Annotated in this window: 422 protein-coding genes, 2 tRNA genes, 2 pseudogenes and 2 riboswitches (2 of these 428 cut by a window edge); of the genes and pseudogenes, 183 read left to right on the top strand and 243 right to left on the bottom strand. The window is 71.8% G+C overall.

All coding sequences use genetic code 11. From position 1 onward, the window contains the following. From ACF059_RS01790 to ACF059_RS01800, 3 genes are all read left to right on the top strand, one after another. A protein-coding gene (locus tag ACF059_RS01790; RefSeq protein WP_361938620.1) for a DUF6325 family protein crosses the window boundary here: on the top strand, positions 1–18 show its 3' end. 390 nt of this gene lie to the left of the window's left edge; only the last 18 of its 408 coding nucleotides appear in the window; its start codon lies beyond the left edge, outside the window; the stop codon is at positions 16–18. Beyond that, positions 18–446, top strand: coding sequence for a hypothetical protein (locus tag ACF059_RS01795; protein ID WP_392050074.1), 429 nt, complete (start codon positions 18–20; stop codon positions 444–446). Before ACF059_RS01790 ends, ACF059_RS01795 begins: the two co-directional genes overlap by 1 nt. 106 nt (positions 447–552) lie before the next feature. Then, a complete protein-coding gene (locus tag ACF059_RS01800) occupies positions 553–1743 on the top strand; it encodes an NlpC/P60 family protein (RefSeq protein WP_392050077.1) in 1191 nt (396 codons plus the stop codon). Here the strand turns inward: ACF059_RS01800 and ACF059_RS01805 are convergent. From ACF059_RS01805 to ACF059_RS01825, 5 genes are read right to left on the bottom strand one after another with little or no spacing between them, the layout of a single operon-like run. After that, complete coding sequence (locus ACF059_RS01805) at positions 1665–2954, bottom strand: styrene monooxygenase/indole monooxygenase family protein (RefSeq protein WP_392050080.1); 1290 nt, start codon at positions 2952–2954, stop codon at positions 1665–1667. The genes ACF059_RS01800 and ACF059_RS01805 overlap by 79 nt on opposite strands. 59 nt (positions 2955–3013) lie before the next feature. Further along, a complete protein-coding gene (locus ACF059_RS01810) occupies positions 3014–3646 on the bottom strand; it encodes an ATP/GTP-binding protein (RefSeq protein ID WP_392050083.1) in 633 nt (210 codons plus the stop codon). Further along, positions 3627–4016, bottom strand: coding sequence for a DUF742 domain-containing protein (locus ACF059_RS01815; RefSeq protein ID WP_360888306.1), 390 nt, complete (start codon positions 4014–4016; stop codon positions 3627–3629). The genes ACF059_RS01810 and ACF059_RS01815 overlap by 20 nt, the downstream gene beginning before the upstream one ends. Next, positions 4013–4498 (bottom strand): roadblock/LC7 domain-containing protein, encoded by a 486-nt coding sequence (locus ACF059_RS01820; protein ID WP_366865103.1) that lies wholly within the window; start codon positions 4496–4498, stop codon positions 4013–4015. The genes ACF059_RS01815 and ACF059_RS01820 overlap by 4 nt, the downstream gene beginning before the upstream one ends. Next, on the bottom strand, positions 4495–7368 hold the full coding sequence (locus ACF059_RS01825; protein ID WP_392050086.1) for a nitrate- and nitrite sensing domain-containing protein: 2874 nt from the start codon (positions 7366–7368) through the stop codon (positions 4495–4497). The genes ACF059_RS01820 and ACF059_RS01825 overlap by 4 nt, the downstream gene beginning before the upstream one ends. Positions 7369–7767: 399 nt before the next feature. Between ACF059_RS01825 and ACF059_RS01830 the strand changes: the two genes are divergently transcribed. After that, entirely contained in the window at positions 7768–8541 is a 774-nt protein-coding gene (locus tag ACF059_RS01830; RefSeq protein WP_366865105.1) for a hypothetical protein, read from the top strand. 295 nt (positions 8542–8836) lie between these two features. Here the strand turns inward: ACF059_RS01830 and ACF059_RS01835 are convergent, their stop codons facing one another. Beyond that, a complete protein-coding gene (locus ACF059_RS01835) occupies positions 8837–9277 on the bottom strand; it encodes a MarR family transcriptional regulator (RefSeq protein ID WP_360888293.1) in 441 nt (146 codons plus the stop codon). A 47-nt stretch (positions 9278–9324) separates the two neighbouring features. After that, positions 9325–11721 (bottom strand): endopeptidase La, encoded by a 2397-nt coding sequence (lon, locus tag ACF059_RS01840; protein ID WP_392050089.1) that lies wholly within the window; start codon positions 11719–11721, stop codon positions 9325–9327. A 213-nt stretch (positions 11722–11934) separates the two neighbouring features. Between lon and ACF059_RS01845 the strand changes: the two genes are divergently transcribed. Next, positions 11935–12240 (top strand): hypothetical protein, encoded by a 306-nt coding sequence (locus tag ACF059_RS01845; protein ID WP_392050091.1) that lies wholly within the window; start codon positions 11935–11937, stop codon positions 12238–12240. Between the two features lie 36 nt (positions 12241–12276). On the opposite strand, the gene ACF059_RS01850 is transcribed toward ACF059_RS01845, so the two are convergent. Beyond that, positions 12277–13134, bottom strand: a complete 858-nt coding sequence (locus tag ACF059_RS01850) for a sulfurtransferase (protein WP_392050094.1) — start codon at positions 13132–13134, stop codon at positions 12277–12279. A gap of 472 nt (positions 13135–13606) precedes the next feature. After that, positions 13607–14989 (bottom strand): hypothetical protein, encoded by a 1383-nt coding sequence (locus ACF059_RS01855; protein ID WP_392050097.1) that lies wholly within the window; start codon positions 14987–14989, stop codon positions 13607–13609. Between the two features lie 36 nt (positions 14990–15025). Between ACF059_RS01855 and ACF059_RS01860 the strand changes: the two genes are divergently transcribed. From ACF059_RS01860 to ACF059_RS01885, 6 genes are all read left to right on the top strand, one after another. Continuing rightward, the gene (locus ACF059_RS01860) at positions 15026–15601 is read left to right on the top strand and encodes a hypothetical protein (RefSeq protein WP_392050100.1); all 576 of its coding nucleotides are present in this window, start codon (positions 15026–15028) and stop codon (positions 15599–15601) included. 166 nt (positions 15602–15767) lie between these two features. Then, positions 15768–16508: a response regulator transcription factor gene (locus ACF059_RS01865; RefSeq protein ID WP_366866383.1), complete on the top strand. Its 741-nt coding sequence runs from the start codon at positions 15768–15770 to the stop codon at positions 16506–16508. Continuing rightward, positions 16505–17668: an ATP-binding protein gene (locus ACF059_RS01870; RefSeq protein ID WP_392050103.1), complete on the top strand. Its 1164-nt coding sequence runs from the start codon at positions 16505–16507 to the stop codon at positions 17666–17668. Before ACF059_RS01865 ends, ACF059_RS01870 begins: the two co-directional genes overlap by 4 nt. 259 nt (positions 17669–17927) lie before the next feature. Beyond that, positions 17928–21797 (top strand): multifunctional oxoglutarate decarboxylase/oxoglutarate dehydrogenase thiamine pyrophosphate-binding subunit/dihydrolipoyllysine-residue succinyltransferase subunit, encoded by a 3870-nt coding sequence (locus ACF059_RS01875; protein WP_392050106.1) that lies wholly within the window; start codon positions 17928–17930, stop codon positions 21795–21797. A gap of 144 nt (positions 21798–21941) precedes the next feature. After that, positions 21942–22268 (top strand): divalent-cation tolerance protein CutA, encoded by a 327-nt coding sequence (gene cutA, locus ACF059_RS01880; protein ID WP_392050109.1) that lies wholly within the window; start codon positions 21942–21944, stop codon positions 22266–22268. A gap of 254 nt (positions 22269–22522) precedes the next feature. Continuing rightward, positions 22523–23320, top strand: coding sequence for an alpha/beta fold hydrolase (locus ACF059_RS01885; RefSeq protein ID WP_392050112.1), 798 nt, complete (start codon positions 22523–22525; stop codon positions 23318–23320). A gap of 43 nt (positions 23321–23363) precedes the next feature. On the opposite strand, the gene ACF059_RS01890 is transcribed toward ACF059_RS01885, so the two are convergent. The 6 genes from ACF059_RS01890 to ACF059_RS01915 form a co-directional block, all read right to left on the bottom strand. Continuing rightward, complete coding sequence (locus ACF059_RS01890) at positions 23364–24677, bottom strand: MATE family efflux transporter (RefSeq protein ID WP_392050115.1); 1314 nt, start codon at positions 24675–24677, stop codon at positions 23364–23366. Next, entirely contained in the window at positions 24674–25216 is a 543-nt protein-coding gene (locus tag ACF059_RS01895) for a hypothetical protein (protein WP_392050118.1), read from the bottom strand. Before ACF059_RS01895 ends, ACF059_RS01890 begins: the two co-directional genes overlap by 4 nt. Beyond that, positions 25155–25973, bottom strand: a complete 819-nt coding sequence (locus ACF059_RS01900) for a DUF692 family multinuclear iron-containing protein (RefSeq protein WP_392050122.1) — start codon at positions 25971–25973, stop codon at positions 25155–25157. The genes ACF059_RS01895 and ACF059_RS01900 overlap by 62 nt, the downstream gene beginning before the upstream one ends. After that, a complete protein-coding gene (locus tag ACF059_RS01905) occupies positions 25973–27127 on the bottom strand; it encodes a DUF692 family multinuclear iron-containing protein (RefSeq protein ID WP_392050125.1) in 1155 nt (384 codons plus the stop codon). The genes ACF059_RS01900 and ACF059_RS01905 overlap by 1 nt, the downstream gene beginning before the upstream one ends. A gap of 215 nt (positions 27128–27342) precedes the next feature. After that, the gene (locus tag ACF059_RS01910; protein ID WP_392050128.1) at positions 27343–27546 is read right to left on the bottom strand and encodes a hypothetical protein; all 204 of its coding nucleotides are present in this window, start codon (positions 27544–27546) and stop codon (positions 27343–27345) included. A gap of 164 nt (positions 27547–27710) precedes the next feature. Then, positions 27711–28709 carry a LuxR C-terminal-related transcriptional regulator gene (locus ACF059_RS01915; RefSeq protein WP_366866393.1) on the bottom strand — a complete coding sequence of 333 codons (999 nt, stop codon included), beginning with the start codon at positions 28707–28709 and terminating at the stop codon, positions 27711–27713. A 146-nt stretch (positions 28710–28855) separates the two neighbouring features. On the opposite strand from ACF059_RS01915, the gene ACF059_RS01920 reads away from it, so the two are divergent. Further along, a complete protein-coding gene (locus ACF059_RS01920) occupies positions 28856–29221 on the top strand; it encodes a hypothetical protein (RefSeq protein ID WP_392050131.1) in 366 nt (121 codons plus the stop codon). Positions 29222–29327: 106 nt separating this feature from the next. Further along, complete coding sequence (locus tag ACF059_RS01925) at positions 29328–29534, top strand: hypothetical protein (RefSeq protein WP_392050133.1); 207 nt, start codon at positions 29328–29330, stop codon at positions 29532–29534. Positions 29535–29584: 50 nt separating this feature from the next. Here the strand turns inward: ACF059_RS01925 and fxsT are convergent, their stop codons facing one another. The 7 genes from fxsT to ACF059_RS01960 form a co-directional block, all read right to left on the bottom strand. Then, positions 29585–32617 carry an FxSxx-COOH system tetratricopeptide repeat protein gene (gene fxsT / locus ACF059_RS01930; RefSeq protein WP_392050136.1) on the bottom strand — a complete coding sequence of 1011 codons (3033 nt, stop codon included), beginning with the start codon at positions 32615–32617 and terminating at the stop codon, positions 29585–29587. 81 nt (positions 32618–32698) lie between these two features. Further along, positions 32699–33955 carry an HEXXH motif domain-containing protein gene (locus ACF059_RS01935; protein WP_392050139.1) on the bottom strand — a complete coding sequence of 419 codons (1257 nt, stop codon included), beginning with the start codon at positions 33953–33955 and terminating at the stop codon, positions 32699–32701. Beyond that, complete coding sequence (locus ACF059_RS01940) at positions 33952–35214, bottom strand: FxsB family cyclophane-forming radical SAM/SPASM peptide maturase (RefSeq protein ID WP_392050142.1); 1263 nt, start codon at positions 35212–35214, stop codon at positions 33952–33954. The genes ACF059_RS01935 and ACF059_RS01940 overlap by 4 nt, the downstream gene beginning before the upstream one ends. Before the next feature lie 143 nt (positions 35215–35357). Then, on the bottom strand, positions 35358–35552 hold the full coding sequence (fxsA, locus tag ACF059_RS01945; RefSeq protein ID WP_392050145.1) for an FxSxx-COOH cyclophane-containing RiPP peptide: 195 nt from the start codon (positions 35550–35552) through the stop codon (positions 35358–35360). Positions 35553–35701: 149 nt separating this feature from the next. Beyond that, positions 35702–38977 carry an SAV_2336 N-terminal domain-related protein gene (locus ACF059_RS01950; RefSeq protein WP_392050147.1) on the bottom strand — a complete coding sequence of 1092 codons (3276 nt, stop codon included), beginning with the start codon at positions 38975–38977 and terminating at the stop codon, positions 35702–35704. Positions 38978–38982: 5 nt separating this feature from the next. Then, entirely contained in the window at positions 38983–40017 is a 1035-nt protein-coding gene (locus ACF059_RS01955; RefSeq protein ID WP_392050150.1) for an AAA family ATPase, read from the bottom strand. Positions 40018–40054: 37 nt separating this feature from the next. Further along, complete coding sequence (locus ACF059_RS01960; RefSeq protein WP_392050153.1) at positions 40055–42133, bottom strand: trypsin-like peptidase domain-containing protein; 2079 nt, start codon at positions 42131–42133, stop codon at positions 40055–40057. A 146-nt stretch (positions 42134–42279) separates the two neighbouring features. Here ACF059_RS01960 and ACF059_RS01965 point away from each other — a divergent pair, with 146 nt between their 5' ends. Beyond that, positions 42280–42468 (top strand): DUF6104 family protein, encoded by a 189-nt coding sequence (locus tag ACF059_RS01965; protein WP_030709801.1) that lies wholly within the window; start codon positions 42280–42282, stop codon positions 42466–42468. Between the two features lie 123 nt (positions 42469–42591). On the opposite strand, the gene sodN is transcribed toward ACF059_RS01965, so the two are convergent. Then, positions 42592–42987 (bottom strand): superoxide dismutase, Ni, encoded by a 396-nt coding sequence (gene sodN, locus ACF059_RS01970; RefSeq protein WP_030709803.1) that lies wholly within the window; start codon positions 42985–42987, stop codon positions 42592–42594. Positions 42988–43155: 168 nt separating this feature from the next. Between sodN and sodX the strand changes: the two genes are divergently transcribed. Continuing rightward, positions 43156–43578, top strand: a complete 423-nt coding sequence (sodX, locus tag ACF059_RS01975) for a nickel-type superoxide dismutase maturation protease (RefSeq protein WP_392050156.1) — start codon at positions 43156–43158, stop codon at positions 43576–43578. On the opposite strand, the gene ACF059_RS01980 is transcribed toward sodX, so the two are convergent. Next, positions 43482–44111 carry a CGNR zinc finger domain-containing protein gene (locus ACF059_RS01980; RefSeq protein ID WP_392050158.1) on the bottom strand — a complete coding sequence of 210 codons (630 nt, stop codon included), beginning with the start codon at positions 44109–44111 and terminating at the stop codon, positions 43482–43484. The genes sodX and ACF059_RS01980 overlap by 97 nt on opposite strands. A 79-nt stretch (positions 44112–44190) precedes the next feature. On the opposite strand from ACF059_RS01980, the gene ACF059_RS01985 reads away from it, so the two are divergent. Beyond that, positions 44191–44967 carry a methyltransferase domain-containing protein gene (locus ACF059_RS01985; RefSeq protein ID WP_392050161.1) on the top strand — a complete coding sequence of 259 codons (777 nt, stop codon included), beginning with the start codon at positions 44191–44193 and terminating at the stop codon, positions 44965–44967. 122 nt (positions 44968–45089) lie between these two features. Here ACF059_RS01985 and ACF059_RS01990 read toward each other — a convergent pair whose 3' ends face one another. The 3 genes from ACF059_RS01990 to ACF059_RS02000 are packed head-to-tail and all read right to left on the bottom strand — an operon-like array spanning position 45090 to position 47776. Further along, a complete protein-coding gene (locus ACF059_RS01990) occupies positions 45090–45842 on the bottom strand; it encodes an amino acid ABC transporter ATP-binding protein (RefSeq protein WP_326593562.1) in 753 nt (250 codons plus the stop codon). Between the two features lie 11 nt (positions 45843–45853). Next, the gene (locus ACF059_RS01995; RefSeq protein ID WP_366866408.1) at positions 45854–46801 is read right to left on the bottom strand and encodes an amino acid ABC transporter permease; all 948 of its coding nucleotides are present in this window, start codon (positions 46799–46801) and stop codon (positions 45854–45856) included. Between the two features lie 30 nt (positions 46802–46831). After that, positions 46832–47776, bottom strand: a complete 945-nt coding sequence (locus ACF059_RS02000; RefSeq protein ID WP_392050164.1) for an ABC transporter substrate-binding protein — start codon at positions 47774–47776, stop codon at positions 46832–46834. Between the two features lie 525 nt (positions 47777–48301). On the opposite strand from ACF059_RS02000, the gene ACF059_RS02005 reads away from it, so the two are divergent. Both ACF059_RS02005 and ACF059_RS02010 read left to right on the top strand, forming a co-directional pair. Continuing rightward, positions 48302–49504: an NADP-dependent malic enzyme gene (locus tag ACF059_RS02005; protein ID WP_392050167.1), complete on the top strand. Its 1203-nt coding sequence runs from the start codon at positions 48302–48304 to the stop codon at positions 49502–49504. 182 nt (positions 49505–49686) lie between these two features. After that, positions 49687–50649 carry a zinc-binding dehydrogenase gene (locus ACF059_RS02010; protein WP_366866410.1) on the top strand — a complete coding sequence of 321 codons (963 nt, stop codon included), beginning with the start codon at positions 49687–49689 and terminating at the stop codon, positions 50647–50649. Positions 50650–51077: 428 nt separating this feature from the next. Here the strand turns inward: ACF059_RS02010 and ACF059_RS02015 are convergent, their stop codons facing one another. Together ACF059_RS02015 and ACF059_RS02020 are read right to left on the bottom strand one after the other, a co-directional pair. Next, positions 51078–51965, bottom strand: coding sequence for a helix-turn-helix transcriptional regulator (locus ACF059_RS02015; RefSeq protein ID WP_392050170.1), 888 nt, complete (start codon positions 51963–51965; stop codon positions 51078–51080). 1 nt (position 51966) lies between these two features. Then, the gene (locus ACF059_RS02020; protein WP_392050173.1) at positions 51967–52932 is read right to left on the bottom strand and encodes a DUF4097 domain-containing protein; all 966 of its coding nucleotides are present in this window, start codon (positions 52930–52932) and stop codon (positions 51967–51969) included. 158 nt (positions 52933–53090) lie between these two features. Here ACF059_RS02020 and ACF059_RS02025 point away from each other — a divergent pair, with 158 nt between their 5' ends. Then, positions 53091–53891, top strand: coding sequence for a hypothetical protein (locus ACF059_RS02025; protein ID WP_392052981.1), 801 nt, complete (start codon positions 53091–53093; stop codon positions 53889–53891). Positions 53892–53922: 31 nt separating this feature from the next. Here the strand turns inward: ACF059_RS02025 and ACF059_RS02030 are convergent, their stop codons facing one another. Then, the gene (locus ACF059_RS02030) at positions 53923–54858 is read right to left on the bottom strand and encodes a LysR family transcriptional regulator (RefSeq protein ID WP_392050176.1); all 936 of its coding nucleotides are present in this window, start codon (positions 54856–54858) and stop codon (positions 53923–53925) included. Between the two features lie 211 nt (positions 54859–55069). Here ACF059_RS02030 and snpA point away from each other — a divergent pair, with 211 nt between their 5' ends. Beyond that, the gene (gene snpA / locus ACF059_RS02035; protein ID WP_392050179.1) at positions 55070–55726 is read left to right on the top strand and encodes a snapalysin; all 657 of its coding nucleotides are present in this window, start codon (positions 55070–55072) and stop codon (positions 55724–55726) included. Here the strand turns inward: snpA and ACF059_RS02040 are convergent. From ACF059_RS02040 to ACF059_RS02060, 5 genes are all read right to left on the bottom strand, one after another. Beyond that, positions 55723–55983, bottom strand: coding sequence for a hypothetical protein (locus ACF059_RS02040; protein ID WP_392050182.1), 261 nt, complete (start codon positions 55981–55983; stop codon positions 55723–55725). The two genes, snpA and ACF059_RS02040, sit on opposite strands and share 4 nt — an antisense overlap. Positions 55984–56034: 51 nt before the next feature. Next, the gene (locus tag ACF059_RS02045; protein WP_392050185.1) at positions 56035–56619 is read right to left on the bottom strand and encodes a dihydrofolate reductase family protein; all 585 of its coding nucleotides are present in this window, start codon (positions 56617–56619) and stop codon (positions 56035–56037) included. 57 nt (positions 56620–56676) lie between these two features. Further along, the gene (locus ACF059_RS02050) at positions 56677–57315 is read right to left on the bottom strand and encodes a GNAT family N-acetyltransferase (RefSeq protein WP_392052984.1); all 639 of its coding nucleotides are present in this window, start codon (positions 57313–57315) and stop codon (positions 56677–56679) included. A 125-nt stretch (positions 57316–57440) separates the two neighbouring features. Then, positions 57441–58499, bottom strand: coding sequence for a family 2 encapsulin nanocompartment cargo protein polyprenyl transferase (locus ACF059_RS02055; RefSeq protein ID WP_392052987.1), 1059 nt, complete (start codon positions 58497–58499; stop codon positions 57441–57443). Next, positions 58490–59896, bottom strand: coding sequence for a family 2B encapsulin nanocompartment shell protein (locus ACF059_RS02060; RefSeq protein ID WP_392050188.1), 1407 nt, complete (start codon positions 59894–59896; stop codon positions 58490–58492). Before ACF059_RS02060 ends, ACF059_RS02055 begins: the two co-directional genes overlap by 10 nt. A 236-nt stretch (positions 59897–60132) precedes the next feature. Here ACF059_RS02060 and ACF059_RS02065 point away from each other — a divergent pair. From ACF059_RS02065 to ACF059_RS02080, 4 genes and pseudogenes are all read left to right on the top strand, one after another. Further along, positions 60133–60567, top strand: a pseudogene (locus ACF059_RS02065) (RrF2 family transcriptional regulator); the annotation flags it as partial. Positions 60568–60797: 230 nt separating this feature from the next. After that, complete coding sequence (locus tag ACF059_RS02070) at positions 60798–61967, top strand: globin domain-containing protein (RefSeq protein WP_392050191.1); 1170 nt, start codon at positions 60798–60800, stop codon at positions 61965–61967. A 110-nt stretch (positions 61968–62077) separates the two neighbouring features. Continuing rightward, positions 62078–62668 carry an N-acetylmuramoyl-L-alanine amidase gene (locus tag ACF059_RS02075; protein ID WP_392050194.1) on the top strand — a complete coding sequence of 197 codons (591 nt, stop codon included), beginning with the start codon at positions 62078–62080 and terminating at the stop codon, positions 62666–62668. A gap of 125 nt (positions 62669–62793) precedes the next feature. Continuing rightward, on the top strand, positions 62794–63744 hold the full coding sequence (locus tag ACF059_RS02080; protein WP_392050197.1) for a 1-aminocyclopropane-1-carboxylate deaminase/D-cysteine desulfhydrase: 951 nt from the start codon (positions 62794–62796) through the stop codon (positions 63742–63744). Between the two features lie 13 nt (positions 63745–63757). Here the strand turns inward: ACF059_RS02080 and ACF059_RS02085 are convergent, their stop codons facing one another. Then, positions 63758–65338 (bottom strand): Na+/H+ antiporter, encoded by a 1581-nt coding sequence (locus ACF059_RS02085; protein ID WP_392050201.1) that lies wholly within the window; start codon positions 65336–65338, stop codon positions 63758–63760. A 55-nt stretch (positions 65339–65393) separates the two neighbouring features. Between ACF059_RS02085 and ACF059_RS02090 the strand changes: the two genes are divergently transcribed. The 3 genes from ACF059_RS02090 (at position 65394) to ACF059_RS02100 (ending at position 67294) form a co-directional block, all read left to right on the top strand. After that, the gene (locus ACF059_RS02090) at positions 65394–65654 is read left to right on the top strand and encodes a UBP-type zinc finger domain-containing protein (RefSeq protein WP_366866425.1); all 261 of its coding nucleotides are present in this window, start codon (positions 65394–65396) and stop codon (positions 65652–65654) included. A 213-nt stretch (positions 65655–65867) separates the two neighbouring features. Continuing rightward, complete coding sequence (locus ACF059_RS02095; RefSeq protein WP_360888176.1) at positions 65868–66281, top strand: anti-sigma regulatory factor; 414 nt, start codon at positions 65868–65870, stop codon at positions 66279–66281. Between the two features lie 17 nt (positions 66282–66298). After that, complete coding sequence (locus ACF059_RS02100) at positions 66299–67294, top strand: RNA polymerase sigma factor SigF (RefSeq protein ID WP_360888772.1); 996 nt, start codon at positions 66299–66301, stop codon at positions 67292–67294. 21 nt (positions 67295–67315) lie between these two features. Here ACF059_RS02100 and ACF059_RS02105 read toward each other — a convergent pair whose 3' ends face one another. Beyond that, complete coding sequence (locus ACF059_RS02105; RefSeq protein WP_392050205.1) at positions 67316–67834, bottom strand: hypothetical protein; 519 nt, start codon at positions 67832–67834, stop codon at positions 67316–67318. Positions 67835–67927: 93 nt separating this feature from the next. On the opposite strand from ACF059_RS02105, the gene ACF059_RS02110 reads away from it, so the two are divergent. Next, positions 67928–68893: a diacylglycerol/lipid kinase family protein gene (locus tag ACF059_RS02110; protein ID WP_392050207.1), complete on the top strand. Its 966-nt coding sequence runs from the start codon at positions 67928–67930 to the stop codon at positions 68891–68893. Between the two features lie 318 nt (positions 68894–69211). Continuing rightward, positions 69212–69469, top strand: coding sequence for a WhiB family transcriptional regulator (locus tag ACF059_RS02115; RefSeq protein WP_003953983.1), 258 nt, complete (start codon positions 69212–69214; stop codon positions 69467–69469). A 163-nt stretch (positions 69470–69632) separates the two neighbouring features. Here the strand turns inward: ACF059_RS02115 and ACF059_RS02120 are convergent, their stop codons facing one another. Further along, positions 69633–71102: a sensor histidine kinase gene (locus ACF059_RS02120; RefSeq protein ID WP_392052990.1), complete on the bottom strand. Its 1470-nt coding sequence runs from the start codon at positions 71100–71102 to the stop codon at positions 69633–69635. A gap of 393 nt (positions 71103–71495) precedes the next feature. Further along, positions 71496–72092, bottom strand: a complete 597-nt coding sequence (locus ACF059_RS02125; RefSeq protein ID WP_392050210.1) for a TetR/AcrR family transcriptional regulator — start codon at positions 72090–72092, stop codon at positions 71496–71498. 83 nt (positions 72093–72175) lie between these two features. On the opposite strand from ACF059_RS02125, the gene ACF059_RS02130 reads away from it, so the two are divergent. Continuing rightward, complete coding sequence (locus ACF059_RS02130; protein WP_392050213.1) at positions 72176–72937, top strand: SDR family oxidoreductase; 762 nt, start codon at positions 72176–72178, stop codon at positions 72935–72937. 23 nt (positions 72938–72960) lie between these two features. Here ACF059_RS02130 and ACF059_RS02135 read toward each other — a convergent pair whose 3' ends face one another. Beyond that, a complete protein-coding gene (locus ACF059_RS02135) occupies positions 72961–73821 on the bottom strand; it encodes a leishmanolysin-related zinc metalloendopeptidase (protein ID WP_392050216.1) in 861 nt (286 codons plus the stop codon). 184 nt (positions 73822–74005) lie between these two features. On the opposite strand from ACF059_RS02135, the gene nagB reads away from it, so the two are divergent. After that, positions 74006–74791 carry a glucosamine-6-phosphate deaminase gene (gene nagB / locus ACF059_RS02140; RefSeq protein ID WP_392050219.1) on the top strand — a complete coding sequence of 262 codons (786 nt, stop codon included), beginning with the start codon at positions 74006–74008 and terminating at the stop codon, positions 74789–74791. A 77-nt stretch (positions 74792–74868) separates the two neighbouring features. Here nagB and ACF059_RS02145 read toward each other — a convergent pair whose 3' ends face one another. From ACF059_RS02145 to ACF059_RS02160, 4 genes are all read right to left on the bottom strand, one after another. After that, positions 74869–76368, bottom strand: coding sequence for a glycoside hydrolase family 3 protein (locus tag ACF059_RS02145; protein ID WP_392050222.1), 1500 nt, complete (start codon positions 76366–76368; stop codon positions 74869–74871). A 7-nt stretch (positions 76369–76375) separates the two neighbouring features. After that, positions 76376–77260, bottom strand: a complete 885-nt coding sequence (locus ACF059_RS02150; protein WP_361946707.1) for a carbohydrate ABC transporter permease — start codon at positions 77258–77260, stop codon at positions 76376–76378. Then, positions 77257–78252, bottom strand: coding sequence for a carbohydrate ABC transporter permease (locus ACF059_RS02155; protein ID WP_392050225.1), 996 nt, complete (start codon positions 78250–78252; stop codon positions 77257–77259). Before ACF059_RS02155 ends, ACF059_RS02150 begins: the two co-directional genes overlap by 4 nt. Before the next feature lie 91 nt (positions 78253–78343). Then, positions 78344–79624 carry an extracellular solute-binding protein gene (locus tag ACF059_RS02160; RefSeq protein WP_361946713.1) on the bottom strand — a complete coding sequence of 427 codons (1281 nt, stop codon included), beginning with the start codon at positions 79622–79624 and terminating at the stop codon, positions 78344–78346. 290 nt (positions 79625–79914) lie between these two features. Between ACF059_RS02160 and ACF059_RS02165 the strand changes: the two genes are divergently transcribed. From ACF059_RS02165 to ACF059_RS02185, 5 genes are all read left to right on the top strand, one after another. Beyond that, positions 79915–80679: a GntR family transcriptional regulator gene (locus ACF059_RS02165; RefSeq protein ID WP_361946780.1), complete on the top strand. Its 765-nt coding sequence runs from the start codon at positions 79915–79917 to the stop codon at positions 80677–80679. A 138-nt stretch (positions 80680–80817) separates the two neighbouring features. Beyond that, positions 80818–83037: a carbon starvation CstA family protein gene (locus tag ACF059_RS02170; protein WP_392052993.1), complete on the top strand. Its 2220-nt coding sequence runs from the start codon at positions 80818–80820 to the stop codon at positions 83035–83037. Then, positions 83034–83231: a CstA-like transporter-associated (seleno)protein gene (locus ACF059_RS02175; RefSeq protein WP_392050228.1), complete on the top strand. Its 198-nt coding sequence runs from the start codon at positions 83034–83036 to the stop codon at positions 83229–83231. The genes ACF059_RS02170 and ACF059_RS02175 overlap by 4 nt, the downstream gene beginning before the upstream one ends. A 203-nt stretch (positions 83232–83434) precedes the next feature. Next, a riboswitch (cobalamin riboswitch) is annotated at positions 83435–83567 on the top strand. Positions 83568–83709: 142 nt separating this feature from the next. Continuing rightward, complete coding sequence (locus ACF059_RS02180; protein ID WP_392050230.1) at positions 83710–86097, top strand: ribonucleoside-diphosphate reductase subunit alpha; 2388 nt, start codon at positions 83710–83712, stop codon at positions 86095–86097. Further along, positions 86097–87113, top strand: coding sequence for a ribonucleotide-diphosphate reductase subunit beta (locus ACF059_RS02185; RefSeq protein ID WP_360888139.1), 1017 nt, complete (start codon positions 86097–86099; stop codon positions 87111–87113). The genes ACF059_RS02180 and ACF059_RS02185 overlap by 1 nt, the downstream gene beginning before the upstream one ends. A 94-nt stretch (positions 87114–87207) precedes the next feature. Here ACF059_RS02185 and ACF059_RS02190 read toward each other — a convergent pair whose 3' ends face one another. After that, positions 87208–87426, bottom strand: a complete 219-nt coding sequence (locus ACF059_RS02190) for a hypothetical protein (RefSeq protein WP_392050233.1) — start codon at positions 87424–87426, stop codon at positions 87208–87210. Between the two features lie 81 nt (positions 87427–87507). On the opposite strand from ACF059_RS02190, the gene ACF059_RS02195 reads away from it, so the two are divergent. Beyond that, the gene (locus ACF059_RS02195) at positions 87508–88473 is read left to right on the top strand and encodes a helix-turn-helix domain-containing protein (protein WP_392050236.1); all 966 of its coding nucleotides are present in this window, start codon (positions 87508–87510) and stop codon (positions 88471–88473) included. Positions 88474–88487: 14 nt separating this feature from the next. Here the strand turns inward: ACF059_RS02195 and def are convergent, their stop codons facing one another. The 8 genes from def to ACF059_RS02235 form a co-directional block, all read right to left on the bottom strand. Further along, positions 88488–89132: a peptide deformylase gene (gene def, locus ACF059_RS02200; RefSeq protein WP_360888130.1), complete on the bottom strand. Its 645-nt coding sequence runs from the start codon at positions 89130–89132 to the stop codon at positions 88488–88490. A gap of 83 nt (positions 89133–89215) precedes the next feature. Continuing rightward, complete coding sequence (locus ACF059_RS02205; protein WP_392050239.1) at positions 89216–90217, bottom strand: tetratricopeptide repeat protein; 1002 nt, start codon at positions 90215–90217, stop codon at positions 89216–89218. A 105-nt stretch (positions 90218–90322) separates the two neighbouring features. Next, entirely contained in the window at positions 90323–91576 is a 1254-nt protein-coding gene (locus ACF059_RS02210; protein ID WP_392050242.1) for an HD-GYP domain-containing protein, read from the bottom strand. Next, positions 91573–93036, bottom strand: coding sequence for an HD-GYP domain-containing protein (locus tag ACF059_RS02215; RefSeq protein WP_392050245.1), 1464 nt, complete (start codon positions 93034–93036; stop codon positions 91573–91575). Before ACF059_RS02215 ends, ACF059_RS02210 begins: the two co-directional genes overlap by 4 nt. A gap of 210 nt (positions 93037–93246) precedes the next feature. Next, complete coding sequence (gene rsrA, locus ACF059_RS02220) at positions 93247–93552, bottom strand: mycothiol system anti-sigma-R factor (RefSeq protein WP_392050248.1); 306 nt, start codon at positions 93550–93552, stop codon at positions 93247–93249. Next, a complete protein-coding gene (locus ACF059_RS02225) occupies positions 93549–94193 on the bottom strand; it encodes a sigma-70 family RNA polymerase sigma factor (RefSeq protein ID WP_326593567.1) in 645 nt (214 codons plus the stop codon). The genes rsrA and ACF059_RS02225 overlap by 4 nt, the downstream gene beginning before the upstream one ends. A gap of 282 nt (positions 94194–94475) precedes the next feature. Then, on the bottom strand, positions 94476–95120 hold the full coding sequence (locus ACF059_RS02230) for an alpha/beta family hydrolase (protein WP_392050251.1): 645 nt from the start codon (positions 95118–95120) through the stop codon (positions 94476–94478). Between the two features lie 18 nt (positions 95121–95138). Continuing rightward, entirely contained in the window at positions 95139–95957 is an 819-nt protein-coding gene (locus tag ACF059_RS02235; RefSeq protein ID WP_392050254.1) for an SOS response-associated peptidase, read from the bottom strand. Between the two features lie 53 nt (positions 95958–96010). Between ACF059_RS02235 and ACF059_RS02240 the strand changes: the two genes are divergently transcribed. From ACF059_RS02240 to ACF059_RS02255, 4 genes are all read left to right on the top strand, one after another. Then, positions 96011–96724, top strand: coding sequence for a M50 family metallopeptidase (locus ACF059_RS02240; protein WP_392050257.1), 714 nt, complete (start codon positions 96011–96013; stop codon positions 96722–96724). A 64-nt stretch (positions 96725–96788) separates the two neighbouring features. After that, a complete protein-coding gene (aroA, locus tag ACF059_RS02245; protein WP_392050260.1) occupies positions 96789–98141 on the top strand; it encodes a 3-phosphoshikimate 1-carboxyvinyltransferase in 1353 nt (450 codons plus the stop codon). Between the two features lie 8 nt (positions 98142–98149). Next, the gene (rsgA, locus tag ACF059_RS02250; protein WP_392050263.1) at positions 98150–99160 is read left to right on the top strand and encodes a ribosome small subunit-dependent GTPase A; all 1011 of its coding nucleotides are present in this window, start codon (positions 98150–98152) and stop codon (positions 99158–99160) included. Between the two features lie 122 nt (positions 99161–99282). Continuing rightward, positions 99283–99606: a multidrug efflux SMR transporter gene (locus ACF059_RS02255; RefSeq protein WP_360888101.1), complete on the top strand. Its 324-nt coding sequence runs from the start codon at positions 99283–99285 to the stop codon at positions 99604–99606. Here ACF059_RS02255 and ACF059_RS02260 read toward each other — a convergent pair. After that, a complete protein-coding gene (locus ACF059_RS02260; RefSeq protein WP_392050266.1) occupies positions 99572–100114 on the bottom strand; it encodes a TetR/AcrR family transcriptional regulator in 543 nt (180 codons plus the stop codon). The genes ACF059_RS02255 and ACF059_RS02260 overlap by 35 nt on opposite strands. 125 nt (positions 100115–100239) lie before the next feature. Here ACF059_RS02260 and hisN point away from each other — a divergent pair, with 125 nt between their 5' ends. Beyond that, a complete protein-coding gene (gene hisN / locus ACF059_RS02265) occupies positions 100240–101043 on the top strand; it encodes a histidinol-phosphatase (RefSeq protein WP_392050269.1) in 804 nt (267 codons plus the stop codon). A gap of 248 nt (positions 101044–101291) precedes the next feature. Then, positions 101292–101684, top strand: a complete 393-nt coding sequence (locus ACF059_RS02270; protein WP_392050272.1) for a cyclic nucleotide-binding/CBS domain-containing protein — start codon at positions 101292–101294, stop codon at positions 101682–101684. 89 nt (positions 101685–101773) lie between these two features. Here ACF059_RS02270 and ACF059_RS02275 read toward each other — a convergent pair whose 3' ends face one another. Continuing rightward, positions 101774–103243 carry a catalase gene (locus ACF059_RS02275; protein WP_392050275.1) on the bottom strand — a complete coding sequence of 490 codons (1470 nt, stop codon included), beginning with the start codon at positions 103241–103243 and terminating at the stop codon, positions 101774–101776. Positions 103244–103371: 128 nt separating this feature from the next. Between ACF059_RS02275 and ACF059_RS02280 the strand changes: the two genes are divergently transcribed. Next, positions 103372–103788 (top strand): Fur family transcriptional regulator, encoded by a 417-nt coding sequence (locus ACF059_RS02280; RefSeq protein WP_360888091.1) that lies wholly within the window; start codon positions 103372–103374, stop codon positions 103786–103788. Between the two features lie 156 nt (positions 103789–103944). Here the strand turns inward: ACF059_RS02280 and ACF059_RS02285 are convergent. From ACF059_RS02285 to ACF059_RS02300, 4 genes are all read right to left on the bottom strand, one after another. Further along, positions 103945–104018: transfer RNA gene (locus ACF059_RS02285), tRNA-Met, on the bottom strand. 84 nt (positions 104019–104102) lie between these two features. Continuing rightward, a complete protein-coding gene (locus tag ACF059_RS02290; protein ID WP_392050278.1) occupies positions 104103–105974 on the bottom strand; it encodes a tetratricopeptide repeat protein in 1872 nt (623 codons plus the stop codon). Positions 105975–106167: 193 nt separating this feature from the next. Beyond that, positions 106168–106241: transfer RNA gene (locus ACF059_RS02295), tRNA-Met, on the bottom strand. A 52-nt stretch (positions 106242–106293) separates the two neighbouring features. Beyond that, positions 106294–109170 (bottom strand): UPF0182 family protein, encoded by a 2877-nt coding sequence (locus tag ACF059_RS02300; RefSeq protein WP_392052996.1) that lies wholly within the window; start codon positions 109168–109170, stop codon positions 106294–106296. Positions 109171–109300: 130 nt separating this feature from the next. Between ACF059_RS02300 and ACF059_RS02305 the strand changes: the two genes are divergently transcribed. Beyond that, entirely contained in the window at positions 109301–109870 is a 570-nt protein-coding gene (locus ACF059_RS02305; protein ID WP_360888086.1) for a PPA1309 family protein, read from the top strand. Between the two features lie 49 nt (positions 109871–109919). Here ACF059_RS02305 and ACF059_RS02310 read toward each other — a convergent pair whose 3' ends face one another. The 4 genes from ACF059_RS02310 to ACF059_RS02325 form a co-directional block, all read right to left on the bottom strand. After that, positions 109920–111011: a PDZ domain-containing protein gene (locus ACF059_RS02310; protein ID WP_392050281.1), complete on the bottom strand. Its 1092-nt coding sequence runs from the start codon at positions 111009–111011 to the stop codon at positions 109920–109922. 92 nt (positions 111012–111103) lie between these two features. Continuing rightward, on the bottom strand, positions 111104–111298 hold the full coding sequence (locus ACF059_RS02315; RefSeq protein WP_392050283.1) for a hypothetical protein: 195 nt from the start codon (positions 111296–111298) through the stop codon (positions 111104–111106). Positions 111299–111467: 169 nt separating this feature from the next. Beyond that, entirely contained in the window at positions 111468–111929 is a 462-nt protein-coding gene (locus ACF059_RS02320; RefSeq protein WP_360888078.1) for a molybdenum cofactor biosynthesis protein MoaE, read from the bottom strand. A gap of 163 nt (positions 111930–112092) precedes the next feature. Next, positions 112093–113277 (bottom strand): SDR family oxidoreductase, encoded by a 1185-nt coding sequence (locus tag ACF059_RS02325; RefSeq protein ID WP_392050286.1) that lies wholly within the window; start codon positions 113275–113277, stop codon positions 112093–112095. Positions 113278–113469: 192 nt separating this feature from the next. Between ACF059_RS02325 and ACF059_RS02330 the strand changes: the two genes are divergently transcribed. Both ACF059_RS02330 and ACF059_RS02335 read left to right on the top strand, forming a co-directional pair. Next, on the top strand, positions 113470–114888 hold the full coding sequence (locus ACF059_RS02330) for a zinc-dependent metalloprotease (protein ID WP_392050289.1): 1419 nt from the start codon (positions 113470–113472) through the stop codon (positions 114886–114888). Further along, the gene (locus tag ACF059_RS02335) at positions 114885–115415 is read left to right on the top strand and encodes an NUDIX hydrolase (protein WP_392050292.1); all 531 of its coding nucleotides are present in this window, start codon (positions 114885–114887) and stop codon (positions 115413–115415) included. Before ACF059_RS02330 ends, ACF059_RS02335 begins: the two co-directional genes overlap by 4 nt. A gap of 101 nt (positions 115416–115516) precedes the next feature. Here the strand turns inward: ACF059_RS02335 and ACF059_RS02340 are convergent, their stop codons facing one another. The 4 genes from ACF059_RS02340 to ACF059_RS02355 form a co-directional block, all read right to left on the bottom strand. After that, positions 115517–116272, bottom strand: coding sequence for an AIM24 family protein (locus ACF059_RS02340; protein ID WP_392050295.1), 756 nt, complete (start codon positions 116270–116272; stop codon positions 115517–115519). Between the two features lie 17 nt (positions 116273–116289). Further along, positions 116290–116970 carry an AIM24 family protein gene (locus tag ACF059_RS02345; RefSeq protein WP_360888748.1) on the bottom strand — a complete coding sequence of 227 codons (681 nt, stop codon included), beginning with the start codon at positions 116968–116970 and terminating at the stop codon, positions 116290–116292. Between the two features lie 20 nt (positions 116971–116990). Then, entirely contained in the window at positions 116991–118637 is a 1647-nt protein-coding gene (locus ACF059_RS02350) for a TerD family protein (RefSeq protein WP_392050298.1), read from the bottom strand. Between the two features lie 152 nt (positions 118638–118789). Further along, entirely contained in the window at positions 118790–119329 is a 540-nt protein-coding gene (locus ACF059_RS02355; protein ID WP_360888065.1) for a M48 family metallopeptidase, read from the bottom strand. A 224-nt stretch (positions 119330–119553) separates the two neighbouring features. On the opposite strand from ACF059_RS02355, the gene ACF059_RS02360 reads away from it, so the two are divergent. Together ACF059_RS02360 and ACF059_RS02365 are read left to right on the top strand one after the other, a co-directional pair. After that, positions 119554–120696, top strand: a complete 1143-nt coding sequence (locus tag ACF059_RS02360) for a ThiF family adenylyltransferase (protein ID WP_392050301.1) — start codon at positions 119554–119556, stop codon at positions 120694–120696. Positions 120697–120783: 87 nt separating this feature from the next. After that, positions 120784–122112 (top strand): ABC1 kinase family protein, encoded by a 1329-nt coding sequence (locus ACF059_RS02365; RefSeq protein WP_392050304.1) that lies wholly within the window; start codon positions 120784–120786, stop codon positions 122110–122112. Between the two features lie 12 nt (positions 122113–122124). Here ACF059_RS02365 and ACF059_RS02370 read toward each other — a convergent pair whose 3' ends face one another. The 5 genes from ACF059_RS02370 to ACF059_RS02390 form a co-directional block, all read right to left on the bottom strand. Then, the gene (locus ACF059_RS02370; RefSeq protein ID WP_361949535.1) at positions 122125–122331 is read right to left on the bottom strand and encodes a hypothetical protein; all 207 of its coding nucleotides are present in this window, start codon (positions 122329–122331) and stop codon (positions 122125–122127) included. 101 nt (positions 122332–122432) lie between these two features. Further along, positions 122433–122762, bottom strand: a complete 330-nt coding sequence (locus ACF059_RS02375; protein WP_361949537.1) for a hypothetical protein — start codon at positions 122760–122762, stop codon at positions 122433–122435. Further along, a complete protein-coding gene (locus tag ACF059_RS02380; RefSeq protein WP_392050306.1) occupies positions 122759–123130 on the bottom strand; it encodes a WhiB family transcriptional regulator in 372 nt (123 codons plus the stop codon). The genes ACF059_RS02375 and ACF059_RS02380 overlap by 4 nt, the downstream gene beginning before the upstream one ends. A 194-nt stretch (positions 123131–123324) precedes the next feature. Continuing rightward, on the bottom strand, positions 123325–123651 hold the full coding sequence (locus ACF059_RS02385) for a hypothetical protein (RefSeq protein ID WP_392050309.1): 327 nt from the start codon (positions 123649–123651) through the stop codon (positions 123325–123327). 167 nt (positions 123652–123818) lie between these two features. Further along, complete coding sequence (locus ACF059_RS02390) at positions 123819–126056, bottom strand: ATP-dependent DNA helicase UvrD2 (protein WP_392050311.1); 2238 nt, start codon at positions 126054–126056, stop codon at positions 123819–123821. 111 nt (positions 126057–126167) lie between these two features. On the opposite strand from ACF059_RS02390, the gene ACF059_RS02395 reads away from it, so the two are divergent. Beyond that, positions 126168–126428 (top strand): mycoredoxin, encoded by a 261-nt coding sequence (locus ACF059_RS02395; protein ID WP_360888045.1) that lies wholly within the window; start codon positions 126168–126170, stop codon positions 126426–126428. A 71-nt stretch (positions 126429–126499) separates the two neighbouring features. On the opposite strand, the gene nudC is transcribed toward ACF059_RS02395, so the two are convergent. The 5 genes from nudC to ACF059_RS02420 all read right to left on the bottom strand — a co-directional run bounded on the left by nudC (position 126500) and on the right by ACF059_RS02420 (position 136498). Further along, the gene (gene nudC / locus ACF059_RS02400; protein ID WP_392050313.1) at positions 126500–127441 is read right to left on the bottom strand and encodes an NAD(+) diphosphatase; all 942 of its coding nucleotides are present in this window, start codon (positions 127439–127441) and stop codon (positions 126500–126502) included. Positions 127442–127501: 60 nt separating this feature from the next. Next, positions 127502–128926, bottom strand: a complete 1425-nt coding sequence (locus ACF059_RS02405; RefSeq protein WP_392050315.1) for a dipeptidase — start codon at positions 128924–128926, stop codon at positions 127502–127504. Between the two features lie 10 nt (positions 128927–128936). Then, positions 128937–132551, bottom strand: a complete 3615-nt coding sequence (locus ACF059_RS02410) for a UvrD-helicase domain-containing protein (protein ID WP_392050318.1) — start codon at positions 132549–132551, stop codon at positions 128937–128939. A 44-nt stretch (positions 132552–132595) separates the two neighbouring features. Next, complete coding sequence (locus ACF059_RS02415) at positions 132596–135967, bottom strand: ATP-dependent helicase (protein ID WP_392052999.1); 3372 nt, start codon at positions 135965–135967, stop codon at positions 132596–132598. Positions 135968–136141: 174 nt separating this feature from the next. After that, positions 136142–136498, bottom strand: coding sequence for an MGMT family protein (locus ACF059_RS02420; RefSeq protein ID WP_392050321.1), 357 nt, complete (start codon positions 136496–136498; stop codon positions 136142–136144). A gap of 119 nt (positions 136499–136617) precedes the next feature. On the opposite strand from ACF059_RS02420, the gene ACF059_RS02425 reads away from it, so the two are divergent. Beyond that, a complete protein-coding gene (locus ACF059_RS02425) occupies positions 136618–139428 on the top strand; it encodes a YbhN family protein (RefSeq protein ID WP_392050324.1) in 2811 nt (936 codons plus the stop codon). A gap of 235 nt (positions 139429–139663) precedes the next feature. Beyond that, positions 139664–141211: an alpha/beta hydrolase gene (locus ACF059_RS02430; RefSeq protein ID WP_392050327.1), complete on the top strand. Its 1548-nt coding sequence runs from the start codon at positions 139664–139666 to the stop codon at positions 141209–141211. Between the two features lie 102 nt (positions 141212–141313). Here the strand turns inward: ACF059_RS02430 and moeZ are convergent, their stop codons facing one another. The 7 genes from moeZ to ACF059_RS02465 form a co-directional block, all read right to left on the bottom strand. After that, positions 141314–142492, bottom strand: coding sequence for an adenylyltransferase/sulfurtransferase MoeZ (gene moeZ / locus ACF059_RS02435; RefSeq protein WP_150259112.1), 1179 nt, complete (start codon positions 142490–142492; stop codon positions 141314–141316). 63 nt (positions 142493–142555) lie between these two features. Beyond that, positions 142556–143311 (bottom strand): spherulation-specific family 4 protein, encoded by a 756-nt coding sequence (locus ACF059_RS02440; protein ID WP_392050330.1) that lies wholly within the window; start codon positions 143309–143311, stop codon positions 142556–142558. Then, positions 143299–144306: an NAD-dependent epimerase/dehydratase gene (locus tag ACF059_RS02445; RefSeq protein ID WP_360903722.1), complete on the bottom strand. Its 1008-nt coding sequence runs from the start codon at positions 144304–144306 to the stop codon at positions 143299–143301. The genes ACF059_RS02440 and ACF059_RS02445 overlap by 13 nt, the downstream gene beginning before the upstream one ends. A gap of 113 nt (positions 144307–144419) precedes the next feature. Then, positions 144420–145532, bottom strand: coding sequence for a hypothetical protein (locus ACF059_RS02450; protein ID WP_392050333.1), 1113 nt, complete (start codon positions 145530–145532; stop codon positions 144420–144422). Then, a complete protein-coding gene (locus tag ACF059_RS02455; RefSeq protein ID WP_392050335.1) occupies positions 145529–147145 on the bottom strand; it encodes a DUF3492 domain-containing protein in 1617 nt (538 codons plus the stop codon). Before ACF059_RS02455 ends, ACF059_RS02450 begins: the two co-directional genes overlap by 4 nt. A gap of 204 nt (positions 147146–147349) precedes the next feature. Continuing rightward, on the bottom strand, positions 147350–148645 hold the full coding sequence (locus tag ACF059_RS02460) for a DUF3152 domain-containing protein (RefSeq protein ID WP_392050338.1): 1296 nt from the start codon (positions 148643–148645) through the stop codon (positions 147350–147352). A 5-nt stretch (positions 148646–148650) separates the two neighbouring features. Next, a complete protein-coding gene (locus ACF059_RS02465) occupies positions 148651–149619 on the bottom strand; it encodes an alpha/beta fold hydrolase (protein ID WP_392050341.1) in 969 nt (322 codons plus the stop codon). Positions 149620–149751: 132 nt separating this feature from the next. Between ACF059_RS02465 and ACF059_RS02470 the strand changes: the two genes are divergently transcribed. From ACF059_RS02470 to ACF059_RS02485, 4 genes are all read left to right on the top strand, one after another. Then, on the top strand, positions 149752–149967 hold the full coding sequence (locus ACF059_RS02470; protein WP_392050344.1) for a hypothetical protein: 216 nt from the start codon (positions 149752–149754) through the stop codon (positions 149965–149967). A gap of 213 nt (positions 149968–150180) precedes the next feature. After that, positions 150181–150819, top strand: a complete 639-nt coding sequence (locus tag ACF059_RS02475; RefSeq protein ID WP_392050346.1) for a TetR/AcrR family transcriptional regulator — start codon at positions 150181–150183, stop codon at positions 150817–150819. Positions 150820–150981: 162 nt separating this feature from the next. Further along, on the top strand, positions 150982–151209 hold the full coding sequence (locus ACF059_RS02480; protein WP_366866474.1) for a DUF3107 domain-containing protein: 228 nt from the start codon (positions 150982–150984) through the stop codon (positions 151207–151209). 110 nt (positions 151210–151319) lie between these two features. Further along, positions 151320–151622 carry a hypothetical protein gene (locus tag ACF059_RS02485; RefSeq protein ID WP_360903740.1) on the top strand — a complete coding sequence of 101 codons (303 nt, stop codon included), beginning with the start codon at positions 151320–151322 and terminating at the stop codon, positions 151620–151622. Between the two features lie 85 nt (positions 151623–151707). Here the strand turns inward: ACF059_RS02485 and ACF059_RS02490 are convergent, their stop codons facing one another. Then, positions 151708–152466, bottom strand: coding sequence for a ferritin-like fold-containing protein (locus ACF059_RS02490; RefSeq protein WP_392050349.1), 759 nt, complete (start codon positions 152464–152466; stop codon positions 151708–151710). Between the two features lie 436 nt (positions 152467–152902). On the opposite strand from ACF059_RS02490, the gene ACF059_RS02495 reads away from it, so the two are divergent. From ACF059_RS02495 to ACF059_RS02505, 3 genes are all read left to right on the top strand, one after another. Beyond that, positions 152903–154894, top strand: coding sequence for a DEAD/DEAH box helicase (locus tag ACF059_RS02495; RefSeq protein WP_392050352.1), 1992 nt, complete (start codon positions 152903–152905; stop codon positions 154892–154894). Positions 154895–155006: 112 nt separating this feature from the next. Then, complete coding sequence (locus ACF059_RS02500; RefSeq protein WP_392050356.1) at positions 155007–155861, top strand: alpha/beta fold hydrolase; 855 nt, start codon at positions 155007–155009, stop codon at positions 155859–155861. 98 nt (positions 155862–155959) lie between these two features. After that, complete coding sequence (locus ACF059_RS02505; RefSeq protein WP_099889616.1) at positions 155960–156112, top strand: hypothetical protein; 153 nt, start codon at positions 155960–155962, stop codon at positions 156110–156112. Between the two features lie 93 nt (positions 156113–156205). Here the strand turns inward: ACF059_RS02505 and ACF059_RS02510 are convergent, their stop codons facing one another. The 4 genes from ACF059_RS02510 to ACF059_RS02525 all read right to left on the bottom strand — a co-directional run bounded on the left by ACF059_RS02510 (position 156206) and on the right by ACF059_RS02525 (position 159154). Continuing rightward, positions 156206–156811 (bottom strand): MarC family protein, encoded by a 606-nt coding sequence (locus ACF059_RS02510; protein ID WP_361952426.1) that lies wholly within the window; start codon positions 156809–156811, stop codon positions 156206–156208. A gap of 87 nt (positions 156812–156898) precedes the next feature. Continuing rightward, on the bottom strand, positions 156899–157762 hold the full coding sequence (locus tag ACF059_RS02515; protein WP_392050360.1) for a PHP domain-containing protein: 864 nt from the start codon (positions 157760–157762) through the stop codon (positions 156899–156901). A gap of 78 nt (positions 157763–157840) precedes the next feature. Next, positions 157841–158500, bottom strand: a complete 660-nt coding sequence (locus ACF059_RS02520; RefSeq protein WP_366866478.1) for a DUF6758 family protein — start codon at positions 158498–158500, stop codon at positions 157841–157843. A 69-nt stretch (positions 158501–158569) separates the two neighbouring features. Continuing rightward, entirely contained in the window at positions 158570–159154 is a 585-nt protein-coding gene (locus tag ACF059_RS02525) for a suppressor of fused domain protein (RefSeq protein WP_361952435.1), read from the bottom strand. 377 nt (positions 159155–159531) lie between these two features. Between ACF059_RS02525 and ACF059_RS02530 the strand changes: the two genes are divergently transcribed. Together ACF059_RS02530 and ACF059_RS02535 are read left to right on the top strand one after the other, a co-directional pair. Further along, positions 159532–160647 carry a magnesium and cobalt transport protein CorA gene (locus tag ACF059_RS02530; RefSeq protein ID WP_361952438.1) on the top strand — a complete coding sequence of 372 codons (1116 nt, stop codon included), beginning with the start codon at positions 159532–159534 and terminating at the stop codon, positions 160645–160647. A gap of 31 nt (positions 160648–160678) precedes the next feature. Further along, a complete protein-coding gene (locus tag ACF059_RS02535) occupies positions 160679–161188 on the top strand; it encodes a hypothetical protein (RefSeq protein ID WP_392050363.1) in 510 nt (169 codons plus the stop codon). Positions 161189–161430: 242 nt separating this feature from the next. Here the strand turns inward: ACF059_RS02535 and ACF059_RS02540 are convergent, their stop codons facing one another. Beyond that, a complete protein-coding gene (locus tag ACF059_RS02540) occupies positions 161431–162225 on the bottom strand; it encodes a hypothetical protein (protein ID WP_366866480.1) in 795 nt (264 codons plus the stop codon). A gap of 209 nt (positions 162226–162434) precedes the next feature. On the opposite strand from ACF059_RS02540, the gene ACF059_RS02545 reads away from it, so the two are divergent. The 3 genes from ACF059_RS02545 to ACF059_RS02555 all read left to right on the top strand — a co-directional run bounded on the left by ACF059_RS02545 (position 162435) and on the right by ACF059_RS02555 (position 165594). Further along, positions 162435–163706 carry a magnesium transporter MgtE N-terminal domain-containing protein gene (locus tag ACF059_RS02545; RefSeq protein ID WP_360903480.1) on the top strand — a complete coding sequence of 424 codons (1272 nt, stop codon included), beginning with the start codon at positions 162435–162437 and terminating at the stop codon, positions 163704–163706. A 178-nt stretch (positions 163707–163884) separates the two neighbouring features. After that, entirely contained in the window at positions 163885–164391 is a 507-nt protein-coding gene (locus tag ACF059_RS02550; RefSeq protein WP_360903498.1) for a DUF1003 domain-containing protein, read from the top strand. A 42-nt stretch (positions 164392–164433) separates the two neighbouring features. Beyond that, entirely contained in the window at positions 164434–165594 is a 1161-nt protein-coding gene (locus tag ACF059_RS02555; RefSeq protein ID WP_360903477.1) for an Mrp/NBP35 family ATP-binding protein, read from the top strand. Between the two features lie 94 nt (positions 165595–165688). Here ACF059_RS02555 and ACF059_RS02560 read toward each other — a convergent pair whose 3' ends face one another. The 5 genes from ACF059_RS02560 to sigE all read right to left on the bottom strand — a co-directional run bounded on the left by ACF059_RS02560 (position 165689) and on the right by sigE (position 169994). Beyond that, positions 165689–166414 (bottom strand): hypothetical protein, encoded by a 726-nt coding sequence (locus ACF059_RS02560; protein ID WP_366866481.1) that lies wholly within the window; start codon positions 166412–166414, stop codon positions 165689–165691. A gap of 172 nt (positions 166415–166586) precedes the next feature. Continuing rightward, the gene (locus ACF059_RS02565; protein WP_392050368.1) at positions 166587–167042 is read right to left on the bottom strand and encodes a sec-independent translocase; all 456 of its coding nucleotides are present in this window, start codon (positions 167040–167042) and stop codon (positions 166587–166589) included. Positions 167043–167160: 118 nt separating this feature from the next. Continuing rightward, positions 167161–168465 carry a S1C family serine protease gene (locus ACF059_RS02570; RefSeq protein ID WP_392050371.1) on the bottom strand — a complete coding sequence of 435 codons (1305 nt, stop codon included), beginning with the start codon at positions 168463–168465 and terminating at the stop codon, positions 167161–167163. Positions 168466–168561: 96 nt separating this feature from the next. Then, positions 168562–169218 (bottom strand): zf-HC2 domain-containing protein, encoded by a 657-nt coding sequence (locus ACF059_RS02575; protein ID WP_392050374.1) that lies wholly within the window; start codon positions 169216–169218, stop codon positions 168562–168564. Then, the gene (sigE, locus tag ACF059_RS02580) at positions 169215–169994 is read right to left on the bottom strand and encodes an RNA polymerase sigma factor SigE (protein ID WP_392050377.1); all 780 of its coding nucleotides are present in this window, start codon (positions 169992–169994) and stop codon (positions 169215–169217) included. Before sigE ends, ACF059_RS02575 begins: the two co-directional genes overlap by 4 nt. 178 nt (positions 169995–170172) lie before the next feature. On the opposite strand from sigE, the gene ACF059_RS02585 reads away from it, so the two are divergent. Then, positions 170173–170835 (top strand): class I SAM-dependent methyltransferase, encoded by a 663-nt coding sequence (locus ACF059_RS02585; RefSeq protein ID WP_360903462.1) that lies wholly within the window; start codon positions 170173–170175, stop codon positions 170833–170835. 190 nt (positions 170836–171025) lie between these two features. On the opposite strand, the gene ACF059_RS02590 is transcribed toward ACF059_RS02585, so the two are convergent. Continuing rightward, positions 171026–171193 (bottom strand): DUF3117 domain-containing protein, encoded by a 168-nt coding sequence (locus tag ACF059_RS02590; protein ID WP_003966491.1) that lies wholly within the window; start codon positions 171191–171193, stop codon positions 171026–171028. A 333-nt stretch (positions 171194–171526) separates the two neighbouring features. On the opposite strand from ACF059_RS02590, the gene ACF059_RS02595 reads away from it, so the two are divergent. Next, positions 171527–172330, top strand: coding sequence for an enoyl-CoA hydratase/isomerase family protein (locus tag ACF059_RS02595; RefSeq protein ID WP_392050380.1), 804 nt, complete (start codon positions 171527–171529; stop codon positions 172328–172330). Positions 172331–172358: 28 nt separating this feature from the next. On the opposite strand, the gene ACF059_RS02600 is transcribed toward ACF059_RS02595, so the two are convergent. Further along, positions 172359–172937, bottom strand: coding sequence for a DNA-3-methyladenine glycosylase I (locus ACF059_RS02600; protein ID WP_392050383.1), 579 nt, complete (start codon positions 172935–172937; stop codon positions 172359–172361). Beyond that, a complete protein-coding gene (locus ACF059_RS02605) occupies positions 172934–173296 on the bottom strand; it encodes a DivIVA domain-containing protein (RefSeq protein ID WP_360903453.1) in 363 nt (120 codons plus the stop codon). The genes ACF059_RS02600 and ACF059_RS02605 overlap by 4 nt, the downstream gene beginning before the upstream one ends. Positions 173297–173372: 76 nt before the next feature. On the opposite strand from ACF059_RS02605, the gene folP reads away from it, so the two are divergent. Further along, positions 173373–174233, top strand: coding sequence for a dihydropteroate synthase (folP, locus tag ACF059_RS02610; RefSeq protein ID WP_392050386.1), 861 nt, complete (start codon positions 173373–173375; stop codon positions 174231–174233). Positions 174234–174247: 14 nt separating this feature from the next. Here the strand turns inward: folP and ACF059_RS02615 are convergent, their stop codons facing one another. Together ACF059_RS02615 and dapE are read right to left on the bottom strand one after the other, a co-directional pair. After that, positions 174248–175063 (bottom strand): TIGR00730 family Rossman fold protein, encoded by an 816-nt coding sequence (locus ACF059_RS02615; protein WP_361953182.1) that lies wholly within the window; start codon positions 175061–175063, stop codon positions 174248–174250. 64 nt (positions 175064–175127) lie between these two features. After that, positions 175128–176207 carry a succinyl-diaminopimelate desuccinylase gene (gene dapE / locus ACF059_RS02620; RefSeq protein ID WP_361953185.1) on the bottom strand — a complete coding sequence of 360 codons (1080 nt, stop codon included), beginning with the start codon at positions 176205–176207 and terminating at the stop codon, positions 175128–175130. Between the two features lie 86 nt (positions 176208–176293). On the opposite strand from dapE, the gene ACF059_RS02625 reads away from it, so the two are divergent. Both ACF059_RS02625 and ACF059_RS02630 read left to right on the top strand, forming a co-directional pair. Next, positions 176294–177232: a hypothetical protein gene (locus tag ACF059_RS02625; protein WP_392050389.1), complete on the top strand. Its 939-nt coding sequence runs from the start codon at positions 176294–176296 to the stop codon at positions 177230–177232. A 236-nt stretch (positions 177233–177468) separates the two neighbouring features. Next, positions 177469–177840: an ATP-binding protein gene (locus ACF059_RS02630; protein WP_392050392.1), complete on the top strand. Its 372-nt coding sequence runs from the start codon at positions 177469–177471 to the stop codon at positions 177838–177840. A 76-nt stretch (positions 177841–177916) separates the two neighbouring features. Here ACF059_RS02630 and dapC read toward each other — a convergent pair whose 3' ends face one another. Further along, positions 177917–179014 carry a succinyldiaminopimelate transaminase gene (dapC, locus tag ACF059_RS02635; protein WP_392050395.1) on the bottom strand — a complete coding sequence of 366 codons (1098 nt, stop codon included), beginning with the start codon at positions 179012–179014 and terminating at the stop codon, positions 177917–177919. Between the two features lie 118 nt (positions 179015–179132). Continuing rightward, on the bottom strand, positions 179133–179462 hold the full coding sequence (gene fdxA / locus ACF059_RS02640) for a ferredoxin (protein ID WP_030713714.1): 330 nt from the start codon (positions 179460–179462) through the stop codon (positions 179133–179135). Between the two features lie 117 nt (positions 179463–179579). Here fdxA and ACF059_RS02645 point away from each other — a divergent pair, with 117 nt between their 5' ends. Both ACF059_RS02645 and ACF059_RS02650 read left to right on the top strand, forming a co-directional pair. Then, positions 179580–180566: a GNAT family N-acetyltransferase gene (locus ACF059_RS02645; protein ID WP_392050397.1), complete on the top strand. Its 987-nt coding sequence runs from the start codon at positions 179580–179582 to the stop codon at positions 180564–180566. Then, positions 180563–181354 carry a transglutaminase-like domain-containing protein gene (locus ACF059_RS02650; protein ID WP_392050400.1) on the top strand — a complete coding sequence of 264 codons (792 nt, stop codon included), beginning with the start codon at positions 180563–180565 and terminating at the stop codon, positions 181352–181354. The genes ACF059_RS02645 and ACF059_RS02650 overlap by 4 nt, the downstream gene beginning before the upstream one ends. A gap of 72 nt (positions 181355–181426) precedes the next feature. Here the strand turns inward: ACF059_RS02650 and ACF059_RS02655 are convergent, their stop codons facing one another. The 16 genes from ACF059_RS02655 to ACF059_RS02730 form a co-directional block, all read right to left on the bottom strand. Continuing rightward, positions 181427–183376: a peptidoglycan binding domain-containing protein gene (locus tag ACF059_RS02655; protein ID WP_392050403.1), complete on the bottom strand. Its 1950-nt coding sequence runs from the start codon at positions 183374–183376 to the stop codon at positions 181427–181429. Between the two features lie 357 nt (positions 183377–183733). After that, the gene (locus tag ACF059_RS02660) at positions 183734–184117 is read right to left on the bottom strand and encodes a DUF6113 family protein (RefSeq protein ID WP_392050406.1); all 384 of its coding nucleotides are present in this window, start codon (positions 184115–184117) and stop codon (positions 183734–183736) included. Next, positions 184114–185010: an N-acetyl-1-D-myo-inositol-2-amino-2-deoxy-alpha-D-glucopyranoside deacetylase gene (mshB, locus tag ACF059_RS02665; RefSeq protein WP_392050408.1), complete on the bottom strand. Its 897-nt coding sequence runs from the start codon at positions 185008–185010 to the stop codon at positions 184114–184116. Before mshB ends, ACF059_RS02660 begins: the two co-directional genes overlap by 4 nt. 61 nt (positions 185011–185071) lie before the next feature. Beyond that, positions 185072–185266, bottom strand: a complete 195-nt coding sequence (locus tag ACF059_RS02670; protein WP_360900724.1) for a hypothetical protein — start codon at positions 185264–185266, stop codon at positions 185072–185074. 360 nt (positions 185267–185626) lie between these two features. Then, positions 185627–186679, bottom strand: a complete 1053-nt coding sequence (locus ACF059_RS02675) for an ABC transporter ATP-binding protein (RefSeq protein WP_392050412.1) — start codon at positions 186677–186679, stop codon at positions 185627–185629. Next, a complete protein-coding gene (locus ACF059_RS02680) occupies positions 186672–187646 on the bottom strand; it encodes an ABC transporter ATP-binding protein (RefSeq protein ID WP_392050415.1) in 975 nt (324 codons plus the stop codon). Before ACF059_RS02680 ends, ACF059_RS02675 begins: the two co-directional genes overlap by 8 nt. 12 nt (positions 187647–187658) lie before the next feature. Continuing rightward, complete coding sequence (locus tag ACF059_RS02685) at positions 187659–188690, bottom strand: ABC transporter permease (RefSeq protein WP_392050418.1); 1032 nt, start codon at positions 188688–188690, stop codon at positions 187659–187661. Further along, entirely contained in the window at positions 188683–189606 is a 924-nt protein-coding gene (locus ACF059_RS02690) for an ABC transporter permease (protein WP_392050421.1), read from the bottom strand. The genes ACF059_RS02685 and ACF059_RS02690 overlap by 8 nt, the downstream gene beginning before the upstream one ends. A gap of 30 nt (positions 189607–189636) precedes the next feature. Beyond that, positions 189637–191268: an ABC transporter substrate-binding protein gene (locus ACF059_RS02695; RefSeq protein ID WP_392050424.1), complete on the bottom strand. Its 1632-nt coding sequence runs from the start codon at positions 191266–191268 to the stop codon at positions 189637–189639. A gap of 212 nt (positions 191269–191480) precedes the next feature. After that, positions 191481–192533, bottom strand: a complete 1053-nt coding sequence (locus ACF059_RS02700) for a dipeptide ABC transporter ATP-binding protein (protein WP_366866503.1) — start codon at positions 192531–192533, stop codon at positions 191481–191483. Beyond that, entirely contained in the window at positions 192526–193575 is a 1050-nt protein-coding gene (locus ACF059_RS02705) for an ABC transporter ATP-binding protein (protein WP_366866504.1), read from the bottom strand. The genes ACF059_RS02700 and ACF059_RS02705 overlap by 8 nt, the downstream gene beginning before the upstream one ends. A 51-nt stretch (positions 193576–193626) precedes the next feature. Beyond that, positions 193627–194550, bottom strand: coding sequence for an ABC transporter permease (locus ACF059_RS02710; RefSeq protein ID WP_392050427.1), 924 nt, complete (start codon positions 194548–194550; stop codon positions 193627–193629). 24 nt (positions 194551–194574) lie between these two features. Then, on the bottom strand, positions 194575–195501 hold the full coding sequence (locus ACF059_RS02715; protein ID WP_360900751.1) for an ABC transporter permease: 927 nt from the start codon (positions 195499–195501) through the stop codon (positions 194575–194577). A 197-nt stretch (positions 195502–195698) separates the two neighbouring features. Beyond that, positions 195699–197354, bottom strand: a complete 1656-nt coding sequence (locus ACF059_RS02720) for an ABC transporter substrate-binding protein (RefSeq protein WP_392050429.1) — start codon at positions 197352–197354, stop codon at positions 195699–195701. Between the two features lie 497 nt (positions 197355–197851). Then, positions 197852–199756 (bottom strand): translational GTPase TypA, encoded by a 1905-nt coding sequence (gene typA / locus ACF059_RS02725; RefSeq protein ID WP_366866508.1) that lies wholly within the window; start codon positions 199754–199756, stop codon positions 197852–197854. Between the two features lie 384 nt (positions 199757–200140). Then, complete coding sequence (locus ACF059_RS02730; RefSeq protein ID WP_392050432.1) at positions 200141–202606, bottom strand: ABC transporter substrate-binding protein; 2466 nt, start codon at positions 202604–202606, stop codon at positions 200141–200143. Positions 202607–202953: 347 nt separating this feature from the next. Here ACF059_RS02730 and ACF059_RS02735 point away from each other — a divergent pair, with 347 nt between their 5' ends. From ACF059_RS02735 to ACF059_RS02775, 9 genes are all read left to right on the top strand, one after another. Continuing rightward, positions 202954–203184: a hypothetical protein gene (locus ACF059_RS02735; protein ID WP_366866510.1), complete on the top strand. Its 231-nt coding sequence runs from the start codon at positions 202954–202956 to the stop codon at positions 203182–203184. Between the two features lie 134 nt (positions 203185–203318). After that, entirely contained in the window at positions 203319–204146 is an 828-nt protein-coding gene (locus tag ACF059_RS02740) for a hypothetical protein (RefSeq protein ID WP_361944750.1), read from the top strand. After that, entirely contained in the window at positions 204147–206075 is a 1929-nt protein-coding gene (locus tag ACF059_RS02745) for a fumarate reductase/succinate dehydrogenase flavoprotein subunit (RefSeq protein ID WP_392050437.1), read from the top strand. After that, positions 206072–206848 (top strand): succinate dehydrogenase/fumarate reductase iron-sulfur subunit, encoded by a 777-nt coding sequence (locus ACF059_RS02750; protein ID WP_361944744.1) that lies wholly within the window; start codon positions 206072–206074, stop codon positions 206846–206848. Before ACF059_RS02745 ends, ACF059_RS02750 begins: the two co-directional genes overlap by 4 nt. 163 nt (positions 206849–207011) lie before the next feature. After that, positions 207012–209069: a TPM domain-containing protein gene (locus ACF059_RS02755; RefSeq protein ID WP_392053002.1), complete on the top strand. Its 2058-nt coding sequence runs from the start codon at positions 207012–207014 to the stop codon at positions 209067–209069. A 67-nt stretch (positions 209070–209136) separates the two neighbouring features. Beyond that, positions 209137–209856: a PspA/IM30 family protein gene (locus tag ACF059_RS02760; protein ID WP_392050441.1), complete on the top strand. Its 720-nt coding sequence runs from the start codon at positions 209137–209139 to the stop codon at positions 209854–209856. Positions 209857–210014: 158 nt separating this feature from the next. Next, positions 210015–210467, top strand: a complete 453-nt coding sequence (locus ACF059_RS02765) for a hypothetical protein (protein WP_392050444.1) — start codon at positions 210015–210017, stop codon at positions 210465–210467. 8 nt (positions 210468–210475) lie between these two features. Further along, the gene (locus tag ACF059_RS02770) at positions 210476–212356 is read left to right on the top strand and encodes an alpha/beta hydrolase (RefSeq protein WP_392050447.1); all 1881 of its coding nucleotides are present in this window, start codon (positions 210476–210478) and stop codon (positions 212354–212356) included. A gap of 77 nt (positions 212357–212433) precedes the next feature. Continuing rightward, positions 212434–212898, top strand: coding sequence for a hypothetical protein (locus tag ACF059_RS02775; RefSeq protein ID WP_392050450.1), 465 nt, complete (start codon positions 212434–212436; stop codon positions 212896–212898). 51 nt (positions 212899–212949) lie between these two features. Here the strand turns inward: ACF059_RS02775 and ACF059_RS02780 are convergent, their stop codons facing one another. The 8 genes from ACF059_RS02780 to ACF059_RS02815 form a co-directional block, all read right to left on the bottom strand. Further along, complete coding sequence (locus ACF059_RS02780) at positions 212950–215559, bottom strand: SpoIIE family protein phosphatase (protein ID WP_392053005.1); 2610 nt, start codon at positions 215557–215559, stop codon at positions 212950–212952. A 182-nt stretch (positions 215560–215741) separates the two neighbouring features. Next, positions 215742–216170: an ATP-binding protein gene (locus tag ACF059_RS02785; RefSeq protein WP_392050453.1), complete on the bottom strand. Its 429-nt coding sequence runs from the start codon at positions 216168–216170 to the stop codon at positions 215742–215744. Between the two features lie 140 nt (positions 216171–216310). Then, a complete protein-coding gene (locus ACF059_RS02790; RefSeq protein WP_392050456.1) occupies positions 216311–216757 on the bottom strand; it encodes a (deoxy)nucleoside triphosphate pyrophosphohydrolase in 447 nt (148 codons plus the stop codon). 39 nt (positions 216758–216796) lie between these two features. Further along, complete coding sequence (locus tag ACF059_RS02795; RefSeq protein WP_214943524.1) at positions 216797–216982, bottom strand: SPOR domain-containing protein; 186 nt, start codon at positions 216980–216982, stop codon at positions 216797–216799. 268 nt (positions 216983–217250) lie between these two features. Beyond that, positions 217251–218003, bottom strand: coding sequence for a GntR family transcriptional regulator (locus ACF059_RS02800; RefSeq protein ID WP_361944732.1), 753 nt, complete (start codon positions 218001–218003; stop codon positions 217251–217253). A 177-nt stretch (positions 218004–218180) separates the two neighbouring features. Then, positions 218181–219380 (bottom strand): DUF4190 domain-containing protein, encoded by a 1200-nt coding sequence (locus ACF059_RS02805; protein ID WP_392050459.1) that lies wholly within the window; start codon positions 219378–219380, stop codon positions 218181–218183. A 202-nt stretch (positions 219381–219582) separates the two neighbouring features. After that, on the bottom strand, positions 219583–221154 hold the full coding sequence (locus tag ACF059_RS02810) for a S8 family serine peptidase (protein WP_392050462.1): 1572 nt from the start codon (positions 221152–221154) through the stop codon (positions 219583–219585). A gap of 317 nt (positions 221155–221471) precedes the next feature. Next, on the bottom strand, positions 221472–223043 hold the full coding sequence (locus tag ACF059_RS02815; RefSeq protein ID WP_392050464.1) for a S8 family peptidase: 1572 nt from the start codon (positions 223041–223043) through the stop codon (positions 221472–221474). A 221-nt stretch (positions 223044–223264) separates the two neighbouring features. Here ACF059_RS02815 and ACF059_RS02820 point away from each other — a divergent pair, with 221 nt between their 5' ends. From ACF059_RS02820 to ACF059_RS02830, 3 genes are all read left to right on the top strand, one after another. Next, positions 223265–224377 carry a pyridoxal-phosphate dependent enzyme gene (locus ACF059_RS02820; RefSeq protein ID WP_392050467.1) on the top strand — a complete coding sequence of 371 codons (1113 nt, stop codon included), beginning with the start codon at positions 223265–223267 and terminating at the stop codon, positions 224375–224377. 336 nt (positions 224378–224713) lie between these two features. Then, positions 224714–225535, top strand: coding sequence for an isocitrate lyase/phosphoenolpyruvate mutase family protein (locus tag ACF059_RS02825; protein WP_392050470.1), 822 nt, complete (start codon positions 224714–224716; stop codon positions 225533–225535). A 44-nt stretch (positions 225536–225579) separates the two neighbouring features. After that, positions 225580–226521 (top strand): EamA family transporter, encoded by a 942-nt coding sequence (locus tag ACF059_RS02830; protein WP_392050473.1) that lies wholly within the window; start codon positions 225580–225582, stop codon positions 226519–226521. Positions 226522–226622: 101 nt separating this feature from the next. Here ACF059_RS02830 and ACF059_RS02835 read toward each other — a convergent pair whose 3' ends face one another. The 4 genes from ACF059_RS02835 to ACF059_RS02850 form a co-directional block, all read right to left on the bottom strand. Next, positions 226623–227414, bottom strand: a complete 792-nt coding sequence (locus ACF059_RS02835) for a trypsin-like serine peptidase (protein ID WP_392050476.1) — start codon at positions 227412–227414, stop codon at positions 226623–226625. Beyond that, a complete protein-coding gene (locus ACF059_RS02840; RefSeq protein ID WP_392050479.1) occupies positions 227411–228493 on the bottom strand; it encodes an alpha/beta hydrolase in 1083 nt (360 codons plus the stop codon). The genes ACF059_RS02835 and ACF059_RS02840 overlap by 4 nt, the downstream gene beginning before the upstream one ends. A 333-nt stretch (positions 228494–228826) precedes the next feature. Continuing rightward, entirely contained in the window at positions 228827–229858 is a 1032-nt protein-coding gene (locus ACF059_RS02845; RefSeq protein ID WP_392050481.1) for an alpha/beta hydrolase, read from the bottom strand. A 259-nt stretch (positions 229859–230117) separates the two neighbouring features. Next, positions 230118–230555, bottom strand: coding sequence for a MarR family transcriptional regulator (locus tag ACF059_RS02850; protein WP_366868197.1), 438 nt, complete (start codon positions 230553–230555; stop codon positions 230118–230120). Positions 230556–230637: 82 nt separating this feature from the next. Between ACF059_RS02850 and ACF059_RS02855 the strand changes: the two genes are divergently transcribed. Beyond that, positions 230638–231612 (top strand): SMP-30/gluconolactonase/LRE family protein, encoded by a 975-nt coding sequence (locus tag ACF059_RS02855; RefSeq protein ID WP_392050484.1) that lies wholly within the window; start codon positions 230638–230640, stop codon positions 231610–231612. Positions 231613–231635: 23 nt separating this feature from the next. Here the strand turns inward: ACF059_RS02855 and ACF059_RS02860 are convergent, their stop codons facing one another. The 4 genes from ACF059_RS02860 to ACF059_RS02875 form a co-directional block, all read right to left on the bottom strand. Continuing rightward, positions 231636–232223: a hypothetical protein gene (locus ACF059_RS02860; RefSeq protein ID WP_392050487.1), complete on the bottom strand. Its 588-nt coding sequence runs from the start codon at positions 232221–232223 to the stop codon at positions 231636–231638. Further along, positions 232220–232597 carry a PadR family transcriptional regulator gene (locus ACF059_RS02865; protein ID WP_392050490.1) on the bottom strand — a complete coding sequence of 126 codons (378 nt, stop codon included), beginning with the start codon at positions 232595–232597 and terminating at the stop codon, positions 232220–232222. Before ACF059_RS02865 ends, ACF059_RS02860 begins: the two co-directional genes overlap by 4 nt. Before the next feature lie 59 nt (positions 232598–232656). After that, positions 232657–233253 carry a hypothetical protein gene (locus ACF059_RS02870; protein ID WP_392050493.1) on the bottom strand — a complete coding sequence of 199 codons (597 nt, stop codon included), beginning with the start codon at positions 233251–233253 and terminating at the stop codon, positions 232657–232659. Positions 233254–233341: 88 nt separating this feature from the next. Next, positions 233342–233788: a hypothetical protein gene (locus ACF059_RS02875; RefSeq protein ID WP_392050496.1), complete on the bottom strand. Its 447-nt coding sequence runs from the start codon at positions 233786–233788 to the stop codon at positions 233342–233344. A gap of 108 nt (positions 233789–233896) precedes the next feature. On the opposite strand from ACF059_RS02875, the gene ACF059_RS02880 reads away from it, so the two are divergent. From ACF059_RS02880 to ACF059_RS02905, 6 genes are all read left to right on the top strand, one after another. Then, positions 233897–234478, top strand: a complete 582-nt coding sequence (locus ACF059_RS02880) for a Uma2 family endonuclease (protein WP_392050499.1) — start codon at positions 233897–233899, stop codon at positions 234476–234478. 64 nt (positions 234479–234542) lie between these two features. Next, positions 234543–234812: a type II toxin-antitoxin system Phd/YefM family antitoxin gene (locus ACF059_RS02885; RefSeq protein WP_392050502.1), complete on the top strand. Its 270-nt coding sequence runs from the start codon at positions 234543–234545 to the stop codon at positions 234810–234812. Continuing rightward, positions 234805–235068, top strand: coding sequence for a type II toxin-antitoxin system RelE/ParE family toxin (locus tag ACF059_RS02890; protein ID WP_392050505.1), 264 nt, complete (start codon positions 234805–234807; stop codon positions 235066–235068). Before ACF059_RS02885 ends, ACF059_RS02890 begins: the two co-directional genes overlap by 8 nt. 94 nt (positions 235069–235162) lie before the next feature. Next, positions 235163–235426 carry a CPCC family cysteine-rich protein gene (locus ACF059_RS02895; RefSeq protein WP_392050508.1) on the top strand — a complete coding sequence of 88 codons (264 nt, stop codon included), beginning with the start codon at positions 235163–235165 and terminating at the stop codon, positions 235424–235426. After that, positions 235423–236154: a HEAT repeat domain-containing protein gene (locus ACF059_RS02900; RefSeq protein WP_392050511.1), complete on the top strand. Its 732-nt coding sequence runs from the start codon at positions 235423–235425 to the stop codon at positions 236152–236154. The genes ACF059_RS02895 and ACF059_RS02900 overlap by 4 nt, the downstream gene beginning before the upstream one ends. A gap of 3 nt (positions 236155–236157) precedes the next feature. Beyond that, entirely contained in the window at positions 236158–236412 is a 255-nt protein-coding gene (locus tag ACF059_RS02905) for a DUF6000 family protein (RefSeq protein WP_392050514.1), read from the top strand. Here the strand turns inward: ACF059_RS02905 and ACF059_RS02910 are convergent. The 3 genes from ACF059_RS02910 to ychF all read right to left on the bottom strand — a co-directional run bounded on the left by ACF059_RS02910 (position 236384) and on the right by ychF (position 238193). Further along, on the bottom strand, positions 236384–236638 hold the full coding sequence (locus ACF059_RS02910; protein WP_168530032.1) for a Txe/YoeB family addiction module toxin: 255 nt from the start codon (positions 236636–236638) through the stop codon (positions 236384–236386). The two genes, ACF059_RS02905 and ACF059_RS02910, sit on opposite strands and share 29 nt — an antisense overlap. After that, positions 236635–236916: a type II toxin-antitoxin system Phd/YefM family antitoxin gene (locus ACF059_RS02915; RefSeq protein WP_099889684.1), complete on the bottom strand. Its 282-nt coding sequence runs from the start codon at positions 236914–236916 to the stop codon at positions 236635–236637. The genes ACF059_RS02910 and ACF059_RS02915 overlap by 4 nt, the downstream gene beginning before the upstream one ends. Positions 236917–237104: 188 nt before the next feature. Beyond that, on the bottom strand, positions 237105–238193 hold the full coding sequence (gene ychF, locus ACF059_RS02920; protein ID WP_360898758.1) for a redox-regulated ATPase YchF: 1089 nt from the start codon (positions 238191–238193) through the stop codon (positions 237105–237107). 231 nt (positions 238194–238424) lie between these two features. Between ychF and ACF059_RS02925 the strand changes: the two genes are divergently transcribed. Continuing rightward, complete coding sequence (locus ACF059_RS02925) at positions 238425–238841, top strand: DUF6542 domain-containing protein (protein ID WP_392050519.1); 417 nt, start codon at positions 238425–238427, stop codon at positions 238839–238841. Between the two features lie 10 nt (positions 238842–238851). Here the strand turns inward: ACF059_RS02925 and ppgK are convergent, their stop codons facing one another. Both ppgK and ACF059_RS02935 read right to left on the bottom strand, forming a co-directional pair. Further along, the gene (ppgK, locus tag ACF059_RS02930) at positions 238852–239655 is read right to left on the bottom strand and encodes a polyphosphate--glucose phosphotransferase (protein ID WP_392050522.1); all 804 of its coding nucleotides are present in this window, start codon (positions 239653–239655) and stop codon (positions 238852–238854) included. Between the two features lie 21 nt (positions 239656–239676). Further along, a complete protein-coding gene (locus ACF059_RS02935) occupies positions 239677–240669 on the bottom strand; it encodes a 4-hydroxy-3-methylbut-2-enyl diphosphate reductase (protein ID WP_392050525.1) in 993 nt (330 codons plus the stop codon). Positions 240670–240755: 86 nt separating this feature from the next. On the opposite strand from ACF059_RS02935, the gene ACF059_RS02940 reads away from it, so the two are divergent. The 4 genes from ACF059_RS02940 (at position 240756) to ACF059_RS02955 (ending at position 244543) form a co-directional block, all read left to right on the top strand. Then, a complete protein-coding gene (locus ACF059_RS02940) occupies positions 240756–242135 on the top strand; it encodes an APC family permease (protein ID WP_392050528.1) in 1380 nt (459 codons plus the stop codon). Positions 242136–242249: 114 nt separating this feature from the next. Then, positions 242250–243512 (top strand): exodeoxyribonuclease VII large subunit, encoded by a 1263-nt coding sequence (gene xseA / locus ACF059_RS02945; RefSeq protein WP_392050531.1) that lies wholly within the window; start codon positions 242250–242252, stop codon positions 243510–243512. A gap of 78 nt (positions 243513–243590) precedes the next feature. Then, positions 243591–243848 (top strand): exodeoxyribonuclease VII small subunit, encoded by a 258-nt coding sequence (locus tag ACF059_RS02950; protein WP_392050534.1) that lies wholly within the window; start codon positions 243591–243593, stop codon positions 243846–243848. 104 nt (positions 243849–243952) lie between these two features. After that, positions 243953–244543, top strand: coding sequence for a malonic semialdehyde reductase (locus ACF059_RS02955; RefSeq protein WP_361944662.1), 591 nt, complete (start codon positions 243953–243955; stop codon positions 244541–244543). Between the two features lie 132 nt (positions 244544–244675). On the opposite strand, the gene ACF059_RS02960 is transcribed toward ACF059_RS02955, so the two are convergent. Then, positions 244676–245200 carry a DUF4245 domain-containing protein gene (locus ACF059_RS02960; protein ID WP_361949127.1) on the bottom strand — a complete coding sequence of 175 codons (525 nt, stop codon included), beginning with the start codon at positions 245198–245200 and terminating at the stop codon, positions 244676–244678. Positions 245201–245436: 236 nt separating this feature from the next. Here ACF059_RS02960 and glpX point away from each other — a divergent pair, with 236 nt between their 5' ends. Beyond that, the gene (glpX, locus tag ACF059_RS02965) at positions 245437–246468 is read left to right on the top strand and encodes a class II fructose-bisphosphatase (RefSeq protein ID WP_366868187.1); all 1032 of its coding nucleotides are present in this window, start codon (positions 245437–245439) and stop codon (positions 246466–246468) included. Positions 246469–246622: 154 nt separating this feature from the next. Here the strand turns inward: glpX and ACF059_RS02970 are convergent, their stop codons facing one another. After that, positions 246623–247030 carry a WhiB family transcriptional regulator gene (locus ACF059_RS02970; RefSeq protein ID WP_392050538.1) on the bottom strand — a complete coding sequence of 136 codons (408 nt, stop codon included), beginning with the start codon at positions 247028–247030 and terminating at the stop codon, positions 246623–246625. A 194-nt stretch (positions 247031–247224) separates the two neighbouring features. After that, positions 247225–247893, bottom strand: a complete 669-nt coding sequence (locus tag ACF059_RS02975) for a DUF1707 domain-containing protein (protein WP_392050541.1) — start codon at positions 247891–247893, stop codon at positions 247225–247227. A 171-nt stretch (positions 247894–248064) separates the two neighbouring features. On the opposite strand from ACF059_RS02975, the gene ACF059_RS02980 reads away from it, so the two are divergent. The 3 genes from ACF059_RS02980 (at position 248065) to ACF059_RS02990 (ending at position 251308) form a co-directional block, all read left to right on the top strand. Further along, positions 248065–249732 carry a fumarate hydratase gene (locus tag ACF059_RS02980; RefSeq protein WP_392050544.1) on the top strand — a complete coding sequence of 556 codons (1668 nt, stop codon included), beginning with the start codon at positions 248065–248067 and terminating at the stop codon, positions 249730–249732. A gap of 132 nt (positions 249733–249864) precedes the next feature. Next, complete coding sequence (locus ACF059_RS02985) at positions 249865–250476, top strand: hypothetical protein (RefSeq protein WP_392050547.1); 612 nt, start codon at positions 249865–249867, stop codon at positions 250474–250476. A 202-nt stretch (positions 250477–250678) separates the two neighbouring features. Then, positions 250679–251308 carry a hypothetical protein gene (locus ACF059_RS02990; protein ID WP_392050550.1) on the top strand — a complete coding sequence of 210 codons (630 nt, stop codon included), beginning with the start codon at positions 250679–250681 and terminating at the stop codon, positions 251306–251308. A gap of 3 nt (positions 251309–251311) precedes the next feature. Here the strand turns inward: ACF059_RS02990 and ACF059_RS02995 are convergent, their stop codons facing one another. Further along, positions 251312–251704 carry a hypothetical protein gene (locus ACF059_RS02995; protein ID WP_392050553.1) on the bottom strand — a complete coding sequence of 131 codons (393 nt, stop codon included), beginning with the start codon at positions 251702–251704 and terminating at the stop codon, positions 251312–251314. 100 nt (positions 251705–251804) lie between these two features. On the opposite strand from ACF059_RS02995, the gene ACF059_RS03000 reads away from it, so the two are divergent. Then, positions 251805–252578 carry a glycerophosphodiester phosphodiesterase gene (locus tag ACF059_RS03000; protein ID WP_392050556.1) on the top strand — a complete coding sequence of 258 codons (774 nt, stop codon included), beginning with the start codon at positions 251805–251807 and terminating at the stop codon, positions 252576–252578. 83 nt (positions 252579–252661) lie between these two features. Here ACF059_RS03000 and ACF059_RS03005 read toward each other — a convergent pair whose 3' ends face one another. Next, positions 252662–254233, bottom strand: a complete 1572-nt coding sequence (locus ACF059_RS03005; RefSeq protein ID WP_392050559.1) for a ricin-type beta-trefoil lectin domain protein — start codon at positions 254231–254233, stop codon at positions 252662–252664. A 132-nt stretch (positions 254234–254365) separates the two neighbouring features. Here ACF059_RS03005 and ACF059_RS03010 point away from each other — a divergent pair, with 132 nt between their 5' ends. The 3 genes from ACF059_RS03010 to ACF059_RS03020 all read left to right on the top strand — a co-directional run bounded on the left by ACF059_RS03010 (position 254366) and on the right by ACF059_RS03020 (position 259246). Then, positions 254366–255769, top strand: a complete 1404-nt coding sequence (locus ACF059_RS03010) for a class II fumarate hydratase (RefSeq protein WP_392050562.1) — start codon at positions 254366–254368, stop codon at positions 255767–255769. A gap of 131 nt (positions 255770–255900) precedes the next feature. Continuing rightward, on the top strand, positions 255901–256620 hold the full coding sequence (locus tag ACF059_RS03015; RefSeq protein WP_392050565.1) for a DUF402 domain-containing protein: 720 nt from the start codon (positions 255901–255903) through the stop codon (positions 256618–256620). A 280-nt stretch (positions 256621–256900) separates the two neighbouring features. Beyond that, positions 256901–259246 (top strand): SpoIIE family protein phosphatase, encoded by a 2346-nt coding sequence (locus tag ACF059_RS03020; RefSeq protein ID WP_392050568.1) that lies wholly within the window; start codon positions 256901–256903, stop codon positions 259244–259246. 79 nt (positions 259247–259325) lie between these two features. Here the strand turns inward: ACF059_RS03020 and ACF059_RS03025 are convergent, their stop codons facing one another. Beyond that, a complete protein-coding gene (locus ACF059_RS03025) occupies positions 259326–261593 on the bottom strand; it encodes a transglycosylase domain-containing protein (protein WP_392050571.1) in 2268 nt (755 codons plus the stop codon). Between the two features lie 231 nt (positions 261594–261824). Here ACF059_RS03025 and ACF059_RS03030 point away from each other — a divergent pair, with 231 nt between their 5' ends. The 5 genes from ACF059_RS03030 (at position 261825) to ACF059_RS03050 (ending at position 266610) form a co-directional block, all read left to right on the top strand. Further along, positions 261825–262733, top strand: a complete 909-nt coding sequence (locus ACF059_RS03030; RefSeq protein WP_392050574.1) for an SPFH domain-containing protein — start codon at positions 261825–261827, stop codon at positions 262731–262733. Further along, positions 262730–262963 (top strand): hypothetical protein, encoded by a 234-nt coding sequence (locus ACF059_RS03035; RefSeq protein WP_361949079.1) that lies wholly within the window; start codon positions 262730–262732, stop codon positions 262961–262963. Before ACF059_RS03030 ends, ACF059_RS03035 begins: the two co-directional genes overlap by 4 nt. A gap of 100 nt (positions 262964–263063) precedes the next feature. Then, positions 263064–263588 carry a PadR family transcriptional regulator gene (locus ACF059_RS03040; protein ID WP_360898721.1) on the top strand — a complete coding sequence of 175 codons (525 nt, stop codon included), beginning with the start codon at positions 263064–263066 and terminating at the stop codon, positions 263586–263588. After that, a complete protein-coding gene (locus ACF059_RS03045) occupies positions 263585–264271 on the top strand; it encodes an ABC transporter ATP-binding protein (RefSeq protein WP_361949076.1) in 687 nt (228 codons plus the stop codon). Before ACF059_RS03040 ends, ACF059_RS03045 begins: the two co-directional genes overlap by 4 nt. Beyond that, complete coding sequence (locus ACF059_RS03050; protein WP_392050577.1) at positions 264268–266610, top strand: ABC transporter permease; 2343 nt, start codon at positions 264268–264270, stop codon at positions 266608–266610. The genes ACF059_RS03045 and ACF059_RS03050 overlap by 4 nt, the downstream gene beginning before the upstream one ends. A gap of 44 nt (positions 266611–266654) precedes the next feature. On the opposite strand, the gene ACF059_RS03055 is transcribed toward ACF059_RS03050, so the two are convergent. Beyond that, positions 266655–267602, bottom strand: coding sequence for a hydrogen peroxide-inducible genes activator (locus ACF059_RS03055; RefSeq protein ID WP_360898715.1), 948 nt, complete (start codon positions 267600–267602; stop codon positions 266655–266657). Positions 267603–267737: 135 nt separating this feature from the next. Between ACF059_RS03055 and ACF059_RS03060 the strand changes: the two genes are divergently transcribed. Further along, complete coding sequence (locus tag ACF059_RS03060; RefSeq protein ID WP_366868175.1) at positions 267738–268292, top strand: peroxiredoxin; 555 nt, start codon at positions 267738–267740, stop codon at positions 268290–268292. Between the two features lie 3 nt (positions 268293–268295). Next, positions 268296–268850, top strand: a complete 555-nt coding sequence (locus ACF059_RS03065) for an alkyl hydroperoxide reductase (protein ID WP_392050580.1) — start codon at positions 268296–268298, stop codon at positions 268848–268850. Positions 268851–268921: 71 nt separating this feature from the next. Here ACF059_RS03065 and ACF059_RS03070 read toward each other — a convergent pair whose 3' ends face one another. The 5 genes from ACF059_RS03070 to ACF059_RS03090 form a co-directional block, all read right to left on the bottom strand. Beyond that, complete coding sequence (locus tag ACF059_RS03070; protein WP_392050582.1) at positions 268922–269614, bottom strand: hypothetical protein; 693 nt, start codon at positions 269612–269614, stop codon at positions 268922–268924. Positions 269615–269634: 20 nt separating this feature from the next. Further along, complete coding sequence (locus ACF059_RS03075) at positions 269635–271029, bottom strand: AI-2E family transporter (RefSeq protein WP_392050585.1); 1395 nt, start codon at positions 271027–271029, stop codon at positions 269635–269637. A gap of 117 nt (positions 271030–271146) precedes the next feature. Beyond that, positions 271147–271839, bottom strand: a complete 693-nt coding sequence (locus ACF059_RS03080; RefSeq protein WP_360898705.1) for a transglycosylase SLT domain-containing protein — start codon at positions 271837–271839, stop codon at positions 271147–271149. Positions 271840–272294: 455 nt separating this feature from the next. Continuing rightward, on the bottom strand, positions 272295–273611 hold the full coding sequence (locus ACF059_RS03085) for a PhoH family protein (RefSeq protein ID WP_366868170.1): 1317 nt from the start codon (positions 273609–273611) through the stop codon (positions 272295–272297). Between the two features lie 386 nt (positions 273612–273997). After that, a complete protein-coding gene (locus ACF059_RS03090; protein ID WP_360898798.1) occupies positions 273998–274759 on the bottom strand; it encodes an isoprenyl transferase in 762 nt (253 codons plus the stop codon). A gap of 127 nt (positions 274760–274886) precedes the next feature. Here ACF059_RS03090 and mgrA point away from each other — a divergent pair, with 127 nt between their 5' ends. Next, positions 274887–275924, top strand: coding sequence for an L-glyceraldehyde 3-phosphate reductase (mgrA, locus tag ACF059_RS03095; protein WP_392050591.1), 1038 nt, complete (start codon positions 274887–274889; stop codon positions 275922–275924). 142 nt (positions 275925–276066) lie between these two features. Here mgrA and ACF059_RS03100 read toward each other — a convergent pair whose 3' ends face one another. Further along, entirely contained in the window at positions 276067–276840 is a 774-nt protein-coding gene (locus ACF059_RS03100; RefSeq protein ID WP_392050594.1) for a prepilin peptidase, read from the bottom strand. Between the two features lie 81 nt (positions 276841–276921). Here ACF059_RS03100 and ACF059_RS03105 point away from each other — a divergent pair, with 81 nt between their 5' ends. After that, positions 276922–277278, top strand: coding sequence for a DUF192 domain-containing protein (locus tag ACF059_RS03105; RefSeq protein WP_392050597.1), 357 nt, complete (start codon positions 276922–276924; stop codon positions 277276–277278). Positions 277279–277337: 59 nt separating this feature from the next. Beyond that, positions 277338–277955 (top strand): SMI1/KNR4 family protein, encoded by a 618-nt coding sequence (locus tag ACF059_RS03110; protein WP_360898695.1) that lies wholly within the window; start codon positions 277338–277340, stop codon positions 277953–277955. Here the strand turns inward: ACF059_RS03110 and ACF059_RS03115 are convergent. Further along, a complete protein-coding gene (locus ACF059_RS03115) occupies positions 277952–278656 on the bottom strand; it encodes a DUF4386 domain-containing protein (RefSeq protein ID WP_392050600.1) in 705 nt (234 codons plus the stop codon). The genes ACF059_RS03110 and ACF059_RS03115 overlap by 4 nt on opposite strands. 157 nt (positions 278657–278813) lie before the next feature. Between ACF059_RS03115 and ACF059_RS03120 the strand changes: the two genes are divergently transcribed. Further along, positions 278814–279506: a TetR/AcrR family transcriptional regulator C-terminal domain-containing protein gene (locus ACF059_RS03120; protein ID WP_392050603.1), complete on the top strand. Its 693-nt coding sequence runs from the start codon at positions 278814–278816 to the stop codon at positions 279504–279506. Between the two features lie 281 nt (positions 279507–279787). After that, the gene (locus tag ACF059_RS03125) at positions 279788–281074 is read left to right on the top strand and encodes an extracellular solute-binding protein (RefSeq protein ID WP_392050606.1); all 1287 of its coding nucleotides are present in this window, start codon (positions 279788–279790) and stop codon (positions 281072–281074) included. A gap of 134 nt (positions 281075–281208) precedes the next feature. On the opposite strand, the gene ACF059_RS03130 is transcribed toward ACF059_RS03125, so the two are convergent. Continuing rightward, complete coding sequence (locus ACF059_RS03130) at positions 281209–281835, bottom strand: hypothetical protein (RefSeq protein ID WP_392050609.1); 627 nt, start codon at positions 281833–281835, stop codon at positions 281209–281211. A 185-nt stretch (positions 281836–282020) separates the two neighbouring features. Between ACF059_RS03130 and ACF059_RS03135 the strand changes: the two genes are divergently transcribed. Beyond that, positions 282021–283154 carry a serine hydrolase domain-containing protein gene (locus ACF059_RS03135; protein ID WP_392050612.1) on the top strand — a complete coding sequence of 378 codons (1134 nt, stop codon included), beginning with the start codon at positions 282021–282023 and terminating at the stop codon, positions 283152–283154. Positions 283155–283255: 101 nt separating this feature from the next. Here ACF059_RS03135 and ACF059_RS03140 read toward each other — a convergent pair whose 3' ends face one another. Then, positions 283256–284863 (bottom strand): MDR family MFS transporter, encoded by a 1608-nt coding sequence (locus ACF059_RS03140; RefSeq protein ID WP_392050615.1) that lies wholly within the window; start codon positions 284861–284863, stop codon positions 283256–283258. Positions 284864–285042: 179 nt separating this feature from the next. On the opposite strand from ACF059_RS03140, the gene ACF059_RS03145 reads away from it, so the two are divergent. Next, complete coding sequence (locus tag ACF059_RS03145) at positions 285043–285618, top strand: helix-turn-helix domain-containing protein (protein WP_366868159.1); 576 nt, start codon at positions 285043–285045, stop codon at positions 285616–285618. A gap of 425 nt (positions 285619–286043) precedes the next feature. On the opposite strand, the gene ACF059_RS03150 is transcribed toward ACF059_RS03145, so the two are convergent. Next, a complete protein-coding gene (locus ACF059_RS03150; RefSeq protein ID WP_392050618.1) occupies positions 286044–286463 on the bottom strand; it encodes a nuclear transport factor 2 family protein in 420 nt (139 codons plus the stop codon). 95 nt (positions 286464–286558) lie between these two features. Here ACF059_RS03150 and ACF059_RS03155 point away from each other — a divergent pair, with 95 nt between their 5' ends. Together ACF059_RS03155 and ACF059_RS03160 are read left to right on the top strand one after the other, a co-directional pair. Continuing rightward, positions 286559–287101, top strand: a complete 543-nt coding sequence (locus ACF059_RS03155; protein WP_392050621.1) for a TetR/AcrR family transcriptional regulator — start codon at positions 286559–286561, stop codon at positions 287099–287101. A gap of 108 nt (positions 287102–287209) precedes the next feature. Then, entirely contained in the window at positions 287210–288442 is a 1233-nt protein-coding gene (locus ACF059_RS03160; RefSeq protein ID WP_392050623.1) for a serine hydrolase domain-containing protein, read from the top strand. 6 nt (positions 288443–288448) lie between these two features. Here the strand turns inward: ACF059_RS03160 and ACF059_RS03165 are convergent, their stop codons facing one another. The 13 genes from ACF059_RS03165 to ACF059_RS03225 all read right to left on the bottom strand — a co-directional run bounded on the left by ACF059_RS03165 (position 288449) and on the right by ACF059_RS03225 (position 298265). Next, a complete protein-coding gene (locus tag ACF059_RS03165; protein ID WP_392050626.1) occupies positions 288449–289087 on the bottom strand; it encodes an OmpA family protein in 639 nt (212 codons plus the stop codon). Between the two features lie 4 nt (positions 289088–289091). Beyond that, positions 289092–289676 carry a hypothetical protein gene (locus tag ACF059_RS03170; protein WP_366868153.1) on the bottom strand — a complete coding sequence of 195 codons (585 nt, stop codon included), beginning with the start codon at positions 289674–289676 and terminating at the stop codon, positions 289092–289094. A gap of 31 nt (positions 289677–289707) precedes the next feature. Further along, on the bottom strand, positions 289708–290361 hold the full coding sequence (locus ACF059_RS03175) for a pilus assembly protein TadG-related protein (protein WP_392050629.1): 654 nt from the start codon (positions 290359–290361) through the stop codon (positions 289708–289710). Beyond that, positions 290358–290558, bottom strand: coding sequence for a hypothetical protein (locus tag ACF059_RS03180; protein ID WP_392050632.1), 201 nt, complete (start codon positions 290556–290558; stop codon positions 290358–290360). Before ACF059_RS03180 ends, ACF059_RS03175 begins: the two co-directional genes overlap by 4 nt. Positions 290559–290668: 110 nt before the next feature. Next, the gene (locus ACF059_RS03185) at positions 290669–291355 is read right to left on the bottom strand and encodes a response regulator transcription factor (RefSeq protein WP_366868150.1); all 687 of its coding nucleotides are present in this window, start codon (positions 291353–291355) and stop codon (positions 290669–290671) included. A gap of 3 nt (positions 291356–291358) precedes the next feature. Further along, a complete protein-coding gene (locus ACF059_RS03190; RefSeq protein WP_392050635.1) occupies positions 291359–292252 on the bottom strand; it encodes a DUF5936 domain-containing protein in 894 nt (297 codons plus the stop codon). 16 nt (positions 292253–292268) lie between these two features. Beyond that, a complete protein-coding gene (locus tag ACF059_RS03195; protein ID WP_366868148.1) occupies positions 292269–293207 on the bottom strand; it encodes a type II secretion system F family protein in 939 nt (312 codons plus the stop codon). Beyond that, positions 293204–294562 carry a CpaF family protein gene (locus ACF059_RS03200; protein WP_366868147.1) on the bottom strand — a complete coding sequence of 453 codons (1359 nt, stop codon included), beginning with the start codon at positions 294560–294562 and terminating at the stop codon, positions 293204–293206. The genes ACF059_RS03195 and ACF059_RS03200 overlap by 4 nt, the downstream gene beginning before the upstream one ends. Next, positions 294559–294927, bottom strand: a complete 369-nt coding sequence (locus ACF059_RS03205; protein ID WP_392050637.1) for a TadE/TadG family type IV pilus assembly protein — start codon at positions 294925–294927, stop codon at positions 294559–294561. The genes ACF059_RS03200 and ACF059_RS03205 overlap by 4 nt, the downstream gene beginning before the upstream one ends. A gap of 1 nt (position 294928) precedes the next feature. Then, on the bottom strand, positions 294929–295285 hold the full coding sequence (locus ACF059_RS03210) for a TadE/TadG family type IV pilus assembly protein (RefSeq protein WP_392050639.1): 357 nt from the start codon (positions 295283–295285) through the stop codon (positions 294929–294931). 27 nt (positions 295286–295312) lie between these two features. Further along, the gene (locus ACF059_RS03215) at positions 295313–296587 is read right to left on the bottom strand and encodes a CpaE family protein (protein WP_392050641.1); all 1275 of its coding nucleotides are present in this window, start codon (positions 296585–296587) and stop codon (positions 295313–295315) included. Between the two features lie 7 nt (positions 296588–296594). Continuing rightward, positions 296595–297296 carry a Flp pilus assembly protein CpaB gene (gene cpaB / locus ACF059_RS03220; protein ID WP_392050643.1) on the bottom strand — a complete coding sequence of 234 codons (702 nt, stop codon included), beginning with the start codon at positions 297294–297296 and terminating at the stop codon, positions 296595–296597. A 48-nt stretch (positions 297297–297344) separates the two neighbouring features. Continuing rightward, positions 297345–298265 carry a hypothetical protein gene (locus tag ACF059_RS03225; RefSeq protein ID WP_392050646.1) on the bottom strand — a complete coding sequence of 307 codons (921 nt, stop codon included), beginning with the start codon at positions 298263–298265 and terminating at the stop codon, positions 297345–297347. 316 nt (positions 298266–298581) lie between these two features. On the opposite strand from ACF059_RS03225, the gene ACF059_RS03230 reads away from it, so the two are divergent. After that, positions 298582–300276: a chitinase gene (locus ACF059_RS03230; protein WP_392050648.1), complete on the top strand. Its 1695-nt coding sequence runs from the start codon at positions 298582–298584 to the stop codon at positions 300274–300276. A gap of 130 nt (positions 300277–300406) precedes the next feature. Beyond that, positions 300407–301741, top strand: a complete 1335-nt coding sequence (locus ACF059_RS03235; RefSeq protein ID WP_392050651.1) for a M14 family metallopeptidase — start codon at positions 300407–300409, stop codon at positions 301739–301741. Positions 301742–301805: 64 nt separating this feature from the next. Here the strand turns inward: ACF059_RS03235 and ACF059_RS03240 are convergent, their stop codons facing one another. Both ACF059_RS03240 and ACF059_RS03245 read right to left on the bottom strand, forming a co-directional pair. After that, positions 301806–302252 (bottom strand): RidA family protein, encoded by a 447-nt coding sequence (locus ACF059_RS03240; protein WP_392050654.1) that lies wholly within the window; start codon positions 302250–302252, stop codon positions 301806–301808. Further along, a complete protein-coding gene (locus tag ACF059_RS03245) occupies positions 302249–303001 on the bottom strand; it encodes an IclR family transcriptional regulator (protein ID WP_392050657.1) in 753 nt (250 codons plus the stop codon). The genes ACF059_RS03240 and ACF059_RS03245 overlap by 4 nt, the downstream gene beginning before the upstream one ends. A 171-nt stretch (positions 303002–303172) precedes the next feature. Here ACF059_RS03245 and ACF059_RS03250 point away from each other — a divergent pair, with 171 nt between their 5' ends. The 4 genes from ACF059_RS03250 to ACF059_RS03265 all read left to right on the top strand — a co-directional run bounded on the left by ACF059_RS03250 (position 303173) and on the right by ACF059_RS03265 (position 306909). Further along, the gene (locus ACF059_RS03250; RefSeq protein ID WP_392050660.1) at positions 303173–304453 is read left to right on the top strand and encodes an alanine racemase; all 1281 of its coding nucleotides are present in this window, start codon (positions 303173–303175) and stop codon (positions 304451–304453) included. Positions 304454–304466: 13 nt separating this feature from the next. Next, positions 304467–306128: an amidohydrolase family protein gene (locus ACF059_RS03255; RefSeq protein WP_392050663.1), complete on the top strand. Its 1662-nt coding sequence runs from the start codon at positions 304467–304469 to the stop codon at positions 306126–306128. A gap of 10 nt (positions 306129–306138) precedes the next feature. Next, positions 306139–306324, top strand: coding sequence for a hypothetical protein (locus ACF059_RS03260; RefSeq protein ID WP_360898629.1), 186 nt, complete (start codon positions 306139–306141; stop codon positions 306322–306324). Positions 306325–306462: 138 nt separating this feature from the next. Next, positions 306463–306909 (top strand): nitroreductase/quinone reductase family protein, encoded by a 447-nt coding sequence (locus ACF059_RS03265; protein ID WP_361951168.1) that lies wholly within the window; start codon positions 306463–306465, stop codon positions 306907–306909. 16 nt (positions 306910–306925) lie between these two features. Here the strand turns inward: ACF059_RS03265 and ACF059_RS03270 are convergent, their stop codons facing one another. Continuing rightward, complete coding sequence (locus ACF059_RS03270) at positions 306926–307477, bottom strand: GNAT family N-acetyltransferase (RefSeq protein ID WP_392050666.1); 552 nt, start codon at positions 307475–307477, stop codon at positions 306926–306928. 131 nt (positions 307478–307608) lie between these two features. Here ACF059_RS03270 and ACF059_RS03275 point away from each other — a divergent pair, with 131 nt between their 5' ends. After that, positions 307609–309027, top strand: coding sequence for a hypothetical protein (locus tag ACF059_RS03275; protein ID WP_392050670.1), 1419 nt, complete (start codon positions 307609–307611; stop codon positions 309025–309027). Positions 309028–309058: 31 nt separating this feature from the next. Here ACF059_RS03275 and ACF059_RS03280 read toward each other — a convergent pair whose 3' ends face one another. The 3 genes from ACF059_RS03280 to ACF059_RS03290 all read right to left on the bottom strand — a co-directional run bounded on the left by ACF059_RS03280 (position 309059) and on the right by ACF059_RS03290 (position 310835). Then, entirely contained in the window at positions 309059–309982 is a 924-nt protein-coding gene (locus ACF059_RS03280) for an RNA polymerase sigma-70 factor (protein ID WP_392050674.1), read from the bottom strand. A 36-nt stretch (positions 309983–310018) separates the two neighbouring features. After that, a complete protein-coding gene (locus ACF059_RS03285) occupies positions 310019–310492 on the bottom strand; it encodes a carboxymuconolactone decarboxylase family protein (RefSeq protein WP_361951180.1) in 474 nt (157 codons plus the stop codon). A gap of 109 nt (positions 310493–310601) precedes the next feature. Beyond that, a complete protein-coding gene (locus tag ACF059_RS03290; protein ID WP_392050677.1) occupies positions 310602–310835 on the bottom strand; it encodes a hypothetical protein in 234 nt (77 codons plus the stop codon). Between the two features lie 362 nt (positions 310836–311197). Here ACF059_RS03290 and ACF059_RS03295 point away from each other — a divergent pair, with 362 nt between their 5' ends. From ACF059_RS03295 to ACF059_RS03305, 3 genes are all read left to right on the top strand, one after another. Next, positions 311198–312409, top strand: a complete 1212-nt coding sequence (locus ACF059_RS03295) for a pyridoxal phosphate-dependent aminotransferase (protein WP_360904632.1) — start codon at positions 311198–311200, stop codon at positions 312407–312409. 111 nt (positions 312410–312520) lie between these two features. Further along, positions 312521–312934 carry a hypothetical protein gene (locus ACF059_RS03300; protein WP_392050680.1) on the top strand — a complete coding sequence of 138 codons (414 nt, stop codon included), beginning with the start codon at positions 312521–312523 and terminating at the stop codon, positions 312932–312934. 209 nt (positions 312935–313143) lie between these two features. Beyond that, positions 313144–313785, top strand: coding sequence for an RDD family protein (locus ACF059_RS03305; RefSeq protein ID WP_392050683.1), 642 nt, complete (start codon positions 313144–313146; stop codon positions 313783–313785). Positions 313786–313822: 37 nt separating this feature from the next. Here ACF059_RS03305 and ACF059_RS03310 read toward each other — a convergent pair whose 3' ends face one another. Then, on the bottom strand, positions 313823–314287 hold the full coding sequence (locus ACF059_RS03310) for a hypothetical protein (protein WP_392050686.1): 465 nt from the start codon (positions 314285–314287) through the stop codon (positions 313823–313825). Positions 314288–314593: 306 nt separating this feature from the next. Next, positions 314594–316414: a phosphoenolpyruvate carboxykinase (GTP) gene (locus ACF059_RS03315; RefSeq protein ID WP_361951997.1), complete on the bottom strand. Its 1821-nt coding sequence runs from the start codon at positions 316412–316414 to the stop codon at positions 314594–314596. A gap of 218 nt (positions 316415–316632) precedes the next feature. Here ACF059_RS03315 and ACF059_RS03320 point away from each other — a divergent pair, with 218 nt between their 5' ends. Continuing rightward, positions 316633–317319 (top strand): hemolysin III family protein, encoded by a 687-nt coding sequence (locus tag ACF059_RS03320; RefSeq protein ID WP_392050689.1) that lies wholly within the window; start codon positions 316633–316635, stop codon positions 317317–317319. Positions 317320–317335: 16 nt separating this feature from the next. Here ACF059_RS03320 and ACF059_RS03325 read toward each other — a convergent pair whose 3' ends face one another. The 8 genes from ACF059_RS03325 to ACF059_RS03360 form a co-directional block, all read right to left on the bottom strand. After that, positions 317336–317902, bottom strand: coding sequence for a hypothetical protein (locus ACF059_RS03325; protein ID WP_392050692.1), 567 nt, complete (start codon positions 317900–317902; stop codon positions 317336–317338). Positions 317903–318026: 124 nt separating this feature from the next. Beyond that, complete coding sequence (locus tag ACF059_RS03330) at positions 318027–320474, bottom strand: galactose oxidase-like domain-containing protein (protein WP_392050696.1); 2448 nt, start codon at positions 320472–320474, stop codon at positions 318027–318029. 23 nt (positions 320475–320497) lie between these two features. Next, a complete protein-coding gene (locus ACF059_RS03335; protein WP_392053009.1) occupies positions 320498–321694 on the bottom strand; it encodes a glycosyltransferase in 1197 nt (398 codons plus the stop codon). 39 nt (positions 321695–321733) lie between these two features. Further along, positions 321734–323446, bottom strand: coding sequence for an ArnT family glycosyltransferase (locus ACF059_RS03340; protein ID WP_392050699.1), 1713 nt, complete (start codon positions 323444–323446; stop codon positions 321734–321736). After that, positions 323443–324783 (bottom strand): glycosyltransferase, encoded by a 1341-nt coding sequence (locus tag ACF059_RS03345; RefSeq protein ID WP_392050702.1) that lies wholly within the window; start codon positions 324781–324783, stop codon positions 323443–323445. The genes ACF059_RS03340 and ACF059_RS03345 overlap by 4 nt, the downstream gene beginning before the upstream one ends. Before the next feature lie 253 nt (positions 324784–325036). After that, positions 325037–327154, bottom strand: a complete 2118-nt coding sequence (locus tag ACF059_RS03350; RefSeq protein WP_392050704.1) for a thioredoxin domain-containing protein — start codon at positions 327152–327154, stop codon at positions 325037–325039. A 119-nt stretch (positions 327155–327273) separates the two neighbouring features. Continuing rightward, on the bottom strand, positions 327274–327453 hold the full coding sequence (locus ACF059_RS03355; protein ID WP_392050707.1) for a hypothetical protein: 180 nt from the start codon (positions 327451–327453) through the stop codon (positions 327274–327276). An 83-nt stretch (positions 327454–327536) separates the two neighbouring features. Beyond that, positions 327537–328238 carry a DUF4344 domain-containing metallopeptidase gene (locus ACF059_RS03360; protein WP_392050710.1) on the bottom strand — a complete coding sequence of 234 codons (702 nt, stop codon included), beginning with the start codon at positions 328236–328238 and terminating at the stop codon, positions 327537–327539. 269 nt (positions 328239–328507) lie between these two features. Here ACF059_RS03360 and ACF059_RS03365 point away from each other — a divergent pair, with 269 nt between their 5' ends. Then, a complete protein-coding gene (locus ACF059_RS03365; RefSeq protein ID WP_392050713.1) occupies positions 328508–331810 on the top strand; it encodes a tetratricopeptide repeat protein in 3303 nt (1100 codons plus the stop codon). A 173-nt stretch (positions 331811–331983) separates the two neighbouring features. Here ACF059_RS03365 and ACF059_RS03370 read toward each other — a convergent pair whose 3' ends face one another. Both ACF059_RS03370 and mca read right to left on the bottom strand, forming a co-directional pair. After that, on the bottom strand, positions 331984–332223 hold the full coding sequence (locus ACF059_RS03370; RefSeq protein ID WP_361952042.1) for a hypothetical protein: 240 nt from the start codon (positions 332221–332223) through the stop codon (positions 331984–331986). 2 nt (positions 332224–332225) lie between these two features. Continuing rightward, positions 332226–333107, bottom strand: a complete 882-nt coding sequence (gene mca, locus ACF059_RS03375; RefSeq protein WP_361952045.1) for a mycothiol conjugate amidase Mca — start codon at positions 333105–333107, stop codon at positions 332226–332228. Between the two features lie 107 nt (positions 333108–333214). On the opposite strand from mca, the gene ACF059_RS03380 reads away from it, so the two are divergent. After that, complete coding sequence (locus tag ACF059_RS03380; RefSeq protein ID WP_392050717.1) at positions 333215–333628, top strand: DUF4307 domain-containing protein; 414 nt, start codon at positions 333215–333217, stop codon at positions 333626–333628. Positions 333629–333755: 127 nt separating this feature from the next. Then, positions 333756–334253: a transcription elongation factor GreA gene (gene greA, locus ACF059_RS03385; RefSeq protein WP_392050720.1), complete on the top strand. Its 498-nt coding sequence runs from the start codon at positions 333756–333758 to the stop codon at positions 334251–334253. 118 nt (positions 334254–334371) lie between these two features. On the opposite strand, the gene ACF059_RS03390 is transcribed toward greA, so the two are convergent. The 3 genes from ACF059_RS03390 to ilvA all read right to left on the bottom strand — a co-directional run bounded on the left by ACF059_RS03390 (position 334372) and on the right by ilvA (position 337697). Next, on the bottom strand, positions 334372–335244 hold the full coding sequence (locus ACF059_RS03390) for an ABC transporter permease (RefSeq protein ID WP_366868112.1): 873 nt from the start codon (positions 335242–335244) through the stop codon (positions 334372–334374). Next, on the bottom strand, positions 335241–336269 hold the full coding sequence (locus ACF059_RS03395; protein WP_392050723.1) for an ATP-binding cassette domain-containing protein: 1029 nt from the start codon (positions 336267–336269) through the stop codon (positions 335241–335243). The genes ACF059_RS03390 and ACF059_RS03395 overlap by 4 nt, the downstream gene beginning before the upstream one ends. Positions 336270–336464: 195 nt before the next feature. Then, positions 336465–337697 carry a threonine ammonia-lyase gene (ilvA, locus tag ACF059_RS03400; RefSeq protein ID WP_392050726.1) on the bottom strand — a complete coding sequence of 411 codons (1233 nt, stop codon included), beginning with the start codon at positions 337695–337697 and terminating at the stop codon, positions 336465–336467. A gap of 194 nt (positions 337698–337891) precedes the next feature. On the opposite strand from ilvA, the gene ACF059_RS03405 reads away from it, so the two are divergent. The 3 genes from ACF059_RS03405 to ACF059_RS03415 all read left to right on the top strand — a co-directional run bounded on the left by ACF059_RS03405 (position 337892) and on the right by ACF059_RS03415 (position 339194). After that, on the top strand, positions 337892–338413 hold the full coding sequence (locus ACF059_RS03405; RefSeq protein ID WP_366868109.1) for a MarR family transcriptional regulator: 522 nt from the start codon (positions 337892–337894) through the stop codon (positions 338411–338413). Between the two features lie 80 nt (positions 338414–338493). Then, positions 338494–338943: a sigma factor-like helix-turn-helix DNA-binding protein gene (locus tag ACF059_RS03410; RefSeq protein WP_392050729.1), complete on the top strand. Its 450-nt coding sequence runs from the start codon at positions 338494–338496 to the stop codon at positions 338941–338943. Beyond that, a complete protein-coding gene (locus tag ACF059_RS03415) occupies positions 338940–339194 on the top strand; it encodes a hypothetical protein (RefSeq protein ID WP_360902810.1) in 255 nt (84 codons plus the stop codon). Before ACF059_RS03410 ends, ACF059_RS03415 begins: the two co-directional genes overlap by 4 nt. Before the next feature lie 87 nt (positions 339195–339281). Here the strand turns inward: ACF059_RS03415 and ACF059_RS03420 are convergent, their stop codons facing one another. Next, a complete protein-coding gene (locus ACF059_RS03420; RefSeq protein WP_392050732.1) occupies positions 339282–340439 on the bottom strand; it encodes a cystathionine gamma-synthase in 1158 nt (385 codons plus the stop codon). 75 nt (positions 340440–340514) lie between these two features. Here ACF059_RS03420 and ACF059_RS03425 point away from each other — a divergent pair, with 75 nt between their 5' ends. Continuing rightward, positions 340515–341621, top strand: a complete 1107-nt coding sequence (locus ACF059_RS03425) for a hypothetical protein (RefSeq protein WP_392050735.1) — start codon at positions 340515–340517, stop codon at positions 341619–341621. 103 nt (positions 341622–341724) lie between these two features. Here the strand turns inward: ACF059_RS03425 and ACF059_RS03430 are convergent, their stop codons facing one another. Next, complete coding sequence (locus ACF059_RS03430) at positions 341725–346035, bottom strand: ricin-type beta-trefoil lectin domain protein (protein WP_392050738.1); 4311 nt, start codon at positions 346033–346035, stop codon at positions 341725–341727. Positions 346036–346427: 392 nt separating this feature from the next. On the opposite strand from ACF059_RS03430, the gene ACF059_RS03435 reads away from it, so the two are divergent. Together ACF059_RS03435 and ACF059_RS03440 are read left to right on the top strand one after the other, a co-directional pair. Next, positions 346428–353714: a polymorphic toxin-type HINT domain-containing protein gene (locus ACF059_RS03435; protein WP_392050741.1), complete on the top strand. Its 7287-nt coding sequence runs from the start codon at positions 346428–346430 to the stop codon at positions 353712–353714. Next, positions 353677–354120, top strand: a complete 444-nt coding sequence (locus ACF059_RS03440) for a DUF5959 family protein (RefSeq protein ID WP_392050744.1) — start codon at positions 353677–353679, stop codon at positions 354118–354120. Before ACF059_RS03435 ends, ACF059_RS03440 begins: the two co-directional genes overlap by 38 nt. A 443-nt stretch (positions 354121–354563) precedes the next feature. Here ACF059_RS03440 and ACF059_RS03445 read toward each other — a convergent pair. Then, positions 354564–355235, bottom strand: a pseudogene (locus tag ACF059_RS03445) (tyrosine-type recombinase/integrase); the annotation flags it as partial. Between the two features lie 77 nt (positions 355236–355312). Between ACF059_RS03445 and ACF059_RS03450 the strand changes: the two are divergent. After that, positions 355313–355669 carry a hypothetical protein gene (locus tag ACF059_RS03450; protein WP_392050746.1) on the top strand — a complete coding sequence of 119 codons (357 nt, stop codon included), beginning with the start codon at positions 355313–355315 and terminating at the stop codon, positions 355667–355669. A 243-nt stretch (positions 355670–355912) separates the two neighbouring features. Next, the gene (gene msrA / locus ACF059_RS03455) at positions 355913–356575 is read left to right on the top strand and encodes a peptide-methionine (S)-S-oxide reductase MsrA (RefSeq protein WP_392050749.1); all 663 of its coding nucleotides are present in this window, start codon (positions 355913–355915) and stop codon (positions 356573–356575) included. Between the two features lie 72 nt (positions 356576–356647). On the opposite strand, the gene ACF059_RS03460 is transcribed toward msrA, so the two are convergent. Beyond that, positions 356648–357739 (bottom strand): NAD(P)-dependent alcohol dehydrogenase, encoded by a 1092-nt coding sequence (locus ACF059_RS03460; protein WP_392050752.1) that lies wholly within the window; start codon positions 357737–357739, stop codon positions 356648–356650. 166 nt (positions 357740–357905) lie between these two features. Between ACF059_RS03460 and ACF059_RS03465 the strand changes: the two genes are divergently transcribed. Next, positions 357906–358841: a helix-turn-helix transcriptional regulator gene (locus ACF059_RS03465; protein ID WP_392050755.1), complete on the top strand. Its 936-nt coding sequence runs from the start codon at positions 357906–357908 to the stop codon at positions 358839–358841. Here the strand turns inward: ACF059_RS03465 and ACF059_RS03470 are convergent. From ACF059_RS03470 to ACF059_RS03480, 3 genes are all read right to left on the bottom strand, one after another. Then, positions 358831–359796, bottom strand: a complete 966-nt coding sequence (locus ACF059_RS03470) for a GNAT family N-acetyltransferase (protein ID WP_392050758.1) — start codon at positions 359794–359796, stop codon at positions 358831–358833. The genes ACF059_RS03465 and ACF059_RS03470 overlap by 11 nt on opposite strands. Before the next feature lie 172 nt (positions 359797–359968). After that, positions 359969–361240, bottom strand: a complete 1272-nt coding sequence (locus ACF059_RS03475) for an Ig-like domain-containing protein (RefSeq protein ID WP_366868301.1) — start codon at positions 361238–361240, stop codon at positions 359969–359971. A gap of 132 nt (positions 361241–361372) precedes the next feature. After that, positions 361373–361657: a hypothetical protein gene (locus tag ACF059_RS03480; protein WP_392050762.1), complete on the bottom strand. Its 285-nt coding sequence runs from the start codon at positions 361655–361657 to the stop codon at positions 361373–361375. 164 nt (positions 361658–361821) lie between these two features. Here ACF059_RS03480 and ACF059_RS03485 point away from each other — a divergent pair, with 164 nt between their 5' ends. Continuing rightward, positions 361822–362187 (top strand): hypothetical protein, encoded by a 366-nt coding sequence (locus ACF059_RS03485; RefSeq protein WP_392050764.1) that lies wholly within the window; start codon positions 361822–361824, stop codon positions 362185–362187. 134 nt (positions 362188–362321) lie between these two features. Here ACF059_RS03485 and hutH read toward each other — a convergent pair whose 3' ends face one another. The 5 genes from hutH to ACF059_RS03510 all read right to left on the bottom strand — a co-directional run bounded on the left by hutH (position 362322) and on the right by ACF059_RS03510 (position 368177). Beyond that, entirely contained in the window at positions 362322–363863 is a 1542-nt protein-coding gene (hutH, locus tag ACF059_RS03490) for a histidine ammonia-lyase (RefSeq protein WP_392050767.1), read from the bottom strand. A gap of 119 nt (positions 363864–363982) precedes the next feature. Then, a complete protein-coding gene (locus tag ACF059_RS03495) occupies positions 363983–365098 on the bottom strand; it encodes a GGDEF domain-containing protein (protein ID WP_366868305.1) in 1116 nt (371 codons plus the stop codon). A 99-nt stretch (positions 365099–365197) separates the two neighbouring features. After that, positions 365198–366001 carry an enoyl-CoA hydratase-related protein gene (locus ACF059_RS03500; RefSeq protein ID WP_360902772.1) on the bottom strand — a complete coding sequence of 268 codons (804 nt, stop codon included), beginning with the start codon at positions 365999–366001 and terminating at the stop codon, positions 365198–365200. Positions 366002–366024: 23 nt separating this feature from the next. Next, positions 366025–367182, bottom strand: a complete 1158-nt coding sequence (locus ACF059_RS03505; protein WP_392050770.1) for an adenylate/guanylate cyclase domain-containing protein — start codon at positions 367180–367182, stop codon at positions 366025–366027. Between the two features lie 128 nt (positions 367183–367310). Then, positions 367311–368177 carry a biotin--[acetyl-CoA-carboxylase] ligase gene (locus tag ACF059_RS03510; RefSeq protein WP_392050773.1) on the bottom strand — a complete coding sequence of 289 codons (867 nt, stop codon included), beginning with the start codon at positions 368175–368177 and terminating at the stop codon, positions 367311–367313. A 131-nt stretch (positions 368178–368308) separates the two neighbouring features. Here ACF059_RS03510 and ACF059_RS03515 point away from each other — a divergent pair, with 131 nt between their 5' ends. The 4 genes from ACF059_RS03515 to ACF059_RS03530 all read left to right on the top strand — a co-directional run bounded on the left by ACF059_RS03515 (position 368309) and on the right by ACF059_RS03530 (position 371022). Then, complete coding sequence (locus tag ACF059_RS03515; protein WP_360902766.1) at positions 368309–369895, top strand: acyl-CoA carboxylase subunit beta; 1587 nt, start codon at positions 368309–368311, stop codon at positions 369893–369895. Positions 369896–369916: 21 nt separating this feature from the next. Then, positions 369917–370123, top strand: a complete 207-nt coding sequence (locus ACF059_RS03520; protein WP_360902840.1) for an acyl-CoA carboxylase epsilon subunit — start codon at positions 369917–369919, stop codon at positions 370121–370123. Between the two features lie 88 nt (positions 370124–370211). Further along, positions 370212–370352 (top strand): morphogenic membrane protein MmpB, encoded by a 141-nt coding sequence (mmpB, locus tag ACF059_RS03525; protein WP_361950804.1) that lies wholly within the window; start codon positions 370212–370214, stop codon positions 370350–370352. 61 nt (positions 370353–370413) lie between these two features. Continuing rightward, a complete protein-coding gene (locus ACF059_RS03530) occupies positions 370414–371022 on the top strand; it encodes a nucleoside triphosphate pyrophosphatase (protein WP_366868308.1) in 609 nt (202 codons plus the stop codon). On the opposite strand, the gene ACF059_RS03535 is transcribed toward ACF059_RS03530, so the two are convergent. After that, positions 371003–371455 carry a hypothetical protein gene (locus ACF059_RS03535; RefSeq protein WP_392050776.1) on the bottom strand — a complete coding sequence of 151 codons (453 nt, stop codon included), beginning with the start codon at positions 371453–371455 and terminating at the stop codon, positions 371003–371005. The two genes, ACF059_RS03530 and ACF059_RS03535, sit on opposite strands and share 20 nt — an antisense overlap. 510 nt (positions 371456–371965) lie before the next feature. Between ACF059_RS03535 and ACF059_RS03540 the strand changes: the two genes are divergently transcribed. Continuing rightward, a complete protein-coding gene (locus ACF059_RS03540; protein ID WP_392050779.1) occupies positions 371966–373726 on the top strand; it encodes an acetyl/propionyl/methylcrotonyl-CoA carboxylase subunit alpha in 1761 nt (586 codons plus the stop codon). 91 nt (positions 373727–373817) lie between these two features. Here the strand turns inward: ACF059_RS03540 and ACF059_RS03545 are convergent, their stop codons facing one another. After that, positions 373818–378803 (bottom strand): FG-GAP-like repeat-containing protein, encoded by a 4986-nt coding sequence (locus ACF059_RS03545; protein ID WP_392050782.1) that lies wholly within the window; start codon positions 378801–378803, stop codon positions 373818–373820. Between the two features lie 417 nt (positions 378804–379220). On the opposite strand from ACF059_RS03545, the gene ACF059_RS03550 reads away from it, so the two are divergent. Together ACF059_RS03550 and ACF059_RS03555 are read left to right on the top strand one after the other, a co-directional pair. Then, positions 379221–386429, top strand: coding sequence for an RHS repeat-associated core domain-containing protein (locus ACF059_RS03550; protein ID WP_392050786.1), 7209 nt, complete (start codon positions 379221–379223; stop codon positions 386427–386429). Further along, positions 386408–386821: a hypothetical protein gene (locus tag ACF059_RS03555; RefSeq protein ID WP_392050789.1), complete on the top strand. Its 414-nt coding sequence runs from the start codon at positions 386408–386410 to the stop codon at positions 386819–386821. The genes ACF059_RS03550 and ACF059_RS03555 overlap by 22 nt, the downstream gene beginning before the upstream one ends. A 77-nt stretch (positions 386822–386898) precedes the next feature. Here ACF059_RS03555 and ACF059_RS03560 read toward each other — a convergent pair whose 3' ends face one another. Both ACF059_RS03560 and ACF059_RS03565 read right to left on the bottom strand, forming a co-directional pair. Beyond that, on the bottom strand, positions 386899–387861 hold the full coding sequence (locus ACF059_RS03560) for a DeoR/GlpR family DNA-binding transcription regulator (RefSeq protein WP_392050792.1): 963 nt from the start codon (positions 387859–387861) through the stop codon (positions 386899–386901). Positions 387862–388026: 165 nt separating this feature from the next. After that, entirely contained in the window at positions 388027–389466 is a 1440-nt protein-coding gene (locus ACF059_RS03565; protein WP_360897427.1) for an NAD(P)H-quinone dehydrogenase, read from the bottom strand. Positions 389467–389748: 282 nt separating this feature from the next. Here ACF059_RS03565 and ACF059_RS03570 point away from each other — a divergent pair, with 282 nt between their 5' ends. From ACF059_RS03570 to ACF059_RS03580, 3 genes are all read left to right on the top strand, one after another. Continuing rightward, positions 389749–390186: a gamma-glutamylcyclotransferase gene (locus ACF059_RS03570; protein ID WP_360897425.1), complete on the top strand. Its 438-nt coding sequence runs from the start codon at positions 389749–389751 to the stop codon at positions 390184–390186. Between the two features lie 141 nt (positions 390187–390327). Further along, a complete protein-coding gene (locus ACF059_RS03575) occupies positions 390328–391134 on the top strand; it encodes a purine-nucleoside phosphorylase (RefSeq protein ID WP_360897423.1) in 807 nt (268 codons plus the stop codon). Between the two features lie 35 nt (positions 391135–391169). Beyond that, positions 391170–392816 carry a phospho-sugar mutase gene (locus tag ACF059_RS03580; RefSeq protein WP_392050795.1) on the top strand — a complete coding sequence of 549 codons (1647 nt, stop codon included), beginning with the start codon at positions 391170–391172 and terminating at the stop codon, positions 392814–392816. A 300-nt stretch (positions 392817–393116) separates the two neighbouring features. Here the strand turns inward: ACF059_RS03580 and ACF059_RS03585 are convergent, their stop codons facing one another. The 3 genes from ACF059_RS03585 to afsQ1 are packed head-to-tail and all read right to left on the bottom strand — an operon-like array spanning position 393117 to position 395897. Next, positions 393117–393743 (bottom strand): hypothetical protein, encoded by a 627-nt coding sequence (locus tag ACF059_RS03585; protein ID WP_366868358.1) that lies wholly within the window; start codon positions 393741–393743, stop codon positions 393117–393119. Then, entirely contained in the window at positions 393736–395223 is a 1488-nt protein-coding gene (locus ACF059_RS03590) for a sensor histidine kinase (protein ID WP_392050798.1), read from the bottom strand. Before ACF059_RS03590 ends, ACF059_RS03585 begins: the two co-directional genes overlap by 8 nt. Beyond that, the gene (gene afsQ1 / locus ACF059_RS03595; RefSeq protein WP_063754818.1) at positions 395220–395897 is read right to left on the bottom strand and encodes a two-component system response regulator AfsQ1; all 678 of its coding nucleotides are present in this window, start codon (positions 395895–395897) and stop codon (positions 395220–395222) included. Before afsQ1 ends, ACF059_RS03590 begins: the two co-directional genes overlap by 4 nt. A 189-nt stretch (positions 395898–396086) precedes the next feature. Here afsQ1 and ACF059_RS03600 point away from each other — a divergent pair, with 189 nt between their 5' ends. Continuing rightward, positions 396087–396821: a SigE family RNA polymerase sigma factor gene (locus ACF059_RS03600; protein WP_392050801.1), complete on the top strand. Its 735-nt coding sequence runs from the start codon at positions 396087–396089 to the stop codon at positions 396819–396821. A 142-nt stretch (positions 396822–396963) separates the two neighbouring features. On the opposite strand, the gene ACF059_RS03605 is transcribed toward ACF059_RS03600, so the two are convergent. Next, complete coding sequence (locus ACF059_RS03605) at positions 396964–397671, bottom strand: uridine kinase (protein ID WP_392053014.1); 708 nt, start codon at positions 397669–397671, stop codon at positions 396964–396966. Positions 397672–397725: 54 nt separating this feature from the next. Between ACF059_RS03605 and ACF059_RS03610 the strand changes: the two genes are divergently transcribed. Further along, a complete protein-coding gene (locus tag ACF059_RS03610) occupies positions 397726–398073 on the top strand; it encodes a hypothetical protein (RefSeq protein ID WP_361943505.1) in 348 nt (115 codons plus the stop codon). 87 nt (positions 398074–398160) lie between these two features. Here ACF059_RS03610 and ACF059_RS03615 read toward each other — a convergent pair whose 3' ends face one another. The 3 genes from ACF059_RS03615 to deoC are packed head-to-tail and all read right to left on the bottom strand — an operon-like array spanning position 398161 to position 401491. Further along, entirely contained in the window at positions 398161–399066 is a 906-nt protein-coding gene (locus ACF059_RS03615; protein WP_392050804.1) for an aldehyde dehydrogenase family protein, read from the bottom strand. After that, entirely contained in the window at positions 399066–400523 is a 1458-nt protein-coding gene (locus ACF059_RS03620; RefSeq protein WP_366868320.1) for an aldehyde dehydrogenase family protein, read from the bottom strand. Before ACF059_RS03620 ends, ACF059_RS03615 begins: the two co-directional genes overlap by 1 nt. A 5-nt stretch (positions 400524–400528) precedes the next feature. Continuing rightward, entirely contained in the window at positions 400529–401491 is a 963-nt protein-coding gene (deoC, locus tag ACF059_RS03625; RefSeq protein WP_360897457.1) for a deoxyribose-phosphate aldolase, read from the bottom strand. Positions 401492–401736: 245 nt separating this feature from the next. Here deoC and ACF059_RS03630 point away from each other — a divergent pair, with 245 nt between their 5' ends. The 5 genes from ACF059_RS03630 to ACF059_RS03650 all read left to right on the top strand — a co-directional run bounded on the left by ACF059_RS03630 (position 401737) and on the right by ACF059_RS03650 (position 405066). Further along, the gene (locus ACF059_RS03630; protein ID WP_392050808.1) at positions 401737–402741 is read left to right on the top strand and encodes a hypothetical protein; all 1005 of its coding nucleotides are present in this window, start codon (positions 401737–401739) and stop codon (positions 402739–402741) included. Positions 402742–402836: 95 nt separating this feature from the next. Beyond that, a complete protein-coding gene (locus ACF059_RS03635) occupies positions 402837–403487 on the top strand; it encodes a class F sortase (RefSeq protein ID WP_392050810.1) in 651 nt (216 codons plus the stop codon). A gap of 25 nt (positions 403488–403512) precedes the next feature. Continuing rightward, entirely contained in the window at positions 403513–404139 is a 627-nt protein-coding gene (locus tag ACF059_RS03640) for a PH domain-containing protein (RefSeq protein WP_392050812.1), read from the top strand. 86 nt (positions 404140–404225) lie between these two features. Next, complete coding sequence (locus tag ACF059_RS03645; protein WP_392050815.1) at positions 404226–404804, top strand: VanZ family protein; 579 nt, start codon at positions 404226–404228, stop codon at positions 404802–404804. A 61-nt stretch (positions 404805–404865) separates the two neighbouring features. After that, positions 404866–405066, top strand: coding sequence for a PspC domain-containing protein (locus tag ACF059_RS03650; protein WP_361943487.1), 201 nt, complete (start codon positions 404866–404868; stop codon positions 405064–405066). 28 nt (positions 405067–405094) lie between these two features. Here ACF059_RS03650 and ACF059_RS03655 read toward each other — a convergent pair whose 3' ends face one another. From ACF059_RS03655 to ACF059_RS03665, 3 genes are all read right to left on the bottom strand, one after another. After that, positions 405095–405859 (bottom strand): hypothetical protein, encoded by a 765-nt coding sequence (locus ACF059_RS03655; protein WP_392050818.1) that lies wholly within the window; start codon positions 405857–405859, stop codon positions 405095–405097. Between the two features lie 140 nt (positions 405860–405999). After that, the gene (locus tag ACF059_RS03660; RefSeq protein WP_360897396.1) at positions 406000–406260 is read right to left on the bottom strand and encodes a hypothetical protein; all 261 of its coding nucleotides are present in this window, start codon (positions 406258–406260) and stop codon (positions 406000–406002) included. Between the two features lie 139 nt (positions 406261–406399). Beyond that, entirely contained in the window at positions 406400–407548 is a 1149-nt protein-coding gene (locus ACF059_RS03665) for an adenosine deaminase (protein WP_392050821.1), read from the bottom strand. Between the two features lie 113 nt (positions 407549–407661). Between ACF059_RS03665 and ACF059_RS03670 the strand changes: the two genes are divergently transcribed. From ACF059_RS03670 to ACF059_RS03680, 3 genes are all read left to right on the top strand, one after another. Then, positions 407662–408384 carry an alpha/beta hydrolase gene (locus tag ACF059_RS03670; protein WP_392050824.1) on the top strand — a complete coding sequence of 241 codons (723 nt, stop codon included), beginning with the start codon at positions 407662–407664 and terminating at the stop codon, positions 408382–408384. 67 nt (positions 408385–408451) lie between these two features. Beyond that, a complete protein-coding gene (locus ACF059_RS03675) occupies positions 408452–408820 on the top strand; it encodes a cupin domain-containing protein (protein ID WP_392050827.1) in 369 nt (122 codons plus the stop codon). 278 nt (positions 408821–409098) lie between these two features. Further along, positions 409099–410163, top strand: coding sequence for a LuxR C-terminal-related transcriptional regulator (locus tag ACF059_RS03680; RefSeq protein ID WP_392050830.1), 1065 nt, complete (start codon positions 409099–409101; stop codon positions 410161–410163). Here ACF059_RS03680 and ACF059_RS03685 read toward each other — a convergent pair. Next, on the bottom strand, positions 410160–411086 hold the full coding sequence (locus ACF059_RS03685; protein ID WP_366868362.1) for a LysR family transcriptional regulator: 927 nt from the start codon (positions 411084–411086) through the stop codon (positions 410160–410162). The genes ACF059_RS03680 and ACF059_RS03685 overlap by 4 nt on opposite strands. 98 nt (positions 411087–411184) lie before the next feature. On the opposite strand from ACF059_RS03685, the gene ACF059_RS03690 reads away from it, so the two are divergent. Then, positions 411185–412492: an MFS transporter gene (locus ACF059_RS03690; protein ID WP_392050833.1), complete on the top strand. Its 1308-nt coding sequence runs from the start codon at positions 411185–411187 to the stop codon at positions 412490–412492. Positions 412493–412581: 89 nt separating this feature from the next. After that, positions 412582–413328 (top strand): L,D-transpeptidase family protein, encoded by a 747-nt coding sequence (locus tag ACF059_RS03695; RefSeq protein ID WP_392050836.1) that lies wholly within the window; start codon positions 412582–412584, stop codon positions 413326–413328. A 29-nt stretch (positions 413329–413357) separates the two neighbouring features. Here ACF059_RS03695 and ACF059_RS03700 read toward each other — a convergent pair whose 3' ends face one another. Beyond that, positions 413358–414713: an MFS transporter gene (locus ACF059_RS03700; RefSeq protein WP_392050839.1), complete on the bottom strand. Its 1356-nt coding sequence runs from the start codon at positions 414711–414713 to the stop codon at positions 413358–413360. A gap of 209 nt (positions 414714–414922) precedes the next feature. On the opposite strand from ACF059_RS03700, the gene ACF059_RS03705 reads away from it, so the two are divergent. Continuing rightward, positions 414923–415921 carry a sigma-70 family RNA polymerase sigma factor gene (locus tag ACF059_RS03705; RefSeq protein WP_392050842.1) on the top strand — a complete coding sequence of 333 codons (999 nt, stop codon included), beginning with the start codon at positions 414923–414925 and terminating at the stop codon, positions 415919–415921. Here the strand turns inward: ACF059_RS03705 and ACF059_RS03710 are convergent. The 11 genes from ACF059_RS03710 to ACF059_RS03760 form a co-directional block, all read right to left on the bottom strand. Then, positions 415817–416185, bottom strand: a complete 369-nt coding sequence (locus ACF059_RS03710) for an STAS domain-containing protein (RefSeq protein ID WP_392050844.1) — start codon at positions 416183–416185, stop codon at positions 415817–415819. The two genes, ACF059_RS03705 and ACF059_RS03710, sit on opposite strands and share 105 nt — an antisense overlap. 17 nt (positions 416186–416202) lie before the next feature. Further along, positions 416203–416793: a Uma2 family endonuclease gene (locus tag ACF059_RS03715; RefSeq protein ID WP_392050847.1), complete on the bottom strand. Its 591-nt coding sequence runs from the start codon at positions 416791–416793 to the stop codon at positions 416203–416205. 95 nt (positions 416794–416888) lie between these two features. Then, positions 416889–418166 carry a thymidine phosphorylase gene (locus ACF059_RS03720; RefSeq protein ID WP_360897374.1) on the bottom strand — a complete coding sequence of 426 codons (1278 nt, stop codon included), beginning with the start codon at positions 418164–418166 and terminating at the stop codon, positions 416889–416891. Between the two features lie 86 nt (positions 418167–418252). Beyond that, positions 418253–418651 (bottom strand): cytidine deaminase, encoded by a 399-nt coding sequence (locus ACF059_RS03725; protein WP_360897372.1) that lies wholly within the window; start codon positions 418649–418651, stop codon positions 418253–418255. Further along, positions 418648–419913 (bottom strand): ABC transporter permease, encoded by a 1266-nt coding sequence (locus ACF059_RS03730; protein WP_366868334.1) that lies wholly within the window; start codon positions 419911–419913, stop codon positions 418648–418650. Before ACF059_RS03730 ends, ACF059_RS03725 begins: the two co-directional genes overlap by 4 nt. Then, on the bottom strand, positions 419910–421025 hold the full coding sequence (locus tag ACF059_RS03735) for an ABC transporter permease (protein ID WP_366868335.1): 1116 nt from the start codon (positions 421023–421025) through the stop codon (positions 419910–419912). The genes ACF059_RS03730 and ACF059_RS03735 overlap by 4 nt, the downstream gene beginning before the upstream one ends. Beyond that, entirely contained in the window at positions 421022–422626 is a 1605-nt protein-coding gene (locus ACF059_RS03740) for an ABC transporter ATP-binding protein (RefSeq protein ID WP_392053017.1), read from the bottom strand. The genes ACF059_RS03735 and ACF059_RS03740 overlap by 4 nt, the downstream gene beginning before the upstream one ends. A 217-nt stretch (positions 422627–422843) precedes the next feature. Beyond that, a complete protein-coding gene (locus ACF059_RS03745) occupies positions 422844–423905 on the bottom strand; it encodes a BMP family ABC transporter substrate-binding protein (protein ID WP_366868336.1) in 1062 nt (353 codons plus the stop codon). Positions 423906–424134: 229 nt separating this feature from the next. Next, positions 424135–425379, bottom strand: coding sequence for an amidohydrolase (locus ACF059_RS03750; protein ID WP_392053020.1), 1245 nt, complete (start codon positions 425377–425379; stop codon positions 424135–424137). 212 nt (positions 425380–425591) lie between these two features. Then, positions 425592–426254, bottom strand: a complete 663-nt coding sequence (gene leuE / locus ACF059_RS03755) for a leucine efflux protein LeuE (RefSeq protein ID WP_392050853.1) — start codon at positions 426252–426254, stop codon at positions 425592–425594. Positions 426255–426333: 79 nt separating this feature from the next. Next, positions 426334–427914, bottom strand: coding sequence for a methylmalonyl-CoA mutase (locus ACF059_RS03760; protein ID WP_392050856.1), 1581 nt, complete (start codon positions 427912–427914; stop codon positions 426334–426336). Positions 427915–428093: 179 nt separating this feature from the next. On the opposite strand from ACF059_RS03760, the gene ACF059_RS03765 reads away from it, so the two are divergent. Further along, positions 428094–428963 carry a L,D-transpeptidase family protein gene (locus ACF059_RS03765; RefSeq protein WP_392050859.1) on the top strand — a complete coding sequence of 290 codons (870 nt, stop codon included), beginning with the start codon at positions 428094–428096 and terminating at the stop codon, positions 428961–428963. Between the two features lie 264 nt (positions 428964–429227). Here ACF059_RS03765 and ACF059_RS03770 read toward each other — a convergent pair whose 3' ends face one another. Further along, positions 429228–430274 (bottom strand): hypothetical protein, encoded by a 1047-nt coding sequence (locus ACF059_RS03770; protein ID WP_392050861.1) that lies wholly within the window; start codon positions 430272–430274, stop codon positions 429228–429230. Then, positions 430274–431026, bottom strand: coding sequence for an RNA polymerase sigma factor (locus ACF059_RS03775; protein ID WP_392053023.1), 753 nt, complete (start codon positions 431024–431026; stop codon positions 430274–430276). Before ACF059_RS03775 ends, ACF059_RS03770 begins: the two co-directional genes overlap by 1 nt. A 356-nt stretch (positions 431027–431382) precedes the next feature. On the opposite strand from ACF059_RS03775, the gene ACF059_RS03780 reads away from it, so the two are divergent. The 10 genes from ACF059_RS03780 (at position 431383) to ACF059_RS03825 (ending at position 438894) form a co-directional block, all read left to right on the top strand. Beyond that, positions 431383–431988 (top strand): 2-oxo-4-hydroxy-4-carboxy-5-ureidoimidazoline decarboxylase, encoded by a 606-nt coding sequence (locus tag ACF059_RS03780; RefSeq protein WP_392050864.1) that lies wholly within the window; start codon positions 431383–431385, stop codon positions 431986–431988. Positions 431989–432140: 152 nt separating this feature from the next. Then, entirely contained in the window at positions 432141–432521 is a 381-nt protein-coding gene (gene sdhC / locus ACF059_RS03785; RefSeq protein ID WP_360897357.1) for a succinate dehydrogenase, cytochrome b556 subunit, read from the top strand. Positions 432522–432526: 5 nt separating this feature from the next. Then, positions 432527–433024 (top strand): succinate dehydrogenase hydrophobic membrane anchor subunit, encoded by a 498-nt coding sequence (locus tag ACF059_RS03790; RefSeq protein WP_392050867.1) that lies wholly within the window; start codon positions 432527–432529, stop codon positions 433022–433024. Between the two features lie 24 nt (positions 433025–433048). Then, positions 433049–434803, top strand: a complete 1755-nt coding sequence (gene sdhA, locus ACF059_RS03795; RefSeq protein WP_392050870.1) for a succinate dehydrogenase flavoprotein subunit — start codon at positions 433049–433051, stop codon at positions 434801–434803. After that, a complete protein-coding gene (locus ACF059_RS03800; protein WP_254382515.1) occupies positions 434803–435570 on the top strand; it encodes a succinate dehydrogenase iron-sulfur subunit in 768 nt (255 codons plus the stop codon). The genes sdhA and ACF059_RS03800 overlap by 1 nt, the downstream gene beginning before the upstream one ends. A 256-nt stretch (positions 435571–435826) precedes the next feature. Next, on the top strand, positions 435827–436375 hold the full coding sequence (locus ACF059_RS03805) for a hypothetical protein (RefSeq protein WP_392050873.1): 549 nt from the start codon (positions 435827–435829) through the stop codon (positions 436373–436375). A 48-nt stretch (positions 436376–436423) separates the two neighbouring features. Further along, positions 436424–437182 carry an alpha/beta fold hydrolase gene (locus ACF059_RS03810; RefSeq protein WP_392050876.1) on the top strand — a complete coding sequence of 253 codons (759 nt, stop codon included), beginning with the start codon at positions 436424–436426 and terminating at the stop codon, positions 437180–437182. Positions 437183–437269: 87 nt separating this feature from the next. Then, the gene (locus ACF059_RS03815; RefSeq protein ID WP_360897345.1) at positions 437270–437674 is read left to right on the top strand and encodes a hypothetical protein; all 405 of its coding nucleotides are present in this window, start codon (positions 437270–437272) and stop codon (positions 437672–437674) included. Between the two features lie 3 nt (positions 437675–437677). Continuing rightward, entirely contained in the window at positions 437678–438124 is a 447-nt protein-coding gene (locus ACF059_RS03820) for a thiol-disulfide oxidoreductase DCC family protein (protein WP_392050878.1), read from the top strand. Between the two features lie 11 nt (positions 438125–438135). Then, positions 438136–438894: a TetR/AcrR family transcriptional regulator gene (locus ACF059_RS03825; protein WP_392050881.1), complete on the top strand. Its 759-nt coding sequence runs from the start codon at positions 438136–438138 to the stop codon at positions 438892–438894. 15 nt (positions 438895–438909) lie between these two features. On the opposite strand, the gene ACF059_RS03830 is transcribed toward ACF059_RS03825, so the two are convergent. The 3 genes from ACF059_RS03830 to ACF059_RS03840 form a co-directional block, all read right to left on the bottom strand. Next, a complete protein-coding gene (locus tag ACF059_RS03830; RefSeq protein WP_392050884.1) occupies positions 438910–440466 on the bottom strand; it encodes an ABC transporter substrate-binding protein in 1557 nt (518 codons plus the stop codon). A gap of 122 nt (positions 440467–440588) precedes the next feature. After that, complete coding sequence (locus ACF059_RS03835) at positions 440589–441920, bottom strand: metallophosphoesterase (protein WP_392050887.1); 1332 nt, start codon at positions 441918–441920, stop codon at positions 440589–440591. Next, positions 441917–442195 carry an SCO4848 family membrane protein gene (locus ACF059_RS03840; protein WP_392050890.1) on the bottom strand — a complete coding sequence of 93 codons (279 nt, stop codon included), beginning with the start codon at positions 442193–442195 and terminating at the stop codon, positions 441917–441919. Before ACF059_RS03840 ends, ACF059_RS03835 begins: the two co-directional genes overlap by 4 nt. Between ACF059_RS03840 and ACF059_RS03845 the strand changes: the two genes are divergently transcribed. Further along, complete coding sequence (locus tag ACF059_RS03845; RefSeq protein ID WP_392050893.1) at positions 442134–443561, top strand: D-alanyl-D-alanine carboxypeptidase; 1428 nt, start codon at positions 442134–442136, stop codon at positions 443559–443561. The two genes, ACF059_RS03840 and ACF059_RS03845, sit on opposite strands and share 62 nt — an antisense overlap. Before the next feature lie 67 nt (positions 443562–443628). Here ACF059_RS03845 and ACF059_RS03850 read toward each other — a convergent pair whose 3' ends face one another. From ACF059_RS03850 to glyA, 4 genes are all read right to left on the bottom strand, one after another. Continuing rightward, positions 443629–444573, bottom strand: coding sequence for a YihY/virulence factor BrkB family protein (locus ACF059_RS03850; RefSeq protein WP_392050896.1), 945 nt, complete (start codon positions 444571–444573; stop codon positions 443629–443631). A 178-nt stretch (positions 444574–444751) separates the two neighbouring features. Further along, the gene (locus tag ACF059_RS03855; RefSeq protein WP_392050899.1) at positions 444752–445360 is read right to left on the bottom strand and encodes a 2'-5' RNA ligase family protein; all 609 of its coding nucleotides are present in this window, start codon (positions 445358–445360) and stop codon (positions 444752–444754) included. A 95-nt stretch (positions 445361–445455) separates the two neighbouring features. Then, positions 445456–446469, bottom strand: coding sequence for a tryptophan--tRNA ligase (gene trpS / locus ACF059_RS03860; RefSeq protein ID WP_392050902.1), 1014 nt, complete (start codon positions 446467–446469; stop codon positions 445456–445458). Between the two features lie 93 nt (positions 446470–446562). Further along, entirely contained in the window at positions 446563–447831 is a 1269-nt protein-coding gene (gene glyA, locus ACF059_RS03865; RefSeq protein ID WP_392050904.1) for a serine hydroxymethyltransferase, read from the bottom strand. A gap of 34 nt (positions 447832–447865) precedes the next feature. Further along, positions 447866–447956: riboswitch (ZMP/ZTP riboswitch) on the bottom strand. Between the two features lie 151 nt (positions 447957–448107). Between glyA and rocD the strand changes: the two genes are divergently transcribed. Both rocD and ACF059_RS03875 read left to right on the top strand, forming a co-directional pair. Further along, positions 448108–449313, top strand: a complete 1206-nt coding sequence (gene rocD / locus ACF059_RS03870) for an ornithine--oxo-acid transaminase (protein WP_392050907.1) — start codon at positions 448108–448110, stop codon at positions 449311–449313. A 172-nt stretch (positions 449314–449485) separates the two neighbouring features. Continuing rightward, entirely contained in the window at positions 449486–449884 is a 399-nt protein-coding gene (locus ACF059_RS03875) for a hypothetical protein (RefSeq protein ID WP_392050910.1), read from the top strand. Between the two features lie 12 nt (positions 449885–449896). Here the strand turns inward: ACF059_RS03875 and ACF059_RS03880 are convergent, their stop codons facing one another. Next, positions 449897–451093, bottom strand: a complete 1197-nt coding sequence (locus ACF059_RS03880; protein WP_392050913.1) for a glutathionylspermidine synthase family protein — start codon at positions 451091–451093, stop codon at positions 449897–449899. 6 nt (positions 451094–451099) lie between these two features. Further along, on the bottom strand, positions 451100–451402 hold the full coding sequence (locus ACF059_RS03885; protein WP_361943355.1) for a hypothetical protein: 303 nt from the start codon (positions 451400–451402) through the stop codon (positions 451100–451102). Positions 451403–451513: 111 nt separating this feature from the next. On the opposite strand from ACF059_RS03885, the gene ACF059_RS03890 reads away from it, so the two are divergent. Continuing rightward, positions 451514–452383 carry a hypothetical protein gene (locus ACF059_RS03890; RefSeq protein WP_392053026.1) on the top strand — a complete coding sequence of 290 codons (870 nt, stop codon included), beginning with the start codon at positions 451514–451516 and terminating at the stop codon, positions 452381–452383. A gap of 155 nt (positions 452384–452538) precedes the next feature. Here the strand turns inward: ACF059_RS03890 and ACF059_RS03895 are convergent, their stop codons facing one another. Next, positions 452539–452907 carry a PRC-barrel domain-containing protein gene (locus ACF059_RS03895; RefSeq protein ID WP_366865314.1) on the bottom strand — a complete coding sequence of 123 codons (369 nt, stop codon included), beginning with the start codon at positions 452905–452907 and terminating at the stop codon, positions 452539–452541. Positions 452908–453070: 163 nt separating this feature from the next. Then, positions 453071–453232: a hydrophobic protein gene (locus tag ACF059_RS03900; RefSeq protein ID WP_360899798.1), complete on the bottom strand. Its 162-nt coding sequence runs from the start codon at positions 453230–453232 to the stop codon at positions 453071–453073. 512 nt (positions 453233–453744) lie between these two features. Here ACF059_RS03900 and ACF059_RS03905 point away from each other — a divergent pair. Next, complete coding sequence (locus tag ACF059_RS03905) at positions 453745–454053, top strand: hypothetical protein (RefSeq protein WP_392050917.1); 309 nt, start codon at positions 453745–453747, stop codon at positions 454051–454053. Between the two features lie 147 nt (positions 454054–454200). After that, positions 454201–454545, top strand: coding sequence for a hypothetical protein (locus ACF059_RS03910; protein ID WP_392050920.1), 345 nt, complete (start codon positions 454201–454203; stop codon positions 454543–454545). Positions 454546–454561: 16 nt separating this feature from the next. On the opposite strand, the gene ACF059_RS03915 is transcribed toward ACF059_RS03910, so the two are convergent. After that, positions 454562–454834, bottom strand: partial view of a WhiB family transcriptional regulator gene (locus ACF059_RS03915; RefSeq protein WP_392050922.1) — the 3' portion only. 144 nt of this gene lie beyond the right edge of the window; 273 of the gene's 417 nt are visible here — the last part of the coding sequence; its start codon lies beyond the right edge, outside the window; its stop codon occupies positions 454562–454564.

A 454834-nucleotide genomic window follows, 5' to 3' on the forward strand; every position in this document is an offset into this window, starting at 1 on the left:
CGGACGGGGGTGGCGTGATGTTCATCCGACCGGTGGGCGTGACGGTCCGCTCGGCGGACCGCCCTGCGGGCCGTCCGCTGCTCCAGGGCCTGCTGGCCCGGGCGGCGGGATCCGCGCAGGGAGTGGTGGCGGACCAGCCCCGGCACGGGGTGCGGTGGCGGCCGGCGGAGCGGATCGAGCGGGCCGAACCGAGGCGCGAGCCGGAGCCGGAGTTGGAGCCTGAGCTGGAACCGGAGCCCGAGCCGGACCTGGAGCCCGAGCCGGAGCCCGGGGAATGGTTGGAGGCCGGCTTCTCGGAGTTCCCTCCACCGGGGGAACCGTCAGGCGGACCGGCGCCCCGGACGGGCCTGGCGGCGGAGCTGACCCAACTGGCCGTCCTCGCCCGCGAGGGCCTGCTCACCCCGGAGGAGTTCGCGTCGGCCAAGGCGCGCCTGCTGCGGGATTGAAAGCTGTACCCCCAACCGGGTGGCCGGCGCGCGACCCCTGACCCGCCTGGGCGATTTGTCATATCGCTCGTGGCAGCATCGGGCGTCTCGTCCCGGAGGTGATCGCATGTCACATCGGCCGCTTCGCGCCGCCTGTATCGCCGCAGTGCTCCTCGTCGCCGGGCCGGCTCCGGACGCCGGCGCCGAGCCGGGGCTGCCCGAAACGGAGTCCGTGGGGGTCCTGCTCACCCGTCTGCAGGGGCTCTACCAGAAGGCCGAGGAGGCCACCGAGGCCTACAACGCCACCGAGGAGGCCCTCAAGTCCGGCCAGGTCGAGGAGCGGCAGCGCGCCACCGAGCTCGGTCAGGCCCGTACCGCCCTGGCGTCCGAGAAGGCCCTCGCCGGGCGGCTGGCCCGGGAGCAGTACCAGGCCACGCGAGGCCTGTCCCCCTACGCCCGGATGCTGCTCGCGGGCGACCCCCAGGCCGCCCTGGACCAGCGTCGGCTCGTCGCCCGCGAGGGCGCCCGGCGGGCCGGCGTACTGGACCGGCTCCGGCGCGGCGAGCGGGAGGCCGACGTGCTCGCCGTGCGGGCCCGCAAGGTGCTGGACACCCAGCAGGCCCTGGCCGCCCGGCGCAAGCGTCACCAGGAGGAGGTCTCCGCACAGCTCAAGGAGGTCGAGCGGGTCCTGGCCTCGCTGACCCCGGAGCAGCTGGCGCGGATCGGTGCGAAGGAGGCCGAGGACACGGCCGCGGCGCAGCGCGACCTGGTGGACTCCGGCCGCCTGCCGGCCCGTACCGGGACGCCCACGGCGGCGGGCGGCGCGGCCCTCACGTACGCGGCCGCCCAGATCGGCAAGCCGTACGTGTGGGGCGCCGAGGGGCCAGGGTCCTTCGACTGCTCCGGGCTCACCTCGCAGGCGTGGGCGCACGGGGGGCGGGTCATCCCGCGGACCAGCCAGGAGCAGTGGGCCCGGCTGCCGAAGGTGCCGCTGGACCAGCTGCGGCCCGGGGACCTGGTGGTCTACTTCCCCAAGGCCACCCATGTGGGCCTGTACGTCGGAGACGGCAAGGTGATCCAGGCGCCGCGGCCGGGGGCGAAGGTCAAGCTCTCGCCGATCGCCGCGAATCCGCTGCTCGGGGCCGTGCGGCCGGATCCCGACGGGACCCCGCTGACGGAGTTCACCCTTCCGCCGCTGCCCGCGGACGCCGGGGCGGCGACGGAAGGGGACGACGCCGGTTACTCCGCCGAGGAGGCCCCGGAGGAGGCGGAGTCCTCGGGCGCGGCGCCCGCGGCCGAGGAGACCTCCGCCAGGTAGTCCGCCGCGTCCTCGGGGTCGTAGAAGTACGCGTCGAAGTCGGCCGGGTTGTCGAAGCCGTTGGCGAATCGGTTCGCCACCGGCTGGAGCTGCCCGGCCGCGCCGATCAGGTTCAGGACGTGCTCCGGCGGGACGCCCAGCATCGCGTTCGTCCACTGGGTCACCGGCTTGCCGGTGGTGAACCAGAACTTCTCGAAGGTCGCCTTCATCCACGCCTCGTCGAACGGCTTGTCGCCGTGCATCAGGATCGAGGAGAGGTAGGAGGCCGCGCACTTGGCGGCGGTGTTCGCGCCCTGGCCGGTGACCGGGTCGTTGGACACGACCACGTCCGCGACGCCCAGCACCAGCCCACCGCCCGGCAGGCGGCCGATCGGGTTGCGGACCACCGGCGCGTAACGGCCGGCGAGCGTGCCGCCTGCGTCCGTCAGCTCCACCTTCGTGGCCCGCGCGTACTCCCAGGGCGTGAACTTCTCCATCAGTTCCAGCGTGAGCGCCAGGTGCTCCCCCGGGTCCTTGACGCCGGTGAAGACGTCCAGCGGACCGCCCGGGATGCCCTCCCAGAACAGGATGTCCGCGCGCCCGGAGGTCGTCAGGGTGGGCATGACGAACAGTTCGCCGACACCCGGGACCAGGTTGCAGCGGACGGCCTCCGTCTGCGGGTGTTCGGGGCGCGGCCCGAGCCCGTGCACGTAGGAGACGGCCAGCGCGCGCTGCGGGGCGTCGTAGGGGGAACGCGCCGCGTCCCGCCCGAACATCGAGACCAGCTCGCCCTTGCCGGCGGCGACCAGCACCAGGTCGTACGTACGGGAGAAGAAGTCCAGGTCGGCGACGGAGGCGCCGTGGACGACCAGTTGTCCGCCGCGCTGTACGAAGGTGTCCAGCCAGCCGGCCATCTTCACGCGCTGGTCGACGGACTGCGCGTACCCCTTGAGGTGGCCCAGCCAGTCGATGGCGCGGGAGGAGTCGGGGGCGGCGACGGAGACGCCGAGGCCCTCGATCTTCGGGGCCTGCTGCTCCCAGAAGTTGATCTGGAGGTCGCGCTCGTGCTGGAGCGCCGTGTCGAACATGACCTGCGTGGACATGACCCGCCCGGTGCGGATCTCGTCCGCCGTCCGGTTGGACATGAGGGTGACCTCGTACCCCTTCGACTGGAGTCCGAGGGCGAGCTGGAGACCGGACTGGCCGGCGCCCACGACAAGTATCTTGCGCATCTCTCACGTTCTCTGTTCGGGGGTGCGGGGTGCGGGGGTGCTGCTGCGTTCGGGCTGCTCTACTCGGGGGTGCTGTCCAGGGCGTGGCCCACCAGGGTCAGCAGGGATTCGACCACCGTCCGGCGGCGCCGCGCGTCCATGATCACGACGGGCACCCCGGGGGCGATGGAGAGCGCCTCGCGGACGTCCTCGGGCTCGTAGGACCGCGAGCCCTCGAAGTGGTTGACGGCGACGACGTACGGGAGTCCGCAGCTCTCGAAGTAGTCGAGGGCCGGGAAGCAGTCGCGCAGCCGGCGGGTGTCGGCCAGCACGATGCCGCCGATGGCGCCGCGCACCAGGTCGTCCCACATGAACCAGAACCGCTCCTGGCCCGGCGTCCCGTACACGTAGAGGACGAGATCGTCGTCGAGGGTGACGCGGCCGAAGTCCATGGCGACGGTGGTGGTGCTCTTCTCCGGCGTCGCGGACAGGTCGTCCGTGGGGGCGCTGGCCTGGGTCATCACCGCCTCGGTGCGCAGCGGGGTGATCTCGGAGACGGAGGAGACGAAGGTGGTTTTGCCGACGCCGAAGCCGCCCGCGACCAGCACTTTGACGGCGACGGGGGCGCGGGAGCGGTCGTACTGCCAGGGCTGGACCGGTTCGTCGTCGGCCTCCGGCAGGGGCACCTGGCTGTCAGAGACGGCGAAGACCACTGAGCACCCTTTCCAGCAGCGCGCGTTCGGGACGGCCCGTGCCGTGGCCCGTCCCGTAGACGCGTATCCGTCCCTGGTCCGCGAGGTCGCTGACGAGTACGCGGACCACGCCGAGCGGCAGCTTCAGCAGCGCGGCGATCTCGGCGATCGTGCGCATGCGGCGGCAGACCTCGACGATGGCGGGCATCTCGGGCATGCGGTCGGGCTTCTGGGGCTCCGACGCCTTGGTGTCCAGGGCGGCGACGAAGGTCTCGACCAGCAGGACGTGCGTGAAGCGGGTGCGGCCGCCCGTGAGGGAGTACGGGCGGACGCGGGCGGGGCGGCGGTCGGCTCCGCGTATCGGCAGCCGGTCGGAGGCCGGACTCCTCACGGGGTGTTCTCCATCGACTGGCGCAGCTCGCTGCGGACTTCGGGGGTCAGGACGTGGCCGGCTCGGCCGACGAACAGGGCCATGTGGTAGGCGACGACGCTCATGTCGCAGTCGGGTGTGGCGTGCACTCCCAGCAGCGAGCCGTCGCTGATGGCCATGACGAAGACGGAGCCGTGCTCCATCGCCACCATGGTCTGCTTGACCGAGCCGGTGTCCATCAGGGCGGCGGCGCCGGTGGTGAGGCTGCCGAGGCCCGACACGATGGTGGCGAGGTCGGCGCAGGCCCCGCGCGGGCCCTTGCGCTCGGGCTGTTGCTCGGCCGCGCCGGTGCCCGCCCCGGGGTCCGAGGACAGGAGCAGCAGCCCGTCCGAGGAGACGACGGCGACGGAGTTGACGCCGGGTACCTCCTCGACCAGGTCGGTCAGCAGCCACTGCAGGTTGCGGGCCTGGGTGCTCAGTCCGTACGTACTGGGCGCGGTCATGTGCGTGCCTCCTGTGCGGTGTCCCCCTGGTCGGTCTTGCTGTGGCCCCGGTCCGGGCCCTGCCCCCGCCCCTGGTCCTGGTCCTGGTCCTGGTCCTGGCCCGGCCGCTGGTCCAGCGCCTGGCCCTGGTCCTGCGCGAACTCGGCGGCGACGACGCGGCGCCCGTCCTGGGCCCCCTGGTAGAAGCCGCCGAGGCGGCGGCGCAGCTCGTCGGCGTCCACGCGGTGCGGGGCGGCGGGCGGTGCCGCGTCAGCGGGCGCGCGGACCGCGGTGACGTTGCGGGGGGTCCGCTTCGGCAGGCCCTTGTCGGTGAGGGCCTCCGGGGCGTGCCCGGGCCGGTCCTGCGCCGCGGCCGGTGTTCCGGCCGATGTCGCGGGCTCCGTCTCGGCGGGGTGGCTGCCCTGGCGGGGGAGCCAGTTCCCCTCGGCGGGGGCGTGGCTGTGCGGGTCCGGCTCCGGCGCGCTCTCCCGTACCTGGAAGGCGCCCGCGTCCGCGTCGGGGACGACCCGGGCGAGCATCTCCTCGACGGGGGCGGCGGCCCCTTCCGGCGCCGGGGCCGGCACGGTGAACACCTGGTCGGCGGGCGGCAGGCCCGCGTCAGCGGCCTGCGCGGCGTCAGGCGCGGCCGTGCCGACGGCGTCGTCGGCGGCGTCGTCGGCGGCGGCGTTCGCCGCGGGCTGCGCCGCAGCCGCGTGGTCCGCCTCCGCGGCAGCCGACGCGGCGGGCACCTCGGCCTCGTGCGCGGCGTGGGCGCCGCGGGGGCGCGACGGCAGCGTGTTCTCGTTCGCCTCCGCGATCACGCCCGGCAGGTGCAGCGCGGGCCCGCCCGGGGTGGCCAGGGTGTGGACCGGCGACATCGGCGGGGCGGCGGGCAGCAGGGACGCCGGTACGACGACCACGGCCTCCGTGCCGCCGTGGCGCGGGGCGCGCAGCTCCGCGGTGACCCCGTGCCGGGCCGCGAGGCGGCCGGCCACGTACAGGCCGAGGCCCAGGCCGTGTTCCGACTCGGGCTCCTCGTCGTACGCCTCGGGCGTCGAGAGCCGGGAGTTCAGCGCTTCCAGCCGGTCCTCGGTGACCCCGATGCCCTCGTCCACGACGGAGAGCACGACGTCACCGGAGTCCAGCAGCCGGCCGGAGACCTTGACCTTGACGTCCGGCGGCGAGAACGTCGTCGCGTTCTCCAGCAGCTCGGCCAGCACGTGGGAGATGTCGTCGGCCGCGTGCCCCGCGACGTGGGTGTACGAGGGCAGCGCCGCGAGGTCGACGCGCTCGTAGCGCTCGATCTCGCTGACGGCGGCCCGCATCACGTCGACCAGCGGCACCGGCAGGCCCTGCCCGTGGCCGTGTTCCTGACCGGCCAGGACCAGCAGGTTCTCGTTGTGGCGGCGCATCACCGTCGCCAGGTGGTCCAGCTTGAAGAGGGTCGCGAGCCGGTCCGGGTCCTGTTCCTTGGACTCCAGCTCCTCGATGACCGCGAGCTGGCGCTCCACCAGGCCCAGGGTCCGCAGCGAGAGGGAGACGGAGGTCGTCGACACGATGCGGCGGTGCTCCTCCAGCCCCGTCCGCAGCTTCGTCAGTTCCTCCTCCAGCACGTCCCGGCTGGAGCTCAGCGCCTCGTTGCGGCCGATGATCCGCCGCCGGTCGGCGTCGAGTCCGGCGATCCGGGTGTGCAGGGAGACCGTCTGGTCGCGCACCGCGTTCAGGTGGCGTACGACCTCGGCGAACTCGTCGTTGCGGCCGGTGAAGCGGACCGGTTCCACCGAGCCCTCCGGCGTCGCCAGCCGCTCCGCGCCGCGGCGCAGGACCGACAGCGGCCGCGTCAGCGACCGCGCCACGGCCGTCGAGACGCCGACGGCGACCAGGAACAGCACGCCCAGCAGGGCGACCAGGGTCTCCAGCCGGGTCACGTCGTCGTCGCGCAGGGAGGCGAGCGCGGTGGCCCGCTGGCCCGCGAGGGTGGACTCCACGGACCGCATGCGGTCGATGCGGGCGGTGAGCGCGGCGCCGACGGTGGGCCCGTCGGCCTTGCGGTCGGCGGCCGTCAGGGTGGGCCGGTCGGTGAGCCGCTTGAGGAAGTCGTCGGCCGTCTTGACCTCGGGGCCGGTGACGGTCGCGGCGAGGGTCTGGCGCACGTCGGGCCGCGCGGCCCGCGCGAAGTCGTCCAGGGCGGCCTGCTCCCGTACGCGCGCACGCTGGGCGGCGGCGGTGAGCTCGTCGACCACGGCGGAGTTGGGGAGCTGCTCACCGCGGGGGACGGCCAGCGCGGCGAGCAGCAGTCCACGGGTGGCCGAGGCCTGTTCCACGGCCTGGCCGAGCGGGGCGAGCGGGCGGGTGGTGCTGAGGGCGGCCCCGGCGCGCGGCGGGGTCAGCTCGGCGAGCCGGTCGCCGGGGGCCTGGAGTTCGGCGATGACGCCCGCGTAGGCCTGGTGGGCGGCGAGGGCGCTGCCCTTGCCGTCGACGGCCTCGCTGCGGACGGCCCGGATGCGGGCGATCGCGCGGGCGGTCTCCTCGTCGGCCTCGGCCTGAACCTCGCCGAGCTGCCGGTCGGTTCGGGCGGCGCGCTCCTGGACGGGCCCCTTGGCGGCGCCGGGCCGGCCCTTGGCGGCGTATTCGACGACGGCGTCGCGCTCGTCCCCGAGCAGGTGCGCGAGGGTGAGGGTCTGCCGGGTGCGTTCCGCGAGGGTGACCAGGCGCTGGGAGTCGTTCAGTTCGGTTGATGCGGAGATGACGGCGGGGCTGCCTGCCGCGAGGACGGTGAGGCCGGCGACGGCCACACCTACGACCAGCCTGCGGCGCACGCGGACGCGGCGTCCTGCGGGGGCCGGGCCGTCGGCGGCGGTGCCGTTCTTCCGAGACCGCTTCTTCTGCACCGGTGCTCGCAATCCTGTACGTGTGCTTCTGCTCGTCTACTCGTGTGGCCGAGGTAACGGCCGGTCAACAAGTAAACGCCCCCTGCTCCCTCGTACCGCCTCAGACCTTTGCAGCGTGTTGGGGAGAGAGCCGCACATCGCCCACCCGGCCACTCGAACGAGTGAACATCACGGATGAGTTGGCGACCAACTCGGACACCTCGTCCCAGAGCGCCGTCGGTGGACAGGTGGTTGAAAGATCGATACGGGCTTTGGCAGGATGCCCGCCCACATCCGCGCCGGGGGTGGCGGCGTGGCTGTCCGCCGGCCGGGTGGGGGGCGCTGCGGCCGGATCCGGGTCCTCCCGCTTTGGTACGGACCTGCTCGGGCGTCGCGGGCCCCGGCGGGCAGAATGCCCGTATGCGCATCGACCTCGCCTCGGCCCCCGGCCACCCGGAACGCCCCAATGAGGACTGGCTGTCGGCCGCGATCCCCGCCTCCGGCGGTGGGGTCCTGGTCGCGCTGGACGGGGTCACGCCGCCGGTCGGCGAGGACGGGTGCGTGCACGGAGTGCCGTGGTTCGCGGCCCGGCTCGGGGGTCGATTGACCGAACTGTCCGGATCCCGGCGGGACATGCCGCTGGACCGGATTCTGGCCGAGGCGGTGCGCGCCACGGCCGAGGCCCACCGCGACACCTGTGACCTTTCTCACGTGCGCACACCCCAGGCGACGGTCGTCATGGTCCGCTGGGACGAGGCGTACGTGGAGCACCTGGTGCTGTCGGACTCCGTCCTGCTCCTCCAGGCGCCGGAGGGCGAGGTGACGGCGGTGCTCGACGACCGCCTCGACCGGGTTCCGCGGGAGGTGCTGGGGTCGGTGTCCGCGACGGATGCGCTGCGCAACGCGGAGGGTGGTTTCTTCACGGCGGCCGCGGATCCTGCGGTGGCGGCGCGGGCGGTGACGGGGCGGACTCCGCGTGAGCGGGTGCGGGCGGTGGCGGCGCTGACGGACGGGGCGAGCCGGTGGACGGACACGTTCGGGGAGGGTGACTGGGGGGAGTGCCTGGCGGTGCTGCGGAAGGAGGGGGCGCAGGGGTTGATCGGCCGGGTGCGGACCCTTGAGTCCGATCCGGCGCGGCCGGTGGGACGGTACAAGCGGCATGACGATGCGTCGGCGGTGTATGCGGAGCTGTGAGGGCCGGTCGGGGCCGACGCTTCCGCGGTCGGGCCGGGTCGGGCTGGGTCGGCCGTGGGCTTGGCCGGTGCTTCCGGGCCGGGCTGGGTCGGCGGGGGTGGGGGCTCGGGCGGGCTCGCAGGGGGTGGCGGCGGGGCCGGGCGCGCGCCGGGGTGTCTCCTCGGGCGCCGAACGGTTCGGGGGGTCGGGGGGTACGGCGGTGGTGCGTTCGACGCCCTGCGGGGACACCCCGCCACACACCCGGCCCCGCCGACACGGCCCGGTGGACCGCTCGGCGCACGACCGCTGGGTGGGGTTATTCCTCGCCGGCGTTGAGTTGGTTGAGGAGGCGGGCCAGTTCGGCTACTTCGCCTCGGTCCCAGTCGGCGAGTTTGCGCATGTACTGCTCGCGGCGTGCGCCCCGTACGCGGAGGAAGCGTTCGCGGCCTTCCTCCGTGAGGCCGACCAGGAAGGCGCGGCCGTCGGCGGGGTCCGGCTCGCGGGCCACCAGGCCGAGAACCTCCAGGGCGCGCAGCTGGCGGCTCATGGTGGCCTTGCCCACGCCGAAGTAGGCGGCGAGCTCGGTGGCCCGCTGGCGGCCCGCCGCCTCCAGGCGTACGAGGAGCCCGTAGGCGGCGGGTTCCAGCTCGGGGTGCAGCTCGCGGGCCATCTCGCCGGACGAGGCCCGGGCCCGCCGGAGGAAGACCGACAGCTCCCGCTCCAGGGCAAGGAACTCCTGGTCTTCGCTCCCGTGCACGTACCGCTCCTTCGATGGGTGGGGGGCCAGTATTTCGCAGCGGGTGGCTACGCGGCGACGGTGACCGGCACCTCCGCGCCGGCCAGGGCCAGTTCCAGTACCTGGCGCACGTCCGTCACCGGGTGCACCTCCAGCCCCTCCAGTACCTCCGCCGGGACGTCGTCCAGGTCCGCTTCGTTCCGCTTCGGGATGATCACGGTGGTCAGCCCGGCCCGGTGCGCCGCGAGCAGCTTCTGCTTGACCCCGCCGATCGGCAGGACCCGCCCGGTCAGCGAGACCTCACCGGTCATTGCCACGTCCGTGCGGACCTGGCGCCCGGAGAGCAGCGAGGCGAGCGCGGTCGTCATGGTGATGCCGGCGCTCGGGCCGTCCTTGGGGACCGCGCCCGCCGGGAAGTGGATGTGCACGCCCCGGTCCTTCAGGTCGGCGACGGGGAGTTCCAGTTCCGCGCCGTGCGAGCGCAGGAAGCTCAGCGCGATCTGCGCCGACTCCTTCATGACGTCGCCGAGCTGGCCGGTGAGGGTCAGGCCGGCCGCGCCCGTCTCGGGGTCGGCCAGTGAGGCCTCCACGAAGAGGACGTCGCCGCCCGCGCCGGTCACCGCGAGGCCGGTGGCCACGCCGGGGACGGCGGTGCGCCGCTCCGACGGGTCCTGGGCGGACTCCGGGACGTGGTGGGGCCGCCCGATGAGGCCGCGCAGGTCGTCGGCTCCGATGCTGAAGGGCAGTTCCCGCTCGCCGAGCTCGTGCTGCGCGGCCACCTTGCGCAGCAGGCGCGCGAGGGACCGTTCCAGGGTGCGCACGCCCGCCTCGCGGGTGTACTCCCCGGCCAGCTTGCGCAGGGCGGCCTCCTCCAGGACCACCTCGTCGGAGCCGAGGCCGGCGCGTTCCAGCTGGCGCGGCAGCAGGTGGTCGCGTGCGATGACCACCTTCTCGTCCTCGGTGTAGCCGTCGAGGCGGACGAGCTCCATCCGGTCGGCCAGTGCCTCCGGGATGGCCTCCAGGACGTTGGCCGTGGCCAGGAAGACGACGTCGCTCAGGTCGAGTTCGACCTCCAGGTAGTGGTCGCGGAAGGTGTGGTTCTGCGCGGGGTCCAGGACCTCCAGCAGGGCGGCCGCCGGGTCGCCGCGGAAGTCGGAGCCCACCTTGTCGATCTCGTCGAGGAGGACGACGGGGTTCATCGACCCGGCCTCCTTGATGGCCCGGACGATCCGGCCGGGCAGCGCGCCGACGTAGGTGCGCCGGTGGCCGCGGATCTCGGCCTCGTCGCGTACGCCGCCGAGCGCGACCCGGACGAACTTGCGGCCCATGGCGTGGGCCACGGACTCCCCGAGGGAGGTCTTGCCGACGCCGGGCGGGCCGACGAGTGCGAGGACGGCGCCGCCGCGGCGCCCGCCGATGACGCCGAGGCCGCGCTCGCCGCGCCGCTTGCGGACGGCGAGGTACTCGGTGATGCGGTCCTTCACGTCGCCGAGCCCGGCGTGCTCGGCGTCGAGGATCGCCCTGGCGCCCTGGATGTCGTACTGGTCCTGCGTGCGCTCGTTCCAGGGCAGTTCGAGCACGGTGTCCAGCCAGGTGCGGATCCAGGAGCCCTCCGGGCTCTGGTCACTGGCCCGGTCCAGCTTCTCGACCTCCTTGAGCGCGGCCTCCCGCACCTTCTCGGGGAGGTCGGCGGCCTCGACGCGGGCCCGGTAGTCGTCGGACTCCTCGCCCTCCTTCTCCCCGCCCAGCTCGCGCAGTTCCTTGCGTACGGCTTCCAGCTGGCGGCGGAGCAGGAACTCCCGCTGCTGCTTGTCGACGCCGTCCTGCACGTCCTTGGCGATGGACTCGGCGACGTCCTGCTCGGCGAGGTGCTCGCTGAGCCACTTGACGGCGAGGCGGAGGCGGGCGACCGGGTCGGCCGTCTCCAGCAGCTCGACCTTCTGGGCCACGGTGAGGAACGGCGAGTATCCGGAGTTGTCCGCGAGGGCGGAGACCCCGTCGATCTGCTGGACCCGGTCGACGACCTGCCAGGCGCCGCGCTTCTTGAGCCAGCTGGTGGCGAGCGCCTTGTACTCCTTGACGAGCTCGGCCACCACGCCGGGCAGCGGGTCGGGGACCTGCTCCTCCACGGTCTCGCCCTCGACCCAGAGCGCGGCGCCCGGCCCGGTGGTCCCGGCGCCGATGCGGACCCGCCCGCGGCCGCGGATGAGCGCGCCGGGGTCCCCGTCGGAGAGCCGCCCCACCTGCTCGACCGTCCCGAGCACCCCGGTCCCGGCGTACTTCCCGTCGACGCGCGGCACGAGCAGCACGCGGGGCTTGCCCTGTCCGGCCGCGGCCTGCGCGGCCTCGACGGCCGCGCGCACCTCGGCGTCGGAGAGGTCCAGCGGAACGACCATGCCGGGCAGCACGACCTCGTCGTCGAGTGGCAACACGGGCAGGGTGAGCGGTACGGACGTCGAAGCCATGATCTTCCCTCCGGCAGTGAAGTTGAGCTATGCCGACTCAATGCTCATGCGTCACCCAATGTTCCCCAACGCGCGTTCGCCGGCGGCGAACAGCTGCCTCCGTCGGCACGGATGGGCGACCCGGAGTGCCGGGGTGGGGGTGGCGGCTTAGCGTCGGCGGCGAAGCCCGTGTGCCATCCGCCTACCGCGCCGCAGGCGCTCGAAGGGATCTCCATGGCAGTCGTGATGACCTTTTCCTGGCCCGAAATCACACCGGACGTCTACGACACGGTCCGTGAACGGGTGCGGTGGGAACAGGACGCTCCGGACGGCTGCGTCCTGCACGCCGCGTGGTTCGTCGACGGCGGCCTCAACGTGATGGACATCTGGGAGTCCGAGGAGCACTTCAGCCGGTTCATCGCCGCCCGGGTGGCCCCCGTGCTCAAGGGTGAACTGGGCGTGCAGAGCGATCCCGATCCGAAGTTCTTCCCCTTGCACAGGCGCTTCGTCGCCCCGGGCGTCAGCGGCGGCGGGGCATAAGGGACCTCACGACCGGCCCGACGGCCGGGAGCGCTCTCACCCGGTGGTCACGGGGAGCGCCGACGGCGTGCCCCACTCGCTCCAGGAGCCGTCGTACACCGCCAGGTCGCGGTAGCCGGCGAGGTCGGCGGCGAGGGCGAGCACGCAGGCGGTCACGCCGGACCCGCAGCTGAAGTAGAGCCGCTGCCGCTCTCCGGCCACCGCCTCGACGGCCGCGCGGAGTTCGGCGGCCGGGCGCATCAGGCCGCCGGGCCGCTGGAGCTCGCCGAAGGGGAGGTTGACCGCGCCGGGCATGTGGCCGCCGCGCAGACCGGGGCGGGGTTCGGGGGCGGTGCCGGCGAAGCGTTCGCGGGTGCGGGCGTCGAGGACCGCCGCGTCCGGGTCGGCCAGGGCGTCGGTGACGGCGGCGCTGTCGACCAGCAGCCCGGGGCGGGGCCGGGCGGTGAAGGAGCCGCGCGGGCCCTCGTACGCGGGACCGGTCGCCTCGACGGGCAGCCCGGCGGCGGTCCAGGCGGGCAGCCCGCCGTCGAGGACGGCCGCGCGGTCGAAGCCCATGGCGCGCAGCATCCACCAGGCGCGGGCGCTGGAGTAGACGCCGGCGCCGTCGTAGACGACGACGGTGTCGGAGTCGTCGAGCCCGAGGGCGCGCACCGCCTCGGTGAACGCGGCGGCGCCGGGCATGGTGTGCGGAGCGGGCGCGTCGTGGTCGGACAGGGCGCCGTCGAGGTCGAACGGCCGCGCGCCGGGTATGCGCCGGCCGGCGCCGCGGTGGGCCCCGACGGAGGCGTCGAAGAGCACCAGCCCGGGCGCCCCGAGCCGCGCGGCCAGCCACTCGGCCCCGACGAGCGGTCCGGGCACGGTCAGCGGGGTCGCGGCCTTCTGCGGCATGGTCATTCGGCACCTCCGTGTGAGCGATGTGGACCATGCCATCCTCCGCTGCACTCCACCCCAACCCGCCCCCACCCGCCCGGACTCGGCCTCGCGGCGTGCGAACGGGGCCCGGGGCGAAGCCTGAACGAGGCCCCGGCCGAACCCGGCTGCGGGCCCGGCCCGGGCCACGGGCGGAGCCCAGTACCGGCCGGGCCCGGCTGCGGGCCCATCACGGGACCCTGGCCAGCCCGGGCCACGGGCCCAGCCCGGTTTCGGGCCCGGCCCGGGCTACAGGCAGAGCCCAGGCCGCGGGCGGAGCCCAGTGCCGGCCGGAGCCGGGTGGCCCGGGGGCTTCGCCCCCAGAGCCCGCGGCACGCACGCCGGGCCGGACCGGATCGGGGCCGCGTCGGCCGGCCCGGCCGCAGGGGTCAGCGCGGGCAAAGCCGCAGGCGTCGCCGCAGGCGGGCCGCCACACCCGCACGGCACGCCGCAGGCGCTAGCCGCACGCGCCCCTCGGGGCGTAGACCGCCACGCGGGCGCCGTGGAGCTTGGTGATGGAGCAGAGGTCGAAGCGGGCCGCGAGGGTGTCGCGTTTGACCGCCTCCTGGGGGTACGGGTCCAGGGGCTGTCCGGGCGGGTCCAGCAGGGCGATGACGCGGGGGGCCGTGAGCAGGGCCGCGCGGATGCGGTCCGGGGGGAGTTCGGTGCCCTGGAGGCTGTGCGAAGCCGCCGGGGTGCGGTCCAGGGCCACGTCGCGCAGCGGCTCGTACGCCCCCGGCGAGGACAGCAGCCACTCGCGCCGCCGCGACGGCATGAACACCACCGCGTCCCCCGGCCCGGCCCGTTCCCGCACGGCGGCGGCCACCGCGAGGACGTCGTCCTTGCGGCTCTCGGGCGTACGCAGCCACACCGACCAGAAGCCGAACGGCACCAGCAGGGCCCCGGCCAGCAGCCACGGCCACCACCCGCGGGCCTGCGCCAGCCGGGCCCCGGCCAGCAGGGCGAGCCCGGCCAGCGCGTAGAGCACGTACCGGTCGACGTACCAGGGGTGGACCAGCGAGATCACCATCAGCAGCCCGGGCGGCAGCAGGGCGAGCGGCAGCGCCACCCGTACGAGCTCCCCGCACGCGCCGCGGGCGAGCAGCAGCACGGCCGCCGCGAGCACCGCGTACGCCGCCCAGTCCTGCCCGCTGGGCCGCCCGAGCCAGCCGAGCTGCTGCTCGGCCTGCCGCGCGCTCGCCACGGCCAGCGGCAGCAGCAGCGCCACGACGGCCGCGGCGCTCCACCGCCAGCCGCGCGAGCGCCAGGCGGTGAAACCGTGGGCGAGCAGGGCCAGCACGGCGAACTCGTGCAGCCAGCAGCCGAGCAGCAGGACCACCGCGTACGCCGCCCAGCGCTCGCGCAGCATCAGATACGTCGACCAGACCACCGCGGCGGCGACCAGGGCGTACGAGCGCCCCTCCTGCGCGTACATCTGTACCGGCGGGAGCAGCGCGTACGCCGAGCCGGCGAGCAGCGCCGCCCGCTCCCCCGCGAGCCGGTGGGCGACGGCGGCCACCCCGGCGGCCGCGAGGGCGGTGGCGGCGACGGAGGGCAGTCGCAGGGCCCACAGGCCGCCGTCCCAGGTCTGGAAGACGGCGTGCATGAGCAGGTAGTACAGCCCGTGGACCGCGTCCACCTGGCCCAGCAGCTCCCAGATCCCGCCGAGCGGCCGGTGGGCCACCTGCCAGGTGACGGACTCGTCGCGCCACATGCTGGCGCCCCGCTCCAGACCCCAGAGGCCGAGGACCGCGGCGAGCAGCGGCGGGAGCAGTCGCCAGGGGGCGATCCGGCTGATGTCGGCCTCCGGTAGCTGTCGGAACGGGTGTGCGCACTCCATACTCGGGGTTGGACCCCAGTGCCTGCGGAGGTGGGTGTGCGCGCGTTCCGGTCGGTGGCGGCGGTTCTCCTGCTGCTGCTCGGTGCGCTCCTGGTGGCCGGATGCGGGCCGAGTGGTTCCGGGAGCGGCGACGGCGCGCCCCCGAAGGCAACCCCGCAGGCGCCCTCGCACGCGCCCCCGAACACCTCCACCGCGACGGGTCCGAGCACGGCCCCCGCCCCCGGCGCGAGCCCGTCGGCCGAGCCGCTCCCCGACCCCTCCGCGACCCTGGTCCGCGTCACCCGCAGCGGCGGCTTCGCCGGCCAGACCCACACGCTCGTCGTCAAGGACGACGGCTCGTGGACCCGGCTGGACGCCAAGGCGGGCCCGCAGGGCACCGGAAAGCTGTCCGAGGCGGAGCTGGCGGCCCTGCGCACCGCCCTCCGGGAGGCGGACTTCGCCCGGCTGCCGCGGATCTCGACGGGCGGCCCGAAGATCTACGACGGGTTCTTCTACGCGTTCGCGCACGGCGGCTTCGAGGTGGCGGGTGACGAGGGGTCCCTGCCGCGGACCCTGACGAAGGTACTGGACGCGCTGCCGCCGTTCACGGCGCCTCAGGGCGCCTCCTCCTGACCCCGATGCGGCCTTGATTTAGCCCCGATTCCGCCCGGGACACCCGGTACATCCCCTTCCATTTGCAGAGGTCCCGCACATTTGCCGTGACTCCCACCCCACGTAGCCGCAGGCCGGTGCCTCCTCTACGCTGCACCCCATTCACGCGGGATCTTCAGGGGCGGAAATGGAACAGACGCACACCACTCACAACGGCGCCGCAGCGACACCCGGCGCCCAGCGGCGTGTGCTCGTCGTCGAGGACGACCACACCATCGCCGAGGCCATCGCGGCCCGCCTGCGCGCCGAGGGCTTCCAGGTGCAGACGGCCCCGGACGGCCCGGCCGCCGTGGCCGCGGCCGAGAGCTGGCTGCCCGAGCTGCTGGTCCTGGACGTCATGCTGCCCGGCTTCGACGGGCTGGAGGTCTGCCGCCGGGTCCAGGCGCAGCGGCCGGTCCCTGTGCTGATGCTCACAGCGCGGGACGACGAGACCGACCTGCTGGTCGGTCTCGGGGTCGGCGCGGACGACTACATGACGAAGCCGTTCTCGATGCGCGAGCTCGCCGCGCGGGTCCACGTCCTGCTGAGGCGGGTGGAGCGCGCGACGATCGCGGCGCACGCCCCGCGCGGGGCCACCCTGCGCCTGGGCGACCTGGAGATCGACCACGCGCAGCGCCGGGTCCGGGTGCAGGCCGAGGACGTGCACCTGACGCCGACCGAGTTCGACCTGCTGGTGTGCCTGGCCGGGACCCCCCGGGCGGTGCTCTCGCGGGAGCAGCTGCTGGCCGAGGTGTGGGACTGGGCCGACGCGTCCGGGACCCGTACGGTCGACAGCCACATCAAGGCCCTGCGCCGCAAGATCGGCGCGGAGCGGATCCGTACGGTCCACGGCGTCGGGTACGCCCTGGAGACCCCGGCCCAGGCATGAGCGGCCGGCCGGCGCGGCAGCCGCGGCAGAGGCAGGAGAAGCAACGGCAGCAGCGACAGCAGCGACAGCAGCAGATACAACGGCAGAGGCAGCGGTCCTCCGGGGGCCTGCGGCCCTTCTCGCCCTTCTCGATCAAGACCAAGCTGGGCATCCTCGTGGTGGTCTCGGTCTTCATCACGACGGGCCTGCTGCTGGTGGCCCTGCGCACCGACACCGAGCTGCGCTTCATCACGGTCTTCTCCGTGATCGCCTCGATGCTGATCACCCAGTTCGTGGCGCACAGCCTGACGGCGCCGCTGGACGACATGACGACGGTGGCCCGGGCGATCTCGCACGGTGACTACACCCGGCGGGTCCGGGAGGCGGGGCGCCGCGACGAGCTGGGCGACCTGGCCTCCACCATCAATCTGATGGCGGACGACCTGGAGGCGGTGGACCGCCACCGCAAGGAGCTGGTCGCCAACGTCTCGCACGAGCTGCGCACGCCGATCGCGGCGCTGCGGGCGGTGCTGGAGAACGTGGTGGACGGGGTCTCGGCCGCCGATCCCGAGACCATGCGGACGATGCTGAAGCAGACCGAGCGCCTGGGGCGGCTCGTGGAGACGCTGCTGGACCTGTCCCGCGTCGACAACGGGGTGGTCCCGCTGCGGGCGCGCCGCTTCGAGGTGTGGCCGTACCTCTCGGGCGTGCTGAAGGAGTCGGGACTGGCGGCGGCCGGCCGGCCGGGGCTGCTCTCCGGCTCGGGCGGGCACACCCGCAACGACGTGCACCTGCACCTGGACGTGTTCCCGTCCGAGCTGTGGGCGTACGCGGACGCCGAGCGGCTGCACCAGGTCGTGGCCAACCTGATCGACAACGCGGTCAAGCACAGCCCGCCCCACGGCCGGGTCACGGTCCGCGCCCGGGCCGGCGACGCGCCCGGGAGCCTGGCCCTGGAGGTCGTGGACGAGGGTCCCGGCATCCCCGAGGCGGAGCGTCACCGGGTCTTCGAGCGGTTCAACCGGGGCAGTGCGCGCGGGGGCGACGGCGGCACGGGGCTGGGGCTGGCGATCGCCCGGTGGGCGGTGGAACTGCACGGGGGCCGGATCGCAGTGGCCGAATCGTCACGCGGCTGCCGCATGCTCGTCACGCTTCCGGGCAGCTCGCAGGCGCCGTGTTGACGTAGGGTTCGAGTGGGAAGGACATGATCTCGGCCACACGTACCCGGGGTCCGTCAGGGGTGCGAAGCCAAGGGGGCCGCAACCTCGGTGCCCCCTACCCGAACCACACTTGTTTCCCGCCATTCCAGGTGGTGAAACCCGCCGTTCGATGTGACCTGCATGACGGATGTACCGCCCGGTCTGCATCTCGCGGTCCAGGAGGCGTAGCCTTTATTCCCGCTGTCCATACCTTGTGAAGCGGAAGAGGGCGGTTGCCGCCGTGTCGCCACAGTCCCCCAGTAACCCGAGCACCACGACCGAAGCAGGAGAAGGCGGGAAGAACCCCGCCTCAGGCTTCGGCGCGAATGAGTGGCTCGTCGACGAGATCTATCAGCAGTACCTCCAGGACCCGAACTCGGTCGACCGGGCCTGGTGGGACTTCTTCGCCGACTACAAGCCGGGGGGCGCTGTCGCTCCGGTGACGTCGGACGAGCCCCTGAAGTCCCCGACGACGGATGGCGCCTCCGCACAGGCCGCCACCCCCGTCGCCGCAGCCCCCCGGGCCGCCGACGCCGCCGCCACGGGGGCGGCGCGCGCCGCAGCCCCCTCGCCAGCCGCGCCCACGCCCGTGTCAGCTCCTGCCCCTGCTCCTGCCACCCCCTCTGGTGCCCCTGCTGTGACTGTCACCTCCCAGGCCCCGGCCGCCGCACCGGCCGCGCCCGCCCCCTCCTCCGCAGCCCCCAAGCAGGCCGCGCCCGCCACCGAGGCCCCCACGGGCCCCGAGCTGGTGACGCTCCGCGGCCCGGCTGCCGCCGTCGCCAAGAACATGAACGCCTCCCTGGAGGTGCCGACGGCCACGTCCGTGCGCGCCGTCCCGGTGAAGCTGCTGTTCGACAACCGCATCGTCATCAACAACCACCTCAAGCGCGCCCGGGGCGGGAAGATCTCCTTCACGCACCTCATCGGCTACGCGATGGTGCAGGCGATCAAGGCCATGCCGGCCATGAACTACTCCTTCGCGGAGAAGGACGGCAAGCCGACCCTGGTCAAGCCGGAGCACATCAACTTCGGTCTCGCGATCGACCTGGTGAAGCCCAACGGCGACCGCCAGCTCGTCGTCGCCGGCATCAAGAAGGCCGAGACCCTCAACTTCTTCGAGTTCTGGCAGGCCTACGAGGACATCGTCCGCCGCGCCCGCGTCGGCAAGCTGACGATGGACGACTTCACGGGCGTCACCGTCTCGCTGACCAACCCCGGCGGCCTGGGCACCGTGCACTCCGTGCCCCGTCTGATGCCCGGACAGTCGGTCATCATGGGCGTCGGCTCCATGGACTACCCCGCCGAGTTCCAGGGCACCTCGCAGGACACCCTGAACAAGCTGGGCATCTCCAAGGTCATGACCCTGACCTCGACCTACGACCACCGGGTCATCCAGGGCGCGGCCTCCGGCGAGTTCCTGCGCATCGTCGCGAACCTGCTGCTCGGCGAGAGCGGCTTCTACGACGACGTCTTCGAGGCGCTGCGCATCCCGTACGAGCCGGTGCGCTGGAACCGCGACATCGACGCCTCGCACGACGACGACGTCACGAAGGCCGCCCGCGTCTTCGAGCTGATCCACTCCTACCGGGTCCGCGGCCACGTCATGGCCGACACCGACCCGCTGGAGTACAAGCAGCGCAAGCACCCCGACCTCGACATCACCGAGCACGGCCTCACCCTGTGGGACCTGGAGCGCGAGTTCGCGGTCGGCGGCTTCTCCGGCAAGTCGATGATGAAGCTGCGCGACATCCTCGGCGTGCTGCGCGACTCGTACTGCCGCACCACCGGCGTCGAGTTCATGCACATCCAGGACCCGAAGCAGCGCCGTTGGATCCAGGACCGCATCGAGCGCCCGCACTCCAAGCCGGAGCGCGAGGAGCAGCTGCGCATCCTGCGCCGCCTGAACGCGGCGGAGGCCTTCGAGACCTTCCTGCAGACGAAGTACGTCGGCCAGAAGCGCTTCTCGCTGGAGGGCGGCGAGTCCGTCATCCCGCTGCTCGACGCCGTCATCGACTCGGCCGCCGAGGCCCGCCTCGAAGAGGTCGTCATCGGCATGGCCCACCGCGGCCGCCTGAACGTGCTCGCGAACATCGTCGGCAAGTCGTACGCGCAGATCTTCCGCGAGTTCGAGGGCAACCTCGACCCGAAGTCCATGCACGGCTCCGGCGACGTCAAGTACCACCTGGGCGCCGAGGGCACCTTCACGGGCCTGGACGGCGAGCAGATCAAGGTCTCGCTCGTCGCGAACCCGTCCCACCTGGAGGCCGTGGACCCGGTCCTGGAGGGCGTCGCCCGCGCCAAGCAGGACATCATCAACAAGGGCGGCACGGACTTCACCGTCCTGCCCGTCGCCCTGCACGGCGACGCGGCCTTCGCGGGCCAGGGTGTGGTCGCCGAGACGCTGAACATGTCGCAGCTGCGCGGTTACCGCACCGGCGGCACCGTGCACGTGGTCATCAACAACCAGGTCGGCTTCACCGCCGCCCCGGAGTCCTCGCGTTCCTCGATGTACGCGACCGACGTGGCCCGCATGATCGAGGCGCCGATCTTCCACGTGAACGGCGACGACCCGGAGGCCGTGGTCCGCGTCGCGCGGCTCGCCTTCGAGTTCCGTCAGGCGTTCAACAAGGACGTGGTCATCGACCTCATCTGCTACCGCCGCCGCGGTCACAACGAGTCCGACAACCCGGCCTTCACGCAGCCGCTGATGTACGACCTGATCGACAAGAAGCGCTCGGTGCGCAAGCTGTACACCGAGTCCCTCATCGGTCGCGGCGACATCACGCTGGAAGAGGCCGAGCAGGCCCTCCAGGACTTCCAGGGCCAGCTGGAGAAGGTCTTCGCGGAGGTCCGCGAGGCCTCCACGCAGCCCGCGGCCGGCGCCCCGGTGACGCCCCCGCAGGTCGCGCAGCAGTTCCCGGTCGCCGTGGACACCGCGATCTCGCAGGACGTCGTCAAGCGGATCGCAGAGTCCCAGGTCAACATCCCCGAGGGCGTCACCGTCCACCCGCGTCTGCTGCCGCAGCTGCAGCGCCGCGCGGCGATGATCGATGAGGGCACCATCGACTGGGGCATGGGCGAGACCCTGGCCTTCGGTTCGCTGCTGATGGAGGGCACCCCGGTCCGGCTGTCCGGCCAGGACTCCCGCCGCGGCACCTTCGGCCAGCGCCACGCGGTCCTCATCGACCGGGAGACGGGCGAGGACTACACCCCGCTGCTCTACCTGTCGGACGACCAGGCCCGCTACAACGTCTACGACTCGCTGCTCTCCGAGTACGCGGCCATGGGCTTCGAGTACGGCTACTCGCTGGCCCGTCCGGACGCGCTGGTCCTCTGGGAGGCCCAGTTCGGTGACTTCGTCAACGGCGCGCAGACGGTCGTGGACGAGTTCATCTCCTCGGCGGAGCAGAAGTGGGGCCAGACCAGCGGCGTCACGCTGCTCCTCCCGCACGGCTACGAGGGCCAGGGCCCGGACCACTCGTCCGCCCGCCCGGAGCGCTTCCTCCAGATGTGCGCGCAGGACAACATGACGGTGGCCATGCCCACCCTGCCCTCCAACTACTTCCACCTGCTGCGCTGGCAGGTGCACAACCCGCACCACAAGCCGCTGATCGTCTTCACCCCGAAGTCGATGCTGCGTCTGAAGGCGGCGGCGTCGAAGGCGGAGGAGTTCACCTCGGGCGCGTTCCGTCCGGTCATCGGTGACACCACGGTGGACGCGAACGCGGTCCGCAAGGTCGTCTTCTGCGCGGGCAAGGTCTACTACGACCTGGAGGCCGAGCGGGAGAAGCGCGGCATCACCGACACCGCCATCATCCGCATCGAGCGCCTGTACCCGCTGCCGGGTGCGGAGCTCCAGGCGGAGATCGCCAAGTTCCCGAACGCGGCGAAGTACATCTGGGCGCAGGAGGAGCCGGCGAACCAGGGTGCGTGGCCGTTCATCGCGCTGAACCTGATCGACCACCTCGACCTGGCGGTCGGCGCGGACGTCCCGGCGGGCGAGCGCCTGCGCCGGGTCTCCCGCCCGCACGGCTCGTCGCCGGCGGTGGGCTCGGCCAAGCGTCACCAGGCGGAGCAGCAGCTCCTCATGGCGGAGGTCTTCGAGGCGTAGGGCTTCCAGGCGCAGGGCCATCAGGCGCAGGCACCGCGCCGCCTCAGCACGTGGTGGAAGGCCCGGCTCCCTTTTGGGGGCCGGGCCTTCCGGCTTGGTCCCGGTAGTGTCCGTCGCGGAATCCGACACCGCGGGAGGACCGCCATGGCGACCGGCATCGTGATCGCGCAGACCACCGTCGACGGCGAGCGCCGGGCGGGGGAGCTGGCCCGGGGCGCGGTGGAGGGCCGTCTGGCCGCCTGCGCGCACGTCGACGGGCCCCTCACCGCCGTCTACCGGTGGCAGGGCAGCGTGGAGACGGCCACCGAGTGGCGCGTCTCCTTCAAGACGACCCGGGACCGGCTGCCCGCCCTCGGCGCGTGGATCGAGCGGGAGCACAGCTACGAAGTGCCCGAGTGGATCGTGGTGGCGGTGGAGGGCGGCTCGGACGCCTACCTGGCGTGGGTCGCCGAGGAGAGCTCCCCCGCGTAGCCGGTACGGGGACGCGGCCGCGGCGTCGACCGCTGCTCCTGCCCCGGGGGCGTCGCCGTCGGTGTGCGCGGGAAGGCTCTCGGCATGGCCGACACCCGGTTCCCCGCCCGCCGCCCGTCCGCGCCGGACGCCGCGCACCCTCGCCGCGTCCGGGTGCCGGAGCCACCGGTCGCCCGGGGCACCCGGGGCGCGGTGTGACGGCCTCGGCCGCGCCGCGGTCCTGCACCTTCGTGGGCCACGGTGGGATACCGCTGGTGGCGGACGTGTGGGGCGGGGCGTCGGCTCCCCCGCTCGTCCTGCTGCACGGCGGCGGCCAGACGCGCCACGCCTGGGGCCGCACCGGCCCCCGGCTGGCCGCTCTGGGGTGGCGGGTCGTCGCCCCCGACCTGCGCGGGCACGGAGACAGCGGATGGTCGCCCGACGGTGACTACGGTCTCGGCCTGTTCGCCGAGGACGTCCGCGCGGTCGTCGCGGGCCTCGGCGGCCGGCCGGTGCTCGTCGGCGCCTCGCTCGGAGGTCTGGGTTCGCTGCTGGCCGCCGGGGAGCCACCGGGAGCGCCGATCCGCGCGCTGCTGCTCGTCGACGTCGCCCACCGGCCCGACCCGGGAGGCTTCCGCCGGATCGCGGCGTTCATGCGCGGCCATCCGGACGGCTTCGCCGACCCGGCGGAGGCGGCCGCGGCGGTGTCCGCCCACCTGACCCACCGCCCGCGTCCGTCCGGCTCTGAGGGGATGCGCACCAACTTGCGGCGCCGCGGCGACCGGTGGGTCTGGCACTGGGACCCGCGCATCGTGGACCACTTCGAGAGCCGGGCGGACCCGCCCGGCATGGCGACGCGTCTCCTCGACTCCGCGCGCCGGGCGGACGTACCGGTCCTGCTGGTGCGCGGCGGGAGCAGCGACGTACTGCGGGAGGAGGTCGCCGAGGAGTTCTGCGCCCGGGTGCCCGGGGCGCGGCGCGTCGAGGTGGCCGGAGCGGGGCACATGGTGGTCGGCGATCGCAACGAGCACTTCCTCGACGCGATCACACCGTTCCTGGACGAGGTCGTGTGAGCGGGCGGGGGGAGAGCACGGTGGGGCCGATCGGGGACGACGGTCACTCCCAGGAGCGGCTGACGCGGTGCGGGTCGGCGGTGTGCAGCAGCCAGTAGTTGACCGCGCAGCCCAGTGCGATGCCCGACCAGGCGAGCGCCGCGTTGTCCGTCAGCAGGCCCGCGAGGAAGACCGGCAGGGCGATGGCGAACTCCTGGAGCAGCCGCAGGCGCAGCACCACCCCGAAGCGGTCGGCGGCCTTGTGCCGGCCTTCGGCGGTGGCGGCCAGCAGCCGGAAGGGGAAGGCGGCGGCCTGTCCGGCCATCAGCCAGGTGAACCAGGTCGCGGCCGGGCCGTGCAGGCCGTAGAGCGCGGGCAGCACCGTCCAGGCGGTGATCGTGACGAGGACGCAGACGCCCGCGGACACGCCCAGGATCCATCGGCGCAGGTGCCGCCATTCCCGGGGGGAGGGGGTCGCCCCCTTGCAGACCATGCCGGTCGCGTTGACCAGCGCCGTGATCGGGATGTGCAGCGTCGCCGTGAGCACGGCGCCCGCGGAGAACGCGGCGAGCCGGTCCGCCCAGGAGGCGTGCAGGGTCAGGAGGAGGACCAGCAGCAGCTCGAAGCCGATCACCGAGAGCATGTGGCCCCACTCGGTGAGCATGCTGCGCGCCACCTGACGCAGCCAGCGCGCGCTGTCGCGGATGCGGAGGGGGACGGAGAGGTGGTCGCGCAACAGCCATACGGTGACGGCGCATTCGAGGGCGGCGATGACGGAGGTGGCGGCGTAGGCACCGGCGAAACCCAGTCCGGCTCCGTGGACGAGGAGCAGGTCGAGCGCGGCGTTGGCGACGACGGCGACGGCGTACAGGACGAGGAGGGGGCGGGAGCGCCGGAGCGCGAAGAGCGCCATGGCGCCGACGAACTGCGCGAGGCGGACCGGAGTGGCGATCAGCAGCCACACCAGGGCCGACTGCGTGTGGGCGCGGATGGCCGGTGCGGCGACCAGGGCGTCCACGAGGTACGGCAGCACGGCCAGGCCGAGTGCCGCGATGAGCAGTCCGGCGGCCGTGGCACCGATCAGCCCGCCCTGGACGGCGCGCCGCCGGGCGTGGGCGGATACGGCCCCGGCCACGGACAGCCCGACGACGGGGCCCATGGCCATGGCGGTGATCGCGTCGAGGAGGAGCAGGCGCTGGGGCACCGCCGCGGCGGCCACGGCCTGCTCGCCGAGCGTGCTGATCACCCACAGATCGGTCTGGGCGATGGCCTGGCCCATGACGGACGCCACCACCATGGGGCCCATCAGGGCGAGGACGCGTCGGCCCAGCGAGGGGGTGGCGGCGGTGGTGCGGGTGGCCGTGGTCGCGGCGGTCACAGCGGGCTCCAGGCGAGGGTGGCGAAGTCGCCGGTGCGGGAGAGCGTCCACCGGATGCCCGGTTCCGGCTCCAGGCCCGGCACCGCGGCGAGTTTCACGCGGCCGCGTTCCAGCGGCGACTGCCCCTTCAGCGCGACGACGACGCGGGGGGCGGTGGCGGCGGTGGTGAGGGCCAGGCCCCGTTGCCGGTGCTCGGGGGAGGCGAACCAGCGTGCGGCCGAGGCGGCGAGCAGTTCGATGTGGTCCTGTGGCTGGAGGGCGATGCCTTCGGCGTTCAGGAATGCGAGGAAGTGCAGGTGCATGCGCCAGTCGAGCCGCCTGCCCGCGGCCAGGGCCCATTCCAGGAAGGCCTCGTAGAGGTCGGTGGTGTCCGGCAGGCGTTCGGCCAGCTGCGGGATGCGGTCGAAGAGCTGGTGCCAGCGGATGCGGAGCGATTCCTGGGCGATCAGCCGGTCACGGGAGCCCGGGGTGAGGACGTCACGGGCGGTGGGGCTGATGCAGGCGTTGAGCCGCGACGACTGCGGCGCGCGTGCGGTCAAGGTCCGTTCTCCATTCGTCCAGGTCGTGGTTGGCGTCGCGTTCGACGACGAGCGTGGCGTCCGGTGCGGCGCGGCCGGCGAACAGGGCCACCAGATCGAGGGTGTCGTCGCTGACGGGGGCGTCGTGGCTGTCGACGATGAGGGAGGGGGCCGCCGGGGAGGGGCTGTAGCCGGCCAGGTGGAACCGTCGGCCCACGCCCGGGACCTCGGCCCATGCGGCGGCGGGCTGCCCGGTGTTGAGCTGGGCGACCATGGCGTTGGACACGTCCATGAGGACTTCGCATCCGGTCGCCGCGGTGAGCTCGGCGTAGGCGCGGGCCTGCGGGATGTCGCTCGCGCTCTGCGAGGGGAAGTTCTCCACGGCGAGGACGGTGCCGAGCTGGTCCTGCCAGGCGCGCACGGAGTCGATCACCGGCTGCCAGTCGGTGTAGTCGACCTCCAGGGCGACGGGCAGCGGCTGGCCGTTGTGGGAGAAGTGGGCGATGTGGTCGCTGACGTAGAGCAGGCCGCAGTCCACCTGCCACTGGTTCACCAGGTCCAGGTAGTGGTCGAGGCGTGCCCGGTCCGGGTCCAGGAACCGGGAGAGCATGATGTGGCAGCCGACCGGGAGGTCACCGACCGTGCGGCGGAACTCCTTCGGGTCGAGGTGGGCGAAGCCGTCGATCAGGACCTCGACGAAGTCGACGTGGCCCGAGTCGCGCAGCCGGCACGCCATCTCCAGGGTGTCCGGCGAGGTCACATTGACACCGATCAGCATCAGCGCAGCTTCTCCTTGGCGTAGGCCAGCAGGTCCTGGGGGGCGCTGACCGCCCCGGGGCGTTCGGCCGGGGGGATCTCGTCGAGGTTGAGGACGATGCGCTTGCCGCGGGCGCGGACGTCGTCCACCCACTGGTCGAACAGGTCGACGTACGACAGACCGCGCTGTTCGGATGCCTCGGCGAGGCCCGGGATCCAGCCCTTGCAGAGCTGGCGGAGGTAGGCGCGGCAGTAGGGGACGCCGTAGTCGTGCGGCTGGGCGTCCGCGGCTCCCGCGAGGGCCGCCCGGCGGTGCCGTTCCTGGAACGACGCGGCGCGGGCGAAGTCGGCGTAGTACTGGTCCGCCCGGTCCGTCCAGGTGAGGTCCGCGTGTTCGACGATCACGGTGACGGGCTCGGTTTCGGTGATCAGCCGCTGGCTCACCACGGTGTCCAGCAGCGACCACACCCCTTCGTGGACCGCCTCGGAGTGGCCGTCGTGGAGCGTTCCGTCGCGTCCCGTGCGGACGCCCGACAGGTGCAGCTCGACCACCTGGGACCAGGGGACCGCGCCGAGGAGCACCTCTACGGGGACACCGCAGTTGACGGCGTCGATGTAGAGGTGGGCGAGGTCGACGATGAGGCCGGACCCGGTCTTCTCGCAGATGCGCGTCACCGCCTGCCAGGCGTCCAGGATGCCCCGGGCGGAGGCGGAGTAGCAGTTGGCGTTCTCCACCCAGACGGGCAGGCCCGAGGTCTTGTGGAGGTCGGTGAGGAAGCGGACGGCGCGTTCCTCTTCCTCCTTGGTGCCCGTGAAGTACGAGTGCAGTCCGAAGGAGCCGCCGCCCAGCGCCCGGTCTCCGGTGACGTGCACGCCGATGGAGGTCGGCTTGCTGCGGCGGGTGGCCGACTGGTCCATCACGTAGTCGATGTAGCGGGCCTGTTCGCGCGGGCCCTCGCAGATCGCCGTACGCCCCAGGTGGAGGGAGAATTCCGGGATGTCCGGCACTTCCTCAAGGCTTTCCCATTTCCGCCATTCGTTGAATCCGAACTCCAGGAAGGGGCTTTCGCCGACGAGGGCGAGCCTCCTGTCCGGGTCGGGGTCGAGAAACCCCGGAGTGAACGCCCCACCCACGCGCAGGAAGTCGTCGTGAACCGGCTGAACCGTCGCTTGCATTTCTTTTCCTCTCCCCCCGGATTCCCCGTACGGCGGGGGCGCGCTCCGCATCCGGAGCGCGCCCTCACGATGGCTCAGCCCTTGTTGTAGCTGCCGCAGGTCAGCGCCTCAGCCATGACCTCGATGTCCTGGATGTCGATCATTTCCTTCACCTCCTCGCCGTGATTCGTCGCGTTGGCCGCACACGCACTGGGCAGGGATCACCCTGCGCAGGCTCAGCCCTTGTTGTAGCTGCCGCAGGTCAGCGCCTCGGCCATGACCTCGATGTCCTGGATGTCGATCATTTCTTTCACCTCCTTGCCGGATATGACGTGTGACGGGGCGAAGTTTTCCGAATTCCCTTGCAGGGTTTCCGGCTTCACCGGTCTCGGCCGGTTCTCCCTGCCGATGTCTCTACTGTGCCGGTCCCCGGCGATCACTGGAAGGCCTTTCCGGTGGACGGATTCTGCACTGGCATAACCCGTCCACCTCGACCTGCGACGGGGAAGGGCAAATTGGGCCACTGAACGACGAAAAGCCGCGTCCTGACAGGACGCGGCTTTCGGAGAAGGGGAAGGAGGAGGGGGCGGGGGCGGGGAGGGCCTCAGACGCGGGTGGCGGGGAGCCAGCCGTTCTGGACGGCGTGCGCGCCGGCCTGGAAGCGGCTGCGGGCCTCCAGGGCCTCCATGAGCTCGGCGGCGATGCGGCGGGCGGTGCGCGGGGAGACCCCGAGGCGTTTGGCGATGGCCTCGTCCGTGAGGCCCTGGAGGAGCAGGTGGAGGGACTCCCGGTGCTGACGGGTCAGTCCGTCCATCGTGCGTTCGACGGCGGTGCCCAGCGGGTTGGCACTCTGCCAGACGCTCTCGAACAGGGCGCACAGCGCGGCGATGGTCCCGTCGTAGGTCAGGACGACCGCGCCGGTCTGGGCGTCGTTGGTGTCGAGGGGCAGGACGACCTCGCGGCGGTCCGAGATGATCATCCGCACCGGCAGGGTGGGGGCGGTGCGGACCTGCCCGCCGTGGCGGTGCAGCCAGTCCACGTGGTCCAGGGTGGGCTGGTGGTTGCGGACGCTGTCGAGGTAGACGGTGCGCATGACGACGCCCCGGTCCAGGAGTGCGGCGTTGGGGCCGCGGCTGGCTTCGAGGTCGGCGGCGCTGTGGGCCCCGCCGGGCGCGAACGTCATGATCTCGTGGCGGGTGTTGGCGGCCAGCCGTGCGAGGCGGTCGCGTATCTCCTCCGGCCCTTGCAGGCTCTCGGCGCCGGCGGTGGCGCCCGGCGGACGCATCGCCGAGCATTCGGCGATGAGCTGCGCGGCGGCGGCCCGGGAGGCCTCCACCTTCTGCTGGTGGGCTGCCAGTTCGGCCTGCTGGCGGGCCAGCAGCAGTTCCATGGCGTCTTCGGGATTCAGCGCACGGAACCCGATGCCCTCCCGGGAGGAGGGCTGGACCAGGGCGAGACGACTGAGCCGGTCGAGGCAGGCGCGCAGGTCGCTCTCGGGAAGCGCCAGCCGCTGAGCGAGCGCCGTCACCCCGTCCTTGGGGTGGGCGAGCAGTGCCCGGTAGACGCGTTCGGCCTCGGCGTCGAGCCCGAGCAGTTCCAGCATGGCGATACCCCCGGATATTAGTACACGTGCGCCAGTAGAGAACCATACGAAGGCGCCAAGTACCCCCTGGTCACTTCCTGTTCTGGCATAAACAGTCCCCTGTGCCGGTCTGTACTGCGGGCGCGGGCGCTGCCCAGGATGGCCGTATGTATCTCGTACATGTCCGACTTCGAGCCCCGGACCAGATCTCCCTCCCCCCGGACGCGGCCCAGCTGTTCCTGGGGTGCGCCCGCGACGGGGAGGGCCTGGAACACGTCAGTGCGCACGGCGACGCGGTGGGCGGCCCGGTCGTCGGCTTCTACCTGACCGCGCCCTCGCTCGCCCTCGCGGAGCGGGCAGCGTCGGCCCTGTGCCACCGCACGCTCCTCGCGCACGCCGCGTTCGCCGCGTGGACCGTGGTGTCCTTCGGGGCGGCGCTGGTCCCCCAGCACTGGAACTCCCTCCTGCAGTCCGATGGACGGGATATGCAGATGCAGGATCCGTCCACCAGGAACCTCTTCCACCCGTTCTGACGGCCCAGCAGAGTAGGGGCATCGGCAGGGGGAACCGGCCGGAACCGGGAACCGGGCAGGTGCCCGGAGACTTGACAGAACTGATTGCGCTCCCAGGGGGAACCCGATGTCCACGCTCGCCACTCGCATCGCCAAGACCGCGGCCGCGGCCGTCATCGCCGTAGGCGTCCTGGGCGCGGCGCACGCGTCCACCGGGGAGCCGTCGCAGTCCCCCCACGTCTCGGCCTTCGACTTCGGCTCGGTGACCGTCCCCCTGGACCCGACCCCCCAGGGCGACAAGGAGGACATCACCGACGTCACCTGGGGCCACTGACAGCCGGCTGCGGCTCAAGGCCGCGGCTGGGGCCGCGGCCAAGGCTTCGGCTAGGGCTGCGGCTCGAAGTCCCAGTACGGGCGCGTCTGTTGCTTGGCCGCGATCGTGTGGACGTGTTGCGGGCCCAGGGTGCGGGTCAGGCCCTTGATGCCCGCGTCCTCGTGGGTGGCCGCCTCCGCGTCCTCGCGGACCGCGCGCAGGTCCGCCGCCAGCGCGATCTGCGCGCTCAGGGTCATCGGGTGGTCCGCGCCCAGGACCTGCTCGGCCGTGCGCAGCGTCTCGCGGCTCAGGGACAGTGCGTCCTCCAGCCGTCCGGTGATGTTGCGGTGGCCGGTGGCGTTGAGGGCGCAGCCCAGGGTCCAGGGGTGCCGGTCGCCGAGCGCGCCCCGCATGCCGACCAGTGCCTGCTCCGCCAGGGACAGCGCCTCCGCCCGCTCGCCCTGCGCGCGGAGCACCAGGCCGAGGTTGCCGACCGTGCCGATGCTGTACGGGTGGGCGAGGCCGAGCTGCGACTGGTAGCCGCGGACCACGTCCTCGGAGATCCGGCGGGCCTCGCCGACGTCCCCGTACTCCCGCAGGTACGTCGCGTAGTCGGAGGCGACCATCAGGGTCCACGGGTAGTCGACGCCGAAGACGCGCGTCGCCCGCTCCCACACGGTCCGCAGCCGCAGCCCCGCCCCGGGGATGTCGCCCGAGCGGCGCAGGCACTGCCCGAGGTTGTGCTCGGCCCGCAGGGTCTGGGGGTGACCCAGGCCCAGCACCTGGGTGTTGAGCTTGACGCCCTGCTCCTGGCGGGTCTGGGCCTCGCGGTAGCGGCCCATCAGCCGCAGGCCCATGGCACAGGCGATGCCGGAGGCGAGGGTGGAGATGTGCAGGGACCGCAGGACCCGCTCGCGGCGGCGCAGGGTGTCCAGGTCCAGGTCGTAGGCGTCCTGGTAGCGGCCGAGGAGGCGGTAGGTGGCGGCCAGGTTGTTCTGGGCGTCCAGGGTGGTGGTGTCGTCCTCGCCGAGCAGTTCGCGGTAGGTGGCCAGGCAGTGCTCGAAGATCTCCCGGGCCGGCTCGAACTTGGCGATGCACAGCAGCACTCCGCCGTACGCGCTGGTGGCGCGCAGGCTCTCCAGGTCCCGGTTGCCGCGCTCCTCGGTGAGCCGGTCGGCCACCGTCTTGGTGAGGGTCTCGGCGCGGCGGAACAGTCCGAGGTTGCGCAGGGCGTTTCCGTACTGGTAGCTGAGCTCGCGCACCTTGGGGTGGTCCTCGCCCAGCGCGGCCCGCCAGATCTGGTCGGTCTCCTCGGAGAGCCGCAGGCAGGTGCGGTACTCCCCGGCGAGGATCAGGTAGCGCAGGCAGTGCAGCAGGAAGTTCTGGATGCGCGGGTTGCTGCTGGTGAGCACGCCGGAGGTGTCCAGGTGCGGGACGAGTTCGGCGTACCGGGGCCACAGCCGCGCGTCGGAGGGCCGGCCGGGGTCGGCGGCGGCGAGGACCTGGCGGACGGCCCGGGCCAGCGGTTCGGCTTCCTCCTCGGAGAGGTTCTCGCGGACGATGCCGTGGACCATGCGGTGCAGCTGTACGGTCTCCAGCCCGCCGCCGCCCTCCTCCACGGCCAGGTCCGAGTACTCCAGGCGCACCACGGAGAACTGGACGAGCTTGTTGAGGGCCGCGTTCCACCGGATCTGGTCGTTGATCAGCCCGGCGAGCTCCTCGGGCACGTCCTCGGCGGGGAACTCGCGCAGCAGCCGCAGCGGCACCGGTCCGGGGGCGAAGAAGACGAACAGCCTCAGCAGGGCGAGGGCGTCGGGGAAGTTCTCCCGGACGTTGTTGAGCAGTATCGCCAGCGCGGTGGGGAAGGGCAGCGGGTAGTCGTCGGAGACGGTGACGGCCTCGCGGGAGTCCAGCCGGCGCCGCAGCAGCGCCAGGTAGTCGCCGACCGTCAGCGGGGAGTCGGCCAGCCAGCCGGCGGTCTGGTCGAGGGCCAGGGGGTAGTCCTCCAGGGCCTCGGCGAGCTGGTCGGCCTCGTCGGCCGTCAGGCGGCGGGCCCGGCGGCGGATGAAGGTGACCGACTCGGGGCGGGCGTAGAGCGGCACTTCGACGAGGCTGGTGTGCCGGGCGGCCCACTCGCGGTTGCGGGAGGTGATGATCACGTCGCCGGCGCCGGAGGGCAGCAGGTCGATCAGGTCGTCCGGGTTGTCGCAGCCGTCGAAGACCAGGAGCCAGCGCCCGTACGGGGATCCGCGCCGCAGCGCCTCCTGGACGGCCCGGATCTGCTCGCCGTAACTGCCGGCGCCGCGCGGCAGCCCGAGGGCGGGGGCCAGGTCGGCGAGGCGTTCGCGCAGGGTGGGCCGGTCCTCGGCGGGGACCCACCACACCACGTCGTACTCGGAGGCGAAGCGGTAGGCGTACTCGGTGGCGACCTGGGTCTTGCCCACGCCGGACAGCCCGAGCAGGGTGACGGTGGACGCGCCCGACGGGGCGTCGGTCAGTGCCGCGCGCAGGGTGCCGATGACGTCGTTGCGGCCGGTGAAGCGCGGATTGCGGCGCGGGACCCGCCCCCAGATCTCGGGCGGGTCGTTGGGGAAACGGGGGCCGCGGCGGCCGGTGTCGGCGCCGATGCGGTCGGTGCACAGCTCCAGGCGGCGCAGCACCCGGTACTCGGCCTCGTACGCGTCCACTCCCCACAGGTCCGTCTTCTCCAGCACGGCCACGGCGCTGGGCAGCGGGTCGTCGGTGAGGCTGACGGCGGCGAACCGGTCGGGGTGGCGGTCGGTGACCGTGCGCAGGGCGGTGTTCCACTCCTCGTCGGAGTGGGTGCCGGCGAAGAAGTAGCGCTCGCTGAGCACGAGGAGGACCCGGCTGCCGGAGCGGGCGAGGTCGTCCAGCGCCTGGACGAGGCCGGGGCTGCTCTGCGGGTCCCAGCGCTGGAGGGCGACGCGGTGGCCGTGCTCCTCCAGGCGGTGCGCGATCCACACGGCCCAGGGGCGGTTGAAGCCCGCGAAGCTGATGACGAAGCGCTGGGTCTGGTGCTGGTGCTGGTGCTGGTGCTGCTGTTGGGCCGCCGCGTCGCGGTCCTGTCGACTACCGGTGGTCATGGCGCCGTCTCCCTGGGCTCCGGGCAGTGGACGGGACTGAAAACGTACCGCAGCGGACGGTCCGTCAGCCCTCCGCGCGCTTCAGTCTTCTGTGAACACGGCGAGTTCGGGATGGGCCTCGCACCAGGCCCGCCGGTCCCGCTCGACGCTGCGGCGGGCCGCCGTGTGCTGGTCCCCGGGCGGCGGCAGTTCGTCCATGGCCCGCTCGGCGGCGCTCATGGCCTCGGTGAACTCCCGCCCCGCGTCGGTCAGCCGCTCGTGCGCCCGCAGGACGGGCAGTACGGCCGCCACCTGGGCCCGGATCCGGGCGTGCTGGGCCCAGGCGCCGCGGGCCCCGTACAGGGCGGCGCGCTGCCAGTAACCGGCCAGGGCCAGGTGCGCGTAGGCGCCGTGCAGGAGCCCCTCCAGCGGGCGGGGGTCGCTGCGCCAGGGCGCCCAGTGGCGGGGGGTGCGGTCGGCGGTGTGCAGGGTCAGGACGTCGGCGAGGGCGGACAGCTTGCCGTGCTGGACCTCGTGGACGAGGGTGGCGGCCAGCGCGGGCGGGGCCTGGGCGCGGGCCAGGACGGAGCCGGCGGCCGCGGGCAGGGTGGCGCCGCTGGAGCGGGAGCCGCCTGCCAGCGGGACGACGGAGCGCAGCAGGTGCACGGTCTCCTCCGCGCGGGCGGTGTCGTAGCGCTGGAGCAGGGTGAGCGCGCCGGACCACTGCGTGTCCCACCGCTTGTGCCCCTTGGAGGTGAGGCGGCGGGCCGCGCGGACGGTGGCGGGCTGTGCGGGACCGGGCGCCCGGTACGGGTCGAGGTCGTCCAGGGCCGTCCCGCCCCCCGGCAGGCTGTGCAGGGGCAGGGTGGCGGGGTCCTCGGGGTCCCAGGAGCGCTCGGTGAGGGCGAGCGGGCCGGGACGGGCGGGGCGCAGCAGTCCGAGGGTGGGCAGGACGAGCCGGCCGTGCAGCGGCCGCAGGGTGTGGGTGAAGGCGATCCCGGCGCGCAGGGCCGCGGCGACGGCGAGGACACCGAGGTGGCCGAGGTCGGGCGGGGGCCCGTACGGGGCGTGCAGCCGCCGCAGGGTCTCCTCGGCCCACACCCCGGTGGCCGGGTAGTGCAGTACGTCGCGCACGGCGCCCGGGTCGCGCCGCTCGGCCTCCTCCAGCAGGGCCCAGTGGTCGGCGGTCTCCCCGCGGCGCCCGCCGGGGGCGGCGTCGAGGACCGCGCGCAGCAGGACCAGGCGCCGGGAGCGGCGGACGTCGCGGACCAGGCGGGTGCCCTCCGCGGACGGTTCGGTGGAGGCCAGGGCGCGCAGGGTGCGGGAGGAGACGGTGAAGGCGGCGAGGGCGGCGGTCATGAGGCGGCCCGTCGCGTCGCCCGCCCGGCCGTCGCCGCGGCCAGGGCGGCGGCGACGTGCCGGATCAGGACCTGGAGGTCGGCGCAGTAGACGGACGGCTGCCGGAAGCCCTCCCCGGCGCGGTAGCGGTGCGGGTAGTGCCCGCCTCCGCACACCTCGACCAGCTCGCAGGCGCGGCAGCCCGCGGCGAGGGCGTCGCGCCCGAGCTGGCGGGCGGCGAGCCCGGGGTGGTCGAGCAGCTCGTCGAAGCTGTGGGTGTCCAGGCTCATGCCGGTGGTGGCGGCGCCCTCGTACGCGGATTTCAGTGAATCGGCCTGTTCGATGGAGCCGTCGGTCTCGATCACGGCGGTGGCGGCGGGCTGCAGCCCGAGGGTCTCGGTGGCGGCGGGCAGGCCGAGCAGCAGGGCGATGATCTCCTCGAAGGGTCGGAGCCGGGTGCGCCGCACCCCGTCGTGCCACCAGCGCTCGAAGACGGCGACGAGCCAGTCGGCGTACGGGGTCCGGCCCGGGCGGTGGCCGGGGGGCGGGGCGCTCCAGTGCGCGAGCGGCAGCAGCAGCCCGACGCTGGGCGGGGCGAAGGCCAGCAGGGACTCGTAGGTCTCCACCGGGTCCTGGGCGAGGTCGACGACGCAGAGCACACCGGCGTAGCTCTCCGGATGCCGTGCCAGCAGCCGCAGGCCCCGGACGGCGGCGCCGAAGCCGGGCCGCCCCGCGCGGTCCACGCGCCGGGCGTTGTGCTCCGGCAGCCCTCCGTCGAGGCTGACGCCGACGCGGATCCCGGCTCGGGCGAGGGCGGCGAGGCGGCCCCGGGTGAGCAGGGTGGCGTTGGTCTGCACGGTGGCGGTGACGCGGGTGCGCGGGGCGGCTGCGGCGAGGGCGGCCCGTACGGCGTCGACGGGCCCGGCCAGCGCGGCGGGCGCGGTGAGCAGCGGTTCGCCGCCGTGCAGGACGAGGTCGACGCGGGGCAGGTCGTGGGCGGCGGCGTGTTCGGCGATGCGCCGGGCGGCGCGTGCGGCGATGGCGGGGGTCATGGCGGCCGGCTGGCCGCGCCAGCCCTGGTCGGCCATCTCGTAGACGTAGCAGTAGGTGCAGGCGAGGTTGCAGCGGCTGCGGGTCTTGAGCACGAACTGCCGCAGTGGGTGGGGACGGTGGCCCGCGGTGCGCAGCGCGGGCAGGTCGAGGCGGGTGTAGGGCCAGGGCGCGTGCCGGGCGTGGTGCGCGGTCGCCGCGGCGGAGTCGGTCGTGATCGCTCGGCCCATCGCTGCCCCTCCCTCCCCCGGACTTCGTCGGGGGACCCCCAGCGGACGGTCCATCCCTGCCCCTCGGGCGGTCCGCGCTAACGGCGGAAAGTGGTCAACTCGTTTCTCGTCGGGGCGGATCAGGCATCCCGGCCTCCGTCCGGTCAGACCACGCCGGAGTCGAACGCGTTGAGGATCTCGGCCGGGTGGGTCACCCGCTCGACCATGCCCTCGATCACCTGGGCCAGCACGGGATGGTCGATCCCGCGCAGGGCGGCCAGGTCCAGCCCGGAGAGGTCGGGCAGCCGCCCGGGACACTGCCGGGTTTCGGCCACCGCTTCCTGATGGTTGGTCACCATGTGCCGCTGCTCCCCCTGTCGTGTCGCGGACCGGACGGTCCACTGCCCCTTCCCCTGCGACCGGTCCCCGGAAACGGCGGTTCCGGTCGGGGGCGCCGGTCGCGGCGGCCCTGGCGGCGGCCAGCGCGGCGTGTTCTGCGGCGGTTCGGTCACTGCCCGGCCTCCAGCATCCGCATCCGCACGCGCAGGGCCTCCGAGCGCACCTCGGCGCCCGGCCCGGTCCGCGCCCACAGCTCCAGCGCCGAGCGGTACGCGTCCAGGGCCGCCCGGGGCCGGGCGAGGAGCTCCAGCACCTCGCCGCGCAACTCCTGTACGCGCGCGGCCAGTTGGACGGCCGTGCCGGTGGCCCGGCGCTCCTCGTGGTCGGCCTCCAGCGCGGCCCGCCAGGCCCGCCGGTAGGAGTCCGCCGCCCGGTCGAGGCGGTCCGGCGCGCGGGTGTGGCCGTAGATCTCCTGCTGTACGTCGCCGTGGTCCCGCCAGGCCCGCGCCTGCTCCAGCGGCTCGCGGCTCTGCCGGACGGCCAGCTCCAGCAGGTACTCCGCCTCCCACAGGTCCACCGGGTCGCCCTCGTAGGCGTGCCGCAGCCGCAGCCCGGTGGCCAGTCGCAGCAGCCGGTGGGCCGCATCGGGGTCGGACTGCGGGACCGCCGCCCGGCTGTCGCGCAGTACCCGCACGGCGGCCCCGGTGAACCGCCGCCCGTCGGCGGTGCGGGCCCGCTCCAGGAGCACCTCGCCCCACTCGGGCAGCAGTTCCCCGATGGCCTCCGCGTCCCGGGGGATCAGCCTGCGGGCGCGGCCGTACGCCTCGGCCGCGTCCTCCAGGGCCCCCGGATCGGCGTCCCGCGCGTACCGCTCCCGGTGCACCCGGGCCAGGCACACCAGCGCGGCCACCCGCAGCTCCGGGTCGCCGCCGTCCTCCCGCAGGGCCGCGTGGAGCTGTCCGGCCGCCTCCTCCAGCCGGCCGGGCAGATACCGCAGCGCGCCGGCCAGTTCCACCCGGACCTGGGCGGCCCGCGGGGTGCGCGGGGTGCGCGGCGGGTGGGCCAGGGCCGTCGACAGGCGGGCCGCGGCCTGTTCGGCCAGGGCCGTGCGGCCGGCCGGGTCGGGGGTGAAGGCCAGGAGGGCCAACAGGACCCGCCCCAGGGCCAGGTGCAGCTCGGGGTACGGGGCGGGGGCCGGCCCGGCGTCCACGCCCGGGGCGGGACCGGCGGAGCCGGTGGCAGCGCCGGCGAGGCCGGGGGCCGGGCCCGTCAGGGGTTCGAGCACCGTGCGGGCCTCGCGGAGCGCCCCCGCGTCGCCGCGCAGCTCGCTCAGCCGGATCAGGGTCTCGGCCCGCCGCACCGCGCAGTCCCGCACCAGCCTCGGGTCCGCGGACGCGCCCGCAGCGCCCGCCGCGCCCGCCGCCGCGAACTCCCGGTCCGCGGCGGCCAGCAGCTCCGCGGCCGGCAGCTCCGCGTCCGGCGCGCCCGTCAGCGCCCGCTCGTACAGCACCCGGCCCCGCAGCGCCCGCCCCTCGGCCGTGCGCAGCCCGGTCACCACCCTGTCCGCCTCGGCGAGCACCTCCGGGTCCCGCTGGGCCGCCCACAGCCGCAGCAGCGCCGCGCCCAGCTCGGTCTCCGCCTCCTCGGGCGGATCGCCCGGCCCCAGCGGGGCCGTCACCGCGCGCCGCAGCACCGCCACGGCCTCGTACAGGGCCCGCGCGCCCCCGCCGCCCACCCCGTCGGCGTCGGCCAGGCGGTCCCGGGCCGCGCGCACCGCCGCCGCCCGGGGCGCGGCGGGGGCGGCGGCCGCGGTGGGCGGGCGCGGCTCCGTCCCCTCCTGCGGCATCCCGGGCAGGTAGCGGCGTACGACCTTGGCCGAAACCTGCGCGAAGGCCCGCGGGAGCCGCCCCGCGGGCACGCGCTCGTCGTCCTCGCAGCCCGGGTCGGCCACCATCGGCGGCGCCCCCGTCAGCTGGGTGACCGCGAGCGCGGGGAAGTTGCGTACGCCCCGCCCGAAGTGCGCGAGCACGTACTCCGAGCAGTGCTTGAGCACCAGCGTGGCCTCGTCGCGCCCCAGCGGCCCCAGCAGCACGTCCTGCACCCCGGGCGCGAACTCGTACCAGTGCCCCGGCCCCGGCCCGCTGCGCCGCACGAGCCCGCTGAGCAGCACCTCCGCGAGGTCCGACGGCTCGGAGTCCGGCAGCATCGTGCGCTGCACCAGCCGCATCACGGGCAGGTTCAGCGGCGCCGCCGACAGGTACACCGCCAGTTGTACGGCCCGGGGCGCGGCCGAGGACCGGAACCGCGTCACCAGCTCGCGCGGCGGCCGTACGGTACGCGGCGGCGGCACCGGCGCCGCCGGGTGGTCGGCCAGCACCCGGCCCACCTCGGCCGGGACCGGGCCGGTGCCGAGCCCGGCGACGAGCCGGGCCCAGGCCCCCAGGGCGGTCGCGCTCGGCGGCAGCACCGGGACGCTCAGCCCACCGGTCGGTCGCCCCGGCAGCGGGGCCCGGTCCGAGCGGAATTTCAGCTTCCCTGCCCCGCCCTCGATGCGGGAGAGCGTGCCCCGCTCGGTCGGCAGCCAGCTGCGGCCCCACAGCCGCTGGGGCAGCGGCTGGACCACCACGCACGGAGTGCACTGCGCCCACCGGTACAGCAGCCGCTGGGCCGTGCCCTCGCGCCACAGCGGCCCGGCGCAGTCGGAGACCACCATGGTCAGGGCCCGGCCGGTCGGGTCCCGCAGCTGGTCCCCGGAGCGCAGCCCGGAGCCGGGCGACGGGCCGCGTCCGAGCGCCGCACCGCCGTCCGCGAGCCGGTGCAGGTAGTGGACCTGGACGTCGCGGAAGGCACCCAACCGCTCGCAGACGGAGCGCAGTTCCTCGAACATGTCCTGCCAGACGGCCATCGACGCGGACGCGTCCATCACCAGCCGTACGGTCGCCTCGCGCCGGCTCTCCGGCCGCAGCACGGGGATGACCAGCCCGAGGGCCCGGGCGCTGGCCTCGGCGGTGGCCGCCTCGTCCAGGACCAGCCGGGTGGGCGGGGCGGGCGGGCGGTGGCGCTGGAGGGCGCGCAGGGCGCGCTGGACGGCGAGGATGCGGGGCAGCGCGGCGGCGCCGGGCACCCGTACGGGCACCCCGTACTCCTCGGGCGACTCCTCCGGCGACGCCCCTTCGGTCCCGCCGGCCCGGCGCTGGCCCGGCGCGTAGAGCCTGACCGGATCCTCAGCCTCCGGCTCTTCCCGTACGGGCTCCTCGCGCTCGGTGACCGGATCCCCGGCCTCCTCCTCGGGGCCCGGCGGCGGGCCCGGCACCACCCGCGCCGGGCCCCGGATGTGCCCGGCCAGCCACAGCGCGTCGGCGAGTTCCTCGGCGGACGGGTCGAGCCCGGCCGCGCGCAACAGCGCGGCCAGGTCCCGGATGCCGGACGATCCGGCGCTCGGCACGGACCTCACCTCGGGCGGTCGAGGCGCTGGATGAGCAGGTCGGCGAGGTCCTCCCGGGTCGGCGGGGCGGCGTAGTGCGTCAGGTACACGGCGTTGAGCAGCTGGTCGGCGGCGACCAGTTCGGTCTGGGAGCGGCTGAGGAACTCCCGGATCAGGTCCGACCCGAGCCGGGCGGCCTCCTCGCCGAGGTGGGCCCGGACCAGGGTGGCGAGCCGCTTCTCGCCGGGCTGCCCGAGCCCCAGCTGGATGCAGCGCCGCAGCAGGGCGGCGGGGAAGTCCCGCTCTCCGTTGCTGGTCAGGATGATGAAGGGGAACGCCCGGCAGCGGATCCGGCCGCCCCGCACGGTCACCTTCGTCCCGTCGTCGGTGAGCACCTGGACCTCGGGCTCGGTGTCGGCGACCCGTTCGAGCTCGGGGAGCGCGAACTCCCCCTCCTCCAGCACGTTCAGCAGGTCGTTGGGGAGGTCGATGTCGCTCTTGTCGAGCTCGTCGATGAGGAGGACGCGGGGCCGGGAGGTGGGCAGCAGCGCGGTGCCGAGCGGCCCGAGCCTGATGTACTTCCCGATGCCGGTGCCGGTGCCGCTGCCGGGGGCGGGGCCGGCGCCGTGACCACACCCGCTCGCGGCGATCTGCACGTCCTGGAGCCGGGCGAGGGCGTCGTACCGGTACAGCCCGTCCTGGAGGACGGTGCGCGAGACCACCGGCCAGCGCAGCACCCGTCCCAGTTTCAACTCGTGGGCGACGGCGTGCGCGAGGGTGGACTTCCCGGTGCCGGGAAAGCCCGTGACGAGCAGCGGCCGCCGCAGGTACAGCGCCGCGTTGATGGCCTCAAGCTCCTCCGGCTCGGGCCGGTGCAGCTCGGCCGCCTGCCGGTGCGCCCCCAGCCGCCGGGCCACGTTGCCGTCGGCCACCGCGGCGGGGCCGCCCGCCTCCGCCACGGGCCCGCCGTCGAAGTCCCGCCAGGGCGGCGGGTCGGGCAGGGCGTCGATCCCGTCGTGGGGCTCGCCGACCCCGCGGTAGATGAGCCACTCGTCGTTCATAAGCGCTCCCTTCCTCGCATCCGCCGGCGCGGCGGTGTCACAGGTCGCCTTGCAGCGGCTCGTCGTGGGGCAGCGGCCGCGCCGGGTCCTCCCACACCAGCCCCGCCCCGGCCGCCCAGTACGCGTCGGGGTCCGCCCCGTACGCCCGCCCCCGCAGCTCCTGCAACCGCAGCGGCAGCACCTCGCCCCGCCCGGCCTCGGCCAGTTCCTCCCGCAGCCCGCGGTGGAACGGCGCGCACGAGCCGCCCGCACCCGGCGGGGGCCTGCGGGTCACGGCCACCCCGTACCCGGCGTCCCGTACCGCGTGCAGCGAGCCCAGCGTGGGCTCCTGGTCCGCCGCGCGGCAGTGCACGGGCACGGTGTTGTCCGGCAGGCCCGAGAGCCACTCGGCGGCGGGCGTGCGGGGGCGTCCCCCTATGCAGTCGGCCCGTTCGTCCTGGAGCGGTCCCGCCTGCACCCGGGCCCAGCGGGCGGAGCCCTCGGCGCCCTCACGGTCCGCCGGGTGCTCCCCCGCCCCGGCGCCGTGGCGCAGCAGCACCGGCCGCTGCACCCCGAGCGGTACGCCGCCCGCCACCGTCCACTCGTCCACCGGCAGCCCGAACAGCTCCGGGGACACGGCCACTTCGAGGGGGGCCGCCGCCTCGTGGGTGTCGCACCGCCGAAAGGCCTCGGCGAGCGGGGCGCGCAACGCCTGGGGCAGGCCCGCCAGGGTGGCCCGTACACCCGAGTCCACCGGGGTCACCCGCCCGGGGCGGGCCGGGCCCGCCAGCACCGACACCCGCCAGTCGTAGAGGTCCTCCCAGCCGTGCGCCCACACCTCCAGCAGCGCCGAGGCCCCGGCGGGCAGCCCGCCCGAGCGCGGGGCCGGGCCGTGCGCCGCCCGCCCGGCCGTGGCCCGCCGGCGCCGTTCGCGCTCGGCCAGGCCCCGCTCGTGGCGCTCGCCGAGCTCGCGCCGCAGGGGCCGCCAGAGCCGCTCGGCGGTGGCCCGTACCCATTCCCAGAGCTCCTCGTCCGCGCCGGGCGTCGGCGGCTCGCGGTAGTCGGCCACGCTCACGTCCGTGGCGTACCGGAGCATCGCCGCGGCCTCCGCGGCCCCGCCCGGCGGGTCGTGCAGCAGCCCCAGCCCGTCGCGCCAGCTCAGCGGGGCCGGCGGCTGGGGGTCCGGCTCCTCCCCGCGGGCGGCCTCGACCAGGGCCCGTACCGTCTCGGAGGAACCGGGCGGGGGCAGCTCGGCCAGGAGCCCGCACAGGGTGGTGCGCTCGCCGGGGGTGAGCCGCCCGCGGCCGGCGTACGGGTCACCCTCCTCGGGCGGGAGTTCGCCGTGCACGTCCGTCCACGTACGGCGGTTGTCGAGGTCGCTGAGGTGCTGGTCGTAGTGGTACAGGTCGTGGGCCTGCATGACCCGCCGGTAGAGCCCGGCCTGGCCCCGCGCCGCCATCGGCAGGGTCCTCAGCTGCACGACGGAGACCGCGAGCCCGCCGCCTCCCGCGTGCCGCCGGGCCTTGAGCACGCCGACGACCTCCCCGCGCGCGAGGTCCACCACGGGGCCGCCGGACATGCCGGGGTCGATCTCGTCGTCGTCGCCGAGCCGGATGGCGGCGCCGTTCCCGGCGGTGCCGCGCAACCGGGTGGTGCGGCCGGTGATCTCGGGGATGCCCAGTTCCTCGGTGCAGCCGAAGTAGGCGACCTCGTCGAAGCGGGGCCGGGAGCGGTCGGTCAGCCAGACGCAGGAGTGCGAGACGGGCGCCAGCACCCGTACGAGCGCCAGATCGGGCAGGTCCCACAGGGCTCCCCGCCGGGGCCGGCGTTCCTCCAGCCGCTCGGGCATGACGCACTCCACGCGCCCGGCGACGGTTCCGGTCCGGCGCCCCGAGGAGAAGCTGATGCCGACCTCGCGTCCCGCGATCCGCACGGTGGCCCCACCCCCCTCACCGACGACGTGCGCACACGTCAGGACCCAGCCGGGGGCGATGAAGAAACCGCTCCCCCAGGTGGGTCCGGCTCCAGCGGTTCCATACCCGCCGGGCGGGGCGTGAACGCGTACGGTCGCGGCCAGGACGAGGGGCTCCAGGAGCTCGAAGGCGCGCGCGGAGCCGCTCGTGCGCCCGTCGGTCATCCGCGCCCCCCACTGGTGAGACGTCCAGGCTAGCGCCGGGGGCGCGACGGGCGGGAGGTCTCGTGACGGGACGGATTATCCTGGCGGAAAACACCCGATCGACCGGTCGAAACCGACCGGCGTCACCTCACGGCACGGAGCCCGACTTGTACTTCACCGATCGCGGCATCGAGGAGCTGGAGAAGCGGCGCGGCGAGGAGGAGGTCACCTTCGAGTGGCTCGCCGAGCAGCTGCGCACCTTCGTCGACCTGAACCCGGACTTCGAGGTCCCGGTGGAACGCCTGGCCACCTGGCTGGCCCGCCTGGACGACGAGGACGACGACGCGGACGAGTGACCGCCCCGGCTCCTGCGAAGTGTGCGAACGAGAACGAGAACGGCCCGGCCGCCACGAAGGCGGTCGGGCCGTTCTCATGTGCGCTCGGTCCGGCAGCGCGGGAGGATCCTTCGGGCGCCCGGATCAGGCGGCCTTGGTCTCCCAGAAGATGCGGTCGATCTCGGCGATGAGCTCAAGAGCCTTGGCGCCGGTCGCCGGGTCGTTGGACGCCTTGGCGGCCGAGAGGGCCTTCAGGGTGTCGTTGACCAGGGTGTGCAGCTGCGGGTACTTCTCGAAGTGCGGCGGCTTGAAGTAGTCGCTCCAGAGCACCGAGACGTGGTGCTTGGCGAGCTCGGCGCGCTGCTCCTTGATGGTGATGGCGCGCGCGCGGAAGTCGGCGTCGTCGTTGGCCTGGTACTTCTCCTGCACGGCCTTGACGGACTCGGCCTCGATGCGGGCCTGGGCAGGGTCGTACACGCCGCACGGAAGATCGCAGTGGGCGGAGACCTTCGCCTTGGGGGCGAAGAGGCGGGAAAGCATGGAGTGTCCTCCTCGTGATCGTCTTCTCAAGGGGGAGATTACTCGCTGGGGAAGCGGATTTCGCGGGCGCCCCCGGGGGCTTAGGACAAAAGTCCAGGGTCTCGGCCGGACCGGTGAGCGAATGTACGGGACCGTGCGGCAGCATGCGGGGTGACGAGGAGGACACGCATGGTGGAGTACGGACGCCCGCGCAGGCGGTTCGAGGTGGTGGAGGTGGAGGGGGCGTCGATGGTGCCCACCCTGCTCAGCGGCGACCGGCTGCTGGTCCGCTACGGGGCCGCCGTGCGGCCCGGACACGTGGTGGTGCTGCGCCACCCCTTCCAGCAGGACCTGCTGGTGGTCAAGCGGGCGGTGGAGCGCCGGCCCGGCGGCTCCTGGTGGGTGCTCGGCGACAACCCCTACAACGAGACCGGCGACAGCACCGTCTACGGGCCGGTGCCCGACGAGCTGGTGCTGGCGACGGCGGTCCTGCGCTTCCGGCCCCGCGAGGAGGATCAGCGCTCGCTGAGGGCCCGGCTGTCCTGGGCCGTCTCGGCGCTGCGCCCGCTGCCGGCGGACGCCTCGGCCTCCAGCCGCTTGCGGGCTCGGTAGGCGGCCACGTTGGCCCGCGTGGCGCACCGGTCGGAGCAGTAGCGCCGGGAGCGGTTGGTGGAGGTGTCCAGGTAGGCGTTGCGGCAGGGCGCGGCCTGGCACAGGCCCAGGCGGTCGGGGCCGTGCTCGGTGAGTGCGAAGGCCAGGCCCATGGCCGCCATGGCGGCGTAGCCCGCCGATGCGTTCGAGGGGTGCTCGGCGAGGTGGATGTGCCAGTCGGGGCGGCCGTCCTCGCCGATGGTCTTGTGCCCGGAGACCTGGGGGCTGACGGGGAACTCCATGAGCAGCGAGTTCAGCAGGTCGACCGCGAGGACGTCGTCGCCGCCGTCGGCGGCCTCGAAGACGGCGCGCAGCCGGGCCCGCACGTTGCGGAAGCGGGTGACGTCGGTGTCGGTGACACGCCGCGCCATCTGCACACTGGCGCCGAACAGCGCGCGCACGGCGTCCACGGAGGTGAGCGCGTCCTTGTTGCGGGCCGGCTCCTCGGTGTTGACCAGGCGCACGGCGAAGTCCGAGTAATGGGCCAGTTCCACTTGTAGTCCTTACGGCTGCGGATTAATGTCTGCGGTAACGGCTGAGACGTCTTCGAGGGTATTACTTATGGAGGGGTTCATGAGCGCGGATACGACCGAAACGGCACCCACCGCGGCGTACTGGCAGGCCTGGCAGGACAGCTGGGACCGCCAGCAGGAGTGGTACATGCCCGACCGCGAGGAACGGTTCCGGGTGATGCTCGACATGGTCGAAGCCCTGGTCGGCCCCGCCCCCCGGGTACTGGATCTCGCGTGCGGTACGGGAAGTATCACGGACCGCGTCCTCAAGAGGTTCCCGGAGGCCACCAGTACCGGCCTCGATCTGGACCCCGCCCTGCTGGCCATCGCCCGCGGCCACTTCGCCGGGGACGAGCGGGTCACCCTCGTCACGGCCGACCTGAAGGACCCCGGCTGGCGCTCCGCCCTGCCCCACGACTCCTACGACGCGGTCCTGACCGCCACCGCCCTGCACTGGCTGCACGGCGAGGACCTCACCGTCCTGTACGGGCAGCTCGCACCGCTGGTGGCGCCCGGCGGGGTGTTCATGAACGCCGACCACATGCCCGACCCGGCGACCCCCCGCATCGACGCCGCCGAGCGCGCCCACCGGCACGCCGGCATGGACCGGGCCAAGGCGGCCGGGGCCGCGGACTGGCGCGAGTGGTGGGCCCTCGCGGCCGCGGACCCGGTCCTGGCCGAGCCGGTGAAGGCGCGCTTCGCGATCTACGGGGAGCACGCGGACGGTGACACCCCCTCGGAGGCGTGGCACGTCCGCACCCTGCTCGACGCCGGGTTCGCGGAGGCCCGTACGGTCTGGCGCTCGCCCTCGGACGCGCTGGTCCTGGGCCTGAAGTAGGGACCTGGAACAGGGGCCCGGAGACGGGCAGCCGGAGGCAGGCGCCCGGAAGGGCCGCGCACGGCGGAGGGGCGGTACGGGATTCCGTACCGCCCCTCCGCCGTGAACGCGTGCGACCGCGGCTACAGCACCTTGGACAGGAACGCCTTGGTGCGGTCGTGCTGCGGGTTGCCCAGCACGTCGCGCGGGTTGCCGGACTCGACGACCACGCCGCCGTCCATGAAGACGAGGTTGTCGCCGACCTCGCGGGCGAAGCCCATCTCGTGCGTGACCACGATCATGGTCATGCCCGACTCGGCCAGGTCCCGCATGACGTCGAGGACGTCACCCACCAGCTCCGGGTCGAGCGCCGAGGTGGGCTCGTCGAAGAGCATCAGCTTCGGCTCCATGGCGAGCGCGCGGGCGATCGCCACGCGCTGCTGCTGGCCGCCGGAGAGCTGGGTGGGGTAGTTCCCGCCCTTGTCGCCGAGGCCCACGCGGTCCAGCAGGCGCACGGCGCGCTCGCGCGCCACCGCCTTGGACTCGCCCTTGACCATGACCGGGGCTTCCATGACGTTCTCTATGGCCGTCATGTGCGGGAACAGGTTGAAGCGCTGGAAGACCATGCCGATGTCCCGGCGCTGGGCCGCGACCTCGCTGTCCTTCAGTTCGTAGAGCTTGTCGCCCTTCTGCTTGTACCCCACCAGCTGGCCGTCGACCGAGAGCCGGCCGGCGTTGATGCGCTCCAGGTGGTTGATGCACCGCAGGAAGGTCGACTTGCCGGAGCCGGACGGACCGACCAGGCAGAAGACCTCTCGCGGGGCGACCTCCAGGTCGATGCCCCGGAGGATGTGGGCGGCGCCGTAGGACTTGTGGACGCCTTCTGCCTTGACCATCGGCTGGGCGGTCACTTCGCCACCTCCGTACGGCGGAACATGTTCAGGTTTGCCTTCAGCCGCTGGAACGGGGTGAGGGGCAGGCTGCGCAGCGAACCGCGGGCGTAGCGGCGCTCCAGGTAGTACTGGCCGACACTGAACACGCTGGTCAGAGCCAGGTACCAGATGGAGGCGACGAAGTACATCTCGATCACCGCGCCGGCCGTGGAGCCGATGTTGGAGCTGGCCCGCAGCAGTTCGGTGTACTGCACCGCCGAGACCAGGGACGAGGTCTTCAGCATGTTGATGAACTCGTTGCCCGTCGGCGGGATGATCACGCGCATCGCCTGCGGGAGGACCACGCGGCGCATGGTCTGCGTGCGGGTCATGCCCAGGGCGTGCGAGGCCTCGCTCTGGCCCTCGTCGACGGACTGGATGCCGGCCCGGACGATCTCCGCCATGTAGGCGCCCTCGTTCAGGCCGAGGCCCAGCAGGGCGACCATGAACGGCGTCATGACGTCGACGGTCTCGTTCTTGTAGATCGGACCGAGGTTGATGTACTGGAAGATCAGCGGGAGGCTGAACCAGACCAGCAGCTGCACGTAGACCGGGGTGCCGCGGAAGAACCAGATGTACAGCCAGGACACGAAGCTCGTGACCGGGTTGTTCGAGAGCCGCATCACCGCGAAGAGGATGCCGAGCACGAGGCCGAGCAGCATCGACAGGACGCTGATGACGATGGTGTTCCAGAGGCCGTCGATGACCGAGGCGTCGAACAGCTTGTCGCCGACGGTGGCCCAGATGACCTTGCCCTGCGAGAAGGCGTAGATGAGCCAGCCCAGCAGCACGGCCACGACGACGGCGCTGACCCAGCGCCCGTAGTGCCGTACCGGGATGGCCTTGATGGCCTCGTAGGGGGAACCCGAGGGGCCGGGTCCGGCCGGTGCGGTGGCCGGACCCTTGTCGATCTTGTCAGTCACTATGACTGCCCTTCAGTGGAGCGCGCGGAACTACTTGCCGGCGTTGATGGTGGCCGACGGGACGGCGCTTCCCTTGACGTCCCACTTCTCCAGGACCTTGGCGTAGGAGCCGTCCTTGATGATGGCGTCGAGGGCTTCCTTGAGGGCGTCGCGCAGCTGGGTGTTCTCCTTGGCGACCGCGATGCCGAAGAGGCCGACGTCGCTCTGCTGGCCGCCGACCTCGAAGTCGTTGCCGCCACCGGAGGTCTTGGCGATGTACGCGGCGACCGGGTAGTCGTTCAGGTCGGCCACGGCGCCGCCGGCCTTGACGCGGGTCTGGGCCTCGGCGTCGGTGTCGAACGCCTCGATGGTGAGCTTCTTGTCACCGCACTTCTCGGCCTGCGCCTTGAAGGTGTCCTCGTAGATGGTGCCGCGCTGGACGGCGACCGTCTTGCCGCACAGGTCGTCGAGGGACTTGATGTTGTCCGGGTTGCCCTTCTTGACGATGAGCGAGACGCCGGAGGAGAAGTAGTCGACGAAGTCGACGCCCTTGCCGATCTTGGCGCCCTTCTCGTCCAGGCCCTCCTGGCGGCGCTTGTTGTCGCTGATGGAGGACATGGCGACGTCCTGGCGGCCGGTCTCCAGGGAGGTGATCAGGCCGTCGAAGGTGCCGGACGTGAACTGGAACTTCACACCGAGCTGCTTGCTCATGGCGTCGGCGATGTCGGGGTCGACGCCGACGATCTTGCCACCCTCGGTGAACTCCATGGGGGCGTAGGCGGCGTCCGTGCCGACCTTGATGACCCCGGCGTCCTGGATCTTCTTGGGCAGCTTGGAGAACAGCGGGGCGTCGCTGGTCTTGTCCTTGGACTTGGTGCCGCTGTCCGTCTGGTCACCACAGCCGGTGAGGATCAGGGCGCCGGCGACCGCGATCGCGCCGACCGCGGCGATCCGGGACCGGGCGGCGGTCGTACGACGGGTGGTGCTTGCGGTCATGGCTTCGTTCCTCCGGCTGGTGGAAAAGCATCGAAAAACGGTCGGACACGCACCATCGAGTGTCACGACCTCGTGTGATTACGGCATCTTGCCATTCGGACTGAGACATTCAGGGTGCCCGTCAGGTCAAAATCGCATAACGGGCGACGGGGGTAGCCCAACAGGACTGCGGGGATGCGGGTTCGAGACCGCAGATACTGCCGTGACCTGCCCCTTTGACCGCAGTTTCTGCGGACCGTCTCGCCCATCGGACGCCAAGGTTTGGACTTTTCACCAAAAGCAGGGCAACCGACCTACAGTTGAGCGGGAATCGACTCGTCTGGGCGAGTGTTCTTCGGGTAGAACAGATCCTTACACCCCTCATCCGGGGCTCAGGGCGCGCGTGCGGCGCGCCCGCGCGTACGAAACCTCCCCTTCGCGGAGACGGGCCAACCGTCGATGCGGAGTACAGACGCGGTGCCCGCCCACCCCTTAACCAGGAGTGGCCACCCTCAACGATTCAAAGGACTTAAGGGGTCACACACAGTGGCAGCGGAGATCATCAACCCTCGCAGTGACAGCGTCACGGACAACAACCCGGACGCGGTGTTCGCACTGCACCGGGGCGGCAAGATGGCCATCCAGGCCACGGTGCCCGTCAACGACAAGGACGACCTGTCCCTCGCGTACACGCCCGGCGTGGCGAAGGTGTGCAGCGCCATCGCCGAGCAGCCGGAGCTGGTGAACGAGTACACCTGGAAGTCCAACGTGGTCGCCGTCGTCACCGACGGCACGGCCGTGCTCGGCCTCGGGGACATCGGTCCCGAGGCGTCCCTCCCCGTGATGGAGGGCAAGGCGATTCTGTTCAAGCAGTTCGGCGGAGTGGACGCGGTCCCGATCGCGCTCGCCACCAAGGACACCGAGGAGATCATCGAGACGGTCATCCGTCTCGCCCCCTCCTTCGGCGGGGTCAACCTCGAGGACATCTCGGCCCCCCGCTGCTTCGAGATCGAGCGCCGCCTCCAGGAGGCGCTGGACATCCCGATCTTCCACGACGACCAGCACGGCACGGCCATCGTCACGCTGGCCGCCATGCGCAACGCCGCCAAGCTCACCGGTCGCACCCTCGGCGACCTGCGCGCCGTCATCTCGGGCTCGGGCGCGGCGGGCATCGCCATCGCCAAGATCCTGGTCGACGCGGGCATCGGCGACGTCTGCGTCACCGACCGCAAGGGCGTCGTCTCGGCGGACCGCACCGACCTGACGGACGTCAAGGCGGAGATCGCGGGCCTGACCAACAAGACGGGCCAGACCGGCTCGCTGGAGAAGGCCCTCGCCGGCGCGGACGTCTTCATCGGCGTCTCCGGCGGTACGGTCCCGGAGGAGGCGGTGGCCTCGATGGCGAAGGACGCCTTCGTCTTCGCCATGGCCAACCCGAACCCGGAGGTCCACCCCGACGTCGCGCACAAGTACGCGGCCGTCGTGGCCACGGGCCGTTCGGACTTCCCGAACCAGATCAACAACGTGCTGGCGTTCCCGGGCATCTTCCAGGGCGCCCTCAAAGTCCGGGCCACCCGGATCACCGAGGGCATGAAGATCGCCGCCGCCGACGCCATCGCCGGTGTCGTGGGTGACGAGCTCGCCGCGGACTACGTGATCCCGTCGCCGTTCGACGCGCGCGTGGCCGTGGCCGTCGCCTCGGCCGTCGCGGCCGCGGCGAAGGCCGACGGCGTGGCCCGCCTGGCCTGACGGCCCGACCGTCACGCTGAGCCGTACGGATGAAGGCCCGGCCGGATCCACCAGGATCCGGCCGGGCCTTCGCCTTGGCGGGCGCCTGTGGTGGGTGTCCCGATCCGTATGCGACGAAGACCTCACTCCCCCGGTCGCGGAAGGTCTGGAACCCGGGCCCTACCGAGCGGTAGCGTCGCGGCATGTTCGCTGCCTACGCCGCCCGAATCGACCGTGACCAGCCGCTGAACGGCCTTGAGCTGGGCGAACGCCCGGCACCGGAGGCCCGGCCCGGCTGGGTGACCGTGAACGTCAAGGCCGCCTCCCTCAACCACCACGACCTGTGGTCGCTGCGCGGGGTCGGCCTCGGCGAGGAAAGACTCCCGATGATCCTCGGCTGCGACGCCGCCGGGATCGACCAGGACGGCAACGAGGTCGTCCTGCACTCCGTGATCGGGCAGAGCGGCCACGGAGTCGGCCCCGACGAGCCTCGTTCGATCCTGACCGAGCGTTACCAGGGCACCTTCGCCGAGCAGGTGACCGTCCCCGCCTGGAACGTCCTGCGCAAGCCCGCCGAGCTGTCCTTCGAAGAGGCCGCCTGCCTGCCGACGGCCTGGCTGACGGCGTACCGCATGCTCTTCACCAACGCGGGCGTGCGCCCGGGGGACTCCGTACTGGTCCAGGGCGCCGGCGGCGGGGTCGCGACCGCCGCGATCGCCCTCGGCAAGGCGGCCGGCCTGCGGGTGTTCGCCACCAGCCGGGACGAGGCCAAGCGCAAGAGGGCCGTGGAGCTGGGCGCGGTGGAGGCGTACGAGCCGGGCGCGAGGCTGCCGCAGCGGGTGGACGCCGTGATCGAGACGGTGGGCGCGGCCACGTGGTCGCACTCGGTGAAGTCCCTGCGGCCCGGTGGCACACTGGTCATCTCCGGCGCCACGAGCGGGGACCGCCCGGCGCACGCCGAACTCACCCGGATCTTCTTCCTGGAGCTGAAGGTGGTCGGCTCGACGATGGGCTCGAAGGACGAGCTGGAGGACCTGCTGTCGTTCTGCGCGACCACGGGCCTGCGGCCGGTCATCGACGAGGTCCTGCCGCTGGACCGGGCCCGCGAGGGCTTCGAAAAGCTCGCGTCGGGCGACCTCTTCGGCAAAATCGTCCTGAAGCCGTAGCCCCGCCGTGGGGCCGGGCCGCCGGGCCGTTTCCCTGGCGGCGCCCATGGCGGAGCCCTGCCGGTCCGGGCCATGCCCGCCTGCCGTCCCCCGGGGCGGTGCCTTGCCGGGGCGGTGGCTGCGACAGCCCCTGCCCTCCTCCCGGGGCGGGGGCCGCTTTTGCTCTCCCCCACCCCGCCCTTTCACCGTTTCCAGGGGCTCCGCCCCGGACCCCATACGCGCGCTCCGCGCCCGTGCCCTCAAACGCCGGGCAGGCTGAATCTGCGGCCCCGCCGCACACTCAGCCTCGCCGCACACATTCAGCCCGGCCGGCGTTTGAGGCCCGGGGTCCGGGGCGGAGCCCCGCTCTTTCAGCCCCGCCGCACAGATTCAGCCTCGCCGGCGTTTGAGGCGCGGGGTCCGGGGCGGAGCCCCGAGAGGCGGCCCGGCTAGGAGCCGGGGCGGAGGGTGGCGTTCAGGCGGGCGGCGGCGGCCGCGAGGTGGTGGTGGGCTTCGGCCAGCTGGGCCGGGGTCACGCCGTGGTCCCGAGCCGCATCGCGGACCTCGTCGCGGAAACGGTCCAGCAGCCGGTCCAGATCGCGCCCCGGATCACCGGTGGGCACCACATCCTCGGCCCAGGCCGGAGCCGAGTCCGAGTCCGAGTCCGAAGCCGGCGCCGGCGCCACGCCACCCAGCCAGGCCCCTGCCAGACTGCCCAGCACACCCCCGGACTTCGCGAACTGCTCCTGCAGCTGCCCCGCTATGCGCTGGACCTCCTCCCGCGCCCGCTCCTGGGCCTCCTTGGCCTGCCGACGGGCCTGCTGCGCCTCCTCGCGCGCCCGACGGCTCTCGTCCTTCGCCCGCCGCGCCTGCTCCTTCCACTCCTGCTTCGCCTTGCGCAGCTCCTCCTTCGCCGCCTTCCAGGACTCGTCCTCGACCCGGGTCGAGGACGCCGACGCGGCCGCCGCGGCCCGCATCTCGCGCCGCAGGTCACCCGCCGCGCCCCGGACGTCGCTGCGGATCTCGGCGGCCAGTTCGGTGACCGAGTCGCGGATCTCCAGCTCCAGGTCGGCCAGTTCGCCGCCGCGGTCGGCCAGTTCGGCCCGGCCCGCCTCGGTGATGGAGTACACCTTGCGCCCGCCCTCGGTGGCGTACGTGACCAGGCCTTCGGCCTCCAGCTTCGCCAGGCGCGGGTACACGGTGCCCGCGGAGGGCGCGTACAGGCCCTGGAAGCGCTCCTCCAGCAGGCGGATCACCTCGTACCCGTGGCGCGGAGCCTCGTCCAGCAGCTTGAGGAGGTAGAGCCGCAGGCGGCCATGGGCGAAGACGGGCGGCATCTCAGAGCACCTTCTTGTCGAGCGCGAGGGGGGTGGGGGCGGCGCCGGGCGCCGGGCCGTCGGCGTCGGCCGGACGGCGCAGCAGGGCGATGCCGCCGGAGACGGTGGTGGCCCGCAGGGTGCCGGTGCCGGATCCGAGCGTGCCGGTGATCCGCTTGGCGCCCAGCTGGCCGGAGACCCGCAGGTCCTCGAAGGCGTTGGAGACGCCGCCGGTGGCCGTGTTGGCCTCCACGCGGGCGTCGGCGGGGTGCGGCAGGCGGATCGCGACCTGGCCGGAGACGGAGTTCAGCGCGATGTCCACGGGGCGCGGGGCCGCCCCGTCGTCGTCCGGGTCCAGGTTCAGGTCGATGAGCATGTCGCCGCTGACCGAATCGGCCCGTACGCTCACGCCCGCGCCGTCGACCAGCGTCAGGCCGCCGGAGACCGAGTGGAAGCCGAGCTCCCCGGTGACGGACTGGGCCTCGACGCTGCCGGAGACGGTGTGCGCCTTGACCCTGCCGGACAGGCCGACCAGCGTGGCGTCGCCGGAGACCCCGTTGACGTCGGTGCCGCCGCTGATGCCCGAGACGAACGCGGTGGCGTCGACCGTGGCCACCTGGACCCGGGTCGCGGCAGGGACGGTGAGGGTGATCGCGGCGCTGCGCTCCCAGGCCTTGCGGCGGGCGGAGGAACCGGACCAGGCCTTCCAGGGCTTGGCCTCGATCCACTCCTTCAGGCCTTGGGAGCCGTTCCAGGGCAGGTCCTCGTAGGAGACGGTGAGGACGCCGGCGTCCTGGACGACATGGAGGGGCGGTCCGTCGACCTCGGTCACCTCCAGGCGGGCCGGGCCGTCCTCGGCGGCGACCACGTTCACCGTGCCGCTCACGACGCGGACGCGGAGCTCGGTGAGCGGCTCCTCGAAGGTGAGCTTCTGCGGTCCGGCGACCTGCCAAGTCGACCGGGATGCCTGAGACGACTGCTCTGCCATGGTGCTGCTCCTCCTCGTGCGTTCACGACCGGGCTGGCTCGACGCACGCAACATATCGCGTCTTCTCGTTAACACGATATATCGCGGTCGGGGGAAGTCAAGCAGGGTCCTGAAATCCGCCCTTTGGAGGCTATTTGCCTTACTGTGTGAGCATGTCAATCTCCAGGACCGCGACCGGCGGAATGCTGCTGTGCCGCGCCGAACCCCGTGCCGTCCGTCCCCCGGCGCACCTGCTGCGCGTACGCCTGCTCCTGGCCCCGGCGGGCGAATGGACCGCGCTCGTCCCCGAGGACAAGCCGTGGCTGAAAGGGGAGGAGACCGTGGCCGAGACCCTCTCCGGCTGGGGCTCCGCGCTCGCGATCGGCGCCCACTGGCCCGTGCTGAGCCTGTGGTGGGACGGCGGCCGGGCCGGCTTCGCCCTGCTCAGCGGTTTCCGGCGGACCGCCTCCTACGCGTGGGACGCGGCCGGGCGCCCCTCCGGCGAGCCCGATGCGATGCGGGCCCTGGCGGCGCGGCTCGGCCTGGACCCCGTGCTCGACCTGGAGGATCTGGAGCGCCTCACCCGGCCCGGGGCCGAGGACGGCGAGGCCCGGCTGCTCGGGCTGATCGCCCTGCTGGCGCGCGCCGGCCTGGCCCTGCCCCCCGGCCTGAGCCCGGGCGAGCCGGCCGACCGGCTGCGGGCCTCGGCCCGGGTCGCGCCCGGCGCCGAGGCCGTGCAGTGGTCCGGCTGGCGCGACGCGGTGCGGGCCGAGCTCGACGCGGTGGAGGCCGGCCCGCTGGGCCCGTGGGTCCGCGGCCCGAGGGCCCGGCTGCTCGGCGCGGCCCAAGTCGCCGCCGGAGCACCCCTCTTGGCCTGGGCGGCCCGCCGGCGCAGCCCGGGCTGGGCGGGCGCGGGGGCCCTGCTGATGGCCCAGGGCGGCCTGTCCCTCGCGTACGACCGCGCCCGCGCCCGGCGTTAGGCGAGGGCCCCGCCCGCCCCGCGCCGCCCGGTCACACCGCCTCCAGGAGCGGGCTCGCGTGGTGGTGGAGCCAGGCCCGGTACGGGGGTGTCCGCAGGGCGGCCTCACGGTAGGCGGAGCGGAGGTCCTCGTAGACCTCGGCGTGCGCGCCCGGCCTCGTCGCCAGCAGCAGCCGCACCGCGAGGGGGTCCCCCGACAGCGGCCGGATCGCCATGTCCTCGCGCGGCCCGGAGGTCGGCTGGCAGGGGGCGACGGCCTCGCCGGAGATGATCAGCGAGGTCGCGGTGTGGTAGTCGGCCTGGAGCACGGGCGGATCGAGCCCCGCACCGGCGAAGACGCGCCGCAGCCCGTCCCACTCGCCGTCCACCGAGGGGTCCACCATCCAGCGGTCGGTGGCCAGGTCCCGTAAGGAGACGACCTCCTGCCGCGCGGCCGGATGGTCCGGGGACATCGACACGAACTGCGGCTCGCGCTCCATCAGGACGTGCATCTGGAGCCCCGCCGGCACCCGCAGCGGGCTGCCCTCCACCTCGTGCACGAACGCCACGTCCAGCTGCCCGGCGTCCACCATCCTGAGCAGCGCGTTGGCCGAGACGTCCACCACCAGCGAGGTCTCGGTGTCGGGCAGCCGCCGGTGCAGCCTGCGCAGCCAGCCCGGCAGGGCCCGGCTGGCCGTGGAGCCGATGCGCAGCCGCGGGCCGTGGGACAGCGCCCGGGCCTCCGCCACGAGCGCGGCCATGTCGGCGAGCAGCGGGCGGGCCCGGCCCAGTACGGTGCGGCCGAAGGGGGTGGGCCGGCAGCCGGTGCGCTCGCGCAGGAACAGCTCGCCGTCCAGGGCCCGTTCGATCCGGCGCAGCTGGGTCGTCAAGGAGGGCTGGCTCACGCCGAGTTGCCGGGCGGCCTTGTGCAGGCTGCCGGCGTCGGCGATGGCACACAGCGCACGCAGGTGCCTGACCTCAAGCTCCATGACCCGAGGGTAGGCCGCGGCCCGTGGCCCGCACCAGCCACCAAAAGCCCCCCGAATCCCGCCATTCTCACCCTAGTTGATCTGTCGAAATCTTCCCGATAGGCCCGCGCTATCGGGCAGTGACATCATCCGCCGGGCACTTCCGCTCCCGCAGACTCCGGTACCGAACGATCCACCCCCCACCGCACCGGACGAGTAGGAGCTCCCCCACATGCGCCACTCCCGTAAGGCCGTGCTGGCCACCACCATCGGCCTCGGCCTCGCCGCAGCCCTCGGCGTCGTCCCCACCGCCAGCGCCGCGCCCGCTCCCGTCGGCAGCCCCGCCAGCTACACCGCGTACGAGCGTTCCCAGGAGAACGAGGCCGCCAACCGCGCCTTCTTCGAGGCCGTGCAGCGCTCGGTGGCCGAGCAGCGTGCCGCGAACCCCGGCCTGCTGGCCGTGACCGTCACCTACAACACCCGCAACGCGCCCAGTTTCCGCACCCAGATAGCCCGTTCCACGCAGATCTGGAACAGCTCGGTGACCAACGTCAAGCTGCAGGAGGTGTCCACCGGCGGGAACTTCTCCTACCGCGAGGGCAATGACTCACGCGGTTCGTACGCGAGCACGGACGGGCACGGCCGGGGTTACATCTTCCTCGACTACCAGCAGAACCAGATCTACAACTCCACCCGGGTGACCTCGCACGAGACCGGCCACGTGCTGGGCCTGCCGGACCACTACTCGGGCCCGTGCAGCGAGCTGATGTCGGGTGGCGGCCCGGGCACCTCGTGCACGAACGCCACGCCGAACTCCACCGAGCGCTCGCGCGTGAACCAGCTGTGGGCCAACGGGTTCGCCGCCTCCGGTCTGGACACGAAGGGCTAGACCCGCCCGCCCTCGGCGGGGGCGTACCGCGGGCATTCCGGGTTCCGGCAGGGGCCCGGCCCCCATTCCGGTACGAAGATCCCGAGTGACTTGCGCCGCTTGACGACCGTCTCGACGGGGCGCCCACAGGCCGGGCACGTGTGCTGTTCGTGCCCGGCCTGCGGGGCGACCGTCTCGTGCGGGTGCTCGTGCTCCTCGCGCCCGTGCCGCCCGTGCGCGTGCGCCCCGTGTGCGTGCTGCTGCTGTTCACCGGCCATACCTCCACGGTAGGCCGGTTTCGCCCGTTTCGGCGGGTCCGTGCGAGGCCGTCAGCGCGTAACGGCGTACGTGGTGACGATCTGGCCGCCGCCGAGGACCTTGACCCCGGTGAGCTCCAGGGGGCGGGCACCGAAACCGGCCCGGGTCATCGGCATGCCGGTGCCCGCGAAGACCGGGTAGGTCTTGACGACGAACTCGTCGATCTCGTCGATCAGCTGGGTGGCGAGGTCCGCCCCGCCGCACAGCCAGATGCCGAGCCCGTCCCGGGCCTTGAGCGCGCGGACCTCGGCCGCCACGTCCCCGCTGATCAGCCGCACCTGCGGGTCCGGCGCGGCGGCGAGGGAGCGCGAGACGACGTACTGCTCGGGCAGGTGGCCGTAGGGGCTGGTGACGCCCTGCTTCAGGCCCGGCTCGTAGGTGCCGCGCCCCATCAGGACCGCGTCGAAGTGCCGGGGCTCGGCGTCCTCGATGCCGAGCTGGGCGCGGGCCGGGGAGGAGATGGTCTCCGGGTACTCGGCCTTGAGGAAGTCGATGAACTCGCGGTCGAGGTGGGCGTAGAAGAAATCGCCGTCGCCGTTCGGGGCCCCGATGAAGCCGTCGACCGACGTGGCGATGAAGTACGTGAGCTTGCGCAAGCGATTCTCTTCCGTTCGGCAGCGCCCGCGCACCGCGGACACGCCAGGTAAAGTACTTCAGCTGAAGTGGTTCTGCAAGGGCTCGCCTTCGGGGCACGCCCGGGGCTTGCGCCACATCGGCCACATCAGCGGCCCCTCGGGCAACCGCACCGCCTCGCCGGTGAACTCCCAGCCGAGCCGCTCGTACAGCTCCTTGCTGCGCTCGCTGCTCGCCTCCAGGTACGCCGCCACGCCCTCGCGGTCGCAGCGCTCCAGCACGGGCCGCATCAGCTCGGTGCCCAGCCCCTCCCCCTGCCGGGCCGGGTCGACCGCGATCATCAGCAGGTACTCGTGCTCCTCGGCCGTCGGGTGCACCGCGCCCGTCAGCCGGCCGACCAGCTCGCACCGCTCGTTGTCGGGGTCGGCCGCCTCCCGCATCCTGGCCGGCACCTCGTCCTCGGCGGGCTCCGCGTCCGGATCGCCCGCCGGGATCCGCAGCCACAGGGCCGCCGCCGAGCCGTCCGCCGCGTAGTCGATGCGGCCCTCGGCGAGCGCCACGTCCACGAACACCCCGAGGAACTTGCCGTGCACGGCGGCCCGGTGGGCGGGGTCCGGGAAGACCCAGCAGCTCACCGGGTCGGCGCGGAAGGCCTCGTCGAGCAGTCGGGCCACCGCGTCCCGGTCCGACTGATCCGCCTGACGTATCTCCAGCGCCACCGCTCCACACCTTTCGCTCACGTCTCAACCACCGCAAGCGATCCTAGAGTTGCGCCGGAAGCGGCGTAAGGCCCGTTCCGGCACCGTGCGGTGCCGGAACGGGCCTCCCCCGTATCCCTACGCCTTCACCTCGTGCGGCGCGTCACGAACTCCGCCAGCGCCAGCAGCCCGCCGGCCGCCCCCAGGTCGGAGACGGCCCGGGACAGCTGCTGCACCGCCCGGCCCATCCGGTCCGCGGCATGGGCCTGCGCCCAGTCGCGCCCACCGGCCCGGTCCACCGCGTCGGCCGCCTTGCGTACGTCGTCACCGGTCATGGGACCGGCGTACAGGGCGGCCAGTTCCTCCCCCGCCGCGGTGCCCGAGGTGAGGGCGGCCACGACCGGAAGGGACTTCTTGCGGGCGATCAGATCGGCTCCGGCGGGCTTGCCGGTGTGCCCCGGGTCCCCCCAGATGCCGATCAGGTCGTCGATCAGCTGGAAGGCCAGCCCGGCCTCCCGTCCGAAGGCGTCCATGGCGTCGACCTCGTCCGGACCGGCTCCCGCGTACAGCGCGCCCAGCGCGCAGGAGCACCCCAGGAGCGCCCCGGTCTTGGCCATGGCCATGGCCAGGCACTCGTCGAGCGAGACGCTCGCGCGCTGCTCGAAGGCACAGTCCGCCTGCTGGCCCGCGCACAGCTCGATGACGCAGGCCGCGAGCCTCGACGAGGCCGCCGCCGCTGCCGGATGCGGATCCTCCGCGAGCAGCCGCAGTGCGAGCGCCATCATGGCGTCGCCCGCGATGATCGCGTCCGCCGTCCCGAAGACGGTCCACGCGGTGGCCCGGCCGCGCCTGCGGACGTCCTTGTCGATGACGTCGTCGTGCAGCAGCGTGAAGTTGTGCGCCAGCTCCACGGCCGCCGCGGCCCGCACCACCTCCTCGTCCCGTCCACCCTCCGGCCCCCGCAGGGCCTGGGCCGCGGCCAGGACCAGGGCCGGGCGGATGGCCTTCCCGGCGTTGCCCGCCGCCGGGGTGCCGTCCGCGCGCTCCCAGCCGAAGTGGTACATCGCCACGCGCCGCATCCCGCCGGGCAGGCTCTCGACCGTCCTGCGCAGGTGCGGGTTGACCGTCTCCCTCGTCCGTTCCAGCAGGGCCGCGGCCTCCTGCCCCTCGCCGGTCGCGATGGCGCTCACCGCACTCAGCGCCAGCGGCCGATCTCGACGTTCTCCAGCACGCCGAGCGCGTCCGGCACCAGCACCGCGGCGGAGAAGTACGCGGTGACCAGGTACGAGATGATCGCCTGCTCGCTGATCCCCATGAAGCGGACCGACAGGCTCGGCTCGATCTCGTCCGGGATGCCCGGCTGGTGCAGGCCGATCACGCCCTGCTCGTCCTCGCCGGTGCGCATGCACAGGATGGACGTGGTGCGGGCGTCGCTGATCGGGATCTTGTTGCTGGGGAAGATCGGCACGCCGCGCCAGGCCGGCACCCGGTGGCCGCCGATGTCCACCGTCTCCGGGTAGAGCCCGCGCTTGTTGCACTCACGGCCGAAGGCGGCGATGGCCTTGGGGTGGGCGAGGAAGAGCTTGGATCCGCGCCGCATGCTGAGCAGCTGGTCCATGTCGTCGGGGGAGGGGGCGCCGTCGTGCGGCTGGATGCGCTGGTCGTAGTCGGCGTTGTGGAGCAGGCCGAAGTCGCGGTTGTTGAGCATCTCGTGCTCCTGGCGCTCGCGCAGCGCCTCGACCGTGAGCCGCAACTGCTGCTCGGTCTGGTTCATGGGGTGGTTGTACAGGTCGGCGACGCGGGTGTGCACCCGCAGGACCGTCTGCGCGATGGAGAGTTCGTACTCGCGCGGGCGGGCCTCGTAGTCCACGAAGGTGCCGGGCAGGACGGCCTCGCCCTCGTGGCCGGCGGAGAGGTCGATGGCGGCCTCGCCGTACTTGTTGGTCCGCTGGGCGGGCAGAGTCCGTACGCGTTCCAGGTGCTCGCGCAGCGAGTCGACCCGGTCGGCGAGCAGCTGGAAGTCCTGACGGGTCAGGACGAGGGCGGTGCCGGAGGTGGCGGCGCGGGCGGTGTACTCCCAAATCGATTCTTCATCGAGGAGGGAGTCCTCTCCGAAGAAGGCGCCGTCGGCGACGGTCCGCAGGACGGCGTCGTCCCCGTAGGGGCCGGGGCCGATCTGGTCGATGCGGCCGTGGGCGAGGAGGAACACCTGGTCCGAGGGGCTGCCGAAGGAGGTGAGCTCCTGGCCCGCCTCGAAGTCGACCTGGCGGCACCGCTGGGCGAGTTCCGTGAGGACTTCCTCGTCCTCGTAGTCGCGCAGGTACGGGAGCTCGCCGAGCTCGGCGGGGATGACCTGGACCTGGGTCCCGGTTTTGATGAACTCGACGACGCCGTTGCCGACGGAGTAGCTGAGCCGGCGGTTGACGCGGTACGTGCCGCCCTGCACGGACACCCACGGCAGCATCTTGAGGAGCCACCGCGAGGTGATCTCCTGCATCTGCGGCACGGACTTGGTCGTGGTTGCCAAGTTCCGCGCGGCCGATGTCCCAAGACTGCGCTGCGGTGCCTGGGCCTCGGATTCGGAACCTGCCTGGACCGACATGTATTTCCCTTTCGATCACTCCATGGATCTGCGGGGCCAGCGTTTCAGCACCGTGCGTGGTGGGACCATTACACAAAAGGGTGGGACTACTCCGTCCGAGTAAGGGGCACTCTTTGGGGTCCACTCCCGTCCCACGCGCCCCTTGCGCCCCACGTCGCCCGCGGTTTTCAGCCAAGTCGGCGTCGCGGGGCGGTTTAATTTGCATGCTGGATGCAAGTTTCTCTACGGTGACCCGCATGCGGCTGACCCGATTCACCGACCTGGCGCTGCGCGTCCTGATGCGCCTGGCCGTCGTGCGGACGGACCCCCCGACCACGCGCGACGTGGCGGCGACCATGGAGGTTCCCTACACGCACACGGCCAAGGTGGTGGCCAGGCTGCAGCACCTCGGGCTGGTCGAGGCCCGGCGCGGCCGCGGCGGCGGGCTCACCCTGACGCCCGCGGGGCGGGCCGCCTCGGTGGGCGGGGTGGTGCGCGAACTGGAGGGCGCGGGCGACGTCGTGGACTGCGACGGCACCACCCCCTGCCCCCTGCGCGGCGCCTGCCTGCTGCGCAGCGCCCTGCGCCGAGCCCAGGAGGCCTTCTTCGCCGCCTTGGACCCGCTGACGGTGAACGACCTGGTGGCGTCCCCGACGGGGCCCCTCCTGCTGGGCATTTCGAGCAGCGCCCCCGGCGCCACCGGCAGTCCAAGCAGGCCGGGCAGTCCGGGTAGCCCGGCGGGGTCGAGGGCCGAAGGGCCCTGACCCCGGGGGCCGGATGGCCGATTCCCGTCGGCCGTCCACACCCCTAGGCTCGAACCGCCCCGGAGGTCGAACGCAAGTCCGTATGGCCGCGGGCCTTTCTTCCGCCCAAAAATACGCATCCTAGATTCCAATTCAGTAGATCACGCAAGGAGCTCCAGATGCTTTCCGAGAAGTCGACGGCGACCGTACGAGCCACCCTGCCCGCCGTGGGCGCCGCGATCGGCGACATCGCCGAGCTCTTCTACGCGAAGCTGTTCGCCGCCCACCCCGAGCTGCTCCGCGACCTGTTCAACCGGGGCAACCAGAACGCCGGCCTCCAGAAGCAGGCCCTCGCCGGGTCGATCGCCGCCTTCGCCACCCACCTCGTCGAGCACCCGGACACGCGTCCCGACGTCATGCTGACCCGCATCGCCCACAAGCACGCCACTCTCGGCGTCACCCGCGAGCAGTACCCGGTCGTCCACCGGCACCTCTTCGCGGCGATCGCCGAGATCCTCGGCGAGGCCGTCACCCCCGAGGTGGCCCAGGCCTGGGACGAGGTCTACTGGCTGATGGCCAACGCCCTCATCGCCCTGGAGGAGCGCCTCTACGCCGAACAGCGGGTCACCGCCGGGGACGTGTGGCGGGAGTGGACGGTCACCGACCGCGTCGAGGAGACACCGGACTGCACCACCTTCCGGATGGTCCCCGCCGACGGCGCACCGGCCCCCGCCTTCAAGGCCGGCCAGTACGTCTCGGTCCAGGTCGAACTCCCGGACGGGGCGCGGCAGATCCGCCAGTACAGCCTCTCCTCCTCCCCCGGCTCCCCGGTGCGCGCGATCACCGTCAAGCGGGACGGCGAGGTCTCCACCCACCTGCACGCCCACGTCCGCGCCGGCGACACCGTGCGCGTCTCGGCCCCGTACGGCGACCTGGTGCTCGCGGACTGCGACGCGCCGCTCCTGCTCGCCTCGGCCGGCATCGGCTGCACCCCGATGCTGTCGATGCTGGAGGACCTGGCCGACCGGGGGCACGCCGCCCCGGTGACGGTCCTGCACGCCGACCGCTCCCCCGCCGACCACGCGCTGCGCGCCGACCACCGGGCCCTGACGCACAAGCTGGCCGACGCCTCGGCCCGTTTCTGGTACGAGGAGGCGGCGGAGCCGGGCGACGGCTGCGGCCTCATGGACCTCACGGCCGTCCCGGTGGCGCCCGGCACCCGGGCCTACCTCTGCGGGCCGCTCCCCTTCATGCGGGCCGTCCGGGAGCAGCTGCTCGCCAAGGGCGTGCCGGCCGCCGACGTCCACTACGAGGTGTTCGGGCCGGACCTGTGGCTGGCCTCCGCCTGACGAGTGGCCGGATATCGCCCTAGCGGCGGAAGGGTCGCCTCCACTAAACCGGAGCGTGACGGGACGGACACACAGGGTGTCCGTCGCGCACCGCACCGAAGGAGGCGGCCATGGCCGCACCCATGTCCGCGGACCGGTTCATCAACGCACTGCGCAACGAGGGTCTGACCGTCGTCGAGGTCGGCGCCTGGCGCACCCACAACCGCAACCACAAGGGCCCCTGGGGCCCCGTACACGGGGTGATGATCCACCACACCGTCACCCACGGCACCCCGCACACCGTCCAGCTCTGCCGCGAGGGCCACGAGGGCCTGCCGGGCCCCCTGTGCCACGGCGTGATCGCCAAGGACGGCCGCGTCCACCTGGTCGGCTACGGCCGCGCCAACCACGCGGGCGCCGGCGACTCGGACGTCCTGGCCGCGGTCATCGCGGAACGGCGCCTGCCCCCGGACAACGAGGCCGACACCGACGGCAACCGCCACTTCTACGGCTTCGAGTGCGAGAACCTCGGCGACGGCAAGGACCCCTGGCCGGCGGTCCAGCTCGAAGCCATCACCCGCGCGGCGGCGGCCGTCTGCCGCGTCCACGCCTGGACCTCCCGCTCGGTCATCGGCCACCTCGAATGGCAACCGGGCAAGATCGACCCGAAGGGCTTCACCATGTCCTCCCTCCGCGCCCGCATCGCGGACCGCCTGACCTGACCACCCCGCGCTCCGCCCGGACCGGCCGCGGCTCATCCCGGTGAGCCGCCCGCCTGGCGAAGTGCCGGTGTGGGAGGGGGGCTCTGACGTGCGGCGCAGGGGGGACGGCGGCGCACAATGGGCGGGTGAAGCGTTCCGCGCACGTTGACGTGCTTCTGCAGCCGCGTCCGCCGTCCCCGTTGCAGGAGGTCCGTGACGACCGGTTCGAGCGGCACGGGGTTCGGTTGCTGCTGAAGCGGGACGACCTGATCCACACCACCGTCCCCTGGGACGCGGACCTCCTCGGGCCCGTGGAGCTGCACCCTCCGGGGAACAAGTGGCGCAAGCTCGCGCCGAATCTGCGGGCCGCCGTGGCCGAGGGGCGGGGGTGCCTCGTCACCTTCGGTGGGGCGTACTCGAACCACCTGCGGGCCACCGCTGCCGCCGGGCGGCTGCTCGGCCTGGGGACCGTCGGCGTCGTGCGCGGCGACGAGCTGGCCGGGCGGCCGCTCAACGACTCGCTCGCCCGGTGCGCGGCCGACGGGATGCGGCTGCACTTCGTGTCCCGGTCGCAGTACCGCCGCAAGGCCGATCCGCAGGCGCTGGCGGAGCTGGTGCGGGAGGCCGGGGCCGAGGGGGCGTACGTGGTCCCCGAGGGCGGCAGCAACGCCCTCGCGCTGCACGGCTGCGCCGAGCTCGGCCGCGAGCTGCGGGGCGCGGCCGACGTGGTCGCGGTCGCCTGCGGGACCGGCGGGACCCTGGCGGGCCTGGCGGCCGGGCTGGGCCCGGGGCAGCGGGCGCTGGGCGTACCGGTCCTGGCGGGCGGGTTCCTGGACGCGGAGATACGGGCCCTCCAGCTGGCCGCCTTCGGGGGCCCGGCCGGGGCCTGGGCCCTCGCGGAGGACTTCCACCACGGCGGCTACGCCCGTGTCCCGGCCGCCCTGGACGCCTTCGCCGCCGGGTTCGAGGACCGCCACGGCCTGCCGGTCGAGCGGGTCTACGTCGCGAAGCTGCTGTGGGCGCTGACCGAGCTCACCGACTCCGGGGCCTTCCCGCGGGGCACCACCCTGGCCGCCGTCATCACCGGCCGGCCGTGACCCGCCAGAGGGCCTAGCCCTTCTCGCGGTAGGCCGCCGCCTCCTCCAGGTCCAGTCTGCGCAGCAGCGCCCGGAGCATCTCGTCGTCGATGCGCCGCCGGTCGCGCAGCGCGACGAAGACCTCCCGCTCCGCCTCGATCATCTCCCGCGCCAGGCGCCGGTAGACGTCGTCCGCCGACTCCCCCGTCACCGGGTTGACCTCGCCCAGCCGTTCCCACACGGCGTTGCGCCGCCGCTCCAGCACCGTCCGCAGCCGGTCCGCCAGCGGCGGCGGCAGGGTGCTGTTCTCCGGTTCCTCCAGCAGTTCCGCCAGCCGTTCCTCCGCCGCCCGCGAAGCCTCGCTCTGCGCCTGCGCCTCCGCGAGCGTCTCCGCCTGGACGTCCTTCGGCGGCAGCTTCAGCGCCCTGATGAGCGGGGGCAGCGTCAGCCCCTGCACCACCAGCGTCCCGATGACCGTCGTGAAGGTCAGGAAGAGGATCAGGTTGCGGTGCGGCACGTCGATCGGGACGGAGAAGGCGATGGCCAGCGAGACCACGCCCCGCATCCCGGCCCATCCCACGATCACCGGGGCCTTCCAGTCGGTGTCCGGCTCGCGCGTGCGGATCCGCTCCGACAGCCGGCGCGGCAGGAAGGTCGCCGGGAACACCCACAGGAACCGCGCCACCACCACCGCGAGGAACACGGCGGTCGCGTACCAGGCCGCGTGCAGGCCCTCGTACTCCCCCAGCCCCTTCAGGACCACCGGCAGCTGGAGTCCGATCAGCGCGAAGACCACCGACTCCAGCGCGAAGGAGACCATCTTCCACACCGCCTCCTCCTGGAGCCGGGTGGCGAAGTCGACCTGCCAGTTCCGGTGCCCGAGGTACAGCGCGACGACGACCACCGCCAGCACTCCGGAGGCGTGCACCCGCTCGGCCGCCGCGTACGCCACGAAGGGGATCAGCAGCGAGAGGGTGTTCTGGAGCAGGGGCTCGCGCATCCGCTTGCGCAGCTGGTGGATGGGGACCATCAGCAGCAGGCCCACGCCGATCCCGCCGACCGAGGCCAGCAGGAACTCCACGATCCCGCCCGCCCAGCCGGCGCTGACCCCTATCGCCGCGGCCAGCGCCACCTTGTAGGCGGTGATCGCGGTGGCGTCGTTCACCAGGGACTCGCCCTGCAGGATGGTCGTCATCCGGTTCGGCAGCCCGAGCCTGCGGGCGATGGCGGTCGCCGCGACGGCGTCGGGCGGGGCGATCACCGCGCCGAGGACCAGCGCCACCGGCAGCGTCAGCCCCGGCACCACCAGGTACGTGGCGTATCCGACGGCGAGCGTCGCGAAGAGCACGTAGCCGACGGAGAGCATCGCGATCGGCCGGGCGTTCGCGCGCAGGTCAAGGTACGAGCTGTCCACGGCGGCCGTGTGCAGCAGCGGCGGGAGCAGCAGCGGCAGCACGATGTGCGGGTCCAGCGTGTACGCGGGCACGCCCGGCACGTACGCGGCCATCAGCCCGGCCGCGACCAGCAGCAGCGGCGCGGGCACCGGTGTCCGCCGCGCCAGCCCGGCGACGGCCGCGCTGCCAGCGACCAGCGCCACCAGCGGCAATACCTCCATCGAAGATCCATCCTCAGTCGTCGCGCGCCCGCACCCTGGTCGTACGCTGGCCATCATGAGCGAGTGCACGCACGTTGCCGAACTGCCGCGCCCCGAGCCGGTCCCGTCTGCCCAGACCTGCCCCGAATGTCTGGCACTCGGCAGCCATCCCGTACAGCTGCGGATGTGCCTGGTGTGCGGGCACGTGGCCTGCTGTGATTCCTCGCCCCACCGGCACGCCAGCGCGCACCACCGGGAGACCGGGCATCCCGTGATGCGGAGCTTCGAGCCGGGCGAGACCTGGCGGTGGTGTTTTGTCGACGGTTCGATCGTCTGAGGCGGGGTAGGTCAACCCTCCGCCGGTTCCCCTGATTTGATCCGCGCCGACCCCTAGCCACTGTGCGTTCCCATGGGCTTACCATCAGTCACTGGGTAGAGGCATGGCTGGCCGGGCGCTCCCAGCGGGTGCCACGAGGGGTGCCGCGACACGATCGCCCGGATCGCGATAGCGTCACCGGCGAACAGAGCTCGTACCACCTTGGAGGTGAGGGTGTCCCAGATCGCAGGCGAGCCCGGGACTCAGGACTTCGTGGAAGTCCGGCTGCCCGCTGCGGGTGCCTACCTGTCGGTGCTGCGGACGGCCACGGCCGGTCTCGCAGCACGTTTGGACTTCACCCTCGACGAGATCGAGGACCTCCGCATCGCGGTGGACGAGGCCTGCGCGATCCTGCTCCAGCAGGCCGTGCCGGGCTCCGTCCTCAGCTGCGTCTTCCGGCTGATCGAGGATTCGCTGGAGGTGACCGTCTCGGCACCGACCACGGACGGGCGCGCGCCGGAGCGTGACACGTTCGCGTGGACCGTCCTGTCGGCGCTGGCCGGCAAGGTCGAGGCCACGGTCGAGGAGAACAAGACAGTGAGCATCAGCCTCTACAAACAGCGCGGCGCGGGACCAGGCCCGGCGTGAGCGGCGGGGAGGTCCCGGTGCGGGGCGGGGATCGGCCCCCGGTACGGCACGAGGTCGACGGCGGCATCCCGGAGCAGCAGCACGCCCGGCCGCACCCGGCTGACGCGGATGCGGAAGACGGCTTTTTGGACTCGGCGGAGCGACGGGCGGGCCCTATGAGCGAGAACCAGCACGACCAAGCACAGCCACCGCAGGCTGCGCCGCCGGCCCCGGCGGTGCCTGCGGCGGTGTTCCCGGTGACGCCGGCGCTGCCGGACCCGCGCGACCGCAGTGGTGCGCGGGCCCTCTTCATCGAGCTGCGGGCCCTGCCCGACGGGTCGCCGGAGAAGGCGGAGCTGCGCAACCGGCTCGTACGGATGCACCTGCCGCTGGTCGAACACCTGGCGCGGCGCTTCCGCAACCGCGGTGAGCCGCTGGACGACCTGACCCAGGTCGCGACCATCGGCCTCATCAAGTCGGTGGACCGCTTCGACCCCGACCGCGGGGTCGAGTTCTCCACCTACGCCACGCCCACGGTGGTCGGCGAGATCAAGCGCCACTTCCGCGACAAGGGCTGGGCGGTGCGGGTGCCCCGGCGCCTGCAGGAGCTGCGGCTCTCGCTGACGACGGCCACGGCGGAGCTGTCGCAGCAGCACGGCCGCTCCCCCACGGTGCACGAGCTGGCCGAACGGCTGGGGATCTCCGAGGAGGAGGTGCTGGAGGGGCTGGAATCGGCGAACGCCTACAGCACGCTGTCCCTGGACGTCCCCGACACCGACGACGAGTCGCCGGCGGTCGCGGACACCCTGGGCGCGGAGGACGAGGCCCTGGAGGGCGTCGAGTACCGCGAGTCCCTCAAGCCCCTGCTGGAGGGACTGCCGCCGAGGGAGAAGCGGATCCTGCTGCTTCGGTTCTTCGGCAACATGACCCAGTCGCAGATCGCGCAGGAGGTCGGCATCTCCCAGATGCACGTCTCGCGCCTGCTGGCCCGCACCCTGGCCCAGCTCCGCGAGAAGCTCCTGGTGGAGGAGTAGGAGCGCGGGAGGGGACGGGCTCTAGCGAGCCTGCTCCCCCGGCCCGATCCCGAGGGCCTCGGTCGCCGTCGGGTTCACCAGGAGCGCTACGACGGCCACCGCGGCCACGGCCAGGGCCGCGGCGGCGGCGGTCATCGCCCCGCCGGTGGTGTAGAGGGTCCAGGCCACGGGCAGCGCCATCAGCTGGGTGATCAGCGCCGGGCCGCGGCTCCAGCGGCGGCCCAGGCGCAGCCCGCGGGCGGCGATCAGCGGCAGCGCGGCGAGTGCGAGCAGGGTGATCCCGCCGGTCTCGGCCTGCTGCGGGGAGTCGGGGTCGCCCGCGATGCCCACGAAGAGCATGTAGACCCCGAGGCCGGCCAGGGCCAGGCCTTCGAGGGCGGTGAGCGCGGCGGCGCCGGTCAGCCGGCCGGGCAGCGCGGGACGCTCGGCGGCGGCGGGACGCTCGGTGGTGGCGCGCTCGGCGGCAGCCGGTGCGGCGGCGGCCGGTCCGGTGGCGCGTCCGGCGGGGCGGGAGACCTTCGCGGGCTTCTTCTTACTCACTCCAGCAGGGTAGCGGCGCGCCCCGGCCCCGGAGGGGACGGGCAGGAGGGTCGGCATTCGATGCTGGTGGACGGGCTGGGTAGGCTGGCGCTCATGCGTGCACTCCTCGTGGCCAACCCAGCAGCGACCACCACCAGTGCGCGCACGCGTGACGTCCTGACCCATGCCCTGGCCAGCGAGATGAAGCTGGAGGCGGTGACCACCGAGTACCGCGGGCACGCACGGGACCTGGGACGCAAGGCCGCCCACGAGGGACTGGACCTCGTCGTCGCCCTCGGCGGCGACGGCACGGTCAACGAGGTGGTCAACGGGCTGCTGCACGACGGCCCCGATCCCGAGCGCCTGCCGCGGCTGGCGGTGGTCCCCGGCGGCTCCACCAACGTGTTCGCCCGGGCGCTCGGCCTGCCCAACGACGCGGTCGAGGCGACCGGGGCGCTGCTGGACGCTTTGCGCGAGCAGCGCGAGCGGACGGTGGGCCTGGGCCTGGCGGCGGGCACCCCGGGCACGGAGGACGAGTCGGTCCCGGCGCGCTGGTTCACCTTCTGCGCGGGCTTCGGCTTCGACGCGGGTGTGGTCGGCAGGGTCGAACAACAGCGCGAACGCGGCAAACGTTCGACGCACGCCCTCTACGTACGACAGCTCATGCGGCAGTTCTGGGAGGAGCCGAACCGCCGGCACGGCACGGTGACGTTGGAACGCCCGGGCGCGGATCCGGTGAGGGACCTGGTGCTGTCCATAGTGTGCAACACCTCACCGTGGACGTATCTGGGCAATCGTCCGCTTTACGCCTCACCGGAGGCGTCGTTCGATACCGCGCTTGACGTATTGGCCCTGGACCGTTTGTCAACTCCGTCCGTCGCCCGGTACGCGACACAGCTGCTGACCTCGACTCCTGAGCGCGGTCCACACGGGAAGCACGCGGTGTCTCTACACGATCTGACCGACTTCACCTTGCATTCCAAGGTTCCCCTTCCGTTCCAGATGGACGGCGACCACCTCGGACTGCGGACCAGCGTTCGGTTCACAGGCGTACGCCGTGCACTGCGTGTGATTGTGTGAGTGGAAGGGCCAAAAGGCCTTTCACTCGAACGTTTACACGCCGGTCCACCCTCACGATGTAGGGCTGTGACCTAGTAGACACCGACGAATCAAAAAAAACTTTCCGGAAGGGGTTGTATCCCCGTCCGAGGTTTGCGAATCTCTTCATGGCGATCGGGACAGCCCGCAGAACCGGCACCCACTCAGACCGCCAGAACCCCACCACGAATCTTCGGACCGCACCAGGCGACTGGGCGTCGGCCCTTCCCTCGCGGAGGGATTCGTGAAAGCGTTCACATTCACAAGCAACGTGCATGTCACACAAGAGAGGTAGCAGCCATGGACTGGCGTCACAACGCCGTTTGTCGTGAGGAAGACCCCGAGCTGTTCTTCCCCATCGGCAACACCGGTCCTGCGCTGCTGCAGATCGAGGAAGCCAAGGCCGTCTGCCGCCGCTGCCCCGTCATGGAGCAGTGCCTGCAGTGGGCGCTCGAGTCCGGTCAGGACTCCGGCGTCTGGGGCGGTCTCAGCGAGGACGAGCGCCGCGCGATGAAGCGCCGCGCCGCTCGCAACCGGGCGCGCAACGCCAGCGCCTGACAACGACTTTCGAGCCTCGACGCGCAGCGCGTAGAACCGTACAAGCGCTCAGCAACGTGCTCTTGAGCCCCGGACCGATCACCCTTCGGTCCGGGGCTCAGTGCTGTGCGGGGCGCCTCGCGTCACGCTGAGTGACGGGGCGGGTGGGGCGAGAGGGGCGCGGCTACTTCTGCGGGCTGGACGGGATGTCCAGGACGACCTTGGTGCCGCGCGGCTGCGCCCGGACCATGTCGAAGGTGCCGCCGAGCTCCCCCTCCACGAGGGTCCGCACGATCTGCAGGCCGAGGTTGCCGGCGCGCTGGGGGTCGAACCCCTCGGGCAGGCCGCTGCCGTCGTCGCGCACGGTGATCATCAGGCGGCCGTCGGTGCGGCCGGTGCCGGTGCGGGTCGCGGCCACCTCGACGGTGCCCCGCTCGCCCTGGGTGAAGGCGTGCTCCAGGGCGTTCTGGAGGATCTCGGTCAGCACCATCGACAGCGGGGTGGCGACCTCCGCGTCCAGGATCCCGAAGCGGCCGGTGCGCCGGCAGTCGACCTTGCCCGGCGAGATCTCCGAGACCATCGCGATCACCCGGTCGGCGATCTCGTCGAACTCGACCCGCTCGTCCAGGTTCTGAGACAGCGTCTCATGAACGATGGCGATCGAACCGACCCGGCGCACGGCCTCGTTGAGCGCCTCGCGGCCCTGGGGCGAGTCCATGCGGCGGGACTGCAGCCGTAGGAGCGCGGCCACGGTCTGGAGGTTGTTCTTCACCCGGTGGTGGATCTCCCGGATGGTCGCGTCCTTGGTAATCAATTCTCGTTCGCGGCGGCGCAGTTCGGTCACGTCGCGGCAGAGCACCAGGGAACCGATCCGGGTCCCCTTCGGCTTCAGCGGGATGGCGCGCAGCTGGATGACCCCGCCGTTGCCGTCGACCTCGGTCTCCCGGGGGGCCCAGCCGCTGGCGAGCTTGACCAGCGCCTCGTCCACCGGGCCGCGGGAGGGGGCGAGTTCGGCGGTGGTGTTGCCCAGGTGCTGTCCGACCAGGTCGGAGGCGAGGCCGAGGCGGTGGTAGGCGGAGAGCGCGTTCGGCGAGGCGTACGTGACCACGCCGTCGGCGTCGAGCCGGATCAGGCCGTCCCCGACGCGCGGGGAGGCGTCCATGTCGACCTGCTGGCCGGGGAACGGGAAGGAGCCCGCCGCGATCATCTGGGCCAGGTCGGAGGCGGACTGGAGGTAGGTCAGCTCCAGCCGGCTCGGGGTGCGTACCGTGAGCAGGTTGGTGTTGCGGGCGATCACGCCCAGGACCCGGCCCTCGCGGCGGACGGGGATCGACTCGACGCGGACCGGTACTTCCTCGCGCCACTCCGGGTCGCCCTCGCGCACGATCCGGCCCTCGTCGAGGGCGGCGTCCAGGAGGGGGCGGCGCCCGCGCGGGACCAGGTGGCCGACCATGTCGTCCTGGTAGGAGGTGGGGCCGGTGTTCGGGCGCATCTGCGCGACGGAGACGTACCGGGTCCCGTCCAGGGTGGGGACCCACAGCACGAGGTCGGCGAAGGAGAGGTCGGAGAGCAGCTGCCACTCCGAGACCAGCAGGTGGAGCCACTCCAGGTCGGTTTCACCGAGAGCGGTGTGCTGGCGTACGAGGTCGTTCATGGAGGGCACGTGGCGAGCGTACCCCGGGTACGCCCCATGACTTTCCGCACGACTGTACTCAGGAGTATCCAGGAGGGGGCCGTTCCGCGTACTGTTGGAGGAAGTGACGGGTTTCTCGGCCCTGTCATTGGATGGACAGAACAAGATGGTCTAGTCCACAATTGAGGTACAGCTTCCGTCCTCCCCGCACAGGAGGACGGATCGAGGTAAGCCGCGCGCTCTGCCCTGACCGCGCTGGCACCTCCCACCGGCCGTCGGGAACCGCACACCTGTCGGCCGTAAGTACTCCGGGCTACGGTGCGGGGCGGGTCGAGGGTCCCGCCTTGCACCGTGGCCCAGAGGAATCTCCGGGCCCGCCTTCCCCGGCCCTCAGGGCCCACCTCCACACCGCGCTTACGCCGTCGGCCACGCCCGCAGGGCCAGCGCCGCGACCGCCTCCAGCTCTTCCCGGCTCGCCCCGTCGCGCGCCTGCTGGGACATCCCCTGGATCACGGCTCCGAAATAACGGGCCAACGCCCCCGCGTCGGTGTCCGCGGGCAGCGCGCCGGCGGCCACGTCGGCCCGGATCCGGCTCGCGAACAGCTCCAGGTTGGCCGTGCGCCGTTCGCGCAGCGCCTGCGCCACCTCGTCGGAGGTGGTGTTGACGGCCGCGCTGAGCACCATGCAGCCCGGCGGGTGGGCCGGGTCGGTGTAGATCCCGGCCGCCTCGCGCAGGATGCGCTCCAGGGCCGCCCGGGCGGTGGGCTCGTCGGCGAACGCCACGCTCACGAAGTCCGCGTAACGGCTCGCGTACACCGCCACGACCTCGCCGAAGAGGGTGCGCTTGTCGCCGAAGGCCGCGTAGAGGCTGGGGGCGCTGATCCCGATCGTGGAGGTCAGGTCGGAGATGGACGTCGCCTCGTAACCGCGCTCCCAGAAGGCGGTCATCGCCTTGTCGAGGGCGGCGTCACGGTCAAAGGAGCGGGGTCTGCCGCGCTGTCCGGTCACCATGCGCAGATTCTATAGCGGGCGTTAGGGAATCTGATACGGTCCTTTCTGTAGCGACCACTACTGAATGCGGAGGGGGGCGCGTCATGGGCGTGCTCACGGGAAAGACGGCGCTGGTCACGGGCGGCAGCCGGGGGATCGGGCGGGCCGTGGCCGAGCGGCTGGCGCGGGACGGGGCGCTCGTGGCGGTGCACTACGGACGCAACGAGGCGGCCGCGAAGGAGACGGTCGCCGCCATCGAGGCGGCCGGCGGACGCGCCTTCGCCATCGGCGCCGAACTGGGGGTCCCCGGCGACGCCCGGGCGCTCTGGGCGGCGTACGAGGCCCATCCCACGCACACCGAGGGCGTGGACGTCCTGGTCAACAACGCGGGCGCGGCGGTCTTCGCCGGCATCGCGGAGACCGACGAGGAGATGTACGACCGGGCGCACGCGCTCAACGCCAAGGCGCCGTTCTTCGTCATCAAGCACGGCCTGGCGCGGCTGCGGGACGGGGGCCGGATCGTGAACGTGACCGGCACCCCGGACCTCGCACTGCCGGCGATCCTGGCGACGGTCATGGCGAAGGGGGCGGCGAACGCGCTGACGCGCTCGCTGGCCGCGGAACTGGCTCCGCGCGGGATCACCGTGAACTCGGTGGGCCCGGGGATCACCGAGACGGACCTGAACGCGGCCCTGCTCCAGGACCCCGGTACCCGGGCCCACCTGGCCGCCCGCTCCGTCTTCCACCGGGTGGGTACGGCGCAGGAGGTCGCTGACGTGGTGGCCTTCCTGGCCTCGCCGGACTCCCGCTGGGTGACGGGCCAGCACCTGGACGCGACGGGCGGCCTCCAGCTGGCGCTGCTCTAGGCGGCGCTTCCCCGGCTTCCGGGTCAGGGACGGTCGGCGGGGATTTCGCTGGGGACGGTCGGGAGCATGATGCCCCTGGGGGTGACCTCGCCGTCTCCGGCCATCGCGGTGACGAAGGGGTCGGGGAGTTCGTAGGGCTCCGCGGCTTCGAGGTCGACCTCGTAGCCGAGGTCACCCAGGCTCGCCACCGTCAGCCGGCTCAGCGGGTTCCCGACGCCCCCGATGGTCGGCGACATCAGCTCGTTGCCGAAGACCCGCTCGCGCCAGTGGCCTCCCGCGCTGCCCGCGCCACCGACGTTCGCGACCGGCACGGGGGTGGGCCCGGCCCCGATCAGCGTGCCGAACTCCTTCATGGCCCCGGGGCCGACGAAGGTGGGGTTCGGGCCCGGGAAGTCCTTCAGCAGGCCGAACCGCTCCCAGATGGTCCCGATGCCGAGCACATGGCCCATCTCGTGCGTGATGACGTCGAGCAGCGTGCCCTCGTCCTCCATCTGGCCCAGGTCGGCCGTGTCGAACCGCATCATGCCGAGGGCGGGCAGGCGTGCTCCCCTGGCCGCCGTCCGGCGCCGGAAGCGGAGCGGACCCGCCTCCCCGAGGGTGTTGAAGACGCCGTCGATCGGCACTCCCTCGGCGTCGATCAGGAGGTCGTCGATGACGACCTCGCCGGTGAAGTCGCGAATGATCGCGGTCTCCAGGTCGCCCACGATGACGCGTGCCCAGCGCTCGGCCGCCTGACTGAAGATGTCCCTCTGGCCGCTCGTCAGACCCCCGATGAAGCGCACCTCGATCTGGAACGGGGAGGAGGTCGCGGCGAGCAACTCGGCGCGGCCGGCGTCCGCGACCGCACTGTAGGTCTCGAAGGCGTACGTGGTGCCCCTACCCATGACTACCACTCCAATCGGACATACCATGATTTCCTTACATAAACCACCGTAAAGGACAATAGAGTTGTAGACAGGGCAACCAAAAAGGTTGAAGGTTCTCCCGCCCCGCACCCCCTGCCACGGGCGGCAGGCTCTGCTAGATTGGTCTATACCACACCACCCACTCCAGATCGGCAGGCCCCGCGTGGAAGTTGTCATCGTCCCGGACGCCAAGGCAGGCGGCGAGCTCATCGCGGAGGCCATGGCCGCCCTGGTGCGCCGCAAGCCCGACGCCCTGCTCGGTGTGGCGACCGGCTCTACCCCGCTGCCCATCTACGAGGCCCTGGCCGCCAAGGTCGCGGCCGGCCGGGTCGACGTCTCCCGTGCCCGCATCTGCCAGCTCGACGAGTACGTCGGCCTGCCGGCCGGGCACCCGGAGTCCTACCGCGCCGTCGTGCTCCGCGAGGTCGTCGAGCCGCTCGGCCTGTCGGAGGCCTCCTTCATGGGCCCCGACGGCGGCGCCGAGGACCTCGTCGGCGCGTGCGAGGCCTACGACCGGGCCCTGGCCGAGGCCGGCGGCGTCGACCTCCAGCTGCTCGGCATCGGCACGGACGGGCACATCGGCTTCAACGAGCCCTGCTCCTCGCTGGCCTCCCGCACCCGCATCAAGACGCTGACGGAGCAGACCCGCGTGGACAACGCGCGCTTCTTCGACCACGACATGGATCAGGTGCCGCACCACGTCATTACGCAGGGCATCGGCACCATCCTCGACGCCCGCCACCTGGTGCTCCTGGCGACCGGCGAGGGCAAGGCCGACGCCGTCGCGCAGACGGTGGAGGGCCCGCTGTCCGCCCTGGTCCCGGCCTCCGCGCTGCAGTTGCACCGGCACGCCACCGTCGTCGTGGACGAGGCGGCCGCCTCGAAGCTGAAGCTCGCGGACTACTTCCGCCACGCCTACGCCAACAAGCCCGCCTGGCAGGGCCTCTAGACACACCGGCACACCGCGAAGGGCCGGGCTCCCCTCGGGGAGCCCGGCCCTTCGTCCATCCCGTCCCGGCAGCGGCGCTACACCCCGGCGATGACCTCCGCCGCGGCGCGGCCGCACACGCGGGACGCGCCGTGCGTCGCGATGTGGAGGGCTCCGCGCGGGGCGGCCAGGGGGACGCCCATCTCCACGACCACCGTGTCCGGCCGCGCGGCGACCAGGGCGTCCAGGGCCTCGGTCATCCACGGGTGGCGGTGCGCGTCCCGGACGACCGCGACGACCGTGCGCGACCCCGCCGCGGCCAGGATGTCGGCGGCCGTGGCGCCCTGCGGGTAGACGTCCGCCCGCGTGCCCGGGAGCAGCGCGGCCAGTTCACCGGCCGTGCCCCACGGGGTCTCGTCCCCCACCGCGATGTTCGCGACGGGCGCGAGGGTGGCGACGTACGGCGCGTCGAGCTTCCCCGCCGTGCCGGTGACGCGCAGGGCCCGGCGGGCTGCCGTGAGCCCGATGCCGGACGCGCGGCTCCCCTCCGGCCGCGCGTCCGGCCGTACCCCGAGGGTCCACGCGGCCAGGGCGCGCACCCGGTCGGCGGCGTCGGCGAGGCGTTCCTCGGGGAGCGTGCCCTCGCGTACGGCCGCGACCAGCGCGTCGCGCAGCCGCAGGACGGTGGCCTCGTCGGCCAGTCCCCCGCCGACGCAGATGGCGTCGGCGCCCGCCGCGATGGCCAGGACGGAGCCGCGCTCGATCCCGTACGTCCCGGCGATGGCGTTCATCTCCATGCCGTCGGTGACGATGAGCCCCTCGTAGCCGAGCTCGTTGCGGAGCAGCCCGGTCAGGATCTGCGGGCTGAGCGTGGCCGGGCGGGTCGGGTCGAGTGCGGGCACGAGGATGTGCGCGCTCATCACGGCCTTGGTGCCGGCCTCGATGGCGGCCTTGAACGGGACGAGTTCGCGCGCGGCGAGGGTGTCGAGGTCCACGTCGATGCGCGGCAGGGCGTGGTGCGAGTCGACGTTGGTGTCGCCGTGGCCCGGGAAGTGCTTGGTGCAGGCGGCGACGCCGGCGGCCTGGAGGCCCTCGACGTAGGCGGCGGTGTGCCGGGCGGCGAGGTGGGTGTCGGCGCCGAAGGACCGTACGCCGATGACCGGGTTGTCCGGGTTGGAGTTGACGTCCGCGGAGGGGGCCCAGTTGAGGTTCACCCCGCAGGCGGCGAGGCACCGGCCCAGCTCGCGGGCGACGTCGCGGGTGAGGCCGGTGTCGTCGACGGCGCCGAGGGCCAGGTTGCCGGGGAAGGACGAGCCGGCCCCGACCTCCAGGCGGGTGACGTCGCCGCCCTCCTCGTCGATGGCGACCAGGACGTCGTCCCGCTCGGCGCGCAGCTGCGCGGTCAGCGCGGCGAGTTGCTCCGGGGAGGCGATGTTGCGGCCGAACAGGCCGACGGCGGTGAGCCCTTCGCCGATCCGGCGCAGCAGCCAGGCGGGGGCGGTGGTGCCCTCGAAGCCGGGCTGGAGGACCGCGAGGGCGTCGCGGGTGACGGCGTCGTTCGCATCAGACGCGGTGACCCGGTGCGCGAGGACAGTCATGACGGCGTCATCCCTTCACGGCGCCGGCGGTGAGGCCCGCGGCCATCTTGCGCTGGACGATCAGGAAGAGGACCACGATGGGCAGCGCCATCATGGTGGAGCCCGCCATCATCGGGGCGAACTCGGTGCCGTTCTTGGTGGTGAAGTTGCCGAGCCACACGGTGGCCGTCTGGTTCTGCTGGCTCATGAGCATCAGCGCGTAGAGGTACTCGTTCCACGCCTGGATGAAGCCGTAGACGGAGGTGGCGACCATGCCGGGGGCGAGCAGCGGGAAGACGACCCGCATGAAGGCGCCGGTGGGGGTGCAGCCGTCGACCATGGCCGCCTCCTCCAGCTCCTTGGGGATGTTGACGATGAAGCCGCGCAGCGTCCACACCGTGAAGGGGAGGATGAAGGTCAGGTACGTGATGATCAGGCCGGTGAGCTTGTCGTACTGGCCGAGGTCGTTCAGCAGCAGGAAGACCGGGATGATCATCGCGACCAGCGGGATCATCTGGACGGCGAGGATGCCGACGATCACGACCTTGCGGCCGCGGAAGGCGAAGCGGGAGATGGCCAGGGCGGCCAGCATGCCGACGACGATGCCGATGGTGACCACGACGAGCGAGACGATCATGCTGCGGCCGACGGGGCCCCAGAAGTCGGAGATCTCCAGCGCGCGCCGGAAGTTGTCCAGCGTGAAGGTGGACGGGAAGAAGTGCGGGTTCGGGTCGATCGCGTCCTTGGCCGGCTTGAAGGCCGTGTTGAGCATCCAGTAGACCGGGAAGCCCGCGATGACGAAGACCAGCAGCCCGACGAGGTTCCAGCCGAGCTTGGACTTCTTCCTCTGCTTCAGGCGTACGGCGGCGCGCGGGGGCGCGGTGGACGTGGTCGACGTGGTGGTGACGGTCATTCCACCTCTCCGATCTTGAGCATCTGGCGCATGTAGACGGCGACCACTCCGAGCAGCAGCAGGACGGTCACCAGGGCGATGGCGGAGCCGCCCGAGTAGTCGTTGACCACGAAGGCCTGCTGATAGGAGTAGGTGGTCAGCAGCTGGAACTCGGCCTCGGGGTTGCCGTTCCGCATGACGAAGACCTGCGGGAAGACGCCCATGTCCCAGATCACCGAGAGGGTCGTCAGCATGACGATGATCGGCTTGAGGATGGGCAGGGTGACGTGCCGGAACACGCCCCACGCGCCGGCGCCGTCGAGGCGGGCGGCCTCCTCCAGCTCCTTGGGCACCTGCGTCAGACCCGCGCTGAGGGTGATGACGACGAAGGGGACCGCGCCCCAGACCACCAGGAGCGTGATCACCGCGAGGCCCTGGGGGCCGCTGGCGAACCAGTTGTGGCCGATCATGTCGACGCCGGGGAGCTTGCTCATCAGGTAGTTGAGGACGCCGTAGTCGGCGTCGAAGAGCCACTTGAAGACGGCGGTGGCCACGATGATGGGCATGCCCCAGCTCGCGACGAGGGCGATGCTGATGAGTGCCTTGACCCAGCCGGAGACCTTCTGCAGCAGCAGCGCGATGAGCATGCCGATGACCATGGTCAGGACGACCGCGCCGACCGCGAAGACCACGGTGCGCAGGACGACGGACCAGAACACGCCGTCGCCGAGGATCTTCGTGAAGTTGTCGAAGCCGACGAACTCGGCCTCCTTGAAGCCCCAGAGCTCGGACTTGCCGAACTTCTGGAAGGAGAGGGACACCAGCCGGAAGAGCGGGTACCCCATGACGAGGACGATGACGAGCAGGCACGGGGCCAGCAGCAGCCATGGGGTGGCGCCCGGGCCCTTGCGTACGGGACGGCCCGGCGAGCCGGCCCCGCCCGTCTTCGCTCCGGGAGAAGTCTTCTGCTTCGCCGGCGGCAGGTCGGCGGTGGTTGTCTGTGCGGCACTCATCGCGCGCTCCTCGGGAGTCCCTCTCTTGACGGGCAGCAGGGCCCCGCCCCGGCCCGGACCGGGCGGGGGGCGGGGCCCTGCCGACTACAGGTCACTTGGTGTTGATGACCTTGTCGATCTCGGCGTCGGCGGCCTTGGCCGCGTCCTCGACCGACTTGTTGCCGGTGCCGATGTCACGGAGCATCGTCTGGAGGACCTTGGCCTTCTCGATCTGGCCCCAGCCGGACGCCGTCGGGACGAACCAGGAGGACTCGGCCGCGGTGGCGGCGACCTCGGTCTTCGGGTCGGCCTTCAGCGGGCCGAGGTCCGTCTTGTTGTTGGGCAGGTTGCCCTTGGCGATCAGGCCCTTCTGGCCCTGGGCGCCGGTGAAGACGTTGATCCACTCGGCGGCGACGTCCTTGGCCTTGGACTTGGCCGGGATGGCGAGGTCCGAACCGCCGAGGAAGACGGGCAGGTTCTTGCCGTTCGGGCCGGGCTGGACGAAGTTCTCCAGCTTGTCCTTGAGCCCGCCGACCTTGTCGCTCTCCGGGGCGGCCGCGGTGGCGCCCTCCCAGCCGGCGGCGAAGATCGCGGCGGAGTTGCCCTGGCCGAAGACGACCGGGCGGTCGGCCTCGTCCTTGGTCTTGTCCGCGTGCATGTACTTGTCGAGGAGCTCCTTGTACTGCTTCAGCCCCTTCAGCGACTCGGGGGAGGACAGGGCGCCCTTCCACTTGTCGCCGTCCTTCTTGGCGATGGCGCCGCCGGCGTCGTAGACGTAGGACATCGCGGCGTACCAGTCCGGGGAGGGCTGGTAGAGCGCGCTGAACTTGTCGCCCTTCGCGGCCTGGATCTTGTCCAGGGCGGCGGTGTATTCCGCCCAGGTCTTCGGGGCGGCGGTGACGCCGACCTCGGCGGCTATGTCCTTGCGCCAGGTGCCCACGCGGCCACCTGCGTAGTAGGGGACGCCGTAGGTCTTGCCGTCGTAGGTGACGGACTGCTTGAGGGCGTCCAGCCAGGCGCCGGAGTTCTCGAACTTCGAGGGGTCGACGTCGGCGAACGCGCCGGTCGACATGTAGCCGATCATCTCGGAGTTGCCCATCTCGACAACGTCCGGGGCCTTGTCCGTGGCGAGCACGGCGTCCAGCTTGGCGTTCTTGTCCGGCCAGCCGTAGTACTCGTGCTTGATCGTGAGGCCCGGGTGCTTCGCGACGACCGCGTCGTCGGCCGCCTTCACCAGCTCCGGCCAGTTGTTCTGGGCGTCGACCGTCAGCCAGACGGTGAGCTCCTTGGCGCCGGAGGCCTTGTCGCCCCCCTTGCTGTCGGAATCACCGCATGCCGCCAGGCCGATAACCATGCCCGCGACTCCAACCGCCGCGATGAGCTTGCGCTTCACGCCACCCTCCTCAGGGATGCCTGCCTGCACTTCCCTTGCCCGCCGCGGCGACATACGCGAAGTACTGCACGTGGGGCCGGGATCCGATCCATATTGGTGTAGACCAGTAGCTGGAGCTTGGCCTAGACCTTTAGGGGTGTCAAGGGTCTAATGAGCGGGTGCTCGGTCCGTTATCGGACCGACACCTGGGGAGAGAGAAGGCCTGTCCCCCCACACGTGTCACGATGTGACCGCACATATCGGAGGAGCCGGTGACGGCAGCGAAACTGGAGTCGGGAAGGCGGGCGGCGATGGCCACCGAAGGGGCGATCACGGAGCCGGAGAGCGGGGCGGCCACCCGTACGGCGCGTGTACCCAAGTACTACCGACTCAAGCGGCACTTGCTCGACATGACCGAGACGCTGCCGCCCGGCACCCCGGTCCCGCCGGAGCGCACGCTCGCGGCCGAATTCGACACCTCGCGGACCACCGTCCGCCAGGCCCTCCAGGAACTGGTCGTCGAGGGACGGCTGGAGCGCATCCAGGGCAAGGGCACCTTCGTCGCCAAGCCCAAGGTCTCCCAGGCGCTCCAACTCACCTCCTACACCGAGGACATGCGCGCCCAGGGCCTGGAGCCGACCTCCCAGCTCCTCGACATCGGCTACGTGACGGCCGACGACACCCTCGCCGGGCTGCTCAAGATCACCACCGGTGGGCGGGTGCTGCGCATCGAGCGGCTGCGGCTGGCCAGCGGCGAGCCGATGGCCATCGAGACCACGCACCTGTCGGCCAAGCGCTTCCCGGCGCTGCGCCGTTCGCTCGCCAAGTACACCTCCCTCTACACCGCACTGGCCGAGGTCTACGACGTCCACCTCGCCGAGGCCGAGGAGACGATCGAGACCTCGCTCGCCACCCCGCGCGAGGCCGGGCTGCTCGGCACCGACGTCGGGCTGCCGATGCTGATGCTCTCCCGGCACTCGCTGGACGCGGACGGCGAACCGGTGGAGTGGGTGCGGTCGGTGTACCGCGGGGACCGGTACAAGTTCGTCGCCCGGCTCAAGCGCCCCGCCGTCTGACCCCCGCCCCCGCGGCTTGGCACACGGTCCCGCCCGGAATCTTCACAGACCGCAATGCGGACGGGGCCTTACGTTCACCGGCCAATCCCCCGTAGATTCCCTGCGCTTACGCAGATGATCGACGAGGGGACGAGGGTCATGGCCGAACCGGAAGCAACAGGGACAGAACGGGACGCGGCGAGTCCGGGCACCACGACGGGCTCGCCCTCCCCGAAGTCCGTCGCCGCGTGGGTGCTCGTCGGACTCATCGGCGCGATGGGCTGGGGCGTACTGGCGCTCTCGCGCGGCGAGGAGGTCTCCGCCGCCTGGCTGCTCGCCGCCGCCCTGGGCTCGTACGCGATCGCCTACCGCTTCTACGCGCGCTTCATCGCCCACCGCGTCCTGAAGGTGGACAAGACCCGGGCCACCCCCGCCGAACGCCTCGACAACGGTGTCGACTTCCACCCGACCGACCGGCGGGTGCTCTTCGGCCACCACTTCGCAGCCGTGGCCGGCGCCGGGCCGCTCGTGGGCCCCGTGCTCGCCTCGCAGATGGGCTACCTGCCCGGCACCATCTGGATCGTCGCGGGCGTGATCTTCGCGGGCGCCGTGCAGGACATGGTCACGCTGTTCTTCTCCACCCGGCGCAACGGCCGCTCGCTCGGCCAGATGGCCCGGGACGAAATCGGCCCCGTCGGCGGAGCCGCCGCCCTGGTCGCCGTGTTCGCCATCATGATCATCCTGCTGGCGGTGCTGGCGCTGGTCATCGTCAACGCCCTGGCGCACTCCCCCTGGGGCGTCTTCTCCATCGGCATGACCATCCCGATCGCCCTCTTCATGGGCTTCTACCTGCGCGTGCTGCGGCCGGGCCGGGTCACCGAGGTCTCCACCATCGGCGTCGTCCTGCTGCTGATCGCCATCGTCGCGGGCGGCTGGGTCGCGGAGTCCTCCTTCGCCGACACCTTCACGCTGGAGAAGGAGACGCTGGTCCTCTGGATGGTCGCGTACGGCTTCGTCGCCTCGGTGCTGCCGGTGTGGATGCTGCTCGCGCCCCGCGACTACCTCTCCACCTTCATGAAGATCGGCACCATCGCCCTGCTCGCCCTGGGCGTGGTCATCGCGATGCCGACGCTGAAGATGCCGGCGATCACGGACTTCGCCTCGCGGGGCGACGGCCCGGTCTTCGCCGGGTCGATGTTCCCGTTCGTCTTCATCACCATCGCCTGCGGGGCCCTGTCCGGCTTCCACTCCCTGGTCGCCTCCGGCACCACCCCGAAGATGATCCAGAAGGAAACCCAGGTCAGGGTCATCGGCTACGGCGCGATGCTCACCGAGTCCTTCGTCGCCGTCATGGCGATCATCGCGGCCTGCATCATCGAGCCGGGCCTCTTCTTCGCGGTCAACTCCCCCGGCGGCGTCGTCGGCGCCACCGTCGAGTCGGCCTCGCAGGCGGTGACGAACTTCGGCTTCGCCATCTCCCCCGAGGCGCTGACGCAGGCAGCGAAGGACGTGGAGGAGGCCAGCCTGCTGTCCCGTACGGGTGGCGCGCCGACCTTCGCACTCGGGATGTCGGAGATCTTCTCGTCGGTGTTCGGCGGGGCCGGCATGAAGGCCTTCTGGTACCACTTCGCCATCATGTTCGAGGCGCTGTTCATCCTCACCACGCTCGACGCGGGCACCCGCGTCGGCCGGTTCATGCTCCAGGACACCCTGGGCAACCTGCACAAGCCGTTCAAGGACGTCAGCTGGAAGCCGGGCGTGTGGCTGGCGAGCGCGGTCGTCGTGGGCGCCTGGGGCTACTTCCTCTGGGTGGGCGTCAAGGACCCGCTGGGCGGGATCAACCAGCTGTTCCCGCTCTTCGGGATCGCGAACCAGCTGCTGGCCGCCGTCGCCCTGGCCGTCTGCACCACCCTGCTGGTGAAGTCGGGCCGGCTGAAGTGGGCGTGGGTGACGGCCGTTCCCCTGGTGTGGGACGTGGCCGTGACCCTCACCGCCAGCTACCAGAAGATCTTCTCCGACAACCCGAAGATCGGCTTCTTCGCGCAGCGCAGCACCTACCAGGACGGCATCGACGCCGGGAAGGTACTCAAGCCCGCGAAGGACATGGGCGAGATGCACACCGTGGTCACCAACGCCACGGTGGACGGGGTACTGTCCGTGATCTTCGCCCTGCTGATCGTCATCGTGCTGCTGGACGCCGCCCGGACCTGCCTGAAGGCCGTCCGCGCGCCGGAGTCGGTCACGCTCGCCGAGGTCCCGTGGACCGAGTCGAAGATCATCGCCCCGGCCGGGCTGATCGCGACCGCCGAGGAGAAGGCGGAGCTCGCCGCGGCGGGCCTCGACTCGGGCGGCGGACGGGTCAAGGAGCCGGTGGCGTGAGCGCCGTACGGGACGTCCTGGCGCGGGCCCGGTTCTACGTACGGGAGTTCTCCGGGGAGGCGGCCTACGACCGCTACGCGGCCCACGCGCGCTCCCACGACCCGGACGCGCGGGTCATGACCCGCCGCGAGTTCGAGCGCGCCCGCACGGACGCGCGCGAGGCCGACCCCCGCGAGGGCTTCGGCTGCTGCTGACCCCCGCCCGCCACGCACCCGAGGGGCCCCGCCGGACGACCGCGCGGGGCCCCTCGGCTGTGCGCGTCGGCGCGCGCGGCCCTTGGGGGACCGGCCTGCCCGCCTTCCTCGGCGGCGCCGTCCCCGGCGATAGCGGAGAGGTACCACGTGCGGACGGCGCGTCGCGGGGGACACAACATGTGGGGGGTCACGCATCAACTGCCCACCACATGTATGCTCATGGCTGCTGTCGCCGCAGGGGAATCCGGTGCGAATCCGGAACTGTCCCGCAACGGTATGAAGTGTCCGCCTACCGGATACGAAGTCCGAGGACCTGCCGACAGCGCGCCCGGCTCGACCGAACCGGGTGCCGACACGTCCGGGCTTCGCGGTTGGGCCGGTGGACGCCATGCGGTAGGTCGCGCTCCGGCGCGCCCGCATGCGCCCGCCCGCGCCCCGCTCCGCCGATGACCGGGCCGAGCGAGGGAGAGCTCCCGCCGTGACCATCGCGCCTTCAGCACCGCGCGCCGAGTCCACTTCTGGCGACAACACCGAGGGCCCGGGGGCCACGCTGCTGCGTACCCTCACCGAACTGACGGCGGACCTCCCCGACACCGATCCCGGCCGGGTCGCCGCCGCCGCCCTGCGCGGCCGCAGCGCCGCCGCCGACGACGCCGAGCTGCGCGGCCTGGCCACCGAGGCCGCCGCCGGTCTGATCTCCGAGGACCCGGCGTACTCCCGGCTCGCCGCCCGCCTGCTGACGCTCGCCGTCCGCGACGAGGCCGCCGGGCAGGGCTCCACCTCCTTCTCGGCCTCCGTCGCGGTCGGCCACCGCGAGGGGCTCATCGCCGACCGCACCGCGCAGTTCGTGACGGCCCACGCCGCCCGCCTGGACGCGCTGGTCGAGCACACCCTCGCCGAGGGCGCCGACGACCGCTTCGGCTTCTTCGGCCTGCGCACCCTGCACAGCCGCTACCTGCTGCGCCACCCCATCACCCGCCAGGTCATCGAGACCCCGCAGTACTTCATGCTGCGCGTGGCCTGCGGCCTGGCCGCGGACGAGAGCGTCCAGGCCGTCGAGGAAGTGGCCTCGCTGTACCGGCTGATGAGCCGCCTCGACTACCTGCCCTCCTCCCCCACGCTCTTCAACTCCGGCACCCGCCACCCGCAGATGTCCTCCTGCTACCTGCTGGACTCCCCGCTGGACGAGCTGGACTCGATCTACGACCGCTACCACCAGGTCGCGCGCCTGTCGAAGCACGCGGGCGGCATCGGCCTGTCGTACTCCCGCATCCGCGCCCGCGGTTCGCTGATCCGCGGCACCAACGGCCACTCCAACGGCATCGTGCCGTTCCTGAAGACCCTCGACGCCTCCGTCGCCGCCGTGAACCAGGGCGGCCGCCGCAAGGGCGCCGCCGCCGTCTACCTGGAGACCTGGCACGCGGACATCGAGGAGTTCCTGGAGCTGCGCGACAACACCGGTGAGGACCAGCGCCGTACGCACAACCTGAACCTCGCCCACTGGGTCCCGGACGAGTTCATGCGCCGCGTGAACGCGGACGCCGAGTGGTCGCTGTTCTCCCCGGCCGACGTGCCCGAGCTGGTCGACCTGTGGGGCGACGAGTTCGACGCCGCCTACCGCAAGGCCGAGGCCGAGGGCCTGGCCCGCAAGACCATGCCCGCCCGCGACCTGTACGGCCGGATGATGCGCACCCTCGCGCAGACCGGCCAGGGCTGGATGACCTTCAAGGACGCCTCCAACCGCACGGCGAACCAGACCGCCGAGCCGGGCACGGTCGTGCACTCCTCGAACCTCTGCACCGAGATCATCGAGGTCACCAACGACGGCGAGACGGCCGTCTGCAACCTCGGCTCGGTCAACCTGGGCGCGTTCGTCGTCGACGGTGAGATCGACTGGGAGCGGATCGACGAGACCGTCCGCACCGCCGTCACCTTCCTCGACCGCGTGGTGGACATCAACTTCTACCCGACCGAGCAGGCGGGCCGCTCCAACGCCCGCTGGCGCCCGGTCGGCCTGGGCGCCATGGGCCTCCAGGACGTCTTCTTCAAGCTGAAGCTGCCCTTCGACTCCCCCGAGGCGAAGGCCCTGTCCACCAAGCTCTCCGAGCGCATCATGCTCGCCGCCTACGAGGCCTCCTGCGACCTCGCCGAGCGCAGCGGCCCGCTGCCGGCCTGGGAGCAGACCCGCACCGCGCGCGGCGTCCTGCACCCGGACCACTACGACGTGGAGCTGAACTGGCCGGAGCGCTGGGACGCGCTGCGCGCCCGCGTCGCCGAGAGCGGCATGCGCAACTCCCTGCTCCTGGCCATCGCCCCGACGGCGACCATCGCCTCCATCGCGGGCGTCTACGAGTGCATCGAGCCGCAGGTCTCCAACCTCTTCAAGCGCGAGACGCTCAGCGGTGAGTTCCTCCAGGTCAACGCCTACCTGGTGGACGAGCTGAAGCGGCTCGGCGTGTGGGACGCCCAGACCCGCGAGGCGCTGCGCGACTCCAGCGGCTCGGTCCAGGGCTTCGGCTGGATCCCGGCCGAGGTGCGCGAGCTGTACCGCACGGCGTGGGAGATCCCGCAGCGCGGTCTGATCGACATGGCGGCGGCCCGTACGCCGTTCCTCGACCAGTCGCAGTCGCTGAACCTGTTCCTGGAGACGCCCACCATCGGCAAGCTCAGCTCGATGTACGCGTACGCCTGGAAGCAGGGCCTGAAGACCACCTACTACCTGCGCTCGCGGCCCGCGACGAAGATCGCCCGCGCCGCGTCCGGCTCCGCCGTCCCGGCGGCCGCCGCCCCGCTCCCGCAGGCCGTCGACGCCGACGCGCTGGCCTGCTCCCTTGAGAACCCCGAGTCCTGCGAGGCCTGCCAGTAATGACCACCAGCGAACAGAAGAACCTCCTCGACCCGGGCTTCGAGCTGACCCTGCGCCCCATGCGCTACCCGGACTTCTACGAGCGCTACCGGGACGCGATCAAGAACACCTGGACCGTCGAGGAGGTCGACCTCCACTCGGACGTCGCCGACCTGGCGAAACTGACGCCGGCCGAGCAGCACATGATCGGCCGTCTGGTCGCGTTCTTCGCGACGGGCGACTCGATCGTCTCGAACAACCTGGTGCTGACGCTCTACAAGCACATCAACTCCCCGGAGGCGCGCCTGTACCTGTCGCGCCAGCTGTTCGAGGAGGCCGTGCACGTCCAGTTCTACCTGACGCTGCTCGACACCTACCTGCCCGACCCGGACGACCGCGCGGCCGCCTTCGACGCGGTCGAGGAGATCCCCTCCATTCGCGAGAAGGCGCAGTTCTGCTTCCGCTGGATGGACTCCGTCGAGAAGATCGACCGGCTGGAGACGCAGGCCGACCGCCGCCGCTTCCTGCTGAACCTGATCTGCTTCGCGGCGTGCATCGAGGGCCTGTTCTTCTACGGCGCCTTCGCCTACGTCTACTGGTTCCGCTCGCGCGGCCTGCTGCACGGCCTGGCGACGGGCACCAACTGGGTGTTCCGCGACGAGACCATGCACATGAACTTCGCGTTCGAGGTCGTGGACACGGTCCGCAAGGAGGAGCCGGAGCTCTTCGACGACGCGCTCCAGCAGCAGGTCACCGACATGCTGAAGGAGGCCGTGGAGGCGGAGCTGCAGTTCGGGCGCGACCTGTGCGGTGACGGCCTGCCGGGCATGAACACCGAGTCGATGCGCGAGTACCTGGAGTGCGTCGCGGACCAGCGCCTGGTCCGTCTCGGGTTCCCGCCGGTGTACGGCTCGCAGAACCCGTTCTCCTTCATGGAGCTGCAGGGCGTCCAGGAGCTGACGAACTTCTTCGAGCGCCGGCCGTCGGCCTACCAGGTCGCGGTCGAGGGCACGGTCGACCTGGACGAGGACTTCTAGACCGCGCGAGCAGACCGCGCTACGGCGCAGACGGCGCACGGCGTCCGATCACGGGCCCGGCGGGTGAGCACCTCACCCGCCGGGCCTTCGGCGTTCACTTGCCGGGGGCGTGCCGCAGGACGATGCGGGCCGCGCCGGCCGTGCGCGGGCGGGGCCGCGGCTGCGGCTGCCCGTGGCGGATGAGCTGCTCGCGCTGCTGGGCGGCGCGTACCTGCCGGTCGATCCGGCGGTCGCGGGCGATGCCGTAGAGCGCCGGGCCGAGCAGGAGGGCGGCGACGGCGAGGACGGCGAGGTAGTTCAGGAAGCTGTTCATGGCTCCACTCTCGCCGGGTCGACCAACATCAAACAGTGGCAGGACTGTCATGAAGGCGCGAATTACTGCCACACTGGAGTCATGCTGAACAACGTGGCGGTAGCGCTGGTCGACGGGGTGACCCCCTTCGAATTCGGGATCTTCTGCGAGGTCTTCGGGATCGACCGCAGCGAGCAGGGGCTGCCGGTGTACGACTTCGCCGTGTGCGCGGCCGAGGAAGGCCCCCTGACCATGGCCGACGTCGGGTTCGCCGTCACACCCGCGCACGGCCTGGAGCGGCTCCACGAGGCCGACCTGATCTGCCTGCCCGCCGACCGGCGGGCGCCCGTGCGGGAGTACCCCGAGCCCTTCCTCGACGCCCTGCGCGGGGCCGTGGACCGGGGGGCGCGGGTCCTCAGCGTGTGCAGCGCGGCCTTCGTGCTCGGCTCGGCCGGGCTGCTGGACGGCCGGCGCTGCACCACGCACTGGATGCACGCCCCGGCCCTGGCCCGGCGCTTCCCGCAGGCGATGGTGGACCCGGACGTGCTCTACGTCGACGAGGGCCAGGTGATCACCTCGGCCGGCACCGCCTCGGGCATCGACGCCTGCCTGCACGTGGTCCGCCAGGAGCACGGCGCCGAGGTGGCCAACACCATCGCGCGGCGCATGGTCGTACCGCCCCACCGGGACGGCGGGCAGGCCCAGTACATCCAGCGGCCGCTGCCGCGCACGGCCTGCGACACGGTGGGCGAGGTGATCGCCTGGATGGCCCGCCACCTGGAGGACGAGATCACCGTCGAGCACCTCGCGGAGCGCGCGCACATGTCCCCGCGGACCTTCGCCCGCCGCTTCCTCCAGGAGACCGGCACCACCCCGTACCAGTGGGTGCTGCGCCAGCGGGTGCTGCTCGCCCAGGAGCTGCTGGAGTCCACCGACGAGACGGTGGACGCGATCGCCGGCCGCTGCGGCTTCGGCAACGCGGCGGCCCTGCGCCACCACTTCCTGCGGACCCTGGGGACCACGCCGAATTCCTTCAGGCGTACCTTCCGGGGCCCGCAGGCCGCCTAGCCACCGCGCGGGGACTAGGCGTTGGGGACGGTCTCGTAGCGCGGGGTGCCCTCTTCCATCTGGCGCAGGGCGTCCTTGCGGTCCCGCTTCGAGAGCCGGTCGATGTACAGGTAGCCGTACAGGTGGTCGGTCTCGTGCTGGAGGCAGCGGGCGAAGTAGCCGGTGCCGCGCACCTTGATCGGGTTGCCCTGCGCGTCCTGGCCCTCGACCTCGGCGTAGTCCGGGCGGGCCAGCGAGGCGTACGCCGTCGGGACGGACAGGCAGCCCTCGTTGGAGTCGTCCAGCACCCGCGCACCCGCCGGCAGCTCGACGAGCTTCGGGTTGACCACGACACCGGTGTGGCGCACACCGTCGTCGTCCGGGCAGTCGTAGACGAAGACCTTGGCGTCCACGCCGATCTGGTTCGCGGCCAGGCCCACGCCCTCCGCGGCCTTCTGGCTCGCGAACATGTCGTCGATCAGCTGCGCCAGCTCGTCGCCGAACTCGGTGACGTCCTTGCACTCCCGGTGCAGGACCGGGTTGCCGACGACGGTGATCGGGCGGGCGGTGCCGCGCTCACGGTGGGCGAGCTCGCGCGCCGCGCAGTCCTCCGTGTCCACGACGTACCCGTCGTTCGCGACCCCGACATCGCCGACAAACTCGTTCTCCTGCTGCGACATGTCCGCCGTACGCCTTCCGTAAGTACCGGTCACCGGTGGTCGCCTATGGCCACCGATGTGCCCGTACAGCCTACGGCCAAGGCTCAGCAGACTTCTTCGAGATCCCGCCACTCCCGGGTGCCCGGGCTGTCCGAGACCCAGCCGTCGAGCAGGCCCCGCACCAGTCCGGCCGGCGCCGCGATGCCGCATTCGCGCTCGGGCACCCACAGGGAGCCGGACCCGGCCGTACGGTGCCCCAGCGGGCCCGGGTGCCCCGGCTCGCTGTGGTCGTGCGGATCCAGGTGCTCGCCGTCGCCCTCGTCGCTCGGCATCTCGCTCTCCGAGCAGGTCCGGCACAGCAGCCGCACCGACGAGGACCAGTCCTCGGCGGCGAAACCGGCGTCCGAGGCGAGCTGCTCCAGCGCGTCGCGGTCCGCCTCGGTGGCCGCCTCCAGCAGCACCACCCAGGTGGGCACCGGCGACGGAGCCCACAGCTCGATCTCGTCGAAGACGGGGTACGAGGGGCCGGCGGCGGTCACCCGCTCGCCGTGCGGGACCCCGTCGTGGAGCACGACCTCGCCCCAGCGCCGCCCCGAGGAGGGCAGCGGGATCGACAGGACCTCGATCCGGGCCGGGTCGAGCCTGCGGCCCCACACGACCTCGGCCTCGCCCTCGGGCGAGAGCCGCACGGCGGCGCTCCCCAGCTCCATGCCGACCGGTTCGCCGCTGCCCTTGCCGCCCGCCCCGTGCGGGTCTCCGGGCACCTTGAGCCCGTAGGCCTGCCAGGCCCGCCGGGCCAGCGGCCAGTCCTGGAGCGCGGTGGCGGCGATGCCGACGTTCCACCAGTCCGGGGCGCCGGTCTCGCGGTCCAGCAGGGCCACGGCCCGCAGCCCGGCGGCCCGCGCCTGCTCCCAGTCGTGCCGGAACTTGTGCAGCAGCGCCAGATTGAACCAGGACTCCGACAGCCAGGGCTCCAGGTCCGCGGCTCTCGTGAGCAGCGCGCCCGCGTCCTCGTACCGCCCGTCGCCGATCAGCGTGAACGCGCGGTCGGTGGCCTGCCGCCACGAGGCGGAGGGCCGATGCCGTACCTTCCCGAAGATCCTCACGATTCCCGCCTGCCGGTCCTACGATGCAGCCTTGCGGACACTCTCACGGTCCCCCTTACTGGCATCCAACCATGCCCACTCGGACGGCCGCTCATTACCCATGGGTTACCCAGGTGGGACGGGAACAACTCTGTCACGTCCGCCCCTGGCCAGAACCCTCGCCAGGCACTCCACGACCTCCGGCTGGTAATCGTGCCCGGTGCCCAGGCGGAGCTGCTCCAGGGCGGCCAGTGAGCCACCCGGGTGACGGCCCCCGCCGGCCAGGTCGTCGTACGCGTTCACCGTACGCACGATGCGGGCCAGGGCGGGCTGCTCCCGGTAGGGATCCGCCTGCCGCTCCACCACGACGGCGACCTCGGCGGGCACCCCGGTCTGCCGGGCCACCTCCCCGCCCAGCCCGGCGATCCGGCGCGCCTCGGCCGCCGGCAGCTCGGCGGTGGCCCCGTCCGGGACCGGGTCGACGAGGGAGAGCTGCCCGATGTCGTGCATCAGGGCGGCGTACTCCAGCACCGTGAGCTCCCGCTCCGACAGGCCGAGCTCGCGGCCGACGGCGCAGCTCAGGGCCGCGACCCGGCGGGCGTGGCCCGGCCGGGTGTAACCGGCGATCTCGGTGGCACGGGCCAGCGAGGTGATGGTCTGGCGGTAGGTGGTGCGGATCGCGGTGATCCGGTGGAAGGACAGCTGCGTCAGCAGCAGCGGCACGCTGAAGACGGGCAGGGCCCACAGGCCCGCGACGGCCACGCCCAGGGCCATCACGACGCCGGTGGCGCAGATCGCCGCGCCGATGCCGAGCTGGGCGCGCAGCTCGTCGCGCAGCAGGGGACCGTACGGCCAGCCCGTGCGGGCCCCGGCCAGCGCCGCGGCGAGCACGGCGTCGCACAGGGCGGTGAGGCCGAGCAGACCGACCAGGAACAGGACGAGGTACGGCCCCTGGCCCACCCGCTCCTCCAGCCGGCCGGAGTTGTAGAGCGGCTGGAAACAGGCGGCGGCGAAGGCGACGGTCAGGACCCGCCGGGAGAGGTGGTCCACGGCGGGGCCGCGGCCGCGGGCCACGTGCGGGACGATCCCGAGGAGGGCGGCCGCGACGACGACCGCGACGATCTGGAACACGCCGTGGTGGGTGGGCTGGCCGGCGTTCTGGCCGAGCAGGGCGTAGGCGAGGGCGCCGGCGGAGCCGAGCGGGGCGGGCTGGCGGTCGCCGCCGTCCGCCCTGCGGGCGAGCTCCCCGACGGCGATCAGGGTCCCGAAGGCGAGGGCCGCTCCGGGCTCGGCGACGCCGTTCCACAGGGTGTGCCCCAGCCCGACGGCGGTGAGCACGGCCGCGGCCCCCCGCACGCCCCACACGGCCGTCGGCCTCATGTCCCGTCCCCCGCCCGCCGGGGGCCCGGCGCGTCGGCCGGCGCCGCCGGTGCGGCCTGCCGCGGGCCCTGGCCGGGCAGCGCGGACAGCGCCGGCCCCGCACCGCCGCCGCCCCCGGGGGCAGCGGACGGGCCGATCACCTGGAGGTCCTCGTCGGAGGTGACCACGGGGTGCCAGCCGTGCCGTCCGATGGCGCCCGTCAGGGCCCGGACCATCACCGGGTCGAACTGGGCGCCCGCGCACCGCTCCAGCTCGGCGAGGGCCGTCGGCACCGGCCGGGCCCGGCTGTAGGAGCGGGTCGAGGTCATCGCGTCGAAGGCGTCGGCCACCGCCACCACGCGGGCCAGGACCGGGATCTGCTCGCCGGTCAGCCCGTAGGGGTAGCCGGTGCCGTCCACCCGCTCGTGGTGGTGCAGGATCGCGGCCCGGGCCTCCCCCAGGAAGCCGATGCCGCGGACCATCTCGTGCCCGTACTCGGGGTGCAGCTCGATGATCCGGCGCTCCTGCGGGGTGAGCGGCCCGTCCTTGCGCAGCAGCCGGGTGGGGACGCCGAGCTTGCCGACGTCGTGCAGGATCCCGGCGATGCGCACGACCTCCATCCGGTCCTCGGTCATGCCCAGCTCGCGGGCGATCATGGCGGAGGCCTGGCCGACCCGTTCGCTGTGGCCGCGGGTGTAGCGGTCCTTGATGTCGACGGCCTGGACGAGGGCGCGGATGGTGGCCTGGTGGGCGGCGCGCTCGCGGTGGTACTGGGCGAAGACCCAGCAGGAGATGTACATCGGCAGCAGGACGAGCAGGGCGGCCGGGAGCCCGTACGGGCTGCGCCACATGACGGCCATCATCAGGCCGGCGAGGCCGTGGACGCAGTGCGGGACCAGCGAGAGCGTGAGCAGTCCGCGCCAGGCGACGGCGGCGGGCCTGCGTTCGGCGGTGGCCAGGACGCCCGAGTCCAGCGCGGTGAGCACCAGGCAGAAGGCGACGGCCGAGGCGGCCGCGGGAAGCATCACGTACGGGAAGTCGGCCACCGCGGCCGGCGGCCCGGAGCCCGCGGAGGGCCCGCCGCCCAGGGCGGAGGGGCCGCGCAGCAGCCCGAACGTCTGCCCCGCGGCCCAGGCGGCTATGGACTGCTGCGCGCAGTGCCACACCCGGCGCACCGCGACGGGCCGCTGGACCACGGTGCCGACGAGGCCGCCGGGCAGCGCCACGAGCGCCGCGGCGGCGGGCGGCAGCAGGAAGACGGCGGCCGGCACGACGGGGAAGAAGGCGCCGATGCCCTCGGGCACCCGGCCGCCCAGCGGCGGCCAGAGCCGCACCAGTTCGCAGCCGAGGGAGAGCAGGGCGAGCAGGCCCACGGCCCCCCAGGGCGTGGGGGAACCGGTGAGGGCGGGGGCGACGCACGCCAAGGCCGCGAGAACGGCGCACAGGATGTATCCGCGCGCCCCCGGCGGAAGTGCCCGCATGGCGCTCTCCTCCCCTGTGCCGTGCACGCCGGACGCCGAATCCGACCGGCACCGAATGGGGAGAATAGGCGGGGCCACGGGCGGGTGGGGCCGCAATGTCGTATTGCGGCATGCGGACGCCCCCGGATTAGCGCATTCGGGTGAATGAACTGCTCTTCCGGGGGCGGTTGTTCCCTAGGCGGCCGACCTGCTCTCCGCAGGCCGGCCCGCTCAGCCGGGAGCCGGGTTGTCGGCGGCGACGTCGTGGTCGGGGACGGCCTGTCCCGACCGGATGAGCTCGATCCGGCCCATCACCTTCGACCGCAGGTCGGTCGGCACGTCGTCCGATCCGCAGCACCGCTTGACCAGTTTCTTGACGGCCTGTTCCAGGCCGTACTTCTCCAGACAGGGGCTGCACTCCTCGAAGTGCGTCTCGAACTTCGTGCAGTCGCTGTCGGGCATCTCATGGTCGAGGAACTCGTACAGGTGGTCCAGGACCTCAGAGCACTCCGTCTCGTGCGGCTCTCCGCAACTCATGAGTCCGAGCCTTTCCGGTCGTTCGACTCTCCCGCGCCTGCGGGAACGAGCCCGCGCTCACGGGCGTAGTCCTCCAGCATTCCGCGGAGTTGACGGCGGCCACGGTGCAGTCGCGACATGACCGTACCGATGGGTGTACCCATGATGTCCGCGATCTCCTTGTACGCAAAGCCCTCTACGTCGGCAAGATAGACCGCGATGCGGAACTCCTCCGGAATGGCTTGAAGGGCTTCCTTCACATCCGAATCCGGCAGGTGGTCGAGCGCCTGCGACTCGGCGGAACGCAAACCGGTCGACATGTGCGACTCGGCGCGCGCCAGCTGCCAGTCCTCGATCTCCTCCGCGGCGCTGCGCTGGGGCTCGCGCTGCTTCTTGCGGTAGGAGTTGATGAACGTGTTGGTCAGGATGCGGTAGAGCCACGCCTTCAGGTTGGTGCCTTCGCGGAACTGGTGGAAGGACGCGTATGCCTTCGCGTACGTCTCCTGGACCAGGTCCTCGGCGTCGGCCGGGTTGCGCGTCATGCGCAGCGCGGCCGAGTACATCTGGTCGAGGTAGCCGAGGGCGTCCCGTTCGAAGCGCGCGTTGCGCTCCGGGGTCGTCTCCTCCGCGTGGCCTTCGTCGGTCCCAGCGACAGGACCCACCTCCTCCGACTGCGTGGCGGCTCCGAAAGCGGTTCCGCTCGAATCGGAGAATAGTCGACCATCAGGCTCCTCCGCCGCCCGAAGCGTGCTGCGCTTGGGGGCAGGAAGAACAGTCCAGTCCAGGTCAGCGGCCTGCCGACGGTTCTGACTGATGACCTGGGTCATGCGCTCCCTCTCCTCCGACAAGTTCCCGTACGTACCGACATCCGGGACAACAGAAGGGCGGGGGCGCGCATTCCCGCGCAGGGGAAGGGTTTCGGTCTTTGTTGCCTTTGATCCCGTTCATTTCCCGGCCGGGAGCTCCAGCAGCCATCGCGCGACCGCGTCGCTGATCATTTCGAGGGCCTCGTCCTGGGTGAGGTCCGCCTTCTTCGGCACGGCGAAGCCGTGATCGCCGTACGGGATCTCCACCAGCGTGTGCTCCCCCGCAGGGAACTCCTCAGGGCGCCCGAAGGGGTCGCGGCCTCCCTGGACGACCAGGGTGGGCCGCCCGGCTCCCGTGAGCTCCGCGGCCCGCGACTTCTCCGGCCGGCCCGGTGGGTGCAAGGGGAAGGCCAGGGCCAGGACCCCGGCCGCGCCGAGCTCCGCGGCGGTGCGGCAGGCCACCCGGGCCCCGGCGCTGCGCCCGCCCGCGACCACCGGCAGTCCGGGCCCGGCGAGCGCCGGCCACAGCCCGCGCCAGCCCTCGTCCAGCACCTTGGGCGCGGCGGCGACCTTCTTCCCGGCGACCCGCCAGGGCTGTTCGACCAGCGCGACGGTGATCCCGCGGGCGGGCAGGGCGGCGGCCAGCGCCTGGAGGTCCCTGGCCTCGATGCCGCCGCCGGCGCCATGGCTCACGGCGAGCACGAGCCGGGCCCCGCGGGCGGTGTGCCAGGTGACGCGGGCCTCGCCCGCCGGGGTCGTGACGCTCTCGGTGCGGCTGCTCATGCCCCCATCCTGCCCCGGTCAGAACAGGGTGCCCTCCTGCGGCGCGGCCAGCTCCTCCAGCAGCTCCGGCCCGTTGTTGCGGACGTTGCTCACGGCGGTGGACACCGGGTAGGCCCGCATCAGTCCGCCCGGCGGCGGTGCCAGCAGGTGCCGCAGCGACCCCTCGGTGTCGGTGTTCGCGGGATCCAGCCAGGCGTCCCAGCGGTCCGGGGTCAGCATGAGCGGCATCCGCGGGTGGATGTCGGACAGCGAGCGAGGTCCCTCGGCCGGGGCCGCGGCCAGGGGGCCGGTCTCGGCCTCGGTGGTGATCACGGAGCAGGTGGCCCACCAGGCCTGGGGGTGCCCGTCGGGCAGGGTCCGGTCGCGCCAGAACTCGTATATTCCGGCCATGGCGAAGACGGAGCCGTCCTGGGGGAGGACGAAGTAGGGCTGCTTGCGGGCCCGTTTGCGCTTGCCCTCCACTTCGAGCTGCCGCTCGTCGTGGGCGGTGACCCATTCGTAGTAGCCGTCGGCGGGGACGATGCAGCGGCGCTGCGCGAAGGGGCGGCGGAAGGACGGTTTCTCGGCGAGGGTCTCGGAGCGGGCGTTGATCATCCGGGCGGCGCCGTCGGGGCCGGCCGCCCAGGAGGGGACCAGCCCCCATTTCACGACGCGCAGCTGGCGAACCGGACGCGGGTGCGCGGCGTCCTTCAGGGGACGGTCGAGGACGACGTGGACCTCTTTCGTCGGCGCCACGTTCCAGTCGGGGGCGAGCGCCTCCTCGGGCTCCCACCTCTCGATCCCGAAGGCCTCCACGAGGTCCTCGGGCTTACGGCTCGACGCATACCTTCCGCACATGGCTGCCACACTGCCATGGCACCTGACCGCGACCGCAAGGAGTCCGCCACCTCATGGACAGCAGTACGACGGCCGGCCTGTGGGACCGGCTCACGGGTATACAGACCGCTCCCGACCGCTGGCTGGTCATCGTGACCGGCCTGGTCGCCCTGGCCGTCGTCGGGCCCCGCCCGCTGTGGCTGCTGTCGCGCAACGCCGTCACCATCGCCCACGAGGGCGGGCACGGTCTGGTGGCGCGACTGAGCGGGCGGCGCCTGGCCGGGATACGGCTGCACTCCGACACCAGCGGTGTCACCGTCAGCTGGGGCAAGGCCACCGGCCCCGGGATGGTCCTGACCACCGCGGCCGGCTACCCGGCTCCCGCGCTGCTCGGGCTCGGCGGGGCGGCGCTGCTGTCCGCGCACCGGATCACGCTGCTGCTGTGGGTGGCCACCGCCCTGCTCCTGCTGATGCTGGTGATGATCCGCAACGCGTACGGGGCCATGACCGTGCTCCTGACCGGCGGGACCTTCCTGCTGGTGTCCTGGCTGACCCCGGCCGAGGTGCAGGCCGCCTTCGCGTACGGCGTGGTGTGGTTCCTGCTGCTGGGCGCGGTGCGGCCGGTGTTCGAGCTGGGGGCCCAGCGCCGCCGCGGCGGGGCGCCGGACTCCGACGCAGACCAGCTGGGGCGGCTCACCCACCTGCACCCGGTGGTGTGGCTCCTCTTCTTCCACGTGGTCGCGCTGTGCTCGCTGATCGGCGGCGGCCGCTGGCTGCTCGGCCTGTGACCGCCCTCCGAGACGGGGGCGCGATCAAGATCTGGGGCCGGAGGAAGCCACTAAAGTGGGGGCCATGACCGACACCCCCGCGCTCCCTGCCCTCTGGCCCGCTCCGCTCGCCGATGGGACCGTCACCGCCACCGTCACGGTGCCGGGGTCCAAATCGGTCACCAACCGCGCGCTCGTGCTCGCCTCGCTCGCCTCCGAGCCCGGCTGGGTGCGCCGCCCGCTGCGCTCGCGCGACTCCCAGCTGATGTCGGACGCCCTGCGCGCGATGGGCGTGGGCATCGAGGAGACCGTCTCGTCCAGCTCGGCCGGTGACGGCGAGAGCGGCGAGGCCTGGCGGATCATCCCGGCGGCCCTGCACGGCCCGACGACCGTGGACGTCGGCAACGCGGGCACGGTCATGCGCTTCCTGCCGCCCGTCGCCACCCTCGCCGACGGCGACATCCGCTTCGACGGCGACCCGCGCTCCTACGAGCGTCCGCTCGGCCAGGTCATCACCGCCCTGCGCTCCCTCGGCGCCCGCATCGACGACGAGGGCCGCGGCGCGCTGCCCATGACCGTCCAGGGCGGCGGCGCCCTGGAGGGCGGCACGGTCGAGATCGACGCCAGCAACTCCTCGCAGTTCGTCTCCGCGCTGCTGCTCTCCGCCCCGCGCTTCAACCAGGGCGTCGAGGTCCGGCACGTGGGCGGCAAGCTGCCCTCGATGCCGCACATCCGGATGACGGTGGAGATGCTGCGCGCGGCGGGCGCCCAGGTCGACACCCCCGAGGCGGGCGGCGAGAAGGACGTGTGGCGGGTGGCCCCCGGCGCGCTGCTGGGCCGCGACATGGTCGTGGAGCCGGACCTGTCCAACGCCCAGCCCTTCATGGCCGCGGCTCTGATCACCGGCGGCACGGTGACCATCCCGGACTGGCCGCGCCGCACCACGCAGCCCGGTGACGCGCTGCGCCGGATCTTCACCGAGATGGGCGGCTCCTGCGAGCTGACCGACGCGGGCCTGGTCTTCACGGGCTCGGGCAAGATCCACGGCATCGACGTGGACCTGAGCGAGGTCGGCGAGCTCACCCCGGGCATCGCGGCCGTGGCGGCCCTGGCCGACTCCGAGTCGGTGCTGCGCGGCGTCGCGCACCTGCGCCTGCACGAGACGGACCGGCTGGCCGCGCTCACCAAGGAGATCAACGCGCTCGGCGGCGACGTCACCGAGACCGCGGACGGTCTGCGGATCCGGCCGCGCCGGATGCACGGCGGCGTGTTCCACACGTACGACGACCACCGGATGGCCACCGCGGGCGCGGTGATCGGCCTGGCCGTGGAGGGCGTACAGATCGAGAACGTGGCGACGACCGCGAAGACCCTGCCGGACTTCCCCGCGATGTGGACCGACATGCTCGGGCGAACCCCGCGGGGAACGGGAGCGTAGGGCCGGTCATGCGCAGGTACGGCAAGCACACCGACGAGGACGACATCCGCCAGCGCCCCAACCCCAAGGGCAACCGGCCGCGGACCACCATCCGGCCCAAGCACGAGGACGCGGCCGAGGGCTTCGTCCTGACCGTCGACCGCGGCCGGCTGACCTGCCTGGTCGACGGCCGCTCGGTGCACGCCATGAAGGCCCGCGAGCTGGGCCGCAAGGCGGCGGTGGTCGGCGACCGGGTCTGGATCGTGGGCGACCTGTCCGGCAAGAAGGACACGCTCGCGCGGATCGTGCGGATCGAGGAGCGCAAGTCCGTCCTGCGGCGCACCGCGGACGACGACGACCCGTACGAGCGGGTGGTCGTCGCCAATGCCGACCAGCTGGCCATCGTCACGGCGCTGGCCGACCCGGAGCCCCGGCCCCGGATGATCGACCGCTGTCTGGTGGCGGCGTACGACGCCGGGCTGGAGCCGCTGCTGGTGCTCACCAAGTCCGACCTGACGTCCGCCGACAAGATCCTGGAGATCTACTCGACCTTCGGCCTGAACTACGTCGTCACCAACCGCGAGGAGCTGGCCACCGGCGACGCGGCCGACCGGGTGCGCGAGCGCCTGAACGGCCGGATCACCGCCTTCGTCGGCCACTCGGGCGTCGGCAAGACGACCCTGGTGAACTCGCTGGTCGCCGAGGGCCGCCAGCGCGCCACCGGGCACGTCAACGCGGTCACCGGCCGCGGCCGGCACACCACGACGTCGGCGCTCGCGCTGCCGCTGCCGGGCGGCGACGGCTGGGTCATCGACACCCCGGGCGTGCGGTCCTTCGGCCTGCACCACGTGGACCCGTCCCGGGTGATCCTGGCCTTCCCGGAGCTGGTGCCGGGTACGGAGGGGTGCCCGCGCGCCTGCAGCCACGACGAGCCGGACTGCGCGCTCGACACGTGGGTGGAGGAGGGCCACGCGGATCCGGCGCGGCTGTACTCGCTGCGGCGGCTGCTGCAGACGCGCGAGCGGCGCGAGGGCGACTGACCGCCCACCGGCCGCCGTCGATCGGCGGCCGGTTCACGGCGGGGTGTGCGGGCAACGGTGTCTGGTAAATGCATAATCGCACCCAGTGACGCGATGTCACGTGACGCGGGGAGGCATTCTGCATGGCGTGGCTGCTGGTCGTCGTCGCGGGATTCCTGGAGACCGGTTTCGCGGTCTGCCTCAAGCTCTCCCACGGGTTCACCCGGCTGTGGCCGACCGTCGCCTTCGCGTGTTTCGCGCTCGGCAGCTTCGGTCTGCTGACGCTGGCGCTCAAGAAGCTGGACGTGGGCCCGGCGTACGCGGTGTGGACGGGCATCGGCGCGGCCGGGACGGCGATCTACGGCATGGTCTTCCTCGGCGACCTGGTCTCCACCCTGAAGATCGTCTCGATCTCCCTGGTCATCCTGGGCGTCATCGGGCTCCAGCTGTCCGGGTCCGCGCACTGAGCAGCCTGAGCAGCTCGCCCGTCCCCGGCTCCTCCCCCGGGGCGACCACGTAGGACAGGGCCAGGCGTACGGCGAGCTCGCACTGCTCGACGTCCTCCCCCGGCACGAGCGCCGCGGCCGCCCGGTCGCGCACGGCCCGGGCCAGCTCGCCGGGGCCGGGCGTCCTGCGGCCCGCGGCCGGCAGGCCCGCGTCCCAGCCGCCGGTGAGCAGCGCCCGTACGAGGGGGTGGGCGCGGGCCGCCCGTACGGTCCACTCCGCGACCGCGGCGAGCCGCTCGGCCGTCCGGGCCGGAGCGGCCAGGGCCCGGTCCACCCCGTCGAGGTACCGCTCGGCCTCGCGGCGGACCAGGGCGCGGCCCAGGCCCGCCTTTCCGCCGAATTCGTTGTAGAGGGTCTGCCGGGACACCCCGGCGGCGGCGGCCACGTCGACCATCCGCACGGAGGGCCAGGGGCGCACCGAGAGCGCTGCTCCCGCCGCCTCCAGCAAGGACTCCCGGGCTGCCGGCATCTTCGCCTCCCCGCTGTCGGCTCTCCGGCCAGACTTGACGGGCCGACAGATCCTGTCAAGGGCGTGTTCGGGCCGCACTGTGGACCTCGGTGGTCGCGGTCCGGGAGTGTCGATACTGTTCGGACATGCCCGAGTATGACGATGACCTGCGCCTTGCCCTTGAGCTCGCCGACGCGGCGGACGCCGCCACGATGGAGCGCTTCCGAGCCCTCGACCTGAAGGTCGAGACGAAGCCGGACATGACGCCGGTGAGCGAGGCGGACAAGGCGGCCGAGGAGATCATCCGGGCCGGTATCGCCGCCGCGCGGCCCGACGACGCGATCCTGGGCGAGGAGTACGGCCTGAAGGGCAGCGGCCCGCGCCGCTGGGTCGTGGACCCCATCGACGGCACGAAGAACTACGTGCGCGGGGTGCCCGTCTGGGCGACCCTGATCTCCCTGATGACCGAGGGCGCGGACGGTGAGTTCCGCCCCGTGGTCGGCGTGGTGTCCGCGCCGGCGCTGGGCCGCCGCTGGTGGGCCTCGCAGGGCGGGGGCGCGTACGCGGGCGGCGCGCTGGGCGAGACCACCGCGATCGGCGTGTCGAAGGTGGCCTCGCTGGGCGACGCCTCGTTCGCGTACTCCTCGCTGGGCGGCTGGGAGGAGCAGGGCCGCCTGTCCGCCTTCCTGGACCTGACCCGGGCGTGCTGGCGTACGCGCGCCTACGGCGATTTCTGGCCGTACATGATGGTCGCGGAGGGCTCGCTGGACCTGTGCGCCGAGCCGGAGCTGAACCTGTGGGACATGGCGGCCATCGCGGTCGTGGTCCAGGAGGCGGGGGGCCGCTTCACCAGCCTGGACGGGGTGGAGGGCGTGCACGGCGGGAACGCGGCCGCCTCCAACGGGCTGCTCCACGAGGAGATGCTGGAGCGGCTGCGCCCGCGCGGCTGATGCGGGACCGGGCCTGACCCGGTCGCGGGCCTGAGCCGGGAGCGCGCCGGGCGGCCCCGGGCGTGAGCCGGGGCCGGGCCCGAACGTGTGCCCCCTGTGCGCCCTCTTGTTGGCACCGCCCCGGAGTGGGAATCTGAGGATCCCCCCGCTTGTGCGCTTGTGAATCCTTTCTCTAGGGATTCCGCTCTCCAGGGATCACGGGCGCACCCCACCCGAGTGGGGGGACACACCAGGAGGTGGCTCCCTTCATGCTCGTCCGCGACGCCATGAGCACCGTGATCCTCACCCTCGGACCCGCCCACACCCTCCGTCAGGCGGCCTGCCTGATGTCCGGCCGACGCGTCGGCGCGGCCGTCGTCCTCGACCCCGACCACAGCGGCATCGGCATCCTGACCGAGCGCGACATCCTGAACTCGCTTGGCGCGGGCCACGATCCCGACCGGGAGTCCGTGGGCGCGCACACCACCAACAACGTCGTCTTCTGCACCCCTGAGGCCACCGTCCAGGAAGCCGCCGAGGCCATGGCCCACGGCGGCTTCCGGCATCTGATCGTGCTGGAGGACGGCGGCCCGGTCGGCATCGTGTCCGTGCGCGACGTCATCCGCTGCTGGGCGCCGGCGCGGCGCGCGGTGTCGGCCTGAGCGGCGCGGGCACCGGCGCGCGACGACGCCGGGCCGCGATCCTCCGAGGAGGGTCGCGGCCCGGCGTTCCGCTACGGCGAGCGATCGGTTCAGCCGCGGAGGGCCTGGACCGCGGCGTCGAGCCGCTTGCCGAAGTCAGCGTCCGCCTGACGGAAGTTGTTGATCGCGCGCTCGACGATGTCGTCGCGGGAGACCTTGGCTATGAAGCCGGAGAGGTTCTCGATCAGGCGGGTCTTCTCGTCCTCCGAGTACAGGCGGTAGAGGTTGCCCGCCTGGACGAAGTCGTTGTCCTCGCGGTGGACGGGCGCGGCGTGGTTGCCGGTACCGCCGGTCAGCGCGATCGGCTGCCACAGCGGGCGGTCCGTCTGCTGCGGGCCGCCGAAGCTGTTCGGCTCGTAGTTCTTCGCGCCCTTGTGGCGGCCGTCGTACAGGTGGCCGTCGCGGGAGTTGGTGCGCGCCTCGGTGGCGTGCGGACGGTTCACCGGCAGGTGGTCGGCGTTGATGCCGACGCGGTAGCGGTGGGCGTCGCCGTAGCCGAACAGACGGCCCTGGAGCATCTTGTCCGGGGACGGACCGATACCGGGGACGAAGTGCGCCGGGGAGAAGATCGACTGCTCGACCTCGGCGAAGACGTTCTCCGGGTTGCGGTTGAGCTCCAGCTTGCCGATCTCGATCGGCGGGTAGTCCTCGTGCGGCCACACCTTGGTGAGGTCGAACGGGTTGAAGCGGTAGTCCGCCGCCTCGGCCGCCGGCATGATCTGGACCTGCACGGTCCAGGACGGGAAGTCTCCGCGCTCGATGGCCTCGCGCAGGTCGCGCTGGTGGGAGTCGGGGTCCTCACCGGCGAGCTTGTCGGCCTCGGCCTGGGTGAGGTTCTTGATGCCCTGGTCGGTCTTGAAGTGGTACTTGACCCAGAAGACCTCGCCCGCCTCGTTGTTCCACTGGTACGTGTGCGAGCCGAACCCGTTCATGTGGCGGTAGGAGGCCGGGATGCCGCGGTCACCGAACAGCCAGGTCACCTGGTGGGTGGACTCGGGCGACAGACCCCAGAAGTCCCAGACGTTGTCCGCCTCCTGCGAGCCCGTGTACGGGTCGCGCTTCTGGGTGTGGATGAAGTCGGGGAACTTGATGGCGTCCTTGATGAAGAACACCGGGGTGTTGTTGCCGACGAGGTCGTAGTTGCCCTCTTCGGTGTAGAACTTCAGCGCCCAGCCGCGGGGGTCGCGCACCGCGTCGGCGCTGCCGAGGCTGCCCGCGACGGTGGAGAAGCGCAGGAACGTCTCGGTCTGCTTGCCGACCTCGGACAGGAACGCGGCGCGCGTCCACTGCGAGACGTCGCGGGTCAGCGTGAAGGTGCCGTAGGCGCCGGCGCCGCGGGCGTGGACGACGCGCTCCGGGATGCGCTCGCGGTTGAAGTGCGCGAGCTTCTCCAGCAGGAGCTGGTCCTGGACGAGGACGGGGCCGCCGACGCCTGCCGTCTCGCTGTTCTGGTTGTCGGCGACCGGAGCCCCGGCCTCCGTGGTGAGCGGTCCCTGCGTCACGTGCGCCTCCTGCGTCATTCCTGCATGCCTGTCCTCGGCCTTCGCCGTAATCGATCCTACAATGGACTTTGTCTAAGTCAAGCAAGCATCCAAGTCCGCACCGGTTCGGGAGTTGCACCGAACCCCTCGCTGTTAGGCTGATGTCCATGAGTGACCTGCTGGAACGACTTCGCGGACGCGGCTGGCGCATGACCGCACAGCGGCGCGTCGTGGCCGAGGTGCTCGACGGTGACCACGTGCACCTGACGGCCGACGAGGTGCACGCGCGCGCCGTGGCGAAGCTGCCCGAGATCTCCCGCGCCACCGTCTACAACACGCTGGGTGAGCTGGTCACCCTCGGTGAGGTCCTGGAAGTCTCCACGGACCGCCGCGCCAAGCGGTACGACCCGAACGCCCACCAGCCGCACCAGCACCTGGTCTGCGCCCAGTGCGGTGCGATCCGCGACGTCCACCCCGTCGGCAATCCCCTGTCCGACCTGCCGGACAGCGAGCGCTTCGGCTTCGTCGTATCGGCGGCCGAGGTGACGTACCGCGGGATCTGCCCGAACTGCGCGGGCGCCTGACGTCTGAGAACGCCGAAGGCCCGGTCCCCACGGGGGTCCGGGCCCTTCTGCTGCACGGCTCGCTTGCACGGCTCGCTTGCACGGCTCTGTCGCACGGATTTACCACTGGAACGACTCAGGGCCCGGATCCATGGGATCCGGGCCCTGAGGCTTCAGTAGCGGGGACAGGATTTGAACCTGCGACCTCTGGGTTATGAGCCCAGCGAGCTACCGAGCTGCTCCACCCCGCGTCGGTAAACCCAACGTTACGTGAACGCCCGCGGCAGATGCAAATCGGTTAACCGGGAGGCGGCCGGGCCCCGGCCGCCTCCCGGTCAGGCCGAGAGCTCCTCCGCCAGCGCCTCCCGGAGACGGGCCGCCCGCTCCGAGACCTCGGCCGGCCCCAGCTCCATGGCGCGAACGCACCACTTCTGCCCCTCCGCCAGGTCACCGTGGCGCGCGGCCAGCAGACCCAGACGCAGGGCCGCGCGGCCGTGGCCCGCCACCGCCGCCCGGGTCCACCACAGGGCGGCCTCCGGCTCGCTCCCCTCGCGGGCCAGCAGCAGCCCCAGGTTGAACGCCCCGTTACGGGACCCGGCTTCGGCCGCCTCCCGGTACCAGCGCGCGGCGACCGCCAGGTCACCGCGGGCGGCGGCCAGCATGCCGACCCGCACCTGGGCCCGGCGGTGCCCCAGCTCGGCGGCCCGCTCGTACCACTCCTCGCTCTCGGTGCGCGGGGCGCCGCCCACCGGCTCGCCCAGCGCGACCGGCTCCGGCGGCGGGGCCAGCGACTCCAGCAGCGCGGCCAGGCGGAAGGCCGCCTCCGCGCTGCCGCCGCCCGCCGCGCACCGCAGGTGGCGCTCGGCTGCCCGCTCCTCACCGTCGCGGACCAGGGCGATGCCGACCTGGAGCGCCGCGTCGGTGTGGCCGGCCGACGCGGCCCGCTCGTACCACTTCAGCGCCGTCCGGTCGTCGTCCCGGCTGGCGTAGAGGATCCCGAGGTTGAACGCCGCGTCGACGCTGCCCGCCTCCGCCGCCTTCGAGAACCACGGCTCCGCGCCCGCTGCGTCCCCGACCTGGAGCAGCATGATGGCCAGCGCGTTGGCGGCCTCGCGGTGCCCGGCGTAGGCGGCGCGCCGGTACCACTGCTCGGCCTGGGCGGTCCGCTCCTGGGCGACGCACAGCAGCGCGAGGTTGTAGGCACCGTTCTGGTCGCCCGCGTCCATGGCGGCCCGGTACCAGCGCTCCGCGGTCTGGGTCTCCCCGCGGGCCGCGTGCAGCGCGCCCAGCGCGTTGGCGGCGTTGCCGTCGCCGTCCTGCGCCGCCCGGTGCCACCAGGCGGCCGCGCTGTCCTCGTCGCCCGCGTCGCGCAGCAGGAAGCCGAGCGCGCACGCGGCCCGGGCCTCGCCCTGCTTGGCGGAGGTCAGGTACCAGCGCCCGGCCTCCTTGAGCTCCCCGCGGGCCTCCAGGAGCGCGCCCAGGTGCAGCGCGGCACGCCGGTGCCCGCGCGCGGCGGCCTGCCGGTACCACTGCTCGGCCTCGGCGGGGTCGCCCTTGCGCAGGTGCCGCGCCAGCCGGTAGGCGGCCTCGCGGTGGCCCTGTTCGGCGGCGGCGCGGAACCACCGCTCCACCCCCTTGTCCCCGCGGTGCTCCAGCAGGTCGGCCAGGCCGTACGCGCCCAGGGCGTGGCCGGATTCCGCCGCCTGCCGCATCCAGTACTCGGCCGCGGGCTCGTCTCCGCGCTCGCGGAAGTAGCGGCCCAGGGCGTGCGCGGCGGGGGCGGATCCGGCCACTGCGGCGACCCGCCACCAGCCGGCGGCCTCCTCCGGGTAGCCCCGCTGGTGCAGGAGCACGCCGAGGTTGTTCGCGGCGGCGCGGTCCCCCGCGGCGGTGGCCCCCCGCAGGTACGGCTCGGCCCCGGCCAGGTCGCCGCGGCGCAGCAGCAGCGCACCGAGCACGCTCATGGCACCGGGGTCGCCCTGGTCGGCGGCCACCCGGTGGCTGGCTTCCAGCTCGGCGTCGCTCGCCGCGTCGGTCTCGGCGAACACTTCCTCCGCGCTGTGCTTGTCCAAGAACTCCGCATCGGTCAGCGGGGTCTGCGCGTTGACGACGGGAGCCGAGTCACCGGCTCCCGTACCCGGCTCGGTCTCCGCCCTCACAAACCGCCCTGTCTCCAGCAGAGTTGACCTGTCCCCCATAAATCCCATCGTCGCATCACCTGCTACCCGCGTACACCTGGTATGTCGCAGCCAGTGAGGTCACTACAGCGTTTTGTCGACATGCCCACAGTGGGGTAAGTCAAACACGCTCCACCGACAACTCACCCGTATCAGCTACCGCGTGTCCCTTCCCGGGCACGACGAAGGCCCGGATCCCATGGATCCGGGCCTTCGTCTTCAGTAGCGGGGACAGGATTTGAACCTGCGACCTCTGGGTTATGAGCCCAGCGAGCTACCGAGCTGCTCCACCCCGCGTCGGTGAAACCACAGTATCACGACGCGGGACGGAGCCCTTACCCCTTGATCATCAGCCGCTCGGCTTGGGCGCCGTCAGCTTCGCCTCCGCGTCGATCGCCCGCTTCAGCGCCGCCTTGATCTCGTCCTGCGCCTTGCCGAAGGCCGCCCAGTCACCGGCCTGCCTGGCCTTCTCGGCGTCGTCGACGGCCTTCTGCGCGTCGGCGAGGGCCGCCTTGACCGTCGGGTCCTGGCTGGGCGGCGTGGTGGTGCCGTCGCCCGGCGGCTGGGTCGGGGGCACCGGCGTCGTCGCGGCCTCGGCCCCGAACACCACGTTCAGCGCCTTCTCCAGCGTGTCCTCGAAGGCGGTCTGGCCCCCGTAGGTCACGAGCACCTTGCGCAGCAGCGGGTACTTCAGGCCGGAGCTGCGGACGTACACCGGCTCCACGTAGAGCATTCCGCCGTCCAGCGGCACCGCGAGCAGGTTTCCGTACTCGATCTCGGAGTCACCACCGCGCAGCAGGCGGATCGACTCGGCGATCTTCGGTTCGGACTGGAACTTGCTCTGCACCTGTCCGGGGCCGTCCGGCGGCTTGCTCGTCGGCATCTTCAGGATTCTGATCTTGCCGTAGTCCGGAGTGCCCGGATCGGCGTTGACCGCCATGAAGGCGCTCAGGTTGGGCCGTTCGTTCGGCGTGAACGTCGTGGTGAGGGAGAAGACCTGGTCCTTCTCCTTCTGGCCCGGCATCTTCATCGACAGGTAGTACGGCGGAACCGCCGTGCCGGCCTTGGTCGTCGGGTCGTCCGGGACGGCCCAGGCCTCACTGCCGCTGAGGAAGGTCTGCGGGTCCGTGACGTGGTAGCGGGTCAGCAGCTCGCGCTGGACCTTGAAGAGGTCCTGCGGGTACCGCAGGTGGTCCATGAGCGGCTTGGCGATCTCGCTCTTGGGCTTCACCGTGCCGGGGAAGGCCTTCATCCAGGTCTTCAGGACCGGGTCCTCGGTGTCCCACTGGTACAGGTTGACCGAGCCGTCGTACGCGTCGACGGTGGCCTTCACCGAGTTGCGGATGTAGTTGACTTGGTTCTCCTGCGCCACCACCGCGCGCTGGCTGTTGGTCAGCGAGTCGGCGGTGCTCTGGCCCAGCGTGGTGCGCGAGGCGTACGGGTAGCCGTTGGTCGTCGTGTAGGCGTCGACGATCCAGACGACCCGCTTGCCGATGACGGCCGGGTACGGCGCGCCGTCGATGGTCAGCCAGGGGGCGACGGCCTCCACGCGGTCCTTCGGCGTGCGGTTGTACAGGATCCGCGAGCCGTCGCCGATGGCGCCCGAGTACAGGATCTGCGGCTCGCTGAAGGTGAGCGCGTAGGCGGCCCGGTTGATCGGGTTGTCGAGGTTGACCCCGGAGTCGCCCTTGTAGGACGTCTCCTTCTCACCCTTGTCGTCGGAGTAGTCGAGCTCCTTCTGCGGCCCGCCGACGATCGAGTACTGCTTCGTCTGCTCGCCGTAGTAGATGCGCTGCTCGAAGTCCGTGCCGAACATCCCCTTGGAGGGGAGGTCGGACTGGGTGAAGTCCGGGGCGCCCTGGTCGCCGACCGTGGTCCCCTTGGCCGCGACCACGCCGTAGCCGTGCGTGTACTTGAAGTGGTCGTTGATCCAGTTGTTCTTCGGGATGCCGCCGATGTTCAGCTCGCGCAGCCCGATCACCGTGTCCTGCCCGCTGTAGCGGTCCACGGCGAGCGTGGACGGGAAGGCGTAGTAGCCCTTGACCTGCTGGAGCTGCTGGAAGGCGGGCGAGACGATGTTCGGGTCGAGGAGGCGGATGCTGGCCGTGGTGTCGGCCTGCGGCCGCAGCTTGGTCCGGTCCTGCGTCTGCGGGCCGCCCGGGTAGTCCGTGACCTCGGAGCCCTCGATCCCGTAGGCGTCGCGCGTCGCCTTGATGTTCTTCTGGACGTACGGGGATTCCTTGGCCTGCTCGTTCGGCTGGACCTGGAACTTCTGCACGATCGCCGGGTAGAGCCCGCCGATCAGGATCGCCGAGAGCACCATCAGGCCGAAGCCGATGACGGGCAGCTGCCAGGTCCGGCGCCACAGCGTCGCGAAGAACAGCACGGCGCAGATGGCGGCGATGGCGACGAGGATCGTCTTCGCCGGCAGGTAGGCGTTGGCGTCGACGTAGCGCAGGCCGGTCCAGTTGTCCGCGGCCTTGAAGTCACTGGACTTCACGGCGAGGCCGTACCGGTCGAGCCAGTAGGCCACCGCCTTGAGCGTGACGAACAGGCCGAGCAGCACCGACAGGTGCCCGGTGGCCGCGGCGGTGGCCCGGGCGCCCGGGCTGGTCACGCGCAGTCCGCCGTACAGGTAGTGCACGACGGCCGCGGCGATCACCGACAGCACGACCGCGGCGAAGCCGAAGCCGAGCAGGAAGCGGTACCAGGGAAGGTCGAAGGTGTAGAAGGACACGTCCATGTGGAACTGGGGGTCCTTCGTGCCGAAGGTCACCCCGTTCACGTACATGAGCCAGGTCTTCCACTGACCGGCCGCCGAGGCGCCCGCGATCAGACCGACGAGCACGGCGATGCCGAGGAGCATCCACTTCTTGTACGGGGCGACGCTCATCCGGTAGCGGTCGAGGCTCTGCTGTTCCATCGACATCGCGCTGAGCGGCGGCCGGAGCCGGTGCGCGAGCCAGATGTTGAAGCCCACGGCCCCGGCCATCAGCAGGCCGAAGACGGCGAAGAGACCGATCTTGGTCCACAGGGTGGTGGTGAAGACCGAGGAGTACTTCACGGAGCGGAACCAGAGCCAGTCCGTCCAGAAGCCCGCGAACATGATGAAGAGCATGGCGAGCACGGCCAGCACGCCCAGGGTCATGAGGAGAGTGCGGGCCCGCCGGGACGGGCGGCCGACTCTCATCCGTGGCCCGGAAGGGCCTCCGCCGCGGTCCGGCATCTGGAAAGCCAAGGTGCGCACCTCGAAAGTCGCTGAGTCTGGTGGTGAACGGGCCCCCGATCGTAGAGCCCACTCATGCAACTTACTGAGGCTTTAGTCAGTTCCCGGTATCCGGTGGAAAGGAGGCAGGATGTTGTCCATGTCCAACCTTTCGCCTTCCCCCGGCACTCCCATGGCGGCCAGTCCGCTGACCCGTGCCTGCCTCGAGATCGACGAGTACGCGGCCGGCCTCGGCTGGGACAAGCCCGCGCGGCTTTTCGCCCTCGTCGACACGGCCCGGCTCAAGAAGCAGGAGCCGCGCCTCGCGGGCCAGCTCGGCCTCGACCAGGACGACGCCGGCAAGTCCTCCCTCACCCCCGTCGAGCAGGACGAGGTCCCGGCCGGGACCCCGCTCGACAAGTTCCTCGGCACCATCGCCTGGCCCGACGCGGTGGTCGGCTGCGCGCTGACGGTGGAGCGGCTGATGCTGCCGCCGTCCGCGGAGGCCTCCGTACCGGAGGGGCTGAACGACAAGCAGCTCGCGAAGTGGGTCGCCGGGCACCCGGAGCGGCAGGAGGTCCGCATCACCGTGGCCGTGCTGCGCGACGGCTCGCGCGAGTCGGCCGTACGGCTGCGTGAGAAAGACTCCTCGACCGAGGTCCTCACCGGCGGGGGTCTGGTGCCCGGGCTGGCGGAGGCCCTGGCCGCGACCTTCTCGTAGGCCCCGGGGGCCCTCCCGGTCCCGGTCCCGCGGAGGTGCCGCAGGGGGGTCAGGGCTTGGCGCTGCACTGCGGCAGCCCGGCCGTGTCCCCCTTGCGGATCTTCTCCAGCGCCTTCGTGGCGTCGTCGATGGTGGAGACCTTCACGAGGGTCAGCCCGCCCGGCACGTGGGACGCCGCGGAGGCGCAGTTCTCGGCGGGCGTCAGGAAGAACTCGGCGCCGGCCTGGCGGGCGCCGATGGTCTTCATCTGGATGCCGCCGATCGGCCCGACCTTGCCCGCGTCGTCGATGGTGCCGGTGCCCGCGACGAACTTGCCGCCGGTCAGGTCCTCGGGCGTGAGCTTGTCCACGATGCCGAGGGCGAACATCAGACCGGCGCTCGGGCCGCCGACGTCGGCGAGCTTGATGTCGATCGTGAACGGGAAGGTGTGGTCGGTCCCGGCCCGGATGCCGACGACGGCGTGGCCGTCGCCCTCCGCCTTGCCCGCGGTGATGGCGACCTTGCTCTCGCCGACGGGTTCGCGGTTCGCCTTCGCCGCCTGCGCGGCCTCCGCGGCCGGCACGATGGTGAACTCGACCGGCTCGCCGGGCTTGTGCTTGGTGACGAGCTTGGCCACGTCCTCGGGGGCCGAGACCGGGGCGCCGTCCACCGCCTTGATCAGGTCACCGGCGTGCAGCTTGCCCTCGGAGGGGCTGCCCTTGACCACGGAGGCGACGATCACGCGGGCGGTGACCGGGATGCCGAGCTGCTTCAGGGCCGCCACCTTGGCGCTCTGCTGCGACTGGCTGAACTCCTCGGCGTTCTCCTGGGTGGACTCCGCGTCCGTCTTGCCGTTCGGGTAGAGGTTCTCGTGCGGCACGACGATGTTGTCGCCGGCCAGCCACCCGTACACCGCTTCCACCAGGTTCATGTCGTAGTCGGCGCCCGTGACGCGGACCGTCGTCATGTTGAGGTGACCGCTGGTCGGGTACGTCTTGTGCCCCGAGATGTTCAGTACGGGCTCGCCGTGCGAGTCCCCGAGCGTGTTCACGGTCGGGCCCGGGCTCATCTCCGAGTACGGGACCTTGATGAAGACCCCGGCGATGAGCAGCGCGAACAGCACGAGGGTGGAGGCGAGCATCGTCGCGGTGCGGCGTGGCATGGATCCGACAGTACGGGACGGCCCTGGCGGGCGGCCTTCGGGGCCGGTCCGTACGGGGCCTGCGCGGTCGTGCGGGGTGCGGGATCCCGGACTCAGACGGTGTCGGAACCGGAGTGGGCCCGGGCCTTCACCTTGGTCTCGGCGTTGCCCATGACCTCGCGGAAGCGGGCGTATCCGGCGAGCTCGGATATGTCGCCTTGCGTACGGTCACGCGCCGCCCAGCTGCCCCATATGCCCGCGCCTATCGCCGCGAACAGCGGAATCAGCAACCACACCAGAGACGCCATGGGCGTGCCTCCCTACCCCGAAGTGCATGTCGTTGGTGGCTTCAACGCTCGTGCCCGGAAGGGGGTTACGCAAATCGAGGGCGTGTTGCGCGGCCGAACGGGTGCGAGGCTACCCCCATCCGGGGGGCGCTCCGCGACCGGGGTTCGCCGGACGTCCGCGCCGGCGGCGTCAGCAGGCGCCGACCCACTCCTCGGTGCCGTCGGCGAAGGTCTGGTGCTTCCAGATCGGGACCTCGTGCTTGAGGTCGTCGATCAGCATCCGGCAGGCCTCGAACGCCTCGCCGCGGTGCGGGCAGGAGACGGCGACGACCACGGCCAGGTCACCGACGGCCAGGTCACCGATGCGGTGCACGGCGGCCAGGGCGCGGACCGGGTACTTGGCCACGACCCGCTCGGCGACCCGCCGCATCTCGGCCTGGGCCGTCGGGTGGCAGGAGTAGCCGAGGGAGTCGACGTCCGCGCCGCTGTCGTGGTTGCGCACCGTGCCGACGAAGAGCGTCGTCCCGCCCGTCGCGTCGTCGCCGACGGCCTGGAAGACCTCGTCGATCGAGAGGGGGGTGTCACGGATGTCGAGCAGCCGGATCGGGTCCTGAGCGGCCTGCTCGCCGGGGTGATCGAAGTGCGGTGCCATACCGTCCATCGTGCCCTAGCCGCTGACGCGGCGAAATAGCAGTTTCACCCGTGCCGCACCCGCCACCTTGGGATCCTCCTACGAACCCGGGGATCCGGGGGCCGGGTGCGGCGCCCCGGAGACGGCGCCGCACCTCCCGGGACCCGGCCCCGGCCCGGCCCGGTCAGATCCCCCTGCGCCGACGGGCGGCGCGGACCACCGCGGCGGCGCCCAGCAGCGCGACCGTCGCACCCGCGGCGCCCGCGGCGGTGGCGTCCTTGCGCCCCAGCCGCCGCCCCGCCACGGTGTGCCGGCCCGCCACCTCCTGGAGGAGCTCGGCCAGCACCTCCTCATTGGTCCAGCGCGGCCGCCAGCCCGCCGCGTGCAGCCCGCTGACGCTGACCACCCACGGGTGCATCGTGTACGCCAGGTCGCCCGCCGGGGACGGCGTCAGGCCGATCCGGTGCAGCCGGGCCGCCGCGCCCAGCGCGACCGCCGAGGGCAGCTCCATGCGGCGGATGCCGCTCAGCTCCTCGACCTCCTCCTGCTCCAGCCACCCCTCGCAGCCCACGGCCAGCTCGCCCTCGACCTTTTCCAGGGCCGCGTACTCCAGGGCGCTGACCAGGTCGTCCACGTGGCAGAACTGCCAGGTGGGGCGGGAGCCGGCCACCACGAGCAGGCGCGGGGACTCGAAGTAGCGGGTCAGGGCCGTGTCGGTGCCGCCGACCAGGACGGCCGGGCGGATCACGGTGACGTTCAGGCCCGGGTGCGCGCGCGGGGCGCGCCGCCCGAGGCGTTCGATCTCCAGCAGGTCGCCGACGCCCGTGGCCTCGGCGGTGGCGCGCAGCTCGGAGTCCTCCGACAGCGGGATGTCGTTGTCCGGCAGGGCCCCGTAGACCATCGCCGAGGTGCAGAGCACGACCCGGTGCACGCCGGCCGCGGCGGCCGCCGTGAGGACGGTCTGGGTGCCGCGCACGTTGTACGCGGTGCGGGCGGCCGGGTCCGTCTCCAGGTCGAGGTCCAGGGCGAGGTGGACCACGACGTCCGCGCCGCGCAGCTTCTCGGCGATGGCGGGGTCCCGTACGTCCAGGATGTGCCACTGCGCGGCCGCGCAGTCACCGCGCCGCTCGTCGATGGCCACGACCTGCTTGACCTCGTCCGAGACGGCCAGGCGGCTCACCAGGGCCGCGCCGACACCGGACGCGGCGCCGGTCACCGCGATCACGGGGCCCCGTAGGGCCGCGTTACGCGGCTGGCGAACACCGTCGGCGCTGTCGCCCCGCTCTGGGCGGTTTTCGGCGTCGTTGGGCGCGGGCCTGTGCTCGTCCGAGCTGTGCTTGTCCAAAGCGTGCGGATCCGGGGAACTCACCAGGCGTCTCCAGCGGTTGTCTTCAGTGGGGACGCGCCGTGACGCGTACCTACCAGTTGACGTCCATCCTGCCGCAGCCCAGGAGCCGGCGGAGCACCGAGCCCGTATGCGGTTCGGGTGTCTACGCTGGGTGGTGTTGTCGGACCATTGCCCGTCGGCTCCCGCCGGCGGCCCTACGAGCCGAGGAAACCCGTGAGCGAGACCCCATTCGGATTCGGCCTTCCGCCGGAGGAGCCGGAGAACGGCGACGAGGGCAAGAAGAAGGGCAACGAGGGCGGTCAGGGCGGCCCTGCGAATCCCTTCGGGTTCCCGGGCATGGGCCTGCCGGGCGGCGCGGGCGGCGCCGGCGGCTTCGGTGGTGCGGACAACCCGTTCGCCGCGATGTTCGGCGCGATGAACCCGAACGACCTCGGCGCGGCCTTCCAGCAGCTCGGCCAGATGCTCAGCTACGAGGGCGGTCCCGTGAACTGGGACATGGCCAAGGACATCGCCCGCCGGACCGTCGCCCAGGGCACGGCGGACGGCGTGAAGGACACGAGCGTCGGCGTCGCCGAGAAGTCCGCCGTGGAGGAGGCCGTGCGCCTCGCGGACCACTGGCTGGACGGCGTGACCTCGCTGCCGTCGGGCGCCACCACGGCCGTCGCGTGGAGCCGCGCCGAGTGGGTGGAGGCCACCCTGCCGGTGTGGAAGGAGCTGGTGGACCCGGTCGCGGAGCGCGTCGGCGCGGCCATGGGCAGCGTGCTGCCCGAGGAGATGCAGGCGATGGCGGGCCCGCTGCTCGGCATGATGCGCTCCATGGGCGGCGCCATGTTCGGTCAGCAGATCGGCCAGGCCGTGGGGGTGCTCGCGGGCGAGGTCGTCGGCTCCACCGACATCGGGCTGCCGCTGGGTCCGGCCGGCAAGGCCGCGCTGCTGCCGCTGAACATCGAGGGCTTCGGCAAGGACCTGGGCGTCCCCTCGGACGAGGTGCGGCTGTACCTGGCCCTGCGCGAGGCGGCCCACGCGCGTCTCTTCGCGCACGTGCCGTGGCTGCGCTCGCACCTGTTCGGCGCGGTCGAGGGCTACGCCCGCGGCATCAAGGTCGACACCTCGAAGCTGGAGGACGTGGTCGGCCAGCTGGACCCGTCGAATCCGGAGCAGCTGCAGGAGGCGCTCCAGGGCGGCATGTTCCAGCCGGAGGACACCCCCGAGCAGAAGGCCGCCCTGGCCCGCCTGGAGACGGCGCTCGCGCTGGTCGAGGGCTGGGTCGACGCGGTGGTGCACGAGGCCGCGAAGCCGCGCCTGACCTCGGCGGACGCCATGCGCGAGACCATGCGCCGGCGGCGCGCCTCGGGCGGACCGGCGGAGCAGACCTTCGCGACGCTGATCGGCCTGGAGCTGCGCCCGCGGCGGCTGCGCGACGCCTCGCGGCTGTGGGCCTCGCTGACCGACGCGCGGGGCGTGGACGGCCGCGACGGGCTGTGGGAGCACCCGGACATGCTGCCGACGGCCTCCGACCTGGACGACCCGGACGGCTTCGTGCACCGCGAGCAGCTGGACTTCTCCGAGATCGACAAGATGCTCGGCGAGGCCGCCGAGAAGCGCGAAGAGGACGGCGACGACAAGAAGTGAGCCTGCACGAAGACGCGGTCCTCGTACTGAAGACCTACGAGGGCCAGCCCGAGCTGCGCGACCTCTACCTGGAGCACCTGGCGGCCCATCCGGACGGGGTCTACAAGCCCTGTCAGGCCGGGCACGTCACGGGCAGTGCGCTGGTGATCGACCCCGAGCGCGGGCGCGTCCTGCTGACCCTGCACCGCAAGCTCGGCATGTGGCTCCAGATGGGCGGCCACTGCGAGTCCGGCGACGCCACCCTCGCGGACGTGGCGCTGCGCGAGGCCCGCGAGGAGTCGGGCATCGCCTCGGGGCTGACGCTGCTCGCGGGCGGGCCGGTGCGCCTGGACCGCCATCCGATCCCGGCGCCGTGCAACTGGCACCTGGACGTGCAGTACGCGGCGCTGGCTCCGGCCGGTGCGGAGGCCGAGATCAGCGAGGAGTCCCTGGACCTGCGCTGGTTCCCGTACGAGGAGGTGGCGGCGGTGGCCGACGCCTCGGTCGTGCGGCTGATGGAGGCGACCCTGGAGCGACTGCGGGGCTGACCCGCGTGAGCCGCTGGCGTGACGGCGGGGCTGACCCGCGGGCGTGACGAAGGGGCGGTCCCTGACGGGGCCGCCCCTTCGCCGTGGCGCCTGCCGGAAGGCTAGTTCCAGGCGTTGTTCTGGTTCTGCGCGTGGGAACCGTGCTGTCCCATGCCGAACTGCGCCGCGACGCCCTGTCCGAGCTGGGCGTTCTGCGGCGGCAGCGCCTCGCTGGGCTGCACCAGCGCGTAACCGGTGCCGAGGAAGCTGAGCTCCCAGCCCTCACCGGTGTTGCCGCGCCGGCGCCAGACTCCGCTGGAGTGCGTCTGGGCCTGCATCTGCACGCGCAGCGAGGTCGACCAGGCGACGATCGCGTCCGCGTCGACGTTGACGTACTTGTCGGGCGTGACGTGCATCATCAGCGGCTGGCCGGAGGTCATCAGCGCGACCTTGCCGCGGCCGGTGATGTTGAGCTGGTACTTGCCGGATCCGGAGATCCCGTACTGGCTGTCCACCGCGATGACCTCGGTGTGCAGGGTGGAGTCCAGGGCCAGCACGTAGCTGCTGTCGACCGTCAGGCCCTCCTGGTCCACGTCCACGACGTGCACGTACTGGGCGAGGTTGGCCAGGTAGACCGTGCCCTGCCCGGAGCAGCGCATGAGGTCCAGGCCCTCGCCGGTGCGCCGGCGGGCACCCCGCTGGCTGGTGCTCTGGTACTCGCCGTCGAAGTCGATGAGCCCCTGGTAGGCCACCATCGCGCCCTTGCGGGCGAGTACGTCGTCGGAGCCGGTCAGCGAGACCCGCAGCAGCTGCGGGTTCTGGACGGTGTAGCGGTCCTGGGACTGCGCTTCGGCGTGGGCGAAAAGTGTGCTCTGCATGATGTGTCCGCTCCCCCTCAGCCCCGGGCCCGGAGCCGGTCGGTGCTGTCCTCGCTGGGCTGCACGACGACGATTCCCTGGCCGGAGAAGGCCATCTGGTAGGCCTCCCCGCTGCCCCGGCCGATCATCGACGAGGCCTTGAAGCTGCGCTTGCCCTTCACCTTGAGGTTCGGCGACCAGGCGACGAGCGCGTCCGGGTCGACGTACGTCTCGTCCTCGCCGCGGCCGCAGTCGACCACCATCGGGGTGCCGCGGGAGGTGAGGGCGACCCAGCCGGTACCCGCGACCTGCACGTTGAACAGGCCCTGGCCGGCGAACTTGGCGAGTCCCTTGACCCGCTCGACGCCCCACTGGAGGTGCGCGTCGAAGGCGAGCAGGTTGGTGCCGTTGACCGAGAGCGAGTCGTTGTTGAGGTTGATGACGACGACGTCGGCGCCGTAGTCCGCGAGGTAGAGCAGGCCGTCGCCGGTGCACTTCATCAGCGGTGCGCCTTCGCCGGTGACCCACTGCGCCGCCATCTGGCGGACGGCGGGCGGGTTGGGCTCGTACTGCACGAAGCCCTCGTAGGCGACCATCGAGCCGGTGCGGGCGAAGAGGTCCTGGCCGCTCTGCATGGCGACCTTGAGCATGGACCGGCCGTGGTTCTCCATGCGGGCCGTGACGGGGGTCGGGGCGTAGCCCGCGAGCTGTTGGTTCATTGCGTTCATGTCGGGCTCCCTCAGACCTCGTACGGCTGGACGACGATGAAGTTGCCGGGAGCGCCGCGGAACTGGAGGTTCACGGTCTCCCCGCTGTGGCCGGGGTAGGCGTTGCGCCGCAGCCGGACCTGGCTGGACAGGATCACCTGGGAGGCGGAGGACCACGCCACGATGGCGTTGCTGTCCGCGAAGGTGGTCGGCGTGACGGGCAGGACCACCGGGACGCCGTGCGTCTTGACGATCACGGTGCCGGTGCCCTGGAACTGCATGGTGAACAGGGCGCCGCCGGGGATGCCGTGGCCCTCGATGCGGCGGACCTCGTGCTGGAGCGACTCGTCGAAGGCGAGCACGTTCTCGGCGGAGACGCAGATCCCGTCGCCCTGGAGCTCGATGGCGTGCAGGTGGGCGCCGTTCTCCGCGAGGAAGACCTGGCCGCGGCCGGTGCAGCGCATCAGCTGCATCTCCTGGCCGGTGGCGTTGCCGACGATGCGGCCGGCGAAGCCCGCGCCCTTGTAGCTGAAGTCGACCTTGCCCTGGTACAGGACCATGCTGCCCTGGCGGGCGAGGACGGCCTGGCCGCCCATCGCGAGGTCGACGCGCATGAGCTGCTGGTTCTGCGCGGTCCAGCGGGAGCCGGTGGGGGCTTCCTTGTAGGGCTGGAGCGCGGCGGCGAGTCCGCCTCCGGCGGGGGCCATGCCCTGCGGGGCGTAGCCCGGGACCTGGCCGGGGACGTGGCCCGGGACCTGGCCGTAGCCCGGCTGCGGCTGCTGCCCGTAGGGGGCGGGAGCCGGGGCGGGCGGCGGCACCTGGCCCGGGACCTGGCCGTACGAGGGCTGCTGCTGCGGCGGCTGGCCGTACGGGGCGGGGGCGGGCGGGGCGAACGGCGCGGCCATGGTGGGCGCGGCGTGCACCGGGGCGGCGGGCGCCGGCTGCTGATACGCCTGCGGCTGCGGGGCCGGGGCGGGCGCGGGCGCGCCGAAGGACGGCGCGGGAGCCGGAGCGGCGGCCGGGGCCGGAGCGGGGACGGGCGCCTGGGCCGGGGCGCCGAAGGACGGAGCCGGGGCGGGGGCGGCCGCCTGCGGCGGGGGCGCGAATCCGGGCGCGGCGGCGGCCGGGGCCTGCTGGGCCGGCTGCGCCTCCTCGGCGACTTCGCCGCCGAAGTTGCGCAGCAGCGCGTCGAGGCCGCCGTCGAAGCCCTGGCCGACGGCGGCGAAGCGCCACACGTCCTTCAGGTAGAAGTCGCCGAGCATCACGGCCCGCTCGGTGGTGAACTCCGCACCGGTGAACGCGTACCGGACGACCTCTTCGCCGCCCGCCACGATCCGGATGTGGCCCGGGCCGATCTGCGACATCTGTCCGGCGCCGTCGATGGTGGCGGTGAAGGACAGCTTGTGGATGGACGCCGGAATCCGGTCCAGGGTCACCCGGAAGGATTCGGTGTCACCGGCCTGCGGCCCGAGCTGCTGAATGGACTCTTCCGGCGACTTCGGCTGGTTGAAGAAGACGAAGTACCGGTCGTCCGACAGCTGCTCGTTGGCGTCGAGGCCGAAACAGCTGATGTCGAAGGTGAGTCCGGGCCCGGCGATCTGCACGCCTACATACAGATCGGTGCCCGCCGTCAGGTCACTGATCTTGGCCTTGTGGCCGCGTTGGAATTCCCTGGCCATACGTAACGACCGTCCCCCATCCCGACTGTGAATACGTGCCGCTCAGGCTAACGGCAACTGCCGACATCGGGCCAAGTCGGTACCGACCCGGTACATATCACGCTGTGTGACGTCGCCGTGTGACGTCACGGGTGGGGAGCGGTCCTGCGGGCTCACTCCTCGCGGGCGGCCGGGACCTGGGGAAGACGCTCGGCCGCCACGACGCCCTCCAGGTACCCGCGGGCCCGCTCGGTGCGCGGGTACGCCTCCAGGAGTTCCCAGAAGCGGGGGCCGTGGCCGGGCACGAGGAGGTGGGCCAGCTCGTGGAGGAGTACGTAGTCGACGACGTACTCGGGCATCCCCTGGAGCCGGTGGGAGAGCCGGATGCTGCCTTCGGCCGGGGTGCAGGAGCCCCAGCGGGTGTTCTGGTTGGTGACCCAGCGGACCGAGCGGGGGCGGGCGCGGCCGCTGAAGTACTGCTCGGACAAACGCTCGGCGCGCTCGGTGAGTTCCGCGTCGCCGAAGGTGCGTTTGCTCTCCTGGGCCGCCAGCTTGTCGAGCATGACGCCCACCCAGCGCCGCTCCTCCGCCTCGGACATCCGGGCAGGGATGAGGACGACCGTACGGTCACCCTCGCGATAGGCGGATACGGTCCTGCGGCGGCGCGCGCTCCGGCGGACTTCGACGGTGCTCTGCGGTGGGTCGGCGGACACGCCACGACGTTACCCGTAAGCGGTGACGGAAGTCCCGCGCGTCCAGGGTTCGAACATGACCGATTCACGGCGGCTATCCGAAACCGCATTTCTCTTCATCTCATATACCTAATACGCCCCACCTGTGGACAAATTCCGGCACGGATTCCCAAGGACGGGCAGTGTTGCGGGAGAAGCGGAAACGGGGCGGCCCCGCTCCGCACGGGAAATGAGGGGGACGGGACATGTATCCGAAGGTGAAGCCGGCCTTGGCGCGGGCCTGGCGGGATATGCAGACGGTGCAGTTCGGGGTGACCCCGGCGCATGCGGTGGTGCTCGGCCCCGTGGACACGGCGACGGGTGCGCTGCTCGACCGGATCGACGGGACGCGCGGCATGGACCGGCTGCGGGCCGAGGCCTCGGCGATGGGACTGCCGCAGAGGCAGGCCGACGAACTGGTCAGGCGGCTGGCGGGGGCCGGTCTGCTCGACGACGCCACCGCGGGCGGCCCGCGGGCCCAGGCCGTACGGGGGCATCCGCAGGCCCTGGAACGGCTCGGGCCCGATCTGGCTTCGCTGTCCCTGGTCCACCGGCGGCCGGGCGGCGACTTACTGGGGGTCGCCGCGCGCCGGACGATACGGGTGCGGGTGCGCGGGAGCGGCCGGGTGGGGGCCCTGATCGCGGCGGTGCTGGCCGGCGCCGGCGTCGGCCGGGTCGAGGTGCTCGACGGCGGCCGGGTGGAGGCGGCCGACGTGGCGCCGGGCGGTCTGGGTCCCGGGAGCGTGGGCCGGCTGCGGGCCGAGGCCGCGGGGAAACTGGTGCGGGAGTCGGCCCCGGCGCGTGCCCCGCGGGCGGGCGAGGCCGAGGGCCCGGAGCCGGGGCTGGCCCTGGTGGTCGTCGCCCCGCGGGACGGGCTGCAGGCCTGGGCCCCCGATCCGGACACCGCGGCCGACTGGGTCGCCTCGGGCGTGCCCCACCTGTATGCGGGGGTGTTGGAGGGGACCGGGGTGGTGGGTCCGCTGGTCCTGCCGGGGGCGACCGCCTGCGCGGGGTGCATGGAGCGCGAGCGCGTGGACCGGGACACGGCCTGGCCGCGCATGCTCGTGCAGTGGCGCTCGGCGCACCGCCGCCGGTCGGGCGCCGCCTGCGACCTGGGCCTGTCCACGGCGGTGGCCGGCCTGGCCGCCGCGCACGCGCTCTCCTTCCTCGACGGCGAACTGCCCGCCTCCACCGGGTCCCGCTGGGAGGCGGCCCTGCCCGCCCTCCACTGGGAGCCCACCCCCGTCCGCCCGCACCCCGACTGTCCGTGCCGCGCGACGGGCGACGCCCCGGCCGCGCTCGCGCACGTCGCGGGAGGATCGGCAGCAGACCGGCCGGGAGGGCCATGACAGGATGCGTGGGTTGGGTCTGTCGGGCCGAAGGGCCTTCCCGAAACCGCCGCTTGCGGCGCAGCTGTCTGGGAAATGGAGGGGCGCATGTCTGATCTTCCCCGGAAGGCGGTCACCCGTACCGCCAAGCTGGCCGTGCTGCCGCTCGGCATCGCCGGTCGGGCCACGTGGGGGCTGACCAAACGGATAGGCGGCAAGTCGGCGGAGATAGTGGCGCGCGAGCTGCAGCAGCGCACCGCCGAGCAGTTGTTCCGCACGCTCGGGGAGCTGAAGGGCGGTGCCATGAAGTTCGGGCAGGCGCTCTCGGTCTTCGAGTCGGCTCTGCCGGAGGAGGTCGCGGGACCTTACCGGGCGGCGCTGACCAAGCTCCAGGAGGCGGCCCCGCCACTGCCCGCGGCGACGGTGCACCAGGTGCTGGCGGAGCGCCTCGGCGCGGACTGGCGGGACCTGTTCGAGGAGTTCGAGGACAAGCCGGCCGCGGCGGCCTCCATCGGGCAGGTGCACCGGGCCGTGTGGCACGACGGCCGGCAGGTGGCGGTCAAGGTCCAGTACCCGGGGGCCGGAGAGGCGCTGCTGTCGGACCTGAAGCAGCTGGGCCGGTTCGCGGGCCTGCTGGGGCCGCTGATCCCCGGCATGGAAATCAAGCCGCTCATCAAGGAGTTGCGCGACCGGGTCTCGGAGGAGCTCGACTACGAGCTGGAGGCCGAGGCCCAGCGGACGCACGCGGACGCCTTCGTGGACGATCCGGACGTGTGCGTGCCGGACGTGGTGCACCAGGGCGACCAGGTGCTGGTCACCGAGTGGCTGGAGGGGACCCCGCTGTCGGAGGTGATAGCCGACGGCACCCAGGAGGAGCGCGACCGGGCCGGACAGCTGCTGGCCGGCTTCCTCTTCTCCGGTCCCGCGCGCACCGGTCTGCTGCACGCGGACCCGCACCCGGGCAACTTCCGGCTGATCACGGGGGCGGACGGCCGGATGCGGCTGGGCGTCCTGGACTTCGGCACCGTCGACCGGCTCCCCGGCGGCTGGCCGAAGCCCATCGGACGCTCGCTGCGGATGACGCTGGACGATGACGCCGAGGGGGTCTACGGGCACCTGCGCGCCGAGGGGTTCGTCAAGGAGTCCGTCGACCTGGACCCGGAGGCGGTGCTGGACTACCTCAGGCCGATGCTGGAGCCGGCCGAGGCGGAGGAGTTCACCTTCACGCGGCCGTGGCTGCGCGGCCAGGCGGCGCGGATCGCCGATCCCCGCTCCCCCGCGCACCAGTTGGGCCGCCAGATCAACCTGCCGCCCTCGTACCTGCTGATCCACCGGGTGACGCTCAGCACCATAGGCGTGATGTGCCAGCTGGGCGCGACGGTGCGGCTGCGGGACGAACTGGACGCCTGGCTACCGGGGTTCGCCGCCTCGGAGTGAGGCCGTAGCGGGTCACCACCAGGAGGAGTCGAGCCTGCCTTCGATGGCCCGGAGGTTGGCGCGCGCGCAGTCGACGCAGAAGAACTGTCTGGTGCCGTTCTCCACGGAGCAGGTCCAGGTGGGCGGGGGGCCGTCGGGAGCCTGGGTGCCGCAGCGCGCGCAGACGACGGGCTGGGCCTCGGATCCCGACGGGGTGGGGTGGGGTGTCGGATGGTCCACCTTCAGACGATATCCCCGTCGGGGGCGGACAGCCGTCCGCAACGCCCCGGGGGGACCGGTCCGTTCGGACCGGTCCCCCCGGAGGTGCTGTTCTTCAGCTCTTAGTGCATGACGGCCATGGCCAGCGCGCGGCGGGCGCGCATCGAGACGCGCTCGGCTCGCCGCTGCATGCGGCGGGCGGCGACCAGGCGCAGGGCGTGACGCTCGGCGTCCACCTCGCGCATGCGGTCGTCCATATGGGCACGGGCCAGGGCTTCTGGGATGAGTTGCATTTCGCGGGTCCTGTTCTGACGCGAGGTGTTCGCGCCGGCGGTGATGAAGTCTGCGTGGGCGGCGCCGTGGGGCTGCTCGCTCGTGGTGTGGGCGGTCATGAGGGCCTGCTTCAAGGGGTCGTGCGTGACGGGGCGGTCGATGGTGCCGAGGGCGGTCATGCCGAGACGACCGGGTTCTTGCGCGGGCGGCCGCGGGGCCGCTTCCGGGCTACGACGACACCCTGGACGAAGAGCTCGCCACCCCAGACGCCCCAGGGCTCGCGGCGCTCGGTCGCCCCGGCGAGGCAGGCCTCGACCAGCGGGCAGGTGCGGCAGAGCGACTTGGCGTACTCGACGTCCGCCGGGGACTCGGCGAAGAAGACCTCGGGGTCGAAGGTGCGGCAGGGAACCGGGACGCCGAGGTTCTCGATGGCGTCGTCGAGCGCGGTCAGCGCGGTGAGCGGGGTCAAGGTGGGGTCCTCCGGGACTGCGGGCGGGGAGATCGTTTGGGTCTGCGATACGGACGGGGCGTGCGCTTCGAGTTGCACGGTGGTTTCTTCCTCGTCTTGGTCGGCTAGTCGTTCCGGCCGGTCGGCCGGGTCGGCTGGGCTGGTTTCACACCGACTGGTCCTGCCAGTCCCGTGGCCCCTTCGCTCCGTCGTCCCCGGTCGGGGACAAACAGAAGGGCCGCGGATCCCGGGTGGGGTTCCGCGGCCCTGAAGGCGCCGGCCTGATCATGCGATCAGGCTGGATCACTCCAGGGTTCGAGCCCGCGGAAGGCCCACATCAGGTGGTGCTGCTGCTTCTTCGTCTGCTGCGTCTTGGATCCGGCACCGGCTGCGGCACCGGAGCCATAGGCGCCGTGCGCCTGAGCTTCTGCTGCCAGTACTGCCACCGGTGCCTGGGTCGGTCGCTCGTTGCGCTCACTGACGGCAAGGGTCGCCAGCAGGGCGCGGCGGTCGGCGGAAATCGCGGACACACCGGTACCCCGGAGGGAGACGGAACCGAGCAGGCAGGAAGCGGGGACCGAGCGATCGGTCATTTTGGTGAAGGTCATGAAGCTGGTCACTGGTCTCGCCTCCTCTCGGCGTCTCGGGGACCCGGCCCGGGGGCCTGTCCCATACGTATTCGGATAAGTACAGCACGGATCCAGGGCTTCGGAGAAGCCACCGTTTCCGTTGCTAAGAACCTATGGGTCTTCGCTGGGCATGTGCAAACTATTTTTACGACGAGTTTTCACGCGTCGTCAGGATCCTCGCCGCCGGGCTCCTGACCTGTGCATATGGCCAGGACATCGGCTCCGTACCGCTCAAGCTTGCGGCCGCCCACTCCGGAGATCATCGAGAGCTCTGCGGCCTCCCCCGGAGCGGCCTCGGCGATCGCCATGAGGGTCTTGTCCGTGAAGACGCAGTACGGGGGCAGGCCCTGCTGCTTCGCCTGGCCCGCGCGCCACTCCCGCAGCCGCTCGTAGAGCCCTTCGTCCATGTCGGAGGGGCAGTCCTCGCAGCGCATCAGCTTCAGCTCGCCGGCCTCGGTCAGGGTCTTGCCGCAGACCCGGCACAGCACCGGGCCCCGGCGGCCGCGCCTACCGCGCGCGCCCCGCTCGGCCGCGGAGCCCGGCCCGCCTCCCGGGGCCGCGGAGCCCGGCCGCAGGCCGATCAGGAAGCGGCTGGGGCGTCGCGAGGCCCGGCCGCCGGGAGCCCGGGAGAGCGCCCAGGAAAGCGTCAGGTGCGCACGCGCCCGGGTGACGCCCACGTACAGCAGGCGCCGCTCCTCCTCGATCTGCTCGTCGGTCTTCGCGTAGGTGATGGGGATCATGCCGTCGGTGAGGCCGGCCAGGAACACGGCGTCCCACTCCAGGCCCTTCGCCGCGTGCAGCGAGGCCAGGGTGACGCCCTGGATGGTCGGGGCGTGCTGGGCGGCCTTGCGCTCCTCCAGCTCGACCGTGAGGTCCGCCAGGGTGGCCCCGGGATGGGTCCGGGCGAAGTCCTCGGCGAGCCGGACCAGCGCGGCCACCGATTCCCACTGGTCGCGCACGGCGCCGGAGCCGGCGGGCGGCTCGGAGGTCCAGCCCGTGGAGCTGAGCACCGCCCGCACCTGGGATCCGAGCTCCACGATGTCGTCGAGCAGCGGGTCGTTCCCGCCGGAGCGGGCCGCGCCGCGCAGCGCGAGGATCGCCTTCTGGACCTCCTGGCGCTCGAAGAACCGCTCGGCCCCGCGCAGCTGGTAGGGCACCCCGGCGTCGGCGAGGGCCTGCTCGTAGACCTCGGACTGGGCGTTGATGCGGTAGAGCACGGCGATCTCGCCGGCGGGCACGCCCGCGGCGATCAGGTCGCGGATCCGGTGGGCGACGCCCTCGGCCTCGGCGGGCTCGTCGGGGTATTCGGCGTAGACCGGGTCGGGGCCGCCCTCGCGCTGGGAGATCAGCTCCAGGCGGTGCTCGGCGGCGCGCCCCTTGGCCTGGTTCAGGAGCCCGTTGGCCAGGTGGACCACCTGGGGCGTGGAGCGGTAGTCGCGGACCAGCTTGACCACGGTGGCCTGCGGGTAGCGGGTGCGGAAGTTCAGCAGGTGGTCGGGGGTGGCGCCGGTGAAGGAGTAGATGGTCTGGCTGGCGTCACCGACGACGCACAGGCTGTCGCGCTCGCCGAGCCAGAGGTCCAGCAGCCGCTGCTGGAGCGGGCTGACGTCCTGGTACTCGTCGACGACGAAGTGCTGGTACTGGGCGCGGATCTGCTCCGCGATATCGTGGCGGTCCTGGAGGATGCCGACGGTGAGGAGCAGCACGTCCTCGAAGTCGATCATGGCGCGGTCGCGCTTGAGCTGCTCGTACGTCCCGTAGATCTGGGCGATCTCGGCCATGTCCCGGGGGACCTCGCGGCCCGACTTGAGGGCGGCCGCCGGATAGTCGGCGGGCACCGTCTGGGTGACCTTGGCCCACTCGATCTCGCCCGTCACATCGCGCAGCTCGCCCCGGTCCAGGCGGACACGGCAGCGCGCGCCGGCCTCGGCGACCAGCTGGATCTTGCGCTCCAGCAGCCGGGGCACGTCCCCGCCGACCGCCTTCGGCCAGAAGTACTGGAGCTGGCGCAGGGCGGCGGAGTGGAAGGTACGGGCCTGGACGCCGCCCGCGCCCAGGCTGCGCAGGCGCCCGCGCATCTCTCCGGCGGCGCGGTTGGTGAAGGTGACGGCCAGCACGCTGGCCGGCATGAGCTGGCCGGAGCGGACGCCGTAGGCGATGCGGTGGGTGATCGCGCGGGTCTTGCCGGTACCGGCGCCCGCCAGCACGCACACCGGGCCGCGCAGGGTCGTCGCGACCTCCCGCTGCTCCGGGTCCAGGCCCAGGAGCACCGCGTCGGCCGAGTCGGCGATGGCGGGGCCGCCCGGGAAGGATGAGGAGTGCGTTGCTGCTGTCACCCCGCCATGCTGCCAGGTCGGGTGGGTCGGGCGGGAAAACCGTCCACAGGCCGGGGCCATCAGTCGTATGAGTCACACCGGCGGCGCGGGAAGGGCCCTGCGGGAATGGCGGCGGGGGTCCGGTGCGTTCGACTACGCGTACCACCGAGCCTTCACCAAGGAGAGCGCAGCATGCAGGACACGGGCACCGTCACGATGTACAGCACGACCTGGTGCGGGTACTGCCGTCGGCTGAAGACCCAGCTGGACCGGGAAGGCATCGCGTACAACGAGATCAACATCGAGCTCGACCCGGCGTCCGCCGCGTTCGTGGAGAAGGCCAACGGAGGCAACCAGACGGTCCCCACCGTCCTGGTGAAGTCCACCGCCGGCAACGAGTCCGTCATGACGAACCCGAGCCTCGCGCAGGTCAAGCAGGCCCTCGCCGTCTGACACGAGGAAGGCCCCCGCCGCGGCGGGGGCCTTTTTGTGTGACGAAGCCGACGGGCCGGGGGCCCGGGCGGTTACGAGGCCGCCTTCGGCAGCGGCTCGCCGTACCAGCGCTCGACCAGTCGGGCGGCGATGGAGATGCCCGAGGGCGGCAGAACCGCGCCCGTCTCGAACGCCGCGCGCAGTTCCTCGCGCGAGAACCAGCGGGCCTCCTGGATCTCCTCGCCGTCCACCGTGATGTCGCAGGTGGTGGCGCGGGCCGTGAAGCCCAGCATCAGGCTGTACGGGAAGGGCCACGGCTGGCTGGCCACGTACTCGACCGCGCCGACCCGGATGCCCGCCTCCTCCCACACCTCGCGGACGACGGACTGCTCGATCGACTCGCCCGGCTCCACGAAGCCGGCGAGGGTGGAGAAACGTCCCTCCGGCCAGTGCACCTGGCGGCCCAGCAGCGCCCGGTCCTGCTCGTCGGTGACCAGCATGATCACGGCCGGGTCGGTGCGCGGGTAGTGCTCCGCGCCGCAGCCCGGGCAGCGGCGGATGTGGCCGGCGGCGGCGACCACCGTGCGTTCGCCGCAGCGCGAGCAGAAGCGGTGCAGCCGCTGCCAGTTCTCCAGCGCCACCGCGTTCACCATCAGCCCGGCGTCGCGGTCGTTCAGCAACAGGCCCGCCTCGCGCAGGCCGGCCGGGCGGGCCGACTGGTCCATGCGGCCGGGCAGCGAGTCCTTCTGCAGCGCGAAGTACCGTACGCCGTCCTCGTCGGTCCCCAGGAAGTAGCGGTGCGTCTCGGTGGCCGGGGCCTCGAACGCCGGGGTCATCACGATGGCGGTGCCCCCGTCGGGGGTGTCGTCGATCAGGACCTGGCCGCCGGAGACGACGAACACGCGGGTCGTCGGGTGGCTCCAGGCGGCGGCGAGCCAGGCCTCGTCGAGGCGGTGGTGCGCGGCGCGGTCGATTCCGCTGGGCGCGGCGAGCGAGAGAGGGCGCTCGGTATGGGTGCTCACTGGTACTTCCAACTCCCCCGGTGGTGGGACAGGCAGGCTCGGTGCTCGGCGGTGTGCGGTGCTCGGTGCTCGTTACTCGGTGTGCGCGGGCGGCGTGCGGTGGGCGGCGGCCAGGTCTCCCCAGAGGTAGGCGGTCGTCTCGACGCCCTTGAGCAGGAGGTCCAGCTCGACCTTCTCGTTCGGGGAGTGCCAGCCGTCGGACGGTACCGAGATTCCGAGGAAGAGGACGGGCGCGTCCAAAACGTCCTGGAGGTCGGCGGCGGGGCCGGAGCCGCCCTCGCGCGTGAAGCGCACCTTCTGGCCGAAGGCGCGGCCCATGGCCCGCACGACCGACTGCAGGGCCGGGTGGTCCAGCGGCGTCAGACACGGCCGGGTGGGGGCGCCGAAGGTGATGGAGTGGCGGATGCCGTCGGGGATCCGGGCCGCGACCCAGTCACTGACGGCGGCCTCGACCTCGTAGGGGTCCTGCCCCGACACCAGGCGGAACGACAGCTTCACGTGGGCGGAGGCGGGCACGATGGTCTTGCCGCCAGGGCCCTGGTAGCCGCCGCCGATGCCGTTGACCTCGGCCGTCGGGCGGGCCCAGACCCGCTCCAGGGTCGAGTACCCGGCCTCGCCGGAGGCCGCGTGGGACTTGGCCGTACGGAGCCACTCGGACTCGTCGAAGGGCAGCTCGGCGATGAGCGCGCGCTCCGCGTCGGTGAGCTCGGCGATGTTGTCGTAGAAGCCGGGGACGGTGACCCGCCCGTCCTCGTCGTGCAGGGCCGCGACCAGGCGGGCGGCGGCGGTGGCCGGGTTGGGCACGGCCCCGCCGAAGGCGCCGGAGTGGATGTCCTGGTCCGGGCCGTGGAAGTCGATCTCGCAGTCCGCGACGCCGCGCATGCCGGTGCAGACGGTGGGGGTGGTCTCGGACCACATGCCGGTGTCGGAGACGATCACGACGTCGGCGGCGAGTTCGGCGGCGCGGGCCTCCACGAGCTCGCGGAAGTGGACGGAGCCGGACTCCTCCTCGCCCTCGATGATCATCTTGAGGTTCACGGCGGGGGCGTCGGCTCCGGTGGCCGCCAGGTGCGCCCGCACGCCGAGGGTGTGGAAGAACACCTGCCCCTTGTCGTCGGCCGCGCCCCGCCCGTACATGCGGCCGTCGCGGATCACCGGCTCGAACGGGTCGGTGTGCCAGCCGTCCGCGACGGCGGCGGGCTGGACGTCGTGGTGCCCGTAGACGAGGACGGTCGGCGCGTGCGGGTCCTCGCTCGGCCAGTGGGCGAAGACGGCAGGGCCGCCCTCGGGGCCCGTCTCCCAGACTTCGGCGACCGGGAAGCCGGTCTCCTTGAGCTTCGCAGCCAGCCATTCGGCGCTGCGCCGTACGTCACCCGCGTGCTCGGGCTGGGCCGAGACGGAGGGGATGCGCAGCCACTCGGCGAGGTCGTCGAGGAAGGCGTCGCGGTGGGTGTCGATGTACGTGCGGACGACGTTGTCCGGCTGGATGTCGCTCATGCCCACGAGCCTAACCGTCCGCCTGACGGCCACCGTCGGGGCCCGTTTCGCCTTGGAGGATCCGCTCAAGACGGGCCCGGCCGGGAAGGTCGCGGGGGCGGATCACGCGGCCGCTGCGGACGTGCAGGAAGGCCGCGGTGACCTGGTCGAGCGGGGTGCCGGTGGCCTCCGCCCAGGCCAGTCGGTACACGGCGAGCTGGAGGGGGTCGGCCTCGGTGGTGCGGCCGGTCTTCCAGTCGACGATCTCGTAGCCCGTGTCCGTGCGGTAGACGGCGTCGATCCGGCCGCGGACGACCCGGCCGGCGAGCGTGATCTGGACCGGGGCCTCCATGCGGTACGGGGGCCGGTCGGCGTACTCGCTGCGCTCGAAGGCGGCCTTGAGGGCGTCGAGGTCGGCCTCGTCGGCGATGTCCTGGTCGGAGCCGGGCAGCTCGGTGGCGGGGTCGAGGACGTCGAGCAGCGGCAGCGGGAGCTCGTCGAAGCGGGACTCCACCCAGGCGTGGAAACGCGTGCCCTGGCGGGCGGCCGGCTGCGGGGGCTTGGGCATGGGGCGGGCCAGGTCGCGTACGAAGCCCTGCTCGTCGGCGGCGAGCCGGAGCAGCTGGCTGGCGGACAGGGCGGCGGGCAGCTCGACGTCGCGGACGGCCGCGCGGGCACGGCGGAGCTCGCCCTCCAGGGCGTCGAGGTCACGGTCCCAGGAGGCGATGGTCCGGGCGTCCTCGGGAGTCATCCGGCCCTCGGGCCGGTCGGCGGCCCGGCCATCGGCGTACGGGGGCCCCGCCGGCCCGGGCTGCGCCGCCCACGGGTCGGCCGCCCACGGGTCGTCGGCCTCGGGGCCGTCGAGCTCTGGGCCGTCGGCCTGCGGCCGGGCGGGCGCGTCGGCGGCGGGCCGGGCCGGGGCCGGGGCCGGGGCCCAGAGGTCCTCCTCCGGCCAGAGGTCGTCGTCGAGCGGCCCGGCGGGATCGGCCGGATTCGGGTCCTCCCCAGCGGCCCCTGCACCCGGCCCTTCGCCCGTCACCGGCGGCTCGGGCTCCGGCCACGGCTCGTCCTCGTAGGCCGGCTCTTCACACGAGGGCGGCCAGAGGTACGGCTCCTGCGCGGCCGGCGCGGGCTCCGGCGGCGGGCTCGCCAGGTAGGACTCCACCAGGGCGGCCGCGGCGCGGCGCAGGCGCAGGGAGTCCGGGTCGAGCGGCAGGGGCCAGGAGTGGTCCCGGCCGGCCCCCTCGGCCAGGGCGGGGTTCTCGGCCGACGGGTCGGGCTCGTCCGCCCAGGCCTCGATCTCGCCGTGACCGGCCGCGCAGTGCTCGTACAGCGCCGTCAGGAACGCGGACGGCCCCCGGCGCTTCTTCTGCGTCGGGCCCCACCAGTGGCCCGAGGCCAGCAGCAGGGAGCGGGGCCGGGTGAAGGTCACGTAGCCCAGGCGCAGCTCCTCGACCGCCTTGTGGTCCTTGAGCGCGGTCTTGAAGGCCTTCAGGCCGGCCGAGGTCCACGCCGGGTCCCCCGGCAGGGTCGCGGCGTCGCCGCGCAGCGCGTACGGGAGCACCTTCGCGTACGAGGTCCAGGCCTCCGGCGCCTTCTCCTTCGGGAACGAGCCCGCGCACAGGTCCGGGACCACGACGACGTCCCACTCCAGGCCCTTGGACTTGTGGGCCGTCAGGACCTTGACCGTGTTCTCCCCGCCGGGCAGGGCGTGGTCCAGGCCCTTCTCGTACTGCGCGGCCGTGCGCAGGAAGGCCAGGAAGGCCAGGAGGGATGCCTCGCCGTCCAGGGCGGCGAAACCGGCCGCCACGTCCATGAAGTTCGACAGCGTCTCGCGCCGGCGGGCGGCCAGCGCGTGCGGGGACGCCGACAGCTCCACCTCCAGCCCCGTGGCGGACAGCACGCGGTGCAGTACGTCCATCAGCGGGTCGGCGAGCGAGCGCCGCAGGTCGCGCAGCTCCTGGGCGAGGTGCGCGAAGCGGACCCGGGCCTGCGCCGAGAAGGGGAGGTCGTCCGGGGCCTGTCCGGCGCCGTCGAGGAAGGTCTCCAGGGCGTCGGCCAGGGACACGATCTCCACCGGGTCGACGCCCTCGACGGCCGCCGCGAGGCGTTCGTCCGGGTCCGCGTCGGCCGGCGAGCGGCTCACCAGCAGGCGGGCCCGCCGGCCCAGCAGGGCCAGGTCGCGGGCGCCGATCCGCCAGCGCGGACCGATCAGGAGCCGGACGAGGGAGGCGTTGGCGCCCGGGTCCTGGAGGACCTCGCAGACGGCGACGAGGTCCGCGACCTCGGGCAGGTGCAGCAGTCCGGAGAGGCCGACGACCTCCACCGGCACGTCCCGGTCGACCAGCACGGCCTGGATCTGCGCGAAGTCCCCGGCCGAGCGGCACAGGACCGCGATCTCCCGAGGCTCCGTGCCCGTGCGGACGAGGTGGGCGACGGAGTCGGCCAGCCATTCGAGCTCCTGCGCGTGGGTCTCCAGCAGGGCGCAGCGGACCTGGCCGGCGCCCTCGGCTCCCGGCGCGGGGCGCAGCGCCTCCACCCCCTCGTGCAGGGCGCGCAGGGGGGCGGCGAGGCCGTTGGCCAGGTCCAGGAGGCGGCCGCCGCTGCGCCGGTTCTCGCTGAGGGAGAGCCGGGTGGCGGGGGCGCCGTCGGCGTGCGGGAAGTGCTCGGGGAAGTCGTCGAGGTTGGCCACGGAGGCCCCGCGCCAGCCGTAGATCGCCTGGCACGGGTCGCCGACGGCGGTCACGGCGTGGCCGGAGCCCGCGCCGAAGAGGCCCGAGAGCAGGAGGCGCTGGGCCACGGAGGTGTCCTGGTACTCGTCCAGGAGCACGACGCGGAACTCCTCGCGCAGCAGCGCCCCCACCTCGGGCCGGGTGGTGGCGAGCTGCGCGGAGAGGGCTATCTGGTCGCTGAAGTCGAACAGGTCGCGGGAGCGTTTGGCGGCGCGGTACCGGCTGACCAGTTCCAGCAGTTCGAGCCGGCCCCGCACGGCCTGCGGGACCTTGCGCAGGTCGTCGTTGGTGAGCTTGGCGTCGGCGAGGGCGCCGAGCAGCTCGGTGTCGTACGCGCGCAGCTCGGCCGGCTCGACCAGGTGCTCGGAGAGCTCGGCGTCGAGCGCGAGGAGGTCGCCGACCAGGTCGGGGACGGACTTGGTGAGCGAGGGGTACGGGCCGGGGGCCTCGCGCAGCACCTTCGCGGCGAGCTGGAAGCGGGTGGCGTCGGCGAGCAGGCGTGAGCTGGGCTCCAGGCCGATGCGCAGGCCGTGGTCCTTCAGGAGCTGCCCGGCGAAGGCGTGGTACGTGGAGATGCGCGGCTCGCCGCCCGCCGCGCCGGGGTCGGCCGGGGAAGGGTCCGGGTCGGTGATGCCGGCCCGCGCGAGCGCCTTCCGTACGCGCTCGGACAGCTCACCGGCGGCCTTGTTGGTGAAGGTCAGGCCGAGCACCTGCTCGGGCGCGACCGCGCCGGTCCCGACGAGCCAGACCACGCGGGCGGCCATGACGGTGGTCTTGCCGGAGCCCGCGCCGGCGACGACGACCTGCGGGGCGGGCGGGGCGGTGACGCAGGCCATCTGTTCGGGCGTGAAAGGGATCCCGAGGAGCTCCTTGAGCTGCTCGGGGTCGGTGAGGACGGGGGGACGCGCGGACACGTAAAGAGGCTAGCCGCCCCCGCCGACAGTCCCGGACGGCCTGGTCACTCGACGGTCTGGCGGCCTTCGGGGCGGGCGCTGCACGCGCTGCGGAAGGAGCAGTGGTCGCAGTGCTTGCCCGCGGCGGGCGCGAACCGTTCGTCCAGGACCCGGCCGGCGGCGGTGGCGAGCAGGTCGCCGACCCACTCCCCGTCGAGCGGCTGCTGGGCCTGGATCCTGGGCACCGCGTCGCCTCCCTCGCGGACCGCGGCGCCCTGGCGGAGCTGGACGAGCTCGGCGCCGCCGGGCGCGGGGCGCCGCCCGTCGAAGACCTCGTCGACGGCGCCTTCGCGCACGGCGAGCTGGTAGACGGCGAGCTGGGGGTGGCGGGCGACCTCGTCCTTGGTCGGCGCGGACTTGCCGGTCTTGAAGTCGACGACGTACGCACGCCCCTGCGGGTCCGCTTCGACCCGGTCCATGGAGCCCCGGATGCGGACGGCGACGTCACCGGCTTCGAGCGTGACGTCGAACGCGTGCTCCGTGGCCACGGAGGCCCGGCCCCCGCGGTCGGTGGTGTGCCAGCGCAGGAAGCGTTCGAGGGCGGCGCGGGCGTTCTCCTTCTCCTGGGCGGACTTCCAGGGCGCGTCGAAGGCGAGGGCGTCCCATACGGAGTCGAGGCGTTCCATGAGGACGGCCAGGTCGGCGGGGGTGCGGCCGGAGGCGACCTCGTCGGCGAGGACGTGGACGACGTTGCCGAAGCCCTGGGCGGCGGTGGAGGGGGCGTCGGCCTTGACCTCGCGGCCGAGGAACCACTGCAGTGAGCAGGTGTTGGCGAGCTGGTCCAGGGCGCTGCCGGACAGGGCGACGGGCCGGTCCCGGTCGCGCAGCGGCACGCTGCTGCGGGTGGGCTCGTACAGGCCCCACCAGCGCTGCGGGTGCGCGGCGGGGACCAGGGGGCGGTCCTCCTCGTCCGTGAGCGCGGCGAGGCGGGCGAGGCGGCGGGCGGCCGCGTCGCGCAGCGCCTCGGAGGCCTCGGGGTCGACGGTGGTGGCGCGCAGTTCGGCGACGAGCGCCGGGACCGCGAGGGGGCGGCGGGGGCGGCCGGTGACGTCCTTCGGGGTCACCCCGAGCTCGGTGAGGAAGCGGGAGGGCTGGTCGCCGTCGTCGGCGGGGGCCTTGACGGCGGTGACGACGAGGCGGTCCCGGGCGCGGGTGGCGGCGACGTAGAAGAGCCTGCGTTCCTCGGCGAGGAGCGCGCCGGGGGTGAGGGGCTCGGCGAGGCCGTCGCGGCCGATGCGGTCGGCCTCCAGGAGGGAGCCGCGGCGGCGCAGGTCCGGCCACAGGCCCTCCTGGACGCCGGCGACGACGACGAGGGACCACTCCAGGCCCTTGGAGCGGTGGGCGGTCATCAGCCGGACGGCGTCGGGGCGGGTGGCGCGGGTCGTCAACGTGTCGGCGGCGATGTCCTCCGCCTCCAGCTGTTCGAGGAAGTTGAGGGCGCCACGGCCTCCGGTGCGTTCTTCGGCGCGGGCGGCGGTGTCGAAGAGGGCGCAGACGGCGTCGAGGTCGCGGTCGGCGTTGCGGCCCGCCGGGCCGCCGCGGCGGGCGCTGCGCTCCAGGCGCTGGGGCCAGGGCGTGCCGTCCCAGAGGATCCACAGGGCCTCCTCGGCGGTGCCGCCGCCCTGGAGGAGCTCGCGGGCCTTGCGCAGGAGCAGGCCGAGGCGCTGCGCTCCGCGGGCGTAGGCGGGGTCGTGCGCGGTGAGCCGCTCGGGCTCGGCGAGGGCGCGGGCGAGCAGGACGTCGGAGGGCGCGGGCACCTTGACGCCCGCGGCGCGCTCCTCGTCGCGCAGGGCCCGCCCGAGGCGCCGCAGGTCGGCGGCGTCCATCCCGCCGAGGGGTGAGGCGAGCAGCGCGATGGCGGCCTCGACGCCGCCGTCGGGGCCGTCGCCCTGGACCGCATCTGGCTGGCCCGGCTCGTCAGCGTCGACGTCTGGGCCCTCGCCCGCACCGTCCGCCCCCTCGGGAACGATCTCCGGGTCCGCGTCCGCAACCGGTTCGGCGGTGGCTTCGGGCGGGCCGGGCGGGGTCGAGGCGGCCGTGGCGGTGAGGCGCAGGGCCGTCAGGAGGGGGGCCACGGCCGGCTCGTGGCGCAGGGGGATCGTCGTGGCGTCCGTCTCGGCGGGGACTCCCGCCGAGATCAGGGCGCGGCGCATCGCCGGGAGGGTGCGGCCGCCGGAGCGGACCAGGACGGCCATGTCCTGCCACGGCACGCCGTCCTCCAGGTGGGCCCGGCGCAGGATGTCGGCGATGTTGTCGAGCTCGGCGCCCGCCGTCGGGTAGGTGAAGACCTCGACCCGCCCGCCGTCACGCGTCGCCCGCAGGTCCCGGTGGGCGCGCACCGCCGCCGCGGGCAGCCGCGGGAGCGGCATCCGGGTCGTGAGGAGGCGGGTGGCCGTCAGCAGGGCCGCGCCGGAGCGGCGTCCGACCGTCAGGGCCTTGACCTGCGCGCCGGGGAAGGCCGACGCGAAGTCCAGGGTGTTGTTGATGTCGGCGCCGCGGAAGGCGTAGATCGACTGGTCGGGGTCGCCGAAGGCGACCAGCGTGCCGCCCGCTCCCGTCAGCGCCCGCAGCAGCCGCAGCTGCGAGGCGTCCGTGTCCTGGTACTCGTCCACGAAGACCGCGTCGTAGGAGGCGGCGACCGACGGCGTGCGCTCCGCCAGGAGGACCGCGCGGTGCAGGAGCTCCGCGTAGTCCAGCATCCCCTGGAGGTCCAGGACGTCCAGGTACTCGGAGAGGAAGGCCGCGGCCGCCTTCCAGTCCGGCCGGCCGATGCGGTCGGCGAAGGAGGACAGGGCCTGCGGGCCGAGGCCCAGCTCACGGGCGCGGGCCAGGACGGCCCGGACCTCGTCGGCGAAGCCGCGCGTGGTGAGCGCGGCCCGCAGGTCGTCCGGCCAGCGGATCGTGCGCAGCCCGCGCTGCCCTTCCAGGAGGGTGCGGACCATCACGTCCTGCTCCGGGCCGGACAGCAGCCGCAGCGGGTCGGCGAAGAGGTCGGCGTCCTGGTGGGCGCGGACCAGGCCGTAGCAGAAGGAGTGGAAGGTGGTGGCCTGCGGCGCCCGCGCACCGCCGAGGCGCAGGGCGACCCGGTCGCGCAGTTCCACGGCCGCCTTGCGGCTGAAGGTGAGGATGAGGATCCGCGCGGGGTCCGTCCCCGCCTCCACCCGGGCCGTGACCGCCTCGACCAGCGTGGTCGTCTTCCCGGTGCCCGGTCCGGCCAGGACCAGGAGCGGTCCCGCGGTGTGCTCAACCACGGCCCGCTGCGCTGCGTCCAGCACAGGGGGATCCACCCGCTCCGGCCTGGTGCGCACCAGGCGGTACGCGTCAGGGGTCCGCGTACGCCGCCGTTCGGTGCGGCGGCTGTCGGAGGAAGAGGTGATCACGTGAGGTGCCGGTCCTGGTGGGTCTGCGGGTGCTGCCGTGACGGCTCGCGGAGAAGCCGAAGAGGCAACGCTACGGCAACCGGCCGACGCCGCGCAGTCGCCCCGAGTACCCCGTACGGGCGTTCACGCGGTCACTCGACCGCCCGCCCGGGCCGCGCATGGCCGAAGCTGTCAGATGTGAGCCTCGTCGCGCGTGCCGCCTTGTCCGGGGTCCCCGTCCCAGCGCGCCCGGCGCATGTCGAGCCGCGGTGCGCCGCTGCCGCCGGCCGTCAGGCGCAGCGGCGTGCCCTCGGTCCGGTAGTGCTCCAGGGCGCGCCGCTCGTGCCCGGGCAGCGGTACGCCGTCCGCCCGCACCACGCGCCACCAGGGCACGGCTCCCCCGTACAGGGCCATGACGCGGCCGACTTGGCGCGGTCCGCCCTCGCCGAGCCACTCGGCGACGTCCCCGTACGTCATCACCCGGCCGGGCGGAATACGCTCGGCCACCTCCAGTACGCGCTCCGCGTAGGCGGGCAGCTCCTCACTCATTCGGCACATGGTGCAGCACGGCGGCCGCCCGCGGGCGGAGGTTTCGGTTCCACACCGGCTCGCACCCTGATGCCCCGCCGGCCCGTCGGTCCGTGCCACCATCTTCCGGGCGGTGACTGGTGATACGTGATCACGAAGAGACGGAAGTGACGACGAAGGAGCAGGGTGTGAGCCCTCCGGACGGCGCGGCGACGGACGACGGCGCACGCCCAGACGACGGCGCCACCGAGGCCGCGGGCCGGACCGGCCATGCACCCGGCACCGAGCCCGAGGCCGGAGCCGAGTCCGAGGCCGAGCCTGGGGCCGAGTCCGACGCCGAGGGCCCGCACGGTCACGCCCCCACCGCCGCCGACCGGGTCGAGGTCGACGAACCGCTCCTCGCCGCCCGCGTGCACCGGCCCTCCGACCTCGTACGCCTGCTCGTCGGCATCCTCGGCATCGCCGTCCTGCTCGGCATCGCCGCCTTCGCCCACGGCACCACCGTCGGGCTGGAAGAGGACATCAACAAGGGCACCGGCCAGGCGCCGGACCTGTTGATCAAGGTCGCCGCACTCGTGTCGAGCATCGCGGTGCTGCTGCTCCCCGTCGCCTTCGCCATCGAGCGGCTGATCAAACGCGACGGGCTGCGCATCGCCGACGGCGTCCTGGCCGCCGTCCTCGCGCACGGCGTCACCCTCGCCACCGACCTGTGGGTCTCCGAGGCCGCCTCCGGCACCATCCAGGACGCCCTCACCCGCCCCGCGGGCGGCGGGGCCCTCACCGACCCGGTGCACGGCTACCTCGCGCCCGTCATCGCGTACATGACCGCCGTCGGCATGACCCGCAGGCCCCACTGGCGCGTCGCGCTGTGGGTGGTCCTCCTGCTCAACGCCCTGACCATGCTGGTCAACGGCTACACCACCCCCTTCTCGATCATCCTCACGGTGCTGATCGGCTGGAGCGTCGCCTACGGGACCCTGTACGCCGTCGGCTCGCCCAACGTGCGGCCCACCGGCCAGAACCTCCTCGCCGGACTGCGCCGGGTCGGCTTCCAGCCGGTCAGCGCGATGCGCGCGGAGGGGCCGGAGGGCCCGGAGGCCCCCGAGGTGAGCGACCGCGGCCGGCGCTACCACGTCACGCTGGAGGACGGGCCTCCGCTCGACGTCACCGTCGTCGACCGCGAGCAGCAGGCCCACGGCTTCTTCTACCGGGTCTGGCGCCGGCTCACCCTGCGCGGCATCACCACCCGGCGCAGCCTCCAGTCGCTGCGCCAGGCGCTGGAGCAGGAGGCGCTCCTCGCGTACGCCGCCATCGCGGCCGGGGCCAACGCCCCGAAGCTGATCGCCACCTCCGAGCTCGGCCCGGACGCCGTGATGCTCGTGTACGAGCACCTGGACGGACGGACCCTGGACTCCCTGCCCGACGAGGAGATCACGGACGACCTGACCCACAACACGTGGAAGCAGGTACGGGCCCTTCAGTCGCGTCGGATCGCGCACCGGCGGCTGACCGGAGACGCCCTGGTGGTGGATCGTTCCGGCAATGTCGTCCTCACCGACCTGCGGGGCGGCGAGATCGCCGCCGGCGATCTGGTGCTGCGGATGGACATCGCACAGCTGCTGACCACGCTCGGCCTGCGGGTCGGCGCCCAGCGCGCGGTGGCCTCGGCGGTGTCGGTGCTCGGCCCGGACGCGGTGGCGGACTGCCTGCCGCTGCTCCAGCCGATCGCGCTGAGCCGTTCCACGCGGGCCACGCTGCGCAAGCTGGCCCGGGAGCGGGCCGAGCGGGAGCGGGAGGCCGTACTGGAGTCCTCGCGGGCGGCGAAGGCGGCGCGGGAGGCGGATGCGGCGGCCTCGGGCTCCGCGTCGGCGTCGGCCGCGGCCGCGGCGGCCGACCGCAAGGCCGAGAAGAAGGCGCTCGACGACGCGCTGGACGGGGCCCGCGAGGAGGACCTGCTGAGCCAGATCCGCCAGCAGGTGCTGCTGATCCGGCCGCAGGCGCCGGTGGAGCCGGCCCGGCTGGAGCGGATCCGGCCGCGCACGCTGGTGTCGTTCATCGCGGGCGCGTTCGGTGCGTACTTCCTGCTCACCCAGCTCGCCCACGTGGACTTCGGGACCATCATCGGCGACGCGCAGTGGGGCTGGGTCGGTGCGGCCTTCGCCTTCTCGGCGCTGACGTACTTCGCGGCGGCGATGAGCCTGCTGGGCTTCGTCCCGGAGCGGGTGCCGTTCCTGCGGACCGTGGTCGCGCAGGTGGCCGGGTCCTTCGTGAAGCTGGTGGCGCCGGCGGCGGTCGGCGGTGTCGCGCTGAACACGCGCTTCCTCCAGCGGGCCGGGGTCCGGCCGGGGCTGGCGGTCGCGAGCGTGGGCGCCTCGCAGCTGTTCGGCCTGGCCAGCCACGTCCTGCTGCTGCTGTCCTTCGGCTATCTGACCGGGACCGAGAAGACCCCGGAGATGACCCCCTCGCGGGCGGTCATCGCGGGGCTGCTGACGGTGGCGGTGCTGGTGCTGGTCGTGACGGCGGTCCCCTTCATGCGCAAGTTCGTCGTGACGCGGGTGCGGGCGCTGTTCGCGGGCGTCGTGCCGCGCATGCTGGACGTGCTCCAGCGGCCGAAGAAGCTGATGACGGGCATCGGCGGCATGCTGCTGCTGACGGGCTTCTTCGTGATGTGCCTGGACGCGTCGATCCGCGCGTTCGGGGGCGGCGAGGCCATCAGCTACGCGAGCATCGCGGTGGTGTTCCTGGCGGGCAACGCGCTGGGTTCGGCGGCGCCCACCCCGGGCGGCATGGGCGCGGTGGAGACCACGCTCACGCTCGGGCTGATCGCGGCGGGGCTGGAGAAGGAGGTCGCGATCTCCGCAGTGCTGCTGTTCCGCCTGATGACCTTCTGGCTGCCGGTGCTGCCGGGGTGGATCTCGTTCAACTTCCTGACCCGCAAGGAAGCCATCTAGTGCTGTGGCCGGAAAGGTTTGCCGGGTCGCGGCGTCCGGTGCGGTGCATCGCAAGGCGGAGGACCGCGGCTCGTACTGGACGTACCTGCGCGGTCCGACAACGCGGCGAGGTGCCGTGCCGGGCGCCGCGACGCGGTGAACCTTTCCGGTCACAGCACTAGCAGGCAGGCGCCCCCGGCAACCCGTTCGGGTCAGCGCGGGGGCGGGCTCGGGCAACCCCGCACAGGATGGGGGCATGCCGAGAAACGCCTGTCGGGTCACCGCCGCCGCCGCGCTCACCGCCGTCCTGCTCACCACGGCCGCCTGCTCGGACGACGGTGACGGGAAGAGGACGAAGGCCACCGGCACCAAGGGCGCCAAGCCCCTCAAGTGGGGGGACTGCCCGGCCCCCACCGCCGCGCAGGGCGGCGGCCAGGTCCCGCCCAAGGACTGGCAGTGCGCCACCCTCGACGTCCCGCTCGACTACGCCGAGCCCGAGGGCGAGACGATCCCGATCGCCCTGATCCGCGCCAAGGCCCGCGACCGCGAGCACCGCATCGGCTCCCTCGTCTTCAACTTCGGCGGCCCCGGCGGCTCCGGCATCACCACCCTGCCCGGCGCGGCCAAGGAGTACGAGGCCCTGCGCGCCCGGTACGACCTGGTCAGCTTCGACCCCCGCGGGGTCGGCGCCAGCGCCCCCGTCCGCTGCGAGAGCGACAAGCAGCTGGACGCCTACTACGCCGCGGACTCCTCCCCCGAGACCCCCGCCAAGGAACAGGCCTTCATCGAGAACATCCGCGCCTACCAGCAGGCCTGCCGCGAGAACTCCGGCAAGGTCCTCCCCCACGTCGGCACCTCCAACGCCGCCCGCGACCTGGACCGCATCCGCCAGGCCCTCGGCGACGAGAAGCTGCACTACTTCGGGATCTCCTACGGCACCGAACTCGGCGGGGTCTACGCCCACCTCTTCCCCAAGAACGTCGGCCGGGCCGTCTTCGACGCCGTCGTGGACCCGACCAAGGACGCGGAGCAGGGGGCCCTGGGCCAGGCCAAGGGCTTCCAGCTGGCGCTCGGCAACTTCGCCCAGGACTGCGTGGACCGCGGCGACGAGTGCCGGCTCCAGGGCAGCACCCCCCAGGAGATCGAGGCGAACATCGTCAAGCTCCAGAAGGACCTGTCGGCGAAGCCCATCGCGGGGACGGGCGAGCGCAAGCTCACGGAGAGCTCGGCGACCAACGGCATCGCCCAGGCCCTGTACTCGAAGGAGCTGTGGCCCCTGCTGGAGCAGGGCCTGGACGAAGCGGAAGGCGGGCAGGGGCAGTTGCTGCTCGCCCTGTCCGACGCGCTCAACGGCCGGGACCAGGAGGGCCGTTACAGCAACATCGGCGCCGCGAACACCGCGATCAACTGCGCGGACTCCAAGGAGCGTTACACCCTCGCGCAGACCAAGGCCGAGCTGCCGGCGTTCCGTGCGGCCTCCCCCGTCTTCGGGGACTTCCTCGGCTGGGCCCTGATGAGCTGCACCGGCTGGCCGGTCGAGGGGGCCTGGACGACCCCGGACGTGTCGGCACCCGGGTCCGCCCCGATCGTCGTCATCGGCAACACCGGCGACCCGGCCACCCCGTACGAGGGCGCCCGCAAGATGGTGGAGCGGCTCGGTCCGGGCGTCGGCGTGGAGCTGACCTACAAGGGAGAGGGGCACGGCGCCTACAACAGCGGCGACACGTGCGTGCAGCGGGCGGTGAACGCCTACCTGCTCGACGGGAAGCCTCCGGCCTCGGGCGCCGTCTGCACCGCGCCGTGAGACGTGGGACGCCGAAGGGGCCGTACCGCCTCGGCGGGTACGGCCCCTTCGGGTCACGTCCGGCGGACCGGATCGACGCCGGTCAGCAGTGAGCAGCTCAGATCAGTAGACGGGCTTCTCGGGCTCGATCTGGTGGACCCAGCCGATCACGCCGCCGCCGACGTGCACCGCGTCCGCGAAGCCCGCGGACTTCAGGACGGCGAGGACTTCCGCACTGCGGACACCCGTCTTGCAGTGCAAGACGATGCGCTTGTCCTGCGGCAGGTCCTGGAGGGCGGTGCCCATCAGGAACTCGCCCTTGGGGATCAGCTTCGCGCCGGGGATCGAGACGATCTCGTACTCGTTGACCTCGCGGACGTCGATGATCTCGATGGGCTCGTCGGTGTCGATCCACTCCTTGAGCTGCTTGGGAGTGATCGTCGAACCGGCGGCCGCCTCCTGGGCCTCCTCCGACACGACGCCGCAGAAGGCCTCGTAGTCGATGAGCTCGGTGACGGTCGCGTTCGGACCGCAGACCGCGCAGTCGGGGTCCTTGCGGACCTTGACCTGGCGGTACTGCATCTCCAGCGCGTCGTAGATCATCAGGCGGCCGACCAGCGGCTCGCCGACGCCCGTGAGGACCTTGATGGCCTCGGTGACCTGGATCGACCCGATGGACGCGCAGAGCACGCCCAGCACGCCGCCCTCGGCGCAGCTCGGGACCATGCCCGGCGGGGGCGGCTCCGGGTAGAGGCAGCGGTAGCACGGGCCGTGCTCGGACCAGAAGACCGAGGCCTGGCCGTCGAAGCGGTAGATGGAGCCCCACACGTACGGCTTGTTCAGCAGCACGCAGGCGTCGTTGACGAGGTAGCGCGTGGCGAAGTTGTCGGTGCCGTCGACGATGAGGTCGTACTGGCTGAAGATCTCCATCACGTTCTCGGCTTCGAGCCGCTCTTCGTGAAGGACCACGTTCACGTACGGGTTGATGCCCAGCACGCTGTCGCGGGCCGACTCGGCCTTGGAACGGCCGATGTCCGCCTGGCTGTGGATGATCTGGCGCTGCAGGTTCGACTCGTCGACCTCGTCGAACTCCACGATGCCCAGCGTGCCGACGCCGGCCGCGGCCAGGTACATGAGGGCGGGCGAACCGAGGCCGCCCGCGCCCACGGCCAGCACCTTGGCGTTCTTCAGGCGCTTCTGGCCGTCCATCCCGACATCCGGGATGATCAGGTGGCGGGAGTACCGACGGACCTCGTCAACGGTGAGCTCAGCAGCTGGCTCGACCAGGGGTGGCAGCGACACGGGGACTCCGTAGATGGTTACGTCTTCAGGGTGGTTCTCCCCGTAACACTGCCACGCCCGTCTTCATTCCAAGACACCTGTCCCGATACGTGAGACGATTTCGTCCCAGTACGCGGGCATTGAGGCCCACGGGTCACGCTCGCCGACCGCCTGCCGGTCCGTGAACCAGATCGTGCCGGCGCCCTGCCAGCGGGCGATCCGCATGGCCTCCTCCAGGTGGGTGCGCGGCACCCCGTGGACGAGGTGGCAGAACCGCTCCGCCGGGTGGTCGGCGGTCCACTCCGCCACCTGCGACCACCGGTAGTCGGCCCAGGCCCCCGAGAAGGTGACCAGCTGATCGGCGGCGTGCGCGTACCCCTCGCAGGGGTGGGTGCCGTGCCCGAGGACGATCCGGAGATCCTCCCCCAGGCCGCGCAGGGTGTCGACGACCCGGCACACCGAGGCCAGGTCCGCCTTGTCGGCGGGGGCCTGCGCGAGGTAGAAGCCGCCGACCCCGTACCAGTCCCGGAAGCGGTGGGCGTCCGAGACCAGCTCCCCGAAGGACCGCGCCCCGTCTCGCATGGCGAGATGCCCGAGCACGGTACCGCCGGCCGCGCGCAGCTTGCCGGCCGCCTGCGAGCAGTGCGGGTCGGGCCGCCCGCCCGGGCCGTCCGCGACGTTGAGCACGGCCCAGTGCAGCGGAGTGCCGGGGCGGGTCAGCTCGGCCCACTCGACGGGGGCGAGCAGCGGGTGCGCGTAGCCGGGGATCCCCAGGCCCAGCCGCCCGGCCTCGGTCGCGGCGGCGGTCACGGCTCCCGGCGGGGTGGTCAGATACGGCACGCCGCCTCCATCCAGATGTCCGCGAGGGACTCCTCCAGGTTGATCCGGGGCCGCCAGCCCAGCCGGTCCCGGGCGGTACGGACGTCCGCCTGCTGCCAGGCACCGCAGCCGTCGGGGTAGGGGTACGGCGGGGGCGCCGCGGCGGCGAGCTGCTCGGCGGTGACCTCGGAGCGGGGCGATCCGATGGAGGCGAGCCCGGCCGGGCGGCCGGGGTGTCCGTGCTGCTGGGCTCCGCCGTGCGGGACGTCGAGCTCGTGCAGGGCGCCCGCGTAACCGGCGACCCGGGCCAGGACGCCCGCCGCGTCGCGCAGCCGGACCGCGCGGCCGGTGCCGATGTTGACGACGCCCTGGGCGGCGGACAGGGAGGCGGCGTGCACGGCCCGCGCCACGTCCCGCACGTCGACGAAGTCGCGCTGGACGCCGAGCCCGCTGAGCTTGAGCTCGCCGTCCCCGGACTGCATCGCGCGGCGCATGGCCTCGGCGAGCCGGCCGAGCGGGGATCCGGCGGGGGTGCCGGGGCCGACGGGCGAGAAGATCCGCAGGACGACGGCGTCCAGCCCGGAGCCGAGGACCAGCTCGGTGGCGGCCAGCTTGCTGACGCCGTACGGCCCGCCCGGTCTCGGCACGGCGTCCTCGGCCGTGGACGATCCGGGCTGGCTGGGACCGTACTCGGCGGCGCAGCCCAGCTGGACGAGGCGCGCCCCGCAGCCGCTGCGGCGCAGGGACTCGCAGATCGTGGCGACGGCGACGGTGTTGTGCCGGGTCAGCTCCCGGGCCCCGCCCCGGGTGGCGCCGGCGCAGTTGATGACGACGCCCGGGTGGACGGCGTCCAGGAAGCGGGTGAGCGCACCGGGGCTGCCGGTGGCGAGGTCGAAGCGGACGTCGGCGTCGTCGCCGCGGCCGAGCGCGGTGAGCTGGACGGCGGGGTCGGCGAGCAGCCGGTCGGCGACGTAGCGGCCGAGGTATCCGTTGGCTCCGATCAGCAGCACCCTCATCGCGTGACCCCTTGGTTGGTTGGCTGGCCGGTCATGTCTGTGTCTCCTTGCGGGTGGGTGGAGGGACGGATGGGGCGGGGTACGGGTACGGCGTTCGGCGTCGGCTCCGAAGGTCAGGGCCGCGCGTGCGCGGACGCGCGGGACAGGGCGAGGACGGCGTGGACGAGGAGTCCCGCCGCGGCGGCGGCGGCCGCCGCGGGGGACGGCACCAGGGCCAGGGCGAGCGCGGCGCCGACGGGTCCGCGGTGGGCGCCGTGCCGCAGCAGCAGCCGGGTCAGGAACAGCAGCAGGGCGAGCGGCACCGCGACCGTCAGCGGGGCCCCGGCGAGCGCGGCGGCCCCGGCGGCGGCCGCGGTGAACACGGTGACGGCCGCGAGCAGCAGGGGCCGGGCCCGGTCCGAGAAGTCCTCCAGGGCGCGGCTCCCGTCGAGCCGGGCGCGGGCCCCGGCGGCGAAGGCGGCGGCGAGCAGGTGTCCGGGGGCGACGGCCAGGGCGAGGCCGACGGCGAGGGCGGCGCCGTGCCGGTGCGCGGCCCAGCCGACGAGGGCGGCGGCGAGCAGGTGCGCGGCGTAGCGGAACCGGCCGCAGGCGGCCCGGCCGGGCCACACCAGGCAGACGACGGTGGCGGCCACGGCGGCGGGCCCGGCCCAGGCCTGTCCGGCGGCGCTCGCGCCGAGGGCGAGGGCCCCGGGCAGCAGGGCGAAGCCGAAGCCGCGGTACGCGGCGGCCCCCGCGGGGACGCGGTCGGGCAGGGCGCCGGGCTGCTCCCCGCGGGGGGTGCGGGCGTAGAGCTCCTCGGCCAGCGAGAAGACGTCCCGGTGCCGGAAGCGCGCGGCGGTGCGGTCGGTGAGGCCGTGGGCCTCCAGCCCGGCGGCGATCTCCAGCGGGTCCACGGCCCGGGCGCACAGCTCCCGGTGCCGGTGCAGCAGCGCCTTGACGGGGTCCCCGGCGCTGCGCCGCGGCCCGGACCGCTGCGCCTCACCCGTCCGGGGGACCCGCGCCCGGGGACGCGGGCCGGGGGCTAAGCCGGCCCCGTCGGGGACGGACGCGGCCCCGTCGGCGTGCGGGGCACGGGCGTCCGGGGGCTCGGCACCCGGCGACGGGATCGCACGCGCGGCGCCGCCGCCGGGGCCGCGCCCCGGACCCGCGGCCTCGAAGGCCGGGTCGGCCGGCGTCTCCCCGGCCGGGTCGGCCGACCGCGGGGCGGGGTTCGCGTTCGGGGTCATACCGTCGCCTCCGGAACGGGCTCGGCCCAGGACGGGCTGGTCCAGTGACCCGGGACCCGGGCTTCGGCGGGGCGGGCGAAGGGCACCTCGCCGTCGGGCCGCGCGGAGCCCCGCGCCAGCAGCCGCAGGTAGATGTCCTGGAAGGCGGCCACGTTCTGCTCGACGGTGAACAGCTCCAGGGCCCTGGCCCGCGCGGCCGCGCCCAGGCGCTGGGCCCGCGCGGGGTCCTCCAGCAGCGACAGGCAGGCGTCGGCGAGCGCCCGCGGGTTGCGCGGCGGGACGACGAGGCCGGTGCCTCCGATGACCTCGTACACGGCGCCCACGTCGGTGGAGACGGTGGCCCGGCCGCAGAACATGGCCTCGGCCAGGGTGATCGGGAAGCCCTCGACCACGGAGGACAGCACGGCGACGCGCCCCGCTCCGTAGGCCTCGGCCGGGGTGGGGGCCTCGGGTCCGCCGATCTCCTCGAAGGTGACGGGGCTCTCCCCGGCGGTGACGGCGTCCGCGGCCTCGTCGGGGAAGAGCTGGGCGGCCAGGGACCGGCAGTCGGCGAGGTAGCCGGGATCCACGGCCGTGGCGAAGATCCGCAGCCGGGCGTGCGGCGCGGCCCTGCGGACCTCGGTGAAGGCGTGCAGCAGGCCGATGAGGTCCTTGGCGGGCTCCATCCGCCCGACCCACACCAGGGTGTCCGGGTCCCCGCAGTCCACGGCCTCGCCCACGGTGGCGAATCGGTCCGCCTCCATCCCGGGATAGACGGTCCGCAGCCGGTCCTTGGTGGCCCCGCACCGCTCCTGCCAGCGCCGGGCGTGCGCGTTGCCGGGCGTGAGCAGGTCGGCCCGGGCGTAGATCTCGGCGGCCAGCCGCAGGTGGAAGGCCGCGAGCAGGGCCCGTACGGCGGGACGGGGGGCGTCGTAGGGGCCGCCGGGCCCGAAGGAGGCGTCCGGCTGGTGCTCCAGGTAGTGGGCCCGCAGCTGCACCCCGTACTCGGTGACCAGCAGCGGTACTCCGAAGAAGCGTTTGGCCAACAGCCCGGGGATCGCCGCGACCCCGCCCGCCGCGGCGTGGCAGACGTCGACCGCGCCGAGATTGCCGGGCTCCTCGTACCAGTCGAGGGACAGCGGCCGCAGCATGCGCTCCAGTGCGTCCACGAACTCCAGCAGGTCGGACACCTGCGCCGTCTGGACGGTGCGGGCGGCGCCGGGCGCCCGGCAGGCGGACTCCAGGGCGCGCACCGCGGACTCGGAGCGCAGGGCCGCGTACAGACCGCCCTCGTCGCGGGCGAGTTCGGCGAGCCCGTACAGCCCGGAGGCGAAGGGTTCGGGCTCCCCGGCGCAGATCCCGCGGACCAGCTCGGTGAAATGGCCCGCGAAGCGCCGCCGTTCACGCCGCGCGTAGCTGCGGCCGTCGTCGGCGGGGGCCCACAGGGGGGCCGTACGGACCTGGGTGACGTGCTCGGGCAGCAGCACCCGGGCGCGTTCCTGCTCGGCGCTGCGGCTCAGGGCGTAGAGCTCGAACTCGTGCTGCGGGAGTCCGCGCACGAGCCGGTCGCACCACAGCCTCGCCTCCCCCGTCGCATACGGATAACCACCTTCCGTAAGCAGTCCGATCCGCACGAGTGGCACCACCGATCTCCCGTTCGGGCGGTCACCGTCGGTCAGGTGACCCGCCGCTGGAGAACTCAAGCGGATATGCCCGAGGCGCGGCGGACGGTTGTCCGTCGCGCCACCGGAAGGGGTGAAGAGTCGTAACTTTCCCGTACGGTTCGCGTTCGAGCACGCTAAGAAGTACTGCGTCGCCCGTGTGTCCCGGACCGCGCCTCAATTCCCCGGATATACCCAGGGGTTGGGCTTGCACTGAATTCCGTCGATGTCCAGGGACTTGGTCTGCTGCTGCATGATCGGGGCGAGCGCGCCCGGTGTGCGGCAGCTCACGTGCCCGTGTCCCAGGCGGTGCCCGACCTCGTGGTTGATGAGCATCTGGCGGTAGGCGACCATCTGGTCCGGGCCGTAGGTGGAGGAGCCCTGTGCCCACCGGAACGCGTTGATCATCACGCGGTCGGTCGACGCGGAGTCGCAGGAGACGTTGTCGATGGTGGTGTCCAGGCCGGACTTGGCGCACCACGTGCCGGTGGTGCCGGGACTGGCCAGGGTGATCACGAAGTCGGCCTCGCCGCCCGGCACCCGCTCGAAGGTCATCGCGCCGCCGTGGGCCCAGCTGCGCGGGTCGTTGAGGGTGCGGTGGACGGCCTCGGCGAAGAGCTGCGGGTCCAGGCCCAGTCCCTGCTCGACGTCGACCCGGTAGCGCACGAGCTTGCCCTTGCCGGGGGCCTTGGCCAGGCCGGGCACGGTGTCGAAGGTGCCGGGCCCGGCGAGTTTCGCGTCGATCGGCAGCTGCTGGGCCATCTGCTGCTCGTACGTCAGCTCCGGCGCGGGCGCGGGCGCCGCGGCGGGGGTCGCGGCGGGCGCCGCCGGCGTGGCGGCGCCCGGGGCCGCGGCGGCCTGGTCCTGGCCGGCCGCCGCGAGCGCGCCCTGCTTGGCGCCGGCCCCGTCGCCGTCGGAGGCCAGGTGCACGGCGACGGTCACGGCGAGTACGGCGGCGACGGCCACGGCGGCCATGCCGGTGTAGGTGCGGGCGGTCCGGCCACGGCCGGAGCCGGGCTCCTCGGGGACGGGATCGACCGGTCTGCGGGGCCCCGGCACCCGGCGGTGCGAGCCGGTCGAGGTGACGGCGTCGGGCGCGGACGCGGCCGGGGGTACGGACACGGGCGCGGGCGTCGGCGCTGGCGGCAGGGTGACCTGCGGGAAGCCCACCGCCGGCGTGCCGAAGGCCGGGGTGTCGCCGTCCAGGACGGCGGTGGAGCCCCGGGGGGTGCGCGGCACCCCGCGCCAGTCCCCGTACACGGAGCCCGAGCCGGGGCCGGCGCCCCAGGCGCCGCCGGACTCGTGGTGCTGGGGGTGGCCGCCGGCCCGCGCCTCGGCGGGCACGTACCCCTGATGGGTGACGGTGGGTTCCGGCCGGTACGGGGCGGGCGGCTCCTCGTACGGCAGGGGTGCGGGCGCCGGCCGCGGACGGGCGGGGGCCGGGGCGGGGTCCTTGCGACTATGTCGTCCCACGGTCCTCAGCCTCTGTCGTCTTCGGTGTCCCGGAGCAGCTCCCGGAAGGCGGCGGCCACCGTCTCGGGGTACTCCATCATCGCCACGTGTCCGGCCTCCGGAAGACACAGCAGCCGCGAACCCCGGTAGGCGGCGGCCGCCTTGCGCGCCATGCGGTACGAGACCAGCTGGTCCCGCCCACCGTAGACCAGCAGGGAGGGGGCGAGTACCCGCTGTGCCTGGCGCCACAGTCCGTGCTGGCCACCGAGGGTGTAGGCGTCGACGATGCCGCGCGCGGAGCGGGTCATCGCCTCCCAGAAGTACGGCAGCGCCATCCGCCGCTCCATCTCCTCCACGGCGTGGCGGAAGCCCTCGGGTGTCACCCGGGAGGGGTCTCCGTAACAGAGGGCCGTCACCCCGCGGGTGCGCTCCTCGGCGCTCAGTCCCCGCGTCAGCCGCAGGAGGAGCGCGGCCATCCCGGGGAGCGCGAGGAGCGCGGTCGGCACGGCCGAACTCTGCACGCGCAGCTCGGGCAGGGCGGGCGAGACCAGCGTCAGGGTGCGCACCAGGTCGGGCCGGACGGCGGCGACGCGGGTGGAGACGGCTCCGCCGAGGGAGTTTCCGAACAGGTGGACCGGGCCGCGCCCGGCGGCGTCGAGGTGGCGGATGACGGCGCGGGCGAACGCCGTGACGGAGTAGTCCCGGTCGGCGGGCGGCGGGGACCAGCCGAAGCCGGGCAGGTCCAGGGCCTCGCCGTCGACGGTGTCCGCCAGCTGCGCCATGAGGTCCGACCAGTTCTGCGAGGAACCGCCGAGTCCGTGGACGAACAGCGCGGGCGGCAGGCCCGCGCGCTCCGCCGGGCGCACCCGGACGGCCAGCTCGAGTCCGGGCAGCGCGGTCGTGCGCAGCTGCTCCCCCTCGGCCACCCGGACGGCTCCCACCAGGGAGGACAGCTCGGCGGTGGACCGTACGCCCGGCAGCTCGGTCGAAGACATGCGGGCAATGTTACGAGACGATCACGCCCGTCTTCTTGTGTTCGCCGTCACAGGCGTGTGCCGAGCCGTATAGCGGGGTACCCGCGATCCTCCTAGGCTCGTATGTGAGAACAAGGAAGCGAGGGCAGCGGCATGACTGTCGACCCTGCGGAGCCGGACACCTTCCGGGAGGAGATCCCCGACGCCCTCGATCCCGAGGCGCCCGAGGCGGATGTGGCGGAGCAGCTGGCCGATCTGCGGCCGGACGAGGACGATCCGGTCACCGGTGCGGAGGAGGGTCAGGCCGCGGACGGTGACGCCGTCGAGCAGGCACGGGTGGTCCCGCTGGACGAGGAGGACTACCGCTGAGCGAGCACCCGGCGACCGCTGCGCGACGGCGGACCGACCGCTGACCACCGGCTGACCGACGGCTGACCAACCGCTGACCAGCGCCTCCGGGCGTCCGTGACGCGTCCGCACCGCGAGAAAACTCGGCTCGAACCCTCCAGATTCGGTTACCGAAAAGTACGATGGCGGCGCGGCGCAGAGCGCACTGTGTTCTTAGAGAAAGTGGGAGGCGGCGTGACAGCCATCGAGCAGACCGAGGCAGCGCGTCCGCGGGGCACGCGACTGCCGCGCCGAGCCCGGCGCAACCAGCTGCTGGGCGCGGCTCAGGAGGTTTTCGTCGCGCAGGGGTACCACGCGGCCGCGATGGACGACATCGCCGAGCGTGCCGGAGTGAGCAAGCCGGTGCTGTACCAGCACTTCCCCGGCAAGCTCGACCTCTACCTGGCGCTGCTGGACCAGCACTGCGAGTCCCTGCTGCTGGCCGTGCGCACCGCGCTCGCGTCGACGACGGACAACAAGCTGCGTGTGGCCGCCACGATGGACGCGTACTTCGCGTACGTCGAGGAGGAGGGCGGCGCCTTCCGGCTGGTCTTCGAGTCCGACCTGACGAACGAGCCGGCGGTGCGCGAGCGCGTCGACCGCGTCTCGCTCCAGTGCGCCGAGGCCATCTGCGAGGTCATCGCCGAGGACACCGGTCTGTCCAAGGACGAGTCGATGCTGCTGGCCGTGGGCCTGGGCGGGGTCTCGCAGGTCGTGGCGCGCTACTGGCTGTCCAGTGAGAGCCCGGTCGCCCGTGACACGGCGGTGGGTCTGCTGACCTCGCTGGCCTGGCGCGGCATCGCCGGTTTCCCGCTGCACGGCACGGAGGGCTGATCCTTCCGGCGTCCGCTCCCGGCCGCTGCCGGTTCGCTCCTGGTTCGCTCCTGTTCGCTGCGAGCGTGTCCGCTCTGCGCTTCCGCGTCCCCTCTCCGGGCTAATGTGGACCGCGTACGGCGCGGCTGATCGCGCGAACCGGATCGTCGGAGGGACATAGCCGTGGAGGTCAAGATCGGCGTGCAGCACGCACCCCGGGAGATCGTGCTGGAGAGCGACCTGAGCGCCGAGGAGCTGGAGAGCATCGTCACCGCCGCGCTGTCCGGCACCGCGCCGCTGCTGAGCCTCACCGACAACAAGGGCCGCAAGGTCCTGGTGCCGTCCGACCGCCTGTCGTACGTCGACCTGGGCGAGCCGAGCGTGCGCAAGGTCGGTTTCGGCACGCTCTGAGAACTGTCCGAAACGGCCCGGTGGTTGATTCCGCCGGGCCGTTTCCGTTTCTTCCGCTTCGGGTAGGACGGCAGTGACCCGGTTTGCCCTGACGTATGGGAGAGACCTTGATGCTGCTGATGGAAGTGCTCGGCTCCGCGCTGTTGGGCCTCGCCCTGTCCGCGACAGCCGCCCGAGTGCTCGCGCGTCGGCTGCCGTCCACCAGAGTGGTGCTGGTCAGCGGAGTGCTGGGGGCCCTGTTCGGGGCGTACCTCACCCACTTCGCGCTCGGCCCCGGGCACAACACCCTGACCGCCACCTTCGTCGGCGGGGTGCTCGTGTCGGCGGTGGTGCTGTCGCTGCTGCTCCGGCCGGCCTCCGGGCCCCGCAGGCCCCCGCACAGGACTCCGTTTTCGCTCCCGTCGCGGGGATGACCCCTGACTTCGACTTCGTGATCACATACCTCGGCCCCGGCACGCAGAGCGCGTGCCGGGGCCGGAGTACGTAGCGGGCGGCCGGTCAGGCGGCGAGGCCGAGGGCCGCCATCCGCTTGGTGTGCGCCTTGGTGATCCGGGCGAACATCTCGCCGACGGCCGCCAGGTCGAAGCCCGCCGCCATCCCGTCGACGCCGCCGACCAGCATGGTCGACAGCGCGTCGCGCTCGGCGACCACGCGCTGGGCCTGGGAGAGTGCCTCGCCCATCAGCCGGCGGGCCCACAGCGCGAGCCGGCCGCCGCAGCGCGGGTCCGCCTCGATCGCGGCGCGCACCTTCTCGACGGCGAAGTTGCCGTGGCCGGTGTCGTCGAGCACGCCGAGCACGAGGCCCCGGGTGTCGGTGTCCAGGTGGGAGGCGACCTCGCGGTAGAAGTCGCTGGCGATGGAGTCGCCGACGTAGGCCTTGACCAGGCCCTCCAGCCAGTCGGACGGCGCGGTCTGGCGGTGGAAGTCGTCGACGCCCTTCGCGAAGGGCTCCATGGCGGCGGTGGGCTCGACCTCGATCGCAGCGAGGCGGTCGCGCAGCCGCTCGAAGTGGTGGAATTCAGCGGAGGCCATGGCGGCGAGCTCGGCCTTGTCGTCCAGGGTGGGCGCGAGCTTCGCGTCCTCCGCGAGGCGCTCGAAGGCCGCGAGCTCTCCGTACGCGAGTGCGCCGAGCAGGTCCACGACGGCCGCGCGGTACTGCGGCGAGGCAGAGGCGGCCGCCCAGTCCTGGGAGGCGATCCCCTCGGCTGCGGCGGGTGCGCTGTCGTCGGCGGGCGAGGCGTTTTCTACGGTCGACATGCTCCGCACAATAGCCCGCCGAATGGCGCCCCGAACCACCTGGCCCGTCCAGCTAAACGCGCCTACCCGGTGAATTCATCCGACACACCTGCGCGATTCCGGGGTACAGTGGTAATGCGCCTGCCGAGCAGTCGGCGGGCCATCCGAATGAGGATGCCCGGTCGGTGGCCCGATCGGCTCCAACCGACCGCCCTCGGTGTGGTGCGTACGTTCATGCGTACCGCCTCTTACGAGGGGCCCCCTCAGCGGCAGATGCGCCTGAGCGAAGGCTAGTGGTCCCGCGCAGCTTCGTACGTAGCAGTACTGCAAGCACAGCACGGTACGACCCCCCTCGCCGCCTCGCGCCGCGTCTCACAGAAGAGGCAGCACCCTGACTACGTTCCGAGACCTCGGGATCCTTCCCGAAACCGCCGAAGCCCTTGAGGCCGTCGGCATCGTGTCCCCCTTCCCGATCCAGGAGATGACCCTCCCCGTCGCCCTCTCCGGCACGGACGTCATCGGCCAGGCCAAGACCGGAACCGGCAAGACGCTCGGTTTCGGCCTTCCCCTGCTGGAGCGGGTCATCGTCCCCGCGGACGTCGAGGCGGGCCGGGCCAGGCCCGAGCAGCTGACCAACGCTCCGCAGGCCCTCGTGGTGGTTCCGACCCGCGAGCTGTGCACCCAGGTCACCAACGACCTCCTCACCGCGGGCAAGGTCCGCAACGTCCGGGTCCTCGCCATATACGGCGGCCGGGCGTACGAGCCCCAGGTCGAGGCGCTCAACAAGGGCGTCGACGTGATCGTCGGCACCCCGGGCCGCCTGCTCGACCTGGCCGGGCAGAAGAAGCTCGACCTGTCGCACGTCAAGGCGCTCGTCCTGGACGAGGCCGACGAGATGCTCGACCTGGGCTTCCTGCCCGACGTCGAGAAGATCATGGGCTACCTGCCCGTGAAGCGTCAGACCATGCTGTTCTCGGCGACCATGCCGGGCGCGGTCATCGGCCTGGCCCGCCGGTACATGACGCAGCCCACGCACATCCGCGCCGTCTCCGAGGACGGCGAGGGCGCGACCGTGGCCAACATCGCGCAGCACGTCTTCCGTGCGCACAACATGGACAAGCCGGAGCTCGTCTCCCGCATCCTGCAGGCCGAGGGCCGTGGCCTCGCCATGATCTTCTGCCGTACCAAGCGCACGGCGGCCGACATCGCCGAGCAGCTGGAGAAGCGCGGCTTCGCGTCCGGCGCCGTCCACGGCGACCTGGGCCAGGGTGCGCGCGAGCAGGCGCTGCGCGCGTTCCGCAACGGCAAGGTCGACGTGCTGGTGTGCACCGACGTCGCGGCCCGCGGTATCGACGTCGAGGGTGTGACCCACGTCATCAACTACCAGACGCCGGAGGACGAGAAGACCTTCCTGCACCGCGTGGGCCGTACCGGCCGCGCGGGCAACAAGGGCATCGCCGTCACCCTGGTCGACTGGGACGACATCCCGCGCTGGCAGCTGATCAACAAGGCGCTGGAGCTGGACTTCCACGACCCGCTGGAGACGTACTCCACGTCCCCGCACCTGTTCGAGCAGCTGAACATCCCGGCCGGCACCAAGGGCATCCTGCCGCGCGCCGAGCGCACGCGGGCGGGCCTGAAGGCCGAGAACCTGGAGGACCTGGGCGAGACCGGCGGCCGCGGTGGCCGTGGCGGTCGCGGTCCGGCCGCCGCCGCCGTGGTGACCGAGGAGCGCCCCGAGCGCACCCGTACGCCGCGCCAGCGCCGCCGTACCCGTGGCGGTTCGGACCTGGGCACCGAGGCCGCCGCCGCGCCCGCCCCCGTGGCGGACGCGCCCGCGTCGCAGGCTCCGGCCGGTGACGAGCCGCGCAGGCCGCGCCGCCGGCGCACCCGGGTCGGCGCCGTGCCGGCCCAGGCCGTCGAGGCCGTGCAGGCCGTGGAGGCCGCTCCGGTCGCCGTGGCCGCTCCGGTCGCCGAAGCCGCCGCGGCCGTCGTGGCCGAGGAGGCTCCGGTCAAGCCGAAGCGCACCCGCACCCGCAAGGCCGCCGCCGCGGTCGTCGAGGCCCCCGTGGCCGAGGCTGCCGTCGTCGAGGCCCCCGTGGCCCCGGCTCCGGCCGCCGACGAGGCGCCCGTGAAGCCGAAGCGCACCCGCGCGCCCCGCAAGGTGGCCGAGGTCGCCACGGAGCCGGACTTCCAGACGGCCGCGCCGCTGGAGCCCGTGAAGCCGACGCGTGCCCGCGCGCCCCGCAAGGTGGTCGCGGCCGCTCCGGAGCCGGACTTCCAGATGGCCCCGCCCGTGGAGCCGGTCAAGGCCAAGCGCACCCGCGCGCCGCGCAAGGTGGCCGTGGCCGCCCCGGCCGCCGCCGAGGCCGCCCCGGTGGCCGAGGAGGCCCCCGCCAAGCCGAAGCGCACGCGCACCCGCAAGGTCGCGGCCGCTCCGGAGGCGTAGTACTCCCGTAGGACCCGTACGCGCCGATGGCCCCGATCCCCCTTCCGAGGGGGCCGGGGCCATCGGCGCATCCGGGGCTGTGCGTCGGCGTACGGGCCGGTAACCTCGGGCCATGAGCAAGCCTCCGCGCCTCACCCTGCCGTCCGTCGCCCGTGCGTACGACCTCACCACCGACCGTGGCACCTTCGCGGTGCACGAGGCCGGCGAGCCGGTCCGCGGCACCGCTCTGCTGGTGCCGGGGTTCACGGGCAGCAAGGAGGACTTCATCGGGCTCCTGGAGCCGCTGGCCGCGGCCGGGTACCGGGTGGTGGCCGTCGACGGACGCGGGCAGTACGAGAGCCCCGGCCCGCGCGAGGAGTCGGCGTACGCCCTGGAGGAGCTGGCCCTGGACCTCCTCGCGCAGACCCGCGCGCTCGGAGCGGACCGCGTGCACCTGGTCGGCCACTCGCTCGGGGGTCTGATCTCGCGCGCGGCCGTGCTGCGCGACGCGGCCCCCTTCGCCTCGCTGACCTTGATGAGCAGCGGCCCCGCCGCGATCTCCGAGGAGCAGCAGGCCCGTACGAAGCTGCTGGTGGCGGCGCTGGAGGCGATGGGCGACGACATGCCGGCCATCTGGGCGGCGATGCGCGCCCACGACCCGCAGGACCAGGCCCCGGACGCCCCCGCGCTGGCGCTCTTCCTGAGCCAGCGGTGGGTGAGCACCGTCCCCGAGCAGCTGATCGCCACGGGCCGGGTGCTGATCTCGGAACCGGACCGGGTGGAGGAGCTCGCCCGGGTCGAGCTGCCGAAGCTGGTCCTGTCGGGGGCCGTCGACTACGCGTGGCCGGTCCCGCTGCTGGACGAGATGGCCGTGCGGCTGGGTGCGGAGCGGGTGGTCGTGGCGGGCACGGAGCACTCTCCGAACGCCGAGGCGCCGCAGGTCACGGCCGCTGCGCTGGCCGGCTTCTGGAACGCTTCCACCAGCTAATCCTTAGCCAGTGAAAAAATTTCCTTAGCGTAGGGAATGATTGAGGCGTACCCTTCGTTAACCCTGTGCAAGGAGAACACTGACGAAGGGAGAAGCCCGTGCGCTTCGAAATTCTGCGCCTGGACGACGTCGACGGATCTGCCGTGGACAGCACCGTCGTGGACGCGGCCTCCGTCAACAGGATCGTGCAGCAGGCCGCATCAGTCGGCCAGCGCATTTTGATCCGACCGGCCGAGAGTGCGTCCTCCTGACGCTTCACGCGATACGTTCACGCCCCCGCACCGGGACCGGTGCGGGGGCGTTCGCATGTGCGAGGGCGTGCGCGGCTGCGGGGCGCGCGGCGGTCAGGCGCCGCGCACGACCTGGAGCACGCCGTTGATGATCTGCTGCACGGCGATGGCCGAGAGCATCATGCCGGCGAGCCGCGTCACGAGGACCACGCCGCCGTCCTTGATCACCCGGATGATCACCAGGGAGTAGCGCATGGTGATCCACAGCACGATGTGCATGGCGAGGATCGCGGCCCAGACCGAGACCTGCCCGCTGACCCCGTCCGCCTTCTGCACCGCCAGGATGACGGACACGATCGCACCGGGCCCGGCCAGCAGCGGCATGCCCAGGGGGACCAGGGCGACGTTCACGTCCTTGGTCTGCTTCGGCTCATCGGTCTTGCCGGTGAGCAGGTCCAGCGCGATGAGCAGGAGCAGCAGACCACCGGCGATCATCAGCGCCGGGACGGAGACGTGCAGGTAGTCCAGGATCTGCTGGCCGCAGATGCCGAAGACGGCGATGACGCCGAAGGCCACGCAGACGGCCTGCCAGGCCATGCGGCGCTGCACCTTGGCGGGGCGGCCGGAGGTCAGGGCCAGGAAGATCGGCGTGATCCCGGGCGGGTCCATAATCACAAAAAGGGTGAGAAAAAGGGATCCGAAGACGGCGAAGTCGAACACAGTGATGCCTTGCAGGAGAGAGGGGTGGTGCGAAGAGGGTGCGCGTCGCGAGACGCGAGACGGGTGGAGCGGGCCGCAGAGCGGCCGTCAGCGCGCGCGTCCGCCGGCGCCGGGCACGGGGAAGGCCCCGGTGGCTCGGCGCGTGATCTCGCCGTAGATCTCGGGGTCGGTGGTGTACTCCCCGAGGCGGCAGGTCTTGCGGCTGCCGTGGTAGTCGCTGGACCCGGTGGTCAGCAGTCCGAGGTCCGCCGCCAGGCCGCGCAGCCGCGCCCGGGTGTCGGCGTCGTGGTCCATGTGGTCCACCTCGATGCCGTCCAGACCCGCGGCCGCCAGCTCGGCTATCGCGGCCTCGGGCACGCACCGGCCGCGCTTGACGGCGGCGGGGTGCGCGAAGACGGTGACGCCGCCGGCCGCCTTGACCAGGCGGATGGCGTCGAATGGGTTGAGCTCGTGCTTCTCGGCGTACGCGCGGCCGCCGTCGGCCAGCCACTCGGGCGTGAAGGCGTCCGAGACGGTGGGGACGACGCCCAGCTCGACGAGGGCGGTGGCGATGTGCGGCCGCCCGACCGAGCCCGCACCGGCGATCCGCGCCACCTGGTCCCAGGTGACGTCCACGCCGAGGGCCTGGAGCTTGCCGATCATGGCTTGGGCGCGCGGGGTCCGGTCGTCCCTGACGAGCTCCCGCTCGGCGTGGAGCTCGGGCTCCTCGGGGTCGAAGAGGTACGCCAGCATGTGCATCCCGACGCCGTCGAGGCGGCAGGACAGCTCGGCCCCCGTCACCAGCGTCAGCCCGGCCGGCAACGCGGCGACGGCCTCGGCGTACCCGGCCACGGTGTCGTGGTCGGTCAGCGCCACCACGTCCAGCCCGGCAAGGGCGGCGGCGCGCATCAGCTCGGCGGGGGTGTCCGTGCCGTCCGAGGCCGTGGAGTGGGCGTGCAGGTCGATGCGCACAGCCGGGCTCCATGGGTCGTACGGACGGGGACACTCCAGGATAACCGGGCGGACGGAGCCCGCTCGTACGCAGCGCGGCTAAGCGGTCTTGCTCTGGTCCGGCCCGAGGATGCGGGGGCTCAGGGCCCCGCACGGAAGGAGCTCGACCTCCGCTCCCGCGTCGCGGAGATCGGTGAGGACGAGCTCGTCGTACATGAGGAGGCCGGACTGCTCCGGCCAGACGATGGCCCATAGCCACAGGCCCCGGGCCTCGCCGGCGAAGACGGCCCGGTCGTCGGGGCCGCCGTTGACGTGCCAGAGCGGGGTCGGGCGGCCCGCCGCGACCACCTTGGCGTGGGGCGGCGCGGAGACGTTGATGTGCGAGCCGGGGTCGGGGCCGTCGATGCCCGCGTACCGCGCGCCCAGGCCCACGCCCAGCTCCTCCGCGATCAGCAGCAGCTCGCCGATGCCCCCCAGCGGCCCGGGCCCCGAGCAGGCCACCGCCGTCGCCCGGCCCCCGCTGCGGTCGTCACCGGCGGACGCGACCCCCGTGAACAGCCACCCCACCGGCAGCGGCCAGGGCATCCACACCGGCACCCGGGCGCGGTGCACGATCACGCCCAGACCTTCGACGCTCGGCGGGATGACGGGTTGCAGGGGGTGGACAGTGCCGTGCAGGGCGCACTGCCAGGAGTCGGAGAAGAGTCCGGGCGCCCTGACCCGGCCACCGCACTTCGGGCAACTTGGTTCACCCCTCATGAGAAACCACGCTCCTCCCCGCCCGGCCCGCCGTCAAGGCGCGCTCGCCCATCCGGGCCGCCGGTCCGGTCAGTCGAGCGCCACGGCGCTGCGCAGCGGGTCCCTCAGATCCGTCCCGCGCGCGAGCCAGCGCTCCTGGAGCGCGGCCGCGCCGTGCACGCGCTTCCACGCGGCCTCGTTCGCCGTCATCGGAAGGAGCGGCAGGAACCGCACCGGGTCCATCGGCTCGTCCAGCTCCAAATCCTCCACCAGCCCGCCGGGTTCCGCCACCAGGACGGAGCTGAACGGCGCCCCGTCCCAGAGCGGCGCGCCCACGTCCAGCGAGGCCCCGGGCGCCACGACAAGCCCCTCGACCTGAGGGGACGCGGCCAGCACCGCGAGCGGCCGCAGCAGCTTGTCGGTGGCCGCCAGCCCGGCCCGTACGGTCAGGACCAGCTCGGCGCGCGGGCCCCGTACGGGGTCGGCGACCACGGCGGTCGGATCGGTCATCGGGTGTGCGGACATCCCGAGGGTCGCGTACCGCACGAGGTCGCCCTCGGCGAAGCGGAGGACCTCGATGCGGTCGGTGCCCAGGAAGGTGACGGCGGCTCGGGCGTCGGGGTCACCGAACGCCGTACGCAGCCGGGACTCGACGAGGGCCAGAATTTCTGCCATGGATGGAGCATAGAACTCGTATCAGCCGGGTAAAGGGCGGGTCTTGACCAGTCGTCGGCTGATAGTGTTGACAGCTGGTTCGGGCCGCACGCAGAAGCGTTGTTTCAAGGCTCCGGACGACAGGACGTCCCCCACGGGGGACCGGCCGGAGGAGGTGGGGCTGCGATGGATCGAAGTCGATCGTGCAGTACCAATCGCTCTTCCGCTTCCCTGCCGGGCGCACCGCGCCCCCTGTGATCTCCTGATCAGTAGAAGAGCGACGGCAGAACGTTTTGTCCTCCCGTCCTGTTCCTTCCGGTTGTCCGGGGCCGCCTGCCCGCAGCGCCGGAAGGTCTCCCACCCGTACGGCCGCGGCCGTGCGTGCGAAGGAGCCTGCCATGTCGATGCTGCCCTACCTGCGTGCGGCCGTCCGTCCGTCCCTGCGCAAGTCCACCGCCGCACAGCCCGGCTACGACACCACCCGCGACCCGTCGGCGAGCAGCGCGGTGGTCGACTGCGCCGTCTACCGCGACGGCCGACGGGTCTTCGGATCCGCCTGTCTGACACCGCGTGAGGCGATGCGCCGGGTCCGCGAGGACGGCGGTTTCGCCTGGATCGGCCTGCACGAGCCGACCGAGGCCGAGTTCGCGGGGATCGCGGCGACCTTCGGTTTGCACCCGCTGGCCGTGGAGGACGCGGTGCACGCGCACCAGCGGCCCAAGCTGGAGCGCTACGACGACACGCTCTTCACCGTCTTCAAGACGATCCACTACGTCGACCACGCCGAACTGACCGCCACCAGCGAGGTGGTGGAGACCGGCGAGGTGATGTGCTTCACAGGCCCCGACTTCGTCATCACCGTCCGGCACGGCGGTCAGGGCTCCCTCAAGGGACTGCGCCACCGCCTCCAAGGCGACCCGGACCTCCTCTCCAAGGGCCCCTCGGCCGTCCTGCACTCCATCGCCGACCACGTCGTCGACGGCTACATCGCGGTCGCCGCGGCCGTGCAGGACGACATCGACGAGGTGGAGAGCGAGGTCTTCGCCGCCCCCGCCAAGGGCAGCGCGCGCGGCGGCGACGCGGGCCGCATCTACCAGCTCAAGCGCGAGGTGCTGGAGTTCAAGCGGGCGGTCGCGCCGCTGCTGCGCCCCATGGAGCTGCTGAGCGAGCGGCCGATGCGGCTGGTCGACCCGGACATCCAGAAGTACTTCCGCGACGTCGCCGACCACCTCGCCCGCGTGCACGAGCAGGTCGTCGGCTTCGACGAGCTGCTGAACTCGATCCTCCAGGCCAATCTCGCGCAGGCGACGGTCGCCCAGAACGAGGACATGCGCAAGATCACCTCCTGGGCGGCGATCATCGCCGTGCCGACGATGATCTGCGGCGTGTACGGGATGAACTTCGAGCACATGCCCGAGCTCCAGTGGAAGTACGGCTATCCGATGGTGATGGCCTCGATCGTCGGGATCTGCTTCACCATCCACCGCGCCCTGCGCCGCCACGGCTGGCTGTAGCGCCCGGGAACGAACCCCCTACCCTGTCCGCATGACTCTCAGCGCGCTCGACCTGGCCCTCGTCGAGGAGGCCACCAAGAAGTCCGGCCTGATCTGGGTCCGCGGCGCCGGGGCCGACCGCGCCCTGTGGCACGCCTGGGTGGACGGCGCCGCCCACGTGCTGGGCGACGGGCCCGGCGAACAGCCCTTCCCGGGGCTGGCGGACGGCGCGGCCTGCGAGGTGACCGTACGGAGCAAGGACAAGGGCGGCCGTCTGGTGGCCTGGACGGCGACGGTACGGGAGCTCGCACCCCGCGGCGAGGAGTGGGCGGCGGCCGTCGCGGAGCTCAAGGGCAAGCGGCTGAACGCGCCCGACTCGGAGGACATGACCGAGCGCTGGGCACGCGAGTGCCGGCTGCTCCGCCTGGAGCCGCAGACGGTGGGCCCCCTCCCGGACGACTCCCTGGCCGCACCCCCTCTCCCCTCCCCGGCCCTCACCCGCCACCCCATCCCGGCCCACCTCCCGAAGCTCCTCCTCAAGCGCAAAAAAGCCCGAGGCTGAACCGAGGCCGGTTGCGGCGGGGCCGGGTGTGTGGCGGGGTGTCCCCGCAGGGCGCCGAACGCACCACCGCCGCACCCCCCGACCCCCCGAACCGTTCGGCGCCCGAGGAGACACCCCGGCGCGCACCCGGCCCCGACGCAGCCGGCCCACCCGCACCGGCGGCCCCGGCACGGAAAACGGCACGGCACGGCACGCGAAACAGCGCGGCACGGGCCCAAGACCCACCCGCCAGCCCCGCAGGGCTACGGCTTCGTGGGGTTCGCCCCCTGCCCCGCCCCCTTGGACGGCGCGGGCCCCGACCCGCCGCCGCCCTTCTCCTTCGTCGTCGGCAGCTCGGAGCCGTAGTCGACCGTCTGGTCCGCCGCCGGCGGGTCGAGCGCGAACGGCTTGCCCCACTCCGCGAGTTCCACCCGCCCGGCCCCACCCGCGCGCTCCATCAGCAGCGGGTACGGCGTCCCCTCCAGCGACACCGAGAGCTTGCCGCCCTTGCCGGCGTCCGCCGTGACCTGGACCACCCGCGTGTGCCCGACCTTGGTGTAGGAGCCCTTCGCCAGCTTGCCCTCCAGCCCGAGCAGCCCGTCCAGCAGCACGTCCATGTCGGTGAAGCCGCGGAACTGCTTGTAGGAGGGGTCGCCCTCGGGCACCTTCACGTACTTGTCGCCGAGCTTGCCCGCCGAGTCGGACTGGCCCCAGAACGCCGCGCTCGCCTTCAGGTACAGCTGCTCGCCCACCCGCAGCAGCTGGAAGGTGTCGTCCTTCGACTTCACCTCGCCGGAGCCGCCGTCCGACTTCAGCCGCATGTCGAGGGTGAAGGACTTGCCCCCGCTCACCAGCGTGCCGGACAGGTGCACCGAGTCGGCCTCCGTGGCGGCCGCCTTCGCCTTCGCCTCGATCTTGTCGGCGGAGAGCTTGCCGACACCGTTCGTGCCCTCGTCGGGGTCGTCCCCGCAGCCCGTACCGGTGACGGCGAGGCCCGCGCACAACACACCGATCAAGGCGGCCCGGCGCAGCCGCGCGGCAGGGAAGTAGGCGGTCACGGGCCGTGCCTCTCGTCGTTCGTCTGCAAGCAGCAGGCAGCGTACCCGCCCGTACGCCACCCCCCGCGACCGCGCCCCCCGGGCGACGCCGGGCCCCGCCCGGCCCCCGCCCCGGGCCCCACCCGGACCGCCCACCAGGACGCTTTCGCGCGGCACGGGCTAGATTGAGGTCGGCACGACTGCTGATCGACACTCAAGGAGGCGCTCGGATGGTTGCAGGCGCCCCGCGGATCTTCGTCTCGCATCTGTCGGGTGTGCCCGTCTTCGACCCCAACGGCGACCAGGTCGGCCGCGTCCGCGACCTCGTCGCGATGCTGCGCGTCGGCGGGCGCCCGCCCCGGCTGCTGGGCCTGGTGGTCGAGGTGGTCAGCCGGCGCCGGGTCTTCCTGCCGATGACCCGGGTCACCGGCGTGGAGTCGGGCCAGGTCATCACCACCGGCGTCATCAACATGCGGCGCTTCGAGCAGCGCCCCACCGAACGGCTGGTCCTGGGCGAGCTGCTGGACCGGCGCGTCACCCTGGTCGCCAGCGGCGAGGAGGTCACCGTCCTGGACGTGGCCATCCAGCAGCTGCCGGCCCGCCGTGACTGGGAGATCGACCGGATCTTCGTACGGAAGGGCAAGGGGGGTGCGCTGCGCCGGCGCGGCGAGACCCTGACCGTGGAGTGGTCGGCGGTGACGGGCTTCTCGCTGGAGGAGCACGGGCAGGGCGCCGAGAACCTGGTGGCCACCTTCGAGCAGATGCGTCCGGCCGACGTGGCGAACGTCCTGCACCACCTGACGCCGAAGCGGCGCGCCGAGGTGGCCAACGCGCTGGACGACGACCGGCTCGCGGACGTGCTGGAGGAGCTGCCCGAGGACGAGCAGGTGGAGATCCTCGGGAAGCTGAAGGAGGAGCGCGCCGCCGACGTCCTGGAGGCCATGGACCCGGACGACGCGGCCGACCTGCTGTCCGAGCTGCCGGAGGACGACAAGGAACGGCTGCTGACGCTGATGCAGCCGGACGACGCGGCGGACGTGCGACGGCTGCTGTCCTACGAGGAGAACACCGCCGGCGGCCTGATGACCACCGAGCCGATCGTGCTGCGGCCGGACGCGACCGTCGCGGACGCGCTGGCCCGCGTACGGCAGGCGGACCTGTCGCCGGCGCTGGCGGCTCAGGTGTACGTGTGCCGGCCGCCGGACGAGACGCCGACGGGCAAGTACCTGGGCACCGTGCACTTCCAGCGGCTGCTGCGCGACCCGCCGTTCACGCTGGTCAGCTCGATCGTGGACACGGACCTCCCGCCGCTGCGGCCGGACGCCTCGCTGCCCGCGGTGACCACCCATCTCGCCGCCTACAACATGGTCGCGGTGCCCGTGGTCGACGAGAGCGGCTCGCTGCTCGGCGCGGTGACGGTCGACGACGTACTGGACCACCTGCTGCCGGACGACTGGCGCGAGACGGACTTCCATTCCGAGGAGGCCGTACGTGGCCAGTGACCGGGGGCGCTTCGAGCGGGGGCGCGGCGAGCAGGCGCGCGAGCGGCGCAGGGAGCAGATCCGCGAGCGGCGCGAGCAGGCGCGGACGCAGGTGCGCGAGCAGGGGCTGGCGGCGGAGGCCGCCGAGCGGTCCGCCGAGCGCTCCGGGAAGTCCGCTCCGAGCACCGGGGCGAGCGCGCTGACGCGGTCGAGGGTGCGGCTGGACCTGCCGCGGCCCGCGCGGCGGCGGCTACTGCCCGAGTACGACCCGGAGGCCTTCGGGCGGCTCTCGGAGCGGGTGGCGCGGTTCCTCGGCACGGGCCGGTTCATCGTCTGGATGACGATCGTCATCATCGTCTGGGTGCTGTGGAACATCTTCGCGCCGAAGGACCTGCGCTGGGACGAGTACCCGTTCATCTTCCTGACGCTGATGCTGTCGCTCCAGGCCTCCTACGCCGCTCCGCTGATCCTGCTCGCGCAGAACCGGCAGGACGACCGCGACCGGGTCAACCTGGAGCAGGACCGCAAGCAGAACGAGCGCTCCATCGCCGACACCGAGTACCTGACCCGGGAGATCGCCGCCCTGCGGATGGGCCTGGGCGAGGTGGCAACGCGTGACTGGATCAGGTCCGAGTTCCAGGACCTGATCAAGGAGATGGACGAGCGGCGTCTATTCCCCGCGGAACGTGATGAAGGCGACCGCTGACGGGCTTTCCTGAGCCGTGCTACCGAGCCGTACCATCGGGGCATGGCTACCGACACAAGCTCCGCCGCCGTGCCTGAGCAGGACGCGATCCTGGACGCCCTGGCGACGGTGAACGACCCCGAGATCCACCGGCCGATCACCGAGCTCGGCATGGTCAAATCGGTGGAGATCGGTGAGGGCGGCGCGGTCGCCGTCACGGTCTACCTGACCGTGTCGGGCTGCCCCATGCGCGACACCATCACCCAGCTCGTCACCGAGGCCGTTGCGAAGGTCGCGGGCGTCACCTCCGTCTCCGTCACGCTGGACGTGATGAGCGACGAGCAGCGCAAGGAGCTGGCGGCCTCGCTGCGCGGCGGCACCGCCGAGCGCGAGGTGCCCTTCGCCAAGCCGGGCTCGCTGACCCGTGTGTACGCGGTCGCGTCCGGCAAGGGCGGCGTCGGCAAGTCCTCGGTCACGGTCAACCTGGCCGCGGCGATGGCGGCGGACGGCCTGAAGGTCGGTGTGGTCGACGCGGACATCTACGGCCACAGCGTGCCGCGCATGCTGGGTGTGGACGGCCGTCCGACCCAGGTCGAGAACATGATCATGCCGCCGTCCGCGCACGGCGTGAAGGTCATCTCCATCGGCATGTTCACCCCGGGCAACGCGCCGGTGGTGTGGCGCGGTCCGATGCTGCACCGGGCCCTGCAGCAGTTCCTGGCCGACGTGTACTGGGGCGACCTGGACGTGCTGCTGCTGGACCTGCCGCCGGGTACGGGTGACATCGCGATCTCCGTGGCCCAGCTGGTGCCGAACGCCGAGATCCTCGTCGTGACCACCCCGCAGCAGGCCGCGGCCGAGGTCGCGGAGCGGGCCGGCTCGATCGCCGTGCAGACCCACCAGAAGATCGTCGGCGTCGTCGAGAACATGTCGGGCCTGCCGTGCCCGCACTGCGACGAGATGGTGGACGTCTTCGGCTCGGGCGGTGGCCAGAAGGTCGCCGACGGCCTGACCAAGACGGTCGGCGCGACGGTCCCGGTGCTGGGTTCGATCCCGATCGACGTCCGGCTGCGCGAGGGCGGCGACGAGGGCAAGCCGGTCGTCCTGTCCGACCCGGACTCCCCGGCGGGTGCGGCCCTGCGCGCCATCGCGGGCAAGCTGGGCGGCCGCGCCCGCGGCCTGTCGGGCATGTCGCTGGGCATCACCCCGCGGAACAAGTTCTGACCTGAGCCGCGGGCGGGGTGCGCACAGCGCACCCCGCACCGGGTACGCGAAAGGGCACCGCCGGTCGGCGGTGCCCTTTCGCCTACCCGGACCGCTACTCGTACGCGCCGAGGTCAGTGATCACGGAGAACCCGAGGCCGTACGCGCTCATCCCCCGGCCGTACGCTCCCAGGTGGACGCCGCTGCCGGTGGAGCCGGCGAGCACCCACCCGAACTCCGACTCGCGGTAGTGGAAGGGCGTCGGTTCGCCGTCCACGGGCAGCGACAGCGTCGACCAGTCCTCCCCGTCGAGGTCGTCGGCCAGTTCCCACGCGGCCTCGGTCTGCTGGTCCAGCCAGTCGTCGCGCAGGGAGTGGTCCATCTGCCCGGGCCAGCTGTAGGCCAGGAGGGCGGAGCCGGCGAGCCAGGCCGCCGAGGAGACCGAGGTGGCCTCCAGGACGCCGGTGCCGTCGCCGCTGCGGCGCAGCGGGTTGCTCGCGACGGTGATGACCACCGCGAAGCGCTCCTTCTCGCCGGTGGCGATCTCGCCGCGGGCGGAGGGTTCGTCGCCGTGGCCGGTGGAGCCGTGCTCCACGGTGCCGTCGGCGGCCGCTGCGACCTGCATGAGCCAGCGGGGGCCGGTGAAGGCCCCGTCCAGCCCGTACCAGGGGAAGTCGGCCGCCAGGAACTTCTCGGCGGTCCGGCGGGCCGACGGCACGGGAGCGGCTGCCTCCTGCGGCTGCGTCGGGGTCTGCGGGCTCGTCTGCGGGTCCGGCGCGGGCGCGTCGGCGGGTGCCTCGGCGGTCTGCGCTCCGACCCGGCTACTGCTCGTCGTCTCCATGTGGGCGGCCTCTCGTTCCGTGGGGTCCGGAACGGCCCTCCCCTCGCCTCGCGGGGGGACCCCCAGCCTTGGGCGTCATCGGTCCGGACAGATGGAGGATAGCCATCCGACCCCGGATCGCCGGGCAGGCTGGGCGTGGGGGGTGTCTTCCGGGTGGCGGCGAAAGAGTGGCCTAGGTGGCGTCGGCGTCGAAGCGGGCCCGCTGATCCTGGGCCGGGGAGGCGGGCTTCTTCATCAGGTCGGGGGCGCCGGCGACGGGCGTGGCGGCGGCGGACGGGGAGGCCGCGGCGGCCGGTGCCACGGCGGTCTCCGTGCCCTTGACGGCGTCGCTGACCTCGTTCAGCTCCTTGCGGAGGTCGAAGCTGCTGCGGAGCTCCCTGAGGTCCTCGTTCTCGGTGAGCTGCTTGCGGATGAAGGTCTTCGGGTTCAGGTCCTCGAACTCGAAGTCCTTGAACTCGGAGCCGAGTTCGGAGCGGATGTCCTGCTTCGCACTGTCCGAGAACGCGCGGATCTTCCGGATGACACCCGTGACGTCCTGGATGACCTTGGGCAGCTTGTCCGGACCGAAGATGAGAATGCCGAGGACGACGATCGTGACAAGTTCGAGTGCGCCTATGTCGTTGAACACCTTGCCGCTCCTCGGCTCTCTCTCACTTCGGGCCCCGACACACGGTACCCGGCGTTGTCCTCGGGCCCATACCTGCGTGCCGCCTCCGTGGGGGTTTCACCCGCCCGTCATCCGGTGCTCATGAGCCGTTCGCCGATCCGAGGACCACGTCCAGGGTGCGTTCGCGGCCTTCGCGGAGCACCGTGAGGCGCAGCCGGTCACCCGGACGGTGGGCCCGGATCTTGATGATCAGCTCGTCGTCGCCGCGGACGCGCTGGCCGTCCACCTTGGTGATCACATCGCCCGGCTTGATCCCGGCGCGCGCGCCGGGCCCGCCCTCGGTCACGGACGGCGAGCCGTCCTCGGCCTTCTCCCTCACCCGGGCTCCGTCGCCCTTGTACTCCAGGTCCAGGGTGACCCCGATCACGGGGTGGGTGGCGCGGCCGGTGCGGATGATCTCCTCCGCGACGCGCTTGCCCTGGTTGATGGGGATGGCGAAGCCCAGGCCGATGGAGCCGCCCTGCCGGGTGGGGTCGTCCTTGTCCGCGCCGCGGATCGCGCTGTTGATGCCGATCACGTGGGCCTTGGCGTCGAGGAGGGGGCCGCCGGAGTTCCCCGGGTTGATGGGGGCGTCGGTCTGCAGGGCGTCGACGTAGCTGATGTCGCTGCCGTCGCCCTTGTCGCCGCCCGCCGTGACGGGGCGGCCGGTCGCGCTGATGATGCCCGCGGTGACGGTGTTCGACAGGTCGAAGGGCGCGCCGATGGCCACCACCGGATCGCCGACCTTCACGTTCTCCGAGTTCCCCAGGCTCAGCGCACGCAGCCCTCGTACCCCGCTGACCTTGACCACGGCCAGGTCGTAGCCGGAGTCGCGGCCCACCAGCTCGGCGGTGACGCTCTCGCCGGTGCTGAAGGTGACCGCTATCTCCCGGGAGTCGGCGACCACGTGGTTGTTGGTCAGGATGTGCCCCTGCTGGTCGAGTACGAAGCCGGTGCCCGTCCCGCCGCCCTTCTCGCCCCGCACGTGCAGGGTCACCACCCCGGGGAGCGCGGTGGCCGCGATGCCGGCCACGCTGTCGGGAGCCCGGCCCTTGTCGGCCACGGCGGCCTGCGGCAGTTCCAGCCGGGTGCTGCTCTGCCGTTCGGCGAGCACGCCGACGTAGCCGCCGACGCCGCCGGCGAGCAGGGCGGCCGCGGCGCTGCAGGCCGCCAGCTGCCACAGCCGGATCCCGCGCGGCGCCCTGCCCCGGTCCACGACCTGGAGGGGCTGCCCGCCCCAGGGGTCGTAGCGCACCTCGCGGGACGGGAGGGGCGGGTCCGCGGCCGGATCCTCGGGTCCGCCCTCGGGCCTGGGGGCCGGAACTCCTTCGCGGCGGCCGTCGGCCGCGCCCTCGGGCCGGCTCCACCACTGCGGAGCCTGATCGGTCTGCTGCCTGTCGGCCATGGGCGCTCCCCGCGTACCTATGCGCATGTGCCGCCGATTCAATCAGGTCTCGGGGGTGTCCTCCCGGCCGGCCGCAGCGACGGGACACCCCCGCGCTCAGCGCAGCAGGGAGACCGGGCGGGCCGGGCTCGGCGGGGCGGGGTGCAGGGGCGGCAGGGTCGCCACGGTCGGCAGGAGGGTCGGGACGGCCGCCGGGGTGGGCAGGCGGTCGCGGACCACCGCGTCGGCCATGGGCACGACGGGGCCGGGCCGGGACGCGGGGGCCCCGCCGCCGGCGTTCGGCTCCACGGTCTCCAGCGGGACCGCGCCGCCGAGGGCGAGCGCGGCCAGCGAGACGGCTCCGGCGGCGACGAAGGCGAACCGGCGGCGCGACCGGCCCACCTCGTGGATGCGGAAGCCGTGCTCCTGCGGCCGGGCGGCCACGGGCAGCCCGTACGCGAACGCCCGGAAGGGATCGGAGCTCTGCGGGCCGGTGGGGCCCTGCGGTCCCCCGGGTCCGGCCGGGCCGTCGGGGCCGGCGCCGGGCAGCCCCTGCAGCCGCGCCAGCAGCCCCGCGGACAGCGGCGGCGGCGCGCTCTCCACGAACATGGTCTTCAGGCGTCGCTGCGCGTCGGCCTCGGCCTTGCACTTGGCGCAGGTCGCCAGGTGGGCCAGGACCCGCTCGCGCGCGTCGTGTTCGAGCTCCCCGTCCACCAGGGCGGCGAGGCGGTCGCCCAGGTGCTGTTCGGCGGGGGACGGACTGACTCCGCTCACTCGGTTCCGCCCTCTCCCCCGGCGCCGGGCGCGCCCATCGCCACACCCGCCAGCGCGCGCTGCTCGGCACGGGCCTCGGGAGACCGGTGCTTGAGCGCCTTGCGCAGGTGGGAACGGCCCCGGTGGATGCGGCTGCGCACGGTGCCGAGCTTCACGCCGAGCGTGGCGGCGATCTCCTCGTACGACAGCCCTTCGATGTCGCACAGCACCACGGCTGCGCGGAACTCGGGCGCGAGGGTGTCCAGCGCCTGCTGCACGTCCGCGTCGAAGTGGGTGTCGTGCAGCACCTGCTGCGGGGACGGCTCACGGCTCGGCAGCCGCTCGGCGGCGTCGTCGGCGAGCGCGTCGAAGCGGATGCGCTGCTTGCGGCGGACCATGTCCAGGAACAGGTTCGTGGTGATGCGGTGCAGCCAGCCCTCGAACGTGCCGGGCGTGTAGGTGGACAGCGACCGGAAGACGCGGACGAAGACCTCCTGGGTGAGGTCCTCGGCATCGTGCTGGTTGCCCGTCAGACGGTAGGCGAGGCGGTAGACCCGCGCGCTGTGCGTGCTGACGATCTCCTCCCATGAAGGAGGGGTCCACGCCTGAGAGCCCGCATCGGCGGCAAAGGTCGCGGTGGTTGCGGTGTCTGCGGTGTGGAAGCGGTCAGCAATGTAGGTCACGGATTTCGGCTCACCCGCCGACCAGAAGAGGCGTCTGAACACGCCCCCACGATCCACAGGCGCAGCCGCACCTCCCCTATCGGCTCTGGTGGTGTCCAGTGGAGTCCCTACCATAGCCACCCCCTCTGTCAGCTCCGGATAAGCATTTTTGCAGTATCTTTACGCGAGACTTAGGCCCCGGAGGGGTCCCGGCCGTCGATCTGCCCGGCAGCGTCCCCTCTTATCCCGCCTCCACCCCTCACAACGCCCGGTCCCATCTGCGGGTTCCCGGCGTCAACGGATACAGTCACCGTTGCGCCAACTATGGGGACAGGAGAGGGTCATTAGCGGCAACCGGCAGACGAGCTGGGCGTTCGCCGACGCGTTTGTCGCCGAGGACGACGCTCTGCGATGGGCCCGCGACCGGTCCAGGGAAGCGGGCCTGCGCTCGGTCTCCCCCGGCACCGGGGCCGCGCTGCGCCTGCTGGCCGCCACCGCGGACGCCAAGGCCGTCGCCGAGATCGGCACCGGTACGGGCGTGTCCGGCATCCACCTCCTGCACGGAATGCGCCCCGACGGGGTCCTGACCACGGTGGATCCCGAAGCGGACCGGCAGGCCTTCGCCCGCCAGGCCTTCCGCGCCGCCGGCTTCGCGGGCAACCGCGCCCGTTTCATCCCCGGCCGGGCCCTCGACGTGCTGCCGCGCCTCGCCGACGGCGGGTACGACCTCGTCTTCTGCGACGGGGACCCCTCGGAGTCCCTCGACTACCTCGCTGAATCGTTGCGGCTGCTGCGCCCGGGGGGACTCGTGTGCTTCGAGGGGGTCTTCTCCGACGGCCGTACGGTCGACTCCGCGGCCCAGCCGGTGGAGGTGCTCCGCGTCCGCGAGCTGCTGCGCAGCGTCCGGGAGAGCCCTGCCCTGGAGGCCGCGCTGCTGCCGGTGGGCGACGGGCTGCTCTGCGCCGTGCGCCGCTGAGCCCGCGTCACCGCGTCGCCGTCCGGCCCGTGGCGGTCCCACCCGTAGCGGTTCGCCTGTAGCTGTCCGACCCGTGGCGGTTCGCCCCGTAGCGCTTCGACGTCGCGGGCCGCGACACAACGCTGCCCCGGCCGCGGGTTAGCGGTCGGGGCAGCGCAGAGAATGCAGGTGGAGAAGTGTGGTCAGCGCCTTAGCCGACGACCTTCTTCAGGGCGTCACCCAGGGCGTCCGCCTCATCAGGGGTCAGTTCGACGACAAGCCGACCGCCGCCCTCGAGCGGTACGCGCATGACGATGCCCCGCCCCTCCTTGGTGACCTCGAGCGGGCCGTCGCCCGTCCGCGGCTTCATGGCCGCCATGCTCGTTCCCCTTCCTGAAACCAGCTCATCGTCAGCCGACGGCCCCATTCAGGCGCCTAGTACCCGGCATCGAACACATTGCTTCCCAGCCATTATCCCGCATGTCAGGACCCGATGACCAACATCGCACGGGAACGCTTGCGCAACGCGCTCGGCCAAAACCACTCATTTCGGGGAGCGGCCTGCGATACTTCGCCGCCGCACCACGCGACGGCCCTCGGCTTTCTTTGACACACATCACATGTGCGCGCCGCGTCCGGTCCGCCATGCTGGCCCTTGCACCGGCCGGTACCGGCCGGTAGCCAAGCCCGCGACGAAGGGGGACCCCCAGCCATGGCCGACAGCGTGCTCTACGAAGTGACCGACGGACTCGCCACCATCACGATCAACCGTCCGGACGCGATGAACGCGATGAACACCGAGGCCAAGGTCGCCCTGCGCGACGCGGTCCAGGCCGCGGCCGCGGACACCGCCGTACGGGCCGTTCTGCTGACCGCCGCCGGTAACCGGGCCTTCTGCGTGGGCCAGGACCTCAAGGAGCACATCGGCAACCTCGCGTCGGACCGCGAGACCGGCTCCTCGCTGACCATGACCACGGTCGCGGACCACTACAACCCGATCGTGCGGGCGCTCACCGAGATGCCCAAGCCCGTGGTGGCCGGGGTGAACGGCGTGGCGGCCGGAGCGGGCTTCGGCTTCGCGCTGGCGGCGGACTTCCGGGTCGTCGCGGACACCGCCTCCTTCAACACCTCGTTCGCCGGGGTGGCGCTGACCGCCGACTCCGGGGTCTCGTGGACCCTGCCCCGCCTGATCGGCGCCTCCCGCGCCTCGGACCTGCTGCTCTTCCCGCGCTCGGTCAAGGCCCAGGAGGCGTACGAGCTCGGCATCGTCAACCGCCTGGTGCCCTCGGACTCCCTGCACGCCGAGGCCGAGGCCGTCGCCCGCGCCCTGGCCGCCGGCCCCACGGTCGCGTACGCCGCGCTGAAGGAGTCCCTGGCGTACGGGGCCTCCCACTCGCTGGCCGAGGCCCTGGCCCACGAGGACACCCTCCAGACCCGTGCGGGGGCCTCCGAGGACCACGGCATCGCGGTCCAGGCCTTCCTCGCGAAGCAGCCGCCGAAGTACCTGGGCCGCTGAGCCCCGTGCGCCGACTCCGCGGCCCGGTCTACTCCGGGTCGCGGGAGGCGCAGGCGGCCAGGTGGTCGTTGACCAGGCCGCAGGCCTGCATCAGGGCGTAGGCCGTCGTGGGGCCGACGAAGCGGATGCCGGCCTTCTTCAGCGCCTTGGCGAGGGCCGTGGACTCGGGGGTGACCGCCGGGACCTCCGTGATCGTCAGCGGGGCCGGACCGGGCTCCTGCGGGGCGTGGGACCAGATCAGGGCGTCCAGCTCGCCCGGCTGCCACCCGGCGAGGACCTTGGCGTTGGCCAGCGTCGCCTCGATCTTGGCCCGGTTGCGGATGATCCCCTCGTCGGCCAGCAGCCGCTGCGCGTCCAGCTCGTCGAACCGCGCGACCGCCGCGATCTCGAAGTCGGCGAAGGCCTTACGGAATCCCTCGCGGCGCCGCAGGATCGTCAGCCAGGACAGCCCCGACTGGAAGGCCTCCAGGCACAGCCGCTCGTACAGCGCGTCGTCGCCGTGGACCGGACGGCCCCACTCGGTGTCGTGGTAGTCGACGTAGTCCTGCGTGGACAGCGCCCAGGGGCAGCGCGGCCGCCCGTCCGCGCCCGCCACCGGCCCGGTCATCGCTCACCGTCCTTGGTGAGGTCGGTCCGCACGGGCGCGTCCGACGGGCCGCCCGCCGCGGTGGCCGCGGCCACGGCGGCCGTCAGCTGCCCGATCCGGGCGTCGCGCTCGGCCAGCTCCGCCGCGAGGCGCTCCAGTACGTCGTCCACCTCGGCCATCCGGTAGCCGCGCGGCGCGACCGGCAGCCGCAGGGCGTCGATGTCCGCCCGTACGACGGGCCGGGTCTCCGGCAGCCCGTCCGCCACCCGGTCCGGCTCCGCTTCCGGCAGGACGGCTTCCGAGCCGCCGCCGATCACCGCGAGGGTGACCGCCGCCACGACCACGACCAGCGCGATCATCAAGAAGAAGAACACGATCAACTCCCCTGAGAGACTCCGGCCACCAGGTTAAGGTCGCAAGCGAGGCGCGAGGGCCGCCGAAGGAGGAAAGAGCAGGATGCTGCGACTGGGCAGGCGCGAGTTCGACACCCACGAGCCGGTGATCATGGCCATCGTGAACCGGACTCCGGACTCCTTCTACGACCAGGGCGCGACGTTCCGCGACGAGCCGGCGCTGGACCGGGTGGAGCAGGCGGTGGCCGAGGGCGCCGCGATCATCGACATCGGCGGGGTCAAGGCGGGCCCGGGCGAGCACGTGGACGCGGCCGAGGAGGCACGGCGCACGGTCGGCTTCGTCGCCGAGGTGCGGCGCCGCCACCCGGACGTGGTGATCAGTGTGGACACCTGGCGGCACGAGGTCGGCGAGGCCGTGTGCGAGGCCGGGGCGGACCTGCTGAACGACGCGTGGGGCGGGGTGGACCCCCGGCTGGCGGAGGTCGCGGCGCGCCACGGCGCGGGCCTGGTCTGCACGCACGCGGGCGGGGTGGAGCCGCGCACCCGGCCGCACCGGACCGAGTACGAGGACGTGATGGCCGACATCCTGGAGGTCACGGTCGGTCTCGCCGAGCGGGCCGCGGCCCTCGGTGTCCGCCGGGACGCGATCATGATCGACCCGGGGCACGACTTCGGGAAGAACACCCGCCACTCGCTGGAGGCGACCCGCCGGCTGGGCGAGATGACGGCGACGGGCTGGCCGGTCCTGGTCTCCCTGTCGAACAAGGACTTCGTGGGCGAGACCCTGGACAAGCCGGTCAAGGAGCGCCTGCTGGGCACCTTGGCCACGACGGCCGTCTCCGCCTGGCTGGGCGCCCAGGTCTACCGCGTCCACGAGGTCGCCGAGACCCGGCAGATCCTCGACATGGTCCGCTCCATCCAGGGCCTGCGGCCCCCGGCGGTCGCCCGCCGGGGGCTGGCCTGATCCGGAGGAGACGACTAGTCGCCCGCTTCCCGGGCCGCCTCCTCGGTGGCCGCCCTGGCGACGTGTTCGCCCGCGCCCTCGACCTCCTTGCTGACCAGCGTCACCGCTTCCTCCACGTCGTCCGTGACGTGGAAGAGCATCAGGTCGTACTCGGACGCCTTGCCCTGGGCGATGACCGTGTTCCTGAGCCAGTCGACGAGCCCGCTCCAGTACTCCGTGCCGAACAGCACGATCGGGAAGCGGGTGATCTTCTGGGTCTGGACCAGGGTCAGCGCCTCGAACAGCTCGTCCATCGTGCCCAGGCCGCCCGGCAGCACGACGAATCCCTGGCTGTACTTCACGAACATCGTCTTGCGGACGAAGAAGTACCGGAAGTTCAGTCCGAGGTCCACGTGCTGGTTGAGCCCCTGCTCGAAGGGGAGCTCGATGCCGAGGCCGACCGAGATGCCGCCGGCCTCGCGGGCGCCCTTGTTGGCCGCCTCCATCGCGCCCGGACCGCCGCCGGTGATCACCGCGAAGCCCGCGTCCACCAGGGCGCGGCCGATCCGCTCGCCCGCCTCGTACTCGGGCGTGCCCGGGGCGGTGCGGGCGGAGCCGAACACGCTGATCGCGGGCGGCAGCTCGGCGAGCGTGCCGAAGCCCTCGATGAACTCCGACTGGATGCGCAGGACCCTCCAGGGATCGGTGTGCACCCACTCGGAGGGCCCGGCCGAATCCAGCAGCCGCTGGTCCGTCGTACTGCCCGCCTGCACCTGGCCGCGCCTCCTCAGCACCGGCCCGAGCTGCTGCTCCTCGGGCCGACGGCGAGCGTTGCCTTCGGGGTTGCCCATGATGTGCTCCCTCCTGCTGATCGTTGGATCAGGTTAGGCGCACAAAGGTGACGGGGAGCGGAATTCAGGCCGTCAGCCAGGCGCGGAGTCGTTCCTCGCAGTGCAGGATGGCCTTCGTCTCGACCCGCTCGTCCACCTTGTGGGCCAGCAGCGCGTCGCCGGGGCCGTAGTTGACCGCCGGGACGCCCAGCGCGCTGAAGCGGGAGACGTCCGTCCAGCCGAACTTCGGCATGGCGTGGCCGCCGACGGCCTCCATGAAGGCCGCGGCCGCCGGGTGGGAGAGGCCGGGGCGGGCGCCGGGCGAGGAGTCGTCGACGACGAACTCGGCGATGTCGCAGTGCGCGAACACCTCGCGCACGTGCTCCAGCGCCTCGGCCTCGCTGCGGTCCGGGGCGTAGCGGAAGTTGACCGTCACCGTGCAGGCGTCGGGGATGACGTTGTTGGCGACGCCGCCCTCGATGCGGACGGCGTTGAGGCCCTCGTGGTACTCCAGGCCGTCGATGACCGGCCTGCGGGGCTCGTACGCCGCGAGCGTGGCCAGGATCGGGCTCGCCGCGTGGATGGCGTTGGAGCCCATCCAGCTGCGGGCGGAGTGCGCGCGCTCGCCGGCGGTGCGCAGCAGGACGCGCAGGGTGCCCTGGCAGCCGCCCTCGACCTCGGCGTTGGAGGGCTCCAGCAGGACCGCGAAGTCGCCCGTCAGCCAGTCGGGGTGGGCTTCGGCGATCTTGCCGAGGCCGTTGAGGTCGGCGGCGACCTCCTCCTGGTCGTAGAAGACGAAGGTGAGGTCCCGGTTCGGCTCGGGCACGGTCGCGGCGATGCGCAACTGCACGGCCACGCCCGACTTCATGTCGGTGGTGCCGCATCCCCACAGGACGTCGTTCTCGTCGAGGCGGGAGGGCACGTTGCCGGCGATGGGCACGGTGTCGAGGTGCCCGGCGAGGACGACGCGCTCGGCGCGGCCCAGGCGGGTGCGGGCGACGACGTTGTTGCCGAGGCGGTCCACGGTGAGGTGGGGCAGGCCGCGCAACGCGTGTTCCACGAGGTCGGCGAGTACCTTTTCGTCGCCGCTCACGGAGGGGATGTCGACGAGCCGGGCGGTCAGCTCGGCGGCGTCCAGGGTGAGGTCCAGCTCGGATTCGGGCATGGTCCGACCCTAACGCCCCGGGCTGCGGCGGGGCCTCGTGCGTCCGGCCGGTGGACGCGTCATATGCCTCAAGTACGGTGGGCCGCGTGTCCGAGACCCGTGATCCCCGTCCTCGTCGCCGCAGGCTGCTCCGTACGGCCATGGGCCTGCTCGTCCTCATGGCCGTGATCGGCTACTTCGCCGTGCAGCGCGCCTCGAACGGCGGGGGCGGCGCCCCCTTCTGCAGGGCGGACGCGGACGCGGCGGGCGGCGAGGGGACGTACGAGATGTCCCCGGAGCAGGCGGCGAACGCGGCGACGATAGTGGCCGTCGGCGTCGCCAAGGGCCTGCCGGACCGCGCCGTGACCATCGCGCTGGCGACCGCCATGCAGGAGTCCGCGCTGCGCAACCTCGACCACGGTGACCGGGACTCCCTCGGCCTCTTCCAGCAGCGCCCCTCGCAGGGGTGGGGCACCCCGGAGCAGATCACGGACCCGGTCTACTCCGCCGGGATCTTCTATGACCACCTCGTGGAGGTGCCCGGGTACTCGCGGCTGCCGCTGACGGTCGCCGCGCAGAAGGTGCAGCGCAGCGGTTACCCGCAGGCGTACGCGAAGCACGAGCCGGACGCGACCGTGCTGACGGCGGCGTTCGCCGGCGGCGGCTCGGTGCACTGCGGCGGTCCCGCGCCCCGGGGTCCCGGTGATCCGGAGAAGGTACGGGCCGGCCTGGTGCGGATCTTCGGCAAAGACGCGCTGCACACCCTGCCCGCGAAGCCGGCCGAGGCCGGCCGGGAGGCCGAGGTCGCCCTGGTGGAGAAGCGGGACGGCGGGGAGGCGGCCTCGCGCCGCAGCCGGACGATGGCCCACTGGGCGGTGGCCCACGCGAAGGAGCTCGACATATCCCGGGTGTCGTACGGCGCGCGGGGCTGGGTGGCCGGCAAGGACGGCGGGCGGTGGCGCAGCGGCGGCGCCGGGACGAAGGGCAGCGCCGTGGACTCCCACCAGGCCGCGCCGGGCGAGGTACGGATCTTCCTGGCCCGCTGACGCCGCGACCGGGGATGCGGATCCGCGTACGAGGCGTCACTCGTGCAGGGGTGATCACTTCGGGGGCCGTGAGCACCCGCAATGGAGAGAAGCGCAGGTGGGCGGCGCCCAATGCGCTTGTCGCGGAAGCCGATTAAACGATGCGTTACCGATCCTTTACCCACGGGGGGCGCAACTCCACCCGCCCCGCGAGCGGTTAATCACGGCGTACTCAGCCGCTACCGCTTAGGAGCAACATGTCCCTCCCCCTGACCCGCCGGATCGCCCGTGCCGCGCTGCTCGTCGCAGCCGGGGCAGCGCCCGTGGTCGGTGCGGCCGGCGCGGCCAGTGCCGCCGGTCTGGAGTCCGTGCCGCAGCTGGGCACCCTGACCGCCCCGGACACCGCCGACGCCTCGGCCACGGCCACGGACGCCGTGGACACCGTGGGTGCCGCCGCGCAGACCCTGCCGGCACCGGCCGCCGACGTGACGGGCAAGGCGGGCGGTCTGCTCGGCGGCCTTCCCGCCGTGCCCTCCGCCCAGGAGCTGCCGGTCGGCTCGCTGACCGGCAGCCTGCCGGGTGGCGGTCTTCCGGGTGGCGGCCTGCCGGGCGGTCTGCCGCTCGGCTGATCACCGTAGGACCGCGGGAACCCCGAAGGGGCCGGGAGTGCGAACTCCCGGCCCCTTCGGGCGTGTACGGACGGGCTCAGCCCGCGAGGCGCTTGACCGCCGCCTCGACGCGCTCGTCGGTGGCGGTGAAGGCGACGCGTACGAACCGCGCGCCCGCCTCGCCGTAGAAGTCACCCGGCGCGACCAGGATGCCCAGTCCCGCCAGGTGGGCGACCGTCTCCCAGCAGGGCTCGTCGCGGGTCACCCACAGGTAGAGGCTCGCCTCGCTGTGCTCGACCCGGAAGCCGTGCGCCTCCAGGGCCGTGCGCAGGGCCGCGCGGCGGGCCGCGTAGCGCACGCGCTGCTCCTCGACGTGCGCGTCGTCGCCGAGCGCGGCCACCGTGGCGGCCTGCACCGGGGCCGGGGTCATCATGCCGCCGTGCTTGCGGATCTCCAGCAGCTCGCCGAGGACGGCGGCGTCACCGGCGATGAAGGCCGCGCGGTAGCCGGCCAGGTTGGACCGCTTGGACAGGGAGTGGACGGCGACGACGCCCTCGTACGAGCCGCCGCAGACCTCGTCGTGCAGGACGGAGACGGGCTCGGCCTCCCAGCCCAGTTCCAGGTAGCACTCGTCGCTGAAGAGCAGGATGCCGTGCTCGCGGGCCCAGGCCACGATCCGCACGAGCTCCTCCTGTGAGAGGACCCGCCCGGTGGGGTTGGAGGGGGAGTTGAGCCACAGCAGCTTCACGCCGGCCGGGTCGAGGTCCGTCGGGTCGTCGTAGACGACGGCCTCGGCGCCGCACAGCCGCGCGCCGACCTCGTACGTGGGGTAGGCGAGCCGGGGGTAGGCGACCTTGTCCCCGGGGCCCAGGCCCAGCTGGGTCGGCAGCCACGCCACCAGTTCCTTGGAGCCGACGACGGGCAGGACGTTGCGGTGTCCGGCGGCGCTCGCGCCGAGGCGGCCGCGCACCCAGCCCGTGAGCGCGTCGCGCAGGGCGGCCGTGCCCCACACCGTGGGGTAGCCCGGGGAGTCGGCGGCCTCGACGAGGGCGCGCTGGATCAGCTGCGGGACCGGGTCCACGGGCGTGCCGACCGACAGGTCGACGATGCCGTCGGGGTGGGCCGCCGCCGTGGCCTTGTACGGCTCCAGCTTGTCCCAGGGGAAGGCGGGAAGACGGTCGGAAACTGCGGCCACGATGCTCTCTGCTCTCTCTGGGTGCTGGGTGCTGGTTGCGCGTGCGGGGGCGGAAAACGCCTCGGTCCCGTGCGGCGGGCAGGCCGTACGGGACCGAGGGGCGCTACTGCCGTATAGGTCAGTGCTCGCCGTTGATGCCGGCGGGCAGCGCAGCGATGAAGGGGTGATCACGCTCGATCAGGCCCAGCTTGGAGGCACCACCGGGCGAACCGAGCTCGTCGAAGAATTCGACGTTCGCCTTGTAGTAGTCCTTCCACTCTTCCGGAGTGTCGTCCTCGTAGAAGATGGCCTCGACCGGGCAGACCGGCTCACACGCACCACAGTCGACGCACTCGTCCGGGTGGATGTACAAGGACCGCTGGCCCTCGTAGATGCAGTCGACCGGGCACTCTTCGATGCATGCCTTGTCCTTGACGTCGACACAAGGCTCCGCGATGACGTAGGTCACGCTCTCGTTCCTCCTCGGTAGGGCTTTCCATATCGCGCGGGAGCGCGGCGTCGTCGATGCCCGCCCCTAGTATCTCCGTTCCCGGGCACGATCCGAACAGGAGGGGCGGACAGAGCTGTGGAATTCACTGCCGGTGGACGGCTGGAGGTCCGAATTACCCCATCTGACGTGGGTAAACGAGTCTCTGTACGACGGGTGGAGGCCGGAGTGAGCGGATCACCCGAATTCACGGACACGGTCGGGGTGCTCACATCCTGGACCGAGGGTGTGCTCCTGATCACAAAGAAGAACGGCGAGAGCGTCCGGATCGCGGAAGGTTCCCTGGTCGCGGGCAAGACCGTGCCCCCGGCGCCGGCCCGCCGACGGGGTCCGGCGGCCTCCTTCGAGGAGCTCGCGCGCGTCGCAGCGCGGTCCTGGCAGCCGCTGGAGAGCGAGCCGCTGGGCGAGTGGACCCTGCGCGCGGCCGCCGGTTTCACCCGCCGGGCCAATTCGGTGCTCCCCCTCGGCGATCCGGGGATACCCCTGGACGATGCACTCGCGCGGGTGAGCGCCTGGTACGCGGAGCGGGGACTGCCCGCCTACGTGCAGGCCGCGACGGGCGCCGCCGGCACGCAGGAGCTGCTCTGCGCCGAGCTGGAGCGGCGCGGCTGGGCCGCCGAGGTGTCGGCGGAGGTGTGGACCGGGGCGCTGGCGCCGGTGGCCGACGTGGACGCGCCCGCCGCCGGCGACGTACGTCTGACCCGGGTCCCGGACGAGGAGTGGCTCGGGCGCTACGGCAAGGTCACCGACCCGGACCTGGCCCGGCGGATGCTGGTCGAGGGGCCGTCGGTGTGGTTCGCGGCGCTGCCCGGCGGCCGGGCCGTGGGGCGGTGCGTGGTGGACGGCCGGTGGGCCGGCTTCGCGGCGGTGACGGTCGATCCTGCGTCCCGGCGCGAGGGCCTGGCGACGGCGGTGATGGCCGCGCTGGCCCGGCGGGCCCTGGAGGAGGGCGCGTCCGCGGGGTGGCTCCAGGTCGAGACGGACAACGCGGGGGCGCGGGCGCTGTACACGGGGCTGGGCTTCGCGACGCACCACGCCTACCACCACTACCGGGCGGCGGCGTGACGTCCGTCTGGCGGGAGCAGTTCGCGGAGCAGGCGCGCTCGGAGCGGCCGGACCTGGCGGTGCTGTGCCTGCTGCTGGCGGCGGAGGCGGACCCGGAACTGGACGAACGCGCCATGGACTGGGCGCAGATCGAGCTGGACCGGCTGGCCGGGATGCTGCCGTACGGGCTGCGGGGCGCCCGGGCGTGGGCCTCGGCGGTGAGCGAACTGCTCGGCGGGCGCCTCGGCTTCCACGGCACCCCGGCGGACTACGACCGGCTGTCCTCCTCGCTGCTGCACGAGGTCCTGCGGCGCCGGCGCGGGCTGCCGATCCTGCTGTCCGTGGTCTGGCTGGAGGTGGCCCGGCGGGCGGGCGCGCCGGTGTACGGGCTCGGTCTGCCGGGGCACTTCGTGGTGGGCTTCGGGGACCCGGAGGAGGGCGTGGTGGTGGACCCCTTCGCGGGCGGCGCGTCCCTGGGCGCGGGGCCGGCGGAGCTGGCGGCGGGCCCGCGGACACCGGCCCGGACGCTGGACATCGTGCTGCGGATCCTGAACAACATCCGGGCCTGGGCCGCCACCCGCCCGGAACAGTCCGGGGTGGCCCTGTGGGCGCTGGAGCTGTCGCTGCTGCTGCCGTCGCACCCGGCGACGCTGCGCTACGAGCGGGCGCGGCTGCTGGTGGAGCGGGGCGCCTTCCGCGAGGGCGCGGCCGAGCTGGAGGCGTACGCCGACGTCGTCGCCGCGGTGGACTCCGGCGCGGCGGCGCGGATCCGCGGCGAGGCCGCTTCCGCGCGTGCGCTGCTGAACTGACGCGCCCGCTGCACGGACGCCCCCGCCCCGCCCCCCACGAAACGAAGGGGGCGGGGCGGGGGGCGCGAGCGGCTAGCCGGCGTTGGTGTCGACGACCACGGTCCGTTCGGCCGTGGTCTTGCCGCGCAGCGCCTTGGTGAGGGCTCCGGCGATGTCCTGCGGGGTGACCGGCGTCTTGGCGCCGGTGCCGCGGGTGATCAGGATCCCGTCGAAGGTGTTCCCGTAGACCGCCTTCAGCGCCTCCAGGTCGTACTTCTCCGTGAGGTGGCCGTCCACGGCCTGCATGCTGAGGAACTTCGGCAGGGACTTGCTGCCGAACGGGACGGACTTGGTGCCCACCTTGACCGTGGCGTTGGCGGACATCGCGGGCTCCGCGAACTCCTTCATCGCCCGGTCGAGTTCGGCCTGGTCGATGGTCGGCGCCTTGGTGGTGACCGGCAGGTCGACCACTGCGGCCTGGCCGGTGGCGACCTGGTCGCGGAAGGCCTTCTCGACCTTCTCCAGGGAGGCGTCCACGTCGAGGGCGGTGCCGGGCGCGCCGGGCACGGCCACGGGCTTGCCGGTGTCGAACTTGATCGTGCCCTCGGTGACCGAGCCGGAGGCGCCCGCGAGCTCCTGGAGCGCGACCTGGAGCTTCTCCTCGTCGACCGGGATCACGGGGTCGGCGACGCGCTCGTTGCCCAGGAGCGAGCCGATGACCGTGACGGGGTTGTAGTCACTGCCGGCCGCGTTGCGGACGGTGGTCTGGCTGTCCAGGGTCAGGCCGGCCTTCTCGGGCTTCAGCTCGACCTGCTTGCCGCCGACGCTGAGCTGGATCGGGGCGCCGGCGCGGGTGCCGAAGGCCGTCTGGAGCTTGGAGACGGCCTCGTCGCGGCTGCCGCTGATGTCGACGCCGAGGACGGTGGTGCCCTTGGGGACGTCGGAGTGGTTCAGGAGCAGCCCGGCGCCGTAGGCCACGCCGAGGAGCGCCACGACGCCGCCGCCGAGCAGGACCAGCTTGGAGCGGCCCTTCTTGGCGGGCTTGGCGGCCTTGGCCGGCTTCGCGGGCTTGGCGGGCTTGCCGTCGGCCTTCGGCTGGGCCGGGGTCACGGGGCCCGGTCCGGCCGGGGCGAGGGGCCCCGCCGGGTCGAGCTCGGGGCCGGGCCAGCGCGGCGCCTCCCCGACGGGGGAACCGGCGCCGGGGCCACCGGGGCCGCCCATGGGGCCGCCGGCCGGGCCGGTGGTGAAGCCGGTGGGGCCGGCCGGGCCGCCGTCGGCCTGGCTGCCGTAGACCGGGAAGGCCTCGGTGCTGGGTCCGGCGTCGCCCTGGCCGCTCCCGTACGCGGGGAAGCCCTGGGTCGAGCCGACGCCCGGGCCGCCGGGCAGCGGGCCCGCGGGGGCCGGGGCGAAGCCCTGCCCGTAGTCCGCGACGGGCGGCGGCGGGGTGCGCGGCGGCGCGTAGGCCGCGTCCGGCGGCTGCGGGGCCTGGACGCGCGGGGGCGGCGTGGGGCCGGGAGCCGGGGCGGGCGCGGGCCGCTGCCCGAGCGGCGGCTGGCCGGGGGCGGGCGCGGGCCGCTGTCCGAGCGGGGCCTGGCCGGGAGCGGGCGCGGGCCGCTGCCCGAGCGGCGGCTGGCCGGGAGCGGGGGCCGGGGCCGGAGCGGGCGCGGGGGCCGGGGCGGGCGCGGGCGCGGCGGCGGCCGGCTTGCGCGGGGCGAACCAGTTGCTCGCCGCCTCCTGGGCTCCGGCCGGTCCCTGGCCGCGGCCCGGCTCCGGCGCGGCCTCGATCCGGGTCGGCTGGGGCTTCGGGCGCGACGGCAGCGGCGGTTCGGCGCTCCGCCCGGGCGTCGGCTCCGGCTCCTGCTCCTGCTGCGCTCCGGCGTCCGCCGGGGCGGAGCCGGACGAGCCGGAGTTGGTGCCCATCGACTTGCGCACGACCACCGGCGGGATCGGCCGCGAACCCGGGATGTTGATCCGGATCCGGGTCGTCAGGGTGGTCTCGGTCTTGGGCCCGTCGGATTCGGGCGTGGACGGCTTCGAGGTCACAGGGTTCTCCTCCGGAGCGGTCGTCGCGCCGTGCCCAGGCGGCACACTCGTGGCCGGGGACTGGCCGGTTCCATACGGTGGCGTCCCCGAGGGGTAAGCGGCTCCACCGTGCCCCTTGGGCCCGGAGGACGAACTGTCGGTTTCACGACTCAAGGCAGGTTCTCCCGGTTGGCTCCGCCGCCCGTCATACCGTGCGCGGGCAGCTCGGCGGCCGGTCCACCATACTGGCCGTGGCCCGCGCGCAACTGACCGACTGGAATCAGGGGTTCCTCATAGGCCCCGCCAAACCCCCCTGAAGCGGCCCGCGAGCCCGCGCGCAGGTCCCCGTACCGGACTCCTACGAGGTCCGACACCACGTCACTTGGCGGGCCCCGCGGCCGAAACCGGACGATCCAGCGGGCCGCGCATCGTGGCGCAGATCACAGCGAGAGCCGTTCCACCCAAAAGGTAGACGTACATGCCCATTCCGGACGAACTGAGGAGGAAGTCGCCCTCGGGGCGCGGGACGCCGAGCATCACGTAGGACAGGAACCAGCCGACCGCGGCCCCGCCCACCCCGAGGCCCGTCCCCAGCGCGATGCGTCCGCCGAGGAACAGCCCGAACAGGGCCAGCAGCGCGAGCAGCAGGCCGACGGGGAACCACAGGTCCACCACGAGCCAGCCGGCCGCGCCCGTCAGTGCGCCCAGGACCAACAGACCCAGACAGGCGGCGATCCGCCCCGCCGTCAGCGCGCCCGTCACGCTCCCACCCCCGCGAAGAGGTCGTGTTCACGCGTTCCCGCCGGCACGCCGGGCCGCCCGGCGGCCAGTTCGTAGTACTCGCGGGCGAACAGCGGCTGCGCCAGGTCGTTGGAGAGGGCGAAGAAGGGCCCGTCCACGGCGATCTGGGTGGCGTGGGCCCGCATGGCGGCCGTCTTCGCCGCCACGTAGGCCTCGTCGGCGTCGATCTCGGCGGTGATCCGCTCGTCGTCGACCACGCCCGGCACGTCCTTCGGCGAGGCGAGCCCCGGGAAGGGGACCGTGCCGACGGCGCTGCGCAGCCGCTCGAAGCCCTCTTCGACCACCGAGAGCGGAACGCGGTTCCAGTAGATCTTCCCGATGGCGTGCGGCTCGCCGAGGTCGCGCCGGTAGGCCTTCTCCGCGGCCAGTTCGGCGCCGCGCATGGCGACCCGGTGGGCCTGGATGTGGTCGGGGTGCCCGTACCCGCCGTCGGGGTCGTACGTGACGAGCACCTGCGGGCGCAGCTCCCGGATCACCTCCACGAGGTACGCGGCGGCCTCGTCCACGTCGGCCGACCAGAAGGCCTCCGGGCGGTGGTTCTGCGGGGCGCCCATCATCCCCGAGTCCCGGAAGCGGCCGGGGCCGCCGAGGAACCGGTGGTCGTGGACGCCCAGTTCGGCCATCGCGGCGGCGAGCTCGCCGATGCGGTGGGCGCCGAGCGCGTCCTCGCGGTCGGCCGCCAGGTGGGCGAGGCCGGGCGGGATGACCTCGCCCTCCTCGCCCAGGGTGCAGGTCACCAGCGCGACGTGCGCGCCCTCGGCCGCGTACTTGGCCATGGTGACGCCGTTGTTGATCGACTCGTCGTCGGGGTGCGCGTGCACGAGGAGCAGACGACGGGCGGGAAGACCGTTCATGCGCCCTAGCGTAGGGGGTGCTCCGCCGGCGGGGCCGGAGCCCGGCCAGGACCGGACACCTCTAGAACTTGAGGCCGCTGATCATGGTCGCCACGTTGTTGGTGAGCTGACTGAGGGTCGGCGCCACGGTGGAGCTCGCCAGGTAGAAGCCGAGGAGCACACAGACCACGGCATGCCCCGCCTTCAGGCCCGACTTGCGGACCAGCAGGAAGACGATGACGCCCAGCAGCACCACGGCGGAGATCGAGAGTGCCACGGCGTTTCACCTCCACGTCGAGCGGACACATCAGTACGCGTATTCGTGCTCGGCAGAGTCATACCCACCGTGCGCTACGGATCATAACTTTCCGTACCAGCGCATCGGTCGAAATCCAGCAGCACGAGGGGCGCATGCCGCGCACGCGTGGGGTCACGGGGAGGCCGGCCGGAGGGGCTGTACGCCTCCCCGGCCGGCTGTCGGCACCCGCACGGCCGCACGGGACCCAGGCTGCATGCCTCAGATCTCGGGGCAGAAACGGTCAAGTTGCCCCCGTGTAAACGGCGTTGGGGACGGCAGGCGGGGCATCCGTGCCGGGCACATGACGGGTGGCCGGAAATGATCGGTCCCCGTCCTCGGCTATCCCTTCGTCAGCGGACCCGGCGAAGGCGGAGGCGTCGGGAGCACCTGCCGCTCCGCCGCGAAGTGGCAGGCCGAGGGGTGCGCCGCCGGACCGGAGGGGAAGACCGCCGGGACCGCGAGCAGCGGCACCTCCGTCGTGCAGCGCGACTGCGCCTTCCAGCAGCGGGTGCGGAAGCGGCAGCCCGACGGCGGGTTGGCCGGGGACGGCACGTCCCCGGTGAGGATGATGCGCTCGCGGTACGCGCGGGCCTCCGGGTCCGGCACCGGGACGGCCGACAGCAGGGCCTGGGTGTACGGGTGGGTGGGGTGGTCGTAGATCTGGGAGTCGGAGCCGATCTCGACGACCCGGCCCAGGTACATGACACCGACCCGGTCCGAGATGTGCCGGACGATCGACAGGTCGTGCGCGATGAAGACGTAGGACAGGTTGAACTCGTCCTGGAGCTTCTCCATCAGATTGATGACCTGCGCCTGCACGGAGACGTCCAGCGCGGAGACCGGCTCGTCGGCGACGATGATCTCCGGCTGGAGCGCGAGGCCCCGGGCGATCCCGATGCGCTGGCGCTGGCCGCCGGAGAACTGGTGCGGGTAGCGGTTGATGTACTCCGGGTTCAGGCCGACCACGTCCAGCAGCTCCTGGACCTTGCGGCGCCGGTCGCCCTTCGGGGCGACCTCGGGGTGGATCTCGTACGGCTCGCCGATGATGTCGCCGACCGTCATCCGCGGGTTCAGCGAGGTGTACGGGTCCTGGAAGACCATCTGGATGTTGCGGCGCACCGCCTTCAGGGCGCGCCCCGACAGCTTGGTGATGTCCTCGCCCTTGTAGGCGATCGAACCGGCCGTCGGGCGCTCCAGGTTGACCAGCATCTTGGCCACGGTCGACTTGCCGCAGCCGGACTCCCCGACGATGCCCAGGGTCTCGCCGGCGCGCAGCTCGAAGGAGACCCCGTCGACCGCCTTGACGGCGCCGACCTGCTTCTTGAACAGCACGCCCTGGGTCAGGGGGTAGTGCTTGACCAGGTCCTTCACTTCCAGAAGGGACTCAGCCATGGAGGCACTCCTTCCAGAAGAAGCAGGCGCTGGTGCGCTCCTCGTCGACCCGCGCGAGCGGGGGGACCTCGGTCCGGCAGACGGCCTGCGCCATCGGGCAGCGGGGGTTGAAGGCGCAGCCGGGCGGGATGGCCAGCAGGTTCGGCGGCAGGCCCTTGATCGCGTACAGCTCCTGTCCCTTCTGGTCCAGGCGCGGGATGGAGTCCAGCAGACCGCGGGTGTACGGGTGCGCGGGCGCCTTGTAGATCTCGTGGACGGGGGCCGCCTCGACGATCCGGCCCGCGTACATGACGGCGATCTTGTCGGCGACGTCCGCGACCACCCCGAGGTCGTGGGTGATCAGGATGAGGCCCATGTTCAGCTCGCGCTGGAGCTCGGCCAGCAGGTCCATCACCTGGGCCTGGACGGTGACGTCCAGGGCCGTCGTCGGCTCGTCGGCGATGATCAGCGAGGGCTCCAGGGCCAGTGCCATGGCGATCATGATGCGCTGGCGCATGCCGCCGGAGAACTGGTGCGGGTAGTCCCCCACGCGCTGCTTCGCCGCCGGGATCCTCACCCGGTCCATCAGGTCGATCGCCTTGACCTTGGCGTCCCTGCGGGACATCCCGCGGTGGACCTCGTACATCTCGCCGAGCTGCGCCCCCACGCTCAGGACCGGGTTCAGGGAGGAGAGTGCGTCCTGGAAGATCATCGCCATGTCGGCGCCGCGGATCCGGCGCCGTTCGTCCTCCTTCATCTTCAGCAGGTCGCGGCCCTTGAAGAGGATCTCGCCGCCCGTGATCCGGCCCGGCGGCATGTCCAGGATGCCCATCACGGCCTGGGCGGTGACCGACTTGCCGGAGCCGGACTCGCCGAGCACGGCGAGCGTCTCGCCCTCGTCCACCGCGTAGTCGACGCCGTTGACCGCCTTCGCGACTCCGTCGCGCGTCTTGAATTCCACGTGCAGGTCGCGGACTTCGAGCAGCATGTGCGGGGCTCCTCAGCGCAGCTTGGGATCGAGGGCGTCGCGCACCGCGTCGCCGAGCATGATGAAGGCGAGCACGGTCAGGCTCAGCGCGCCCGCCGGGTAGAGCAGCATGTGCGGGGCGTTGCGGATCTGCGAGGCCGCGTTGGAGATGTCGATGCCCCAGGAGACGGTGGGCGGGCGCAGGCCGACGCCGAGGAAGGACAAGGTGGCCTCCAGGGCGATGTACGTGCCGAGCGCGATGGTGGCGACGACGATGACGGGGGCGATGGCGTTGGGCGCCACGTGCCGCAGCAGCATCCGGCCGTTGCCGGCGCCCAGGGCGCGGGCGGCCTGGACGTAGTCGTTCTGCTTGGCGGTGATCACCGAGCCGCGGGCGATGCGCGCGATCTGCGGCCAGCCGAGCAGGATGATGAAGCCGACCACCGGCCAGACGGTGGTGCTGGTGACCACGGACAGGAAGACGAGGCCGCCGAGGACCACCGGGATGCCGAAGAAGATGTCGGCGACCCGGGAGAGCAGGGCGTCGCTCCAGCGGCCGAAGAAGCCGGCGAGCCCGCCGAGCACGGAGCCGAGCAGGGCCGCGCCGAGGGTGGCGCAGACACCGACGGTGATGGAGGCGCGGGCGCCGTGGACGGTGCGGGTGTAGACGTCGCAGCCCTGCGTGTCGTAGCCGAAGGGGTGTCCGGAGGCGGAGCCCTGCTGCGACTTGGACAGGTCGCAGCGCAGCGGGTCGCCGTCGGCGATGAGCTGGGGCCAGATCGCGATGAGCACCAGGAAGAGGATCAGCAGCGAGGAGAGGATGAAGACCGGGTTGCGGCGCAGCTGGTGCCAGGCGTCGGACCACAGCGAGCGGGCCCGTCCGCCGGAGGCGGCCGGCGCGGGCTCGCCGGGGCCGGCCGCTCCCCGGGGCCCGGGGCCCTGTTCCAGGCTCTCGGCCTCGTCCAGGGCCAGGTCCATCGCTCCGCCCTGACCGGTGGGGGACATCGCCTCGTGCGGACGGGGTCCGACGGGGTCGTAGCTCTCGGGGCGTTCGGGCTCAGGCATAACGGATCCTCGGGTCCAGGACCGCGTAGAGCAGGTCGACGAGCAGGTTCGCCAGCAGGAAGACGATGACGAGGATGGTCACGAAGCCGACCACGGTGGGCGAGTTGTTGCGCAGGATGCCCTGGTAGAGCTGGTAGCCGACGCCGTGGATGTTGAAGATCCGCTCGGTGACGATGGCGCCGCCCATCAGGGCGCCGATGTCGGTGCCGATGAAGGTGACCACGGGGATCAGGGAGTTGCGCAGCAGGTGACGGGTGATGACCCGGTGGCGCGGCAGGCCCTTGGCGACGGCGGTGCGCACGTAGTCGGCCTTCACGTTCTCGGCGATGGAGGTGCGCGACAGCCGGGTGACGTAGGCGAGGGAGACCAGCGCGAGCACGATGCCGGGCAGGATCAGCTCGCCGAAGGGGGCGTCCGGGGAGACGGTGGGCCGGACCCAGCCCCATTTCACGCCCAGGACGAACTGCAGCAGGTACCCGGTCACGAAGGTGGGCACGGAGATGACCACGAGCGTGAGGACCAGCAGGGTGGTGTCGACGGCCTTGCCCCGGCGCAGTCCGCTGACCACGCCGAGGGTGATGCCGACGAGGATCTCGATGACGATCGCGACGACGGTCAGGCGCAGGGTGACGGGGAAGGCCGTGGACATCAGGGAGGTGACCTTCTGTCCGTTGAAGGCCGTGCCGAAGTCGCCCTGGAAGATCTGGCCCATGTAGTGGAGGTACTGCTCCCACAGGGGCCGGTCGAGGTAGAGGTCCTTGCGGATGCGCGCGGCGGTGGCGGGGTCGGGGGCCTTGTCCCCGAAGAGGGCCGCGACCGGGTCGCCGAGCGCGTACACCATGAAGAAGATCAGGAACGTGCTGCCGATGAACACGGGGATCATCTGGAGCAGCCGCCGGATCACATAACGTCCCATGGACTGCTCCAGGATCGATCCGTACGGGGGTCAGCTGACCTTGATCTGGTCGTAGACCGGGACGCTGAACTGGTTGAGGGCCACGTCCGAGACCCGTTCGGAGTAGCCGGCGCTGCCGTTCTGGTACCAGAGCGGGATGGAGGGCATCTGCTCGGCGAGGATCTTCTCGGCGTCCTGGAACTTCGCGGTCGCCTTGGCGGCGTCGCTCTCCCGGTTGGCCTCGTCGACGAGCGCGTCGAACTCCTTGTTGCTGAACTTCCCGTAGTTGGAGGAGGCGCCGGTGTAGTAGAGCGGCTCCAGGAAGTTCTGGATCAGCGGGTAGTCGGCCTGCCAGCCGGAGCGGAACGGGCCGGTCAGCTTGAAGCTGCTCTGCTGGTTCCTGAAGTCGGCGAAGGTGCCCACCGGGTTGACGGTGCAGACCGGGCCCTCGCCCAGCGCGTTGTTGATGCTGTTGCAGACGGCGTCCATCCAGTCGCGGTGCGAACCGGTGTCGACGTTCGAGGTGAGCGTGACCTTGCCGCCGGGCAGTCCGCCGCCCTCCTGGATGAGCTTCTTGGCCTCGGCCGGGTCGTAGGCGCAGGCGTCGCCGCAGGCCGTCGCGGAGAAGCCGCCCTTCTCGCCGAGGGCCGGTGAGGTCCAGTCCTTGGCCGGGGTGCGGGTCTCGCGGAAGATCTGCTTGGTGATCTCGTCGCGGTTGATGGCCCGCGAGATGCCCCGGCGCACCTTCTCCAGGCCCGGCTTGCCCCACTGGGCGTCGTACAGCGGGAAGGTGAGGGTCTGGATGATGAGGGCCGGCTGGTTGATGTACCGGTCGCCGAGGTCGTTCTTGACGTTCTTCAGCTGCTGCGCCGGAACGTCGTCGACGAGGTCGAGGTTGCCGGAGATCAGGTCGGTGTAGGCGGTGTTGTTGTCGGTGTAGACCTTGAGGTCGACGCCGCCGTTCTGCGCCTTGTCCTCGCCCGCGTAGCCGTCCCACTTGCGCAGCTTCATGCCGGTGCCCTTGGTGTACGAGTCCACCAGGTACGGGCCGTTGCCGACGGGCTTGTTCAGCCAGCCGGTGTGGTCGGTGAAGAAGGCCTTGGGCAGCGGGGAGAAGGCCTGGTAGCCGAGGGTCTCGGGCCAGGTGGAGAACTTGTCCTTGAGGGCGACCGTGAAGGTCCTGGCGTCCTTGACGACCAGTCCGGACATGGTCTTGGCTTTGGGCTCGCCGGACTCCGGGTGGACGTCGGCGTAGCCCACGATGTGGGAGAAGAACGGCGCGTTGTTCTGCTTGTTGCGGACGTCCGCGCCGTAGTTCCAGGCGTCCACGAAGGACTGCGCGGTGACCGGCTCGTCGTTGCTGAACTTCCAGCCGTCCTTCAGCGTGACCGTGAAGTTCTGGCTGTCGGTCGTCTCGATCTTCTCGGCGAGCATGTTCTTGGCCTCGCCGGTCTTCGGGTCGTAGCGCTTGAGTCCCCGGAAGAGCATGTCGAGGACCTTGCCGCCCTGCACCTCGTTGGTGTTCGCCGGTTCGATCGGGTTCTGCGGGTCACCCCACGAGGAGCTGACGATTCCGGCGCCGCCGCCCCCGCCTCCGTCGTTGTCGCCGCCGCCGCAGGCCGTCGCCGCGAGGGCGACGGCCACCGCACATGCGGCCCACTTGGCGTGGGTGGCTCCGCGCATGGAGTGCCTCCTTGATCCCAAGACTCACGTGGGGTCAATGTCACCCTATGTGGGGTCACGTGCACTCCTCGTTGGACCGATTGCACCCCCGCGTCACTCCCCTGTCACCCCTGCGAGTGCACGGCCGGCCCCCGGGGGCGCCGAACGCCGACGGCCGGTCCCCGGCGCCGTGGGGCGCCGGGGACCGGCCGTGGGAACGTGCGGTTCGCGGGTCAGACGGCCAGGATGGCCTTCTCCTCCGCGAAGTGGCACGCCGAGTCGTGCGCGGCCGGGGTGTCCTGGCCCTTGAAGCGCTCCGGGATCGCCAGCAGCGGCTCCTCGGTGGAGCACTTGTCCTGCGCCTTCCAGCAGCGGGTGCGGAAGCGGCAGCCCGACGGCGGGTTGGCCGGCGACGGGACGTCACCGGTGAGGATGATCCGCTCGCGGCCCTCGCGGGCCTCCGGGTCGGGGACCGGGACGGCCGACAGCAGCGCCTGCGTGTACGGGTGCGTCGGGTGCTCGTAGATCTGGGCGTCCGTGCCGATCTCGGCCATCTTGCCCAGGTACATGACGCCCACGCGGTCCGAGATGTGCCGGACGATCGACAGGTCGTGCGCGATGAAGAGGTAGGAGAGGTTGAACTCGTCCTGGAGCTTCTCCATCAGGTTGATGACCTGCGCCTGCACCGACACGTCGAGCGCGGAGACCGGCTCGTCGCAGATGATGATCTCGGGCTGGAGCGCGAGGCCGCGGGCGATGCCGATGCGCTGGCGCTGGCCGCCGGAGAACTGGTGCGGGTAGCGGTTGATGTACTCCGGGTTCAGGCCCACGACGTCCAGGAGCTCCTGGACCTTGCGGCGCCGGTCGCCCTTGGGAGCCACCTCGGGGTGGATCTCGTACGGCTCGGCGATGATGTCGCCGACCGTCATGCGCGGGTTCAGCGAGGTGTACGGGTCCTGGAACACCATCTGGATGTTGCGGCGGACGGCCTTGAGGGCCTTGCCGGACAGCCGGCTGATGTCCTCGCCCTTGTAGAGCACCTCACCCGCGGTGGCCCGCTCCAGGTTCATCAGGAGCTTGGCGACCGTGGACTTGCCACAGCCGGACTCGCCGACGATGCCGAGGGTCTCGCCCTGGTACAGGTCGAAGGAGATGCCGTCGACCGCCTTGACGGCGCCGACCTGCTTCTTGAACAGGATGCCCTGGGTCAGCGGGAAGTGCTTGACCAGGTTGCGGACCTGGAGGATCGGCTCGCGCCCGGAGGCGTTCTTGGTGAGCTCAGCCATGGATCTGATCCTTCCAGAAGTGGCACGCGCTGCCGCGGCCGGGCAGTTCGGTGCCGTCCTGCTCGGTGACCGGGTGCAGGACCGGGATCTCCGTACGGCAGATGTCCTGCGCCTTGGGGCAACGCGGGCTGAAGGCGCAGCCCGCGGGGATGCGGAGCAGGTTGGGCGGCAGGCCCTTGATCGCGTAGAGCTCCTGGCCCTTCTGGTCCAGGCGCGGGATCGAGTCGAGCAGGCCGCGGGTGTACGGGTGGGACGGGCGCTTGTAGATCTCGTGGACCGGGGCGGTCTCGACGATGCGGCCCGCGTACATGACCGCGATCTTGTCCGCGACGTCGGCGACGACGCCGAGGTCGTGGGTGATCAGGATCAGGCCCATGTTCATCTCGCGCTGGAGCTCCGCGAGGAGGTCCATGACCTGGGCCTGGACCGTCACGTCGAGAGCCGTGGTGGGCTCGTCGGCGATGATCAGGTCGGGCTCCAGGGCCAGCGCCATGGCGATCATGATGCGCTGGCGCATACCGCCGGAGAACTGGTGCGGGTAGTCGCCCACGCGCGCCTTGGCGGCGGGGATCTTCACGCGGTCCATGAGCTCGACGGCCTTGACCTTCGAGTCCTTCTTGGACATGCCCCGGTGGACCCGGAACATCTCGCCGAGCTGGTCGCCCACCGAGTAGACCGGGTTCAGGGAGGACAGCGCGTCCTGGAAGATCATCGCCATCTTGTTGCCGCGGAGCTTGCGGCGCTCCTCGTCAGACATCTTGAGGATGTCCTTGCCGTGGAAGCGCACCTCGCCGCCGGCGATCCGTCCGGGCGGGCTGTCGAGGATGCCCATGATCGCCTGAGCGGTGACGGACTTGCCGGAGCCGGACTCGCCGAGCACCGCGAGGGTCTCGCCCGAGTTGACGCTGTAGCTCACGCCGTTGACGGCCTTGGCGACCCCGTCACGGGTCTTGAACTCGACCTGGAGGTTGTCCACCTCCAGCAGCGGCGCGGTGGACCGGCCACCCGTCTCCGCAACGCTGAGAATCTCCGACGTGGTCACGCCGCCACCTTCGTCCTGCTTGCTGATGTTGTCTCGGGGCATCGGGCGGCCCTACCGGAGCTTCGGGTCGAGCGCGTCACGCAGGCCGTCGCCGACGAAGGCGAAGCCGAGCACGGTGACGACGACGAACAGGCTGGGGTACACCCACAGGTAGTCATTGACGCCGATGAAGGCCTGCCCGGCCGCCAGCATGTTGCCCCACTCCGGGACGTCGACGGGAACGCCGGCGCCGAGGAAGGACAGCGCCGCCACACCGATGATCGTGGTGCCGACGTTGAAGGTCGCGTAGACCAGCACGGCGGTCAGCGAGTTGGGCAGGATGTGGGTACGGACGATCCGCCAGCCGCCGGCGCCGAGCGCCTTGGCCGCGTGGACGTAGTCCATCTCGCGCACCGACAGGATCGAGCTGCGCAGCAGCCTGGACACGGTCGCCCAGGAGAAGATCGCCAGCGAGATGATCACCGGGGTGATGCCGCGGCCGGTGACCAGGATGATGACGACGGCGCCGATCATCAGCGGGAACGCGAGGAAGACGTCCGCGATGCGCATGACCAGGGTGTCGGCGAAGCCGGCGAAGTAACCGGCGATGGCGCCGAGGGCGACACCGATCAGCACCGCGAAGAAGATCGAGGCGAGGCCGACGAACATGGCGACGCGGGTGCCGGCTATGAGGCGCGAGAACATGTCGCGGCCCAGGGCGTCGGTACCCATCCAGTGCGTGCCGTTGGGAGAGGCGAGCGTGTTCTCCAGGTCCTGTGCCGACGGGTCGAACGGGGCGAACATGTCGCCGAACGCCGCGGTCAGGAACAGCAGGGTGATGATCACGAGACCGACCACGGCCAGCTTGTTCTGGACGTAGCGGTGGCGGATCTCGCCCCACTGGCTCAGTTGCTTGGGTGCGGGTTCGGCGGGGGCCGAAGCGGGCGACACGGGGTTCTCGTCCCCGATCGCCGGGCTCGTTGCGAGCTCAGACATGAGGAAATCCTCCTTGGGGGGCGGTCAGCTGAGGCGGATACGCGGGTCGAGGGCCGCGTACAGCAGGTCCACGATGAGGCTGAGGACGACGAAGATCGCGACGCTGTAGGTCACGACACCGATCACGATCGGGTTGTTCTGCTGCTGAATCGCCTGAACCAGTGCCAGACCGACACCGTCCCAGTTGAAGATCGCCTCGGTGATGAGGGCACCACCGAGAAGCGCGCCGAACGAAATGCCCAGGTAGGTGACCACGGGAATGGACGAGTTGCGCAGCACGTGCTTGAACAGCACGCGGCGGCGCGGAAGTCCCTTGGCCACGGCGGTCTTCACGTAGTCCGCGCGCAGCACCTCCAGCATCGTGCCGCGGGTGAGGCGGGCGACGAAGGCGATGTCGGTGATGGCGAGGGTGATCGCCGGAAGGACCATGCCTTCGAGCTTGTCTCCGCCGAGCTGCGGGAACCACTGGAGTTCCACGGCGAAGTACTTCATGAGCAGCATGCCGATCACGAAGGTCGGGAAGCCCACGGCCATGGTCGTAAAAAATGTCGTGACCATGTCGAGAATGCTGTATCTGTAGAGCGCGGCGATGATGCCCACGCCCATGCCGAACACCGTGACGAGGACGATGGCCAGCAGGGCCAGCTTCGCCGTGTTCTGAAGCTTGGGGGCGAGGATCTCGGAGACCTCGCGGCGCTGCACGAAGTCCTCACCGAGGTCGCCGGTGGCGACCTTCGCGACGTAGTTCACGTACTGCTCGGGCAACGACTTGTCGAGCCCGTAACGCGCCTTGAGTTCCGCGACCACTGCGGGGTCACGTGCCTTGTCGCTGCCCGCGATCGAACCCACGGGATCGCCGGGGAGTACGAACAGACACGCGAACAGAACCATGGTCGCGCCTATGAGGACAATGACCATCTGCCCGAGGCGACGGGCGACGTACCTTCCCATGTTTTGCCTCTCTACCTGGCCACTTCTGGGAGCAGCGGCCTCCAGCCCAAGGAACGGGCCGGCTCTCGGCGTGCGGGGGTTGCCCGCGGATGTGAGGGGTGCCGAAGTGAAAACGGCCTGCCGAGCGGGGCCGCGGCCCACCGGTCACCCGGGGGCCGCGGCACGTTCGCTCCTGACGGATATACCGTCCGAACCGATTACTTCTTGAGCGAGATCTTCTCGAGGATCGGGTCCTCGTTGAAGTTGATGTCGTCCAGACCGTTGAACTTGTCGGTCGCCATCAGGCGGAACTGGGAACGGTTGAAGGTCGGGATGAGCGCCATGTCGTCCATGGCCATCTTCTCGGCCTGCTGGTACATCTTGATGCGAGCGGCCTCGTCCTTGGTGGCGCGGGCCGTGTCGATCAGCTTGTCGAACTCCGGGTTGTTGTAACGGACGCGGTTGTCACCGGTCACGTTGCCCTCAGCGTCCTTCGCCATGGAAGACGAGTGCAGGAGCGGGAAGAGGAAGTTCTCCGGGGTCGGGTAGTCGGCGCCCCACGCGAAGCGGTAGACACCGGTGGCCTGGGAACCCTGCTGCTCCTTGAGCATGCCCGGGAAGTCCTTGCCGTCCAGCTTGACCTTGACGCCGAGGACGTCCTCGATCTGCTTCGCGAAGGCCTGGACCCACTCTTCGTGGCCCGCACCGGTGTTGAAGCTGAACTTGAGCTCGCTGCCGGGCTTCAGGCCCGCCTTCTCGGCGTGCTCCTTGGCCTTGGCGGGGTCCTGCTTGATGCAGGAGACGCAGAGGTCCTTCTGGTACGCCTTCGGGAACGCCGGCGGCACGATGGTCGTCGACGGGGTCTGGAAGCCCTGGAAGACACCCTTGGCGACGGCCTGACGGTCGATCGCGTAGGAGATCGCCAGACGGGCGTCCTTGGAGGCGGTCGGACCGTTGTCACCGATCGGCAGGATGAAGTTCATGCCGTTGGTGTCCTTGGCGAACCACTTGTTCTGCGCCTTGAACTTGGCCTCGGCGGTCTTCAGCATCGGCACGGGGATGTGCGCGTAGTCGAAGGTGCCGGCCTGGAAGCCGTCGTACTCGAGCTGGTGCGCGGTCTTGTCGTTGAGCAGCGTGACCTGGACCTTCTCGAGGGAGGCCTTCTGCAGACCGTAACCGTCGTTGCGGACCAGGTTGATCGCCTTGTTGTGCTCCCACGTGCCGTCCATCTTGAACGGACCGTTACCGATGGGGGCCTCGCCGAAGGCCTTGTCCTCTTCGCCGACCTTGGCCGTCGAGGGAACCGGGCTGTAGGCGTTGTGCGCCGTCTTCAGGACGAACTCGCAGTCCGCCTTGGACAGGTCCACCTTGAGGGTGTTCGCGTCCGGGGTGGTGACACCGCTGAAGGTCTTGGCGGAGCCGTCCTGCAGCTGCTCGTAGCCCTTGATGCCCGCGAAGTGGTACGCCACGTCGGAGGCGGCGGCCTTGTGCGCGGCACGGGCCCAGCCACGGGCGAACGACTCGGCGTTGACGACCTCGCCGTTGGAGAACTTGGTGTCCGGCTTGATCTTGAAGGTCCAGGACGTGCAACCCTCGTCGGACGTCGCCGACTCGGCGAGCGCCGGCTCGGCCAGGCCGTCCGGCGTGTTTCCGTACAGGCCGGTGAACAGGGCGTTGGCCAGCAGGATGCCCGTGGACTCGTGGGCACGCCCCGGGTCGATGGTGTCCGGCTCGGTGCTGCCCATCCGGAACGTGCCGCCGGCGGCGGCACTGCCCTTGTCCTTGCTGTCACCGTCACTGCCGCCACAGGCAGTAGCGGCCAGGGCGACGACAACCGCGCCCACGACCCACTTGGCGCTCTTGGCACCGCGCATGGGTTTCCTCCTCATGAGTCCACTGATCGACTTGAGGGGCAGAGAAACCTCGTCGACACCCCTGACGACGAGCGGATTCCTGCCCATAGTGTGCTCGTGAGTCGGCGCGCTCCCCACAGCGCGTGACCCATTGACCCGAGCTCAATGGAGCCATCCTCGGGGACGGTCAGGCCGTAAACCACACTTAAGTGGTCTCGTTTTCACAACATCGATCCCCGTCAGAAACCCGAAATCCGGACAAACGGATAGGAGACAGACACGTGCGAAACGGACGGTTAGCTCATCTTCCGGAGTGTCACGGTCGGTATGCGGACACTAGAACGCAAAAATCCGCTTGACAAAAGCGAACAGCCCCTCCCTTCACGGACGTCGTGAGGGGCGGGGCTGCTGTGTTTTGCGGGTGATTCGACCACTACGGCCACCGCCCGAGCAAAGCCGGGGGTGGCCGTGGTGGGTCCTACGTGCCTACGACGCCTGGAACGCGCGTGCGCCTGGGGCTACTTGGCGGACTTGGCGCGCGACGCGGTGCGCGAGCGCTCCTTCTGGTCCAGGACGACCTTGCGGATGCGGACGGCCTCCGGGGTCACCTCGACGCACTCGTCGTCGCGGCAGAACTCCAGGGACTGCTCCAGGGAGAGCTTGCGGGGCGGCACCACGTTCTCGGTGTTGTCCGCGGAAGCCGCACGCATGTTGGTGAGCTTCTTCTCCTTGGTGATGTTCACGTCCATGTCGTCGGAGCGCGAGTTCTCGCCGACGATCATGCCCTCGTACACCTCGGTGCCGGGGTCGGTGAACAGGACGCCGCGCTCCTGCAGGTTGATCATCGCGAACGGCGTGACCGAGCCCGCGCGGTCCGCGACCAGCGAACCGTTGTTACGGGTCACCAGCGGGCCGAACCACGGCTCGTAGCCCTCGTGGATGGAGTGCGCGATACCGGTACCGCGCGTACCCGTCAGGAACTCCGTGCGGAAGCCGATCAGACCGCGCGACGGGACTACGAACTCCATGCGGACCCAGCCGGAGCCGTGGTTCGACATGTTGTCCATGCGGCCCTTGCGGACGCCCATGAGCTGCGTGACCGCGCCCATGTGCTCCTCGGGGACGTCGATCGTCATGCGCTCGACGGGCTCGTGCACCTTGCCGTCGATCTCCTGCGTGACGACCTGCGGCTTGCCGATGGTGAGCTCGAAGCCCTCGCGGCGCATCTGCTCGACCAGGATGGCGAGCGCGAGCTCACCGCGGCCCTGGACCTCCCAGGCGTCGGGACGCTCGGTGTCGAGGACGCGCAGCGAGACGTTACCGACCAGCTCGCGGTCGAGGCGGTCCTTGACCTGGCGGGCGGTGACCTTGCGGTCCTTGACCGCGGACTTGGCGTCCGCGCCCTTGCCCGTGCCACCGCGGCCGACCAGCGGCGAGGTGTTCGTGCCGATGGTCATGGAGATCGCCGGCTCGTCCACCGAGATCAGCGGCAGGGCGATCGGGTTCTCCGGGTCGGCCAGGGTCTCGCCGATCATGATGTCGGGGAAACCGGCGACCGCGCAGATGTCACCCGGGCCCGCCACCTCGGCCGGCTTGCGGGTGAGCGCCTCGGTCATCATCAGCTCGGTGATGCGGACGTTCGAGATGGTGCCGTCACGCTTGATCCACGCGACGGTCTGACCCTTGCGCAGCTCGCCCTGCTCGACGCGGACGAGCGCGATGCGGCCGAGGAAGTTGTCGGCGTCCAGGTTGGTGACGTGGGCCTGGAGCGGGGCCTCCTCGTCGTACACCGGGGCGGGGACGTGCTCCAGGATGGTGGAGAAGAACGGCTCCAGGTTGTCGCTGTCCGCGGGGACGGTGCCGTCCTCGGGCTTGGTCAGCGAGGCGACGCCGTCACGGCCGCAGGCGTAGACGATCGGGAACTCGATCTGGTCCTCGTCCGCGTCCAGGTCGAGGAAGAGGTCGTACGTCTCGTTGACGACCTCGTCGATCCGGGAGTCCGGACGGTCGGTCTTGTTGATGCAGAGGATGACCGGCATCTTCGCCTGCAGGGCCTTGCGCAGGACGAAGCGGGTCTGGGGCAGCGGACCCTCGGAGGCGTCCACCAGCAGGACGACGGCGTCCACCATCGACAGACCGCGCTCGACCTCACCACCGAAGTCGGCGTGGCCGGGGGTGTCGATGATGTTGATCGTGATCGGGGCCCCGCCGTCCTTGGGGTGATACTTCACCGCCGTGTTCTTGGCGAGGATCGTGATGCCCTTCTCACGCTCCAGGTCGTTCGAGTCCATCATGCGGTCGTCGAGGTGCTGGTGGGCGGCGAAGGCACCGGCCTGCTTGAGCATGGCATCGACGATGGTCGTCTTGCCATGGTCGACGTGGGCGACGATGGCGACGTTACGGATGTCGTGGCGCGTGGGCACTTCGGCGCTTCTCCCGGGATCGTGGATGGCGTCGCGTACGGTCCGGCACGCGCGCCTCGACCGGGCGAAAACCTGCCACGGCCTTACCCCATGGTACGTCGCGCAGCGGGAACTGCATGCCGGGGGGTCTGTCAAGAGGCCGGACGACTGAGCGCGGCCGGGTGGTGCGTGGGGTGCCCCGACCGCCGTTCCTGCCTGTAATCATGCGGGTCAACGGGTATCCACGACCTTGCCCGCCGGGGATTCGGCGGGCAAGGGACTTGAGTCACATCTGAGGTTGATACCCGCCGGTCACGGCGACAGTCACCCCTTTGTCACCACATCTTCTCCCCCTGGCTTCCTCGGGCCTCCCGGGGTTTCCCCGGGGGACCCGGTCCTCCCCGCCTACTTCCTGTTCTTGTCCCGGGCGGCCTGCGGCTTCTTCCAGCCGATGTCCTGGTAGCGGGGGGCGCCGAGGCCGAAGGCGCCGGCGTTGACCAGGCTCGGCTTGACGGCCACCAGCTCCGGGCGCTGGTAGAGGGGGATGGAGCCGGCCGCGGCCCAGATCCGGGCGTCGGCCTTGCGCATCAGCTCGCGGGACTGCTCCTCGTTCAGCTCGCCCAGGGCCTGGTCGAAGAGCTGGTCGATGTGGTCGGTGCCGACCCGGGTGTAGTTCTGTTCGACGAGGAGCGAGCCGTCCGCCGCCGGCTCCGGCTTGGCGAAGATGGGCCGGGCGTCGGTGGCGGGATAGGCCGTGGCGGGCCAGGAGTACAGGGCCAGGTCGTACTGGCCCGAGGCGACGTGGTCCTTGAAGAAGCTGTCGTCGGCCACCTTGGTGATCTCGGTGTTCACGCCGACCTTGCGGAGCATCTGGGCGATCCGGTCGCCGACCGTGCGCAGGGCCTCCGAGCCGGGGCCGGACGGGAGGACGAAGCGCAGGGTGAGCGCCTTGCCGTCCTTGGCGAGCATGGAGCCCGAGGTGCGGGTGGCCTGCTTGGCCGGGGCCGGGGTGGCCTTGGCGGGCTCGCCGGCGTCACCGTCGAGGACCGGGCCGCGCTTGTGGTCGTCGCCGGCGGCCAGCCGGCCGGCCTGGGCCAGCAGGGCGGCCTCCTGCTGGGCCGCGAAGGGGGCGGGGGCCAGGACCGGGGAGGCGCCGTCCTGCGGACCGCCCCGGGCGAAGGCGTCGGCGTCGACGATCTCCCCGTCCGGGCCGTACACCGGCGCCCCGGCGAGGGCTCCGTCGCCGCTGTGCCCCTCGGGGCCCTCGGGGCGGCTGCCGTGCGTGCCGCCGTGGTCGCTGCGGGCGCCGGGCTTGCCCGCCGGGCGGACCTTCGGCAGCTGCCCGGTCGCGGACCGCAGGTCGCCGTTGGCCCCGTCCTCCTGGCCCACGATGTAGAGGCCGTCGTTCCCGGTGCCCGGGCCCGACGGGGTCTTCCCGTCGTCCTGCTTCGCTTCCCCGGAGCCCTCCGCGCCGCTCTGCGGACCGGCCTTGGCGCCCGCCGGCTCGGTGAGCTTGCCGCCCCGGCGCCAGCCCGCGTCCGCGAGCAGGGCCTGGGCCGCCTGGGTGTCCTGGCCGCCGAGGGCGCCGCTGTTGTCGGCGTACGCCCGCTGCCCGGCCAGGGCGAGGTGGCTGCCGACGGGCTTCGCGGGCAGGCCGAGCGGCTTCAGTACGAGCTCGGCCAGCTCCTTGCGGTCCAGGGCCCGGGCGACCGCCCGGCGCACCCGCTCGTCGGACAGGGGGCCGGACGCGCCGTTCATGGCGAGCTGCGTGTAGGCCGGCTCCAGGGACTTGCGCACCGTGAAGCCGCGCAGGGCCGCCTGCTCGTCGGCGTACCGTTTCACCGCCTCCAGGTGCTTGTGACGGCTCTCCTGCTCGGCCGTGGCCTTGCCCTCGTCCGTGCCGAAGGCGATCGCCCACGACAGGGTGGCCTGCGCCGGGGTCAGCGCGGCCGCCGGACCGTGGGCGGGGGCCCCGCCCGCACCCTTGCCGCCCTGGCCGGAGGCGTCGCGGCGGGCCAGGGCGATCCGGTCGGCGCCCGCCCGGTCGATCTCCGCCATGTCGAGCTTCCCGGCGGCCAGCGCGGCCGGGCGCTCGGCCCGGGGCACCGCCGTCAGGACCAGCGTGTCCAGCTTGGCGGGCCGGCCCCACCAGCGCGGATTGCGGGTCAGGGCCGCGGTGCCGGTCTTCTTGTCGATCGCCCCGAGCGCGAAGGGGCCGGCGGTGACCTTCAGCGCGCCGCGGGCGCCCTCGTTGAAGGCCTCCGGGGTGCCCATCACCTGCTTGGGGTAGAGCGGGGTGAACAGGGAGCGCCAGTCGGAGTACGGCTTGGCGAAGGTGACCTTGACCTCCAGGTCGCTCTTGCCCCTCTCGATCTTCTCGATCCGGTCGTAGCCGGCGTTGCGCGCCGTCCAGAACGCCGAGTCCTTGCCGTTCAGCGCCCGCCACTGCGCCACGAAGTCGGCCGCGCCGACCTCGCGCCCGTCGCTCCAGACCGCCTGCTGGTTCAGCTTGTACAGGACGACCTGCTTGGGCTCCCGCTCGACGACCTCGGCCTTCTCCAGGTAGTCGGGATTGGCCACCGGCCGGCCCTTGGCGTCCAGTACGAACAGCTGGGGCAGCACGGCCCCGGCGATCCGGTTGGTCGTCGCGTCCGCGTCGGCCTGGAACGTGTTCAGGGTGTCGGGGAGGGTGTCCACCGCCCAGCGCAGCACTCCCCCGTCCGCGATCTGGTCGCGGGCGGTCGCGGCGATGTCCGGCCCCGCCGCGGCCGGTCCGCCCTCGTCGTCACCCGCGCCGCAGCCCGTGAGCAGTGGCAGTGCGAGGACTCCCGAGGTCAGGAGCGCCAAGGACCTGCGCCTTCTCTGGGACATGGGTCGTACCTCCGGGGCGGGGCGTGGGGGAAGCATGATCACGTTCGGCGGTATTTGGAGCTGATCACACCGGTTGCCGGAACCCACTGAAATCGACGGCCCGCCGCACGTTTCGCAGCCGCCTCTCGCCACGCCGCGAACCCCACCCGTGCGGACCAATCCCCTGTGCGTGGCCGAGGGGCGGTCCCCCGGGAGAGGGATGAGAATGGGGGCAGGGAGGGGCGCACGGTTCACGCCTGCGCGCCCGCAATCGCTGCACGTCCCTTCACAAGGGGGGACGGGAGGCGCGACACTCGCAGGCGCACATGAGCGTTGCCACCGCAGTCCGGCGGAAGTGAGGGCAAATCATGTCCCTGCAAGACGATCTGAGTGCCGTACGGCGCAACCTGGACGAGTTGACGCGCAAGGTCGAGCAGCTGGAGCAGCAGGCCAGGCGTCAGAAGCCGGGGAGCTCGACGACGGCGTCCGCTCCGGACCCGTCCCGCATGGTGACGGTGCCGGACACCCCGTACGACAGCTCGCTGTGGAAGGACGCCGACGACGAGGGCCTCGGTCTGCGCGACCGCCGCGCACCCTGACGGCGCACGTCCTCTCCGGTCCCTTCCTCTCGGGTCCCTTCCTCTCGGGTCCCCCGACCCACACCCCATCTGGCCCGGCCGCCCCGCGGCCGGGCCTCCTGGGCCACCCCTCATCACTCCTCCCGGAGTCCCCTTTGGCCACAGGCACGGAACGACCCCAGCAGCGGCCCGGCGGCGGCGTCCACGACGCCTCCCGGGCCGCCATCGCGGCCAGGCACCTGCGGACCGACCGGTGGTGGCTGGCCCCGGCCGCGACCGCCGCCGGGCTGCTCGCCTTCATCGTCTACTCGACCTGGCGGGCGTTCGCGAACGCCGACTACTACGCGGCCCCCTACGTCTCGCCCTTCTACTCCCCGTGCCTCGCGGAGAACTGCCAGGAGATGCGCGACGGCCCGAACTGGGACCTCTTCGGCAGCTGGTGGGGCCTGTCCCCCGCCCTGCTGATCCTGGTCTTCCCGCTCGGCTTCCGCCTGACCTGCTACTACTACCGCAAGGCCTACTACCGGGGCTTCTGGGCCTCGCCGCCCGCCTGCGCCGTCGCCGAACCGCACGCGAAGTACACCGGCGAGACCCGCTTCCCGCTGATCTTCCAGAACATGCACCGGTACTTCTTCTACGCGGCGCTCCCGGTCGCCGGGATCCTCACCTACGACACGGTGCTGACCTTCCGCGACGAGCACTACGCGTGGGGCCACATGGGCCTGGGGACCGTGCTGTTCCTCGTCAACATCGTGCTCATCTGGGCGTACACCCTGTCGTGCCACTCCTGCCGCCACATCGTGGGCGGCCGGCTCAAGCACTTCTCGAAGCACCCGGTGCGCTACCGGCTCTGGGGCTGGGTCAGCGCGCTCAACGCCCGCCACATGCTGCTGGCGTGGGCCTCCCTGATCAGCGTGGCCCTGTGCGACTTCTACGTGTACCTGGTGGCCAGCGGCACCTTCGACGACCCGAGGATCTTCTAAATGGCTCAAGTCGACCGGCAGCAGTGGGACGTGGTCGTGGTCGGCGCGGGCGGCGCCGGGCTGCGGGCCGCGATCGAGGCCCGCGAGCGGGGCGCCCGTACGGCCGTGATCTGCAAGTCCCTCTTCGGCAAGGCCCACACGGTGATGGCGGAGGGCGGGATCGCCGCCTCCATGGGCAACGTCAACGAGGGCGACAACTGGCAGGTGCACTTCCGCGACACCATGCGCGGGGGCAAGTTCCTCAACCAGTGGCGGATGGCGGAACTTCACGCCAAGGAGGCCCCCGACCGGGTGTGGGAGCTGGAGACCTGGGGCGCGCTCTTCGACCGGACGCCCGACGGGAAGATCTCCCAGCGCAACTTCGGCGGCCACGAGTACCCGCGGCTCGCGCACGTCGGCGACCGCACCGGCCTGGAGCTGATCCGCACCCTCCAGCAGAAGATCGTCCAGCTCCAGCAGGAGGACTTCAAGGAGTACGGGGACTACGAGGCCCGGCTCAAGGTCTTCCAGGAGTGCACGGTCACCCGCGTCCTCAAGGAGGGGCAGAGGGTCTCGGGGACCTTCTGCTACGAGCGCGAGTCCGGCCGTTTCTTCGTCCTGGAGGCCCCGGCGGTCGTCCTGGCCACGGGCGGGATCGGCAAGTCCTTCAAGACCACCTCGAACTCGTGGGAGTACACCGGCGACGGCCACGCCCTGGCCCTGCTCGCGGGCGCGCCCCTGCTGAACATGGAGTTCGTGCAGTTCCACCCGACGGGCATGGTCTGGCCGCCGTCGGTGAAGGGCATCCTCGTCACCGAGTCGGTGCGCGGCGACGGCGGGGTGCTGCGCAACTCCGAGGGCAAGCGGTTCATGTTCGACTACGTCCCCGACGTCTTCAAGGAGAAGTACGCCGAGTCGGAGGCGGAGGGCGACCGCTGGTACGAGGACCCGGACCACAACCGGCGCCCGCCCGAGCTGCTGCCGCGCGACGAGGTGGCGCGGGCCATCAACGCGGAGGTCAAGGCGGGCCGCGGCTCCCCGCACGGCGGTGTCTTCCTCGACGTGTCCACGCGCATGCCGGCCGAGAGGATCCGCCGCCGTCTGCCGTCCATGTACCACCAGTTCAAGGAGCTGGCGGACGTGGACATCACGGCGGAGCCGATGGAGGTGGGCCCGACCTGCCACTACGTGATGGGCGGGATCGCGGTCGACTCCGACACGGCGGCCACCGTCGGCGTCCCGGGGCTCTTCGCGGCCGGCGAGGTCGCGGGCGGGATGCACGGCTCGAACCGGCTGGGCGGCAACTCCCTGTCCGACCTGCTGGTCTTCGGGCGGCGGGCCGGGCTGCACGCCGCCGAGTACGCCTCCGCGTACGCCGCGCCGGACGCCTCCTCGGGGGCCGCCGGGCGCCCGGCCGTCTCGCAGGCGGAGATCGACGCGGCGGCCGCGGAGGCGCTGGCCCCCTTCCACGCCGCCGAGGGCGCGGAGAACCCGTACACCCTCCACCAGGAGCTCCAGACGGCCATGAACGACCTCGTCGGCATCATCCGCCGGGAGGGCGAGATGGCCGAGGCACTGGAGAAGCTCGCGACGCTGCGGCTGCGGGCCTCCCGGGCCGGGGTCGAGGGGCACCGGCAGTTCAACCCGGGCTGGCACCTCGCGCTGGACCTGCGCAACATGCTGCTGGTCAGCGAGTGCGTGGCCCGCGCGGCCCTGGAGCGCACCGAGAGCCGGGGCGGGCACACCCGCGAGGACTGCCCGGCGATGGAGCGGAGCTGGCGCCCGGTGAACCTGCTGTGCCGCCCCGTCGACCCGCCGCCCGCGGATCCCGCGGCCGACCGGATCGAGCTCACCCGGGTCCGTACCGATCCCATCCGCCCCGACCTGCTCGCGCTGTTCGAGAAGGAAGAGCTGGCCAAGTACCTCGCCGAAGAGGAGCTGTACGAATGAGCACGTACGACGCGAGCTTCCGGATCTGGCGGGGTGACGCGCAGGGCGGGGAACTGCGGGACTTCACGGTCGAGGTGCACGACGGGGAGGTGGTCCTGGACATCGTCCACCGGCTCCAGGCGACCCAGGCCTCGGACCTGGCGGTGCGCTGGAACTGCAAGGCGGGCAAGTGCGGCTCGTGCAGCGCGGAGGTCAACGGCCGCCCGCGGCTGATGTGCATGACGCGCATGTCCACCTTCGAGCGGTCCGAGACGATCACTGTCACCCCGCTGCGCGCGTTCCCTGTCGTGCGCGACCTGGTGACGGACGTGTCCTTCAACTACCGCAAGGCGCGGGAGGTCCCGGCCTTCGTGCCTCCGGCGGGGGTGGCCCCGGGCGCGTACCGGATGCAGCAGATCGACGTGGAGCGCTCGCAGGAGTTCCGCAAGTGCATCGAGTGCTTCCTGTGCCAGGACACCTGCCATGTGGTGCGGGACCACGAGGAGAACAAGGGCGCCTTCGCCGGTCCGCGCTTCCTGATGCGGGTGGCGGAGCTGGACATGCACCCCCTGGACGCGGCGGCGGAGGCGGGTCTGGACCGCAAGCGCGCCGCCCAGGAGGAGCACGGGCTGGGCTACTGCAACATCACCAAGTGCTGTACGGAGGTCTGCCCCGAGGGCATCAAGATCACCGACAACGCGCTGATCCCGCTGAAGGAGCGGGCGGTGGACCGCAAGTACGACCCGTTGGTGTGGCTGGGGAACAAGATCGGGCGGCGCTCGGATCCCAGGTAGCGGCATGAGGGGGAGGACTTCGGCGGCCGCCCTCCCGTGACTCCGGGTGCGAGAGGGCGGAACCACCCATAATGTCCCCCATGTGAGGGTGCCCAGAAGCAGCAACAGAAGTGGGCCGCGCCGCGCGGCGGCGGTGCGGGCCGGCCTCGTCCTCGCCGCCGCGCTGCTGGCCGTCGCCGGCTGGGGGCCGGCCGGGGCGGCGCCCGCGCGCGCCGACGATCCCGTGAGCCTGTCCCGGCAGGGGCAGATCACCGACCGGGTCGGGGCCCTGGGCGCCCGGGAGGCCGCCGTCGCCGCCGCGCTCGACCGGCTGTACGCCGAGCGCAGGATCCAGCTCTTCGTGGCGTACGTACGCGACTTCTCGGGGCGCTCGGCCCAGAGCTGGGCCGACGCCACCGCGGAGAAGAACGGCCTGGGCCAGGAGGACGTCCTGCTGGCCGTGGCAACCGGAGCCCGCCAGTACGCCTATTCGGCCGCCGTCGACTCCGGTTTCACCGAGCAGCAGCTGGCCGCCGTGGCGCGGACCGCCATCGAGCCGGCCCTGAAGCAGAACGACTGGGCGGGCGCCGCGATCGGGGCGGCGAACGGCTACGACGCCGTGCTCGGGGGCAGGCCCGTGCCCGCGCCGGCGATCACCCCCGGCCCGGCGGATCCCGGCGGCGGGGCGAGCGGCGAGAGCGGGGCCGGGGACTTCGTGCTCCCGGTGGTCGCCGTCGGCGCGGCCGGCGCGCTCGCGGCGTACGCGTACACCCGCGGCAGGCGCAGGAAGGCCGGCCCCGGCGGCGGGCGCGCGGCCACGACCGGGCCGGGCTGGCCGGAAGGGGCACCCGACCGGCTGCCGCTGCCGCAGCTGGACGCCGAGGCGAAGTCGCTGCTGGTGCAGACCGACGACGCGATCCGCACCAGCACCGAGGAACTCGGTTTCGCCACCGCCCAGTTCGGTGAGGAGGCGGTCGGGCCCTTCACTGCGGCCCTGGAACACGCCAAGGGGGAGCTCACCCAGGCCTTCCGGCTGCGCCAGCAGCTCGACGACGCCCATCCGGAGGACGACGCGGTCCGGCGCCGGATGCTGGACGAGATCGTGGCCCGCTGCACCGAGGCGAACCGGCGGCTCGACGCCGAGTCGGCGGACTTCGACCGGCTGCGCGACCTGGAGAAGAACGCCCCGCAGGCGCTCGCCGCCGTGCAGGAGCGCGTGCGCGACCTGACCGGGCGGACGACGACGGCCGGGGCGACGGTGACCGCGCTGGCCGGGCTGTACGCCGACTCCGCGTCCGCGCCGGTGGCCTCCCACCCCGAACGGGCCGAGGACCGGCTGCTGTTCGCGACGACCGAGCTGGGCGAGGCCCGGGCGGCCGTCGAGGGCGGCGACAACGGCAGGGCGGCCGTGCACGTCCGGGCCGCGGAGAGCGCGGTGGACCAGGCCACGACCCTGGTGGACGCGGTCGAGCGGCGGGCGCGGGAGCTGGCGGAGGCGGCCGGGGCGCTGCCGGGCGCGCTGAACGAGACGGAGTCCGACCTCGCCGACGCGCGGGGGCTGCTGACGGGCACCGCGAAGGGCACCTCCACGGCGGACCTGCGCGGGCGGATCGGCCGGGCCGAGGCCGTACTGGCCGACGTACAGCGGGAGACGGCGGCCGGGCGGTACGACCCGATCGACGCCCTGCGCCGCGTGGAGGAGGCCGACGCGGCCCTCGACCAGGCCCTGGCGGGGGTGCGGGAGCGGGAGTCGGGCCGGCAGCGGGCGGTGGCCCTGCTCGACCAGGCCATGCTCTCGGCGCGCAGCGCGATCGGCGCGGCGACGGACTACATCACCACCACGCGGGGCGCGATCGGCAGCGAGGCCCGCACCCGTCTGGCGGAGGCCGGCCGGCACCTGGAGCGGGCGGTGTCCCTGACGGCGGCGGACCCGGCGGACCCGGCGGGCGCGCTGGCGCAGGCGCAGCGGGCGGATGAGCTGGCCCGGCAGGCGCAGCGGCTGGCGGAGCAGGACGTACGGGCGTACCAGGACCCGTACGCGGGGAGGCGCGCCGGCGGCGGCCGGGGCGGCGCCGTGCTCGGCGGGATCATCCTCGGCCAGATCCTGCGGGGCGGCGGCCTCGGGGGCGGGGGCGGGGGCTTCGGGGGCGGGGGCGGCGGTTTCGGGGGCGGCGGCGGGGCCCCGGGCTCCTTCGGCGGCGGCGCGACCCGCGGCCGGATGGGCGGCGGCGGCCGCTTCTGACGGCGGGCGCGGCGCGACGCCCTCCCCCTCACCCCATCACCCTGACCCTCACTAGGAGAGACCGACCATGAGCAAGCAGACCGTCCTCGGCCGCGTCACCCAGCTCGCCAAGGCCAACATCAACGCGCTGCTGGACCAGGCGGAGGACCCGCAGAAGATGCTGGACCAGCTGATCCGGGACTACACGAACAACATCTCGGAGGCGGAACAGGCCGTGGCGACGACGATCGGCAACCTGCGGATGCTGGAGGCGGACCACACGCAGGACGTGGAGGCGGCCTCCGAGTGGGGCTCCAAGGCCCTCGCGGCGAGCCGCAAGGGCGACGAGCTGCGGGCGTCGGGGGCGAGCGCGGACGCCGACAAGTTCGACAACCTCGCGAAGGTGGCGCTGGGACGCCAGCTCCAGTCGGAGAAGGAGGCGAAGACGGCGGAGCCGACGATCGCCGCCCAGCGGGAGGTCGTCGACCGGCTGAAGGCGGGGCTGGACTCGATGAAGGACAAGCTGACCGAGCTCCAGGCCAAGCGCGACGAGCTGGTGGCCCGCGCGAGGACCGCGCAGGCGCAGAACACGATGCTGGACGCGGTGAAGAGCATCGACGTCATGGACCCGACGAGCGAACTGCACCGCTTCGAGGAGAAGGTGCGGCGCGAGGAGGCCCTGGCGATGGGCCGGCAGGAGCTGGCCGCCTCCTCGCTGGACGCGCAGTTCGAGTCCCTGGACGACCTGGGCAAGACGTCGGAGATCGAGGCCAGGCTCGCGGCGCTCAAGCAGGGGCGCGTCGCCTGACCGTCACCGGGGGGACCCGGGCGTGCTGTTCCCGACCGCTACGGGCCGTGGCCGGGTCCGGACCGGCAGAGCGGGGCAACACGGCCTGGTAGGGGCGGCGTTGTCGAGGCATTAAGATCACCCGATCATTGCATGTGCAGATTGTTACGGGGGCTCGGGTGAGCATGACGTCCTTCGACACGGAGTGGGCGGGACTCAAGCAAGGAACCGCGGCCGACGCGCAGATGCGGCTGGCGAGTGCCGCGCCCGACGGCGGTGGCGGGTCCGGTGGTGAGGACCTCAAGTCCGACATGGCGGTCTGGAAGAAGGGCAGCGAGGACGTCGGTGAGCTGGTGACGGCGATCAGGACGGCCCTCACCGGGTTCGAGACGGGCCAGAAGGGCGCTGCCGTCACCGGTGTCGAGAGCGCCACCGCACAGGGCGAGCTGTACCAGTCGTGGAAGACGTACCTCGACGGTCTGGTGGGCAAGTGCACGACGCTGCAGGGGCCGATGATCTCGGCGGGCAAGGGCCAGGTCTCCAACGACGAGACCCTGCGCGGTGACTTCGCCCGCCTGGACGACAGGTACAAGGACACGCCCGCCACCGGCGGCAACGACGGGGGCCGGTGAGGGTGGGCATGGACTACGCAACGTTGAAGGCGCTCAATCCGTCGGAGTTCACCGAAGCCGCCGACGGCTACCAGTCGGTCAGCGCCATGGCCGACCACGCCTACGGCAGCGCCGAGGGCCGGATCACCGCCCGGCTGCGGGCCGGGCTCAGTGGCGAGGCCGTCGAAGCCGCCCTGGGACAGCTGCGGGGCCTGGCGCAGAACTTCCACTACACGCAGGTCGAGTGCGGGCTCGCCGCGACCTCCCTCAACGCGCTCGCCGCCTCCTTCACCGAGGCGAAGCGGAAGCTGGACGCGGCCGTGAGTGACGCCGAAGCCCAGAAGTTCTCGGTCGGCGCCGACGGTTCGGTGAGTTTCCCGCCGGGCGGGACGGAGAAGGACGGCAAGCTGCCCGAGGGCGGCACGGTCAGCGGCAGTGCCAAGGGCAAGCCGTCGGGGAACGTCATCGACCCCACCAAGGACGCCAACGACCTCTCCGCCGCCCTGGAACGCCAGGCGGCGAACATCCACCCCAACCCGAACTTCGGCAAGGCGGTGGAGATAGCCAACCGGATCGCGCAGGCCGTCGCCGAGGCCACCGAGGCCGACACCCAGTGGGCCCCGCGCCTGCGCAAGCTCAAGGCGGACGACGACCTCAAGGTCTCCGAGTCCGACTGGGCCGACGTCCAGGGCGACTCCGCGGCGGTCAGCAGCGGCGCCAAGGACTACCTCTCCCACATCAAGCCCCCGCCGCCCAAGGGCAGCGACCCGCAGCTGAACGCCGAGTGGTGGAAGGGGCTGTCGGAGGAGGAGAGGGAGGCCTACATCACCCTTCAGCCGGCGAGCGTCGGAGCACTGAACGGGCTCCCGGCGGACGTCCGCGACAGCGCCAACCGTACGGTCCTCGCGGAGACGCACGGCGCCTACAAGACGGAGCTGAACGCGGTCCCGGGGGAACCATCGCCCAAGTACCACTACGTCCAGCGCGGGCGCGCCTGGATGCGCGAAGAGACCGACGAGTGGAGCGCCTGGAACGACAAGCACGGGGAGCGGAAGGCCCACCTGAAGGACCGCCTGGCGGGCATGGAGACGATCCAGAGCCGTTTCAACGCCACCGGCGAGCGGGGACTGCCCGAGGCGTACCTGCTCGGATTCGACGCCGAGGCGAACAGCGACGGACGCGTGATCCTGGCCAACGGGAACCCGGACACCGCGGACCACACGGCCATCTTCGTGCCGGGCACGAAAACGACCTTGGGCACCATCGAGGACGAGGCCGCGAAGAGCGACGCCCTGTGGCGCGAGAGCTCGGCGATGGCGCCTGGGCAGTCGGTGTCGACCATCACCTGGTTCGACTACGACGCCCCGAACACCATCCTCGGCGAGGCCCCCCACGACAAGTGGGCCGAGCAGGGGGCGCCGACCCTGCGGCAGTTCCTCGACGGCAACCAGGCGGCGCATCAAGCGGCCACCGGCGACACCGCGCACACGACGCTCATCGGCCACAGCTACGGATCCACGCTGATCGGCGACACGGCGAAGTACCGCAGTGAGTACGCCGACAGCTGGGCCGACCCCATGCCCGTCCAGGACGTGGTCGCGGTCGGCAGCCCCGGTATGCAGGCGGACCGCGCGGGGGACCTGGGCTTCCAGCCGAGGCACGTGTGGGCCATGGAAGGCGGGGGTGACGACAACGGGGTCACGCTTGGCGGCAGGCTCAGCGGTCTCGGGGACTGGGGGGTCATCCCCACGGACGAGCGTTTCGGGGCCAACAAGATGCACAGTGATTCCCCGGGCCACGGGAACTTCTGGGACGAAAAGGACGGCAAGCCGTCTGTCAGCCTCACGAACCAGGCGGCCGTGATAGCCGGCCGATATGACAGGGTCGAACTGGATAGGGAGGCGCCCTGATGGACCATAGAAGCAGGCGTAACGCAACGGCACTGGCGCTCCTGGGCGCCCTGACCCTCGCATCGGGATGCACTCTCATGAACGACGAATCGTCCTCCGGGCGCACGTACGACCCGCAGCCGCGCCCCCATCTCGAGATGGAAGAGGAAGTCGGCGACCTGTCGAGCAGGGCCCTCGACATGACCCAGGTCAAGGGCAAGGTGACGGACATGGGTCCGGTGACCTATCCCTGCGGCACGAGCGAGGAGAAGAAGCAGGGGCTGCGCTACGTCCGGCACGTCTGGTCCGTGTACGGCGTGGACCACGACACCCTCGACAAGGGCATGAAGAACCTCGCCGCGCAGCTGCCGGAGAACGGCTGGAAGGTCGTGAAGAACGGCCCGAACCCCCACACGAAGGCCAAGACGCCCGAGGTCTTCGCCGTCCACGAGGCGACCCACACCCAGCTCGAAGCCCGGTGGATGGACAGCTCCGACGGAGGCGAGAACCTGATCAACTTCGCCGTGTACTCCCGGTGCTTCAAGGACACCGACCCTAAGTGAGCGCAGGCCCCCGCACCCGGTGGATCCGGGGGCAGGGGCCCGCGGTCCCGCTCAGCCGTACATGTTCAGCAGTTGCTCCGCCGAGAGTTCGGACACCGCCTCCGCGGTCGCGCCCGGCAGCGGGAGCTCGAACCAGACCGTCTTGCCCCGGTGGGTGCGGCGCGTGCCCCAGCCCGCGGAGAGCATCCCGACGAGCTGGAGCCCCCGCCCGCCCTCGTCCGTGTCCCGCGCGCGCCGGCGCCTCGGCTGAACGAGGTTGGCGTCCCACACCTCGCAGACGAGGGTCCGGTCGAGGAGGAGGCGCAGGCGGATCTCGCCCTCGCCGTACCGCAGTGCGTTGGTGACGAGCTCGCTGACCAGCAGTTCCGTGGTGTCCAGCAGCCCCTCCAGGCCCCACGCCGGCAGCTTCGCCCGGGCCAGTTCCCGCGCGCGTCCCACCGAGCGGGCCTCCCGGGGCAGCTGCCAGTCGCCCACCGCGTCCATGGGCAGTCCCTGCACCCGGGCCATCAGCAGGGCGATGTCGTCCTCGCCGTGCCGGGTGTCCAGCGTGTTCAGGACGTGGTCGCAGACGTCCTCCAGGGGGCGCACCGGGTCCGCGAGGGCCGCGCGCAGGCCGCGCAGGCCCTCCTCCAGTGGATGGTCGCGGGATTCGACCAGGCCGTCGGTGTAGAGGGCCAGCAGGGCGCCCTCCGGAAGTTCGACCTCCACCTCCTCGAACGGCTCCCCGCCCACCCCCAGCGGCATGCCCGGGGGCACTTCCAGCAGCAGGGCGGGCCGCGGCGTCCCGCCCTCGTCGGGGGGCTCCACCAGGACGGGCGGCATGTGGCCCGCGTTGGCGATCGTGCAGCGCCGCGTCACCGGGTCGTAGACCGCGTAGACGCAGGTGGCGAGGTACACCTCGGAGCGGTCCGCGTCCCGCGAGTGCAGGGCGGCCCGCGACGCCTGCTGGGAGCCGCCGGGCGCCCCGAGGCCGCGCGCGATCTCGTCGAGCGCGCTCAGCACCTCCGCCGGTTCGAGGTCGAGCAGCGCGAGGGTCCGTACGGCGGTCCGCAGTTCGCCCATGGCCACGGCGGCCCGCAGGCCGCGGCCCATGACGTCGCCGACGACCAGGGCCGTGCGGTGGCCGGGCAGTTCGATGACGTCGAACCAGTCCCCGCCGACCTCCGTCGCCGCGTTCCCGGGCAGATAGCGGCAGGCGATGTCCAGACCGGCCGCCTCGGGGTCGCCGGGGGGCAGCAGACTGCGCTGCAGTATCAGGGCCCGTTCGTGCTCGCGCCGGTAGAGCCGCGCGTTGTCGATGCATACGGCGGCCCGTGCGGCGAGCTCGACGGCGACCGCCCGGTCCCGTTCACCGAAGGGTTCGCTGCCCTTCGTACGGGAGAACTGCGCGAGCCCGACGACCGTGTCGTGGGCGACCAACGGCACGACCAGCGTGGACTGTACGAGGTCCTCCGGCCCGCCGCCCTCGATCAGGCGCGGCCGGGCCGTGCGCAGGGCGAGCGCGCCCGGGGACGCCGCCGGGTACCGGTGGACGTCGCCCACGGAGACCGGCGCGACCGGACCGGACAGCGGGGCGTCCGACACGGCGGAGGAGAAGGCCACCCGGCGCAGCGCGGCGGAGGGTGTGCGGGCCGGGCCCTGGCCGGGGAGGCTGGGCACGCCCGGGCCCTGCGGGCGGGCGGGCCGGTCGTCGTCGCCGAGCAGCAGCGCCTGGTAGAGGTCGACGGCGGCCAGGTCGCAGAAGCCCGGGACGGTCACGTCGAGGAGCTCCCGCGCGGTGGTCTCCAGGTCGAGGGAGTTGCCGATGCGGTGCCCGGCCTCGTTGAGGAGGGCGAGGTTGCGCCGGACCCCGGCGGCCTCGCGCGCCGCGAGGTGGCGGCGGGTGACGTCGGTGCCGATGCCGGCGACGCCGACGGCGCGCCCGCTGCCGCCGTGCACGCGGTAGAGGTTGATGGACCAGTGGCGGTTCTCCCGGCTGCCGGGCGCGGCGCCGGTGATGCGCAGGTCGGTGACCGCCTCCCCGGTGTCCAGGACCCGGCGCAGGGCGTCGGCCATCCGGTCGGCCTCGTGCGGGGGCAGGTAATCGTGCACGGTGCGGCCCATGTGCTCCTCGGCGGCGCCGCCGAAGACGGTGGCGAACCGGCGGTTGGCCCGCTGCACGGTGAGGTCCGTACCGAAGAGCAGGAAGCCGAAGGGAGATTGACCGAATATGGCCTGTGAGGCCGCCAGGTCCGACTCGATGGACCTCAGGGCGCGCACGTCGACGACGACGCACAGCGCGGCCCGCTCGGCCGTCTCGGTGTGGGTGGGCATCACATAGATCTCGGCCACCCCGTGCGCACCGTCCCCGCCGGGGATCCGGAAGGGGATCAGGCCGGTCCACTCCTTGCCGTCGAGGATCTCCGCGACTTTGCGGTGTGCGTCGGGGCGCAGCTCGGGCGGCATGAAGGCGTCGACCGGATCGCGTCCGACGGCCTGGGCGGCCGTCAGCCCGAAGAGTTCCTCGGCGCGCAGACTCCACTGGTCGATGAAGCCGTCGGGACCGATCGAGAAGGAAGCGACCTTTATGTAGTCATATATCGAGCCAGGCGGGCTGCTGTGCCACAGGGCGTCGTGCCATGACTCTTGAGGCACGTTGGCCTGTTGTGCCTGCGCAGGTATTTCGCTCACGCGACCGTCCCCTCCAGCTCACCGCAACCGGACCGGCCATGACCGCAGTATTCAGCACCACGGCCCCGGACGGCACGGCGTTCACGATCACAGCACGGTCTCGATGATTTCGAGCCACGTCAGTGATCTCCCCCGGACCTCGTCAGAGGGTCATTTCGTCACCGTTCACCTTGTTACTCACCAGGAAGAGCCAACTCGAACCACACAGTCTTGCCCGACTTCCCGTGGCGGGTCCCCCACCGCTGCGAGGAGACGGCGACGAGGTGCAGTCCCCGCCCCCCCTCGTCGTCGGCCCCGGCGACCCGCGCGAGGGGCGGATCCGGAAGCGGATCTGAGACCTCCACGAGCAGCGCGCGCCCTCCGGCGGGGTTGTCGGCGGCTGGATTCCGCCGTTCCAGGCGGACCCCGATGGGGCCGGAAGCGTACCGCAGGGAGTTGGTGACGAGCTCGCTGACCAGCAGGACGGTCACGTCGCCGACGGCTTCGAGACCCCAGGCGCGCAGGGTGCCGCGGACGGCGTGACGTGCAGTGCGGACGGCGCCGGGCTCGGCGGGGAAGGCCCACTCGGCACAGGCGCCGTCTGTGTCCATCACGCCGATCACTTCCCGGGCCAGCAGTGACCCCAGTCCGGTTCGTCGGGGACGAAAGGGGGACGAGATAGGGATTAATAGCGACATACCCGATATTTGAGGCGCCGTACCACTCGGTGCGGCCCTGACCGGCGCACTGTGGCGCAGACGGCCTAGCGCGCGAGCGTCACGCGCCCCCCGCCACCTTCCCCGTCGTCTTCCGCCGCGTCGCCGCGCAGTCGGCGTCCCGCCTCGGCGACGGCCGGCCGGTCCTGGTCGAGCCAGTCCACCGACTCCAGTTCCTGCGGCCCTAGCCAGCGGAGCTCGTCGTGGTCCTCCAGGGGCGCGGGAACTCCGGAGAGCAGCCGGGCGGTCCACACGTGCAGGACCAGGCCGGGCTTCAGCGGCCACTCCCCCGGGATCCGCTCCAGGGGTTCGACCTCCACGCCGAGCTCCTCGCGCAGTTCGCGCACCAGCGCCTCGGGGACGGACTCACCCGGTTCGGCCTTCCCGCCCGGCAGCTCCCAGCGCCCGGCGAGCTCCGGCGGCGCGCTGCGCCGGGCGGCCAGCAGGCGCCCCTCATGACAAAGGGCTCCGCCCACGACCACTCGTACCGTCATGGGCGGAGCCTATGTCAGCGTCGTCTGGAGCTGCGACGCTCAGTTCGTCGTGGCGGTCTGACCGATCCGCTCGACCCAGTAGAGCTGCTTGTGTCCGCGGTCGTCGAGGCTGTCGACGACCTTCTGGGCCTCGGCCCGGGTGGGATAGCGCCCCACCCGGTAGCGGTTGCCGTTGTCGTCCTGACGTATGACCAGCCACGGGAGCAGGGCACCGCTGTCGTTCATCGCGTTTCACCCTCCGCCGACGTACCTGCCCGGGAAACCGCATTGCGCATATGCCCGAGCTTACGCCCGACCTTTACGGAGCGGATACGGTTTTTCACGAAGAGGTACCTCGGGGGCGTACGCATCCGGCCATGCGTACTACTGCGCCGTGCGCGCCCGTTCACAAGGAGCGCCACGGTCGCGCGCCGAGCCCCCTGACCTGCGCGCCCCACCCGCCGACGGCGCCGCACGGGCCGGTGCCGCCCCCACGGTCCGGCGCGGCCTCACCTCACCGCACGGGCAGGTGGTACGCCAGGCGGTACCGGTCCGCCGGGACGACCACGTCGGCCGTCTCCACCGGGCGGCCGGACGCGAAGTAGGTGCGGCCGATGACCAGCACCACGTGTCCCGGCACCCCGCCGAGGAGCAGGAGCTCCTCCGCCAGCCCGGGCCGCGCTCCGACCTCCTCCACCACGTTGTCCACGACGACGTCGATCGCGGCCATCCGGTCGACGACCCCGGAGCCGCCGAGCGGACCCTCCTCCGGCAGCATCACCGGCGTCCGGCCGGTGACGGCGAGGGGCTCCCAGGAGGTCGACAGCATCATCGCCTCCCCGGCGTCGCGGTAGACGTACCGCGTCCGCATCACCCGCTCGCCCGGCTCGATGCCGAGCCGCTTGGCGATCTCCGCGGGCGCGCCCGTCTGCTCGCTGTTCGACTCCCAGGTGCCGCGCGCGGCCGCGTCCGCCTGCTCCTGCCGGAACGGCGTCGACGCGCCGCCCGTGCGGTAGCCGGAGCGGGCGACCCGCCGCGGGACGGGCTGCTCCTTCACGTACGTACCGGACCCGGACCGGCCCTCGACCAGCCCCTCCGCCATGAGGACCTTGCGCGCCTCCAGGGCCACGGTGTCGGAGACCCCGTACTCCTCGCGGATGCGGGCCTGGGAGGGGAGCCGGGCGTGCGGGGGCAGAGAACCGTCGACGATCTTCCGTCGAAGATCCCCGGCCACGCGCAGATAGGCCGGCTGCTCACCGAAAGTCACTGGCCACTCCCATCAGGTTGACAGACAGCTACACCCTGGCAACCGACGGTTGAATACTGCAAGCAAGGGCCAAAGTTTCACCCGAAGTGATGAAGGCAGGTCACTCAAACCCGTTACTGCGCGTCACCAGGGCGACGTCCAGCGCCGCCCGAACCCCGGCCTGATGCGCCCGCCTGCTCACACCGCCTCGGCCGAGGGCCCGCGGCCCGGCCCGCCCTCGGGGTCCTCGCCGTCCCCCTGGCTGTGGCCCGGGCTGTCCTCCAGCCATTGCGGGACCTTCGTCGTCAGGCCGTACGCTCCGCGCAGCGCCTGCTCGGTGTCCAGGGACAGCGCGGTCATGGCCCGCCCCCACTGCTTGTCGAACTCCGCCGCCGTCCTCGCCTGCGCGGCGCGCTGCCACGCCGCGCGGGCCTCCTCGATCGCCTTGAGCTGCGCCGGCACGGCCTTCTCCAGCCCGGGACGGGCCTTGTCGTTCTGGAGCACCTTCGCCTCGTCGCCCAGCGCCGCGTGCACCTGGGCCGCCCAGGCCTGGTAGGTGCCGAGCGCGTCCTCGACCTCCTCCTCGGGCGGCCGGCTCATGACGAACTCCACGGCGTTGGCGGCCCGCAGGAAGGCCACCTGCTCGGGCTTCAGCGCGGCGGCGTCCCGGCGCAGGCTGCCGCGCCACTCCTCCTCGGTCGTGCCGATCACGCAGAGCAGGAGCCGGTCCCCTTCGCGCCAGGACTGGCGTGAGGGCGCGTAGTAGAACATCTCCGCGTACTCGGGCAGCGCCCACGTGTCCATCGCGTACTCGTCCTGGGCCTTCCAGCACGCGTCCTCGGACGCGCGCTCGTCCTCGCCCGCCACGGAGCCGGGGGCGTCCGCCGCGCCCAGCGCTTTCGCCGCGGTGACCTCGCCGTGGTGCACCTGCACGCAGTCGACCTTGTACGTCAGGGGCCGCTCGTCCATCAGGTCACCGCCCGGGACGTTGAAGCAGTCGCCCACCCGCAGGTCGTCCATGTCCGTGAGCTCGCCCTCGACGTCGGTGTCGGCGTCGGGCAGCCCGCCCAGCGTCCCGAACCGGTCGCCGACCGCCGACGCGACCCGCTCGGCGGTGAAGACCAGCGCACCCGTCATCGCCACCGATACCGCCAGGCCCACGATCGCCAGCGCCTTGCCCCGCTCCCGCTTCCTCGCGATCTGTACGAGGGCCACCGCACCGAACACGATGCCCAGCGGCGGGAAGCACAGCAGCCCGACGAGGAGCGAGGCGAGCGCGAAGCCGTTGAGCCCTGCCTGCTGCTGTCCCTGGCCCGGCGGCGGTCCCCACGCCGGCTGCGGGGACGGCGGGGGCCAGGAGTGGCCCGGTCCGGAGGGAGGACTCGGCGGGGTGCTCACGGGGTCGGACTCCATCGCAGGGGGCGGCACGGGCGCGAACGAATGCGCGAATAGTACGCAGCGGGGGCGACCGCCTCGTCGGTCGCCCCCGCCCGTACACCGCGCTGTGGCGCGGCCGTTCAGTTGCAGTGCTCAGTTCCGGTGGCTCAGTTCCGGGAACTCAGTGCCGGTCACCCAGGGCCGGTCGCCCAGTGCCGGTCACTCAGAACTGGAGCGCCCAGGAGTCGATCTTCCCGGTGTCGATGTTCGCGTTGTCGTTCACCCGCAGCTTCCAGACGCCGTTCGCGACCTCGGACGAGGCGTTGACCGTGTACGTCTGGTTGATGTTGTCCGTGCTGCCGCCGGACCGGTTGTGCAGGGTGTAGACGGAGCCGTCGGGGGCGATCAGGTCGACCTTGAGGTCACCGATGTAGGTGTGCTTGATGTCGACGGGAACGCTCAGGCTCGCCGGGGCGTTGCCGGAGACTCCGCTGACGGTGATCGGGGACTCGACGGTCGCGTTGTCGTTGATCGCGTAGTCCGCGGTGTTCTCGAAGCGCGGGCCGGGCGGGACGGTGCCGCCGGCGCCGACGTAGAGCAGGCGGTTCGGGGAACCGGTGCCGGGGCTGGTCACCACGTTCGGGGTGGCCGCTGCGACCAGGCCGTCGCGGACCTGGGCCGGGGTGCTCGACGGGTTCTGCGCCAGGTACAGCGCCGCGGCGCCCACGACGTGCGGGGTGGCCATCGAGGTGCCGGAGATGGTGTTGGTGGCGGTGTCGCCGGTGCCCCAGGCCGAGGTGATGTTGGAGCCCGGCGCGAAGATGTCCAGGGCGGAGCCGTAGTTGGAGTAGCTCGCCTTGGCGTCGGTGTTGGTGGTGGCGCCGACCGTGATGGCCTCGGCGACGCGCGCCGGGGACTTGGTCGAGGCGTCGGTGGACTCGTTGCCCGCGGCGACGCCGTACGTGATGCCGGAGGCTATGGAGTTGCGGACGGCGGTGTCGAGCGCGGAGTCCGCGCCGCCGCCGAGCGACATGTTGGCCACCGCGGGCTTGACGGCGTTGCGCGTCACCCAGTCGATGCCCGCGACCACCTGGGCCGTCGTGCCCGAGCCCTGGTTGTTGAGCACGCGCACGCCGACGATCTTGGCCTTCTTGGCCACGCCGTAGGCGCCGCCCGCGACGGTGCCGGCGACGTGGGTGCCGTGGCCGTGGCCGTCCTGGGCGGTGTTGTCGTTGTCGATGGCGTCGTAGCCGTAGGACGCGCGCCCGGCGAGGTCCTGGTGGGTGATGCGGACGCCGGTGTCGATGATGTAGGCGGTGACGCCCTCGCCGGCCTGGTCGGGGTAGGTGTAGCTCTGGTTCAGCGGGAGCGCGCGCTGGTCGATGCGGTCCAGGCCCCAGGACGGCGGGCTGGGCTGGGTGGCGTCGACGGTGAAGACGCGGTTCTGCACCACCGACTTGACCGCCGGGTCCGCGGCCAGCCTTCTGGCCTGCGCCTCGGAGACCTCGACGGAGTAGCCGTTGAGGGCCGCGCTGTAGGTCCGGTCGATCTTCGCGCCGTACCGGTGGGCGACGGCCTTGCCGCTGTCCGCGGTGGAGCGGGCGGCCGAGTCGTTCAGAGTCACGATGTAGCTGCCGGGGACGGTTCCGGCGGCCCCGGCGTTCTCGATGACGCCCAGGGGAGCGCTGTCGGCCGCGGCGGCGGGTAACGCGGCGGCCGCGCCGAGCGCGAGGGCGACGACGGCGGTCGCGCTGATGCCGGCGACCTTCCGGCGGGTGTGACGCATCACGGACATGTGAGGGGTCCTCCTCATAGGTGGTGCGTTGCGGGGGGTGAGGCGGCGCACTGCCGACGTGTTCATGACAATTCAACTCACGGGGGAGGTCGCCGCCTCCGAAAGGTTGACGCACGCCCGCTGAGCCCACAAGAGGTCTGCGCATACGTAACACCCGTGCCACACCACCGCCATGTACGGGCCTTCGTACGGGCACAATCGCCGCGCACATGACGGTCGCACGTCCGGACGCGGGGGATCCCAGGGGTGGACCAGGGACGGGGGGCGACCGGTCCGCCGGTCGCCCCCCGTGGCTCACCTCTGACGCCTCGCGACTGTCAGAACTGGAGCGCCCAGGAGTCGATCTTCCCGGTGTCGCCGTCCGCGCCGTCGTTCACCCGGAGCTTCCAGACGCCGTTCGCCACCCGCGCGGAAGCGTCCACCGTGAAGGTCCTGACGATGTTGTCGTCGCCCCCGTTGGCGCGGTTGTGCAGGGTGTAGACCGTGCCGTCGGGCGCGATCAGGTCCACCTTGAGGTCACCGATGTAGGTGTGCTTGATGTCGAGCGGGACCTTCAGCGTCTGCGGGGCGTTGCCGACGACACCGCTGACGGCGATCGGGGACTCGACGGTCGCGTGGTCGCTGATCGCGTAGTCGGTGGTGTTGTCGAAGCGCTTGCCCGGGGGGACGGGGCCCAGGACGCCGACGTGGAGCAGGCGGTTCGGGGAACCGGTGCCGGCGTTGGTCACCCGGTCCGGGGTGGCCGAATTCAGCAGGGCCGAGGCCACCTGGGCCGGGGTGCTGGCCGGGTTCTGCGAGAGGTAGACGGCGGCCGCGCCCGCGACGTGCGGGGTGGCCATCGACGTGCCGTTGATCGTGTTGGTGGCGGTGTCGCCCGTGCCCCAGGCCGAGGTGATGCCGGAGCCCGGCGCGAAGACGTCCAGGACGGGGCCGTAGTTGGAGTAGGCGGCCCTCGCGTCGGTGCTGGTGGTGGCACCGACGGTGATGGCCTCGGTGACGCGCGCCGGGGACTTCTTCGAGGCGCTGGTGCCGTCGTTGCCCGCGGCCACGGCGTAGGTGATGCCGGAGGCTATGGAGTTGCGGACGGCGTTGTCGAGCGCGGTGTCCGCGCCGCCGCCGAGCGACATGTTCGCGACGGCCGGCTTGACGGCGTTCTTGGTGACCCAGTCGATGCCCGCGACGACCTGGGCCGTCGTTCCGTAGCCGCTGTTGTCGAGCACGCGCACGCCGACGATCTTGGCCTTCTTGGCCACGCCGTACGAGCCGCCCGCGACGGTGCCGGCGACGTGGGTGCCGTGGCCGTGGCCGTCCTGGGCGGTCATGTCGTTGTCGATGGCGTCGTACCCGTAGGACGCGCGCCCACCGAAGTCCTGGTGGGTGATGCGGACACCGGTGTCGATGACGTACGCGGTGACGCCCTGGCCCGCCTGGTCCGGGTAGGTGTAGCTCTGGTTCAGCGGGAGCGTGCGCTGGTCCGCGCGGTCCAGGCCCCAGGACGGCGGGGTGGGCTGGGTGGAGTTGACGCTGAAGATACGGTTCTGCACGACCGACTTGACCGCCGGGTCCGCGGCGAGCCGCGTGGCCTGCGCCTCGGAGGCCACGACGGAGTAGCCGTTGAGGGCCGCGCTGTAGGTCCGGTCGATCTTCGCGCCGTGGCGCCGGGCGACGGCCTTGCCGCTCGGGGCGGTCGAGCGGGCCGCGGTGTCCTTGAGGGTCACGATGTAGCTGCCGGGTACGGAGCCGGGGGCTCCGGCGTTCTCGATCACGCCTCGCCCACCGGTGTCCGCCGCGGAGGCGGGAAGCGCGGCGGCCGCGGCCAGCGCCAGGGCCACGACCGCGGTCGCGCTGATGCCGGCGGTCTTCCGGCGGGTGTGACGCATCACGGGCATGTGACGGGTTCTCCTCGTGGGTGGTGCGGTGCGGTGCGGTGGTGGTGCGGGGGCCGGTGGAGCGACGTGACCGCGGCGGCTGCCACGACCCGGCCAGATGGCCCAACGGCAGGCGGTCCCCGAAAGGTTGACCCCCCGTCGGCGCGACCACCGCGCGCCGGTGGCGGACGCGTACCATCCGTGCCACACACCGACCATGATCGAGTAAAGGCGCTCCGCACATGACGCACGCGACCCCCGGTTACGTCTGCTCAGAGGACGGTACACGCGCGGATGTCCGGACTGCGCCGTGGGGGTGCCCGGTGTGCGCGGGCCCGTGGGACCTCGATTTCACGCCGGACCCGGCCGCCCCGCTCGACCCGTCGGCCGGACCGAATTCACTGTGGCGCTACGGCTCCGTCCTGCCGCTGCCGGGGGCGTTCTCCGTGTCGATGGCGGAGGGGCGTACGCCGCTGGTTCCGCTGGCGGAGCGGATCCACGCCAAGCTCGACTTCCTGATGCCGACGCTGTCGTTCAAGGACCGGGGCGCCGTGATGCTCGCGGAGCTGGCCCGGCGGCTGGCGCCGCAGCGGGTCGTGGCGGACAGCAGCGGCAACGCGGGGACCTCGGTCGCGGCGTACTGCGCGCGGGCGGGGCTGCCGTGCGAGGTCTTCGTGCCCGAGGGGGTCTCGGAGAAGAAGACCGAACAGATGCGGGCCCACGGGGCGGCCGTACGGGTCATCGCGGGCGGCCGCGAGGCCGCGGCCCGGGCCGCCCGTACGGAGGCGGACGCGCCCGGGGTCTTCTACGCGAGCCACGTGTTCAACCCGTACTTCCTGCACGGCACCAAGACGTACGTGTACGAGGTGTGGGAGGAGCTGGGCGGGCGGCTGCCCGAGGTGCTGGTGCTCCCGGTGGGCAACGGCACCCTGCTGCTCGGGGCCGCGCTGGCCGTGGCGGAGCTGACCCGGCGCGGGGTGCGGCCGCCGGCCCTGATCGCGGTGCAGTCGCAGGCGGTGGCCCCGCTGGCGGAGGCCTTCGCGGCGGGCGCGCAGGACGCGGATCCGGTACCGCAACTGCCTACGCTGGCCGAGGGCATCGCCATCCCGGCGCCCCCACGGGCCCGCCAGATCCTGGCCGCGGTCCGCGCGTCGGGCGGCACCTTCCTGACGGTCCCGGACACCGATCTCCGCGAGGCCCAACGCGACCTGGCCCGCCGCGGCTTCTTCGTCGAACCGACGGCCGCGGCCTGCTGGGCGGCGGTAGGCCCCTGGTCCCCCACGAACCCCCTGCGAGGCCGCACGGCGGTCCTCCCCCTGTGCGGCGCAGGCGCAAAGTCAGGCCTGGCGCCCTGACCCACCCAGCCCCGCCGGCCCTTGAGCCGGGCCCCGGGCGGAGCCCCTCCCATCCAGCCCCGCCAGCGGTTGAGCCGGGGTCCCGGGCGGAGCCGCGCCCATTCAGCCCCGCCGGCGTTTGAGGCGCGGGGTCCGGGGCCGAACCTCGCACTCCCAGCCCCGCCAGAGCATGAGCCGGAGGTCCGGGGCCGAGCCGCGCAGATTCAGCCCCGCCGGCGTTTGAGGCGCGGGGTCCGGGGTGGAGCCCCGGCAGCGGCGCGGCAGGCACACACCCACCCCACCACGATGTCGCAAATCCGCGAGCCCCGGACCCGCAGGGTCTGATCAACTGAGCCCATGACCACCAACGTTGACCTCGCCGCCAAAGCCGCCGCGTTCGCGGCCCTGCACACCCCCACGACCCCCCTCGCCCTCGCCAACGCCTGGGACGTCGCCAGCGCCCGCATCGTCGAGGCCACCGGCGCCCCCGCCGTCGCCACCACCAGCGCGGGCGTCGCCTGGTCCCTCGGCTCGCCCGACGGCGACGCGCTCGCCCGCGACCGGGCCCTCGACCTCGTCGCCCGCGTGGCCGCCGCCGTCTCCGTCCCCGTCACCGCCGACATCGAGGGCGGCTTCGGCGCCGACGCCGACGCCGTCGGCGAGACCGTCACCGGCGTCCTCGCCGCCGGCGCGGTCGGCGTCAACATCGAGGACGGCGCCACCCGCACCCCCGCCGAGATGGCCGAGCGCCTGGCCGCCGCCCGCGCCGCCGCCGACGCCGCCGGGGTCCCGCTCTACATCAACGCGCGCATCGACACCTACCTCCAGGGCATCGGCGACCCCGCCACCCGCCTCGACGAGACCCTGGCCCGCGCCGCCGCCTACCTCCGCGCGGGCGCCACCGGCATCTTCGTGCCCGGCGTCCTCGACCCGGCCACGGTCACCGAACTGGCCAAGGGCATCGACGCCCCCCTCAACCTCCTCCTCGGCCCCGACGCCCCGACCGTCGCCGCCCTCGGCGCCCTCGGCGTCTCCCGCGTCAGCCTCGGCTCCTGGGTCGCCGGAGCCGCGTACGCCGTCGTCCGCCGCGCCGCCGAGGAGCTCATGTCCAGCGGCACCTACGACGCGCTCGCGCACGCCCTCCCGTACGGCGAGGTGAACGCCCTCCTCAAGGGCTGAGAAATCAGGAAGCCTGCAGAGACCACCAACCGTAGGATCCAGCCATGAGCACCTCAACGCCGGTGGACGGGCAGCAGCCCGTGGAGTCCTCGCAGGGCAAGATCACCGGCGCGGTCTGGACCGCCCTCGGCCTCGTCTACGTCGTCTGGGGGTCCACCTACCTCGGCATCCGCGTCGTCGTCGAGACCATGCCGCCCTTCCTGTCCGCGGGAGTGCGGTTCATGACCGCGGGCCTGCTGCTGGCCGCGGCCGTCGCCTGGCGCCACGGCCCGGCCGCACTCCGCGTCACCCGCGCCCAGCTCGGCTCGGCGGCCCTGGTCGGCCTGCTGCTGATCCCCGGCGGCAACGGCCTGGTCGCCCTCGGCGAGACCTGGGTGCCGTCGGGCCTGGCGGCGCTGCTGGTGGCGGGCGTACCGATGTGGGTGGTCGTGCTGCGCGCGAGCACCGGCGACCGGCCCCCGCTGCGCACCCTGGGCGGGGTCCTGGTCGGCCTGGCCGGGCTCGCGGTGCTCACCAGCCCCGGGCTGAGCGGCGACGTGCGGCTGTCGGGGGTGCTGATGGTCGTGGCGGCCTCGCTCATGTGGTCGCTCGGCTCGTTCTCGTCGTCCAAGCTCAGCCTGCCGGGCAACCCCTTCACCGGCAGCGCGTACCAGATGCTGGCCGGCGGGGCGGCCGCGATGACCTGCGGCCTGCTGCGCGGTGAGCACCGCGGCCTGGATCCGGCGGCCTTCTCCACCACCTCCTGGCTCGCCCTCGGCTACCTGATCCTCTTCGGCTCGCTGGTCGGTTTCACGGCGTACGTGTGGCTGCTCCAGGCCGCGCCTCTGTCGCTGGTGGCCACGTACGCGTACGTCAATCCGGTCGTGGCCGTCGCGCTCGGCGCACTGATCCTGGGCGAGGCCCTGACCTGGCCGATCGTGGCGGGCGGCGCGATCGTGGTGGCGGCGGTGGGCGTGATCGTCACGACGGAGCGCCAGAAGAAGTGACGCGGGAAGAGAGGACGCCTCGAAAGGTGCGCCTCAGGCGCAGAAGCGGCCGGCCGCCCCGGCTGAAGGGGCGAGCCCGAAGACGTGCGGCGGCCGGGCCCTCAGCCCCGCGCGGCCCGCTCGTACAGCGCCTTCGCGTGCTCGTCGAACAGCGCCGCCGTCGAGTCCACGTCCGTGTCCCCGCCGCTGAGCACCCCGATCAGCCGCCCGGCGGCGTCGGGCCCGCCCCGGTCCGCGATCCAGGGGCTGCCGCTGGTCCCCGTCCAGAACCCGGCGCAGCTCATGTAGAGCATGTCGGGGTCCTCCTCGTCGTGCCGGGTCTGCGTGGTGCAGGAGACGGGCTTGTTCTGCGGGTTGTGCTCGGACTCCGGGTAGCCGACGACCGTCACGTCCCGCTCGTACCCGGAGGTCCAGTCGGGACGGGGCGCCTCGGCGCGCCCGCCGACGGCCTGCTGGACGCTGCGCCCGTCCTTGTCCGGCGCGATGGTGAGGAAGGCGAAGTCGGCGGTCTCCTCGCCCCACTTCGTCCAGCGCTCGTCCACGTGGATCGAACGGACCTTCCACACCCCCAGCGGCTGGCTGCCCGAGCCCTCGCCGGAGAAGGCGGGGGCGAAGGAGAGCTCGCCGATGGCCAGGCCGTCGTGGGCGAGCTCGCCCGGCTGCCCGTCCTCGCCGGCGGGGGCCACGCAGTGCGCGGCGGTGGCGACGACATTGCCCTTCGGGCTGTCGACGACACTCGCCGTGCACCAGTGCTCGCCGCCGGCCATCAGTACTCCGACGGTGGGGAAGGGGTGCACGGTCCGTTCGCCGGGCGCCTTGAGGAACGCGACGGCGCACATCGCGGCGATCCCCGCCGCGGCGGCCGCCGATGCCCCCTTCACCACCGTGCTCATCGCACGCCGGGGTCGGGTGTCGGTGCCTTCATCACCTTGCTGATCCACTCCAGGGAGCCCTCCCTCATGCCGCGCACGTACGACTTTCCGGTGTGCTCACCATCCTGGATCACCTGGAGCCGGGTGTGCACGGGACCCCTCCCGTACTCGCTCATGAACTTCTCGGCCTTGTCGCGGCCGCCCTCGGCCGTGCCGATCTGGAAGTTGATGTAGACGTCGGGACCGCCCGCCGCGATCAGCTTCTCGGCGAGCTTCTCGGGGTTGTTCTCGTCCATGGCCTGCGTGTTCCCCTTCCACAGAGGGGAGTCGGGGACGATGTCGACCCCGCTCGCGATGGCGGCCTTGAACCGGTCGGGGTACTTCAGCACGTGCTTGAAGGCGCCGAATCCGCCGGCGGAGGAGCCCATGAAGGCCCACCCGTCACGGGAGGTGAAGGTCCGGAAATTGGCCTTCGTGAAATCCGGGACGTCCTCGGCCATCCAGGTGCCCATCTTGGGCTCTCCGGGGATGTCCGACGCGTCGAAGTGGTGCTTGGTGTCGGCGTTGTGCACCGGCATGATCAGGATGAAGGGCAGGCACGTACCGGCCTTGACCCCGTCGCTCACGGCCTTCTGGAGGCCGAGGCCGGGGCCCGTTCCCCAGTAGTTCGTGGGGTAGCCGCGGCCGCCGGGCAGGGAGATCAGGACCGGGAAGCCGCTCTTGGCGTACTTCGGGTCGTCGTACTCCTTCGGCACCCACACCCACACGTCCCCCGTGAAGCCGGACTTCTTGCCCGTCAGGGTGGTCCGGCCGATCTGGGTGCCGTCCGCCAGCCGGTGCGTGCGGACGAACGAGGCCGCCGGCCCCGTGGGCATGCTCACCTCCGGCGGAACCGCGGCGGCCGCCGCCGTCTTCTCCTGCACCTTCCCGAAGGAGACCGGATCCCCTATGTCGGAGAACAGGTGGTACTTGTACGCTGCCGCTCCGCCTCCGGCGAGGGTGAGCGCGAGCCCGCTGCCGATCAGGATGAGGCGCAGGCGGTGGGGGCGACGGCCGCCCTTGGTCATGGGGCTGCCGTCGCCTTGCTGGTCATGCTGCACGGTTTTGTCCCGTTCCTTCTCCGGCGCTCACGGCGGAGCGCGGGTCGGACCGATCGGTCCCCCTTACACCCATTACAGAGGTATGAACGAGGCGATGGGTTGCCTGGGACGGGTGGGGCGTGTCGCGCGGCGGCCGGGCGGTACCGGGCAGCGGTCGGGCGGCGCCGGGCCGCCGGTCAGACGGCCTTCGGCGCGTCTACGGAAGCGGAATCGAAAGCGGAAGCGACGGCGGAAGGCGCGGCGGCAGCGGAGGCGGCATCGGCACGGGCACGAGCACCGGCATCGGCCCGGGCACCGGCATCGGCACCGGCACCGGCACCCATCAGGCGCCGATCAGACTCCGTCCGGCTTCGGCCCCTTGAGCACACGGCTGATCCACTCCAGGGAGCCTTCCTTCATGCCCCGGACGTAGTGCCAACCGTTGTGCTCGCCGTTCTGGATGTCGCGGATGGTGATCTTGACGGGTCCCTGGCCGAACTGCTGCTGGAACTTCGTCATCCCGCCCTTACCGCTCTCCTTCGTGCCGATCTGGAAGTTGATGTAGACCTCCGGACCCTTGGCGTCGATCAGCTTCTTGGCGAGCTTCTCCGGGTTGTTCGCGTCCATCTCCGCCTGGTGGCCCTTCCACAGCGGGGAATCGGGGACGAGCTCGCCGCCGCTGGCGATCACGGCCTTGAACTTGTCCGGGTGCTGGAGGACCGTCTTCATCCCGACGAAGGCGCCGGAGGAAGACCCCATGAAGGCCCAGCCGTCACGCGACTTGTACGTACGGAAGTTGGCCTTGGTGAAGTCCGGGACGTCCTCGGCGATCCACGTGCCCATCTTGGCCTGGCCGGGGATGTCGGAGCCGTCGTAGTAGAACTTGTTGTCCGGGTTGAGCACCGGCATGATCACGATGAACGGCAGGCTGGTGCCGGCCTTGACGCCCTCGCTGATGGCCTTCTGGAGGCCGAGGCTGCGGTCGGACCAGTAGTTGGCCGGGAAGCCGTTGCCGCCGGGGAGCGCGATGAGCACCGGGAAGCCGCTCTTGGCGTACTTCGGGTCGTCGTACTCCTTGGGCGCCCACACCCACACGTCACCCTCGAAGCCGGACTTCGCGCCCGCGAGGCGGGTCTTGGCGATGATCGTGCCGTCGTCGAGCTTGGTGGTCTGCTTGAAGTCGGACTTCGGGCCGGTCGGCATGAGGACGTCCGGGTCACCGGAGGGCTGCGCGGGAGTGGGCGGAGCGCTCGGCTCCGCCTTCTGCGTGGCCGGGGGCTGGGTGGTCTTGCCGAAGCTCACGGCCTCGCCGTTGCCCGAGAACCAGTCGAGCTTCCAGGCGGCGAAGCCACCCCCGGCGCCCAGCAGGAGTGCGAGGGCGACCACGGCGCCTATCCATATGCGCCCGCGGGACCGCTTGGGCCGCGGCTCATCCTGGTACTGGTTCACGACACTTCGCTCCGAACGCTCACGACTGCCCCGGGGGCAGAACGGCTGGGCCATCCCCTGCTTCTGATGTGCGAAAGCCGCGCACAGTTCCGCATCCCGGCAAAGGCATCACGATAACCGCACCGCCGACCGACGCACGCCAACCGACGCACGCCGGCCGACGCACCCCAGCCGAGGACCGCCGACCGCCCCGCGCTCAGCGCTGCGCGTCGAGCGCCTCGGCGCACCGCCCCAGCAGCGCGATGAGCAGGTCCCGCTCCTCCTCGCTGAACGCGGCGGCGAGCGCGCGCTCCACCCGCACCGCGCCGGCGTCGGCGAGCTCCGCGGCCGCGCGCCCCTCGTCGGTGAGACGCGTCTCCAGCACGTTGCGGTGCCACTCGTGCGGGGTCCGCTCGATGAACCCGCGCTCCTGGAGGTTCTTCAGCACGGTGTTCATGGTCGGCGGCGTCACCCCGCACAGCCGTGCGAGCGCGGCGGCGGAGATGCCGGGCTTCTCGGAGAGCCAGAGCAGGGCAGCGTACTGCGGAACCGTTACTGCGGCCGGCTTGAGCGCAACGGCCTTCGCCGCGAGGAGCGCCTGCTCGGCGCGCTTGAGGTGCGAGCCGATGCGTTCCCCGGGGGCCATGGAGGTCATGCCCGCATCCTACGACGCCACCCTTGCAGACATTAGAGCTCTCACATACATTCGCCTTCACCTACTCGAAAGAGGACACCTGATGAGGCTTCTGACCACCGTCGCTCTGACCACGACCCTGGCCTTCGCCGCGCTGGGAGCGGCCCCGCAGCAGGCCGGGGCGACGGACGCCCGCATATCGACGGCCTTCTCCCTACCGGGCGGCAAGGTCTACCCCGAGGGCATCGCCGCGGATCCCCGTACCCACACGGTCTACGTGGGCTCGTACGCGGACGGCACCGTCTACCGGGCCCGCCCCGGCCGACGCACGGCAGAGGTGTTCCTGCCGTCGGGCACCGACGGCCGTCGCACGGCGAACGGCCTGCGGGTCGACGACCGGGGCCGCCTGTGGGTGACGGACTCGACCGCCGGCGTCGCGGTCTACGACACCGCGACCGGCGCCCGCCTGGCCCACTTCGAGGTGGCCGGCGCGAGCCCCCGCTTCGTCAACGACCTGACGATCACACCGGACGGGACGGCCTACCTCACGGACAGCGTCCGCGCCGTGATCTACCGCGTGACCCCGGACCAGCTGGCCGCCGGGAGCGGCACCCTGACCGAGGCCTACGACCTCACCCCCGCGCTACGGCCCCGCCCTGCGGGCACCTTCACCCTCAACGGCATCGTCTCGGACCGGGCGGGCCGCTACCTCCTCACCGTGGACATGACCGGGGGCGACCTCTACCGGGTGGACCTCGCGGACGGCGCCGTCCGCCGCGTCGACCTCGTCGGCGGCGACCTGAAGGCCGCCGACGGCCTCGACCTCTCCCCCGACGGCACCCTGCGGGTGGCGCACAACGTCCCCAACACGCTGACCCGCTGGCAGCTCTCCGGGGACGGCACCCGCGCCCGCCTCGTCCACACCCTGACGGACCCGGCACTCCAGATCCCCACCACCCTGACCCACACCCGGGGCCGCACGCTGGTGGTCCGCTCACAGTTCGACAAGGGCGGCCCCCTGACCCCGAGCACGGGCGCGCCCACGACCTTCACCATCGCCTCGGTACGCGGCCTCTGACCTGCTCAGCGCCCTCAGCGCCCTCAGCGCCCGGATGGCGAAACGGGATCGGAAACGGCGACGGGACGACGCCTGGCCCGCACATCGGCGACGGCGTACGGCAGTCCCGGCAGCAGCAGCGCGAGCGCGGCCCACAGCGGCAGCGTGACCAGCGCCGCGTCCCCGGCCAACCACCGGGTGAGCGCCGCCGCGGGCAGACCGACGAGCAGCGCCACCGCCCAGCTCCTGCCCAGCCCCAGGCTCCCGCGCCGCATCTCCCAGACGACCGTCACCGTGGCCATGACCACCCAGAAGGCGACGTGGTCGGCGGTCACCGTCAACTGCGTGCTCCAGCGGGCCGCGTACGAGAACAGCAGCAGCCAGCCGAGCACGAAGCAGGCGAGCGCCGCGGTACGCAGCACCCGGCGGGGCAGCGGGGCGCGCGCCCGCGCCCAGGAGGCGGCGAAGCCCCGTACGTCCCGGCCGACGACGTCCTGCGCGGTGCGGCCGGCGGCCTCCGCGTCCTCGAAGTGCGCGGCGAGCTCGTCGAGCATCTCCCGCACGGACGCGTCGTCGATCCCGCGGTACTCCCAGTTGCTGCGGCAGGCGGCGAGTATCTGCGCGTTCGTCATGGTGTGGTCTCCCCCGTGGAGTGCGTACCGCTCAGGATCCGGCCCACCGGCCCGGCGAAGGCGAGCCAGTCGGCCCGTCCCCCACCCAGCTCGGCGCGCCCCGCCTCGGTCAGGCGGTAGTACTTGCGCGGGGCGCCGCCGCTTGGCGACGGGGCGCGGTACGAGGAGACGAGCCCCGCCCGCTCCATCCGTGCGAGCAGCGGATAGATGCTGCCGTCACTGACCAGCTGGAGTCCGCCGTCGGCGAGCGCTTGCGCGAACTCGAAGCCGTAGCGGGGCCGTTCGGCGATCAGGGACAGCAGACACAGGTCGAGCACTCCGCGCAGGAGCTGACTGCGCCGTTGGTCACCGGCTGCGGGCGGCTCCATTGTCATGCGGCACAAGATAGCCATCGATTACCTTGCACCGCAAGGCACTGGCGCGGCCCGGGCCTTCAGTAGGCCTCGACCGCCGACACCGGCGGCCGGACCTCCAGGATCGTCGCCGTGCCCCCGGCCTGCGCGGTCTCGTACAGCGTGATCCGGTCGCCCGGGGCGAGGTGCCGCCACCGCGGCGCGGTCAGGGGCAGGAGCCGGACCGCAGCCTGGGCACCGGGTGCGAGCTCATCGATGAACTCGACCCACAGCACGGCGATGTCCAGCTCACACGCCCCGTCGTCCCTCCGATGGCCGATGTCCCACATCGGCCGCATCACCGCGGCCCCAGGCATCGGCGTACGCCGGAAGGTCTCACCGGCCGGCCGGAGCACGAGCTCGGCCCGGATGACTCCGAACCGCTCCTCGGCCCCCCGCCACCAGCACCACTCCCGGCTCCGCCCGAACCCCAACATCCCGGCGGCGACCTCCATCTCCCCCCAGAAGCCCGCGGGCGCCGACCACTCACCAGCCAGCTCTTCCAGCAGGCCGAGGCCGACCTCCCACTCGTCGTGCGCGAGGTAGTCCCAGACATCGGCGACGGTGATGTCGTCCCCGGTGGCCACCCCCTCGGGCACCAGCAACGAGGCGGCCTCCAACATCCCCACGACATCCATCCGCCGATCATCCACGCCCGTCGCTCTGTACGAGGCGTCACCAAGCGCCCCTCAGTCCGCGAGCCCCGGCTCCCGACGCACTTCGGGTCTAGACAGAGCCGAGATGCCTGCGCAGCTCCGCCGCGATCACTTCGCTCCCACCCTCGGCCGGCAACGGCCAAGGACCCTGCTCGCCGTTCGCCACGGCAAGGCTGCTCGCGAACCAGACGAGGTGCGGTGCAGGCACAAAGGAGTCCCGGAGCCACCGCCCGAAGGCGGCGGCTTCGTCGGCGGTCACATCGGTCAGCACCACGTAGGCACAGTCGGGTTCAGCCGTCGACGCCGTCCCGTCGATCCACACGCCAGGCGCCAGCGGGATCTCAAAATCGAGGACCGAAGCGCCGCGGATCCCCGAGACCCGACATTCCACGCTCGCCCCGGCGAACGCCTCCCCCAGAGCCCGCTCCAGGCACTCAGCCGTGACGCACCAAGCTCCGCCATCACCCTGGGGCGGATAGAAGGCGACATTGGTACGGACATTCCGTTCAGCGGACACGATCTCCCTCGGTCTCCCGGCACACGCCAAGGCGCAACACACGCGGCAAATCCTCCGGCCGGGACGGTTGGCTCTCCAGCCTGAGCCGCGGGCCGCTACCGTGAAGCCATGACCGCACTGCCCGACTGGATGCGCCCGCCGCGCGCGGAAGGCTGGTTCGCGGAGGACCTCGACCGCCTCCCCGAGGCACCCCGCCACACCGAGCTGATCGATGGAGCCCTCGTCTTCATGATGTCGCCACAGCGGGCCTGGCATGGCCGCCTCGTCACCGCTTTGACGACGACACTCATGGCGCAGGCACCGGCCGGCTTCGAAGTCGAGCGGGAGATGACGATCCGTCTCGATGCCCGCAACCGCCCCGAGCCGGACCTCTTGCTGACGGACCTGCCCTATGACCCGGACCGCACCTGGTACGCACCGCAGGACGTGAAGCTCGTCGTGGAGGCCGTATCGCCCGAGTCCGCCCACCGCGATCGCACAGTGAAGCTCCGCAAATACGCGGAGGCCGGCATCCCCCACTACTGGTGCATCGAGGACGAGGACGGGGCGCCCGTAGTACACGTCTACGAGCTCGACGAACCCACCCGCGCCTACGCGCCCGCCGGGATCTTCCGTGGCACCCTCCAGCGCCCGGTGCCCTTCGAGATCAGCCTGGACCTCGACAAGCTCACCCCACCACGGGGCAAGTGAAGTCAGCAGCACGTCGCCCGACCGTCGATTGTGTACACATGGCACACTCGGTACGCTTGAGCGCATGACGCAACCACTGCCCACAGAGTCCATCCGCGACGTGCGCGCCCACCTGGCGGACGTCGTGGAGCGTGCGGACCGCGACGACGTACCCACGGTCATCACGCGCCGGGGCAAGGAAGTCGCCGCCGTCGTCTCCATCGAAGTGCTGCGCAAGTACCAGATGTGGGAAGAGCGCGAGATCAACCGGATCATCGACGAGCGCATGGCCAACCCCGCACCCGGCGTCCCGATCGAGGACGTCATGAGGGAGACGCTGGCGCGCGGTGAGTGAGTACCGGACCGTCTTTCGACCGGAGGCGCAGGCCGAACTTCGGAAGATCCCCCGCGACGTGGCACTGCGCATCCTCGCCAAGCTGACCGAACTGGAGAGCGACCCCCTGGGGCTGAACACCACCGCTCTCGTGTCACAGCCGGAACGCCGCCGGCTGCGCGTCGGCGACCACCGGGTCGTCTACACCATCGACAACGGAGAGCTCGTGGTGTGGCTCGTACACGTCGGGCACCGCTCCACCGTCTACGACACCTGACGCCGCACTGTCCTGGGATGGCTGCGAGCTGGCCGGGGGTACCGCGGCAGAGAAATCCATGGCGCACCGGCCGGCCCCCAACGAGACTGCGCAGGTGAGCGACCGCTACCCCTGTCCCTGCTGCGGGCACCGCGTGCTCGACGCCATGCCCGGCTCCTACGAGATCTGCCCCCTCTGCCTCTGCGAGGACGACGGGGTCCAGTTCCGCTGGCCGACCATGCACGGCGGAGCGAACAAGGTCTCCCTGATCGAGGCCCAGCTCACCTACCAGGACTTCGGCGCCTGCGACCAGCACGGCCGCCAGTACGCCCGCCGACCGGCCGAGGCCTTCTGGCGCCGGGACCACTCCGCGTCATGACCTCCGACATAGACACACTCGTCCAGCAGCTCGACGCCGAGGCCGTCGCGTCCTACGACGCCCGCGCAGAGCTGATCTGGATCGGCGCCGACGCCATCCCCGCCATCATCGACGGGCTGCCTTCCCTCGGTGGCTTCGGTCAGCTGACCGCCATCGAGGTCTTCGAGGAAGTGCGCGATCCCCGCTGCGGCCCAGCCCTCATCGGCCTGCTGGAAAGCCACAATCCGACCGTCCGCGCATGGGCGGCCATGGCCCTGGCGAGCCTGGAGATCGACGGCGCCATCGAGCCCCTGCGCCGCGCCTACCGCGCCTGCTTCCAACGGGCGACCCCGCCGGACTGGACCGAGCCCGACGGTATGCGCTGGGCCATGACCGAACTCGGCGCCCGCAGCCCCATCGTCCCCTCTCTGACCGCCCGCCTGCGCACCGATGCCGGAGCGGACAGCCCAGGCTGGCCCTCTGCCCAATTTCGGGCGATCATCAACGACTTGGCCGACCACGCCCAGGTGATCCTCTACTCCCAGTTCTGGCGGGTGGACGCCGGCCGCACGTACTGCGTCTCCGGCCCGGGCCTCGACTGGCAGCTCGACTGGCGTGCGCCCTGGGAACACCTGGTCGAAGAGGCCCGAGCGTGGTCCCTGCTGGAAGCCATCGAAGCTCCGGTCGGCAACGACATTTTCGTCGCCCCCACCTGGATCGACCGTACCGACCTGCACCCGGAGAGGTGAGCGATGCCGTCCCAGCATCCCAAGGAGATCGGCTACGGCCATGTCATCGAGCGCTACGTGACGAGGATGTACGGCGGCCTCCCGCGCTACCTCGTACTGAACGGCGGGCGGTTCCTGGGCCCCCGGTGGGGGCACACCTCACGCTTTACCCGACACATGATCGCTGACGCCGCCGCAGTCAACGACGGGGAACTGGAAGCCCTCCTCGGCTACGAGTGGCTCTCACGCCTCAGTAGTGGTACCGAGCCGCGAGAATGACGATCTCCTTGTCGGTCACCAGGTAGACGAGACGGTGCTCGTCGTCGATCCGCCGCGACCACGCCCCAGGCAGGTGGTACTTCAAAGGTTCGGGCTTGCCGATCCCCGAAAACGGGTCACGCCTGACGTCCTCGATGAGCTTGTTGATCCGGGCGAGCATCTTGCGGTCGTTCTTGAGCCAGGACGTGTAGTCCTCCCAGCCCTGATCCTCGAAGACAAGCCTCACGCGGCACCGGCACCAGCGTCTGCCGAGTCCGGATCGATCAGCTCCCGCTCCGACACATTGACGTGAGCCAGGGCGTTCTCGTACGCCTTGAGCAACCGGCGGGCGTTCGCCGGGGAGCGCAGCAGGTACGAGCCCTCGCGCAGCGCCGCGTAGTCCTCGGCCGAGACGAGAACGGCGTTGCCGTGCTTCGAGACGATCTCGATGGCCTCGTGGTTCTCGTTGACCTTCTTGATCAGCGGAAAGAGTTCCTTGCGGGCTTCGCTCGCGGTTATGGACATGACCTGACCTCTTTCCTCAAGTGGTACCTAATAACGTACCACTCTCGGCCCAGCCCAGGAGGGAGAAGTGCCTGATGGACTGTCGGCCATCCCAGCACGGGAAAAAGACCAAGGGCCCACCTCCGAGGAGGTGGGCCCTTCTGACCTGCAGGTTTGCCCAGTGAGCGACGTGGTGCTAATTCACACGCTCAGACGTTGAAGCGGAACTCCACCACGTCGCCGTCCTGCATCACGTAGTCCTTGCCCTCCATGCGGGCCTTGCCCTTCGCGCGGGCTTCCGCCACCGAGCCGCAGGCGACCAGGTCCTCGAAGGAGATGACCTCGGCCTTGATGAAGCCGCGCTGGAAGTCGGTGTGGATCACGCCGGCGGCCTCGGGGGCCGTGGCGCCGCGCTTGATGGTCCAGGCGCGGGTTTCCTTCGGGCCGGCCGTCAGGTAGGTCTGCAGGCCCAGCGTGGTGAAGCCGACGCGGCCCAGGGTGGCCATGCCCGGCTCGTCCTGGCCGACCGACTGGAGGAGTTCCAGGGCCTCGTCGTCGTCGAGCTCGACGAGGTCCGCCTCCAGCTTGGCGTTGAGGAAGATCGCCTCGGCGGGGGCGACCAGGGCGGACTGCTCGGCCTTGAAGGCGTCGTCCGTCAGCTCGTCCTCGTCCACGTTGAAGACGTAGAGGAAGGGCTTCGTCGTCAGGAGGTGGAGCTCGTGGAGGAGGTCGCCCTGCTCCGTGCCCTTGGTGATCCCGCGGGAGAAGAGGGTGTGGCCCTCCTCCAGGATCTTCTGCGCCTTCTCGACGGCGGCCAGGACCGCGACCTTCTCCTTCTGGAGGCGGGACTCCTTCGTCAGGCGCGGCACCGCCTTCTCGATGGACTGGAGGTCGGCGAGGATCAGCTCGGTGTTGATCGTCTCGATGTCGTCCTTCGGCGAGACCTTGCCGTCGACGTGGACGACGTTCTCGTCCTTGAAGGCGCGGATGACCTGGCAGATGGCGTCGGACTCGCGGATGTTGGCGAGGAACTTGTTACCCAGGCCCTCACCCTCCGAGGCGCCGCGGACGATGCCCGCGATGTCGACGAAGTCGACCGTCGCCGGGAGCACCCGCTGCGAGCCGAAGATGTCCGCGAGGACCGCGAGGCGCTTGTCCGGGACGCCGACGACGCCGACGTTCGGCTCGATGGTGGCGAACGGGTAGTTGGCCGCCAGCACGTCGTTCTTGGTCAGGGCGTTGAACAGGGTCGACTTGCCGACATTCGGCAGGCCGACGATTCCGATCGTGAGCGACACGTTGGCGACTTCCCGTAGCTGGAGGGGGCGGCGGCCCGGAGGTGGGCCACCGGACAGTTTACTTTCCGATGAGTGGCCGTGGATGTACGCGTGTCCGGGGCCCGATCCGGCGCTCCCCCCGCCTAGTTTGGTGGGGTGGAGCAATACAGGACGCGACCGGCCCCTCACCCGCGGCGACCCCCGGGGCAGCGACGGCCCGTGCGGCCCCCGGCCCAGCGCACGCGCCCGGCCGTGGCCGCCGTGACCGCCGCGCGCCGGATGCCCCGGCCCCGGCTGACCGGGCTGGGCGGCGGGCTGTTCTCGTGCGCCGCGATGGTGCTGGTCGGCGGGATCTGCTGGCTGCTCTTCGACGCCTCGCTCTTCGTCTACGGGCTGCTCTTCGTGCCCGTCGCGGCCGCCACCGGCCTCTGGGTACGGCCCGCCGACCTGATCACCGCGCCGATCAGTGTCCCCATCGCCTTCGCCGCCGGAGTGTGGCCCATCTCGGGCGGCTCCGGCGGCCTCGGCGGGCAGCTGATGGGGCTGGTGTCCGTCCTGTCCCTGCACGCGGGCTGGCTGTACGCGGGGACACTGGCCGCCGCCCTCATCGCCGTGGTGCGCAAGGCCGTGCTGATCGGTCGGCGCCGGCTCCCCCGACGCGTCCCCTAGACAGCCTTCTCTACGTCGCGGCCTCCCCCGACTTCGAGGCCTTCGCAGCCGCCTCCCCGGCCTCCCCAGCCCTCCCGGCCTCCGCCGCCGCCATCGCCGCCCCCACGATGCCCGCGTTGTTCTGCAGCTTCGCCGGGACGATCTCCGCCCGGATGCCCTCGATCAGCGGCAGGAACTTCTCCGGCTTGCGGCTCACGCCGCCGCCGATGATGAAGAGGTCCGGCGAGAACAGCATCTCCACGTGCGCGAGGTACTTCTGGACCCGGTGCGCCCACCGCTCCCACGTGAGGTCCCCATCCTCCTTGGCCTTCACCGACGCGCGCGTCTCCGCGTCGTGGCCCTTCAGCTCCAGGTGCCCCAGCTCGCTGTTCGGGACCAGCCGCCCGTCCGTGAACAGGGCGGATCCGATGCCCGTGCCCAGCGTGAGCATGATGACCGTGCCGCCCCGCCCGCGCCCGGCCCCGTACGTCATCTCCGCGATCCCCGCCGCGTCCGCGTCGTTCAGGACCGTGACCGGCAGGCCGCCCAACTCCCGCGTGAGCAGCGCCGCCGTGTCGACGCCGACCCACGCCTTGTCCATGTTCGCCGCCGTGCGGGTGACGCCGCCCGTGACCACGCCCGGGAAGGTGACCCCGACCGGGCCCGACCAGGAGAACGCGCCGACCACCTCGGCGACGCAGCCGGCCACCCCCTCGGGGGTGGCCGGCTGCGGTGTCAGTACTTTGTGGCGCTCGTGCGCCAGGTCGCCGCGGTCCAGGTCGACGGGAGCGCCCTTGATCCCGGAACCGCCGATGTCCACACCCATGATCTGCATGGACATACCGTACGAAACGAGTTACTTGTCGGCGACCAGTTCGGCCGCTTCCGCGCGCAGGTCGCGGCGCAGCTCCTTGGGCAGCGAGAAGACGATCGACTCCTCGGCGGTCTTGACGATCTCGACGTCCTCGTAGCCGCGCGCCGCGAGCCACTCCAGGACTTCCTCGACCAGGACCTCCGGCACCGAGGCGCCCGAGGTGAGGCCGACCGTGCCGACGCCCTCCAGCCAGGCCTCGTCGATCTCGCTCGCGAAGTCGACCAGGTACGCGGCGCGCGCGCCCGCGTCGAGCGCGACCTCGACCAGCCGGATGGAGTTCGAGGAGTTCTTCGAGCCGACCACGATGACCAGGTCGGAGTCCGCGCCCATCGCCTTGACGGCGGCCTGCCGGTTGGAGGTGGCGTAGCAGATGTCGTCGCTCGGCGGCGAGACCAGCAGCGGGAACTTCGTCTTCAGCGCGTCGACGGTCTCCATCGTCTCGTCGACGGACAGGGTGGTCTGGGAGAGCCAGACGACCTTCGACTCGTCGCGCACCTCGACGTTGGCCACGTCGTCCGGGCCGTCGACGATCGTGATGTGGTCGGGGGCCTCGCCGGAGGTGCCGATGACCTCCTCGTGGCCCTCGTGGCCGATGAGGAGGATGTCGAAGTCCTCGTTGGCGTAGCGGATGGCTTCCTTGTGCACCTTGGTGACCAGCGGGCAGGTCGCGTCGATCGTCGCGAGCTTGCCGCGCGCCGCCTCCTCGTGCACCACGGGGGCCACGCCGTGCGCGGAGAACATCACGATGGAGCCCTCGGGCACCTCCTCCGTCCGCTCGACGAAGATGGCGCCCTTCTTCTCCAGGGTCTGGACCACGTACTTGTTGTGCACGATCTCGTGACGGACGTAGACCGGCGCGCCGTACTGCTCGAGGGCCTTCTCGACAGCGATCACGGCTCGGTCGACGCCCGCGCAGTAGCCGCGAGGGGCGGCGAGCAGGACACGGCGGGAAGCGGCAGCAGTCATGCCCTCCATCGTACGGGGGCGCCCAGCAGGTCGTTCGTCCCCCGTCCGCCCCACACTTGATCGCAAGCGTGTCCGCAGGATCACTCGGAGGGTCGATGGCGTCCGGTACGCACTCCAGTACGGCGGCGCCCGCACCGCCGCCGGCCCAGGACGGCCTCCTGCGCCGGAGCCTCGGCTTCCGGGACCTGGTCGTCTACGGGCTCCTCTTCATCGCCCCCATGGCCCCGGTCGGGGTCTTCGGCGCCCTGGACGCCAGGTCGCACGGAGCCGTCGCCCTCGTGTACCTCGCCGCGACCGCCGCGATGGCCTTCACGGCCTTCTCGTACGCCCAGATGGTGCGGGTCGCCCCGCAGGCCGGCTCGGTGTTCACCTACGCGCGCAAGGGCCTCGGCGAGGGGGCGGGCCTGATCGCCGGGTGGATGGCGATGCTGGACTACCTGCTGATCCCGGCCGTGGCGTACCTCTTCTCGGGGATCGCGATGAACGCGCTGGTGCCGGAGGTCTCCCGCTGGGTGTGGACGGCGCTGGCCGTCGTGGTCACCACCCTGCTCAACCTGTGGGGCGTACGGGTGGCCGCGCGCGTGGGCTTCGCCGTGCTGGCCGTGGAGGTCCTGGTCCTGCTCGTCTTCGTCGTCGCCGCGGTGGGCGCCTTGGTCCAGGACGGGGCCCGGCGCGGCTGGCTCTCCCCGCTGACCGGCGACGGCTCGCTCGGCTTCTCCGCGGGCGCCGTCCTCGGGGCGGTGTCGGTGGCGGTGCTCTCGTACCTCGGTTTCGACGCCGTCGCCTCCTTCGCCGAGGAGGTGACGGGGGGTTCGCGGCGCGTGGCGCGGGCGGTGCTGTCCTGCCTGGCGCTGGCCGGGGTGCTGTTCGTCCTCCAGACCTACCTGGTGGCGCTGCTCAGCCCGGTCTCCTCGGCGGAGCTGGCGGCCGATCCGGTGAGCCAGGGCCCGGCCTTCTACACCGCGGTGGAGTCCTCCGTGGGCTCCTGGCTGCACGACCTGGTGGCGGTCAGCAAGGCGGTGGGGGCGGCCTTCGCGGCGCTGGCCGGGCAGGCGGCGGCCGCGCGGCTGGTGTTCGCGATGGCCCGGGAGCGGCGCCTGCCCCGGCTGCTCGCGCGGACCTCGGGCGGCGCCCCGCGGCCCGCGCTGCTGGTGTCGGCCGCGGTCACGCTGACCGCGGCCGTGTGGGCGGCCCGGCGCGACGACGGCCTCGACCAGCTGGTGTCCGTGGTGGACGTGGGCGCGCTGGTGGCGTTCACGCTGCTGCACGCCTCGGTCGTGGGCTGGTTCGTGGTCCGGCGCCGGGAGGGCGCGCCGAACTGGTGGAAGCACCTGCTGGTCCCGGTGCTGGGCGCCGCGGTGACGGTCGCGGTGATCGCCGGGGCCGCCAGGACGGCGCAGCTCGTGGGGGCGGTGTGGCTGGTGGTGGGGCTGGGGGTGCTGTTCGTCCAGCGGGGGCGGCCGGCGTCTCCGTGAGCGGGGGCCGCGGACCGGCGGGGACGGCCGGCGTCGCGTGAGCGGCGGGGCCGCGGACCGCGACACCGCACGGGAGCCTGAGACGCTGTCAGCGCCGACGGATAACCTGCGCACATGGGTCTGAATACGTCGGCCGAGGCGCCGCTGCCGGTAGGCCAGGTGTCCCGGCTCATCGGGGGCTGGATCGAGCGGCTCGGTCAGGTGTGGGTGGAGGGGCAGATCACCCAGCTCTCGCGGCGGCCGGGGGCGGGGGTGGTCTTCCTGACGCTGCGCGACCCGTCGCACGACATCTCGGTCAGCGTGACCTGCTTCCGCCAGGTCTACGACGAGGTCGCGGACGCCGTCTCGGAGGGCGCGCGGGTGGTCGTCCTGGCCAAGCCCGAGTGGTACGCCCCGCGCGGCCAGCTCTCCCTGCGGGCCACGGAGATACGGCCGGTCGGCATCGGTGAGCTGCTCGCCCGGCTGGAGCGGCTCAAGCGGTCCCTCGCCTCGGAGGGCCTCTTCGCGCTGGACCGCAAGAAGCCGCTGCCGTTCCTGCCGCAGCTGGTCGGGCTGGTGGTGGGGCGGGCCTCGGCGGCCGAGCGCGACGTACTGGAGAACGCCCGCCGCCGCTGGCCGGCGGTCCGCTTCGAGGTGCGCAACGTCGCCGTCCAGGGGGTGCACGCGGTGCCCCAGGTGATCGAGGCGGTCAAGGAGCTCGACGCGCTGCCCGAGGTGGACGTGATCATCGTGGCGCGCGGCGGCGGCAGCGTGGAGGACCTGCTGCCCTTCTCCGACGAGGAGGTCGTACGGACGGTCGCCGCCGCCCGGACCCCGGTGGTCTCGGCCATCGGCCACGAGCCCGACTCCCCGCTGCTGGACCTGGTCGCGGACGTACGGGCCTCCACGCCCACGGACGCCGCGAAGAAGGTGGTGCCGGACGTGGGCGAGGAGCTGGAGCGCGTACGCCAGCTGCAGGCGCGGGGGCTGCGCGCGGTGAGCGGGCTGCTCGACCGGGAGGAGCGGGGGCTCGCGCACGCCCTGGCCCGGCCGGTCTTCGTACACCCGCAGCGGATGGTGGAGATCCGCGAGGACGAGCTGGACGCGCTGCTGGCGCGCAGCCGGCGCACGCTGGGGCACCTGCTGGACCGGGCGGACTCGGAGCTCTCCCACACCCTGGCCCGGGTGGTGGCGCTGTCCCCCGCCGCGACCCTGGAGCGGGGCTACGCCGTCCTCCAGCGGGCCGACGGGCACGTGGTGCGCTCCCCGGAGGAGGTCGCGCCGCACGAGGCGCTGCGGGCCCGGGTGGCGGAGGGCACGTTCTGCGTGCGGGTGGGCGCCGAGGGCGAGGGACCTGAGGCCGAGGAGCCGGCCGCGGCGCCCGCGGCTTCGCAGTAGGGGACGCACGGCCCCGGCCGTCGGGCCGCCGCCGCGACCATCAGGTCGGGCGACACACCGGCGCGGCCCACAACCGGTATGACACACACAGGTACGACACACAGGACGGAAGAGGGAATGGCAGAGGCCGAAACGGCGCTGGGCTACGAGCAGGCCCGCGACGAGCTCATCGAGGTCGTCCGCAAGCTGGAGGCCGGGGGGACCTCGCTGGAGGACTCCCTCGCGCTCTGGGAGCGCGGCGAGGAGCTCGCGAAGGTCTGCCGGCACTGGCTGGAGGGGGCCCGGGCCCGGCTGGACTCGGCGCTGGCGGCGCGGGAGCCGGCCGCGGAGGAGTGATCCCGCTCACCGCCCCAGCGGTTTAGTTGAAATTTCATCTACTTCGGCCGTACAGTCGGAGACATCGCTCGACGCTTCACCTCCGTATGGAAGAAGGCTTTCCGATGTCTCTCGTTCTTGACTCCGCCGCGCAGGACCTCCTCTTCCGCGAGGCCCGCACCGCCAACTCCTTCTCCGACGAGCCGGTGACCGAGGAGCAGGTGCAGGCGATCTACGACCTGGTGAAGTTCGGCCCCACCGCTTTCAACCAGACCCCGCTGCGCATCACCCTGGTCCGCTCCCCCGAGGCCCGCGAGCGCCTCGTGCAGCACATGTACGAGGGCAACCAGGCCAAGACCGCCGCCGCGCCGCTGGTCGCGATCCTCTCCGCGGACAACGAGTTCCACGAGGAGATCCCCAAGCTGCTGCCGCACTTCCCGCAGGCCAAGGACATGTTCTTCGCCGAGCGCCCGGTGCGCGAGCAGTCCGCGCTGGTCAACGCCACGCTCCAGGCCGCGTACTTCATCGTCGGCGTCCGCGCCGCCGGTCTGGCCGCGGGCCCGATGACCGGCGTGGACTTCCACGGCCTCCAGAAGGAGTTCCTGGACGACGACCACACCCCGCTGATGGTGATCAACATCGGCAAGCCGGGCGAGGACGCCGGGTTCCCGCGCTCCCCGCGCCTGGCGTTCGACGAGGTCGTCACCACCGTCTGACCGCAGCCGCCGCAGCAGTAGCCGCAGCCGCGCGGCGCGCAAAAGGGCCGTGCCCCGGAAACCCCGGGGGCACGGCCCTTTTCGCACGCGGTACGAGTCGTACGGACGTACGGGGCGACCGCCCCGCTCGCGCTACGCGCCCTGCTTGAACTCCAGCGCCGCCGCCATCGCCCCGAGCTGCTCGAAGGAGGCCGTGCCGGTCACCACCGTCACGTGCCCCTGCTCGCGCCGCACGAGGGCGTCGTACTTCTCGCCGTCCCAGCGCTCCCAGGCCGTGTCGCCGACCTGCTGCGTCTGACCGGTGGCCGCAGCCTTCTGGGTGACGCGGGTCAGGTAGGCGGGCGAGGTGTCCGTGGACTGCTCGATCGCCACGTACTGCTGCTCCGGGTCGAGGAAGCCCAGGTGCCAGGCGTTGGCGTTCCTGCGCTCGTACGTCACCGAGGTCGCCCGCCACTGCTCCGGGAGCCCCACGGGGGCCGCCACCGGGTACGGGGCCGCGCGCCGGGCCGTGAGCGTCTCCACCCGGTAGTCGACCGGGCGCGTCGGATCGGCCTTGTCGTCGTGCGGGATGAAGAGGTAGATCCCCATCCCCGCGACCACGAGGCCCACCACACCCAGCGACCGGACCATGTCCCAGATCGTCTGCTTGCCTTTCATACCTGCCACGGCACCATCGTCCCGCATCGCCGCGGGCGATCTCCGCCGGGGTCACCCCCGCCGGGCGGCGCGTCGGCCCCGCGCGGAGTGCCGGGGGCCGCAAGATGTCCGCTCAGGCCAATGGACTGACCGATATTCCGCTCATACGTGACCCGCCCTGCTCAATATGTCGACCTACCGATAGAGTTCCAGCACCCTCACTTCCCGGCCGTCGCCGTACAGAAAGGTGCGCTCCGATGACCGAGCACAACCTGCCGCCCCAGCTCGTGGTCTCTCCGGAGGCCCCCGACCGCAACCTCGCCCTGGAACTCGTACGGGTCACCGAGGCCGCCGCCATGGCCGCGGGCCGGTGGGTCGGCCGCGGCGACAAGCTCGGCGCGGACGGCGCCGCGGTCAACGCGATGCGCACCCTGATCTCCACCGTCTCGATGAACGGCGTCGTCGTCATCGGCGAGGGGGAGAAGGACGAGGCCCCCATGCTGTTCAACGGTGAGCGGGTCGGCGACGGCACCGGTGCCGAGGTCGACATCGCCGTGGACCCGATCGACGGCACCACCCTGAACGCCAAGGGCATGCCGAACGCCATCGCCGTCCTGGCCGCCGCCGACCGCGGCACCATGTTCGACCCGTCCGCCGTCTTCTACATGGAGAAGCTGGTCACGGGCCCCGAGGCCGCCGACTTCGTCGACATCAACGCGCCCGTCTCGGTGAACATCCGCCGGGTCGCCAAGGCCAAGAACATGGCCGTCGAGGACGTCACCGTGGTCATCCTGGACCGCCCCCGCCACGAGGGCATCGTCAAGGAGATCCGCGAGACCGGCGCCCGGATCAAGTTCATCTCCGACGGCGACGTCGCGGGCTCCGTCATGGCCGTCCGCGAGGGCACCGGCGTGGACCTGCTGCTCGGCATCGGCGGCACCCCCGAGGGCATCATCTCGGCCTGCGCCATAAAGTGCCTCGGCGGCACGATCCAGGGCAAGCTGTGGCCCAAGGACGAGGCCGAGCGCCAGAAGGCGATCGACGCGGGCCACGACCTGGACCGCGTCCTGCACACCAACGACCTGGTGTCCGGGGAGAACGTCTTCTTCGTCGCCACCGGCATCACGGACGGCGAGCTGCTGCGCGGCGTCCACTACCGCTCGGAGACCGCGACGACGTCCTCGCTGGTCATGCGCTCGAAGTCCGGCACGATCCGGCGGATCGACTCCACGCACCGCCTGTCGAAGCTGCGCGCGTACAGCGCGATCGACTTCGACCGCGCCCTCTAGGCCGGCTGCGCAACGCGAGAGGGGCGGTCCGTGTGCGGCGGACCGCCCCTCTCGCGTGTACGCGTCCATCCCTGGGGCCGCGGGGCCGGGCAGGCCTGCGGCGGGCGCCGACGGGCGGCAGCGGACGGCAGCGGGCGGCCGGTGGGCGGCCGGGTCAGCCGGCGGCGGCGATGGGTCCGGCGTCCGGAGCCTGGCGCAGCTCGGCCGACCTGCGCCGCATCCGCGTCAGCACCACCCGGCGCTCGGCCGCGGTGAGCCCGCCCCAGACCCCGTACGGCTCCGGCTGGAGCAGCGCGTGCTCCCGGCAGGCGACCATCACCGGGCAGCGGGCGCAGACGCGCTTGGCGGCTTCCTCACGGGAGAGCCGGGCCGCGGTCGGTTCCTTGGAGGGGGCGAAGAAGAGCCCCGCCTCGTCGCGGCGGCACACGGCCTCCGCGTGCCATGGGCCGTCGTCCGCCCGCGCCGGCACCCGTGGCTTCGGGACGGCCGCCGGGAGCACCCCAGGACCCTGAAGGCTCTTCACGACGGCGACCTGCAGGGACTGATGCGGCGGCTGCGGCACGGTCTACTCCTGACGACGGATACGTGAGCGAGAGACGACGCACCTGTCCCTACCCGCTGTACGCGCCCCTATGCACCGCGTGGCACGGGTCGGGCGGGGTTCGGCCGAAACGAGCCCCTGCGCGAGGCCCGTCCCGGCGGGCCGATGCGCCCCGCACGTCAGCCGCCGTCAGCCGCCGTCAGCCGCAGGCGCCGTCAGCCTTCGTCGCGCTTGCGCAGCTTGCGGGCCAGGTCGACCAGGCGGGCGCCGAGCCGGGGCCGCGCCTCGATGTTCCCCAGCAGGGCGAAGCCCCGGACGATCACCACCGGCGCCTGCGGGTCGGTCTCCCCGCGGCCCTCGCCGCGCACCTCGAAGTTGCCGAGGACCCCGCTGCCGTAGCCGCGCAGGGTCACGTTCTCCGGGACCAGGACCTCGACGTTGCCGAGGACGCTGGTCACGTTGATCTCGGTGACCTGCTGCTGGAAGACCGCCTCGGTGAGGTCGATGGTGATGTCACCCATGACCGAGATCGCGCGGGTGTGCGCGCCCGGCCGCCAGCGGCCCTTGCGGGCGGAGCTGCTGCACACGGCGACGATCGTCTCCGCGTAGCCGCCGGAGCCGTCGGCCGGGGCGGCGGCGTGCGCCGGGTGCGCGGCCGCGGCATGGACGCCGCCGGGCGCGGGGAGGTCCCGTACGAGGACCTCCAGCTCACCGACCGTCTTGAAGGCGTACAGCGAGTCCAGGCGGTCGGAGTGCTCCTCGGCCGTCAGGCGGCCTTCGGCGAGGGCGTCGGAGAGGATCTGCGCGATCCGGTCCCGGTCGGCGTCGGAGGCACGCAGATCGGCCGGTGCGGCGGGGGCGGCGGGGTGCTTTTCCAGGTCCACGCCACCCAGCATAGCCAGACACGATAGATCGCGATACTCCTCAGTGGAGTCCCGCACGCTCCCAATGAGCCTTACCTCACAGACGAAGCGCCCGGAAGAGGTCCTACGCTGGTTAACCGCGCTGCCAAATGGTCGCCAGTGCTGTCTGCCGAGTGAGGAATGACTGCCGTCATGCCAGAGTTTGCGTACACCGACCTGCTGCCCCTGGGCGAGGACACCACCCCCTACCGGCTGGTGACCGCCGAGGGCGTGTCCACCTTCGAGGCGGACGGCCGTACGTTCCTCAAGGTCGAGCCCGAGGCGCTGCGCAAGCTCGCCGAAGAGGCCATCCACGACATCCAGCACTTCCTGCGCCCCGCGCACCTCGCGCAGCTGCGCCGCATCATCGACGACCCCGAGGCCTCCTCGAACGACAAGTTCGTGGCCCTGGACCTGCTGAAGAACGCGAACATCGCGGCGGCCGGCGTCCTGCCGATGTGTCAGGACACGGGCACGGCCATCGTCATGGGCAAGCGCGGCCAGAACGTCCTCACGGAGGGCGGCGACGAGGCGGCCCTCTCGCGCGGCATCTACGACGCGTACACGCGGCTGAACCTGCGCTACTCGCAGATGGCCCCCCTCACCATGTGGGAGGAGAAGAACACCGGCTCGAACCTGCCCGCGCAGATCGAGCTGTACGCGACCGACGGCGGCGCGTACAAGTTCCTCTTCATGGCCAAGGGCGGCGGCTCGGCCAACAAGTCCTTCCTCTACCAGGAGACCAAGGCGGTCCTCAACGAGGCCTCCATGATGAAGTTCCTGGAGGAGAAGATCCGTTCGCTCGGTACGGCGGCCTGCCCGCCCTACCACCTGGCGATCGTGGTCGGCGGCACCTCGGCCGAGCACGCGCTGAAGACCGCCAAGTACGCCTCGGCGCACTACCTGGACGAGCTGCCGACCGAGGGCTCCGCCACCGGTCACGGCTTCCGTGACCTGGGCCTGGAGGAGAAGGTCTTCGAGCTCACCCAGAAGATCGGCATCGGCGCGCAGTTCGGCGGCAAGTACTTCTGCCACGACGTCCGCGTGGTGCGCCTGCCGCGCCACGGCGCCTCGCTGCCCGTCGCGATCGCCGTGTCCTGCTCGGCCGACCGCCAGGCCACCGCGAAGATCACCGCCGAGGGCGTCTTCCTGGAGCAGCTGGAGACGGACCCGGCGCGCTTCCTGCCGGACACCACGGACTCGCACCTGGACGAGTCGGCCGACGTGGTCTCCATCGACCTGAACCAGCCGATGGACGAGATCCTGGCGACCCTGACCAAGCACCCGGTCAAGACCCGCCTCTCGCTGACCGGCCCGCTGGTCGTGGCGCGCGACATCGCGCACGCCAAGATCAAGGAACTGCTGGACTCGGGCGCCCCGATGCCCCAGTACCTCAAGGACCACCCGGTCTACTACGCCGGCCCCGCGAAGACCCCCGAGGGCTACGCCTCCGGCTCCTTCGGCCCCACCACGGCGGGCCGCATGGACTCCTACGTCGAGCAGTTCCAGGCGGCGGGCGGCTCCAAGGTCATGCTGGCCAAGGGCAACCGCTCCCAGCAGGTGACGGACGCGTGCGGCACGCACGGCGGCTTCTACCTTGGCTCGATCGGCGGACCCGCGGCGCGCCTGGCCCAGGACTGCATCAAGAAGGTCGAGGTCCTGGAGTACGAGGAGCTCGGCATGGAGGCGGTCTGGAAGATCGAAGTCGAGGACTTCCCGGCCTTCATCGTCGTGGACGACAAGGGCAACGACTTCTTCCAGAACCCGTCCCCGGAACCGACGTTCACCCACATCCCGGTCCGCGGCCCCGGCCTCGGCTGACCTCCCCCAGCACAGCAGAGCCCCTGGCACACGCCGGGGGCTCTGGGCTTGCCCCGAGGCAGGGGTGCGTCTCGACCGGTCACGCCATACGAACCAACGACCCGCGAAGTACGGGACCAGGAGGGCAGAGACATGCACGTCCAGAGCACCCCGTTCGAGCTGAGCCCGTGGCAGGGTGGCGACAAGGGTGGGCTTCGCCGGACCGGTTGGCAGGGACGGTCTCCGGAGTGGGGCGAGATCACCGTGGCCTCGCTCCCCCACCCGCACGACAACGTACGCGCCACCGAGGTCACCGGTGGCCAGATCCCCAGGGCCGTCTTCCAATCGCGCGGCATCCAGGTGCTGGTCACCGAACGGCCGACCCTGAACGGCGCGACGCTGCGCGTCGGGGACGCGGTGGTGTACCTCAAGCGGAACCGGTGGGGAGCCACGCATCGGGGCCGCGCTCTGCGGATGACATACGGCGGGGACCGGTACCGGCTCTGGGCGGTCAATCGCCGGGAGTACGTCGTCATGCGCAAGGCCGACAACGAGGACCGGGGCGTCACCGTCAAGGTCAAACAATCCGGCATCGGCAAGTGGAAGCGGGTACAGGTGACCGTGGTGGGCCGTGCCCTCGGGGCGGATATCGCGCTCGCCCTGGTCTTCACCGGGGTCGACTGCTCCATGCTCACCCGTCGGGGCGCCCTGCGCGCGGGCCTCTCGCGCGTCTTCCACGTGGCGGCGGATTCCGCCATGGGGTGAGCACCCGTCACCAGTTCCGGCCGATCGCCTCGCGGTCCGGTCTGCACGGCGTGTAGAGCGTGACCGGGACGGTCCGGGGGCCTCTCCCCCGATCGGGGGAGGGGTCCTCGCGTATGTCCGCCTCTCGGGCGATGGGTGGGGGGTGGGGTTCCGGCGAGGGTGGTGCCGTATCCGAATGGCCTACCCGGAACGGGAATTCACGATGAAGAAACGCACGCGCGCCCTCGTCCTCGCCGGAACGGCGGCCGCCCTGGTCGCCACCCTGATCGCGGCGGCTCCCGCACCGGCCGCACCGGCCGCACCGGGGGTCGCGGCGGGGAAGCTCGCCTCCGTGCACGGGGGTGGGACGGTGCTCTTCCCCTACGCCCCGAAGGAGGACGACATCCGCTTCACGGTCGACGCCGAATCGGCGCCGTGGAGCAGGCCCCATCCGTCCTCCGGCCTGGAGCAGGGGCTGCCGACCGACGCCCGTGGCCGGGTGACCGTCTACCACCGCATGCCGGCGCAGGACTTCACCGGGGTGGCGGAGGCGGAGGTCGACTGCATGGTCACCGGCGGCAAGACGGCCACGGTCACCGCGGTGGTGACGAGCTCGAACGTCGGCTGGGAGGGCAAGCGGATCGGCATCAGCGTCCAGGACGGCGAACGCGGCGGCCCCGACCGCGTCGGTTTCTCGTGGGCCGTCGCCAACGTCGACGTGAAGCCCGACGGCTCGGTGGCCGAGCCGACGGTGGGCACCTGCATGGCCCCGGCGCCCTTCACCGAGGTCACCCGGGGCGGCTTCAAGGTCACCCCGGCTCCCCTGGCCCCCCGCCCGGCGGCGCAGCAGTAGTCCCTACAGCGTGCGGACGCCGAACCCCGCGGCGCGCAGCCGCTGCGTCAGGTACCGGGCCTCAACGGGGGTGGCCCGGTACCCGTCGCGCACGGCGGCCAGGACCTGCGGGATCGTCATGCCGAGCGCGTCGCGGAGGACCTTCAGGGCCCCGCCACCGGAGCCCTCCACGCGGAGCAACACCGTGCCCTCGGCGGCGACGAGGGCCGCCCGGACGTCATCGGGCGCCGGCCCCCACCCCCCGTCGATGGTGCACACGTCGCGCGGCCCCCCGAACTCGCACTGGTCGCACTCCCACTCCGCTTCCCAGCACAACCTCCCGCCGTCGATCCGCTGCCAGGCGTGGAAGACGCAGTGTGGGCACGGTGCACAGAGGGTCCATCCTGGTTCCGGCATGGCGTCACCCTGCCCTGCGCGGCAGGGGGACCGCATCCCGTTAACGTCGGGGACGCGACCCCGCACCTGTGCGGGCCCGCCGGTTTGCGAGGATCTCCCCATGGCAGCGACGACCTCCTCCCCCCGCACCGCCCGCGACACGCGGGTGATCGCCCACCGGGGGGCCTCCCACGAGCACCCCGAGCACACCATGGCCGCGTACCGGCAGGCCATCGCCGACGGGGCCGACGCGCTCGAATGCGATGTGCGGCTCACCGCCGACCGGAAGCTGGTGTGCGTGCACGACCGGCGCGTGGAGCGGACCTCCGACGGGCGGGGGCTGGTCTCCGAGATGACGTACGAGGAGCTCGCCGCGCTCGACTTCGGCGGGTGGAAGGGCGAGGAGCACCGCGGGGCGGGGGTGCTGCTCTTCGAGGACCTGCTGCGGGAGGCGCTGGCCGCGCCGCGGCCGGTGGGACTCGCCGTCGAGACCAAGCACCCGACCCGGGCGGGCGGCCGGCTGGAGGCCGAGCTGGCCCGGATGCTGCGCGAGTACGGGCTCGCCGACGGCTCCACCGGCCGGGTGGAGGTGATGAGCTTCTCGCGGAACGCGCTGACGAGGATGCACCGGCTCGCGCCCGGGCTGCCGGCCGTCTATCTGATCGAGCGGGCGGTCAGGCCGCCGCGGCCGCCGTTCGCGACCCACGCGGGCCCGGGCATCGACCTCGTGCGCCGGGACCCGGGTCTGGTGGCGCGGCTGAAGGCGAAGGGGCTGTCCGTGCGCGTGTGGACGGTGGACGAGCCCGAGGACGTGGAGCTGTGCGTGCGGCTCGGCGTGGACACGATCATCACCAACCGGCCGCGGGAGGTGCGCAAGCTGCTGCTCGACCTGTGAGGTGAGGGGGCGGGTCAGCGGTGAGCGGGTGGGTGAGCGCCCGGCCGGGGTGCGCCGGCCGGGTGGGGGTCGAACGGGTGGTGTTACGCGAAGCGCTGGTTCGCCGCGCCGTTGCAGGGCTGCAGGCGCAGCGGCTCGTGGGCCGCGGCCACCGTCAGGCACACGCCCGGGGCGGCGGCGGGGCGCAGCGTGGCGCCGTCACGGACGAACTGCTGGTTCGCGCCGCCGTGGCAGTTCCAGACGATCAGGGCGGTGCCGGAGCCGTAGGAGGCGCCCGGGGCGTCGAGGCAGCGGTCCTGGGTCAGTTCGACGTGGACGGACTTGCGGGCGGTGTCGTACCACCAGCCCTGGTTGCGGCCGCCGTGGCAGTCCCAGCCGAGGACCGCCGTCCCGTTGGCGCTGGAGCCGCCCTTCGCGTCGAGGCATGTGCCGTTCGCCTCGTTCCGCAGGGGCTTGAACTTGTCGTCCCAGGCCCCGGGCTCCAGCACGGGCGTGCCGGTGCTGGCGGGATCGGCGCAGGCGGCCTCGCGCAGGCCCGACCGGTAGATCTGGGTCAGGCAGGACGCGAAGGCGCCGTGGCCGCGGTAGTTGGGGTGGAAGGACTGGCGGGTGGTGTTCTCGTCCCACGGGAAGTGGTCCCCGAGGTCCAGGTAGAGCCCGCGGGCCCAGGTGTCCTCCATGCAGACCTCGTGGCCGTGGAAGAGCCGGGAGTTGTCGAGGAACACCGCGCCGGAGTCCCGCGCGGCCTCCCGTATCCCCTTCTCGAAGGCGGGCACCGCCTGGTTGCGGCCCCAGGTGGCGTCGGAGTCGTAGCCGGCGCAGCCTCCGGGGAGCTTGCCGGGGAAGTCCGGGTTGTCGTAGAAGTCCGGGCCGATGGGGCTGGGGTAGCCCATGACCACGAGCTTGTAGTCGGAGTCGGCGTACCCGGCGCCCCGCATGACCGTCCTGAGGTCCCCGACCGTGGCCGTGACCTTGGGTTTCAGACCGTCGACGCGGGCCTGCCAGCCGGGCCCGTACACGGGCTCGCAGACGCCCTGGCCGAGGATCCAGCGGGTCACGCAGTCGGTCATGACGGGACCGAACTGGAGGTCGTCGTTGGCGCCGACGACCAGGAGCACCATCTTGATCCTGGTGTTGCGGGCCTTGACGGCGAGGTTGTCGCTCTGCACCAGCTCGTCGGCGTACTGCTTGCTTCCGCCGATCCTGATGTTCGCGGTGGAGCCTCCGGAGCAGGCGACGTTGAAGGTCAGGTCGGCCGGGATCCCGGTGCGGTGGATCGCGGAGTCGGGAGAGCGGTGGCACTGGTTGGTCGGGGTGTTGGTCGCGGGGTCGTAGGCGCCGACGCCCTCGCCCGAGATCTCGCTGTCGCCCAGGGAGATCAGGCCGGTCTTGCGCTCGTTCAGCGGGCGGACGGCGGCGTCGCCGTAGAGTGCGACGGCCTCCGCGGCGCGGATCGCCTCCAGCTCGGGCGGGAGGGGGGTGACGGCTCCCGTCACGGCTCCCGTCACGGCTCCCGTCGTGGCCGCCGTCGCGGCTCCCGCCACGGCGGCCGGGCTCCCGGCGGTGGCCGCCGCCTGGGCCGACGGGGTGACGGCGGTGACCCCGCCGAGGGCGGCCGCGATCGCCGCGGCCGCGGCGACGGTAGATCTGAGCATGGGTCTGGTGCGTGCACGTGCCATGAACGCCTCCCCGGGCATCGGTGTTACCCACGGTATTTACTGGCGGGTAGGGGAGTTGGGAACACTTTGAACCAGACGATTGCTCATGTTTTCGAGGAGGCCGTGAAAATGACCGATGATCAGCAGGCTGAGGCGTTCCGGATCGAGCACGACTCCATGGGCGAGGTACGGGTGCCCGCGCACGCCAAGTGGCGCGCGCAGACCCAGCGCGCCGTGGAGAACTTCCCCGTCTCGGGGCTGCGCCTGGAGCGCGCCCACATCGAGGCCCTCGCCCGGATCAAGGCCGCCGCCGCCGTGGTCAACGCGCGGCTGGGCGTGGTGGACCAGGACGTGGCCGACGCGGTCCGGTCGGCGGCCGAGGAGGTCGCGGACGGCCGCTGGGACGACCACTTCCCCGTGGACGTCTTCCAGACCGGCTCGGGGACCTCGTCCAACATGAACGCCAACGAGGTGATCGCCACCCTCGCCACCGAGCGGCTGGGCCGCGAGGTCCACCCCAACGACCACGTCAACGCCTCGCAGAGCTCGAACGACGTCTTCCCCTCCTCCCTCCACATCGCCGCCACCGCCGCGGTCACCCTGGAGCTGGTCCCGGCCCTGCGCCACCTCGAAATCGCCCTGGAGCGCAAGTCCGCCGAGTTCGCGGAGGTGGTCAAGGCCGGGCGGACGCACCTGATGGACGCCACCCCGGTCACCCTGGGCCAGGAGTTCGGCGGGTACGCGGCGCAGATCCGCTACGGGATCGAGCGGCTGCAGGCGTCGCTGCCCCGGCTCGCCGAGCTGCCGCTGGGCGGCACCGCCGTGGGCACCGGGATCAACACCCCGCCCGGGTTCTCCGCCGCCGTGATCGCCGAGGTGGCCGCCGCCACCGGCCTGCCGCTGACCGAGGCGCGCGACCACTTCGAGGCCCAGGGCGCGCGGGACGCGCTCGTGGAGACCTCCGGGATGCTCCGTACGGTCGCCGTCTCACTCACCAAGATCTCCAACGACCTGCGCTGGATGGCGTCCGGGCCGCGCACCGGATTGGCCGAAATCAATCTGCCGGACCTCCAGCCCGGCTCGTCGATCATGCCCGGGAAGGTCAATCCGGTGATCCCGGAGGCCGTCCTGATGGTCGCCGCACAGGTGATGGGCAACGACGCCACCGTGGCCGTGGCGGGCGCGGCCGGCAACTTCGAACTGAACGTCATGCTCCCCGTGATGGCCAGGAACCTGCTGGAGTCGATCCGGCTGCTCGGCAGCGCGAGCCGCCTGCTCGCGGACCGCACGGTCGACGGGATCACCGCCAACGAGGCCCGGGCCAGGGAGTACGCCGAGTCCTCGCCGTCCGTGGTGACCCCGCTCAACCGCTACATCGGCTACGAGGAGGCCGCCAAGGTCGCCAAGAGGTCCCTCGCCGAACGCAAGACGATCAGGGAGGTCGTGCTGGACTCCGGCTACGTGGAACGCGGCGCCCTCACCCTGGAGCAGCTCGACGAGGCCCTGGACGTCCTGCGCATGACGCGCCCCTGACCCACCCGCCGGGCGGGGGGCCGGATTCGGCCGATTCTCATCCCCCGACCCCTCCCCCGGCCCGGCCGGGGCGGCCGCCACGGTGACCCGCCCCGCAGCGGGCCCGCGGGCCCCCGCCCTAAGATCTCCGCATGACAGGTACTTTCAAGCCTGGGAGCGACGCGGCGCGCAGCGCGCCGTCGGACCCCGCGCAGGGCAGGCGCTGGGCGCCCGGGGAGCAGATCCTCTGGCGCTACCGCGACCACGCCCCCGGGCTGAAGGGCCCGGTGCACATCTGCCGCCCGGTGACCGTCGTGCAGGACACCGACGAACTCCTGGCCGTCTGGATGGCGCCCGGCACCGAATGCGTCCGGCCGGCCCTCACCGACGGCACCCCCGTCCACCAGGAACCGCTCGCCACCCGCTACACCGCGCCGCGCACCACCGTGCGCTCACGCTGGTTCGGCGGGGGCGTGCTGAAGCTGGCACGGCCCGGGGACCCCTGGTCGGTCTGGCTGTTCTGGGGCAACGGCTGGCGGTTCAAGAACTGGTACGTGAACTTGGAGGACCCGCGCTCCCGCTGGGCCGGCGGGGTCGACTCCGTGGACCACTTCCTCGACATCGCGGTCTACCCGGACCGCACCTGGAAGTGGCTGGACGAGGACGAGTTCGCGCAGGCGCAGCGCTCCGGCCTGATGGACCGTCGGCAGGCGCAGGACGTACGGGCCGCCGGGCGGGCGGCGGTCGAGGTGATCGAGGCGTGGGGGGCGCCGTTCTCCGACGGCTGGCAGGACTGGCGGCCGGATCCGGCCTGGCCGGTTCCGGTCCTGCCCGGGGACTGGGACCGCACCCCGGCGTATATGACCTCATGAGACCCTTGATGCGCCCCGGGGGTGCAACCGTAGGATCGTCCCCCGCGAGGTCGCGCGCGCGGGACGGCGCGGTCGGGCCGCGCATCGGCAAGTGTCATGCCGTACGCGGGACTTGACCGGGCTCGACGTAGGAGAAGAGGCAGCGAGGGGCGGCGGTCCGCCGCAGGGAGTATGGGGGAGGATCCTCGGGGCGATGGTGCCCGGGCCGCTGAGCGGGTATACCGCGACTGACCGAGTTGAGTGCAGCGCACATCGAGCGCAAACGGACGGAATTCCACGCGTGACGGAGTACCCCACCTCCCAGGAGGGCCCGAAGCCCGTCGCCTCCGGCGCAGGGACGGACGAGGCCGGCCACGGCAAGGCGCCCATCGCCGCAGCCGAGGCCGTACGCACGCATGCGCCGGGCCCCGGCGCCGCGGGCGAGCAGGGCGGTGCGGCTGCCGCGGCCTCCGACACGCGCGCGGCCCGCTCCGCGGTGGGCCCTGGGCCCGGCAGCGGCCTCCCCCGGCCCCGCAAGGCGGCCGCGGGCCCGGGCGAGGGCCCGGGCAGCGCCCGCCCGCGGGACACCGAGGCCGCGCTCAACGTGTCGGGCCCGGGTGGGGCCCGGGGCGCCGCACGGCCGGTGGACGGCCCGCAGGGCGCGGACGCCGAGCCGGCCCGCACCGCGCAGGACCTCCCCGGGCAGGGAGCCCCCCGCCTGGCGGCGGGCGAGCCCGCGCGCACCGCGCAGGACGCCGCCGGGCCGGAGGCCGGGCGCCCGGTCGAAGGCGCCGGGCCGGAAGGGCGCCCGGTCGCGCAGGACGCGCCGGGGACCACGGCCGCGTACCCCGTCGTGGGCGAGCCGGCCCGGCGCGAAGGGGACCGGCTGCGTTTCGTCGGCGCCGCCACCCGGCGGATCGCCCGCGGCATCGACCTCGACGAGATCGTGCTCGGCCTGTGCCGGGCCACGGTGCCGACCTTCTCGGACGCGATCCTCGTCTACTTGCGCGACCCGCTCCCGGTAGGGGACGAACGCCCCCTCGGGCCGGTCGTCTTAAGGCTCCGGCGCACCGACCGGCTCCGGCCGATCGACGACTTCACCGACGGCACCGGCACCCTCGGCGCGGGCACCGACCTCGCCGGGGCCGCGCGGACCACCGGCGAGCTCGACTTCAGCCAGCTGCCGCTGGTCGGCCCGCAGGGCGACCTGCCCGCGGCCGAGCTGTGCGAGATCCTGCCCGGCGGCGCGCTCGCCGAGGTGCTGCGCGGCGTACGGCCCGTCTTCGGGTCCGCGGCCGGCGCGAAGGAGGCGCTGGCGGAGCTGCTGGGCTCGGAGCACCCGCTGCCGCGCGGCAACCGGGCCGTCCTCGCGCCCCTGCGCGGGCGCCGCCGGGTGATCGGCGCCGCCGTGTTCCTGCGTACCCCGGAGCGTCCCGCCTTCGAGCAGAACGACCTGCTGGTCGCCGCCCAGCTGGCGACCCACACCGCGCTGGGCATCGACAAGGCGGTCCTGTACGGCCGCGAGGCGTACATCGCCGACGAGCTCCAGCGCACGATGCTCCCGGACAGCCTTCCGCAGCCCACCGGCGTGCGCCTGGCCTCCCGCTACCTGCCCGCCGCCGAGACGGCCCGGGTCGGCGGCGACTGGTACGACGCGATACCGCTGCCCGGCAGCCGGGTCGCCCTCGTCGTCGGCGACGTCATGGGCCACTCCATGACCTCCGCCGCGATCATGGGGCAGCTGCGCACCACCGCGCAGACCCTCGCCCAGCTGGACCTGCCGCCCGCCGAGGTCCTGCACCACCTGGACGAGCAGGCGCAGCGCCTCGGCTCCGACCGCATGGCCACCTGCCTGTACGCCGTCTACGACCCGGTCGCGCACCGGATCACCATCGCCAACGCCGGCCACCCGCCGCCGGTCCTGCTCCACTTGGGCGGCCGCGCCGAGGTGCTGCGCGTACCCCCCGGCGCCCCCATCGGCGTCGGCGGCGTGGACTTCGAGGCCGTGGAGCTGGACGCGCCCGCCGGGGCCACCCTGCTGCTCTACACCGACGGCCTGGTGGAATCGCGCCTGCGCGACGTGTGGACGGGCATCGAGCAGCTCCGCGAGCGCCTGGCCACGACCGCCCAGCTGACGGGCCTGGACCACCCGCCGCCACTGGAGGCGCTCTGCGACGACGTCCTGGACATGCTCGGTCCGGGCGACCGGGACGACGACATCGCGCTGCTCGCGGCCCGCTTCGACGGGATCGCGCCCAGCGACGTCGCGTACTGGTTCCTGGACCCGGAGGAGACGGCTCCGGGCCGGGCCCGCCGGTTCGCCCGCCGCGCGCTGGCGCGTTGGGGCCTGGAGGAGCTGGAGGACTCCCTGGAGCTGCTGGTGAGCGAGGTGGTCACCAACGCCGTCCGGTACGCGGAGCGGCCGGTGACCCTGCGCCTGCTGCGGACGGACGTACTGCGCTGCGAGGTCGGCGACGACTCCCCGCAACTGCCACGCCAGCGCCGGGCGCGGGACACCGACGAGGGCGGCCGCGGCCTGTTCCTGGTCAACCGGATGGCCCGCCGCTGGGGTGCCACCCGGCTCAGCAGCGGCAAGGTCGTGTGGTTCGAGCTGGCCCTGCCCGGGACGCCGGAGCCCCGCCGCTGAGGAGACCGACGCCGAGAACACCGCCGCCCCGCAGCCGTGAAGGCTGCGGGGCGGCGGTGTGTCGTCACGGGCCCGGTGTCTAGTTCTCGGGCAGCAGCGGCGGGTCCGGCGGCTTGGGACCGCCGGTCTTGGTCGACGTGGGCGTCGGGGTGGGCGTCGCGGTCGGCGACGCGCCGGTCCGGGTCGGCGTCGGGGTCGGGGTCGGCGTAGGCGACTGCGGCGGGGCGCTGCTGGTGGCCGGTGCGCTGGAGGACTGACTCGCCGTGGGCGTGGGCGAGGCGGTGCGGGACGGCGCCTGGACGGCGCCCATGTCCGCCTCGGTCAGCTGGAACTTGCCCGTGTCCACGCCCTTGAGGGCGGCGAGAGTGTACGCCTTCCAGATCGAGGCGGGGAAGCTGGAACCGCCCAGACGGCCGAGGCCGGCCGCACCGGTCAGGGTGACCTGCCTGGCGGTGCCGGGCTCCTCACCGAAGATCGCGACGACGGTGACCAGCTCCGGGGTGTAGCCGGTGAACCAGCCGGAGAAGTTGTTCTCGGTGGTACCGGTCTTGCCCGCGGCCTCGTAGGCGCTGCTGCGGACCTTGTTGCCGGAGCCGCCGTCGTCGTTGACGACGCCCGTGAGCACCTTGGTGACGGTGTCGGCGGTGCGACGGCTGATGGCCTGCGCCCCGATGGGCTGCGCGGGCTCGACCTCGCGGTCCTTGTGCTCGGCCTTCTTGATGATGGTCGGCGTGACCTTCTTGCCGTGGTTGTCGAGGGTGGCGTAGACGCCCGCCATCTCCACGGTGTTGGCGCTCATGGTGCCGAGCGCCATGGCCGGCTTGTCCTCGGGCCAGCCGTCACGGTCCTTCATGCCGAGGGCCAGGGCCGTCTTCTTCACGACCGCGGGCTTCACGTCCACGATCATCTGCGCGTAGACGGAGTTCACCGAGTAGTTGGTGGCCTCCTGGACCGTCATCATCGGGTCGCCGAAGTTGCGGTCTTCCTGGTTCTGCGGGGCGAACGGGATCTTGCTGCCGACGACGGGCCTCTTGCTGGTTCCGTCGTAGAGCGCGTTCGGGGTGATCGGCTTGCCGTCCTGGGTGGTCGCCCCGGTTTCCAGGGCGGAGGCGAGCACGACCGGCTTGAAGGTCGAGCCCGGCTGGTAGTCCTTGCGCAGGGCGTTGCTCGACCAGTGGTCCTTCAGGCTGGTACCGCCGTACATGGCGACGATGTGACCGGTCTTCGGGTCCACGGAGGTGGCGCCGGCCTGCACGCTCTGGTCCTGCGGGCGGCCCTTGGTGTTCTCGCGTTCGAGCTTGGACTCCAGCTCCTCCTGGACGGCCTTCTCCAGGGCTTCCTGCTTCTTCGGGTCGATGTTGAGCGTGAAGGTCCAGCCGCCCGCGTCGATCAGCTTCTTCTCGACGCCCTGGCTCACGAGCTCGGCCTCGGCGGCCTGGACCAGGTAGCCCTTCTGGCCGTCCATGCCCATCGGCGGCTGGGGCGGCATCGGCTCCGCGAGCTTCATCTCCTTGCGCTTGGCCTCGTCCAGCTTGCCCATGTCGACCATGTTGACGAGGGTCGCGTCGTAGCGGATCTTGATCCGCTTCTTGGTCTCCTCGCTGGCGGTCGACCAGTCGTACTGGCTGGGTGCCTGGACGAGGGTCGCGAGGTACGCGCCCTGCTCCAGCGTCAGCTTCTCCGCGTCTACCCCGTAGTAGGCCTGGGCCGCGGCCTGGATCCCGTACGCACCGCGGCCGAAGTAGCTGGTGTTGAGGTAGCCCGCGAGGATCTCGGGCTTCTTCATCCGCTGGTCGACCTTGAGGGAGATCACCAGCTCCTTGAGCTTGCGGCTCGCCGTCTGGTCCTGGGTCAGGTAGTAGTTCTTGACGTACTGCTGGGTGATCGTGGAACCGCCGGCCTTGCCGCGGCCGCTGGCCGTGTTCCACAGGCCGCGGGCCAGGCCCTTGAAGTCGACGCCGCGGTCCTTGCGGAAGGACTTGTTCTCGATCGCGATGAACGCCTCCTGGACGTCCAACGGGATCTTGCTGATCGGCAGGATCTCGCGGTTGACCTTGCCCTTGCTGGCCATGATCGTGCCGTCTGCGTACTTGTAGACGTTGCTCTGCTGGAGCGCCTGCTTGTTGGGGTCCGGTTCTTCTACGTAGAAGTACAGGGCTACCAGCGCGGCCATGCCGAGCAGGACCAGCCCGAGCAGGGTGCCGAGGACCTTCTTCCAGGTGAAGAAGCGGCGTATGCCCGTGCGTTTACCGCCACTTGCCGTGCCCTTGGCGCCCTTCGCGCGTCCGCTCGGCGCACGCCGCGCACCGCGCTGCTGCTGCGCCTTACGCACTTCTGCTCGGCCCATCGCTCCCGCTCCGCTCGATTACCCCCCGACGTCAGCTCAGAAAGCTAACACCGCAGGCTGTGACAAAGGCTGGCCAACCATGGCCAATACCGGTCAATTCGGACGTGAGAATCAGCACCCACATCACTGGAACCGACGCTCACCTAAGCCGAAGGGTTGCCGTAGCGCAAAAAAGTGATATCACTTTGCTAAGCGGTTCGACCGACCGTGACGAACGAAACGGGGCATAGCATGACGAAGGACATCTCGGCACCTGACGGCGTACGGGAGTTCCCCGCGCACAGCGTGGGCGGCGGCGCCGCGCTGCTGCTCGGACTGGCGGGCCTGCTGGGCGGGGCGGGGCTGCTCGTGGGCGGGGCACTGTCGGGCGCGGTCGCCCTGAAGGCGGCGCTGATCGTGGCCGGCGTGCTCCTGATACTCACCTCCCTGATCGCGATGAGCGGGCTGAACACGGTGGCCCCCGGCGAGGCCCGGGTCGTCCAGCTCTTCGGCCGCTACCGGGGGACGATCCGCGCGGACGGGCTGCGCTGGGTCAATCCGCTGACCTCGCGCGAGAAGATCTCCACCCGGGTGCGCAACCACGAGACGGCCGTCCTGAAGGTCAACGACGCCTACGGCAACCCGATCGAGCTGGCGGCGGTCGTGGTGTGGCGGGTCGAGGACACCGCGCGGGCCACCTTCGAGGTCGAGGACTTCACGGAGTTCGTCGAGACGCAGACCGAGGCGGCGGTGCGGCACATCGCGATCGAGTACCCGTACGACGCGCACGAGGAGGGCGGCCTGTCGCTGCGCGGCAACGCCGAGGAGATCACCGAGAAGCTGGCCGTGGAGCTGCACGCGCGGGTGGAGGCGGCCGGGGTGCACATCATCGAGTCCCGCTTCACGCATCTCGCGTACGCTCCGGAGATCGCCTCCGCGATGCTCCAGCGCCAGCAGGCGGGCGCGGTCGTGGCGGCCCGCAAGCAGATCGTCGAAGGCGCGGTGGGCATGGTCGAGCTGGCCCTGACCCGCCTGGCGGAGGAGGACATCGTGGACCTGGACCCGGAACGCAAGGCCGCCATGGTCTCGAACCTGATGGTGGTCCTGTGCGGCGACCGCGCCGCCCAGCCGGTCGTCAACACGGGCACCCTCTACCAGTGACCCCCGGCGGCGAGGAGAAACCGGCCGGCCGCCAGGCCCGCAAGCAGGTACTGCTGCGGCTCGACCCGCAGGTGTACGAGGCGCTGGCCCGCTGGGCGGGCGAGGAGCTGCGCAGCGCGAACGCGCAGATCGAGTTCCTGCTCCGCCGGGCCCTCGCCGAGGCCGGGCGCCTCCCCTCGGGCCCGGCCCCCATCCCGCGCCGCGGACGGCCCCCGAAGCCGACGGACTGAACCGCGCGTTCAGGCCGTCGGCGTGCGCGGCGCAGCTATACACGGTGGCTATACACGGCAGCTATACACGCGAGGTATACACCCCGTGTACAGTCGTGCCATGTCCATCGGTCACACCCTGCTCGGCCTCCTGGAGGCCGGCCCGCGCCACGGCTACGACCTCAAGCGCGCCTTCGACGAGAAGTTCGGCCACGACCGCCCCCTCGCCTACGGGCAGGTCTACTCGACCATGTCCCGCCTCCTGAAGAACGGCCTCGTCGAGGTCGACGGCATCGAGAGCGGCGGCGGTCCCGACCGCAAGCGGTACGCCATCACCGACGCCGGCATCACCGACGTGCAGACCTGGCTCTCGCAACCCGAGAAGCCGGAGCCCTACCTCCAGTCGACCCTCTTCACCAAGGTCGTCCTCGCCCTGCTCACCGGCCGCCGCGCGGACGAGCTGCTGGACACCCAGCGCGCCGAGCACCTGCGCCTCATGCGCATCCTCACCCAGCGCAAGCGCAAGGGGGACATCGCCGACCAGCTCGTCTGCGACCACGCCCTGTTCCATCTGGAGGCGGACCTGCGGTGGCTGGAGCTCACCGCGGCCCGCCTCGACCAGCTCGCCCAGGAGGTACGCCGATGACCCCGGCCGGCTCTCTGCTCGCCGCCACGGACCTCCGCAAGGCGTACGGAAGCACCCAGGCGCTCGACGGCGCCGAGTTCTCCATCCACGCCGGCGAGATCGTCGCCGTCATGGGGCCCTCCGGCTCCGGCAAGTCCACCCTGCTGCACTGCCTCGCCGGGATCGTCGCCCCCGACTCGGGCTCCCTGACCTACGCCGGCCGCGAGCTCTCCTCCATGAGCGACGCCGAGCGCAGCGCCCTGCGCCGCTCCGAGTTCGGCTTCGTCTTCCAGTTCGGCCAGCTGGTACCCGAGCTGACCTGCCTGGAGAACGTCGCGCTCCCGCTGCGCCTCACCGGCGTCAAGCGCAAGGAGGCCGAACGGACCGCCCTGCACTGGATGGAGCGGATCCAGGTCGAGGACCTGGCCCGCAAACGACCCGGCGAGGTGTCCGGAGGACAGGGCCAGCGGGTGGCCGTCGCCCGCGCGCTGGTCACCCGGCCGCGGGTGGTCTTCGCCGACGAGCCGACCGGCGCCCTGAACTCCCTCAACGGCGAGCTCGTGATGCAGCTGCTGACCGAGACCGCCCGGGCCGCCAGCACCGCCGTCGTCCTCGTGACGCACGAGACGCGCGTGGCCGCCTACTCCGACCGCGAGATCGTCGTACGCGACGGCCGGACGCGCGACATGGAGCGGATCGCGTGAGCGCGCTCGGGGTATGGACCCGGGACCTCGCCATGGGGGTCCGCTTCGCCTTCGGGGGCGGCCGCGAGGGCTGGACCCGGACCCTGTTCACCGGCATAGGCGTCGGCCTCGGCGTCGCCCTGCTGCTGATCACCACCGCCCTGCCGAGCGCCCTCGCCGTCCGCTACGAGCGCGACGACGCCCGCTCCACGACGCGCGCGCCGTCGGCCGCGCAGGCCGGCCCCGACACCCTGCTGATCTCGGCCGCCAACCAGACGTACCGCGGCAGGGACATCGGGGGCTCCTACCTGAAGGCCGAGGGCCCGCACGCACCCGTCCCGCCCGGTCTGACGCGGGTCCCCGGCCCGGGCGAGATGGCCGTCTCCCCCGCCCTGCGCCGGCTGCTGGACTCCCCCGAGGGCACGCTCCTGCGCGAGCGCCTCGGCTGGCCGGTCGGCGAGGTCATCGGGGACGCGGGCCTGGTCGGCCCCGGCGAGCTGCTCTTCTACGCCGGCAACGACAGCCTGCACCTGGCCGGCCCCGAGGACTACCGCGTCCAGCGGATCACCGGCTTCGGCGCCGGGGAGGAGGCCGAGCCGCTGGACCCCGTACTGATGCTCCTGGTGGTGCTGACCTTCGTCGCGCTGCTGCTGCCGGTCGCCGTGTTCATCGCCGCCGCCGTGCGCTTCGGCGGCGAGCGCCGCGACCTGCGGCTCGCGGCCATCCGCCTGGTCGGCGCCGACACCCGGACGGTACGGCGGATCGCCGCGGGCGAGGCGCTCGGCGGATCGCTGGTCGGACTGGCCCTGGGCGTCGGCTTCTTCGCCGCCGGCCGCGCCCTCGTGGGCAGCGTCACCCTGCGCCAGCGCGGCGTCTTCCCCGCCGACCTCGATCCGTCGCTGTGGCTGGCCCTGCTCGTCGCGCTCGTGGTGCCCGCCGCGGCGGTCGCCGTGACCCTGTTCACGCTGCGCGGGGTCGTCGTCGAGCCGCTCGGTCTCGTCCGCAGGACCGTCCCGCGGCGGCGCCGCATCTGGTGGCGGCTGCTGCTGCCGCTGGGCGGACTGGGGCTGCTGGTCCCGCTGACGGGCGGCGGCGACGGCGAGGACTTCAACCAGTGGCAGGTCAGCGCGGGCGTCGCGCTGCTCCTGGTGGGGATCACCGCGCTGCTTCCCTGGCTGCTGGAGCGGCTCGTCACCCTGATGTCGGGCAGCGGCCCGGTCTCCTGGCAACTGGCCGTCCGCCGCCTCCAGCTGAGCGGGGGACCCGCCGCCCGGCTGGTCAACGGCATCGCCGTCGCCGTGGCCGGGGCCATCGCCCTGCAGATGCTCTTCGCCTCCGTGGAGGACGACTACACCGTCCACACCGGCCACGACCCGTCCCGGGCGGCGCTCTCGGTCCTGCTGCCCCCGGCCGACTGGGACCGGGGTGAGGAGTTCGCCGCGAAGATCTCCGGCGCGCAGGGCGTGGCCGCCGCGACCCCGCTGGCGACGGTCTACGCCGACCGCCGGCCGGCCACGGGGGACAAGGTGACGATCACCGTCGGCACGTGCGAGGCGCTGCGCCAAGTCGCCGTACTGGACTCCTGCGAGGACGGTGACGCCTTCGTGCTCACCGGCACCGCGGACAAGGACTCCGGCGTCTACGGCTCCTCCGCCAAGCCCGGCGACACGCTCACCGTCAGCCCGTTCACGCAGAGCTCCGAGGGCGTGCGGAGCGTCGAGTGGACCGTCCCGGTCGGGGCGGCCACGGTCGCCAGCCGCGAGGACCCGACCGGGGCGCTGCGCGACGGGATCCTGGCGACCCCCTCGCTCGCGCCGAAGGGCGTGGCGGACGCCGGGTCCGCGCAGGTGTTCGTCGAGCTCGACGAGTCCGTGCCGGACGCGATGGAACGGGCCCGTACGGCCGTCTTCACCGCGGATCCGCTCAGTCGCACGATGACGCTGAAGTCCACCCACAGGGACTCCGACTACGCCGCGGTCCGCACCGGGCTGTTCTTCGGTGCGACCGCCGTACTGGTCCTGATCGCCGCGAGCCTGCTCGTCTCGCAGCTGGAGCAGCTGCGCGAACGCAAGCGCCTGCTGTCGTCCCTGGTCGCCTTCGGCACCAAGCGCTCCACGCTGAGCCTTTCGGTGCTGTGGCAGACGGCGCTGCCCGTCGGGCTGGGGCTGGCCCTGGCCACGGTGGTGGGCGTGGGGCTGGGGAGCGTCCTGATGCGGATGGCCTCCCGGCCCGTGCGGATCGACTGGGCCTCGGTGGCGGCGATGACGGGCGCGGGTGCGGGCGTGGTCGCCCTGGTGACCGCCCTCAGCCTGCCGGCGCTGCTGCGGATGATGCGACCGGACGGCCTGCGCACGGAGTGAACCGGCGGCGCGCGCCGTCCCGTACGCCCGTTCCCGCCGGCCCCCTAATCGGTGGGCCAGACCGGGAGCGGGCGTACGGCCTCGCGCAGTGCGGCGGCCACGGCCCGGAACTCCTCCTGGCGGGCGGTCCCGGTGCGCATGGCCAGGGCGATCCGCCGCGAGGGGGCCGGCTCGGCGAAGTACCCGGTGGACAGGTGTTCGTTGCGGGCGGTCTCCAGGCGCAGCGCGGTGCGCGGCAACAGCGTCACGCCCAGTCCCCCGGCGACCAGCTGTACGAGGGTGGACAGCCCGGCCGCGGTGGTCGTGACGTCCGCCCCCGTCGTGCGGCCCGCCTCGCGGCAGATGTCGAGGGCCTGGTCGCGCAGGCAGTGGCCCTCGTCCAGCAACAGCAGCTGCAGCCCGCGCAGTTCCTCCAGCGGGATGTCCCGGCGCCCGGCCAGCTCGTGCTCCCGGGGCGCGAGCAGCACGAAGTCCTCGTCGAACAGCGGGAGTTCGGTGACCCCGGGGACCCCGAGCGGCACGGCCAGCAGGAGCAGGTCCAGGCGTCCGCCGGCCAGCCCCTCCAGCAGCGAGGAGGTCTGCTCCTCGTGCACCTGGAGGTCCATCCGCGGGTAGCGCCGGTGGAACAGCCCGAGCACCGTCGGCAGCAGGTACGGCGCCACCGTGGGGATCACCCCGAGCCGCAGGACCCCGGTGAAGGGCGCCCGTACCGCCTCGGCCTCCTCCAGCAGCCCGCCCATGGCGTCGAGGACCACCTGCGCGCGGGCCGCGATCCGCTCGCCCGCCGGGGAGAGCAGCACCTTGCGGGTGGTGCGCTCCAGCAGCTGCACGCCGAGGGCCTCCTCCAGCGCGGAGACGGCTCCGGACAGCGCGGGCTGGCTCATGCCGATGGCCGCGGCGGCGTCCCGGAAGTGCAGGTGCTCGGCGACGGCCGCGAAGGCGCGCAGCTGGGCGAGCGTCGGTTGCTTCGCTCCCCTATTACCCACAGCCACTGATAGGTACCTCCGATCACCCAGGTCAAGACTAGCTATTTCCGCAATCAATGCAGGTGTGTCAGCATGTGAGATACGTCCAACCCCATCGGAAAACCCCCAAAAGGGGTCCTTTCCCTTTCTCAAGGAGAGCGCGTGCTCACTGTTGGTGACAAGTTCCCCGCCTTCGACCTGACCGCCTGTGTCTCGCTCGACGCCGGCGCCGAGTTCGCGCAGATCGACCACAAGACCTACGACGGCAAGTGGAAGGTCATCTTCGCCTGGCCGCTGGACTTCACCTTCGTGTGCCCGACCGAGATCGCCGCCTTCGGCAAGCTGAACGAGGAGTTCGCCGACCGCGACGCGCAGGTCCTCGGCTTCTCCCTCGACTCCGAGTACGTGCACCACGCCTGGCGCAAGGACCACGCCGACCTGCGTGACCTGCCCTTCCCGATGATGTCCGACATCAAGCGCGAGCTCTCCACCGACCTGGGCATCCTGGGCGAGGACGGCCTGCCGATGCGCGCCGTCTTCATCGTGGACCCGAACAACGAGATCCAGTTCTCGATGGTGACCGCCGGTTCCGTGGGCCGTAACCCCAAGGAGGTCCTGCGGGTCCTCGACGCCCTGCAGACCGACGAGCTGTGCCCCTGCAACTGGAACAAGGGCGACAGCACGATCGACGCCGGCGCGCTGCTGGCCGGTGAGTGACGGATGTCCCTCGACTCCCTCAAGTCGTCGATCCCGGACTTCGCCAAGGACCTGAAGCTGAACCTCGGTTCGGTCATCGGCAACAGCGACCTGCCGCAGCAGCAGCTGTGGGGCACCGTCCTGTCCTGCGCGATCGCCGCCCGCTCCCCGCGCGTCCTGCGTGAGCTGGAGCCCGAGGCGAAGGCGAACCTTTCCACGGAGGCGTACACCGCCGCCAAGTCCGCCGCCGCGGTCATGGCGATGAACAACGTCTTCTACCGCACGCGGCACCTGCTCTCCGACCCGGAGTACAACAACCTGCGCGCGGGCCTGCGGATGAACGTCATCGGCAACCCGGGCGTGGAGAAGGTCGACTTCGAGCTGTGGTCGCTCGCGGTCTCCGCCATCAACGGCTGCGGCCAGTGCCTGGACTCGCACGAGCAGGTCCTGCGCAAGGCGGGCGTCGAGCGCGAGACGATCCAGGAGGCCTTCAAGATCGCTTCGGTGATCCAGGCCGTCGCGGTCACCCTCGACGCCGAGGCCGCCCTCGACGCCGACGCCGCCCTCGCGACCCCGTAGTCACCCGTACGATCCTCAGGGCCCCCGCAGCCGGACTCCGGCCGCGGGGGCCCTGTGTCGTCCCCGGGCGTTCACTTCCTCAGGGCGGCCATCAGCTCGCGCATGTCCTCGATCATCGCCGCCTGGACGGCGGTGGCGTCGGTGGCGGCTCGGCCGTTCTTTTCCTCGTAGGTGCCGTTGGCGAGCACCCGGACGGTGAACACCGCACCGCCGTCCAGCACCTTGAGCTCCTGCTCCAGACCGCCGGACGACGTGAGCACGACAGCGCGCTCGCCGAGACCGGGCACCGCTTCGGTGCGGACGTCGCCGATCTCGGCGATGGCCGCCAGCGGCGGCACGTCGAACTCGGTGGAGGGGTCGGTCTTCTTGTGCAGGTCCACCTGCGCACGGACGATGAAGTCCGGCATTCCCTCGACGTTGTTGAGCAGGCACACCGCGCCGTACACGGCCGGATGGTCGCCCTCCTGGTTCATCGGCCGCTGCTTGTGCAGGTCTCCGGTCAGGCCGCTCAGCGCCTGAGCCTTGAAGTCCTCGCACAGGTTCTTCGATGCCCGGTAGGAGAGCGTCGGCTCCGACAGCCGGTCCCCGAAGGCGTACAGGCCGCCGGCCCACACCGCCGACGCCACCACGACTCCGCCCAGCGCCCACAGCCACGGCCGGGCCCCCGGACCGCCCGCCGCCCGCTCTCGCGGAGCGAGCCGCTCCGCCGACTCCGCCCCCTGCGCGGTGCCCCAGTCCCCGTCGAGCTCCGGATCGCTGATCATGCCCGTCCCCCCGATGCTCCTTACGACCCGTCCCGGGCCGTCTCGTCCGGCAGTGCGCGGCCCAGGGCCGTCGAGCCGTGGGGCGCCGGGCCGGCGGCTCCGGCTCCGTGGTGGTGTTCGCGCGAGTACGCCCTCAGGTAGCCGACCACCGTGTTGGTGACGGCGACCAGCGGGACGGCGACCACGGCGCCGCCGATGCCCGCGATCATCCCGCCCGCGGCCACCGACAGGACCACCGCGAGCGGGTGGACCCGTACCGCCCGGCCCAGGATGAAGGGCTGGAGCACGTGCCCCTCGATCTGCTGCACGGCCAGCACCACGAGCAGCACCATCAGCGCGCTCCACACGCCCTGGGTCACCAGGGCCACGACCACCGCGAGGGCGCCCGAGACCACCGCGCCGACCAGCGGGATGAAGGCGAACAGGAAGATGAAGACGGCGAGCGGGACGGCCATCGGCACGTGGAGGAAGTAGATGCCGAGGCCGATGAAGATGGCGTCGATGAGCGCGACGAGGACGGTGCCGCGCACGTACGCGGTCAGCGTGCGCCAGGCGCGCGGTCCGGCGCCGGCCACCCCGGGCCGGGCGGCGGCGGGGACCAGGCCGAGCGTCCAGGTCCAGATGCGCTTGCCGTCGTAGAGCAGGAAGAGCGTCGAGAACATCGCGAGCAGCATGCCCGTCATGACCTCGACGAGCACCGTCACGCCTTGCAGACCGGCGGAGGTGATCTGCTCGGTGTTGGTGCCGATGGTCTCGCTGAGGTTCTTGGCGATGTCGTTGATCTGCTTCTCGGTCACGTGGAACGGACTGTCCAGTGCCCAGAGTTTGAGTTCGTTGATGCCCTCGCGCACCCGGTTGGAGAGGTCGTCGAGGTTCTCCATGACCTGCCAGACCACGAACCAGCCCACGAGGCCGATGACCACGAAGCCCAGGATGGCCGTGACGGCCGTGGCCAGCCCCCTCGGCAGGCCCAGCCTGCGGAGCCGGACGACGAAGGGCTGGAGCATCGCGGTGACGAGCATGGCGGCGGCGAAGGCGAGGACGACCAGGCGGACTTCGCTGATCACCTTCATCAGCACCCAGAGCATCCCCGCGAGCAGCAGCAGCCGCCAGCTGGCCTCGGCGGCCACGCGCATCCCCCAGGGGATGACGCTGGCGGGCGAGGGACGCTCCGGGGCGGCCGGTACGGCGACGGCGGTCGCGTGGGCCGCCGGGGCCGGGGACGCGGCGACCGGCGGGGCGGCGGGAGCCGGTGTCGCCGGGGCGGGTACCGGTTCGGACGCGACGGGCGCGACGGGTCCCGGCAGGTCGCCCCTGCTCTGGGCGTCCACCTCGGCGCGCAGCTCGTTCAGCCGCGCCTCCAGCTGGTTCAGCCTGTTTCCCAGCCGGCCGAGCCAGCCTGCCCTCTTCGTCATGTCGCTTCCTTCCCCCGCCCCCGGTCTGCGGGCACACCCCGACGACCGTACACGCGAGGAGCCCCGCACCGTAGGACGGTGCGGGGCTCCCGGAGGTTGAGCGGGCTGGGACAGGGCCTAGTACCAGCCGTTGGCCTGGTGGAAGGTCCACGCGGCGCAGGGGCTGCCGTAGCGGTCTTCCATGTAGTTCAGGCCCCACTTGATCTGCGTCGCGGGGTTGGTGCGCCAGTCGGCACCGGCCGAGGCCATCTTCGAGCCCGGGAGCGCCTGGACGAGACCGTAGGCGCCCGAGGACGAGTTGACGGCCTTGTAGTTCCAGGTGGATTCCTGGTTGATGATGTTGGAGAAGCACTGGAACTGGCCGGCCGGGACCATCTGCTGGGCGATGGCCTTGACCTGGGCGACGGTGTAGGAGCTCTGGAGCGCGAAGTCCCCGGCGTCGCGGGCGGCGGAGCGGCTGGCCGCCTCCTTCGCCTCGCGGTCCTTCTTCGCCTGCTCGTCGGCGGCCTTCTGCGCCTCGGCCTTCTTGGCCTTGGCGTCCTCGGCGGCCTGGAGGCGGGCGGCCTCCTCGGCCGAGCGCTTGGCCTCGGCGTCGGCCGCGTGGGCGATGGTGTCGGCCTGCTGCGTCAGGGACGCGCTCTGGACCTGCGCCTGGTCGCCGACCGGGATGTCGGCGAGGAGGGTCGCCCCGGATGCGGTCGTTTCGAGATCGTTCGTGGGGTCGCCGGTGGCAACGCCCACGACTGCGCCGACGGTGGTGACCGCGGTGGCCGAAGCCACGGCGAACCCCCGGACCGAGATCCGGCTCACACGGTGTCCTTCCAGCAGCGTCCGCAGTGACCGCGCGGGCGCAAAAGTGCCCCTCGACTCTGGCCTCCGTGGTTCTACGGTCACTGGAGGCGCGGGCCCGTGGGCAACTCCCTTGCGGGGGCTGCCGCGTGAAGCTCGGGCGGCATACGGCCATCGTCTGTGGAGTTGTGGTGCTGCGGTACCTCACGGGAGGTACAGGTGTGCCGTATGCGGGGCCTGACGGAAACCAGACTCTGCCGGAACGCGACGCCGCAAGGCAATTCTCCGTTGCGTGGGAAAGGTCACACCTGGCATGTCACCGCTGTTTTCGACAAAGGCCTGTGCAGCACGGCGCCGCCCGGCTAGGCTCTCGGGCCTTTGCCGGGCGGCGCCAACTCACCTTCCCGCTATGCGCTTTTTGACCGTTTCGACCGGCCTGCCGGCCCTTCCTGCCGGGCCTCCGGGGCCTCCCGGGCCTAGAGGTTCTCCAGCATCTCGGTGACCAGTGCGGCGATCGGGGAACGCTCGGAACGCGTCAGCGTCACGTGCGCGAACAGCGGATGCCCCTTCAACTTCTCGACCACGGCGACGACTCCGTCGTACCGGCCGACCCGCAGGTTGTCCCGCTGGGCGACGTCGTGGGTCAGAACGACCCGCGAATTGGCGCCGATTCGGGACAGAACGGTCAGAAGGACGTTCCGCTCCAGGGACTGCGCCTCGTCCACGATCACGAAGGCGTCGTGCAGCGAGCGGCCGCGGATGTGCGTGAGGGGCAGGACCTCCAGCATCCCGCGGTTCAGCACCTCCTCGATGACCTCGCGCCCGGCGACCGCCGAGAGGGTGTCGAAGACCGCCTGCGCCCAGGGGCTCATCTTCTCGGCGGCGTCCCCGGGCAGATAGCCGAGGTCCTGCCCGCCCACCGCGTACAGCGGCCGGAAGACCATCACCTTCTGGTGCTGCCTGCGCTCCAGCACCGCCTCCAGGCCCGCGCAGAGCGCCAGCGCCGACTTTCCGGTGCCGGCCCGGCCGCCCATCGAGAGGATCCCGATCTCGGGGTCCAGGAGGAGGTCCAGGGCGATGCGCTGCTCGGCGCTGCGCCCGTGCAGCCCGAAGGCCTCGCGGTCGCCCCGTACGAGCTTCACGTTGCCGTCGGCGGTGACGCGGCCCAGCGCCTTGCCGCGCTCGGACTGCAGGACCAGTCCGGTGTGCACGGGCAGTTCCGCGGCCTCCGGTACGTAGAGCCGCTCCTCGGAGTAGAGGAGGTCCACCTGTTCACCGGAGAGGGCGAGCTCGCTCATGCCCGTCCAGCCGCCGTCGGTGATGGCGAGCTCGGCGCGGTACTCCTCGGCGAGCAGGCCCACCGAGGAGGCCTTGATGCGCAGGGGGAGGTCCTTCGAGACCACCGTGACGTCGTAGCCCTCGGCCTGAAGGTTGCGGGCGACCGCGAGGATGCGCGAGTCGTTGTCCCCCAGCCTGAAGCCGGCGGGCAGGACGCCCGGGTCGGAGTGGTTGAGTTCGACGCGCAGGGTGCCACCGAGATCGCCCAGCGGGATGGGGGCGTCGAGACGTCCGTACCGGACCCGGAAGTCGTCGAGCAGGCGCAGGGCCTGGCGCGCGAAGTAGCCGAGTTCGGGATGGTGCCTCTTTGCCTCCAGCTCGGTGATCACCACGATCGGGAGCACGACCTCGTGCTCCTCGAAGCGGGTGATCGCGTTGGGGTCTGCCAGCAGGACGCTGGTGTCGAGGACGTAGGTCCGCCTGTCGGGCAGGCGGCGCTTTGTGCTGGTCACCACGGAAGGACGTACCCCCTCGGAAGAGGTCGGGCCATGAAGACCGGACCGGTCATCGGCACCCATGCCAGGGCCGATTTCCGGCCCTCCCACTTCGTCCGTGCGAACCGCACGTGCGTCCTGGTGCAAAGGGCCTCCCGGGCGGACGACCCCATGCCGTCCGCTGAGACTCGACACCCGTGGATCGGGCGTCGACCTGAAAGGGATATTCCCCGAACAGGCCCGGCCATGCCATGGCATATGACGGACGCTCGGTGAATCCCTGGTGAAGGCTTCGGAGGCGGGGTGGGAGGGGCGCGGCGGCGGGCGGGCCGCAGGCGAGGGGGACGCGCCGGGGCGTGCCGGGACCGAGGGGCCGTCAGGCCCCCCGGATGGGGGATGAGGAGGACTCAGGTGCCGTAGCGCCGGTGGCGGGCGGCGTAGTCGCGCAGGGCCCGCAGGAAGTCGACCTTGCGGAAGGCCGGCCAGAAGACCTCGCAGAAGTAGTACTCGGAGTGCGCGCTCTGCCACAGCATGAATCCGGACAGGCGCTGCTCGCCGCTGGTGCGGATCACGAGGTCGGGGTCGGGCTGGCCGCGCGTGTAGAGGTGCTCGGCGATGTGGTCGATGTCGAGGATCTCGGCGAGCTCCTCGAAGGAGGTGCCCTTGCGCGCGTGCTCCAGGAGCAGCGAGCGGACCGCGTCGGCGATCTCCTGGCGGCCGCCGTAGCCGACGGCGACGTTGACGAGTATCCCGTCGACGCCGTGGGTGGCCTCCTCGGCCTCCTTCAGTACCGTCTGCGTCCCGGCGGGCAGGATGTCGAGGTTGCCGACGTGGTGGACGCGCCAGCGGCCGTCCGCGGCGAGGCCCCGGACCGTGTTCTCGATGATGTTGAGCAGGGGGCGGAGCTCGACCTCCGGCCGGTCCAGGTTGTCCGTGGAGAGCATCCACAGGGTGACGACCTCGACGTCCGTCTCGGTGCACCAGCCGAGCATCTCGGAGATCTTGTCGGCTCCGGCCTGGTGGCCCTGCTCCGTCGTACCTCCGGACGCCTTCGCCCAGCGCCTGTTCCCGTCCAGGATGACGCCGATGTGCTTGGGCGCCGCGTCATGGTCGAGACGGCCTTCCACCCGGCGTGCATAGAGCCTGTACACCAGGTCGCGCAGCTTCACGATCTTCCAGCCCCTCCGTGCCATGCCCCCGTGCGAATTGCGGTCTCCCCCGAGGCCGCCACATTACTGCGCGGCGGGATGGGGTACCCAACTCGGTCTGTCACAACTCCGTGATAGGGAGGACAACGTGACTGATACCAATCCCTATCGGGCAGAGCCCTCGCGCTACGACTCCATGGAGTACCGCCGCACCGGCCACAGCGGCCTCAAGCTCCCCGCCATCTCCCTGGGCCTCTGGCACAACTTCGGCGACGACAAGTCCCTGGAGTCCCAGCGGGCGATCCTGCGCCGCGCCTTCGACCTCGGAGTGACCCACTTCGACCTGGCCAACAACTACGGCCCGCCGCCCGGCTCGGCCGAGCTGAACTTCGGCAAGGTCTTCGCCCAGGACTTCGCGTCCTACCGCGACGAGCTGATCCTCTCCACCAAGGCCGGCTACCTGATGCACCCCGGGCCGTACGGCGAGTGGGGCAGCCGCAAGTACCTGCTCAGCTCGCTCGACGCCTCGCTGAAGCGGATGGGCGTGGACTACGTCGACATCTTCTACTCGCACCGCTTCGACCCGCAGACCCCGCTCGAGGAGACCATGGGCGCCCTCGCCTCCGCGGTCCAGCAGGGCAAGGCGCTGTACGTGGGCGTCTCCTCCTACACGGCGGAGCAGACGGCCGAGGCCGCGCGGATCCTGCGCGAGATGGGGGTGCGTCCGCTGATCCACCAGCCCTCGTACTCCATGATCAACCGCTGGACGGAGGAGGACGGTCTGCTCGACGCCCTGGAGGAGGCGGGCATGGGGTGCATCTCCTTCGCGCCGCTCGCGCAGGGGCTGCTGACCGGCAAGTACCTGAAGGAGATCCCGGAGGGCTCGCGGGCCACGCAGGGCAAGTCCCTGAACCCGGACCTGCTCTCGGACGAGGTGCTCCGCCGGCTGAACGGCCTGAACGACATCGCGGCCCGCCGCGGCCAGTCCCTGGCCCAGCTCGCGCTGACGTGGGTGCTGCGCGACGAGCGGATGACCTCGGCGCTGATCGGTGCTTCGAGCGTGCGGCAGCTGGAGGAGAACGTGGCCGCGCTGGCCGCCGCGCCGTTGTCCCAGGCCGAGTTGAAGGAGATCGACTCGTTCGCGGTGTCCACCCCCGGCACCAACCTGTGGGCCCAGCGGGGCTGACCTGCGCGTTTGACGCGGCAGGTCCCGAAAGCGCGGAGAAACAAAAAACGGGCCGGTCCGTGGGGGGGATACGGACCGGCCCGAGGGGGGGGTTCCACCATAACCCTTCGTAAAGCGTGATGCGTGCATTGGCGCGGAACGATTACGCTCCGAAACCACCCAGCAGCACTCCGGTGAGTGCTCCGGCCGCCATGAAGGGGCCGAACGCGAAGCCCTGCTTGCGCGTCGCCTGGCTGCGCAGCAGCAGGGCCAGCCCGTACAGGGACCCGTAGAGGAAGCCCAGGAAGGCCCCGGCGGCCCATACCCCCCACCCGTACCACCCAAGAGCGACCCCCAGCGAGAGCGCCAGTTTGACGTCTCCGAAGCCCAGGCCCGCGGGGTTGATCAGGAACAGCAGGAGGTACGCGGCGGCGAGCACCCCGCCGCCGAGCAGGGCGCGTCGCCAGTCGCCCGCCGCGCCGGGCAGGAGGGCGGCCGCTCCGAGCCCGGCGGCGACCGCGGCGGCGAGCGGGAGGGTCAGCTCGTCGGGGAGCCGGTGCACGGCGCGGTCGACGACGGCGAGCAGGACGAGCGCCGGGGCGAGCCCCACGTAGGCCAGGACCTCGGGGCGCGCCCCGACGGCCGCGCCGAGCGCGGCGCAGACCGCCCCGGCGACGGCGGCGAGGGGGGCGGCGCGGCCCCCGTACCGGTGCGCGGCCGGCGCCGCGGGGGGCGGGCTGCCCGGGCCCGGGACGGCGGCCGGCGCGGGGACCCGGCAGCGGGCCGGGCCGAGCCAGCCCCGCAGCGGGTGCCCCTGCGGGCAGCGCTCGCGCCAGGGCTCGCCCGGCTCGACGGACAGCCGGTACACCGCGCGCGGCAGGAGCAGCCCGGCGGCCACGCCGTAGCCGGCGGCAAGGAGGATCACGACCACGCCCATCCCGCGACGGTAGCGGCGCGGCCGGTTCTCCGGGGCCCCGCCCGGGATCCGGCGGCGGCGCGCTCCCCCTACCCTGACCGCATGGCGAAGTGGCGGGACGGCAGCGGCACCTTCACGGTCGGCGCGCAGGGGGCGCCGATCCCCCTTGAGATCGCCGCCTCGTACGGGGCGCGCACCCGCGGGCTGCTGGGGCGCGACGGGATCGAGGGGGCGCTGCTGCTGACCCCCGCGGCGAGCGTGCACACCTTCCGGATGCGGTTCGCGATCGACGTGGCGTACCTCGACCGGGACCTGCGCGTGCTCGCCGTGGTCACCATGGCCCCGGGGCGGCTCGGGCTGCCCCGGCTGCGCTCCCGGCACGTCCTGGAGGCGCGGGCCGGCGCGATGGCCGGCTGGGGGCTGCGGGCCGGGACGCGCGTGAACGTGGACACCGGCTAGGCGCGTCCCCTCCCCGGCGCTAGGTTGGGGCGGTTGAGCTGGGGCCACAGGGGAGCGGCATGTCGGAGAACGCGCGGGTCAAGGCGCTGGAGCAGATCATGTCGGCGACGCACGGGGCCGACGAGGACATCGACTGGCCGGCGGCCGAGGCCGTCTGGGGGACCCGTTTCCCGGCCGACTTCATCGCGTTCATGGGCCGCTTCGGGGCGGGCTCCATCAACGGCGAGGCCAGCATCCTGCTGCCGCTGCCCAAGCCCGGCCTCCAGTGGGACCCGGCGGAGATGACCGAGGAGACCGCGAACGCCCGCCAGGTCTGGGAGGCGCAGGGCGGCCGGGCCGCCTTCGACGTGGACCCTGAGTCGATCATCGCCTGGGGCGTCACGGGCGGCTCGGACATCCTGTGCTGGCTCACCAGCGACCCGGACCCCGACCAGTGGCCCGTCCTGGTCTGCGGGCGGCACACCGCCGACTCCTTCGCCCTGTACCCGTACGGCATGGCCGAATTCCTCTACCGGCTCTGCTCGGACGAGTTCGACGTGAGCCCCGTCAGCATCACCTTCTGGGACGGCGGCCACCTGAGCTTCGTGCACTGGCGCAAGGCCCAGCGGCGCTGGCAGGAAGGCCGCAACCCGGAGACGGGCGAACCCGACCCGTACGCGGGCGAGTTCGCCGACTAGACGGTGGCTTGCGGATCGGGCCGGGTGGGCGAGCCGGGCCCGAACCCCTTGACGATCAGCCACCCGGCCAGCCCCAGCTCCCAGGCGAACACCGGGAGGGCGGCGAGGGACCCCGCCACGGAGAGCTGCGCGTAGGCCCCGAACATCACGGCGACGGCCGAGGCGCAGATCAGCGGCCCGCCGATCAGCCCGAGCACGGCGATGAAGCGCGGCACCAGCCGGGCGCGGTACGCCACGTACGCGAGCAGGACGGTGTTGAGGCCGAGGGCGATGTTGGGCCCGAGCAGGAACGTCCACTCGTGCAGGGCCTCCAGCGCGACATCGGCGCCGGCCGCCCCGGCCGTGTCCGCGTCCGCACCGGTGCCCGTGTCCCGCCGCAGGGTGACGAGCGCCAGGACGGCGGTCATCCCGAGGGCGATGACGGCCGCCTCCAGCAGCCGCCCGAAGGCGTAGCCGAGCGCGAGCCCTTCGCCGTGGCGCCGCAGGACGGGGAACAGCGCCGCCCCGGTCCCGGCCACCGCCGCCACCAGCACCACCTCGCAGAGCACCCCGAGCAGCGCCCGCGTGTCGGCGCCCTGGGCGAGCCGGCCGTCGGCCGCGCCCAGCAGGGGGCGGTAGAGGACCGCCCCGGCTATCGCGGAGGCCTCGGTCAGCAGGAACAGCGACCCCGCGGCCACCGCGGTTCTCCGGTCCGGACTCATCTTCTGGTACCCCTCGCTCGATGGTGGTGTACGCCGTACACCTCGCGGCGATCCTAGGTGTACGTCGTACACTCGTCAAGGCGGGGCGCTGGCGGGAGAGGCGCCGCCGCCGAAGGAGCCGACGAGGGAAGCCGACGAGAGAAGGGGCCGGACCGCGATGACCCGGCAGGAAGCCACGCCCACGCCCCGCGTCCCCCTGAACAGGGACCGGGTCCTGCGCGCCGCCGTCGCGCTCGCCGACGCCACCGGCATCGACGCGCTGAGCATGCGCAGGCTCGCCCAAGAGCTGGACGTCGTCCCGATGGCCCTCTACAAGCACGTGGCCAACAAGGAGGAGCTGCTCGACGGCATGGCCGACGCCGTCGTCGGCGAGATCGACCCGCCGGCCGCGGGCCCCGACTGGCGCAGCGTGGTCCGCGGGCGGATCCTCTCCGCCCGCCGGGTCCTGCTGCGCCACCCGTGGGCGGCCCGGGTCATCGAGTCGCGGACCGGCCCCACCCCGGCCGTGCTGGCGTACCTGGACTCGATGGCCGGGGCCTTCCGGGCCGGCGGCCTCTCCGCCGACCTCACGCACCACGTCATGCACGCGATGGGCAGCCGCCTGCTCGGCTTCAGCCAGGAGCTGTTCGACACCTCCGGCCCCTCCGACTCCTCCGGCCCGCCGGACCCCGGACTGGCGGCGCGCTATCCGCACATCGCGGAACTGGCCGCGACGGCCGCACACGACGGCGGCTCCACGGTCGGGGGCGGCTGCGACGACCAGTTCGAGTTCGAGTTCGCCCTGGACCTCCTCCTGGACGGCTTCGAGAACCTCCGCCGCCAGGGCTGGACCTCCGCGCGGACGCCGTAGCGGACACGCCGGCGCGGTCCGGCACCCTGCCCCGAGCCCGTTTCCCGACCGGAAACGGGCTTTTCGGCATGTCTACGCGCGTTCCCTTGGTCGATCGCATATCGGAAAACACGAAAAGGAAAAGCTCCGCTTGGAGCATTGACCACAAGTGCGGCCCCCATGGAATCAGCCACCCCACCGGCAGGAGAGAATTCCGGCCAACGGGCCATGCAGGTACACCTCAGCCCGGAGTAACCCATAAGTAATAACGGGATCCGAAAGAAAATCAGGGGAATACACCCGTGCGACGTAGAATTTTCAGCACGGCCGCCACCGCGGTCGTTCTCGGTCTGCTGATACCACTGGCCGGATGTGGCGTGACCGGGGACGGTGCAGGTGAAAGCGGCACCCTGCGTCTGGTGGCCGCCGAATACGGCGACAATCCGGCCAACAGCTCGAAGGCCTTCTGGGACAAGCTGACGGCCGATTTCACCGCCGCCAACCCGGGAATCAAGGTCGAGGTCAAGCTCCTGCCCTGGGCCGACATCGACCGCGAGGTCTCCCGTATGGTCAAGGCCGGCAAGGCCCCGGACATCGCCCTCATGGGCTCTTACTCGGACTTCGCGGCCCAGGGCAAGCTCTATGCCGCGAACGAACTCCTGTCGGTCACCGCCGAGGCGAATTTCCTCCAGCCGCTCGCCGACGCCGGCTCTCTCGGCAGCACCCTCTACGGCCTGCCCTTCGTGGCGAGCAGCCGCCTGCTCTTCTACAACGAGGCGCTCTTCGCGAAGGCGGGCATCAAGGAGGCCCCCAAGACGTGGTCCGATCTCCGGGCCGCCGCCAAGGCGCTCAAGGACAAGGGCGTGAAGTACCCGTACGCCCTGCCCCTGGGCCCGGAGGAGGCGCACGCCGAGGCGATGATCTGGGAGCTGAGCAACGGCGGCGGCTACGCCGACAGCAGCGGCAACTACAGCCTGGCCTCGGACCAGAACATCGAGACCTGGAACTGGGTCAAGGGGAACCTGGTCGCCCCCGGGCTCACCGGCCCCACCCCGCCGTCCCAGCTCAACCGCGCCGACGCCTTCGCCGCCTTCACGCGCGGCGAGGTCGGCATGCTCAACGGCTACCCCTCGCTCGCCCACGACGCGAAGGCCAAGGGGATCGACGTCGCCACCACCGCCATGCCCGTCTCGGACACCCTCGGCACCGGGGAGAGCCCGCCGGCCGTCGGCGTGGCCGACTGGATGATGGCGTTCAGGCAGAACGGCAAGCGCGACGAGATCGGCCGGTTCCTGGACTTCGTCTACCAGGACAAGAACCTGTCGGACTTCGCCGGCCGCTACCACCTGCTGCCCTCCACCGTCACCGCGTCGCGCACCCCGTCCGGCGGCGGCCTGGACGCCAAGGACACGCAGTTCCTGACGGCCCTGCGCACGGCCCAGCTCTACCCCGTGAACGACCCGTCCTGGGTGACGGTCAGCGACACCATCAAGCGCAACATCGGGCGCGCCGTGGAACCGGGCGGGGACCCGAAGGCCGTCCTGGAGAACATCGCCTCCCAGGCGAACCAGGCCACCAAGACGCACTGACGGACTCCCCGACACACGAGCTCCGCTTCCCGCCGCAGACCACCCCGTGCGGCATCATGGCCCTACGGCTCTTGATCCAAGGCCGCGGTCCAGTCGCCCGCCGTGCACCCACAAGGTGCGTGGGGCGGCCGGCCTCAGCGTTGCTTTCCGTGGCCCGAGGCGAACGCCGTCCGGTACTGCTCGCAGCTGGAGTTCCAGGGCATCGTGCCCGTGAGCGTCCCGTAACCCGAGCGCGTGACCGACCACTTCACCGTGTACTCGCCGGTGTCACACCCGATCCGCTTGCCGCCCGCGACCTTCTCGCGCCCGGCCGCCGGCTTCCCGGTCAGCTTGCGGTGCACCTCCCCCACCTTCGCCCCGCCCGGCGCGAACAGCTCGGCGTCCACGACGATCGGGTGCTCGCCCTCCTTGACCGTCAGCGCCTTCTTGACCACCGTCGAGTCCGACACCTGCCAGGCGAACTCGTACGACGGCTGCCAGGCGAGAGTCTTGGGGTCGGGGGCCTGCCGTTCGTAGTCCGGCGCGCCGGAGGGGCCGGGACGGGTGACCGTCTTGTACTGGACCCCGGGGTGGAAGCGGAACTGCCCTTCCACCTTGTGCATCTCGTCCTTGGTCCACATCGACTTCATGGTCTTCTCGCCGCCCGCCGGGTCCTGGAGGTACGCCGTTCCCTCGGCGGCGGTGGCCGCCTGGACGAGGACGGGGGCGAGGGCCGCCGCGGCGGCGGCGAGGGTGGCGGCGGCGATGCGGGTGCGCTTCATGCCCGGTCCAACGGGCCCTGCGGCGGGCCGGAACGACGCCGCGCGCGCTTTCACCCGTACGGGAGCCCGCACGCGTACGGGAGCCCGCGGAACGCGGAGACCGTGGAATACCCCTTGATCGTCTTCTGTTGGCAGCCGCAGACACAGACACAGACACAGACGACTCGACGAACGAGGGGGACTCGATGGGCGTGAAGGTGAACGGCACGGTGGCGGCGGGCTGGGAGTCGGTGCGGGAGGAGTTCGCGGACTTCGTGGCGGCCGAACGCCACTCGCCCGAGGCGCAGTTCGCGGTGCACCACGAGGGCCGGCGCGTGGTGGACCTGTGGGCGGGCGAGGAGACCGGGGGCGACACCCTGAGCGGGGTCTTCTCCATCACCAAGGGCGCGGCGCACCTGGTGGTGGCCCTGCTCGTGCAGGACGGCGTACTGGAGTGGGACCGCCCCGTGTCGGCGTACTGGCCGCAGTTCACCGGGGACGGCAAGGAGCGGCTGACGCTGCGCCAGCTGATCAGCCACCAGTCCGGGCTGATCAACACCCCGGAGGGCTTCGACTACGACGAGATCGCCGACGACGCCCTGATCGCGTCGCGGCTGGCCGTGGCGAAGCCGTACTGGGAGCCCGGAACGGCGTACGGCTATCACGCCTTCGTGATCGGCGCCCTGACCGGCGAGGTGGTGCGGCGGGCGACGGGCCGGTCGATCCAGGAGCTCTACGAGGAGCGCGTGCGCGCCCCGTACGGGCTGGACCTGTACATGGGCCTGCCCGCCTCGGAGGAAGGCCGCTGGAAGCCGGTGCTGGAGATGCTGCCGACGCCCGAGCAGCTGGCGGAGCAAGCCGCGGGCGGCCCGCCGCCGCAGCTGCTGGCCGTCGCCTTCAACGGGCACCGGGAGCCGCCGATGGACCTGGTGGCCCACGCCAACCACCCCCGGACGCGGAAGCTCGGCCCGGCCTCGGCAGGCGCCATGGGGTCGGCGCGCGGCATCGCGGGCCTCTACGCGGCGGCGATCGGCGAGGTCGACGGCCGGGCTCCGCTGCTGGCGGCGGACACGGCGGCGGAGGTCGCGAAGCTGCACACGCCCGGCCCGGACGCCGTGACGACGGAACCGGACCACTTCGGTCTGGGCTTCGCCCAGCAGCCGGCCGTGGGCCCGCAGGCCTTCGGGCACAGCGGGGCGGCGGGCGCGCTGGGCTTCGCCGACCCGGCCACCGGGATCGCGTACGGGTACACGCGCCGCCGTTACTGCTTCCCGGGCGGTGCGGCGCCGGAGAACGGGCGTCTGACGGCGGCGGTGCTGAAGGTGGCGCGGGCCCGGTAGGCGGCGCCCGTCGCCGACGTGGTCGCGTCGGCGGTGACCCGTGACGCGGCCCGGCCCCGGTGGGTGGTTCCACCGGGGCCGGGCCGTGGCGTGGCGAGGGGTCAGCGCGAGACGGACTCCTGCTGGGCCGGGGCGGGCTCGGCGTCGCCAGGGGCCTCGGCGGGGTCGGTGGCGCCGGCCGGGGCCGGGCCCGCGCCGCGCAGCGGGACCTCCTTGACGAACCAGGCGGCCACGAAGCCCAGTACGGCGACGGCCGCTCCGAGCAGGAACGCGGAGTGCGTGCCGGCGGCCACCGCGTGCTGGTACGCCTCGCGTACGGCCTCCGGCAGCTTGGCCAGGCTCGCCGCGTCCAACTGGGCGGATCCGGCGGCCCCGGCGGCCTGCGGGCCGAGCCGGTCGGACATGGTGTCGGTGACCTGGGCGGTGAAGAGGGAACCCATCAGGGCCACGCCGAAGGAGCCGCCGAGCGTACGGAAGAGGGTCGCCGAGGAGGAGGCGACGCCCATGTCCTTCATCTCGACGCTGTTCTGCGCGACCAGCATGGTGATCTGCATCAGGAAGCCGAGACCGGCGCCGAGGACGGCCATGTAGACGCCCGACACGAGGCGCGAGGTGCCGGTGTCCATCGTCGCGAGCAGGAACAGCCCGACGACCATGAGCGCGCCGCCGACGATCGGGAAGATCTTGTACTTGCCGCTGTTGGTGGTGATGCGGCCCGCGATCAGCGAGACGGCCATCATCGAGAGCAGCATGGGCAGCAGGAGCAGGCCCGAGTTGGTGGCGGAGGCGCCCTGTACGGACTGCTGGAACAGCGGGAGGTAGAGCACGCCGCCGAACATCGCGAAGCCGACCAGGAAGCCGATCACGGACATGAGGGTGAAGTTGCGGCTGCGGAAGATGTGCAGCGGCATGACCGGCTCGGCGGCCTTGGTCTCGACGTAGAGGAAGGCGGCGGTGGAGAGCAGGCCGACGGCGATCAGGCCGAGGATCTCGGCGGAGCCCCAGGCGTACTCGTTGCCGCCCCAGGTGGTGACCAGCACGGTGGAGGTGATGGCGACGGTCAGCAGCGCGGCGCCGAGGTAGTCGATCTTCGGGCGCGCCTGCTCCGTCCGCTTCGGCAGGTGCAGGACCGCCGTCACCATCGCGAGCGCGACCGCGCCGAGCGGCAGGTTGATGTAGAAGGACCAGCGCCAGCCCATGTGGTCGGTGATGGTGCCGCCGACCAGCGGACCGCCGATCATGGCGAGCGCCATCACGCCGGCCATCATGCCCTGGTACTTGCCGCGCTCACGGGGCGGGATCAGGTCGCCGATGATCGCCATGACGCCGACCATCAGACCGCCGGCGCCGAGGCCCTGGATCGCGCGGAAGCCGATCAGCTGGCCCATGTCCTGGGCCATGCCGCTGAGCACGGAGCCGATCAGGAAGATCACGATCGAGGTGAGGAAGGAGCCCTTCCGCCCGTACATGTCGCCGATCTTGCCCCAGATGGGGGTGGAGGCCGCGGTGGCCAGCGTGTACGCGGTGACCACCCACGAGAGGTGTTCCAGGCCGCCGAGCTCGCCGACGATCGTGGGCATCGCCGTACCGATGATCATGTTGTCGAGCATGGCCAGCAGCATCGCGATCATGAGCGCCAGGAGGACGACCCGGACGCTGCGCGGCTTCACCTCCTGGACGCGCTCAGCCGTTTTCGCCGTGTCCGCCATGTCCACTCCCCGTGTACTTCTGCTGCTTCTGGTTCTACTGCTGCTTCTGCTGCTGCTTCTGCTGCTTCTGGGACGCGCCCCGCCCGGCGGCACTTACTTGCCGACCGGCTAGTTCACTACAATGGGGACGGTAGACCCGCAACTAGCCGGGCGTCAAGTAAGTGATTTTGGGGAGAGCCATGTCCAGCAGCAGTCCGCAGCGGCGCCGTGGCGACACGCGCCAGCGCATCCAGGACGTCGCACTGGAGCTCTTCGCCGAGCAGGGCTACGAGAAGACGTCGCTGCGCGAGATCGCGGAGCGGCTGGAGGTCACGAAGGCGGCGCTGTACTACCACTTCAAGACCAAGGAAGACATCATCATCAGCCTGTTCGAGGACCTGACCCGGCCGATCGACGAGCTGATCACCTGGGCGGAGAAGGAGCCGCGCACTCTGGAGACCAAGAAGGAGGTCCTGCGGCGCTACAGCAAGGCCGTGGCCGGGTGCGCTCCGCTGTTCCGCTTCATGCAGGAGAACCAGGCGACGATGCGTGAGCTGAGCATCGGCGAGACGATGAAGAAGCGGCTGCTGCGGCTCGTGGAACTCGTGCGCACGCAGGACGGTCCGCTGGCGGACCAGGTGCGGTGCGTCAGCGCGCTGTTCACGATGCACGCGGGGATGGTGTACCTCCAGCACATGGAGAGCGACCCGGAGGAGACGCGCCTGGCCGCGCTGGAGGTCGCGATCGACCTCATCACGCAGGCGCACCAGGCGTAGCCGGCCGTTCCGGTGCGCCGGGGCGCCTGCGGCGCGCGGGGGGTGTTGCTTCGGGTCGCGGGCCGGGCTGCGGGGCCGGCTGCGCCGGGGCCGGGCGCGCGCCGGGGTGTCTCCTCGGGCGCCGAACGGTTCGGGGGGTCGGGGGGTGCGGCGGCGGTGCGTTCGACGCCCTGCGGGGACACCCCGCCACACACCCGACCCCGTCACAACCGGCGGCTTCGGGAGGCCACGCCCCGACCCGGCCACAGCTACGGGTCGCCGGTCGCGGACGAGGCCTCGCAGCAGGCGGTGCTCGCGCACTCCAGCCGGATCTACGACGCGGACGGCACGACTCCGCGGGCGGTGGGGAGATGCGTACGGTCGAGAAGTCTCGTCGCCCTCAACCCGGCTGACGACGTGGGCGTCACCGGCCCGGTCACACCGCTTCAGGTGAGGCGGCGGTCCTCGGGGGCGATCGGGATGTCGTTGATGCTCGCCTCGCGGCGGCTCATCAGGCCGTCGGGGGCGAACTCCCACTGCTCGTTTCCGTGGCTGCGGAACCACTGGCCGGTGGCGTCGTGCCACTCGTACGTGAAGCGCACGGAGATGCGGTTGCCGGTGAAGGCCCAAAGGTCCTTCCGCAGGCGGTAGTCGAGCTCGCGCTGCCACTTCTCCGCGAGGAACGCGCGGATCTCCGCGCGGCCCGTGAGGAAGCGGTCGCGGTTGCGCCAGACCGAGTCCTCCGTGTACGCGAGGGCGACGCGTTCGGGGTCGCGGCTGTTCCAGGCGTCCTCGGCGGCCTGGACCTTCGCGCGGGCGGACTCCTCGGTGAAGGGCGGCAGGGGCGGGCGGGCGGCGGTGGTCATGGCGGTTCCTCCCGGGGAGTGGCGAGAACGTGCGTTCTCCGAGGCTAGAGAACGGCCGTTCTCCACGCAAGGGGATTCTCGACTACGCTGCCCGCATGGACGACGAAGAGGCCCGCACCCGGCTCCTGGACGCGGCGGAGGCGCTGTTCTACACCCACGGCATCCAAGCCGTCGGCATGGACCGCATCCGCGCCGAGTCGGGGGTCCCCCTCAAGCGCCTCTACCGGGTCTTCCCCGCCAAGGAAGCCCTGGTCACGGCCTACCTCGAACGCCGCGACCAGCGCTGGACGGCCGGTCTGCGCGACGCGGTGACGGGCGCCCCCGACCCGGTCGACGCTGTCTTCGAGTGGCTGGCGGGGTGGTTCTCGGAGCCGGACTTCCGGGGGTGCGCCTTCCTGAACGCCTTCGGGGAGCTGGGCGCCGGTCCCGCCGGGGTCCTGGACGTCGTACGCCGCCACAAGGCGGGCCTGCGGGCCCTGCTGGGCGAGGTGGCCGGCCCGGGGCGCGAGGAGCTGGCGGACCAGCTGCTGATCCTGGTCGAGGGGGCCACGGTGGTGGCGGCCCTCGATCCCGGCCCGGAGCCGGCGCGGCGGGCCGGCGAGGTGGCGCGCAGGCTCGTATCCGCCGCCCGCCCGTAGGCGTCGCGGCGTGCGGTCGCCGGGGCGAGGGGGCGGGGATACGTTGGACGGGCGGGGGGCTCGGCTCGGCGCCGCTGTTCGCGGCGCTCACGGCGCAGGAGGCCCGGCATGGCGACACGAGTGCCACGCGTATCACGCGTACGGAGGGCGGCGGTCGGGACGGCCGCGGTCGGAATGCTGCTGGTGCCCCTCGGGGCGGGTGCGGGATACGCCTCGGACGGGGACGGCGGGTTGTCACCGACGGTGTCCGAACGCGCCCGCGTCGACGGGGACTTCCCGCAGCTGACGCCCGCCGTGGCGCGGCAGCTGGACGAAGCCGTGCGCAAGGTGATGGCCGAGGCGAAGGTACCCGGGGTGATGGTGGCCCTGTCGGCGCCCGGCAAGGGCGAGTACGTACGGGCCTTCGGCGTCGCCGACAAGGCGACCGGCGCGCCCCTGCGGACCGACATGCACATGCGGATCGGCAGCGTGACGAAGACCTTCACGGTGACCGCGATGCTGCAGCTCGTGGACGAGGGCAAGGTCGGCCTGGACGACCCGATCGGCCGGTACATCGACGGCGTCCCCAACGGTGACCGGATCACGCTGCGCCAGCTCGCCGAGATGCGCAGCGGGCTGTTCAACTACACCGAGGACCCCGGCTTCGACAAGGCGCTGTTCACCGACCCGGACCGGCCGTTCACCCCGCAAGAGCTGCTCAAGTACTCCTTCAAGCACCCGGTGCTGTTCGAGCCGGGCTCCAAGTTCCTCTACTGCAACACCAATATCGTCCTGCTCGGGCTGGTGGTGGAGAAGGCCAGCGGCCAGAAGCTGAACGACTACATCAACGACGAGGTGGTCGCGGCCGCCAAGTTGAAGAACACCCTGTTCCCCACGGGCGCCGAGTTCCCCGAGCCGCACGCGCAGGGCTACACGAACCAGACGCTGACCGGGAAGGTCGAGGACTCGGCCGACTGGAACCCCTCCTGGGGCTGGGCCGCGGGTGCGATGATCTCCACCCTTGAGGACCTGCGGTCCTGGGCGAAGACCCTGGCCACCGGGACGCTGCTGACGCCCGCCACCCAGGCGCAGCGGCTGAAGGTCGTACCCGCCCTGCCGGGCGCCGGATACGGGCTCGGCATCTTCAACCTCCACGGCTGGATCGGGCACAACGGGTCCCTGCCGGGCTACGAGGCGGTGGTCACCTACATGCCGGAGGAGCAGGCGACGATGGTCGTCCTGCTGAACACCGACATCACCGCCGAGGGCGAGGAGCCGAGCACGCTGTTCGCCCGGGAGATCACACGGATCGTGACGCCGGAGAACGTCTACACGCTGCCGGCGCAGGTCACGACGAAGTAGGCGGCGTCAGCCGCCGGCGGTGCGGGGGAAGGTGATCTCGACGCGGCGGTTCTTCTTGCGGCCTTCCTCGGTGCTGTTGTCGGCGATGGGGTAGTCCTCGCTGTAGCCGCGGACGTCGAAGACGACGCTCGGGTTGGTGACGGTCTTGGCCAGCTCGGCTTGCACGGCGTCGGCGCGCTGCTTGGACAGCTCCTTGCCGTGTTCGTAGCTGCCCTGGTCGTCGGTGAAGCCGAAGACGCGGATGCGGGTCGCCTTCTGCGTGTTGATCTCGGCGGCGATGGCCTGGATGCGGGCGGCGGCCTGCGCGTTGAACACGGCGCTGTTCTCGGGGAAGAGCACCTCGGACTGCAGGGCCATCATGACGGTCTGATTGGTCTCCTGACGGCGCTGCTCACCCCCGAGGTCCTCGACGACCTCGGCGATGTCGAGCACCTTGACCGGCGCGAGGGTGCCGCCCTGGGGCATCTTCAGGCCGGGGGCGTTGGAGTCGATGGGCACGGGCGCGGAGGCGGAGGGCTCGGTGCCGGGGGGGACGGAGGGCTTGACGTCGTCGGCGTGCGCTGCCGTCGCGCCGAGGAGGTGCGCACCGGCGATGACGAGGCCGGCCACGGTGGTGGCGGCGAGGGTGCGGTGGCGTGTTGTCATGGGGTCACCCGGAGAGTTTGACGGTAGCCGTGGCGAAGGTGGGGAGGCTGAACTCCACCTCGTTGGTACCACTCGGTGGTGCCGGGAACTGTGCAAAGAACGGGACGACTTGGCCGGCCTCGATGATGGCCAGGCCAGTGGTGCACAAGCAGCGACCTTCAGTGTCGCGGAGCACGTAGTAACGCTTCTTCGCCGCCTTGTCGACCAGGGTCACACCGGCGACCGATACACCGCTGGCATTGAGTTCGTTCCCACGCCACGGCGCGGTATTCACGAAGGGAGCCGTTCCCGTGTTCTTGAGCTGGCCGCTCACGGTGAGGAAACCTCCGCTCTCACGGGCAGCCGAGTTGATCGTCAGGACCATCCCACCCTCGCCGTTCACCGTCGCGATGACCTGCGTCGGGGTGGACGTCGCAGAAGGGGCGCTGGTCGGAGTGCCGCCGCCCTGGGACTGCGAGGCCTGAGGCTTCGGGTCGGCCTTGGGCTTGTCGTCGTCTCCGCTACCGCATCCAGCCAACGCGAGGGCCAATGCCGCCACGACCGCTACGGCCGTGCCGCCCTGGACCTTCGCCATGTGCCGCGTGCTCATGTGCGCCGCTTCCTCATTCCGTCGTTCGTAGTCAGTCGACCAGTCGCACGGCAAAGAGTGTCCTTGCCAGCGCGCTCCAGGGTTGGGGCTTCGCAGGATCAAAGGTGATGACACCACCGCCCTTGCACGTGATCTCGACCGAGGCCGGCTTCTCGTGACCGCCGGGGGACGGCGACGGCGACGGTGTCGGCGGAGGCGACGGATCGGGGGCGGGGACTCGGCCGCTCAGCTGGCACCGCGGTTCGACCACTGCCGTGGCATTCGCCGTGCCGTGCTGACCGCTGACCCCGGGGACCACGGAGTCCCCGACCGTGCGCGACGTCGTCACCTCCACCGTGAAGCGCGGCGGATGAGGGGGGCCGCAGTCGGCCGTCGCACCGTTCTTCGCGGCGAAGTCCCGTGCGGCGTCGCAGGCGCCACCCGCGTACAAGCGGCCGCCCTCGAGAACGTCCTTCCAGTCCTCCGGCTTGAGCGTGGGCAGGTGCAGCCCTGGCACAAGGTGGTCCCTGGCATCGCGCGCCGCCGCCAAAGCCGCGGCATCCGCAGCGCCTTGTGCGTCGCTGCGGACGACCGAAGCCTGCCCGACCGTGAAGAACGCCAACGCGGCGAAGAGCAGACCTGCCACCAGCACGACATAGATGGGGAAGGCCTGCCCTTGATCGTCCCGCAGCCTCCGCCCGGTCACTTGCCGGCGGTGATACTCGCGACCGCAGCCGTGATCTTCGTGGTGATGGCCTGCCCGATGCCCGTACCGATGATGGCGCCGATGATCACCACGACGACCAGGATGATCCCCAGGTATTCGAACGCGGTCTGGCCGCGGTCCCTCGCGCCTGTGCTCGCGTACCGCTTCCGCAGCCTTGCCAGGGTGTTGTGTGACATGGGGGTTCCCTCCCGGGCCGGTACCGGTGTCGATTTGCGGACCGTACGGGGCGTTACCTCTCGTCACCAAGGGTCCCGGGACCCAATTACGGACCCACTGCGCACTCTGTCTACCCATGACCGGTCACTCCTGGACGGGCTGTTCCCAGCCAGCGGGCTATCGCCTCGCTGCGCGTCGCGCTCTGGAGCTTCGCGAAGATGCGGTTGATGTGGTTCTTGACGGTCTTCTCGCTGATGAAGCAGGCGGCTGCGATCTGCTGGTTGCTCATCCCGGACGCAATCAGATCCATGATCTCCACCTCCCGGGAACTCAGCCCGAAGACAACAGAGTTGTGCATCCTCTCGGAAGACTGTGCCACATCCCGTTGCGGATGCGAAGAGGTACGCAGCTCCGCCAGCAGCGCGCTCGCCGCCGTCGGGGTGAAGTGGGGGCGGCCGAGGGGGGCGTCGCGGACCGCGCGGAGGAGTTCGTCCGGGGTGAACTCGCCGTGGACGAGGTAGCCGCCCGCGCCCAACAGCAGCGTCTCGCGGACGACTTCGGCCTCCCGGCAGTACGTCAGCATCAGTACGGGCGCCAGCTGCACCAGGTGGGGCAGCGCGGAGATCCCGTCCACCCCCGGCATCCGCACGTCCAGCAGCACCACGTCCGGGGCGTGCCGACGGGTCAGGCTCAGGGCCTCGCGGCCGTCCACGGCCTGGGCGGTCACCTCGATGTCCCCGGCCGCGCCGAGGACCGCCGCCAGGCCCGCCCGGATGACCGGGTTGTCGTCGGCGATGAGCACGCTCAGTCGTGCCATGGCTCAGCCACCCCCGAACAGCGCGCCGAAGTCGACGTTCGCGCCGTACACGAAACCGCAGACCAGCAGGATGAGCGTGCCCGGCAGCATGAACATGGTGACCGCGAAGGTCGCCTTCGGGACGGCCCGGGCCGCGCGGCGGCGGGCGTTCTGGGCGTCCGTACGGCGCATGTCCTCGGCGATGGCGATCAGCGTGTCGACGATCGGGGAGCCGAGCTCCTCGCCCTGCTGGAGGGCCGTCACGAACTGCGCGACCTGTTCGCTGTCGTTGCGGCGCCGCAGCTCGTCGAAGGCCTGCCGGCGGCTGACGCCCATGTCCATCTGCTGGAGCGTGATGCGGATCTCGTCCGCCCACGGCCCCTCGTACTTGTCCGCCACCCGGTCCAGCGCCTGCCGGAAGCCCAGCCCCGCGCTCACGACCACGGCGAGGACGTCCAGGAAGTCGGGCAGGGTCCGCTCGATGTGGTCCCGGCGGACCCTGATCGCGGACCACAGGCCGACCTCGATCCAGAACAGGCCGAAGGCGACCATGAACAGGGCCGCCACGAGCTGTCCGTTGATCAGCATCGAGAAGGCGCCCACCGCGCCGAGCAGGCCGTACACCGCGCGCCTGGCCGCGTACCGGTCGATCGTCAGGCCGGCCGGGTTGCCCGCCATGTCGATCTGGCGGCGCTTGCGGGCCACCCGGTTCGCGCCCATCGCGCTCAGGACCAGCGGCGCCCAGCGGATGCCCATGCGGTCGACGAGGGATCCGACCGCCGTCGTGCGGGTGGCTCCCACCTCCAGGGCCAGCGCGAGGTCGGTGGGCAGTTTCACGTCCGCGCGGTAGAGGCGGATGCCGTGGAAGGCGCCGAGCACCGACACGGCCACGGCCAGCGCGAGCAGAAGTGCGGTCATCGTCCCGTCGCCCCCCTCACACGTCGATCTTCGACAGGCGGCGGATCAGCAGGAAGCCCAGCGCGAACAGGCCCAGGGAGACCAGGACGGCCGTCTGGCCGAGGAACGCTCCCGTCATACGGTCCAGGGCTCCCGGCATCATCATGTCGACCAGCAGCAGGGAGCCGAGGCCGATGGCCGGCACCAGGTAGGCCGTCACCGTCACCTGGGACAGCTGGGTGCGGATCTCGCGCCGCGTCTCCTTGCGCTGCTCCAGGGTCACCGTGAGGTTGCGCAGGCTGTCCACGATCGCGCCGCCCGCGCGGGCCGACAGGACGAGGGTGGAGACCAGGACGACCAGCTCCCGGGAGGGGAGGCGTTCGGTGAGTTCGCCCAGGGACTCGTCGATGGAGTGGCCGACGGCGAGGCGGTCGGCGACGCGCGCGAGTTCCTCGCCGGCCGGAGCCTCCAGCTCCTCCGCCGCGATGCCGATGGCCGTCCGCAGGGCCAGCCCGGCCTGGGTGGCGTTGGCCAGGATGCGGGCCAGGTCGGGCAGTTGGTTGATGAAGCGCTCCGTACGGCGCAGCCGCTGCCAGTTCAGGAAGGCGTTCGCCGCCCAGAGGCCGATCGCGCCCGCCACCGGCCCGAAGAACGGTGCGAGGAGGGCGGACGCGATGAGCCAGACGGCCGCGACGGAACCGAGCATGGCGACGAAGAACTCGCCCGGCGTGAGGTCCAGGCCGGTCGTCGCCAGCTTCAGCTCGATGCGGCGGCCGAGCTTCGTCCTGCGCAGCCGCCGGTCGACGCCCGCGAAGCGGCGCCGCCGCCCCAGGGGTTCGGGGACGCCGCTCGCCGCGAGGCGCTCGATCAGTGCGGCGCGCTGGGCGCGCCCGGCGACGTACGCCTGGAGGCCGGCGACGACGAGCACGCAGGCGAGCAGCGTGGCGCCGAGGGTGAGGAGGATCAGTGGGTTCACAGGGCGGTCCGGGGGAAGTGCGGGGGGGCGAGGGGAGCCGTCAGGGGGTCGTCGGCCGCGACCCCGAAGGCCTGCGGGACGGGCTGGTTGTGCATGTAGAGGCGCTCCGCGATCCGGCGCGGCAGCGGGTAGTACTCGAAGTAGCCGTGGACGCGGCCGTCGGCCCCCATGGGCTGGGCGGCGAAGCGGCAGACGGTCGTGATGCGGAAGGGTTCGCGGCCGTGGGATTCGAGGATGGAGATCTCCGTGATGCGGCGCGATCCGTCCCCGAAGCGGGTGAGCTGGACGATGACGTTCACGGCGCTGTTGATCTGGTCCTGGAGCGCCTCGAAGGGGATCTCGACCTCCGACATGGAGGCGAGGGTCTGGAGGCGGGTGAGGGCGTCGGAACTGCTGTTGGCGTGGACGGTCGCCAGGGAGCCGTCGTGGCCGGTGGACATGGCCTGGAGCATGTCGAGGGTCTCGCCGCCGCGGACCTCGCCGACGATGATGCGGTCGGGGCGCATGCGCAGGGAGTTGCGGACGAGGTCGCGGATGGTGATCCGGCCCTTGCCCTCCACGTTCGCCGGGCGCGATTCGAGGCGGATGACGTGGGCCTGCTGGAGCTGCAGCTCGGCCGAGTCCTCGATGGTGATGATGCGCTCGCCCTCCGGGATGAGCCCGGACAGGGCGTTGAGGAGGGTGGTCTTGCCGGTGCCGGTCGCGCCGGAGACGATCAGGTTCATCTTCGCGGCGACGAGGCCGGACAGCAGGAGCAGCATCTGCTCGTCGAGCGAGCCGAGGCCGATCATCTCGTGGAGGGTGAAAGCGCGCGGGAAGCGGCGGATGGTGAGGGTGGCGCCGGTCAGCGAGAGCGGCGGGATGATGACGTTGACGCGCTCGCCGCTGGGCAGGCGGGCGTCGACCATCGGATTGGCCTCGTCCACGCGGCGGTTGACGGTGGAGACGATGCGCTCGATGGTCTGCATCAGCTGCTCGTGCGAGGCGAAGCGGATGGGCAGCTGCTCGACGCGGCCGGCGCGCTCGACGAAGATCTGGTCGGGGCCGTTGACCATGATCTCGGAGATGGAGGCGTCTTCGAGGAGCGGTTCGAGTACGCCGAGCCCGAGGGCCTCGTCGACGACGCGGCGGATCAGCTGCGCGCGCTCGGCGGTGGACAGGACCGGCCCTTCGCGGCTGATGATGTGGCCCAGTACGCGCTCCAGGCGCGCCCGGCGCTCGGCGGGCGCGAGCGCGGACATCTCGGCGAGGTCGATCTCCTCCAGCAGCTTCGCGCGGTACGAGGAGACCAGCCGGCCGTCCTCGCGCGGGCTGTGCCGGTCGTCGGGGGTGTTGACCCGGGAACGCAGGCTCATGGGCGGGGGCCCTTCGGGTCGTCGTTGGGCATGACCGCCGTGGCCTTGGCGTCGGCGATGTCGAGCCCGGGGATGATCGAGTTGATGCGGATGGTCACGGTCGCGGTCACCGCGTCACCTCCCGGAGGTACCGACACCTCCGCGTTCAGCCCTTCACGGATGGCGGCGCGACCGGCCGCCGCCCCCCGGCCCGGGTGCTGGGCCTCCACGCGCGCCGCCGTACGGGCCGCCGTGTCCGCCTGCTCGTGGACGTACGCGATCCAGCCGAGCTGGATGCCGCACAGCGCGACGAACAGCAGGATCGGTATGAAGCCGATGTACTCCAGGGCCACTTGGCCCCGGTCGGAGCGGATGCGTCGCCTCACGTCACTTCGCCTCCTTCTCCATCGCCGCGCCGCCGGTGCCGTCGATCGAGCCGAAGTTGAGCCCCGGGAAGAGGACCGGGATGCTGAGCTCGACTTTCGCCCGGTAGATGTCGCCCGACGCACCGCATTGGGCGGGCGGCATCTTCCACGCCTCCCCGATGTGCTCCCGCGCCGCCGCCCGGCAGGCCGCATCGCCGTGCACCGCCCCCGCCCGCGCCGCCTCGTCCGCCGCGTTCCCGGCCAGGGAGAACGCGTACCCGATCAGTACGCACTCCCACACCGCCGCCACGAGCAGCAGGATCAGCGGGACCATGCCGACGAACTCCACCGCCACCTGGCCCCGATCGCCCCGGTGCACCCGGCCCGATCTCCGCGACGGCATCCGTCAGCCCTCCCGGCCGCGGCGCAGACGCGAGACCGGGCCCGCGGCGCGCAGCGCCAGCGCCCCGCCCGCGGGGGCGGTTGCGGCGGCCGGGGCGTCGTCCGGGGCCGCCAGGAGGCCGAGCTCGCCCGCCAGCGTCCACAGCGCCTGCTTGACCGTCGAACGGTTGTCGAGGTCCTGGACCCGGCCGGCGTCCACCACGGCCTGGAGCTCCTTGAAGGCGGCCGGGACGGGGGTGCGGGTGGCGCGGGTCTTGGTGATCTTCTCGATCAGGGCGGGCTGGATCTCCGTGTGCTTGCTGTAGCGGTTGACGACCATGGCGGTGTCCTCCGCCTTGCGCACCTGGAGGCGTTCCCACATCCGGACCATCCGCTTCGCCGCGCGCACCGCGACCACGTCCGGGGTGGTGACCAGCACCGCCACGTCCGCCATCTCCACCGCGGCGGCGTTCGCGCCGGTCACCTGCGTTCCGCAGTCGATGACGACGAGCTCGTAGCGGCTGCGCAGGGCGCCGACGATGTGGCGCGCGGCCCGGTCGTCGACCTCCTCGCCCCGTTCCCCGTCGGCGGGGGCCAGCAGGAGCGCCAGGCCCGTCCGGTCGTCGTAGACCGCGTCCTGCAGGACCCGCGGCGAGATGTCCTGGATCCCGGCGAGGTCGGCGATGGAGCGCCGGAACTGCACGTCGAGGTACGAGCCCACGTCCCCGGCTTGGAGGTCCAGGTCGACCAAGGCGGTACGCCGCCCGGAGGCGGCCGCGGCCAGGGCGAACTGCACGGCGGTGAAGGTGGTGCCGACGCCGCCCTTGGCCCCGGTGACCGTGACCACCCGGCCCCCCGGCCCGGTGAAGACGTCGGCGGCGCCCCCGCCCAGGTGGCGGCGTACGCCCGCGGACCACTGGGCGGCGGCCTGGACGCGGGCCGCCAGTTCCTCGTAGGAGAGCGGGAGGGCGATCAGGCCGCGCGCCCCCGAGTCCATCGCGGCGGAGAAGAGTCCCGGGCCGGCGTCGGAGGAGATCAGCACGACGCCCACCGCGGGGAAGCGCAGGGCGACCTCGCGGATGAGGTCCAGCGCGGGCACCGGGCCGATCCGCTCGTGGACGAGGACGACCTCGGGCAGTTCGTCGACGGAGTCGGCGGCGAGGCGGGCGAGGGTGTCCAGCAGCGACGTCGAGTCGGGGACCGGCGCGGCGGGCTCCGCCGACGGGAGCTGGCTGAGCAGGGTGGAGACGGCGCGCGCGGCGTCCGGGTCACCGACCGCGGGGAGGATTCGGGTGGTCATGCGCGCCTCACTTGTCCCCGTCGAGGGTGTACGTACGGTCGCTCGGGCCGGGCGCCGAGTCGGTGCCGGGTGCCACCAGGGCGAGGCGTACGTGTTCCGCGAAGGACTCGGCGTAGGCGACGCGCTGGGTGTCCTTGGTGTTCAGGGCGAAGGTGATGGGGACGGCCTCGGCCGGGCCCTTGCGGTCGCTGTCCTTGTCCAGGGCGGTGAGCCTGCCGACGCCGAGGACCCGCGCGTTGGCGACGATGATCACCGACCGGGACGGGTCGCCGTCCTTGGCGCCCTTGAAGGTGGCGATGATGTTGACCTTGGCGCCGGAGGTGATCTTTCCGGCCACGCCCGTGGCCGCGTCGATCATGATGGCGATCTCCTGCTCGCCGGGCTGGAGCTGCGGGCGGTCGACGAACATGTCCGCCTGGAGCAGCGAGCCCTTCTTCAGGGTGGTGAGCGCGATCTTGCCGTTCACGGCTCCGAGGTCGGTGACGGCGGTCTCGGACAGCCAGCGCTTGGGGATCCTGACCTCCTCGAACTGCCCGGCGGCGAGCGGGCTGTACGGGGCTATGTCGCCCTTGGCCCGGTACGCGACGACCTCCGCGCCGACCTTGGAATTGACGTCGCCGATCACCACGAGGACTCCGGCGAAGGCCCCCAGGGCGCACAGGACCGACAGGAGCAGCAGAATGACGCCGCGGCGCTGGCGTGAGTTCATGGGCCTTACTACCTCGCCGTTCTTCGTTCGTTCGGGGGGATCGGTCGGTCAGGGTCTGGAGCGCGCCGCTGCCGACGCCGTGGACGGCGGGGGCGCGGCCGGCGGGGCGGTCAGCGGGGCGGCGCAGAAGCCGCAGCGGTCGCCGATGAGTTCGAGGCCGCACCAGCGGCACTCCTCGCGGCGGACCGAGGCGACCAGCTGGTAGAGCACGGACAGGTCCGGGATCCCGGCGGCGAACTCGACGAGTTTGGGGGTGCCCCACCAGCCGGGTGACAGGGCGGGCAGCGGGTTCTCCATGACGCCCTGCACCTGCCAGGCGGGAGCTAGTTCGGCCGTGACCCAGTCGGAGGTGAGCTGGCCGCGGGCGAAGACGAGGTGCGTGGCGAACTCCGGTCCGGCCGGCACGGCCTTGTCCTGGCTGACGCCGGCCCCGGCCCCTGTCCCTGCGCCGGGCTTGGCCAGCTTGGCCAGATGCGGCGTCGGGTGGGCCATGACGGCGAACTGCGCGCTCGGCGACCAGGACCTGGCGTGCGCCCCGAGTCCGACCGGGACGCGGACCCGGTCGAGTTTGGCGACCGAGCCGAGCAGCGCGCCCGCGTGGATGTAGTGGGACAGCAGCCGAGCGGCGGAGGCGATGATTCCGGGGCTGAAGTCGCAGACGCTGAGCTGGCGCAGCTGACGTACCAGCAGGGCCGTTCCCAGCGGAGGCAGATCGATGCCGAGGAGCGCGATCCGGTCGGTTTCCAGGATGGACCGTACGGTGTGCAGCCGCCGGACGGTCGCGGCGGGCAGCCAGGGCGGTACGACGGCCACGAGGTGCCCGTGCCTCTCCAGCAGCGCGCTGGTCTCGGCGAGCGCGGACTCCAGGTCGAGCTGCTCGGGCGGATGCAGGACGGCGGCTCCGGGTGTGTGCCGGTCGGGGGCCGGAAGCACCAGATCGGCGCTGGTGACAGCGATGGCGGTCGGCACGCGAATCCCCCCGTTCACCCCGTACTCACCCGGTGCTTGCCCGGCACTCACCCCTGCGCGACCGCAAACGTGCGAGGCGCGCGCCCCCTTGCTCCAGCACCATATCCGCGTCGTCCCTGGCAGGGCAGGGCCTTGGGAATACCCGTACCTCCGGTACCTGTCACAGGTGGCCGGAAAACCGGACAACCGGGATCGGACGACCGATCAGTTCCGGCCACTTCGCAAAGACCCTTGACACGAGGATTGGTCTGGACCAACTTGTGAGCGGGGTGCCCCACTCACCCTGACATCCCCTCACTCCCCCCACGGAGCCCACGTGAACCGCATACGCTCCCTCGCCCTGCTGGGCGCCGCCACCCTCGCCGCCGGCGGCCTGACCGCCCTCGCCACCGGCACCGCGCAGGCCGCCGACGTCAACGTCGCCCGTAACGGAGGCTTCGAGTCCGGCCTGGCCGACTGGTCGTGCACGGGAGGCGGCGGCGCCGTCGTCTCCTCGCCCGTCTACGCCGGGGCCGCCGCCCTCAAGGGCACCCCGGCCGGCTCCGACAACGCCCGCTGCAGCCAGACCGTCACGGTCAAGCCGAACTCGACCTACACGCTGAGCACCCAGGTCCAGGGCAGTTACGTGTACCTCGGCGCGACCGGCACCGGCACCCAGGACGTCTCCACCTGGACCCCCGGCACGGGCGGCGGCTGGCAGAAGCTCTCCACCACCTTCACCACCGGCCCCAGCACGACGCAGGTCACCGTGTACACCCACGGCTGGTACGGCCAGCCGGCCTACCTGGCCGACGAGTTCAGCGTCTTCGGTCCGGACGGCGGCGGGGGCACCGACCCCGGCCCGAGCCTGCCCGGCGCACCGGCCGGGACCACCGTTTCCGGCCAGAGCACGAACGGGCTCACCCTTTCGTGGAACGCGGTGGGCGGGGCCGCGGGCTACTACGTGTATCAGGACGGCGTCCGCGTCCGGACCGTCACCACCGCCTCGGCCCAGATCACCGGACTCGCCGCCGCCACCTCGTACTCCTTCCAGGTGAGCGCCTACAACGCGGCGGGCGAGGGCCCGAAGTCGGCCCCGGTGACCGGGACCACGACCGGCGGCGGCAACCCGAACCCGAACCCGGCCGTGCCCAAGCACGCGCTGACCGGCTACTGGCAGAACTTCAACAACGGCGCGACGGTCCAGCGGATCTCCGACGTCTCCGCCCAGTACGACATCATCGCCGTCTCCTTCGCCGACGCCACGACCACGCCCGGCGCCATCACCTTCAACCTCGACTCGGCCGGACTCGGCGGTTACACCGTGGCCCAGTTCAAGGCGGACATCGCCGCGAAGAAGGCGGCCGGCACCTCGGTCATCCTCTCCATCGGCGGTGAGAAGGGCACCATCTCGGTCAACGACTCCGCCTCCGCCACCAACCTCGCGAACTCGGCGTACGCCCTGATGCAGGAGTACGGCTTCACCGGCATCGACATCGACCTGGAGAACGGCCTCAACCCCACCTACATGACGCAGGCGCTGCGCGCGCTGTCGGCGAAGGCGGGGCCCTCGCTCGTCCTCACCATGGCCCCGCAGACGATCGACATGCAGTCCACGCAGGGCGGCTACTTCAAGACGGCGCTGGCCGTCAAGGACATCCTCACCGTCGTCAACATGCAGTACTACAACAGCGGCTCGATGAACGGCTGCGACGGCAAGGTGTACTCCCAGGGCTCGGTGGACTTCCTCACCGCGCTGGCCTGCATCCAGCTGGAAGGCGGCCTGGACCCCTCCCAGGTGGGCATCGGCGTCCCGGCCTCGCCCAGCGGCGCGGGCAGCGGCTACGTCTCCCCGACCGTCGTCAACAACGCCCTGGACTGCCTGACCAGGGGCACGGGCTGCGGTTCCTTCAAGCCGTCGAAGACGTACCCGGGGCTGCGCGGCGCGATGACCTGGTCGACCAACTGGGATGCCAAGGCGGGTGGTGCTTGGTCCAACGCGGTGGGTCCCAAGGTCCACGGCCTGCCGTAGGCGGTAGGTGTGGGGGTGGCCTGAATCGGACACTTGACCGGGCCATGTCACGAGAGCACGCTGTGCGGCATCCGCACGGCCGGGGGCGCCCGCCGCCCCCACCCCCCACACTCCCCACCCAGGAGAACGCATGCGGCTCCATTCCCGCCGAAGGGCGGCCGTCACGGCCGCCCTTCTGGCGCTCGCGCTGGGCGCACCCGCCTACGGCATGAGCGCGACGGCGTCCCCACCGCCCACCCCCTCCACCGCGACCCAGGACGAGGCCATCGTCCAGTACGAGATCCAGGGCCCCTCCACGCCGGCCGAGCGCACGGCCCTGCTCCGTACGGGCGTCTCGATCGACGAGGTCGACGCCCGCTCGGTCGTCGTCAGCGCCGACACCATGCAGGCCAAGAAGCTGCGGGCGCAGGGGTACGAGCTGAACGCCCTGCCCGGCCCGCCCGACCGCTCGCTGCCCGGTGTCGCGGCGAGCCCGATGGACTTCCCCTCGGCGGACTCGAAGTACCACAACTACGCCGAGGCGACCGCCGAAATCAACCAGCGCGTCGCCCAGTACCCCTCGATCATGACCAAGCAGGTGATCGGGAAGTCGTACCAGGGCCGGGACCTGATCGCCATCAAGATCAGCGACAACGTCGCGACGGATGAGGCCGAGCCCGAGGTGCTCTTCACGCACCACCAGCACGCGCGCGAGCACCTGACCGTCGAAATGGCCCTGTACCTGCTCAACGAGTTCGGGTCCAAGTACGGGACCGACGCCCGGGTCACCAACGCCGTCAACGGCCGCGAGATCTGGATCATCCCGGACCTGAACCCGGACGGCGGCGAATACGACATCGCCACCGGCTCCTACCGCTCCTGGCGCAAGAACCGCCAGCCGAACTCCGGCTCCTCGTACGTCGGTACGGACGAGAACCGGAACTGGAACTACAAGTGGGGCTGCTGCGGCGGCTCCAGCGGCAGCAAGAGCTCCGAGACCTACCGCGGCGCGGCCGCCGAGTCGGCGCCCGAGGTGAAGGTGGTCTCGGACTTCGTGCGCGGCCGGGTGGTCGGCGGCAAGCAGCAGATCAAGGCCGCCATCGACTTCCACACGTACAGCGAGCTGGTGCTCTGGCCCTTCGGTTACACCTACAACGACACCGCCCCGGGCCTGACCGCCGACGACCTCGCCGTCTACAAGAAGATCGGCACGAGCATGGCGGCGAGCAACGGCTACACGCCGGAGCAGTCGAGCGACCTCTACATCACGGACGGGACGATCGACGACTGGCTGTGGGGCAGCCAGAAGATCTTCGCCTACACCTTCGAGATGTACCCGGAGAACGGCGGGGGCGGCTTCTACCCGCCGGACGAGGTGATCGACCGCGAGACCGCCCGCAACAAGGACGCGGTGCTCCAGCTGCTGGAGAACGCGGACTGCATGTACCGCTCGATCGGCAAGGAAGCCCAGTACTGCACCGCCTAGCGCACCGGTGAACCGAGGGCGCCCCACCGGCAGGGGGGCGCCCTTCCGGCTGTCCAAGGAGGGCCTATCCCAGGACGGCCAGCGCGTCGATCTCGACGAGGAGCCCCTCCGGGAGGCCGACGTACACGGTGGTGCGGGCGGCGGGGGCCTCCTTCAGGCCCTGCTCCTCGAAGTAGGCGTCGTAGAGGGCGTTCATCTCGGCGAAGTGCGCGGTGTCCGTGAGGTAGACGCGGATCATCATCACGTCGTCCCAGCCGGCGCCGCCCGCCTCCAGCACGGAGCGGACGTTCTCCAGCGTCCGCAGGGTCTGCTCGCGCAGCGTCGGACCGGCGACGGTCGGCGGCCGGCCGTCGACGTGCGGGAGGAAGCCGACCTGGCCGGCGACCTGGAGGATGTTCCCCTTGCGCACGCCGTGCGAGAACCGCGCGGGCGGCGTGGTGTGGGTCTCGGGGATGAGTGCGGTCTTCCCGGTCTTCCCGGTGTCCGCTGTCGTCCCGGTGCTCGCTGTCACGTCTTCTCCTGTGCTCCTGAGTAGTCCTGGCTGATGGCGTCGGCGGTGCGCAGTACCAGCGGCAGCAGTTCGAGCAGCCCCTCGGCCGCGAGGACCACGCCCGGCGCGGAGAGCGACAGGGCGGCGACCACCCGCCCGTCCGGCCCGCGCACGGGCGCGCCGAGGCAGTTGATCGACTCCTCGTGCCCGCCGAGGTCGGTGGCCCAGCCCTGCTCCCGTACGAGGTCCAGCTCGCGCAGGAAGGCGGCCGCGTCCGGGGTGGAGCGGGCGGTGTAACGGGGGTACTCGATGCGCCGGGCGAGGGCGAGGCGCTCGGCCTCGGGCAGGTCCGCGAGGAGCAGCTTGGCGACCGCGGCGACCGTGAGGGGCACGGGCTTGCCGATGCGGGAGTACATCCGCACCGGGTAGCGGCTGTCGACCTTGTCGACGTACACGACCTCGTCGTCCTGGTGCAGGGCGAGGTGCACGGTGTGCCCGGTGGCCTTGTTCAGCTCGACGAGGTGGGGGTGCGCGATCTCGCGGACGTCCAGGTTTTCGATGGCCTCGGCGGCGAGCGCGAAGAGCCGCGCCCCCAGCCGGTAGCGGCCGTCGGCCTGCCGGTAGACGAAGCCGTGCGCGTGCAGCGTGCGCAGGAGGCGCAGGGCGGTGCTCTTGTGCACGCCGAGCGCGTCGGCGACCGCGGCCAGGCCGGCCGGGCCCTGCGCGAGCTGCGGCAGCACCGCGAGCGCCCGTTCCACGGACTGGCTCATCCCTCGTCCTCCCCTCAAGCCCCGCCGGCGTTTGAGGCGCGGGGTCCGGGGCGGAGCCCCGGCAGCGGCGCCGCGGAAAACGTTGACCCGCCGTCACGCGGGATGTTAGACACGGGCAGCGGTACACGCAACGACCGTTGCACACCATGCAACCACCCGGGAGGCACCCGCATGGCCAGCGACCCCGTCCAGGAACTCGCCGACGAGCCGGTCGACCACCGGTTCAAGGGCCTCCCCCCCGACGCCCAGGCGGCCGGCCTCACCGTGGGGCAGCTCGCGGCGCAGCGGCGGGACCTGCACACCGGCGGTTTCACCACCCCCGTGCTGACCCTCGACGCCGACGCGCTGGAGCACAACCTCGCCGCGCTCGGCACCTACGCCGCCCGTCACGACCTCGCCTTCGCGCCGCACGGCAAGACCTGCATGTCCCCGCAGCTCTTCCGCCGCCAGCTGGAACACGGCGCGGTGGGCATCACCGCCGCCGTCCCCCACCAGGTGCGCGTCTACCGCGCCTTCGGCATCGAGCGGATCTTCCTCGCCAACGAGCTCGTCGACCCGGTCTCGCTGCGCTGGATCGCCGACGAGCTCGCCTCCGACCCCGACTTCCGCTTCATCTGCTACGTCGACTCCGTGCGCGGGGTCCAGCTCATGGACCGCGCCCTGAAGGGCCACCCGGCCCGCATCGACGTCGTCGTCGAGGTCGCCGCCGGTGAGGGCGCCCGCACCGGCGCCCGCACGGACGACGACTGCCGCGCCGTCGCCGACGCCGTGGCGGCCACCGACACCCTGCACCTCATCGGCGTCGCCGGCTACGAGGCCGAGGTGCCCGACGCCGACCCGGCCCGCGTCGAGGCGTACCTGCGCCGGCTGACCGGGCTCGCCGTCGAGTTCGACAAGGCCGGCCGCTTCGCCGCGGACCTGAACGAGATCGTGGTCAGCGCCGGCGGCTCCGCCTGGTTCGACGCCGTCGCGGAGGTCTTCGCCGAGATCCCGGAGCTCTCCCGGCCCGTCCTCAGGCTGCTGCGCTCCGGCGCGTACGTCTCCCACGACCACGGCTGGTACACCCGCCTCACGCCCTTCAACCGGCACCCCGAAGAGGGCGGCCTGCGCCCGGCGTTCCGCCTGTGGACCCAGGTCGTCTCCCGGCCCTCCCCCACCCAGGCCTTCGTCAACGCGGGCAAGCGCGACATCGCCTACGACCTGGGCCTGCCGCAGGCCGAGGTGGTCCGTGACCCCCTCACCGGCGAGCAGCGCCCCGCCACCGGGGTCCGCGTGGTCAAACTGTCCGACCAGCACGCCTGGCTGGAGACGGACTCCGCCGACGACGTGCAGGTGGGCGACTGGGTGGCCCTCGGCATGTCCCACCCCTGCACGATCTTCGAGAAGTGGCAGCTGATCCCGGTGGTGGAGGCCGACGGCACGGTCACCGACTTCGTCCGCACCTTCTTCTGAGCGGACCGGTCCCATGGACCTGGTCATCCGCGGGGCCCGCGTCGTCGACGGCACGGGCGGGCCCTCGTACACGGCCGACGTCGGCGTGCACGAGGGCCGGATCGCCGCGATCGGACCGCTCCCCGGCGGCCGCCGGAACCTGGACGCGCACGGCCTCGTCCTGGCCCCCGGCTTCGTCGACATGCACGCCCACAGCGACCTCGCGCTGCTCCGCGACCCGGACCACAGCGCGAAGGCAGCCCAGGGCGTGACCCTCGAAGTCCTCGGCCAGGACGGCCTGTCGTACGCGCCCGTCGACGACCGCACCCTCGCCGGGGTGCGGACCGCCATCGCCGGCTGGAACGGGCCGGGCAACGACGTCGACTTCGACTGGCGCACGGTCGGCGGCTACCTCGACCGGCTGGACCGCGCCCACGGCGGTCAGGGCGTCGCCGTCAACGCCGCCTACCTCGTCCCCCAGGGCACGGTCCGCGCGTACGCCCTCGGCTGGGACGACCGCCCCGCGACCGGCGCCGAGCTCGACCGGATGCGCCGGCTCGTCGCCGACGGCCTCGCGCAGGGCGCCGTCGGCATGTCCTCGGGGCTCACCTACACCCCCGGCATGTACGCATCCGGGGCCGAACTGACCGAGCTGTGCCGGGTGGTGGCCCGCTACGGCGGCTACTACTGCCCGCACCACCGCTCGTACGGCCGGGGCGCGCTCGCCGCCTACGCGGAGATGGTCGCGCTGGCCCGGGAGGCCGGCTGCGCCCTGCACCTCGCGCACGCCACCATGAACTTCGGTGAGAACGAGGGCCGGGCCGCCGACCTGCTGGCCCTGCTCGACGCGGCGCTGGCCGGTGGCGCCGACATCACGCTCGACAGCTACCCGTACACCCCCGGCTGCACCACCCTCGTCGCCCTGCTCCCCAGCTGGGCGAACGCGGGCGGTCCGGAGGCGGTCCTGGCCCGGCTGCGCGACGACGCCGAGGCGGAGCGGATCCGGCGCGCGCTGGAGGTCGAGGGCGCGGACGGCTGCCACGGCGTGCCCGTGGACTGGTCGACGATCGAGGTCTCGGGCGTCACCGACCCGGCGTTCGGGGCGTACGTGGGCACGCGCCTGCCCGGCTGGGAGGCCGCGCGGCGGCTCCTGCTGGGCGACCGGCTCGCGCCGACGATCCTCCAGCACGTCGGCCACGAGGAGAACGTCCGGGCGATCATGCGCCACCCCGCCCACACCGGCGGCTCGGACGGCATCCTGCAAGGCGCGAAACCGCACCCGCGCGCCTACGGCACCTTCCCGCACTACCTCGGCCACTACGTCCGCGAGCTCGGCCTGCTGTCCCTGGAGGAGTGCGTGGCGCACCTGTCCGGCCGCCCTGCGGCGCGGCTGCGGCTGCCCGACCGGGGTCTGGTGCGCGTGGGCCACCGCGCCGACCTCGTCCTCTTCGACCCGGACACGGTCGCCGCCGGGTCCACGTACGAGCGGCCGCGCACCCTGCCCACCGGCATTCCGCACGTCCTGATCGACGGGCGGTTCGTCATGCGGGACGGGCGCCGCACGGACGTCCTGGCCGGGCGCTCGGTGCGCCGCACGCCGTTCACCGGCGTCGGCGGCCCGGTTCCCGGCCCCCGGGCCGGCCGACGTGCGTTCATGGGGCCGCGGCCGGACTATGGGGCCAGGGGAAAACCGTAGGAGGTACGCGATGGTCAGTGAACCCGACGAGCAGCCCACACGGTCGGACCTGCTCTTCACGGGCGGGGAACGGCCGTACGACCCCGAGGACCTCGTGATGGCGACCGGCCACGACCCGACTCCGGAGCGGGTCGAGAAGGCGCGCAAGCTGATCGAGAAGGAGGGCCCGCAGGTCATCGAGCGCTACCTCCCGTAGGGCGGCGACGCACGGATGCTGCTGACGGCCCCCGCCCCCGCACCGCCCGTATCGGAGGCGCGGAGGCGGGGGCCGGCCGCATCCAGAATCGTTCATGCTCGTTAGCCGCAAGGGGGCCGACACCCTAAGGACAGGTGAATGCACGCTCTCGACGTCGACTGGGACCACCCCGCAGACCCGCCGCCCGGTCCGCGGCTCGACCACGTCCGCGCGTACGTGACCACGGCGGGCGCCGACGGGCACCTGTGGCACGGAGTCCCCACCCTCCTGCTCACCACGCTCGACCGCGCCACCGGCCGCACGGCGCGCACCCCGCTGATCTACGGCGAGGACGTGGGCCGCTTCATCGTGCTGGCCGCCGCCTACGGCGCCGCGGAGCACCCCCGCTGGTACGAGAACCTGACCGCCCACCCGGAGGTCCGCCTCCAGGTCGGCGCCGCCGTCCACAAGGCGGTGGCGCGCACGGCCACGCCGGAGGAGCGGGAGACGTACTGGGAGATGATGACGGCCCTGTGGCCGCCGTTCGAGGACGACGAGACGGCGGCGCGCCCCCGTGAGATCCCGCTGGTGATCCTGGAGTGCTGACCCCTCCCCCCTGCCTCTAGACCGTCGGCGCGGCCACCGCGGTGTAGGTGCGCCCGCCCACGGCGTAGTCGCCCAGCGGGGTCATGCCGAAGCCGTCGACGTGGGCCTTCCACGAGGGCGCGTTGCCGGCCTCGATGAAGGCCACCACCGCGTCGGCGCGTTCCGAGGCGGCCGCCACGGCCATGGTGAACAGGGCGCGGGCCACCCCGCGGCCGCGGTAGGCCGCGTCCACCACGACCGGTCCGTAGAGCAGCCACCGCGTCTCGCGCAGGGGGCGGCCCTCCCACTCCAGCCGGTCCTGGGCCCGGAGCAGGCCCGCGACGGCCGGTGAGGGATCGGGGATGGCGGCGGGTTCCGACAGGGCGAGGAGTCCGGCGACACGGCCGCCGTCGTCCGCGACGAGCAGCTCGCGGGCCCGGGCCATGGAGCGCAGGACCTCGGCGTCGAAGCGGCCCTGGACGAATCCCTGCTCCGCCCGTTGCCGCTCGGTCAGGGCGTCGTGGTGGCTGGCGGCCAGGACCTCGGCCATGGCGGGCGCGTCGGCCTCGGTGGCGTACCGGAACTCCATGGCCCGATCGTGCCACGGTGGCGCGCGTCGGAGTCGCCGCGTTGGTCCGGGCGCGGGACGTGCGCCCCGCCGGCGGCCCCGTCGGCGGGCGCGCCGGGGCGGCTGCGGCAACGTGGCCCGTTATGGCATCCATGGCATCCGACGCGCGCCCGCTCGCCGCGGTGGCCGTCCTGTTCACGGCGGTCCAGCTCGTGCTGGTGGTCCCCGGCTCGGGCCTGGGCTGGGACGAGGCGGTCTACGCCAGCCAGGTCAGCCCCTACGTGCCGGCCGCCTTCTTCAGCGCGCCCCGGGCGCGGGGCGTCACCTTCCTCGCCGCCCCGGCCGCCGTGCTCACCGAGGACCCGCTCGGGCTGCGGGTGTGGTTCGCGCTGCTCTCGGGCCTCGCGCTGTTCGTGTCCTTCCGCGTGTGGCGGGCGGTGCTGCCGGCGGCCGTCGTGGCCACGGCCGCCGCCCTGTTCGCCGGCCTGTGGGTGACGGTGCTCTACGGCCCGCAGGTCATGCCCAACCTGTGGGTGGCGTTCGGTGCCGTCGCCGCGGTGGGCTTCTTCCTGAGGCCGGCCGTTCCCGCCTCGTACGCGGGTCTGGCGGCGGCCCTGGCCTTCGTCGCGCTCATGCGGCCCTCCGACGCCTTCTGGCTGTCCCTCCCCCTGGCGGCCGCCGCCCTGGTGTTCCGCACGCCCGGCCGCCTGGTACCGCTCGCCGCGGGGGCCGTGCTGGGCGCCGCCCCCTGGGTGGTCGAGGCGTACCTGCGCTACGGCGGCCTCGCGGCCCGGCTGCGGCGGGCCGGCGAGATCCAGGGCGGGCTCGGCGGCCGGTTCGCCTTCGGCGCCCAGCTGCGCGCCCTGGGCGGCCGGACGCTCTGCCGGCCGTGCGACGTGCCCCTGTCCTGGGACCGCGCCGTCACGTCGCTGTGGTGGTTCGCGGTCCCGGTCGCCGTCGCGGCCGGGCTGGTGGTCGCGCGCCGTCACCGCCGCCCGCTGGTGCTCGCCACCGCGGCGGCCGCCTTCCTCGCCGTGCCGTACCTGCTCCTCATCGGGTACGCGGCGCCCCGTTTCCTGCTGCCCGCCTACGCCCTGCTGGCCCTGCCCGCGGCGCAGGCGCTCGTCCACGCCGTACGGGCCTGGCGCAGGCCCGCGCTCGTCGCCCTCGCCGTGGCCCTGACCGCGCACACGGCCGTCCAGTACGCCGTACTGGTCAGCGCGGCCGACCGCCACCGCGCCGTACGGGTCGCCTTCGCCCGCACCGCCGCCGAACTGCACCGGCAGGGGGTGCGCCCGCCCTGCACGGTGAGCGGGCACGAGGCGGTGCGCGTGGCGTACGCGCTGCGCTGCTCCTCGCGGCAGGTCGGCGGTCACGACGCGAGCATCGGCGCCCGGGAGCTCCAGGCGCTGACGTGCCGGCGCCCGGTGGTGTTCCTGACGCCCGGCACGACCCCGCCCCCCGCCTTCGCCCGCGCCTGGCGGCCCCACGCGCTGCCGCCGCTCCCGGGCACCTCCGCCCTGCGGGCCTACCTGCCGCCGGCCTGCGGCCCGCAGCCGCGGGGGCGGTAGGGGCCGCAGGGGCAGGAGGCGCCGCAGGGCGTCACCTCGCCTGTCGGCGGGCCTCCTTGACCTCGCGGTCGACGGCCCAGGCGTCGGCGACCGGGCCGAGGTGGGTGAGCTTGTCGGGGTTGAGCACCGAGCGGATCGCCTGGATCCGGCCGTCGAGCACCTCCAGGGCCATGGCGTAGAGGATCCTGCCGTCCCGGTCGCGGAACAGCGCGCCGGGCTGCCCGTTGATCTCGTGCGGCTCGAACGTGACCTCGATCCGCAGCAGCCAGGGGAAGGCCGAGCCCAGCAGACGGGCCACGTTCTGCGCGCCGACGACGGCCCGGGCCAGCTGCGGGGCCTTGCCGCCGCCGTCACCGACCATCTGGACGTCGGCGGCCAGCAGGTTCTGCAGGCCGTCCACGTCGCCGTCCTTCAGCGCGTCGAAGAACCGCGCCGCCAGCTCCTGCCGCTCCCGGCGGTCCGCCTCGAACCGGGGCCGCCCGGCCTCCATGTGCCGCCGCGCCCGCACCAGCAGCTGCCGGCACGCCGCCTCCGAGCGCCCCACGGCCGTGGCGACCTCGTCGAACCCGAAGGCGAACACGTCGCGCAGCAGGAAGACCGCCCGCTCCAGGGGGCTCAGCCGCTCCAGCAGGAGCAGCGCCGCCATCGACACCGAGTCGGCCAGTTCCACCGACCGCGCCGGATCCTCGTACGGGTCGCTCAGCAGCGGCTCGGGGAACCACGGCCCGACGTACTCCTCCCGCCGCACCCGCGCGGACCTCAGCACGTCGATCGAGATCCGCGTCACCGTGGTCGACAGGAAGGCCTTGGCCGACGTGGGCCGGGTGGCCGAGCCGTCGAAGCGCAGCCAGGTCTCCTGCACCGCGTCCTCGGCCTCGCTGACGCTGCCGAGGATCCGGTAGGCGATCGAGAACAGCAGCGACCGCACCTCCTCGAACTGCTCGACCTTGCTCACGCCGGCTCTCCTCCCCTGTATCCCTCGCCCGTCGCCTCAGTGGAACTGCCCGGGCACGTAGTCGCCCGCCGGCTGCTGGGTGATGAGGTTCATCCGGTTGGCCATGTTCATGAAGGAGATCAGCAGGACCAGGGCCGTGAGCTGCTCCTCGTCGAAGTGCCGGGCGGCCCGCTCCCACACCTCGTCGCCGACCCCGCCGGCCCCGTCCGCGACCCGGGTGCCGTGCTCCGCCAGCTCCAGCGCGGCGCGCTCGGCCTCGGTGAAGACCGTGGCCTCCCGCCAGGCCGCCACCAGGTGCAGCCGCACCGCGCTCTCCCCGGCGGCGGTCGCCTCCTTGGTGTGCATGTCGAGGCAGACGGCGCATCCGTTGATCTGGCTCACGCGCAGCGACACCAGCTCCTGCGTCGCGGCCGGCAGCGGCGATTCCCTGATCACCTTGCCCGCCGCCATCACGTGCTTGAGGGCCTTGCCGACGGTCGGGCTCGTGAGGAAGTTCAGTCGCGCGTCCATGGTGTGTACCTCCGTGGTCGTCAGTGGCTACACCCCTTGAGACGGGGCAGCCCGACGCCCTGTGACACGCGCCGGTGTGACCTGCGTCTCCCGGTCACCGGCGGAAGGGTCAGAGGTACTCGCGGGCGAACTCCACCGCCCATTCGACCGCGGCCAACGGGACGCTGCCGCAGTCCGGGTCGACGCTCAGGCGGGCCGCCTCCCAGCCCTGGTCGTGTTCGCGGTGGATCACGAAGCGGCCCTCCTCGGCGGGCCCCTTCGGCGTCACCACGAACTCGATCGCCCGGTCGTCTCCATCCGTGCCGACCGTGGTGATGGCCATGTCACCGACTACGAACTCCACTGCCCCGCGCTCCTCAGTCGATGGTCCCCCGGCGGTGATCCGCCGGTTCCCGCCCGCCCTCGTTCACGCCCCAGCCTCCCCCGGGGGAGGGGGCCGCCGCATGAGTGCGCGTACTCAGCCGTCGTACTCAGCCCGCCTCCTCAGATCCGGGCCCGCGGAGCCCCGAGTGACGAGCGCAACATCCCCCGCCGCGACGCTCTTTCACGACACCCGTTCCGCAGGCCGAACCCGCAGGTGAGCCCGCGATTCCAAGGGGGGAGCGCACCCCCACCCACCCATCACGCGAAATGGGACATATCGCCCTTCCGATCTCTCTTCGAAAACCCGCGCCACGGCCGCACCCGGGCCCGTAAGCTCCCGTCATGCAGGTGATCCAGTCAACCAAACTCGCCAATGTCTGTTACGAGATCCGCGGCCCCGTGCTCGAAGAGGCCATGCGGCTCGAAGCAGCAGGTCATCGCATCCTCAAGCTCAACACCGGCAACCCCGCGGCCTTCGGCTTCGACTGCCCGCCGGAGATCCTTGAGGACATGCTCCGCAACCTGGGCTCCGCCCACGGTTACGGTGACGCGAAGGGGCTGCTCAGCGCGCGCCGCGCGGTCATGCAGCACTACCAGACCAAGGGCATCGACCTCGACGTCGAGGACATCTACCTCGGCAACGGCGTCTCCGAGCTGATCCAGATGTCGATGCAGGCGCTGCTCGACGACGGTGACGAGGTACTGGTCCCCGCACCGGACTACCCGCTGTGGACCGCGTCCGTGTCCCTCGCCGGCGGTACGGCCGTGCACTACCGCTGCGACGAGCAGTCCGACTGGATGCCGGACCTCGCCGACATCGAGCGCAAGGTGACCGACCGCACCAAGGCGATCGTGATCATCAACCCGAACAACCCGACCGGCGCCGTCTACGACGACGAGATGCTGCGCGGGCTGACGGACATCGCCCGGCGCCACAACCTGGTCGTCTGCTCGGACGAGATCTACGACCGGATCCTCTACGACGGCGTGACGCACACCAACACCGCCGCCCTCGCGCCCGACCTGCTGACGCTGACGTTCAACGGGCTCTCGAAGAACTACCGCGTCGCCGGCTACCGGGCCGGCTGGATGGCGGTCTGCGGCCCGAAGAAGAACGCCGCCTCGTACATCGAGGGTCTGACGATCCTGGCGAACATGCGCCTGTGCGCGAACATGCCCTCGCAGCACGCCATCGCCACCGCCCTCGGCGGCCGCCAGTCGATCAACGACCTGGTCCTGCCCGGCGGGCGGATCCTGGAGCAGCGCGACACGGCCTACGACCTGCTGACCCAGATCCCGGGCGTCACCTGCGTGAAGCCGAAGGGCGCGCTGTACGCCTTCCCGCGGCTGGACCCGTCCGTCTACAAGATCAAGGACGACCGGCAGATGGTCCTCGACCTGCTGCGGGCCGAGAAGATCATGGTGGTGCACGGTACCGGCTTCAACTGGCCCGAGCCCGACCACTTCCGGATCGTGACCCTGCCGAACGCCAAGGACCTGGCGGACGCGGTGACGCGGATCGGGAACTTCCTCGACGGCTACAGCCAGCTCTAGGAGGCGACGGCGGACGACCGGCGGGGCGTTCTCCGCCAACGGCCGGATTCAGCTCAACTTTAGAACCGATCCAATGTAGGATGGTCACCTGACCCACGCAGGAGGCCCCTCATGTACGAGCCGATCCGTACCAAGTCGGTCGTCCGCCGCCTGGGCGCCCACCGCGCCGAACAGCCCCACAGCAGCCGCGGCGAAGCGCTGGACATCCAGCTCGCCGGTCACCTCGCGGCCCTGCTCGCCGTCACCGACGAGCTCGGGCTCGACGAGCCCGCCGCCGCCATCGCCGCGCAGGTCGAGCGCCTGCGCGGGGCGCAGCCCGTGCGCGCTGCGCACGGCCCGGCCGCCGGCGCCCTCCCCGGCGCCGCCGCCCTGCACCGGCGTGCGTACGACCTCGCCGCCCGCGCGCTGCTCGTCGCCGCGTCGCGCGCGGACACCACCGTCGCGATCCTTTCCGCCGAGCGCATGGACGCGCACGCCGCCGCGCTGAAGTCCCTGGAGTCCCGGGACCTGGCCGGCGCCCTCTAGACGGCCCCGGTCCGGGGCCGCCAAGGCTCCGGACCGGGTGCCACACCCTCGGCGTCCGGGGCGCGGGGGGATCGAAAACTGGACAGATTCCGGCGCTCCGAACACGATGAGGGCTGATAGATCGCGGCAGCACGGGGGAGGCCGCTCATATGCTCCATCTCCTCCACTGTGCTTCGTCCCCTTTTCGGCACCTTGGAGAGATTTCGCCCATGAGTTTCGGCGACCCGAACAACCCGTACGGCCAGCCCCAGCAGCCTCCGCAGGGCCAGCCCGGTTACGGTCAGCAGGCCCCGCAGGGCGTGCCGCCGCAGTACGGCTACCCGCAGCAGCCCCCGCAGGGCGCGGCTCCGCAGTACGGCTACCCGCAGCAGACGCCGCCGCCGCCGTACGGCGCGTACCCGCCGCCGCCGGGGATGCCCGGCATGCCGGGCACGGGCATGCCGCCGCTGGCGCACTGGGGCCTGCGCGTGGGTGCGTACCTGCTCGACCTCCTGATCATCGCCGGCCCGATGTACGCGCTGATGGGCGTCTCCGCCGCAGCCGGCAGTGAGTCGGTGGTCGCCGGGGTGCTCAGCCTCGTCGGCATCGTGTACGCCATCGGCATGGGCTTCTACCAGCTGTACAAGGAGGGGACCACCGGTCAGTCGACCGGCAAGAAGGTCCTCGGCATCAGCCTGCACAAGGAGGCCGACGGCGCCACGCTCGGCTTCGGCATGGCGTTCGTCCGCAAGCTGGCCCACATGCTCGACGGCATCCCCTGCTACATCGGCTGGCTGTGGCCGCTGTGGGACGCCAAGAAGCAGACCTTCGCCGACAAGGTGTGCGGCACCGTCGTCATCAAGGTCAAGTAAGGCCCGGGCCCAGCGCCCTTGACGGCCGGTGGCGGCGCTAGCCCGTCTGCGGCTGTGGCTGCGTCTGGGTCTGCGTCGGCGTGAACTCCGCGCCCGCGACCCCGCACCACGGAACCGTCGCCACCGGCCACACCGGGCCGACCGCCTCCCCGTACTCGGTCGCGCCCGGTGCCACGCCCGGGACCTTCACCAGGGCCTGGGAGGCCCGCCGTCCGGGATCCGGCTCGGCGCCGTCACGGAACTCCACCGTGATCACGTACGCGCCGGGGCCCTCGGCCCGGCCCGTCGCCTGCACGGCGGCCACCACCCGCCGGCTCGCCGGATCGATGCGGCACCCGGTGACCCGTACGTCCTCCACCGGCGCCCTCGGCGGCGCCTCGGGCGGTTCGCCGCCGCTCGCCCACACGTACAGCCCCAGCGGGGCGAACACCAGCAGCCCGGCCAGCGTCACCAGGCCGACCAGCCATCCCTGCCACTTCAACGCGCTCACGCTCACGCCCATGTCCCGATCCTCCCGGGATGCCGCCCCGCCCACCAGCACCCGAGGGTTCACACAGCATTTCGAAGTGGGACCGCCCGGACGCCTGACGTCCGGTCAACTCGGCGCGGAACGCGGGACGGCGGACCTCCGCGCAGCAGAGGTCCGCCGTCAGCGTCAGCAGACGCACACGGCCCGCCGGGAGCGCGGACGCTCCCGGCGGGCCGGTACTGCGGTGGGATCCGCTTGGTCGGGGGCTCCCACAGCGGTGGGACGCCGCTTGGTCGGGGGCTCCCACGTTCATTGGCCCCGGTCATCGGGGCGGGGCGGTCAGCCCAGGCGCTCGACGAGCGCGTGGTACTGGTCCCACAGCTCCTTCGGCGTGTGGTCGCCGTAGGTGTTCAGGTGCTCGGGGACCAGGGCGGCCTCCTCGCGCCAGATCTCCTTGTCGACCGTGAGGAGGAAGTCCAGGTCCTCGGCCGGGAGGTCCAGGCCGTCGAGGTCGAGGGAGTCCTTGGTCGGCAGGATGCCGATGGGGGTCTCGACGCCCTCGGCGGTGCCGTCGAGGCGGCCGACGATCCACTTCAGGACGCGGCTGTTCTCGCCGAAGCCGGGCCACACGAACTTGCCCGCGTCGTTCTTGCGGAACCAGTTCACGTAGTAGATCTTGGGCAGCTTGGCCTGGTCCTTGTCAGCGGCCACCTTGACCCAGTGGGCCATGTAGTCACCCATGTTGTAGCCACAGAACGGCAGCATGGCGAAGGGGTCGCGGCGCAGCTCGCCGACCTTGCCCTCGGCGGCGGCGGTCTTCTCGGAGGCGATGTTCGAGCCGATGAAGACGCCGTGGTTCCAGTCGAAGGACTCGGTGACCAGCGGCACGGCGGAGGCGCGGCGGCCGCCGAAGAGGATCGCGGAGACCGGGACGCCCTTGGGGTCCTCCCACTCGGGGGCGATCGTCGGGCACTGGGCGGCCGGGACGGCGAAGCGGGCGTTGGGGTGGGCGGCCGGGGTCTCGGACGCGGGGGTCCAGGAGTTGCCCTTCCAGTCCGTGAGGTGGGCCGGCGGCTCCTCGGTCATGCCCTCCCACCACACGTCGCCGTCGTCGGTGAGCGCGACGTTGGTGAAGACGGTGTTCGCGTACATCGTCTTCATGGCGTTGGCGTTGGTGTGCTCGCCGGTGCCGGGCGCGACGCCGAAGAAGCCGGCCTCGGGGTTGATCGCGTACAGGCGACCGTCCTCACCGAAGCGCATCCAGGCGATGTCGTCGCCGATGGTCTCGACGGTCCAGCCGGGGATCGTGGGCTCCAGCATGGCCAGGTTGGTCTTGCCGCAGGCGCTCGGGAACGCGGCGGCGATGTACTTCGCCTCGCCCTGCGGCGGGGTGAGCTTGAGGATCAGCATGTGCTCGGCGAGCCAGCCCTCGTCGCGGGCCATGACGGACGCGATGCGCAGGGCGTAGCACTTCTTGCCGAGCAGGGCGTTGCCGCCGTAGCCGGATCCGTAGGACCAGATCTCGCGGCTCTCGGGGAAGTGCGAGATGTACTTGGTGGTGTTGCAGGGCCACGGCACGTCGGCCTCGCCCTCGGCGAGCGGAGCGCCGAGGGTGTGGACGGCTTTGACGAAGAAGCCGTCGGTGCCGAGCTCGTCCAGGACGGCCTTGCCCATGCGGGTCATGGTGCGCATGGCGACCGCGACGTAGGCGGAGTCGGTGATCTCGACGCCGATCGCGGAGAGCTCGGAGCCGAGGGGGCCCATGCAGAAGGGGACGACGTACATCGTCCGGCCCTTCATCGAGCCGCGGAAGATGCCCTTCTCTCCCGCGAAGATCTCCTTCATCTCGGAAGGAGCCTTCCAGTGGTTCGTGGGGCCCGCGTCCTCTTCCTTCTCGGAGCAGATGAAGGTCCGGTCCTCGACGCGCGCGACGTCGGACGGGTCGGAGGCGGCGTAGTACGAGTTCGGGCGCTTCGTCTCGTCGAGCTTCTTGAACGTTCCCTTGGCGACGAGCTCCTCGCACAGGCGCTCGTACTCGCCCTCGGAGCCGTCGCACCAGACGACGCGGTCCGGCTGGGTGAGGGCTGCGATCTCGTCCACCCAGGAGATCAGCTCCTGGTGGTTCGTCGGGACAGTGGGAGCCGCGTTGTCGCGCGCCACGATTGCTCCTTGTTGAGGGGGTGTTTGGTGTTTGCCCCGTGGGGGCTGCGACCCGGATGCTTCGCGCTCCGCTCATCCGGTGCCGACCGCACTCATCTGATCATCCGGTGCGTGTGCGCATATGTCCAGAGGGCCTCTCACGTGAGCATCGCCACGTCCGTCAATCTTCCGTAAAGAGGACTAACGGAAACCTACGGACCCGTAGGTAGCATGCGTGCATGACTTCTGACGCCGCTGCCGCACCGGCCGCCGCCGCAGCCTCGGCCGAGCCGGAGGCCAAGCCGCTGATGCGCGGCTGGCTGCACCTCGGAATGTTCCCCGCCGTCGTCGTCGCGGGACTCGTACTGATGGCCTTCACCGACTCCACCGAGGCACGCGTCGCCTGCGGGGTCTACGTCCTCACCGCCTGCCTGCTCTTCGGCGTCAGCGCGGTCTACCACCGCGGCACCTGGGGACCGCGGGGCGAGGCCATCCTGCGACGGCTCGACCACGCCAACATCTTCCTCATCATCGCGGGTACCTATACCCCGCTGACGGTCCTGCTACTGCCGCCCTCCACCGGACGGACCCTGCTGTGGGCGGTCTGGCTCGCGGCGGCCGCCGGCATCGCCTTCCGCGTCTTCTGGGTCGGCGCCCCGCGCTGGCTCTACACCCCGTGCTACATCGCCATGGGCTGGGCCGCGGTCTTCTTCCTGCCCGACTTCATGCACACCGGCGGCATCGCCGTCCTCGTGCTGGTGATCGTCGGCGGCCTGCTCTACAGCGCGGGCGGGGTCATCTACGGCCTCAAGCGGCCGAACCCCTCGCCGCGCTTCTTCGGCTTCCACGAGGTCTTCCACTCCCTGACGCTCGCGGCCTTCGTGACCCACTACGTCGGCATCTCGCTCGCCGCGTACGCGCACTGACCCGACCCCGGGCCCCTCAGGCGGAGTCGGATGCGGCGTCGCGCGGCGCGGCGTCGGCGTCGGCGTTGCGCAGGGCGGCGTCGAACAGACGGTCGGCCAGCTCGGCGAAGACGGCGCTGAGCTTCTCGGCGGCGATGCCGTCCGCGTAGCCCTGGAACGCCAGCCCGGCCGCCGCCTGGACGGCGGGCGTCGCGTACTCCGGGTCGATGGGGAAGGGCTCCCCGGGCGGCCAGGGCGCGGGCCAGTTCCTGGGCCAGGGGATCTTCGGGTGCGGCCGGGTGGGGCACCAGTCGTCGCCGACCTCCCGCAGGATCTCCCCGGCGTCGCCGCCCCGCTGGTGCGCCCCGATCGCCGACTCGGCCACCCCCTTGACCGTCTGCAGGACGGCGAGGCGCAGGAGGTCGCGCGGCGGGAGCGGCTGGGGGTTCAGCGCGACGTCGGAGCGGCGGTCGAGAGAGCGGACCTGCGCGGCCGCGGCGGCGAACAGCGGACCGTGCGGCTCTATGCCGTCCCAGAGCTCGGGCTTGATCCGTGCCACCAACCGCACGATGCGCGCGGTCTGCGATGCGCTGACCTGTCCCATGGATCGACCTCCTGTGCGCGGCCACGTCCCTCCCCAGTGTCCGCCGGTCGAGGAGGTCCGCAACCGCGCCCGGGACCCCGCCGCCCGGGAGAGGGCGGCGGGATCCCGGTCTCCTCCCCGGGGTTCAGCAGGCGTAGCCGTCGCGGTCCGGGTCCAGGCGCAGCGGGTCGCTGCCGTTGACCTTCAGGCGTTCGGGGTACTGGTGGCCGGCCAGCCAGTCGCAGCGGGCCTTCGCCGTCTCCTTCACCTCGGCCGGGAAACGGGTCGGCACGCACACGTTGACCGTGCCGTAGTGCCGGTCGCAGCCGGCCACGCCCGGCGCGACCGGGGCGGAGTCCCGCGGGGCCGGGTTGTCCTTCGCGGGTGCCAGCCGGTTCGCGAAGTCGTGCGTGTGCGCGGACGGCTGTTCCGCGGTGGCCGCCAGCGCCGACGGGCCGCCCAGGTGCACCCAGGTCGCGAGGGAGGGGACGCCGTTGGCGTCGACCGCGAAGAGCATGTACCAGCCGGGCGGCGCGAGGTTGGGGTTGCTGGTGACGTTGAGGTCGACGGTGGTGCCGTTGACGACCGTCATCGGCAGGTCCACGAACCGTTGGTTGGGGTCGGAGGAGTGGGTGACCGCCGCGGGGCGGATCAGCTCCGCCTTGGCCACCGGGCGGTTGACGGTGATCCGCTGCGTGTCCCCGTACACCCACTGGGTGTCGATCACCGAGGTGATCTGCGGGCGGGCGCCCTTGAAGAGGTAGGGCGGGCTGTAGAGCGACACGTTGTGGTTGTAGGTGCCGTTGCCCGGATTGTCGCCGACCGACATGACCCGGCCGTCCGGCATCAGGAAGGACGCCGAGTGGTAGGTCCGCGGGATCGGGTCGGTGGCCAGGCCCGGCTGGTAGGTGTCGGTTACCGGGTCGAAGAACGAGGCCTCGAAGACCGGGTCGGCCCGGTCGTGCAGTCCGCCGCCGGTCTCCAGCACCTTGCCGTCCGGCAGCAGCACGGCGGAGACGTACATCTTGCCCTCGGCGCCGGTCTGGGGCCGCTTGCCCGAGCCCGTGTCGACCAGGCCCTGCGGCAGGTCGGGGCCGGCCGTGTAGGCGGGGCTGGGCTTCTTCAGGTCGATGATGTCGGTGATCCGGTTCGCGGCCGGGTTGGTCTCGTTATTGCCGCCGCCGATGGTCAGGACCCGCTGGTCCTGCGCCGGGGGCAGCAGGACGCTCGCCGACTCGTCGCGCTCGTCCTTCTTGCGCAGCCCGGGCACGTCGGTGATGGTGTTCGCGCCGTAGTCGTAGATCGAGGAGCCGCTGCCGGCCGTGTTGTTGCCGAAGGTGTGGCTGCCCGAGTAGAAGAGCCGCCCGTCCTGCATGAGGATCATCGACGGGTACAGGCCCCAGTACGACCAGGTCTGGTTGACCTCGTTCATCGGCAGCCACTTGTGCTGCGCCGCCGAGAACTTCTCCGCCGTCACGTTGCCCGTGGAGTCCTCCTTCAGCCCGCCGAAGGAGATCACGTCACCGTTGCCGAGGATCGTCGCCGACGGGTACCAGTGGCCGCCGTTCATGTCGTTGGTCTTCGTGTACTGCTCGGTCGCCGGGTCGAAGACGTAACTGTCCTTCAGCCCCTGGTAGCCGATCGTGCCGTCGGCGGACGGGTACCCCTTGTTGCCGCTCATGACCAGCACCCGGCCGTCCGCCAACTGCACGTGGCCCGAGCAGAACATGTCGACCGGCGTCGGTACCGTCTTGAAGCTGCCGTTCGCCGGGTCGTAGACCGCCGAGGTGAAGGTGCCCGCGTTGAACTGCGCGATGTCGTTCCCGGAGCCCGCGATCAGCAGCACCTTGCCTCCCCCAGAGCCTCCGGCCTGGGAGGTACCCCCATTCAGGACGACCGCGTGCATCGAGCGCACCGGGTTCTTGGCCGGGATCACCTCCCACGCGCCCCTGGCGCACTGCTCCGCCGTCCCCGTGCAGGTGGGCTGCGGCCCGGTCGCGCCGACCTCCTCGACCGCGTAGTCGTCGGAGGTGAGCGAGCCCACCCCGTAGACCGACAGGCCCCACGCGATCCTGTCGGTGTGGGGCGGGACGGCCGGCGTACGGACCTCCGTACGCGCCCAGGCGGCGCTCACGGGCGGATTCTGCAGGTCGGTCCAGTACTGCCAGCCCGTCGTCGTGTCGTGGCGGAACACGGTCACCGACACGTCCGGGGTGGTCGACTTGTACCAGGCGGACAGGTCGTACTGCCGGCCCGGCGTGACGGCCGGGGCGCAGGTGCCGCTCTCGGTGACCAGCGCCTTGCGGTCGCCGTCCACGCGGCGGGTGAGCGAGACCTTCATCGCCTTGGTGCCGGTGTGCGCGTCGGCGACGGTGGCGAAGGTGAAGTCGTTGTCGCCCCAGCCGGACTTCGACCAGCAGGACGGCATGTCGGAGCCGGCGGCGCCGGCGGTCTCGAAACCGGGGTTGGAGAGCAGATTGGGCGCACCGGCCGTGGCCTGCTGCGGTGCGGTGAGCAGCAGGCCCGCGGTCATCGCCCCGACGGCGAGCAGGGCGGCGCGCCGCCCGGCCCGGCGCCGGATCTTCAGACGCATGGAAAGGATCCCTTCTGTCCGGCTCAACTCCTGGGCTTGGGATGCGACTTGGCTGCCTTGCGCGGCAGGTAGACGAGGGCCTCCGTCGCCGCGAACCGCAGGACGAAGGTGGTGACCAGCGCGAGGGCGGTCGCCGGCAGCACCGCCATGCCGAGGGTGGCCACGAACACCGCGATGAGCGGGATCCGCAGCAGCAGATCGGCGTTGGCGAGCAGGGCGAAGCGCCCGGCCCGGTCCGCCCAGCGGCGGTGGCGGCGCCGGTCGCGGAAGAGCAGGGCCTCGATGAGGAGGAAGTTCCACATCACCCCCGCCTGGTTGGCGACGATCTCGGCGGGCAGGTAGTGCATCCCGGCGCCCGTGAGCAGCCACAGCGCCGCCAGGTTCGGGACGAAACCGGAGAGCCCGATCAGCCCAAAGCCGATCATGCGGGCCAGGGGGGTCGCGGAGCGCAGCGAGGCGAGGTGGGAGAGGAAGCGCAGGCCCTCGCGGGCGGTGGACTTGGACTCGCCGCGGTAGCGGTCCTGGAAGACGAAGGGGACCTCGGCGACCGGGCGGGGGCGGCAGCGGACCGCCAGCTCCAGCAGGATCTTGTAGCCCAGCGGCCTCAGGACGTCCGTGGTGTCCGCGGGGTCCGCGGTGGCCGCGCTGGCCGCGCTGGCCGTGGTGATCGCCGAGCGGCGCATGGCGAAGAAGCCGCTCATCGGGTCGCTGATCCCCCGCAGCGCACGCGGGAAGAGGCCCTTGGTGAGCCAGGTGGCGGCGCGGGACACGGCGACGCGGTAGGTCCCGGCGAGTCCGGCCCGGCTGCCGCCGCTGATGTAGCGGGAGGCGACGACGAGCTCGGCGCCGGTGCGCACCCCCTCGCCGACGAGTTCGGGCACCAGGTGGGGCGGGTGCTGGAGGTCGGCGTCCATGACGACGATCCAGTCGGTGTCCGCCCGCTTGAGGCCTTCCACGACCGCGCCGCCGAGACCGCCCTCGGCCACCTCGCGGTGCAGGACGGACACCGGGAAGGGGTGGTCGGCCGCGGCCTTCTCGATGGCGGCGGGGGTGTCGTCCGTGGAGTCGTCCACGAACAGCACGGTGCAGGGCAGCTGGTCGGGCAGCGCGTCACCGAGGCGGCGCAGCAACTCCGCGACGTTCGCGGACTCGTTGAAGGTCGGGATGATGAGGGTGACGCTCCCGGACGGTGTGTGCGGAGCGGTGAGCTCCGCATCGATCGGGGCATGGAGGGACCCCAGGTCCTCGCTCAAGGTGACTCAGCTCCCACTCGTGCGGTCGGCGCGGTCGGTGCGGTCGGTCGTCCCGTCGGTGCGGTCGGTGCGGTCGGTGCGGCGGATCTCGATGCGGTCCTCGCCCGTCCCGAAGACGGCCACGGCGGTCGAATGCTCCAGCGCCGCCTTCACGTTGGGCAGGTCCACCGCGTCACGGCGCACGGTGGGCGAGGAGACCACGTAGTCGATGTCCTGCCAGCCGCGCGGCAGGGTCTCGGTGACGGCGGGGTCGAGGTCGGCCTTGTAGAACCAGATGGCGCCGAGCCCCGGCTCGAAGCCGTGCCGCACGGCGTCCAGCCAGAGCGCGTCGTCGAGCAGCACCCGGGTGCTGGCCGGGTCGGCGACCTCGCGGCCCAGCCAGGCCGCGGCCTGCCGGTACGGGCCGTTCGCGTCGGCCGTGAGCGCGGTGCGGTTCCCGTCGTACCAGCGCGGCAGCACGTACACCGCGGCGGACGCGGCCAGTACGCCGACCAGCGCCCAGCGCGCCCACACGACCTGCCTGCGCTCCCCCGGGTCACGGCGGCGGCGCAGCAGGGCGTGCGTGATGCTGGCCGCGCCCCCGGCGAGCACGAGCGCCAGGAACGGCAGCGCCTGGATCACGTACATCGCCGGGAGGTAGCCGCCGGGACGCAGCGCGACCAGGGCCAGGAGGACGGCGGCGAGCGCGGGGCCGGCCAGCGCGCGGGCCGTCACGGACCACCGGAGGGTGGCCAGCAGCAGGACGGCGCCGGCCAGCCCGCCGAGCGGCAGGACGGCGTCGTAGTAGAGCCAGGACCGGAGCACGCCGTTCGCGCCGGAGCCCGGGGTGAGGACGAAGCCGGAGCCCTCGCGGCCCATCTGGTAGCTGATGGCGTCGACGAGCGAGACGTGGCCCGAGCCGGGCAGCAGCTCGCCGTTGAGCAGGGCGTAGAGCGGGTACGACAGACCGATCAGCGCGCAGGCGGTGATGGCGCCGGTGACGGCGAACTTGCGGGTGTCGCGGTGGCTGTGACGCCACATCGTCACCAGCAGCGCCGGGAGCACCACCAGCATCGTCTCCTTGGTCAGGACGGCGGTCGCGGCGGCGAGCCCGGAGGCGAAGTGGTGCCACAGGTGGCGGCTCGGGGACGCGGCGAGGCAGAAGGCCAGCAGGATCCACATCACGGCGATGTTGTCGAGGAAGATCTCGCGCTGGAGCACCACGGAGAGCGGGGACAGCCCGAAGAGGGCCATGGCGAGCCCGGCGGCCCAGCGCGGCAGCCACAGCCTGCGGGCGAGGACGTAGATCAGCACGGAGCTGGCCGCGGAGACCGCGAGCATCGAGAACCGCATCGGCGCGACGGTCATCCAGTCGGGCACGAAGAGGGACGGCAGGTACGTCAGCCCGGCGATCTGGATCCAGCCGAGCGGCGGATGGTCGTACCAGTACGTGTAGTGGGCCAGGCCCTCGCCCTGCTGGACGGCCCACGCCTGGGCGAGGTAGGTGCCCTCGTCGTCGCTCAGGGTGGGGAAGGCGGTGATGTTCCAGCCCTGGACGAGGAGGATCGCGACCAGCAGGGCGCCGCACAGCAGCAGGTCGGGGCGGGAGGAACACAGGCGCACGCGGGGCCGGGCGGGCGGAGCCGGGCGGACGCCGTGGCGGGCGTTGCCGGTGGCGGAGGCGGTGTCGGTGGCGGTCGGGGACTGGGGATCAGTGGCCGTGGGCAGGGTGGCGGTCACTGGCGGATGTCCTCTCGGATCGCGGGAGCGGGTACGGCGCTTGCGGCGGCGGGTACGGCGGTCGCGGCGGTTCCGGCGGCGGCGCCCTCGCCCTTCGACGCCGTCAGGTGGGCGCCCGTGTGGCTCGTCAGCTCCCACTCGTTGCGGCCGCGCTGCTCGCGCCAGACGGCGCGGATCGCGGCGCCCGCGAGCATGACCTGGTAGAACGGCCCGCCGACGACGAGCTTCACGTAGTGCACGAGGCGGACGCGCAGCCCGTACTGCCGCCCGAAGTCGTGCAGGCCGACGATCTCGAACACGAAGGTCACCATCGCCGTGATCAGCGGCAGGAAGGTGACGATCGCGATCCCGACCGGCACGTCGAGGAAGACGGCGACGGCGAAGTTGACCGGGATGATCACACCCGAGGCGGCCTGCATGAAGGGGGTCATCAGGGTGTAGCGAGCGAGCCAGCGCTGGCCGCGCCCCGGCAGCTGCTGCCAGTCCTTCTTGCGGTACACCTGGAGGAAGCCCTGGTTCCACCGGGTGCGCTGCTTGAGCAGGCTCATCAGCGAGCCGGGTGTCTCCTCGCGCGTGACCATGTCGGAGTCGTAGGCGACGACCACTTTCTTGCCCGCCGACGACAGCCGCACCCCGAGGTCGCAGTCCTCGGCGAGGCAGTCCTGGTCCCAGCCCCCGGCCTCGCGCAGCACCTCCGTACGCACGAACACGGTGTTGCCGCCGAGCGGGATGAAGCCCTTCTCGGCGTGCAGGTGCAGCCGGGAGCGGAACCAGAAGAAGTACTCCAGGCAGTTGCGCAGGCTGTACCAGCTGGAGTGGAAGTTGATGAGCTGCACCCCGCCCTGGACCACGTCGGCGCCGGTGGACCGGAAGGCGTGGTCGACGTGGGCGAGCAGCTCCGGATGGACCTGGTCCTCGGCGTCGAAGACTCCGACGATGTCACCGCGGCAGGACGGCAGCGCGGTGTTGAGGGCCTTCGGCTTGTTCTTCGTCTCGTGGTGGTCGACGACCACCCGGACCCGGGCCGGCGCGCGGGCCGCGGCCCGCTCGGCGACGGCGGCGGTCTCCGGGTCGTCGTGCCCGACGATCACGATGATCTCGTAGTCGGTGTGGCTCGACTCCAGGAGCCGGTCGATCGTGTGCTCCAGGACCGCCTGCTCGTGGCGGGCGGGCAGCAGCAGCGAGAAGGCCAGGCGACCGCCGCCGTCGGGGCGGTCGAAGCGCGTGGCGGCCAGCGTCTCCGGTGTGCGCCACGCGTGCATCTGCCACCACAGCGTGAACGCGGCCATCCAGAAGAGCGCAAGCGACATGACGACGATGAACACAGAAGTGAACACAACAGTCCCCCCGGACATGCCGCCCCCCGGCGGCCCTCGTCAAACCCGGGGGCTCACGGCGGGCCCCCCGGCCCGCCGCCCCCGCTCCCCCTCGCACGCACCCCCCAGTGCGCCCTGTCGGTGACGGCCGAAGCGGTCACTCCTCAACGACACGAGACTAGGCAGCGAACATGACACCCAGAAGCGGCACAGATAAAAAGCACGTTTCTGAACTCACGGACAGGCAAGCGGAATTGACGGCACTGCGGCTGAATCAGGGGCGAACCGTGCCCAACTGCTCCGCCAGTTCGACCGGATCCGTCGTAGGCCGCGCGCAGACGAAATGTCGACAGACGTACGCCGTCGGACGGTCGTGTACGAGTGTGCGCTCGGCAAGAAGGGGGAATTCGCCCCCGCTGCCGTCGGCCGCCTGCGGCAGCCCGGCCGCCACGACCGCCCCGGGAGCCGTCCCCAGCAACGCGGTCCGGTGCAGCGCCTCGAACGCCGGATCCTGAGCGCGGCCGACCACCGCGACCTCGCGCGGCCCGTCGAGGAGCGCCTCGGCGACCGACAGCCCGTGCCCGATGAAGCGCGGCACGCGCGGACCGAGCGCGTGCACCACCCCCAGCGCCCGCTCGGCCGCCGTACGGTGGGCCTGCGACCCGGTGTGCGCGGCGTACGAGAGCAGCGCGCCGGCCGCCGCGGTCCACCCGGACGGAGCGGCCGTGTCCGTCGGATCCTGCGGCCTGCGGATGAGCTTCTCCGCGTCGTGCGCCGTGTCGTACAGCGACCCGTCCTCGGCGGTGAACCGGTCCAGGACCAGGTCCAGCAGGAAGCCGGCGAACTCCAGCCACACGCCCTCGCCGGTCACCGACGCCAGGGCGAGGAAGCCCTCGGCCACGTCGCCGTAGTCCTCCAGCACCCCGGCGTTGGCCCCGACCTGCCCGTCCTTGCTGGTCCGCGCCAGTCGCGCCTTGCCGGCGGCCACGTCGAAGTGCACCCGCACCAGCAGGTCGGCGGCCTCGGTGGCCCGCTCGACGAGGTCGGGCCGGTCGAAGTACGCCCCGCACTCGGCGAGGGCGGCGATGGCCAGCCCGTTCCACGCGGCGACGATCTTGTCGTCCCGCCCGGGCGCGGGCCGCAGGTCGCGCGCGGCCAGCAGCCGGCGCCGGATGCCGGCCATCCGGTCGGCGTCCGCCTCGCTCCCGCCTGCCGGGCCGCCCGCGAGCCCGTCCTCGGGCAGCTGGAGGACCGACATCCCGTGCTCGAAGGTGCCCTCCTCGGTCACCCCGAAGTACGCGGCGGCCAGCTCCCCGTCCTCCTCCCCCAGCACCTCGCGCAGCTGCGCCGGGGTCCAGGCGTAGTAGGCCCCCTCGACGTGCTCACCGCTGACCGGGTCCTCGCTGTCGGCGTCGAGCGCGGACGCGAAACCGCCCTGGGCGGTCCGCAGTTCGCGGACCATGAAGTCGGCGGTCTCCAGGGCGACGCGCCGCGCGAGCTCGCGGATGCCCTCGATCCCGTCACCGGCTCCGTCGAGGGCGGTGGCCCGCCACAGGTGCGCGTAGACCCGGCACAGCAGCGCGTTGTCGTAGAGCATCTTCTCGAAGTGCGGCACGACCCACTCCCGGTCCACGGAGTACCGCGCGAACCCGCCGCCGAGCTGGTCGTAGATCCCGCCTCGCGCCATCGCCTCGCAGGTGTCGGCGACCATCTGGAGCGCGCCCTCGGACCCGGTGCGCGCGTGGTGGCGCAGCAGGAACTCCAGCACCATGGACGGCGGGAACTTCGGCGCCCCGCCGAATCCGCCGCGCGGGGCGTCGTACTCCCGCGTCAGCCCGAGCAGCGCCTGCGCGAGCTCCTCGGGCCCGGGGGCGCCGGCCTTCCCGTAGTCCAGCTGCCGCCCCGCCAGGTCCCGTACGATCTTCTGCGCGACGTCGGCGACCTCCTCCCGCCGCCCCACCCAGGCGGCCCGCACGCCTTCGAGCACCTGCATGAAGGAGGGCATCCCCTGCCGGGGCTCGGGCGGGAAGTAGGTGCCGAAGTAGAACGGCTCGCCCTCGGGCGTGAGGAAGACGGTCATCGGCCAGCCACCGTGCCCGGTGGCCGCCTGCACGGCCTCCATGTAGACGGCGTCGATGTCGGGACGCTCCTCGCGGTCCACCTTGACGTTGACGAAGTGCTCGTTCATGTAGGCGGCGGTCAGCTCGTCCTCGAAGGACTCGTGCGCCATGACATGACACCAGTGGCACGCCGAGTAGCCGACCGACAACAGCACGGGCACATCACGCCGCCGCGCTTCCTCGAAGGCGTCGGGGGCCCATGGCCACCAGTCGACCGGATTGTCCGCGTGCTGAAGCAGATAAGGCGAGGTCACACCAGCCAACCGGTTCATAAGACCCAGCCTCTCACAGCTCCCTGGCACGACCGGCGAAGCCCTCGCGAGCCCGCCTCGCTTGGCCGAATGGCACGTGTGAGCTGTGCGGCGGTGAACCGAAGAACCGGCGCCGCCCGTCAGTGGCCGTCTGCGTCGGGCCGGGGCAGCTCGTCCAGGTCGAGGGTGTAGGTCCGTCCATCGGCCAGCTCGATGGGCAGCTTGCCCGAGCCGTACTTGTGCGTGTGGGCCGCGATGTAGCCGGAACCGGTGGGCTGAGAGTGGACGACGACCTCCGCAGCGTACGGGTCCACCACCACGTAGACCGGGATGCCGCGTGATCGTCAAAGAGGTGTGAGCACCACCCCGCTCACGGGCCTCCGTGAAGGCCGACGGGATCGGATCACCGCCGCAGGAGTGGGGCCAGGTTGCGGAGCCAGGTGTCGCGGGCTGGGGGCCAGGTGGTCGGGCAGTGGGTGCGGGACGGGGCCGCCAGGTCCGGGTGGTGGGCGGGGGCGGCGCCGTAGACCGCGCAGCGGTGGGATTCCGCGCGGGCGGCGGGCGGGGCGTGTCCGTCCGACGGGTCCGGTTCCGGGTCGGCCGCCGCGGCGAGGTCGTAGGCGCGGGCAGCCGCCAGGAGGGCCTCCTCGCCCTGCGGGGCGTCGCCGCGCAGCAGCATGAGCTGGGCGAAGCGGTCGGCGGCGTCCTCCTCGGCGCGGTCGCCGTCGTCCGGGAGGCCGAGCGCGTCGATGAGGGCGTGGCCCGCCTCGTGGTAGAGCGTCTCCCCTACGACCCCGGCGAGCGGCTCGTCGGCCGGGCGGCCGTCCGCCGCCTCGAACAGGGCGCGGTCCTCGGCCAGATCGTCGTAGCAGAGCTCGATGCGGCGCGTCGCGGGGTCGTAGCCGCTGCCCTCGCCCGCGCAGGAGCGGGCGACGACCGTGATCCGGTGGGGGACGTCGACGTACGCGTTGAGCTCGGCGGTGACCGTCTCGGTGAGCCGGCGCCGCTTCAGGAAGCCGGCGCTGTCGCGGTCGGCGGCGTCGGGCTCCTCGTAGCGCGCCACGAATCCCCGTGCGGGCCGCGGCTGTTCCTCGCAGGCGGACACGGTGGACAGGGTGAACAGGGTGGATAGCGCGCACAGGGTGGATACGAGGGCTGGGGCGGGCGTGCGGCGGGACGGCGTCGGCGTCGATGTCGGCGTGCGGGTCTCCCTTAGCGCCATCTGGCCCTGCCTTCATGCCGCTTGGTCAATTTTGACCCGACTATACGAAAGCCTGACCGCCTCCCTCTGAACTAGCTCAGATTCCCTCGCGTTCAGGGAAGTCCCGCAGGACACTTGGGGCTCGTTGCCGGAGCTCTCTGAGGGGGATGCCGATGCGGGACAGCCATCGCGTCGAAGCCGAGCGACTGTTGGTGCGGGCCGTGGACGAGGAGGTCCGGCGGGGGGCCGGCGCGCCGGGCACGGCGGTGGACGGGGCGGCGCTGCTGGCGCGGGGCAGGGAGGCCCTGGAGGCGCTCGCCGCGAGCGCGGCGCCCGAGTACGAGGCGTACGTACGGGCCCTGGACGAGGCGGCGGCCGGGGACCCGTCGCTCGGCGAGGCCTTCCGGCGCGGCAACACCTCGACGGCGGCGCTGGTCACGGCGGTCGCGGCGGTCGCGGCCATCGGGACGGACCTGTCGCTCGGCGTCGCGGTCGGCACGGCGCTGACCACGGGCGCCGTCGTGGGCATCGCGGGCGCGGTGGCGACGGTCGCCAAGGCGACCGCCCTGCACCTGCCGGCCGCGAACCGGCGCGCCGGGGAGCTGGGCCGCCCCGGCGGCGCGGAGCAGTTGAGACTGCAGTGGCTGTCGGCGCTGGAGGTGCGCGGGATCCGGCCCTTCCTGGAGCAGCAGCGCACGGTGGCCGCCACCGCTCGCGTCCCGCGGCCGTCCGTGCGGACCGCGCCCCGCCCGGCTCCGCGGCTGCGCGGCACCGACCGCAGTGCGGAGGCCCGGCGGCGCAGCGTGCTGGAGCAGTCCTTCGGACAGCTCCCGGAGCCGATGGCGCCGTTCGCGGGCCGGCGGGCCGAGCTGACCCGGATCGCGCAGTGGGTGCAGGCGGCACGGGCCAGTACCGAGACCCGCCCGGTGATCGTGGTGCTGCACGGCGAGCCGGGGGTGGGCCGTACGGCGCTGGCGCTTCGGGCAGCGCACGCCCTGCGGGACCAGTTCCGGGGCGCGTGCCTGGTGGACCTGCGCGGCGCCTCGCCCGGTGGGGAGGCGCCGCTGGCGACGCGCGAGGCGCTGCTGCACCTCCTGAACCGGCTGGGCGCGCCCCGCGAGCAGCTGCTCTTCCGCGAGGGCGCCTCGGCGGAACAGCAGGTGCGCCGCCTCGGGGAGCTGTACCACCAGCACCTCCAGGGGCTGCCGGTGACGGTGCTCCTCGACGACGCGGTGGACGCGGAGCAGATCCGGCTGCTGGTGCCCGAGCGCTCCGAAAGCCTGGTGCTGGTGACCGCGCGGGAGCCGCTGGAGCTGCCCGCGGACCCGGCGGCATGGGTGCACCAGCTGCCGGTGGAGCGGCTGGCGCCGGACGAGGCGGCGGAGCTGGTCCGCGCCCCGCACACCGCCTCCACGCCGCAGACCGCTTCCGCCCCCGGAACCGCCTCCGCCCCGGAGGCCTCCGAGGCCGTGGCCGCCGCGGTGGAGCTCGGCGGCGGGCTCCCCCTCGCCCTGCGCCTGCTGGCCCCGCTGGTCCGCGACGGCTGGGCCCCGGGGCCGGAGCACGCCGCGACCACCCGCCCCGTGGAGCCCGTGGAGGACGCCCTGCGCGCCGCCGACGCCCGCCTCGCCGAGCCCGCCCGGCGGCTGCTGCGCCGGCTGCCCCTGGCCGGCCGGGCCTCCCTCGGCGCCGCGGCCGCGGCCGCGCTGGCCGACGTACCGGAGCAGGCGGCGCTGCGCACGCTGGAGGAGCTGTGGGAGGCCGGGCTGATCGAGCGGGTGCGCGGCCGGCGCTTCCGGATGCACGACGCGGTACGGGCCTACGCGGCGGCGCGCCTCGCGGCGGACGAGGACCGGGCGGTGGCCGCGGCGGCGCACGAACGCCTGATCCGCACCTACGCCCAGCTCGCCGACTCGGTGATCCGCATGGTCGACGGGAAGATGTCGACCCGCGCGGACGTGTTCCCGGGCAGCTCGGTCGGCGGCCACGGCTTCACTTCGCTCGATGCGGCGCTGCGCTGGCTGGACGACGAGTCGAGCTTCATCACGGCGGCCCTGCGGCACTCGGACGGGGTGGACCAGCAGGCGGTGCTCGACCTGCTCGGCGCGCTCTGCGACTTCTGCCTCCTGCGCGGGGACCTGTACCGGCTCGGGGAGATCGACGAGCTCACGCAGGCGGTGGCCGCGGGTCGCCCGGGGGAGGCCGGGGACTCCGGGGCGCAGCAGGGCCGGCTGGTCCGGTCGGTGCAGTGGCGTACGGGCATCGCTGCGCGCCAGCTCGGCGAGCTGGACAAGGCCCGCTCGACCCTGACCTCGGTGGTGGACCAGTACAAGGAGGCCCGCCAGGAGGCGGGGGCGGCGATGGCCCTGGTCTCCCTCGGCATCACCCTGCACCACCAGGGCAACCTCCCGGAGGCCGCGGCCCGCATCCGCGAGGCGCTCGCGCTCCAGGAGCCCGCGGAACTGGCGGGTGACCGGGCCTGGGGCCTGCACGCGCTGGCCGCGGTGGAGCGCGACCTGGCGCACCTGGCGGAGGCGACGCGCCTGCTGGAGACCTCCCTGGCCCTGCACCGGGAGAGCGAGAGCGTGCACGGCGAGGCCTGGGCGCACTTCCAGCTGGGTCAGGTGCACCTGCGGCTCGGCGACGTGCCCCGGGCCGAGGAGGAGCTGCGGCTCGCCCTGGACCTGTACGGGCGGACCCGCGACGACCGCGGCGAGGCCTGGGCGCTGACCCAGCTGGGCCGGGCGCGGGTGGTCGACCGGGATCCGGGTCCGGCGGTGGAGCAGCTGCGCGAGGCGCTGGCCCGGCACCGGGAGGCGGAGGACGCGCGCGGCGAGGCGTGGACGCTGTACTACCTCGGGCAGGCGCTGGAGGAGGACGGCGAGCGCGATCGGGCGGTACGGGAGCTGGAGCGGGCCCGGACGATGTTCTCGCGGATGCGTGACGTGTACGGGCTGGCGCACGCCCGCCACCACTCGGGCCGCGTGACGCGCGACCAGCGCGCCGCCCAGACGGGGAACCTGAAGAACTCCGGCTTCGCCCGTCAGCTGCTGGTCGACGCGCGGGCGGACTTCCGGCGCATCGGGCTGGCCCACGGCGAGGCGTGGACCTGCCTGGAGCTGGCGGTCGTCGACGCGGGCAACGGCCGTCTCGCGCAGGCGCTCGACCTGTGCGAGGAGGCCGTCCGGCTGTTCATCTCGTACGGGGACCGGCGCGGGGAGGACTGGGCCCGCTTCCTGCGGTGCACGATGCTGCCGTACGCCGTCCCGGCCGCCCCGGAGGAGGCGCGGGCGGAACTCGAGCGGCTGGCGCAAGCGCGCCACCCGGCGCGCGACGGGCGGCTGGAGGACTGCCTGGAGACCTACGGGGTCGTCCTGGGCCGCGGCGTCGACGCGGCGGAGGGCTGGCAGGCGTGGCGGCTCGGCCTGGTCCCGGACCTGCACGCGCGGGAGATCATGGGCGTCCCGGCGTCGTAGGGGCCGGCCTGACGGGGCCCACCCGACGGGCTCCCCAGGCGGCCTGACCAGGCCCACCCGGCGGGCTCACCCCCCGCACGCACGCGCGAAAGCACCGCCCCACCGGTCCTGCCGGCCGGGGCGGCGGTCACGCCCAGGGGCCCCGAACCGAGGGGTCCCCGAGGCGGGGGTCCCTACGGGGCCCGGGTGCCTTCGGCGGACGGGGCCGGGGCCGCGGCGGCGCCGGGCTCCGCGGCCTCCTGGAAGTTCACCTGGCCCATGTGGCGGTTCATCGACTTCATCAGGCCCCACACCGCGAGGGCGAGGGCCGCGAAGACGATGAAGCCCAGGAGGCCGGGCGTCACCTTGTTCTTGTCGAAGGTGTCACCCGCCAGCGGGAGGAGCTGGGTCAGTGCTGCCTGCGTAGCGCTCATAGCTAGGCATTCTCCCGGATGCCCGCGAAGAGGTCGGACTCGGGGAGGGAGGTGTCGACGAGCGACTTCGCGAGCTCGTACTCCTCCGTCGGCCAGACCTCCTTCTGGATGTCCATCGGCACGCGGAACCAGCCGCCGTCCGGGTCGATCTGCGTGGCGTGCGCGATGAGCGCCTTGTCACGGATCTCGAAGAAGTCCCCGCAGGGCACGTGGGTGGTCAGGGTCCGCTCCTTGCGCTCGAACTCCTTCCACCGCTCCAGCCACTCCCCGTACGGGGACTCCATGCCGCGCGCGAGGAGCGCCTCGTGCAGGGCGACGGTGCGCGGCTTGTTGAAGCCCTGGTTGTAGTAGAGCTTCTGCGGCTGGTAGGCCGGGCCGAACTCGGCCTCCGGGTACTTCTCGGTGTCGGCCGCGCCCTCGAAGGCCACCATGGAGATCTTGTGGGTCATGATGTGGTCGGGGTGCGGGTAGCCGCCGTTCTCGTCGTACGTGGTGATGACCTGCGGCCTGAAGGCGCGGATCTTCTTCACCAGCTCGCCGGCGGCCTCGTCGACGTCCGCGAGCGCGAAGCAGCCCTCGGGCAGCGGCGGCAGCGGGTCGCCCTCGGGCAGGCCGGAGTCGACGTAGCCGAGCCACTCCTGCTCGATGCCGAGGATCTGGCGCGCCTCGTCCATCTCCCGGGCGCGGACCTCGTGGATGTTCTCCTCGATGTACTTGTCGCCCTGGAGCTTGGGGTTCAGAACGGAGCCGCGCTCGCCACCGGTGCAGGTGACGACCAGCACGGGAACCCCCTCGGACACGTACTTGGCCATGGTGGCCGCGCCCTTGCTCGACTCGTCGTCGGGGTGGGCGTGGACGGCCATCAGTCGAAGCTGCTCGGTCAAAACAGGATCCTCTGCGATTCGGCGCGACGGTCGGCTCCTATAGTGACCGAACTGGGGGACGGAAAATTCCGGGGGTGGCCCCACCTCCCCAGCGAGAGGAAGAGATCATGAGCGCGGTGCGCGAGGGACTGCCCGAGGGCCGGTACGGCCGGTCGGCGGACGAGCGTGCGGACCGGAAGCTCAAGATCATCGGTGCGGCGCTGGGCGCCGTGCTGCTGGGCGTGATCGGCTGGATCGGCTGGGACTACGTCGCGGGGCAGGCCGTCAGCGCCGAGGTGATCAAGTTCCAGGTGGTGTCGGACACCGAGGTGAAGGTGCACCTGGAGGTCCGCAAGGAGTCCTCGGTCACCGGGGTCTGCACCCTGAGCTCCCAGAACGAGGAGCACGCCGAGGTGGGCCGGGCGGACTACACCTTCGCCCAGGCCGAGGGCCGGGTCGACGAGGTAGTGTCGTTGAAGACCACCGGCCGGGCCACGATGATCGAGCTGGTCGGGTGCCAGCCGGCGGCCTCCGGGCACTGAGGTCCGCAGACGCGGCCGGCACCCTCGGAGTGCATTGGTCCTCCCCCTTTTCTTCCCGAATTGTTAGGCTCGTGGTTTCGTCCGCCGCTGGCGGCTTTGTAGTCCCCTGTACCGACGAGGAGCACCCGTGACCCAGACGAGCGAAAGCGTCACCTGGCTGACCCAGGCGGCGTACGACCAGCTGAAGGCGGAGCTGGACTACCTCTCTGGTCCTGCCCGCACGGAGATCGCCACGAAGATCGCAGCCGCCCGCGAGGAGGGCGACCTGCGCGAGAACGGCGGTTACCACGCGGCCAAGGAGGAGCAGGGCAAGCAGGAGCTCCGGGTCCGCCAGCTCACGCAGCTCCTGGAGAACGCCAAGGTCGGGACCGCGCCCGCGTCCGACGGCGTGGTGGCCCCCGGCACCCTCGTGAAGATCGCCTTCGACGGCGACGAGGACGACACCATGGAGTTCCTGCTCGCGTCGCGCGAGTACGCCTCCTCGGACTTCGAGACGTACTCCCCCCAGTCCCCGCTGGGCAGTGGCGTGATGGGCAAGTCGATCGGCGAGGACGCCGAGTACGAGCTGCCGAACGGCAAGACGGCCTCGGTCAAGATCCTGGACGTCAAGCCCTTCACCGGCTGATCACCCGCCCCGTTCAGCCTGCTCTTCCGTCTTCACGTCTTCACGCGCGATGCCCGGCCGGATCCTTCCGGCCGGGCATCGCGCGTAGGTGCCCCACCACAGCCAGGGCGCGCGCCGCCTACGCGGTCGCCGAGCGGTACTTACGGACCGCGAGGGTCCGGAAGACCGTGATGATCAGCAGGGACCAGAGGACGGACGCCAGCACCGGGTGCTGCATCGGCCAGGCCTCCGGGACCGGGTACCCCTGGGGGAGGTTGCCGAAGAGCTCCCGCGCCGCCTGGACGGTGGCGCTGAAGGGGTTCCACTCGGCGATGTGCCGCAGGAAGGCCGGCATGTTCTCGGAGGGGACGAAGGCGTTCGAGATGAACGTCAACGGGAAGAGCCAGATCAGCCCACCGGACGTCGCCGCCTCGGGGGTGCGCACCGACAGGCCGATCAGCGCGCCGATCCACGAGAAGGCGTAGCCGAGCAGGAGCAGCAGGCCGAAGCCGGCGAGCACCTTGCCGAGGTTCTCGTGGGTGCGCCAGCCGACGATCAGCGCGACCACGGCCAGGACGACCACGGTGAGCGCGGTCTGGACGAGGTCGGCGAGGGTGCGGCCGGTGAGGACCGCGCCGCGCGCCATGGGCAGTGAGCGGAAGCGGTCGATCAGGCCCTTGTGCATGTCGTCCGCGATGCCGGCGCCCGCTCCGGCGGTGGCGAAGGTGACGGTCTGGGCGAAGATGCCGGCCATCAGGAATTCCCGGTAGGCGGCCGGTGAGGTGCTGCCACCGACGCTGATCGAGCCGCCGAAGACGTAGCTGAAGAGCACGACGAACATGACCGGCTGGATCACGCCGAAGATGATCATCTCGGGTATCCGGGACATCCGGATCAGGTTCCGCTTGGCCATGACCAGGGAGTCGTTGACGCCCTGGACGAGCCCGCCGCGCGGGCGGGGCGCCGCGAGGTCCGCCGTGGGGGTGCCCGGGGTCGGGGAGGTGAGCGTCACTTGGCCGTCTCCTTTCGCGCCGCCTTGCGGCCCTTGGAACCGGCGCCGGCCCCGCCGTCGCCGTCGCCGTTCTCCTCCGCCGTCCGTTCGGCCGCGTGGCCGGTGAGGGAGATGAACACGTCGTCGAGGGTGGGGCGGCGCAGGCCGATGTCGTCGATCTCGATGCCCCGGCCGTCCAGTTCGCGGATGACCTCGGCGAGCAGTTTCGCCCCGCCCGTCACCGGCACGGTCAGCTTGCGGGTGTGCTCCTCGACCGTGGTCTCGCCCTTGCCGAAGCCGGCGAGCACCTCGCGCGCCGAGGCGATGTGCTCCCGCTCGTGGACGACGACCTCCACGCGCTCGCCGCCCGTGCGGGCCTTGAGCTGGTCGGAGGTGCCGCGGGCGATGACCTTGCCGTGGTCGACCACGCAGATGTCGTGCGCGAGGTGGTCGGCCTCCTCCAGGTACTGGGTGGTGAGCAGCAGGGTGGTGCCGCCGGCGACCAGTTCCTGGATGATCCCCCACAGCTGCTGGCGGTTGCGGGGGTCGAGGCCGGTGGTCGGCTCGTCCATGAACATCACGGGCGGGCTGACGACGAGGGCGGCCGCGAGGTCGAGGCGCCTGCGCATGCCGCCCGAGTACGTCTTGGCGGTGCGGTCGGCGGCGTCGCCGAGGTTGAAGCGTTCGAGCAGTTCGTCGGCCCGGGCTTTGGCCGCCCTGGCCTTCATCTGGTAGAGCTGACCGACCATCTGGAGGTTCTCGCGGCCGGTCAGGTACTCGTCGACGGCGGCGAACTGGCCGGACAGGCCGATGGCGCGCCGGACCTCGTTGGGGTGCCGGAGCACGTCGATGCCGGCGACGACGGCCTTGCCGCTGTCGGGTCGCAGGAGGGTGGTCAGGACGCGCACGGTCGTGGTCTTGCCCGCACCGTTCGGGCCGAGCAGGCCGAGGACGGTGCCTTCGGGGACGTCGAGGTCCACGCCGTCCAGTGCCCGTACATCGCCGAAGGTCTTGACCAGGCCTTCGGCGTAGATTGCGCCTGGCATAGGGATTCTCCCAGGGAGTGAATCGGACCGGCTGAATCGGGGCATTCCACCGCAAAGCCTATGGGCGCCGGACATCCCGCGCTCGGCCGGTCGGGGGACCGCCCCGCCTTCCCCCTTACCCGCCCGGGGCGCAGACTATCGCGTCATATCGCGAATCTCTACGGGCGGACGCGACTCCCGGCCCGATCCGCCGGGCTAGCCCATCACCCTGTACCCCGCGCCGTGCAGCGACCGCGCGACCTGGGCGCAGTGCTCCGGGCCCTTCGTCTCCAGGTGCAGCTCCACCTCCACCTCCGCGAGCCCCAGCCGCGGGTCGGTGCGTACGTGGCTCACGTCCAGCACGTTCGCATCCAGCTCCGACAACACCGCCAGGAGCCCGGCCAGGGCCCCCGGCCGGTCCGCCACGCGCAGCCGCAGCGACAGGTACCGGCCCGCGGCCGCCATGCCGTGGCGCAGGATGCGCTGGAGCAGCAGCGGGTCGACGTTCCCGCCCGACAGGACGGCCACCACCGGCCCGCCCCCGTACAGCTCGGGCTCGCTCAGCAGGGCGGCGACCGGGCTGCAACCGGCCGGCTCCACCACGAGCTTGGCCCGCTCCAGACACAGCAGCAGGGCGCTGGAGAGCGCGTCCTCGGAGACCGTGCGCACGTCGTCGAGCAGCTCCGCGATGATGGTGAAGGGGATGTCGCCGGGGCGGCCGACCTTGATGCCGTCGGCCATCGTGACCGGGTCGTCGAGGGAGACCGGGTGCCCGGCCCGCAGCGAGGGCGGGTACGCGGCCGCGCCGGCCGCCTGCACCCCGACGACCCGCACGTCCGGCCGCAGCGCCTTCACGGCGACCGCGACACCGGCCGCGAGACCGCCGCCGCCGATGCCGACGAGGATGGTCCGCACCTCGGGGCACTGCTCCAGGATCTCCAGGCCCACCGTGCCCTGGCCGGCGATGATGTCGCGGTGGTCGAAGGGGTGGATGAACACCGCCCCGGTGCGGTCCGCGTAGTCCTGGGCGGCCGCGAGGGTCTCGTCGACGACCTGGCCGTGCATGCGGACCTCGGCGCCGTACTCCTGGGTCGCGGCCACCTTCGGCAGGGGCGCCCCGACCGGCATGAACACGGTGGAGCGGACCCCGAGGAGGGAGGAGGCCAGGGCCACGCCCTGCGCGTGGTTGCCCGCGCTGGCCGCGACGACGCCGGCGGCCCGCTGCTCGGGGCGCAGGCCCGCGATGCGTACGTAGGCTCCACGCAGTTTGAAGGAACCGGTGCGCTGGAGGTTCTCGCACTTGAAGTGGACCGGGGAGCCGGTGAGCGCGGAGAGGTGCCGGCTGCCCTCCATCGCGGTGACCCGGGAGACGCCGGAGAGCATCTTCTGGGCCCCCCGGACGTCGTCGAGCATGACCTGCGGGAGGGGCTGGGGCACGCGGTAGTTCATGCGGCCAGTCTCGCAGCCGGTCCGGGGGGTGGCGCGCCGCCCGCATCAGGGGCGAAATCCGGCCATCCCGGACGGGCGCTCGGCTTCGCTCCCGACCCGCCGTACCAGTTGTCAAACCGGGCGTACGAGCCGCCGCACGGCCGCGTACTCTGTCCCCCATCCTTGTCGGACCCACGCGAAGAGAGCCCACGGCCATGCCTTCCACCCCGGCCAGTTCCGACCTGCCCGCGGCGCCCGACGCGCCCGCCGGAGCGGGTCTCCTCGACGCGCTCCAGCACCAGGTCGCCGTCTTCGCCCGCCGCGCCGAGCAGACCCGCCTGGGCGGCGTGGGCCAGGCCCGCAACTCGATGGACCGCGCCGCCTACCTGCTGCTGAACCGGCTCGACCTGGAGGGTCCGATGGGCGTGAAGGCGCTCGCCGGCGGCATGGGGATCGACTCCTCCACGGTGACGCGGCAGGTCGCGCCGCTGGTCGACAGCGGTCTGGTCAAGCGCACCTCGCACCCCGAGGACGGGCGCGCCGTGGTGCTCGCGCTGTCCCCGCGGGGGCTGGCGCGCCTGGAGGAGGTCCGCTCCTCGCGGCGCGAGCTGATGGCCCGGGTGACGGAGGACTGGACCGAGGACGAGCGGGAGTCCTTCACCGGGCTGCTGACGCGGTTCAACCTGTCGCTGTCGGAGCTGATGGCGTCGGTGTCCGAGGCCGGTCCCGCCTCCTGAGCGGGTCGTGAGCGGGGTCCTGAGCGGAGTCCGTCCGTCCTCTTGACCTGGACGGTCCCGCTGCCCGCACTATGTGGGCTATGCGGGCGGTTGATCAACGGACTGGCTCCTACGCGGAGTTCGAGGCCTTCGTCGCGGGTGCGGCCGGGCGGCTCCTGCACGTCGCCGTCCTGCTGACCGGTGAGCCGGAGGCGGCCCGCCGACTGCTGGCGGGCGCGCTGGCCCGTACGTACGCCAACTGGCGACGGCTGCGCGGGGACGATCCGTACGACTTCACCCGCCAGGAGCTGTGCACCGCCTACGCCCGGACCGGCCGGCGCCACCACCGGGGCTCCCCCCTTACGGAGCCGGGCGCGGGCCCCGGCCTGCTGGCGCGGCTGAGTCCGCCGGAGCGGCTCGTCCTGGTCCTGCGGCTCTACGAAGGGCTCGCGGAGGAGGTCACGGCGGCGCAGCTGGGGCTGCCGGTCGAGCGGGTCCGGGTGCTGTGCAACCGGGCCGTGGCCGCGCTCAGGTCCCGGGAGGCGGCGTGAGCGGGCTGCCGGACCGAAAGGAGATCCAGGTCAGGGCGCTGATGGAGGGCCCGTACCCGGCCGTGCCGGCGGGCCTGGCGGCGGGCGCGGCGGAGCGGGGCGCCCGGCTCCTGCGGCGCCGCCGGGCGCTGCGCAGGTTCGGCTGGGCGGTGCTCTTCGCCGTCGCGGTGGCCTTCACGGTCTGGGCCTCGCTGACCCGCCCCTGGGCCGCCCCGCCGAGCGGCGTCTCCCCGCCACTGGAGGGCTGGTAGCGGCGCGTCCAGCCTCGCCGGCGTTTGAGGCGCGGGGTCCGGGGCGGAGCCCCGGGAACCCCGGCTTCGCCGGCGAGGCTTGAACGACTAGCCCAGCGCCTGCGTCAGGTCCGCCAGGAGGTCATCGGCGTTCTCGATGCCCACCGACAGCCGGACCAGGTCCGCCGGGACCTCCAGCGCCGAGCCGGCCACCGACGCGTGCGTCATCCGGCCCGGGTGCTCGATCAGGGACTCGACGCCGCCCAGGGACTCCCCGAGCGTGAACAGCTTGGCGCGGTTGCAGACCTCGACCGCCGCCTCCTCGCCGCCGACGACCTGGAAGGACACCATGCCGCCGAAGTTGCGCATCTGCTTCGCGGCGACCTCGTGGCCCGGGTGCTCCGGCAGGCCCGGGTAGAGGACCTTGTGCACCTTCGGGTGGCGGGTGAGCAGTTCGACGACCTTGGCCGCGTTCTCCGCGTGCCGGTCCATGCGTACCGCCAGGGTCTTGATGCCCCGCAGCACGATCCACGAGTCGAAGGGGCCCGCGACCGCGCCCATCGCGTTCTGGTGGTAGGCCAGTTCCTCGCCCAGGGCCGCGTCCGCGGTGACCAGCGCGCCGCCGACCACGTCGGAGTGCCCGCCCATGTACTTGGTCAGCGAGTGCACGACCACGTCCGCGCCCAGCGCCAGGGGCTGCTGGAGGTACGGCGAGGCGAAGGTGTTGTCCACGACCAGCTTGGCACCGGCCGTGCGCGCGATGTCGGCGACGACGGCGATGTCGGTGATGCCGAGCAGCGGGTTGGAGGGGGTCTCGACCCAGATGACCTTCGTCTTCGGGGTGAGGGCGGCCCGTACGGACTCGGCGTCGGAGGTGTCGGCCACCGACCACTCCACGCCCCACCGGGAGACGACCTTCGCGAAGAGGCGGAAGGTGCCGCCGTAGGCGTCGTTCGGGATGACCACGTGGTCGCCCGGGGCGAGCAGCGTACGGAGCAGGCAGTCCTCGGCGGCGAGGCCGGAGGCGAAGGCGAGGCCGCGCCGGCCGCCCTCCAGCGCCGCGAGGTTCTCCTCCAGCGCGGTGCGGGTCGGGTTGGCGCTGCGGCTGTACTCGTAGCCGCCGCGCAGTCCTCCGACACCGTCCTGCTTGTACGTGGAGACCTGGTAGATCGGGGGCACGACCGCGCCGGTCAGCGGGTCCGCCGTGTTGCCCGCGTGGATCGCGCGGGTCTCGAAGCTCTGGTGCTCGTGGCTGTCGTCGCTCATGGTTCAGATGCTATGCCCAGCCCGGGGTGCACCCCCTATTGGCCCGGGGACCCGTCGGTCTGGTTCGCTGGAGGCATGGAGATTCTGTTGTTCCTGTTCGCGATGCTCATGATCTTGTTCGTCGCGCTTCCCTACATCCGGCGGCGGCGCGGCGGGATCCGCCTGGTCGCACCGGACAGCCCGGACGCGGCCGACCCCGCGAACTACGGCTTCGCCCTGCAGGAGCACCTCGACATCCGGATCCCCGGGCCCGACGACGACCTGATGGACGCCCTCGACAACGTGCAGCGCACCGGCCAGTGGCAGGCGGCCTCCCAGCTGCTCGCCGGGACTCCCCGCGAGGGCGAGCGGCGCTGGCAGCGCGTGCAGGCCTTCGGCGGGGCGGCGGCGCTGGAGCTGGTGGCGCAGCCCGGCGCCGGTGCGCGGTGGCTGAAGGCGTGGCGGCTGGAGGCGGAGAAGGACGCGGGCGGCGCGCAGGTCCACGCGGAGCTGCTGGTGCAGCAGGCGTGGCGGCACTCGGGCGGCGTCGGCTCCGACGACCACCGGATCATCCTGGAGGAGGCCCGCGAGGCGTGCCGCAAGGCCGCGCTGCTGTCGCCGGGCGACCCGGTCCCGTACATCACGGAACTGGCGGTCGCGCGGGGTCTGGCCTACTCGGAGGCGGAGTTCTTCGACCTGTGGGCGAAGGTCATCGACCGGGCTCCGGACCACATGGGCGCCCACCTGGCGGCGCTGCACTACTGGTGCGAGAAGTGGCACGGCTCGCGCGAGAAGGCCGACGCCTTCGCGCACGCGGCGGCGGCGCGCGCCCCGCAGGGCTCGCTGCTGTCGGCGCTGCCGCTGTTCGCCCTGTACGAGAACCTGCCGGACGTGGTCCTGGTGGGCAGCTTCTACCAGAGCGCGGGCGTGACCCGGGCGGTGGAGGGCGCGCTGTACGCGGTGCACACGGCGCGGCAGGACGACCCGATGCTGGCGCACGTACGGCACCTGCTGCTGCTGTTCCTGGTCAACATGGAGCGCTGGTCGGAGGCCATGGAACAGGTGCGGCACGTGGACGGCTACGTCGGCGCCCTCCCCTGGTCCGCCTCGGAGGACCCGGCCGCCCAGTACGCGGTCTACCGGGCCCTGGCGGTGGCGGGCTACGAAGCCAACGGCGGCTCCCCGGCCACGCTCCCCCAGTGACGACGCCCCGCGATCACATGGCCCTACGCGGACGGCCGCCCCTCCCGGGCGGGAGGGACGGCCGTCGTCACGCTGTGACTGTGGTGCTGATGGTGCTAGCCGGTCAGAGGGCCGCGTCAAGGCTAGGTACGGGCAGGGGCGCGGTGCCGAGGGTCATGATGGTCCAGCGCTGGGCGTTGGACGGGTTGCAGTCGTACAGCCAGAGTTGAGTGCCGGGGGTGGTGTTGAAGTTGCCGAGGTCCACGCAGCGTCCGGAGGCCGGGTTGTAGATCGAACCGTCAGAGCGGGGCAGGAACTTCTGAGCCGGGGCCGGAGTACCGCTACAGGTCCTCAGTTCGAGCAGGGTGAGGTTGGCGGTGCCCGCGTTTGCCGCGTTGACACACTTGCCCTGGATCCGCAGGGAGCCGTCGGCCCGTACGTCGAACTCCTGGGCCGGAGTGCCGTTGCATCCGGCGATCTGGATCGGGTTTCCGTCCTGGGTGCTTGCGTAGTCGTTGTCCATGCACATGTCGGGCACCGCGGTGAGCGAGATCCGGCCCGTGGTCGCAGGGGCGGTCGGTGCGGCGGCGTATGGGTAGGCGGCGAAGTTGCTGATGCCGCCGTTGAGGACGTCCGCTGCGGCTCCGCTGACCTTGTACCGGCCGAAGACGATCGGACCGCTGGGAGCGGGGCTGGTGGCGGCCGCATGGTGGCCGGTGCTGGCGAGGACCCCGTTGACGTAGACGTTCATCAGGCCGCTGCCGGCGTTGTAGACGACGGTCAGCCGGGTCCAGGCGTCGGGGACGACCCGGGCCGCCTGGTTCGTCACGGCGGTGTAGTCGAAGGGCCACGCTCCGCCCTGGGCGTTGGCCATGGCGAAGTGCCACTGACCGCTTCGCCCGTCGGCGTAGAGCATAAAGGAGCTGTTCTGGGTGCCATCCTGGCTGACCACCATGCTGGTCTCGCCTGCCGGGGTGCTGGCGGAGCGCTTGGCCCAGGTGGTGAGGGTGAAGTCCTTGCGGGTGTCGATGCCCGGACCGCTGGTGGTGATGGTCGACCCGGCGCCCTTGAACGCCGCGTAGGGAGTGGTACGGCCCTCGATGGACTCGGTGGCGGGCCAGGTGATGCCGGTGGTGGTGGCGGGGTACTGGTTGCCGCCGGCGCTGGGGGTGCTGGTGGTGGTGCCGGTCGGGCCGGTCAGCTTCCACTGGTAGGTGGGGGTGTTGAGGTTGCCCTGGAGGGTAGAGGTGGGAGCGACGCCCGTGACTGTCGGGTAGAGGACGGTGGTGCCGTTGGGGGCGGTGCCCACTCCGTTGAAGGAGACGAGCTGCTGCGTGGTGTCCACGGCCCACAGGTCAGGGATGTTGTCGCCGCTGAGGTCACCGTCGGAACCGACGCGCGGGTAGCGGACCGGGTCGATCTTGCCGGTGATCAGGCCGGCGGCCGGGTCGGTGAACCCGGTGAGGACGGGAGCGTCGGCGGTGCCCTTGATGCTGAAGGCGTGCAGGGTGCCGTCGGTCTTGGAACGGGCCCACAGGGTGGCGAAGTTGGTGCCCTGTGCGCGCCCGGGGGTGATCAGCTCATAGCCGTCCCAGCGGGTGTCGTTGCCGGAGAGCAGGATCACCGTCGCGTCGAGCTGGTCGGCGGTGTCACCGGGGATGCCGAGCCACAGGCGCCCGTTCTCAACGAACAGCAGGGAACTCTGCGGCAGGGAGTTCGGCATCCCGGCCTTGCTGTCGCCGTTGACGGAGCCGAAGGCGGCAATCTGGGTAACCTTGCTCCAGTCGGCGCCGAAGGCGTAGGTGGAGCAGGTGATGGGGGCGAAGTCGGGGGTGACGCAGGCGGTGGGCTTGGCCACGTTCTTGGGTGCCTGGCCGTCGACGAGGCCGGTGCCGTTGTTGGTGAAGGCGTAGAGGTTGGGCTTGCCCGGTTCGTGGGCGAAGAGGTCGTCCACGTTCTTGTAGCCGAGGCTGCCTCGGTGGGTGAGCTGGATGCCGTTCCAGCCGTTGCCGCTCACGCTGGAGCGGGCGAGGGCGACGGGCCCTGCGGCGGGGTCGCCGCCGCCGTTGATCTGGCGGATGTTTCCGGCGGCGTCGGCGAGGACGACGTCGGCCTTCTTGTCGCCGTTGATGTCACCGAAGATCGGGGCGGGGCTGTTGGGGTTGGAGGGGACGTAGTAGCTGTAGGCGACGGGCTGGGACATGTTGCCGGCGTTGTCCTGCGTCTGCAGGTAGAGGTAGTTGGTGCCCCAGGCCTGCGGCGTGTACTTGACGGTGGCCTTGCCGCCGACGAGCTTGACGATCCGGGCGTCGGTGTCGGTGCAGTTCCAGTCGGATGCGGCCTTGACCGGGTCGGTGGTCCAGCGGGCGCAGGCCAGTCCGGAGCTGCGGGTGCTGCCGTTGGTGGGGAGGTTGTCCGCACCGGCGAGGGTGAAGGTGCCTTCCTCGCCGACGCGCTTGGGGTGACCGCCGGTGGTGCCGGAGGCTGGGAAGTCGGTGGAGGTGATGGCCGCCGACGGTGGGGTCCGGTCTACCCGGAAGTAGCACCAGGCGGTCTCGGAGCTGGTCAGCGTCCCGTCGGTGGTGCGCGAGGTCCAACCGTACTGATGGCCTTCGATGAGCGCACCGACGTCGACGACGGCGTCGCCGGAGGAGCCGTTCCAGCCGGTCTGGTGCCAGGTGGTCTTGCCCGCGTCGTCGTCGTCCCAGAGCTGGAAGGTGGTCTGGAGTTGACGGCCGGTGGCCGAGTGGGTGTTGGACGTCAAGTAGACGTTGGTGTTGGCACCGAGCCAGCCCGGGTTGTCCCAGGGGTTGGTCGTGCCCGGAGTGCGGCAAGCGGAGTACGCGCCGGTTTCGGCGAAACCGGGGGTGGGGCTGGTGCGGGGGTTGCCGATGGTAGGGGTGATGTCGTACGTGACGGTGATGTGCGGTGTGTTGCTGAAACGCTGGCGGTAGTACATGTTGCCTTCGTCGTCCGGCGCGAAGCCGAAGGTGAAGGTCGACCAGCGGCCCGCGGCCGCGTTCTTCATCTGGCTGATGACGTCGTACTGGATGTCACCTGTGCCCGAGATGGTGGCGCCGCCGATCTTGGGGCAGCCGCCCATGCGCGAAGTGGCGGCGCAGGGCTGGTTCCTCCAGGACGTGGGGTTACTGATCCCCGTGGGGCTGTGGTAGAGGCCCATTGGGGTGGGCGTGCTCGGGCTAGAGGAGGAGACGACGGTCGCGTAGAGCCGCGCGTCGAGGACCTCGGTGCCGTGGATGACCGAGTTGATCCCGATCTGGAAGTAGGCGCGCTCCCGGCCCTTCCTCGTGCACGTGGTGTAGCCGCAGTAGCCGGCGGCCGGGGTGTTCTGCCCGTCCGCGGTTCCGTTGAACTCGTTGGTGTCCGGGTAGGCCTCCTGGACCTGCGACCAGGCCTGGTTGGCGCTGTCGGCGGAGGGGTTGACGCCCGGGTCGATGTACCAGGGGCCGGTGCCCTGGCCGAGCAGGGAGGTGTCGGGGGTCAGGTCGATGCCAGTGGCATCGGCTGCGACGGGGATCGCCTTGACGTTGGCGCCGTCACCGGGGCCGTCGGCAGTGGACGTGACGGGCTGGTCGGCGGGGGCGGGCTCTGGGGCGGCGTCCCCGACGCTCGCCAGGCTCATGGGTGCGGACTCAGCGGTCTTCGCGCTCTGCACGGCCGACTCGGATGTGGCCGTCGAGGAGTCCCACATGAAGGAGGTGGGACTGGAGAAGCGGGCCTTGCCCTGAGCGTCGTTGAAGGTGATGTTGCCGGCGGCGTCGGCGGAGGTCTTCAGTTCGGGCGCTTCGACGTCGAGGCGGATCTTCTTCAGGGCTGGGTTTGCGGCGGCCTCGGCCGTGCGGACGATCAGTACCTGGCGCCAGCCGCCGAGTTGGGTGGCGGTGAGACGGAGGTCGACCTCGGGCAGGACGTTCTTGTAGAGGGCGTCGTTGCCGTCGAGGGTGGGCCTGGGCAGCACGAAGGGCAGTTTCAAGGACAGCTTTTTGCCGTCGGCGGTGGCCATCGTCGCCATGGGCCCCGCCCCGCCACCGGAGAGGGTGAGCGGGGAGGGAACGGCCGCTGGGGACACCGTGCCGTCGGCGTTCACCCGCAAGGTCGTGTCGATCGCCCGCCAGGTCCCGTCGGCCTGCTTCACCCGCTCCGGAGCGGATGCGGCCTCGGTGGTGAGCGTTCCGCCCGGGTTGGCGAACGTCTGCGAGTTACCGGTCGTCAACTGGTCAACGGCCACCCTCTTGCCCATGCCCTTGGCCTGCGCCAGGGCCGCTTCCACTGCCGTCTGCTGGGCGGTGGGCTCCGGCTTGGGGGTCGGAGCCGGCCAGTCGTGGGCGGCCGGCCCGTTCTGTGCGAAGGCGTTCGGGGGGGCGATCAGGCCCACTCCGAGGGACAGCACGACTGCGCCGATCGCGGGAAGCATCGTGGCCGCGGATGCCCGCCGACGCCGGAGGGCCCCAGGCCTAGGGGCAGGTGATGAAGGTGATGGCCTCATGGGCAGAGGTCCTCGCTATGTGCGTCGGTGAACGAAGGTCAGGCGCACGCTCCTTTGTCACCGCAAACTTGTCAACATTTCGTCAGATAGATATGCCCGATTGATGACATGAAGCATTATGTTGCACCTCACGTGACATTGATCATGTAAGGGAATGGTAAGGAAAAGCTGTACGAATCCGTCCCCCTCTCCTTAAGGTGCGCAGGATCCGGACGCGCCCCGTCCGGACTCTCTCATTCCTTATTTCCCGTGGGGGGACTTTGTTGTCTCGTCGGAGTGGCCCGTTCTCGCGCGTACGCGCGAGACGACCACGTATAGCGATGGCCGCCGCGCTCGCGGTGCTCATCTCTGGCCTGGGCTTGCCCGTGGCCGAAGCGGCGGCGAAGCCGCCGAAGGTGTGGGTACCGCCGAATACGGCGCTCCCGCAGACCAAGCCCGTCAGAGGCTCGGACGCCAAGCCGGCCGGCGCCAAGGCGCCGGCCAGCAAGCCGTGGACACCCGACGCGAAGGCGAAGGCTCCGGCCGGCTCCGCGACGGTTCCGCTCGACGCGGCCGGCGAATCAGAAACTGTCGCTAACGCAAAGCCAGTTAAGGCCGGAGACCTGCCGGTATGGATTTCCACGGGCTCTGGACCGAAGCCCGCCCCGAAGTTCTCCGCACTCGCCACCGCGCCTGCTACCGGTAGCGGTGGCTCCACCGAGGGCTCGCTGCGGGTGGAGGTGAAGGACCAGGCCAAGACGCGTGCGGCCGGTGTCCAGGGCGCACTCGTCGCTCTGACCGACGCCGCCGGTACGGCTGATCCCGGCCAAGTGCAGGTCAGTTTCGACATTTCCGCGTGGGCGAAGACGGCGGGTGCGAACTGGGCCGACCGTGCACGCGTGGTGCGGCTCCCCGACTGCGCGCTGACAACCCCGGGCGCCGCCGGTTGCACGACTCGCACGCCGGTCGCCTCGCACCGGGACGCCTCGGGTCGCCTGGTGGCGGAGGTCGACGTCCCGAAGACGGCGGCGCCGGCCGCGAGGACCAGCGGGCTGAGGTCGTCTTCGGTTGCGAAGACGACGCCCGAGACGTCCCCGCAGACGTCCCTGCAGATGGCGCCCCAGATGCTGGCGACGCAGTCGGTGGCGCTCGCGGTCGAGCCGGGCCCGTCGGGTGCGACCGGTGACTTCACCGCGACCCCGCTGGCGCCGTCCGCCTCCTGGCAGGCCGGGGCGAACGCCGCGAACTTCACCTACGGCTACACGGTGGAGGTTCCTTCTTCCATAGCCGGTGCCGGGCCGAGCGTCGGTCTGGCCTACGACTCCTCCTCGATCGACGGCCGCACGGCATCGACGAACGCGCAAGCATCCGGCTTCGGTGAGGGCTGGGACTGGAGTCCCGGCTCGATCTCGCGCTCCTACAAGAGCTGCAAGGACGCGGGAATCGCGGAGTCGGGTGACGAGTGCTGGGCCGGGGACATCCTGTCCCTCTCCATGGCCGGTCACGCGGGTCAGATCGTCCGTGACGACACGACGTGCGTCTACCACCTCCAGGGTGAGGACGGCACGAAGATCGAGCGTCTGACCGGGCAGCGGAACGCCGCCTGGAAGGGCGAGGGCTTCAAGGTCACCACGACCGACGGCACCCAGTACTACTTCGGCTCCAACCGCCTGCCCGGCGGTGACGGCACCGACCCGGAGGCCAAGTCCGTCTCCACGGTCCCCGTCTATTTCAACAGCGGCCAGGACAAGTGCCTGGGCGCCGACACTCCCGCGAACGGCACGTGGCAGCAGCTGGGCTGGCAGTGGAACCTCGACTACGTCGTGGACCCGCACCAGAACCTGGTCTCCTACCGCTACGAGCAGGAGGACAACTACTACGGGCGTGGCGGCGGCCAGAACGGCGGCACCGGTACCTCCACGAAGTACCAGCGCGGCAGCTACCCGACCTGGATCGGCTACGGCCAGCGCCTGCCCGAGCAGATCACCGCGAAGGGCCTGGCCAAGCCGGCCGCCCAGATCAACATCAAGAACGCGGAACGCTGTGTCGTGATCGGGACGGTCACCTGCACGGACACCGCTCAGCGGACCAAGGAGAACGCCAAGTCCTGGCCCGACACCCCCGTCGACCAGGAGTGCCCGGCCACCGGGACCTGCCTGAACCTCTCGCCGACGTACTTCACGACGAAGAAGTTCACCCAGGTCACCACTCAGGTCTGGACGGGCACGGCGTGGCGCACGGTCGACTGGTACGACCTCAAGCAGTCCTTCCAGGACCCGGGTGACGGTACGTCCCCGACCTTGTGGCTCGATTCGATCCAGCGCAATGCCACCAACGGCAAGACCGCGATCAAGCTGCCGGCGGTGTCGTTCCAGGCGACGCAGTTCCCCAACCGCGTGGACGGTGTCGTCAGGCGTCCGGACGGTACGGACGCTTCGGCTCCCAGCTACCGGCGCCCGCGGATCCAGACGATCACCACCGAGACCGGTGGCCTGATCAACGTCGCGTACAAGGCGCCGGAGTGTTCGCGTCTGGCGGGGACGATGCCGTCCTCCGAGGACACCAACACGATGGCCTGTATGCCGGTCAAGTGGTACCTACCGGGCCAGTCCTTCCCGGACCCGGTCAACGACTGGTTCAACAAGGTCGTCGTGCAGTCCGTCACCCAGCAGGACATGGTGGGCGGTCAGGTCTCCACGGTCACCGACTACGAGTACGGCGGTGGCATCGCCTGGCACCGCAACGACTCCGAGTTCGCCGACCCTAAGACCCGCACCTGGGACCAGTTCCGCGGCTTCGCCACGGTCACCACCCGCACGGGCAACGGCAACGCGGCCGAAGCCCCGCGCACCAAGAGCGTCACCACCTACCTGCGCGGGATGGACGGTGACGTCCTGGCCAACGGCACCAAGCGCAGCATCACGGTCCCTGACGCTCACGGCGGGACCATCAAGGACGAGGATGTCCTGTCCGGGTTCGTCCGCCAGACCCAGACCTACGACCGCGACGGCGGAACGGTCATCTCGGACGAGGTCACCACGCCGTGGATCGGCCCGGTCACCGCGACCCGCGCCCAGTCCGCCGACATGCCCGCCATCACGGCCCGCGCGCTGAACACCGCGAAGGTCACGACCCGCGCGAAGCTCGCCAACGGCGTCTGGCGCACGGGCGAGCGCACCTCCACCTACGACACGACGCTCGTCACCCGACCGCTGCAGGTCGACGACAACAGCGACGTCTCGCGCACGGACCAGCGTCTGTGCACCACCTTCGAGTACCCGACCGGCCCGGGCGGCGCGGTCACCGAGCTCGCTTCCCGCACCCTGGTCCTGTCCGGTACGTGCGGTCAGACCCCGACGGCGGCGAACACCGTCGGCGACACCCGCTCGTACTTCGACAACCTTCCCTACGGCCAGGTCGGCGCAACCGCCAACGGCACGGGCACGGAGGTCCTGGAGAAGTACGACACGCTCGGCAAGCCCGTCTACCGGCTGAACTCCACGTCGACGTACGACGCGTACGGCCGCGTCACTAGCAACACCAACAAGGTCCGCACGGACGCCGCCCACCCGGGTGGTGCGGTCACCACGACCGAATACGCGCCCGCCACTGGCGTCCTGCCGAACACGATCACCCACACCAACCCGTTGGGTTGGAAGTCGGTCACCACGCTCGACATCGGCCGCTCGCAGCCGCTGAAGAGTACGGACGAGAACAGCCACGTCGCCGAGCGTACGTATGACGCGCTCGGGCGGGTCGTGTCCATTTGGCAGCCCGGTCAGAACTCCACGACGGACCTGCCGGTCCGCAAGTTCTCGTACGCGATGAACGGCACGAACGCGCCGTCCTCGGTTTTGAGCCAGGCGCTCATGAACGACAACTCCTACACGTCCAGCTACTTCCTCTACGACGGCCTCGGCCGGGTCCGCCAGACCCAGGCCACCCCCCCGTCGGGCGTGGCCGGCCGGATGGTCACGGACTCGCTGTTCGACTCCCACGGCTGGCAGGTCAAGACCAGCGCCGCCTACTACACCGACCAGGGCGCGCCGTCGGCGGCGCTGTTCCTGCCCAACGGCGGGGTCAACCCCGACAGCAAGATCCCGTCCCAGACCGTCACGGTCTTCGACGGCCTCGGCCGCCCGACGGCCTCCATCTCCCAGTCGTTCGGCGTGGAGCAGTCCCGCTCCAAGACCGAGTACCCGGGTGCGGACGAGGTCCGTACGACTCCGCCGCCGGGCGGATACGCCACAGCGACCATCACCAACGGCACCACCTCGATCCTGCGTCAGTACAAGGCCAATACGCCGACCGGTCTGTACGACGAGACGACGTACGTGTCCAACGCGCAGGGTCAGGAGCTGTCGCGGAAGGACTCCGCTGGCAGCGAGTGGACGTTCGCCTACGACCTGCTGGGCCGCGTGGTGAAGACCACCGACCCCGACGCGGGCATCACGACGACGGTCTACGACGACAGCAAGAGCCTCACCACCGCCAAGGACGCACGAGGCAAGAGCGTCACTTCGGTTGCGGACATTCTCGGTCGCACGACCGCGACGTACGAGGGCGTGGCCGTCGACCCGGCCAAGCAGGTCGGCGCCTTCACCTACGACACGAAGGCGCTGGGCAAGCCCGACAGCACCACCCGCTACGTGGGCGGAAAGACTGGCAGCGCCTACGTCTCTGAGGTCACCGGTTACGACGGGGGCTACCGCCCCCTCGGGACCAAGATCACCATCCCGGCGGCAGAGAAGGGGCTGGCGGGCACCTATCAGACGGCCAACACCTACGACGCCTACGGTCAGCTCAAGACCACCGCACTGCCTGGAATCCCCAACGCCGGGCTCGGAGTCGAGACACTGACGTTCGGTGTCGACGTCGCGGGCAACATGACGTCGTTCAGCGGCAAAATCGGTCTCACCCGGACGCCGTACCTCGTGGACATGCGCTACGACCCCTACGGCCGTCCGATCCGCACCACCATCGGCGACACCGGCATGCAGGTCGTCTCCACTGTCGACTACGACGCTGGCAGCGGCCGTCCGGTCCGGTCCACCTTGGACAAGCAGACCGCCGCGACAGCAAGTGTCGATGTCCTGGACTACACCTATAACAAAATCGGCCAGCTGACCTCAATCGGTGACACCCAGGACGGCACGGGTCGTGACCTGCAGTGCTTCACACACGACTACCTGGGACGGCTGACCCAGGCCTGGACTGACACCGGTACCCAGACCACCGCCCCCGCGCCCAGCGTGCGCGGCATCGGCGGCTGCACCAACGCAACCGGCCCTGCGGTCGACGGCACCGGCAAGCCCAGCGTGGGCGGTACCGCGCCGTACTGGCAGCAGTACGAGTACGACGCGCTCGGCAACCGCAAGAAGCTCGTGAAGAAGGACGTTACGGGCAACGCCGCCAAGGACATCACGGTCACCCAAACGTTCGGTCCGCAAACCAACACGCCTTCCTCCGATCCGACGACAGGCGGCGGCACGGGTGGTCCGCACGCGCTGATGACCTCGACCGAAACCGGTCCGTCCGGTACCAAGGTCACGTCCTACACCTACGACGCGTCGGGCAACACCGCGTCCATCACCAGCACCCCTGGCACCAAGTCTCTGACCTGGGACGGCCAGGGCAAGCTCGACAAGATCGTCGGTACCGGGGAGAGCGCCGGCACCAGCTATCTGTACGACACCAGCGGCAACCAGCTCATCCGCCGCGACCCGACCAGCACCACCCTCGCCATCGGCAGCGACCAGATCACCCTGGACACCGCCACCGGCAAGGTCTCCAATGTCCGTACCTACGCCGCACCCGGCGGCCTCTCCATCACGCGCACGACTAGCGCCAGCGCGTCCACGTTCACTTATCAGAGCTCGGACCACCACGGCACGGGCGGCGTCCAGTTCAAGGCCACCGACCTCAGTCACATCCGTCGCGCGTCGGACCCGTTCGGCAATGAGCGCGGCACCCAGCCTGCGCCTGGCGCCTGGGCAGGAGACAAGGGCTTCGTCGGCGGCACCAAGGAGAAAGCCACCGGCTTCACCCTCCTCGGGGCACGCGAATACGACCCCACCACGGGCCGCTTTCTCAGCCCCGACCCCCTCATCGACGCCAGCGACCCACAGCAGTGGAACGCCTACGCATACTCCAACAACAGCCCCGTCAACACATCAGACCCCACGGGTCTAATGCGGGAGTTCAAGTGCACAAGCGGTTGCCCCGACGACAGCCAGAGCTCTGGCAATCTCTGGGAGACCGGCGGCACGGATCCGGATGAGCCGGACAGGTCAGCTCTGGATCAGGCCAACAAAAACGTCTCCAACGCCAAGAAGAGGCGCGACAAGCTCATCGACGAAGTCGTTGACATGGTCGGCGACCTGATCGGATACAACGACGCCCGGGACTGCTTCACCAAGGGCGACGCCATGGCCTGCATCAACACGGCCCTGAACTTCGTCCCCTGGGGCAAACTCTTCAAGGCCGTCAAAATTGGCATCAAGGCCTTCAAGATCTACAAGGAAGTGAACAAGGCCTACGACGCCATCCACGATGCCGAACGTGGAGCCGCAAAGGCAGCCGAGGCCTACAGCGGCGCCAAGAAGGCACTGAAGGAAGCTCGTGACGCCGAGGCCAAGGCAGCCAAATCGGCATCCGAGAAGGCAGCCAAGGAATCCGCAAGCGACAGCGCGGGAACCGAGGCCAGAGCGGTAGCCGACGAAGCCGACGCCGCGAAGAAGGGCGGCGGGGGCGACGCCCCCAGTGGTGCGACCAAGTGCAACAGTTTCCCCACCGGCGTACAGGTCCTGATGACTGATGGCTCTGCCAAGGCCATCGAGGACATCGAAGACGGCGACGTGGTCATGGCCACCGACCCGCAGACCGGCGAAACGCGTCCCAAAACTGTCACCACCACCATCACTACCCCCGATGACAAGGACTTCACCGACCTCACCCTCACCGACGAGGCCAGCCCCCGCGGCCCGCCGACGAAGGTCACCTCTACCTCTCACCACCCCTACTGGAGCGAAACCCGCCACCAGTGGATCGATGCCGGAGAACTCACCACCGGCGAACAACTCCGCCAGCCCAACGGCAGCACCCTCACGGTCCAGGCGACGCGCACCTATCCCTACGCCGTCACCACGCACAACCTCACAGTCGACGACTTCCACACGTACTATGTGCTGGCAAGTGCCACGCCGGTCCTGGTTCACAACTGCGGTGACGTTGACTATGGACAGGTGCTTTCTGATGAACGGCGCACAGGAGTGACAGCCATCATCACCCCGGCGGACCTCGGAACGGGGAGCAAAGCCAGTCGCAGGATCATCCCTCCAGGGTTCATCAAGAACTCCCCTGGCCACACAAGAGGTCACCTCCTCCCGCAGTCGCTGGGCGGTGATGGCAAGGTTGCAGCTAATATAGTCAGGACAAATTCGAAGGTGGACAATGGGGCCATGTCTACGTTCGGCGATTCGATTGCCGCACATGTAGCGAATGGCAATACGGTCCTATTTCAGGCGATACCGAGATATCTACCTGGATCGAATGTTCCATTCCGGGTCGACATAAGCGCTTTCGACGATAATGGCTGGTCCACTGCGGCTCAATTCCTGGTCGGATGAAAGGTGGGTGGATGTGTTTCCATTTGAGCTCGTACGGCTGACTGATTTCGAAAATGAAGTCCGGATCGTTGTAGAGTCATCAATGGATGACGCTTTCTGGGAAGCGAAGATCGAGATTACTAGCCTGTTCGTCAAGGGCGGTACGCTCCTCGTCCTCTCCCGGCCCAAGCTCGAAGACTGGGCCCAAGCGCTGGAGGCGTTGTCCCTGGGACGGGACGTCACGTGGATGCAGATGGATCGCGGCCCTACGCTGCGCGTCCAGCTCGAAGGTGAACGGGATTGCCCAGAGGTTGTCGTGGAGGACGAATCCATCTCCATGGTGACTGTCCGCATCCCGATTGCCCTGGAAGAGGGGTGGATCGCCGACCACCAAGCACGCATCCGCCGCTTCATGGACACCCTGTGACAATCATTCGTTTAATGCAGGGGCCCTTGCAGAGCGCCTTCCGGGAGTGCCTCCGTGTGGACAAGTTCCCGCCATGTGGGTGTTGCCGTGTAGCTAAGCGATCTCGGCGGCAATTGATACGAAAAATCGGAAGGTGCAGCTCTATCGGGATGATTGATCCGAATGGGCAGGTGAGACCCTCGAAACTGGAGCTTTCGGTTTCTCGGAAGTTTCCCGCCCCTGGGGGAAACTTCCACCCAAGCTGAACTCGCTGTCCAATTGATTACCCGGAAGAGTTTGAGGGCGCATGGAACGAGGCGCACGCGAACTCCTGATCGCCGCTGCATTCTTCATGTGGCGTGCCAGAGCGCAAAGAGCGCTTTCATTCTGGTGGTAACAGAAGCTCGGGGCCCTGCTGACTGTCAGCAGGGCCCCGAGCCTTTGACGGCAACGCTGACGCAACGTCAGCGGACGACGGCTGCGGCGGGTGGGTCTTCCGGTTCGTCGATGGTCTGGCCGAGGGCGTTGCCGACAGTGTCGATGGCCTGGCGTTGGAGGCGGAACCTTACGTGTGCGTAGACGCCGGCGGTGACGCCGATGTGGGCGTGACCCAACAGCTCCTTGATCACGACGAGGTCGACGCCCTGTTCCAGGAGCAGGGTTGCGGTCGAGTGCCGTAGGTCGTGGAAGCGGATGCGTCGGAGTGCGACCCTGCCGAGAAAGGCGCGGAAGCGGCGCGTGATGTTGGCAGGGTCAAGAGGCCGGCCAGTCGGCGTGGTAAATACGAGTCCGCTGTCGCTCCAGTCTGATCCTGCTGTCTCTCGCTCCTTGTCCTGGCGTCCTCTGTGCTCCTTGAGGGCGTGGAGGCATTCGGTCAGCAGAGCGAGTTCGTACAGCGCTTGCAGCCGGTCGGCGCGGGGCCGGGGTGCGGTGGTCCTGACGTTCCGGGCGACGTTGCGCGGCAGTTCGTCTTCGCGGACGGCATGTTCGAGGCTGGACTTGAGCACCGAGTGCACGTAGGTCACGGTCAAGGGGGACATCCGCTTCTGGCAGCACTCGCCGATCGCGCAGTACCTCTTCGGCTTGGCGTCGAGACCCTGGGAGCAGCACTGGCAGGCGGTGCGGAGCTGGTCGAGAAGGAGGGGCGTGCCGGGCGTTTACGCCACGTCGACTGGCCCGCCTCGCTGAAGTGACCGATTGAAGGGAGCGTTAAGTGCGGCTGGCGGATTGGGACCGGAAGTTTCGAACATGGAACTACGCCTTCAGCTATTCTCAGTTGCTTTTGCGGAGCAAGCCGAAATTCGACTCGGACAAACGAGTTGACGTCCTGTTCTCCAACGTCCGACGAATGAACGTTCCAGCCGAGTTCAACGGCCTGGTGATCGATGAAGGGGACTTCGCTGTCGAACGCGAGCGCCTCGGCATCCAATCAGCGCCAAGCGAGCCCTTTAAATTGTTTATTCTAAATGACGGAGTTGGCTACGTGCTCGCAACCCATTGCGATTGGCACGAGGACACCGAGTGGGTGGATGCACCTTCTCACTTTGGCCCATTCCGCGGCGTTAAATAGAGGCACGGAAGCCCCATCGGAATGTCACTCCGGTGGGGCTTCTCGTGTTCTGCCGCTGCCCCTCAGGGGTCCGTGCCGCTGAGTGCCTCCCCAAGGGTGCCGACACGGCGGGCGCAGAGGGTGGAAAGCGGGCGCAGAGCGCGCTTTGAACGGCTTGAGCTGCGCGCCGGACCGGGCCGAGGCCAGCGGCGGGAATCTCGGCCCGTCGTTCGCCGTTACCGGTGTACGACAAGGAGGGAATCCATGTTCTCGTACCGCCGCACGCCCGAGCTTCCCAGCCGCGAGGAGGCTCTGGCCGGCCGCGCGGAGCCGCTGTTCGCGCTGCCCGCCGTCCACACCGTGCTCGGCAACCCGCTCGCGGGCCCGTACCCCGCCCACCTCGACGTGGCCGACTTCGGCCTCGGCTGTTTCTGGGGCGCGGAGCGCAAGTTCTGGCAGACCCCGGGGGTGTGGACCACCCTGGCCGGTTACCAGGGCGGCTTCACCGAGAACCCGACCTACGAGGAGGTCTGCTCGGGCCTGACCGGGCACACCGAGGTCGTCCGGGTCGTCTTCGATCCGTCGCTCGTCTCCTACGAGGCCCTGCTGAAGCTGTTCTGGGAGTCCCACGACCCCACCCAGGGCTTCCGCCAGGGCAACGACGTCGGCACCCAGTACCGCTCGGCGCTCTACACCCACTCCCCCGCCCAGCAGGCGACGGCCGAGGCCTCCCGCACGGCGTACCAGCAGGTCCTGACCTCCTCGGGCTACGGCCAGATCACCACGGCCGTCCTCCCGGCGGACGAGCGCCCCTTCTGGCCTGCGGAGGCTCACCACCAGCAGTACCTGGACAAGAACCCGGGCGGCTACTGCGGCATCGGCGGCACGGGCGTCTCCTGCCCGATCGGCGTGGCCCGCGCCGAGTGAGCCGACGACCGTGAACGGCCGGGCGCCGTACCCGCCCGCCCCCGCGAACCCGGGGCGGGCGGCGCGGGCGGGTCAGATCGTCGACGCGTCGATCACGAAGCGGTAGCGGACGTCGCTCGCCAGGACCCGCTCGTACGCCTCATTGATCTGCTCGGCGCTGATCAGCTCGATCTCCGAGCCCAGCCCGTGCTCGGCGCAGAAGTCGAGCATCTCCTGGGTCTCGGCGATCCCGCCGATCATCGACCCGGCGAGGGTCTTGCGGCCGCCGATGACGGAGAAGAGGTTCAGCGCGACGGGCTCCTCCGGGGCGCCGACGTTCACCAGCGCGCCGTCGACCTTCAGCAGGCCCAGGTACGCGTCCAGGGCGAGCGGGGCGGAGACGGTGGACAGGATCAGGTCGAAGCTGCCGGCCAGTTCCTCGAAGACGGACCCGTCGGCGGTGGCGTGGAAGTGGGAGGCGCCCAGCCGCAGGCCGTCCTCCTTCTTGCGCAGGGTCTGCGACAGGACGGTCACCTCCGCGCCCAGGGCCGCCGCGATCTTCACGCCCATGTGGCCGAGGCCGCCGAGGCCGACGATCGCGACCTTCGTGCCGGGGCCCGCCTTCCAGTGCTTGAGCGGGGAGTAGAGGGTGATGCCGGCGCACAGCAGCGGGGCCGCGACGTCGAGGGCGAGCCCGTCGGGGATGCGGACGGTGTAGTTCTCGTCGACGACGAGGTGGCTGGAGTAGCCGCCGTACGTGGGCTCGCCGTCGCGGTCGAGGGAGTTGTACGTGCCGGTCATCCCCTGCGTGCAGAACTGCTCCTGGCCGCGCAGGCAGTACGCGCACGTGCGGCAGGAGTCGACGAAGCAGCCGACGCCCACCCGGTCGCCGACCGAGAACTTGGTGACGCCGGGTCCGACTTCGGCGACGACACCGGCGATCTCGTGGCCCGGGACCATGGGGTAGATGCCCTCGCCCCAGCCGTCGCGCGCCTGGTGGATGTCGGAGTGGCAGATGCCCGCGTACTTGATGTCGATGAGGACGTCGTGCTCGCCGACGGGACGGCGCGGCACGGTGGTGCGCTCCAGCGGGGCCTTGGGGGCGGGGGCGGCGTAGGCCGCGACCTGAGTGGACCGGTTCTGGGTCGGGCGGACGGGCTGCGCGGTCTGGGGCGTGACGGACATGGGGTGGTGCTCCTCAAGCGGTGACGTCTGCGGTGGTGGTCCCCAGCGTGCCCGTCCGCCGGGCGTCCACCCATCCCCCTGTCCTGCCTAGGACTGGCGAACGTACCCCTGGCGGGGTCAGGCTCGCGCCCGCGCCGGGGCGTCGCGCCCGGCGATACTGGACGGCATGGACCAGCTTGATCAGCGAGCCTGCCTGGGCGAGTTCCTCCGCTCCCGCCGCGCACGGCTGCGCCCGGAGGACGTGGGCCTGACCGACTACGGGCGCCGGCGGCGCGTGCCGGGCCTGCGCCGGGAGGAACTGGCCCAGCTGGCCGGGGTGTCGGTCGCGTACTACACGCGGCTGGAGCAGCGCGACGGGCACAACGTGTCCGTGGAGGTGCTGGACGCCATCGCGCGGGCCCTGCGGCTCGACGGGACCGAGCGGGCGCACATGATGGACCTGGCGCGCCCCAAGGCGCGCAGGCGCCGCCCCAGCCGGCGGCCCCAGCAGGTGCGGCCGGAGCTGCGCACGCTGATGGACGCGATGGAGGGCGTACCCGCCTACCTCGTGGGGCACCGGCAGGACGTCATCGGCTGGAACCGGCTGGCCGCCGCGGTCTTCGGGGACTTCGGGGCGCTCGCGGCGGCCGAACGCAACCTCGTGCGGCTGGTGTTCCTGGACCCGGCGACGGCCGAGCTGTACGGGGACTGGGAGTGCCGGGCCTGCGAGGTGGTGAGCAACCTGCGCATGTACGCGGGTCAGCACCCGGACGACGAGCAGCTGTCCGCGCTGGTCGGGGAGCTGTCGGTGAAGAACGAGGAGTTCCGGCGGCTGTGGGCGGCGCACACGGTGGCGGACAAGACGCACGGCGTGAAGCGGCTGCGGCACCCGATCGTGGGTGAGCTGCACCTGTCCTTCGAGACGCTGAAGCTCCCGGACGACCCGGCGCAGTCCCTGGTCACCTTCCACGCGGAGCCCGGCTCCCCCTCGGCCGACGCCCTGCGGATGCTGGCCTCCTGGTCGGCGCCCTCGGCCGGTGGCCCCGCCGGCGGAGCGGCCACCGGCGACGCCCCGGCCACCGATGCGGCACCCGCCGACGGGGCGGCCGCGCCTACAGCTTGAGCTGGAAGTAGCCCGCCGCGCGATCCCGCCGCCAGCCGAGGGACTCGTTCACCGCCCGCATCGGGGTGTTCTCGTCCGCCACCGTCGTGGTGATCCGGCGCAGCGCCGGATACCGCTCGGCCGCCCGCGCCTCCATGTGCAGCTTCACGGCGCGGCCCAGGCCCCGGCCGCGGTGGGCGGGGACGACCACCGTGTCGTACTGGAGGGCGACGGGCCCGGCCGGGTCCGCGAGGACGATCTCCGTGTAGGCGGCGACCTCGCCCCCGAGGGTCACGGCCGCGACCGTGAGCATCTCGCCGCCGCGGTCGAGGACCAGTTGTTGCAGGGTGTGCAGCCGCTGCGCCGTCCATCGCTGGATCCGCTCGTCCATGTCCCCGGTCGGCGCGTCCTCCATCGCCCCGTGGGCCGCGGCGGCCGCCGGCGCCCAGGCGTCGGGCACCAGGCCGTGCCAGGTCAGGATCTCGTATCCGGGGGTGGCCGGGAGCCGCCCGGGCCCCTCGGCGCCGGCCGGGAGCTCCTGCTCGTACCAGGCCATCGGCAGGACGTTCTCGAAGCCGAGCGAGCGCGCGAACGCCTCCCCGGGACCGTCCAGGTCGACGAGGGTCGCGACCGAGGTCCGGCCCTGCGCGAGGAGTTCCTCGCGGACCCGCTCCCACAGGGCGGTGCCCACGCCCCGCCGCCGCGCCTGCGGCCGTACGGTCAGCACGTCCAGGAAGGCGGTGTGTGTATTGCCCTCCTCCGTGAACAGGAGCAGGGCCGCGACGCCCGCGTCCTCCTCCGCCGCCCAGAGCACGGGGCGGCCGCGCGCCGGCGCCACGCACAGCCGGCCGGCGACCTCGACGCGGGACGGCGCGGGCAGCCGCGGCTGGTCGGTGGCCGCGGCGGCGGTCAGGACCGCCAGCCAGGCGTCCACCTCGGCGGCGGACGGGGGCAGGGGGAGTGATCTGATCATCATGTCCGGACCATAGACCGGCACCGGGCCCTCGACTGAGGGGTTTTCGGCCCCGCACACGCGGAAGGCGGGGAACCCCCGAGAGGTCCCCCGCCTTCCGAACGGGCTCATGACGTACGGCGTACGGGCGCTCGGCGTACGGGCGTACGGGCGTACGCCGAGCGCGCCGCGGAGATCAGACGGCCGAGCCGGCCTTCCACTCCGCCCAGCTCATGTTCCAGCCGTTGAGGCCGTTCTCCGGCTTGATGGTCTTGTCCGGGGAGTTGATCACGGTGACCACGTCGCCGATGAGCGAGTTGTCGAAGAACCACGCCGCGGGCTGGTTGGGGTCGTTCGCGCCCTTGGCGTCGTTCAGCCCGACACAGCCGTGGCTGGTGTTCACGCTGCCGAAGACCGAGTCGGATCCCCAGTAGTTGCCGTGGATGAAGGTGCCCGACGTGGACAGCCGCATGGCGTGCGGCACGTCCTTGATGTCGTACTCGCCCTTGCCCTCTTCGTTCTTGAAGCCGACGGTCGAGCCGTCCATCCGGGTCTCCTTGAACTTCTCGGAGATCACCATCTGACCGTTGTAGGTCGGGTTCTCCGGGGAGCCCGCCGAGATCGGGATGGTCTTGATGACCGCGCCGTCCCGGGTGACCGTCATCTTCTTGGTCTTGGTGTCGACCGTGGAGACCTGGCTGCGGCCGATCTTGAAGGTGACCGTCTTGTTCTGGACGCCCTGGACGCCGGGGGCGCCCTGGACGCCTTCGAGCGCCAGCTTCAGCGTGACGGTGGAGTTCGCCTGCCAGTACTGCTCGGGGCGGAAGTCCAGACGCTGCGAGCCGAACCAGTGGCCGACGACTTCCTGGCCGCTGCTGGAGGTGACCGAGATGGCTGCCTGGACGGCCTTCTGGTCCTTGATCGGCTTGTTGAAGGTGATCGAGACCGGCATGCCGACGCCGACCGTCTGGCCCTCGTCCGGGATGAACGAGCCGACGAAGCTGTTCTCCGGGGAGACGGTGGTGAAGGAGGCGTTCTCGTGGGCCTCGCGGCCGTCGGCGTCCTTCGCCGTCGCCGCCAGGGCGTACTTCGTGGAACGCTTCAGCGCGGCGTCGGGCTTCCAGCTCTTGCCGTCGGCGGCGATCTTGCCGGGTACGGCCGTGCCCTCGCTGGTCTTCAGTTCGACCTGGGTGAGCGTGCCGTCGCTGACGGAGACGTTGGCCGCGTCGTTGAGGCCGACGTTGGTCGAGCCGTCCTTGGGCGTGATCGTTATCTTGGCCTTCGAGGTGTCCTTGGCCGCTGCCGCGTCGGCCTCGGCCTGGGACGTGCCGGCCTCGCCCTTGCCCTTGGCATTGTCGCCGCCCCCGTCGTTGCACGCCGAGAGCATCAGTACACCGCCGAGAACAGCGGATATGGCCACGAGTGACCTTCTCCGCCGCTTGCTGTCCGTCCTCACACGCCACTCCATCGTTGCCGGAAACACCGGGGCTGACGTCCCGGGGTTGGCCGGGCAGGGGGACGGGCCCCCTGCCTCGTCCTGACAACGCGTTAACGGCGGTGGCCGGTTCCACATTCCGTCGGGATGTGGGCAACCACACGGTCAGGCGTTGTCGGGTTCTTCGTCGAAGTCCCCATCTTCCTCGTCGATGTCCCACTCCATTGACTCGGGGTCGTATTCGACGGGCTCGCTGCTCCAGGAAGCCTGCGCGAGCTCGACTCCGGGGATGTCCGCGACCAGGTCAGTGGGGTCGACCAGGTAGGCGAGGGCCTCCGACTCGTCCTCCCGGACGGCGGCCTCGGCGTGGCCGCGCTCCTCGTCCGGCATGAACTCGTCGGCCTTGATGTGGGCGAGCGCGGCGCCGGTGAGTGCCTGGGAATCCGGCACCTCCAGCACCAAATCCACCCGAAGCCGTACGTATCGTGATGTCTCAGAAGAGTTCATACGACGGAGAGTAAGCCCGCGGAAGCCCCGACTTTCCCACGACCCGCCCCTTTCCGTAGCATCACCGCACACGGCCAATTCGCTGCTGCCACAAGGGGGATCGCACCGTGTCCGCACGACGACCGCTGCTCACCGCTCTCGGAGCGACCACCCTCCTCGCCGCCCTGTGGTTCGTGCCCTCGGCGGGCGCCACCGCACCGGAGGACGCGACGGACCGCGCCGGCGTGCCCGCGGGGGCGAACGCCGCGGGGACGGGCGCCCGGGCGGGCTCCGGTACCGGCGCGGCCACCGGCACGGTCTCGGGGACGGCCCCGGACGCGGCCGACGACGCGCCGACCGTGCAGGGCAGGTCCCTCGTGCTCGCCGACACCGGCTCCGTGGACACCACCCCCTACCTGCTGGGCGGCACCCTCTGCCTCGGACTCGGCGCCGGATTCGTGGCCTTCTCCGTACGGCGCTCGCACGCCCTGTGAGCCCCTGCCCCGTGACCCTGTGATCCCGTAACCCCGTGATCCCGTGATCCCGTGAACGACCGGGGGCCGCCCCGGGAGGAAGCTCCCGGGACGGCCCCCGTCACAGCGGCGCGGGCAGCCCCGCACCGCCCGTGTCAGGCGAGCGGACCCGTCACCGGCTCCACCGCGGCGACCAGGCCGCCGCTACGGACGAACGCGTCGGCGGCGGCCAGGTCGGGGGCGAGGAAACGGTCCGGCCCGGGGCCCTGCACACCCGCGGCGCGCGCGGCCTCGATCGCGGCCCGGCTGGCCGGGGCGGGGGTGAGCCCTTGGCGCAGCTCGATGGCCCGGGTGGCCGCGTACAGCTCGATCGCGATGATCCGCGTCAGGTTGTCGACGGCCGTACGGAGCTTGCGCGCCGCCGACCAGCCCATCGAGACGTGGTCCTCCTGCATGGCGGAGGAGGGGATCGAGTCGGCCGAGGCCGGCACCGCGAGCCGCTTCATCTCGCTGACCAGGGCGGCCTGCGTGTACTGGGCGATCATCAGGCCGGAGTCCACGCCGGCGTCGTCCGCGAGGAACGGCGGCAGGCCGTGCGAGCGGTTCTTGTCGAGCAGCCGGTCGGTGCGCCGCTCGGCGATGGAGCCGAGGTCGGCGGCCGCGATGGCGAGGAAGTCCAGGACGTAGGCGACCGGCGCCCCGTGGAAGTTGCCGTTCGACTCGACGCGCCCGTCGGGCAGCACCACCGGGTTGTCGACGGCGGCGGCCAGCTCGCGCGAGGCCACCAGGGCGGCGTGGGCCATGGTGTCGCGGCCCGCGCCGGCGACCTGCGGGGCGCAGCGCACGGAGTAGGCGTCCTGCACGCGCGGGGCGGTCTCCTCCTGGTAGTGCCGTACGAGGCCGGAGCCCTTCAGCACGGCGGCCATGTTCGCGGCGGAGGCGGCCTGACCGGGGTGCGGGCGGATCGCGTGCAGCTCGGGCTGGAGGACCTTCTCCGTGCCGAGCAGCGCCTCCAGGGTGAGGGCGGCGGTGATGTCGGCCGAGGTGTAGAGCTTGGCGAGGTCGGCGAGGGCCATGACCAGCATGCCGAGCATGCCGTCGGTGCCGTTGAGGAGGGCCAGGCCCTCCTTCTCGCGGAGCTCGACGGGCTCGATCCCGGCCTCGGCCAGCAGCTCGCCGGCGGGGCGGACGGTGCCGTCGGGGCCCTCGGCGTCGCCCTCCCCCATGAGCGCGAGCGCGCAGTGGGACAGCGGCGCGAGGTCGCCGGAGCAGCCCAGGGAGCCGTACTCGTGGACGACGGGGGTGATCCCGGCGTTGAGGACGTCGGCCATGGTCTGGGCGACGGACGGCCGGACGCCGGTGTGCCCGGAGGCCACGGTCTTGAGCCTCAGGAACATCAGCGCGCGCACCACCTCGCGCTCGACGCGCGGGCCCATGCCGGCGGCGTGCGAGCGGACGATGTTGCGCTGGAGCTGGGCGCGCAGCTCGGGGCTGATGTGCCGCGAGGCGAGGGCGCCGAAGCCGGTGGAGACCCCGTAGACGGGCTCGGGCTTGGCGGCGAGGGCGTCGACGATCTCACGTGCGCGGGCGAGCGCGTCGAGCGCCTCCGCGGACAGCTCGACCCGCGCGTTGCCACGGGCGACGGCGATGACGTCTTCGGCGGTGGTCCCGGACGTCCCCACTACGACAGTCTGCATATCCATATTCAGCACCCTACGGACTGAATCCCTTCATGTCACTAGCGACTTCGCGCAGGGCCCCTTACGGTCCGCGACGCCGGGCCGCGGGGACGCAGGGGCCGCGGCCGGGCGCGGGCTCAAGGCCGCCCCCGGAAGCGGCGGCGTTCGCCCGAGGCCGCTTCGGCGGCGGCGTCGGCCATCCGGAGCACGGCGGTGTCGCGCCCCGCGACGACCGGCTTGGGCGAGCGCGCGGCCTTCGCCTTGTACTGGGCGGCGTCCGCGAGCCGGAACAGCCGCCGGGAGGACTTCACCAGCCCGATCGGGTCCCCGGTGGAGGCCACCCCGCAGGCCACGCCCTCGCCCAGCTCCAGCTCGGCGGCCCGCGTGCACAGCTCCTCGGTGACCCGGACCACCTCGTCCGCCGTCGGGCCCAGCCCGACCAGGCAGAACTCGTCGCCGCCGAGGCGGGCCACCAGCGCGCCGGGCAGCATGGCCCCGCACAGGCTCAGCACCGACCCGAACCGCTCCAGCAGCCGGTCGCCCATCGCGTGGCCGAGGGTGTCGTTGACCTTCTTCAGCCCGTTCAGGTCGCAGACGACGAGGCTGACCACGGCCCCGGTGCGCCGGTGCTCCTCCAGGGCCTCGTCGAGCCGCATGTCGACGGCGCGGCGGTTCGCCAGCCCGGTCAGCGGATCGGTGAAGGCGAGCCGCCGGGCCTCCTCCAGCCGTTCGTTCTGCGCCAGCCCGGCCGCGACCACGGCGGCGAGCACGGTGGCGAACTCGGCGTCGTCCTCGTCGAAGTCGGGCAGCCCCTCGTCCCGGGCGACGTAGAGCTCGCCCCAGGCCCGCCCGCTGAGCACGATGGGCGCGACCACGCAGGTGCCCCGCCCCCGGCCGCGCAGGGCCTCGCCGCGGCGCCCGGGCCGGTCGCCCACGGCGCTCTCCACCCAGGCGTGCGGGCCGCCGCCGCCCACCCAGCGCTCGTGCAGGAACTCGGTGATCTCGGGGAAGTCGTGGACGGGATAGGACTCGTCCTCGGGGAACTCCTCCTCCCCCGCCCGCCGCTCGCCCTCGTTCACGAGCACCCGCAGGCGCCCCCGCTCCCGCTCCCACGCCGAGATCGCAGCGAACGAGCCGTCGAGCGCCACCCGCGCGCCCCGTGCGGCCGCGCGCACACTGTCCCGCGGCGCGCACGCCGCGGCCATCGCCTGCGCCAGGCCCACGACGGCTCGCAGCCGCCCGTCAACTCCCACCACCCCAGGTTAGGGAGTTTTGTCTGATTTAGTATCGCGGGGCGCGGCGCCGCACGTCCCCGCGAGCCCGGCCCGATCCACACGACACCACCGAGCCCGCTACTGCCCCGGCCAGTTCGGCTTGCGCTTCTCGTTGAACGCCGCCACGCCCTCGGCCCGGTCGCCGGAGAAGGCCACCGTCCGCCAGGCCGCGTCCTCGATCTCCAGCCCGGCCGCCAGGTCCATCCCGTGCCCCAGCCGCAGCGCCCGCTTGGCCGCCCGCAGCCCCACGGGTGAGTTCGCCGCCATCCGGCCCGCCAGGGCCAGGGCCTGCTCGGTGTCCTGTCCGGCGGGGACCACCGAGTCCACCAGCCCCAGGGACAGCGCCTCGGCCGCCTCCACCCGGCGCGCCGTGAAGATCAGCTCGGCGGCCCGCGCCGCGCCCACCCGGCGCGGCAGCAGCTGGGTGCCCCCGCCGCCGGGGATCACGCCCACCGACACCTCGGGCAGGCCGACCACCGCGGTCTCGTCGGCGACGATCACGTCGCAGGCCAGCGCGAGCTCGAAGCCGCCGCCCAGCGCGAAGCCGTGCACGGCCGCGATCGTCGGCATGGGCAGCTCCAGCACGCCGCCGTACGCGCCGCGCGTGGTCGGCCTCTGCCGCACCAGCTCGGCGTCCGAGAGCGCGTTGCGCTCCTTGAGGTCGGCCCCCACGCAGAAGGCCCGCTCGGCGGTGGAGGACAGCACGACGACCCGTACGGAGGCGTCCGCGGCCAGGGCGGCGCAGGCCGCCCCGATGGCGCGGGCCATCTCGGTCGACACGGCGTTCATCGCCTTGGGCCGGTCCAGGACCAGCTCCGCGACCCCGTCCGCGTGGCGGCGCACCGCCACGAACTCCGACTCGAACTCGGCCTCGGACGCCATAGGACCCTCCCGGTTAACGAACGTTACCGGGGGATCTTAGGCGGCCGCCGCGTCAGCGACCAGGGCTCCACGACCCCCAGCCCGCGCACGGGCCGCTGCCACATCGGCTGGAGGGCGAACCGGTAGGCCGCGCTCTCGTCGGCCGCCGCCTCGGCCTCCTTCTCCGACACCGGCGCCGCCCCGCTACGGGCCAGCTCCTGGGCCATGGCGCCGTCCACCAGCACCGCGTCCTTCGGCGCTATCGACGTGAGCCGGCTCGCCAGGTTCACCGTGGTCCCGAAGACGTCGCCCATGCGGGTCGTCACGGTGCCGAAGGCGATCCCCACCCGCAGCTCGGGCATCTGCGGGTCGGCCTCCATCGTCTCGATGAGCCGCAGCGCGATCTCGGCCGCCGTCGCCGCGTCGTCGGCGCAGTACAGGACCTCGTCCCCGAGGGTCTTGATCAGCCGGCCGCCGTGGGCCGCCACCAGGTCCGCGGAGGTCGTCTCGAAGGACTCGACGAGCTCGCCGAGCTCCTCCTCCTCCAGCCGCCGCGTCAGGCGGGTGAAGCCCACCAGGTCCGCGAAGCCCACCGCGAGCCGCCGGTCGACCATCTCGTCGTCGTCGGCCACCTGCACCACGCGCCCGGTGGCGGCCGCCAGCTGGCGCCGCCACACGTAGACGAGGAACTCCTCCAGCTCCGGCAGCAGCAGCTCCACCAGGGGGTACGTGACCTCCGTACGGGTCATGCCCGGCTCCGGCGGCTCCGTCAGCCCCTCCAGGAAAGAGTCGATCTGCCACTCGGCCAGCCGCGCCGTGGTCTGCCCGGTGGACCGCGCCACCTGCACGGCCATCGGCTCGGACAGCAGCCCGGCCTCCACCAGACCGGCGAGCCGGCGCAGGGCCAGGACGTCCGCCTCCGTGAGCGCCTTGGCCTGGCCGATGTCGGCGAAGCCCATGGCCCGCCAGAAGCGCGAGGCGAGCTCCATCGACACGCCGGCGCTGCGGGCCGCCTGGAAGGGGGTGTACCGGCGCTCGGCACCGAGGATCAGCTGCTCCAGCCGGATGGCGAGCGGATCCGCCGTCGGCTGGGCCGTGTGGTCGACCTCGTGGTGCGGGTGGTGCTGGTCGCGGCCGATCGGGGTGCCCGGGCCACCGGGCCCGGGGGCGGACGCGCTGGACGTAGGGTCGTCGACGGTCAAGGGCCGCCTCCTGTCCATTTCCGTGCGCACTGCCCTGCGAACCGGTTGATCACCACGAGCACCGGGATCGCCTAAACCATACGGCAGGTGTGCCGTAGCTCACTCCCCTCCCCGGCGGAACCGGGCCGTCAGTGGACGGAGCGCAGGTGGACCACGTCGCCCGCGCCGACGGCCTCGTGGACGCCTTCGGCCGTACGGATCACCAGGCGGCCGTCGGTGTCCACCGCTTCGGCCGTTCCGGTGAGGGTGCGGCCGCCCGGGAGCTCCGCGCGGACGTGCTTGCCGAGGGTGGCGCAGCCCGCCGCGTAGGTCTCCTGCAGGCCGCTGGCCGCCGGGTCGCCGCCCGCCGCGCGCCAGTTCCCGTACCACTGCTCCAGGGAGCGCAGTACGGCCCTCAGCAGCGGGTCCCGGTCGGTGACGGAGGCCTTGGCCAGCGCGAGGGAGCCGGCGGCGGGCACGGGCAGCTCGTCCTCGGTCAGGGACACGTTGAGCCCGATCCCGATCACGATCCCGTCGGCCACCCGCTCGGCGAGGATCCCGCCGGCCTTGCGCTCCTCGCGGTCCACGGTGACCAGCAGGTCGTTGGGCCACTTGAGGGAGGTGTCCACGCCCGCGGCCCGGGACAGGCCGGTCGCGGTGGCCACACCGGCGAGCAGGGTCAGCCACCCCCAGCGCTCCTGCGGCACCGCGGCGCCCGGCTTGAGCAGGACGGAGAAGAAGAGCCCCGACCGGGCGGGCGCGACCCAGCTGCGGTCGAGCCGCCCGCGACCGGCGGTCTGCTCCTCGGCGACGAGCACGGCCCCCTCGGGCAGCTGGGCGGCCCGGGCGGCGAGGTCGGTGTTGGTGGACCCGGTGGAGTCCACCACCTCCAGGGAGGTCCACAGCCCGCCCTCGGTGACGAGGGCCCGCCGCAGCCCCTCGGCGTTCAGGGGCGGCCGCTCCAGGCTGGACCAGCGACCGGTGGAAGCTCCTGCTGATGCATCTGATGGCGTCATGCAACCCAATGTAGGTGTGTCAAACGCCGCACTGCCGAGCGCCATGCCCGCCGATACGCTACGCACCAGTAGCCAGCAGTAGTCAATCAATTGACCAGGCAGTTGACACCACGCAGGGAGCCGCGACCCCGATGTCACATCCGTCAGAGCCGATCGACATGCACACCACCGCGGGCAAGATCGCGGATCTGCAGCGCCGCATCGACGAAGCCACCCACGCAGGATCCGCGCGTGCTGTCGAGAAGCAGCACGCCAAGGGCAAGCTGACGGCGCGTGAGCGGGTGGCCCTGCTGCTGGACGAGGGTTCCTTCGTCGAGCTGGACGAGTTCGCCCGGCACCGCTCCACCAACTTCGGGCTGGAGAAGACCCGCCCCTACGGCGACGGCGTCGTCACCGGCTACGGCACGGTGGACGGCCGGCCGGTGGCCGTGTTCTCGCAGGACTTCACCGTCTTCGGCGGCGCCCTCGGCGAGGTCTACGGCCAGAAGATCATGAAGGTCATGGACTTCGCCCTGAAGACGGGCTGCCCGCTCGTCGGCATCAACGACTCCGGCGGCGCCCGCATCCAGGAGGGCGTCAGCGCGCTCGGCATGTACGGCGAGATCTTCCGCCGCAACGTCCACGCCTCCGGCGTGATCCCGCAGATCAGCCTGATCGTCGGGCCCTGCGCCGGCGGCGCCGTGTACTCGCCCGCCATCACCGACTTCACGGTCATGGTCGACCAGACCTCGCACATGTTCATCACCGGCCCGGACGTCATCAAGACGGTCACCGGCGAGGACGTCGGCTTCGAGGAGCTGGGCGGGGCGCGCACGCACAACAGCACGTCCGGCGTCGCGCACCACATGGCGGGCGACGAGAAGGACGCGATCGAGTACGTGAAGTCGCTCCTCGCGTACCTGCCGTCGAACAACCTCTCCGAGCCGCCGGCCTTCCCGGAGGAGGCGGACACCGAGGTCTCCGACCTCGACCGCGAGCTCGACGTGCTGATCCCGGACAGCGCGAACCAGCCGTACGACATGCACACCGTGATCGAGCACGTGCTCGACGACGGGGAGTTCCTGGAGACGCAGGCGCTGTTCGCGCCGAACATCCTGACCGGCTTCGGCCGGGTCGAGGGCCACCCGGTGGGCATCGTCGCCAACCAGCCGATGCAGTTCGCCGGCTGCCTGGACATCAACGCCTCCGAGAAGGCGGCGCGCTTCGTCCGCACGTGCGACGCGTTCAACATCCCGGTGCTGACGTTCGTGGACGTACCGGGCTTCCTGCCCGGCACGGACCAGGAGTACAACGGGATCATCCGGCGCGGCGCGAAGCTGATCTACGCCTACGCCGAGGCCACCGTCCCGCTGATCACGGTCATCACGCGCAAGGCCTTCGGCGGCGCGTACGACGTCATGGGCTCCAAGCACCTGGGCGCCGACCTGAACCTGGCCTGGCCGACGGCGCAGATCGCCGTCATGGGCGCGCAGGGCGCGGTGAACATCCTGCACCGCAGGACCATCGCGGAGGCGGACAATGTGGAGGAGACCCGGGCACGGCTGATCGCCGAGTACGAGGACGCGCTGCTCAACCCGTACACGGCCGCCGAGCGCGGATACATCGATGCGGTGACCATGCCGTCCGAGACGCGGGCGCACGTGGTGAAGGGGCTGCGGCAGCTGCGCACCAAGCGGGAGTCCCTGCCGCCGAAGAAGCACGGCAACATCCCCCTCTAGCCCCTCCAGGAGGTCTCTGTGGTGATCAAGGTCGTCAAGGGCAACCCGACCCCCGAGGAGCTGGCCGCCGCCCTGGCGGTGGTCCAGGCGCGGGCGGCGGCGCTGGCCTCGGCACCGTCGCTCGCCCCGGTGGTCGCGGACGAGTGGTCGGCGCCCGCCCGGGTGGCGCGGCGCCGCGGGCTGCAGCCGGGCCCGCGCGCGTGGGGCCGTACGTACTGGCCCGGCTAGCCGGGCCGGCGAAGATGACGTGAACGGGTGGTGGCGCCTGAGTACGGGTACTCAGGCGCCACACCCGTCTCCGGGCCAGTATCGGAACATGCTCTGGTCCGACCCGAAAGACGAGCCGCCCGAGGACATGCGCGACGTGCAGGCGATGATCCGGCGGCTGACCGTGGTGCTCGCCCTCGCCATGCTCGTGGTGGTGTACGTCCTGGGCGTGGGCATGGGCCGGTTCTAGAGGGCTGCGCGGGGCGTGGGCCGGTTCCGGGGGCTCCCGCCGCGCGCCTACGATGGCCGGCATGACTGCCACGCCCGCGCGCCCGCTCGTCCTCGCCTCCGCCTCGCCCGCCCGGCTGAACCTGCTGCGGCAGGCCGGGCTCGCCCCGCACGTGATCGTCAGCGGCTTCGACGAGGACACCCTGAACCACGACGAGCCCGCCGCTCTGGCGCTGGCGCTCGCCGAGGCGAAGGCGGCCGTGGTGGCGGGCCTGGAGGAGGCCGCGGGCGCCCTGGTGATCGGCTGCGACTCGGTGCTGGAGCTGGACGGCGAGGCGCTCGGCAAGCCCGCGGACGCCGAGGAGGCCACGGCCCGCTGGAAGGCGATGCGCGGCCGGTCGGGCGTCCTGCGCACAGGGCACTGCGTCATCGACACGGTCGACGGGCGGCAGGTCTCGGCGACGGCGTCCACGACGGTCCGGTTCGGGGAGCCCACGGACGCGGAGGTCGCGGCGTACGTGGCGAGCGGCGAGCCGCTGCACGTGGCCGGGGCGTTCACCCTGGACGGGCTGTCGTCTCCGTTCATCGACGGCATCGACGGGGATCACGGCAACGTGATCGGGCTGTCCATGCCGCTGCTGCGCTCCCTGCTGGGGGAACTGGGCGTGTCGATCACGGACTTGTGGGCTTGAGCTCTCCGAACGGCGGCAGCGGCGGCCCGGTCGGGTCCTCGCGCCGGGCGGGGTAGAGCATCAGGATCAGGACAAGCAGGCACAGGATCAGCGTGGTCGCCGCGAAGGCCCCCCAGCCGACCACGACGACGGCGAGGGTGCCGAGCAGTCCGTGGGTGACCGCGGCGGTGACGAGCACGACGCGGGCGAAGCGGCCCGGGGCCCGGTCGCGCAGTGCGGCGGCGGCGCAGAGCACGGCACACAGCAGCAGGAAGGCGCCCATGCCCGCGCCCAGGGCATAGGTGGCCACGGACATGACGTCAGGGTCGCTGCCCGCTATGGACATCGACTGGCTCGCGGTGGTCTTGCCCAGGACGACGTGGACGAGCACGAGCACGGCCGCTTCCGCGACGAGCACGATCGCGGCCAGCCCGGCCACGAGTCTTCGCAGCACGATGGTCCCCACCCCTCACGTGTCCGTCACGAGCGTGTTCGTACGAGCGTGTTCGACGCCTGGAGGCTACTAACGGGTAGCCCCGTGGGCAAGGCATCGGGCCCAACTGCGCGGGGCCGGCCGGGACACGCCGGGCGCCACTGCCCCTCCGGGCCGGGGCGGGCCGCGCCGCTGTGGGTACGGTGTTGTCCCGGTTCGCCCGGCGGACGGCGAAGCTACTCGGCGGTAAACGGGGGGCAACTCCGATCCGGCCCGCAAAGAAATCGCGGGCGGTTCGTAGGGACTCGACAAAGAATCACCCGGGGCCGCTGACCGGGGGGACAGAGACCTTGGCTACATCGCGGGGTTACTGTGCAGTCGGGGATCCCCCTGACCTGGGGCGCCACAAGGGTTCCCCGGCGGAGCGGGCCTCGCATCACACTCTGTGTGGGCAAGCTCACCACCGGGGAAGGGTCGTAAGGCCGTGTGGGCTGTCCCTAAACTCAGCTTGTTTTCAAGGAGGGAGCCATCGTGCGCAAGGTGCTCATCGCCAACCGTGGCGAAATCGCTGTCCGCGTTGCTCGGGCCTGCCGGGACGCCGGGATCGCGAGCGTAGCCGTCTACGCCGATCCGGACCGGGACGCTCTGCACGTCCGCGCGGCCGACGAAGCTTTCGCGTTGGGCGGCGACACCCCGGCCGCGAGCTACCTGGACATCTCGAAGGTCCTCCAGGCCGCAGCCGACTCCGGAGCCGACGCCATCCACCCCGGATACGGCTTCCTCTCCGAGAACGCCGAATTCGCCCAGGCCGTGATCGACGCCGGCCTGACCTGGATCGGCCCGCCGCCGCAGGCGATCCGCGACCTCGGCGACAAGGTGGCCGCCCGCCACATCGCCCAGCGCGCCGGCGCCCCGCTGGTCGCCGGTACGCCGGACCCGGTCTCCGGGGCCGACGAGGTCGTCGCCTTCGCCAAGGAGCACGGCCTGCCGATCGCGATCAAGGCCGCCTTCGGCGGTGGCGGCCGCGGCCTGAAGGTCGCCCGCACCCTCGAAGAGGTGCCCGAGCTCTACGACTCCGCCGTCCGCGAGGCCGTCGCCGCCTTCGGCCGCGGTGAGTGCTTCGTCGAGCGCTACCTCGACAAGCCGCGCCACGTCGAGACCCAGTGCCTGGCGGACTCGCACGGCAACGTGGTCGTCGTCTCCACCCGCGACTGCTCCCTCCAGCGCCGGCACCAGAAGCTGGTGGAGGAGGCCCCCGCGCCGTTCCTGACCGAGGCCCAGAACGCGGAGCTGTACGCGGCCTCCAAGGCCATCCTGAAGGAAGCCGGCTACGTCGGCGCCGGCACCGTCGAGTTCCTCGTCGCCGCCGACGGCCTGATCTCCTTCCTGGAGGTCAACACCCGCCTCCAGGTGGAGCACCCGGTCACCGAAGAGGTCTCGGGCATCGACCTGGTCCGCGAGATGTTCCGCATCGCCGACGGCGAGGAGCTCGGCTACGGCGACCCGGTCCTGCGCGGTCACTCCATCGAGTTCCGCATCAACGGCGAGGACCCGGGCCGCGGCTTCCTGCCCGCCCCCGGCACCGTGACGAAGTTCGCCCCGCCGACGGGCCCGGGCGTCCGCCTCGACGCGGGCGTCGAGTCCGGCTCGGTGATCGGCCCGGCCTGGGACTCCCTGCTGGCCAAGCTCATCGTCACCGGCGCCACCCGCGAGCAGGCGCTGCAGCGTGCCGCCCGCGCCCTCGCCGAGTTCGAGATCGAGGGCATGGCCACCGCCATCCCCTTCCACCGCGCCGTCGTCACCGACCCGGCCTTCGCCCCCGCGGAGGGACCCTTCACGGTCCACACCCGCTGGATCGAGACCGAGTTCGTCAACGAGATCCCCGCGTTCACGGCCCCGGCCGCGGACGACACCGAGGACGAGCCGGGCCGCGAGACCGTGGTCGTCGAGGTCGGCGGCAAGCGCCTCGAGGTCTCCCTGCCGTCCTCCCTGGGCATGACCCTGGCCCGCACGGCCGCCGCGGGCGGCGCGAAGCCGAAGCGCCGCGCGGCCAAGAAGTCCGGCCCCGCGGCCTCCGGCGACACCCTCGCCTCCCCGATGCAGGGCACGATCGTCAAGGTCGCGGTCGAGGAGGGCCAGCGCGTCGAGGAGGGCGAGCTGATCGTCGTGCTCGAAGCGATGAAGATGGAACAGCCGCTCAACGCGCACCGCTCCGGCACCGTCGTCGGCCTCACCGCCGAGATCGGCGGCTCGGTGACCTCCGGCGCCACCATCTGCGAGATCAAGGACTGATCTCCGGCAGGTTTCGTAGAACGCAGTCGGCCCCCAGGACCCGAACGGGTCCTGGGGGCCGATGTCATGTCATGTCATGCGCGCACCGGTGTTACCAGATGCCGGGCGCCACCTCCCAGCTCTTCAGCGGGGGTTCGAAGGCACCGTCGGTGCGGTCGGTGCGGCCCTTGAAGGTGAAGAGCGCGGTGCCTCCGGCGTAGTAGTTGTACATGATCGCGACGTCGTCGCGGCCGTCCTTGTTGATGTCGCCGGACACCGGGTTCCCGGTGTTCTCCAGGTACCAGGACTGCTCCGGGCTGCTCCAGCTCTGGAAGTCGTCGTTCACCCCGCCGTCGGGCCTGCCGGTGAAGGTGAACAGGGCCGAGCGGCCGTTGTCATACCGGTACATGATGGCGGCGTCGGCCCGGCCGTCGCCGTTGTAGTCGCCCGAGGTGAGCTTGCTGCGGCTGTAGTCCCACAGGCCCGCGGCGCGGTTCCAGGAGCGCACGGGCGCCGCGAAGCCGCCGTCGGCCTTGCCGAGCAGGGTGTACATCTCGACGGCCCCGTTGCCGTGCCCGTACAGGGCGAGCATGTCGTCCCGGCCGTCCCCGTTGAAGTCACCGGTGACGTGCTTGGACTCGTTCCAGCACCAGTTGCCGTTGCCGGAGTACCAGCTGCCGAAGGAGGCGTTGAACGTGCCGTCCGCCTTCGCGACGAAGGTGTGGACGCCCGTGTTGCAGCTGCCGTGGTCGTACATCATGCCCACGTCGTCGCGGCCGTCGCCGTTGAAGTCACCGGCGAAGATCTTGCCTGACGTGGCGACCCAGTTTCCGGGGGTCACGTACGCGCTGCGGCCGAGGGAGGTGAAGCTTCCGTCGGCGTTGCCGAGGAAGGTGAACAGGCCGTTGGCGCCGTCGCTGTAGCCGTACAGCGCGGCCAGGTCGTCGCGGCCGTCGCCGTTGAAGTCACCGCTGGTCCACTGCGCGTGCGAGTTGTTCCAGTTGCCCTTGTTGGTGTTGTAGCCGAGGACCGGGGCGCCGAAGCCGCCGTCGGCCTTGCCCTGGAGGGTGTACAGCGCGACGGCGTCGCTGCCGTAGTCGTAGACGGTGGCCGTGTCGGACAGGCCGTCGCCGTTGAAGTCGCCCGACAGGTCGGTGCGCTTGTCGGCGGTGCGGTCGTTGGCCTTGTGCTCGACGCTGACGCCGGTGGTGTGGTTGTGCCGGATGTAGGTGCCGTCCTTGAAGTCCTCGCGGGGGCCGCCGTAGACGTCGTACTCGTCCGACTGCGGGTAGCCCAGGAAGCTCTTCTCGGCGCCGAGCGAGACCCACTTGGCGCGGATGGAGCCCCGTACGGACCAGGCCTTGCCGGTGGTCGTCGTCCAGTAGATGGACGCCGTGTCGGAGGTCTGGCCGCGGTGGCGGAAGTGGTTGTAGCGGCCGATGCCGTCGGCGTTGTTGGTCTCGTCGGTGGTCGGGTAGCCGAGCCAGCCGCCGGGACCGCCGGTCGCCAGGTACTTGCGGTAGATGGTGCCGTGGATGGACCAGGAGCCGAACTCGGGCGCCCAGTAGACGGCGCCGGCGCCGCCGGAACCGGTGAAGGTGGTGAAGGCGCCGCCCTGGTCGAAGGTGACGTTCTCGTCGGAGGTCGGGTAGCCCAGGAAGCCCTTCTCGGCGCCGAGGCTCATCCACTTGTCACGGATGCCGTTGACGACGAGCCAGGCACCGGTGGTCGGGTGCCAGTAGATGGAGGCCCGGTCGCCGGTCGCCCCGTCCTTGCGGAAGTGCGCGAACTTGCCGCCGTCGGCCGTCGTGGTGACGGCGCCGGACGGCTTGCCGACGCCGGTGGTGCCGCCCTTGGCGCGGAACTTCGCCAGCATCGGACCGCACAGCTCGTGGGTGGTGGTGGCGGAGACGGCCGAGGCGACCTTCTCGCAGGTGGTCCACGGCGTGCCGCTGACGGCGATCTGCTTGGCGGGCCCGAAGGCCGAGCCGTTGACCGGCTGACGGCCGGGGAACTCGCTGATCACGCCGTTGTTGTCACGCGACCACAGATCGGGGAAGCCGTCCTTCTCGAAGTCGCCGAGGCTGGCCAGGTGCGGCCAGGCGGCGCCCGTGAAGCCGGTGCCGATGGACGCGGAACGTGCGGCCGGGTCGGTGTAGACGGTCAGGTCGATGGCCGCCTTCGCCGTGGCGTCGGTGGTCTTGCGGCTCGTGTACTGGTGGATCAGGCCGGTGGTCTTGGAGCGGGCCCAGATCTCCGGGAGCGCGTCGCCGTTGAGGTCACCGGGGGCGCTCAGGGTCATGTCCTGCCAGTCGGCGTTGCCGAGCAGCATGGGGTCGAGGCCCCGCGGGGTGAGGCTGCCGGTGGCGGTACCGAAGTACAGCCAGAGGTTGGCGCCCTCCTTGACGAGCAGGTCGGGCTGGTCGTCCTCGCCGATCACGCCGTCCAGGTTGTCGTCGTTCACGCTGCCGATGGCCACGGCCTGCTGGGCCTGGGCCCAGTGGTTGTCCTCGGCGTACCGGGTCTTCAGCTCCACCCGGGCGGCGTCGCCCGCCTGGAGCTCTCCGTCGCCGGCTCCCAGGTAGGCGTACAGCATGTTGGTGTTGGGGTCGGCGTCCGAGGGCTTCAGGACGACGAGGTCCTCGTAGAAGTCACCGCCGTTCCAGCTGCCCCACTGGGTCAGCGACACGGCGTTGCCGAAGCTGCTCTCCTTGACCTGGCGGGGCTCGCCGAACGTGCCGACGCCCTTGCCGGGCACCATCCACAGGCGGCCGGCGCCCTGGTCCATGCTCCAGATGTCGGTCGCGCCGTCACCGTTGACGTCGCCGTGCTTGTCGCGTTCGAGCGGGCGCTTGGCGTAGAAGAGGTAGGCCGTGGCGTCGGAGCGGTTGCCCGCCGCGTCCAGGCTCCAGACGAAGAGGGACTGGGGACCGGCGGCCGTCGGGGTGTACTTGATCACCGCCGAACCACCCGGGGTGGTCGTGGTGACCGTACGTGGGGTGGGGTCGTCGATCGTCGTCCACTGGTACCGGGTGACGTCGAGGACGCCGTTGGCCGTCAGGGTGAAGGTGCCCTCGGTACGCGCGAACGTGGGGTTGTCGGGATTGTCCGCGGGGTACTGCACCGAGGTGACGCCCGGGGCCTTGCTGGGACGGGTGTGGTCGATGCTGAACGCGCACTGCCCGGCCCACGGGCCGGCGCCCGACGCGTCGAGACCCCGCACGTCCCACCGGTAGTTCGTGCCGGTGAGCTGGGAGGCGGGGATCCGCAGGAGGGCGACGTTGCCGTTGGCGACGTCGACCTTGGCGGTCTTGAGGGTGCCGCCGTAGTTCTCCGGGTTCCAGTAGTGGAACTCGGCCTTCAGGGCGTTGTCCTCGGCGTCGCTGATGCGGGCGCTCAGCACGACCTCGTCCGACGTGCCCATCTGGCCGCCGGTGCAGGCCACGTACGGGTTGATCGAGCGCGCGGCCGGAGGGTACGGCAGGGTGTTGAACTGGGTGGAGATGCGGGCGCTGTCCGGGTTCATCTTGCGCCAGGAGACGTCGACCGTGTCCGTGGCGGACTTCAGGCCCATGGTCCAGGCGGGCCAGTTCCAGCGGGCCGCGTCCGCGACCGCGGAGGTCACCTTCAGCTCGATGGTGTCGCTGTCGCCGGGGCAGTTGCGGCCGCCGTAGGACTGGCCGGAGGCGTCCACCAGACGCGACCAGTTGGGCTGGTTGTTCCAGGTGGTGGACCGGGTGATGGTGCCGGTGTCCCAGATCTGGATGTCGCCGGAGTTGCAGCTCCAGGAGCCGGCCGACTTCTGCTGGATGCGGAAGGTGGCGTCGAGGATCTGCTTGCCGTGGAGCTCGCCCATCCCGATCTGGAAGAAGGTCTTGGCGCAGACCACCGCGTAGTTCTTGGCGGCGTCCTTGGCGCAGCCGACGCGGGCGTCGTTGCTGAGGGTGCCGCCGTTCCAGTAGTTGGTGTCGGCGGAACCGGAGATCGCGTTGTGCTTGTAGGCGACCGCCCAGGCCGACTTCCAGTCGTCGCGCCACACCGGGTCGATGACGACGGGGAAGGCGGTGTCGGGGGCCGTCAGGAGCTTGCGGTCCGTGGTGAGGGTGAGCTTGTCGCCCTTCAGCTCGACGCCGAGGTCGGCCTGCCGGCTGCCGAGGTCGATGCCGTCGACGGCGCGCGCGCCGCCGGCGGCCGCGGGGGCGGGGGCGGGGGCCGGGGCGTCCGCCGCCGGGGCCTGGGCGCCCGCGGTGGTCTTCGCGGTGGACTCGGCGAGCGACTTGGCGGTGGGAGCCGCGGGTGCCGTGGCAGGGGCCGCGGACCGGTCGGCGCCCGAGTCCCACATCTGGGGCTTGGCGGAGCTGAACAGGGTCTTGCCCGCGGGGTCGACGGCCTGGAGCTCGCCGTTCGCGTCCTTGCGGACGGTGACGCCGTTGCCCTTGAGCCCGAAGTTGAGCGAGGCGAGGGCCGGGTTGGCCGCGGCCTCACGGGTCTTGACGACCAGCTGGTGCGAGAAGCCGGTGGCGTCCGCGGCGACCCGCAGGTCCACGCCCTTGATGACGTCGGCGTAGGTGGCGCTGTTCCCGTCCAGCGTCGGCGCCGGGAGCGGCGTCGGCCAGGTCAGGGTGACGTCGCGGCCGTCCTTGCGCAGAGTGGCCAGCGGGGCGTTGCCGCCGCCGGAGAAGGTGAGCTCGCTGCGGGTCGCCTTGGGCGCGATCCGGCCGTCCTTCAGCTTCTTCAGGCCGGTGTCCACCGGCACGAGCTTGCCGTCGCGGTAGACGCGCGTCGGCACCAGCGACCGCTCGGAGTTGAAGGTCCCGTCCGGGTTGGCCCAGATCTCCTCGTCCTCGGAGCGCTGCGAGGTGATCTCGACGGGCTTGCCGGTGCGCTTGGCCTCGGCGGTCGCCTTGGCCGTGAGTTCCGCCTCGGTGGGCGTCGCCGCCTTGGACTTCTGGGTCGTGGGGGCGTTGGGTGCTGCGGCCGCGACGGCGGGAACCGCGCTGCCGATCAGGGTGGCGACCAGGGCGGTCGCCAGGGTGAGTGCCGGCGCCCTGCGGGACGGCGGTCCGGCGACGCGCGGGCGCGTCGGGAAGGGTCTCACTGACTGAGTCCTCGGGGGTCGGTTTCGGCGGATCCCGCGGGAATGGCCGAAAACAATCGGTCGAGCCTTGCGCCAATGGCCGATTTTCGGCGCCTTCTTTGGCGAGAGGTCGTCTGCGTTCGATTGATTTGTAGCAGCCGACCGAGGCTACACGCGAAGGTAACCCCCTCCCAAGCGCGTTCTGCGACCCCTTTATCAGATGGGCGCGCGGAATTAGAAATTCCGAATATCGCAGTCCGCATAGCGCCGTGACCAGCACAGACGTCAGGGGCCCTGACTTCCGAAAAACCGCCCCATTTTCGGGACGGGTATGGCCCACTGTTAGGTTCAGCGCGATTACCCCATAGCGCGGAAACCTGTGAGCCGCGCCGTCAGATCCGGAGTGTTCGAATTTTGAAAAGTTCCCAGGCGCACTTCATGCGTGCGCCTTTGAGACGTGTCTGGCGGTGGCCGATACCCCTGCTGGCCGTCGCCATGATGACGACGGGGCTCACCGCCCTGGACGCGGCAGCCGCCACCGGGCCCTCGCTGCCCGGCAAGCAGAAGCTGACCAAGGTCAACGGCGAGCCGGTCAAGGGCAAGCCCGCGGCCGGGCCCGCCGAGTCGCAGACCAAGGCCTGGAAGGGCGCCCCGAAGGTCGCCTGGCCCGCCGCGGGCTCGGCCGAGGTCACGCTGCCGGCCGCCGCGGCCGCATCGGTCACCCCCCTGAAGTCCGCCTCCAGCTCGGCCTTCGGGGTCTTCGCCCCGGGGATCGCGGTGCCCGGCCGCGGGGTCAAGGCGGGCACGCTCCCCGTCTCGGTCTCCGCCGCGGGTCCCGCGAAGGCGCCCGCCGCCCTCCAGCGCTCGGCGGGCGCGGCGGCGGCTCCGGCCGCCGGCGCTCCGGCCGCCGGCGCTCCCACCGACGTCAAGCTGAAGGTCGACCTGCTCGACCAGGCCGCCGCCAAGCGGGCCGGCCTGGCGAACAGCGTGCTCCTCTCGGTCGACCGCACCGACGCGGGCGCTTCGGCCGCACCGGTCTCGGTGGAGCTCGACTACGCCGCGTTCAAGAACGCGTACGGCGGCAGCTGGGGCTCCCGCCTGCGCTTCACGGCGATCCCTACGTGTGCGCTGACCACCCCGCAGCTGGCGCAGTGCCAGGGCAGCCGCCCGGTCACCACGCGCAACGACCCGGAGACCGGCAGGCTCGTCGCCACCTTCGACGCCCCGGCCAAGACCGCCCCGGCCGCGGCCACGGGCAAGTCCTTCCTGTCGGCGCCCGCCGCGGGCCCGGCCGCCGCCACCGCGTCCAGCGCGATGACGCTGGCCGCGTCCCCGGGCGCCGACGGCGCCAACGGCACGTACAAGGCCACCTCCCTGAGCCCGTCGGGTTCCTGGCAGGCCGGCGGCTCCGCGGGTGACTTCTCCTGGTCCTACCCGCTGGACATCCCCGCCTCCCTGGGCGGTCCGAGCCCGTCGCTGTCGCTGGGCTACTCCAGCTCCAACATCGACGGCCGCACCAACGCCTCGGCGCAGCAGACCTCCTGGGTCGGCGACGGCTGGGACCTGGCCTCGAACTACATCGAGCGGGGCTACGTCCCGTGCAGCCAGGACAAGCGCAAGGACTCCGGGTACAACAACCCGAAGGACGACACCGGCGACCTGTGCCACGGCGCGCCGATGGTCACGATGTCCCTGAACGGCGGCTCCACGCAGCTGGTCCTGGACGACACGACCAAGAAGTGGCGCCCCGCCAAGGACGACGGCTCGCGCATCGAGCTGCTCCAGGGCGCGCAGAACGGCGACAAGGAGGGTGACCACTGGCGGTTCACCAACCCGCAGGGCATCCAGTTCTACTTCGGTCTGAACAAGCTCGCGGGCTGGGCGACGGGCAAGCCCGTCACCAACTCCACCTGGAACGTCCCGGTCTACGGCAACCACCCCGGTGAGCCCTGCTACACCGCCGTGTTCGCCGACGCCGTCTGCGACCAGGCGTACCGCTGGAACCTCGACTACGTCGTGGACCCGCGCGGCAACGCGATGACGTACTGGTACCAGAAGGAGGTCAACCACTACGGCTCGAACTACAAGATCGCGGGCGGTTCGACCGCCCGCGCGTACGACCGGTCCGGCTGGCTCGACCACATCTCGTACGGTCTGCGCAGCGACAACCTGTTCGCCAGCGCCCCGGCCCAGGTGAACTTCAAGGTCGCCGAACGCTGCCTCACCACGACGACGTTCGACTGCGACCCGGCGAAGCTCAAGCCGGAGGTCGACTGGACCATCGCCAAGGAGTGGCCCGACACCCCCGGCGACCAGCTGTGCGCCGCGGGCGAGGAGTGCAAGGGCCGGTTCACCCCGACCTTCTTCACCCGCAAGCGGCTGACCGAGGTCAGCACCTTCGTGTGGAACGGCACCGCGCACAAGCCGGTCGACACCTGGGCGCTGACCCAGACCTTCCCGATGACCGGTGACGGCACGGACTACCCGCTGTGGCTCGCCGAGATCAAGCACTCCGGCAAGAACGGCGCCCAGATCGACCTGCCGCCGGTGAAGTTCCGCGGCAAGCAGCTCGACAACCGTGTGGACGGCCTGGGCGACGGCAAGCCCGCCTACAAGCGCTACCGCATCGAGGCGATCGACACCGAGACCGGCTCGACGATCCTCGCGCACTACAAGGACACCCAGTGCCGGGCCGCCGACCCGCGCGTGATGCCGGCCTCGCCGGAGACCAACACGCTGCGCTGCTTCCCGGTGGTCTCGGAGCTGCCGGATCCCACCGATCCGGCGCACGAGAGGAAGATCTACTCCACCGACTGGTTCCACAAGCACGTCGTGGACTGGGTCCAGGAGGACGACCGCAACGGCAACTCGCCGTCGCGGCGCACCGAGTACGAGTTCCTCGGAAACCCGGCGTGGGCGTTCGACGACGAGACCGAGATGATGCGTCCCAAGACGCGCACCTGGTCCCAGTGGCGCGGCTACGAGCGGGTCCGTACGTACATCGGCGCGGCTCCGGACAAGCGCTCGATGACCGAGACCCTCTTCTTCCGCGGCCTCGACGGCGACCGCCTCGCCCCCGCGGGCGGTACCCGGTCGGTCAAGGTCAAGGACTCCGAGGGCGTCGAGATGGCGGACCACCGCCTCTTCGCCGGCCAGACCCGCGAGGTCCTGGCGTACAACGGCGAGGGCGGCGCCCTGGAGGCGGCCACGACGTACACCCCGTGGCTCCACGGCCCCACGGCGACCCGCCTGCGCAAGGGCGAGACGGCCGAGGAGGACATCGAGCCCCAGCAGTCCTTCGTCCAGCAGACCACGGGCGTCAACTCCCGCATCCTGCTGTCGGACGGGCGCGGCTGGCGCCGTACGGCGATGAAGACGGAGTACGACACCCGCGGCTTCGCGCAGTCGGTGTCGAACCTCGGCGACGTCGCCGACCCGTCCGACGACAGCTGCTCCCGCTACTGGTACGACGCGGACGAGACCCGCTGGATCATCGCCCGCCAGAAGCGGGTGGAGACGGTCGCCAAGGCCTGTGACGCCATCGGCGTGCAGCGCCCGGCGGACGTCACCTCGGACGTCCGGATGAACTACGACGCGGCCGGCAACGTGCAGTCGACCGAGTCGCTGACCGGATACTCCGGCACGACCCCGCTCTACCAGGTGGACGGCAGCGCGACCTTCGACGCGTACGGCCGCCCGAAGACCAGCACGGACGTCTTCGGCAAGACCACGAAGCTGGACTACACCCCGGCCTCGGGCCAGATCGTCACCAAGGTCGTCACCACCAACTCCGTCGGTCACACCCAGACCACGGAGACCGACCAGGGCCGCGGCTCGATCCTGGCCAAGCAGGACACCAACGGCCGCCGCCAGGTCATGCAGTACGACGCGCTGGGCCGTCTGACGAAGGTGTGGTCGCCGTCCCGCAGCCCGGCGACCAAGTCGCCGAACGGCATGTTCTCGTACGACGTCCGCACCGACGGTCCGGTCGTCATCACCAACAAGGCGCTGCTGGACGACGGCACCTACCGCACCAGCTACGACATCTACGACAGCAGCCTGCGGATCCGCCAGACCCAGATGGAGGCGCTGGGCGGTGGTCGGGTCATCTCGGACACCTTCTACAACAGCCTGGGCCAGGTCTGGAAGTCCAACGGCGCCTACTACACGGCCGGTACGGCCTCGGCCGTGCAGTTCGCCCCGAACGACAACGAGGTCCCGTCCTCGACGGTGACCGAGTACGACGGCTCGGGCCGCTCGACCGCCCAGATCTCGCGCAAGCTCGGTGTGGAGACCTCCCGTACGACCACCTCGTACGGCGGCGACAACATCACCGTCGACCCCCCGAAGGGCGAGACCCCGACGCGGGCCTTCCTGGACGGCGCGGGCCGCAAGACGGAGCTGCGCTTCTTCAAGTCGGACTCCCCGACGGGCGCGTACGACAAGACGCTGTACACCTACAACCAGCGCGGCATGCTGGAGTCGGTCGTCAACCAGGCGGGCGACAAGTGGGGCTTCGAGTACGACCTGCGTGGTCGCCAGACGAGGCAGTCGGACCCCGACAAGGGCGCGACGACCATGACCTACGGCAAGGGCGACCGGATTGAATCGGTAACCGATGCACGCGGCAAGGTCACTGCGCCCGAGTACGACGCCCTCGGTCGGATGATCGCGGTGCACGAGGGCTCGGTGACGGGTCCCAAGCTGACCTCCACCACGTACGACACTCTGCCGGGTGCCATCGGCCTTCCGGTGGCCGCAACGCGTTACGTGGACGGCAAGGCGTACACCCAAGAGGTGACGGCATACGACACCGAGTACCGCCCGACGGGTACGAAGATCACTATCCCGTCCTCGGAGGGAGCCCTTGGCGGTACGTACCAGTTCAGCACCGGCTACCGGCCCAACACCGGTCTGACCGAGTGGACGGAGCAGCCCGCCGTGGCCGGCTTGCCCATCGAGCTCACCGAGATGCAGTACAACCACTTTGAGCTGCCCACGATGATGGGCATCGAGGGGCAGACGTTCGTCGACAAGGTCGACTACTCGCCCATGGGCGACGTGCTGCGCACCTACGCCGGTCCTGCTGGCTCCCAGGTGTACACGACGAACTTCTACGACGAGCAGACGCGCCGCCTCACGCGGACCGTCAACGACAAGGAGCAGTCGCCCAGCCGGATCAACGACACGTCGTTCAACTACGACGCCATCGGTAACATCCTCAAGATCACCGACAAGGAGGGTCCGACCGCCACTGCGGACGTGCAGTGCTTCGCGTACGACTACCTGCGCCGGATGAACGAGGCCTGGACAGCCACGGACGACTGCGCGGCCCAGCCGAACGCGTCCGGTCCCGGTTCCAGGCCCCAGGTCGGCGGCCCGAACCCGTACTGGAGCTCGTACAGCTTCGACGCGGCCGGCAACCGCACCAAGGACGTCCAGCACTCCCCCACCGGTGACATCACCAAGGACGTCACCCGCGCGTACGCCTACGGAACTCCCGGACAGGCTGCCGCCAATGGGCTGAAGAAGGTCGACACCACCGGACCGGGCGGTTCGCGCACCGAGTCGTACACGTACGACGCGGCGGGCAACACCAAGACGCGGACCATACAGGGCGACACGCAGACCCTGGATTGGAACAGCACCGGCCAGCTAGAAAAGGTCACGCAGGGAACGGACTCCACCGGATTCGTCTACGACGCCGGCGGCAACCGCCTGATCAAGCGTGACAAGACCGGCACCACCTTGTACCTGCCGGGCACCGAGGTCAAGCTGACGGCGGCGGGCAAGCTGGAGGGCACGCGCTATTACGCCCACCCGGCCGGCCCGACGATGGTCAAAACGGCCAAGGACGGCGTGATCTCCACGTCTTACCTGATGGGCGATCAGAACGGCACTGCGACCACCGCGGTCGACACCAAGACCTCGGCGGTCACCCGCAGGAAGTTCACGCCGTACGGCGAGGTCCGCGGAGCAGCCCCTTCGCTGTGGCCCGGCAAGAAGGGTTTCGTCGGCGGCGAGGTGGACGAGTCCATCGGGACGGTACATCTGGGCGCTCGCGAGTACGACCCCGCAACGGGCCGGTTCCTGTCGGTCGACCCTGTGGTCGACTACGACGAGCCCAAGCAGCAGAACCCGTACGTCTACGCAAACAACTCGCCGGTGACGTTCAGCGACCCCAGCGGCCTGTCGATCGCGCCTCCCACGATGCCGATCAAGGACTTCTCGGACGCGGAGGCCGCCTGGGCCAACATGATCCAGGGCAAGAGCGCCCTGGACATCGCGCTCGAAGTCGCCATGGGCATCCTGAAGGACGTCTCGGGCTACAACGACATCCGCGACTGCCTGGGCGGCGACTGGGGCGCATGCGCTGGCCTCGCCTTGGACGCGGCACTTCCCTTCGCAGGCCGTGCCAAGCGCATCATCAAGGCACTGGACCGGGCCTGGGAGGCCTTCAACAGCTGGTCGCAGAAACTCTCGCTGGCACGCGACATCCTCAGGCGGGTCGAGCGCTACCAGCAGGCGATGGCCAAGTACGCCGAGGACCTGGCCGAGTGGAAACGCCAGATAGAGGAAGCCGCCGAGCGAGCGAGAAAGCTGGAGGAAGAAGCCGCGGCGGCTCGAAGAGCCGCCCAGGAGGCAGCAGCCGCAGCCGCCAAGAAGGCCGACGAGGCCAAGGCGACGGCTGCCAAGCAGGGCAAGTCTTCTGCGACGAAGTCCAAGAAGGCCGACGACGACGGCAAGGCGTCGAAGTCCTCCGAGACGAAGAAGGGCGACGCCCCGAAGAAGTCGGACGGTAAGGACTCCGACAGCGGCGGTTCTGAGAAGGGAACCTGCAATAGCTTCCTTCCCGGCACGAATGTCCTCATGGCAGACGGCTCGTCGAAGCCCATCGAGGACGTCGCCATCGGCGACGAGGTCGTGGCCGCCAATGCCGACTCCGGTGCCACCACGGCTCAGCCGGTCGTCGCGCAAATCATCGGCGAGGGCCAGAAGAACCTGGTCCAGATCACGATCGACACCGATGGCGCAAAGGGCGACGCGACCGAATTCCTGACCGCGACCGACGGCCATCCGTTCTGGGTCCCGGCTCTGGACCAGTGGCTCAAGGCCACCGACCTCACGGCCGGTCAATGGCTCCAGACCTCGGCGGGTACCTGGGTTCAGGTCACCGAGGTCAAGCGGTGGACTCAGCAGAATAAGGTCCGCAACCTCACCGTCGCGAGCGAGCACACCTACTACGTGCTGGCAGGCTCGACTCCGGTACTGGTTCACAACTGCGACAACCGGCCCGACTTCAATTCCACCCAGTCGGCAAACGACCACTACGCCAAGCACGTCAAGGGCGTCGACGTCCGCCGCAAAAAGGGCAAACAGCGTGAACCGAAGGCTGTCGAAGCCGACATGCCGGAGTTCGATCACATGGGCGGTAAGCGCGCCTACCGGGAAGCGGCCCGTGACTTCATGAGCGGGGACGGCCCCGACGGTTCCATCTCGGTGCGGACTTCGAGCGGTGGTATGCACCGGTTCGATCCGGCCACTGGATACTATGGATACCTCAACAGCGGCGGAAGCATTTCTACCTTCTTCCGACCTCAAGAGGGCCTGTCATACTTCCGGCGATGGACCATGAAGGACAAATGATGTTGTTTCTCAACCGGTACCGGGCAGTCCTCGAAAGATCTGGCCGCCGCGGCCCTACCACTCCGTCTCGAGCGATCGAGATGTGGGAGGAATTCGTCCAGGACTGCCGGGACGGCTATGAAGCAACCCTGTTTGAATACTGGGACGAAATCTCTATTAGGAGATTCCTACAATCCCTGCTCGACGATCCGGCGGGCCGCGCAACCCCTGAAATCAAATGGTTCGCGGCCGAAGTCCATCGAATTGACGATGAATTCAGGAAGGTCATCCGAGGAGGATTCAACGTTCCCGGCGACCGGAGTTGGTGGGAGTCGACACTCCCCAGGCTGGGAGGCGAGGAAATAGCGAGGAACGTGAAGGACCTGTACGGCTTCGAGATGGAAACCGTCTAGCGCGCCAGAAAGTGAGGGGCCGGCCCGGTCGCGGGCCGGCCCCTTGCTGCTCAATCGGGTCTCCCGGCCGAGCCGCGTCAGCGCCGCCGCATGTCCGCCACCCGGGCCCGCTCCCGCTCCCGCTCCCCCGGCTCCGACAGCGGCGAGGTGCTGCGCAGCTGGGCCGTCGCGCCGCCGCGGCGCTGGACCGGGAGGGGGGTGTCGCGGCGGGGCCTGCGGCCCGGCGGGATTCCGTCCCCGGACGCCGTGCCCGGCATGCCCGAGCCCGCCACCGTGATCTGGACGCCCTGGTCCGCCAGGGCCTGGAGCTCCGTGGCCGCGCGGTCGTCGTGCGGCGGGGGTTCGTCCGTGACCAGGCGGGTCATGACGTCCGTCGGCACCGTCTGGAACATCGTGTCGGTGCCCAGCTTCGTGTGGTCCGCCAGGACCACCACCTCCGCCGCCGCCTGGACCAGCGCGCGGTCCACGCTCGCCGACAGCATGTTGGACGTCGACAGGCCGCGCTCGGCGGTCAGACCGCTGCCCGACAGGAAGGCGCGGGAGACCCGCAGCCCCTGGAGGGACTGCTCGGCGCCGCTGCCGACGAGGGCGTAGTTGGACCCGCGCAGGGTGCCGCCGGTCATCACCACCTCCACCCGGTTGGCATGGGCCAGCGCCTGGGCGACGAGCAGCGAGTTGGTGACGACGGTCAGTCCGGGCACCCGGGCGAGCCGGCGGGCCAGCTCCTGGGTCGTGGTGCCCGCGCCGACGACGACGGCCTCGCCCTCTTCGACGAGGGAGGCCGCGACATCGGCGATGGCGGTCTTCTCCGCCGTCGCGAGATGGGACTTTTGCGGAAAGCCGGACTCCCGCGTGAAACCGCCCGGCAAGACCGCACCGCCGTGCCGGCGGTCGAGGAGTCCTTCGGCCTCCAGTGCCCGCACGTCACGCCGTACGGTCACTTCGGAGGTCTGGACGACGCGGGCGAGCTCCCGGAGCGATACCGCTCCGTTGGCCCGCACCATTTCGAGGATCAATTGGCGACGTTCTGCAGCGAACACGAAACTGACAGTAACCCCAACGACCGTCTACTTTCAGCTCCTTGCGCCGATACACCGAAGTTGTCCGTACGGGGGGACGACTAGTGGTATACGCGGCAGGACGGTTGCGTGAACGACCGGCCACGGGACGGCGTCCCGCCCCAAACCCCCTGCACCACGCGGCGGTTACGCCTCCCCGGCGGCCTTCCGCGTGTGCAGCTGGCGGGCCACCTCGGCGATCGAGCCCGACAGCGAGGGGTACACGGTGAACGCGTTTGCGATCTGCTCGACGGTCAGATTGTTGTCGACCGCGATCGAGATGGGGTGGATGAGCTCGCTCGCGCGCGGGGAGACGACCACGCCGCCCACCACGATCCCGGTGCCCGGACGGCAGAACATCTTCACGAAGCCGTCGCGGATGCCCTGCATCTTGGCCCGCGGGTTGCGCAGCAGCGGCAGCTTCACCACCCGTGCGTCGATCTTGCCGGCGTCCACGTCGGCCTGGGTGTAGCCGACGGTGGCGATCTCCGGGTCGGTGAAGACGTTCGAGGAGACCGTCTTCAGGTTCAGCGGGGCCACCGCGTCGCCGAGGAAGTGGTACATAGCGATGCGGCCCTGCATCGCCGCGACCGACGCGAGCGCGAAGACGCCCGTGACGTCACCGGCGGCGTACACGCCCGGTGCGGAGGTGCGCGACACCTTGTCCGTCCAGATGTGGCCGGAGTCCTTGAGCCGGACGCCGGACTCCTCCAGGTTCATGTTCTTAGTGTTGGGGATCGCGCCGACCGCCATCAGGCAGTGCGTGCCGCTCAGCACGCGGCCGTCGGAGAGGGTGACCTCCACCCGGTCGCCCACCCGCTTGGCGGACTCGGCGCGCGAACGGCCCACGACGTTCATGCCGCGGCGCCGGAACACGTCCTCCAGCACGGCGGCCGCGTCGGGGTCCTCGCCCGGCAGCACGCGGTCGCGGGAGGAGACCAGGGTCACGCGGGAGCCGAGGGCCTGGTACGCGCCGGCGAACTCGGCGCCGGTCACACCGGAGCCGACCACGATGAGCTCCTCGGGGAGCTCGTCGAGGTCGTAGACCTGGGTCCAGTTCAGGATGCGCTCGCCGTCGGGCATCGCGTCGGGGATCTCGCGGGGGGTGCCGCCGGTGGCGATCAGTACGGCGTCGGCGGTCAGGATCGTCTCGGACCCGTCGGCGGCGGTGACGATGACGTCCCGCGTGCCGTCGATGCCCTGCGGCCCGCCGAGCTTGCCGCGGCCGCGCACCACGCGGGCACCGGCCCGGGTGACGGAGGCGGTGATGTCGTGCGACTGGGCGAGCGCGAGGCGCTTGACGCGCCGGTTCACCTTGCCGAGGTCCACGCCGACGACGCGCGCGGCCTGCTCCAGGGGCGGGGTGTCGTCCGCGACGACGATGCCGAGCTCCTCGTACGACGAGTCGAAGGTCGTCATGACCTCGGCGGTCGCGATGAGCGTCTTGGACGGTACGCAGTCGGTCAGGACCGAGGCCCCGCCCAGGCCGTCGCAGTCGACGACGGTCACCTCCGCGCCGAGCTGGGCCCCTACCAGGGCCGCCTCGTACCCGCCGGGTCCGCCGCCGATGATCACGATCCGGGTCACGAAAACTCCGCCTCACGTCTACCCGGCCGGCTGCCGCCCCGGCCGGTGTTCCGGGGGGTCTCCCCGGGGGATGCATTCCGTGCTCCATTCTCCCGCACGCGCCGAGGTGCTTCGCGCCCGGTCCCGCCATCCGTGCGCGACGCGGTCCCGCCGTCCGTGCACCGCCCGTCCGCGCCATCCGTGCGCCGCCCGCTCCGCGCCATCCGTGCGCCACCCGCTCCGCGCCGTCCGTGCACCCTCCGGGCACGCCGCATCGGCCACCCCTCCCGTACCCTCGACCTCATGTCGCTCTACGCCGCGTACGCCGGCAACCTCGACCCGCGGCTGATGACGCGCCGCGCCCCCCATTCGCCGCTGCGCGGCACGGGCTGGATCAACGACTGGCGGCTGACCTTCGGCGGCGAGCAGATGGGCTGGGAGGGCGCGCTCGCCACGATCGTGGAAGCCCCGCGCCACCAGGTCTTCGTCGCCCTGTACGACATCGCGCCGCTGGACGAGGACTCGATGGACCGCTGGGAGGGCGTCGGGCTCGACATCTACCGGCGCATGCGGGTGCGCGTGCACACGCTGGACGGCGAGGAAGCCGCCTGGTGCTACGTGCTCAACGGCTACGAGGGCGGCCTGCCCTCGGCGCGCTACCTGGGCGAGATCGCCGACGCCGCCGAGTCCGCCGGCGCCCCGCACGACTACGTGATGGAGCTGCGCAAGCGCCCCTGCTGAGCGCTCCGGCCCCGCCCCACGGGTCCCGTACGCCCCTCCGCCCCCGCCGGGACGATTCGGCGGAAACGACAAGGCAACGATCCGAACACCGTGAGCTGTGCCATCTACGCGCGTAGGCCGAGAGCGGCTACGCTCTTCCGCGTGAACGCATCTGTTACCGACCCCTTCGCCGACGCCGCAGCCGCAGCGGCCCGACTGCGCGAGCTGACCGGCGCGGAAACCCACGACGTCGCCCTCGTCATGGGCTCCGGCTGGGCTCCCGCCGCAGAGGCGCTCGGCGCGCCCGAGGCCGAGTTCCCGGTCACCGAGCTGCCCGGCTTCCCGCCCCCCGCCGTCGAGGGCCACGGCGGCAAGATCCGCTCGTACAAGATCGGCGACAAGCGCGCGCTGCTCTTCCTCGGCCGGACCCACTACTACGAGGGCCGCGGCGTCGCCGCCGTCGCCCACGGCGTACGCACCGCCGTCGCCGCCGGCTGCAAGACCGTCGTCCTGACCAACGGCTGCGGCGGTCTGCGCGAGGGCATGAAGCCCGGCCAGCCGGTGCTGATCAGCGACCACCTCAACCTCACGGCCACCTCGCCGATCGTCGGCGCGAACTTCGTGGACCTCACCGACCTCTACTCGCCGCGCCTGCGCGCGATGTGCAAGGAGATCGACGAGACCCTCGAAGAGGGCGTCTACGTGCAGTTCCCCGGCCCGCACTACGAGACCCCGGCCGAGATCAACATGATCCGCGTCATGGGCGCCGACCTGGTCGGCATGTCCACCGTGCTGGAGGCCATCGCCGCCCGCGAGGCCGGCGCCGAGGTGCTCGGCATCTCCCTGGTCACCAACCTGGCGGCGGGCATCTCCGGCGAGCCGCTGAACCACGAAGAGGTGCTCCAGGCCGGCCGTGACTCGGCCGCGCGCATGGGCACGCTGCTGACCCAGGTCCTCGCCCGCATCTGAGGCATCGGCACCGTACGAGAGACAAGGCGGAAGTAGTGCAGGAACAGGACGACCTGATCACCCGGGCCCAGGCCTGGCTGGCGGAGGACCCGGACCCGCAGACCGCGGCCGAGCTCGCCGCGCTCATCGAGGCGGGCGACACGGCGGAGCTCGCGGACCGGTTCTCCGGCACCCTGCAGTTCGGCACCGCCGGCCTGCGCGGCGAGATCGGCGCGGGCCCGATGCGGATGAACCGCAGCGTGGTCATCCGGGCCGCGGCGGGCCTGGCGGCCTACCTCAAGGCCCAGGGCCACGACGGCGGCCTGGTCGTCGTCGGCTACGACGCGCGGTACAAGTCGCTGGACTTCGCCCGCGACACCGCGGCCGTCATGACGGGCGCCGGGCTGCGCGCGGCCGTCCTGCCCCGCCCGCTGCCCACGCCCGTCCTCGCGTACGCCATAAGGCACCTGGGCGCCGTCGCCGGCGTCGAGGTGACCGCGAGCCACAACCCGCCCCGGGACAACGGCTACAAGGTCTACCTCGGCGACGGCTCGCAGATCGTCTCCCCCGCGGACGCCGAGATCGCCGGGCACATCGCCCGCGTCGGCGCGCTCGCGTCCGTCCCGCGTCCCGCGGACGGCTGGCTGCAGCTCGACGAAGAGGTCCTGGAGGCCTACCTGGCCCGTACGGACGTCGTCCTGACCCCCGGCTCCCCCCGGGGCGTGCGGACCGTCTACACGGCCATGCACGGCGTCGGCAAGGAGGTCGTCATGGCGGCCTTCGCCCGGGCCGGTTTCCCGGCGCCGGTGCTGGTGGCCGAGCAGGCGGAGCCGGACCCGGCCTTCCCGACGGTGGCCTTCCCCAACCCGGAGGAGCCGGGCGCGATGGACCTGGCCTTCGCGAAGGCCGCCGAGGTCCGGCCGGACATCGTGATCGCGAACGACCCGGACGCGGACCGCTGCGCGGTGGCGGTCCCGGACGACGGCGGCTGGCGGATGCTGCGCGGCGACGAGGTCGGCGCGCTGCTGGCGGCGCACCTGGTCCACAAGGGCGCGCGGGGCACCTTCGCGGAGTCCATCGTCTCCTCCAGCCTCCTGGGCCGGATCGCGGAGGCCGCGGGCCTGCCCTACGAGGAGACCCTCACGGGCTTCAAGTGGATCTCCCGCGTACAGGGCCTGCGCTACGGCTACGAGGAGGCGCTCGGCTACTGCGTGGACCCCGAGGGCGTCCGCGACAAGGACGGCGTCACCGCCGCCCTGCTGGTGGCCGAACTGGCCTCGGAGCTCAAGGAGCAGGGCCGCACGCTGACCGACCTGCTGGACGACCTGGCGCTGGCCCACGGCCTGCACGCCACCGACCAGCTGTCGGTCCGCGTCTCGGACCTGTCGGTGATCGCCTCGGCGATGGCCGCGCTGCGCGCGCAGCCCCCGACCTCCCTGGCGGGCCTGCGCGTCACCTCCGCGGAGGACCTGTCGGTCGGCTCGGCCGCCCTGCCCCCGACGGACGGCCTGCGCTACTACCTGGACGGCGACTACAAGGCCCGGGTGATCGTGCGCCCGTCGGGCACGGAGCCGAAGCTGAAGTGCTACCTGGAGGTGGTGGTCCCGGTCCCCGAGGCCTCCGAACTCACCTCCTGCCGCGCCCGGGGCCAGGAGATCCTGGACGCGATCAAGAAGGATCTCGCGGCCGCCGCCGGCATCTAGCCCTCTCGACGCGCCCCTCGCACCCTTCGGTGCCGGGGCACCTCAGGGGCTTCGGCGCGCTGCGCCGGACTCCGTCCGGCGTCCACCCACCCGGGGCCCCGGCCCCCGGCCCGGTCCGGTGGCCTCACCGCCTCCGGGCCGCCGCGCCGGACCCGGTCCGTCGGCCCCCCGAGCCCCGTCCGGCCCGGGGGGCCGTCGCCGCTGCACACAGATGCCCCGCCCGATGAACCCGGGCGGGGCATCTGCGCGTCGTGTCGGCGCTCCCCGAACCACCGGAGGCCGTCGAGAGGGGTGACGCCGTCAGGAGTTGCCCCTCGGGCGGACGATCTCGCCCAGGGTCGCCACCGACTCCGGACGGGAGCGCACCGCCTCCGTGCACTCCCACGCGCGCGGCGGGTCCTCGTCCGGGCCGCCCAGGACCACCGGGCCGCGGCCCTTGGAGACGGCCTCGTTGCCCGCCAGCGTGCACACCAGCTGGGACAGAGCCACCGGCGGCAGGTCCTCCGGCTTGCGGCTGAGGCGCACCGTACCCGCCGGGTCGCCGGAGCGCGGTGCGACCGCCGCCAGTCCGTCCGGGACGCCGGTCGTGAAGCCCGCGTCGCGTTCCTCCGCGCTCGGCGGCCGCTCCAGCGCCTCCAGCAGCGCCTGCGCGACCAGCGCCACGGGGTCGCGCAGGGCCTTCTTCTCGGGTAGCGGAATCACTCGCTCCACGCCCACCAGCTGGGATCCGCAGACCAGTTCCACGGTGGCCCGCAGGCCCTGCGCCCCGCCCTGCCCGCCGGGCTGGGCCGGGGTGTCGCAGGACACCCGGGACGGCGCCGGGCCCACGTCCACCGGCACGGTCGTCGCCCGGATCCCGCACCCCGACGTCGCGCCCAGCGCGACCGAGACGAGCGCGACCAGGACGGCCGGCCGGGCCCTACGCATCGCCGTCACCCGCGATCACCTTCCCCACGTCCACCGGCAGGCGCAGCGTGAACAGCGCACCGCCGCCCGCCACGTTCGCCGCGGTGATGTCGCCGCCGTGGATGTGCGCGTTCTCCATGGCGATCGACAGGCCGAGCCCGCTCCCGTCCGACTTCGGCCGCGACGCGCTCGCCTTGTAGAAGCGGTCGAAGACGTGCGGCAGCACCTCCTCGGGAATGCCCGGCCCGTTGTCCTGGACCGCGATCACCAGCCACTCCCCCTCCACGGCCACCGACACCCGCACGGGCGAGCCGCCGTGCTTGAGCGCGTTGCCGATCAGGTTCGCGAGGATGACGTCGAGACGGCGCGGGTCGAGCCGGGCCACGATGCCCCGCTCGGCGTCGAGTTCGACCGCGTCGAGCCAGGCGCGCGCGTCGATGCAGGCCGTGACCTGGTCGGCGACGTTCACGTCGTCCAGCACCAGCCGGGCCGTCCCCGCGTCGAAGCGGGTGACCTCCATCAGGTTCTCCACGAGGTCGTTCAGGCGCCGGGTCTCGCTGACGACCAGGGCCACCGCCGGTGCGATCATCGGATCGAGGTCGTCGACCTCCTCCTCCAGCACCTCGGACACCGCCGTCAGCGCGGTCAGCGGCGTGCGCAGTTCGTGCGACATGTCCGCGACGAAGCGCCGGCTCGCCTCCTCCCGCGCGCTCATGTCGGCGACCTTCTTCTCCAGCGCCTCCGCCGTCTTGTTGAAGGTGTGCGACAGGTCGGCGAGTTCGTCGGTCCCCGACACGTCCAGCCGGTGGTCCAGTTCGCCCTCGCCCAGGCGCCGCGCCGCGTCACCGAGGCGCTGCACGGGCTTGAGCACGGTCCTGGCCGCCGCCTGCGCGAGCAGCGCGGAGCCGAGCAGCGCGAGGCCGGTCGCGATCGTCAGCGACCAGGCGAGCGCGTTGAGGTCGTCCCGCTCCTGGGCGAGCGACTTGTACATGTAGCCGGTCGGCCCGCCGCCCACGATCCGCGTCCCGCCGACCAGGTACGGGTTGCCGCGCGGCTTCGTCCGCTGCCAGTACATGTGGTAATCGGAGTCGTGGGCCGAGGTCGTCTTCTGCCGGTCGTTCACCGCGTCCTGCAGGGACTTCGGTACGTCGGCCAGCCCGAAGGAGTCGGGGCCGGCCGCGCCGAACACCGGGCGCTCGCCCTTGCCCTCGTGGACCAGCAGCACGCTGTAGCCGGGGCTGCTGCCCGCCATCAGCTCGGCGGTGCGCTGCAGTTCCTCCGGCGTGGGGTCGCCGGGCAGGGCTGCGGCCCGGTTCTGCATCTCCTGCCGGAAGTCGCCGAGCGCGGCGTCCTGGGTACGGGTGAGGACCGCCTCGCGGTTGAGCCAGTACGCGATCCCGGACGCGGAGACCGCGGCCGTCAGGGCCACCAGCGCGAAGACGAACAGGAGCCGCAGCCGCAGGCTGGTCCAGCGCCGGCCCGCGAGCAACGCGCGGATCACTGCGGGGAGTCCAGGCGGTAGCCGACGCCCCGGACGGTACGGATCAGGGTGGGCGAGGACGGCACGTCCTCGACCTTGGCCCGCAGCCGCTGCACGCAGGCGTCGACGAGCCGCGAGTCACCGAGGTAGTCGTGCTCCCACACCAGGCGCAGCAACTGCTGGCGCGACAGCGCCTGCCCGGGCCGGCGGCTCAGTTCGAGCAGCAGCCGCAGCTCGGTCGGGGTGAGCTGGAGGTCCTCGCCGTTCTTGGTCACCGTCATGGCGGCCCGGTCGATGACGAGGGAGCCGAAGCTGGCGGAGTCGCTCGACTCGCGCTCGCCGCGGCGCAGCACGGCCCGGATGCGGGCGTCGAGGACCCGGCCCTGGACGGGTTTGACCACGTAGTCGTCGGCCCCGGACTCCAGGCCCACCACGACATCGATGTCGTCGCTGCGCGCGGTGAGCAGGATGATCGGCAGCTGGTCGGTGCGGCGGATCCTCCGGCACACCTCGAAGCCGTCGATCCCGGGCAGCATCACGTCCAGCACGATCAGATCCGGCCGCTGCTCGCGCAGCAGTTTCAGGCCGTCCTCGCCCGTCGCCGCAGTGGCCACACGGTGACCCTGGCGGGACAGGGAGAGTTCGAGGGCCGTGCGGATGGCGTCGTCGTCCTCGATCAGCAACAGGAAGGGCACGGGCTCATTCTGTCCCATCGGCCGTCCGGAGTTCGACCGTCAGAAGGACGCGATCTTTACGGAGATCTCACACGGGTCGCTGTGACAGGCCTGTGACAGTCGACGGACACCCCGGTTAAGTCCGCCGGGCAGGCTTCTGTCAACGCACAACGGACCGAAGCAGACACACTCCACGACGGGGGGCGCGAGATGAACACGCTGCACAGCACCACCACCAGCGCGATTGTCACGCGGCTGCACGATGTGAACCGCCGGGCGGGTGTCCGTACGGTGGCGGTCGCCCGTCCCCGGCCGGCCCACGTCGTAGCCATTGACGCAAACCAGTACCAGGCGGTTCCCGCACAGTCCGGTCAGCCCGGTCAGTCCGGACAGTCCGCGCCGTCCACCACCCCGTCGGCCACGTCCGAGGCGGAGTTCACGGCGTACGTCCAGGAGCGCCGGGCGGCCCTGTACGCCACGGCCTTCCACCTCACCGGCGACCGTTACGAGGCCGAGGACCTGCTGCAGAGCGCGCTGTTCTCCACGTACCGCGCCTGGGACCGGATCAGCGACAAGGCGGCCGTCGGCGGCTACCTGCGTCGCACCATGACCAACCTGCACATCAGCGCGTGGCGTCGGCGCAAGCTCAACGAGTACCCGACGGAGGAGCTGCCGGAGACGGTCTCCGACACGGACGCGATGCGCGGTACGGAGCTGCGCGCGGTGCTGTGGCAGGCGCTGGCCCGCATCCCGGAGCCGCAGCGCACGATGCTGGTGCTGCGTTACTACGAGGGCCGCACCGACCCGGAGATCGCGGAGATCCTCGGAATCAGCGTCGGCACGGTGAAGTCGAGCATCTGGCGCTCGCTGCGGCGCCTGCGGGACGACGAGGCGCTGAGCTTCGGCGCCGACGAGGCGGAGTCCTTCGAGGAGCTCGTCGCCTGACGGACCAATGGCCGGGGGGCCGTCCCGCGGGGGTGGGACGGTGGCCATGGGGGGAGAAGTGCGGGATCGGTCGGCCGGGGGTCCGACTGGTCCCGCGCTTTGGCGTGTACGGGTCCGGCGGAGCCGTCACCGCCCCGCGGCACTACGCCGGCGCGGCCGTGCGGTGGCGGCCCGCCGCGGCGGCGGCCAGGCGGCCGAGCGCCTCGTCGCGGCCGCAGGCGTGCGCGCCGAGGGCGACGTGGCGGGCCACGATGCCCCGTTCGGCGCACATCAGCCGCCAGCCCCTGCGCAGCAGGAACGGCACCGACTTGCGGCCCTCGCGCAGATCGCGGGCCAGGCGCCGCCGGAAGGTGGTCGACGGCCGCCCGCGCAGGCAGATGGCGTCGGCGAGCAGTCCCAGCTCCCGGCAGCGGGCCACGATGTCCGCGGCGAAGATCCCCTCCGCGATGAACAGCGGGGTGCGGGGGGTGCGGGTGATGTCCAGCGCCTCCGTGCCCGTGCGGGAGCTGGTCGCGATGTCGTAGACCGGGACCTCGGTGCGGCCCGTGCGGCACAGCTCGGCGATGGCCGCGACGGCGACGTCCGCGTCCCACGACGCCGGGGAGTCCCAGTCGATGTCGGAACTGCCCTCGACCGTCGGGAGGGTGGGGTCGTCGCCCTCCTTGTAGAAGTCGTCGAGTCGCAGCACGGGCAGCCCGGAGCGGGCGGCCAGCGAGGATTTTCCGGATCCCGACGGACCGGTCAGCAGGACGACGCGGGTCGGCGAAGGAGAAGAACAGCTCACGGGACACCAGTCTGAACCATTCCCCCGGGTAGGGGATCCTCCCGATGACCGGTTGGTATCCAGGATCACACCTCCACTACGCTGCGTGCGCACGCGACTACGACCTCAGGCGGGAACCCCATGGCACGTCACGCAGCCCCTTCCGTACCGAACCGGCTCCGCAGCGCGGGCCTGACGGTCTCGATGGCCGGCGCGGCCCTGGCGCTCGCCGCCGGCGGTGCGCAGGCCGGTGAGCTCGATGTCCCGGCGGCCCTCGCGGGCGTCACGGACCCGATCGCGAACCTGAAGGTCAATCCGCTGGCCCACACCGGCGTGGACCCGCTCGACAACGGCGTGGGCACCAAGGTCGCGGACTTCCCCGCGGTCGGCACCGGCATGGTCACGGGCGTCCTGACCCAGGGGCCGTCGGTCCGCGAACTGCCCACCGCCGCGGTCACCTCACTGCTCGGGCCGGTGCTCCCCCGGTAGCAGCGGACATGAGAAGGCCCCGACAGCGCGGGGGGACGGCTGTCGGGGCCGGTCTCTGGAGGGCGCTTCGCGCCCCCTCGGGGGGTCCTAGTACGAGGACCCGCCCGCGCCCAGCGAACCCGTGGGGTGCCAGACGGTCTTCGTCTCCAGGAACGCCGTCATGCGGGACGTGCCCGGGTCGGCGGTCCAGTCGTCCACAGGCTGTGGACGCAGGACGCGCTTGAGGTTGTCCGCCGCGGCGATCTCCAGCTCCTTGGCCAGCGCGCTGTCGGCGCCCGCCAGGTCGATCGCGTTGACGTCCTGGTGGGACGCGAGGTGCGGCCCCATCTCGGAGGCCTTGCCGGACAGGATGTTGACCACGCCGCCGGGCAGGTCGGAGGTGGCCAGCACCTCGCCCAGGGAGAGGGCGGGCAGCGGGGCCCTCTCGCTCGCGACGACCACGGCCGTGTTGCCGGTCGCGATCACCGGGGCGATCACGGAGATCAGGCCCAGGAAGGACGAGTCCTGCGGGGCGACGACCGTGACGACACCGGTCGGCTCGGGGGTGGAGAGGTTGAAGAACGGGCCCGCGACCGGGTTGGCCCCGCCCACGATCTGGCCGATCTTGTCGGTCCAGCCCGCGTACCAGACCCAGCGGTCGATGGCCGCGTCGACGACGGCGCCGGCCTTGGACTTGGACAGGCCCTCGGCCTCGCCGACCTCGCGGACGAACTGCTCGCGGCGGCCCTCCAGCATCTCGGCGATGCGGTAGAGGATCTGGCCGCGGTTGTAGGCGGTCGCGCCCGACCAGCCGCCGAAGGCCTTGCGGGCCGCGACGACCGCGTCCCGGGCGTCCTTGCGCGAGGACAGCGGCGCGTTGGCCAGCCAGTTGCCCTTGGAGTCCGTCACCTCGTACACCCGGCCGCTCTCGGAGCGGGGGAACTTGCCCCCGACGTACAGCTTGTAGGTCTTGAAGACGTTCAGACGCGTGGTCGTCGACTCGACGGTTCCCATTAGCGCTCACCCTTCGGGTTCGACGGGGCGAGGTAGCCCTCCAGGCCGTGGCGACCGCCCTCGCGGCCGAAGCCCGACTCCTTGTACCCGCCGAAGGGCGAGGTCGGGTCGAACTTGTTGAACGTGTTGGCCCACACCACACCCGCGCGGAGCTGGTTCGCGACCGCGAGGATGCGCGAGCCCTTCTCCGTCCAGATGCCGGCGGACAGGCCGTACTGGCTGTTGTTGGCCTTGGCCACGGCCTCGTCGGGCGTGCGGAAGGTCAGCACGGACAGCACCGGGCCGAAGATCTCGTCGCGGGCGACGGTGTGCGCCTGGGTGACGTTCGTGAAGAGCGTCGGGGCGAACCAGTAGCCGGCGGACGGCAGCTCGCACGCCGGGGACCAGCGCTCGGCGCCCTCGGCCTCGCCGGTCTCGGCGAGCGCGGTGATGCGGGCGAGCTGCTCGGCGGAGTTGATCGCACCGATGTCGGTGTTCTTGTCGAGCGGGTCACCGAGGCGCAGCGTGGAGAGGCGGCGCTTGAGCGAGTCCAGCAGCTCGTCGTGGATCGACTCCTGGACCAGCAGGCGCGAGCCCGCGCAGCAGACCTGGCCCTGGTTGAAGAAGATGCCGGTGACGATGCCCTCGACGGCCTGGTCGATGGGCGCGTCGTCGAAGACGATGTTGGCGCCCTTGCCGCCCAGCTCCAGCGTGACCTTCTTGTCGGTGCCGGCGACCTGGCGGGCGATGGCCTTGCCGACCGCCGTCGAGCCGGTGAAGGCGACCTTGTCGACGTCCGGGTGCTCGACGAGGGCCGCGCCCGCGTCGCCGTAGCCGGTGAGGATGTTGACGACGCCCTTGGGCAGGCCCGCCTGGCGGCAGATGTCCGCGAAGAACAGGGCGGAGAGCGGGGTCGTCTCGGCGGGCTTGAGCACGACCGTGTTGCCGGTGGCGAGCGCCGGGGCGATCTTCCACGCGAGCATCAGGAGCGGGAAGTTCCAGGGGATGACCTGGCCGGCCACGCCGAGCGGGCGCGGGTTCGGGCCGTAGCCCGCGTGGTCGAGCTTGTCGGCCCAGCCCGCGTAGTAGAAGAAGTGCGCGGCGACCAGCGGGAGGTCCGCGTCGCGGGTCTCCCTGATCGGCTTGCCGTTGTCCAGGGTCTCCAGGACGGCCAGCTCGCGGCTGCGCTCCTGGATGATCCGGGCGATGCGGAAGAGGTACTTGGCGCGCTCGGAGCCCGGCAGCGCGGACCACTTCTCGAAGGCCTTGCGGGCGGCCCGGACGGCGCGGTCCACGTCGGCGGCGCCCGCCTGGGCGACCTCGGCCAGGACTTCCTCGGACGACGGGGAGACGGTCTTGAAGACCTTGCCGTCGGCGGCCTCGGTGAACTCGCCGTCGATGAAGAGCCCGTAGGAGGGGGCGATGTCGACGACCGAGCGGGACTCGGGAGCCGGTGCGTACTCGAAGAGGGATGCCATGGTGATCAGTCCACCGTCACGTAGTCGGGACCGGAGTAACGGCCGGTGCTCAGCTTCTGGCGCTGCATCAACAGGTCGTTGAGCAGGCTGGAGGCTCCGAAGCGGAACCAGTGGTTGCTCAGCCAGTCCTCGCCCACGGTCTCGTTGACCAGGACCAGGAACTTGATCGCGTCCTTGGTGGTGCGGATGCCGCCGGCCGGCTTCACGCCGATCTGGATTCCAGTCTGCGCCTTGAAGTCGCGGACGGCTTCGAGCATGAGCAGCGTGTTCGCCGGGGTGGCGTTGACGCCCACCTTGCCGGTCGAGGTCTTGATGAAGTCGGCGCCCGCGAGCATGCCGATCCAGGAGGCGCGGCGGATGTTGTCGTAGGTCGACAGCTCGCCGGTCTCGAAGATGACCTTCAGGCGGGCGGCGCTGCCGTCCTCACGGACGCAGGCCTCCTTGATCGCCTTGATCAGCTCGTAGGTCTCCAGGTAGCGGCCGGCGAGGAAGGCTCCACGGTCGATGACCATGTCGATCTCGTCGGCGCCGGCGGCGACGGCGTCGCGGGTGTCCGCGAGCTTCACGGGCAGGGCGGCGCGGCCCGCCGGGAAGGCGGTGGCGACGGAGGCGACCTTGACGTCGGCGCCGTTCAGCGCGGCCTTCGCGGTGGCCACCATGTCGGGATAGACGCAGACGGCGGCCGTCATCGGGGTCGTGCGGTCGGTCGGATCGGGGTGGACGGCCTTGGCGGAGAGCGCCCGGACCTTGCCCGGGGTGTCCGCGCCTTCCAGCGTCGTCAGGTCGATCATCGAGATGGCCAGGTCGATGGCGTACGCCTTGGCCGTCGTCTTGATCGAACGGGTGCCGAGGGAGGCCGCGCGGGCCTCCAGGCCGACTGCGTCTACGCCGGGCAGCCCGTGCAGGAAGCGGCGCAGCGCACTGTCGGACGTCGTCACGTCAGCGAATGCGGTGAGGGTGGTGGGCATGGTCACCAGATGAGCATATCTACGCGCGTAGCGACCTGTCACCCCCCTCGCTCGATCCGGTGCGGAATCGACACCTCCGATGGCCGTTACACGTCCATGACAGGAGGGCGATCATCCACGGGCACAAGATCAATAGATTTCTTCCCAGCAGCCCGCCAGAAGCTCATCCGGACGAAATCCCGACAGAGAAAAACGCGGCATGCGGCTCTCCTCCCCCTTCCGAGACCTGCTGTCCAGGAGTCGTTATGCGTACCGCCCTCCGTGCCTCCCTCGCCGCCGCCCTCCTCGCCGGTGCGCTCCTCGCCCCCGCCGCGGGCGCCGCGTACGCCGCCACCTCGACCGTGACCGCCACTGCCGCCCCGCAGTCCGCGCCGGTCGCCCCGGAGACCGACCCCGACCGCTTCACCGGGACGCCGGTCTACATCGGTGAGGGCCTGGTCGCGGTGCTGCGCAACAAGGCGGAGGGTCCGGAGGCCTGGATCCGCGCCGTCGGGCCGGACTGGAAGCCGGGCGACCACTACATGTTCCGGGTGCTGGCCACGCTGAGCCGCATGAACCTCACGCAGACGGTGAACGGCCTGGAGCTGGAGCTCGTCAAGGGGAACACCACCGCCCCGGTCCTCACGGTCACCGAGGACGGCGCCACCAGGTCCTTCCCGCTGCCGGTGGCCGGCGGGGGCGGCGACCAGGGCGCCGCGTGCGTCTCCGGCACCGTCCGGCTCGCCCTCGGCGGCGGCCTGCTCGGCGACCTGCGCACCACCCCCGACGGGCCGGAGGTGCAGCTGGTCGACGGCGCGACCGGGAACGCGTACAAGCAGCTCACCCGCACCAGCCCCGCCCTGGAGAAGGGCGACCGCACCGGGGCCCGCATCGTGAACCCCGGCTCGGCCGAGCCGCAGCTGCGCTACGACACCCCCGGCGGGCAGTCCCCCGTGGAGACCGCGCGCTTCCCGGAGCTGCCCGAGGGGTGCAGGTTCACCTACGCCTTCAAGGACGAGGCCCCGGCCGCGCAGCCGACCGCCGAGCCGACCGCCGCGCCCACCGCCTCCACCGTCCCCAGCGCCCCGAAGGCGCAGACGGCCGGTCAGACCACCGTCGTCCCCCGGGGCGGGGTCGCCGCGGGCGCCGAGCTCCCCGCCGAGGACCGTGACGACACCACGACCGCCCTCGCCGGCACCGGCCTCGTCGCGATCTTCGCGGGCCTCGGAGCGGCCCTGCTGCTGCGCCGCCGCCCCGGCGCCCAGCGCTGACGCCGACGCCGCCCGCGCCTTCCCGTCCGACCCCCGGCGGGCCCCCTTCGCGGTGGCCCGCCGGGCCCGTTCCCGTTCCCGTTCCCGGAGCACCCATGGCCCCCCGCGTACGCCCCCTGCTCGCCGCCGCCCTGCTCGCGGCCGCCCTGACCGGCTGCGACGGGACCGCGGGCCCCGTCCCGCCCGCGGATCCGGCCACCGCCACGTCCCCCACGCCGGCCCCCGTCCGGTCCGCCGCCCCGCCCGCCGTCACGCCCACGACCGCGCCGGCCCCGCCCGTACCGGCCGCGCCGCTGCCCGCCGCCGCGCCCGTGCGCGTACGGATCTCGGCGGCCGGGGTGGACACCTCCCCGGTGCTGCGGCTGGGGCTGACCGGCGACGGCGCCGTCGAGGTGCCCTCGGTGGCCGACGGGGACAAGATCGGCTGGTACACCAAGGGCGTGACGCCCGGTGAGACCGGTCCCGCGGTGCTGATCGGCCACTTCGACACCGCCCGCGGCCCGGCCGTACTCAAGGACGTCTCCCGCGTGCGCACCGGCGCGGAGATCGCGGTGTCCCGCGCGGACGGCACCACGGCCGTCTTCCGCGTCCGCGAGCTGGAGCAGGTGGCGAAGAAGGACTTCCCCACGGCCAAGGTGTACGGGGACACCGCCCGCCCCGAGCTGCGCGTCATCACCTGCGGCGGCGAGATCAGGGACGGCCACCGGCCGGACAACATCATCTTGTACGCCGATCTCGTGGGCTGAGACGGCGTGGGGCAGAATCGACCCCATGAGCAGCCAGCAGCAGCCGACCGATGAGCCGGTCTACGACGACCGCGTCTACCGCTCCTCCATGGGCGTCGTCTCGGGGGTACTGCTGCTCGCGCTGGCCGCCTGGCTCTGCGGCGACGCCCTGGTGCGGGGCTCCGGTGACACCCCGTGGATCGCGCTGGCGACGGCGCTGCTCGCCGTACCGCTGATCGTGGCCTTCACCATCCGGCCCGCCGTCTTCGCCAACGACGACCGCATGCGCGTGCGCAACCCCTTCCGGATCATCGAGCTGCCCTGGGCGGCCGTGGACGCGGTCCGCGCCGGGTACTCGGCGGAGGTGCTGGCCGAGGGCTCGAAGTACCAGCTGTGGTCGGTGCCCGTCTCGCTGCGGGAGCGCAAGAAGGCGAACCGGCAGCGGCTGAAGGCCAACCGGAGCCAGAGCGCCCCGGGCGAGCGGCGGGTCGCCCCGCCGGAGCCGCAGCGGGCCAGCGCGGACCGGATCGTGGACCAGCTCCAGGAACTGGCCGAGCGCGGCGCCTCGCGGGCCGGCGCCCAGGGCAGCGTCCGCGTGCGCTGGTCGTACGAGATCATCGCGCCCGCCCTGATCGGCGCGCTGCTCCTGATCGTGCTGCTCTCCACCCGCTGACCTGGGCCGTCCTCGCGTCGAGTGCGCCCCGCCACACCGCCCGCACGGGCGGAACCAGCGCTACCGGGTGCTGCGTCCTCGCAGGTGTGCAGCGCAATGAGGCCGGCGGAAGCGCCGCCACCGCCACCGCCGTCCACCTTCGTCTGCGACTCATGGCCGGGGCCATGCTGGTCGCCCATCTCCTGGTCGTCGGGTGGCTGACTCTGCGGCCGCTCGACGTGCCCTGGGCCGCCGCGGCCAATCTGACTCCCCTGGAGGGGATCCGGACCGACCTCGCCCAGGGGCCGCTGGAGGCCGTCCGGCGCATCGGCGAGGGTCTGGCTCTGCTGGCCCCGCTCGGGGTGCTGCTGCCGATGGTCAGCGGGCGGCTCGCCCTGTCGAGGCTGTCCGCGTGGTCCTCGCTGGCCCGGACCGCCGCCGCGGGCGCGCTGGTGTCGCTGAGCATCGCGATGCTCCAGACCGGCGTGCCGGGCCAGGTCGTGGACGTGGACTCGGTGCTGCTGAACACGCTCGGCGTGCTGCTCGCGCACGCGGCCGTCGTCCCGGCCCTGCGGGCCCGGCTGCGGCGTTCACGTGCGGCTTATCAGGGGAGCACCCCGAGGATTCCCAGGGTCGGGCTCGGCCCGTGGACCGACGTTCTCTCGGCGGTCCAGCGGGAGTATTGAGATATCGCGAGGCCGTGCAGGTCTTACCGGCGATGTCCGATTCCCGATGAAGGAGAACCTCATGAGCGCCATGGTCCGCCCCCGTGACGGCCGCTGGATCGGTGGAGTCTGCGCCGGACTGGCCAAGCGGTTCGGCATCTCCGCGAACACGATGCGTGCCATTTTCGTCGTCTCGTGCCTGCTGCCCGGCCCGCAGTTCCTGATCTACATAGCCCTGTGGGTGCTGCTGCCGAACGAGAAGCCCGTCTCCACGGCCTGGTGAACGGGGCCGCCCCGCGGAGGGCGGCCGGTCAGCCGGCCTTGCGGACCTTGTCCAGCTGCTTGTCGGTGACCTCCTGCGGCACCCGGGTCTTCTGGTCGGCCGCCGCCACGTTGAGGGCCATCAGCCGCACGACGGTGTCGCCCTCGCGCACGACGACCAGGTGGACGGGGGCCGAGACGCCCTCGGCGACCGCCGTCGTGGTCCAGCTGACGCTCTCGTCGCCGGCCGTGCGGTAGTCGGTGGCCCGCACCTCGCGGTAGCTGCCGGTCTGCTTCTCGACGGTGGCCGAGAAGCCCGAACCACAGGCGGCGACGGCCTTCTTGAGCCGGGACATCAGCGTCTTGGCGTCGCTCTCGGCGTAGGAGCTGACGGAGGCGGAGACGGCGAGCCCCACCTGCTTCTGGGAGCCGACGCCGCGGTTGACGGTCTCGCGCGCGGCCGGGTCCGGCTTGTCGCCCATGATGTCGGCCAGGGGCTGGCAGGCCTTCTTGTCCGCCTGCGGCTGCCCGTCGGGGGCGTTGGGGTTCTTGCCCTGGGCGGAGATCTGGTAGCCGGGCAGGTCGCCCTGTTCCAGCGCGGACCGCTCCAGCCTGCTGCCGCCGGTCTTCGGCGCGGCCGACCCGGATGATCCGGAGGCCGCCGGGGCGCCGGGCACGCCGGAGGCCCGGTCCGCGGAGCCCTGCGGGTCCGGGTCCTTGCCGCTGGCGGGGGTGTCCGCACCGCCGCATCCCACGGCCGCGCACAGCAGGGCGGGGACCAGCGCGACCATCGTCGCTCGTACCTTCATGCGCATGACCGAGAACCTCATACCCAGTGCTGTAGCGGCAGTTGGTCGTGATCGTGGCACACGGCACGACGTGGCGCCCACCCGTTCGAAGGGGTGTGCGCCACGTGTGCACGCGTACGTTTTTCCCGTACGAGGTCGCGTACGGATCAGCCGCCGAGGTTGCTCAGCGGCAGACCGCCGACCAGGCTGGTCACCGGGGCGAGGGCGGCGGCCGGGTCGCTCGACTCCTGGCCGTCCTGGCTCACCTGCTGCTGGCTGGTGACGCCCTGGAGGGCGCCCGTGGCCTGGCCGAGCACGTCGGTGACTCCGATGGCGGGGACGGCGGCCGAAGCGGTACCGGCGGCGACGGCGGCAAAGGCGGCACCCAGAACGGCGACACCGAGGGTCTTGGCAGCTGACTGCTTCATGAAAACGTGTCCTTGCGACGGGGAATTGAGCGGCTCCGCAAACTAGTCACTTCAAACCCCCGCCCGCAAACATCATTAAATACGAGAAAGCGTCCGGGAATTGCCTCTCCCGGACGCTTTCCGTACGCGATGCTTTGGCCTAGGCCGAAACAGAACCGCTGGTCGAAGCGGTCTGCTGGAACAGCCACTCCGACTTCAGCTCCGCATAACCGGGCTTGATGACCTCGTTGATCATGGCCAGTCGTTCATCGAAAGGAATGAACGCGGACTTCATCGCATTGACGGTGAACCACTGCATGTCGTCCAGCGTGTAGCCGAAGGTGTCCACCAGGTGCTCGAACTCGCGGCTCATGCTGGTACCGCTCATCAGGCGGTTGTCCGTGTTGACCGTGAGCCTGAAGTGCAGCTTGCGCAGCAGACCGATCGGGTGCTCGGCGTACGAGGCGGCAGCGGCGGTCTGCAGGTTCGAGGTCGGGCACATCTCCAGGGGGATGCGCTTGTCCCGGACGTACGAGGCCAGGCGGCCCAGCTTCACCGAACCGTCGGCCGCGACCTCGATGTCGTCAATGATCTTCACACCGTGGCCGAGGCGGTCGGCGCCGCACCACTGCAGGGCCTGCCAGATCGACGGCAGGCCGAAGGCCTCGCCCGCGTGGATGGTGAAGTGGTTGTTCTCGCGCTTGAGGTACTCGAAGGCGTCGAGGTGGCGGGTGGGAGGGAAACCGGCCTCGGCGCCGGCGATGTCGAAGCCGACCACGCCGTTGTCGCGGTAGCGGTTGGCCAGCTCCGCGATCTCCAGGGCGCGGGCGGCGTGGCGCATCGCGGTCAGCAGGGCGCCGACGCGGATGCGGTTGCCGTTGGTCCGCGCGCGGCGCTCGCCCTCGCGGAAGCCCTCGTTGACCGCCTCGACGACCTCTTCGAGGGTCAGGCCGCCTTCGAGGTGCTGCTCGGGCGCGTAGCGGATCTCGGCGTACACCACGCCGTCCTCGGCCAGGTCCTGGGCGCACTCGGAGGCCACGCGGAAGAGGGCCTCCTTGCTCTGCATGACGGCGCAGGTGTGCGCGAACGTCTCCAGGTAGCGCGGGAGGGAGCCGGAGTCGGCGGCTTCGCGGAACCAGACGCCGAGCTTGTCGGCCTCGGTCTCGGGAAGGCTCTCGTAGCCGGCCTTGTGCGCCAGCTCGATGATGGTCCCGGGACGCAGTCCACCGTCGAGGTGGTCGTGCAGGAGCACCTTCGGGGAGCGGCGGATCTGATCCGGGGTGGGCAGGTTGGGGGTCTCGCTCGTCATCTGCGCACTCTAACTCCTACGCGCGTAGAGCGGGCGCCGGCCGCGAGCGCCGATATGTAACAGAGACCGCACGGACCCATGGCGTACACCTCCGGGTCTGAGACTGTTCCGCCATGGCACAGCATGCGCCGCCGGCGCGCGGGGCCCGCCTGGGGCGGGCGGTCGGCGCGAACGGCTCGGTATCGACGGTCAGTGGTGTGGTGCTCCTGCTCCCCGGGGCGTCCCGGTGGTCCCCCGGCCCGGTGCGCCCGCTCGCGCGGGCGCTGGCCCGGGCCGGAGGGACGGACGGGCTGGTCACGCACCACGTCATCCACGGCGGGGACGCTTCCCGCGAGGAGGAGGCGGGGTGGGCGGCGGACGAGGCGGTACGGCGGTACGGGGACGTGCCGGTGTGCCTGGCCGGCTTCGGCGCGGGGGGCCTGGCCGCACTGCGGGCGGCGGGCCACACCGCCGTCAACTCGGTCGTGGCATTGGCTCCTTGCCTGGAGGAGCGGGGTACGGCGGACTCCCCTGAACCGGTGAAACAGCTGTCGGGACGGCAGGTGCTGATCGTGCACGGCACCAACGACGCGCGCAGCGACCCGGAGTCCTCCTTCCGGCTGGCGGCGCGGGCGAAGAAGGCGAATCGTTCGACCTGCCGGTTCGAGGTGCATTCGGACGGGCACCGGCTGCGCGAGCACCAGGCGGAAGTGGTGGCGCTGTCGGTCGACTTCGTCATGGGGGCGGTGTTCTCGGGCCGGTACTCGCGGCCGGTGACGGACGCCCTGGCCGCGCCGCCGCCGCTCGGCCTGCGGATGCCCCTGGCCTCCGGCTTCGGCAGGTCGCTGCGCGGGTGAGTCCCGGGCCCCGCGCGTACAGTGAGAACGAGGACTCGGGGCCCTTCACTCCCGGAGGCGATGCATCATGTCCGGACTGGTGTCCAGGAGCTTCGACCAGGCCGACGAGACGCGGCCGTTCGCGGACGGCAAGGGCAGGCTCGACCTGCTGGAGTCGAGCGGCGCGGGCGTGGGGCGTTCCGTCTTCGAGCCCGGTTGGAAGTGGTCGGAGCACGTCAAGCCGCTGGCCGGTACGGACAGCTGCCAGGCGAACCACACCGGATACGTGGTGAGCGGGCGCATGAAGATCGTCATGGACGACGGCGAGAGCACCGAACTGGCGCCCGGCGACTTCATGCGGGTGCCGCCCGGGCACAACGCCTGGGTGCTGGGCGACGAGCCGTGCGTGATCGTGGACTGGACCGGATTCGCCGACTACGCGAAGCCGGCGGGCTGACTCGGCCGCTCGCCGTCCCGGGCGGGTCGTAGAGCGCGGGTCGCGGGTCGCGGGTCCATCCTGGGTCTCGGTGGCCGCGCCGGATCCCGTCCGCGCCCACCGCTCCGCCCCCGCTCGGTCGGAGGGCGCCGGTGGATCGGGCGCGACCACCAGGTCCGCCCCGTGCAGCCACTGTGCCGGTTCGGTGGAGGTCCCCAGCGCCATCTGAGGCGTCGTCTTGCCGCCTTGCGGGAACACGAGGGGTTTACAAACAGGCACGGATTGGGACGAATGGGCACATGCCAGCCGAGGGAGTCGATCACGCGGGGGCGGCGGGGGCAGTCGGGACGGCCGGGGCAGCCGGGAAGGCCGCGGCGGCCGGGGAGCTGAGCCCCGCGGCCCGGCGCCTCTACGCGTACGCCGTCGAGCGGCACGCCTTCGACACGACCGAGGCGACCTGCGCCCTGGGGGCGTGCGCGGCCGCCGCCATCGCGGAGCTGACCGCCGCCCACCTGCTCCAGCGGGCGCCCGACGGCTGTCCGGACCGGTGGAGCGCCGTCGCGCCCCGGGCCGCGGCGGCCCGGGCCCTGGCCCCGCTGGCCCTGCTCGTACGGGAGACCCACGACGAGATGGACCGCCTGCGCGGGCGGCTGGAGGCGCTGGTGCCCGCGTACGAGGCGGGAAGCGCGCACCGGGACCCGAGGGGGCCGGGGCGGCTGGAGCTGGTCACGGAACTGGGCGTCGTACGGGGACTGATCGCGGAGCTGGTCGCCTCGTGCGAGCGGGAGATGCTGACCTCGCAGCCCGGCGGCGGCCGGCCACCGGAGACGCTGGAGGAGTCGATCGGGCGGGACGAGTCGCTGCTGGCGCGCGGGGTCCGGATGCGCACGATCTACCAGCACACGGCGCGCTACTCGCGGCCCACGGCGGCGTACGTCGAGCGGGTGACGGCCCTGGGCGCCCAGGTGCGGACTCTGGGCGACGGGCTGATGCGGATGCTGGTCTTCGACGGCCACACGGGGGTGATGGAGGCGGCGGACCACAGCGGGGCGGCGCTGGTGGTGCGGGAGCCCAACGTCGTGCACTTCATGACGGAGGCGTTCGAGCGCTCCTGGCTGGGGGCCGAGCCCTTCCCGACCTCGGTGGGCCCGGTGGCGGCGCGGTCGCTCTCGGACGAGCTGCGGCAGACGATCGTCCGGCTGCTGTCGGAGGGGCTGGAGGACAAGGTCATCGCGCGGCGCCTGGGCATGTCGGAGCGGACCTGTCAGCGGCACATCGCCGAGATCATGCGGGCGGTCGGCGCCAAGTCCCGTTTCCAGGCGGGTTACTTGCTGGCGCCGCCGCCCGCCGCGCCGCCGAACTAGAGCTCCGGGATCAGCGAGCCCCTGCGGGACAGCAGGAAGCGTTTGAACGCCGCCACCGGCGGGGTGTCGGGATGGCCGTCGAGCCAGGCGACGCCGATCTCGCGGGCGGCGCGCGGAGCCGTGACCGTCAGCTCGACCACCCCGGGGCGGGCCACGGCCGGGGGCGGCAGGAGCGCCACCCCGAGGCCGGCGGCGACCAGGCCGCGCAGGGTTTCGGCCTCTTCGCCCTCGAAGGCGACGCGGGGGGTGAACCCGGCCTCCGCGCACAGGTCGTCGGTGATGCGGCGCAGGCCGTATCCGGCCTCCAGGGTGACGAAGGCCTCCTCCGCGGCCTCGGCGAGGCGGATGCGCTTGCGCCCGGCGAGGCGGTGGTCGTCGGGGACGACCAGGCGCAGGCGCTGTTCGTCGAGGCGGCGGGCGACGAGGTCCGGGGCGTCCGGGAGCGGTGAGGTGAGGCAGAGGTCGAGCTCGCCCGCCCGGAGCTTCTCCAGCATGGCCTCGCCGTAGTTCTGGACCAGGGAGAAGCGCACGCGCGGGTGGTCGGCGCGGAAGGCGCGGATGAGGCCGGGCACGGTCTCGGATCCCAGGGTGTGCAGGAAGCCGAAGGCGACCTTCCCGAAGGCCGGATCGGCGTCCATCTGGACGGATTCGGCGGCGCGGGCGATCTGGTCGAGGGCCTGTTCGGTGGAGGCCAGGAAGGTGCGGCCCGCCGTGGTGAGGGCGACGGTGCGGCCCTTGCGGGCGAACAGCGTGACGCCCAGGTCCTCTTCGAGGCGGACCATGGCCCGCGACAGGGTGGACTGGGGGACGCCCAGTTCGTGCGCGGCGCGGGTGACGTGCTCGTGCCGGGCGACGGCCGCGAAGTACGCGAGGCGCGGAGCCAGTACCCGTGTCACTGCCATGTCTTCTTCGTAACGGTTCATCGACATGCGCCGTCCTGAGCTGTGCTGATGCGTGAGTGGATCGATTATCGCGAATCCGTGCATTGGACGCATGAAAAAGGCGCACCTAGGGTTTTCTCATGCCTCCCGCTCATACCGGGGCACCCGTCAGCACGGGTGCCTCTCCCTTGTCGTCCCTGGACCCCTCCCCCGAGGGCCGGGAGCCCGGCCGTCCCGGCTACCGCCGGATGAGCCTCGCGCTCTTCGCCGCCGGACTCGCGACCTTCGCACTCCTCTACTCCACCCAGGCGCTGCTGCCCGCGATCTCCGACGGCTTCGGGGTGACGGCGGGTCAGGCCAGCTGGACGGTGTCCGCGGCCACCGGCGCGCTCGCCCTGTTCGTCCTGCCGCTCAGCGCCCTGTCCGAGCGGTTCGGGCGCACCCGGATGATGACCTGGTCGATCGTGGTGGCCGTGGGCGTCGCCCTGCTGATCCCCCTCGCGCCGAACCTGGAGTGGCTCATCGCGCTGCGCGCCGTTCAGGGCGCGGCGATCGCCGGTGTCCCGGCGTCCGCGATGGCGTACCTGGCGGAGGAGGTCAAGCCGAAGGCCCTGGTGGGTGCGATCGGCCTGTTCGTGGCGGGGAACTCGATCGGCGGCATGAGCGGCCGCATCGTCACCGGCTGGGCGGCGCAGCTCGGGGGCTGGCGGGCCGGTCTGGGCGCCGTCGCGCTGATGTCGCTGGCCTGCGCGGCGGCCTTCCTGGTGCTGCTGCCCCGGGCGCGGTTCTTCCGGCCCGCGTCGCTGAACCCGCGCGCGGTGGGGCGTACCGTCCGCGGCCACCTGCGCGATCCGCTGCTGCTGCGGCTGTACGGGATCGGCGCGCTGTTCATGACCGTCTTCGGGGCGGTGTACACCGTCATCGGCTACCGCCTCGTGGCCGAGCCGTTCTCGCTCGGGCAGGGCGTGGTCGGGTCGATCTTCCTGATCTACCTGGTCGGTACGGTCTCCTCCGCGGCCGCCGGCCGGCTGGTGGCCCGCACGGGACGGCGCGGCGCGCTGTACCTGGCCGTCACCACCACCGCGCTGGGGCTGCTGCTGTCGCTGGCCGAGTCCCTGGCGGCGGTCCTCGCCGGGCTCGTCCTGATCACGGCGGGCTTCTTCGCCGGGCACGCGGTGGCCTCCGCCGCGGTGAGCCGGACGGCGAAGACGGGCCGGGCGCAGGCCTCGGCGCTCTACCAGTCGGCGTACTACCTCGGCTCCAGCGCCGGCGGCACCCTGGGCGCCCTCGCCTACCACGGGGCGGGCTGGGCGGCCACGGTCGGCCTCGCGCTGCTGGCGGTGCTCGGCGTCGTGGCGATCACCCTGTACGGGTCGCACGCGGCGCGGGCGGAGCGGGCGCCGGAGGCGCGGCGGCGGATGCCGTCGCGGGCGATGGTCGCGCGCTGACGAAATCTACGCTCGCCGTCCACGCGGACCCCGCTGGTTTTCCGGGCATGCAACACCGGGAACGACGCCGTGCGCACAGGGGAGGACCGATGGGGACACCGACGAGGACGCGGACGTGGGCGAGGGCGAGGACGTCGCGCGGGGGAAGGAGGCGGCCGGCGGCGGTGTGGAGCGGGGTGGCGGCCCTGGCGCTGGCCCTGCCGACGGTGGTCGTGGCGGGCGGGCCGGCGCGGGCCGCCTCCTGCAATCTGACCACGGGCCCCTACCAGCGGCAGGTGGAGCAGTTCCTCGGGCGGCCCGTGGACGGCAGGCAGTCGGCGGCCGACTGCGCGGCCGTCAGGGCGTTCCAGTCGCGCCACGGGATCACCCCGGCCCAGGGGTACGCCGGGCCGCTGACCTGGCAGACGATGAGCACGATCCTGGCCCAGCGGGCGGCGGGCACCACCCCGAACAAGGCGGGCGACTGCCCCACGAACCGCGGGCGGATCGCCTGCGTCGACCTGACGCGGCAGCTGAGCTGGATCCAGGACGGGGCCGCGCTGGCGTACGGCCCGGTCCCGGTCCGCACCGGCAAGCAGGGCACGCCGACCCGGACCGGCCTGAAGAAGATCTACTACCGCAGCATCGACCACTGGTCGACGCTCTACGACGTCGCGATGCCCTACGCGCAGTTCTTCGACGGCGGCATAGCCTTCCACTCGACCGGCAAGAGCATGTGGAACCCGCCCGGTTCGGGCGGCTGCGTGAACATGCGGCCCGCCGACGCCAAGGCGTACTGGAGCATGCTGGGCAAGGGCGAGGACGTCTACGTGTACGGGCGCAAGCCCGGCACCTGACGGCCGACGAGGCGCGGTGACCGGCGGGTTCAGCGGGGCGAGCCGGCCGGCGCCCGCTCGGGCTCCGCAGTCAGGCGGTCCAACCTCCGCAGGCTGGACCGGCGTTGTACGAGGGACAGCCCGGCCACCGCCGCTCCGAGGGCCAGCCAGCCCGCCGGGCCGGCGGTCATGACGGCGCCGGTGAGCAGCAGCGGGCCCGCGGACTTCTGGACGGACTGGGCCATGCCGGCCACGCCGAGGTAGGAGGCGCGCGCCTCGTGGGGTGCGAGGCGCACCGCCAGTTCCCAGGAGCTCACCGACCGCATCAGCTCCGCCGCGGTGCCCAGCACCGCCGCGGCGAGCAGGGCCGCCGAGGCGGCCCACACCCCTCCCCCGGCGGCCGCGGCCAGCAGGACGCAGCAGGCCAGGGTCGTCAGCCCGTACCAGGCGACGGCCCCCGTCGCCCGGCGGGCGCCCTGGACCCGGGCCGACACGCGCAGTTGGAGGGCGACGACGAGCACGGTGTTGATGACCAGGAAGGCCGGGATGAGGGCGTGGGGCGCGGTGGTGTGGCTCACCAGCCACAGCGGCAGGCCGACGGTGAGGATCGAGTCGTCCAGGTTCATCGGGACGTCCAGCAGGACGAACCGGAGGTAGCCGCGGTCGCGCCAGGGGCTCGGCCCGGGCGGGGCGGCCGACGCCGGCCCGGACGTGGGGTCGCCCGGGACCGTGCGGTCCCGTTCCTCGTCGGCGGGCGGCGCGACCACGAGCCCGCGGCCGCGCGGCTCCCGGGTGCGCCACACCAGGGCCGCGGCCGCCAGGAAGGACAGTGCGTTGGCCAGGATCAGGACGTGGTAGGCGCCCCGGGTGCCGACGGCGAGGCCGATCGCGGCGAGGCCCGCGCCGAGGGCGTAGCCGGCGTTCGCCGAACTGCGCGACAGCGCCTGGTAAGTGGCGCGCCGCTCCCCCGCGACCCTCGTGGCGAAGAGCATCTCCAGCGTCTTGGCCGCCCGGTCCGCGAGGTGGGTGAGGGCGAACACGGGCAGCAGCAGCCGGAATTCGGTGACCACCAGCAGCGCGCAGAGGGTGCCCAGGCGGAGCAGGTGGCAGCCGATCAGCAGGGCGCGCACGGGGAACCGGTCGGCGAGGTGGCCCGCCAGAGGTGATCCGGCGATGCCCGCCACGCCGGCCGCGCCCAGCAGCAGGCCGAGCCGGCCGGCGTCGAGCCCGACGATGAAGGTGAAGTAGAGGACGCTGGACGCGGCCCATACGCCCGTCCCCGCGCGGTCCAGGGCCTGCGCGAGCAGCATGATCCGCGCGTCGCGGCCCCCCGGCGGCCGGCGCAGCTGTGCGATCAGGCCGGGCTCCCCCCGCCGTGCCGTCCGGATGTCCCCACCGCGCCGCATTCCAGGCCTCCCCGTCGCCGTCCCCGCCGTCCATGTATCTCGATGTCGAGATACATGGCGGAAGCCTGCCCCAGATCAATCTTGACGTCAAGATACTTGATGTCGACAGATCGGCGGTCGGCCGGTGCGGACCGGCGCTTCCGGCTGCCGTTGTCAGACCTCTCGGGTAGTTTCCGGAGTATCGGGAACTACCAGGGGGACCAACGGACATGAGCGACCTCGCCACCACCACGGACCTCGATGCGGCGATGGACCGGTACCGGGTCGAGCTCACCGGCTACTGCTACCGGATGCTCGGCTCGTCCTTCGACGCCGAGGACGCGGTGCAGGACACGTACATCCGCGCCTGGCGCAGCCACGAGAAGTTCGAGGGCCGCTCCTCGCTGCGGTCCTGGCTGTACCGGATCGCCACCAACGTCTGCCTGGACCTCCTGAAGGCCGGCACCAGGAGGGCCCGCCCGATGGACCTGACCGCCCCGCAGCACCAGGCCTCCGCCGTGCTGAGCGAGCGGCCCGAGGTGACCTGGCTGGAGCCGGTCCCGGACGGCCGCGTGCTGCCGCAGACCGCCGACCCGGCGGAGATGGCCCTCGCCAAGGAGTCCGTCCGGCTGGCCTTCGTCGCGGCGCTCCAGCACCTGCCGGCGAAGCAGCGGGCGGTGCTGATCCTGCGCGAGGTGCTGGCCTGGAAGGCGGACGAGGTCGCCCAGCTGCTGGACACCACCGTGGCCTCGGTGAACAGCGCCCTCCAGCGGGCGCGGGCCACCCTCGCGGGCAGCCGGGTCCGCGCGAGCGAGGCCGCCGACCCGCTGGACGAGGAGCAGGCGAAGCTGCTGGAGCAGTACGTGTCGGCCTTCGAGGCGTACGACATCACCCGGCTCACCACGCTCCTGCACGAGGACGCGGTCCTGTCCATGCCGCCGTACGACCTGTGGCTCCAGGGCCACGAGGACATCGCGGCGTGGCACCTGAACCAGGGCATCGGCTGCAAGGGCTCGCGCCTGATCCCGACCACCGCGAACGGCATGCCGGCCTTCGGGCAGTACCGGCCGCGCGAGGACGGGCTGCCGGGTCACACGCCGTGGGCGCTCCAGGTCCTGGAGGTCTCAGACGGCAGGATCACCGGGCTCAACGCCTTCCTGGACACCGCCCGGTGGTTCCCGCTGTTCGGCCTCCCCGAGCAGCTCGACGAGGCCCACGAGGTCCAGTAGCGCACGGTAGGCGGGGCCGGTCCCGGTGACGGTGAAGCCGCGGCCCCGCGCGGTGAGCCGCAGCCGGGCGAGCGCCTCGACGGCGCCGAGCCCGGGCGCGGTCACGGCGCTCGCGTCGCACACCACGGTGCGCGCCCCGTCGTCGTAGAGCCGCGCCAGCCGCGCGCACAGCTGCGCCACGTCCTGTTCGGTCGGGCTGGGTCCGGGCAGTACGAGTCGGATGATCTCCACGGGACTCTGACCGCCCGGCAGCCCGGAACTCATCGGTAGGTCGTGCCCGCTTACGGGCGGGGCCAGCCAAAAGTGTCGAGGGTGAGGTCGAACGGCTCGGGGAGGTGGACGGTCTCGCCGAACTTGCCCGCGTGCAGGACGCGGTACTGGCCATCCTCGGGCTCGCCGTAAAGGTGGACGGTGGGGCTGCCGGTCGCGTGCGGGTCGATGAGGAGGTAGAGCGGGATGCCCGCTGCGGCGTAGCCGTTGAGTTTGGAGACGCGGTCATTGGCGGCGTTCGACCGGGAGGTGATCTCCACGACGAGCTCCGCGACGTCCGCAGGCGTGACGTTCTCCCCTCGGGGCACCGCCTCCCGCGGGACGACCGCGAGATCCGGGATGTAAAGGCCGCCGCGGCTCGGGACGGCGACGTTGAGAGTCTGGAAGATCTCCCAGTCATCGGGGATCACCTGGTACAGGCGCCGCTGCACCGCCGCGGCGATCAGGTTGTGATTGTTGACGGGCGGTGGTGCCACGGTGACGATCCCCTCGATGATCTCCACCTTGCAGCCCTCCGGCCAGTCCGTCTCCTCCCAGAGGCGGACGACCGAATCCCAGTCGTCACCGCTCGGAGGCTGGTGCTCGACTGCGAGTGCGCTCATGGTGTGCTCCTCAATCGGTTCGTCACCGATCCCAGCATGCCGAACGGGACCGGCGGGGGTCCACCGGTCCCGTTCACCCGATAGGGAAGTGCAGGTCAGGCGATGCGGTCCAGGATGATCGGCGTGGCGGAGAAGGCCGTGCCCGCCGGAGCGATGTCGTAGCCGCCCTCCAGGGCGGCCAGCGCGTACTCGAACTTCTCCGGGGTGTCCGTGTGCAGGGTCATCAGCGGCTGGCCGGCCGTGACGGTGTCGCCCGGCTTCGCGTGCAGCTCGATGCCCGCGCCCGCCTGCACCGGGTCCTCCTTGCGGGCGCGGCCCGCGCCCAGGCGCCACGCGCCGACGCCGACGCCGTACGCGTCCAGGCGCGTCAGGACGCCCGACGCCGGGGCCGTGACGACGTGCTGCTCGCGGGCCACCGGCAGGGCCGCGTCCGGGTCGCCGCCCTGGGCCGCGATCATCCGGCGCCAGTGGTCCATCGCGGAGCCGTCGGCCAGGGCCTTCGCCGGGTCGGCGTCCTTGATGCCCGCCGCCTCCAGCATCTCCTGGGCCAGCGCGATGGTCAGCTCGACGACGTCCGCCGGGCCGCCGCCCGCCAGGACCTCCACCGACTCGCGGACCTCCAGCGCGTTTCCGGCGGTCAGGCCCAGCGGGGTGGACATGTCCGTCAGCAGCGCGACGGTCTTGACGCCCGAGTCGGTGCCGAGGCCCACCATGGTCCGCGCCAGTTCCCGCGCGTCCTCGATGTTCTTCATGAAGGCGCCGGTGCCGACCTTGACGTCCAGGACGAGCGAGCCCGTACCCTCGGCGATCTTCTTGGACATGATCGAGGAGGCGATGAGCGGGATGGCCTCGACCGTGCCGGTGACGTCGCGCAGGGCGTAGAGCTTCTTGTCCGCCGGGGCCAGACCGTCACCCGCGGCGCAGATGACCGCGCCGGTGGTGTCCAGCACGTGCATCATCTCCTCGTTGGAGAGCAGCGCGCGCCAGCCGGGGATGGACTCCAGCTTGTCGAGGGTGCCGCCGGTGTGGCCGAGCCCGCGGCCCGACAGCTGCGGGACGGCCGCGCCGCACGCGGCGACGAGGGGGGCCAGCGGCAGGGTGATCTTGTCGCCGACGCCGCCCGTGGAGTGCTTGTCGGCGGTGGGCCGGGAGAGCGAGTCGAAGTTCATGCGCTCGCCGGAGGCGATCATCGCCGCCGTCCAGCGGGCGATCTCGGTGCGGTTCATGCCGTTGAGCAGGATGGCCATCGCCAGCGCGGACATCTGCTCGTCGGCCACGACACCGCGGGTGTACGCGTCGATGACCCAGTCGATCTGCTCGGGGCTCAGTTCACCGCGGTCCCGCTTGGTCCGGATGACGGAGATGACGTCCATGTGGTGCTTCCTTCTACGCGCATAGAGAGAGGGGTTTGCGGAAGTACGACGGCCCCCCGCCCCGGGGCGGAGGGCCGTCGGCACGGCTATCTCAAGTGGTCGGGCCCGAAGGCCTGGGGCAGCATCTCCGCCAGCGGAAGGATCCCCTTAGGGGTCTCCACCAGCAGTTCCGCTCCGCCGAATTCGAAGAGCAGCTGGCGGCAGCGGCCGCACGGGACGAGGATCTCGCCCCGGCCGTCGACGCAGGTGAAGTGCGTCAGCCGGCCCCCGCCCGTCGCCTGGAGGGAGGAGACCAGGCCGCACTCGGCGCACAGGCCGAGCCCGTAGCTCGCGTTCTCCACGTTGCAGCCGACGACCGTGCGGCCGTCGTCGACGAGCGCGGCGACCCCGACGGGGAAGCCCGAGTACGGGGCGTAGGCCCGGGACATGGCGTCCCGGGCGGCCTCGCGCAGGGCCTCCCAGTCGACGGTGGGCGCCGGCGTCACTTGCCCTGGCCCTTGCGGTACGGCAGGCCGTCCGCCTTCGGCATCCGCAGGCGCTGCGCCGACAGGGCGAGCACCAGCAGCGTCGTCAGGTACGGGGCCGCGTCCACGAACTGGCTCGGCACCGAGTCCGTCGCCGCGTACCAGACGAACAGCAGCGCGGCGAAGACCGCCGAGGCGCCCGCCTGGACGTACTTCTTCTTGTAGAGCTGCCAGGCGCAGACCAGCACCAGCAGGATCGCGATCAGCAGCAGCATCGCGTGGACGTTCTCGGCGCCACCGCGCAGCTTGAGGCTGTCGATGAAGCCGAACAGGCCCGCGCCCAGGGCCATGCCGCCCGGCATCCAGTTACCGAAGATCATCGCGGCGAGACCGATGTAGCCGCGGCCGCCGGTCTGCCCCTCCTGGTAGATGGGGCTGGCGACGATGGACAGGAACACGCCGCCCAGGCCGGCCAGGCCGCCCGAGACGATCACGGCGATGTACTTGTACTTGTAGACGTTGACGCCCAGCGACTCCGCGGCGACCGGGTTCTCACCGCAGGAGCGCAGCCGCAGGCCGAAGGTGGTGCGCCACAGCACCCACCAGGTGGCCGGGATCAGCAGCAGGGCGAGGACCGTCAGCAGCGAGATCTCGGTGACCAGGCCGCCGATGACGCCGGCGAGGTCCGAGACGAAGAACCAGTGCTTGCCCTGGAGGTCGGACATCCAGTCCGACAACCCCGGCACGGTGATCTTGGTGATGGGCTCGACCTGCGGGGACTGCTTGGAGGAGCCGCCCGGCGCGTCGGCGAACGTGAAGTTCGACAGGTACTGGGTGAAGCCCAGCGCCAGGATGTTGATGGCCACACCGGAGACGATGTGGTTCACGTTGAAGGTGACCGTGATGATCGCGTGCAGCAGGCCGCCGACGGCGCCGCCGAGGATGCCGAGCGCGACACCCGTCCACGGGCCCCACTGGTAGCCGGCCCAGGCACCGAACCAGGTGCCGAGGATCATCATGCCTTCGAGACCGATGTTGACGACACCGGCGCGCTCGGCCCACAGACCACCGAGGCCGGCGAGGCCGATCGGCACGGCCAGCGAGAGGGCGCCCGAGACCTGGCCGACCGAGGTCAGGTCGTTGGCCCCGCTGATCAGGCGGACCAGGGAGACCAGCGCGAGGCCACCCGCGACGATCAGCATGATCCAGGGCAGGGTGAGCTTCTTGCGGCCGCCGGACTTCTTCGGGGCGGCGGCCGTCGCGGAAACGGTGCTGGTGCTCACGCCGCGACCTCCTTCTCGGTCTTGATGGCGTGGCCTGCGGCCAGTTCCTCGCCGACCTTCTGCTGCTGGCGGCGGATGCCGTAACGGCGGACGAGCTCGTACGAGACGACGACCGCGATCACGATCAGGCCCTTCATGATCGTGCCGATCTCCTTCGCGTACCCCTCCGTGTCGAGCGAGGCCGAGGCCTTGTCGATGAAGGACATCAGGAACGCGGCGAAGAGGATGCCGACCGGGCTGTTGCGGCCGAGCAGCGCGATGGTGATGCCGGTGAAGCCGACACCCACCGGGAAGGACAGGTTGTACGTGTGGGTCTCGCCCAGCAGCTGCGGCATGCCGGACAGGCCGGCGACCGCGCCCGAGATCAGCATCGAGGTGATGATCATCTTCTTGGCGTCGACACCGGAGGCCTGGGCGGCGGACTCGCTGGCGCCGGTGGCGCGCAGGTCGAAGCCGAAGCGGGTGCGGTTGAGCGTGAACCAGTAGACGACGCCGAGGGCGAACGCCACGAAGGTGAAGCCGTAGATCTCCAGGCCGTCACCGATCGACAGGGCCGGGAACCAGCCGGACTCGGCGATCTCGCCGGTCGTCAGGTCGTTGGAGCCCGCCGGCTGGACGCCGAGGTTCTTCGGCAGGATCAGCCACGCGATGAGGCTGGTCGCGATGGCGTTGAGCATGATCGTCGACACGACCTCGCTCACCCCGCGCTTGGCCTTGAGGACACCCGCGATGCCGGACCAGAAGGCACCGGTCAGCATGGCGACGAGCACGATCACGAGGAGGTGCAGCGGGCCGGGCAGCGTGACGGCGGTGCCGACCAGCGCGGAGATCATCGCGGCGAGGCGGTACTGGCCGTCGACGCCGATGTTGAAGAGGTTCATCCGGAAGCCGATGGCCACGGCCAGGGCTGCCAGGTAGTAGGTGCCCGCCTGGTTCACGATGAGGACCTGGACGTCCTCGTAACCGGCGTTCTCCACCATGAGGCGCAGCGGCTCGATCGGGTCGATGCCCGTCGCCCCCAGCACGATCATGGTCAGCACGAAGGCGCTGACGAGCGCGAGCACGGGCCCGGCGAAGGCGAGGATCAGCCGGTCCTTGTCGAATTTCTTCATCGGGCCTCGTCCTCCGGCGTTGCGGCACCCGCGTCGGGGCCGGTGGCGGAGTGGTTGTCGGTTGCTTCCAGGTGCCCGGAGGCGGCGCCCGTCATGGCGGTGCCGAGTTCCTCGGGGGTGACGGTCGCCGGGTCGGCGTCCGCGACCAGCCGGCCGCGGTAGATCACGCGCAGCGTGTCGGACAGACCGATCAGCTCGTCCAGGTCGGCGGAGATCAGCAGGACCGCCAGTCCTTCGCGGCGGGCCTCGCGGATCGCGTCCCAGATCTGCGCCTGCGCGCCGACGTCCACACCGCGGGTGGGGTGGGCGGCGATCAGGAACTTCGGGTTGTGGCTCATCTCGCGGCCGACGATCAGCTTCTGCTGGTTGCCGCCGGAGAGCGAGGCCGCGGTGACCTCGATGCCGGGCGTGCGGACGTCGTACTCGCGCACGATCCGCTCGGTGTCCTTGCGGGCCGCCTTCGGGTCGAGGATGCCGCGCTTGGAGTTGGGCGCCTCGGTGACGTGGCCGAGGATGCGGTTCTCCCAGAGGGAGGACTCCAGCAGCAGGCCGTGGCGGTGGCGGTCCTCGGGGATGTAGCCGATGCCGGCCACGCGGCGCGAGCGCGTCGGGGCGGTGGAGATGTCGGCGCCGTCCAGCGTGATCGTTCCGCCGTCGGGGATGCTCATGCCCATCAGGGCCTCGATGAGCTCCGTCTGGCCGTTGCCCTCGACGCCGGCGATGCCGAGGACCTCACCCTTGTGGATGGTGAAGTCGATGCCGGCCAGCACCTCGCGGACGACGCCGTCCGGGTCGGTCGCGGCCAGGCGCAGGCCGTCGACCCGCAGCATCGGGGTGGTGGTCACCGTGGACTCGCGGGTCTCCGGCGACGGCAGCTCGGAGCCGACCATCAGCTCGGCCAGCTGCTTGGTGGTGGCGGTCTTCGGGTCCGCGGTGCCGACCGTGGTGCCGCGCCGGATGACGGTGATGTCGTCGGCGACCTTCAGGACCTCGCCCAGCTTGTGCGAGATGAAGATGACGGTCAGGCCCTCGGCCTTGAGCTCGCGCAGGTTGTCGAAGAGCGCGTCCACCTCCTGCGGCACGAGCACGGCGGTCGGCTCGTCGAGGATGAGGATCTTGGCGCCGCGGTAGAGGACCTTGAGGATCTCCACGCGCTGGCGGTCGGCGACACCGAGGTCCTCGACCAGGGCGTCGGGACGCACGCCGAGACCGTAGGAGTCCGAGATCTCCTTGATCTTCTTACGGGCCTTGGCGCCGATGCCGTACAGCTTCTCGCCGCCGAGGACCACGTTCTCCAGGACGGTGAGGTTGTCGGCGAGCATGAAGTGCTGGTGCACCATGCCGATGCCGCGGGCGATGGCGTCGCCGGGGCTGCTGAAGGAGACCTGCTCCCCGTCGATGGCGATGGTGCCCTCGTCCGGCTTCTGCATGCCGTAGAGGATCTTCATCAGGGTCGACTTGCCGGCGCCGTTCTCGCCGATCAAGGCATGGACCGTGCCCTTGCGGACGGTGATCGCGATGTCCTTGTTGGCGACGACGCCGGGGAAGCGCTTGGTGATGCCGTGCAGTTCTACGGCGGGGGGCGGGCTGGACGCGTTGATGACGCACTCTCCTTGGCGCGGAAGGAGCGGAAGGCAGGGGGGGACAGGGCGGGGAGTGAAAGTATCGCGTCCACGATGCTTCTACGCGCGTAGCACTGTCGGAAGTGAAATCTTGAGGCCAACTGACCTCAAGGACACTCAACACGGCTCGGGGCCCGGGAGCGAATGAGACCGCTGCCCGGACCCCGGAGACCACGACTACATGTCAGGAACGGCCTTACGGGGCGGTCTTGACGGTGATCTTCTTGGCGATGATGTCGGCCTTGGCCTTCTCCACCGCGGCGACGACGTCGGTCATCTCCTTGTACTTCGGGTTGGAGTCGGCCAGGCCGACGCCGTCCTTGTCCAGGCCGTAGCGGATCTCACCGGTGGCCGGCTTGCCGTCCTGGACCGACTTGATCAGGTCGAAGACGGAGTCCGAGACGTCCTTGGTGACCGAGGTCAGGATGGCGTCCTTGTACTTCGCCAGACCGGCCTGGTTGTACTGGTCGGAGTCGACACCGATGGCCCACTTGCCCTTCGCGGAAGCGGCCTCGATGGCACCCGAGCCGGCGAGACCGGCGGCGGCGTAGACCACGTCGGCGCCACCCGCGTCGAGCTGGCCCTGCGCGGCGGCCTTGCCGAGGTCGGGCTTGGAGAAGCCGTCGAAGTTCGGCGGCTGCGTCAGGTAGGCGGAGAGCACCTTGGCGTTCGGGTTGGTGTCCTTGACGCCCTGGGTGAAGCCGGCCTCGAACTTCTTGATCAGCGGGACCTCGACACCGCCGATGAAGCCGACCGTGCCGGTCTTGGACACCTTGGCGGCGGCGACGCCGGCCAGGTAGGAGCCCTGCTCCTCGTTGAAGACGAGGTTGGCGATGTTCGCGCCGGTCACCGAGGTGTCGTCGATGATGCCGAACGTGGTGTTCGGGAACTTCGGCGCGACCTTCTTGATGGCCGGGGCGTAGGAGAAGCCGACGCCGATGACCGGGTTGTTGCCCTTGCGGGCAAGCTCCGTGAGGCGCTGGACCTTGTCGGCCTCGCCCTCACCGTCGGTGGGCTCCGCCTCGGCGCCCTTGATCTTCAGATCGGTTTCGGCCTTCTTCAGGCCCGCGTAGGCGGCGTCGTTGAACGACTGGTCGCCGCGGCCACCGATGTCGTACGCGATGGCGGCGCTGGCGGCGGCCTTGGTGCCGTCGGTGGACGGGGTGTCCGAGGACTTCTTACCGCCACAGGCGGTGGCCGAGAGGGCCAGCGCCGCGGACGCGATGCCCACGGTGGCGATCCTGGTGATCCGGCGCAAGGGGAGGCTCCTTCAAAACCTGACCGAAGCGCCACGACCGGCGCTGGTTTCGCCGCGATCGTAACGCGCGTAGATGTCAGTTAAAGGCCCGTTCATGAGTCGTTATCGGATCGTCGTGAACCAGACAGTGACCGATTGGTAACTCCTCACGCGCCCAGCCCTTGTGTACCAAGGGCTGGACACGTCTGCCAGGAGGCCCGCACATGTTGTAAGGAGTTTGCCCCGGCCTTTACCTGGCGGGCCCGGCGTGCCGTCCGTCGAGCAGCGCGGCGGCCGTGAAGAACTCCACTCCGACGCCGATCGCGGACTCGTCCACGTCGAAGTCACCGCGGTGCAGGTCGTGCTTGGCGGTGTCGCCGGGGGTCCGGACGCCCAGGCGGGCCATGGCGCCCGGGACGTGCTCCAGGTACCAGGAGAAGTCCTCCCCGCCCAGGCTCTGCTCGGTGTCCTCGACCGAGCCGGCGCCGCGGCGGGCCGCCATCGCCTCGCGCAGCAGTTCGGTGCTCACCGGGTCGTTGACCACCGGCGGCACCCCCCGCACGTGGTTGATCTCGAACTTGGCCCCGTGCATGGTCGCGATCTCGTCGATCGCCGCGTGGATCATGTCGGGCGCCTCGTGCCAGGCGGCCAGGTCCAGGCACCGAACGGTTCCGGACAGCTCGGCGTGCATCGGGATGACGTTGCAGGCGTGCCCGGCCTCGATCCGGCCCCAGGTGACGGACATGCCCGACCGGGCGTCCATCCGGCGGGCCAGCAGGGCCGGCGCGTCGATGGCCACCCGGGCGGCGGCCGTCACCAGGTCGGTGGTCAGGTGCGGCCGGGCGGTGTGCCCTCCGGAGCCGGAGAGGGTGACCTCCAGCCGGTCGCAGGCCGAGGTGATGGGGCCGGGCCGCAGCCCGATCCGGCCGGCGTCGACCCGGGGGTCGCAGTGCACGGCGAGGATCCGGCCCACGCCGTCCAGGACCCCGGACTCGATGGCGTCGGTGGCCCCGCCGGGCAGGACCTCCTCGGCGGGCTGGAACAGCAGCCGTACGGGGCGGGGCAGCAGCCCCTGGCGGTCGAGTTCGGCGAGCACGAGGCCCGCGCCGAGGACGACGGTGGTGTGCACGTCGTGGCCGCAGGCGTGGGCGCGGTCGGGGAAGGTCGAGCGGTACGAGACGTGCGTCTTGGTATCCGGGATGGGCAGGGCGTCGATGTCCGCGCGCAGGGCCAGCATGGGGCGCAGCCCATCCCAGGTCCCCACGTCACAGATCAGGCCCGTGCCGGACTTCAGCACCCGTGGTCGCAGGCCGGCTTTCTCCAGCCGGGCTTTGATCGCCGCCGTGGTGCGGAATTCCTGGTGTCCGAGCTCCGGGTGCATGTGCAAGTCCCGGCGGAAGGCGATCAGTTCGGTACGCAGGTGGTCCGGAAGTGTGCCGGGCAGCTCGGGCCGCTCGGACGCGGCGGGCTGGGCGGTCTGGGACTCGCGGGACATCAACTGGTTCACCCGTTTAAGGGTAGGCGTACGAATGGGTCAACTGGCCAGGGATCACGAAAAGTTCATGCCGTTAGGGGAAAGAAACCCGGCCTCTGGAGGCATGACCGGATGCGCGCGGGGGTAAACTCGCGCGCTCGTTCCGCCCGTGGGAGCCGCCTGGCCAGGGAGTCTGCGCACCTCACGGACGGCGTCGCCGCCCGGCACAGGGATCAGCCAGCCGCGAGCTTGGCCGCGAAGCCCAGGAACAGCACGCCCGCCGCCGAGGTCGCACCGGCCGACAGCCGCTTGCGGCGCCGGAACGCGGCGGAGAGCCGGGTGCCGCCGAATATCAGCAGCGTCAGGTACAGGAAGCTGCCGGTCTGCAGCAGGCCGCCCAGGACCAGGAACGACAGCGCGGGGTAGGCGTAGGACGGATCCACGAACTGCACGAAGAAGGACATCAGGAAGAGGATGGCCTTCGGGTTGAGCAGGCTGATCAGCAGCGCGCGCCGGTAGGGCCGCTCGCCCTCGCCCCCGCCCTCGCCCGGGCCGGCGGGCACGGCGGCCGGCTCCGCCTCCCGCTCCCGGCGGCTGCGCCACAGCGCCCAGGCGCCCCGCATCATGCCCACCGCCAGCCACGCCAGGTACCCGGCGCCGAGCACCTTCACCACGGTGAACACCAGCGGGCTCGCCTGGAGCAGCGCCCCGGCGCCCACGGCGGTCAGCAGCATCAGGACGGCGTCGCCGGTGAACACCCCGGCGGCCGCCTTGTACCCGGTGCGGACCCCGCGGCGGGCCGCGACGGACAGCACGTAGAGCGAGTTCGGCCCCGGCAGCAGAATGATCAGTACCAGGCCGGCGAGATAAGTCGGAAGATCTGTCACACCCAGCATGCGCAGGAGTGTCCCATGAGGACGCACCTGTCGCGCCAGTCCTTTCCACTGGGCGGACTCCCTCTGCCGCCGAGCGGGGTCACCAGACGGATTCAACCGGTTCGTACGCCCCCCAGACCTCCCGCAGCGCCCCGCACACCTCCCCCACCGTCGCCCGCGCCCGCAGCGCGTCCTTCATCGGGTAGAGCACGTTGCCGGTCCCCGCCGCCGCCTCCCGCAGGGCCGCGAGGGCCGCCGCCACCGCCGCCCCGTCCCGCTCCGCGCGCAGCCGCGCCAGCCCCGCGCGCTGCCGCGCCTCGATCTCCGGGTCCACGCGCAGCGGCTCGTACGGTTCCTCCCGCTCCAGCGCGAAGCGGTTGACCCCGACGACCACGCGCTCGCCGCTCTCGGTCTCCTGCGCGATGCGGTAGGCGTTGCGCTCGATCTCGCCCTTCTGGAATCCGTTCTCGATCGCGGCCACCGCCCCGCCCTGGTCCTCGACCCGCCGCATCAGCCCGAGGACGGCCTCCTCCATCTCGTCCGTCATCCGCTCCACCACGTAGGACCCGGCGAAGGGGTCCACGGTGTGGGGCACGTCCGTCTCGTGCGCGAGGACCTGCTGGGTGCGCAGCGCGAGGCGGGCTGACTTCTCCGTGGGCAGCGCGATCGCCTCGTCGAAGGAGTTGGTGTGCAGCGACTGGGTGCCGCCCAGTACGGCGGCCAGCGCCTGCACGCCCACCCGTACGAGATTGAGCTCGGGCTGCTGCGCGGTCAGCTGGACCCCGGCCGTCTGGGTGTGGAAGCGCAGCATCAGCGATTTCGGATCGCGCGCCCCGAACTCCTCCCGCATGACGCGGGCCCAGATCCGCCGGGCCGCGCGGAACTTCGCGACCTCCTCCAGCAGGGTGGTGCGGGCGACGAAGAAGAAGGAGAGCCGGGGCGCGAACTCGTCGACGGCCATCCCGGCGGCCAGGGCCGTACGGACGTAGGCGATCCCGTCGGCGAGGGTGAAGGCCACCTCCTGCGCGGGCGAGGCCCCCGCCTCGGCCATGTGGTAGCCGGAGATGGAGATGGTGTTCCACTTGGGGATCTCGGTGCGGCAGTAGCGGAAGGTGTCGGCCGTCAGCCGGAGCGAGGGGCCGGGCGGGAAGATGTACGTGCCGCGCGCGATGTACTCCTTGAGCACGTCGTTCTGCACGGTCCCCGTCAGCTGCGCGCCCGAGATGCCCTGTTCCTCCGCGACGAGTTGATAGAGCAGCAGGAGCAGCGCGGCGGGCGCGTTGATGGTCATGGAGGTGGAGACCCGGTCCAGGGGGATCCCGTCGAACAGCGTCCGCATGTCGTCGAGCGAGTCGACGGCGACGCCCACCTTGCCCACCTCGCCGTGCGCGAGCGGGGCGTCGGAGTCGTGTCCCATCTGGGTCGGCAGGTCGAAGGCGACCGACAGGCCGGTGCCGCCGCCCGCGATGAGCTGGCGGTAGCGCGCGTTGGACTCGGCGGCGGTGCCGAAACCGGCGTACTGCCGCATGGTCCAGGGACGGCCGGTGTACATCGTGGGATAAATCCCCCGGGTGTAGGGGAAGTCGCCCGGTTCGCCCAATTGGACCGCCGGGTCCCACTCCGTCAGGTCGCCCGGCCCGTAGACCGGTTCGATCGGGATACCGCTCTCGGTACGTGCCATGTGACGAAACCCTCCGTAGAACGACCGGGCCCGGGACTGATACAACCGTCCCCGCATATCGCTTCGTAAGGCCGCGGACGGCTGCTGGTCACAATGGCGCAACATCCCGGGGTCCAGTGCAACTCTCCACGCGCGCGAGGCATCACCTAGATACACGACGTAGAAACCGGGGGACTGCAATGCAGCGCCAGAGATTCATAATCCGCACGATCGGGGTGGCCACCGCCGTCGCGCTCGCCGCGACCGCCTGCGGGCCGGAGAAGGCCGAGTCCACGGGCTCCCCTTCCCCGGCTTCGTCATCGCCCGTGGCGGGTGCCTCCCCCGACGCCTCCCCTTCCGACAACAAGCCCGGCGACGCCTCGCCGTCGGCTTCGCCCTCCGCTTCGGCCTCCCCGTCGGCCTCCCCTTCGCCCACGGTGAAGGCGATCATGGCCAACGGCGACGAGAGCGAGCAGGTGCGCGAGCTCCAGGCCCGCCTGAAGCAGCTCAAGCTGATGACGGTCGCGCCGACCGGTTTCTACGGCTCGAAGACGACGGCCGCGGTCAAGACCTTCCAGTCGAAGCACAGCCTGACCGCGAGCGGTGCGGTCGACGAGGCGAGCTGGAAGAAGATCCAGAGCCTTTCCAAGAAGCCCACCGCCGACGAGCTGCGCCCGCCGACCGTCAACGAGGTCGACGCACCGGATCCGCGCTGCATGACCGGCCGGGTGATGTGCATCAGCAAGGAGAGCCGCACCCTCGCCTGGATGATCGACGGCAAGGTCGTCTCCACGATGGACGTCCGCTTCGGTTCGGAGAACACGCCGACCCGCGAGGGCGAGTTCAAGGTGGACCGCAAGGAGAAGGACTGGGTGTCGACGATCTACCACACGCCCATGCCGTACGCGATGTTCTTCAGCGGGGGCCAGGCGGTGCACTACTCGGCCGACTTCGCCGCCCGCGGCTACGCCGGCGCCTCGCACGGGTGTGTGAACGTCCGGGACAAGGGCAAGCTGTCGGCGCTCTTCGGCCAGGTCCAGGTCGGCGACAAGGTCGTCGTCTACTGGTGAGGTGGCGGGCCGCGGACCGGGGGACCGCTCTGCGGTCCCCCCAGGTCGGCCGGATCGGCCGGATCGACCGGTAGACACCCGGTCGGTACGTGGTCAGTAGGTAAAGGGCGCGGGCAGGGCCGGGGGAACGTGCCCCGCCCGCGCCGGTTGCGCAGAGCCCAGGGGTACGGGGGGAACCCCGGCTCATGCGCGGCCGATGACCAGTCGGCTCGATATGTACTGCGCCACCGCTTCGAAAAGTGTTACAGGCAGGTCATCGCATGTTCAGCGGCTGGTGAGAAGCCCCGTGGAACCCTGCGGAACGGCGGGCGTCAGGCGGCTGGGAGCCCTGAGCGTGCCGTCCTGCTGCGGGGCGTCGCCGCGCTTGGCGCCGGAGTCGCCGTCCAGCACCTTCTCGCAGTACTTCGGGATCCGGGCGAGGCCGTCGGCCAGGCGCGAGAGCCGCTCACGGCGGTCGTCGTTGATGACGCCCGACCGGAAGTCCTTGCAGAGGTCCACCGTGAGGCGGGTCTGCGCCTCGCGGTCCTTGGTGAGGTCCCCGGTGAAGGTGTCCTGGGTCCCGCCTCCGCCGACGGCGCCGCTCTGGCCGTCGCGGGCGTCCTTGCCCGAGCCGCCACCGGTCGCCTCGGTGCCCGAGGAGGTCCCGGCGCCGTTCCCGGTCCCCTGGGTCGTACGGCCGTCCGCGCCCGGCTGCTGCGTCGCGCCCGGTGTGGCCGTCGCGTGGGAGCCGTCCGGCAGCGGGGTGGACCGCAGCTTCGGTCCGGGGGTCGGGGCGCCGGTGCCGGTGCCCGGGGCCGGGTTCTCCTCGGCGCTGATGGACAGGGCCGGTCCCGGTCCCGCGCTGTCGTGGCGGGACCGCTCCAGCAGACCGGCGCCGGCCGCGGCGGCCAGACCGCCGACGGCGACGCTCGCCAGGGCCGCGGCCAGGCCGAAGCCGACGGTGCGGCGGCGCCGGGGCGCGAGCGCCCGGACGGATGCGGCCGCGGGGGCGTGCGCGTGGGCCTCCGCAGGAACGATGCTGCCGAGATCGATCAGGGGTTCCCCGGATACGGCCGCCGGGGTGCCCGGCGGGGCGCCCGTCGTGGCGCGTGCCGCGCGGAAGGCGGCCAGCGCCGCGGCCTCCCCGGGCAGTTCCGCGCCGGCGGACGGCAGATCGGCCGAGGGGGCCAGCGCGTCGAGGGCGGCGCGCAGCCGTGCGGCCTCGATGCGGGTCCGCCGGTCGGCGGCCCGACCCACAGGTTCCACCGGCTCGCCGCGCAGCAGTCTGTCCGCCGCGGCTTCGTCCAGCCACCCGTTGAGCTCGTCGGCCATCACATGTCCTTCTGCGTCCGCCAACGTGAATGCGTCACACCGGTTTGTTCCACGAAGCCCCTGCCCCGGCCGCGCTGAGCGGGTACGGCGTCGAGATCCCTCCCGTCCCCGCCGTCCCACGGCTGGCCATCGGCATTATGACCGACCGGCGCGCCGGGATCCGCGCCGGTGTCCGAGGTCGGCTCGAACCCGCCCTCCAGACCCTGCGCGGCGAGCAGCTCGGCCAGCTTCTTCAGGCCACGGTGGGCGGCGGTCCGTACGGCGCCCGGCCGCTTCCCGAGGGTTTCCGCCGCGCTCTTGGCGTCCAGTCCGACCACGACCCGCAGGACGACGGCCTCGGCCTGGTCCTGCGGCAGCTTCGCGATGAGGGCCATGGTCCGTCCGGTGGAGAGGGACTCCATGGCCGCGCCCGCGGTGTCGCAGTCGGCGGCCCAGGCGGTGAGCTCGGTGTCGTCGCCGCCGATGGCGGGGCGGCGGCCGCGCATGCGGATGTGGTCGAGGGCCCGGTTGCGGGCGATGCGGGCGGCCCAGCCGCGGAAGCGGTCGGCGTCGCCGGTGAAGGAGTCGAGGTCGCGGGCGATCTGCAGCCAGGCCTCGGAGGTCACGTCCTCCGCGTCGCCGTCTCCGACGAGCGTGCGTACGTAACCGAGCAGGCGTGGGTGCACGGCGCGGTACACGGCACGGAACGCGTTCTCGTCGCCGCCCTGCGCCGCGAGCACCGCGGCGGTCAGTTCCGCGTCGTCCCCCAGCAAAGTCCCCAACCCGTTCACTGTCCTGTACGTGTGGCGCAAATCAGCACGTTACGGCTTTCCGGCACCCCGCGTCCACGACTAGTACAACGAGCAACCATCCCTGTGCGGAGCGGGGTGTGACACAAAACGCACTCGAGGCGCTGAGAGGGATACGGGCTTGTCGCACGAGCCCGTGACGGACGGCGACCGGGGCCTCTCCTGTGGGGGGTGGCGGCCTCGGTCGCCCTCCCCGTCTCCGGGTCGCGCGGTCCGCGCCAGAGTACGTGTCCCTCCGTGGCGTTCAACATCATCCTTTCGGCTCACTTCCGAGTGAATTCACCGCATGGATACGGCACAGCCTGCCCCGCATCGATAGCGTGGCGGTACACCCGCGCCACGCCCCGAGGAGCCCCCTGCTGTCCAGCCCCCTTCCGGCACAGGTCCGCGGCAGCTCCGACCCCTCCCCCGGCTCCGGACTGGCGCGGTTCAACGCCCTGTCCCCCGAAGTCGCCCACGCCGTCCTGCTCCAGTGCTGCGGAAGCCGGCGCTGGGCGCACCGGCTGGCCACGCACCGCCCGTACCCCGATTGCAGCGCTCTGCTCGCCGCCGCGGACGAGGCCTCGTACGACCTCTCGCAGGCGGACCTGACGGAGGCGCTGGCCGCCGAGTCCTCGGCGGAACTGGGACACGGGGCCCCGTACGCGGCCCTGCTCGCGCTCGACGCGGCCCACGCGGAGTACGAGCGCAAGTTCGGCCACGCCTTCGTGATCAGCCTCGACGAGCACCCGCCGGAGGAGCAGGCGGACCAGTTGCTGGCGGCGATCCGCCGGCGGATGGGGCACGAGGTGGACGAGGAGCGCTCGATCTCCGCCGACGAGCTGCGCCGCGTCGCGCGGGCCCGGCTGGCCGACATGACGCGCTGGCTGATCTCCGCGGACGGGGCGTCGGCTTCCGAATTCAGGCTATTCGCCCCTGTGGGATAGTCCGTCCGTGGCTGTTTGATCACACCGATGACCCCCGGGCGAAGGAACCGACAAAGCGTCGCTACGATGTCCGGGGCCGGAGGACCGTACCCGGCCGGGCCCGACCGACAAAGAAGCCGGCTGGCCCCCGCCCCGCTTCCGGAGGGTTTTCCGTGCCGGCTGGAACGTTGTACCGCGGCCGGGAAGGAATGTGGTCCTGGGTGGCTCATCGAGTCACCGGCGTCCTCATTTTCTTCTTCCTGTTCGTACACGTCCTCGACACCGCTCTCGTTCGCGTCTCCCCCGAGGCGTACGACGATGTCGTGGCTACCTACAAGACTCCGATCGTCGCGCTGCTGGAGTACGGCCTCGTCGCCGCAATCCTGTTCCACGCGCTCAACGGTCTCCGTGTCATCGCCGTGGACTTCTGGTCCAAGGGCCCCCGCTACCAGAAGCAGATGCTCTGGAGCGTCGTGGGCGTCTGGATCGTGCTGATGGCCGGGGCCGTTTACCCCGTCCTGAACCACGCCTACCTTGAACTGTTCGGGAAGTGACACGCATGTCCTCTGACACTTCTTCCGTCGACATGGCCAAGGCCGGTGACGGCGGCTCCGTGACGGGCGTCTCCCTCTACGACGTCGACAACCCGGCGCCGTACATCGAGGCCCCGCGCAAGCGCACGGGCAAGACCCCGCGCTCGACCCGCGGCAACTTCGAGATGGTCGCGTGGCTCTTCATGCGCCTCTCGGGCATCGTGCTCGTCGTCCTGGTCATCGGCCACCTGCTGATCCAGCTGGTGCTCGACGGCGGCGTCTCCAAGATCGGCTTCGCCTTCGTGGCCGGCCGCTGGGCGTCCCCGTTCTGGCAGGTCTGGGACCTGCTGATGCTGTGGCTGGCCATGCTGCACGGGGCCAACGGTCTGCGTACCGTCATCAACGACTACGCGGAGCGCGCCAACACGCGGCTGTGGCTGAAGGGCCTGCTCTACACCGCCACGGTGTTCACCATCCTTCTGGGCACGCTGGTGATCTTCACCTTCGACCCGAACATCCGCTAGGCACGGGCTGAGGCGAATCGACTCATGAAGATCCACAAGTACGACACCGTCATCGTCGGCGCCGGTGGCGCGGGCATGCGCGCCGCCATCGAGGCGACGAAGCGCAGCCGCACCGCCGTGCTGACCAAGCTCTACCCCACCCGCTCCCACACGGGCGCCGCGCAGGGCGGCATGGCCGCCGCGCTGGCCAACGTGGAAGAGGACAACTGGGAGTGGCACACCTTCGACACGGTCAAGGGCGGTGACTACCTGGTCGACCAGGACGCCGCCGAGATCCTGGCGAAGGAGGCCATCGACGCGGTCCTCGACCTGGAGAAGATGGGCCTGCCGTTCAACCGCACCCCGGACGGCACCATCGACCAGCGCCGCTTCGGCGGTCACTCCCGCAACCACGGTGAGGCCCCGGTCCGCCGGTCCTGCTACGCCGCGGACCGCACCGGTCACATGATCCTCCAGACGCTGTACCAGAACTGCGTCAAGGAGGGCGTGGAGTTCTTCAACGAGTTCTACGTCCTGGACCAGCTGCTGGTCGAGGAGGACGGCGTCAAGAAGTCGGCCGGTGTGGTCGCGTACGAGCTCGCCACCGGCGAGATCCACGTGTTCCAGGCGAAGGCCGTCATCTACGCCTCCGGCGGCACCGGCAAGTTCTTCAAGGTGACCTCCAACGCGCACACCCTCACGGGTGACGGCCAGGCGGCCTGCTACCGCCGCGGCCTGCCGCTGGAGGACATGGAGTTCTTCCAGTTCCACCCGACGGGCATCTGGCGCATGGGCATCCTGCTGACGGAGGGCGCCCGCGGTGAGGGCGGCATCCTGCGCAACAAGGACGGCGAGCGCTTCATGGAGAAGTACGCGCCGGTCATGAAGGACCTCGCGTCCCGTGACGTCGTCTCGCGCTCCATCTACACCGAGATCCGTGAGGGCCGCGGCTGCGGTCCCGCCGGTGACCACGTGTACCTGGACCTGACGCACCTGCCGCCGGAGCAGCTCGACGCGAAGCTCCCGGACATCACCGAGTTCGCGCGCACCTACCTGGGCATCGAGCCGTACACGGACCCGATCCCGATCCAGCCCACCGCGCACTACGCCATGGGCGGCATCCCGACCAACGTCGAGGGTGAGGTCCTGGCGGACAACACCACCGTCGTCCCGGGCCTCTACGCGGCCGGCGAGGTCGCGTGCGTGTCGGTGCACGGCGCGAACCGCCTGGGCACCAACTCGCTGCTGGACATCAACGTCTTCGGCAAGCGCTCGGGCATCGCGGCGGCCGCGTACGCCCACGCCAACGACTACGTCGAGCTGCCGGAGAACCCGGCGCAGCAGGTCGTCGACCTCGTCGAGCGCCTGCGCAACTCCACGGGCAACGAGCGCGTCGCCGAGCTGCGTCTGGAGCTCCAGGAGACGATGGACGCGTGCGTGATGGTGTTCCGTACGGAGCAGACCATCAAGACCGCGGTCGAGAAGATCGCGGAGCTGCGCGAGCGCTACAAGAACGTGTCCGTCCAGGACAAGGGCAAGCGCTTCAACACGGACCTGCTGGAGGCCATCGAGCTGGGCAACCTGCTCGACCTGGCCGAGGTCATGGCCGTGTCCGCGCTGGCGCGCAAGGAGTCCCGCGGCGGTCACTACCGCGAGGACTACCCGAACCGCGACGACGTCAACTTCATGCGCCACACCATGGCGTACCGCGAGGTCGGCGACGACGGCAAGGACTCCGTCCGCCTGGACTACAAGCCCGTCGTCGTCACCCGCTACCAGCCGATGGAGCGTAAGTACTGATGGCCACCCCGACCCTGTCCAAGACGGACCAGATGGAGGCGGCGGCCGCCGCCTCGCCCTTCATCACGGTCACCTTCCGGATCCGCCGCTTCAACCCGGAGATCTCGGAGGAGTCGACCTGGCAGGACTTCCAGGTCGAGATCGACCCGAAGGAGCGCGTGCTCGACGGTCTCCACAAGATCAAGTGGGACCTCGACGGCACGCTGACCTTCCGCCGCTCGTGCGCGCACGGCATCTGCGGCTCCGACGCGATGCGGATCAACGGCAAGAACAGGCTCGCCTGCAAGACGCTGATCAAGGACATCAACCCGGAGAAGCCGATCACCGTCGAGGCCATCAAGGGCCTCACGGTGATGAAGGACCTCGTCGTCGACATGGAGCCCTTCTTCCAGGCGTACCGGGACGTCATGCCGTTCCTGGTCACCAAGGGCAACGAGCCGACGCGCGAGCGCCTGCAGTCCGCCGAGGACCGCGAGCGCTTCGACGACACCACCAAGTGCATCCTGTGCGCCGCGTGCACGTCCTCGTGCCCGGTGTTCTGGAACGACGGCCAGTACTTCGGCCCGGCGGCGATCGTCAACGCGCACCGCTTCATCTTCGACTCGCGTGACGAGGCCGGCGAGCAGCGGCTGGAGATCCTGAACGACAAGGACGGCGTGTGGCGCTGCCGCACGACCTTCAACTGCACCGACGCCTGCCCGCGCGGCATCGAGGTCACGAAGGCCATCCAGGAAGTCAAGCGCGCCCTGATCACGCGCCGCTTCTGATTTCTTGACGCCTCTCTCGCACGGCTCGGCCCTGTCGGGCCTCCCCGGCTTCGAGAGGCTGCGCCGGACTCCGTCCGTCGGCCTGGCCGAGGCCGGTGACCGCCGAGGCCCCGCCCCCCGTAGATCTCATCCGCGGGGGGTGGGGCCTTCGTCGTGCTCGCGTTCGGCAACTGAGGCCGGGCTGAGGCTGGCACGAGGATTTCCGGCGGCGGAGCGCGGGTCCCAAGGGCGGGGTGGCTGTGGAAGGATCGGCCGTATGAGTGAGCAGCAGCCGAATCCTTACGCGGGCGATCCCCACCAGGGCGCCCAGCCCGGTACACCCGGCCAGGACGACTACAAGTGGGGGCCCGGCGAGGCCAGTTACGGATACCCGCAGCCCTACCCGGCGGCCCCGGCCTACCAGCCGACCATCGGGGGCGCGGGCATGCCGGTCCCGTCGGCCTATCCCGCCGCCCCGGCCGGCGGCCACGGGCTGTCCCTCGGCGACATCACCATCGCCGGGGACCAGATCATCACCCCGTCGGGCGCCATGCCGCTCAAGGGCGCGATGTGGAACGCGACCGACTTCTCGCGCACCGAGGAGAAGCTCCCGACGCACGCGATCGTGCTCGCGATCGTCTTCTTCCTGTTCTGCCTGCTCGGTCTGCTCTTCCTCCTGATGAAGGAGAAGACCACCACCGGCTACATCCAGGTCACGGTGACCAGCGGTGGCCGCCACCACTCCACCATGATCCCGGCGGTGGACGCGAACACCTACGCCTGGGTGATGACGCAGGTCAACTACGCCAGGTCGCTGAGTTTCTGACCCCGAAACGCGGTAGCAGTCGGCGCGGTCCCGGGCGAAGATCACCTCATGACCGTTTCTCATGATGTGGACGGGCCGCACGACGGCCCCGCCGTCGTCCTGCTGCACTCCTCTGTATGCGACCGCCGGATGTGGGAGCCCCAGTGGCGCCCGCTGGCCGAGGCCGGCTTCCGCGTGGTCCGGCTGGACTTCCGCACCTGCGGGCAGTCCCCGGCCGCCGAGGCCCCGTACAGCGACGGGGGTGACGTACGGGAGCTGCTGGACCACCTCGGCATCCGCCGGGCCGCCCTGGTCGGCAGCTCCTACGGCGGCCGGATAGCCCTCCAGTTCGCCGCGCTGCACCCCGAGCGGGTGACCTCGCTGCTGTTGCTCTGCCCCGGGATGGCGCCCGGCCGGGAACGGAGCCCGGAGTTGCAGAAGTTCGGCGCGGCCGAGGACGCCCTCGTCGAGGCGGGGGACCTGGACGCCGCCGCCGCGCTCAACGCCCGTACCTGGCTCGGCCCGGACGCGGACGCCGACGCGCACGCCCTCGTACGGGACATGCAGCTCGGGAACCTCCGGGGCGCCCTGGCCGCCACCGGGAGCCACGAGGTGGCCGACCGGCCGGCCGCTCCGGCCGCGATCACCGCTCCCGTCCTGTCCGTCGGCGGCGCCCACGACCTGCCGGACTTCCGCGCCGCCGCCGCCGAGATCCCCGGCCTCGTGCCGGGCGCCGTCCACCGCGAACTGCCCTGGGCGGGCCACCTGCCCTCGCTGGAACGCCCCACCGAGACGACCGCTCTGATGCTGGAGTTCCTGAGCCGCTGATCCCCCACCCCCTTCGCTTGAACTTGTTCAAAAAACCTCCTAGAGTCAAGGACGTCAGCAGTTGAACGCGTTCAAGGGGGCTGGGGCATGGACCTCACCGTGGTCACGTACGTCATCTACCTGCTCATCAGCATCGGGCTCACCGTCTGGGTGGCCCGTACGCTCAGCCGCAACGGCCGGGTCTTCATCGGGGACGTCCTCCAGGGCAACGAGAAGCTGGCCGACGCCGTCAACCAGCTCCTCGTGGTCGGCTTCTACCTGGTGAACATCGGCTTCGTCACCCTCTACCTGCGGTCGAGCGAGGAGGTCGGCACCGCCCGCGAGCTCTTCGAGGCCCTCTCGGTCAAGCTCGGCGTCGTCCTGCTGGTCCTCGGGGTCATGCACCTCGGCAACGTGTGGGTGCTGAACAAGATGCGCCGCCGGGGGATCATGGAACGCCAGCAGACCCCGCCCGTCGCCCCCCAGGGGTGGACCGCTCCGGTCGGGGCCTGACCGATGGCACCCGCCCAGGCGGTGCGGAGTCTGACCGTCCTCTACGACGCCGGCTGTCCGCTCTGCGTACACATCCGGCACTGGCTGCTCGCGCAGCGCCGGCTGGTCCCGCTCGCCCTGGTCCCCGCCGCGTCCTGGGAGGCGCGGCGGCGGTTCCCCCGGCTCGACCACGCGTCGACGCTCCGGGAGATCACCGTCATCGGGGACTCGGGGCAGGTGTGGACCGGTTCCGACGCCTTCATCGTGTGCCTGTGGGCGCTGGCCGAACACCGGCCGAAGGCCAACTGGCTGGCCACCCCGGCCGGACGGCCCTTCGCCCGGGCGGCCATGTACACGGCCTCCCGGTGGCGGGAGGCGGTACGGACCGAAGGACACCCCGAGGGCGCCGAAGGCGATCCCGAGGGTGTCGAAGGACCGGCCTGTGACGACCACTGCGCCGTCCCCCGATAGGCTCATCCACCGTGACTGATCAGAAGGCTCCCAAAAGCGAGCAGACCCGCACGCTCATCCTCGAAACCGCGCTCCGGCTCTTCCAGGAGCGCGGGTTCGACAAGACGACCATGCGGGGCATCGCCAAGGAGGCCGGTGTCTCGGTCGGCAACGCCTACTACTACTTCGAATCGAAGGAACACCTGGTCCAGGGGTTCTACGACCGGATCGGCGCCGCCCACCAGGCGGCGGTCCGGCCCATCCTGGACAGCGAGACCGATCTGCAGAAGCGGCTCGCGGGCGTGCTGACGAGCTGGATGGACATCGCGGCCCCCTACCACGAGTTCGCCTCCCAGTTCTTCAAGAACGCGGCGGATCCCGAAAGTCCGCTCAGCCCCTTCTCCCCGGAGTCGGAGACCGCCCGCAAGGCGGCCATCGACATCCACCGCGAGGTGCTGGCGGGGGCGAAGACCAAGGTGCCGGCCGAACTGGCCGACGTCCTGCCGGAGCTGATGTGGCTCTCGCAGATGGGTCTGGTCCTCTACTGGGTCTTCGACCGCTCCCCGAACAGCGAGAAGACGCGCCGGCTCGCCGAGCGCGGCGCGCAGCTGACGACGCGGGGCATCGTGCTCGCCCGCTTCCGGGTGCTGCGGCCGCTGGTGCGCGAAGTGCACGAGCTGTTCGCCGACTTCCTGCCCGGCATGGCCCAGACGGCGACGGCGGGGGCCCGGCGCAGGGCCTCGGACCCGGACCCGGACCCGCAGCCGGAGCCGGGGTCCGATCCCGCGTAGCCGTCGCGCCGAGCGCTACAGCCAGTTGAGTTCCGAGAGGCGCCAGACGCCGGTGCCGTCCGACAGGTACTGGGCACCGGTGACGGCCTCGCGGGACATCACGTAGTCCTTCTTCTGCCAGATCGGCACCATCGGGGCCTGCTGGGCGACCAGCTTCTGGAGCTCGCGGAAGTCGGCGGAGGCGTCGCCGCGCTCGGCGTGGGACTGCGTACGGGTGATCAGCTCGTCGACGCGCTTGTCGGAGAAGCCGTTGTTCATGGACGAGTCGGCGCCGACGAGCGGGGCCAGGAAGTTGTCCGCGTCCGGGAAGTCCGCGATCCACCCGATCGTGTAGGCGTCGAACTCCCCCGCCGCGTAGCCCTTCTGGAAGTCGGCCCACTGCTCGACGGGCTTGATCGTCAGCTGGAAGAGGCCGGTGGCCTCCAGCTGCCGCTTGATCTCCTCGGCCTCGGGGAGGTTCGCGCCGCGCAGGTTCACCCCGAGGGTGAGGGGGACCGGCGTGGCGATCCGGGCGTCCTTGAGGAGCTTCGCGGCGGCGGCCCCGTTCGGCGTCGGGTAGGCGTCGAAGAACGGCGTGCTGTGGCCGCCGATGCCCGCCGGGACCAGGGAGTACAAGGGGGTGACGGTCCCCGAGTAGACCGTGGCCGCCACCTTGGAGCGGTCGAGCGTGGCCGCGACGGCCTGACGGACCGCGGGCGGGGCGGTGGCGGAGCCGGGGCGGACGTTGAAGACGACGGAGCGGATCTCGCTGCCGCCGGACGCCTGGTAGCGGGTGTCCTTCAGGGCGGGGCTGAGGGCGGCGAGCACCGCCGGCGGCATCTCCCGGTGGGCGACCTCGATCTGCCGGTCGTTCCAGGCCCGGTCGAGCTGCGCGGAGTCCTTGAAGTACTTGACCGTGACGGGCGTACGGGCCGGCTTGGCCTGCCCCGTGTACGTGTCGTTGGGCGTGAGCTCGGCGCTCGTACCCGGCTTGTACTCGCCCAGCGCGTACGGGCCGGAGCCGTCGACCTTGGTGCCCTCGCGCAGCGCCTTCGCCGGGTACTTGTCCTTGTCGACGATCGAGGCGGCGCCCGTCGCGATCTTGAAGGGGAAGGTGGCGTCGCGGGCGGAGAGGTTGAAGGTGACCGTACGGCCCTCGGCGGTGACCGACTCAAGGGTGTTGAAGAGGGGGGCCGGGCCCTGGTCGGAGTTGATCGCCTTGATGCGGTCGAAGGAGTGCTTGACGTCCTCGGCGGTGATGGCGCGGCCGCCGGCGAACTTCACGTCGGGACGCAGCTCGCACTGGTAGGTGGTGAGCTTCTGGCCGACGAAGGCGCAGGAGGACGCGGCGTCCGGCACGGGGGTGCCGGAGCCGGGCTTGAGGGTCATCAGCGACTGGTAGACGTTGCTGAAGAGGGCCCAGGAACCGGCGTCGTACGCCCCGGCGGGGTCGAGGGAGGAGACCACGTCGCTCGTCCCCACGCGCACGGCGCCGCGGCCGTTGCCGTCGGCGGGCAGCAGCTGCCAGCCGCCGACGGCGGCGGTACCGAGGACCAGCCCGGCCGCAATGATCTTCGAGCGGACAGACCGCATTCCGTGAACCCCACCTTTTGACCCGGTGACAGCGACAGGCTGTCCGATTAACGGTCATCCCATCACGGAATATCAGCCACCGGAAGGCCGGTTCTCGGCGGGCCGTCGGCGGTTGGGGCGGGTCAGGCCTGATATGAGGCGAGTTCGACGACGGTGATGTCGGACGGCGCCCCCACCCGTACCGGAGGGCCCCAGGCACCGGCCCCGCGGGACACGTACAGCTGGGTGTCGCCGTAGCGCTCCAGCCCGGCGACGGTGGGATTGGCCAGCTCGGCGAGGTAGTTGCCGGGCCAGAGCTGGCCGCCGTGGGTGTGACCCGACAGCTGGAGGTCGACCCCGAACCGGACGGCGTCGTGGATGACGACGGGCTGGTGGGCGAGCAGCACGGAGGCGCGGGCCCGGTCACGGTCGCCGAGGGCCGCCCCGAAGTCGGGCCCGGACCCCTCCAGCTCCCCCTGGACGTCGTTGACGCCCGCCAGGTCGAAGTGCGGCAGCGCGCGGCGGGCGTTCTCCAGGGGCGTCAGGCCCAGTTCGCGGACGTGGTCGACCCACTGCTGGGCGCCGGAGAAGTACTCGTGGTTTCCGGTGACGAAGTACGAGCCGTGGCGGGCGGTGAGCCCGCGCAGCGGCTCGGCGGCCCGCCCGAGGTCCGGGACGCTGCCGTCGACGAGGTCGCCGACGATGGCGATGAGGTCGGGCTGTGTGCGGTTGACGGTGTCGACGACGCGCTGGGCGTGGGCGCGGCCGAGCACCGGGCCGAGGTGGACGTCGCTGACGACGGCGATGCGGAACCCGTGCGCCGCGCGCGGCAGCTTGGCCAGCGGCACCCGCACGCGCCGGACGCTCGGCCCGCGCAGGACCCCGTACGTACCGGCGCCGACGGTCGCGACGGCCACGGCGGCCGCGGTCCCGCCGACCGCCCGGGCGACGAACCGGCGGCGGCTCAGCTCCAGGCGGGCCGCGGTGGGGGGCGCCAGCGCCGGTGACGGTGCGGACTCCGGTTCCGCTTCCGGTTCCGGTTCCGGCGACGGGGCCGAGACCGCGGCCGACGGCGTCGAGGGCTCCGCGGGTGCCGGCGGCGCCTCGCCGTGGCCCGCCCGCCCCGCGGGCTGCATCAGCCGGGAGGGGGACCCCTGGGCCAGACGGCGGAGCGACAGCGCGCGGATCGGCTCCGCGACCAGCATCGTCAGGGTGAGGTACAGGAGCACCGCGAGCCAGAGGAAGCCCGGCCAGGCCACCGCCTGCTGGAGCCAGAAGGGCGCCCCGGCGCGGCCTGTGGTCAGGGCGGCAGCGGAGAGGAGGGGCAGGGCGATGGTCAGGACCGTGCCGATCCGGCGGGGCAGGCCACCGGGCGCGGTGGTGTCGCGCACCAGCCTGATCCAGAGCCAGCGGTGCACCAGCACCAGCAGGGCGCAGACCGCGAGCGCGACCAGTACGAAGATCGCGATCTTCATGCGGAGGGGTCCGCACCCGTGCCGTCGGCCCCGCGTGACGCACGACGCAGCGCCCGCAGCCCGCGCAACCCGATCACGCCGACGGCCGTCCCCAGGAGAAAGGACGTCACCGCGAGCGTCAGGTGCACCCAGAAGTAGGCCGTGGGATCGCCTTCCGCGTCGAAGGCCAGCCCACTGCCGTCCTTCCACAGGTTCCGGACGAAAGACACCCAGATGAACCAGCTCCACACGCCGAAGGCGAGCAGGAACCAGGAGGCGGTACGGCTGAGTTTCATGAGGCCAGTATCGGATCGGTCCCCGGGACGGACGCGCCGGGGTGGGCTGTCCCGGGGGTGGTTGCGGCGAAATGGCCGGTCAGTGACGCCGCCCAGCTCATCGGGATGTACTTTCACCTGCGTGTCTGCCAAGACGACCGCCCTGACGGTCCTTTCCGCCGCGCTGCTGGCCCCCGCCCTGCTGGTGGCCCCCGCACACGCCGCGCCGTCCCCGCCGGCCGACGGAAAGGGCCAGCCGCCCAAGGCCCCGGCGGCGCCCGCACCGCCCGCGTCGATGTCCACGGTCGGCGGAAGCCTGCTCGGCCAGCCGGGGACCCAGGTGAACCTGCTGCCGGGCGCGCCCGCCCTGCCGACGAACCTGTCCGGCCGGTCGTGGATCGTGGCGGACGCCGAGTCCGGCGAGGTCCTGGCGGCGAACAACGCGCACTGGCGGCTCCCTCCGGCCTCCACGATGAAGATGCTCTTCGCGGACACCGTGCTGCCGGGCCTGCCCAAGGAGAAGGTCCACAAGGTCACCGAACAGGACCTGGACGGCGTGGGCCCGGGCAGCAGCCTGGTCGGGGTCAAGGAGGACCACGAGTACTCCGTCCACGACCTGTGGCTCGGGGTGTTCCTGCGGTCGGGGAACGACGCCGTGCACGTGCTGTCGGCCATGAACGGCGGCGTCGAGAAGACCGTCAAGGACATGCAGGCGCACGCCGAGGAGCTCCAGGCGCTGGACACCCACGTCGTGTCCCCCGACGGTTACGACGCCCCGGACCAGGTGTCGAGTGCGTACGACCTGACGCTCATCGCCCGCTCCGGCTTGCAGAAGCAGGACTTCCGCGAGTACTGCGGCACGGCGAGCGCGAAGTTCCCCGGCAGGCAGGAGGCCGGGAAGCCGCGGGAGTTCTTCGAGATCCAGAACACCAACCGGCTGATGACGGGCGCGGGTGGCCTCTCCCCGTACAAGGGCATCGCCGGCGTGAAGAACGGCAACACCACCATGGCCGGCTCCACCTTCACCGGGGCCGCCCAACGGGGCGACAGGAAGCTGCTGGTCACGGTGATGAACCCGAGCACGGGCGGGGTGAACTCGGTCTACGAGGAGACCGCCGCGCTCTTCGACTGGGGCTTCGCGGCCGCCGGGAAGGTCAAGCCGGTGGGTGAGCTGGTGCCGCCCAAGAGCGCGGACACCTCCTCGGTCGGCTCCCCGGCCCAGGTGCACGAGAACAACCCGTCGACGGCCGGCGCGGGCTCGGGCGGCGGGGCGGGCACCGCGCTCGGCGTCGCGGGCGGCGTGCTGGCCCTCCTCGCGGGCGGGGCCTTCGCGGTCAACCGCCGCTGGCCCCGCGGCCGCCGCGACCGGGGCGAGGAGCTGGTGTGAGCCGGGCGGCGCGAGACCCCCGCGCGGGGGCCGCGCCGTCGGCAGGATTCACCCGAAGGAGACCGTTTCAGGCGGTGCGGGGCGCCGGCTCTCCGCCGGCCTCCTCCTCGGCCCCGCCTTCGGTCTCGCCTTCGGTCTCGCCTTCGGTCTCGTCGTCGGTCTCGTCGTCGCGGGTCGCCGTCCAGGCCGCGACGAAGAGGAGCAGCTTCGCCGTGAAGTTGATCCAGAGCAGCAGGGCGATCGGCACGCCGAAGGCCCCGTACATGCTCTTCGCGGCGACCCCGCGCATGTAGCCACTGAGCAGCAGCTTCAGCAGCTCGAAGCCCGCCGCGCCGATCAGGGCCGCCTCGATCAGGCGCCGGCGCGGCGGTTCGACACCCGGCAGCAGCGTCAGGACGTACAGCAGGAGCAGGAAGGCGGCCAGTACGCCGACGAGGAAGGCGGCGGTGCGCAGCAGCCCGCCGCCGATGCCCTCGCGCGGGATGCCCAGCAGTTCGCCGAACTTCCCGACCGCGCTGGAGCCGACGGTCGAGGCGGCGGCCGAGGCCAGGGCCGCCCCGCCGAGGCCGAGGAGCACCAGCCCGTCCTTGCCCTTGCGGGCGAAGGGGTTGCCCTCGTCCTCGTCGTCCTTCTCCCAGACGGCGCGCAGGCAGTCCCGCATCGAGCCGACCCAGCCGATGCCGGTGAACAGCAGGAAGGCCCCGGCGACGAGCCCGACCGTGCCGGCGTTCGCGACGAGCCCGTCGATGTCGAGCTGGTCCGAGATCCCGGGGACCTGTTCGGAGAGGTTCTTCTGCAGCCGGTCCAGCTGCTCCTGGCTGAGCAGCGCCGCGCCCACCGCGGCGGCGACGGTGATCAGCGGGAAGAGGGCGAGGAAGCTGATGAAGGTGATCGCGGCGGCGAGCCGGGTCCAGTGCACCCGGTCGAGCCGTTCGTACGAATGCCACGCGTGCGTACGCATCAGACGCGCGACCAGCGGCCCGATCACCGGAAGTTTCGTCAGCCAGTCCATGGGATCACCGTAAAGGAGCGGGCGGAAATAGCCGGGATTGTCGGTTTTGGGGACTACGGTCCTCGTTTGTGACTTTTCGCCCAATGCCCCCGACGGAGCACCCGTTCCACGCCCTGGTCCTGCGAAGGCTGAGGTTCCGCGCCCGGCGCACCGCCCGGCTGACCCTGCGGCCCCTGCGTCAGCAGGGCCGTCCGGACGCACCGGCCGCTTCCGCCGCCTCGTCGGCCGGGTGGCAGCCCGGCTGCGCCGGGACCCCGGCGGGCCCCGTCCCGAAGGGGTACTCGCGCAGCTTGCGCCAGACCCCGTCCGAGCCTTGCTCGTAGAGCGCGAAGCCCTCGCAGAGCCACTCGGCGGCGTAGTCGGCGAGGGTCGTGAACGCCACGTCCATCGCCTCCTCGCAGATCCCGTGGGCGACCGTGACGTGCGGGTGGTACGGGAAGGCCAGCTCGCGGCTGAGCGGCCCCTGCGGGTCGCGGACCTCGCCCTGGAGGCGGGTGCAGCCCGCGGCGCCCTCGACGACCTTGACGAAGACGACCGGCGAGAGGGGACGGAAGGTCCCCGTGCCGCCCAGCCGCATCCGGAAGCCGCGGAAGCGGGCCGCGACCTCGGCCAGGTGGGCCCGGACGACCGGCAGCCGGTCCGCGTCCACCTCGGTCGGCGGCACGAGGGTGACATGGGTGGGGATGCCGTGCGCGGCGGCGTCCCCGAAGCCGGCGCGCAGCTGCTGGAGCTGGCTGCCGTACGGCTCCGGGACCGCGATCGAAACGCCGAGCGTTACGGTCCCCATGTCTCTCCTCCGCTTGTCTCCGTGGACTGCTGCCGCCCCAGTGTGGCGGCAGCACCCCCGTTCTTGCCAGGGCTCCCGGCCCGCAGGTGCGTTCGTCAGTGCTTGGCGGGCAGCAGACCGAGGCGGTCGTAGGCCTGCGCGAGGGTCTCGGCGGCGACCGCGCGGGCCTTCTCCGCGCCCTTGGCCAGGATCGAGTCCAGCGTCTCGGGGTCGTCCAGGTATTCCTGGGTGCGCTGCTTGAAGGGTGTGACGAAATCGACCATCACGGCGGCCAGGTCGGTCTTCAGCGCGCCGTAGCCCTTGCCCTCGTACTTCGTCTCCAGCTCGGCGACCGTCTCGCCCGTGAGGGTGGAGTAGATCGTGAGCAGGTTGCTGACGCCGGGCTTCTTCTCGCTGTCGAAACGGACCTCGGCCTCGGTGTCCGTGACCGCGCTCTTGATCTTCTTCTCGGTGACCTTGGGCTCGTCGAGGAGGTTGATCAGGCCCTTGGGCGAGGACGCGGACTTCGACATCTTGATCGCCGGGTCCTGGAGGTCGTAGATCTTCGCGACCTCCTTGACGATGTGCGCGGCGGGCAGGGTGAAGGTCTGGCCGTAGCGCTGGTTGAAGCGCTCGGCCAGGTCGCGGGTCAGCTCGATGTGCTGGCGCTGGTCCTCGCCGACCGGGACGGCGTTCGCCTGGTAGAGCAGGATGTCGGCGACCTGGAGGATCGGGTACGTGAAGAGGCCGACGGTGGCGTTGTTGACGCCGCCCTTGGCGGACTTGTCCTTGAACTGCGTCATCCGGCTCGCCTCACCGAAACCGGTGAGGCAGTTCATGACCCAGCCGAGCTGCGCGTGCTCGGGCACGTGGCTCTGGACGAAGAGCGTGCAGCGCTCGGGGTCCAGGCCGGCGGCGAGCAGCTGCGCCGCGGAGAGGCGGGTGTTCGCGCGCAGTTCCTTCGGATCCTGCGGCACGGTGATCGCGTGCAGGTCGACGACCATGTAGAACGCGTCGTGCGTCTCCTGCAGGGCGACGTACTGGCGGATGGCTCCGAGGTAGTTCCCGAGGTGGAACGAACCGGAGGTGGGCTGGATGCCGGAGAGCGCGCGAGGACGATCAGAAGCCATGGCCCCATTCTCTCAGGTGCGGGGGCGGGCTCCGGCCCGCCGGACGCCGCGCCGGGTGCCGGGGGCGGCGCCCCCGGCACCCGGGCCGCGGGGTCAGGACAGCGGCAGACCCGGGGCGGGGAAGGCCGACATCAGGGACGTGACCTCCGCGCGGACCGCGGCGAGGGCCTGCTCGTCCCCCTTGGCGGCGGCATCCACCGCGCGCGAGATCCAGTCCGCCACCGTCGGCATGTGCGCCGCGGTCAGGCCCCGCGAGGTCAGCGACGGCGTCCCGATGCGGATGCCCGACGGGTCGAAGGGCTTGCGCGGGTCGAAGGGGACCGTGTTGTAGTTCACGACGATCCCCGCCCGGTCCAGGGCCTTGGCCGCGACCTTGCCCGGCACCGCCTTCCCGGTCAGGTCGATCAGGATCAGGTGGTTGTCGGTACCGCCCGAGACCAGGTCGAAGCCCCGCTCCAGCAGCGCCGCGGCCAGCGCCTTGGCGTTGGCGACGACCGCGTGCGCGTACGAGACGAACGCCGGCTGCGCCGCCTCGTGCAGCGCGACCGCGATGCCGGCCGTGGTCTGGTTGTGCGGGCCGCCCTGGAGGCCCGGGAAGACCGCCTTGTCGATGGCCTTCGCGTGCTCCTCCCGGCACATCAGCATGGCGCCGCGCGGACCGCGCAGGGTCTTGTGGGTCGTGGTGGAGATGACGTCCACGTGCCCCGCCGGGGACGGGTGCGCGCCGCCCGCGATCAGGCCCGCGATGTGCGCCACGTCCGCGACCAGGACCGAGCCCGCCTCCTCGGCGATCGAGGCGAAGGCCGCGAAGTCGATCGTGCGCGGGAGCGCCGTACCGCCACAGAACATGATCTTCGGCCGCTCCGCCAGCGCCAGCTCGCGCACCGCGTCGTAGTCGATCAGCCCGGTGTCGGGGCGGACGCCGTACTGCACGCCCCGGAACCACGAGCCGGTCGCCGAGACGCCCCAGCCGTGCGTCAGGTGCCCGCCCATCGGCAGGGCCATGCCCATCACGGTGTCGCCCGGCCGGGCGAAGGCCAGGTACACGGCCAGGTTCGCGGGCGAGCCGGAGTACGGCTGGACGTTGGCGTGGTCCACGCCGAACAGGCCCTTGGCCCGCTCGACTGCCAGGGCCTCGACGCGGTCGATGTTCTGCTGGCCCTCGTAGTAGCGGCGGCCGGGGTAGCCCTCGCTGTACTTGTTCTGCAGCACGGTGCCGGAGGCTTCGAGGACGGCCGCGGACACGTAGTTCTCGCTGGGGATCAGGCGCAGGGTCTCGGCCTGGAGCACTTCTTCGGCGGCGACGAACGACGCCAGCTCGGGGTCGGTCGCGAAGAGGGCGGGATGGCGGCTCGCGGACATGGCGGGCTCCTCCGGGGTCGATGTGATCGGTACCCCGCGAGGCCCAGGCGAGCGGCCCTGTGTGCGGTCGAGCGCGCACGGCTCCCCCGGAGTTCGTTCTCCGTGCGCCAGTCGCCGTGCGTACCGCCCACCTTAGCGGGCGTGGCGGGTGGGCCGGCCGCGCCGAAAGGAAGGTTTCCGCAACCGAGGTCCGCGCGACGGCGGGGAGGCGACGATAGGAAGGTGACGCCACCCTCGTCACCGGTTCACCCGGCGAGACCGACGATCGGAGACCCCGTGTCGACAACTGCTGATGCCATCCGCTCCGCCGAGGCCCACAGCGCGCACACCTACCACCCCCTCCCCGTGGTCGTCGCCTCCGCGGAGGGCGCGTGGATGACCGACGTGGAGGGCCGCAGATACCTCGACATGCTCGCCGGGTACTCGGCGCTCAATTTCGGCCACGGCAACCGCCGCCTGCTCGACGCCGCCCGGGCGCAGCTGGAGCGGGTCACCCTCACCTCGCGCGCCTTCCACCACGACCGCTTCGCCGACTTCTGCACCGAACTGGCCGCGCTGTGCGGCAAGGAGATGGTGCTGCCCATGAACACGGGTGCGGAGGCCGTCGAGACGGCGGTGAAGACCGCCCGCAAGTGGGGCTACGAGGTCAAGGGCGTCCCGGACGGCCAGGCCAAGATCGTGGTCGCGGCGAACAACTTCCACGGCCGCACGACGACCATCGTGTCCTTCTCGACCGACCACGAGGCCCGTGACCACTACGGCCCGTACACCCCCGGCTTCGAGATCGTCCCCTACGGCGACCTGACCGCGCTCGGCGCCGCCGTCACCGCCAACACGGTCGCCGTACTGCTGGAGCCGATCCAGGGTGAGGCGGGGGTCCTGGTGCCGCCGGCCGGATACCTGGCCGGCGTACGGGAACTGACGCGCGAGCGGAACGTCCTCTTCATGGCGGACGAGATCCAGTCGGGGCTGGGGCGGACCGGCAGGACCTTCGCGTGCGAGCACGAGGGGGTCGATCCGGACGTGTACGTCCTCGGCAAGGCGCTCGGCGGCGGGGTCGTGCCCGTGTCGGCGGTGGTCGCCGACCGGGACGTGCTCGGCGTCTTCAAGCCCGGCGAGCACGGCTCCACTTTCGGCGGCAACCCGCTGGCCTGCGCGGTCGCCCTGGAGGTGATCGCGATGCTGCGCTCCGGCGAGCACCAGCGGCACGCCGCCGAACTCGGCGACCACCTGCACCGGGAGCTGAACCTGCTGGTCGGCGGCGGCGCGGTGACCGCCGTGCGCGGGCGCGGGCTCTGGGCGGGCGTGGACGTCGACCCGGCGCACGGCACGGGCCGGGAGATCTCCGAGAAGCTGATGGAGCGCGGGGTGCTGGTGAAGGACACCCACGGCTCCACCATCCGGATCGCCCCGCCGCTGGTGATCAGCAAGGAGGACCTGGACTGGGGCCTGGACCAGCTCCGGTCCGTACTCGCGACCTGACGGGGCCGCGGCGGCCCGGCGGGCGCGGCGGGATCCTCCCGGTCACGGCGGCGCGCGTCGACGCTCCCGGCCCTGCGGTGGACACCGGGAGCGGCCCGCCGGACGATGGGAGGACCCGTACGGGTGCGCGCCCTGCCGATTCCGGGCCCGACCCTCCGATGGGAGCAACCCCATGTACCGACGCAACCGTCACCGCCTGCTCTGCGGCGCCCTGGCCTCCTCCGTCGCGCTCGGCGCCGCCGCCGCCCTCGCCGCACCGGCCGCCGCCGCCCCGGCGGCGGTACCCGCTGCCAGCTGCACGGTCACACCCGACCCGCAAGGGCGGTTCGTCGTCATCACCGGCGAGGGGTTCACTCCCCCGCGCACCCTCAACGACGGCGAGTCCACCGAGCCGCTGAACATCGACGCCGACGGCAACTTCCGGGTCCAGCGGTTCCAGAAGAACGTCCACTACACCGTCCTCGCGGTCAACGAGGACCAGGACTTCGTCTTCGTGAACTGCAAGGTCGCGCGGTCCACGCCCTCCGCCGGCGACTCGGGCCGAGACGTCCTTCGACAGCTACTGCGGTGACGACTGACGGCCCTACAGGATGACGTGGGGCAGGAAGCGGGCGTACTCGTCCGTGACCGGCCCCGCCGATTCCCGGATGCCGAGTCCCGCCGCCTCCTCCTCGACGACCCACGCGCCGAGCACGACGCGGTTGCCGTCGAAGTCGGGCAGCGGGGCCAGGGCCTGGAAGACGTACGTCTCTCCGTCGGCCGGGACGAAGGGCTCGCCGCCCTCGCCCGCCTCGTGCAGCGTGACCCCGGCGCCCTCGCGTCCCAGCAGCGGCTTGGCCGCGTACCCGCAGGTCGCGGCCAGCTCGCGCGGGCCGTCGAGGTAGGCGGGCAGCAGGTTCGGGTGGTCGGGGAAGAGCTCCCAGAGGATCGCCAGCAGCGCCTTGTTGGCGAGCAGCATCTTCCACAGCGGCTCGATCCAGGCGGTGGTGCCGGAGCCGCCGCCGTGGTCGTAGGTGCCCAGCACCTGCGGCCCGAACGCGTCGGTGACCAGCCACTCCCACGGGTAGAGCTTGAAGCAGCTGCGGATGAAGCGGAGCCGCTCGTCCACGAACCGGCCCGAGAGGCTGTCCCAGCCGATGGTCTCCACCGAGAGCGCGTGCGTCTCCAGGCCGGCCTGTTCGGCGGTCTCCTGGAGGTAGGCGACCGTCATCAGGTCCTCGCCGAGCTCGTCGGTCTCGGAGTGCGCGAAGTGCACCGGGCCGGGCGGCAGCAGCTCGGCCTGCCGGCGCCAGGCGTCGACGAGGCGCTCGTGGAGGGAGTTCCACTGGTCGGCGCCGGGGAAGCGTTCCTCCATCCAGAACCACTGCGGGCTGGCCGCCTCCACCAGGGAGGTGGGCGTGTCGGCGTTGTACTCCAGCATCTTGGCCGGGCTGCCGCTGCCGTCGTAGCGCAGGTCGAAACGGCCGTACAGGGAGGGCTGTTCGGCGCGGCGGCGCCAGGACTCGGCGATCCGCTCCGCGAGCCCGGCGTCGGTGATCCCGAGGTCGGCGAAGCGGTCGTGCTCGACGATGTGCGCGGCCGCGGCCAGGCACATGGCGTGCAGTTCCTCGACGACGTTCTCCAGCGCCTCGACCTCGGGCAGGGAGAAGGAGTAGTAGGCGCTCTCGTCCCAGTAGGGCCGCAGCGAGTCGTCCGGGTAGCGGGTGAGGGGGTAGATCAGGCCCTGCGCCTCGACGGTCTTCTGCCAGTCGGGGCGGGGCTCGATGGTGTGCCGCTGCATGGACGGTCAGCCGCCGGAGGAGCCGGAGCTGCTGTGGCCGCCGATGCCGCCCCGGGTGACCGCGGCCTTGTCGAAGCTGCCGCCGGAGACCTTGCCGTTGCTGACGCTGCCGCCGTAGTAGTACGCGCCGCGCCCGCCGCTCTTGCACTCCTTGTCGTTCAGCTTCTCCAGCGTCGAGCGGGACGCGCAGCGCTTGTCCGGTTCGTCACTGCTGCCGCAGGCCACGAGTGTGGCCGCGAGCAGGCCCATGCCGCCGAGTGCGACGGCTCCGGAGCGCATACGGCGCTGGTTGGTGCTGCTGCTGTCCATGTCCCTGTTCCCCCTAGAGGCGTGCTGCCGACAGACTAGAGCGGGCCCCCCGGCCGATGGAATCCGGCCGCCGCGAGATCCGTGACCTAGAGTCAGTTCGTGCTCATTGGGATGATTTGCGCGCTCGGTGCGGCGGTCTGCTTCGGTACGGCGTCGGTTCTGCAAGCGGTCGCGACGCGGGCGGCGGAGCCGGGCACGGGGTCCGGAGTGGACGCCGCCCTGTTCCTGCGGGCCGTGCGCCAGTGGCGCTACCTCGCGGGGCTCGGCCTGGACGCGGCCGGCTTCGTGCTCCAGATCGTCGCGCTGCGCCATGTCCCGATCTATGCGGTGGGAGCCGCGCTGGCCGCGAGCCTCGCCGTGACGGCGGTGGTCGCCGCACGTCTGCTGCGCGTACGGCTGTCCCGTACGGAGTGGGGCGCGGTGGGGGTGGTGTGCGCGGGGCTGCTGATGCTGGGGCTCGCCGCCGGGGAGGAGGGCGCGAAGACCGGGCCGCTCGCGCTGAAACTGGGGCTGCTGGGGGTGGCGGCACTGGTCCTGCTGGTCGGGGCGGTGGCAGGCCGCCTGCCGGACGGCCCGCGGGCGCTGGTCCTCGGCCTGGCCTCGGGCACGGGCTTCGGGGTGGTGGAGGTCGCGGTCCGGCTCCTCGACTCCGTCCTGGACCTGCGCAATCCCGCCCTGTACGCCCTTCTGCTGGGCGGCGGCGCCGCGTTCCTGCTGCTCACCTCGGCCCTGGCCCGCGGCTCGGTGACGGCGGCCACCGCGGGCATGGTCCTCGGCGAGACGATCGGCCCCGCGGTGGTGGGCGTCGCCTGGCTCGGCGACCGCACCCGCGAGGGCCTGACGTGGCTGGCGCTGACGGGCTTCGTGGTGGCGGTCGCGGGAGCCCTGGCCCTCGCCCGCTTCGGCGAACCGGACGCTGCCCCCTCCGGCCCGGCCGCACCATCCGGCCCCGCCGCACCATCCAGCCCCTCCGGCGTTTGAGGAGCGGGGGTTCGGGGGCAGCGCCCCCGACAGCGGCGCCACCGTGGGGGGGGGGGGGGGGGGGGGGCGGGGCCCGGGGGGGGGGGCGGGGGGGGGGGGGGGGGCCCCCCCCCCCCCCGCCCCGATCCCCTTCCGCCGCTTACACCCTGGGGGTGTTACGCGGGGCGGCCGCCGAAGGGCGCGCCGGTGCCGTAGTACGTACCCAGTTCCTCGCGGTAGCCGGCGTCACCGAGATGCTTGTCGCGGTGGAACTCCGGGGCGTTCTTGATCTGCTCCTTCGTCCGCTCGACGAAGATCTTCCGCTCCTCCGGGTCGATCCGGGTCACGGTGCTCGCCGGCAGCAGGACCTCCTTGCCGAAGATCCAGACCCCGGTGTCCACGACCAGGTAGGCGTCACCGACTTCGTCGGAGTGCTTGTCGACCTTGCCGATGGCGCCGTCCGTGGCCTCGACCTTGTAGCCGGTCAGGTCAGTGCCGGCCAGGTGCCCGGCGGTCGGCTGGTAATTCCACACATGCTCAGTCACGCGAATACAACTCCTCAGATCTCAGAGATGAAGCGGCCCGTGCCGCCTGACTCTTCTCGTGCGCCGCACGCGGCGACTGCTACGCCGCCGCGTTTTTGGAGGCGGTATTCAAACAGCCCCGCTGGATCGCGACGCCTCCGCGGCCTTTCAGACCACTGTCCCGCTACCAGCGGTACCAGCGGCCACTGCTGCCCTTGGGCCGGGCGACGAAGCCGACCAGCCACACCACCAACACGATGACGGCGATCCACCACAGTGCCTTTATGGCGAAACCCGCACCGAAGAGAAGAAGGGCCAGCAGAAGAACAAGAAGCAGGGGAACCATTGTTATCAACCTCCGACACGCCGCCTGCCCTGCATTCTGGGATTCACACACCCGACTTGCCTTTCTCTCTGTGAGCGAGGCGATCTGTTCAACCCACACGGCTGGGGTAAGAGGGGCACATGTTCAACCATCGAAGGGTGCGTACAGCCATCGTCCTGGTGATCAGCTGGGTGGTGATGACAGGTGTGGAACGAGTGGCCGAACACAACCCATGGGGTTCGGCCTTGCTCAGGGGGCTGGTGTGGGCAGGCGTGGTCACCGGCGTGTGGTGGTTCTCGGAGTGGACTCAGATACGGCCTCCGCAGCCTCGCCCCGAGGAGTCCCTCAGGAGCGATGAGCGCGCGCCGCGCTGACCTGGCCTCGAGCAGGCTGCCGGCCACGCCGCGGCGGGTGCGTCGAGGGCGGGCGGAGGGACACCCGACTGCCTGATCTGTGGGGGCTGAGGGGTTTGAAATGCGACACCGGGGCATCCCAGAACAAGACTCAGCCTTTGCCGGCCTATGGAGGCAGCAGTGACCACGTACGTCATCACCGTGCCGGGCACGTTCCTGAGGGACGTCGACGATGCCACTCGCTCCGAGCTGGCGAGGAGCCTGGCTTCGCACCACACCGACTTGAGCGAGACGGAGGACGTGGAGCTGCTGACGGTCCACGAGGACGGCACCTTCTCCGTACGGCTCGAAATCGAGGCCGTGGACAAGGCGACGGCGGAGGACGAGGCCGTCCGCCTGGCAGGGGCTGCCCTCCAGAAACTGGGCTTCTCGGAAGAGGACGCACCGCTGGGGCCTCCGGCCGTCACCGGTATCGACGGTGAGTTCTGAAATCGGCCCGGGGTCACCGTGGTAGCGGGGGCCCCGGGACTGGGCCAGGGACCGTGAGCCTGTCCCCTTCAGGCAGAGTGTGGCGTAACGGTCGGCCGTCTGCCCTGGCTTACGCAGGCGGCGTCTGACAGAGCATTACGGAGGAGCATGTGGGACGGTCCCTTTTACCGGGTCAAGCGTGATGGATACGAGATCTGCTTCGTCCCCGATGCGCGAGACGACCTCGATGAGGTCTGCAATGTCGACATGTGGGTCATCCGCGATGACGGCGATCGCTGGTCCGGAACCGTGGTCACGCTCCATGAGGTACACCGCATCATGGACCGCCAACGGCAGGCGGGCGACCCAGAAGGCGCCTACTGGTGGTGCTGGGACGGCCTCATCGTCCGTGAGGCCGGCGTGCCGTCGATGGTCAAGGCGATCGACGGGCTCGTTGCCACGGGCGAGCACGAGACAGTCCTTCGCCATGTTGGGCCGGCAGAAGACCTCTGAACTGGTTGGCTCCGGCTTACAGAACCAACGTCCGGCACGAACGCGCGTAGGGCCATGACAAGGGCACGGCGTGACGTACGCGGCGCGACTCCCAGACCGCCCCGGACCGGCTGCTCCGCCACGGCCACGGCCGCAGCGGCCTGACGGATTCGGCGTGGTGCTCGTACTCGCTGCGGGCAGCTTCCAGCAGCCGCTTCCAGGAGGTGACCGGGGGCCTTCGCTTCGGGAGGGCTCGGCGCTCGCGCTCGGTCATGCCTCCCCAGACCCCGTATTCGACGCGGTGGTCGAG

This window comes from Streptomyces sp. NPDC016562, from assembly GCF_043076955.1.
Classification (GTDB): domain Bacteria; phylum Actinomycetota; class Actinomycetes; order Streptomycetales; family Streptomycetaceae; genus Streptomyces.

Coding starts and splice junctions, on each gene's coding strand:
- ACF059_RS02420 (WP_392050321.1), bottom strand. CDS start 136,498: ATGAGTGAGGAGCTGCCCGCCTACGCGGAGCGCGTACTGGAGGTGGCC.
- ACF059_RS02915 (WP_099889684.1), bottom strand. CDS start 236,916: ATGTCCATAACCGCGAGCGAAGCCCGCAAGGAACTCTTTCCGCTGATC.
- ACF059_RS02595 (WP_392050380.1), top strand. CDS start 171,527: ATGGCCGACAGCGTGCTCTACGAAGTGACCGACGGACTCGCCACCATC.
- ACF059_RS02320 (WP_360888078.1), bottom strand. CDS start 111,929: ATGGCACCGCACTTCGATCACCCCGGCGAGCAGGCCGCTCAGGACCCG.
- ACF059_RS03765 (WP_392050859.1), top strand. CDS start 428,094: ATGCAGCGCCAGAGATTCATAATCCGCACGATCGGGGTGGCCACCGCC.
- ACF059_RS03805 (WP_392050873.1), top strand. CDS start 435,827: ATGAGTGAGCAGCAGCCGAATCCTTACGCGGGCGATCCCCACCAGGGC.
- ACF059_RS03815 (WP_360897345.1), top strand. CDS start 437,270: ATGGACCTCACCGTGGTCACGTACGTCATCTACCTGCTCATCAGCATC.
- ACF059_RS03665 (WP_392050821.1), bottom strand. CDS start 407,548: ATGACGAGCGAGACCCCCAACCTGCCCACCCCGGATCAGATCCGCCGC.
- ACF059_RS03735 (WP_366868335.1), bottom strand. CDS start 421,025: ATGAAGAAATTCGACAAGGACCGGCTGATCCTCGCCTTCGCCGGGCCC.
- snpA (WP_392050179.1), top strand. CDS start 55,070: ATGCGCCACTCCCGTAAGGCCGTGCTGGCCACCACCATCGGCCTCGGC.
- ACF059_RS03440 (WP_392050744.1), top strand. CDS start 353,677: ATGGCTGGTCCACTGCGGCTCAATTCCTGGTCGGATGAAAGGTGGGTG.
- msrA (WP_392050749.1), top strand. CDS start 355,913: ATGTTCTCGTACCGCCGCACGCCCGAGCTTCCCAGCCGCGAGGAGGCT.
- ACF059_RS02445 (WP_360903722.1), bottom strand. CDS start 144,306: ATGAGGGTGCTGCTGATCGGAGCCAACGGATACCTCGGCCGCTACGTC.
- ACF059_RS03670 (WP_392050824.1), top strand. CDS start 407,662: ATGGCACAGCATGCGCCGCCGGCGCGCGGGGCCCGCCTGGGGCGGGCG.
- glyA (WP_392050904.1), bottom strand. CDS start 447,831: ATGTCCGCGAGCCGCCATCCCGCCCTCTTCGCGACCGACCCCGAGCTG.
- ACF059_RS03260 (WP_360898629.1), top strand. CDS start 306,139: ATGGTCAGTGAACCCGACGAGCAGCCCACACGGTCGGACCTGCTCTTC.
- ACF059_RS02125 (WP_392050210.1), bottom strand. CDS start 72,092: ATGGTGACCGGACAGCGCGGCAGACCCCGCTCCTTTGACCGTGACGCC.
- ACF059_RS03025 (WP_392050571.1), bottom strand. CDS start 261,593: ATGGGCCGAGCAGAAGTGCGTAAGGCGCAGCAGCAGCGCGGTGCGCGG.
- ACF059_RS03270 (WP_392050666.1), bottom strand. CDS start 307,477: ATGGAGTTCCGGTACGCCACCGAGGCCGACGCGCCCGCCATGGCCGAG.
- ACF059_RS02260 (WP_392050266.1), bottom strand. CDS start 100,114: ATGCCGGCAGCCCGGGAGTCCTTGCTGGAGGCGGCGGGAGCAGCGCTC.
- ACF059_RS03295 (WP_360904632.1), top strand. CDS start 311,198: ATGCAGGTGATCCAGTCAACCAAACTCGCCAATGTCTGTTACGAGATC.
- ACF059_RS03640 (WP_392050812.1), top strand. CDS start 403,513: ATGAGCAGCCAGCAGCAGCCGACCGATGAGCCGGTCTACGACGACCGC.
- ACF059_RS02980 (WP_392050544.1), top strand. CDS start 248,065: ATGCCAGAGTTTGCGTACACCGACCTGCTGCCCCTGGGCGAGGACACC.
- ACF059_RS02170 (WP_392052993.1), top strand. CDS start 80,818: ATGGCCGAACCGGAAGCAACAGGGACAGAACGGGACGCGGCGAGTCCG.
- ACF059_RS03500 (WP_360902772.1), bottom strand. CDS start 366,001: ATGGCGTCCGAGGCCGAGTTCGAGTCGGAGTTCGTGGCGGTGCGCCGC.
- ACF059_RS03000 (WP_392050556.1), top strand. CDS start 251,805: ATGGCAGCGACGACCTCCTCCCCCCGCACCGCCCGCGACACGCGGGTG.
- ACF059_RS02235 (WP_392050254.1), bottom strand. CDS start 95,957: ATGTGCGGAAGGTATGCGTCGAGCCGTAAGCCCGAGGACCTCGTGGAG.
- mmpB (WP_361950804.1), top strand. CDS start 370,212: ATGCTCTGGTCCGACCCGAAAGACGAGCCGCCCGAGGACATGCGCGAC.
- ACF059_RS02215 (WP_392050245.1), bottom strand. CDS start 93,036: ATGCGGGCACTTCCGCCGGGGGCGCGCGGATACATCCTGTGCGCCGTT.
- ACF059_RS03040 (WP_360898721.1), top strand. CDS start 263,064: ATGTCCATCGGTCACACCCTGCTCGGCCTCCTGGAGGCCGGCCCGCGC.
- ACF059_RS03650 (WP_361943487.1), top strand. CDS start 404,866: ATGAGCGCCATGGTCCGCCCCCGTGACGGCCGCTGGATCGGTGGAGTC.
- ACF059_RS02955 (WP_361944662.1), top strand. CDS start 243,953: ATGTCTCTCGTTCTTGACTCCGCCGCGCAGGACCTCCTCTTCCGCGAG.
- ACF059_RS02675 (WP_392050412.1), bottom strand. CDS start 186,679: ATGGCTGAGTCCCTTCTGGAAGTGAAGGACCTGGTCAAGCACTACCCC.
- ACF059_RS03350 (WP_392050704.1), bottom strand. CDS start 327,154: ATGAACCGGTTGGCTGGTGTGACCTCGCCTTATCTGCTTCAGCACGCG.
- ACF059_RS02630 (WP_392050392.1), top strand. CDS start 177,469: ATGTCCCTCCCCCTGACCCGCCGGATCGCCCGTGCCGCGCTGCTCGTC.
- ACF059_RS01940 (WP_392050142.1), bottom strand. CDS start 35,214: ATGGGCCGAGCGATCACGACCGACTCCGCCGCGGCGACCGCGCACCAC.
- ACF059_RS02795 (WP_214943524.1), bottom strand. CDS start 216,982: ATGAACGACAGCGGTGCCCTGCTCCCGTGGCTGGTCATACGTCAGGAC.
- ACF059_RS03885 (WP_361943355.1), bottom strand. CDS start 451,402: ATGGACAGCAGCAGCACCAACCAGCGCCGTATGCGCTCCGGAGCCGTC.
- ACF059_RS01850 (WP_392050094.1), bottom strand. CDS start 13,134: ATGACCATGCCGCAGAAGGCCGCGACCCCGCTGACCGTGCCCGGACCG.
- ACF059_RS02880 (WP_392050499.1), top strand. CDS start 233,897: ATGACCGCACTGCCCGACTGGATGCGCCCGCCGCGCGCGGAAGGCTGG.
- ACF059_RS02360 (WP_392050301.1), top strand. CDS start 119,554: ATGTATCCGAAGGTGAAGCCGGCCTTGGCGCGGGCCTGGCGGGATATG.
- ACF059_RS03620 (WP_366868320.1), bottom strand. CDS start 400,523: ATGGCATCCCTCTTCGAGTACGCACCGGCTCCCGAGTCCCGCTCGGTC.
- ACF059_RS03690 (WP_392050833.1), top strand. CDS start 411,185: ATGCCTCCCGCTCATACCGGGGCACCCGTCAGCACGGGTGCCTCTCCC.
- ACF059_RS02110 (WP_392050207.1), top strand. CDS start 67,928: ATGCGTGCACTCCTCGTGGCCAACCCAGCAGCGACCACCACCAGTGCG.
- ACF059_RS02020 (WP_392050173.1), bottom strand. CDS start 52,932: ATGGCAGAGCAGTCGTCTCAGGCATCCCGGTCGACTTGGCAGGTCGCC.
- ACF059_RS03750 (WP_392053020.1), bottom strand. CDS start 425,379: ATGTCCCGCGAGTCCCAGACCGCCCAGCCCGCCGCGTCCGAGCGGCCC.
- ACF059_RS03770 (WP_392050861.1), bottom strand. CDS start 430,274: ATGGCCGACGAGCTCAACGGGTGGCTGGACGAAGCCGCGGCGGACAGA.
- lon (WP_392050089.1), bottom strand. CDS start 11,721: ATGGCTTCGACGTCCGTACCGCTCACCCTGCCCGTGTTGCCACTCGAC.
- ACF059_RS02015 (WP_392050170.1), bottom strand. CDS start 51,965: ATGCCGCCCGTCTTCGCCCATGGCCGCCTGCGGCTCTACCTCCTCAAG.
- ACF059_RS03255 (WP_392050663.1), top strand. CDS start 304,467: ATGGACCTGGTCATCCGCGGGGCCCGCGTCGTCGACGGCACGGGCGGG.
- ACF059_RS02000 (WP_392050164.1), bottom strand. CDS start 47,776: ATGACCGCAAGCACCACCCGTCGTACGACCGCCGCCCGGTCCCGGATC.
- ACF059_RS02130 (WP_392050213.1), top strand. CDS start 72,176: ATGGGCGTGCTCACGGGAAAGACGGCGCTGGTCACGGGCGGCAGCCGG.
- ACF059_RS03330 (WP_392050696.1), bottom strand. CDS start 320,474: ATGCGTCTGAAGATCCGGCGCCGGGCCGGGCGGCGCGCCGCCCTGCTC.
- ACF059_RS02470 (WP_392050344.1), top strand. CDS start 149,752: ATGACTGTCGACCCTGCGGAGCCGGACACCTTCCGGGAGGAGATCCCC.
- ACF059_RS02760 (WP_392050441.1), top strand. CDS start 209,137: ATGAGCAAGCAGACCGTCCTCGGCCGCGTCACCCAGCTCGCCAAGGCC.
- ACF059_RS02985 (WP_392050547.1), top strand. CDS start 249,865: ATGCACGTCCAGAGCACCCCGTTCGAGCTGAGCCCGTGGCAGGGTGGC.
- ACF059_RS01955 (WP_392050150.1), bottom strand. CDS start 40,017: ATGAACGACGAGTGGCTCATCTACCGCGGGGTCGGCGAGCCCCACGAC.
- ACF059_RS02210 (WP_392050242.1), bottom strand. CDS start 91,576: ATGAGGCCGACGGCCGTGTGGGGCGTGCGGGGGGCCGCGGCCGTGCTC.
- ACF059_RS02825 (WP_392050470.1), top strand. CDS start 224,714: ATGACCACCAACGTTGACCTCGCCGCCAAAGCCGCCGCGTTCGCGGCC.
- ACF059_RS01960 (WP_392050153.1), bottom strand. CDS start 42,133: ATGACCGACGGGCGCACGAGCGGCTCCGCGCGCGCCTTCGAGCTCCTG.
- ilvA (WP_392050726.1), bottom strand. CDS start 337,697: ATGAACTACCGCGTGCCCCAGCCCCTCCCGCAGGTCATGCTCGACGAC.
- ACF059_RS02775 (WP_392050450.1), top strand. CDS start 212,434: ATGAACGACGAATCGTCCTCCGGGCGCACGTACGACCCGCAGCCGCGC.
- glpX (WP_366868187.1), top strand. CDS start 245,437: ATGACCGAGCACAACCTGCCGCCCCAGCTCGTGGTCTCTCCGGAGGCC.
- ACF059_RS02590 (WP_003966491.1), bottom strand. CDS start 171,193: ATGGCGGCCATGAAGCCGCGGACGGGCGACGGCCCGCTCGAGGTCACC.
- sodX (WP_392050156.1), top strand. CDS start 43,156: ATGGTGGAGTACGGACGCCCGCGCAGGCGGTTCGAGGTGGTGGAGGTG.
- ACF059_RS03430 (WP_392050738.1), bottom strand. CDS start 346,035: ATGCTTCCCGCGATCGGCGCAGTCGTGCTGTCCCTCGGAGTGGGCCTG.
- ACF059_RS02905 (WP_392050514.1), top strand. CDS start 236,158: ATGCCGTCCCAGCATCCCAAGGAGATCGGCTACGGCCATGTCATCGAG.
- ACF059_RS01855 (WP_392050097.1), bottom strand. CDS start 14,989: ATGGAGTGCGCACACCCGTTCCGACAGCTACCGGAGGCCGACATCAGC.
- ACF059_RS02530 (WP_361952438.1), top strand. CDS start 159,532: ATGTCGATGCTGCCCTACCTGCGTGCGGCCGTCCGTCCGTCCCTGCGC.
- ACF059_RS02120 (WP_392052990.1), bottom strand. CDS start 71,102: ATGAACGACCTCGTACGCCAGCACACCGCTCTCGGTGAAACCGACCTG.
- ACF059_RS01870 (WP_392050103.1), top strand. CDS start 16,505: ATGAGCGGCCGGCCGGCGCGGCAGCCGCGGCAGAGGCAGGAGAAGCAA.
- fxsA (WP_392050145.1), bottom strand. CDS start 35,552: ATGGTGACCAACCATCAGGAAGCGGTGGCCGAAACCCGGCAGTGTCCC.
- ACF059_RS01845 (WP_392050091.1), top strand. CDS start 11,935: ATGGCAGTCGTGATGACCTTTTCCTGGCCCGAAATCACACCGGACGTC.
- mshB (WP_392050408.1), bottom strand. CDS start 185,010: ATGAACGGTCTTCCCGCCCGTCGTCTGCTCCTCGTGCACGCGCACCCC.
- ACF059_RS03630 (WP_392050808.1), top strand. CDS start 401,737: ATGCGTACCGCCCTCCGTGCCTCCCTCGCCGCCGCCCTCCTCGCCGGT.
- ACF059_RS02395 (WP_360888045.1), top strand. CDS start 126,168: ATGCAGGACACGGGCACCGTCACGATGTACAGCACGACCTGGTGCGGG.
- ACF059_RS01865 (WP_366866383.1), top strand. CDS start 15,768: ATGGAACAGACGCACACCACTCACAACGGCGCCGCAGCGACACCCGGC.
- ACF059_RS03845 (WP_392050893.1), top strand. CDS start 442,134: ATGAACCAGCTCCACACGCCGAAGGCGAGCAGGAACCAGGAGGCGGTA.
- folP (WP_392050386.1), top strand. CDS start 173,373: ATGCTGCGACTGGGCAGGCGCGAGTTCGACACCCACGAGCCGGTGATC.
- ACF059_RS03065 (WP_392050580.1), top strand. CDS start 268,296: ATGTCCCTCGACTCCCTCAAGTCGTCGATCCCGGACTTCGCCAAGGAC.
- ACF059_RS03465 (WP_392050755.1), top strand. CDS start 357,906: ATGGACCAGCTTGATCAGCGAGCCTGCCTGGGCGAGTTCCTCCGCTCC.
- ACF059_RS01935 (WP_392050139.1), bottom strand. CDS start 33,955: ATGACCGCCGCCCTCGCCGCCTTCACCGTCTCCTCCCGCACCCTGCGC.
- ACF059_RS03320 (WP_392050689.1), top strand. CDS start 316,633: ATGACTTCTGACGCCGCTGCCGCACCGGCCGCCGCCGCAGCCTCGGCC.
- ACF059_RS02030 (WP_392050176.1), bottom strand. CDS start 54,858: ATGGAGCTTGAGGTCAGGCACCTGCGTGCGCTGTGTGCCATCGCCGAC.
- ACF059_RS03100 (WP_392050594.1), bottom strand. CDS start 276,840: ATGGGCGTGGTCGTGATCCTCCTTGCCGCCGGCTACGGCGTGGCCGCC.
- ACF059_RS03120 (WP_392050603.1), top strand. CDS start 278,814: ATGACCCGGCAGGAAGCCACGCCCACGCCCCGCGTCCCCCTGAACAGG.
- ACF059_RS03435 (WP_392050741.1), top strand. CDS start 346,428: ATGGCCGCCGCGCTCGCGGTGCTCATCTCTGGCCTGGGCTTGCCCGTG.
- ACF059_RS01830 (WP_366865105.1), top strand. CDS start 7,768: ATGCGCATCGACCTCGCCTCGGCCCCCGGCCACCCGGAACGCCCCAAT.
- ACF059_RS03610 (WP_361943505.1), top strand. CDS start 397,726: ATGGCACGTCACGCAGCCCCTTCCGTACCGAACCGGCTCCGCAGCGCG.
- ACF059_RS03170 (WP_366868153.1), bottom strand. CDS start 289,676: ATGAGCACGCGGCACATGGCGAAGGTCCAGGGCGGCACGGCCGTAGCG.
- ACF059_RS02485 (WP_360903740.1), top strand. CDS start 151,320: ATGCTGCTGATGGAAGTGCTCGGCTCCGCGCTGTTGGGCCTCGCCCTG.
- ACF059_RS03325 (WP_392050692.1), bottom strand. CDS start 317,902: ATGGGACAGGTCAGCGCATCGCAGACCGCGCGCATCGTGCGGTTGGTG.
- ACF059_RS02340 (WP_392050295.1), bottom strand. CDS start 116,272: ATGCAGAGCACACTTTTCGCCCACGCCGAAGCGCAGTCCCAGGACCGC.
- ACF059_RS03145 (WP_366868159.1), top strand. CDS start 285,043: ATGTCCAGCAGCAGTCCGCAGCGGCGCCGTGGCGACACGCGCCAGCGC.
- ACF059_RS02990 (WP_392050550.1), top strand. CDS start 250,679: ATGAAGAAACGCACGCGCGCCCTCGTCCTCGCCGGAACGGCGGCCGCC.
- ACF059_RS02255 (WP_360888101.1), top strand. CDS start 99,283: ATGGCGTGGCTGCTGGTCGTCGTCGCGGGATTCCTGGAGACCGGTTTC.
- ACF059_RS02375 (WP_361949537.1), bottom strand. CDS start 122,762: ATGACCGCCCTCGGCACCATCGACCGCCCCGTCACGCACGACCCCTTG.
- ACF059_RS02190 (WP_392050233.1), bottom strand. CDS start 87,426: ATGAACAGCTTCCTGAACTACCTCGCCGTCCTCGCCGTCGCCGCCCTC.
- ACF059_RS02390 (WP_392050311.1), bottom strand. CDS start 126,056: ATGGCCCCGGCCTGTGGACGGTTTTCCCGCCCGACCCACCCGACCTGG.
- ACF059_RS02830 (WP_392050473.1), top strand. CDS start 225,580: ATGAGCACCTCAACGCCGGTGGACGGGCAGCAGCCCGTGGAGTCCTCG.
- ACF059_RS02155 (WP_392050225.1), bottom strand. CDS start 78,252: ATGAGTGCCGCACAGACAACCACCGCCGACCTGCCGCCGGCGAAGCAG.
- ACF059_RS02685 (WP_392050418.1), bottom strand. CDS start 188,690: ATGCCTGAGCCCGAACGCCCCGAGAGCTACGACCCCGTCGGACCCCGT.
- def (WP_360888130.1), bottom strand. CDS start 89,132: ATGTCGCAGCAGGAGAACGAGTTTGTCGGCGATGTCGGGGTCGCGAAC.
- ACF059_RS03475 (WP_366868301.1), bottom strand. CDS start 361,240: ATGGAGTGGCGTGTGAGGACGGACAGCAAGCGGCGGAGAAGGTCACTC.
- ACF059_RS03180 (WP_392050632.1), bottom strand. CDS start 290,558: ATGTCACACAACACCCTGGCAAGGCTGCGGAAGCGGTACGCGAGCACA.
- ACF059_RS02720 (WP_392050429.1), bottom strand. CDS start 197,354: ATGCGCGGTGCCAAGAGCGCCAAGTGGGTCGTGGGCGCGGTTGTCGTC.
- ACF059_RS03285 (WP_361951180.1), bottom strand. CDS start 310,492: ATGGACGCGCGACTGAACTTCCTCACGAGCCCGACCGTCGGCAAGGCC.
- ACF059_RS02690 (WP_392050421.1), bottom strand. CDS start 189,606: ATGGGACGTTATGTGATCCGGCGGCTGCTCCAGATGATCCCCGTGTTC.
- ACF059_RS02230 (WP_392050251.1), bottom strand. CDS start 95,120: ATGAGCAGCCGCACCGAGAGCGTCACGACCCCGGCGGGCGAGGCCCGC.
- ACF059_RS03070 (WP_392050582.1), bottom strand. CDS start 269,614: ATGATCAGCGATCCGGAGCTCGACGGGGACTGGGGCACCGCGCAGGGG.
- ACF059_RS02060 (WP_392050188.1), bottom strand. CDS start 59,896: ATGTCGGTCCAGGCAGGTTCCGAATCCGAGGCCCAGGCACCGCAGCGC.
- ACF059_RS02365 (WP_392050304.1), top strand. CDS start 120,784: ATGTCTGATCTTCCCCGGAAGGCGGTCACCCGTACCGCCAAGCTGGCC.
- ACF059_RS02270 (WP_392050272.1), top strand. CDS start 101,292: ATGCTCGTCCGCGACGCCATGAGCACCGTGATCCTCACCCTCGGACCC.
- ACF059_RS02680 (WP_392050415.1), bottom strand. CDS start 187,646: ATGCTGCTCGAAGTCCGCGACCTGCACGTGGAATTCAAGACGCGCGAC.
- ACF059_RS03660 (WP_360897396.1), bottom strand. CDS start 406,260: ATGAAGCAGTCAGCTGCCAAGACCCTCGGTGTCGCCGTTCTGGGTGCC.
- aroA (WP_392050260.1), top strand. CDS start 96,789: ATGACCGACACCCCCGCGCTCCCTGCCCTCTGGCCCGCTCCGCTCGCC.
- ACF059_RS02835 (WP_392050476.1), bottom strand. CDS start 227,414: ATGAGCACGGTGGTGAAGGGGGCATCGGCGGCCGCCGCGGCGGGGATC.
- ACF059_RS02770 (WP_392050447.1), top strand. CDS start 210,476: ATGGACTACGCAACGTTGAAGGCGCTCAATCCGTCGGAGTTCACCGAA.
- ACF059_RS02745 (WP_392050437.1), top strand. CDS start 204,147: ATGGCTCAAGTCGACCGGCAGCAGTGGGACGTGGTCGTGGTCGGCGCG.
- ACF059_RS03570 (WP_360897425.1), top strand. CDS start 389,749: ATGTCGCTCTACGCCGCGTACGCCGGCAACCTCGACCCGCGGCTGATG.
- ACF059_RS02870 (WP_392050493.1), bottom strand. CDS start 233,253: ATGGATGTCGTGGGGATGTTGGAGGCCGCCTCGTTGCTGGTGCCCGAG.
- ACF059_RS03250 (WP_392050660.1), top strand. CDS start 303,173: ATGGCCAGCGACCCCGTCCAGGAACTCGCCGACGAGCCGGTCGACCAC.
- ACF059_RS01905 (WP_392050125.1), bottom strand. CDS start 27,127: ATGCAAGCGACGGTTCAGCCGGTTCACGACGACTTCCTGCGCGTGGGT.
- ACF059_RS03235 (WP_392050651.1), top strand. CDS start 300,407: ATGCGGCTCCATTCCCGCCGAAGGGCGGCCGTCACGGCCGCCCTTCTG.
- ACF059_RS03425 (WP_392050735.1), top strand. CDS start 340,515: ATGGAGATTCTGTTGTTCCTGTTCGCGATGCTCATGATCTTGTTCGTC.
- ACF059_RS03515 (WP_360902766.1), top strand. CDS start 368,309: ATGTCACATCCGTCAGAGCCGATCGACATGCACACCACCGCGGGCAAG.
- ACF059_RS02935 (WP_392050525.1), bottom strand. CDS start 240,669: ATGGAGGGCATGACTGCTGCCGCTTCCCGCCGTGTCCTGCTCGCCGCC.
- ACF059_RS02450 (WP_392050333.1), bottom strand. CDS start 145,532: ATGACCCCGAACGCGAACCCCGCCCCGCGGTCGGCCGACCCGGCCGGG.
- ACF059_RS02855 (WP_392050484.1), top strand. CDS start 230,638: ATGAGGCTTCTGACCACCGTCGCTCTGACCACGACCCTGGCCTTCGCC.
- ACF059_RS02960 (WP_361949127.1), bottom strand. CDS start 245,200: ATGAAAGGCAAGCAGACGATCTGGGACATGGTCCGGTCGCTGGGTGTG.
- ACF059_RS03185 (WP_366868150.1), bottom strand. CDS start 291,355: ATGGCACGACTGAGCGTGCTCATCGCCGACGACAACCCGGTCATCCGG.
- ACF059_RS02135 (WP_392050216.1), bottom strand. CDS start 73,821: ATGGGTAGGGGCACCACGTACGCCTTCGAGACCTACAGTGCGGTCGCG.
- ACF059_RS02465 (WP_392050341.1), bottom strand. CDS start 149,619: ATGTCTTCGACCGAGCTGCCGGGCGTACGGTCCACCGCCGAGCTGTCC.
- ACF059_RS02695 (WP_392050424.1), bottom strand. CDS start 191,268: ATGCGCGGAGCCACCCACGCCAAGTGGGCCGCATGTGCGGTGGCCGTC.
- ACF059_RS03700 (WP_392050839.1), bottom strand. CDS start 414,713: ATGCGGCGCGGTGGGGACATCCGGACGGCACGGCGGGGGGAGCCCGGC.
- ACF059_RS03300 (WP_392050680.1), top strand. CDS start 312,521: ATGTACGAGCCGATCCGTACCAAGTCGGTCGTCCGCCGCCTGGGCGCC.
- ACF059_RS02150 (WP_361946707.1), bottom strand. CDS start 77,260: ATGACCGTCACCACCACGTCGACCACGTCCACCGCGCCCCCGCGCGCC.
- ACF059_RS03760 (WP_392050856.1), bottom strand. CDS start 427,914: ATGGCACGTACCGAGAGCGGTATCCCGATCGAACCGGTCTACGGGCCG.
- ACF059_RS03685 (WP_366868362.1), bottom strand. CDS start 411,086: ATGAACCGTTACGAAGAAGACATGGCAGTGACACGGGTACTGGCTCCG.
- ACF059_RS03005 (WP_392050559.1), bottom strand. CDS start 254,233: ATGCTCAGATCTACCGTCGCCGCGGCCGCGGCGATCGCGGCCGCCCTC.
- cpaB (WP_392050643.1), bottom strand. CDS start 297,296: ATGAACTCACGCCAGCGCCGCGGCGTCATTCTGCTGCTCCTGTCGGTC.
- ACF059_RS02500 (WP_392050356.1), top strand. CDS start 155,007: ATGAGCAAGCCTCCGCGCCTCACCCTGCCGTCCGTCGCCCGTGCGTAC.
- ACF059_RS03555 (WP_392050789.1), top strand. CDS start 386,408: ATGGACCATGAAGGACAAATGATGTTGTTTCTCAACCGGTACCGGGCA.
- ACF059_RS03710 (WP_392050844.1), bottom strand. CDS start 416,185: ATGAGTTCCGGGCTGCCGGGCGGTCAGAGTCCCGTGGAGATCATCCGA.
- ACF059_RS03155 (WP_392050621.1), top strand. CDS start 286,559: ATGGACGACGAAGAGGCCCGCACCCGGCTCCTGGACGCGGCGGAGGCG.
- ACF059_RS03150 (WP_392050618.1), bottom strand. CDS start 286,463: ATGACCACCGCCGCCCGCCCGCCCCTGCCGCCCTTCACCGAGGAGTCC.
- ACF059_RS01795 (WP_392050074.1), top strand. CDS start 18: ATGTTCATCCGACCGGTGGGCGTGACGGTCCGCTCGGCGGACCGCCCT.
- ACF059_RS03800 (WP_254382515.1), top strand. CDS start 434,803: ATGGCCACCCCGACCCTGTCCAAGACGGACCAGATGGAGGCGGCGGCC.
- ACF059_RS03075 (WP_392050585.1), bottom strand. CDS start 271,029: ATGACGAAGAGGGCAGGCTGGCTCGGCCGGCTGGGAAACAGGCTGAAC.
- ACF059_RS01920 (WP_392050131.1), top strand. CDS start 28,856: ATGTATCTCGTACATGTCCGACTTCGAGCCCCGGACCAGATCTCCCTC.
- ACF059_RS03045 (WP_361949076.1), top strand. CDS start 263,585: ATGACCCCGGCCGGCTCTCTGCTCGCCGCCACGGACCTCCGCAAGGCG.
- ACF059_RS02815 (WP_392050464.1), bottom strand. CDS start 223,043: ATGCCCGTGATGCGTCACACCCGCCGGAAGACCGCCGGCATCAGCGCG.
- ACF059_RS02090 (WP_366866425.1), top strand. CDS start 65,394: ATGAGCGAGTGCACGCACGTTGCCGAACTGCCGCGCCCCGAGCCGGTC.
- ACF059_RS02185 (WP_360888139.1), top strand. CDS start 86,097: ATGACCACCAGCGAACAGAAGAACCTCCTCGACCCGGGCTTCGAGCTG.
- hisN (WP_392050269.1), top strand. CDS start 100,240: ATGCCCGAGTATGACGATGACCTGCGCCTTGCCCTTGAGCTCGCCGAC.
- ACF059_RS02305 (WP_360888086.1), top strand. CDS start 109,301: ATGTTGTCCATGTCCAACCTTTCGCCTTCCCCCGGCACTCCCATGGCG.
- ACF059_RS02310 (WP_392050281.1), bottom strand. CDS start 111,011: ATGCCACGCCGCACCGCGACGATGCTCGCCTCCACCCTCGTGCTGTTC.
- cutA (WP_392050109.1), top strand. CDS start 21,942: ATGGCGACCGGCATCGTGATCGCGCAGACCACCGTCGACGGCGAGCGC.
- ACF059_RS01990 (WP_326593562.1), bottom strand. CDS start 45,842: ATGGTCAAGGCAGAAGGCGTCCACAAGTCCTACGGCGCCGCCCACATC.
- ACF059_RS02350 (WP_392050298.1), bottom strand. CDS start 118,637: ATGGCCAGGGAATTCCAACGCGGCCACAAGGCCAAGATCAGTGACCTG.
- xseA (WP_392050531.1), top strand. CDS start 242,250: ATGGGTCTGAATACGTCGGCCGAGGCGCCGCTGCCGGTAGGCCAGGTG.
- ACF059_RS03600 (WP_392050801.1), top strand. CDS start 396,087: ATGAACACGCTGCACAGCACCACCACCAGCGCGATTGTCACGCGGCTG.
- ACF059_RS03410 (WP_392050729.1), top strand. CDS start 338,494: ATGCGGGCGGTTGATCAACGGACTGGCTCCTACGCGGAGTTCGAGGCC.
- ACF059_RS02885 (WP_392050502.1), top strand. CDS start 234,543: ATGACGCAACCACTGCCCACAGAGTCCATCCGCGACGTGCGCGCCCAC.
- ACF059_RS03245 (WP_392050657.1), bottom strand. CDS start 303,001: ATGAGCCAGTCCGTGGAACGGGCGCTCGCGGTGCTGCCGCAGCTCGCG.
- ACF059_RS03115 (WP_392050600.1), bottom strand. CDS start 278,656: ATGAGTCCGGACCGGAGAACCGCGGTGGCCGCGGGGTCGCTGTTCCTG.
- ACF059_RS03130 (WP_392050609.1), bottom strand. CDS start 281,835: ATGAAGCGCACCCGCATCGCCGCCGCCACCCTCGCCGCCGCCGCGGCG.
- ACF059_RS02995 (WP_392050553.1), bottom strand. CDS start 251,704: ATGCCGGAACCAGGATGGACCCTCTGTGCACCGTGCCCACACTGCGTC.
- ACF059_RS03680 (WP_392050830.1), top strand. CDS start 409,099: ATGCCAGCCGAGGGAGTCGATCACGCGGGGGCGGCGGGGGCAGTCGGG.
- ACF059_RS02195 (WP_392050236.1), top strand. CDS start 87,508: ATGCTGAACAACGTGGCGGTAGCGCTGGTCGACGGGGTGACCCCCTTC.
- ACF059_RS03705 (WP_392050842.1), top strand. CDS start 414,923: ATGAGCGACCTCGCCACCACCACGGACCTCGATGCGGCGATGGACCGG.
- ACF059_RS02240 (WP_392050257.1), top strand. CDS start 96,011: ATGGACAGCAGTACGACGGCCGGCCTGTGGGACCGGCTCACGGGTATA.
- leuE (WP_392050853.1), bottom strand. CDS start 426,254: ATGCTGGGTGTGACAGATCTTCCGACTTATCTCGCCGGCCTGGTACTG.
- ACF059_RS03365 (WP_392050713.1), top strand. CDS start 328,508: ATGCGGGACAGCCATCGCGTCGAAGCCGAGCGACTGTTGGTGCGGGCC.
- ACF059_RS01800 (WP_392050077.1), top strand. CDS start 553: ATGTCACATCGGCCGCTTCGCGCCGCCTGTATCGCCGCAGTGCTCCTC.
- ACF059_RS03810 (WP_392050876.1), top strand. CDS start 436,424: ATGACCGTTTCTCATGATGTGGACGGGCCGCACGACGGCCCCGCCGTC.
- rsgA (WP_392050263.1), top strand. CDS start 98,150: ATGCGCAGGTACGGCAAGCACACCGACGAGGACGACATCCGCCAGCGC.
- ACF059_RS02735 (WP_366866510.1), top strand. CDS start 202,954: ATGTCCCTGCAAGACGATCTGAGTGCCGTACGGCGCAACCTGGACGAG.
- ACF059_RS03380 (WP_392050717.1), top strand. CDS start 333,215: ATGAGCGCGGTGCGCGAGGGACTGCCCGAGGGCCGGTACGGCCGGTCG.
- ACF059_RS03530 (WP_366868308.1), top strand. CDS start 370,414: ATGACTGCCACGCCCGCGCGCCCGCTCGTCCTCGCCTCCGCCTCGCCC.
- ACF059_RS03265 (WP_361951168.1), top strand. CDS start 306,463: ATGCACGCTCTCGACGTCGACTGGGACCACCCCGCAGACCCGCCGCCC.
- ACF059_RS03135 (WP_392050612.1), top strand. CDS start 282,021: ATGGGCGTGAAGGTGAACGGCACGGTGGCGGCGGGCTGGGAGTCGGTG.
- ACF059_RS02700 (WP_366866503.1), bottom strand. CDS start 192,533: ATGGCTGAGCTCACCAAGAACGCCTCCGGGCGCGAGCCGATCCTCCAG.
- ACF059_RS02810 (WP_392050462.1), bottom strand. CDS start 221,154: ATGTCCGTGATGCGTCACACCCGCCGGAAGGTCGCCGGCATCAGCGCG.
- ACF059_RS02430 (WP_392050327.1), top strand. CDS start 139,664: ATGCCGAGAAACGCCTGTCGGGTCACCGCCGCCGCCGCGCTCACCGCC.
- ACF059_RS02940 (WP_392050528.1), top strand. CDS start 240,756: ATGGCGTCCGGTACGCACTCCAGTACGGCGGCGCCCGCACCGCCGCCG.
- fxsT (WP_392050136.1), bottom strand. CDS start 32,617: ATGACCACCGGTAGTCGACAGGACCGCGACGCGGCGGCCCAACAGCAG.
- ACF059_RS01900 (WP_392050122.1), bottom strand. CDS start 25,973: ATGCTGATCGGTGTCAATGTGACCTCGCCGGACACCCTGGAGATGGCG.
- ACF059_RS03015 (WP_392050565.1), top strand. CDS start 255,901: ATGACAGGTACTTTCAAGCCTGGGAGCGACGCGGCGCGCAGCGCGCCG.
- ACF059_RS03615 (WP_392050804.1), bottom strand. CDS start 399,066: ATGGGAACCGTCGAGTCGACGACCACGCGTCTGAACGTCTTCAAGACC.
- deoC (WP_360897457.1), bottom strand. CDS start 401,491: ATGCCCACCACCCTCACCGCATTCGCTGACGTGACGACGTCCGACAGT.
- ACF059_RS03790 (WP_392050867.1), top strand. CDS start 432,527: ATGTCCTCTGACACTTCTTCCGTCGACATGGCCAAGGCCGGTGACGGC.
- ACF059_RS03585 (WP_366868358.1), bottom strand. CDS start 393,743: ATGCGTAGGGCCCGGCCGGCCGTCCTGGTCGCGCTCGTCTCGGTCGCG.
- ACF059_RS03165 (WP_392050626.1), bottom strand. CDS start 289,087: ATGACAACACGCCACCGCACCCTCGCCGCCACCACCGTGGCCGGCCTC.
- ACF059_RS03655 (WP_392050818.1), bottom strand. CDS start 405,859: ATGCGCATGAAGGTACGAGCGACGATGGTCGCGCTGGTCCCCGCCCTG.
- ACF059_RS02560 (WP_366866481.1), bottom strand. CDS start 166,414: ATGGAGACGACGAGCAGTAGCCGGGTCGGAGCGCAGACCGCCGAGGCA.
- ACF059_RS02115 (WP_003953983.1), top strand. CDS start 69,212: ATGGACTGGCGTCACAACGCCGTTTGTCGTGAGGAAGACCCCGAGCTG.
- ACF059_RS01925 (WP_392050133.1), top strand. CDS start 29,328: ATGTCCACGCTCGCCACTCGCATCGCCAAGACCGCGGCCGCGGCCGTC.
- ACF059_RS02850 (WP_366868197.1), bottom strand. CDS start 230,555: ATGACCTCCATGGCCCCCGGGGAACGCATCGGCTCGCACCTCAAGCGC.
- ACF059_RS03510 (WP_392050773.1), bottom strand. CDS start 368,177: ATGACGCCATCAGATGCATCAGCAGGAGCTTCCACCGGTCGCTGGTCC.
- ACF059_RS02315 (WP_392050283.1), bottom strand. CDS start 111,298: ATGGCGTCTCTGGTGTGGTTGCTGATTCCGCTGTTCGCGGCGATAGGC.
- ACF059_RS03190 (WP_392050635.1), bottom strand. CDS start 292,252: ATGACCGCACTTCTGCTCGCGCTGGCCGTGGCCGTGTCGGTGCTCGGC.
- ACF059_RS02600 (WP_392050383.1), bottom strand. CDS start 172,937: ATGACCGGGCCGGTGGCGGGCGCGGACGGGCGGCCGCGCTGCCCCTGG.
- ACF059_RS02790 (WP_392050456.1), bottom strand. CDS start 216,757: ATGACGGTACGAGTGGTCGTGGGCGGAGCCCTTTGTCATGAGGGGCGC.
- ppgK (WP_392050522.1), bottom strand. CDS start 239,655: ATGCAGATCATGGGTGTGGACATCGGCGGTTCCGGGATCAAGGGCGCT.
- ACF059_RS02750 (WP_361944744.1), top strand. CDS start 206,072: ATGAGCACGTACGACGCGAGCTTCCGGATCTGGCGGGGTGACGCGCAG.
- ACF059_RS03550 (WP_392050786.1), top strand. CDS start 379,221: ATGCGTGCGCCTTTGAGACGTGTCTGGCGGTGGCCGATACCCCTGCTG.
- ACF059_RS03160 (WP_392050623.1), top strand. CDS start 287,210: ATGGCGACACGAGTGCCACGCGTATCACGCGTACGGAGGGCGGCGGTC.
- ACF059_RS01805 (WP_392050080.1), bottom strand. CDS start 2,954: ATGCGCAAGATACTTGTCGTGGGCGCCGGCCAGTCCGGTCTCCAGCTC.
- ACF059_RS03635 (WP_392050810.1), top strand. CDS start 402,837: ATGGCCCCCCGCGTACGCCCCCTGCTCGCCGCCGCCCTGCTCGCGGCC.
- ACF059_RS02730 (WP_392050432.1), bottom strand. CDS start 202,606: ATGTCCCAGAGAAGGCGCAGGTCCTTGGCGCTCCTGACCTCGGGAGTC.
- ACF059_RS03840 (WP_392050890.1), bottom strand. CDS start 442,195: ATGAAACTCAGCCGTACCGCCTCCTGGTTCCTGCTCGCCTTCGGCGTG.
- ACF059_RS01820 (WP_366865103.1), bottom strand. CDS start 4,498: ATGACCGCGCCCAGTACGTACGGACTGAGCACCCAGGCCCGCAACCTG.
- ACF059_RS03900 (WP_360899798.1), bottom strand. CDS start 453,232: ATGGTTCCCCTGCTTCTTGTTCTTCTGCTGGCCCTTCTTCTCTTCGGT.
- ACF059_RS03105 (WP_392050597.1), top strand. CDS start 276,922: ATGGCGAAGTGGCGGGACGGCAGCGGCACCTTCACGGTCGGCGCGCAG.
- ACF059_RS02570 (WP_392050371.1), bottom strand. CDS start 168,465: ATGGCCGACAGGCAGCAGACCGATCAGGCTCCGCAGTGGTGGAGCCGG.
- ACF059_RS02405 (WP_392050315.1), bottom strand. CDS start 128,926: ATGAGCGACATCCAGCCGGACAACGTCGTCCGCACGTACATCGACACC.
- ACF059_RS02010 (WP_366866410.1), top strand. CDS start 49,687: ATGTTCGCTGCCTACGCCGCCCGAATCGACCGTGACCAGCCGCTGAAC.
- ACF059_RS03405 (WP_366868109.1), top strand. CDS start 337,892: ATGCCTTCCACCCCGGCCAGTTCCGACCTGCCCGCGGCGCCCGACGCG.
- ACF059_RS02950 (WP_392050534.1), top strand. CDS start 243,591: ATGACACACACAGGTACGACACACAGGACGGAAGAGGGAATGGCAGAG.
- ACF059_RS02165 (WP_361946780.1), top strand. CDS start 79,915: ATGGCCACCGAAGGGGCGATCACGGAGCCGGAGAGCGGGGCGGCCACC.
- ACF059_RS03305 (WP_392050683.1), top strand. CDS start 313,144: ATGAGTTTCGGCGACCCGAACAACCCGTACGGCCAGCCCCAGCAGCCT.
- ACF059_RS02085 (WP_392050201.1), bottom strand. CDS start 65,338: ATGGAGGTATTGCCGCTGGTGGCGCTGGTCGCTGGCAGCGCGGCCGTC.
- ACF059_RS03215 (WP_392050641.1), bottom strand. CDS start 296,587: ATGACCACCCGAATCCTCCCCGCGGTCGGTGACCCGGACGCCGCGCGC.
- ACF059_RS02715 (WP_360900751.1), bottom strand. CDS start 195,501: ATGGGAAGGTACGTCGCCCGTCGCCTCGGGCAGATGGTCATTGTCCTC.
- ACF059_RS02070 (WP_392050191.1), top strand. CDS start 60,798: ATGCTTTCCGAGAAGTCGACGGCGACCGTACGAGCCACCCTGCCCGCC.
- ACF059_RS03030 (WP_392050574.1), top strand. CDS start 261,825: ATGACGAAGGACATCTCGGCACCTGACGGCGTACGGGAGTTCCCCGCG.
- sdhA (WP_392050870.1), top strand. CDS start 433,049: ATGAAGATCCACAAGTACGACACCGTCATCGTCGGCGCCGGTGGCGCG.
- ACF059_RS03140 (WP_392050615.1), bottom strand. CDS start 284,863: ATGGCGGACACGGCGAAAACGGCTGAGCGCGTCCAGGAGGTGAAGCCG.
- ACF059_RS03470 (WP_392050758.1), bottom strand. CDS start 359,796: ATGATGATCAGATCACTCCCCCTGCCCCCGTCCGCCGCCGAGGTGGAC.
- ACF059_RS02280 (WP_360888091.1), top strand. CDS start 103,372: ATGAGTGACCTGCTGGAACGACTTCGCGGACGCGGCTGGCGCATGACC.
- ACF059_RS02345 (WP_360888748.1), bottom strand. CDS start 116,970: ATGAACCAACAGCTCGCGGGCTACGCCCCGACCCCCGTCACGGCCCGC.
- ACF059_RS02615 (WP_361953182.1), bottom strand. CDS start 175,063: ATGGGCAACCCCGAAGGCAACGCTCGCCGTCGGCCCGAGGAGCAGCAG.
- ACF059_RS03200 (WP_366868147.1), bottom strand. CDS start 294,562: ATGAGCCTGCGTTCCCGGGTCAACACCCCCGACGACCGGCACAGCCCG.
- ACF059_RS03835 (WP_392050887.1), bottom strand. CDS start 441,920: ATGAAGATCGCGATCTTCGTACTGGTCGCGCTCGCGGTCTGCGCCCTG.
- ACF059_RS02520 (WP_366866478.1), bottom strand. CDS start 158,500: ATGAGGGGTGAACCAAGTTGCCCGAAGTGCGGTGGCCGGGTCAGGGCG.
- ACF059_RS02040 (WP_392050182.1), bottom strand. CDS start 55,983: ATGGCCGGTGAACAGCAGCAGCACGCACACGGGGCGCACGCGCACGGG.
- ACF059_RS03010 (WP_392050562.1), top strand. CDS start 254,366: ATGACCGATGATCAGCAGGCTGAGGCGTTCCGGATCGAGCACGACTCC.
- ACF059_RS02490 (WP_392050349.1), bottom strand. CDS start 152,466: ATGTCGACCGTAGAAAACGCCTCGCCCGCCGACGACAGCGCACCCGCC.
- ACF059_RS02820 (WP_392050467.1), top strand. CDS start 223,265: ATGACGCACGCGACCCCCGGTTACGTCTGCTCAGAGGACGGTACACGC.
- sigE (WP_392050377.1), bottom strand. CDS start 169,994: ATGGTAGGGACTCCACTGGACACCACCAGAGCCGATAGGGGAGGTGCG.
- ACF059_RS03395 (WP_392050723.1), bottom strand. CDS start 336,269: ATGCCAGGCGCAATCTACGCCGAAGGCCTGGTCAAGACCTTCGGCGAT.
- ACF059_RS03370 (WP_361952042.1), bottom strand. CDS start 332,223: ATGAGCGCTACGCAGGCAGCACTGACCCAGCTCCTCCCGCTGGCGGGT.
- ACF059_RS03420 (WP_392050732.1), bottom strand. CDS start 340,439: ATGAGCGACGACAGCCACGAGCACCAGAGCTTCGAGACCCGCGCGATC.
- ACF059_RS03850 (WP_392050896.1), bottom strand. CDS start 444,573: ATGGACTGGCTGACGAAACTTCCGGTGATCGGGCCGCTGGTCGCGCGT.
- ACF059_RS02865 (WP_392050490.1), bottom strand. CDS start 232,597: ATGACAATGGAGCCGCCCGCAGCCGGTGACCAACGGCGCAGTCAGCTC.
- ACF059_RS02525 (WP_361952435.1), bottom strand. CDS start 159,154: ATGGCAGAAATTCTGGCCCTCGTCGAGTCCCGGCTGCGTACGGCGTTC.
- ACF059_RS02710 (WP_392050427.1), bottom strand. CDS start 194,550: ATGTCTGAGCTCGCAACGAGCCCGGCGATCGGGGACGAGAACCCCGTG.
- dapE (WP_361953185.1), bottom strand. CDS start 176,207: ATGCCCGAATCCGAGCTGGACCTCACCCTGGACGCCGCCGAGCTGACC.
- ACF059_RS03875 (WP_392050910.1), top strand. CDS start 449,486: ATGTACCGACGCAACCGTCACCGCCTGCTCTGCGGCGCCCTGGCCTCC.
- ACF059_RS01915 (WP_366866393.1), bottom strand. CDS start 28,709: ATGCTGGAACTGCTCGGGCTCGACGCCGAGGCCGAACGCGTCTACCGG.
- ACF059_RS02900 (WP_392050511.1), top strand. CDS start 235,423: ATGACCTCCGACATAGACACACTCGTCCAGCAGCTCGACGCCGAGGCC.
- ACF059_RS02275 (WP_392050275.1), bottom strand. CDS start 103,243: ATGACGCAGGAGGCGCACGTGACGCAGGGACCGCTCACCACGGAGGCC.
- ACF059_RS03695 (WP_392050836.1), top strand. CDS start 412,582: ATGGGGACACCGACGAGGACGCGGACGTGGGCGAGGGCGAGGACGTCG.
- ACF059_RS03720 (WP_360897374.1), bottom strand. CDS start 418,166: ATGGACGTCATCTCCGTCATCCGGACCAAGCGGGACCGCGGTGAACTG.
- sodN (WP_030709803.1), bottom strand. CDS start 42,987: ATGCTTTCCCGCCTCTTCGCCCCCAAGGCGAAGGTCTCCGCCCACTGC.
- ACF059_RS03715 (WP_392050847.1), bottom strand. CDS start 416,793: ATGAGCGCACTCGCAGTCGAGCACCAGCCTCCGAGCGGTGACGACTGG.
- ACF059_RS02145 (WP_392050222.1), bottom strand. CDS start 76,368: ATGACTGTCCTCGCGCACCGGGTCACCGCGTCTGATGCGAACGACGCC.
- ACF059_RS02860 (WP_392050487.1), bottom strand. CDS start 232,223: ATGACGAACGCGCAGATACTCGCCGCCTGCCGCAGCAACTGGGAGTAC.
- ACF059_RS03275 (WP_392050670.1), top strand. CDS start 307,609: ATGGCATCCGACGCGCGCCCGCTCGCCGCGGTGGCCGTCCTGTTCACG.
- ACF059_RS03855 (WP_392050899.1), bottom strand. CDS start 445,360: ATGGGGACCGTAACGCTCGGCGTTTCGATCGCGGTCCCGGAGCCGTAC.
- ACF059_RS03910 (WP_392050920.1), top strand. CDS start 454,201: ATGTGGGACGGTCCCTTTTACCGGGTCAAGCGTGATGGATACGAGATC.
- ACF059_RS03460 (WP_392050752.1), bottom strand. CDS start 357,739: ATGTCCGTCACGCCCCAGACCGCGCAGCCCGTCCGCCCGACCCAGAAC.
- ACF059_RS02555 (WP_360903477.1), top strand. CDS start 164,434: ATGGCTACCGACACAAGCTCCGCCGCCGTGCCTGAGCAGGACGCGATC.
- ACF059_RS01985 (WP_392050161.1), top strand. CDS start 44,191: ATGAGCGCGGATACGACCGAAACGGCACCCACCGCGGCGTACTGGCAG.
- ACF059_RS03675 (WP_392050827.1), top strand. CDS start 408,452: ATGTCCGGACTGGTGTCCAGGAGCTTCGACCAGGCCGACGAGACGCGG.
- hutH (WP_392050767.1), bottom strand. CDS start 363,863: ATGCAGACTGTCGTAGTGGGGACGTCCGGGACCACCGCCGAAGACGTC.
- ACF059_RS02535 (WP_392050363.1), top strand. CDS start 160,679: ATGACTCTCAGCGCGCTCGACCTGGCCCTCGTCGAGGAGGCCACCAAG.
- ACF059_RS03110 (WP_360898695.1), top strand. CDS start 277,338: ATGTCGGAGAACGCGCGGGTCAAGGCGCTGGAGCAGATCATGTCGGCG.
- ACF059_RS02300 (WP_392052996.1), bottom strand. CDS start 109,170: ATGCCGGACCGCGGCGGAGGCCCTTCCGGGCCACGGATGAGAGTCGGC.
- trpS (WP_392050902.1), bottom strand. CDS start 446,469: ATGGCTTCTGATCGTCCTCGCGCGCTCTCCGGCATCCAGCCCACCTCC.
- ACF059_RS02075 (WP_392050194.1), top strand. CDS start 62,078: ATGGCCGCACCCATGTCCGCGGACCGGTTCATCAACGCACTGCGCAAC.
- ACF059_RS03830 (WP_392050884.1), bottom strand. CDS start 440,466: ATGCGGTCTGTCCGCTCGAAGATCATTGCGGCCGGGCTGGTCCTCGGT.
- ACF059_RS02290 (WP_392050278.1), bottom strand. CDS start 105,974: ATGGGATTTATGGGGGACAGGTCAACTCTGCTGGAGACAGGGCGGTTT.
- ACF059_RS02545 (WP_360903480.1), top strand. CDS start 162,435: ATGGTTGCAGGCGCCCCGCGGATCTTCGTCTCGCATCTGTCGGGTGTG.
- ACF059_RS03890 (WP_392053026.1), top strand. CDS start 451,514: ATGATTTGCGCGCTCGGTGCGGCGGTCTGCTTCGGTACGGCGTCGGTT.
- ACF059_RS03880 (WP_392050913.1), bottom strand. CDS start 451,093: ATGCAGCGGCACACCATCGAGCCCCGCCCCGACTGGCAGAAGACCGTC.
- ACF059_RS03310 (WP_392050686.1), bottom strand. CDS start 314,287: ATGGGCGTGAGCGTGAGCGCGTTGAAGTGGCAGGGATGGCTGGTCGGC.
- rsrA (WP_392050248.1), bottom strand. CDS start 93,552: ATGAGTTGCGGAGAGCCGCACGAGACGGAGTGCTCTGAGGTCCTGGAC.
- ACF059_RS03820 (WP_392050878.1), top strand. CDS start 437,678: ATGGCACCCGCCCAGGCGGTGCGGAGTCTGACCGTCCTCTACGACGCC.